This is a genomic window from Trinickia sp. EG282A, from assembly GCF_040965455.1.
Taxonomy (GTDB): Bacteria; Pseudomonadota; Gammaproteobacteria; order Burkholderiales; family Burkholderiaceae; genus Trinickia; species Trinickia symbiotica.
Genome location: NZ_JBFRCC010000002.1, coordinates 855,751 through 1,306,495, shown reverse-complemented (window position 1 = coordinate 1,306,495; position 450,745 = coordinate 855,751). Strand labels below are relative to the sequence as shown.

At 64.6% G+C, this 450,745-nt stretch carries 430 protein-coding genes, 3 tRNA genes, 1 other RNA gene, 6 pseudogenes and 1 riboswitch (2 of these 441 running past the window's edge); of the genes and pseudogenes, 198 read left to right on the top strand and 242 right to left on the bottom strand.

All coding sequences use genetic code 11. The features are described from left to right. A protein-coding gene (purT, locus tag AB4Y31_RS13985) for a formate-dependent phosphoribosylglycinamide formyltransferase (protein ID WP_368674381.1) crosses the window boundary here: on the bottom strand, positions 1–818 show its 5' portion. 418 nt of this gene lie to the left of the window's left edge; 818 of the gene's 1,236 nt are visible here — the first part of the coding sequence; its start codon is at positions 816–818; the stop codon falls past the left edge of the window. Between the two features lie 189 nt (positions 819–1,007). Between purT and AB4Y31_RS13980 the strand changes: the two genes are divergently transcribed. Together AB4Y31_RS13980 and AB4Y31_RS13975 are read left to right on the top strand one after the other, a co-directional pair. After that, positions 1,008–1,601 carry an META domain-containing protein gene (locus AB4Y31_RS13980; RefSeq protein WP_368674380.1) on the top strand — a complete coding sequence of 198 codons (594 nt, stop codon included), beginning with the start codon at positions 1,008–1,010 and terminating at the stop codon, positions 1,599–1,601. Positions 1,602–1,703: 102 nt separating this feature from the next. Further along, positions 1,704–4,814, top strand: a complete 3,111-nt coding sequence (locus tag AB4Y31_RS13975; RefSeq protein ID WP_368674379.1) for a DNA translocase FtsK — start codon at positions 1,704–1,706, stop codon at positions 4,812–4,814. 292 nt (positions 4,815–5,106) lie between these two features. On the opposite strand, the gene AB4Y31_RS13970 is transcribed toward AB4Y31_RS13975, so the two are convergent. Both AB4Y31_RS13970 and AB4Y31_RS13965 read right to left on the bottom strand, forming a co-directional pair. After that, on the bottom strand, positions 5,107–6,237 hold the full coding sequence (locus tag AB4Y31_RS13970) for a lactonase family protein (RefSeq protein ID WP_368674378.1): 1,131 nt from the start codon (positions 6,235–6,237) through the stop codon (positions 5,107–5,109). After that, a complete protein-coding gene (locus AB4Y31_RS13965; protein WP_368674377.1) occupies positions 6,206–6,421 on the bottom strand; it encodes a hypothetical protein in 216 nt (71 codons plus the stop codon). Before AB4Y31_RS13965 ends, AB4Y31_RS13970 begins: the two co-directional genes overlap by 32 nt. On the opposite strand from AB4Y31_RS13965, the gene AB4Y31_RS13960 reads away from it, so the two are divergent. Then, positions 6,420–6,578 (top strand): DUF3096 domain-containing protein, encoded by a 159-nt coding sequence (locus AB4Y31_RS13960; protein WP_368674376.1) that lies wholly within the window; start codon positions 6,420–6,422, stop codon positions 6,576–6,578. The genes AB4Y31_RS13965 and AB4Y31_RS13960 overlap by 2 nt on opposite strands. A gap of 14 nt (positions 6,579–6,592) precedes the next feature. Here the strand turns inward: AB4Y31_RS13960 and AB4Y31_RS13955 are convergent, their stop codons facing one another. After that, a complete protein-coding gene (locus tag AB4Y31_RS13955) occupies positions 6,593–6,838 on the bottom strand; it encodes a hypothetical protein (protein ID WP_018442987.1) in 246 nt (81 codons plus the stop codon). Between the two features lie 218 nt (positions 6,839–7,056). On the opposite strand from AB4Y31_RS13955, the gene AB4Y31_RS13950 reads away from it, so the two are divergent. Together AB4Y31_RS13950 and AB4Y31_RS13945 are read left to right on the top strand one after the other, a co-directional pair. Next, positions 7,057–8,862, top strand: a complete 1,806-nt coding sequence (locus AB4Y31_RS13950) for a glycoside hydrolase family 15 protein (protein WP_368674375.1) — start codon at positions 7,057–7,059, stop codon at positions 8,860–8,862. A 340-nt stretch (positions 8,863–9,202) separates the two neighbouring features. Further along, entirely contained in the window at positions 9,203–10,480 is a 1,278-nt protein-coding gene (locus tag AB4Y31_RS13945; protein ID WP_368674374.1) for a polyhydroxyalkanoate depolymerase, read from the top strand. Positions 10,481–10,563: 83 nt separating this feature from the next. Here AB4Y31_RS13945 and AB4Y31_RS13940 read toward each other — a convergent pair whose 3' ends face one another. Then, on the bottom strand, positions 10,564–11,196 hold the full coding sequence (locus AB4Y31_RS13940) for a TetR/AcrR family transcriptional regulator (protein ID WP_026230099.1): 633 nt from the start codon (positions 11,194–11,196) through the stop codon (positions 10,564–10,566). A 417-nt stretch (positions 11,197–11,613) separates the two neighbouring features. Between AB4Y31_RS13940 and rsxB the strand changes: the two genes are divergently transcribed. Both rsxB and nth read left to right on the top strand, forming a co-directional pair. Next, the gene (rsxB, locus tag AB4Y31_RS13935; RefSeq protein WP_368674518.1) at positions 11,614–12,522 is read left to right on the top strand and encodes an electron transport complex subunit RsxB; all 909 of its coding nucleotides are present in this window, start codon (positions 11,614–11,616) and stop codon (positions 12,520–12,522) included. A gap of 6 nt (positions 12,523–12,528) precedes the next feature. Next, complete coding sequence (nth, locus tag AB4Y31_RS13930; protein ID WP_368674373.1) at positions 12,529–13,173, top strand: endonuclease III; 645 nt, start codon at positions 12,529–12,531, stop codon at positions 13,171–13,173. Positions 13,174–13,202: 29 nt separating this feature from the next. On the opposite strand, the pseudogene AB4Y31_RS13925 reads toward nth, so the two are convergent. Continuing rightward, positions 13,203–13,649: pseudogene (locus tag AB4Y31_RS13925) on the bottom strand (EamA family transporter); the annotation flags it as partial. Positions 13,650–13,832: 183 nt separating this feature from the next. On the opposite strand from AB4Y31_RS13925, the gene AB4Y31_RS13920 reads away from it, so the two are divergent. Further along, complete coding sequence (locus AB4Y31_RS13920; RefSeq protein WP_368674372.1) at positions 13,833–14,267, top strand: DUF1841 family protein; 435 nt, start codon at positions 13,833–13,835, stop codon at positions 14,265–14,267. Between the two features lie 120 nt (positions 14,268–14,387). Here AB4Y31_RS13920 and AB4Y31_RS13915 read toward each other — a convergent pair whose 3' ends face one another. Next, the gene (locus tag AB4Y31_RS13915; protein ID WP_018442995.1) at positions 14,388–14,771 is read right to left on the bottom strand and encodes a c-type cytochrome; all 384 of its coding nucleotides are present in this window, start codon (positions 14,769–14,771) and stop codon (positions 14,388–14,390) included. 51 nt (positions 14,772–14,822) lie between these two features. Next, the gene (locus AB4Y31_RS13910; protein WP_026230101.1) at positions 14,823–15,191 is read right to left on the bottom strand and encodes a c-type cytochrome; all 369 of its coding nucleotides are present in this window, start codon (positions 15,189–15,191) and stop codon (positions 14,823–14,825) included. Positions 15,192–15,480: 289 nt separating this feature from the next. Here AB4Y31_RS13910 and AB4Y31_RS13905 point away from each other — a divergent pair, with 289 nt between their 5' ends. The 3 genes from AB4Y31_RS13905 (at position 15,481) to tal (ending at position 18,797) form a co-directional block, all read left to right on the top strand. Further along, on the top strand, positions 15,481–16,323 hold the full coding sequence (locus tag AB4Y31_RS13905) for an AAA family ATPase (RefSeq protein ID WP_368674371.1): 843 nt from the start codon (positions 15,481–15,483) through the stop codon (positions 16,321–16,323). Positions 16,324–16,440: 117 nt separating this feature from the next. After that, positions 16,441–17,616, top strand: coding sequence for a VWA domain-containing protein (locus AB4Y31_RS13900; RefSeq protein ID WP_368674370.1), 1,176 nt, complete (start codon positions 16,441–16,443; stop codon positions 17,614–17,616). A 227-nt stretch (positions 17,617–17,843) separates the two neighbouring features. After that, on the top strand, positions 17,844–18,797 hold the full coding sequence (gene tal, locus AB4Y31_RS13895) for a transaldolase (protein WP_368674369.1): 954 nt from the start codon (positions 17,844–17,846) through the stop codon (positions 18,795–18,797). A gap of 60 nt (positions 18,798–18,857) precedes the next feature. Here tal and AB4Y31_RS13890 read toward each other — a convergent pair whose 3' ends face one another. From AB4Y31_RS13890 to AB4Y31_RS13865, 6 genes are all read right to left on the bottom strand, one after another. After that, the gene (locus tag AB4Y31_RS13890; RefSeq protein WP_368674368.1) at positions 18,858–19,967 is read right to left on the bottom strand and encodes an FUSC family protein; all 1,110 of its coding nucleotides are present in this window, start codon (positions 19,965–19,967) and stop codon (positions 18,858–18,860) included. 105 nt (positions 19,968–20,072) lie between these two features. Continuing rightward, positions 20,073–21,623, bottom strand: a complete 1,551-nt coding sequence (gene mctP / locus AB4Y31_RS13885; RefSeq protein ID WP_368674367.1) for a monocarboxylate uptake permease MctP — start codon at positions 21,621–21,623, stop codon at positions 20,073–20,075. Continuing rightward, positions 21,620–21,868 (bottom strand): DUF3311 domain-containing protein, encoded by a 249-nt coding sequence (locus AB4Y31_RS13880; RefSeq protein WP_368674366.1) that lies wholly within the window; start codon positions 21,866–21,868, stop codon positions 21,620–21,622. Before AB4Y31_RS13880 ends, mctP begins: the two co-directional genes overlap by 4 nt. Before the next feature lie 213 nt (positions 21,869–22,081). Next, the gene (locus AB4Y31_RS13875) at positions 22,082–23,002 is read right to left on the bottom strand and encodes a spermidine synthase (RefSeq protein ID WP_368674365.1); all 921 of its coding nucleotides are present in this window, start codon (positions 23,000–23,002) and stop codon (positions 22,082–22,084) included. Positions 23,003–23,062: 60 nt separating this feature from the next. Next, positions 23,063–23,353, bottom strand: coding sequence for a hypothetical protein (locus AB4Y31_RS13870; RefSeq protein ID WP_018443004.1), 291 nt, complete (start codon positions 23,351–23,353; stop codon positions 23,063–23,065). 55 nt (positions 23,354–23,408) lie between these two features. After that, positions 23,409–23,966 (bottom strand): hypothetical protein, encoded by a 558-nt coding sequence (locus AB4Y31_RS13865; RefSeq protein ID WP_368674364.1) that lies wholly within the window; start codon positions 23,964–23,966, stop codon positions 23,409–23,411. A 218-nt stretch (positions 23,967–24,184) separates the two neighbouring features. Here AB4Y31_RS13865 and AB4Y31_RS13860 point away from each other — a divergent pair, with 218 nt between their 5' ends. Next, positions 24,185–24,586 carry a cupin domain-containing protein gene (locus AB4Y31_RS13860; RefSeq protein ID WP_368674517.1) on the top strand — a complete coding sequence of 134 codons (402 nt, stop codon included), beginning with the start codon at positions 24,185–24,187 and terminating at the stop codon, positions 24,584–24,586. 131 nt (positions 24,587–24,717) lie between these two features. On the opposite strand, the gene AB4Y31_RS13855 is transcribed toward AB4Y31_RS13860, so the two are convergent. Continuing rightward, positions 24,718–25,236, bottom strand: a complete 519-nt coding sequence (locus tag AB4Y31_RS13855) for an RNA polymerase sigma factor (RefSeq protein ID WP_368674363.1) — start codon at positions 25,234–25,236, stop codon at positions 24,718–24,720. Between the two features lies 1 nt (position 25,237). Beyond that, on the bottom strand, positions 25,238–25,450 hold the full coding sequence (locus AB4Y31_RS13850) for a DUF2892 domain-containing protein (RefSeq protein ID WP_368674362.1): 213 nt from the start codon (positions 25,448–25,450) through the stop codon (positions 25,238–25,240). Positions 25,451–25,905: 455 nt separating this feature from the next. On the opposite strand from AB4Y31_RS13850, the gene AB4Y31_RS13845 reads away from it, so the two are divergent. Then, positions 25,906–26,358: a DUF6516 family protein gene (locus tag AB4Y31_RS13845; protein ID WP_368674361.1), complete on the top strand. Its 453-nt coding sequence runs from the start codon at positions 25,906–25,908 to the stop codon at positions 26,356–26,358. Continuing rightward, positions 26,339–26,644 carry a helix-turn-helix domain-containing protein gene (locus AB4Y31_RS13840; protein WP_368674360.1) on the top strand — a complete coding sequence of 102 codons (306 nt, stop codon included), beginning with the start codon at positions 26,339–26,341 and terminating at the stop codon, positions 26,642–26,644. The genes AB4Y31_RS13845 and AB4Y31_RS13840 overlap by 20 nt, the downstream gene beginning before the upstream one ends. Before the next feature lie 32 nt (positions 26,645–26,676). Here AB4Y31_RS13840 and AB4Y31_RS13835 read toward each other — a convergent pair whose 3' ends face one another. Then, positions 26,677–27,372, bottom strand: coding sequence for an ArsR/SmtB family transcription factor (locus AB4Y31_RS13835; protein ID WP_368674359.1), 696 nt, complete (start codon positions 27,370–27,372; stop codon positions 26,677–26,679). Positions 27,373–27,534: 162 nt separating this feature from the next. On the opposite strand from AB4Y31_RS13835, the gene AB4Y31_RS13830 reads away from it, so the two are divergent. The 4 genes from AB4Y31_RS13830 (at position 27,535) to AB4Y31_RS13815 (ending at position 30,587) form a co-directional block, all read left to right on the top strand. Then, positions 27,535–27,909, top strand: coding sequence for a nuclear transport factor 2 family protein (locus tag AB4Y31_RS13830; protein ID WP_368674358.1), 375 nt, complete (start codon positions 27,535–27,537; stop codon positions 27,907–27,909). A gap of 385 nt (positions 27,910–28,294) precedes the next feature. Then, on the top strand, positions 28,295–28,888 hold the full coding sequence (locus tag AB4Y31_RS13825; protein ID WP_368674357.1) for a hypothetical protein: 594 nt from the start codon (positions 28,295–28,297) through the stop codon (positions 28,886–28,888). A gap of 32 nt (positions 28,889–28,920) precedes the next feature. Further along, positions 28,921–29,508, top strand: coding sequence for a hypothetical protein (locus AB4Y31_RS13820; RefSeq protein ID WP_368674356.1), 588 nt, complete (start codon positions 28,921–28,923; stop codon positions 29,506–29,508). Between the two features lie 548 nt (positions 29,509–30,056). Then, positions 30,057–30,587, top strand: coding sequence for a hypothetical protein (locus AB4Y31_RS13815; protein WP_368674355.1), 531 nt, complete (start codon positions 30,057–30,059; stop codon positions 30,585–30,587). A 65-nt stretch (positions 30,588–30,652) separates the two neighbouring features. Here the strand turns inward: AB4Y31_RS13815 and AB4Y31_RS13810 are convergent, their stop codons facing one another. Genes AB4Y31_RS13810 through AB4Y31_RS13795 form a run of 4 tightly spaced genes read right to left on the bottom strand, consistent with a single transcriptional unit; the run spans position 30,653 to position 35,275 of the window. Next, positions 30,653–31,153: a DNA-deoxyinosine glycosylase gene (locus AB4Y31_RS13810; RefSeq protein WP_368674354.1), complete on the bottom strand. Its 501-nt coding sequence runs from the start codon at positions 31,151–31,153 to the stop codon at positions 30,653–30,655. Then, positions 31,150–31,860, bottom strand: coding sequence for a chorismate lyase (locus AB4Y31_RS13805; protein ID WP_368674353.1), 711 nt, complete (start codon positions 31,858–31,860; stop codon positions 31,150–31,152). The genes AB4Y31_RS13810 and AB4Y31_RS13805 overlap by 4 nt, the downstream gene beginning before the upstream one ends. After that, positions 31,857–33,749: a molecular chaperone HtpG gene (gene htpG, locus AB4Y31_RS13800; RefSeq protein ID WP_368674352.1), complete on the bottom strand. Its 1,893-nt coding sequence runs from the start codon at positions 33,747–33,749 to the stop codon at positions 31,857–31,859. The genes AB4Y31_RS13805 and htpG overlap by 4 nt, the downstream gene beginning before the upstream one ends. A gap of 44 nt (positions 33,750–33,793) precedes the next feature. Then, complete coding sequence (locus tag AB4Y31_RS13795) at positions 33,794–35,275, bottom strand: PLP-dependent aminotransferase family protein (protein WP_368674351.1); 1,482 nt, start codon at positions 35,273–35,275, stop codon at positions 33,794–33,796. A gap of 134 nt (positions 35,276–35,409) precedes the next feature. Here AB4Y31_RS13795 and AB4Y31_RS13790 point away from each other — a divergent pair, with 134 nt between their 5' ends. The 6 genes from AB4Y31_RS13790 (at position 35,410) to AB4Y31_RS13765 (ending at position 43,367) form a co-directional block, all read left to right on the top strand. Beyond that, complete coding sequence (locus tag AB4Y31_RS13790) at positions 35,410–36,330, top strand: DMT family transporter (protein WP_020566465.1); 921 nt, start codon at positions 35,410–35,412, stop codon at positions 36,328–36,330. 82 nt (positions 36,331–36,412) lie between these two features. Beyond that, on the top strand, positions 36,413–37,609 hold the full coding sequence (locus AB4Y31_RS13785) for a PLP-dependent aminotransferase family protein (RefSeq protein ID WP_368674350.1): 1,197 nt from the start codon (positions 36,413–36,415) through the stop codon (positions 37,607–37,609). Between the two features lie 104 nt (positions 37,610–37,713). Beyond that, positions 37,714–38,178 (top strand): RidA family protein, encoded by a 465-nt coding sequence (locus AB4Y31_RS13780; protein WP_368674349.1) that lies wholly within the window; start codon positions 37,714–37,716, stop codon positions 38,176–38,178. A 12-nt stretch (positions 38,179–38,190) separates the two neighbouring features. Further along, positions 38,191–39,078: a PhzF family phenazine biosynthesis protein gene (locus AB4Y31_RS13775; protein ID WP_368674348.1), complete on the top strand. Its 888-nt coding sequence runs from the start codon at positions 38,191–38,193 to the stop codon at positions 39,076–39,078. A gap of 600 nt (positions 39,079–39,678) precedes the next feature. Continuing rightward, positions 39,679–42,036, top strand: coding sequence for an EAL domain-containing protein (locus AB4Y31_RS13770; RefSeq protein ID WP_368674347.1), 2,358 nt, complete (start codon positions 39,679–39,681; stop codon positions 42,034–42,036). Positions 42,037–42,098: 62 nt separating this feature from the next. Beyond that, positions 42,099–43,367, top strand: a complete 1,269-nt coding sequence (locus tag AB4Y31_RS13765; RefSeq protein WP_368674346.1) for a chromate transporter — start codon at positions 42,099–42,101, stop codon at positions 43,365–43,367. 55 nt (positions 43,368–43,422) lie between these two features. Here the strand turns inward: AB4Y31_RS13765 and AB4Y31_RS13760 are convergent, their stop codons facing one another. The 4 genes from AB4Y31_RS13760 to AB4Y31_RS13745 all read right to left on the bottom strand — a co-directional run bounded on the left by AB4Y31_RS13760 (position 43,423) and on the right by AB4Y31_RS13745 (position 50,498). Beyond that, positions 43,423–43,881, bottom strand: a complete 459-nt coding sequence (locus AB4Y31_RS13760) for a CopD family protein (protein WP_368674345.1) — start codon at positions 43,879–43,881, stop codon at positions 43,423–43,425. Between the two features lie 66 nt (positions 43,882–43,947). Beyond that, positions 43,948–46,263, bottom strand: coding sequence for a DNA topoisomerase IV subunit A (parC, locus tag AB4Y31_RS13755; protein ID WP_368674344.1), 2,316 nt, complete (start codon positions 46,261–46,263; stop codon positions 43,948–43,950). A 52-nt stretch (positions 46,264–46,315) separates the two neighbouring features. Continuing rightward, positions 46,316–48,301 carry a DNA topoisomerase IV subunit B gene (locus AB4Y31_RS13750; protein ID WP_018443029.1) on the bottom strand — a complete coding sequence of 662 codons (1,986 nt, stop codon included), beginning with the start codon at positions 48,299–48,301 and terminating at the stop codon, positions 46,316–46,318. 259 nt (positions 48,302–48,560) lie between these two features. Next, positions 48,561–50,498: an ATP-binding cassette domain-containing protein gene (locus AB4Y31_RS13745; RefSeq protein ID WP_368674343.1), complete on the bottom strand. Its 1,938-nt coding sequence runs from the start codon at positions 50,496–50,498 to the stop codon at positions 48,561–48,563. A 260-nt stretch (positions 50,499–50,758) separates the two neighbouring features. Between AB4Y31_RS13745 and AB4Y31_RS13740 the strand changes: the two genes are divergently transcribed. Both AB4Y31_RS13740 and AB4Y31_RS13735 read left to right on the top strand, forming a co-directional pair. Continuing rightward, the gene (locus tag AB4Y31_RS13740; protein WP_368674342.1) at positions 50,759–50,941 is read left to right on the top strand and encodes a rubredoxin; all 183 of its coding nucleotides are present in this window, start codon (positions 50,759–50,761) and stop codon (positions 50,939–50,941) included. A 145-nt stretch (positions 50,942–51,086) separates the two neighbouring features. Beyond that, positions 51,087–51,161, top strand: a tRNA-Arg gene (locus AB4Y31_RS13735). Between the two features lie 66 nt (positions 51,162–51,227). Here the strand turns inward: AB4Y31_RS13735 and AB4Y31_RS13730 are convergent. The 7 genes from AB4Y31_RS13730 to AB4Y31_RS13700 all read right to left on the bottom strand — a co-directional run bounded on the left by AB4Y31_RS13730 (position 51,228) and on the right by AB4Y31_RS13700 (position 57,011). Then, positions 51,228–51,464: a hypothetical protein gene (locus AB4Y31_RS13730; RefSeq protein WP_368674341.1), complete on the bottom strand. Its 237-nt coding sequence runs from the start codon at positions 51,462–51,464 to the stop codon at positions 51,228–51,230. Then, positions 51,461–51,922, bottom strand: a complete 462-nt coding sequence (locus AB4Y31_RS13725) for a hypothetical protein (protein WP_368674340.1) — start codon at positions 51,920–51,922, stop codon at positions 51,461–51,463. Before AB4Y31_RS13725 ends, AB4Y31_RS13730 begins: the two co-directional genes overlap by 4 nt. Positions 51,923–52,045: 123 nt before the next feature. Next, the gene (locus tag AB4Y31_RS13720) at positions 52,046–52,465 is read right to left on the bottom strand and encodes a hypothetical protein (protein ID WP_368674339.1); all 420 of its coding nucleotides are present in this window, start codon (positions 52,463–52,465) and stop codon (positions 52,046–52,048) included. 195 nt (positions 52,466–52,660) lie between these two features. After that, positions 52,661–53,143, bottom strand: coding sequence for a cupin domain-containing protein (locus AB4Y31_RS13715; protein ID WP_018443035.1), 483 nt, complete (start codon positions 53,141–53,143; stop codon positions 52,661–52,663). Between the two features lie 98 nt (positions 53,144–53,241). After that, positions 53,242–54,567 carry an MFS transporter gene (locus AB4Y31_RS13710; RefSeq protein ID WP_368674338.1) on the bottom strand — a complete coding sequence of 442 codons (1,326 nt, stop codon included), beginning with the start codon at positions 54,565–54,567 and terminating at the stop codon, positions 53,242–53,244. 52 nt (positions 54,568–54,619) lie between these two features. Beyond that, complete coding sequence (locus AB4Y31_RS13705) at positions 54,620–55,414, bottom strand: citryl-CoA lyase (protein WP_018443037.1); 795 nt, start codon at positions 55,412–55,414, stop codon at positions 54,620–54,622. Between the two features lie 25 nt (positions 55,415–55,439). Next, positions 55,440–57,011 carry a class I adenylate-forming enzyme family protein gene (locus AB4Y31_RS13700; protein ID WP_368674337.1) on the bottom strand — a complete coding sequence of 524 codons (1,572 nt, stop codon included), beginning with the start codon at positions 57,009–57,011 and terminating at the stop codon, positions 55,440–55,442. A gap of 250 nt (positions 57,012–57,261) precedes the next feature. Here AB4Y31_RS13700 and AB4Y31_RS13695 point away from each other — a divergent pair, with 250 nt between their 5' ends. Next, a complete protein-coding gene (locus tag AB4Y31_RS13695) occupies positions 57,262–58,077 on the top strand; it encodes an IclR family transcriptional regulator (protein ID WP_368674336.1) in 816 nt (271 codons plus the stop codon). Positions 58,078–58,153: 76 nt separating this feature from the next. Here the strand turns inward: AB4Y31_RS13695 and AB4Y31_RS13690 are convergent, their stop codons facing one another. The 4 genes from AB4Y31_RS13690 to AB4Y31_RS13675 all read right to left on the bottom strand — a co-directional run bounded on the left by AB4Y31_RS13690 (position 58,154) and on the right by AB4Y31_RS13675 (position 61,584). Continuing rightward, entirely contained in the window at positions 58,154–58,684 is a 531-nt protein-coding gene (locus AB4Y31_RS13690; protein WP_368674335.1) for a TIGR00645 family protein, read from the bottom strand. Positions 58,685–58,876: 192 nt separating this feature from the next. Then, positions 58,877–60,478, bottom strand: a complete 1,602-nt coding sequence (locus tag AB4Y31_RS13685; protein WP_368674334.1) for a SulP family inorganic anion transporter — start codon at positions 60,476–60,478, stop codon at positions 58,877–58,879. Positions 60,479–60,499: 21 nt separating this feature from the next. Further along, positions 60,500–61,162 carry a carbonic anhydrase gene (locus AB4Y31_RS13680; protein WP_368674333.1) on the bottom strand — a complete coding sequence of 221 codons (663 nt, stop codon included), beginning with the start codon at positions 61,160–61,162 and terminating at the stop codon, positions 60,500–60,502. Positions 61,163–61,242: 80 nt separating this feature from the next. Next, complete coding sequence (locus tag AB4Y31_RS13675) at positions 61,243–61,584, bottom strand: DUF4148 domain-containing protein (protein ID WP_368674332.1); 342 nt, start codon at positions 61,582–61,584, stop codon at positions 61,243–61,245. A gap of 346 nt (positions 61,585–61,930) precedes the next feature. Between AB4Y31_RS13675 and AB4Y31_RS13670 the strand changes: the two genes are divergently transcribed. The 4 genes from AB4Y31_RS13670 to AB4Y31_RS13655 all read left to right on the top strand — a co-directional run bounded on the left by AB4Y31_RS13670 (position 61,931) and on the right by AB4Y31_RS13655 (position 66,025). Beyond that, positions 61,931–62,617: a heavy metal response regulator transcription factor gene (locus tag AB4Y31_RS13670; protein WP_368674331.1), complete on the top strand. Its 687-nt coding sequence runs from the start codon at positions 61,931–61,933 to the stop codon at positions 62,615–62,617. After that, entirely contained in the window at positions 62,614–64,047 is a 1,434-nt protein-coding gene (locus AB4Y31_RS13665; RefSeq protein ID WP_368674330.1) for a heavy metal sensor histidine kinase, read from the top strand. The genes AB4Y31_RS13670 and AB4Y31_RS13665 overlap by 4 nt, the downstream gene beginning before the upstream one ends. Positions 64,048–64,115: 68 nt before the next feature. After that, on the top strand, positions 64,116–64,625 hold the full coding sequence (locus AB4Y31_RS13660; RefSeq protein WP_018443047.1) for a YbhB/YbcL family Raf kinase inhibitor-like protein: 510 nt from the start codon (positions 64,116–64,118) through the stop codon (positions 64,623–64,625). Between the two features lie 35 nt (positions 64,626–64,660). Then, positions 64,661–66,025 (top strand): MFS transporter, encoded by a 1,365-nt coding sequence (locus AB4Y31_RS13655; RefSeq protein WP_368674516.1) that lies wholly within the window; start codon positions 64,661–64,663, stop codon positions 66,023–66,025. An 84-nt stretch (positions 66,026–66,109) separates the two neighbouring features. Here the strand turns inward: AB4Y31_RS13655 and AB4Y31_RS13650 are convergent, their stop codons facing one another. After that, positions 66,110–66,493: a BON domain-containing protein gene (locus AB4Y31_RS13650; RefSeq protein ID WP_018443049.1), complete on the bottom strand. Its 384-nt coding sequence runs from the start codon at positions 66,491–66,493 to the stop codon at positions 66,110–66,112. A gap of 313 nt (positions 66,494–66,806) precedes the next feature. On the opposite strand from AB4Y31_RS13650, the gene AB4Y31_RS13645 reads away from it, so the two are divergent. Beyond that, positions 66,807–68,297 carry an RNA polymerase factor sigma-54 gene (locus AB4Y31_RS13645; protein ID WP_368674329.1) on the top strand — a complete coding sequence of 497 codons (1,491 nt, stop codon included), beginning with the start codon at positions 66,807–66,809 and terminating at the stop codon, positions 68,295–68,297. Between the two features lie 112 nt (positions 68,298–68,409). Here the strand turns inward: AB4Y31_RS13645 and otsA are convergent, their stop codons facing one another. The 3 genes from otsA to AB4Y31_RS13630 form a co-directional block, all read right to left on the bottom strand. Further along, entirely contained in the window at positions 68,410–69,831 is a 1,422-nt protein-coding gene (otsA, locus tag AB4Y31_RS13640) for an alpha,alpha-trehalose-phosphate synthase (UDP-forming) (RefSeq protein ID WP_368674328.1), read from the bottom strand. Positions 69,832–70,025: 194 nt separating this feature from the next. Then, the gene (locus AB4Y31_RS13635) at positions 70,026–70,247 is read right to left on the bottom strand and encodes a hypothetical protein (RefSeq protein ID WP_107151870.1); all 222 of its coding nucleotides are present in this window, start codon (positions 70,245–70,247) and stop codon (positions 70,026–70,028) included. 138 nt (positions 70,248–70,385) lie between these two features. Beyond that, positions 70,386–70,562: a hypothetical protein gene (locus tag AB4Y31_RS13630; RefSeq protein WP_368674327.1), complete on the bottom strand. Its 177-nt coding sequence runs from the start codon at positions 70,560–70,562 to the stop codon at positions 70,386–70,388. Position 70,563: 1 nt separating this feature from the next. On the opposite strand from AB4Y31_RS13630, the gene AB4Y31_RS13625 reads away from it, so the two are divergent. Further along, entirely contained in the window at positions 70,564–70,686 is a 123-nt protein-coding gene (locus tag AB4Y31_RS13625; protein ID WP_368674326.1) for a hypothetical protein, read from the top strand. Positions 70,687–70,737: 51 nt separating this feature from the next. Here AB4Y31_RS13625 and AB4Y31_RS13620 read toward each other — a convergent pair whose 3' ends face one another. Next, positions 70,738–72,156 (bottom strand): sigma-54 dependent transcriptional regulator, encoded by a 1,419-nt coding sequence (locus tag AB4Y31_RS13620; RefSeq protein WP_018443055.1) that lies wholly within the window; start codon positions 72,154–72,156, stop codon positions 70,738–70,740. A gap of 141 nt (positions 72,157–72,297) precedes the next feature. Then, positions 72,298–72,567, bottom strand: coding sequence for a hypothetical protein (locus AB4Y31_RS13615; RefSeq protein ID WP_368674325.1), 270 nt, complete (start codon positions 72,565–72,567; stop codon positions 72,298–72,300). Positions 72,568–72,840: 273 nt separating this feature from the next. Here AB4Y31_RS13615 and AB4Y31_RS13610 point away from each other — a divergent pair, with 273 nt between their 5' ends. Beyond that, complete coding sequence (locus AB4Y31_RS13610) at positions 72,841–73,905, top strand: sigma-54 interaction domain-containing protein (protein WP_368674324.1); 1,065 nt, start codon at positions 72,841–72,843, stop codon at positions 73,903–73,905. A gap of 39 nt (positions 73,906–73,944) precedes the next feature. Here AB4Y31_RS13610 and AB4Y31_RS13605 read toward each other — a convergent pair whose 3' ends face one another. Both AB4Y31_RS13605 and AB4Y31_RS13600 read right to left on the bottom strand, forming a co-directional pair. Next, positions 73,945–75,306: an AAA-associated domain-containing protein gene (locus AB4Y31_RS13605; protein ID WP_018443058.1), complete on the bottom strand. Its 1,362-nt coding sequence runs from the start codon at positions 75,304–75,306 to the stop codon at positions 73,945–73,947. 41 nt (positions 75,307–75,347) lie between these two features. Next, positions 75,348–77,105, bottom strand: a complete 1,758-nt coding sequence (locus AB4Y31_RS13600; protein WP_368674323.1) for an ABC transporter permease — start codon at positions 77,103–77,105, stop codon at positions 75,348–75,350. A gap of 450 nt (positions 77,106–77,555) precedes the next feature. Here AB4Y31_RS13600 and AB4Y31_RS13595 point away from each other — a divergent pair, with 450 nt between their 5' ends. After that, complete coding sequence (locus AB4Y31_RS13595) at positions 77,556–77,819, top strand: hypothetical protein (RefSeq protein ID WP_018443060.1); 264 nt, start codon at positions 77,556–77,558, stop codon at positions 77,817–77,819. 28 nt (positions 77,820–77,847) lie between these two features. Here the strand turns inward: AB4Y31_RS13595 and AB4Y31_RS13590 are convergent, their stop codons facing one another. Beyond that, positions 77,848–79,161, bottom strand: a complete 1,314-nt coding sequence (locus AB4Y31_RS13590) for an ATP-binding protein (RefSeq protein WP_368674322.1) — start codon at positions 79,159–79,161, stop codon at positions 77,848–77,850. After that, on the bottom strand, positions 79,145–79,867 hold the full coding sequence (locus AB4Y31_RS13585; RefSeq protein WP_018443062.1) for a response regulator: 723 nt from the start codon (positions 79,865–79,867) through the stop codon (positions 79,145–79,147). Before AB4Y31_RS13585 ends, AB4Y31_RS13590 begins: the two co-directional genes overlap by 17 nt. A 228-nt stretch (positions 79,868–80,095) precedes the next feature. Between AB4Y31_RS13585 and AB4Y31_RS13580 the strand changes: the two genes are divergently transcribed. The 5 genes from AB4Y31_RS13580 to AB4Y31_RS13560 all read left to right on the top strand — a co-directional run bounded on the left by AB4Y31_RS13580 (position 80,096) and on the right by AB4Y31_RS13560 (position 84,994). Next, positions 80,096–80,647: a periplasmic heavy metal sensor gene (locus AB4Y31_RS13580; RefSeq protein WP_368674321.1), complete on the top strand. Its 552-nt coding sequence runs from the start codon at positions 80,096–80,098 to the stop codon at positions 80,645–80,647. A gap of 432 nt (positions 80,648–81,079) precedes the next feature. Beyond that, on the top strand, positions 81,080–81,769 hold the full coding sequence (locus AB4Y31_RS13575; RefSeq protein ID WP_368674320.1) for an ABC transporter permease: 690 nt from the start codon (positions 81,080–81,082) through the stop codon (positions 81,767–81,769). A 15-nt stretch (positions 81,770–81,784) separates the two neighbouring features. Continuing rightward, positions 81,785–82,498, top strand: coding sequence for an ABC transporter permease (locus AB4Y31_RS13570; protein WP_368674319.1), 714 nt, complete (start codon positions 81,785–81,787; stop codon positions 82,496–82,498). A 27-nt stretch (positions 82,499–82,525) separates the two neighbouring features. Next, on the top strand, positions 82,526–83,293 hold the full coding sequence (locus tag AB4Y31_RS13565; protein WP_018443066.1) for an ABC transporter ATP-binding protein: 768 nt from the start codon (positions 82,526–82,528) through the stop codon (positions 83,291–83,293). 570 nt (positions 83,294–83,863) lie between these two features. Beyond that, a complete protein-coding gene (locus AB4Y31_RS13560) occupies positions 83,864–84,994 on the top strand; it encodes a porin (protein WP_368674318.1) in 1,131 nt (376 codons plus the stop codon). A gap of 219 nt (positions 84,995–85,213) precedes the next feature. Here AB4Y31_RS13560 and AB4Y31_RS13555 read toward each other — a convergent pair whose 3' ends face one another. Together AB4Y31_RS13555 and AB4Y31_RS13550 are read right to left on the bottom strand one after the other, a co-directional pair. Further along, on the bottom strand, positions 85,214–85,552 hold the full coding sequence (locus tag AB4Y31_RS13555) for a P-II family nitrogen regulator (RefSeq protein ID WP_018443069.1): 339 nt from the start codon (positions 85,550–85,552) through the stop codon (positions 85,214–85,216). 65 nt (positions 85,553–85,617) lie between these two features. Continuing rightward, positions 85,618–87,333 carry an NAD+ synthase gene (locus AB4Y31_RS13550; protein WP_368674317.1) on the bottom strand — a complete coding sequence of 572 codons (1,716 nt, stop codon included), beginning with the start codon at positions 87,331–87,333 and terminating at the stop codon, positions 85,618–85,620. Between the two features lie 63 nt (positions 87,334–87,396). Here AB4Y31_RS13550 and AB4Y31_RS13545 point away from each other — a divergent pair, with 63 nt between their 5' ends. The 3 genes and pseudogenes from AB4Y31_RS13545 to AB4Y31_RS13535 all read left to right on the top strand — a co-directional run bounded on the left by AB4Y31_RS13545 (position 87,397) and on the right by AB4Y31_RS13535 (position 89,555). Continuing rightward, on the top strand, positions 87,397–88,566 hold the full coding sequence (locus AB4Y31_RS13545; protein ID WP_368674316.1) for a GNAT family N-acetyltransferase: 1,170 nt from the start codon (positions 87,397–87,399) through the stop codon (positions 88,564–88,566). A 2-nt stretch (positions 88,567–88,568) separates the two neighbouring features. Further along, positions 88,569–88,838 (top strand): annotated as a pseudogene (locus tag AB4Y31_RS13540) (GIY-YIG nuclease family protein); the annotation flags it as partial. A gap of 141 nt (positions 88,839–88,979) precedes the next feature. Beyond that, positions 88,980–89,555 (top strand): helix-turn-helix domain-containing protein, encoded by a 576-nt coding sequence (locus AB4Y31_RS13535; protein ID WP_018443073.1) that lies wholly within the window; start codon positions 88,980–88,982, stop codon positions 89,553–89,555. A 70-nt stretch (positions 89,556–89,625) separates the two neighbouring features. On the opposite strand, the gene AB4Y31_RS13530 is transcribed toward AB4Y31_RS13535, so the two are convergent. The 12 genes from AB4Y31_RS13530 to ppa all read right to left on the bottom strand — a co-directional run bounded on the left by AB4Y31_RS13530 (position 89,626) and on the right by ppa (position 104,635). Then, positions 89,626–91,128 carry a peptide MFS transporter gene (locus AB4Y31_RS13530; RefSeq protein WP_368674315.1) on the bottom strand — a complete coding sequence of 501 codons (1,503 nt, stop codon included), beginning with the start codon at positions 91,126–91,128 and terminating at the stop codon, positions 89,626–89,628. A gap of 13 nt (positions 91,129–91,141) precedes the next feature. Beyond that, entirely contained in the window at positions 91,142–92,800 is a 1,659-nt protein-coding gene (locus AB4Y31_RS13525; RefSeq protein WP_368674314.1) for an ABC transporter ATP-binding protein, read from the bottom strand. Continuing rightward, on the bottom strand, positions 92,797–93,906 hold the full coding sequence (locus AB4Y31_RS13520; protein WP_368674313.1) for an ABC transporter permease: 1,110 nt from the start codon (positions 93,904–93,906) through the stop codon (positions 92,797–92,799). Before AB4Y31_RS13520 ends, AB4Y31_RS13525 begins: the two co-directional genes overlap by 4 nt. Beyond that, on the bottom strand, positions 93,860–94,906 hold the full coding sequence (locus tag AB4Y31_RS13515) for an ABC transporter permease subunit (RefSeq protein WP_368674312.1): 1,047 nt from the start codon (positions 94,904–94,906) through the stop codon (positions 93,860–93,862). Before AB4Y31_RS13515 ends, AB4Y31_RS13520 begins: the two co-directional genes overlap by 47 nt. A gap of 8 nt (positions 94,907–94,914) precedes the next feature. After that, positions 94,915–96,834, bottom strand: a complete 1,920-nt coding sequence (locus tag AB4Y31_RS13510) for an extracellular solute-binding protein (protein WP_368674311.1) — start codon at positions 96,832–96,834, stop codon at positions 94,915–94,917. Positions 96,835–96,869: 35 nt separating this feature from the next. Beyond that, on the bottom strand, positions 96,870–98,030 hold the full coding sequence (locus AB4Y31_RS13505) for a hypothetical protein (RefSeq protein WP_368674515.1): 1,161 nt from the start codon (positions 98,028–98,030) through the stop codon (positions 96,870–96,872). Between the two features lie 74 nt (positions 98,031–98,104). Then, the gene (locus AB4Y31_RS13500; RefSeq protein WP_368674310.1) at positions 98,105–98,536 is read right to left on the bottom strand and encodes an ExbD/TolR family protein; all 432 of its coding nucleotides are present in this window, start codon (positions 98,534–98,536) and stop codon (positions 98,105–98,107) included. 12 nt (positions 98,537–98,548) lie between these two features. Further along, the gene (locus tag AB4Y31_RS13495) at positions 98,549–98,968 is read right to left on the bottom strand and encodes a biopolymer transporter ExbD (protein WP_018443081.1); all 420 of its coding nucleotides are present in this window, start codon (positions 98,966–98,968) and stop codon (positions 98,549–98,551) included. A gap of 12 nt (positions 98,969–98,980) precedes the next feature. Next, positions 98,981–99,895: a MotA/TolQ/ExbB proton channel family protein gene (locus AB4Y31_RS13490; protein ID WP_368674309.1), complete on the bottom strand. Its 915-nt coding sequence runs from the start codon at positions 99,893–99,895 to the stop codon at positions 98,981–98,983. A 143-nt stretch (positions 99,896–100,038) separates the two neighbouring features. Beyond that, positions 100,039–100,707, bottom strand: coding sequence for an energy transducer TonB (locus AB4Y31_RS13485; protein ID WP_368674308.1), 669 nt, complete (start codon positions 100,705–100,707; stop codon positions 100,039–100,041). 14 nt (positions 100,708–100,721) lie between these two features. Next, positions 100,722–103,451 carry a TonB-dependent receptor gene (locus tag AB4Y31_RS13480; protein ID WP_368674307.1) on the bottom strand — a complete coding sequence of 910 codons (2,730 nt, stop codon included), beginning with the start codon at positions 103,449–103,451 and terminating at the stop codon, positions 100,722–100,724. Positions 103,452–104,107: 656 nt separating this feature from the next. Next, positions 104,108–104,635 carry an inorganic diphosphatase gene (gene ppa / locus AB4Y31_RS13475; RefSeq protein WP_107152067.1) on the bottom strand — a complete coding sequence of 176 codons (528 nt, stop codon included), beginning with the start codon at positions 104,633–104,635 and terminating at the stop codon, positions 104,108–104,110. 315 nt (positions 104,636–104,950) lie between these two features. Here ppa and AB4Y31_RS13470 point away from each other — a divergent pair, with 315 nt between their 5' ends. Then, on the top strand, positions 104,951–106,390 hold the full coding sequence (locus AB4Y31_RS13470) for an aldehyde dehydrogenase family protein (protein ID WP_368674306.1): 1,440 nt from the start codon (positions 104,951–104,953) through the stop codon (positions 106,388–106,390). An 80-nt stretch (positions 106,391–106,470) separates the two neighbouring features. Beyond that, on the top strand, positions 106,471–107,229 hold the full coding sequence (locus tag AB4Y31_RS13465) for an SDR family oxidoreductase (RefSeq protein ID WP_018443087.1): 759 nt from the start codon (positions 106,471–106,473) through the stop codon (positions 107,227–107,229). 48 nt (positions 107,230–107,277) lie between these two features. Here the strand turns inward: AB4Y31_RS13465 and AB4Y31_RS13460 are convergent, their stop codons facing one another. From AB4Y31_RS13460 to hemC, 3 genes are read right to left on the bottom strand one after another with little or no spacing between them, the layout of a single operon-like run. Then, entirely contained in the window at positions 107,278–108,471 is a 1,194-nt protein-coding gene (locus AB4Y31_RS13460) for a heme biosynthesis protein HemY (protein ID WP_368674305.1), read from the bottom strand. Positions 108,472–108,473: 2 nt separating this feature from the next. Beyond that, positions 108,474–110,540: a fused uroporphyrinogen-III synthase HemD/membrane protein HemX gene (gene hemDX / locus AB4Y31_RS13455; RefSeq protein WP_368674304.1), complete on the bottom strand. Its 2,067-nt coding sequence runs from the start codon at positions 110,538–110,540 to the stop codon at positions 108,474–108,476. Between the two features lie 8 nt (positions 110,541–110,548). Continuing rightward, positions 110,549–111,532: a hydroxymethylbilane synthase gene (gene hemC / locus AB4Y31_RS13450; protein ID WP_368674303.1), complete on the bottom strand. Its 984-nt coding sequence runs from the start codon at positions 111,530–111,532 to the stop codon at positions 110,549–110,551. A gap of 178 nt (positions 111,533–111,710) precedes the next feature. Between hemC and ppc the strand changes: the two genes are divergently transcribed. Beyond that, positions 111,711–114,575: a phosphoenolpyruvate carboxylase gene (ppc, locus tag AB4Y31_RS13445; RefSeq protein ID WP_368674514.1), complete on the top strand. Its 2,865-nt coding sequence runs from the start codon at positions 111,711–111,713 to the stop codon at positions 114,573–114,575. Positions 114,576–114,760: 185 nt separating this feature from the next. Here ppc and AB4Y31_RS13440 read toward each other — a convergent pair whose 3' ends face one another. Then, complete coding sequence (locus AB4Y31_RS13440; RefSeq protein WP_368674302.1) at positions 114,761–115,513, bottom strand: class I SAM-dependent methyltransferase; 753 nt, start codon at positions 115,511–115,513, stop codon at positions 114,761–114,763. A gap of 283 nt (positions 115,514–115,796) precedes the next feature. Here AB4Y31_RS13440 and AB4Y31_RS13435 point away from each other — a divergent pair, with 283 nt between their 5' ends. The 6 genes from AB4Y31_RS13435 to AB4Y31_RS13410 all read left to right on the top strand — a co-directional run bounded on the left by AB4Y31_RS13435 (position 115,797) and on the right by AB4Y31_RS13410 (position 121,030). Continuing rightward, complete coding sequence (locus AB4Y31_RS13435; protein WP_368674301.1) at positions 115,797–116,720, top strand: helix-turn-helix transcriptional regulator; 924 nt, start codon at positions 115,797–115,799, stop codon at positions 116,718–116,720. Between the two features lie 151 nt (positions 116,721–116,871). After that, the gene (locus AB4Y31_RS13430) at positions 116,872–117,513 is read left to right on the top strand and encodes a sigma-70 family RNA polymerase sigma factor (RefSeq protein WP_368674300.1); all 642 of its coding nucleotides are present in this window, start codon (positions 116,872–116,874) and stop codon (positions 117,511–117,513) included. A gap of 1 nt (position 117,514) precedes the next feature. Next, entirely contained in the window at positions 117,515–118,348 is an 834-nt protein-coding gene (locus tag AB4Y31_RS13425) for an anti-sigma factor (RefSeq protein WP_368674299.1), read from the top strand. Positions 118,349–118,519: 171 nt separating this feature from the next. Continuing rightward, entirely contained in the window at positions 118,520–119,938 is a 1,419-nt protein-coding gene (argH, locus tag AB4Y31_RS13420; RefSeq protein WP_368674298.1) for an argininosuccinate lyase, read from the top strand. 83 nt (positions 119,939–120,021) lie between these two features. Beyond that, positions 120,022–120,621: a DNA polymerase subunit beta gene (locus AB4Y31_RS13415; protein ID WP_107151899.1), complete on the top strand. Its 600-nt coding sequence runs from the start codon at positions 120,022–120,024 to the stop codon at positions 120,619–120,621. Next, entirely contained in the window at positions 120,593–121,030 is a 438-nt protein-coding gene (locus tag AB4Y31_RS13410; protein ID WP_368674297.1) for a DNA-binding protein, read from the top strand. Before AB4Y31_RS13415 ends, AB4Y31_RS13410 begins: the two co-directional genes overlap by 29 nt. A 56-nt stretch (positions 121,031–121,086) precedes the next feature. Here the strand turns inward: AB4Y31_RS13410 and AB4Y31_RS13405 are convergent, their stop codons facing one another. The 6 genes from AB4Y31_RS13405 to apbC form a co-directional block, all read right to left on the bottom strand. After that, complete coding sequence (locus tag AB4Y31_RS13405) at positions 121,087–121,305, bottom strand: hypothetical protein (RefSeq protein WP_368674296.1); 219 nt, start codon at positions 121,303–121,305, stop codon at positions 121,087–121,089. A gap of 133 nt (positions 121,306–121,438) precedes the next feature. Then, positions 121,439–122,197: a lysozyme inhibitor LprI family protein gene (locus AB4Y31_RS13400; protein WP_026230117.1), complete on the bottom strand. Its 759-nt coding sequence runs from the start codon at positions 122,195–122,197 to the stop codon at positions 121,439–121,441. A gap of 2 nt (positions 122,198–122,199) precedes the next feature. Next, complete coding sequence (locus tag AB4Y31_RS13395) at positions 122,200–124,479, bottom strand: Orn/Lys/Arg decarboxylase N-terminal domain-containing protein (RefSeq protein ID WP_368674295.1); 2,280 nt, start codon at positions 124,477–124,479, stop codon at positions 122,200–122,202. 115 nt (positions 124,480–124,594) lie between these two features. Then, positions 124,595–125,164, bottom strand: coding sequence for a dCTP deaminase (dcd, locus tag AB4Y31_RS13390; RefSeq protein ID WP_018443101.1), 570 nt, complete (start codon positions 125,162–125,164; stop codon positions 124,595–124,597). Positions 125,165–125,257: 93 nt separating this feature from the next. Next, the gene (locus tag AB4Y31_RS13385; protein WP_018443102.1) at positions 125,258–125,803 is read right to left on the bottom strand and encodes a superoxide dismutase family protein; all 546 of its coding nucleotides are present in this window, start codon (positions 125,801–125,803) and stop codon (positions 125,258–125,260) included. 136 nt (positions 125,804–125,939) lie between these two features. Beyond that, a complete protein-coding gene (gene apbC, locus AB4Y31_RS13380; RefSeq protein WP_368674294.1) occupies positions 125,940–127,028 on the bottom strand; it encodes an iron-sulfur cluster carrier protein ApbC in 1,089 nt (362 codons plus the stop codon). A 284-nt stretch (positions 127,029–127,312) separates the two neighbouring features. On the opposite strand from apbC, the gene AB4Y31_RS13375 reads away from it, so the two are divergent. Both AB4Y31_RS13375 and metG read left to right on the top strand, forming a co-directional pair. Then, a complete protein-coding gene (locus AB4Y31_RS13375) occupies positions 127,313–127,978 on the top strand; it encodes an OmpA family protein (RefSeq protein WP_018443104.1) in 666 nt (221 codons plus the stop codon). 346 nt (positions 127,979–128,324) lie between these two features. Then, positions 128,325–130,496 (top strand): methionine--tRNA ligase, encoded by a 2,172-nt coding sequence (gene metG, locus AB4Y31_RS13370; protein WP_368674293.1) that lies wholly within the window; start codon positions 128,325–128,327, stop codon positions 130,494–130,496. A gap of 16 nt (positions 130,497–130,512) precedes the next feature. Here metG and AB4Y31_RS13365 read toward each other — a convergent pair whose 3' ends face one another. Beyond that, on the bottom strand, positions 130,513–134,700 hold the full coding sequence (locus AB4Y31_RS13365) for a translocation/assembly module TamB domain-containing protein (protein WP_368674292.1): 4,188 nt from the start codon (positions 134,698–134,700) through the stop codon (positions 130,513–130,515). Positions 134,701–134,712: 12 nt separating this feature from the next. After that, on the bottom strand, positions 134,713–136,422 hold the full coding sequence (locus AB4Y31_RS13360; protein WP_368674513.1) for an autotransporter assembly complex family protein: 1,710 nt from the start codon (positions 136,420–136,422) through the stop codon (positions 134,713–134,715). A gap of 330 nt (positions 136,423–136,752) precedes the next feature. On the opposite strand from AB4Y31_RS13360, the gene AB4Y31_RS13355 reads away from it, so the two are divergent. From AB4Y31_RS13355 to panD, 4 genes are all read left to right on the top strand, one after another. Next, on the top strand, positions 136,753–136,938 hold the full coding sequence (locus tag AB4Y31_RS13355; RefSeq protein ID WP_107151909.1) for a DUF3460 family protein: 186 nt from the start codon (positions 136,753–136,755) through the stop codon (positions 136,936–136,938). Positions 136,939–136,940: 2 nt separating this feature from the next. Then, entirely contained in the window at positions 136,941–137,810 is an 870-nt protein-coding gene (locus AB4Y31_RS13350) for a ScpA family protein (protein ID WP_368674291.1), read from the top strand. Positions 137,811–137,953: 143 nt separating this feature from the next. Continuing rightward, a complete protein-coding gene (gene panC, locus AB4Y31_RS13345) occupies positions 137,954–138,787 on the top strand; it encodes a pantoate--beta-alanine ligase (RefSeq protein WP_018443109.1) in 834 nt (277 codons plus the stop codon). Between the two features lie 10 nt (positions 138,788–138,797). Continuing rightward, positions 138,798–139,184 (top strand): aspartate 1-decarboxylase, encoded by a 387-nt coding sequence (gene panD, locus AB4Y31_RS13340; RefSeq protein ID WP_018443110.1) that lies wholly within the window; start codon positions 138,798–138,800, stop codon positions 139,182–139,184. Between the two features lie 32 nt (positions 139,185–139,216). Here panD and AB4Y31_RS13335 read toward each other — a convergent pair whose 3' ends face one another. Next, on the bottom strand, positions 139,217–139,846 hold the full coding sequence (locus AB4Y31_RS13335; RefSeq protein ID WP_020566479.1) for a ParA family protein: 630 nt from the start codon (positions 139,844–139,846) through the stop codon (positions 139,217–139,219). A gap of 308 nt (positions 139,847–140,154) precedes the next feature. Here AB4Y31_RS13335 and cobU point away from each other — a divergent pair, with 308 nt between their 5' ends. Then, positions 140,155–140,751, top strand: a complete 597-nt coding sequence (gene cobU, locus AB4Y31_RS13330) for a bifunctional adenosylcobinamide kinase/adenosylcobinamide-phosphate guanylyltransferase (RefSeq protein ID WP_018443112.1) — start codon at positions 140,155–140,157, stop codon at positions 140,749–140,751. Next, complete coding sequence (locus AB4Y31_RS13325) at positions 140,748–141,779, top strand: cobalamin-binding protein (protein ID WP_368674290.1); 1,032 nt, start codon at positions 140,748–140,750, stop codon at positions 141,777–141,779. The genes cobU and AB4Y31_RS13325 overlap by 4 nt, the downstream gene beginning before the upstream one ends. Before the next feature lie 54 nt (positions 141,780–141,833). Here AB4Y31_RS13325 and AB4Y31_RS13320 read toward each other — a convergent pair whose 3' ends face one another. The 7 genes and pseudogenes from AB4Y31_RS13320 to AB4Y31_RS13290 form a co-directional block, all read right to left on the bottom strand. Beyond that, entirely contained in the window at positions 141,834–141,995 is a 162-nt protein-coding gene (locus AB4Y31_RS13320; protein ID WP_368674512.1) for a histidine phosphatase family protein, read from the bottom strand. Between the two features lie 267 nt (positions 141,996–142,262). Continuing rightward, a pseudogene (locus AB4Y31_RS13315) lies at positions 142,263–142,646 on the bottom strand (histidine phosphatase family protein); the annotation flags it as partial. Then, positions 142,631–143,434 carry an adenosylcobinamide-GDP ribazoletransferase gene (locus AB4Y31_RS13310; RefSeq protein WP_368674289.1) on the bottom strand — a complete coding sequence of 268 codons (804 nt, stop codon included), beginning with the start codon at positions 143,432–143,434 and terminating at the stop codon, positions 142,631–142,633. The pseudogene AB4Y31_RS13315 and the gene AB4Y31_RS13310, both read right to left, overlap by 16 nt. After that, a complete protein-coding gene (gene cobT, locus AB4Y31_RS13305) occupies positions 143,431–144,567 on the bottom strand; it encodes a nicotinate-nucleotide--dimethylbenzimidazole phosphoribosyltransferase (protein ID WP_368674288.1) in 1,137 nt (378 codons plus the stop codon). The genes AB4Y31_RS13310 and cobT overlap by 4 nt, the downstream gene beginning before the upstream one ends. Before the next feature lie 15 nt (positions 144,568–144,582). Continuing rightward, positions 144,583–145,383 carry an ABC transporter ATP-binding protein gene (locus AB4Y31_RS13300; RefSeq protein ID WP_368674287.1) on the bottom strand — a complete coding sequence of 267 codons (801 nt, stop codon included), beginning with the start codon at positions 145,381–145,383 and terminating at the stop codon, positions 144,583–144,585. Beyond that, a complete protein-coding gene (locus AB4Y31_RS13295; RefSeq protein ID WP_368674286.1) occupies positions 145,380–146,381 on the bottom strand; it encodes a FecCD family ABC transporter permease in 1,002 nt (333 codons plus the stop codon). The genes AB4Y31_RS13300 and AB4Y31_RS13295 overlap by 4 nt, the downstream gene beginning before the upstream one ends. 42 nt (positions 146,382–146,423) lie before the next feature. Continuing rightward, complete coding sequence (locus tag AB4Y31_RS13290) at positions 146,424–148,424, bottom strand: TonB-dependent receptor (protein WP_368674285.1); 2,001 nt, start codon at positions 148,422–148,424, stop codon at positions 146,424–146,426. A gap of 105 nt (positions 148,425–148,529) precedes the next feature. After that, a riboswitch (cobalamin riboswitch) is annotated at positions 148,530–148,771 on the bottom strand. 175 nt (positions 148,772–148,946) lie between these two features. Between AB4Y31_RS13290 and AB4Y31_RS13285 the strand changes: the two genes are divergently transcribed. From AB4Y31_RS13285 to AB4Y31_RS13265, 5 genes are all read left to right on the top strand, one after another. Then, complete coding sequence (locus tag AB4Y31_RS13285; protein ID WP_018443121.1) at positions 148,947–149,300, top strand: hypothetical protein; 354 nt, start codon at positions 148,947–148,949, stop codon at positions 149,298–149,300. Continuing rightward, a complete protein-coding gene (locus AB4Y31_RS13280; protein ID WP_018443122.1) occupies positions 149,297–149,611 on the top strand; it encodes a cell division protein ZapA in 315 nt (104 codons plus the stop codon). Before AB4Y31_RS13285 ends, AB4Y31_RS13280 begins: the two co-directional genes overlap by 4 nt. Before the next feature lie 67 nt (positions 149,612–149,678). Beyond that, positions 149,679–149,860, top strand: a non-coding RNA gene (gene ssrS / locus AB4Y31_RS13275) — 6S RNA. Positions 149,861–150,021: 161 nt separating this feature from the next. Beyond that, positions 150,022–150,480: an EVE domain-containing protein gene (locus tag AB4Y31_RS13270; protein ID WP_368674284.1), complete on the top strand. Its 459-nt coding sequence runs from the start codon at positions 150,022–150,024 to the stop codon at positions 150,478–150,480. An 82-nt stretch (positions 150,481–150,562) separates the two neighbouring features. Next, complete coding sequence (locus AB4Y31_RS13265; RefSeq protein ID WP_368674283.1) at positions 150,563–151,300, top strand: SIMPL domain-containing protein; 738 nt, start codon at positions 150,563–150,565, stop codon at positions 151,298–151,300. Positions 151,301–151,317: 17 nt separating this feature from the next. On the opposite strand, the gene lgt is transcribed toward AB4Y31_RS13265, so the two are convergent. Further along, entirely contained in the window at positions 151,318–152,223 is a 906-nt protein-coding gene (gene lgt, locus AB4Y31_RS13260) for a prolipoprotein diacylglyceryl transferase (protein WP_368674282.1), read from the bottom strand. Then, positions 152,217–153,206, bottom strand: coding sequence for a LysR family transcriptional regulator (locus AB4Y31_RS13255; RefSeq protein ID WP_368674281.1), 990 nt, complete (start codon positions 153,204–153,206; stop codon positions 152,217–152,219). Before AB4Y31_RS13255 ends, lgt begins: the two co-directional genes overlap by 7 nt. 214 nt (positions 153,207–153,420) lie before the next feature. On the opposite strand from AB4Y31_RS13255, the gene ilvD reads away from it, so the two are divergent. Then, on the top strand, positions 153,421–155,094 hold the full coding sequence (ilvD, locus tag AB4Y31_RS13250) for a dihydroxy-acid dehydratase (RefSeq protein ID WP_368674280.1): 1,674 nt from the start codon (positions 153,421–153,423) through the stop codon (positions 155,092–155,094). A gap of 51 nt (positions 155,095–155,145) precedes the next feature. Here the strand turns inward: ilvD and AB4Y31_RS13245 are convergent, their stop codons facing one another. The 3 genes from AB4Y31_RS13245 to AB4Y31_RS13235 form a co-directional block, all read right to left on the bottom strand. Beyond that, on the bottom strand, positions 155,146–155,859 hold the full coding sequence (locus AB4Y31_RS13245) for a DUF2486 family protein (protein WP_368674279.1): 714 nt from the start codon (positions 155,857–155,859) through the stop codon (positions 155,146–155,148). A gap of 120 nt (positions 155,860–155,979) precedes the next feature. Then, the gene (locus AB4Y31_RS13240) at positions 155,980–156,396 is read right to left on the bottom strand and encodes a DNA polymerase III subunit chi (protein WP_368674278.1); all 417 of its coding nucleotides are present in this window, start codon (positions 156,394–156,396) and stop codon (positions 155,980–155,982) included. 22 nt (positions 156,397–156,418) lie between these two features. Further along, a complete protein-coding gene (locus AB4Y31_RS13235; protein WP_368674277.1) occupies positions 156,419–157,933 on the bottom strand; it encodes a leucyl aminopeptidase in 1,515 nt (504 codons plus the stop codon). Between the two features lie 124 nt (positions 157,934–158,057). On the opposite strand from AB4Y31_RS13235, the gene lptF reads away from it, so the two are divergent. The 3 genes from lptF to AB4Y31_RS13220 are packed head-to-tail and all read left to right on the top strand — an operon-like array spanning position 158,058 to position 160,726. Next, positions 158,058–159,152, top strand: coding sequence for an LPS export ABC transporter permease LptF (lptF, locus tag AB4Y31_RS13230; RefSeq protein WP_368674276.1), 1,095 nt, complete (start codon positions 158,058–158,060; stop codon positions 159,150–159,152). 4 nt (positions 159,153–159,156) lie between these two features. Continuing rightward, positions 159,157–160,305, top strand: a complete 1,149-nt coding sequence (lptG, locus tag AB4Y31_RS13225) for an LPS export ABC transporter permease LptG (RefSeq protein WP_368674275.1) — start codon at positions 159,157–159,159, stop codon at positions 160,303–160,305. 28 nt (positions 160,306–160,333) lie between these two features. Beyond that, on the top strand, positions 160,334–160,726 hold the full coding sequence (locus tag AB4Y31_RS13220) for a sirohydrochlorin chelatase (RefSeq protein ID WP_368674274.1): 393 nt from the start codon (positions 160,334–160,336) through the stop codon (positions 160,724–160,726). Here AB4Y31_RS13220 and cobA read toward each other — a convergent pair. The 6 genes from cobA to AB4Y31_RS13190 all read right to left on the bottom strand — a co-directional run bounded on the left by cobA (position 160,713) and on the right by AB4Y31_RS13190 (position 167,114). Continuing rightward, a complete protein-coding gene (gene cobA, locus AB4Y31_RS13215) occupies positions 160,713–161,510 on the bottom strand; it encodes a uroporphyrinogen-III C-methyltransferase (RefSeq protein ID WP_368674273.1) in 798 nt (265 codons plus the stop codon). The genes AB4Y31_RS13220 and cobA overlap by 14 nt on opposite strands. Positions 161,511–161,592: 82 nt before the next feature. Further along, positions 161,593–162,909, bottom strand: coding sequence for a sulfate adenylyltransferase subunit 1 (locus tag AB4Y31_RS13210; protein WP_368674511.1), 1,317 nt, complete (start codon positions 162,907–162,909; stop codon positions 161,593–161,595). A 74-nt stretch (positions 162,910–162,983) separates the two neighbouring features. Then, positions 162,984–163,946 (bottom strand): sulfate adenylyltransferase subunit CysD, encoded by a 963-nt coding sequence (gene cysD, locus AB4Y31_RS13205; RefSeq protein ID WP_018443136.1) that lies wholly within the window; start codon positions 163,944–163,946, stop codon positions 162,984–162,986. Between the two features lie 128 nt (positions 163,947–164,074). Next, positions 164,075–164,848, bottom strand: coding sequence for a phosphoadenylyl-sulfate reductase (locus AB4Y31_RS13200; RefSeq protein WP_368674272.1), 774 nt, complete (start codon positions 164,846–164,848; stop codon positions 164,075–164,077). Continuing rightward, positions 164,845–165,402 (bottom strand): DUF934 domain-containing protein, encoded by a 558-nt coding sequence (locus tag AB4Y31_RS13195; protein ID WP_368674271.1) that lies wholly within the window; start codon positions 165,400–165,402, stop codon positions 164,845–164,847. The genes AB4Y31_RS13200 and AB4Y31_RS13195 overlap by 4 nt, the downstream gene beginning before the upstream one ends. 32 nt (positions 165,403–165,434) lie before the next feature. Continuing rightward, positions 165,435–167,114 carry a nitrite/sulfite reductase gene (locus tag AB4Y31_RS13190; RefSeq protein WP_368674270.1) on the bottom strand — a complete coding sequence of 560 codons (1,680 nt, stop codon included), beginning with the start codon at positions 167,112–167,114 and terminating at the stop codon, positions 165,435–165,437. A gap of 210 nt (positions 167,115–167,324) precedes the next feature. Here AB4Y31_RS13190 and AB4Y31_RS13185 point away from each other — a divergent pair, with 210 nt between their 5' ends. The 3 genes from AB4Y31_RS13185 (at position 167,325) to AB4Y31_RS13175 (ending at position 169,746) form a co-directional block, all read left to right on the top strand. Then, a complete protein-coding gene (locus tag AB4Y31_RS13185) occupies positions 167,325–168,266 on the top strand; it encodes a CysB family HTH-type transcriptional regulator (RefSeq protein ID WP_018443140.1) in 942 nt (313 codons plus the stop codon). An 84-nt stretch (positions 168,267–168,350) separates the two neighbouring features. Continuing rightward, a complete protein-coding gene (locus tag AB4Y31_RS13180) occupies positions 168,351–169,508 on the top strand; it encodes an ABC transporter substrate-binding protein (RefSeq protein WP_368674269.1) in 1,158 nt (385 codons plus the stop codon). Between the two features lie 153 nt (positions 169,509–169,661). Continuing rightward, positions 169,662–169,746, top strand: a tRNA-Leu gene (locus tag AB4Y31_RS13175). Between the two features lie 190 nt (positions 169,747–169,936). Here the strand turns inward: AB4Y31_RS13175 and AB4Y31_RS13170 are convergent. The 5 genes and pseudogenes from AB4Y31_RS13170 to AB4Y31_RS13150 all read right to left on the bottom strand — a co-directional run. Continuing rightward, positions 169,937–170,101: pseudogene (locus AB4Y31_RS13170) on the bottom strand (DNA-binding protein); the annotation flags it as partial. A gap of 67 nt (positions 170,102–170,168) precedes the next feature. Beyond that, positions 170,169–171,449: an NYN domain-containing protein gene (locus tag AB4Y31_RS13165; RefSeq protein WP_368674268.1), complete on the bottom strand. Its 1,281-nt coding sequence runs from the start codon at positions 171,447–171,449 to the stop codon at positions 170,169–170,171. Between the two features lie 241 nt (positions 171,450–171,690). After that, on the bottom strand, positions 171,691–171,981 hold the full coding sequence (locus AB4Y31_RS13160) for an STY0301 family protein (RefSeq protein ID WP_368674510.1): 291 nt from the start codon (positions 171,979–171,981) through the stop codon (positions 171,691–171,693). 10 nt (positions 171,982–171,991) lie between these two features. Further along, positions 171,992–172,459, bottom strand: a complete 468-nt coding sequence (locus AB4Y31_RS13155; protein ID WP_368674267.1) for a BPSL0067 family protein — start codon at positions 172,457–172,459, stop codon at positions 171,992–171,994. A gap of 119 nt (positions 172,460–172,578) precedes the next feature. Next, positions 172,579–173,544, bottom strand: a complete 966-nt coding sequence (locus AB4Y31_RS13150) for a DMT family transporter (protein WP_368674266.1) — start codon at positions 173,542–173,544, stop codon at positions 172,579–172,581. A gap of 164 nt (positions 173,545–173,708) precedes the next feature. On the opposite strand from AB4Y31_RS13150, the gene AB4Y31_RS13145 reads away from it, so the two are divergent. After that, the gene (locus AB4Y31_RS13145; protein WP_368674265.1) at positions 173,709–174,440 is read left to right on the top strand and encodes a helix-turn-helix transcriptional regulator; all 732 of its coding nucleotides are present in this window, start codon (positions 173,709–173,711) and stop codon (positions 174,438–174,440) included. A gap of 55 nt (positions 174,441–174,495) precedes the next feature. On the opposite strand, the gene AB4Y31_RS13140 is transcribed toward AB4Y31_RS13145, so the two are convergent. Together AB4Y31_RS13140 and AB4Y31_RS13135 are read right to left on the bottom strand one after the other, a co-directional pair. Then, positions 174,496–175,140 (bottom strand): hypothetical protein, encoded by a 645-nt coding sequence (locus AB4Y31_RS13140; protein WP_368674264.1) that lies wholly within the window; start codon positions 175,138–175,140, stop codon positions 174,496–174,498. A gap of 123 nt (positions 175,141–175,263) precedes the next feature. Further along, the gene (locus AB4Y31_RS13135; RefSeq protein ID WP_026230126.1) at positions 175,264–175,545 is read right to left on the bottom strand and encodes a DUF3303 domain-containing protein; all 282 of its coding nucleotides are present in this window, start codon (positions 175,543–175,545) and stop codon (positions 175,264–175,266) included. A 207-nt stretch (positions 175,546–175,752) separates the two neighbouring features. Between AB4Y31_RS13135 and AB4Y31_RS13130 the strand changes: the two genes are divergently transcribed. Further along, positions 175,753–176,643, top strand: coding sequence for a PTS sugar transporter subunit IIA (locus AB4Y31_RS13130; RefSeq protein WP_368674263.1), 891 nt, complete (start codon positions 175,753–175,755; stop codon positions 176,641–176,643). 48 nt (positions 176,644–176,691) lie between these two features. Here the strand turns inward: AB4Y31_RS13130 and AB4Y31_RS13125 are convergent, their stop codons facing one another. After that, positions 176,692–177,282: a TetR/AcrR family transcriptional regulator gene (locus AB4Y31_RS13125; RefSeq protein ID WP_368674262.1), complete on the bottom strand. Its 591-nt coding sequence runs from the start codon at positions 177,280–177,282 to the stop codon at positions 176,692–176,694. 130 nt (positions 177,283–177,412) lie between these two features. Here AB4Y31_RS13125 and AB4Y31_RS13120 point away from each other — a divergent pair, with 130 nt between their 5' ends. After that, on the top strand, positions 177,413–177,835 hold the full coding sequence (locus AB4Y31_RS13120; protein WP_368674261.1) for a 4-oxalocrotonate tautomerase family protein: 423 nt from the start codon (positions 177,413–177,415) through the stop codon (positions 177,833–177,835). Positions 177,836–177,903: 68 nt separating this feature from the next. Here AB4Y31_RS13120 and AB4Y31_RS13115 read toward each other — a convergent pair whose 3' ends face one another. From AB4Y31_RS13115 to kdgD, 12 genes are all read right to left on the bottom strand, one after another. Then, on the bottom strand, positions 177,904–178,824 hold the full coding sequence (locus AB4Y31_RS13115; RefSeq protein WP_368674260.1) for an ABC transporter permease: 921 nt from the start codon (positions 178,822–178,824) through the stop codon (positions 177,904–177,906). Further along, the gene (locus AB4Y31_RS13110) at positions 178,824–179,693 is read right to left on the bottom strand and encodes an ABC transporter permease (protein WP_368674259.1); all 870 of its coding nucleotides are present in this window, start codon (positions 179,691–179,693) and stop codon (positions 178,824–178,826) included. The genes AB4Y31_RS13115 and AB4Y31_RS13110 overlap by 1 nt, the downstream gene beginning before the upstream one ends. Further along, positions 179,690–180,772, bottom strand: coding sequence for an ABC transporter ATP-binding protein (locus tag AB4Y31_RS13105; RefSeq protein WP_368674258.1), 1,083 nt, complete (start codon positions 180,770–180,772; stop codon positions 179,690–179,692). The genes AB4Y31_RS13110 and AB4Y31_RS13105 overlap by 4 nt, the downstream gene beginning before the upstream one ends. 78 nt (positions 180,773–180,850) lie before the next feature. Continuing rightward, positions 180,851–182,014: an ABC transporter substrate-binding protein gene (locus tag AB4Y31_RS13100; protein WP_368674257.1), complete on the bottom strand. Its 1,164-nt coding sequence runs from the start codon at positions 182,012–182,014 to the stop codon at positions 180,851–180,853. Positions 182,015–182,106: 92 nt separating this feature from the next. Next, on the bottom strand, positions 182,107–183,003 hold the full coding sequence (locus AB4Y31_RS13095; RefSeq protein ID WP_368674256.1) for an SMP-30/gluconolactonase/LRE family protein: 897 nt from the start codon (positions 183,001–183,003) through the stop codon (positions 182,107–182,109). A gap of 6 nt (positions 183,004–183,009) precedes the next feature. Beyond that, positions 183,010–183,888 carry an NAD-dependent epimerase/dehydratase family protein gene (locus tag AB4Y31_RS13090; protein ID WP_368674255.1) on the bottom strand — a complete coding sequence of 293 codons (879 nt, stop codon included), beginning with the start codon at positions 183,886–183,888 and terminating at the stop codon, positions 183,010–183,012. A gap of 1 nt (position 183,889) precedes the next feature. After that, positions 183,890–185,488, bottom strand: a complete 1,599-nt coding sequence (gene garD, locus AB4Y31_RS13085) for a galactarate dehydratase (protein WP_018443162.1) — start codon at positions 185,486–185,488, stop codon at positions 183,890–183,892. A 19-nt stretch (positions 185,489–185,507) separates the two neighbouring features. Then, positions 185,508–186,851, bottom strand: a complete 1,344-nt coding sequence (gene gudD / locus AB4Y31_RS13080; RefSeq protein ID WP_368674254.1) for a glucarate dehydratase — start codon at positions 186,849–186,851, stop codon at positions 185,508–185,510. Positions 186,852–186,944: 93 nt separating this feature from the next. Next, the gene (locus tag AB4Y31_RS13075) at positions 186,945–188,333 is read right to left on the bottom strand and encodes an enolase C-terminal domain-like protein (RefSeq protein ID WP_368674509.1); all 1,389 of its coding nucleotides are present in this window, start codon (positions 188,331–188,333) and stop codon (positions 186,945–186,947) included. A gap of 158 nt (positions 188,334–188,491) precedes the next feature. Further along, on the bottom strand, positions 188,492–189,847 hold the full coding sequence (locus tag AB4Y31_RS13070; RefSeq protein WP_368674253.1) for an MFS transporter: 1,356 nt from the start codon (positions 189,845–189,847) through the stop codon (positions 188,492–188,494). 82 nt (positions 189,848–189,929) lie between these two features. Then, positions 189,930–191,525 (bottom strand): aldehyde dehydrogenase (NADP(+)), encoded by a 1,596-nt coding sequence (locus AB4Y31_RS13065; protein ID WP_368674252.1) that lies wholly within the window; start codon positions 191,523–191,525, stop codon positions 189,930–189,932. Continuing rightward, positions 191,522–192,448 (bottom strand): 5-dehydro-4-deoxyglucarate dehydratase, encoded by a 927-nt coding sequence (gene kdgD, locus AB4Y31_RS13060; protein WP_368674251.1) that lies wholly within the window; start codon positions 192,446–192,448, stop codon positions 191,522–191,524. The genes AB4Y31_RS13065 and kdgD overlap by 4 nt, the downstream gene beginning before the upstream one ends. Positions 192,449–192,558: 110 nt before the next feature. On the opposite strand from kdgD, the gene AB4Y31_RS13055 reads away from it, so the two are divergent. Further along, positions 192,559–193,461: a LysR family transcriptional regulator gene (locus tag AB4Y31_RS13055; protein ID WP_026230130.1), complete on the top strand. Its 903-nt coding sequence runs from the start codon at positions 192,559–192,561 to the stop codon at positions 193,459–193,461. Between the two features lie 8 nt (positions 193,462–193,469). Beyond that, the gene (locus AB4Y31_RS13050; protein WP_368674508.1) at positions 193,470–194,177 is read left to right on the top strand and encodes a pseudouridine synthase; all 708 of its coding nucleotides are present in this window, start codon (positions 193,470–193,472) and stop codon (positions 194,175–194,177) included. Positions 194,178–194,228: 51 nt separating this feature from the next. On the opposite strand, the gene AB4Y31_RS13045 is transcribed toward AB4Y31_RS13050, so the two are convergent. Further along, the gene (locus tag AB4Y31_RS13045) at positions 194,229–195,263 is read right to left on the bottom strand and encodes an NAD-dependent epimerase/dehydratase family protein (RefSeq protein ID WP_368674250.1); all 1,035 of its coding nucleotides are present in this window, start codon (positions 195,261–195,263) and stop codon (positions 194,229–194,231) included. A 92-nt stretch (positions 195,264–195,355) separates the two neighbouring features. Here AB4Y31_RS13045 and AB4Y31_RS13040 point away from each other — a divergent pair, with 92 nt between their 5' ends. After that, on the top strand, positions 195,356–196,387 hold the full coding sequence (locus tag AB4Y31_RS13040; protein ID WP_368674249.1) for a CDP-6-deoxy-delta-3,4-glucoseen reductase: 1,032 nt from the start codon (positions 195,356–195,358) through the stop codon (positions 196,385–196,387). Positions 196,388–196,713: 326 nt separating this feature from the next. After that, on the top strand, positions 196,714–197,898 hold the full coding sequence (locus AB4Y31_RS13035; RefSeq protein WP_368674248.1) for an acetylornithine transaminase: 1,185 nt from the start codon (positions 196,714–196,716) through the stop codon (positions 197,896–197,898). Between the two features lie 107 nt (positions 197,899–198,005). Here AB4Y31_RS13035 and AB4Y31_RS13030 read toward each other — a convergent pair whose 3' ends face one another. From AB4Y31_RS13030 to AB4Y31_RS13000, 7 genes are all read right to left on the bottom strand, one after another. Next, a complete protein-coding gene (locus tag AB4Y31_RS13030; RefSeq protein WP_368674507.1) occupies positions 198,006–199,130 on the bottom strand; it encodes a branched-chain amino acid ABC transporter substrate-binding protein in 1,125 nt (374 codons plus the stop codon). Positions 199,131–199,324: 194 nt separating this feature from the next. Further along, positions 199,325–200,041 (bottom strand): ABC transporter ATP-binding protein, encoded by a 717-nt coding sequence (locus AB4Y31_RS13025; protein ID WP_018443174.1) that lies wholly within the window; start codon positions 200,039–200,041, stop codon positions 199,325–199,327. Then, positions 200,041–200,814, bottom strand: coding sequence for an ABC transporter ATP-binding protein (locus AB4Y31_RS13020; RefSeq protein WP_018443175.1), 774 nt, complete (start codon positions 200,812–200,814; stop codon positions 200,041–200,043). The genes AB4Y31_RS13025 and AB4Y31_RS13020 overlap by 1 nt, the downstream gene beginning before the upstream one ends. 70 nt (positions 200,815–200,884) lie before the next feature. Beyond that, positions 200,885–202,054, bottom strand: coding sequence for an ABC transporter ATP-binding protein (locus AB4Y31_RS13015; RefSeq protein WP_018443176.1), 1,170 nt, complete (start codon positions 202,052–202,054; stop codon positions 200,885–200,887). Between the two features lie 16 nt (positions 202,055–202,070). Further along, positions 202,071–203,021, bottom strand: a complete 951-nt coding sequence (locus AB4Y31_RS13010; RefSeq protein WP_018443177.1) for a branched-chain amino acid ABC transporter permease — start codon at positions 203,019–203,021, stop codon at positions 202,071–202,073. A gap of 757 nt (positions 203,022–203,778) precedes the next feature. Beyond that, positions 203,779–204,744, bottom strand: coding sequence for a 4-hydroxy-3-methylbut-2-enyl diphosphate reductase (gene ispH / locus AB4Y31_RS13005; protein ID WP_368674247.1), 966 nt, complete (start codon positions 204,742–204,744; stop codon positions 203,779–203,781). Between the two features lie 3 nt (positions 204,745–204,747). Then, positions 204,748–205,203 (bottom strand): peptidylprolyl isomerase, encoded by a 456-nt coding sequence (locus AB4Y31_RS13000; protein ID WP_107152012.1) that lies wholly within the window; start codon positions 205,201–205,203, stop codon positions 204,748–204,750. A 195-nt stretch (positions 205,204–205,398) separates the two neighbouring features. Between AB4Y31_RS13000 and radC the strand changes: the two genes are divergently transcribed. The 4 genes from radC to nadB all read left to right on the top strand — a co-directional run bounded on the left by radC (position 205,399) and on the right by nadB (position 208,656). After that, positions 205,399–206,139 (top strand): DNA repair protein RadC, encoded by a 741-nt coding sequence (gene radC, locus AB4Y31_RS12995; RefSeq protein ID WP_368674246.1) that lies wholly within the window; start codon positions 205,399–205,401, stop codon positions 206,137–206,139. Positions 206,140–206,524: 385 nt separating this feature from the next. Then, positions 206,525–206,758, top strand: coding sequence for a 50S ribosomal protein L28 (rpmB, locus tag AB4Y31_RS12990; protein WP_026230132.1), 234 nt, complete (start codon positions 206,525–206,527; stop codon positions 206,756–206,758). A gap of 17 nt (positions 206,759–206,775) precedes the next feature. After that, positions 206,776–206,943 (top strand): 50S ribosomal protein L33, encoded by a 168-nt coding sequence (gene rpmG, locus AB4Y31_RS12985; protein WP_004185395.1) that lies wholly within the window; start codon positions 206,776–206,778, stop codon positions 206,941–206,943. Positions 206,944–207,057: 114 nt separating this feature from the next. Next, entirely contained in the window at positions 207,058–208,656 is a 1,599-nt protein-coding gene (nadB, locus tag AB4Y31_RS12980; RefSeq protein ID WP_018443184.1) for an L-aspartate oxidase, read from the top strand. 98 nt (positions 208,657–208,754) lie between these two features. Here the strand turns inward: nadB and nadC are convergent, their stop codons facing one another. From nadC to purN, 6 genes are all read right to left on the bottom strand, one after another. Then, a complete protein-coding gene (nadC, locus tag AB4Y31_RS12975) occupies positions 208,755–209,654 on the bottom strand; it encodes a carboxylating nicotinate-nucleotide diphosphorylase (RefSeq protein WP_368674245.1) in 900 nt (299 codons plus the stop codon). A gap of 23 nt (positions 209,655–209,677) precedes the next feature. Continuing rightward, positions 209,678–210,823: a quinolinate synthase NadA gene (gene nadA / locus AB4Y31_RS12970; protein WP_368674506.1), complete on the bottom strand. Its 1,146-nt coding sequence runs from the start codon at positions 210,821–210,823 to the stop codon at positions 209,678–209,680. 164 nt (positions 210,824–210,987) lie between these two features. After that, positions 210,988–212,184: an acyl-CoA desaturase gene (locus AB4Y31_RS12965; protein WP_018443187.1), complete on the bottom strand. Its 1,197-nt coding sequence runs from the start codon at positions 212,182–212,184 to the stop codon at positions 210,988–210,990. Between the two features lie 184 nt (positions 212,185–212,368). Continuing rightward, complete coding sequence (locus AB4Y31_RS12960) at positions 212,369–213,760, bottom strand: mechanosensitive ion channel family protein (protein WP_368674244.1); 1,392 nt, start codon at positions 213,758–213,760, stop codon at positions 212,369–212,371. Then, positions 213,757–215,145: an RsmB/NOP family class I SAM-dependent RNA methyltransferase gene (locus AB4Y31_RS12955; protein WP_368674243.1), complete on the bottom strand. Its 1,389-nt coding sequence runs from the start codon at positions 215,143–215,145 to the stop codon at positions 213,757–213,759. The genes AB4Y31_RS12960 and AB4Y31_RS12955 overlap by 4 nt, the downstream gene beginning before the upstream one ends. After that, complete coding sequence (gene purN, locus AB4Y31_RS12950) at positions 215,142–215,798, bottom strand: phosphoribosylglycinamide formyltransferase (RefSeq protein WP_368674242.1); 657 nt, start codon at positions 215,796–215,798, stop codon at positions 215,142–215,144. The genes AB4Y31_RS12955 and purN overlap by 4 nt, the downstream gene beginning before the upstream one ends. Positions 215,799–216,014: 216 nt before the next feature. Between purN and AB4Y31_RS12945 the strand changes: the two genes are divergently transcribed. The 5 genes from AB4Y31_RS12945 (at position 216,015) to dut (ending at position 222,320) form a co-directional block, all read left to right on the top strand. After that, the gene (locus tag AB4Y31_RS12945; RefSeq protein WP_107152019.1) at positions 216,015–217,061 is read left to right on the top strand and encodes a bifunctional riboflavin kinase/FAD synthetase; all 1,047 of its coding nucleotides are present in this window, start codon (positions 216,015–216,017) and stop codon (positions 217,059–217,061) included. A gap of 144 nt (positions 217,062–217,205) precedes the next feature. Then, complete coding sequence (gene ileS, locus AB4Y31_RS12940; RefSeq protein ID WP_368674241.1) at positions 217,206–220,043, top strand: isoleucine--tRNA ligase; 2,838 nt, start codon at positions 217,206–217,208, stop codon at positions 220,041–220,043. After that, positions 220,043–220,543: a signal peptidase II gene (lspA, locus tag AB4Y31_RS12935; protein ID WP_018443193.1), complete on the top strand. Its 501-nt coding sequence runs from the start codon at positions 220,043–220,045 to the stop codon at positions 220,541–220,543. The genes ileS and lspA overlap by 1 nt, the downstream gene beginning before the upstream one ends. A gap of 58 nt (positions 220,544–220,601) precedes the next feature. After that, positions 220,602–221,816, top strand: coding sequence for a bifunctional phosphopantothenoylcysteine decarboxylase/phosphopantothenate--cysteine ligase CoaBC (gene coaBC / locus AB4Y31_RS12930; protein WP_368674240.1), 1,215 nt, complete (start codon positions 220,602–220,604; stop codon positions 221,814–221,816). Positions 221,817–221,873: 57 nt separating this feature from the next. Further along, positions 221,874–222,320: a dUTP diphosphatase gene (gene dut / locus AB4Y31_RS12925; protein WP_368674239.1), complete on the top strand. Its 447-nt coding sequence runs from the start codon at positions 221,874–221,876 to the stop codon at positions 222,318–222,320. A gap of 107 nt (positions 222,321–222,427) precedes the next feature. On the opposite strand, the gene clpA is transcribed toward dut, so the two are convergent. Both clpA and clpS read right to left on the bottom strand, forming a co-directional pair. Further along, on the bottom strand, positions 222,428–224,725 hold the full coding sequence (gene clpA / locus AB4Y31_RS12920) for an ATP-dependent Clp protease ATP-binding subunit ClpA (RefSeq protein WP_018443196.1): 2,298 nt from the start codon (positions 224,723–224,725) through the stop codon (positions 222,428–222,430). Continuing rightward, positions 224,722–225,036, bottom strand: coding sequence for an ATP-dependent Clp protease adapter ClpS (clpS, locus tag AB4Y31_RS12915; RefSeq protein ID WP_018443197.1), 315 nt, complete (start codon positions 225,034–225,036; stop codon positions 224,722–224,724). The genes clpA and clpS overlap by 4 nt, the downstream gene beginning before the upstream one ends. Before the next feature lie 566 nt (positions 225,037–225,602). On the opposite strand from clpS, the gene cspD reads away from it, so the two are divergent. After that, positions 225,603–225,809 (top strand): cold shock domain-containing protein CspD, encoded by a 207-nt coding sequence (cspD, locus tag AB4Y31_RS12910; RefSeq protein WP_017776809.1) that lies wholly within the window; start codon positions 225,603–225,605, stop codon positions 225,807–225,809. A 208-nt stretch (positions 225,810–226,017) separates the two neighbouring features. Here cspD and AB4Y31_RS12905 read toward each other — a convergent pair whose 3' ends face one another. From AB4Y31_RS12905 to icd, 6 genes are all read right to left on the bottom strand, one after another. Further along, positions 226,018–226,746, bottom strand: a complete 729-nt coding sequence (locus AB4Y31_RS12905; protein WP_368674505.1) for an immunity 52 family protein — start codon at positions 226,744–226,746, stop codon at positions 226,018–226,020. Positions 226,747–226,764: 18 nt separating this feature from the next. Next, positions 226,765–227,118, bottom strand: a complete 354-nt coding sequence (locus tag AB4Y31_RS12900; RefSeq protein ID WP_368674238.1) for a restriction endonuclease fold toxin 5 domain-containing protein — start codon at positions 227,116–227,118, stop codon at positions 226,765–226,767. A gap of 127 nt (positions 227,119–227,245) precedes the next feature. Beyond that, the gene (locus AB4Y31_RS12895) at positions 227,246–227,713 is read right to left on the bottom strand and encodes a hypothetical protein (protein ID WP_368674237.1); all 468 of its coding nucleotides are present in this window, start codon (positions 227,711–227,713) and stop codon (positions 227,246–227,248) included. Continuing rightward, the gene (locus AB4Y31_RS12890) at positions 227,706–228,200 is read right to left on the bottom strand and encodes a DUF4123 domain-containing protein (RefSeq protein ID WP_368674236.1); all 495 of its coding nucleotides are present in this window, start codon (positions 228,198–228,200) and stop codon (positions 227,706–227,708) included. The genes AB4Y31_RS12895 and AB4Y31_RS12890 overlap by 8 nt, the downstream gene beginning before the upstream one ends. A gap of 2 nt (positions 228,201–228,202) precedes the next feature. Continuing rightward, a complete protein-coding gene (locus AB4Y31_RS12885) occupies positions 228,203–228,619 on the bottom strand; it encodes a PAAR domain-containing protein (protein WP_368674235.1) in 417 nt (138 codons plus the stop codon). 250 nt (positions 228,620–228,869) lie between these two features. Then, a complete protein-coding gene (icd, locus tag AB4Y31_RS12880; protein WP_107152031.1) occupies positions 228,870–230,126 on the bottom strand; it encodes an NADP-dependent isocitrate dehydrogenase in 1,257 nt (418 codons plus the stop codon). A gap of 346 nt (positions 230,127–230,472) precedes the next feature. Between icd and AB4Y31_RS12875 the strand changes: the two genes are divergently transcribed. The 8 genes from AB4Y31_RS12875 to AB4Y31_RS12840 all read left to right on the top strand — a co-directional run bounded on the left by AB4Y31_RS12875 (position 230,473) and on the right by AB4Y31_RS12840 (position 240,468). Further along, positions 230,473–231,144: a pseudouridine synthase gene (locus AB4Y31_RS12875; protein ID WP_368674234.1), complete on the top strand. Its 672-nt coding sequence runs from the start codon at positions 230,473–230,475 to the stop codon at positions 231,142–231,144. Between the two features lie 350 nt (positions 231,145–231,494). After that, entirely contained in the window at positions 231,495–231,677 is a 183-nt protein-coding gene (locus AB4Y31_RS12870) for a hypothetical protein (protein ID WP_368674233.1), read from the top strand. A gap of 177 nt (positions 231,678–231,854) precedes the next feature. Beyond that, on the top strand, positions 231,855–232,355 hold the full coding sequence (locus AB4Y31_RS12865; protein ID WP_026230138.1) for a DUF192 domain-containing protein: 501 nt from the start codon (positions 231,855–231,857) through the stop codon (positions 232,353–232,355). 120 nt (positions 232,356–232,475) lie between these two features. Then, positions 232,476–234,584: an elongation factor G gene (fusA, locus tag AB4Y31_RS12860; RefSeq protein WP_026230139.1), complete on the top strand. Its 2,109-nt coding sequence runs from the start codon at positions 232,476–232,478 to the stop codon at positions 234,582–234,584. Positions 234,585–234,677: 93 nt separating this feature from the next. Next, the gene (locus AB4Y31_RS12855; RefSeq protein WP_368674232.1) at positions 234,678–236,357 is read left to right on the top strand and encodes an ABC transporter substrate-binding protein; all 1,680 of its coding nucleotides are present in this window, start codon (positions 234,678–234,680) and stop codon (positions 236,355–236,357) included. Between the two features lie 84 nt (positions 236,358–236,441). Further along, positions 236,442–237,452, top strand: a complete 1,011-nt coding sequence (locus AB4Y31_RS12850) for an ABC transporter permease (protein ID WP_368674231.1) — start codon at positions 236,442–236,444, stop codon at positions 237,450–237,452. Further along, on the top strand, positions 237,449–238,333 hold the full coding sequence (locus AB4Y31_RS12845) for an ABC transporter permease (RefSeq protein WP_368674230.1): 885 nt from the start codon (positions 237,449–237,451) through the stop codon (positions 238,331–238,333). Before AB4Y31_RS12850 ends, AB4Y31_RS12845 begins: the two co-directional genes overlap by 4 nt. Further along, positions 238,330–240,468, top strand: a complete 2,139-nt coding sequence (locus AB4Y31_RS12840) for an ABC transporter ATP-binding protein (protein WP_368674229.1) — start codon at positions 238,330–238,332, stop codon at positions 240,466–240,468. The genes AB4Y31_RS12845 and AB4Y31_RS12840 overlap by 4 nt, the downstream gene beginning before the upstream one ends. A 792-nt stretch (positions 240,469–241,260) precedes the next feature. Here the strand turns inward: AB4Y31_RS12840 and AB4Y31_RS12835 are convergent. Together AB4Y31_RS12835 and AB4Y31_RS12830 are read right to left on the bottom strand one after the other, a co-directional pair. Continuing rightward, on the bottom strand, positions 241,261–242,691 hold the full coding sequence (locus tag AB4Y31_RS12835; protein ID WP_368674228.1) for a hypothetical protein: 1,431 nt from the start codon (positions 242,689–242,691) through the stop codon (positions 241,261–241,263). A gap of 82 nt (positions 242,692–242,773) precedes the next feature. Continuing rightward, positions 242,774–243,613, bottom strand: coding sequence for an aldo/keto reductase (locus AB4Y31_RS12830; protein WP_368674227.1), 840 nt, complete (start codon positions 243,611–243,613; stop codon positions 242,774–242,776). A gap of 119 nt (positions 243,614–243,732) precedes the next feature. Here AB4Y31_RS12830 and AB4Y31_RS12825 point away from each other — a divergent pair, with 119 nt between their 5' ends. Beyond that, positions 243,733–244,479, top strand: coding sequence for a GntR family transcriptional regulator (locus AB4Y31_RS12825; RefSeq protein ID WP_018440753.1), 747 nt, complete (start codon positions 243,733–243,735; stop codon positions 244,477–244,479). A 110-nt stretch (positions 244,480–244,589) separates the two neighbouring features. On the opposite strand, the gene AB4Y31_RS12820 is transcribed toward AB4Y31_RS12825, so the two are convergent. After that, complete coding sequence (locus AB4Y31_RS12820; protein ID WP_368674504.1) at positions 244,590–245,993, bottom strand: CoA transferase; 1,404 nt, start codon at positions 245,991–245,993, stop codon at positions 244,590–244,592. 158 nt (positions 245,994–246,151) lie between these two features. Between AB4Y31_RS12820 and AB4Y31_RS12815 the strand changes: the two genes are divergently transcribed. Next, the gene (locus tag AB4Y31_RS12815; RefSeq protein ID WP_368674226.1) at positions 246,152–247,453 is read left to right on the top strand and encodes a citrate synthase family protein; all 1,302 of its coding nucleotides are present in this window, start codon (positions 246,152–246,154) and stop codon (positions 247,451–247,453) included. Between the two features lie 71 nt (positions 247,454–247,524). Here AB4Y31_RS12815 and AB4Y31_RS12810 read toward each other — a convergent pair whose 3' ends face one another. Beyond that, complete coding sequence (locus AB4Y31_RS12810; RefSeq protein WP_368674225.1) at positions 247,525–247,845, bottom strand: DUF2917 domain-containing protein; 321 nt, start codon at positions 247,843–247,845, stop codon at positions 247,525–247,527. 138 nt (positions 247,846–247,983) lie between these two features. Between AB4Y31_RS12810 and AB4Y31_RS12805 the strand changes: the two genes are divergently transcribed. Next, positions 247,984–249,444, top strand: coding sequence for a PLP-dependent aminotransferase family protein (locus AB4Y31_RS12805; protein ID WP_368674224.1), 1,461 nt, complete (start codon positions 247,984–247,986; stop codon positions 249,442–249,444). 242 nt (positions 249,445–249,686) lie between these two features. Beyond that, on the top strand, positions 249,687–250,958 hold the full coding sequence (locus tag AB4Y31_RS12800) for an EAL domain-containing protein (protein WP_368674223.1): 1,272 nt from the start codon (positions 249,687–249,689) through the stop codon (positions 250,956–250,958). A gap of 87 nt (positions 250,959–251,045) precedes the next feature. On the opposite strand, the gene AB4Y31_RS12795 is transcribed toward AB4Y31_RS12800, so the two are convergent. After that, the gene (locus AB4Y31_RS12795; RefSeq protein WP_368674222.1) at positions 251,046–252,044 is read right to left on the bottom strand and encodes a sigma-70 family RNA polymerase sigma factor; all 999 of its coding nucleotides are present in this window, start codon (positions 252,042–252,044) and stop codon (positions 251,046–251,048) included. Between the two features lie 278 nt (positions 252,045–252,322). Between AB4Y31_RS12795 and clpP the strand changes: the two genes are divergently transcribed. Next, positions 252,323–252,964, top strand: a complete 642-nt coding sequence (gene clpP / locus AB4Y31_RS12790) for an ATP-dependent Clp endopeptidase proteolytic subunit ClpP (RefSeq protein ID WP_368674221.1) — start codon at positions 252,323–252,325, stop codon at positions 252,962–252,964. Positions 252,965–253,102: 138 nt separating this feature from the next. Here clpP and AB4Y31_RS12785 read toward each other — a convergent pair whose 3' ends face one another. The 3 genes from AB4Y31_RS12785 to AB4Y31_RS12775 all read right to left on the bottom strand — a co-directional run bounded on the left by AB4Y31_RS12785 (position 253,103) and on the right by AB4Y31_RS12775 (position 255,607). Continuing rightward, positions 253,103–253,687, bottom strand: a complete 585-nt coding sequence (locus tag AB4Y31_RS12785; RefSeq protein ID WP_368674220.1) for a superoxide dismutase — start codon at positions 253,685–253,687, stop codon at positions 253,103–253,105. A gap of 260 nt (positions 253,688–253,947) precedes the next feature. Continuing rightward, complete coding sequence (gene xseA, locus AB4Y31_RS12780; RefSeq protein WP_368674219.1) at positions 253,948–255,351, bottom strand: exodeoxyribonuclease VII large subunit; 1,404 nt, start codon at positions 255,349–255,351, stop codon at positions 253,948–253,950. Further along, positions 255,281–255,607 carry a hypothetical protein gene (locus tag AB4Y31_RS12775; RefSeq protein WP_368674218.1) on the bottom strand — a complete coding sequence of 109 codons (327 nt, stop codon included), beginning with the start codon at positions 255,605–255,607 and terminating at the stop codon, positions 255,281–255,283. Before AB4Y31_RS12775 ends, xseA begins: the two co-directional genes overlap by 71 nt. 134 nt (positions 255,608–255,741) lie before the next feature. On the opposite strand from AB4Y31_RS12775, the gene lpxK reads away from it, so the two are divergent. The 5 genes from lpxK to AB4Y31_RS12750 all read left to right on the top strand — a co-directional run bounded on the left by lpxK (position 255,742) and on the right by AB4Y31_RS12750 (position 259,569). Then, positions 255,742–256,791, top strand: a complete 1,050-nt coding sequence (gene lpxK / locus AB4Y31_RS12770; RefSeq protein ID WP_018440764.1) for a tetraacyldisaccharide 4'-kinase — start codon at positions 255,742–255,744, stop codon at positions 256,789–256,791. Next, a complete protein-coding gene (locus AB4Y31_RS12765; RefSeq protein WP_018440765.1) occupies positions 256,772–256,978 on the top strand; it encodes a Trm112 family protein in 207 nt (68 codons plus the stop codon). The genes lpxK and AB4Y31_RS12765 overlap by 20 nt, the downstream gene beginning before the upstream one ends. Positions 256,979–257,072: 94 nt before the next feature. Next, positions 257,073–257,888, top strand: a complete 816-nt coding sequence (gene kdsB, locus AB4Y31_RS12760) for a 3-deoxy-manno-octulosonate cytidylyltransferase (RefSeq protein WP_368674217.1) — start codon at positions 257,073–257,075, stop codon at positions 257,886–257,888. A 214-nt stretch (positions 257,889–258,102) separates the two neighbouring features. Further along, positions 258,103–258,765 carry an adenylate kinase gene (gene adk, locus AB4Y31_RS12755; RefSeq protein ID WP_107154146.1) on the top strand — a complete coding sequence of 221 codons (663 nt, stop codon included), beginning with the start codon at positions 258,103–258,105 and terminating at the stop codon, positions 258,763–258,765. A gap of 45 nt (positions 258,766–258,810) precedes the next feature. Further along, entirely contained in the window at positions 258,811–259,569 is a 759-nt protein-coding gene (locus tag AB4Y31_RS12750; protein ID WP_368674216.1) for a 3-hydroxyacyl-CoA dehydrogenase, read from the top strand. An 18-nt stretch (positions 259,570–259,587) separates the two neighbouring features. Here the strand turns inward: AB4Y31_RS12750 and AB4Y31_RS12745 are convergent, their stop codons facing one another. Together AB4Y31_RS12745 and murJ are read right to left on the bottom strand one after the other, a co-directional pair. Next, positions 259,588–260,430, bottom strand: coding sequence for a SirB1 family protein (locus AB4Y31_RS12745; protein WP_368674215.1), 843 nt, complete (start codon positions 260,428–260,430; stop codon positions 259,588–259,590). Between the two features lie 22 nt (positions 260,431–260,452). Continuing rightward, positions 260,453–262,003, bottom strand: coding sequence for a murein biosynthesis integral membrane protein MurJ (gene murJ / locus AB4Y31_RS12740; RefSeq protein ID WP_368674214.1), 1,551 nt, complete (start codon positions 262,001–262,003; stop codon positions 260,453–260,455). A gap of 262 nt (positions 262,004–262,265) precedes the next feature. Between murJ and rpsT the strand changes: the two genes are divergently transcribed. After that, positions 262,266–262,547: a 30S ribosomal protein S20 gene (gene rpsT, locus AB4Y31_RS12735; RefSeq protein ID WP_018440771.1), complete on the top strand. Its 282-nt coding sequence runs from the start codon at positions 262,266–262,268 to the stop codon at positions 262,545–262,547. A gap of 185 nt (positions 262,548–262,732) precedes the next feature. Here the strand turns inward: rpsT and AB4Y31_RS12730 are convergent, their stop codons facing one another. Further along, complete coding sequence (locus tag AB4Y31_RS12730) at positions 262,733–263,068, bottom strand: DUF3579 domain-containing protein (RefSeq protein WP_368674213.1); 336 nt, start codon at positions 263,066–263,068, stop codon at positions 262,733–262,735. A 233-nt stretch (positions 263,069–263,301) separates the two neighbouring features. Here AB4Y31_RS12730 and argF point away from each other — a divergent pair, with 233 nt between their 5' ends. Continuing rightward, positions 263,302–264,231: an ornithine carbamoyltransferase gene (gene argF / locus AB4Y31_RS12725; RefSeq protein WP_368674212.1), complete on the top strand. Its 930-nt coding sequence runs from the start codon at positions 263,302–263,304 to the stop codon at positions 264,229–264,231. A gap of 128 nt (positions 264,232–264,359) precedes the next feature. Further along, positions 264,360–265,586: an argininosuccinate synthase gene (locus AB4Y31_RS12720; RefSeq protein WP_018440774.1), complete on the top strand. Its 1,227-nt coding sequence runs from the start codon at positions 264,360–264,362 to the stop codon at positions 265,584–265,586. Positions 265,587–265,744: 158 nt separating this feature from the next. Here the strand turns inward: AB4Y31_RS12720 and murB are convergent, their stop codons facing one another. After that, positions 265,745–266,776 carry a UDP-N-acetylmuramate dehydrogenase gene (gene murB / locus AB4Y31_RS12715; protein ID WP_368674211.1) on the bottom strand — a complete coding sequence of 344 codons (1,032 nt, stop codon included), beginning with the start codon at positions 266,774–266,776 and terminating at the stop codon, positions 265,745–265,747. Positions 266,777–266,929: 153 nt separating this feature from the next. Here murB and AB4Y31_RS12710 point away from each other — a divergent pair, with 153 nt between their 5' ends. Next, positions 266,930–267,415, top strand: a complete 486-nt coding sequence (locus tag AB4Y31_RS12710) for a YajQ family cyclic di-GMP-binding protein (RefSeq protein ID WP_368674210.1) — start codon at positions 266,930–266,932, stop codon at positions 267,413–267,415. Positions 267,416–267,483: 68 nt separating this feature from the next. On the opposite strand, the gene plsY is transcribed toward AB4Y31_RS12710, so the two are convergent. The 5 genes from plsY to queG form a co-directional block, all read right to left on the bottom strand. Then, positions 267,484–268,149 (bottom strand): glycerol-3-phosphate 1-O-acyltransferase PlsY, encoded by a 666-nt coding sequence (gene plsY, locus AB4Y31_RS12705; protein ID WP_368674503.1) that lies wholly within the window; start codon positions 268,147–268,149, stop codon positions 267,484–267,486. A gap of 198 nt (positions 268,150–268,347) precedes the next feature. Then, entirely contained in the window at positions 268,348–268,839 is a 492-nt protein-coding gene (gene ybaK, locus AB4Y31_RS12700; RefSeq protein WP_368674209.1) for a Cys-tRNA(Pro) deacylase, read from the bottom strand. Between the two features lie 76 nt (positions 268,840–268,915). Beyond that, the gene (xerD, locus tag AB4Y31_RS12695) at positions 268,916–269,899 is read right to left on the bottom strand and encodes a site-specific tyrosine recombinase XerD (protein ID WP_368674208.1); all 984 of its coding nucleotides are present in this window, start codon (positions 269,897–269,899) and stop codon (positions 268,916–268,918) included. Further along, positions 269,896–270,381, bottom strand: coding sequence for a methylated-DNA--[protein]-cysteine S-methyltransferase (locus AB4Y31_RS12690; RefSeq protein WP_368674207.1), 486 nt, complete (start codon positions 270,379–270,381; stop codon positions 269,896–269,898). The genes xerD and AB4Y31_RS12690 overlap by 4 nt, the downstream gene beginning before the upstream one ends. 25 nt (positions 270,382–270,406) lie before the next feature. Continuing rightward, on the bottom strand, positions 270,407–271,741 hold the full coding sequence (gene queG, locus AB4Y31_RS12685) for a tRNA epoxyqueuosine(34) reductase QueG (RefSeq protein WP_368674206.1): 1,335 nt from the start codon (positions 271,739–271,741) through the stop codon (positions 270,407–270,409). A gap of 50 nt (positions 271,742–271,791) precedes the next feature. On the opposite strand from queG, the gene tsaE reads away from it, so the two are divergent. The 4 genes from tsaE (at position 271,792) to trxA (ending at position 275,876) form a co-directional block, all read left to right on the top strand. Next, positions 271,792–272,352 (top strand): tRNA (adenosine(37)-N6)-threonylcarbamoyltransferase complex ATPase subunit type 1 TsaE, encoded by a 561-nt coding sequence (gene tsaE / locus AB4Y31_RS12680; RefSeq protein WP_368674205.1) that lies wholly within the window; start codon positions 271,792–271,794, stop codon positions 272,350–272,352. Beyond that, positions 272,334–273,974 (top strand): N-acetylmuramoyl-L-alanine amidase, encoded by a 1,641-nt coding sequence (locus AB4Y31_RS12675; protein ID WP_368674204.1) that lies wholly within the window; start codon positions 272,334–272,336, stop codon positions 273,972–273,974. The genes tsaE and AB4Y31_RS12675 overlap by 19 nt, the downstream gene beginning before the upstream one ends. 85 nt (positions 273,975–274,059) lie before the next feature. Further along, positions 274,060–274,941, top strand: a complete 882-nt coding sequence (locus tag AB4Y31_RS12670; protein ID WP_368674203.1) for a pirin family protein — start codon at positions 274,060–274,062, stop codon at positions 274,939–274,941. Between the two features lie 86 nt (positions 274,942–275,027). After that, positions 275,028–275,876, top strand: a complete 849-nt coding sequence (gene trxA, locus AB4Y31_RS12665) for a thioredoxin (RefSeq protein WP_368674202.1) — start codon at positions 275,028–275,030, stop codon at positions 275,874–275,876. A 15-nt stretch (positions 275,877–275,891) separates the two neighbouring features. Here trxA and tcdA read toward each other — a convergent pair whose 3' ends face one another. Continuing rightward, positions 275,892–276,776 (bottom strand): tRNA cyclic N6-threonylcarbamoyladenosine(37) synthase TcdA, encoded by an 885-nt coding sequence (gene tcdA, locus AB4Y31_RS12660; RefSeq protein ID WP_368674201.1) that lies wholly within the window; start codon positions 276,774–276,776, stop codon positions 275,892–275,894. A gap of 125 nt (positions 276,777–276,901) precedes the next feature. Here tcdA and pdxH point away from each other — a divergent pair, with 125 nt between their 5' ends. The 3 genes from pdxH to AB4Y31_RS12645 all read left to right on the top strand — a co-directional run bounded on the left by pdxH (position 276,902) and on the right by AB4Y31_RS12645 (position 280,083). Further along, complete coding sequence (pdxH, locus tag AB4Y31_RS12655; protein WP_368674200.1) at positions 276,902–277,540, top strand: pyridoxamine 5'-phosphate oxidase; 639 nt, start codon at positions 276,902–276,904, stop codon at positions 277,538–277,540. A 200-nt stretch (positions 277,541–277,740) separates the two neighbouring features. Continuing rightward, positions 277,741–278,955, top strand: a complete 1,215-nt coding sequence (locus AB4Y31_RS12650) for a class I SAM-dependent methyltransferase (RefSeq protein WP_368674199.1) — start codon at positions 277,741–277,743, stop codon at positions 278,953–278,955. Positions 278,956–278,988: 33 nt separating this feature from the next. Further along, positions 278,989–280,083, top strand: coding sequence for a DUF72 domain-containing protein (locus tag AB4Y31_RS12645; RefSeq protein ID WP_368674198.1), 1,095 nt, complete (start codon positions 278,989–278,991; stop codon positions 280,081–280,083). 3 nt (positions 280,084–280,086) lie between these two features. Here AB4Y31_RS12645 and msrA read toward each other — a convergent pair whose 3' ends face one another. Beyond that, a complete protein-coding gene (gene msrA, locus AB4Y31_RS12640) occupies positions 280,087–280,638 on the bottom strand; it encodes a peptide-methionine (S)-S-oxide reductase MsrA (RefSeq protein ID WP_018440790.1) in 552 nt (183 codons plus the stop codon). A 346-nt stretch (positions 280,639–280,984) separates the two neighbouring features. Here msrA and AB4Y31_RS12635 point away from each other — a divergent pair, with 346 nt between their 5' ends. Beyond that, on the top strand, positions 280,985–281,494 hold the full coding sequence (locus tag AB4Y31_RS12635; RefSeq protein WP_368674197.1) for a flavin reductase family protein: 510 nt from the start codon (positions 280,985–280,987) through the stop codon (positions 281,492–281,494). Positions 281,495–281,618: 124 nt separating this feature from the next. On the opposite strand, the gene AB4Y31_RS12630 is transcribed toward AB4Y31_RS12635, so the two are convergent. Beyond that, complete coding sequence (locus tag AB4Y31_RS12630; protein WP_368674196.1) at positions 281,619–282,107, bottom strand: Lrp/AsnC family transcriptional regulator; 489 nt, start codon at positions 282,105–282,107, stop codon at positions 281,619–281,621. Positions 282,108–282,232: 125 nt separating this feature from the next. Here AB4Y31_RS12630 and kynB point away from each other — a divergent pair, with 125 nt between their 5' ends. The 8 genes from kynB (at position 282,233) to AB4Y31_RS12590 (ending at position 288,882) form a co-directional block, all read left to right on the top strand. Next, positions 282,233–282,877, top strand: a complete 645-nt coding sequence (gene kynB, locus AB4Y31_RS12625; RefSeq protein WP_368674195.1) for an arylformamidase — start codon at positions 282,233–282,235, stop codon at positions 282,875–282,877. A 94-nt stretch (positions 282,878–282,971) separates the two neighbouring features. Continuing rightward, positions 282,972–284,222, top strand: coding sequence for a kynureninase (gene kynU, locus AB4Y31_RS12620; protein ID WP_368674194.1), 1,251 nt, complete (start codon positions 282,972–282,974; stop codon positions 284,220–284,222). A gap of 79 nt (positions 284,223–284,301) precedes the next feature. Continuing rightward, positions 284,302–285,180, top strand: coding sequence for a tryptophan 2,3-dioxygenase (kynA, locus tag AB4Y31_RS12615; RefSeq protein ID WP_368674193.1), 879 nt, complete (start codon positions 284,302–284,304; stop codon positions 285,178–285,180). A gap of 87 nt (positions 285,181–285,267) precedes the next feature. Beyond that, the gene (locus AB4Y31_RS12610; protein ID WP_020566191.1) at positions 285,268–285,747 is read left to right on the top strand and encodes a Fur family transcriptional regulator; all 480 of its coding nucleotides are present in this window, start codon (positions 285,268–285,270) and stop codon (positions 285,745–285,747) included. Between the two features lie 35 nt (positions 285,748–285,782). Next, positions 285,783–286,664 (top strand): metal ABC transporter solute-binding protein, encoded by an 882-nt coding sequence (locus AB4Y31_RS12605; RefSeq protein ID WP_368674502.1) that lies wholly within the window; start codon positions 285,783–285,785, stop codon positions 286,662–286,664. 7 nt (positions 286,665–286,671) lie between these two features. After that, positions 286,672–287,586, top strand: coding sequence for an ABC transporter ATP-binding protein (locus AB4Y31_RS12600; protein ID WP_368674192.1), 915 nt, complete (start codon positions 286,672–286,674; stop codon positions 287,584–287,586). After that, a complete protein-coding gene (locus tag AB4Y31_RS12595; protein ID WP_368674191.1) occupies positions 287,579–288,361 on the top strand; it encodes a metal ABC transporter permease in 783 nt (260 codons plus the stop codon). The genes AB4Y31_RS12600 and AB4Y31_RS12595 overlap by 8 nt, the downstream gene beginning before the upstream one ends. A gap of 104 nt (positions 288,362–288,465) precedes the next feature. Then, positions 288,466–288,882, top strand: coding sequence for a DUF1801 domain-containing protein (locus tag AB4Y31_RS12590; protein WP_368674190.1), 417 nt, complete (start codon positions 288,466–288,468; stop codon positions 288,880–288,882). Positions 288,883–288,901: 19 nt separating this feature from the next. On the opposite strand, the gene AB4Y31_RS12585 is transcribed toward AB4Y31_RS12590, so the two are convergent. After that, the gene (locus AB4Y31_RS12585; protein WP_368674189.1) at positions 288,902–289,720 is read right to left on the bottom strand and encodes a cyclopropane-fatty-acyl-phospholipid synthase family protein; all 819 of its coding nucleotides are present in this window, start codon (positions 289,718–289,720) and stop codon (positions 288,902–288,904) included. 295 nt (positions 289,721–290,015) lie between these two features. On the opposite strand from AB4Y31_RS12585, the gene dalD reads away from it, so the two are divergent. The 3 genes from dalD to AB4Y31_RS12570 all read left to right on the top strand — a co-directional run bounded on the left by dalD (position 290,016) and on the right by AB4Y31_RS12570 (position 294,084). Further along, positions 290,016–291,422: a D-arabinitol 4-dehydrogenase gene (dalD, locus tag AB4Y31_RS12580; RefSeq protein ID WP_368674188.1), complete on the top strand. Its 1,407-nt coding sequence runs from the start codon at positions 290,016–290,018 to the stop codon at positions 291,420–291,422. 170 nt (positions 291,423–291,592) lie between these two features. Beyond that, positions 291,593–293,074 (top strand): xylulokinase, encoded by a 1,482-nt coding sequence (xylB, locus tag AB4Y31_RS12575; protein WP_368674187.1) that lies wholly within the window; start codon positions 291,593–291,595, stop codon positions 293,072–293,074. Positions 293,075–293,136: 62 nt separating this feature from the next. After that, a complete protein-coding gene (locus tag AB4Y31_RS12570; RefSeq protein WP_368674186.1) occupies positions 293,137–294,084 on the top strand; it encodes a sugar-binding transcriptional regulator in 948 nt (315 codons plus the stop codon). 148 nt (positions 294,085–294,232) lie between these two features. On the opposite strand, the gene AB4Y31_RS12565 is transcribed toward AB4Y31_RS12570, so the two are convergent. Both AB4Y31_RS12565 and AB4Y31_RS12560 read right to left on the bottom strand, forming a co-directional pair. Further along, entirely contained in the window at positions 294,233–296,404 is a 2,172-nt protein-coding gene (locus AB4Y31_RS12565; RefSeq protein WP_368674185.1) for a protein kinase, read from the bottom strand. Between the two features lie 34 nt (positions 296,405–296,438). Then, positions 296,439–296,873: a hypothetical protein gene (locus AB4Y31_RS12560; protein ID WP_368674184.1), complete on the bottom strand. Its 435-nt coding sequence runs from the start codon at positions 296,871–296,873 to the stop codon at positions 296,439–296,441. On the opposite strand from AB4Y31_RS12560, the gene AB4Y31_RS12555 reads away from it, so the two are divergent. The 3 genes from AB4Y31_RS12555 (at position 296,860) to AB4Y31_RS12545 (ending at position 297,915) form a co-directional block, all read left to right on the top strand. Beyond that, on the top strand, positions 296,860–297,132 hold the full coding sequence (locus AB4Y31_RS12555; protein ID WP_026229686.1) for a hypothetical protein: 273 nt from the start codon (positions 296,860–296,862) through the stop codon (positions 297,130–297,132). The two genes, AB4Y31_RS12560 and AB4Y31_RS12555, sit on opposite strands and share 14 nt — an antisense overlap. A gap of 86 nt (positions 297,133–297,218) precedes the next feature. Then, complete coding sequence (locus AB4Y31_RS12550) at positions 297,219–297,485, top strand: hypothetical protein (protein WP_107154112.1); 267 nt, start codon at positions 297,219–297,221, stop codon at positions 297,483–297,485. A 196-nt stretch (positions 297,486–297,681) separates the two neighbouring features. Beyond that, a complete protein-coding gene (locus AB4Y31_RS12545; protein WP_368674183.1) occupies positions 297,682–297,915 on the top strand; it encodes a hypothetical protein in 234 nt (77 codons plus the stop codon). Positions 297,916–297,919: 4 nt separating this feature from the next. On the opposite strand, the gene AB4Y31_RS12540 is transcribed toward AB4Y31_RS12545, so the two are convergent. Then, positions 297,920–298,174, bottom strand: a complete 255-nt coding sequence (locus AB4Y31_RS12540; RefSeq protein WP_026229687.1) for a hypothetical protein — start codon at positions 298,172–298,174, stop codon at positions 297,920–297,922. A gap of 546 nt (positions 298,175–298,720) precedes the next feature. Here AB4Y31_RS12540 and AB4Y31_RS12535 point away from each other — a divergent pair. Together AB4Y31_RS12535 and AB4Y31_RS12530 are read left to right on the top strand one after the other, a co-directional pair. Next, the gene (locus tag AB4Y31_RS12535; RefSeq protein WP_368674182.1) at positions 298,721–299,005 is read left to right on the top strand and encodes a hypothetical protein; all 285 of its coding nucleotides are present in this window, start codon (positions 298,721–298,723) and stop codon (positions 299,003–299,005) included. Positions 299,006–299,023: 18 nt separating this feature from the next. Further along, positions 299,024–299,794, top strand: coding sequence for a PP2C family serine/threonine-protein phosphatase (locus AB4Y31_RS12530; protein WP_368674181.1), 771 nt, complete (start codon positions 299,024–299,026; stop codon positions 299,792–299,794). Between the two features lie 42 nt (positions 299,795–299,836). Here AB4Y31_RS12530 and AB4Y31_RS12525 read toward each other — a convergent pair whose 3' ends face one another. The 9 genes from AB4Y31_RS12525 to AB4Y31_RS12485 form a co-directional block, all read right to left on the bottom strand. Next, entirely contained in the window at positions 299,837–301,168 is a 1,332-nt protein-coding gene (locus tag AB4Y31_RS12525) for a sigma-54 interaction domain-containing protein (RefSeq protein ID WP_368674180.1), read from the bottom strand. Next, positions 301,165–304,257, bottom strand: coding sequence for a peptidase domain-containing ABC transporter (locus AB4Y31_RS12520; RefSeq protein ID WP_368674179.1), 3,093 nt, complete (start codon positions 304,255–304,257; stop codon positions 301,165–301,167). Before AB4Y31_RS12520 ends, AB4Y31_RS12525 begins: the two co-directional genes overlap by 4 nt. 19 nt (positions 304,258–304,276) lie before the next feature. Next, the gene (locus AB4Y31_RS12515; protein WP_368674178.1) at positions 304,277–305,029 is read right to left on the bottom strand and encodes a peptidylprolyl isomerase; all 753 of its coding nucleotides are present in this window, start codon (positions 305,027–305,029) and stop codon (positions 304,277–304,279) included. Positions 305,030–305,057: 28 nt separating this feature from the next. Beyond that, the gene (locus tag AB4Y31_RS12510; RefSeq protein ID WP_368674177.1) at positions 305,058–306,443 is read right to left on the bottom strand and encodes an HlyD family efflux transporter periplasmic adaptor subunit; all 1,386 of its coding nucleotides are present in this window, start codon (positions 306,441–306,443) and stop codon (positions 305,058–305,060) included. Beyond that, positions 306,440–308,425 (bottom strand): FHA domain-containing protein, encoded by a 1,986-nt coding sequence (locus AB4Y31_RS12505; RefSeq protein ID WP_368674176.1) that lies wholly within the window; start codon positions 308,423–308,425, stop codon positions 306,440–306,442. The genes AB4Y31_RS12510 and AB4Y31_RS12505 overlap by 4 nt, the downstream gene beginning before the upstream one ends. A gap of 308 nt (positions 308,426–308,733) precedes the next feature. Further along, a complete protein-coding gene (locus AB4Y31_RS12500) occupies positions 308,734–310,230 on the bottom strand; it encodes an efflux transporter outer membrane subunit (protein WP_368674175.1) in 1,497 nt (498 codons plus the stop codon). A 154-nt stretch (positions 310,231–310,384) separates the two neighbouring features. Continuing rightward, positions 310,385–310,654: a hypothetical protein gene (locus AB4Y31_RS12495; protein ID WP_018440822.1), complete on the bottom strand. Its 270-nt coding sequence runs from the start codon at positions 310,652–310,654 to the stop codon at positions 310,385–310,387. 343 nt (positions 310,655–310,997) lie between these two features. Further along, positions 310,998–311,474: a DUF4399 domain-containing protein gene (locus tag AB4Y31_RS12490; RefSeq protein ID WP_368674174.1), complete on the bottom strand. Its 477-nt coding sequence runs from the start codon at positions 311,472–311,474 to the stop codon at positions 310,998–311,000. A 62-nt stretch (positions 311,475–311,536) separates the two neighbouring features. Continuing rightward, the gene (locus AB4Y31_RS12485) at positions 311,537–311,944 is read right to left on the bottom strand and encodes a DUF4399 domain-containing protein (protein ID WP_368674501.1); all 408 of its coding nucleotides are present in this window, start codon (positions 311,942–311,944) and stop codon (positions 311,537–311,539) included. A 240-nt stretch (positions 311,945–312,184) separates the two neighbouring features. On the opposite strand from AB4Y31_RS12485, the gene AB4Y31_RS12480 reads away from it, so the two are divergent. Continuing rightward, entirely contained in the window at positions 312,185–313,327 is a 1,143-nt protein-coding gene (locus tag AB4Y31_RS12480) for a formylglycine-generating enzyme family protein (RefSeq protein ID WP_368674173.1), read from the top strand. 85 nt (positions 313,328–313,412) lie between these two features. Here AB4Y31_RS12480 and AB4Y31_RS12475 read toward each other — a convergent pair whose 3' ends face one another. The 8 genes from AB4Y31_RS12475 to AB4Y31_RS12440 form a co-directional block, all read right to left on the bottom strand. Next, the gene (locus AB4Y31_RS12475; RefSeq protein WP_368674172.1) at positions 313,413–314,534 is read right to left on the bottom strand and encodes an ABC transporter ATP-binding protein; all 1,122 of its coding nucleotides are present in this window, start codon (positions 314,532–314,534) and stop codon (positions 313,413–313,415) included. Next, positions 314,522–315,274, bottom strand: coding sequence for an HAD family phosphatase (locus AB4Y31_RS12470; protein WP_018440827.1), 753 nt, complete (start codon positions 315,272–315,274; stop codon positions 314,522–314,524). Before AB4Y31_RS12470 ends, AB4Y31_RS12475 begins: the two co-directional genes overlap by 13 nt. After that, on the bottom strand, positions 315,271–316,137 hold the full coding sequence (locus AB4Y31_RS12465; RefSeq protein WP_018440828.1) for a carbohydrate ABC transporter permease: 867 nt from the start codon (positions 316,135–316,137) through the stop codon (positions 315,271–315,273). The genes AB4Y31_RS12470 and AB4Y31_RS12465 overlap by 4 nt, the downstream gene beginning before the upstream one ends. Further along, on the bottom strand, positions 316,134–317,072 hold the full coding sequence (locus tag AB4Y31_RS12460) for a carbohydrate ABC transporter permease (protein ID WP_368674171.1): 939 nt from the start codon (positions 317,070–317,072) through the stop codon (positions 316,134–316,136). Before AB4Y31_RS12460 ends, AB4Y31_RS12465 begins: the two co-directional genes overlap by 4 nt. Positions 317,073–317,211: 139 nt before the next feature. Next, the gene (locus AB4Y31_RS12455) at positions 317,212–318,555 is read right to left on the bottom strand and encodes a sugar ABC transporter substrate-binding protein (protein WP_368674170.1); all 1,344 of its coding nucleotides are present in this window, start codon (positions 318,553–318,555) and stop codon (positions 317,212–317,214) included. 85 nt (positions 318,556–318,640) lie between these two features. Beyond that, positions 318,641–319,417: an L-iditol 2-dehydrogenase gene (locus AB4Y31_RS12450; protein WP_368674169.1), complete on the bottom strand. Its 777-nt coding sequence runs from the start codon at positions 319,415–319,417 to the stop codon at positions 318,641–318,643. 273 nt (positions 319,418–319,690) lie between these two features. Continuing rightward, positions 319,691–320,446: a YoaK family protein gene (locus AB4Y31_RS12445; RefSeq protein WP_368674168.1), complete on the bottom strand. Its 756-nt coding sequence runs from the start codon at positions 320,444–320,446 to the stop codon at positions 319,691–319,693. 116 nt (positions 320,447–320,562) lie between these two features. Beyond that, on the bottom strand, positions 320,563–321,996 hold the full coding sequence (locus AB4Y31_RS12440) for a xylulokinase (protein WP_368674167.1): 1,434 nt from the start codon (positions 321,994–321,996) through the stop codon (positions 320,563–320,565). A 345-nt stretch (positions 321,997–322,341) separates the two neighbouring features. Here AB4Y31_RS12440 and AB4Y31_RS12435 point away from each other — a divergent pair, with 345 nt between their 5' ends. From AB4Y31_RS12435 to AB4Y31_RS12380, 12 genes are all read left to right on the top strand, one after another. Next, positions 322,342–324,150, top strand: coding sequence for a methyl-accepting chemotaxis protein (locus tag AB4Y31_RS12435; RefSeq protein WP_368674166.1), 1,809 nt, complete (start codon positions 322,342–322,344; stop codon positions 324,148–324,150). A 592-nt stretch (positions 324,151–324,742) separates the two neighbouring features. Then, a complete protein-coding gene (locus AB4Y31_RS12430; protein ID WP_368674165.1) occupies positions 324,743–324,925 on the top strand; it encodes a Flp family type IVb pilin in 183 nt (60 codons plus the stop codon). A gap of 86 nt (positions 324,926–325,011) precedes the next feature. Beyond that, positions 325,012–325,581, top strand: coding sequence for a prepilin peptidase (locus tag AB4Y31_RS12425; RefSeq protein WP_368674164.1), 570 nt, complete (start codon positions 325,012–325,014; stop codon positions 325,579–325,581). 14 nt (positions 325,582–325,595) lie between these two features. Further along, positions 325,596–326,606 (top strand): Flp pilus assembly protein CpaB, encoded by a 1,011-nt coding sequence (cpaB, locus tag AB4Y31_RS12420; protein ID WP_368674163.1) that lies wholly within the window; start codon positions 325,596–325,598, stop codon positions 326,604–326,606. A gap of 8 nt (positions 326,607–326,614) precedes the next feature. Further along, positions 326,615–328,114 carry a type II and III secretion system protein family protein gene (locus AB4Y31_RS12415; protein ID WP_368674162.1) on the top strand — a complete coding sequence of 500 codons (1,500 nt, stop codon included), beginning with the start codon at positions 326,615–326,617 and terminating at the stop codon, positions 328,112–328,114. A gap of 19 nt (positions 328,115–328,133) precedes the next feature. After that, positions 328,134–328,577, top strand: coding sequence for a CpaD family pilus assembly lipoprotein (locus AB4Y31_RS12410; protein ID WP_018440840.1), 444 nt, complete (start codon positions 328,134–328,136; stop codon positions 328,575–328,577). Positions 328,578–328,591: 14 nt separating this feature from the next. Continuing rightward, on the top strand, positions 328,592–329,818 hold the full coding sequence (locus AB4Y31_RS12405) for a CpaE family protein (protein ID WP_368674161.1): 1,227 nt from the start codon (positions 328,592–328,594) through the stop codon (positions 329,816–329,818). Then, a complete protein-coding gene (locus AB4Y31_RS12400) occupies positions 329,818–331,269 on the top strand; it encodes a CpaF family protein (RefSeq protein ID WP_368674160.1) in 1,452 nt (483 codons plus the stop codon). Before AB4Y31_RS12405 ends, AB4Y31_RS12400 begins: the two co-directional genes overlap by 1 nt. Next, positions 331,266–332,249 carry a type II secretion system F family protein gene (locus AB4Y31_RS12395; RefSeq protein ID WP_368674159.1) on the top strand — a complete coding sequence of 328 codons (984 nt, stop codon included), beginning with the start codon at positions 331,266–331,268 and terminating at the stop codon, positions 332,247–332,249. The genes AB4Y31_RS12400 and AB4Y31_RS12395 overlap by 4 nt, the downstream gene beginning before the upstream one ends. Next, the gene (locus tag AB4Y31_RS12390; protein WP_368674158.1) at positions 332,246–333,193 is read left to right on the top strand and encodes a type II secretion system F family protein; all 948 of its coding nucleotides are present in this window, start codon (positions 332,246–332,248) and stop codon (positions 333,191–333,193) included. Before AB4Y31_RS12395 ends, AB4Y31_RS12390 begins: the two co-directional genes overlap by 4 nt. A gap of 28 nt (positions 333,194–333,221) precedes the next feature. After that, positions 333,222–334,091: a tetratricopeptide repeat protein gene (locus AB4Y31_RS12385; RefSeq protein ID WP_368674157.1), complete on the top strand. Its 870-nt coding sequence runs from the start codon at positions 333,222–333,224 to the stop codon at positions 334,089–334,091. Continuing rightward, complete coding sequence (locus AB4Y31_RS12380) at positions 334,088–334,525, top strand: TadE/TadG family type IV pilus assembly protein (RefSeq protein WP_368674156.1); 438 nt, start codon at positions 334,088–334,090, stop codon at positions 334,523–334,525. Before AB4Y31_RS12385 ends, AB4Y31_RS12380 begins: the two co-directional genes overlap by 4 nt. 9 nt (positions 334,526–334,534) lie before the next feature. Here AB4Y31_RS12380 and AB4Y31_RS12375 read toward each other — a convergent pair whose 3' ends face one another. Next, positions 334,535–334,666 carry a hypothetical protein gene (locus AB4Y31_RS12375; RefSeq protein WP_368674155.1) on the bottom strand — a complete coding sequence of 44 codons (132 nt, stop codon included), beginning with the start codon at positions 334,664–334,666 and terminating at the stop codon, positions 334,535–334,537. Here AB4Y31_RS12375 and AB4Y31_RS12370 point away from each other — a divergent pair. After that, positions 334,665–335,630, top strand: coding sequence for a TadG family pilus assembly protein (locus AB4Y31_RS12370; protein ID WP_368674154.1), 966 nt, complete (start codon positions 334,665–334,667; stop codon positions 335,628–335,630). The genes AB4Y31_RS12375 and AB4Y31_RS12370 overlap by 2 nt on opposite strands. 120 nt (positions 335,631–335,750) lie before the next feature. Here the strand turns inward: AB4Y31_RS12370 and AB4Y31_RS12365 are convergent, their stop codons facing one another. From AB4Y31_RS12365 to AB4Y31_RS12355, 3 genes are read right to left on the bottom strand one after another with little or no spacing between them, the layout of a single operon-like run. Further along, positions 335,751–337,337 carry an efflux transporter outer membrane subunit gene (locus tag AB4Y31_RS12365; protein ID WP_368674153.1) on the bottom strand — a complete coding sequence of 529 codons (1,587 nt, stop codon included), beginning with the start codon at positions 337,335–337,337 and terminating at the stop codon, positions 335,751–335,753. Between the two features lies 1 nt (position 337,338). Beyond that, positions 337,339–340,605, bottom strand: coding sequence for an efflux RND transporter permease subunit (locus AB4Y31_RS12360; RefSeq protein WP_368674152.1), 3,267 nt, complete (start codon positions 340,603–340,605; stop codon positions 337,339–337,341). A gap of 18 nt (positions 340,606–340,623) precedes the next feature. Next, complete coding sequence (locus tag AB4Y31_RS12355) at positions 340,624–341,835, bottom strand: efflux RND transporter periplasmic adaptor subunit (RefSeq protein WP_368674151.1); 1,212 nt, start codon at positions 341,833–341,835, stop codon at positions 340,624–340,626. A gap of 455 nt (positions 341,836–342,290) precedes the next feature. On the opposite strand from AB4Y31_RS12355, the gene AB4Y31_RS12350 reads away from it, so the two are divergent. Continuing rightward, positions 342,291–342,938, top strand: coding sequence for a TetR family transcriptional regulator (locus tag AB4Y31_RS12350; RefSeq protein WP_368674150.1), 648 nt, complete (start codon positions 342,291–342,293; stop codon positions 342,936–342,938). An 85-nt stretch (positions 342,939–343,023) separates the two neighbouring features. On the opposite strand, the gene AB4Y31_RS12345 is transcribed toward AB4Y31_RS12350, so the two are convergent. The 6 genes from AB4Y31_RS12345 to AB4Y31_RS12320 form a co-directional block, all read right to left on the bottom strand. Then, positions 343,024–343,827: a CoxG family protein gene (locus AB4Y31_RS12345; protein WP_368674149.1), complete on the bottom strand. Its 804-nt coding sequence runs from the start codon at positions 343,825–343,827 to the stop codon at positions 343,024–343,026. Between the two features lie 32 nt (positions 343,828–343,859). Next, positions 343,860–344,222 (bottom strand): DUF427 domain-containing protein, encoded by a 363-nt coding sequence (locus tag AB4Y31_RS12340; protein WP_368674148.1) that lies wholly within the window; start codon positions 344,220–344,222, stop codon positions 343,860–343,862. Positions 344,223–344,470: 248 nt separating this feature from the next. Continuing rightward, the gene (locus AB4Y31_RS12335) at positions 344,471–344,962 is read right to left on the bottom strand and encodes a carboxypeptidase-like regulatory domain-containing protein (RefSeq protein ID WP_368674500.1); all 492 of its coding nucleotides are present in this window, start codon (positions 344,960–344,962) and stop codon (positions 344,471–344,473) included. A 226-nt stretch (positions 344,963–345,188) separates the two neighbouring features. Further along, complete coding sequence (locus tag AB4Y31_RS12330; RefSeq protein WP_368674147.1) at positions 345,189–346,685, bottom strand: DegQ family serine endoprotease; 1,497 nt, start codon at positions 346,683–346,685, stop codon at positions 345,189–345,191. A 46-nt stretch (positions 346,686–346,731) separates the two neighbouring features. Beyond that, complete coding sequence (locus tag AB4Y31_RS12325; protein ID WP_368674146.1) at positions 346,732–348,066, bottom strand: ATP-binding protein; 1,335 nt, start codon at positions 348,064–348,066, stop codon at positions 346,732–346,734. Between the two features lie 29 nt (positions 348,067–348,095). Further along, positions 348,096–348,758 carry a response regulator gene (locus AB4Y31_RS12320; protein ID WP_368674145.1) on the bottom strand — a complete coding sequence of 221 codons (663 nt, stop codon included), beginning with the start codon at positions 348,756–348,758 and terminating at the stop codon, positions 348,096–348,098. Between the two features lie 201 nt (positions 348,759–348,959). On the opposite strand from AB4Y31_RS12320, the gene dacB reads away from it, so the two are divergent. The 3 genes from dacB to AB4Y31_RS12305 all read left to right on the top strand — a co-directional run bounded on the left by dacB (position 348,960) and on the right by AB4Y31_RS12305 (position 352,985). Beyond that, entirely contained in the window at positions 348,960–350,537 is a 1,578-nt protein-coding gene (gene dacB / locus AB4Y31_RS12315) for a D-alanyl-D-alanine carboxypeptidase/D-alanyl-D-alanine-endopeptidase (protein WP_368674144.1), read from the top strand. Positions 350,538–350,758: 221 nt separating this feature from the next. Beyond that, the gene (locus tag AB4Y31_RS12310; RefSeq protein WP_368674143.1) at positions 350,759–351,664 is read left to right on the top strand and encodes a sterol desaturase family protein; all 906 of its coding nucleotides are present in this window, start codon (positions 350,759–350,761) and stop codon (positions 351,662–351,664) included. 130 nt (positions 351,665–351,794) lie between these two features. Beyond that, entirely contained in the window at positions 351,795–352,985 is a 1,191-nt protein-coding gene (locus AB4Y31_RS12305; RefSeq protein WP_368674142.1) for an SGNH/GDSL hydrolase family protein, read from the top strand. On the opposite strand, the gene AB4Y31_RS12300 is transcribed toward AB4Y31_RS12305, so the two are convergent. The 7 genes from AB4Y31_RS12300 to AB4Y31_RS12270 all read right to left on the bottom strand — a co-directional run bounded on the left by AB4Y31_RS12300 (position 352,975) and on the right by AB4Y31_RS12270 (position 361,008). Beyond that, positions 352,975–354,036, bottom strand: coding sequence for an L-threonylcarbamoyladenylate synthase (locus tag AB4Y31_RS12300; RefSeq protein WP_368674141.1), 1,062 nt, complete (start codon positions 354,034–354,036; stop codon positions 352,975–352,977). The genes AB4Y31_RS12305 and AB4Y31_RS12300 overlap by 11 nt on opposite strands. An 84-nt stretch (positions 354,037–354,120) precedes the next feature. Then, positions 354,121–355,350 carry a 5-(carboxyamino)imidazole ribonucleotide synthase gene (locus AB4Y31_RS12295; protein WP_368674140.1) on the bottom strand — a complete coding sequence of 410 codons (1,230 nt, stop codon included), beginning with the start codon at positions 355,348–355,350 and terminating at the stop codon, positions 354,121–354,123. A gap of 11 nt (positions 355,351–355,361) precedes the next feature. Next, positions 355,362–355,913, bottom strand: coding sequence for a 5-(carboxyamino)imidazole ribonucleotide mutase (gene purE / locus AB4Y31_RS12290; RefSeq protein ID WP_368674139.1), 552 nt, complete (start codon positions 355,911–355,913; stop codon positions 355,362–355,364). Continuing rightward, entirely contained in the window at positions 355,910–356,812 is a 903-nt protein-coding gene (locus AB4Y31_RS12285) for a phosphoribosylaminoimidazolesuccinocarboxamide synthase (RefSeq protein WP_368674138.1), read from the bottom strand. Before AB4Y31_RS12285 ends, purE begins: the two co-directional genes overlap by 4 nt. A gap of 60 nt (positions 356,813–356,872) precedes the next feature. Then, on the bottom strand, positions 356,873–357,937 hold the full coding sequence (fba, locus tag AB4Y31_RS12280) for a class II fructose-bisphosphate aldolase (protein ID WP_026229700.1): 1,065 nt from the start codon (positions 357,935–357,937) through the stop codon (positions 356,873–356,875). Positions 357,938–358,105: 168 nt separating this feature from the next. After that, positions 358,106–359,542, bottom strand: coding sequence for a pyruvate kinase (pyk, locus tag AB4Y31_RS12275; RefSeq protein ID WP_018440867.1), 1,437 nt, complete (start codon positions 359,540–359,542; stop codon positions 358,106–358,108). A gap of 272 nt (positions 359,543–359,814) precedes the next feature. Next, positions 359,815–361,008, bottom strand: a complete 1,194-nt coding sequence (locus AB4Y31_RS12270) for a phosphoglycerate kinase (protein WP_018440868.1) — start codon at positions 361,006–361,008, stop codon at positions 359,815–359,817. Positions 361,009–361,302: 294 nt separating this feature from the next. Between AB4Y31_RS12270 and AB4Y31_RS12265 the strand changes: the two genes are divergently transcribed. After that, positions 361,303–361,602 (top strand): addiction module antidote protein, encoded by a 300-nt coding sequence (locus AB4Y31_RS12265; protein WP_368674137.1) that lies wholly within the window; start codon positions 361,303–361,305, stop codon positions 361,600–361,602. Positions 361,603–362,089: 487 nt separating this feature from the next. Here AB4Y31_RS12265 and AB4Y31_RS12260 read toward each other — a convergent pair whose 3' ends face one another. The 3 genes from AB4Y31_RS12260 to AB4Y31_RS12250 form a co-directional block, all read right to left on the bottom strand. Then, the gene (locus AB4Y31_RS12260) at positions 362,090–362,854 is read right to left on the bottom strand and encodes a Fis family transcriptional regulator (protein WP_368674136.1); all 765 of its coding nucleotides are present in this window, start codon (positions 362,852–362,854) and stop codon (positions 362,090–362,092) included. Continuing rightward, positions 362,851–365,961 (bottom strand): N-6 DNA methylase, encoded by a 3,111-nt coding sequence (locus tag AB4Y31_RS12255; RefSeq protein ID WP_368674135.1) that lies wholly within the window; start codon positions 365,959–365,961, stop codon positions 362,851–362,853. Before AB4Y31_RS12255 ends, AB4Y31_RS12260 begins: the two co-directional genes overlap by 4 nt. 61 nt (positions 365,962–366,022) lie before the next feature. After that, positions 366,023–366,541, bottom strand: a complete 519-nt coding sequence (locus tag AB4Y31_RS12250; RefSeq protein WP_368674134.1) for a hypothetical protein — start codon at positions 366,539–366,541, stop codon at positions 366,023–366,025. Positions 366,542–366,989: 448 nt separating this feature from the next. On the opposite strand from AB4Y31_RS12250, the gene AB4Y31_RS12245 reads away from it, so the two are divergent. After that, positions 366,990–367,271: a type II toxin-antitoxin system PemK/MazF family toxin gene (locus tag AB4Y31_RS12245; protein ID WP_368674499.1), complete on the top strand. Its 282-nt coding sequence runs from the start codon at positions 366,990–366,992 to the stop codon at positions 367,269–367,271. A gap of 172 nt (positions 367,272–367,443) precedes the next feature. Here AB4Y31_RS12245 and AB4Y31_RS12240 read toward each other — a convergent pair whose 3' ends face one another. From AB4Y31_RS12240 to AB4Y31_RS12215, 6 genes are all read right to left on the bottom strand, one after another. Further along, complete coding sequence (locus tag AB4Y31_RS12240; RefSeq protein WP_368674133.1) at positions 367,444–367,905, bottom strand: secretion protein; 462 nt, start codon at positions 367,903–367,905, stop codon at positions 367,444–367,446. A gap of 13 nt (positions 367,906–367,918) precedes the next feature. Further along, complete coding sequence (locus AB4Y31_RS12235; RefSeq protein ID WP_368674132.1) at positions 367,919–368,494, bottom strand: pathogenicity island effector protein; 576 nt, start codon at positions 368,492–368,494, stop codon at positions 367,919–367,921. Between the two features lie 28 nt (positions 368,495–368,522). Then, entirely contained in the window at positions 368,523–369,956 is a 1,434-nt protein-coding gene (gene sctE / locus AB4Y31_RS12230; protein ID WP_368674131.1) for a type III secretion system translocon subunit SctE, read from the bottom strand. A gap of 2 nt (positions 369,957–369,958) precedes the next feature. Next, the gene (locus tag AB4Y31_RS12225) at positions 369,959–370,432 is read right to left on the bottom strand and encodes a SycD/LcrH family type III secretion system chaperone (protein ID WP_368674130.1); all 474 of its coding nucleotides are present in this window, start codon (positions 370,430–370,432) and stop codon (positions 369,959–369,961) included. A gap of 76 nt (positions 370,433–370,508) precedes the next feature. Further along, positions 370,509–371,240 carry a hypothetical protein gene (locus tag AB4Y31_RS12220; RefSeq protein WP_368674129.1) on the bottom strand — a complete coding sequence of 244 codons (732 nt, stop codon included), beginning with the start codon at positions 371,238–371,240 and terminating at the stop codon, positions 370,509–370,511. A gap of 23 nt (positions 371,241–371,263) precedes the next feature. Further along, entirely contained in the window at positions 371,264–371,773 is a 510-nt protein-coding gene (locus AB4Y31_RS12215; protein ID WP_368674128.1) for a hypothetical protein, read from the bottom strand. A 135-nt stretch (positions 371,774–371,908) separates the two neighbouring features. Here AB4Y31_RS12215 and AB4Y31_RS12210 point away from each other — a divergent pair, with 135 nt between their 5' ends. The 8 genes from AB4Y31_RS12210 to sctW are packed head-to-tail and all read left to right on the top strand — an operon-like array spanning position 371,909 to position 376,671. Further along, positions 371,909–372,643, top strand: a complete 735-nt coding sequence (locus tag AB4Y31_RS12210; RefSeq protein WP_368674127.1) for a helix-turn-helix transcriptional regulator — start codon at positions 371,909–371,911, stop codon at positions 372,641–372,643. A 49-nt stretch (positions 372,644–372,692) separates the two neighbouring features. After that, a complete protein-coding gene (gene sctF, locus AB4Y31_RS12205; RefSeq protein ID WP_368674126.1) occupies positions 372,693–372,908 on the top strand; it encodes a type III secretion system needle filament subunit SctF in 216 nt (71 codons plus the stop codon). After that, the gene (locus AB4Y31_RS12200) at positions 372,905–373,240 is read left to right on the top strand and encodes an EscG/YscG/SsaH family type III secretion system needle protein co-chaperone (protein ID WP_368674125.1); all 336 of its coding nucleotides are present in this window, start codon (positions 372,905–372,907) and stop codon (positions 373,238–373,240) included. The genes sctF and AB4Y31_RS12200 overlap by 4 nt, the downstream gene beginning before the upstream one ends. After that, positions 373,230–373,574: a type III secretion system inner rod subunit SctI gene (gene sctI, locus AB4Y31_RS12195; protein WP_368674124.1), complete on the top strand. Its 345-nt coding sequence runs from the start codon at positions 373,230–373,232 to the stop codon at positions 373,572–373,574. Before AB4Y31_RS12200 ends, sctI begins: the two co-directional genes overlap by 11 nt. Beyond that, positions 373,574–374,329, top strand: a complete 756-nt coding sequence (gene sctJ, locus AB4Y31_RS12190) for a type III secretion system inner membrane ring lipoprotein SctJ (RefSeq protein ID WP_368674123.1) — start codon at positions 373,574–373,576, stop codon at positions 374,327–374,329. The genes sctI and sctJ overlap by 1 nt, the downstream gene beginning before the upstream one ends. After that, complete coding sequence (locus AB4Y31_RS12185; RefSeq protein ID WP_368674122.1) at positions 374,326–374,913, top strand: type III secretion system domain-containing protein; 588 nt, start codon at positions 374,326–374,328, stop codon at positions 374,911–374,913. Before sctJ ends, AB4Y31_RS12185 begins: the two co-directional genes overlap by 4 nt. A 4-nt stretch (positions 374,914–374,917) precedes the next feature. Then, on the top strand, positions 374,918–375,583 hold the full coding sequence (locus AB4Y31_RS12180) for a hypothetical protein (protein ID WP_368674121.1): 666 nt from the start codon (positions 374,918–374,920) through the stop codon (positions 375,581–375,583). Beyond that, positions 375,580–376,671, top strand: coding sequence for a type III secretion system gatekeeper subunit SctW (gene sctW / locus AB4Y31_RS12175; protein ID WP_368674120.1), 1,092 nt, complete (start codon positions 375,580–375,582; stop codon positions 376,669–376,671). The genes AB4Y31_RS12180 and sctW overlap by 4 nt, the downstream gene beginning before the upstream one ends. A gap of 46 nt (positions 376,672–376,717) precedes the next feature. On the opposite strand, the gene AB4Y31_RS12170 is transcribed toward sctW, so the two are convergent. The 4 genes from AB4Y31_RS12170 to AB4Y31_RS12155 are packed head-to-tail and all read right to left on the bottom strand — an operon-like array spanning position 376,718 to position 380,168. Continuing rightward, positions 376,718–376,948 carry an EscE/YscE/SsaE family type III secretion system needle protein co-chaperone gene (locus AB4Y31_RS12170; protein ID WP_368674119.1) on the bottom strand — a complete coding sequence of 77 codons (231 nt, stop codon included), beginning with the start codon at positions 376,946–376,948 and terminating at the stop codon, positions 376,718–376,720. A 32-nt stretch (positions 376,949–376,980) separates the two neighbouring features. After that, complete coding sequence (gene sctD / locus AB4Y31_RS12165) at positions 376,981–378,258, bottom strand: type III secretion system inner membrane ring subunit SctD (RefSeq protein WP_368674118.1); 1,278 nt, start codon at positions 378,256–378,258, stop codon at positions 376,981–376,983. 9 nt (positions 378,259–378,267) lie between these two features. Continuing rightward, positions 378,268–379,773: an EscC/YscC/HrcC family type III secretion system outer membrane ring protein gene (locus AB4Y31_RS12160; RefSeq protein ID WP_368674117.1), complete on the bottom strand. Its 1,506-nt coding sequence runs from the start codon at positions 379,771–379,773 to the stop codon at positions 378,268–378,270. Next, complete coding sequence (locus tag AB4Y31_RS12155; protein WP_368674116.1) at positions 379,764–380,168, bottom strand: hypothetical protein; 405 nt, start codon at positions 380,166–380,168, stop codon at positions 379,764–379,766. The genes AB4Y31_RS12160 and AB4Y31_RS12155 overlap by 10 nt, the downstream gene beginning before the upstream one ends. A gap of 164 nt (positions 380,169–380,332) precedes the next feature. On the opposite strand from AB4Y31_RS12155, the gene AB4Y31_RS12150 reads away from it, so the two are divergent. From AB4Y31_RS12150 to AB4Y31_RS12095, 12 genes are all read left to right on the top strand, one after another. Beyond that, on the top strand, positions 380,333–381,001 hold the full coding sequence (locus AB4Y31_RS12150) for a two component system response regulator (protein ID WP_368674115.1): 669 nt from the start codon (positions 380,333–380,335) through the stop codon (positions 380,999–381,001). Between the two features lie 128 nt (positions 381,002–381,129). Beyond that, entirely contained in the window at positions 381,130–381,498 is a 369-nt protein-coding gene (locus AB4Y31_RS12145) for a secretion protein (protein WP_368674114.1), read from the top strand. After that, complete coding sequence (locus AB4Y31_RS12140) at positions 381,495–383,552, top strand: EscV/YscV/HrcV family type III secretion system export apparatus protein (RefSeq protein ID WP_368674113.1); 2,058 nt, start codon at positions 381,495–381,497, stop codon at positions 383,550–383,552. The genes AB4Y31_RS12145 and AB4Y31_RS12140 overlap by 4 nt, the downstream gene beginning before the upstream one ends. A 2-nt stretch (positions 383,553–383,554) precedes the next feature. Then, the gene (gene sctN / locus AB4Y31_RS12135; RefSeq protein ID WP_368674498.1) at positions 383,555–384,922 is read left to right on the top strand and encodes a type III secretion system ATPase SctN; all 1,368 of its coding nucleotides are present in this window, start codon (positions 383,555–383,557) and stop codon (positions 384,920–384,922) included. Next, positions 384,922–385,284 (top strand): hypothetical protein, encoded by a 363-nt coding sequence (locus AB4Y31_RS12130; RefSeq protein WP_368674112.1) that lies wholly within the window; start codon positions 384,922–384,924, stop codon positions 385,282–385,284. The genes sctN and AB4Y31_RS12130 overlap by 1 nt, the downstream gene beginning before the upstream one ends. A gap of 5 nt (positions 385,285–385,289) precedes the next feature. Continuing rightward, positions 385,290–385,814: a hypothetical protein gene (locus AB4Y31_RS12125; protein ID WP_368674111.1), complete on the top strand. Its 525-nt coding sequence runs from the start codon at positions 385,290–385,292 to the stop codon at positions 385,812–385,814. After that, the gene (sctQ, locus tag AB4Y31_RS12120; RefSeq protein ID WP_368674110.1) at positions 385,777–386,775 is read left to right on the top strand and encodes a type III secretion system cytoplasmic ring protein SctQ; all 999 of its coding nucleotides are present in this window, start codon (positions 385,777–385,779) and stop codon (positions 386,773–386,775) included. Before AB4Y31_RS12125 ends, sctQ begins: the two co-directional genes overlap by 38 nt. A gap of 95 nt (positions 386,776–386,870) precedes the next feature. Beyond that, complete coding sequence (sctR, locus tag AB4Y31_RS12115; RefSeq protein ID WP_368674109.1) at positions 386,871–387,521, top strand: type III secretion system export apparatus subunit SctR; 651 nt, start codon at positions 386,871–386,873, stop codon at positions 387,519–387,521. Positions 387,522–387,537: 16 nt separating this feature from the next. Next, positions 387,538–387,807, top strand: a complete 270-nt coding sequence (locus AB4Y31_RS12110) for an EscS/YscS/HrcS family type III secretion system export apparatus protein (protein WP_107152679.1) — start codon at positions 387,538–387,540, stop codon at positions 387,805–387,807. Then, on the top strand, positions 387,804–388,592 hold the full coding sequence (gene sctT / locus AB4Y31_RS12105) for a type III secretion system export apparatus subunit SctT (protein WP_368674108.1): 789 nt from the start codon (positions 387,804–387,806) through the stop codon (positions 388,590–388,592). The genes AB4Y31_RS12110 and sctT overlap by 4 nt, the downstream gene beginning before the upstream one ends. Then, positions 388,589–389,662, top strand: coding sequence for an EscU/YscU/HrcU family type III secretion system export apparatus switch protein (locus tag AB4Y31_RS12100; protein WP_368674107.1), 1,074 nt, complete (start codon positions 388,589–388,591; stop codon positions 389,660–389,662). The genes sctT and AB4Y31_RS12100 overlap by 4 nt, the downstream gene beginning before the upstream one ends. Before the next feature lie 22 nt (positions 389,663–389,684). Next, the gene (locus AB4Y31_RS12095; protein ID WP_368674106.1) at positions 389,685–390,470 is read left to right on the top strand and encodes a lytic transglycosylase domain-containing protein; all 786 of its coding nucleotides are present in this window, start codon (positions 389,685–389,687) and stop codon (positions 390,468–390,470) included. On the opposite strand, the gene AB4Y31_RS12090 is transcribed toward AB4Y31_RS12095, so the two are convergent. Together AB4Y31_RS12090 and AB4Y31_RS12085 are read right to left on the bottom strand one after the other, a co-directional pair. Further along, entirely contained in the window at positions 390,445–390,768 is a 324-nt protein-coding gene (locus AB4Y31_RS12090) for an AzlD domain-containing protein (RefSeq protein ID WP_368674105.1), read from the bottom strand. The two genes, AB4Y31_RS12095 and AB4Y31_RS12090, sit on opposite strands and share 26 nt — an antisense overlap. Further along, the gene (locus AB4Y31_RS12085; protein WP_368674104.1) at positions 390,765–391,529 is read right to left on the bottom strand and encodes an AzlC family ABC transporter permease; all 765 of its coding nucleotides are present in this window, start codon (positions 391,527–391,529) and stop codon (positions 390,765–390,767) included. Before AB4Y31_RS12085 ends, AB4Y31_RS12090 begins: the two co-directional genes overlap by 4 nt. Before the next feature lie 132 nt (positions 391,530–391,661). On the opposite strand from AB4Y31_RS12085, the gene AB4Y31_RS12080 reads away from it, so the two are divergent. The 8 genes from AB4Y31_RS12080 (at position 391,662) to moaC (ending at position 397,875) form a co-directional block, all read left to right on the top strand. Beyond that, on the top strand, positions 391,662–392,585 hold the full coding sequence (locus AB4Y31_RS12080) for a branched-chain amino acid transaminase (protein ID WP_368674103.1): 924 nt from the start codon (positions 391,662–391,664) through the stop codon (positions 392,583–392,585). A 94-nt stretch (positions 392,586–392,679) separates the two neighbouring features. Next, on the top strand, positions 392,680–392,877 hold the full coding sequence (locus tag AB4Y31_RS12075) for a zinc-finger domain-containing protein (RefSeq protein ID WP_368674102.1): 198 nt from the start codon (positions 392,680–392,682) through the stop codon (positions 392,875–392,877). Between the two features lie 145 nt (positions 392,878–393,022). Further along, entirely contained in the window at positions 393,023–394,057 is a 1,035-nt protein-coding gene (waaF, locus tag AB4Y31_RS12070; RefSeq protein WP_368674101.1) for a lipopolysaccharide heptosyltransferase II, read from the top strand. 175 nt (positions 394,058–394,232) lie between these two features. Continuing rightward, positions 394,233–394,685: a nuclear transport factor 2 family protein gene (locus tag AB4Y31_RS12065; protein ID WP_018443821.1), complete on the top strand. Its 453-nt coding sequence runs from the start codon at positions 394,233–394,235 to the stop codon at positions 394,683–394,685. A 48-nt stretch (positions 394,686–394,733) separates the two neighbouring features. Then, positions 394,734–395,786, top strand: a complete 1,053-nt coding sequence (locus AB4Y31_RS12060; RefSeq protein ID WP_368674100.1) for a YheT family hydrolase — start codon at positions 394,734–394,736, stop codon at positions 395,784–395,786. Next, positions 395,779–396,387 (top strand): DUF2946 family protein, encoded by a 609-nt coding sequence (locus AB4Y31_RS12055; protein WP_368674099.1) that lies wholly within the window; start codon positions 395,779–395,781, stop codon positions 396,385–396,387. The genes AB4Y31_RS12060 and AB4Y31_RS12055 overlap by 8 nt, the downstream gene beginning before the upstream one ends. 154 nt (positions 396,388–396,541) lie before the next feature. Continuing rightward, entirely contained in the window at positions 396,542–397,264 is a 723-nt protein-coding gene (locus tag AB4Y31_RS12050) for a GntR family transcriptional regulator (protein ID WP_368674098.1), read from the top strand. Between the two features lie 131 nt (positions 397,265–397,395). Then, positions 397,396–397,875: a cyclic pyranopterin monophosphate synthase MoaC gene (moaC, locus tag AB4Y31_RS12045; protein ID WP_368674097.1), complete on the top strand. Its 480-nt coding sequence runs from the start codon at positions 397,396–397,398 to the stop codon at positions 397,873–397,875. A 28-nt stretch (positions 397,876–397,903) separates the two neighbouring features. Here moaC and AB4Y31_RS12040 read toward each other — a convergent pair whose 3' ends face one another. From AB4Y31_RS12040 to recA, 8 genes and pseudogenes are all read right to left on the bottom strand, one after another. Then, positions 397,904–399,973, bottom strand: a complete 2,070-nt coding sequence (locus tag AB4Y31_RS12040) for a putative bifunctional diguanylate cyclase/phosphodiesterase (RefSeq protein ID WP_368674096.1) — start codon at positions 399,971–399,973, stop codon at positions 397,904–397,906. Between the two features lie 84 nt (positions 399,974–400,057). Then, entirely contained in the window at positions 400,058–401,836 is a 1,779-nt protein-coding gene (locus tag AB4Y31_RS12035; RefSeq protein ID WP_368674095.1) for a Wzy polymerase domain-containing protein, read from the bottom strand. Between the two features lie 118 nt (positions 401,837–401,954). Further along, positions 401,955–402,497 carry a pilin gene (locus AB4Y31_RS12030; RefSeq protein WP_368674497.1) on the bottom strand — a complete coding sequence of 181 codons (543 nt, stop codon included), beginning with the start codon at positions 402,495–402,497 and terminating at the stop codon, positions 401,955–401,957. Positions 402,498–402,775: 278 nt separating this feature from the next. Beyond that, complete coding sequence (locus AB4Y31_RS12025; protein ID WP_368674496.1) at positions 402,776–403,528, bottom strand: TerC family protein; 753 nt, start codon at positions 403,526–403,528, stop codon at positions 402,776–402,778. A 256-nt stretch (positions 403,529–403,784) separates the two neighbouring features. Beyond that, positions 403,785–404,666 (bottom strand): succinate--CoA ligase subunit alpha, encoded by an 882-nt coding sequence (gene sucD / locus AB4Y31_RS12020; RefSeq protein WP_018443810.1) that lies wholly within the window; start codon positions 404,664–404,666, stop codon positions 403,785–403,787. A 39-nt stretch (positions 404,667–404,705) separates the two neighbouring features. Continuing rightward, a complete protein-coding gene (gene sucC, locus AB4Y31_RS12015) occupies positions 404,706–405,878 on the bottom strand; it encodes an ADP-forming succinate--CoA ligase subunit beta (protein WP_368674094.1) in 1,173 nt (390 codons plus the stop codon). A 308-nt stretch (positions 405,879–406,186) separates the two neighbouring features. After that, a pseudogene (gene recX, locus AB4Y31_RS12010) lies at positions 406,187–406,675 on the bottom strand (recombination regulator RecX); the annotation flags it as partial. A gap of 24 nt (positions 406,676–406,699) precedes the next feature. Continuing rightward, complete coding sequence (recA, locus tag AB4Y31_RS12005; protein WP_368674093.1) at positions 406,700–407,773, bottom strand: recombinase RecA; 1,074 nt, start codon at positions 407,771–407,773, stop codon at positions 406,700–406,702. Positions 407,774–408,023: 250 nt separating this feature from the next. On the opposite strand from recA, the gene AB4Y31_RS12000 reads away from it, so the two are divergent. The 4 genes from AB4Y31_RS12000 to AB4Y31_RS11985 all read left to right on the top strand — a co-directional run bounded on the left by AB4Y31_RS12000 (position 408,024) and on the right by AB4Y31_RS11985 (position 412,505). Beyond that, positions 408,024–408,773 (top strand): response regulator, encoded by a 750-nt coding sequence (locus tag AB4Y31_RS12000; protein WP_368674092.1) that lies wholly within the window; start codon positions 408,024–408,026, stop codon positions 408,771–408,773. Positions 408,774–408,780: 7 nt separating this feature from the next. Next, the gene (locus AB4Y31_RS11995; protein WP_368674091.1) at positions 408,781–410,403 is read left to right on the top strand and encodes a sensor histidine kinase N-terminal domain-containing protein; all 1,623 of its coding nucleotides are present in this window, start codon (positions 408,781–408,783) and stop codon (positions 410,401–410,403) included. A 242-nt stretch (positions 410,404–410,645) separates the two neighbouring features. Next, a complete protein-coding gene (locus AB4Y31_RS11990) occupies positions 410,646–412,304 on the top strand; it encodes an MFS transporter (RefSeq protein WP_368674090.1) in 1,659 nt (552 codons plus the stop codon). A 124-nt stretch (positions 412,305–412,428) separates the two neighbouring features. Next, a tRNA-Met gene (locus AB4Y31_RS11985) sits at positions 412,429–412,505 on the top strand. Positions 412,506–412,581: 76 nt separating this feature from the next. Here the strand turns inward: AB4Y31_RS11985 and AB4Y31_RS11980 are convergent. Beyond that, positions 412,582–412,771, bottom strand: a pseudogene (locus AB4Y31_RS11980) (M81 family metallopeptidase); the annotation flags it as partial. Between the two features lie 222 nt (positions 412,772–412,993). On the opposite strand from AB4Y31_RS11980, the gene AB4Y31_RS11975 reads away from it, so the two are divergent. From AB4Y31_RS11975 to AB4Y31_RS11965, 3 genes are all read left to right on the top strand, one after another. After that, positions 412,994–413,728 (top strand): hypothetical protein, encoded by a 735-nt coding sequence (locus AB4Y31_RS11975; protein ID WP_368674089.1) that lies wholly within the window; start codon positions 412,994–412,996, stop codon positions 413,726–413,728. 152 nt (positions 413,729–413,880) lie between these two features. Continuing rightward, positions 413,881–414,195 (top strand): DUF4258 domain-containing protein, encoded by a 315-nt coding sequence (locus AB4Y31_RS11970; protein WP_368674088.1) that lies wholly within the window; start codon positions 413,881–413,883, stop codon positions 414,193–414,195. Positions 414,196–414,202: 7 nt separating this feature from the next. After that, the gene (locus tag AB4Y31_RS11965) at positions 414,203–414,637 is read left to right on the top strand and encodes a DNA-binding transcriptional regulator (RefSeq protein ID WP_107152708.1); all 435 of its coding nucleotides are present in this window, start codon (positions 414,203–414,205) and stop codon (positions 414,635–414,637) included. Positions 414,638–414,662: 25 nt separating this feature from the next. Here AB4Y31_RS11965 and AB4Y31_RS11960 read toward each other — a convergent pair whose 3' ends face one another. From AB4Y31_RS11960 to AB4Y31_RS11920, 9 genes are all read right to left on the bottom strand, one after another. After that, positions 414,663–415,136 carry a hypothetical protein gene (locus tag AB4Y31_RS11960; protein ID WP_368674087.1) on the bottom strand — a complete coding sequence of 158 codons (474 nt, stop codon included), beginning with the start codon at positions 415,134–415,136 and terminating at the stop codon, positions 414,663–414,665. Between the two features lie 223 nt (positions 415,137–415,359). Beyond that, positions 415,360–415,638 carry a gamma-butyrobetaine hydroxylase-like domain-containing protein gene (locus AB4Y31_RS11955; RefSeq protein ID WP_368674086.1) on the bottom strand — a complete coding sequence of 93 codons (279 nt, stop codon included), beginning with the start codon at positions 415,636–415,638 and terminating at the stop codon, positions 415,360–415,362. Then, positions 415,635–416,630, bottom strand: coding sequence for a HEAT repeat domain-containing protein (locus AB4Y31_RS11950; protein ID WP_368674085.1), 996 nt, complete (start codon positions 416,628–416,630; stop codon positions 415,635–415,637). The genes AB4Y31_RS11955 and AB4Y31_RS11950 overlap by 4 nt, the downstream gene beginning before the upstream one ends. 62 nt (positions 416,631–416,692) lie before the next feature. Further along, positions 416,693–417,481 carry an ABC transporter ATP-binding protein gene (locus tag AB4Y31_RS11945; RefSeq protein ID WP_368674084.1) on the bottom strand — a complete coding sequence of 263 codons (789 nt, stop codon included), beginning with the start codon at positions 417,479–417,481 and terminating at the stop codon, positions 416,693–416,695. Further along, positions 417,478–418,356, bottom strand: coding sequence for an ABC transporter permease (locus AB4Y31_RS11940; protein ID WP_368674083.1), 879 nt, complete (start codon positions 418,354–418,356; stop codon positions 417,478–417,480). Before AB4Y31_RS11940 ends, AB4Y31_RS11945 begins: the two co-directional genes overlap by 4 nt. Before the next feature lie 63 nt (positions 418,357–418,419). Continuing rightward, entirely contained in the window at positions 418,420–419,844 is a 1,425-nt protein-coding gene (locus tag AB4Y31_RS11935) for an ABC transporter substrate-binding protein (RefSeq protein ID WP_368674082.1), read from the bottom strand. A 61-nt stretch (positions 419,845–419,905) separates the two neighbouring features. Next, on the bottom strand, positions 419,906–420,151 hold the full coding sequence (locus AB4Y31_RS11930; protein WP_368674081.1) for a ferredoxin family protein: 246 nt from the start codon (positions 420,149–420,151) through the stop codon (positions 419,906–419,908). Positions 420,152–420,161: 10 nt separating this feature from the next. Then, a complete protein-coding gene (locus AB4Y31_RS11925; RefSeq protein WP_368674080.1) occupies positions 420,162–421,907 on the bottom strand; it encodes a fumarate reductase/succinate dehydrogenase flavoprotein subunit in 1,746 nt (581 codons plus the stop codon). After that, positions 421,904–422,680 carry a GntR family transcriptional regulator gene (locus tag AB4Y31_RS11920; protein WP_368674079.1) on the bottom strand — a complete coding sequence of 259 codons (777 nt, stop codon included), beginning with the start codon at positions 422,678–422,680 and terminating at the stop codon, positions 421,904–421,906. The genes AB4Y31_RS11925 and AB4Y31_RS11920 overlap by 4 nt, the downstream gene beginning before the upstream one ends. Positions 422,681–422,997: 317 nt before the next feature. Between AB4Y31_RS11920 and AB4Y31_RS11915 the strand changes: the two genes are divergently transcribed. Continuing rightward, positions 422,998–423,702: a YceH family protein gene (locus AB4Y31_RS11915; RefSeq protein ID WP_368674078.1), complete on the top strand. Its 705-nt coding sequence runs from the start codon at positions 422,998–423,000 to the stop codon at positions 423,700–423,702. 47 nt (positions 423,703–423,749) lie between these two features. Here AB4Y31_RS11915 and AB4Y31_RS11910 read toward each other — a convergent pair whose 3' ends face one another. The 7 genes from AB4Y31_RS11910 to AB4Y31_RS11880 all read right to left on the bottom strand — a co-directional run bounded on the left by AB4Y31_RS11910 (position 423,750) and on the right by AB4Y31_RS11880 (position 430,926). Then, positions 423,750–424,100, bottom strand: coding sequence for a hypothetical protein (locus AB4Y31_RS11910; RefSeq protein WP_368674077.1), 351 nt, complete (start codon positions 424,098–424,100; stop codon positions 423,750–423,752). 15 nt (positions 424,101–424,115) lie between these two features. Beyond that, on the bottom strand, positions 424,116–425,864 hold the full coding sequence (locus tag AB4Y31_RS11905) for a methyl-accepting chemotaxis protein (protein WP_368674076.1): 1,749 nt from the start codon (positions 425,862–425,864) through the stop codon (positions 424,116–424,118). Between the two features lie 304 nt (positions 425,865–426,168). Further along, positions 426,169–427,740: a class I adenylate-forming enzyme family protein gene (locus AB4Y31_RS11900; RefSeq protein WP_368674495.1), complete on the bottom strand. Its 1,572-nt coding sequence runs from the start codon at positions 427,738–427,740 to the stop codon at positions 426,169–426,171. Positions 427,741–427,760: 20 nt separating this feature from the next. Then, positions 427,761–428,522: a VOC family protein gene (locus AB4Y31_RS11895; RefSeq protein ID WP_368674075.1), complete on the bottom strand. Its 762-nt coding sequence runs from the start codon at positions 428,520–428,522 to the stop codon at positions 427,761–427,763. Beyond that, positions 428,519–428,977 carry a PaaI family thioesterase gene (locus AB4Y31_RS11890; RefSeq protein ID WP_368674074.1) on the bottom strand — a complete coding sequence of 153 codons (459 nt, stop codon included), beginning with the start codon at positions 428,975–428,977 and terminating at the stop codon, positions 428,519–428,521. The genes AB4Y31_RS11895 and AB4Y31_RS11890 overlap by 4 nt, the downstream gene beginning before the upstream one ends. A gap of 62 nt (positions 428,978–429,039) precedes the next feature. Continuing rightward, positions 429,040–430,044 (bottom strand): zinc-binding dehydrogenase, encoded by a 1,005-nt coding sequence (locus AB4Y31_RS11885; protein ID WP_368674494.1) that lies wholly within the window; start codon positions 430,042–430,044, stop codon positions 429,040–429,042. Positions 430,045–430,158: 114 nt separating this feature from the next. Then, a complete protein-coding gene (locus AB4Y31_RS11880) occupies positions 430,159–430,926 on the bottom strand; it encodes a GntR family transcriptional regulator (RefSeq protein ID WP_368674073.1) in 768 nt (255 codons plus the stop codon). A 327-nt stretch (positions 430,927–431,253) separates the two neighbouring features. Here AB4Y31_RS11880 and AB4Y31_RS11875 point away from each other — a divergent pair, with 327 nt between their 5' ends. Then, complete coding sequence (locus AB4Y31_RS11875) at positions 431,254–431,379, top strand: hypothetical protein (RefSeq protein WP_018443784.1); 126 nt, start codon at positions 431,254–431,256, stop codon at positions 431,377–431,379. 7 nt (positions 431,380–431,386) lie between these two features. Here the strand turns inward: AB4Y31_RS11875 and AB4Y31_RS11870 are convergent, their stop codons facing one another. From AB4Y31_RS11870 to glcC, 6 genes are all read right to left on the bottom strand, one after another. Next, on the bottom strand, positions 431,387–432,433 hold the full coding sequence (locus AB4Y31_RS11870; RefSeq protein WP_368674072.1) for a S1C family serine protease: 1,047 nt from the start codon (positions 432,431–432,433) through the stop codon (positions 431,387–431,389). Positions 432,434–432,614: 181 nt separating this feature from the next. Further along, entirely contained in the window at positions 432,615–432,935 is a 321-nt protein-coding gene (locus tag AB4Y31_RS11865) for a DUF4148 domain-containing protein (RefSeq protein WP_368674071.1), read from the bottom strand. 229 nt (positions 432,936–433,164) lie between these two features. After that, positions 433,165–434,142 carry a D-erythronate dehydrogenase gene (gene denD / locus AB4Y31_RS11860; protein WP_368674070.1) on the bottom strand — a complete coding sequence of 326 codons (978 nt, stop codon included), beginning with the start codon at positions 434,140–434,142 and terminating at the stop codon, positions 433,165–433,167. 15 nt (positions 434,143–434,157) lie between these two features. Next, on the bottom strand, positions 434,158–434,943 hold the full coding sequence (gene otnI / locus AB4Y31_RS11855) for a 2-oxo-tetronate isomerase (RefSeq protein WP_368674069.1): 786 nt from the start codon (positions 434,941–434,943) through the stop codon (positions 434,158–434,160). 19 nt (positions 434,944–434,962) lie between these two features. Further along, positions 434,963–435,841 carry an L-threonate dehydrogenase gene (gene ltnD, locus AB4Y31_RS11850; protein ID WP_368674068.1) on the bottom strand — a complete coding sequence of 293 codons (879 nt, stop codon included), beginning with the start codon at positions 435,839–435,841 and terminating at the stop codon, positions 434,963–434,965. Between the two features lie 710 nt (positions 435,842–436,551). Then, entirely contained in the window at positions 436,552–437,322 is a 771-nt protein-coding gene (gene glcC / locus AB4Y31_RS11845; protein WP_368674067.1) for a transcriptional regulator GlcC, read from the bottom strand. A gap of 189 nt (positions 437,323–437,511) precedes the next feature. On the opposite strand from glcC, the gene glcD reads away from it, so the two are divergent. The 6 genes from glcD to AB4Y31_RS11815 all read left to right on the top strand — a co-directional run bounded on the left by glcD (position 437,512) and on the right by AB4Y31_RS11815 (position 445,030). Then, the gene (glcD, locus tag AB4Y31_RS11840) at positions 437,512–439,011 is read left to right on the top strand and encodes a glycolate oxidase subunit GlcD (protein WP_368674066.1); all 1,500 of its coding nucleotides are present in this window, start codon (positions 437,512–437,514) and stop codon (positions 439,009–439,011) included. Then, entirely contained in the window at positions 439,011–440,093 is a 1,083-nt protein-coding gene (gene glcE / locus AB4Y31_RS11835) for a glycolate oxidase subunit GlcE (RefSeq protein ID WP_368674065.1), read from the top strand. The genes glcD and glcE overlap by 1 nt, the downstream gene beginning before the upstream one ends. A gap of 70 nt (positions 440,094–440,163) precedes the next feature. After that, complete coding sequence (gene glcF / locus AB4Y31_RS11830; RefSeq protein ID WP_368674064.1) at positions 440,164–441,414, top strand: glycolate oxidase subunit GlcF; 1,251 nt, start codon at positions 440,164–440,166, stop codon at positions 441,412–441,414. Positions 441,415–441,498: 84 nt separating this feature from the next. Continuing rightward, the gene (locus tag AB4Y31_RS11825; protein WP_018443773.1) at positions 441,499–441,912 is read left to right on the top strand and encodes a heme-binding protein; all 414 of its coding nucleotides are present in this window, start codon (positions 441,499–441,501) and stop codon (positions 441,910–441,912) included. 46 nt (positions 441,913–441,958) lie between these two features. Next, positions 441,959–444,130 (top strand): malate synthase G, encoded by a 2,172-nt coding sequence (locus AB4Y31_RS11820; protein WP_368674493.1) that lies wholly within the window; start codon positions 441,959–441,961, stop codon positions 444,128–444,130. A gap of 171 nt (positions 444,131–444,301) precedes the next feature. Beyond that, a complete protein-coding gene (locus AB4Y31_RS11815) occupies positions 444,302–445,030 on the top strand; it encodes a DeoR/GlpR family DNA-binding transcription regulator (RefSeq protein WP_018443771.1) in 729 nt (242 codons plus the stop codon). Positions 445,031–445,075: 45 nt separating this feature from the next. Here AB4Y31_RS11815 and AB4Y31_RS11810 read toward each other — a convergent pair whose 3' ends face one another. The 5 genes from AB4Y31_RS11810 to rbsK form a co-directional block, all read right to left on the bottom strand. Continuing rightward, positions 445,076–446,116, bottom strand: a complete 1,041-nt coding sequence (locus AB4Y31_RS11810) for an ABC transporter permease (protein ID WP_368674063.1) — start codon at positions 446,114–446,116, stop codon at positions 445,076–445,078. Continuing rightward, positions 446,113–447,660 (bottom strand): sugar ABC transporter ATP-binding protein, encoded by a 1,548-nt coding sequence (locus tag AB4Y31_RS11805; RefSeq protein WP_368674062.1) that lies wholly within the window; start codon positions 447,658–447,660, stop codon positions 446,113–446,115. Before AB4Y31_RS11805 ends, AB4Y31_RS11810 begins: the two co-directional genes overlap by 4 nt. Positions 447,661–447,754: 94 nt before the next feature. Further along, positions 447,755–448,756, bottom strand: a complete 1,002-nt coding sequence (locus tag AB4Y31_RS11800) for an autoinducer 2 ABC transporter substrate-binding protein (protein ID WP_107152735.1) — start codon at positions 448,754–448,756, stop codon at positions 447,755–447,757. Positions 448,757–448,855: 99 nt separating this feature from the next. Then, positions 448,856–449,905, bottom strand: a complete 1,050-nt coding sequence (locus AB4Y31_RS11795) for an ABC transporter permease (protein WP_368674061.1) — start codon at positions 449,903–449,905, stop codon at positions 448,856–448,858. A gap of 34 nt (positions 449,906–449,939) precedes the next feature. Then, positions 449,940–450,745: the 3' portion of a ribokinase gene (rbsK, locus tag AB4Y31_RS11790; protein WP_368674060.1), read on the bottom strand. It continues 139 nt past the right edge of the window; 806 of the gene's 945 nt are visible here — the last part of the coding sequence; its start codon lies beyond the right edge, outside the window — the gene reads right to left on this strand; its stop codon occupies positions 449,940–449,942.

Here is a 450,745-nt window from a genome sequence, read left to right as displayed (position 1 = left end):
ACGCCGCGGCCGCCCAACGCCTCCGTGACTTTGCGCGCGATGTCGCGCGAGCGCGCGAGCGCGACGGCCGACATCGGCTGCGGCTGCCACGACTCGACGTAATCGCCGGCCACCTGCAAGTGGCCGATCGGCTCGCAAAAGTACGTTTCGATGCTACCGGTCGTCGGCTCGACCGCGCGCACCGTCAGCTGCGTGATCTCGTAATCGAATTGGACGAAGCCTTCGACAATGACTCGGCCCACGTTGACGCGCGCCCCGGCCGTGGCGTACTGCCACGCCGGATCGATATCGGCCGCGCTCTTCAACACCGATTGGCCCTTGCCCGACGACGACATCACGGGCTTGACGACGCACGGGTAGCCGATCCGATCGATGGCCGCCTTCAGCTCGTCGAGCGAATCCGCGAACGCGTAGGGCGACGTCGGCAAACCGAGCGTTTCCGCCGCGAGGCGCCGGATGCCCTCGCGATTCATCGTCAGTTGCGTCGCGCGCGCGGTCGGGATGACTTCGGCGAGCCCAGCCGCTTCGATTTCGGCGAGCGCGTCGGTCGCGATCGCTTCGATCTCGGGCACGATGAGGTGCGGCTTCTCCGCGCGTACGAGCTCGGCGAGGGCGGCCGCGTCCGTCATGTCGATCACATGCGAGCGATGCGCGACCTGATGGCCCGGCGCATTCGGATAACGATCGACGGCAATCGTTTCAACGCCGAGCCGCTGCAGCGCGATGATGACTTCCTTGCCGAGCTCGCCCGCGCCAAGCAGCATGACGCGCGTGGCGGAGGCGGAAAGCGGCGTACCGATTCGTTGACCGATCTGCATGACGGATATCCGTTCGAGAAGAGGAGCTCGATGAAGCCGCGATGCTAGCATGCGGCGCCGCGCGTTTCATCGCGTTGCCTGGGATGCCGTTTACGCCGCGCGCAAGCTGCTGCCCGCGCTCGCTTACGCCTCGCGGGCCGAGTACGCTACCGTTACGCCTTTCGAGCGATAGAAGAAAGGAACGAACCCATGTCGAAACCGTCCATCGCGCGGCGGCGCGCAGCTTCGCGCGTCCGTCCGTCGCCGCGCCGCGCCGGCGCGCTGGCTGCCGCGCCGCTCGTCGCGGTGTGCGCGATGCTCGCGGCCTGCGCGTTGCCGACGCATCCCGAGTCGGCCGCGCCGCCGAGCGACCCGTTCAATCCCGCGGCCACGCAGCTGCTCGACGACACCTCGTGGACGCTCGCGAGCTGGCAGACGGCCGGCGGTGCGACGCGCCAGATCGCCGGCGCCGGCGCCGAGGGCACGAAGGACGCGACGGGCGGCGACCGGGAAGCCGCGCCCACCCTCGTGTTGTCGACGGCGACCGGCGAGCGCCGTGCAAGCGGCTTCGCAGGCTGCAACCGCTTCAGCGGGCCCTATGCACTCAAGAGCGGTAAGCTCGCGTTGGGGCCGCTTGCCACGACGCGGATGGCCTGCTCCGGATCGCGCGGCGAACTCGAACATGCCTACCTCGACGCGCTCGCCCATATCGCGAAAACAGGCGTGCAATGGCGCACGCCGCATCGGCTCGAACTCGTCACGGAAGACGGCGCCACGCTCAGTTTCGACGCCGCGACCCGGTAGGCGCCATGCGATGCGCGCAACATCGAAGCCGCACGGCGCCCCAAAAGGTTAAACTCGCCGCGTTGCGCGAAGCGCAGCTTTCTGCCTTTCTTTCCCATTAGCATGCATACGGTTGTTTCCGGCTGGTTCGGCGTCTCCGCCGTCTGGTTCGTTCCTCTCGCGTGGCGCCTCGCGAAGGCGCTCCTGCCTGGCGGCAGCGGCCTCGGCGGTCCTGGGACGATCCGCCTTTGGTTCGGCTTTGCCTGCGTGCTCGCGGCGAGCAGCACGCTCGAGGCCGCGCTCGCGCCTGCCTCCGGCAGCGCGCTTGGCCACGCATTCGTCGCCGCCGCGGACCACGCGTTCGGCGCGGCCGGCCGCCTCGTCGCTCCGGTCGGCGCGCTCCCGCTCTTGATCGCCGGCCTGCCGTGGCTAATTGGATTCAGCTGGCGTCATGCACTCGGCGCCGCCGACCGCGCGTTCGGGCTCGGACTCGGTTTGGCCTCGTCGCGCGATCAGGCCGCAAATGTCGCGACGCGATCGAACAGCCGGCAGGAGCGAGTCGCCGCGCGCGGAGGGGACGCGCACCCGAGCAGCACCGGAACGGCGCGCGTCTCGACGGTCAGCATGTCGGCCGTCAATACGGTGAACACGATGGCGCCGAAATCGGGGGGACGCTACGCTCGCCCCACCGTCTGGCAACCGCCGTCGGTATCGCGCGGGGCCTCGGGCGCCGCGACGATGAAAACTCAGAGCGGTCCACGCGCGGACAGTACGATCATCGGTACGCGCCGCCAGGCGGAACCTCGCCGGCCCGCGTCGCCGCAGCAGTCTGCCGCGCGCTCGAGCGCCGCGCGGCCTGCTCCGCCTGCCGCAGCGCCTGAAACGACGCGTGCAACTGGCGCGCCGCACCGGCGCCCAACGCAGCATCCCCATACCGCCCTGTCGTTCGCGGAAACCACTGCGGCACCGCCCCCGCGACCGTACGCGACGACGCGCCGGCCAACCGTTTCGCCGGCCGCGGAGAGCGAGCGCCCCCAGCCGGAACCGGATCGACCAGGCAGCGCTCTTCCGGCGCAAAGCGTCGAAGAAACATTGCGTGCGATCGAAGCAAACACAGCTCAGTGGACCGCGCTTGCGGGAATCGGCCTTGCGCGCCGCGGCGCGTCGGCGCCGTCGATTGGGAGCAGCAACAGCACGGCTGACGAGCAGCCGACCGTGAGCGCTGAGGTGGAAACGGTTTTCTCGCTCTCGACGCACCGACACTCGCCGTCGTCGTTGCCCTCCCAACCAACCGCTTCTTGGCCTGCGCAAGGACAATCCCCGGAGCCAATCGATTCGCCTGTGGAAGCGCGATCCCCGGAGCCAATCGATTCGCCTGTGGAAGCGCGATCCTCAGAGCCAATCGATTCCACCGTGGAAGCGCGATCCCCAGAGCCGATTCCGTCCCCAGTGGCGCCGCAACCGTCCGAGCCGGCCGCGCTGCCCCCGCCTGTCGAACCGCCAGCGGAGCAACCGATCGGGCGCCAACCGTCCACTGTCCTGGCCGTGGCCCCATGGGACGAACCGCCGCCTGACGAGCCGACCGCATTCCTCCCGACACAGCCCCCAACCGGAGCAAACGACGCGGATGAGCCGGGCGCCGCCGCGCCGGGCGCCGCCGCGCCGGGCGTCGCCGCATCCCCCCAATCGCCCCCCGCGTCGATCCGCGGCCATGCCGCGACGGAGTTCGCGTTTCATGCGCCGGCGGCCGCTGCCGTCGAGCTGCCGTCGATCGACCTGCTCGTGCAGGCGTCGTCCGATGCCGAACCGATCCCGGCCGAGCAACTGGCGCAAACGAGCCAGCTGATCGAGCAGCGCCTGCAGGAATTCAAGGTGCCCGTGACGGTGGTCGGCGCGTCGGCCGGCCCCGTCATCACCCGCTTCGAGGTCGAGCCCGCGCTCGGCGTTCGAGGCAGCCAGATCGTCGGCCTGATGAAGGACCTTTCGCGTGGCCTCGGCCTCACGTCGATCCGCGTTGTGGAAACGATTCCGGGCAAGACGTGCATGGGGCTCGAGTTGCCGAACGCGAAACGTCAGACGATCCGGCTCTCGGAGATCCTCGCGGCGGACGCCTACCGCCATTCCGCATCGAACCTTACGATCGCGATGGGCAAGGACATCACGGGGCATCCCGTGGTGACCGATCTCGCCAAAGCGCCGCACATGCTCGTGGCGGGCACGACAGGCTCCGGCAAGTCCGTGGCCATCAACGCGATGATTCTGTCGCTGCTCTTCAAAGCGACACCCGAGGACGTGCGCCTCATCATGATCGATCCGAAGATGCTCGAGCTCTCCGTCTACGAGGGCATCCCGCATCTGCTCGCGCCCGTCGTCACCGACATGAAGCTCGCCGCCAACGCGCTGAACTGGTGCGTGGGCGAGATGGAGAAGCGCTATCGGCTGATGTCGGCTGTCGGCGTCCGCAATCTTGCCGGATTCAACCAGAAAATCCGCGACGCCGAGGCCGCGGAAAAGAAGCTGACGAACCCGTTTTCACTGACGCCCGACGCACCGGAACCGCTTTCGACGCTGCCGCTCATCGTCGTCGTCATCGACGAGCTGGCGGACCTGATGATGGTCGCCGGCAAGAAGATCGAAGAGCTCATCGCGCGGCTCGCGCAAAAAGCGCGCGCTGCCGGCATCCATCTGATCCTCGCGACGCAGCGCCCGTCCGTCGATGTGATCACGGGGCTCATCAAGGCCAACATTCCGACACGCGTCGCGTTCCAGGTTTCATCGAAGATCGATTCGCGCACGATTCTCGATCAGATGGGCGCCGAATCGCTGCTCGGGCAGGGCGACATGCTGTTCCTGCCCCCCGGCACCGGCTACCCGCAGCGCGTGCACGGTGCGTTCGTCGCCGACGAGGAAGTGCATCGGATCGTCGAGCACTTGAAGCAGTTCGGCGAGCCGCAGTACGAGGAAGGGATTCTCGACGGCCCCGCCGCCGAGGGCGCGGCACAGGATCTCTTCGGCGACGCACCCGATGCCGAGGCCGATCCGCTTTACGACGAAGCGGTGGCGTTCGTCGTGCGCACGCGCCGCGCCTCGATCTCGGCCGTCCAGCGGCAGCTGCGCATCGGTTATAACCGCGCCGCGCGACTCGTCGAGCAAATGGAAGCGGCGGGACTCGTTTCGTCGATGAGCGTCAACGGCAGCCGTGAAGTCCTCGCCCCGCCCGGCCCCGATCAATAGCCATAGCATAGTCAAGGTAAAACGTGCTCGGCGATTGCAAGAAGTAGCGAGTCCTTTCGTGCGCCGCACCGGCGAATCGGCGCCTTACTCGGGCGAGCAAGCACTGGAGGAGCGGCGCCAGCACGCCCCGGCATAGCCATTGCTTCGTTGGGGATACATTGTCCGAACCGCTGTCATCCCCTGCCGCCCCGCCCCCCGTGAGGCGGTAGATTCGAGCCCACGTGCTTGCTCTGACGCGTGGGCTCTCTTTGTATCCGCGCCCGCGTCTTTGCCGCCCCGCGCCGCCCCGGCGTCAGGACGCGGGCACAAACTTGAAGTCGACAGGCGAACCGATATCGAGCCGGATCGGATTGGGGCCGAGACGCCCTGTCTCGGGATCGCGGCTGAAAACGTAAGCCGTATCGCTATCCTGATTACCCACGATGAGCCACCGTCCGGTCGGATCGATCGAGAACTCGCGCGGCGTGCGGCCGAGCGTCGATTGGCGCCCGACGAGCCGCAAAAGACCATCGTCGGGATCGACCGCGAAGATGACGATCTCGTTGGCGTCGCCGCGATTGGTCGCATAAAGAAACCGGCCGTCGGGCGACAAATGAATCGCGCCGGCTCCGACTTTTCCGGCGAAGCCGGGCTCCGCAAGCTTCAGCACCTGCAGCGAGCGCAACGTGCCGTTCGAGTACTGCAAAGCCGTCACTGTGCCGGCGAGCTCGCTCGTCAGATAGGCGTATTGCCCTTTCGCGTCGAAAACGAGATGGCGCGGTCCGGACCCGTACGGCATCTGCACATAGCGCTGCTCGGTCGGGCTCACGATCGCGCCCTGTCCCGCATTCGGCGCATAGCGATAGACGAACAGCTTGTCGAGGCCCAGGTCCTGAGCGAACAGATAGTGGCCATCGGGCGAGAAGACCGTCGAATGGACGTGCGCGCCGTCCTGCCTGCCCTTGACGGGCCCGCTCCCCTCGTGATGAACGACGAGTGCCGCGGTGCCGACACGTCCGGCGGCTTCGAGCGGAAAGACGGCGAAGCTGCCGCCGGGATCGGCCGCGACCGAGTAGTTCGCCGCCAAGAGATATTTGCCATCGGGCGAGATGCTTAGATAGCAGGGATCGTTGCCCTCGGACGAAACGTGATTGAGCAGCGTCAGACGGCCGCTTGCCGCATCGAAAGCCATGGCCGTGATGCCGCCGCGAACGCTGGCCGGGCCGTTGTCGCCGGGCAATTCGTTGACGGCATAGACATAGCGGTTGTCGCGGCTCGGCACCAGATACGACGGATTGACGGTTCGCAGCACCGACAGCGGGCTTGCACGGCCCGAGCGAGTGTCGAAGCGATAGACATAGATGCCCTCGCTCTTGCCCGGCGCGGTGTACGTGCCGATCAGCAGATCGTAGTCACCGCCGGCCGTTCCAGTCGTTTGAGCCATGGCTGTGCCCGATGTCAATGAAGCGCTCAGCAAAACCAAAGCGGCCAACAAAGCAGCCATCGCCGCGCAGTTTGTGCGCCTGGGCGCCGGTGCCAGCGACGTGGCACGCAAATCGCTGTGCCGCGGCAAAATGGTCATATCCACGAAAAGCCCTCTCGATTCGCCAGGAGCGAGGAACCGCCATGAACATTTCCATCAGCCTCGGACCGCTTGCCGCGCTGATCGCCGGCATCCTGATTCTGGCCGTGCCGCGCCTGCTGAATTACATCGTCGCGTTGTACCTCATCATCGTCGGCATTCTGGGTCTCGTCGGTCCCGGCGCGGAGCACCTGCGGCTCTGACGGGCGCCATGCGCTCAACCGTGCCTCAGCTGCTCGAGGCGAAGCTTGCCCTGCAGCGAGAGTCCGCCGACCTCATAATGTCCACCACCGTCGCGGTGCTGCTTGAAGCACGCGCGCTCGATGAGAAACGCGGCAGCAGTATCCATACCGTTGCGCGTCAGGCCGAGCAGTCTGGAATCGAGGGCGAGCAAGGCGTTGTCGTCGAGCTTGCTTGCGGCGGAAAGAATGGTGATGCAATCGACTTTGGACGGGTGCTGCATGGCGTCAATCCTCTCGATGAATGAACGTCACATAAGCGTTGAGGGCCAAAGATGCGTCGCATGCGAGATTCGTTCGCGCAGCGGAAAGTTCTCGGTTCTTATAGTCGTAGCGCAGTGGGTGCTCGACTTCGTGCAACGCGCGGCCCGGATCCCCGAGGCACGATTGTAGCCAGTGACATCGAATCATGACAACGTCGAATCGTTCTGAAATCGTTCACATGCCTGCTCGAATAGAAGACTATGCCCTCGTCGGGGACGGCCACACGGCCGCGCTGATTTCCCGCGAGGGGTCCGTCGATTGGCTGTGCTGGCCCCGCTTCGATTCAGGGGCCTGCTTCGCCGCACTGCTCGGCACAGACGAGAACGGCTGCTGGCGCCTCGCGCCGGCAGCCGCCGCGTCGAAAATCACGCGTCGCTACCGCGATGGCACGCTGATGCTCGAGACCGATTACGAGCTGCCGGAAGGCGCGGTGACAGTCATCGATTTCATGCCGCCCGGCAACGGCTGGTCCGAGCTCGTGCGCATGGTTGTCGGACGGCGCGGCACGGTGCCGATGCACATGGCGCTGACGCTGCGCTTCGACTACGGCTTCTCGGTGCCGTGGGTCACGCGGCTTTCGCACGGCAAGGGGATCAAGGCGACCGTCGGGCCGGATACTGTCGTGCTACGCACGGACGTCGAACTGCGCGGCGCCAACATGCACACGGAAGCGGACTTCGTCGTCTCGGAAGGTGAGCGAGTGCCGTTCACGCTCGCCTACTCGTCTTCGCATCAGCACGTGCCGCCCGCCGACGATCCGTTCTCGGCGCTCGCACGCACGGAGACGCATTGGCGCGAATGGTCCGCGCGCTGCAAAGTCACGGGCCGCTATGCGGCACCGATCCTGCGCTCTCTGATCACGCTCAGAGCGCTCGCCTACACCCCGACGGGCGGCATCGTCGCGGCGCCGACGACGTCGCTGCCCGAGCTCATCGGCGGCAAGCGAAACTGGGACTATCGCTATTGCTGGCTGCGCGATGCGACGATCACGCTGCTCGCGCTGATGCGCTGCGGGTACTACGACGAAGCAAGGGCGTGGCGCGGATGGCTCGGGCGCGTACTAGCCGGCTCTCCCGCACAGGTGCAGATCATGTACGGGCTCGCCGGCGAGCGGCGCCTCCACGAGATGGATATCGACTGGTTGCCGGGCTATGAGGGGTCGAGGCCCGTGCGCATCGGCAACAACGCCGTCGGCCAGCTTCAGATCGACGTCTACGGCGAAGTCATGAACGCGCTGCATCTCGCGCGCGTCGGCGGCCTGCATACGGAAGAAACCGTCTGGGCCGTGCAATGCGCGATGCTCGATCACCTCGAGAAAATCTGGCGCGATCCGGACGAAGGTCTCTGGGAGGTGCGCAGCGGACGCCGGCAGTTCACGTTTTCGAAGGTGATGGCCTGGGTGGCATTCGACCGCGCGATCCGCTCCGCCGAATCGTTCAAGCTGCATGGACCCGTGGAGCGCTGGCGCGAATTGCGCGCACAAATACACGCCGACGTCTGCCGCTCGGGATGGAACGCCAAAGTAGGCGCTTTCACGCAGTCATACGGCAGCGACGACCTCGATGCGAGCCTGCTGCTCGTGCCCCTCATGGGGTTTTTACCGCCGGACGATCCGCGCGTCGCCTCGACCGTGCATGCGATCGAGCGTGAGTTGATGCGCGACGGTTTCGTGCTGCGTTATCACACGGCCGACGTCGACGACGGCCTGCCTCCCGGCGAAGGCACGTTCCTCGCCTGCAGCTTCTGGATGGTCGACAACCTCGCGCTGCAGGGTCGGCTCGACGAAGCGCACGCGATGTACGAGCGGCTGGTCGGCCTCGCCAACGACGTCGGGCTGCTCTCGGAGGAATACGATCCGCGCGACAAACGCTTCACGGGCAATTTTCCGCAAGCGTTTTCGCATGTTGCGCTCATTCATACGGGACTCAATCTGATGCGCCACGAACAGGAAATGACGCATGTAACCGGGCACCCGACAAACTGAGCGGAACCGCCACACATGCCGCGCGAGAACTATTATGGGCCGGCGGGTGCGGCCGCTTTGCACTGTAAGTGTGCAGCCGTTGCGCCATTCCGGGCGTGGCCGCAGCCTTTCGTTTCGCTTGCGCTCATACTGACGGATTATTGACACCCGCCGGCACGTTTCTGGCTGCTATAAATGCGGGAAACATTTCCTGCACAGTGCAAGTTGCTGCGTTGCAACCGGTCATGTTTGTCCTTTATCATCGAATAAGTTAGTTTCATCCGCGCGAATCGATTTCGGCATAGCATGCCGCGACGCCGGCGCCTCAAGTGCTTCGCCCCAGATGTGGGAGCCCTCCATCATGCTTTACCAGCTTTACGAGTTTCAGCGCGCGCTCTTGAATCCCCTTACGGCGTGGGCGCAAGCCGCATCGAGGTCGTTCGCCAATCCCGCGAGTCCATTCGCTTACGTGCCCGGTGCGTCGCGCTACTCGGCTGCGTACGAGTTGCTGTACCGCCTCGGCAAGGATTACGAAAAACCCGAATTCGACCTTCATCAAATCGTCAAAGACGGCCGTAACATTCCGATCGTCGAGCAAACGATCATTGAAAAACCGTTCTGCCGGTTGTTGCGGTTCAAGCGCTATGCGGATGACAGCGAGGCCGTCGCGCAACTGAAGGACGAGCCCGTCGTGCTCGTCGTCGCGCCGCTGTCAGGCCATCACGCGACGCTATTGCGCGACACGGTGCGCACGCTGCTGCAGGACCACAAGGTCTACATCACGGACTGGATCGATGCGCGGATGGTGCCCGTCGAAAACGGCCCCTTCCATCTCGACGATTACGTCGCCTACATTCAGGAGTTCATCCGCCACATCGGCGCCAAGGATCTGCACGTGCTCGGCGTCTGTCAGCCGACGGTGCCCGTGCTCGCGGCGATCTCGCTGATGGCGAGCCGCGGCGAAGACACGCCGCGCACGATGACGATGATGGGCGGCCCGGTCGATGCGCGCTGCAGTCCCACGTCGGTCAACAACCTCGCCATGCAACGCTCGTACTCGTGGTTCGAGAACAACGTGATCTACACCGTTCCGCCGAACTATCCTGGCATCGGCCGTCACGTCTATCCGGGCTTCCTGCAGCACGCCGGCTTCGTCGCGATGAACCCGGAACGGCACGCGGCGTCGCACTGGGACTTCTACCAGAGTCTGCTGCGCGGCGACGAGGAAGACGCCGAAGCGCATCGCCGCTTCTATGACGAATACAACGCGGTGCTCGACATGGCCGCCGAGTACTACCTCGACACCATTCGCATCGTGTTCCAGGAGTTCAGGCTCGCCGAGGGCACCTGGGAGATCGAAGGCGAGCTCGTGCGCCCGGCCGACATCAAAAAGACGGCGCTCTTTACGATCGAGGGCGAGCTCGACGATATCTCGGGCACCGGCCAGACGCGCGCCGCGCATCGGCTCTGTACGGGCCTTCCGGAAGAGAAGAAGCGCCATTTCACGGCCGAGAAATGCGGCCATTACGGGATTTTCTCGGGACGCCGCTGGCGCACGATCATTTACCCGCAACTGCGCGACTTCATCCTCGAGAACAACCAGGAAACGACGGTCGCTGCCGAGCCTGTCGAGGCTTGAGACGTCTGAACACGCATTCTCGCGTCGGCCGTTGCTGGCGGTCGGCGCGAGCATGCAAGCCGCGCGGGCCAGCGTGGTGTGGGTCAGCGCCGCATCAGATAGGCGAGCAGCAGCTCCGTGTTCATGCGGATCATTTCCGCGCGCTCGGCGGGCGTGCTGAAGTCGCGCCCAAGCGTGGCTTGTAACGTGAAGCGGTTCGAAACGATGTAATAGCCGAGCCCCGAAAGCGCCACATAAAAACGCAACGGATCCACGTTCGTGCGGAAGAGGCCAGCCCGTTGGCCACGCTCGAGAATCGACGAAAGCGTGGCGACGATCGGTGAGATCATCTCGCGGATATGCGTCGATTTCTGCATGTAGCGCGCTTCGTGCAAGTTCTCGTTGTTCACGAGCCGCAGCAGATCGGGATGGTCGCGATAGTAGTCCCAGACGAAATGGGCGAGCCGCGTGATCGCCTCCACAGGCGCGAGCCCCGACAGATCGAGCGCCCGTTCCGCCTCCGTGAGCGCGCCGAACGCATGCTCAAGCACCGCCGTGAAGAGCTGCTCCTTGCTGCCGAAATAGTAGTAGAGCATCCGCTCGTTCGTTTCGGCGCGACGCGCGATCTGATCGACGCGGGCCCCGAACAAGCCACCATTCGCGAATTCTTCGGCCGCCGCGAGCAGAATGCGCCGCCGGGTGCCTTCGGGATCTCTTTTGATTTTCAGCTGATTCATGGTGGCCTTTTGCATATTGAGGGCCCCCAGACGTGGCGCTGAACGCCAAGTCCCCCGAAGGGTCTTCCCCCAAAGGGGACTTCCGTGCGGGACGGAATACTGGGGCGGCCCGGCGTTTTCTCGATAGCCGTGTCGTCCGCATCACGCCGCCGGCCCCTCCTTGGACCCGTACGCCGGTGCGTGCGCTGGACGCGCCATTTACCATTACTCGTCGGAGATACCCCCGTGCCTTTTAAGCGGTCATGCGAAAAGCGCTTCGATTATGGCACATGGCTTGCCGATGGCAACCCGGGAAATCGGCGATAATGCGCACTTTGCCCGCATGTCGCCCACCTTCCGCCCGCTTGGACGGACAAGTGAGCCAAGGCGGCTCGCCGCCAAGCGGGGCCGACCGCCCCGAGCTTCGCCGCTGCTTGGCTGGCGGCAAGCGCCACGGGCTGCGTCATGACGTTTCCGAACGTGACCGATAGAAAGACCCTCGCGGATCGCATCGAAGATCTGCTACCTCAGACCCAGTGCACGAAGTGCGGCTACGACGGTTGCCGTCCCTACGCCGAAGCCGTCGCGAACGGTGCCGCCGGATACAATCAGTGCCCGCCCGGCGGCGCGGAAGGCATTGCGCGGCTCGCCGCGCTGCTCGGCAAGCCCGTGATTGCGCTCAATCCCGCCAACGGGGCGGAGCGTCCGCGCCCGCTCGCCTTCATCGACGAATCGCTTTGCATCGGCTGCACGCTCTGCATGCAGGCGTGCCCAGTCGATGCCATCGTCGGCGCGCCGAAGCTCATGCATACCGTCGTCGCCGAGCTTTGCACGGGCTGCGACCTCTGCGTCGCCCCCTGCCCCGTCGATTGCATCGCGATGATCCCGGTAACGGGCGAGGCAACGGGATGGCAGGCGTGGAGCGACGCTCAGGCGGCGGCCGCGCGCGTCCGGCATGACCGGCGACTTGCTCGTCTCGCTCGCGAGCGCGAAGCGGCCGAAGAGCGCGCGGCGGCGCGCCGGGCAGCGTCGGCACCCGCTCCCGCGGCGCGGGAAGCGGACACGCCGACCACTGTCGACGATGCCGAGGCGAAAAAGCGCGCCATCATCGAAGCCGCGCTCGAGCGCGCACGCCAGAAGAAGGCCGAGCTGGCCGCTCAAGGTATGGCGCCGAAGAACGTCACGGGTGTTTCGCCGGCGGTGCAGGCCCAGATCGACGCCGCCGAGGCCCGTCGGCGCCGGCTCGGCCTTGGCGGCGAGCCTGCGGCTACGGACGGCGACGACGCAGCTGAGAACAACACGCGATCCGACACCCGTGGTCCGACAACGAACGACAAACCCCGTTAGCCGCGAATGAACGCCACTAAACGCCGTGCCATCTACGAGGCGCTGCAAAGCCTCAATCCGCATCCGACAACCGAGCTCGAATACACGACCCCGTTCGAGTTGCTGATCGCGGTGATGCTCTCGGCACAGGCAACCGACGTTTCAGTCAATAAGGCGACGCGCAAGATGTACGCTGTCGCAAACACGCCGCAAAAGATGCTGGCGCTCGGCGAGGAAGGGGTCGCCGAGTACATCAAGACGATCGGCCTTTACCGCACGAAGGCGAAGAACGTCATCGCGACGTGCCGGATTCTGCTCGAGCAGCACGGCGGCGAAGTGCCCGCCGAGCGCCAAGCGCTCGAGGGTCTGCCCGGCGTCGGCCGGAAGACGGCGAACGTCGTGCTCAATACGGCGTTCGGCCAGCCGACGATCGCCGTCGACACGCATATCTTTCGCGTCGCGAATCGAACCGGCCTTGCTCCGGGCAAGGACGTGCGTGCCGTGGAGGCCGCACTCGAGAAATTCACGCCGCCCGAGTTCCGGCACGACGCCCACCACTGGCTGATCCTGCACGGGCGCTATGTCTGCAAGGCACGGCGGCCCGAATGCTGGCACTGCGTGATCGAGCCGCTTTGCGAATACAAGCCGAAGACGCCGCCGCCCGAGTTTTGAGCGTCGGGCCGCGCAAGCCGCGGCTTGCGCTACTGATTCGCCTCGAGCGAAACCGCCTCGTCGCGCGCCCCGCCTCCCGAGCGGACCAGCCAGAGCACGGCGCCGAGAACCGAAGCGCCCCCCATCCACTGCAGCCACCCCAGCGTCTCACCGAGCAGCAGCGAAGCGAGCGTCACCGTGACGACGGGCTCGAGCGTCGACAGCATCGATGTGCGCGCCGCGCCCAAGCGGGCAAGGCCACCGAAGAAGGCGAGCATCGCCGCCACGGTCGAGAGGAGCGCGATGCCGATGACGGCGGCCCATGCGGCGGACGTGCCGGGCCAGTGCGGCGGCATGCCGGCGGCCGCGCGCGCGATCGCGAGCATGCCGAACATCGCCGCGGCCGCGAGGCAGACGACGGCCGTGGTGGCGAGCGGATCGACGCCGCGCGTGACGCGCGCGCCGATGACGATGTAGAGCGAATAGACGATGGCCGCCGCGAACCCGGAGCGGCATGAATGATCCAGGACATCCGAAGGGGTCTACCCGGTGCGACTCTGCAGGGGCGTAAAATACAGGATTCACCGAAAACGCCCGCGGCGCGCAGAGGACCTGGCGAAGCGATCGCCGTTGCCGAGCGCCGCACAGCCGCGCACAATTGAAACGAAACCCCCTCAGAGATGTTCAATCCGAGCCGAGAAGAAGTCAGACGGTTTTTTACCGAGACCTGGCGCAAGCAACGCGCGGGCGAGATTCTCACGCCGCTCGAGGCCATAGCGGCGGACTGGATCGTCGAGCACCCCGAGTACCATGGCGAATTGTCCGATGAGGCAGTGGCGTCAGCGGCGGAGTACGCGCCGGAAGCGGGAAGGACGAATCCGTTCCTGCACTTGTCGATGCATCTCGCGATCAGCGAGCAGCTTTCGATCGATCAGCCGCCCGGCATCCGGGCGGCGCACGAGCGGCTCGTCGCCCGTCTAGGGTCCACACACGAGGCGCAGCACGCCATCATGGAATGCCTCGGCGAGACGATCTGGGAAGCGCAGCGCAGCAACATGCCGCCGGACACCGACGCCTATCTGGCCCGCATCGAGCGACGGGCGTCGCGGGATTGATAGAGAGCGGCAGTCAGGCCGATTCATCGCCAAAAGATCGCCCGTGCAAAGCAAACGCCCCGCGCGAGCGGGGCGTTTATCAGATCGAGTGCGTCGTGCGCGCCGCAACGCGCGTGCCGCTTACTTTTTCTGCACCAGATCCCCTGACAGCGAATCCACATACGCCGCGATGTCCTTCATGTCGCTTTGCGAGAGCGACTGCACTTGCGCCTGCATGATCGGATTGTTGCGGCCGAAATTCGGGTTGCCGTTGCCCATCTGGTACTGACGCAGCGCCCAATAGACGTACGAGGCATGCTGCCCGGCGAGCTTCGGGTATTCGGGGCTCACGGGCTTATTGAGGCCCGCGCCGTGGCAGGCCGCGCAGTTGTGGCTCTCGACGAGCGTCTTGCCGTTCGACGCGTCGGCGGCGAGGGCCAGATTCGAAGCCACGAGAGCGCCGATGGCGATGGCTGCCCCCGCAGCCTTGATAACCGTCCGAAGGGCCTGGTCAGGCTTGTTCATGAATTCTCCTATCCCGCGAAGTTGGAAGGCTGAAAGCGTCCCGCACAGGGGTCACTTTTCGGGATTGTTCGGCGACGAAGGCGTCTGTGCCGCGTAGTAAGCCGCGATGTCGGCGATGTCCTGGTCCGTCAGCGACGACGCGATCGCGTGCATCGTCTGGAAGTGGCGGTCGCCCTTCTTGTAGCCCTGCAACGCGTTCTCGAGGTACTTCTCGTTCTGCCCGCCGAGCTTCGGCACGTCGTAGACCTCGGGGTAGGCCGTGCGGTAGTCGGAAATGCCGTGACACCCAATGCACATCGCGACCTTGTCGCGCCCTGCCTTCGCGTTGCCGACGACATCGGCAGCGTGGGCACTCAGCGCAAACCCCGCAAGCACCGCGAGCGTCGCGGTCACGACATGTTTGCCGACGATAGAAGTCATATTCTGTTCAACCTGGCTGAGGGGAAACGAGCGCCCGCTTGACCGCGGCGGGCCACGGCGCGGATCATCGCCACGCCGCCATTCATTGTCGAAATTGCCCCAATAGAGGCCAAAAAAGCGCGGCAATTGTACCGCGACGCTCAGCCGCACGTCCACAAGGCCCGCGCGGCCCCGCGGGCCCGGCCGACGCCCCCCGCAAGGCGGGCCGGCGGACGGCCTGCGACATCATGCCGCAGATTGAACCGGCTTCTGCCCTATACTGACCGGAATTTCCCGAGAGAGCGTACCTATGCGTTTCGAAGGCTCGTCGCACTACGTCGCCACCGACGATCTCAAGCTCGCCGTCAATGCCGCCATGACGCTCAAGCGTCCACTGCTGATCAAGGGCGAGCCCGGCACCGGCAAAACGATGCTCGCCGAGGAGGTGGCCGCCTCGCTCGGCATGCCGCTCTTTCAGTGGCACATCAAGTCGACGACAAAAGCGCAACAAGGCCTTTACGAATACGACGCCGTTTCGCGCCTGCGCGATTCACAGCTCGGCGACGAGCGCGTGAAGAACATCGCCAACTACATCGTGAAAGGCGTGCTCTGGCAGGCGTTCGAATCGGACTCGCCGGCCGTCCTACTCATCGACGAAGTCGACAAGGCCGACATCGAGTTTCCGAACGATCTGCTGCGCGAGCTCGACCGCATGGAGTTTCACGTCTATGAAACGCGCGAGATCGTGCGCGCGAAACATCGTCCGCTCGTCGTCATCACGTCGAATAACGAAAAGGAACTGCCCGACGCATTCCTGCGCCGGTGCTTCTTCCACTACATCAAGTTTCCCGATCCCGCGACGATGCAGCAAATCGTCGATGTGCACTACCCCGCCATCCGGGCGGACCTGCTGCGCGCGGCGCTCGAAAGCTTCTTCGAGCTGCGCAACGTATCGGGCCTGAAAAAGAAGCCCTCGACGTCGGAATTGCTCGACTGGCTCAAGCTTCTGCTTGCCGAAGAGATCCCGCCCGAAGCGCTGCGCTCGCCGGATCACAAGCAGATCGTTCCGCCGCTCGCGGGCGCGTTGCTGAAAAACGAGCAGGACATGAGTCTCTTCGAGCGCCTTGTCTTCATGAATCGTCACAACCGGTAGCACGCAGTTACGGAGGCGCTCGACGAGGAGCGCTCGAGGTCACGGGCACCGACTTGCAAAAGGCACCAGCGCAATTGGCACGTCGAGTGCGGGGGACAAAGGAGGAGGACGGGCGGCATGCTGATCGACTTTTTCTATACGCTTCGAGAAGCACGGCTGCCTGTTTCCGTGAAAGAGTACCTGACGCTGATCGAGGCGCTTCGCGAGCGCGTGATCGCGCCGTCGCTCGACGAGTTCTACTACCTGGCTCGCCTGACGCTCGTGAAGGACGAACGTTACTTCGACAAGTTCGATCAGGCGTTCGCCGCTTACTTTCATGGCGTCGCGGCGCTGACGGAGACCGCCTTCGACATACCGCCCGAGTGGCTCAAGAAGCGCCTCGAACGCGAGTTCACGGCCGATGAGAAAGCGCAAGTCGAGGCGATGGGCGGCCTCGACAAGCTGATGGAGCGCCTGAAGCAGCTCTTCGATGAACAGAAGGCACGCCATGAGGGGGGCAACAAATGGATCGGCACCGGTGGCACCTCGCCATTCGGTCATGGCGGCTACAACCCTGAAGGCGTGCGCATCGGCGGCGAATCGGCCGGCAACCGCACCGCGGTCAAAGTATGGGAAGCACGCGGTTATCGCGACTACGACGATCAGGTCGAGATCGGCACGCGCAACATCAAGGTCGCGCTGAGACGCCTGCGCCGCTTCGCGCGAGAAGGAGCGGCCGAAGAACTGGACCTGCCCGACACGATTCGCAGCACAGCGGCCAACGCAGGCTGGCTCGACCTCAAGATGGTGCCTGAACGCCACAACACGGTGAAGGTGCTGATGCTGCTCGACGTGGGCGGGTCGATGGACGACCACATCAAGCGAACCGAGGAGCTGTTCTCCGCGGCAAAAGCCGAATTCAAACACCTCGAGTTCTACTACTTCCATAACTGCGTCTACGATCACCTGTGGAAGAACAACCGCCGCCGCCATGTCGAACGGATCGCCACGTCGGACGTCCTGCACCGGTTTACGTCTGATTACAAGCTGATCTATGTCGGCGACGCCACGATGAGCCCGTACGAAGTGCTGCAGCCGGGCGGATCCGTCGAGTACAACAACCCCGAAGCGGGCGCCGTTTGGCTGCGCCGCCTCGCCGACCAGTTCCCGCATCACGTATGGCTCAATCCCGAGCCGCAGGGGCTCTGGGAGTACCGGCAATCTATCGCGATCATTCGCCAGCTGCTCGGCGATCGCATGTATCCGCTCACGCTCGCCGGACTCGAAGCAGCGATGCGCACGCTAAGCAAATAAAACGGGGCCGCAATCCTCTTTCGCAGGCGAATTCGAGTGCGCGGACGGCGGCTCATTGCAGAACGCAAAGCGCCTCGCGCCCGCCGGGGAATAAAATAGGGGATGTTGGCTGCCGTACGCGGCCGGAATCGCTGCACGGCTGTTGCTCCAAGGCTATCGCTCCGAATTCGAGCGTCCCGTCAACCCGTTACGTTTTTTCGTCAGGGCGCCAGCGCCCGATATCTGCCATGACCAATGCTCTTGACCAACTGAAGCAATTCACGATCGTCGTCGCGGACACAGGCGACTTCCAGCAGCTTGCCCAGTACAAGCCGCGCGACGCCACGACGAACCCCTCGCTGATCCTGAAGGCGGTGCAAAAGGATGCCTACAAGCCGCTGCTGGAGAAAACCGTGCGCGACCATGCCGACAAGCCGGCCCGCGCGATCATCGACGAGTTGCTCGTTGCGTTCGGCTGCGAGATTCTGAAGATCATTCCGGGACGCGTCTCGACGGAAGTGGACGCGCGCTTGTCGTTCGACGCGAAAGGCTCCATCGACAAGGCCCATGAGCTCATCAAGCTCTACGAGGCCGCCGGCATCGATCGCGAGCGCGTGCTGATCAAGCTCGCATCGACGTGGGAGGGCGTCCGCGCCGCCGAAGTCCTGCAAAAAGAAGGCGTCAATTGCAACATGACTCTGCTGTTCTCGCCGGTGCAGGCAGCCGCTTGCGCGGAAGCGGGCGCGAAGCTGATCTCCCCGTTCGTCGGCCGCATCTACGACTGGTACAAGAAGCAGGCCGGCAGCGAGTGGGACGAAGCGAAAATGGGCGGTGTGAACGATCCTGGTGTGCAGTCGGTGCGGCGCATCTACGCCTATTACAAGAAGTTCGGCTATAAGACCGAAGTGATGGGCGCAAGCTTTCGCACAACGAATCAGATCGTCGAGCTCGCCGGCTGCGATCTGTTGACGATCAGCCCCGATCTTCTGCAAAAACTGTATGAGAGCGACCAGCCGGTCGAACGCAAGCTCTCGGCCGAGGCGCTCGCGAACGAGACCGTCGAACGGATCGCCATCGACGAGCCCGCATTCCGCTATCAGCTGAACGACGATGCGATGGCAACTGAAAAGCTCGCCGAGGGCATTCGCACATTCGCGGCCGATGCGGTCAAGCTTGAAAAACTCATCGAAGCACTGCGTTGATGCGGCGCGCTGGTGAGCGCCGCCCGCCAGCAAAGAAAAGTCGAGTGCCGTGCGCGGCTGTCAATGCAGCCGCGCGAGCGCGGAGCGTCGCTCGATGTTCCACCGCGTTTCGCTTTCCGCGAGCAAGGCGCGCAGGCGATCGACCTGCTCGGCGAAACGCTGGGCAATCCACTCCTGGCCTTTGAGGTCTTCCGTGTTGCCAAGAACGATGGCCGTGGCACCGGGAGGCCAACTGCCCGTCGCTTGCAACCTCGCTTGCGACTCGGAGCCGAAGCGCAGCGCACGAGCCATCGCGAGCAGCGTGGCGCGCACCGCGTAGACCTGCGGGTCGCGCTTGCCTGAGCCGATCGCCGATGCTGCGCGCTCCGGCTCGGCAAGCGCTGCTGTCGAAAGCATCTCGAGCGCGCTCAGCATCGATCGGTGGAGCCGCTGCACGGCCTCGAGCTGCTTGATCGGCGTATCGATCTCTTTCGCTACCGAGGGCATCAGCGAGCGCAGCTTGACGAGCCGCTCGCCGAGCCCCGCGAACGCAGTCAGCTGTTCGCCCGAGTCGATCGCCGCGCCGGTTACGATGCGGGAATAGATCCGCGCGCATTCGCGGAGATTGCGCGCGAGGAGGTAGCGCCACGAGTAGGTCGCATAAAGCGGCAGGGCAAACGAAAAAACGAGTGCAACCGCGATGCCGACAAGTACATTCAGCACGCGCCATAGGCCCGTGGCGATCGAATTGTCGCCATGTCCCGCGACGATGAGCATGGTAATCGCCGTCAACAACGCGATATAGCCGGGCCGCCCGATCGCGAAATAGCCGCAAATGCCGGCGGCTATCGACATCAGCACATAGGTGAGCGTCGCGGATCCGACGAGATCCAGCTGGATCAGCATGGCGAGACCGACGGCCGCCCCGAGCGCCGTCCCCAGTGCACGCTCGGCGGCCCGCTTGCGGATATTGCCTTGATGCTGGAGCCCACCGATGACGACGAGGACCGTCACGGACGCCCAGATGCCGTTCGGCACGTCGATGCCTGTCGTCAACAGGATCGACACGAGCATCGCCAAGCCGACGCGCACCGCGTGCAACACTTTCGCGTACCGATAGCGGTAGTACGGCGAATTGATCGCACGCGCCGCACGGGCGACGAGGATTTGGGGACTGAGAAGAGCGGCCATGGCCGCTCATTGTCGACGAAAGCCGGTCCGTCGTCGAGCGACGGGGGCAGTCCTCGGAGCACGCCGCCACATCGCTGCTGCGGCGGCGCGCAGGGACGCGATGTTTCAGCTCTCGAGTACGTCGAGATAGTCTTCGGGCCGCGTGCGATCCTCGCTGGCCGCCATGCCGGCAACCCGCACGACGACGCTCACGACCACCGCCACGATGAGGTTCAGGATCAGGGACCAGAGTGCCGCGTAGCCCGGAATCGCGACACTGCCCAGATGGATCGTATAGATCGAGCTCGTCAGCTTGAGCGTGGCCGCCATCCATGTGCCCGAGACGATGCCGACGGCCCAACCGGCGAGGAGCCCCCGGTAGTCGAGCTTGCGCGTATAGAGTCCCAGCACGATCGCGGGCAGCGTCTGAATGATCCAGATGCCGCCGAGCAGCTGGAGCTGAATCGCGAACTTGAGCGGCAGGCCGATGATGAAGACGAGCGCCCCCACTTTCACGACGAGCGAGACGAGCTTCGCGACATGCGTCTCCTGCTCATGCGACATATTGCGATTGACGAACTCGCGATGGATGTTGCGCGTGTAGAGATTGGCCGCGGCGATCGACATGATCGCGGCCGGCACGAGCGCGCCGATGCCGATCGCCGCGAATGCCAAGCCGACGAACCACGACGGGAAGAAGTGAAGGAACAGCGCGGGCACGGCGAAGTTCGGGCCGAACGCCTTGAAGTACGGCTGGAATTCCGGCATGTTCTGCACGCCCGAGGCCAGCGCCATGAAGCCCAACAGCGCGAGCAGGCCCAGCACGAGCGAGTACGCGGGCAGCATCGCCATGTTGCGGCGCAATGCGTTGCCGGAGGACGACGACAGGACCGCCGTGACCGAGTGGGGATAGAGGAAGAGCGCGAAGGCCGAACCCACCGCCAGCGTGGCGTAAGCGGAGAACCCGTTCATGCTCGCCGCGTCGGGCGCCTTCAGCAGGACCTTGGCCGGCGGCACGGAGGCGAAGATATGGCTGAAGCCGCCCAGTTGCACCGGTACGACGATGATGGCCGCAATGATCGTGATGTAGATGAGCAGATCCTTCACGATGGCGATCATGGCCGGCGCACGCAGCCCCGACGTATAGGTGTAGGCGGCGAGAATCGCGAACGCGATGATGAGCGGAAGGTCGCCGGCAAAGCCCGACGTATCGAATCCGAGCGCGCCGATGACAACCTCGATGCCGACGAGCTGCAGTGCGATGTAGGGCATCGTCGCGATGATGCCCGTGACCGCGATGGCCAACGCAAGCATGCGGCTGCCGTGGCGCGCACTGACGAAGTCGGCGGCCGTCACGTAGCCATGGCGCTTCGCCACGCTCCAGAGCTTCGGCAGCACGAGGAACCCGAACGGATAGATCAGAATCGTATAGGGCACGGCGAAAAAGCCCATTGCGCCGGCGCCGAAGACGAGCGCCGGCACGGCAACGAACGTATAGGCCGTATAAAGATCGCCGCCAACGAGGAACCAGGTAACGATCGTGCCGAAGCGCCGGCCGCCGAGCCCCCACTCTTCGAGATGGGCGAGGTCGCCGCGCCGCCAGTGCGCGGCGACGAAGCCGAGAACCGTGATCGCAAGGAAAAAGAAGACGAAGACGCCAGTAGCGGTTGCGTTCATTGCGCGCCTCCTTTTCCTTGGGAGGCCGGCCCGCTGGAACGCGGCTTGGTCCTGAAGTACACCAGGCCGGTGATGACCGCGCTCACGAGCACCCACAACAGCTGGTACCAGTAGAAGAACGGAAATCCCCACAGCTGCGGGTCCATGCTGTTGTAGGACGGTACCCAGATCATCGCGATCCAGGGAAGAACCAGCAGCCAGAGCCAGCGTTTGGCGGCTCGTTGAGCGTCGGCGTTATGAGCCATGACGTCTCCTCTTTTACTCGTTATCGAACCTGCTACCCGTATCGACCGATGTCGGGCCGGCCCTGCTTACAGCAGCCTTCCGGCCTCTCAAAAGTCTGGCAAGAGTATAGGAGTGCCACACCGACGGTCAAGCAGGGCGGACCCGGGGCGTCCGGCCCGGCTTGGGGCAGCCGCAAGGGTGTCGGCATGCGGCGCTTCCGGTCTGCGCCGGATTTAGATCTCGAAAAAGTCCGGTTTTTCGCCGAGCGAGGCGACGAGTCCCTTGACCCACTTGCGCGCCGGCAGGCCGAGCTTCTCTTCGATCAGCTTCGCGCGAGCCCCGAGCGCGGCGAACGGTACGCAAAGCGCCGGTCCCGAGAACGCGAGCGCGATGCGGTTGCCCTCGTGGACCTCGGGCAGCGCGATCACGCGGCCTTCGAAGGCGGTCTTCAAATGCTTCATGTTGCGCACGAAGCTCGGGTGATCGCCAAAGAGGTTGACCGTCGCGACGCCCGCTTCGGTCAGACATGCGCGCGCGGCGCGATAGAAAGCGACGCTATCGAGCACCGGTCCGCGGGCCGTGGCGTCGTAGAGGTCGATTTGCAGTGCGCCGATGGTGCCGTGATTGGCGCGATCGTTGACGAAATCCCAGGCATCGGCTTCGTGGACGCTCAACCGGGCATCGTCGGGCGGCAACGCGAACATGGTCCGCGCCGCGACCACTACGGCTGGGTTGAGCTCGACCGCGTCCACGCGGGCGCGCGGCAGGAAGCGATGGGCGAACTTCGTCAGCGCCGCCGCTCCGAGGCCCAGTTGCACGATGCGCTTCGGCGTTTCGAGAAAGAGCAGCCATGCCATCATCTGCTGCGCATACTCGAGCTCGATATGGTCGGGCTTCCTGAGCCGCATCGCCCCTTGCACCCATTCGGTACCGAAATGCAGATAGCGAACGCCGCCCTCTTCCGAGAACGTCACGGGAGCGAAGCGCGGCTTGCGCGGCATCTCGATACGAGGACCGGCATCGAGATCGAGCGCCGGTTTGCCGTTCGCACGTTTCAGCTTTCGCGTCGGGGCGGTGTCGTCGTGAATCCGGGTCTTGCCGCTGCGGCGGAACGCGCGTGCTTCAGCCGAAGCACGCTTGATGAGGTTTGTCATGGGATCGTAGTGGCACTGCGTTGCGCCTGGTTGGAACGGACGAGAGAATAGCAGCCTCGCTCAGGCGCCGCCGCTCGTCGCCGCCAGCGCTTGCCGCAACAACTCGTCGAGCAAGCCCGTCATACCCTCCGGGTGAGTGGCGGCACGTTCCTTGAGCTCGCGCACCAACTCGCCATCGAGCTTGCAGGCAAATGGCACGAGCCCTTTTTCCTGGTCCAGCTTCCGCTGCTCACGCCGGCCAAGCGGCGCATCGGTCGCGCCTTTTCCGAAACGTTCGGATCGAGTCTGCTTCATCGAGTGGGTCAGTTTGAGCGCCTTGTTTTTTTCAAGGTCGGTTTTTTTCATTGCCATCCGGTAGTGCTCCGTCGTTCTAATCGGGAAATCTGCGTCGAATCAGTCAAATCATTCACGATCCGCTTGGCCGCCGGAACTCGTTTTCCACCCAGCTCGCGGCGCTCGCCTTGCTGAGCTTGAAGTTCGCCGCCACCTGCACCTGAGCGAGCTGCTCGCCAAGGGCGTCCAGGGCAGTCAGCAGCGCAAAAGGCTCGTTCTCGTCGGGCACGATGTCCAGCGTGATTTCCAATTCGCCATCGCCTGTTGCCGCCGGCACCGTCAGGCTCTTATGCAACTGCGCGCGAAGCTGCTGCTCATGTCGGCGCAATACCTCCGACGCCGTCTTCACGAGCGTATTGAACGCTGAAGCATCGAGCGGCTTCGGATCCTTCTTGTTGCGCCCCATCGTCCATGGACCGACAAGCGCGGGCTCAGGCTCACCGTCCTTGATCATTTCGACGGCCCACCCATCGTCGTCCTCGTTCTTGATGACGCGCGCGGTCCAGCCGCCGTCGCGCCACAGACCGTCCTCGTGCAGCGTTTCCGGGGTTTCCGAGACATGGCTTTCAGCGGCGGAATCGGCGGGGAGATCGGTGGCGGGATCGGATGATGGAACGGACTTATCGGTCATTGCAGGTCAGTGATTCGTGGAAGGAATTCGGCACAACGCACGCCATTTTAGCCGTCAGGCAGGCAGCATATGCGCGACTATGACGAACAGACGATGCAAGCCCGTCCCCTGATGCACGCTCGGCGCGCCGGCTAGCGCAGAGCATGTCACGATCGTTCAAGACACTCGCCGGTAGTCGGCATAAGATCCGTTACTGGTATTGCCCGAACGGAGCCATTGTGCACACCGATTTGCAGTCGACGCCCGCTCAACGCGGCCAACTAAAGACCATCGATCTGCTCGATAAGATCAGTCAGATCGACGCCCACTGGCAGCCACGCGTCGTTGCCGAAATGAACGACTATCAATTCAAGGTCGTGAAGATACTCGGCGACTTCGTCTGGCACACGCATGCCGACACCGATGAGACGTTCATCGTCCTCGAGGGCCGGTTGAGAATCGACTTCCGAGATCGCTCGATCGAACTGCGTGCCGGCGAAATGGCGGTTGTCCCGAAGGGCGTCGAACATAAGCCGTATGCCGAATCCGAGGTGAAGATGCTGCTGATCGAACCGCGGGGCGTCGTCAATACCGGCGATACAGTCAACGAAAGAACGGCCGAAAACGACGTCTGGCTATGAGGATCGTAGTCTGACGACGGAGTTGGTTCGCCTCACTGCCGAACCGATAGATGCAGTATCTGGTCTCGAACATCTGCTGCCGCCAGCCTAACGCCGGTTCGCGGGGAGCGCGCCGCCGTAGGTCGGCGCAATCAGGCAAGCAGATATTCGCGCGCCAGCGTGCGTGCGCGATGCAGGCGGCTTTTCGTCGCCGGGACCGACAAGCCGAGACGCGCGGCGATCTCGCCGATCGTGAGTTCCTCGAAGTCGCGCAGCAAAAGGACGTCGCGGTAGTCGGGCGGTAGCGACTCCAATGCGTCAATCAGTTCGCGGCGCAGCGAATCCGTGTCGTGCCGCGCCAGCCATCGATCGACCTCCTCCTCGTCGTAGGGATCGAAGTTCAACGCCTTCCGACCGAGCCGCCTGCACTCGTGGCGCACGACGCTGAAGAGCCAGCCGGAGAATGCGGCAACGGCGCGGACCGACTCGAATTTGCGTGCCACGATGAGCAGGACTTCCTGGACCGCATCGTCCACGTCCGAAATGAAGCAATTGCGCTGCGCATAGCGACGTATGTCCGGCTGAAAGAGGCGCAGCAGGCGCTCGAGCGCAAGGGGATCGCCCGAACGTGCTGCGTCGATGACCGCTTGTCTTTGCTCGTCGAGGGGCATGTCACCGCTTCTGTTGTTTCGCGAGGCGCCGGCCGACCATCGCGCAGGCGGGGCAAAACCCGACAAGGCCGGAAATGGTCACGCCCGCGGCGGCCAGCGCGCCGACGATTCCGACAACACCCTTCAGAAACAAGATTGAAAGTGCCGCGCCCACGGCACCGAGAATAATACGGACAACGCGTTCCCAGCCGGGAACGTTCTTGACGTAAAACATGGCTTTGCTTCCTTTATCAAGGTCAAGGTGAGAGACGACCTCTCAGGAAGCTAAGAGGCGGCGCCGATGCGATTTGGTTCGCGCCCCATTTATTTTTCAACCGTCGAGCCGGCACCGGAACCCGCCGCACAGTGCCACCGAGCCAGAACCTAGCTCGATCGTGCTGGAAATCAGTTCAATCCAGCTAAGGCGCCAGACCGCCAGCCACTTGCAACGCAGCCGGCAGATTGACCCACGCAGAGTCGAGTGGCGCAGGGTGGCATTCGGTCTTAGAAACAGGCGGATGCGCCGCGAAGAGGCCCCCCCTCGTTAGCATCTAGCGATTCGCAGACCTCCACTTGTCCTATGCCGCGCTATGCAGGCGGACGACGGCCGGCAGCGGTGCCGCACCGGCGTCTGAACAAGCGGTCCGGGAGCGAGGTGATTGATGAAGTTATGATCCGGTGATAACATCCATGCAAACGAACCTGCGCGATCCCAGCCTTGATACGCTGCTTTACCTCGATGGAGAAAGATTTGTCGTGGATTCCGGCGGCAAGTGCTGGGTTAAGTTCGAGGTGAGGCAGTGCGCCGTGTCAGCGGAACGCCCTCAGGGGCTTCGGTATTCGCTCACGCTTCATGATGAGGCGGGCTGTCGTCTGTTGGGCTTCGATAACGCGCATCCCATCCGCGAGGGTTCAGGACCGGGAGCGCGTACGCGCGTCGAATATGATCACACGCATCGTGGCCCCAAGGTTCGTTTCTATCCCTACAAGGACGCCGCGAAGTTGCTGGCGGATTTCTGGGTCGAAGTTGAAGCGATTCTCGCGAGAAGGAGCACTCAGCATGACTACAGCCAACGTCTTGAAGGTCGGGATTGCATCATTGGAGCAATACAAAGCGCGGACGATGGCAATCGCCCGAGGTGACTACGTGCCCAGCCCGGATGAGCCTAAAGTCTGGTTTCAGTCGCTGGAAACGCTCGCGCAGGTGCTTTCCGACAGAAACCGCTCGCTGCTTGCGTTGATCGCCGAGACGAAGCCCGCGTCACTGAGCGAACTAGCGGAGCGCTCCGGCCGTGCGAAGTCCAATTTATCACGGACACTTCGGACAATGGAGCGATACGGGCTCGTTCATTTCGAAGAAGGCGAGGGTCGAGAAGTCGCGCCGCGCGTCAACTACTCGGGCGTCGAGCTCGAAATGTCATTTGCGTGATGTCGACGGCAACTGCATGAACGTCGAGATGATCAACCGAGTTCCAGAAGCTTCCGAAACATCTCGTTTCCCTTTGACGTAACACTGACAATGCGAGACTTCGGCGAGCGCACAATCCAGCTTTGATCGACGTAGAGTCGGAGCATGTGCGTTCCCAAGGCGCCGCCCAGATGCGGCTGCCGTTGCGTAAGATCGGCACAAGGCCGTGCAAACACGCGACGCTCTCCCTGCGCCGACGGCAAATCAACGCCAATGGCGCGCAACTGCTCTTCGCCGAGCCGGGTGGCAACCAGCTCGGCGCCCTTGCGTCGCAACCAATGCGCCTTCGTCATCGAGGCGAGTACGCCCACGGCGATTTCCCCTGCCAGGTGGTCATAGCAGGTTCGGGCATACATGAATGCCTCGGTCGGCGAGCGCACCGATCCAAGGCACCGCGGCAGGCCCAACTCCGTTCCCGATGCCAGTGCGGCCATGCTCTCGATCATGCAGGCCACTTCGGTATTGGCAATTCGAAAATAGCGGTGACGCCCTTTTGCTTCGACGCCCAGCAGGCCGCCCGCAACCAGCTTCGTCAAATGCGCACTGGCCGATTGCGCCGATATGCCTGCGTGATAAGCCAGCTCGCCTGCCGGGCGAGCGGATCCGTCAATCAATGTCCACACGATCCTCGTGCGTGCCGCGTCAGCGAGGAGTCTGGCGACCCGTGCAATATTAGGCGTATCGTCCATAGTTCACCGTCCGATGAAACGTTCGAGGACTTGTTTCGCCGATACTAGCACTGTGATCCCGTGCGGAATTGCTCTGCGACCAGGTTGAGCCGTCTGCAGAGGGGCATTGCTGCACGCGATGCAATACATCGCAAATTTCACTCATGCAGGAGGACGCGCAACATGGAAATCAACAGCATTCAGCACGCTTTACAAATCTACTTCGACGTGATGTACGAATGCGACCTGAAAAAATTCGATCAGGTATTTCATCCATCCAGTTCACTATTCACCATGAGAAATGGTGAGTTCAACCTGCGTCCGTTCGCGCAGTATCGTGAAGAGATTGCCGCCCGAACGCCGCCGAAGAGCGTGCAACAACCGCGCATGGACGACATTCTGCAGATCCAGGTGCTGTCATCCGAGATTGCCTTCGCGCAGGTTCGCGTTCGCATCTTTGAGAAGGTCTACGTCGATAACCTCAATCTACTGAAATTCGACCGGAATTGGATGATTGTCGCAAAGATCTTTCACCACGCGGAAACGATCAATCGCTAGCCACGGGCAACACGGCGAGTTGTAGATCGGTTACCACTCAACGACGCGCTACACCTCACAGCCCAGCGTCAACGATGCGACGCTTGGGACTGAGGTGGGCCAGAACCCGCGCCCAGGCAAGCTAAGCCCGCAGCCACTTACGCAACGCTTCCCGCGCCCTCAACTTCTCGGCATAAGGCACAGAGGCATACGCCGGGCTGCTCGACGGCAGCTTGAGAGGTCCACCGACATTCGGCCTCCCGCGGCCAGCCTGCTGCGTCATTCCGCGCGATTCAAGATTCGCGGTTTCGCGCCGATATTCCCAAAAGGGGCCAAATTCGACCCGCCACCGAGACTGCACGCGACCGACACCCATCGGCCGATATTGCTTCCTAGGTCGCTGCGTATGTCGACTCTAACAACACGAGGTAAACCAAACATGCCCAACTTTGTCCGTGCAATCGGCCTGATCGCACCGATTGCGCTGTTATCCGCCTGTTCTTTGGTCGCTCCGCCGTACTCCCCCGCTGTCGACAACATTCAGTCGCTCAAGAACGTCACTACCGCTCACGCGAAAATCGGAGAATTCGAATCTCGCAAAGGCGCCCAAAACCCGTACCCGGTTCCCTTGCGCGCAAATTTGTTGAGGTCCCCGGTTGGAGGGTCATTCGGCGCATACCTTGCCGATGCGATGACGAAGGAATTGATGATGGCCGGCAAGCTCTCGCCGCAAAGCGATGTCGAGATCTCCGCGACCTTATTGCAAAACGACATCGATGTCGGTATCGCAACCGGCGCCGCGAGACTGTCGGCACGGTTCATCGTGACGAGAAGCGGAAGGGTGCGTTATGACCAAGTTAAATCCGCTCGCACACAATGGGATTCCGCGTTCGCCGCAATGATTGCAGTACCGAAAGCGCGCGAAGAATATCCGCTCGCCGTGCAGAAGTTGCTCGGCGAGCTATACGCCGACCCCGCCTTCCTTGAGGCGATTCAATAACAGCACTACTACACGACGAGGAACCCAACACAATGACACTGATTCGAACGATCGCGGCAGCAAGCATAATTGCAGCACTATCGGGCTGTGCGCACGAGATTTCGCTGACCGGCGACGCAAGCAAAATTCCGGCGCTCTCGACATCCCCGCTCAACAAGACAGTGGGTCTCGTCATCACAGACGAACAGATGTCAAAGGAGGTAATTACTCCCGGGGGCGGCGGTGACAAGGTGAGCTATCACCCGTACCACGACCTCGAACTACCCATCTACGTCGGCCTCGGTCATGTTTTCAAGAATGTGACTAAGCTCAAGAGCGCACCGGATGCAGCAACGATTCAGGCCAAGCATCTTGATTACGTCATCACGCCGACAATCACGACCACGTCGTCGTCCCCCAGCCTTGTCACGTGGCCGCCGACGGATTTCTCGGTCACGCTCGCCTGCACCGTGGCGGACCCGAGCGGTCAGACCGTGGTCACCGAGGATGTGACGGGTACCGGTCACGCCGAGTTTAGCCAATTCAAGCACAACCTGGGTCTTGCAGGGCAGCTCGCAACGGCCGATGCGGTGTCCAAACTGCAGTCGGCACTGGCAAACGCCGCCGAGTTGCAAAAATAGCGCATGCAGGCGCGGTTAAAAGAGCGTTGGCAACCGCGCCTCGCATTCCATGCTCGGCAGCGAAGCTAAGCCGACAGCCACTTACGCAACGCCTCCCAAGCCCTCAACTTCTCGGCATAAGGCACAGACGCACTGCGTAGTTTGCCTCAGTTATCAACGCCTATTCCTTTCGTCGCTTCGTCAGGGATCGGCCAAATGCGATTCCTTCCCAGTCGCATAGCGAACGTCTGCTGATGAGCGACCGGGCGCCATTTGGCGGAAGCGATGGCGGCCGACGGTTCGTCGGGCAGGCCAGCTTGATTTTCAAGCGCTGTGTGTGGCGGCGCAGACAGAATTCTGGCCGACGACTCCTGCAATCCGTCCGCTTGCACCACCTGAAGTTGCCTATAAGAAAGACAGAACAGGTGGGAAACATGCTGCAACCGGCCCTCGAACGGCCTATTGGCTATCCACAAAGCACCGTCCGCCTCTCGGGCACAAGTCCCGAGGTGACTTTTTGTCAGTTCAACCCGCCTGCCACGCCACTTCAATCAGTCGGGAGGCACGACATGAAGATGATTGGTTTGCTGACACTACTGGCGAGTGCCGCTGCGCAGGCTCAGGTCACCCTGCCGTTGCCAGCGGCATACCCAACGCTCCTCGGGGTCTCGTGCGGCGGTGTACATGTGGCCAGCTATGTCACGGGATTCGACGCTAACGGGTATATCCACGGCGAGGTCTACGCGTGGACCAGCTGCGGCGGATCGGGGCGCGGCGGCGGCTACCAATTCCATACCTATCAGGCCTGGCACACCATCGTATGGGACCTGCGCCAGAACTACGAGCTGCTGCCTTACGACAACGTGATGCCCGACCCGGCATTCACGGCCACCGATGCATACGGCAATATCATCCTAAACGGCTGTTCCGCTACAACCAATGGACAGCCGGCCTGCGTCGCCAGTGCCTATATCTACTATGTTCCGCCCACGATGCCGCCGATTTCGGGCGCCGTCCCCGTCAACCAGGCGAGTGGGCAATCGCCGCCGCCGGGTCGATCGGCTGTTATGGAGCGTGGCAGTGACGATCGCGGAGACTAACTGAGGGCGGGAACGGGTCGATTGCAGCCGCTCGACCGCTTGAGCGCCGAGTGCTTTAGGCGAAGCTACACCGGTAGCCACTTACGCAACGCTTCCCACGCCCTCAACTTCTCGGAGTAAGGCACAGCCGCATATGCCGGGCTGCTCGATGGCAGTCTGATGAGATCGAGCGATAGGCGGCTTTCCGCCAGCGCTTGCATCCCAATCTTCGCCGCCGTGCCGCCGTTGAACGCGACCGCGACGAGATTCGGCAACGCCGCCACGAGCGCCGCGAGATCGTTCGTCGCGTGATCGCGAATCCGACTGTCGAGGCTTCCTTCCCGCCGCGCCTGCGCGATCACATCCCATAACCCCACGCGATGATCGAGCAGCAACTGCAACCGCGCCTCGTACTCCATGCTCGGCAGCGGCTCTCCGATTACATCGCCAATCAAATGCCAAAACCGGTTCTGCCGATGCGCGTAGTACTGCCCCTGCGCAAGCGAGGCTTCGCCCGGCAGGCTGCCGAGCACGAGCACGCGAGTGTGCTCGTCGACGACCGGTGCAAACGAACGCTTCAGCATCACGATGAATGACGGCGAACCGAATGCGGATGCCGCGCATGCAACGGCCGCGCGAGCCGTCCGCGTCTGTCGTGAGCGGTCGCCGCTGTTTCTCCGGCCAACCGCCGCACGGCAGGTGACGCCCCCCTCTCGCGCGACTTCCGCGCTTCAAGATGCGCCCATAGCGCCGGCAGCATGCACTCCGTCACCATCAGCGGCTTTCCGCGCCGCAGAAACACCGAGCGGCGCGCAAGGAGCCCCTGCGGCGGCTGACCGGCGATCTCGCGACGCGCCAGGTCGAACAGCGGATGCCGCGACGTCAACCGCACGCTGACGAGCGCGGAGCGCGACACGCTGCCATCGTCATAGAGCAGCTCGGCGAGCGGCCTGGAAGAAAGCCGGCGCATCGACTGCCAGACGCCGCGGCTCGCCGCGAGCGGTGCGATGCTGTGCGCCGCGACGAACGGCACCCCCTGCACGAGCAGGACGACCTCGCGCACCCACACCCGTTCGCGCCGCGCGACCCCGAGCGCCGCCCGTTCATCGGCCCATGCGCAGGCAACCGCCTCGCGCGTCACGCGCAACGTGACGCTGCCGAGCGTACGCAAATGCGCCGTCAACGAGCCACCGCGCGTAAGCCAGTCCTTCTGGTCGAACGTGAACGACGGACGCGGCGTGGCACGCCACGCTCCGCGCGCGGCCGCAAGACGCAGCCGTCCTGCACGGATCATCGGGCGAGCAGCAGCGCGTTCGTGCGCTTCACGAAGCTCGCCGGATCCTCGAGCGCACCGCCTTCGGCCAGCATCGCCTGATCGAACAGCAAGTGGCACCAGTCGCCGAAATCGGCGCGCTCCGGCGAGATCGCCTTGACGAGCGCATGGTCGGGGTTCACCTCGAGGATGGGCTTGAACTCGGGCGTGTTTTGCCCCGCCGCCTTCAGCATCCGCTGCAGATAGCCGCTCATCTCGCCCTCATCGGCGACGAGACACGACGGAGAATCGGTCAGGCGAAACGTGAGGCGGACATCCTTCGCCTTGTCCTTGAGCACCTCTTTCATCTTCTCGACGAGCGGCTTCATCGTCTCGTTCATCGCTTCGTGCGCCTTCTTCTCCTCATCGTCGAAGGCGGCGAGATCGAGGTCGCCGCGAGCAACGCTCGCCAGCGGCTTGCCGTCGAACTCGGTGAAGTACGCCAGCGCCCATTCGTCGACGCGATCCGACAGCAGCAACACCTCGATGCCCTTCTTGCGGAACACTTCGAGATGGGGGCTGTTCTTCGCCGCTTGCCAGCTGTCCGCGCTCACGTAGTAGATCTTCGTCTGCTCGGGCTTCATCCGCGCGACGTAGTCGGCGAGCGAAACGGTCTGCTCAGGCGTGTCCGTGTGCGTCGTCGCAAAGCGCGCGAGCTTTGCGATCCGCTCGCGGTTCGCGAAATCCTCGCCGAGCCCTTCCTTCAGCACCTGGCCGAACTCCTTCCAGAACGCGGCATACTTCGCCTTGTCCTCATCGCTCTCGGCGTTCGCGAGTTCCTCGAGCATCGACAGCACGCGCTTCGTCACGCCATCGCGAATCGCTTTCACGTCGCGGCTTTCCTGCAAAATTTCGCGCGAAACGTTGAGCGGAAGGTCGCTCGAATCGACGACCCCCTTGATGAAGCGCAGATACGACGGCAGCAGCTGCTCGGCGTCGTCCATGATGAAGACGCGCTTCACATAGAGCTTGAGCCCGCCGTGGCGCTCGCGGCTCCAGAGATCGAACGGCGCGCGCTTCGGCACATACAGCAACTGGATGTACTCGCTGCGGCCCTCGACGCGATTGTGCGTCCACGAGAGCGGATCCTCGTGATCGTGCGAGATGTGCTGATAGAACTGTTTGTACTGCTCCTCGGTGATCTCACTTTTCGGACGAGTCCATAGCGCGCTCGCCTGGTTGACGGTCTCGTCCTCCTCCTTCTCGACGAGCTCGCCCTTTTCGCTGTCCCACTCCTCTTTCTTCATGAGGATCGGCAGCGCGACGTGATCGGAATATTTGCGGATGATCGAGCGCAACCGGTACCCGGAGAGCAGCTCATCCTCACCTTCGCGCAGATGCAGCGTGATGGTCGTGCCGCGCGCTTTGCGCTCGATGGCCTCAACGGTGAAGTCGCCCTCTCCCGCGCTGACCCAGCGCACGCCTTCGGCGGCCGGCAGTCCGGCGCGGCGCGTCTCGACGGTGATCTTGTCCGCGACGATGAACCCCGAGTAGAAACCGACGCCGAACTGGCCGATCAGCGCCGCGTCCTTTTGCTGATCGCCGGAGAGCTGCGCGAAGAACTCTTTCGTCCCCGAGCGCGCGATCGTCCCGAGGTGCGCGATCGTCTCATCCCGGCTCATGCCAATCCCGTTGTCGTCGACCGTCACGGTCCGCGCGGCCTTATCGAACGAAACCCGAATGCGCAAATTCGGATCGTCCTCGAACAGCTCGCTCTTCGCGATCGCCTCGAATCGCAGCTTGTCCGCCGCGTCCGACGCGTTCGAAATCAGCTCGCGCAGGAAAATCTCCTTGTTGCTGTAGAGCGAATGGATCATCAGTTGCAGAAGCTGCTTCACTTCCGCCTGAAAGCTGAGGGTTTCTTGTGCCATGCTCTCGGTTCCCAATTTTTTCGTGAAAGAGGATTGACCGGCGCTCAACTGGGGACGGCCACCGCCGTTTTCAAGGGCTTCGCGCCGCGCCGGCCATCGAGATAGCCGGCGAGGAATCCAGGCAGCGCCGGATCGCCACAGTTGGCGACGTTAAAGCGCATCCAGCTCGTCGGCGACTGGTGCGGCGAAAAGAGGCTTCCCGGCGCAAGCACGAATCCGGCCTCCTGCCCGGCCGCCGCGAGCGTGTCGGCGTCGACGCCCGTATCGGCCCAGAGGAACATGCCGGCCGCGGGCATCGTGAAGAGCTTCATGCCGGCCGTCTCGAGCATCCGCGCCGCCTTGTCGCGCACGCCGTCGAGCCGCGCGCGCAACCGCTCGACGTGGCGCCGGTAGTGCCCCTCGGTCAGCACCTTGTAGAGCAGCCGCTCGTTGAGCTCGGGTGTCGTCATGCCGACGAGCAGCTTCTGATCGGCAAGCACCCGCGCCATCTCGTGCGAGCATGCCGCGAAGCCGACACGCAAATTGCCGGTCAGGGTCTTCGAAAAGCTCCCGAGGTAGATGACGCGCTTCAATTGGTCGAGGCTTGCAAGGCGCGTAGCGGGGTAGCCCGGCGGCACGAGATCGCCATAGGCGTCGTCTTCCACGATGACGAAGTCGTACTCCTCGGCGAGCCGCAGAATGCGAAATGCCTGCGCGGGCGACACCGATGTTCCCGTCGGGTTGTGCAGCACCGAATTGATCAGAAGCATTTTCGGCCGCCAGGTCGCGACCAGCGCCTCGAGCGCATCGACGTCGGGCCCGGCCGCAGTATAGGGCATGCCGATGAGCCGCGCGCCCTGCGAGGCGAAGCGGCCGAACATCTGGAACCAGGCCGGATCGCCGACGATCACCGTATCGCCCGCCTGCACATAGAGCCGCGCGATCAGATCGATCGCTTGAGTAATGCCGGAGACGAGCACGATCTGCTCGGGCGTTGCCCCGATCTCGAGCTCCGCGAGGCGCGTCTGCAATTGCTGACGCAGCGGCAAAAAGCCCTGCGCCGTACCCATGCCGAGCCACTGCGTGGCGCTTTGGCGGCCGAGCGTGCGCAGCGCGCTCGCCACGAGCTCGCCGTCGAGCCAGCGCGCCGGCAGGTAACCGAGCCCCGGCCCCTTCTCCGGGCTGCTCGTTTGCAGCGTATTGCGCACGAGCCAGGCCACGTCGATCGCGCTGCGGGCCGGCTCGGCGCGCGTCTCCTGCCGGCGCCGCGGATCGGGCGCGCCGATGGCCGAGCGCTCGCGCACGTAAAAGCCCGAGCCTCGCCGCGATTCGATATAGCCCTGCGCGACAAGCCGTTCGTAAGCCTCGACGACGGTAAACCGCGATACGCCCTTGTCCTGCGCGAGCTTGCGGATCGACGGCATGCGCATACCGGGCCTGAAAACGCGCTCGTCGATGCGGCGGCGGGCCCACTGCACGAGCTGATCGACGAGCGTGAGCGACGCGGCGCCGTGCGGAGCGGGAATCAGATCGAGGGGAACGGACATGGCGGCACCATGAACTGTACAGAAAAGTATCGCTGCAATTGTACCGTTACTGTGCTGGCGCGGGCGATTAAAGTGGACGCTGCTTCTTCCTTTCCAACCTCTTTCCAACAGCAACGGTCCGGACTTTCATGAGGATGAATTCGCGCGAATCGCAAGGCATGCTGCTCGGTCTCGTCGGCGTGATCGTCTTCAGCCTGACGCTGCCGATGACGCGCATCGTGGTGCAGGAGTTCCATCCATTGCTCAACGGTCTTGGCCGGGCGCTCGCCGCGTCACTGCCGGCGGGCGCGCTGCTCGCCTGGCGACGCGAGCCATGGCCGACGCGCGCGCAATTGAAGGGCCTTTTCGTCGTCGCGCTGGGTTGCATCGTTGCGTTTCCCGTCTTTTCGGCTTGGGCGATGAAGACCGTCCCGTCGTCACACGGTGCGCTCGTGGTCGGACTGCAGCCGATCTTCGTCGCCCTTTACGCGGCCTGGCTCTCGCACGAGCGGCCATCGCCGGCTTTCTGGGCGAGCGCGGTGGTGGGCAGCGCACTCGTCGTCGCCTACGCGCTTCACGCCGGCGGCGGCGCGCTCGCCCCGGGTGATGCGCTGATGCTCGCGGCGGTGGCGGTCGGCGCACTCGGTTATGCCGAGGGCGCGCGCCTCGCGCGTCAACTGGGCGGATGGCAGGTGATCTGCTGGGCGCTCGTCGTCGCCGCGCCGTTTCTCGTCGTGCCGGTCGGCTGGCTCGGCTGGGAGCAGCATGTTCATCACCCCGGTCCGGTCGCGCTCAAGACTTGGCTCGCGTTCGGCTACGTCGCCCTTTTCTCGCAGTTCATCGGCTTTTTCGCCTGGTATGCGGGCCTCGCGATGGGCGGCACGGCGCGCGTCGGCCAAGTGCAGCTGTTGCAGATCTTTTTCACGATCGCCTTCGCAACGCTCTTTTTCGGCGAGTCGGTCGCGCCGTCCACGTGGCTTTTCGCCGCCGCGGTGATCGCGACCGTACTCATCGGCCGAAAGGCGGCCGTCCGCACGGCAAGCCCTGCTCGCCCGGGCCTGCGACTGGAGCGATAATCGCGGCTTTCGCCAAGCAACGCAGCGGGCCGCTCGCCGATGCGCTTGCCGCCGCTTCCCCAACCGCTATAAGGAGACTTTCATGGATCAAAGCGACTTGCCACAACGCAACTGGCAGCTTTCCGAGCGCGCCCGCAAGCTGACGAGCTCGGCCATCCGCGAGATCCTGAAAGTTACCGAACGGCCCGAGGTCATTTCGTTCGCGGGCGGCTTGCCCGCGCCGTCCACTTTCCCCGCTGAGCGAATCCGCGCGGCCACCGATCGCGTGCTGCGCGAAGCGCCGGCCGCCGCGTTGCAGTACAGCGCCACGGAAGGCTATGCGCCGCTGCGCGAATGGATCGCCGCACGATGCTCGACGGCAGGCGCGACGATCCGCCCATCGCAGGTGCTGATCACGACGGGCTCTCAGCAGGCGCTCGATTTGATCGGCAAGGCGCTCATCGATCCGGCAAGCCCCGTGCTCGTCGAGACGCCGACCTATCTCGGCGCGCTTCAGGCGTTTTCGCTCTGCGAGCCGCGCTACGTGCAGGTGCCGACCGATGACGACGGGCTCATTCCCGAGGCGCTGACTTCAGAGCTCGTGAAAGGTGCGCGGTTGCTTTACGCGCAGCCGAACTTCCAGAATCCAACTGGCCGCCGGCTCACACTCGAGCGGCGTCTGGCGCTCGCCGAATTCGCGAAGAGGAGCGCCTTTCCCGTCGTCGAGGACGACCCGTACGGCGCGCTCGACTACGCAGGCAAGCCGCTTCCGACGTTGCTCTCGATGGCGCCCGACCATATCGTCCATTGCGGCACTTTCTCGAAGATTTTGGCTCCAGGGCTCCGGCTCGGCTACATCGTCGCGCCCGAGGAGCTCCACTACAAACTCGTGCAGGCCAAACAGGCGACCGATCTGCATACGCCGAGCCTCACGCAGCGCATCGTCCACGAAGTGATCAAGGACGGCTTCCTCGACGAGCAAGTGCCCGCCATTCGCGCGCTCTATGTGAGCCAGTGCGAGGCCATGCTCGACGCGCTGGCGCGCCATATGCCCCAGGGGGTGAGCTGGAATCGGCCCGAGGGCGGCATGTTTCTCTGGGTCACCTTGCCGGCAGCCATGGACACGATGCAGTTGCTCGAAGCCGCCATCGCGCATAATGTGGCCTTCGTGCCCGGCGCACCGTTCTTCGCGAATGAAGCCGCATCGAATACGTTGCGACTCTCGTTCGTGACGGTTCCGCCCGCACGCATCGACGAAGGCATCGCTCGCCTTGCCGCGTTGATTCGCGAACGCCTCTGATCGGCGGCGCAACGGCGGCTTTCGCGCTCAGGGCTCCGGTCCGCGCGAAGGCCGCCGAATCGCTTTGCCGGTTATTCAATTCAATGACTTTTCAAGGACATCTCATGGCTCAGCAAAACGTGTACGACAAGCTCAAGTCGCTCGGCATCGAGCTGCCCACGGCACTTACGCCGGCCGCCGCCTATGTCATGTGCGCGCAAACTGGCAACACCGTGTACGTGTCCGGCCACATCGCCAGGAAGGACGGCAAGCCGTGGGTGGGCAAGCTCGGTTCGACGACGACGACGGAAGAGGGCCAAAAGGCCGCCCGCGCGATCGCGATCGATTTGCTTGCCACGCTCCACGCATTCACGGGCGATCTCAATCGCGTGAAGCGGATCGTCAAGGTCATGAGCCTCGTCAATTCGACGCTCGAGTTCACCGAGCAGCACATCGTGACGAACGGCGCGTCGGAATTCTTCGTCGACGTCTTCGGCGAAGCCGGCAAGCACGCACGTTCGGCTTTCGGCGTCGCGCAAATCCCGACCGGCGCGTGCGTCGAAATCGAGCTCATCGCCGAAGTGGCATAAGGGAGAGGCTGGATGCCTTCACGCCAGGTTCGCTTCAAGGAGGTCGACGTGTTTTCAGCGGCGCCCTTCAAGGGCAATCCGCTGGCGGTCGTTTTCGATGCCGACGGGCTCGACACCGATCAGATGCGGGCGATCGCACGATGGACGAATCTCTCGGAGACCACGTTCATCTGCAAGCCGACCGACCCGTCGGCCGATTACCTCGTGCGTATCTTCACGCCGGTCCATGAACTGCCGTTCGCGGGGCATCCGACCCTCGGCACGGCGCACGCGCTCGTTGATAGTGGCTACCGCCCCAAAACGGCGGGCCGTCTCGTGCAGCAGTGCGGCGTCGGTCTCGTGGAAATCGAGGAGCGCGCAGCGGGCGTGCGAGCGTTCAGCGCTCCGCCGGCCCGGCTCACGCCTTTGGCCGAAGCCGATTGGGCCGCATTGAGGGAAGCGCTGGGTACGGAGACGATCGATTTCCACCACATTGCACCGACGTCCGTCGACAATGGCGTGCACTGGCTCATGGTCGGCATCGATTCGCCGGAAACGTGCGTCGCGCTCGCTCCCGATGCCGGCGCGCTCGCCCGCATTGCCGAGCGCACCGGCACCAGCGGGGTCGCCCTGTACGCCTCCCACGGCGAGGGCGGACCCGCGACGCTCGAGGTGCGCTGTATCGTCGTCGAAGGCAACCTCTCCATCTATGAAGACCCTGTGACGGGAAGCGCCAACGCGGGGCTCGCGAGCCTTTTCGCCGCTCATGGGCGCCGCCACGGGGAGCGCTATACGGTGCGGCAGGGCACCGCGCTCGGACGCGACGGTCGCGTCTTCGTCGAATACGACGACACACGCGGCAAAATCTGGATCGGCGGGGCCGCAGCGACGATCGTCGACGGTACGATCCAGCTGCCCTGAATCGGGCGTCTCCTCTACTCGGCCCGTACCGCCGGCTCCGCTCCAATGCGGCCCCCGCCGCGCCCCCGGCGGTCCTTCTTCACAATCACGAGTTGCCACGGCGCCGAGGAATTGCTCTTCAGCGCCGGTGCGCCGCTGCCCAACGTTGAGGCAGTGCCGCCCCAGAAGCAGGCGCTGCCGGGCATGAGCCGGACAAAAAGCGCGTTCCATGAGCAAAAACGCCTCCGGCGCCGGAAACGTGCCCGCCATTGCACACGTTTACCCGATTAAGTCAGGCTATCTAAATTGCTGACCATTCAGTAATATCCTTCTGAAGACTGCCCGCTCCAAACGGGGACTTTCTCCGGGAACCCCCGAGAGGACTTCTTTGAAAAGCCCCGATAGGATGCTCGCGTCGGGGAGCCCCCGCGAGGACTTCATCAGGGAGCCTACGAAAAGGTGCTCCGTCCGGGGCTCGCGGGGTGAGCCGGCGACTGTGGATGTCTTTCACACGGCGCCGCGATCAGCCACGCAGATGCTCGCCATGCAGCCAATGAATGAATCTGCCATGCTAGTAGGACACCCGCTCTCGCTCTCGCCGCTTGCCAGGCCCCGGCCCCGATGAACTTTTCCCGGTCCCATTCCGCCCGTGACGCGCGCACAAGGCACGACCCGGTCGGCTCGCGACGCCGTGCGCTCGTAGCCATCCCGGTGCTCGGCCTGCTCGTGCTCGTGCTGCTATGGACCGTCATCTCGGCGCGCCTTTCAGTGGAGCGCGAGTCGACCTACCGGGAAGCGGCCGCTTCAGCTGCCATTCTTTCCGCCGCGCTGGAGCAGCACACGATCAAGGCGATCCATCAGGTCGACCAGATCACGCGGTTCGTCAAATTCGAGTTCGAGAAAAATCCCGAGCACTTCGACCTGCGCAGCACGGTCGAAAAAGGAGTCGTCCAGAGCGATACGCTCGTCCAAGTCTCGATCATCAATGAGCACGGCACGCTCGTTGCGTCGACGGCCGAGGTGAATCCGGCGCCGATCGACCTCTCCGATCGCGAGCATTTCAAGGTGCACGAGCACGAAAACGACGACCAGCTCTATATCAGCACGCCCGTTCTCGGCCGCGTCTCCCATCAATGGACGCTGCAGATGACGCGCCGCCTGAACCACCTGGACGGCTCGTTCGCCGGGGTCGTCGTCGTATCGGAAAATCCGGGGTATTTCACGAGCGACTTCTACAACAACGCGGCAATCGGCAAGGACGGCGTGATCGCCGTCGTGGCCGACAGCGGAGCCGTGCTCGCGCGCCGCACCGGCGCCGCGCGATCGGCCACCGCGTTTTCGGCAACGGGCGTCTATCCGATCTCCGAGCACGTCTCGGGCACCCAGGTCGACCCGATCGACCGCATCAAGCGCATCGTGTCGTATCGACATATCGACGGCTATCCGATGGGCGTGCTCGTCGGGCTCTCCGAAGCGGAAGAGTTCGCCGACTACCATCACACGCGCAACGTCTATCTGCTGATGGCCGGTTTCATCTCACTCGCGATGCTGGGGTTCTTCGCCGTCGCGACAGGGCTCATCGGCAAGCTGCTCGGCCGCGAGCGGGAGATGACGCATCTCGTCGAATACGATCTGCTGACAGGCCTGCGCAACCGCTACGCCACGCTGCAGAGTCTGCGCCACGACGTAGGCGATCCCGCCAACGTCGGCCGGCTCGCGATCCTCTTCATCGATCTCGACAACTTCAAAACGGTCAACGACACGCTCGGCCACAACGCGGGCGACATCGTGTTGCAGATGACGGCCTCGCGCCTCGCCGATACGGTCGGGAACGCGGGCGTGCTGTCGCGCATCGGCGGCGACGAGTTCGTCGTCGTGCTGAAGGGCGGCGATGTCGAGCGGCAAGCCGTTCAGCTCGCCGAAAGCATGCGCGACGTGTTCGAACAACCGTTCGATGTCCGCGGCACTTCGTTCGTGCTACATGCGAGCATCGGCATCGCACTTTATTCGGTCGCGAGCGAAAGCGAGATCGATCTGCTCAAAAAAGCCGATCTCGCGATGTACAGCGCCAAGGACGCAGGCAAGAACTGCTATCAGTTCTACTCGCCGCATTTGTCGCACCGGGCCGATCACTTGATGCAGTGGGAGCAGCAGCTTCGCGTCGCGCTCACGGAACGCCAGCTCTTCCTCGTCTATCAGCCGAAGATCGATCTTGCGCGACGGTGCATCACGGGCTTCGAAGCGCTCGCGCGCTGGAATCATCCGCAGCAAGGCGTGATCTCGGCGAGCGAGTTCATTCCCGTGGCCGAATCGACCGGCCTTATCGTGCCGATTGGCGATTTCGTCATCGCCGAGGCCTGCAGGCAGCTGGCAGCGTGGCAAAGTCAGGGGCACGAGACGCTAACGCTCGCCGTCAACATTTCCGCGGTGCAGTTTTGGCGCGGCGATCTCTACGAGACGATCGCGCGTGCAATCGAAGAAACAGGGATCGCCGCACACCGGCTCGAGCTCGAGATCACCGAGACCGCCATGATGGAGTACCCCGATCTCGTATCCGAGAAAATCGCGGCGCTCAAGAAACGGCTCGGCGTCAGCATTGCGCTCGACGATTTCGGCACCGGCTACTCGTCGCTTTCCTACCTGAACCGCTTTTCGGTCGATACGCTCAAGGTCGATCGATCGTTCGTGCAGGCCATTCCTGCCGATCGCAGCGTTTGCGTGATGGTGTCGGCCATCGTCAACCTTGCGCGCTCGCTCGGGCTCACGGTTGTCGTAGAAGGGACCGAAACCGAAGAGCAAATCGCGTGGCTGTCCGCGCTCGGTAACATCCAGGCGCAAGGCTTTCTCTTCTCACGCCCAGTCCCGGCCGACGGTATCTCCACGTTGCTCGACCGATTCGGCGTATGTGGAATGCGTGAGCCGCTTGCTGTCTATGGCAGCGGCAGCAGTCAAAAGAGCACGAGCGGACAGTCCGCTTGAAAACATGATCGCGGGGCGCCCGCGACAAAATGTTCGCCGCGCGCCGCGCGAGGATCGAGCCGATGTCCGAGGAAGCAACAACCGAGACCGAACAGGGCAGCGCCGAACGTCGCGCCGCGGCCGCTCCCGAGCAAACGACGCCGAGCGCGGCCGTGCAGCCGCGGCGCGAGCCCCGCTGGGCGCTCTTTCGTTCCATCTTCGCGCTCTCGGCGCTTTCCTGGGGCGGGATCGCGCTGATCGCGCAGCTCGAGCTCCAATATGTCGAGCGGGCGCGCCGCCTGACACGCAGCGAATTCTCCGATCTCGTCGCGCTCGCCTGGATGTCGCCCGGTGCTGTGGGCTGCAATGTCGCCGTGCTCGTCGGTCACGCGCTGGCCGGCGGCGCCGGAGCGTGGATCGCCGGCGCGGCGTCTGTGCTGCCCTTCTTCTGCGCGATGACCGCGTTTGCCGCCTTCTATCACTCGCCGGTCGTTCGCGCATTCGCGACGCCTGCGCTGATCAATCATTTCGCCGTCGTACTGGGCACGCTGATCGCCCTGACCTGGTACCGTCAGGTGCGCACGCTCATGCATTCCCGAATCGAATGGATCGCCGCTGTGCTCGCCTCGGCGGTGCTTCTATTCGCGCAGATAGGCAGCGTGTTCGTGCTGCTGCTCGCCTGCGCCTTCTTTGCCGGCTGGGCGGCGAGCCCTGAGCGCACGGGACGACGGCTGGCGTTCTCGCTCACGCGTCGAGACAAGTTGCTGCTCGCGGCGCTGACAACATTAATCGCGATATTCGCGCTGCCCCTCCCGGCGCACTATCAGTCGCTCCTGGTGCTGCCACGGCTCGCGGGGGCGGCGCTGACGCTCTTCGGCGGCGGGTTTTCCGCGTTGCCGGTGCTGAAGATGCTCTTCGTCGCGCCAGGCGTCGGCGTGACGTTGCGCGACTTCACGCTCGCGTTTGCGCTCTCGCCTGTTTCGCCGGGGCCGCTTCTCAACGTCGTGCCGTTTCTCGGTTACTTGATTCACGGCATGGCGGGGGCCGCCGCCGCCACGCTGGCGTACTTCGTCCCTTCAGGCGCACTGGTGGTATTCGCACGGCGACACTTGCAGCGGCTGGAGACGAATATTCGCTTTGAGCACGGGATGCGCGTGCTGCGGGCCGCGACGACGGCATTTCTCGTCGCCGCCGTCGCGCACGTCTATAGACACGTGCCGTTCACGGGCCCCGCTCTCGGCACCGCGTTGTTCTCGCTGATCGCGCTTGCCCGGTTCAAGATGCCCGTCTATGCGGTCTATTTGATCGTGGCGATCATCTACACCGCGTCGACAGCGCTCTCGCCCCGATGAAGCGCGCGCAGACAGAGCTCCCGCAAAGTGAGATGAGCCGACGGATGCCTCGCGATCAAAAGCCGCGCGAATAGACGGCCGCGCCGATGGTGACGACGGCAAGGACGAGATTGATCGACACGAGCCTCCGCATCGTGTCGACGGCCCGGGCCCCGTCGGGCCACTTCTGCGCCTGCACCGCACGCCGGATGCGTGGAAAGACCGCGAAGCGCAGGTGCCCAAAGTTCAGCATCATCAGGACGCCGAGCACCGCCATCAGCGTCAACGGCCAGGGTGCATGACTGCCGCCGAAGCGCGCCATCATGAAGCCACCCGAGAGCAGAATCGCGATCACGGCGACGCCGACCCAGGTCAGGAATCGCCCGAACACCGCTTCGATCAGCGGCAGCCGCAACTGCGGCGATACGTCCGCGAGCGACGGGCGCAGACAAAACTGCGCGAAGATCATCCCGCCGACCCAAACCGCGACGGCGGCGAGATGTAGAAACAACGCAACGTTCATGGCGATCGACATCAGGCGTCTCTCCGAAATTTAGGTGTCCGAACGAACGATACCGCTGCCGGGATGCGGCGAGCCGTATCAGCCGAGCGCCGGCCGCAATGCGCTCACTTTGAGCCGCGTATCGGGTGCGCGGCCGCGACGCGCGCGCTTGCCGACGTGCGGCTCGAGCGCGGCACCCGCGAACGTCTCCTCCTGCGGCTTGCCGCCGCGCCCCGTGCCGAGCAGCATCAGTCCGGCCGCACCGAACGCGAGCGCCTGCACGAGCGTCTCCTTTTCGTCGAGCATCATGAGCGTGATGCCGCGCCCGCCGCCTGTCAGCGTCTTCATCTCGTCGATTCCGAACACGAGCAGACGTCCCGAGCTGGACAGGCAGGCCACCTGGACGGCATCGGGTACCACGGGCATCGGCGCGAGCGGCGCGGCGCCCGCGTCGATCGTCATGAACGACTTGCCCGCCTTCACGCGGCTTACCATGTCGCTCACTCTGGCGATGAACCCGAAGCCGTTGCTCGATGCCAGCAAAAGCGGCTGCTCGGCATTCGCCGCATAGTAGTGGAGCAAGTGCGTGCCCGCTTCGAGCTCGATGAGCGAAGTCACGGGCACGCCGTCGCCGCGCCCACCCGGCAGCATCGCGACGGCAACCGAGTAGACGCGTCCCGAGCTGCCCCAGGCGATCAGCGTATCGGGCGTGCGGCACTGGAACGCCGCATAGAGGCTGTCGCCGTCCTTGAACGAAAAGCCCGCCGGATCGAGCCCATGTCCCTTGAGCGCGCGCACCCAGCCGCGCTGCGAAACGACGACGGTCACCGGCTCGTCGACGACGCGCGCTTCGAACGTCGCGCGCTTTTCCTGCTGAATCAGCGTGCGGCGCTCGTCGCCATACTGCTTCGCATCGGCTTCGATTTCCTTGATGATCTGTCGCTTCATCACCGTATCGCTCGCCAACAGTTCCTCGAGCTTCGCCTTCTCGTCGCGCAGCGACTGCAGTTCCTTCTCGATCTTGATCTTCTCGAGCCGCGCGAGTTGGCGCAGCCGGATCTCGAGAATGTCTTCGGCCTGACGGTCGGAGAGACCGAACGCCGCGATGAGCGCCTGCTTCGGCTCCTCGGATTCGCGAATGATGCGGATGACCTCGTCGAGATTGAGGAAGACGATCATCCGCCCTTCGAGGATATGGATGCGATCGTCGACCTTCGTCAGGCGATGACGCGTGCGCCGCGTGACGGTCGCGAAACGGAACCCCACCCATTCCCGCAGGATTTCGGTCAAGCCCTTTTGCTTCGGCCGCCCGTCCCCACCGATCATGACTAGGTTCAGCGGCGCGTTCGATTCGAGGCTCGTATGCGCGAGCAGCGAGTTCGCGAACTCGGTCTGATCGATGCGACTCGTCTTGGGCTCGAAGACGAGCCGCACCGGCGCATCCTTGCCCGATTCGTCGCGCACCGTGTCGACGAGCGCGAGCACCGTTTGCTTGAGCGTCAACTGCTCCGGTGTCAGCGTCTTCTTGCCGAGCTTCACTTTCGGGTTCGTCAGTTCCTCGATTTCCTCGAGCACCTTCTGTCCCGACGTATTCGGCGGCAACTCGGTGACGACGAGTTGCCACTGGCCGCGCGCGAGTTCTTCGATCTTCCAGCGCGCCCGTACCTTGAGGCTCCCGCGTCCTGTCTCGTAGGCCGCCGCGATCTCGGCGGGACTCGAGATGATTTGACCGCCGCCCGGAAAATCAGGGCCCGGCAGGTGCTCCATCAATTCGGCGTGCGAAATGTTCGGATGCCGAATCATCGCGACGGCCGCTGCGGCGACTTCGCGCAGGTTGTGCGAGGGAATCTCCGTGGCGAGGCCGACCGCGATGCCCGACGCGCCGTTCAGCAGCAGGAAAGGCAAGCGCGCCGGCAAAAGCTTCGGCTCCTGAAAGGAGCCGTCGTAGTTCGGCATGAAGTCGACCGTGCCTTCGTCGATTTCATCGAGCAAAAGCCGCGCGATCGGAGTGAGCCGTGCCTCGGTGTAACGCATCGCCGCCGCGCCATCGCCATCGCGCGAGCCGAAATTGCCTTGGCCGTCGATGAGCGGATAGCGCATCGAAAAATCCTGCGCAAGGCGCACGAGCGCGTCGTAGGCCGATTGGTCGCCGTGCGGATGGTACTTGCCGAGCACATCGCCGACGACGCGCGCCGACTTCACCGGCTTGGCATCGGCGGCGAGGCCCATTTCGTTCATCGCATAGAGGATGCGCCGCTGTACGGGCTTCTGGCCGTCGCTCACGTCGGGCAGCGCGCGGCCTTTCACGACGCTCACCGCGTAGTCGAGATAGGCCCGCTCGGCATAGTGACCGAGCGTCAGGGATTCGCCGTCGGGCACAACGGCCGGGGCGAACAAATCGTCTTGTTGAGCCATCGAAAATGGTGTCCGTATTCAGGAGGAGCGTGTTCGGCCGTGGCCATTCGCTTCAAATGTCGGCTTCGACCTCGTTGCCCTTCTCTTCGAGCCAGCTGCGGCGCGCGGCCGCTTCGCCCTTGCCCATCAGCATTGTCATGCGCGAGACCGTCGAATCGTAATCGAGCTCGCCGAGCGCGACGGGCATGAGGCGCCGCGTGTCGGGATTCATCGTCGTATCCCAGAGCTGCTCGGCGCTCATTTCGCCGAGCCCCTTGAAGCGGCTGATCGACCACTGGGATTCGCGCACGCCGTCTTTCCTCAGCTTGTCGAGGATGGCCTCCAGCTCGCCTTCGTCGAGCGCATAGAGCTTTTGCGCGGGTTTCTTCCCGCGCGCCGGCGCGTCGACGCGAAAGAGCGGCGGCCGCGCCACGTAGACGTTGCCGCGCTCGATGAGCTGCGGGAAATGCTTGAAGAACAGCGTGAGCAGCAGCACCTGGATGTGGGCGCCGTCGACGTCCGCGTCCGACAGGATGCAGATCTTGCCGTATCGCAAGTTCGAGAGATCGACCTCGTCGTCAGGGTTGTGCGGATCGACGCCGATCGCCACCGAGATGTCGTGCACCTCATTGTTGGCAAAGAGCCGGTCGCGCTCCGTCTCCCATGTATTGAGCACCTTGCCGCGCAACGGCAAGATCGCCTGGTACTCCTTGTCGCGACCCATTTTCGCCGAGCCGCCGGCCGAATCGCCTTCGACGAGAAAGAGCTCATTGCGCGAAATGTCGGTCGACTCGCAATCGGTCAGCTTGCCCGGCAGGACGGCCACGCCCGAGCTCTTGCGCTTTTCGATCTTCTGACCCGCGCGCGTGCGCGCCTGGGCCTGCTTGATGACGAGCTCGGCCAGCTTCCTGCCGTGCTCGACATGATGATTGAGCCAGAGCTCGAGAGCGGGTTTGACATACGAAGAGATGAGCTTGACGGCGTCGCGGCTGTTGAGCCTTTCCTTGATCTGCCCTTGGAATTGCGGATCGAGCACCTTGGCCGACAGCACGAACGACACCCGCGCGAACACGTCTTCGGCGAGCAGCTTCACGCCCTTCGGCTGCAGGTTGTGCAGTTCGACGAAGCTCTTGACGGCCTGAAAGAGCCCGTCGCGCAGGCCCGCTTCGTGCGTCCCGCCTGCCGGCGTCGGAATCAGGTTGACGTAAGACTCGCGCGTGAGCGGGCCTTCCTCGCTCCAGGCGACGACCCATGCCGCGCCTTCACCTTCGGCGAACGCGTCTTCGGTCGTGCGCGCGCTTTCCGCATATCGCTCGCCCTCGAAGAGCGGGATCAAGAGATCGCTGCCGGCCATGCCTTCGAGCAGATAGCCGCGCAAGCCGTCCTCATACTTCCAGCTCTGACGCTCGCCCGTCTTCTCGATCACGAGCGTCACTTCCACGCCAGGCAAAAGCACCGCCTTCGAACGCAAGAGGCGTTGCAACTCGCCGAGCGGCACGTTCGACGAATCGAAATACTTCGGGTCGGGCAGCGCCGTGACGCGCGTGCCCGAGCGCTTTTCGCCCTTTTCGGCCGCGCGGACTTCGAGAGGACCCACGACATCGCCATGCGCAAAGCCGATCCGGGCGACCTTGCCGTCGCGCCAGACTGTCACGTCGAGCCTCGACGAAAGCGCGTTCGTCACCGAAACGCCGACGCCGTGCAGGCCGCCGGAGAATGTGTAAGCGCCGCCCGCCGCCTTGTCGAACTTGCCGCCCGCATGCAGGCGTGTGTACACGATTTCGATGACGGGCACGCCCTCGTCGGGGTGCAGGCCGAACGGAATGCCACGGCCGTCGTCCTCTACCGAGACCGAGTGATCGGCGTGCAGCGTCACCGTGATCTGTCGACCGTAGCCGCCGAGCGCCTCGTCGGACGAGTTGTCGATGACTTCCTGAATGATGTGCAGCGGATTCTCGGTGCGCGTATACATGCCGGGCCGCTGCTTGACCGGCTCCAGGCCTTTCAACACCTTGATCGACGCCTCGCTGTACGCGGCGCTTGGCTTTTTCGTGGGCATCGTGTCGTTAAGTCATCGTTGTCCACAGCGGCTGTGGATATCCGCGTGGACAATACGTTGAAAGATCAAAAAAAACGAATCGGAACAAAGGGTGCGACGGGCGTGCCTGCGCAACGGGCGAATCAGGCGAAGCCAAGCCGAGCCGCGCCCTGGCGTCGCGGGAAACGCGGCGTATTTTACTTTGTTCGACGTGCGGAGCAATTCGGCTCAACGGTCAGGTGGCCCGGCCCCGAATGTCGTCGAGCCGCTCGTTTCGCGCTCATTTGCGCTTCGCCTCCAGCTCCTCCCATCGCTCGAGGACAGCCATGAGCTCGTCATCGATGGCGGCATAGCGTTCGGTCAGGCGGGCGCCCTCGCGCGCGTCCTTCGCAAAGATGGAGCCGTCCTCGAGCTGCGCGCCGATCGCCTTTTGCTCGGCCTCGAGCGCCGCGATCTTCTCGGGCAGCGCTTCCAGCTCGCGCTGTTCCTTGTAAGAAAGCTTCGCGGCGCGTTGAGCGGCGCGGCCCGCCGCGGCCTCTTGCGCTTGCGCCGCGCGCGGCGGCGCGGATGGCGCGCGCGCCGCGGCCGCTTCCTCGGCGAGCCGGGTCGCGCGCTCGTGCTGCGTCTGCCAGTCCGTGAAGCCGCCGACGTATTCGCGCCATCGCCCACCGCCTTCCGAGGCGATGACCGAAGTGACGACGTTGTCGAGGAACGCCCGATCATGGCTGACGAGCAGCACCGTCCCGTCGTAATCGCCGAGCAATTCCTCGAGCAGCTCCAGCGTCGGGATGTCGAGATCGTTCGTCGGCTCGTCGAGCACGAGCACGTTCGCGGGACGCGCGAAGAGCCGCGCGAGCAGCAGTCGATTGCGCTCGCCGCCCGAAAGCGACTTCACGGGCGAACGCGCGCGCTCCGGCGCGAACAGGAAATCGCCGAGATAGCTCATGACGTGCTTGCGCGCGCCGTTGATCTCGATCCAGTCGCTGCCGGGGCTGATCGTGTCGGCGAGACTCTTTTCCTGATCGAGTTGCGCGCGCATCTGATCGAAGTAGGCCACTTGCAGATTCGTTCCGACGCGCACCGTGCCCTCATCGGGCGCGATTTCGCCGAGGATCAGCTTCAGCAGCGTCGTCTTGCCGGCGCCGTTGGGACCGACGAAGCCGATCTTGTCGCCGCGCATCACCGTCGTCGAAAAGCGATCGACGATCGTGCGCTCGCCGTAGCGCTTCGTCACGTCGACGAGCTCCGCGACGATCTTGCCCGAGCGCTCGCCCTGCCCCACGTCGAGCTTCACGTTGCCTTGCACGTTGCGCCGCTCGGCGCGCTCCCGGCGCATCTGGACGAGCCGCGCGATGCGCCCGACGCTGCGCGTGCGGCGTGCCTCGACGCCCTTTCGGATCCACACCTCCTCTTGCGCGAGCAGCTTGTCGAACTTCTCGTTCTCGACTCGCTCCACTTCTAGCTGCTGCGCCTTGCGTGTCTGATAGGCCGAGAAGTTTCCCGGATACGACAGGAGATTGCCGCGATCGAGCTCGACGATGCGCGTCGCGACGCGATCGAGAAACGCGCGATCGTGCGTGATGAAAAAGAGTCCAGCGCGCGCCCCGACGAGCAGATCCTCGAGCCAGCGAATGCCGTCGAAGTCGAGATGGTTGGTCGGCTCGTCGAGCAGCAGCACGTCAGGATCGACGACGAGCGCACGAGCGAGTGCGACGCGCTTTTGCATGCCGCCCGACAACGCGCCGACGCGCGCGTCGCCATCGAGGCTCAACTGCGCGAGCGTCGTTGCCACGCGCGTGCGCCAGTTCCAGGCGTTCGTGACATCGAGCCTCGACTGCAATGCATTCATGCGCGCGAGCAGGGTGTCGTGCGCGGCGCCCTCGGGAGTGGCCGCGAGCTCGTGGGCAACCGCATCGTATTCGTCGAGCGCCGCGCGCGCTTCATCGAGCCCGGCCGCCACTGCGTCGAAGACAGTCATGTCGGGGGCGAACTCCGGCTCCTGCGGCACATAGACGGTCGACAGGTTCTGCTGGCGTGAGACGAGCCCATCGTCGGGCTGCATGAGGCCCGCGACGATCTTCAGAAGCGACGATTTGCCGGCGCCGTTGCGGCCGATGAGCCCGACGCGTTCCCCCGCCTCGAGCGAGAAATCGGCGTGGTCGAGCAGCGCGACGTGCCCGAAGGCGAGCTGGGCATCGGCGATGGAATAAAGCGACATGGAAAAGCGCTGCCTGAAAAAATCCGAAAGCCCGATTGTACGGCCATACGGAATGGCGCTTCGGCACCGACGCTCGGGTAAAATGGCGCGCCGCGTGCGCCGCGCGATCAATCGCCACGCATGTTGGGCATCAGCCGGGGGGGTTCCCGGCCGGCATGAAAGCGCTCGACGCAGTCGAGGATGCGACGATTGGACCGATCGAGGATGCGGCTCGAAGCCGCTATCGTATCGATTTTCGAGATAGAGAAAGGTGGTTTGCGGTGAGTGAAGTAGTCGAGTACAAGAGTTGGGTTTGCCTGATCTGCGGCTGGATTTACAACGAAGAGGAAGGGCTTCCCGACGAAGGCATCGCGGCGGGCACGCGTTTCGCCGACATCCCCGACGACTGGCGCTGCCCACTTTGTGACGTGAGCAAGAGCGAATTCAGCGTCGTGGAGTTTTGAGCGCGTCCGGCGAGCGGTGGGTGCGCGAGCAACAGTAGCCGTCGTCGAACGTCGCGCCGATGCGCGGGTAAGCGTCCGTGGCATGTTTGCTATACTCTGGCCGCATCGGCACGTTCAAGCGGCGCCACGCGCCCTATCCGGTCCTCTCCCCGTAGTTCAATGGATAGAACAAGCGCCTCCTAAGCGCTAGATACAGGTTCGATTCCTGTCGGGGGGACCAAAGAAAGTCTCAGCCGCCGGCCAAAAGGCAAAACGCCCCCGTGCTCGCCAGGGTGCCCGCGGTTCGTCACTTTTGGCGCTTTCCATCGTCGCCTGCCTTCCGTCTCATATTCGGGTCAATGCCGTTCTCCCGAAGAATCTTTCGAAGGCGCGCGACTTCGAACCATAGCGCTGCAACCATGACCGTATTAACGATCGAGTAAAAGCGGTCGCTCCCGAGCCAATGCGTGAAAAACCATGCAGAAGTGACAAAGACCAGGCCGGTTAGCAACAGCAATCCGCGGTCAATCAACCATTTCATCATTTCGCCCCAGATGGTGCGGTCGCATGAACACGATACACGGCCCGCCACGGCAACGGCTTGAATACTTCTGGGTGGTGGGCAAGCAAGAGTGTGATTGACGCAGGCAGCGGCAAGCCGACACTCATGAGCTTCTGATGTAAGCGCGCCGATGCGGCCGCACCCGACTTGCACGCGTAGGCCTCGTCTGTTGCGACGAGCAAGCTGCCAAGTACGGCGCCGAGGTAGTAGGAGACGTAGTACGCTCCTGCGACAGAAAGGATTTCGGTTAGCTTCCCAGCACCGATCAGTTCACGAATCGTCACCTTCATTCCGAACGATTTCACAAAGCCGGTTAGCACAGTGATCGTCCCGAGCGCTTTCTCCTGGGTCGCGAACAGACCGGTCGGCACTTGCAGGCCGAGCGCTTCCATATTGGCTTTGAATGCGGGATAAAACCCCGCCACACAGTTTTGGCCCATATGCTCTCTCTCATGTTTTTTATCTGACTGCCGCCGACGTTCTTTACTGCAGGCGGGCGATAGGATACCACTGGACTGACGAGCGAAATTAGCGCATCGAAAAGCCAGCAAAAATCCAAGCGCTCATTGGTTCGACGGCAGCGTTTGCTGGCCGTGCTGAAACGCTGAAATCACCGTTTGCATCAGCGCGAGGTTGGACGACTGGTTTGCGTGGTAGGCGGCCATGACCATCCCCGCTACCGAAACGATGATCGTCAATGTCGCCGCCCACAAGTTCGCCTTCAATGTCGAGGCGCTCTGAGCCGCCGAGGTCGCTTGCTCGGCGAGGTATTCGATTCGCTTGTCGCGCTCCGCGAGCCGCTTGTCCCGCTCCTCGAACATGAAGGTCAGCCGATCCTGGTGCTCGGCCAGCCGTAGGTCACGCTCATTGGCTCGAGCGATAAAAGCGGCGACCTGGCCCTCGATAATAGCGACCCTGGCATCCATCCGCGCCTCGATCGTCTCGAGGCGCGCATCAAGTTCTTCTCGTGAAAGCACGCTCATCAACCCGTATATCCGATATGACCAGCGGGGGTTCCTGCGAGCGACCCTCGGTCGCACAGCGACACACTCTACGATAGTCGCAATCGCATAGGTACGACCCGGGACATCGCTAGGACGAACGGAAGTTCGCTGCACCGGTGATAGCGGTCCCGCTGCGCCCGGCCAATGCCGATAGGCGCAGCCCCGCTTTCGCCCTTAGGCATCGCCAGGCCGCGGATGCCCTGGATCGACCCAGTACACAGCCTCGGGCGGCTCGACGGCTTTAATGTCGAGATTGACGACTACAGGTTCTTTGTCGCTGCGCACAATCACGCATTCGAGCGGCTCGCTCGGATCGGCATTGATCTCCTGATGCGGCACATAGGGCGGCACGTAGATGAAGTCGCCCGGCCCCGCCTCGGCGACGAATTCCAATTGCTCGCCCCAGCGCATGCGCGCTTTGCCGCGCACGACGTAGATGACGCTTTCGACATGCCCGTGGTGATGGGCACCGGTCTTCGCGCTCGGTTCGATCGTAACGGTCCCCGCCCAGATCTTCTCGGCGCCGACGCGCGCGTAATTGATCGCCGCGGCCCGGTTCATGCCGGGCGTCTGCGGAACGTTGGTATCCAGTTGATTGCCCGAGATGACGCGAACGCCATGTTCGCGCCAATCGTGCGAGGAAAGCGGTTGAGACATTGACAGCCTCCCGGTTTGGCAATTTGCAAGCGCAACCTCAAACCACCAGGATAGCCGCTGCCCGTGGCCAAATCGAGCCCGGATACGGTCACCCGCGGTTACGACTCCGCTGCCGCAACCGCGCCGCTCGCCCTCGCCCGGTATGCGAACGTCAGCGAGAGCAGCACCGCGGCGAGCAGGAACCCGGACAGGGCGAAAAACGAGCCGCCGTACCCGTGCGTCTCCTCCTTGAGCCAACCGACGATGTACGGTCCGAAGAAGCCGGACGAGTTGCCGATCGACAGGATCAGCCCGAACCCGCCGGCGGCCGCGCGCCCCGTCAGGAACGTCGACGGTACCGCCCAAAAGGTGGCGAGGAACCCGAACCCGCCGATCAGCGCGACGGTCAGGCCGACCATCACCCACTTCGGATCGGTGAGAACGCTGCTGGCAGCAAGCGCGGCCGCCCCGACGAGGCACGTGGCGACCACGTGCCCGACCCGCTTGCCGGTGCGATCCGAGCTGCGCGCCCAAAGCACCATACCCACCGCGCTGACGAAATTCGGTATCGCGCTGACGAAGCCCACAGCGACGGTATCGAGACCGAACGACTTCAGGATCTGCGGCATCCAGTAATAGACGCCATTGAGGCCGATCAACCCGGTGAGATAAGTGAGCGACAGCACGACGACACGAAAATCGGTCAGCGACTGCCCGAGCGTCATATGCCCGGCTCGTTCGATCTCCCCGCGCTCGATGCGCAGCTCGGACTCGATCCAGGCCTTCTCGCCGGCATCGAGCCAGCCCGCCTTCGAAGGCGAATCGATCAGCGTGCGCAAGCAAAGCGCGCCGAGACCCAGCGCCGGGATTCCTTCGAGCACGAATAGCCACTGCCAATGTTTCAAGCCCCCTACCCCGGCGAGCGACAAAATCGCGCCGGAGAGCGGCCCGCCGATCACGGCGGCGAGCGGAACGCCGAGCAGGAACGTCGCGATCGCCTTGGCGCGCCATCGGGACGGAAACCAATGGGCAAGGTAGATGAAGACCGCCGGCGAGAAGCCGCCCTCCGCAACCCCGAGAAGAAAGCGCGCGGCCATCAGCTCCGCGGGCGTGCGAGCGAACGCGCACACCATCGTCATGAATCCCCAGGCGATCATGATGCAGGCAAGCCATACTCGCGCGCCGAATCGCTGCAGCGCAAGGTTGCTGGGAATCTCCGAGATGCAGTAGCCGAAGAAGAACGCACCGACGATCCAGCCGAATCCCGTCGGCGTCACGCCAAGATCGCGGTTCATGGTGAGCGCGGCAAAGCTCACGTTGGTTCGGTCGATGTAATTGACGAGAAAGCAGAAACAAAGGAAGGGCAGGATGCGCCACGCGACCTTCGCCATCGTGCGCTGTTGGAACGCGTGGTCCGCGACGGTCTGCTCCGATATCGCGCTCATGAATCGTCTCCTCGCTTGTCGTATGTTGTCTGTCTTGCCGAGGCCGGCCGCGTCAGGCCGGGCCCGGTTCGCCCGAAACGAAAGGAATGGCGTCTTCCACCGTTTCCCAGATGAAGCGTCCCGAAGGAGATTGCCGCTCTTCGACCACGTGCGATACGAGGCCGGCCGCGCGCGAAATGACGGCGAATCCGCGCATGACCTCGGTGGCTACGCCGATTTCGCCGAGTAGTGCGGCAACGGCACCCGTCGCGTTGATCGTGATGGGCCGCCCAAAGGTGGCGTCGATCTCGCGCGAAAGCAGCATCAGCGTCTCGATATGCGTTCCCGCGAGTTCGGGCTCCGCACGAGCAAGATCGAGCAGCTTGTAGGCGCGCGGATCGACAGGCTTGTGCAAGTGATGGCCGAATCCCGGAATGGCCTTGCGAGCTTGCACATACTCGCGCGCGATCGCCGACGCTTCGGCTCGCGCGTCATCCGAATCGCGGATCCGGTCGATGAGGCGCGAACAGTTCTCCATCGTCCCGACGAACTGGCTGCCGACCGCCAGCAACCCTGCCGCCACGGCACCCTGGAGATTCTCCGGGGCGCTCATGTAGACGAGGCGTGTCGAGATGGAGCTCGGCGTAAGTCCATGCTCCATCAGCACGACGAGCGCCATGTCGGCGATCCGCACATCCACGGGACGGATGGGGCGGCCGAGAATTTGTCGCAACAGGACCTCGGTGAAAGTCTGCTTCCCGATCAACTCTTCAACGAGATCGGCTTCGCCGTACTTGAGCGAAGTCAGCGTATGCGTGCAAAGCCGCGTCACGGGCCCTTTACGTTCGGTCTTGAGTTCAGGCTTCATAGGTTTTGTGAGACCTCACATATCTTCAAGCTTTCTCATTGACGGGGTGGCCGCCGGACAGCACTTGGTCCCGCACCGCGTTCTTCGCCACCTTGCCCACGGAGGACCGCGGCAAATCGTCGAAAAAGTGAATGCGCTTCGGTGTATGAACGGCACCGAGCTTTTCTCGCACGAACGAAGTCAGCTCGGCTTCGGTGGCGGACCGGCCGGGCCGCAACTGGACGGCGGCCTGGACGGCTTCGCCCCAGACGTCGTCCGGCACGCCGAACACCGTGCACTCGAACACGCTCGGATGCTGACCTAGCGCGTTTTCGACGTCGATCGGATAAACGTTGAAACCGCCTGTGATGATCACGTCGCGAATTCTATCTTTCAGATATAGGAAACCCGCTTCGTCGAGATACCCGCGATCGCCCGTGTGCAGCCAGCCGTCGATCAACGTTTCAGCGGTCTTCTCGGGCAGTCTCCAATATCCGGTCATCAGCAAGTCGCCGCGCGCGACGACCTCGCCGATTTCGCCCGGCGGCAAGCGCTTGCCGTCGGCCGACATGATCGCCACCTCGGAGAACCAGGTCGCCGCGCCGACGGACGACCAGCGCGCCGGATCGGCGAAATCTTCGGGACGCATCGCCGTGAGTATCTGAGGCGCTTCGGTCTGGCCATAATGCGTCGCGAGGACGGGGCCGAAAAACGCGCGCGCCTCGCGGATCTTTTCCGCGGGCATCGGCGCGCCGCCGTAGATCAGCAATCGCAGATGAGGAAAGTCGTGGCGTGAAACGCCCGATAAGCCCATCAGCTTGTAGATCAACGTCGGCGGCATGAAAGAAACCGTGCCGCCGCCATCGCGGAACGCCTCGCGAACGCCGGGCGCACCCGCTTCTGACGGAATGATGAGACACCCGCCCTGCGCGAGAATCGGGAGAACGTACGTCGACGTGCCATGCGTAATCGGCGCCGCAACGACGTAACGATCATGCTCGGTCAGGCGCCACGTCTGGATCTGGTTGGCCACATTGGCCATCCAGGCACGATACGGCTGCATCACGCCCTTGGGAATGCCGGTCGTGCCGCCCGTGAACTTGATGGCCTGCGTCGCACTGTCGCGCAATAGATCGAAGGTGCGCGGCGCCGCTCCGTCATGCGCCGCGATGAGCCTGCTCAACGATACGCGCGGCCCGAGCGGCGACGCGCCTGCCCCCGCGTCTTCGCCGGGCTCTTGCTGCCGCTCGTCGCAGTAGATCCGATATCCGGCTGCGCCCGCGACCAGATGCTCGGATGCCGCATCCGTCACGACGATGGTCGGCTCCGTGATATCGAGGATTCGGCGAATCTCCGGTTGCGTGCTGCGCGGATTGAGCGGCACCCACACCTTGCCGCTCGCAAGCGTCGCAAGCAGCGCGACGAGGTGCGCCTTGCCGTTGCCTGCGCAGATCCCGACGCGGCTTTGCGGTGCCGGATCGATGGTCTGATAGGCCACGGCGAGCGCGGCGACAGCGTGACCGAGATCGCGGTAGCGAACGGCGCCGTCAGGTGCGTCAATCGCGGTCCGGTCCGGCCAGCGGCGCACGGCGCGCCAGAAAAAATCAATCGGATACATGCACGAAATCCCAGAGATGCACGCGGTGAACGTGCACATAGCCCCTGCCATCGACGGCGTTCCTCCGGTCGGCCGTCCCGCCTTCGACAGCGGCAATTCTCCGGGCGCGCTTCGGTGACGGGAAATCGAATCGTCCGTCAAGCGGACGTTTTGGGGGCATGACATCCGATTCGCCGACTAGTGTTTTCCCTGCTTGTGACTCCATTCGGCATCTGCAAAGGTGGGCCGCCATTTCACGACGACTTCTCTCATGCAATCGAGCGCTGCCGATTCAACCGTTCGCCTGACGGGCGTTTTCGACGACAACAAAAGCGGGGGGTTGCGCGCGCTCCGTCGCGGCCTCGACGTACTCGCCGCCATCATCGAAGCCGGTAGCGCGGGGCTGCGCGTGGCCGAGATAGGGCGCCGCTGCCAATTGGAGCGGGCAACGGTTTATCGGATCCTGGAGACGCTCGTCGAGGCGGACTACGTCGAAATCAGCGGACGCTATCGATATGTGGCGGGAGAAGCCGTGCGCCGGTGGCGCGCCGACAATGTCCTCACGCAATCGATCATTGCAAAACGGCTCGAGCCCGTGCTCGAGCACGTCAGCGTCGAGAGCGGAGACGCCGCATTCGCCGTGGTGCGCGAAGGACGGATGTCGTCATGCATCGCGCGCCGGATCGGGAGCTACCCGGTGCAAATCCTCGCCGTGGACGTCGGGACACGCCAGCCGCTCGGCGTCGGCGCCGCGGGCCTTGCGTTGCTCGCCGCATTGCCCGATGACGAGGCGCAAGCGGTCATCATCCAGCATGGCGACGCCCTGTCGAGCTACGGCGGGCTCAACAGCGAGACGTTGCGTCTGCTCGTCAAGGCAGCGCGTGAGCGCGGCTGGTCCGTGATAGGCAATCATGCGGCCAAGGGCGCGCTCGGCGTGGGCGTCGCGGTGTGCGACCGTCGGGACTATCCGATCGCAGCGATCAGCGTTGCGGCGCCTACCGAGCGAATGTCGCGCCAAAGGCAGGCATTCATCGTCGATGCCATTCGATCCGCGCTTCGGTCATCGGCCATCGAAAAGCAAGACTGAACCGAAACGCCACCGACGCCAGCTTCCTCGCTGCCCGCACTCGCAGGCGAGCTTCTATCGTCGCCGAACGGCGCAATCAGTGTTTCTCCGCCTGCGCGGCCACCCAGTCCATCAAGGCGAAAAGAAGCCCAGACACCACGAACGTCACATGCAAGATCACGAGCCAGCGGATGCGCGCTTCGTCCAACACGGCACCGGGCTCCGTCAGTTTCATGAACGCGCGCAGCAGCGAGATCGCCGAAATCGCGACGATCGAGCCGATCAGCTTCATCTTGAGGCCCGAGAAATCGAGCGTGCCCATCCAATCGGGGCGATCCTCGCTCGTTCCCGTATCGATCTTGGAGACGAAGTTCTCGTAGCCGGAGAACATCACGATCACGACGAGGTTGCCCGCCAATGAAAGGTCGATGAGCGTCAAGACCGCGAGAATGATTTCTTCCGGGCTCGCCGAAAGAAGATTCGGCAGGACGTGGGCGAGATCGCCGACGAACGCCACGAGCAGCATCACGAGCGACAGCACGAGGCCGACATAAAACGGCGCCAGCAGCCAGCGCGATTTGAACAGAATGCGTTCCAGCACGATTTCGAGGGCTTTTCTTTGATGCATGTTATGCGGCTCATTCCGGTTGCGTTGGCGAGAGTTTATCCGCTTCAACCGGGTCCGTCGTACAGCTTCTGAGGGTGCCGCGCCTCCGCAAAGAAAAACCACCGTTCCGCCACGAGCCCACATATGGGACGATGAACGCCGCGACGAGCGCACTGGCCGCCGCGTGCGCGGCCAGTTCCGCCCAGATTTGAATTATTCGAGAGCCCGACGATCGAAAGCGCGGTTGCCGCGCGGCGACGGCCTTCCCCATTCGCCATGCTCATTGCGCGCGAGCTCGGCCGGCGCGCGTGCGGCCGCGTCGCGCCACTGCACTTTGATCCCTCGTTCGGCGGAGCGGCGCGCGAATTCGCCGATGTACTCGCGAATGTCGGCGTCGAGCGTGTCGGCACGCGAAGCGTCGACCACGAGCGTCGAGCCGTCCGGGAGCGCGCCGAGCCTGTCCTTCAGGCCCGCCTTGATGAAGCACGAAGGGTCCTTGCGAAACTGCAGGACGAACTCGCCCGCTCGTGTATCAATAAGGAATGCCTGCTTGAGCGTGGACCGAAACGCAAGGAAGGCACTGCAGGCCACCCCGATGGCGACACCGATCAGCAAGTCGGTGGCCATCACGCCGGCAATGGTGGCGATGAACGGCACGAATCGATCCACGCCGCTCTTGGCCGTCTCGACCCAGACCGAAGGCTTGGCCAGCTTGGCGCCCGTCGCGATCAGGATGGCGGCGAGACATGCGAGCGGAATCAAGTTCAGAACCGAAGTCAATGCGAACAGGCTGGCGAGAATCAGCACGCCGTGAACGAATGCCGACGCCCGGGTTTGAGCGCCCGCATGCAGATTGGCCGTGCTGCGGACGATGACCGCCGTGATCGGCAGTGCGCCGAGCATGCCCGCCAACATGTTGCCGACGCCTTGCGCCCGCAGCTCGCGGTCCTGCGACGCCGAGCGCCGCATGGGATCCATCTGCTCGATGGCCTGGAGGCTCAGCAACGTCTCCACGCTCGCCACGATCGCGAGCGTGCCCGCGAGTCGCCATACCTCGACACTCGTCAACGCCGAGAAATCCGGCAATGTGACCCATTGCGCCAATGCCGCCAAGGAATCGATCGGCGCGAGATTCACGCGCTGGTCGGCGGGCAGCGCGAGTTGCGGCAACCACGCATCGATTGCCACCGTGGCGAAGATGCCGAGCACAACGACGACGAGCGGCGCCGGGACTGAGCGGAGCAACGCGCTGCGGCGGACCCACTTCGTGTCCCATGCCCAGAGAACGGCGAACGAGAGAAGCGCCAGTGCGCAGGCGACGAGCGACACGGAGCCGAATGGGGTATCCAGCCGTGCATCGGTGCCGCCGCCCATGGGATTTGCATCGGCGTCGAACCAGCCGAACGCAACGGGGAACTGCTTGACGATCAGCAACAGGCCGATGGCTGCGAGCATACCCTTGATCACCGTCGACGGGATGCAAGACGCGAAACGGCCTAATCCCAACGCGCCGAAACAGAATTGCGCCACGCCGGCCACGAAAACAGCGCTCAAGAAGGCGGAAAAACCGCCGACATTGGCCAGGCCCTCGACCACGATCGCGATCAATCCGGCGGCCGGCCCGCTGACACTCAGGCGGGATCCGCTCAGAAGCGCGACAACGAGGCCGCCGATCACGCCTGCGAGAAGACCGGCGATGGCGTTGACGCCCGATGCCTGTGCAATACCGAGGCAAAGAGGCAGCGCAACGAGAAATACCGCGACGCCCGCGCAGCAATCGCGCGGCAGCGTCGCCATGAACTTGGCATTCGTCATCGTAGGAACCCGTGGAAGCGATCAGATCGTCCACACGGACGTCGTCTCGCGATGATCATTGGCAGCCGGCCTTTGGGCATTGATCCCGAGCGACGAATCGCCGGACGATGCGAGCCTGCGGATGAGCCCGCTCCGGATATCGAAGATCCAGGCGTGCACGCGGGGCCGCGATACCGCGTCGCGCACGAGCGGCATCTGGTTGAGCGTCCTCGCCTGTTCGACGGCATTCAGCTCGGCCAACCAGTTCGCCCGCTCCTCGATGCTTGGAATCGCCGCGAGCACCTCTCGCTCGCGCCGAACGAGCTCACGCAGCGCGACGATCCGCCGCTCGACGTGCGGCATCCCACCGGTCGTACCTTCGAGCGCGGCTCGAATACCGCCGCAGCCACAATGCCCGCAAACGACGATATCGCTGACCTCGAGGACGCGGACGGCGTACTCGAGCACGCTCATCGAATTGTCGTCGTGAGGCAAAAAAAGATTCGCCACGTTGCGATGCACGAAAAGGTCGCCCGGCGCCGCGCCCGTCACGATCTCCGCGGGCACCCGGCTGTCGGAGCAGCCGATCCAGAGAATCGCGGGCCGCTGCCCTTGCCGCATGCGGCCGAAGAGTGCGGGGTCGCGACGGGCCGTCTCGTGCGCCCATGTCTTGTTCCGCGAGAGCATTTGTTCAGCAAAGTCCATATTTATCCCTTACCGAAGAGGCTTACGTTTGCGATGAAATGCGAGCGGCAGGCCCCCTGACGGGGCTGCCAAGCGCGCTGCTATGAACCGAAAAACGGTTCGCAGAAAAAGGCGGGACCCTGGCAGGCTGGCGCCGCATGCACGGCCCGCGCAGGTGCACCCGACGCCTCGGCACCCGCTGCCGGCGACGGCCCCTTCGCATCGGCGACGAGCGCCTCGTCGGCCCGTTTGGCCGCTTGGGGAGCGTAGATCCGCGATACGTCCGGGTACGACGTGTTCGTGATATATCGCAGGCCGTTGCGTTGGGCTTCGATGAGCTCCTCGTAGACCTGAGCGCGCGTTTTCCCCGTCATGTTCTCGGCGTACGCGGGTGCAGCCACAGCCGCCGCGAGAAGCGCTGCAACGAGTAGTCGGGTTTTCATATTCACTCCTTTATCAGGGACATCGCGATTGCGACGTCGATGGGAGCAATTGTCTCGATTCGGTGGATCGTCGACATGACGAGAAGATGACGTTTCTCGCATGAAATTCTCGTCATCTTTCACAATTTGAGATGCACGTCTTCTCGCGACGCTCAACGCGAATTTTCTGAATTGTCCGCGGCAGGCCCGTCGGGCGCCTCGATCCTGCGTCACATGGCAATCTTCTGCAACATTCGCCCGGAACTATTGAGATAAATCGATGTCCCTGATTTCTTCTATTTCAGTTATCGTTATATCGAGCAACTGTCCCCAATAAAGATATTGAAGGAATTGAGGGAAAATCGAAATGAAAATCCTGATAGTCGAGGATGAAGGGAAGACAAGAACGTATCTGGGACAGGGCTTGACCGAGGCAGGATTCGTATGCGATTGCGTGGCTGACGGCGTCACCGGGCTCCATCAGCTGCAAACCGAGGAGTACGACCTCGCGATTCTCGACATCATGTTGCCGGGCAAGGACGGCTGGAGCATCGTGCAGGAGTTGCGCAAGACGCATCGTACGCCCGTGCTGTTCCTATCGGCACGCGATGACGTCGACGATCGCGTGAAAGGCTTCGACGTGGGCGGCGACGACTATCTGGCCAAACCGTTCGATTTCATCGAGTTGCTCGCTCGAGTGCGTTCGCTTTTGCGCCGCGGCCAAGGGCGCGAAGAGTCCGTGCTCAGCGTGGGCGACCTTGAGCTCGACCTCGTTCGGCGCAAGGCGAGGCGCCAGGGCAATACGATTCTGCTCACCGCCAAGGAGTTCTCCCTGCTCTGGCTCTTGATGCGGCGCGAGGGCGAGATTCTGTCCCGTTCGCTGATCGCCTCCCAGGTATGGGACATCAATTTCAGCAGCGACACGAACATCGTCGACGCCGCCATTCGCCGAGTCCGCGCGAAGGTGGACGATCCCTTCGTGCCGAAGCTGATTCACACCGTACGCGGCATGGGCTATGTCCTCGAGAAGCGCGAGCGCGCGCCGTCGCAATGAGATGGCGGTGGCCGAATACGATGCGGGCGCGGCTCGCCGTGCTGTTCGCGCTGTCCACCTCGATCATCCTCGCGGTAAGCGGGACCTTGCTTTATAGAGCGCTCGTCACTTCCACGGCCCACTCGCTGGCGCATGAGATGCAGGCAAGCGTTCGCAGCACGACCGCGCACGTCACCGCGGCCCGTGATTGGGACGAGTTGCGCAGCGGCGGCGTGACCGCGCATGCCGCGCCCGATGACCACGAGAATCTCGATTTCGCGATACTCGACGGTAAGGGTAATGTCGTCGTCAAAAGCGACGGCTTCAGCGGCGCCGACGAAATCGGTCGAGTACGCGCCGGCGCGACGCCCACCTGGATCGACGATCCGCGTCGGGCGGTGCGGTACCTCGTCGCCACCGCGCATCTCGACGACGACGTTTCAAGCGACGCACGCATCGTCGTGCAAGGCAGCTATCGCAGCACGCGCGCGTTCTTGCGCCTTTGCGCCATTTGCATCGCCTTGGCGACGTTCTGCGGCGCCCTCGTCGCGGCAGTGGTGGCGCACAGGATCGCGGCGTTCGCGCTGCAGCCGCTCGCCGAGCTTGCGGCATGCGCCGACGAGATTTCGACGAGCCGGCTCGCGCATCCTCTGCCGGATCGATTCATGACCGGAGAGCTGCGCGAACTGAGCCTGGCGTTCAACCGAATGCTCGCTCGCCTCGGCGAATCGTTCACACGTCTCACGCAGTTTTCCGCCGACCTTGCCCACGATATCCGCACGCCGCTCACGAATCTGCTCGCGCAAGCGCAGGTTGCGCTCGTGCAGCCTCGATCGAACGAGCAATATCGCGCGATCATCGAATCGAGCATCGAAGAATTGCAGCGCCTCTCGCGCATGGTCGACGACATGCTGTTCCTGGCTCGCATCGACGCCCGTCAACGGACGGCGCGGCTGCGGCGCGTCGATGGCGCGGGCGAAGCGTTGCGCGTCGCGCGTTATTACGAATCGATCGCCGAAGATCGGGATATCGCGATCAGCGTCGAAGGGCAGTGCATTTTCGATGGAGAGCCGCTGCTCGTGCAGCGCGCGATCGGCAATCTCCTCTCGAATGCGTGCGTGCATGCGCCGGCCGGCTCGACCGTGACGATCGAATGCGCCAACCGCGGCGACTTTGCCGTCATCCGCGTAGTCGATACGGGGCCCGGCATCGCCGCCGAGCATTTGACACGCATCTTCGATCGCTTCTACCGCCCCGATCCGGCGCGCCAGAATTCCGCCTCGGGCACGGGCCTGGGACTTGCGATCGTCAAGTCGATCATGGACGAGCACGGCGGGGAATGCGAGGTGACGAGCGTACCGGGCGTGCGAACGGCGTTCTCTCTGCGCTTTCCCCGCAACGGCCGGGTGGTGCCGGACGATCGGCTGCCGGCGCGGGAAGCGCCGCGGTGATACACTCGCCTCGCCCGCCGCCTCGCGGCCGCGCTCAAGATCGAATCGTTTCCCTCAGGAGGCTTCCGATGGCTGATTTCAGAATCTGGTCCGACGACTTCCCGAATAACGGCTTCATGCCGAAAGCGCAGGAATTTGCCGACAAGCTGTTCGGCGTGGATGGCAGCGGCGGCAACGCATCGCCCGCGCTGCAATGGGAAGCGCCCCCCGAGGACGCGCAGAGCCTCGCGCTCACGGTCTACGATCCCGACGCGCCGACAGGCAGCGGCTTCTGGCATTGGGTCGTCGTCAACCTTTCCCCGCAATTGCGCTCGCTGCCGCAAGGCGCCGGCAAGGCCGACGGCTCCCTCCTGCCAGCCGGCGCGATACAGGTCCGCAACGACTACGGCACGCCCGGCTTCGGCGGCGCCGCGCCGCCACGCGGCGACAAGCCGCACCGCTATATCTTCCGTGTGCACGCGCTGAAGGCGGAACATCTGCCGATCACGCCCGACACGACGAACGCGGTCGCGCGCTTCATGATCCACCTCAACGAAATCGACTCGGCGACCTACACCGGCCTATACGAGCTGAAGTGACACGCATTGCGCAAGCGTCATCGGCCCCACCGACGATGGAACCGGAAGAGGGCCTCCCCCTTCCCCAACGCTACTGGGCCATCGTCGTCATCGCGCTCGGCATCACCCTCGCCGTGCTCGATAGCGCCATCGCCAACGTTGCGCTGCCGACCATCGCGCGCGAACTGCGCGCGAGCGCTTCCGCATCCGTCTGGGTCGTCAACGCTTACCAACTGTCGATCACGATCTCGCTGTTGCCGCTGGCGTCGCTCGGGGATCGCATCGGCTACCGACGCGTCTACACGGCGGGCGTGATTGTCTTTACGATCGCCTCGCTGGGCTGCTCGCTGTCGACGTCGCTCGCCGCGCTCGCCGCGACACGCGTCGTGCAAGGCTTCGGTGCGGCCGGCATCATGAGCGTCAATACAGCGCTCGTACGCGCGATCTACCCGCGCAATATGCTCGGGCGCGGGGTCGCGATCAACGCCATGGTCGTCGCCGTGTCCTCCGCGGTCGGGCCGACCGTCGCTTCGGCCGTCCTCTCGGTCGCTTCGTGGCCATGGCTTTTCGCCATCAACGTCCCGATCGGCATCGTCGCCGCCGCGGTCTCCGTAAAGGCGCTACCGCGCAACATCGGCCACGACAGACCGTACGACTACATCAGCGCGGTCATGAACGCATTCGTGTTCGGCCTGCTCATCGTGACGATCGACGGTCTCGGCCACGGCGAAGCGCATCGCTGGACGGCCGCGCAGTTCATCGCGATCGTCGTCGTGGGATATTTCTTCGTGCGTCGCCAATTGAGCCAAAAGGCGCCGCTGCTGCCTGTCGATCTGCTGAAGATTCCGGTTTTCGGGCTCTCGGTCGCGACCTCGGTCTGCTCGTTCACCGCGCAAATGCTGGCGTTCGTCTCGCTGCCGTTCCTGTTTCAGAACACGCTCGGGCTCAGCCAGGTCGAGACCGGTCTGCTGATCACGCCGTGGCCGTGCGCGATCGTCTTCGCCGCGCCTATCGCCGGCACCCTTTCCGATCGCTTCTCTGCCGGGATACTGGGCGGCATTGGGCTCGTCGTTCTCACGATCGGCCTCGTGCTGCTCGCGACGCTCGGCCCTCATCCGAGCGCCTTCGACATCGCGTGGCGCATGGCGGTATGCGGCGTTGGGTTCGGCACGTTCCAGTCGCCCAACAATCGGCAAATGCTGTCTTCGGCGCCGCGCGAACGCAGCGGCGGCGCGAGCGGCATGCTCGGCACCGCCCGTCTGACCGGCCAAACACTCGGCGCGGCGCTCGTCGCGCTCATCTTCGGCATTGCGCCGACCGGCGGTCCGACGATCTCGCTCGAACTCGCCGCCGCGTTCTCAGCATTGGCATCAGGCGTCAGCCTCATGCGCTTGAGGCAGCCGCGGCGTGCGGCGGCCTGAGCGACGATCGCCCCCCGCGCGCACTCAATCGCGGCAACGCCCCGAGGCGAGCGCTGGCCCGCCAAATCGATTACCGCCGCTGGCTTATTCGCTGGATCCCGCTTCGATGACTTTCAGGCGGTTATGGACCGATTGAACGCCGGAGATGCCTCGCACGATCTCCTGCGCGCGTTGCTTGTCGGCCGCGCGCGGCACCGATCCCGTCAGCCAGACGACGCCATGGCGCGTCTTCACGTGGACGCGCGAAGCGTGGACATCCTTCGCGCCGATGAGTTCGGCCTTGGCCTTGGCCGTAATCGCGCCGTCACTGATGTGCTGGCCGAGCGACTCCGACGAGGCCGACGTTCCATTCGAGGCTGAATCCGTCCGTTGGGACGATGCGCCGCTCGTCGTCTGCGCGCTCGCGCCGACGGCAAAGAGGACGGAGGCGACGATGGACGCGATTTTCAATGACTGAAGCGCTTTCACAGTGACTCCTGCTCAATGATTGAAAGGACTGTCGGGCCCGCCGATCCACGCGCGAACTTGGCGCGCGCCGTCGTACCCTCCTTTTCTTCCGCAAGCCTCGTGCCGAAAATGGCCGCCACGGTGATGAGAGTGGAGCGCGTTTTCAATGCAACTGGGGGATTCCATAGCGAACGCGGCGCGTTTTTTGCACGGCGGATGTAAAAGCTGCTGAGCAAATGCCTCATTGCCAACGCCCGTGGCGCAGTGAGCGTATGAAGCGCTGCATGGTATGTCCGTTGCTTGAGTGGGAGCACCCATTCGCGAGGACATCGATATGCCGCCTACTCTTGAACTGCGCAGCAAACAACACGTCGCGTTGACCCCGCGCCTGCAACAATCGGTACGGCTGCTGCAGTTGTCGTCTCTGGAGTTTCAGCGCGAACTGCGTCAGGCACTCGACAGCAATCCGTTCCTCGAATACGACGAGCCGCAAAGCGAAGATACGGAGCCGCCAACGAACGGCGTGCTTCCCGGTCACGGCGCCGATGAAACGCACGTCGTCAGCGATACGCCCGCGCCGACCGAGGCAGTCGACGGCTTCGATGGGCTCGCGGGCGCCGAGACGGCGGCCGCCGCGCCGGTCGATGAGGCGGCCGGCGAATTCGCGCAGGACTGGTCGATGCGCGCGGCCTCGCGCCATAACAGCGATGCCGACGACGTGGATCCCGGTGCATGGGCGCGCGCTCAGCCGACGATGCACGAGCATCTGCACAACTTACTTCACCTCTACCCGCTCAACGAGCGCGACCGTGCCGCGGCGCAAGTCGTCATCGAAGCATTGGACGACGACGGCTATCTGCGCGATTCGCTCGCGGATCTGGCCGAGGCCTTCGAAGCCGACCCGCCGTTGACCGAAGAGGAGCTGCGCGTCGCACTGCGCCTCGTGCAAACGCTCGACAGACCCGGTGTCGGAGCACGTTCGTTGTCCGAGTGTCTGAGCCTCGAGCTCGACGCGCTGCCGGAAGATACGCCGGGCCGCGCCGTCGCCCGCGAAATCGTGCAGCATCACCTCGAAAAGCTCGCACGGCGCGAACACGCCGAGTTGCAAAAGCAGATCGGCTGCTCGGCCGAAGCGTTGCGCACCGCCTGCGCCCTCGTGCGACGACTCGACCCGAAGCCGGGCGAATACTACGGACGCACCGACGACAACTACGTTATTCCCGACGTCATCGTGCGCAAGGTGAAGAACCGTTGGGTCGCGACGATCAATCCCGCAGTGCTCCCGCGCGCGCGCATTCACCGCGTCTATGCGGAGCTTTTCGCCCAATCGGGCGGCAACGGCACGCCGCTCGCGCAACAGCTGCAGGAAGCACGCTGGCTGTTGCGCAATGCCGAGCAGCGCTTTACGACGATCCAGCGCGTGGCGCAATGCATCGTCTCGTACCAGAAAGCGTTTTTCGAGTACGGCGAAATCGCGCTGAAGCCGCTCGTGCTCAGCAAACTGGCCGAAGAGCTCGGGCTTCACGAGTCGACGGTCTCACGGGCCTCGAGCAACAAGTACATGGCCACGCCGCGCGGCATCTTCGAGTTCCGCCATTTCTTCCCGCGCGAGCTCGCAACCGAGACGGGCGGCCGGTGCTCGGCCGCCGCGGTCCGCGCGCTGATCAAGGAGATGATCGAGCAGGAGGATCCGCGCAATCCGCTGTCCGACGTCACGCTCGCTCGTCTGCTCACGCAGGAGGGCATGATCGTCGCGCGCCGCACGGTGGCGAAGTACCGCAATCTGTTGAAGCTTCCGCCCGCTCAACTGCGCAAGCAGGGATAGCGTCTCGCCTTGGTATGCGCCCCCCGAAAAGGGGCGCTGCCCAAGGAGACTTCTCCTTCTTCTTCGGAAGCCGTCGGAAAGCCGGCCGCGAGCCGGCAACGTTGCAACGATGTCAGGCCGCGAAATCGGCCAGCTTCACCGCCTTGCGTGTCACCGATGCGGCAGTGGCCACATGCCGCAAGTCATCGAGGAAGGCATCGCGCCACGTCGACAGATCGCTCGCCCGCAAGCGCGCCATCATGTCCGAATGGCGCGCCTTGCGTTCGCTGAGCGGCATCGACAATGCACTGGCCAGCGCGTCCGCCATTTGCGAGAGGTCGAACGGATTGACGACGAGCGCGCCCGGCATCTGCTCCGCGGCACCCGCGAACTGAGACAACACGAGCACGCCTGGGTCTTCCGCATTCTGCGCCGCGACGTATTCCTTCGCGACGAGATTCATGCCGTCGCGCAATGGCGTCACGTAGCCGACTTGCGAAAGCCTGAAGAGCGCCATCAGCACATTGCGCTCGTACTTGCGGTTCAGATACTGGATCGGCGTCCAATCGAGCTGAGCGAAACGCCCGTTGATGCGCCCCGCCTCGCCTTCGAGCGCCTGCCGGATACGCTGATACGTCTGCACGTCGGAGCGGGTCGGCGGCGCGATCTGAACGAGCGATACTTTTCCCTGCCACTCGGGCGCATCGGTCAACAGTTGCTCGAACGCCTGGAATCGCTCGACGAGCCCCTTCGAATAATCGAGCCTGTCGACGCTCATGATGATGCGCCGGCCTCGCATCGCGTCGCGCAATTCGGCGACGGCCTTGCGATCGGAAAGCTGCTCGGCCGCTTTCGCGATGGCATCGGGATAGATCCCGATCGGATAGGTGCCGACTTTCAGCACGCGGCCGAACGCCTGCATCACCCCCTCTTCGGTCGAAACGCCAAAATGGCCGCGCTCGATGTAATCGACGAACGATTGCCGGTCCGAGTGAGTTTGAAACCCGACGACGTCATAGCTGCACATCGCCTTGACGAGCTCTTCGTGCGGCGGCACCGTGCGCAGCACTTCGCCGACCGGAAACGGCGTGTGGAGGAAAAACCCGATCGGGTTCGTCACGTTGAGATCGCGCAGCGCTCGAGCAAAAGGCAGCAGATGATAGTCGTGCACCCAGATTACGTCGTCAGGCTTGATGAGCGTGGAGAGCTGCTTGGCCAGCATGGCATTGACGCGCACGTAGCCCGCGTACTCCCGTCTGTCGTAGCGCGAGAGATCCGTGCGGTAGTGGAACGTGGGCCAGAGCGTCGCGTTCGAGAATCCTCGGTAGTACTGATCGTAGTCGCGCCTCGTCAGGCCGACGGTGGCGTAGGTGACGGTACCCTGCTGGTCGATCGACGGCGCACCACCATGCCCCACGATTTCGCCGCTCCATCCGAACCAAAGCCCCCCGGTCTCCTTCAATGCGTCCAGTACACCAATGGCAAGCCCGCCGGCGGCGGGCGATCCTTCTTGCGTCGGCGCGACGCGGTTGGAGACGACGATAAGTCTACTCATTGCGGCTTCACCTCTCGGGTTGCTGACTCGCATGGCGACGACGATCGCCGCTCGGTTGGTCGTGTGCAAGCAGCATGCCCCGATGCGCAACCGCAACGCGGCGGCGCCCCCGCTCTCCGACCGGCGAGCGGAAAGAAGCCAACGCGCGCCGACGGGCGAGCGCCGGGCGAACGTGCAACAAGCTTCCGGCGCGCTCAGGCGTCCTGCTCGGCGCCTAAATCGCGCTGATAATCGAGCCCTTCAGGGCGTGCGCCGCCTTGGTTGTAGGTCCCGTCGGGCGGCGCATTGGGCGCGACGCGATTTTGCGCGGAAGGATCGTGTGGCGGCTGCGAAGGCGACGCGGCCGTCGTGTCCGCGTGCTTTGCTGCACGCTTGGATGCGTGGCGCGGAGAGCGCCGCAACGCTGGATGTCTCATCGAATGCCTCCTTTGGGAAGGCGGGCCCGAATTGGGTGCATCAAATTAGAAGTCTAGAACGCGGAAATCGGTTTCGCGCGGTAACAAGTGCGTCAGATTTGTAACTCATACAGAGGCCCATCCCCGAATTTGCCGCCTTCACTGCGGAATGTCTGGAGAATTGGGCGGCGGATCGCCGATCGGCGGATGCGGCGGCCCCGGGGGCTCACGCTCGGGCTCGGGATGCGGCCCCGGCGGTTCCTTCGTCGGTGGAGGCCCGGGTGGGTCGGGCTCGGGCGTATGCGCGCGCAACGGCTCGCTCCTGGATGCTGACATCGTGAACATTCCCCTTGGCGTGTCGCGCGTCGCGCGGCCAACGCTCACCGTCGGCGCACTCGTCGCGCGCGGCGGCAACTCCGCCGTTCGTTACGTTGACGATGCGAGCAATCGGTTTGCCTAGTGCTGGGGTACTCAGCAGACGGTACGGCAGCGCCGCGAGCGTGCGAGCCGTTCATTTGCCGGCCGCCGGCTCGCCGGCTTCCCCGGGCTCGCCGGCCGCATCGCCTTCGCCGGCCTGTGGCTTGCCAGCCTCGTCGCTGTATTCGACGAGCCGGTTGTAGAGCGTCTTCAAGCTGATGCCGAGGATTTCGGCGGCGCGCGTTTTGACGCCGCCGCATTGCTCTAGCGTCGCGAGGATCAATTGCCGGTCCGCGGCGGCGAGCGAGGTGCCGAACGGAATCGTCACCGCAGTCCCGGTCGACGGCTTGGATAGCGAGATCTGCAGCGGTACGGCAGCCGTGGTGTTAGAGTCGGCGCCCGCCATGATGTACGCGCGCTGCACGTAGTTCTTGAGCTCGCGCACGTTGCCGGGCCATGGGTACGACAGCAGCATTTCCTTCGTCGCGGGCGGAAATTGCTTGCTCGTGCCGTGACGCTCGTTGAGCTCGGCGAGAAACGCCTCGGCGAGCAACCAGACGTCGTTGCCGCGCTCGCGCAGCGGTGGCAGGCTGATGGGAAAGACGTTGAGCCGATGGTAGAGGTCGAGCCTGAGCTTGCCCTCGAGCACGGCCTGTTCGGGATCGCGGTTCGTTGCGGCGATGACACGCACGTCGGTCTCGATTTCCTTCGTCGTGCCGACGCGCATGAACATGCCCGTCTCGAGCACGCGCAGGAACTTGACCTGCAATTCGGCCGGCATCTCGGTGATTTCGTCGAGAAAGATCGTCCCGCCGTTCGCGCGCTCGAAATAGCCCTTGTGCTGACGGTCCGCGCCCGTGAAGGAGCCGCGCTCGTGTCCGAACATCTCCGATTCGATCAGATTCGGCGAGATGGCGCCGCAGTTGACGGCGAGAAACGCGTGCTTGCGGCGCAGGCTCAACTCGTGAATCGTCTGCGCGGCGACCTCCTTGCCCGTCCCGGACTCTCCGACGAGCAGCACCGACGCCGCGGTCGGCGCGACGCGGCTCACTTGATCGTAAACCGACTGCATCGCCGGCGAGCTGCCGAGCATGAGCCCGAAGCGGCCCATGCGCCGCAGCTCGCCGCGCAGCGTGCCGATTTGCGCCTTCAAATCGCCCGCGCGCGGCAAACGATCGAGCACGGCCCGCACGCGCTGCATGTTGATCGGCTTGACGAGGTAGTCGGACGCACCCATCTTGAGCGCGGAGACGGCCGATTCGACCGTCGCGTGGCCGGTGATGACGACGATCTCGACGCCCGAGCGCGGATCGAGGTCTTCGAACAAGTCGACCCCGCTGCCGTCCGGCAACTGCAAATCGGTGAAGACGACGTCCGGCGTTTGCCGCACGAGTTGAATGCGGGCCTCGCGCAAGTCGCCGGCGGTGGCCGTGGTGAGGCCGTCCTCCGCGATGATCGACACGAGCGCTTCGCGCGTGTCCGGGTCGTCGTCGACAATCAGCACATGTGGCATCGGGTTGGATCGCGTATAAAAAGGTCAAGGAGATCGACACGCCGGCGACATACGCCGGCGCTCGAAGCAGATCGATATTTTGCCTCCGCTCGCCGCCCTGGAGGAGCCAGAGCATCGACGAGCGACGCCGATTGCTTAGCTTCAGCTGTGCGGGAAAACCCAGGCGTCACGCGTTCCGCCCACCTGGGCGGCCCCGTCCGGCATCGGGCTGCCCGTTGGCGCCGCCGCCGATGCGGGTGTTGACGGTGCCGCTTGCGTCACGGACGCCACAGCGCCGCCCTCGCCTTCCCAACGGTTCAATTCGCTGGCGAGCCGCGCTTGCGACGCACGATGCTTCTGTGACCAGCGCCACGCGATCACGCCCCCCACCGCGACGAGCGCGCCGAAGATGCCGATTTTGGGACGAGCCATCTGACCCCCTTCGTAATTGCCCGAAGTGTATGAAAGATACGGCCAAGCAGCCAGCACCGGCGTCCGGCTGCCGACTCTCATTCCGATCGATTCCGCGTCCGCGAGTTCCGTGCGGAACCGGAACGTGCCGCACGATTCATGCCATATCCGCCATGACGACTGGCGGGCGTCGGACCGGTCATGCGTGGTTAAATAGGGGTTTGCAACCACCCTTTTCGGAGCGGCGACAACGGCTCAACCGCCGTGGCCGCCTCTCGCGGAAGATTGCGATACATGGCGTCGTCAAGCGATTTGGACACACCCGCGGCAGCCGACATGAGCGATGCCGCGCGGCGACTCGATAAAGCTCTCGCGCGCGATTCGGCCGGGCTCGAATCGTACGGGATGCTTTACGGCTCGTCGCCCGCGATGCTCGAACTGTACGAGCAGGTCGAGCGCGTCGCCGCGACCGATGCAACCGTGCTGATCGTCGGCGAATCGGGCACGGGCAAGGAGCTGATCGCCCGCACGATCCACGATCGGGGCGCGCGGCGCGACGGCCCCTTCATCGCCGTCAATTGCGGCGCGATTCCCGACAACCTCATCGAGGCTGAGCTCTTCGGCCACGAGCGCGGCAGTTTCACCGGCGCCGTGCAGGGCCGCGCCGGCTATTTCGAAAATGCCAACGGCGGCACGCTCTTTCTCGACGAAATCACCGAAATGATGCCCGTGCGGCAAGTGAAGCTGCTGCGTGCGCTGGAAACCGGCACGTTCTATCGCGTGGGCGGCACCGAGCTCCTGCACAGCGACGTCCGCGTGATCGCCGCGACCAACCGGGATCCGATGGTCGCGGTCAAGGAGAACGGGCTGCGCGAGGATCTGATGTACCGGCTCGCCGTCTTTCCGCTGCGCGTGCCGCCGCTGCGCGAGCGCGAGGGCGACCGCGAGCTGCTCGCCCAGCACTTTCTTGCCGAGCTCAACGCGCAGGAAAACACGAACAAGTCGTTCAGCAAGCGTGCGCGCGAGACGCTGCGCACGTACTCGTGGCCCGGCAATGTTCGCGAGCTGAAGAACAGCGTCTATCGGGCGTTCATCCTTGCCGAGAAGACGGTCGAGATCGAGCATCCGCGTCTGGCCGCCCGCTCGAAGAAGGCCGTCACGCAAGGCGATGCGATGAGCATCTGGGTCGGCACGCCGCTCGCCGAGGCTCAGCGGCAGATCATCCTCGGCACGCTCAAGTACTGCGGCGGCGACAAGCGGCGCGCGGCGAAGGCGCTCGGAGTCAGCCTGAAAACGCTCTATAACCGGCTCGGCGCCTACGAGGACGAGGACGACAACCCGCCCGCGGGCGAGGGCTGAGCCCGCTCAGGCACCGAGCACCGAGCACCGCCCTCCGCGTTACGACTCGACGTCCTCGAGACTGAAGATCTCGGTCTGGTCGTTATACGAGAAGATTTCGCCGTAGCGGCCCCAGTTGATGACGGCGTCGAGCGTTTCCTCGGCCGCGCTGTCGGATAGGAAGTCCTCGAGCTCCTGCTCGAAGCGCACGCGCGGCGCGCGATGGCCGGGGCGCTCGTTCAGCACTTTCTTGATCCGCGCGGCAAGGGGAACGTGCCGCAGCAAATGCTCGGCGAACATCATCTTGCGCTCCTGAGTGCCGAACTCGGCGAACACGCGCGCCGGCGGCGTCAGGAAAATGTCGCCCTCGCGCACGTCGGTGAACCCGAGATGCTGCAGCACTTCGGCGATCGGAAAGAGGTCGTCGACCTCGAGATGCAGCGAGCGGGCGATTTCCGGCATGTCGGCGCGGCCATGATAGGGCGGCGCGGCCAGCGTCTCGATGAGACCGGCCATAAGGTTCGTCGACACGCTCGGCAGCCAGCTGCCGAGCTCGAGCCCCTTTTTCGTCGCCTCGTCGGTGCGCCGCGCCGTCATTTTCGCGTAGATGTCGTCGACGAGACGCTTGAAGGCCGGGTCGAGCCGGTTGCGCGGATGCGCGAACGGCACCTTGATCTCCGCGATCACGCGCCCGGGGTTCGATGAAAGCACGAGAATCCGGTCGCACATGAACACCGCTTCCTCGATGTTGTGCGTGACGATCAGCACCGACTTGATCGGCATGCGTCGCTGCGTCCAGAGATCGAGCAAGTCGGTCCGCAGCGTTTCGGCGGTGAGCACGTCGAGCGCAGAGAACGGCTCGTCCATCAGCAGCAGCGTCGGATCGACGACGAGCGCGCGCGCAAAGCCGACGCGCTGGCGCATGCCGCCCGACATTTCGCGCGGATAGGCGTTCTCGAAGCCGTCGAGGCCGATCAGGTCGATCGCGGCCAGCGCGCGTTCGCGCCGCTCGCGCGCCCCGACGCCTTGCGCCTCGAGTCCCGCCTCGACGTTTTGCAGCACCGTCAGCCAGGGAAAGAGCGCGAACGTCTGGAACACCATCGCGACGCCTTCGGCCGGACCCGAAAGCGGCTTGCCGAGGTAGTCGACCTGGCCGTCCGTCGGCTTGATCAGCCCGGCGATGATTCGCAAAAGCGTGGACTTGCCGGAGCCCGAGCGCCCGAGCAAGCCGACGATCTCTCCTTCGCGCAGCGAGAGGTTGACGTCGTCGAGCACGAGCAGCTCGCCTTGCGCTTTCGAAAAGCCGCGGCGCACACCGCGCACGTTGAGCACTTCCTCGCCGAGACGAGGCGCGGCACCGGCGCCGACCGATGCGGGAGAGGCGGACGACGCCGGGCTCAGTTCAGCTTTGGGATTTTGCATTGCGCTTCACTCTCGAATGGACCTATCGGGTGTTTTTCGCATCAGTCGAGCCGGAGCTTCGATTCCGCGTAAGCATAAAGCGGCCGCCACACGCTTCGGTTGAACAATGTGACGAACAGCGACATCACGGCGATGCCGAGAATGATCTTCGGAAAGTCTCCCGCAGCGGTGGTTTCGGCGATATAGGCGCCAAGCCCGTGCGCGGTGACGTGCGTGTCGCCCCACTGGACCGCCTCCGAGACGATGCTCGCGTTCCAGGCGCCGCCCGAAGCCGTCAGCGCGCCGGTCACATAGTAGGGAAAGATGCCCGGAAGCATGCATTGGCGCCACCATTGCCAGCCGCGAATGCGAAAGTTCGTGGCGGCCTCGCGATAGTCGTTCGGATAGGCCGTCGCCCCCGCGACCACGTTGAAGAGGATATACCACTGCGTTCCGAGCACGATGAGCGGCGAGAGCCAGATGTCCGGATTCAGATGAAAGCGAACGATCACGATCACAAAAACCGGAAACAGCAGATTGGCGGGGAACGCGGCGAGGAACTGCGCGAGCGGCTGAACCTTTTCGGCGACGGCGGGCCGCAGTCCGATCAGCACGCCGAGCGGAACCCAAATCAACGACGAAATCGCAATCAGCACGGCCACGCGCAGCAGCGTGAAGACGCCGAGCAGAAAGACATGCCCGACTTCCGAGCCCGTCACGCCCGTGCTGACGTAGGCCACGACGCGCCAGACCACGTAAATCGTTCCCGCGATCAGGATCAGCGCCCAAACGACATCGCCCGCCAGCGACGACGCGCGCTTCGCCACGGCGGGCTGCCCGAGCCGCAGGCCTTGCGGAAGCGAGACGCGCAGCGGCACGCGCGCGAGCTTCGAGAAGATCCACCCGGCCGGCACGAGCAGCTGATGAATGAGCCGCGTCCGGCGCACGAGGTCGAGCAGCCACGATTCCGGCGCATCGCCCGAGCTCGTCGTTTCCATCCGGAACTTGTCGGCCCACGCGACGAGCGGCCGGAACATGAGCTGATCGTAGGCCAGAATCACGACCGACATCGCGACGATGACCCAGCCGATGGCGCCCAGGTTGCGCTCCGTGATCGCCTGCGAAAGGTATGCGCCGATGCCGGGCAGCGTAATGGTGTTGTTGCCGACCGTGATGGCCTCCGATGCGACGACGAAGAACCAGCCGCCCGACATCGACATCATCATGTTCCAGATGAGGCCCGGCATCGAGAACGGGACTTCGAGCTTCCAGAAGCGCTGCCAGGCGGTCAGGTGAAAGCCGCGCGAGACCTCGTCGAGATCGCGCGGCACCGTGCGCAGCGACTGGTAGAAGCTGAACGTCATGTTCCAGGCCTGGCTCGTGAAGATCGCGAAGACGGCCGCGAGCTCGGCGCCGAGCACCTGCTTCGGAAAAAGCGCGAGGAAAAACGTCACGGTGAACGAGATGTATCCGAGCACCGGCACCGATTGAAGAATGTCGAGGATCGGGATCAGCACCATGCCCGCGCGCCGGCTCTTCGCGGCGAGCGTGCCGTACACGAGCGTGAAGACGAGCGAGGCCACCATCGCGGCAAGCATGCGCAGCGTCGTGCGCAGCGCGTACTCGGGCAGATTGGCCGGGTCGAGCGAGATCACCTGCGTCTTGAGCGTCGAGATCGGCGCCATCGTCTGGTGAAAGCCGATGGCCGTCATCGCGATCAGGCAGATGATCAGGGGAAACGCGACGAAGTCCCAGCGGTTCGGCAACAGCCGCCAGGCCGACGCATTCGCCGTGCGGTTCGGATCGAAACTGAAGTCCATCAGCGTGCCTCCCGTCCACAATGGAACGTCCTTCGGGTCACCGGGGCCGCCCCGGCTGCGGCCACGTGATGGCTTGCGGGCAAACAGCGTGCGAGGTGCGCGGCACGCGAAAAGTCTGGGCGGACCGAAGTGCGGAGTAAGAGCATGACGGAGTAAATAGTGATTCGTTGGGTGCGGATCGATGACTGCCCAGCGGTTCGATCTCTTTTTTGACGGCACGACACTACTACAACCTTTGTGACAGGCACAACCGCAAGACGGCGCACGCGCCAGCCGACGACGGCCGGCCGGGCTGGCGGAAAATGCCGTTGCGCCGATACAACGGCGAATTATGCCGGGAACGAGGCTTTGGGAAAACCCACGCCGCCGCCGCAACGCGCAGCGCGCCGGAAAGAGCGGGTATCATCGGCGTTTTGATGGCGACGAGCCGCCGACTACCTGGAGGTGCGCATGAAGGGCAATTTGGTCATCGTTTGTCGCGACCAGGACGCGGAAGCGTTCGATCAGTTGATGGCCGAGTACGGCGCGTATCAGGTCAAGCTCTCTTCCACGGCGTGGTACCTGAAACTCGACACCGCGCCCGAGAACGTGCAGGAAGACATTCTGGCAAGGCTCGGCAAGTACACGACGCACTACATCTTCGGCGCCGACAGCGTGACCTATAACACCGTCGACAACGAAGCGGCCTCCTCGCTCGACGCCCTCTTTTCCTAGCGATTCCGGCGCGAGCCGAAGCCGACGTCTACCAGGCCGCCTCCGATTGGGCCGTGACGCTCGCCAGCGTGTCGCGCGGGAAAGTCATGACGATGCGCAGACCGCCGTTTTCGGCGTTGCCGATCTCCCAGCCGCCGCCGAGCCGGCGCACGAGCCGCTCGACGATGGCGAGCCCGAGCCCGCTGTGCCCGTTGCCGCCGCGGGCCGGATCGAGCCGCACGAAGGGGCGGCTTGCCTGAATCAAATCCTGCGGCGCGATGCCCTGGCCATGGTCGCTGACCGAGAGGAGCCAGCCATCGGACGTGCGCGCCGTCCTGACGACGACGGGCGGGGCGCCGTACGCGTGCGCATTGTCGAGCAGATTCGAGAGGATGCGATCGAGCGTCGCGGTAGGCAGGCGAAAGCCGGCGCCGGCCGCGAGATCCGTCCGCACGGTCGGCGTGCCGGGCGCAACCGCGCGATAGCTGCGCGCGATGCGCTCACAGTGATCGTCGACTTCGACCATTTCGCTGCTATCCACGCCATCGTGCGCAAAGACGAGGAACTGGTCGACGATGTGCGTCATCGAGTCGACGTCGCGCACGACGCCGTCGCGCAGCTTCGCGTCCTCCATCATTTCCGCCCTCAACCGCATGCGGGCGAGCGGCGTGCGCAAGTCGTGCGCGATGCCGGCGAGCATGACCGCGCGATCCTTCTCGGTGCGGGACACTTCGCGGACCATCTGATTGAAGCCGTGCGTGAGATCGCGGACCTCGCGCGGGCCTCGCTCGGGGAGCGGCGGCACAGGCTGGCCGCGGCCGAAACGCGCGACGCCTTGGGCGAGGTCCGTCAACGGCCGCTGCAGCCGCCACGCGACGAAAAGCGCGCAGATGACGGCGATCGTCAGGATCGAGGTCAGCCAGACGAAGAGCCGATCGAGCGAGCGCGGCGGGTGCATCGGAATCATCGGCACCACGATCCAATGCGAGTCGGCCGCCTCGTGAACCCAGAGCATCGGCGGATGTCCCGGTGCGACGCGCACTTGCGAGCCGGGCGGCATCCGCTCGCTCAGGTCGCTGATGAACCGCGTGAGCGACTCAGAGAGATCGTTCTGCGCCGGCGGGAGATCGGAGGCCGAGAGGCCGACGACGCGCACGCGAGGCGGCAATGGCGTGCTGCCGGCGCGGGCAACGTGCTCGCGGACGGCCTCGACGAGAAATACGGCCTCTTCGACGGCATAGCGCGATTGCGAGTGGTTCTTGTCCCACCGGAACATCAGGTAGCCGGCGACATGCGACGCAAGCAGCACCGCGACGACGAGCAGCGCGAGCCGCCCGAACAGCGAATCAATTGGCCGGCGCATTGGGCTCGCCGTTCGGCACGAAGACGTACCCGCGGCCGCGCACCGTCTGCACGAACCGCGGCGTCGACGGATCGGATTCGAGAATGCGACGCAAGCGCCAGACTTGCACGTCGATGCCGCGATCGGTCCCGTCGTACTCGGGGCCGTGCAGCAATTCGAGCAGTCGTTCGCGCGTGAGCGTGCGCATCGGGTGGTTGACGAAGATCTTGAGCAGCGCGAACTCGCTGCCCGAGAGCGTCAGCGGACGGCCGTCCATATTCAGCGTGCGCGTCTCGAAGTCGAGCACGAAGCGCCCGAACGAGAACGGCTCGCGCTGCTCCGGCGCGGCCGAAGGCACGGTGCGACGGCGCCGCAGCACGGCCTGCACGCGCGCGAGCAGCTCGCGCGGGTTGAACGGCTTGCCGAGGTAATCGTCCGCGCCGAGCTCGAGGCCGACGATGCGATCGACGTCGTCGGCGCGCGCCGTCAACATGATCACGGGGATGTCGTCGCCCGCCGCGCGCAGCTTGCGCAGCGCCGTCAGCCCGTCGACGCCCGGCATCATCAGATCGAGCACGATGAGATCGGGACGCTCGCGCTCGAGCCGGCGCTCCAGGTTCGCGGCGTCGTGCAGCACCGACACTTCGATGCTCTGCCTGACGAGATAGTCGCGCAGCAGGTCGCGCAGTTCGGCGTCGTCGTCGACGATAAGGATTTGCGTGGTCATGCGCTGAAGTTTAGCGCGAGCCGCCTGCCGCACGGGAAGCCGCCACCTGACGAAAGGGTTACGGAACGTTACCGTCAAACCAGGGCGTAATGGCGCGTAATCGCCTCGACGGGTGGCGTAACACGACGTCGGCGGCCGATGACTAGCCTTATCGACAACGAAGGCCGCGCCGCTTGCGCGCCTTCGCGTAAGCGACCTTTCTCATTCATAGATAGACAGGAGTTGTCGATGAACCCGATCTTCCGTACGACGGCACGCTACCTCGCCGTTGCATCCGCGGCGCTCGCCGTCACATTCGGCGCCGCGTACGCGGCCGGCGACGGCATGCCGGCGGACGGTGCCGGCATGCATGGCTGGCAGCGCGGCGGGATGATGCATCAGCTAGACGCGCTGCACGCCCAGTTGCACCTCACCCCCGAGCAGGAGCAGAAGTGGCAGAGCGCCCTTGCGACGATGAAGCAGAATCATGAAGCGATGCACGCGAGCCGCGAAAAAATGCGGCAGCAGTTCAAGGCCGCCGAGCAGCAGCCGATTCTCGACCTCGACGCGCTCCACGCAGCCCATCAGCAGGGCGAACAGCAGAACGCGCAGCTGCGCGAACAGACGGCGACGGCCTGGCTGGCCTTTTACGATAGCCTCAACGACCAGCAGAAGACGACGGTCAGCACCGAGCTCAAGCGCCACTTCGCGCGTATGGAGGCCCGCCACGAGAAAATGCGCGAGCGCTGGGAGAAGCACCACGACGGCGCCGCGGCGAGCAGTCCCTCGACGAGTCAGTAAGCCGTCCGGCCCGGCCTCGCGCGCTCGTCCGCCGCGCACGGCACTCGCGTCCGTGCAACGCGAAGCCCGGGACGGGCCGCCTCGATTCTCCGCCGGCAACGCCGCGCGCCTTCGGGCCGCGGCGTTTTTCATTCGGCGCTTTACATTCGGCGTTTCTCATTCAGGGTCGTCCGCCGCGCTTCCATTTGGCCGCGTGCCTGGCTGGCCCGCGGGTGGCTGAAAGTTCGCCGCGGTGGCGCGCCAGTCGGCTTCGGGTAAAATACCGCGCTTTTCGGATGTCGAAACCACCGCGAGGCCCCGACTCCGGGCCGGACGCGCTAGATATCCGGCTGTAACCGTAGGCCGCGCTCGCGGCGAGCCATTTTTGGCCGGCTAGAATTTTCGCGGCGCGCGCTACCCTCGCGCGCCGCCCAAGGACTACCACTCCAGACCATGTTTCTTGAAGGCTACGGCCCGCAGATCCTCGCCGGCACCTGGCAGACCGTCAAGCTCGCGATCCTTTCCCTCGCGCTCGCGTTCGTGCTGGGCCTCATCGGCGCGGCGGCGAAGCTTGCGAAGAATCGCCTTGCACACGGCCTCGGCACGGCCTATACGACGCTGGTGCGCGGCGTGCCCGACCTCGTGCTGATGCTGCTGCTTTTCTACAGCATCCAGATCTGGCTCAATAACCTGACCGATCTTCTCGGCTGGGATCAGATCGACATCGATCCGTTCGTGGCCGGCGTCATCGTGCTCGGCTTCATCTACGGTGCCTATTTCACCGAAACCTTCCGGGGCGCCTTTCTGTCGGTGCCGCGCGGGCAGCTCGAAGCGGGCGCCGCCTTCGGCATGTCGGGCTGGCAGACGTTCGCCCGCATCATGTTCCCGCAGATGATGCGCTTCGCGTTGCCCGGCATCGGCAACAACTGGCAGGTCATGGTGAAGGCGACGGCGCTCGTCTCGATCATCGGCCTCGCCGACGTCGTCAAGGCATCGCAGGACGCCGGCAAGGGCACGCTGCGCTTTTTCTTCTTCACGCTGATCGCCGGCGCGGTCTATCTGGCGATTACGACGATTTCGAACCTCGTGCTGCTTTGGCTCGAAAAGCGCTATTCGATCGGCGTCCGCAAAGCCGAGCTATAGACCCGCTCCCTACCCATGATCGAGCTCATCCACGACTACTGGCGCAACTACCTTTTCACGGACGGCTACCGCGCAACAGGCCTCGTCGTCACGCTCTGGCTTCTCGTCGTCTCCATCGGCATTGGCTTTTGCCTGTCGGTGCCGCTCGCGGTCGCGCGCGTATCGAAAAACCGCGTGCTCGCCGGCGCCGTCTGGCTCTATACCTACATTTTTCGCGGCACGCCGCTCTACGTGCAGCTGCTGCTTTGCTACTCGGGCATCTATAGCCTCGAAGTGGTGCGCTCGCACGCGGTGCTCAACGACTTCTTTCGCGACGGCATGCATTGCACGCTGCTCGCCTTCACGCTGAACACCGGCGCCTACACGACCGAGATCTTCGCGGGCGCAATCAAAGCGACCGCCTATGGCGAAATAGAAGCGGCGCGCGCCTACGGCATGTCGCGCTTCACCGTCTACCGGCGCGTGATCCTGCCGTCGGCGCTGCGCCGCGCGCTGCCGCTCTACAGCAACGAAGTGATCCTCATGCTGCATGCCACGACGGTCGCGTTCACGGCGACGGTGCCCGACATTCTCAAGATCGCGCGCGACGCCAACTCCGCCACCTATATGTCGTTCCAGGCATTCGGCATCGCTGCGCTGCTCTATCTGGCGATCTCATTCGCCCTCGTCGGGCTCTTCCGCCGCGCGGAGCGACGCTGGCTCGCTTTTCTGCGGCCGCAAGGCAGGTAATCAGGCAAGTAATCCGGACTCTCCCCGATGCAAAAGCTCTTCATCGACGAACTCCATAAGCACTACGGCGACCACGAGGTCCTCAAAGGCGTCTCGCTCAAGGCGAACGCGGGCGACGTGATCAGCGTCATCGGTTCGTCGGGCTCCGGCAAGAGCACGATGCTTCGCTGCATCAACTTTCTCGAGCAGCCGAGCGCGGGCCGCATTTTCCTCGACGGAGAAGAAGTCCGCACGAGCAAGGACAAGGCGGGCGCGCTGCGCGTCGTCGACCAGAAGCAGCTTCAGCGCATGCGCACGAAGCTCGCGATGGTCTTCCAGCACTTCAACCTGTGGGCGCACATGACCGTGCTCGAAAACGTGATCGAGGCGCCCATACATGTACTCGGGCTCTCGCGCCGCGAGGCGGAGGAACGCGCGCGAACGTACCTCGAAAAAGTGGGCCTGGCGCCGCGGCTCGAGCAGCAATACCCGTCGCATCTGTCGGGCGGCCAGCAGCAGCGCGTGGCAATCGCGCGCGCCCTCGCGATGCATCCCGACGTCATGCTCTTCGACGAGCCGACCTCGGCGCTCGATCCCGAGCTCGTCGGCGAAGTGCTGAAGGTGATGCAGAAGCTTGCCGAGGAAGGCCGCACGATGATCGTCGTGACGCACGAGATGGGCTTCGCGCGCAATGTTTCCAATCACGTCGTGTTTTTGCACCAAGGGCGAATCGAGGAGCAAGGCATTCCCGCCGAGGTATTCGGCAATACGCGCAGCGAACGGCTCAGGCAGTTTCTTTCGGGCAGTCTCAAATAGGCGCTTCACCGGCATTGCCGTCGGCAATCCCGCTCCACAGCAACGACATCAAGGGCGCCTCCGGCGCCCTTTGTCATTCCGTTTTCCGCTTTTCGTTCTTATGGTTTTCGCGATTCCCGCGCCTTTGCGGTGCCGGCGCGCGCTTATAACGCCGTCTCACCGGCCAGTCAATACCGGGATTCCTTGACTCAACGCCGAAAGCCCCCTAATCCCCTTATTCCACAAGGCTTGGCGCCCTCTTTTGGGACGTGCTGCAGTGCAGCGGAGCACAATAGTATTGCAATTTAGAGACAGGGCGCTAGCCGGACTACGATTTCTTTCGCCACGCAAGTGTATTTTTGCTAAATTAGTAACCAAAGTAGCAAAACGCAGTGCTGCAAATGTAGTTTTACTCCAAGCAAGGAGACGCCGCGCTGCCATAACAGCGAACCGGAACGCTGATAAGCGGAGAAGCCCCCGCGCGTTCCGCAGCGATCTCCCTGAGTACGGATTCCCGCCTAGGCGCCTTGCAACGCCTGGGCGCTATTCGCAGTAGTGGCTTCACTTTTTGACAGGGTAACGGAGGAGAAGATGAAGAAAGCATTGCTCGCCGCGGCGCTGATGTCTGCTGGCGTGATCGCACATGCGCAAAGTAGCGTAACGCTGTACGGGCGCCTCGATGCCGGCATCGAGTACATGAGCGGCATCCCCAACAGCTCGGGCACCGGCTCGAATTCCCGGTGGCGTGCCGAGAGCGGCGACTGGGGCACGAGCCTGTGGGGCTTGAAGGGCGCTGAAGACCTGGGCGGCGGCACGAAGGCCGTATTCCAGTTGGAAGGCGCGTTCAACACGATGAACGGCAACCTCGGCTCGGCCGGCTCGATCTGGAATCGCTGGGCGACCGTCGGTTTCTCGAACCCCCAATACGGTACCTTCCTGTTGGGCCGCGAGCTCTTCATCTCGAACGGTGTGTGGGACTTCGATCCGTTCGGCCAGTCGAACTGGTCGTCGGCTTCGCTCGTGCGCGGCCGCAACTGGCCTCAGTCGAGCAACAACATTTCGTACCAGTCGCCGAAGTGGAATGGCTTCGACCTGTACGGCCAATACGCGTTGTCGAACGCGACGAGCTGGAACGGCAACAACACGACGACGCAAGGTCGTGAAGCGGGCCTGCAGCTCACCTACACGAACCCGCTCTTCCAGGTACGTGCCCTCTATGACGAAATCCGCAACCCGGTCAACGGTTTGCTGAACGGCCAGGCGGTGACGGGTGCGACGGGCGCGAACCCGATTCCGAGCGGCGCGTATCAGTACTCGCGTGAATACGTGGCGGGCGTCAACGTGTTCCTCGGCCCGTTCAAGATTCAAGGCGTGTACGATGCGATCCGCACGTCGGGTGCGAACGGCGTCGCCTTTGGCTTGCCGACTTCGCTCGATCATGAATGGGGCGGCGTCACCTGGAACATCACGCCGGCCGCGGCCGCCATTGCCGCTGTTTATCACGTGAACGGCAACAACGGTGCGGGCAACGCGACGATCTACACGGTCGGTGGCACGTACAACCTGTCGAAGCGCACGCTGCTCGACCTCCAGATCGCAACGGTTCGCAACAGCAAGAACGCGAACTTCAGCCTGGAAGCGAACGGCCCGGTCAATGCGGATAACCCGCTGCCTGGCCACAGCCAATCGGGTGCCTACGTCGGCATCCAGCACGTGTTCTAATCGAACGACGTAGCGAACCTAACTGCTTCACAGATCCAAGTTTTAACGCTGCTGCGAGAGGCGCGTATCGGTGCGGTGTCCGTCAGGGCGTCGCACCGTTTTTTTATGGCGCGCATTGAGCCGAATGAGGCATGCCGGCGCGGCGTGCGTCCCGCAGGAGAAGACCGCGGGCATACCGTCAGTAGTGTGAATCCCTCCCCCCGGGGGGCAGGGACGCTGTCAAATCGCCGCTTCGTTCTCTTCGCCGGTGCGAATGCGAATGGCGCGCTCGACGTCGGTGACGAAGATCTTGCCGTCGCCGATCTTGCCCGTGCGCGCGGCGCCGACGATGGCATCGATGACCTGATCGCACTGCCCGTCCGGCACCACGACCTCGATCTTCACTTTCGGCAGAAAATCGACGACGTACTCGGCGCCCCGATAGAGCTCCGTGTGTCCCTTCTGCCGGCCGAACCCCTTCACTTCCGTGACGGTAAGCCCGGTCATGCCGACCTCGGCCAGCGCCTCGCGGACTTCGTCGAGCTTGAACGGTTTGATGATCGCTGTGACGCGTTTCATGGCTTCCTCATTTTCTCTGGAACGAATAAATCGATTCTACGCCACGGTCGCCCGCCATCGCCGAGTTACTGAATCGGTTCCGTGTAGCGCGACGTGATCGGGTAGCGCCAATCTCGACCGAACGCACGGTGCGTCACACGAATGCCGATCGGCGCCTGACGGCGCTTGTATTCGTTCAGCTTCAGCAGGCGCGTGACGCGCGTCACGTCTTCGCGCGCGAAGCCCGCCGCGACGATCTCGGCGAGCGATTTGTCCTCCTCCATGTACATTTGCATAATCGCGTCGAGCACGTCGTAGGGCGGCAGGCTGTCCTGATCGGTTTGGTTTTCGCGCAATTCCGCCGACGGCGCGCGCGTGAGGATCCGTTCCGGAATGACGTCGCGTTGCGCGAAGAGCACCGCCTCGTTGCGATAGCGGCAGAGCCGATAGACGAGCGTCTTCGCGATGTCCTTGATGACGGCGAAGCCGCCCGCCATGTCTCCGTAAAGCGTGCAGTAGCCGACGGCCATCTCGCTCTTGTTGCCCGTCGTCAGCACGAGCGAGCCGAACTTGTTCGAAAGCGCCATCAGCAGCGTGCCGCGAATGCGCGCCTGAATGTTTTCTTCCGTCGCATCTTCGGGCAACCCTTCGAATTCGCGCGCGAGCGAGCTGCGGAATGCGTAGACCATCGGCGCGATCGGAATCTCGTCGTAGCGCACGCCGAGGCGCCGGGCCATGTCGGCCGCATCGAGCATCGAAATATCGGCCGTGTAGCGCGACGGCATCATCACGGCGCGCACGCGCTCAGGCCCCAGCGCATCGCAGGCAATGGCCAGCACGAGCGCCGAGTCGACGCCGCCCGAGAGACCCACGATCGCGCCCGGGAATCCGTTCTTGCCGATGTAGTCGCGCACGCCGAGCACGAGCGCCGCATAGACCTGCGCTTCGAGCGACTCGCTCGCGGCGATCCGACCTTTTTGCGGATGCGCGCCGTCGAATTCGACGACCATATGGCCTTCGATGAACTGCGGCATTTTCGCGACGACTTCGCCTTTCGCGTCGAGCACGAACGAGCCGCCGTCGAAAACGAGCTCGTCCTGCGCCCCAACGAGATTCACGTAGACCATCGGCAGCCCGGTCTCGGCGATGCGCGCGCGCAAAATGTCGATGCGGGTCGCGTCCTTGTTGAGATGGTACGGCGAGCCGTTCGGGATCAGCAGGACTTCGGCGCCCGCGGCCTTCGCCAATTGCGCGGCCGAGGCATGCCAGGCGTCTTCGCAGATCACGATGCCATACTTCACGCCGTCGAGCTCGAACACGAACGGCGCCGCGTCGGAAGCGAAGTAGCGCTTCTCGTCGAACACTTCGGTGTTCGGCAAGTCCTGCTTGCGATAGGTGCCCGCGATGCGCCCGTCGACGACGAGCGAAGCGGCGTTGTAGGTATCGACGGGAGGAAGCCCGCGCTCGATGGGCCGGTTTGCATTACCATGACCGCTCGCGGCGTTCGCGATGCCGTCGGCCTCGGCCCCATCCCGGTGGGGATGACCGACGACGACGGCGAGGCCCGTGAACGGCTTCAACTGCGCGGCCAGCTCGGCGAGCGCGGCGGCGCAGGCGGCATAGAACGCGGGGCGCAACAGCAGATCCTCGGGCGGATAGCCCGAGAGCGCGAGCTCCGGCGTCACGAGCAGCCTGGCGCCGTCGCGATGCGCCGCGCGCGCGGCCTCGACGATCTTCGCGATGTTGCCGGCGAAGTCGCCAACGGTGGTATTGATTTGGGCGAGAGCGATTCGGGTCTTCATGGTCAATTGGGCGGCGATCGATCGACACGATGTGCCGCCCGCTTCGCTGACACGGTCACACAGTTGAAACAGGAACGCATCGATTATCGCATGGGTCTTCTCGCCTCCGTTCAGGAGGTCGACGCGGCGCAATGGAACGCCTTGCTCGCTCGGCAGGATCAGCCCACGCCGTTCTTGCGCCATGAATTCCTGAGCGCGCTGGCGACCACCCAATGCGCCACCGAGCGCACAGGCTGGGCACCACGCTTCGTCACGCTCGTCGACGCGCGCACCGACGCGCTCGCGGCCGTGGCGCCCGTGTATCTGAAGAGCCACTCCTATGGCGAGTACGTCTTCGACTGGGCCTGGGCCGACGCCTACCAGCGCAACGGGCTCGAGTACTACCCGAAGCTCCTTTGCGCGATACCGTTCACGCCCGTGCAGGGCACGCGGCTCATCGCCGTCGACGATACCGCGCGCCGGCGGCTCGCGGCCTCGCTCATCGCGCTCGCGGAGCAATCGGACGTCTCGTCGCTGCACGTCCTCTTTCCCACCCCGGCCGAAAGCGACACGCTCGCCGAGCTCGGCATGATGCGACGGGAAGGGATTCAATTTCACTGGCTCAACGCGGGATACCGCGACTTCGACGATTTCCTCTTCACGCTCGAGCAGAAAAAGCGGAAGAACATCCGGGCCGAGCGGCGCAAGGTGCGCGAAGCCGGGATCACGTTCAGACGCGTGCGCGGCGAGGACGCCACCGACGACGACTGGCGCTTTTTCACGCGCTGCTATCGGCAGACCTATCGCGAGCACTTCTCGCAACCGTATTTGAACCTCGACTTCTTTCGCACGATCGGCACGACGATGCCCGAGAATCTGCTGCTCGTCGTGGCCGAGCGCCGGGGCAAGCCGATTGCGAGCGCACTCGTCGTCTACGAGCGCAACGGGCAAACGGGCGGCGCGCTCTACGGGCGCTATTGGGGCGCACTCGAGCACGTCCCCTGCCTTCACTTCGAGACGGCCTACTATCAGCCGCTCGAGTTCTGCATCGAGGAAAAGCTCGCCGTTTTCGAAGGCGGCGCCCAAGGCGAGCACAAGATGGCGCGCGGCTTCATGCCGACCGTCACACGTTCCGCGCATTGGCTCGCGCATCCCGCGTTCTCCGATGCGGTCGCGCATTTTCTCGCCAACGAGGCCAATATGATCCACGCGCATGTCGATGAACTGCGCGAGCACAATCCGTTCAAGTGCTGACGATGACTTGGTTCCTCTACCTCGTCGAATGCGCGGACGGCAGCGTCTATACGGGGATCGCAACCGATGTCGCCGCGCGCTTCGCGAAACATGCGAACGGAGTCGGCGCACGGTATACACGCGCGAAAAAGGCCGTGGCCCTGCTCGCATCGTTCGAAGTCGGCGACCGCTCGAGCGCATTGCGTGCCGAGCTTCGCGTGAAGCGCCTCACCGCGGCGAAAAAGCGTGCGCTTGCCGCCGGCGAGTGCTCGCTTGCCTCGGTGTTGTCAGCGTAACGGCCGCAGCGCAGAACGTCGGGCTTTATAGATGCGCTAAACTGCGCCAAGTACGGGGACGTTACTTTTTTGCATTTGGCGCCGCGGCTCTGGCAACATACGGCGCGTGGTTGACTTCACTATAAATCCGAGCACCTCATGGTTTCGACCGCCGAAAGCGCCCGTCAGGCGCCGAATTTAGGGGGAAAGATCCGCGCCTTGCGGCAGCGCCTCAAGCGCACCCTCGACGAGACCGCTACCGCCGCAGGCATTTCCAAGCCGTTTCTATCCCAAGTCGAGCGCGGGCTCGCCACGCCGTCGCTGACTTCGCTGGCGGGCATCGCCCATGCGCTCGGCGTTCAGCTGCAGTATTTCGTCGATACGCCGAGCGAAGAGCGCACGGTGCGGCGCGCCGAGCAGCTGCGGTTCTTCAGCTTCGCCGGCTCGGCCAATTTGTTCGCACGCCTAACTAGTTCATCGGTCGGAAGCCAGCTCGAGAGCCTGCTCGTAAAGCTGCCCGCCGGGCAGAAGAAGGCGTCGGAAGTCACGACGCACGCTGGCGAGGAGTTCGTCTACTTGATCGAGGGCGAGTTGCAGTTGACGCTCGAAGGCAAGACGTTCAGCCTGCGCACCGGCGACAGCGCCCATTACGAATCCACGGTCCCGCACAGCTGGGCGAACACGGGCAGCGTCGAGACGACGCTGTTGTGGGTTGGCTCTCCGCGGCTTTTCTGACGCCGGCGCGACGGCGTGACGCCGCGCGGCGCGCATTCCGCTAGCGTTTGCTAGCGTTCGCTCGCGTTCCTCACTCGCTCGCGGCCGCAAGCGCCACCGCGCTCGACGATGCGGCGAGACGGTGCCGATTCGAAAGGGCTCGCATCAGCGGCAACATCGCGATGGTCAGGAGGGCGCCCGCGGTGGCGAGCCAGCCCAACTCGGCGAAGAGCCGCGTATAGATGCGCAGCGATTGCGCCGCTTCTATTCCTTGGGACGGCAACTGCGCGAAATTCGCCACGACGCTGCCGAGATACTGCGACACGCCAGTGGCGATGAAGTAGGCCCCCATCATGAAGCCGCTCATTCGCACGGGCGTGTAGCGCGCGATCATGGCCGTGCCGAGGCCGCTCACGAGCAGCTCGCCGAGCGAGTAGAGCCCGTATCCCCAGACCATGAACCACGATGAGACGCGCCCGTCCACCGCATAGCGGCCGCTCAGCGCGTAGGTGAAAAAGCCGGCCGCGACCGCCACGAACCCCACCGCGAACTTGGCCGCAATGGAGAGATCGCGGCCACGCCGGCCAAGGCGTGTATACGCGAAGGCGAGCAAGGGGCTCAACAGCATGATCCAGATCGGGTTGAGCGCCTGGAATTGTGCCGCGCTCCAGGTGAAAAGCCGAACGCCGGCGAGCGTGAAGTCGGGGTCCACGTTGCGCAGTGCGAAGAGCGTGAGCGACGTCGACATCTGCTGATAGAAGATAAAAAACAGTATCGATTGCAAAACGAGGATCAACGCGGCGATAAGGCCGGCGCGCTCGGCCGGCTCGCACTTGACGATGAGATAGCCGAAAACGACGAGTACCGTGGCGGCGGCCGCATCGACGCAAGCGAGCGCGAGGGCTTCGTGTGCGAGCACGTAGGTCGACGCGAGCCAGAGCAGAATGCCCCCGGCGGCGACGAGCCCGACGCGCCGCCAGTCGATCGGCGCGTCATCGGGCGCGGAGCCGGCATGGACCAGCGAGCGGTAGCGCGTCAGGAAGTTGACCACCCCGACGACCATCCCCGCGCAACAGACGGCAAAAGCCGCGTGCCATCCCCACCGATCCTTGATCCACGGCGTCGCAAGAATCGATACCGTCGAGCCGATGTTGACCGCCATGTAGTAGATCGTGAATGCGCTGTCGAGGCTTGCGTCGTCGCCTTCATAGATGCGGCGCACGAGATTCGACGAATTCGCCTTGAACAGACCGTTGCCGACCACGATCACACCGAGCGAGACGTACATGAACGCAATGCGGTCGTCTGGCAGCGCGAGCATCAGATAGCCGATGGCGAGCACGAAGGCGCCCATCAGCATCGTGCGGCGCGCGCCGAGCAGCTTGTCGCCGATCCAACCGCCTATCGCGGGCGCCGCATAGACGAGTGCCGTAAACGACCCCCAGACGAGATTGGCCTCGCCGTCGCTGAAGCCGGCGCGCTCGACCATGAAGAGGACGAGCAGCGCCGCCATGCCGTAAAAGCCGAAGCGCTCCCAGATTTCCACGAGGAAGACCGTGGCGAATGCGCGTGACTGCGAAGCCGAAGAGGTCATCGAATGTTCCCTTCTATTGAAGCGACGCGGCGACGAGCGCTCGCGTATACCGACGTGACGGCGCGCTCAGGAGCGCGAGCGTCTCGCCCGATTCGACGATGCGTCCTGATTTCATGACGACGACGCGATGCGCCATCGCCCGTATGACGGCAAGGTCGTGCGTGATCAGCAAATAACTGAGCCCGTAGCGCTTTTGCAATCGCGCGAGCAAGCCGAGCACTTGCTTTTGCACCGATACGTCGAGGGCGCTCGTCGGCTCGTCGAGCACGACGAGCTCCGGTTCCACCGCGAGCGCGCGCGCAATGGCGATGCGCTGACGCTGGCCGCCCGAGAACTCATGCGGATATCGCGGCAACGCATCGTCGGGCAGGCCCACCTCCGCGATCAGCTCGGCCACGCGTCGTGAACGCGCTTTCTCGCCGAGCTCGGGGCGATGCACACGCAGCCCTTCGCCGACGATCTGTTCGATCGTCATGCGCGGCGACAGGGAACCGAACGGATCCTGAAACACGACCTGCATGCGTCCGCAGAGCTTGCGACGTTCGTCGTTGGACGTCCGATAGGTCGCCAGCGACCGGCCGCCGATCTTGACGTCGCCCTGCGCGATTCGCTGCAACCCGAGCACCGTCGCCGCGAGCGTCGATTTGCCCGAGCCCGATTCGCCGACGATGCCGAGCGTTTCGCCTTGCCTCACGAAGAGTCCGACCTCGTGCAGCGCCCGAAACCTCGCGCTGCCCAATATGCCGGCGAACCCCTTCGCGCGCGTGCGGTAATCGACGGCAAGGCCGGCCACGTCCAATATCCGAGGCGCGTGCTCGGCAACCGGCTCGACGACACGCGCGGGCTCGCTATCGAGCAGCCGCTTCGTGTAAGGATGGCGCGGATTCTCGAAGAGCTCGTCCGTCGTGTTCGTCTCGACGAGCACGCCCTTTTCCATCACGGCCACCCGTTGCGCAAAGCGTTGCACGAGGTGAAGATCGTGCGTGATGAGCAGCACGGCCATCCCGCGCTCTTGCGCTTCCTGTTGCTGCAGGTCGATCAGCAAGTCGACGATCTGCTCGCGCACGGTCACGTCGAGCGCCGTCGTGGGCTCGTCGGCGATCAGCAAGCGCGGCCGGCAAGCGAGCGCCATGGCGATCATCGCGCGCTGGCGCTGGCCGCCCGAGAGCTGATGCGGATAACTATCGATGCGCCGCTCGGGCTCCGGAATGCCCGTGCGCGCGAGGAGCTCGATGCCCCGTGCGCGCGCGGCATTGGCGCGCAAGCCTTCGTGCAATCGCAGGCTCTCGCCGATTTGCTGACCGACGGTATAGAGCGGATTGAGCGCCGTCATCGGCTCCTGAAAGACCATCGCGATGTCGGCGCCGCGAATGCCGCGCATCTGCAGCTCCGATTTGCCGAGCAGGTCTTCGCCGTCGAACACGATGCGCCCGCTCAATGCGGCATGCTCGACGAGCCGCAGAATCGAGAGCGCCGTCACGCTCTTGCCCGAGCCCGATTCGCCGACGAGCGCCACGCGCTCGCCGCGTGCGATCGAGAGGCTCAGATTGCGCACGGCGAGCTTCTGCCCGAAGCAAACCGAGAGATGGTGGATATCAAGCAGCGAGCCGGCGTTCGTGCTCGGATCCGGCTTCGCTTTCTCGTTGGCGTTCGCGATTGCGTTAGGTTTCATTGCCCCACCCCGCCGAAAGCCGAACCGCGATTGCGCGTATCGAGTGCCGTACGCAGCGCATCGCCCATGAACGTCAGCAGCAGTAGGGTCACGACGAGCGCGGCGAATGCCGAGATCGAGATCCACCATGCGTCGAGGTTGTTCTTCCCCTCCTGCAGCAACTCGCCGAGGCTCGGCGTCGGCGGCGGCACGCCGAGGCCGAGGAAGTCGAGACTCGTCAGCGACAAAATCGCGGCGCTCATTCGGAACGGCAGGAACGTGATGACGGGCGTGAGGCTGTTAGGCAGCACGTGGCGCCAGATGATCTGCCCGTTGGAGAGTCCCATCGTGCGCGCCGCCTTGACATAGTCGAGCGAGCGATTGCGCAGGAATTCGGCTCGCACGTAATCCGAGAGCACAAGCCAGCCGAAGAGCGACAGCAGGCCAAAAAGCAGCCACAGCGTCGGCTCGAAGATCGACGCGAAGATGATGAGCAGATAGAGATCGGGCATCGAGCCCCAGATCTCGATCAAGCGCTGCCCGATCAGATCGACGCGGCCGCCATAGAAGCCTTGCAGCGCACCTGTCAGGACTCCGAAGAAAACGCCCGATACGGTCAGCGCCAGTGCCATCACCACGGATACGCGAAAGCCATACAGCAGCCGCGCAAGAACGTCGCGCCCGAACTGATCGGTGCCGAGCCAGTTCTCCGGCGACGGCGGCGCCGGAAACGGTCGCGAGGCGAAATAGTCGATCGTGTCGTAGTAGTGGCGATCGATCGGGTAAACGGCAAAGTTGCCGTTCGACGTGATCCGCGAATGGATATAGGGATCGAGGTAGTTCGCCTTCGCGGGAAAGTCGCCGCCGAACCGCGTCTCGGGATACGTCTTGAAGATCGGGAAGTAATAGTGCCCGTCGTACCGAACGAGGAGAGGCTTGTCGTTGACGAGCATTTCTCCGAGCAGGCTGACGACGAAGAGCGTCACGAAGACGACGAGACTCCAATAGCCGAGCCGCTGCGATTTGAAGCGCAACCAGGTGAGCCGCCACGGCGACACCGGCGCGACTGGCCGCATCGGATCAACGATCGACGCTGTCGAATTGAATGCGGGGGTCGACGAGGACATAGCAGACGTCAGCAATGAGTTTTGTGACCAGGGCGATCAGCGTGAACAGAAACAGCGAGCCGAGCACCACCGGATAGTCGCGGCGAATCGCCGCATCGTAAGAGAGCTGGCCCATGCCGTTCAACGAGAACAGTGTCTCGATGAGCAGGTTGCCGTTGAGAAAGGCGCCGACGAACGCGGCCGGCAAGCCCGTCAGCAGCGGAATCGCCGCGTTGCGCAGCACGTGCTTCCAGAGCACGTCGCGCTCCGGGGCACCCTTGGCGCGGGCCGTCAGCACATACTGCCGGCCGATTTCCTCGAGAAACGTGTTCTTGGTGAGAATCGTCACGATCGCGAAGTTGCCGACCACCGAGGCGCAGACCGGCAACACCATATGCCAGACGTAGTCGAGCACCTTGCCCGTCGCGCTCAAGGTGTCGAAGTCGTCCGAGGTGAGGCCGCGCATCGGAAAGAGCTCGAAGAACGTGCCGCCGCCGAACAACATCAACAGCAAGACGCCGAGCACGAAGCCGGGAATCGCATAGCCGACGAGGACGAGCACGCTCGTCGCCGTATCGAAGCGGGAGCCGTTGCGCACGGCTTTCGCGATGCCGAGCGGCACGGCAACGAGGTACGTGAGCACGATCGTCCAGAAACCCAGCGAGACCGATACGGGCAGGCGCGCACGAATCACGTTCCAGACGCTGTCGTGCTGAAAGTACGACTGTCCGAGATCGAACGTCGCGTAATGCTCGAGCATGAGGATGTAGCGCGTAAGCGGCGGCTTGTCGAAGCCGAACTGCTTCTTGATCTGCTCGATCTGCTGGGCGTCGACGCCCTGGCTGCCGTGATAGCCGCCGCCTCCGCCGCCATCGCCCCGATGCGCGCCATGACGCAGTTGCGTCACCATCTGCTCGACCGGGCCGCCCGGCACGAACTGGGTGACGACGAAGGTCAGCGTCACGACGCCGAGCAACGTCGGCACCATCAGCAGCAGGCGTCTGAGAAGGTAGGCAAGCATGATGCGCCTCAGTGGACCGCGGTGGCGGAAGACGCAGACGAAGCGGTCTGCGTACGCCGCGGCGGCTTACGGTACCAGTAGTCGATGACCCAGTCCTCGTACCGGTAGCTCACGGGCACCACGTTCGGGTGGCCGAGCGTGGTCTTGTAGCCGATCCGCGCATGCGGCATGTAGTACTGCGGTACGAGGTAGTACTCGTTGATCAGCACGCGGTCGAGCGCATGCGTGGCCGCTTCCAGATCGTCGAGCGTGGTCGCGCCGACGGCCGCATGAACGAGCGCGTCGACGGCTTTCGAGCGAATACCCGGATAGTTCTCGGACCCGACCTGCGCGGCGGCCTCGCTCGTGAAGCGGCGTATGAGCTCGATGCCGGGGATCGTTACCTCGGGGTAGATGAACGTCGTCATGTCGTACTGGAAGTTATCGAGGCGCTTCTGATAAAGCGCGCTGTCGAGCTCGCGCATATGCGCGTCGATACCGAGCGTCTGCAGCGCCTGCGTATAGGGAACGATAAGACGGTCCATGCCCGGTTGATCGTCGATGATCTCAATCCGCATCGGCGTGCCACTCTCGTCGCGCAACGCACCGTCGCGGAAATGCCAGCCCGCCTCGGCCAGCAGTTCGCGCGCGTGGCGCAGGTTGCCCCGCAGAGAATTGGGCGGCAGTGTGCTCGGCTGGCGCACCATCGGCCCGAACACCTCGGGCGGCAGCGTCGCGCGGAACGGCTCGAGCAGCTTCAGCTCCTTCTCGCTCGGCACGCCCGTCGCACCGAACGGACTGTCCTCCCAATAGCTGTTCAGACGTCGATACTGGCCGTAGAACATCATCCGGTTCATCCAGTCGTAGTCGAAGGCCAGCGCGAGCGCGTGCCGCACGCGCACGTCTTGGAACTGCGGCTCGCGCGTATTGATGAGGAAGCCTTGCATCTGCGCCGGACCTTCGCGGAACATGCCTTTCGCGAGCATGCCGTTGTCGAAGTTCTTGCCGACGTACTTGCGCGCCCATTGCGTTGCGCTGTATTCGACGTCGACGTCGTCATCGCCCGCCTTGAACGCCTCGAGCTTCGTGTACTGGTCGAGGTACAGCTTGAAAGTGATGCGGCGAAAGCGATACATGCCGCGACGCGCAGGCAAGTCCGCCGCCCAGTATTTTGGATTGCGGTAATAGATGATCGTCTTGTCGTTCTTGCGAGACTCGATCAGATACGGACCGCTTGCAATCGGCAAATCAGTGGCGATCTGATCGAACGGCAAGCGCCTGCCGTCCGGCTGCACGCCCCACTTCGGCGAAAAGACGGGCAAATCGCCCGCGATCAGCGGATTCGCGCGCGACGCATCGCCGAAGTCGAAGCGCACCGTGAGCCGGTCGAGAACGACGGCGTCCTTGATGACGGCGAATTGCGACGCGAAGAGCGGCGACGCGTGCGGGCTCTTCAGCGTATCGAGCGAATATTTGACGTCCGCGGCCGTGATCGCATCGCCGTTCGAAAACCGCGCGGCCGGATTGATATGCAACGTAGCGGAGCGCCCGTCGGCCGCCACTTCGACATCATCCGCGATCAGCGGATACTCGGATGCGAGCTCGTCCCAGCTGCGCTGCATCAGCGTATCGAACATCAGATTCTGAATGTCCGGCGCGGCGAGCCCGCGCACGATGAACGGGTTCAGCGAATCGTAGCTCTGCGGCTGGTCGTAGTTCTGGAAAACGAGCTCGCCGTCCGCCGGCGCATCGGGATCCGCGTAGTCGAAGTGCGTGAAGTTCGGCGGATATTTCGGCGTGCCGAATTGCGCAATGCCGGGCGCCGCATACGCGGGCAGCGCGAGCGACGCCGCAAGCACCGCGATCGTGGCGCGAGCCCATCGGCCTGCGCCGGCACCGGCGCGGGCGCCCGCACTGATCGAACCGCGGCGTGCGCGGCTGAACGCCATAGGGTGGACAATCCGCATAAGGGAATCGAAGCGCTTCACTTCGACGCAACGAGCAGCCACAGCCGCGCGAGATCGGCCGATCCGTCGTTACCCTTCACCGCGCGGAACGCCTGCACGGCGCGCGCCTTTTGTCCGGCAACGTAATAGGCGACGCCGAGATGCAGCTGCGCTTGATCGGGATGATCGAGGCCGCCCTTCCCAATCGCCGATTGGATCGCCGCGATCCCCTCGCCGGCCTTGCCGGCAAAGACGAGGTTGAGCCCCTCGTCGATCGGCGCGACCGGATGGGCGCCATCGTCGGGCGCCGCGCCCTGGGCGCGCTTCGCCGCGAGGGCTTGCAGCCGCTTTTCGCGCTCGGCCTGGGCATCGTGCCCGAGCACGCCGGAAGCAAAACCTTGGTCGATGACCTGCTTCGCCTCGGCCGTGCTGCCGGCCACGATCGCGAGCTGCGTCATTTCCATGTAATCGTCGGCCGTATTCAACGAACCCGTCGCGCGTCGCAGCCGATACATGTCGATGTCGAGCCGCGACGAGTAACCGGGTTTGCTCCGTATGGCCGCGAAGAGATCTTCCCAATACGAGGGCTTCGGATGGTAGGCGACGAGCGCTTCGAGCGCGCCGCGGTACGCCGCATCGTCCTTGGCATGTTGAGCACAAGTGCCGAGCAATTGCAGCTCGGACTCGTCGGGCGCGCGGCCGGCATGCAGTTGCGCATCGATCGACGCTTTGAGCAGCTTCGTCGCATCGACATAGTTGCCTGATTCGTAATAGGCCTCGACCAGCAGCGTGCGCATCTGCGGGTCGGCACCTCCCGCCTTCAGGTAGCGTTGCGCCGTCGCGATCGCCTTCGGCCAGGCGTGTTGCTGAAAATAGATGCCGGCGAGCGCGGCGGTGACCCGTTGCTCGTCGTCGCCCTTCAATTGGCCCGAGGCGAGCAACGTTTCATAAGCCTGCGTGGCAGTGCCCGTATCGCCTGCGGCCATAGCGGCCGCGCCCCGCATCTCTTCGATCATCGTCGTTTCATACGGCGTTTTGTTCGGCACGGCCGCCGCAACGGCGATCTTCGCGAGCGCATCCTTGTATTTGTGCGCGCGATAGAGATCCTGCGCGGCGTTGAGCGGCTTCGCGACGTCGGCGCGCAGCGCGTCGGCGGCGCCCGCGGTGGATACGCCGGAGAGCACCACGCATGCGCTCATCGCGGCGGCCGCGGCCGCGTGCCGGAACCGTTGGGGAATCCTCTGCATTGCCAGATCCTTATCGCAGGTATTGCTTATTGCATGTATTGCTCATTGCCGACGAGCCCGATCTTCGTCGCGCCCTCGCGCTGCGCGGCGGCCATCACCTCGGCGACCGTCTTGTACGGCGCGAGCTTGTTCGGCAACAAATGAATCTCGGGCTGGACGGGCTGGGCCGCGACCTGCGCGAACTTGGCTTCGAGCGTCGCGCGATCGGGCACGACGACACCATTCCACGTCGTCGTGCCGTCGAAGTCGATATCGATCTGCACGACCTGCGGCGGCGTGGCCGGAGGCGGCGGATTGCCGACGGGCAGATCCATCTTGACCGCATGCATCTGGATCGGAATCGTGATGATCAGCATGATCAGCAGCACGAGCATCACGTCGATGAGCGGCGTCGTATTGATGTCGGCCATCACTTCCGGTTCGCCGCCGCGCCCGCCTGAAGAAACGTTCATTCCCATCGTTCGTATCTCCTACTCGCCGCGCGCGGGCGGCTGCGTAATGAATGAGACCTTCGCGATGCCCGCGCGCTCGCATGCGGTGATGACGCGACCGATGAACTCGTAGCGCGTCTCCTGATCGCCGCGCACGTGCACCTCCGGCTGCGGCGTCGAGACCGAGGCCGCCTTCAGGCGAGCGAGCAGCGTCGGCGCGTCGACGCGCGCTTCGTTCCAGAAGACGTCTCCGTCGCGATTGACGGCAATCTCGATGCTCTTCGGCTGCGTCTGCAGCGGGTGGACCCGTTCCTTCGGCAACTGCAGCGGTACCGTGTGCGTGACGACGGGAATCGTGATCAGGAAGATGATCAGCAACACCAGCATGACGTCGACGAGCGGCGTCGTGTTGATGTCGGACATGACTTCGTCGTCGCTCTCTCCAACGCTCATTGCCATGACTGACCTCGCTTACTCGACGGCCGCGGGCGATTTTTGCGCGGCACGCGCCGGACGTTTGCCGCCCGCGAGCAGCACCGTATGGAGCTGGGCGCCGAACGCGCGCACGCGCTCCATGACGGATTTGTTCCGACGCACGAGGAAGTTGTAGCCGAGCACGGCCGGGACCGCTACGGCAAGGCCGATCGCGGTCATGATGAGCGCCTCGCCGACCGGGCCCGCGACCTTGTCGATCGATGCCTGCCCCGCGATGCCGATCGCGGTGAGCGCGTGATAGATGCCCCAGACGGTACCGAAGAGCCCGACGAACGGGGAAGTGGAGCCGACCGTCGCGAGGAACGCGAGGCCGTCTTGAAGGCGATTCGAGACGCTCGTGATCGCACGCTCGATCGAGACGTCGATCCACGTGTTGCGGTCGACGGCTTCGAGCAGCGCCTCGTCGTGATGGGCGCCGGCCTCGATGGCCGTCTCGGCGATGAAGCGGAACGGCGAAGACTCGTCGAGCTGCTTGACGCCTTCGGCAAGCGATGGCGCGCTCCAGAGTTGCTCGTCGGCATGCTTCGCGCGGCGGTTCGCGCGCAGTTGCTCGAAGAACTTCGTGATCATGATGTACCAGCTGCCCATCGACATGATGACGAGCAGCCCGAGCACGAAGCGCGCGACAAAATCGCCGTTCTTCCAAAGCGCCCCGAGCCCGTAGGGGTTCGTGACGGTCTCGCCCGCGGGCGCAGCCGTGTTGTCGGCGGACGGGGCGGCGCTTTGCGGCGCCGGCGCGGACGCGGCGGCCGTGGCGGCATTCGAGGCGGACGCCGCGGCGCTCGCGTCGCTGGCCTGCGCATGGGCTGCGGTCGGCACGACGATACCTTCGGCAGCGGCGAAACCGATGACGAGGCTGGCAGCCAGTGCGGTAAGGGAACGCTTTTTCATCTTCTGCTCCAATCCGGCTCGCTCGATGAGCCGGTCTAAGATCGGTTGATCAATGCGCCGCCGTTGCCGGCTGTCGATAGCACGACGCAACGGCGGCCGCGAATGCTGGGTAGGCGTTGCGCGCGACCGTAGCCGTTCGATGCTCAATTGAGATTGAACGAGAACGGCACCTGGACGCGAACGGCCTGACCTTGCGCAATGCAGTTGAATCGCTTGACCGCCCGGAACGCAGCCGTATCGAGACTGTCGTGATCGGACGATTGCGCCACGTGCTCGTTCGTGATGTGTCCTTGCGGATCGACGGTGAACTCGATCACGACGTTGCCCGTATCGCCGTTTTCCTGCGCGTCTTTCGGGTAGATGATCGAATTGCGGACCTCGTCCGAATTCGGACATACGACGCCGACGGAGGTCTGCAGCGGTGCGGGCTTGGGCGCGGGCGGCGCCGGCGGCGCGGGCGGCACCGCTTTCGGCGTCTCGACCGGCGTAGCCTGATGCACGATCGTCTGCTGCGGCGGCGCCTGGACCGGTACCTCAGGCGGCGGCACGAACGGCGGGGGCGGCGGCGCGAACTTCGGCGGCGGCAACTGCACGGGCGGCAGCGGCGGAGGCGGCGGCGGTTTGACCGGCTCGATGATCTTCGTCTCGATCGGCTTTTCGATCACGCGCACGACCTTGTTGGCAAGGCCGTTGACGAGCGCATAGACGATGACGATATGCAGCGCGATGACAGCCGCGAGGCCGCCGAAGCGGCGCGCGGGGTTCTGCTGTCTGCGTCCAAATTCGCGCGGGCGGGCGGCAAGCTCTTTCATAAGCGGCTCGGGACCTAGAACTTGTAGGTCGCGCCGATCTGCGCAAATCGCCCGATGTACGAGTAGAGCGATGTGTCGTAGCCAGTCTGGTCCAACGTGCCGTTCGCGAAGATCGGGTCATACGGCGGCGTGCGATTGAAAATGTTGTCGATGCCGCCGTAAATCGTCCAATGCTTGAAGCCCGTGTACGTCACCATCAGGTTGAACTGGCTGTACGAACCCACTTTGGTCGGAGCCGGCGCGGCGAAGAGGTTCTGCGCGTAAGGGCCCGTGAATTGCCACGTCAGAGCGGCGTCCCAGCGGTGGTAGTTCCAATCCAGCGTGGTATTGCCGCGCCAACGTGGGAAACTGCCGCCGAACGGCTGCGTGAGCGTGAAGTTGTTGCCCGCGCCGTCGACCGGAGCCTGACCGGGAATGCCGAGGCGGTAATTCTTGACATAGGCCCAGTCGCCCGACAGCGTGAAAGTACCCAGCGTTTTGACCGGCACCGACTGACGGAACGTGGCTTCGAACCCGTTCGTGTCGAGGTATCCGAGGTTCTGGTACGGAATCACCTTGTACAGAAGTTGCCCTGTCGTCGGATCGATGGCGATTTGAGAAGGCGCACCTTGGCCGATGACGTTGTCGATGCGGATCTTGTACCAGTCGAGACCGAAATCGGTGTAACGGCTCGGCGAGAGCTGGAAGCCGATATTCAGATTGCGCGTGCGCTCGGGTGCCAGGTTCGGGTTGCCGACGGTGATCGACGTATAGTTCTGACCGGTGGCGGGGTCGACCTGGATGCCGAGCGTCTGGGACTTGCTGTCTTCGACGAACGTCGGCGCGCGGAAGCCCCGGTTATACGACGTGTACATCGTCAATGCCTGCACCGGCTGATACCGGAGCGCGAAGCGCGGCGAGAACGCGCCGCCCACGTCGGTGTAATGGTCGTAGCGGCCCGACTGGCTGAACGTCAGGTTGCGCACGATCGGAATGTCGACCTGGTAATAGACGGCCGCGACATTGCGCGAACCGTTCACCGTCTGCAAGTTCGGACTGATGACGGCACCCGACAGATACTCCGCGCCCGGCGTCAACGCTTCGCTCTGGTGCGTGAACTGCGCACCGAAGCCGATACCGACATCGCCGGTCGGCAGGTGGAACAGGTTCGGCGTCGAGATCGTCGCGTCGATCGTGTCAAGCTTCGAGATGCCCAGCGTGTTCGCGTCCTGGTACAAGCCGTTGAGCGCGTTCGGCGTGGCCGCCGGATTCGCGAAGTTCAGCGTGCCGTTCTGATAGATATTGTTGAGCGCTGCAACGTTGAGCTGGTTCGTAAAGACGTTCGAGACCGTGTTTTGCGAGTGGCTGACCGACGTTGCCCAGTCCCAGTCGCCGTACGGCAGCGAGAACGTTCCCTTCACGCCGGTGGCGGCGCGCCAATAGTTCGAGTACGTCTTTTCCGCCACGGCGCCCGGGAACGCATAGGTCAACGGCGTGGCCGCGCCTGTGGTGTTATACGGGTTCGTGACCGGCACGACCGTGTTGAACGGCGAGAGCAGCTGCGTCTGCGGGTTCCAGACCAGCGCCGGGTTCTGCGGATTCCCGATGACGTTGTTCCATAGACCGTCGTTGGTCGTCGTCCTGTTGTTGCTCTCGAGGAAGTCAGCAAACGCCGTCGTGGTGTCGTTGATCTTGAAGTCCGCGTGAAGCTTTGCGTTGAGGCGCTCCGTCATCGGCGCGATCGACATGCTTTCCGCCGTGTTGTACGAGCAGAGCGTGCCCGGCAAGCCCGCCGTCAGCGAATTGCTCGCCGCCGGGTGCACCGAGCCGCCGAACGGGCACCCGCTCAGGGCCTGTGCACTGCCATCGGGCATGTTCCAGTACGACGGCGCAAGCAGCGAGAAGCCGCCCCGCTTGTTCGTGAAATCCTGATTGCGCGTCGAATCGCGATCGGCGAGCGTGAAGCCGTTCGACTTGTAGTAGCTCGCGGCCACCGTGACGTTGAAGCGATCCGCGTTCAAATCGCCAAAGCCGCCGAGAATGCCGAACTTCGTCGTGCCGGCGCCGTTGCCGCCGTTGATGGCGCTGCCGTAGCTGCCATCGAGCTGCAGACCGTGGAAGTTGTGCTTGGTGATGATGTTGACCACGCCGGCGATCGCATCGGAGCCGTATTGAGAGACGGCGCCCGTCTTGACGATCTCGATGCGCTCGATATCGTTGAGCGGCAGTGTGTTCAGGTCGAAAAACGAGTCGACGCTGTTCGAGAAGAATGCGAACGGCGCGACGCGCTGGCCGTCGACCAGGACGAGCGTGTACTTCTCCGACAGACCGCGCAGCGCGATGCCGGCCGCGCCGGCCGCGAAGTTGCCCGCCTGGCCTTCGCTCCAGCTATTGGCCGAATTGGCCGAGACATTGCGCAGAAAGTCGGCGACAGTCGTCGCGCCGCTTTGCTGTATGTCTTTCGGGGTGATCGTTTGAACCTGGTTGAAGCCGACTTTGTCGGAGCTGCGGATCAGCGATCCGGTCACCTGGATGCCTTGGATCTTGTGAACCGCACCCGTTGCCGCGGCCCCCGACGCCGCATCCGGGGCAGCGGCCGCTGCCCCGGATGCGGGCGCCGGAGCCTCGGCCTGCGCCGCATTCGAATTCGCCGTTGCGGCGGGCTCAGTCTGCGCAAAAGCCGCATTCGCACCCAATGCCGCCGTCAGCGCCATTTCCGCCCATACGATTTTCCGTATCGCCGATCCCAAAATCGTTAGTTTCATTTCGCCCCTTCTATGCCGTTGTCGCGCAGGGAACGTATCGGCGAGCAAAGGCCGTCGGCATGCCGTTGCATGCCTAGCCATTTACGTCGATCGTTCCTTACAAATTAATTAGGAGTCCTATTCAATACGCCGACATCCCCTCGTCTTCTCCATCGCGATCGAGCTTACAAATTAATTAGGACTACTATTCAAATAGCCAACGCCAACGTTTCCGCTCGTTTCGCTGGCTCAACTCGAATTGCCCGGCCGCGAGATGGACGCGAACATATCAAGACACAAACAAGGCGTCAAAATTTGTTTGATGGAATAAAAATCTTTTTAGGTGCAGTGCGCGCTTTTTGTGCACGCTTTTAGTGCAAAAAAATGGACGGACCGGTCCCTGGCGCGTGCAGAGGCGCATGCAGCGGCGCAGTCGTCGCGCGGACGAGCGACCGAAACGCACCAATTTGGAGCGCACCGGTAATTTCTAGTAACAGATTTAGAGGAAATGCTCTGGAACTCGCAACGCCGAAGTCACGAACGCCGGGTAACGACCTGCTTGCGGAGAGGGGGATTGGGGCGAGAACCGGGCCGGAAGAAGACGCGCGGCAGGGCGATGTTGCGGTAGATCGGCGAGCCCCTCGGCGCGAGGCTCGCCTCCGGTGAAGTTTCGGCGATTACTTCTTGAAGTTCGCGACGCCTTCAGTGATTTCCTTGTGTGCTGCATCCAGATCGGCCCAGCCCTCGACCTTCACCCATTTGCCCTTCTCGAGTGCTTTGTATTGCTCGAAGAAATGCTTGATCTGGTCCTTCAAGTACGCGGGCACATCGTCGATCGACTTCATGTGCGCGGTCATCGGGCAGAGCTTGTCGTGCGGCACGGCGACGAGCTTCGCATCGACGCCCGACTCGTCGGTCATCTGCAGCATGCCGAGCGCGCGCGAGCGCACGACGCAACCGGGAATCAGCGGAAACGGCGTGATGACGAGAACATCGACGGGATCGCCGTCGCCCGACAGCGTCTGCGGAATGTAGCCGTAGTTGACGGGATAGCGCATGCCGGTGCCGATGAAGCGATCGACGACGAGCAGGCCGAGTTCTTTGTCGGCCTCATATTTCACCGGATCGCTCTGCGCGGGGATTTCGATGATGACGTTGAAGTCGTGCGGCAAATCCTTGCCTGCGGGGACGTTGTTGAAGCTCATGACGTTTTCTCGACGGACGGTGGAAACAAAACGTTGATGAAGCGTGGTGACGACGGGCGGAGAAGAACGCAAAAACGGTGCGGCGGCCCGACGAAGGCGATGCGCGCCATTATAGCCGAGCGCATGTGACGCCCCTCCGCCCCATTGTCCGCCGCAAACGCCCGGCTTCCATGCCCGCCACTGCGCGCTCGCGTGCCCGCTTTCGCGCATGCGTCTTTCAGTGTCCTGCGGGCATTCCCGTAGCTCACGCCACATCGGCGCCGATCGGCGCGATAATTGCCGCTCGGTTCTACCTTTCGATGAGGAGGAGCCTGCATGGAGGAAGCGAAGCATTTCATCGGCGGACAGTGGGCGGCTCCGTCGAATCACGAGACCATCGATGTGATCGATCCAGCCGACGGCTTGCCGTTCGCACGGATTGCGCGCGGCAGCGCCGCCGATATCGATGCGGCCGTCGCCGCGGCACGCACGGCGTTCGAAGGCGACTGGGGCGCCTTGAGCGCCGCCGAGCGCGGGCGTCTGCTCTACCGTCTTTCGATGCTCGTCGCCGCCTGCCGCGACGAAATCGCCGAACTCGAAGCGCGCGACACAGGAAAGCCGCTGCGCGAGGCGCGTGCCGATGCGGCCGCGCTCGTGCGCTACTTCGAGTTCTATGCGGGCGCCGCCGACAAACTGCACGGCGAGACCATCCCCTATCAAACCGGCTACACCGTCCTCACCGTGCGCGAGCCGCACGGCGTCACGGGCCATATCGTGCCGTGGAACTACCCGATGCAGATTTTCGGACGCAGTGTCGGCGCGGCACTCGCGGCCGGCAATGCCTGCGTCGTCAAGCCGGCCGAGGACGCCTGCCTCTCGCTGCTGCGGGTCGCCGCGCTTGCGGCCGAAGCCGGGCTGCCGGCGGGCGCGCTCAACATCGTGACGGGCTACGGCACCGAAGCGGGCGCGGCGCTGGCGCAGCACGCGGGCATCGACCACATTTCGTTCACGGGTTCACCCCAGGTGGGCGCGCTCGTCGCGCGAATGGCCGCCGAGCATCATGCGCCCGTAACGCTCGAGCTCGGCGGTAAGTCGCCCCAGATCGTCTTCGCCGATGCCGACCTCGATGCGGCGATGCCGGCGCTCATGTCGGCCATTCTCCAAAACGCAGGCCAGACGTGCTCGGCGGGCAGCCGATTGCTGATCGAGCGAGCGATCTACGAGCCGCTCGTCGAGCGGCTCTCGTCGGCATTTTCCGGGTTGCGCGCGGGGCCGGCACGACTCGATCCCGATTGCGGGCCACTCATCAACGCGAAGCAGCGGCAACGCGTCGCGCAGTTCATCGACGAGGCGAAGCGCGACGGTATCCGCATCGCCGCACAAGGCACGGTCAGTGAGGAAGCGCCGACAGGCGGGTTCTACCAGCCGCCGACGCTTCTTGCCGACGTCCCGCGCACGCATCGCATTGCGCGCGAGGAGATTTTCGGGCCCGTGCTCGCTGCCTTGCCATTTGAAGGCGAAGCCGATGCGATCGCGCTGGCGAACGGCACGGCTTACGGGCTCGTGGCCGGTGTCTGGACGCGCGACGGCGCGCGCCAACTGCGGCTCGCGCGGCGCCTGCGCGCCGGCCAGGTCTTCGTCAACAACTATGGCGCCGGCGGCGGCGTCGAACTGCCGTTCGGCGGCACCGGGCAATCGGGCTACGGCCGAGAGAAGGGCTTCGAGGCGCTTTACGGATTCACGGTCCTCAAAACGATCGCGATTCGCCACGGATAGCGACGGTTGGGGACACACGAGACGCGCAGTACCCCCAAATCAACAAGCCAGGCGCAAGAAAGACAACCAGGAGACACCCGATGAGACTGCAAGGCAAGACGGCCATCGTCACGGGCGGCGGCTCAGGCTTCGGCGAAGGCATCGCCAAGACGTTCGCGCGTGAGGGCGCGAACGTCGTCGTCAACGATCTGAACGGCGCCGCGGCCGAACGCGTGGCGAGCGAAATCGCGCTCGGCGGCGCGCGCGCGATCGCCGTTGCAGGCGACGTCACGCAGCGCGCCGATTGGGAGGCATTGCGCCAAGCGGCGCTCGAGGACTTCGGCAGCGTGCAGATAGTCGTCAACAACGCGGGCACCACGCATCGCAACAAGCCCGTGCTGGAAGTCGCGGAAGCCGAGTTCGATCGCGTCTTTGCCGTCAACGTGAAAGGCATCTACTGGAGCGTGCAGGCGTTCGTCCCCTACTTCCGTCAGCAAGGGGGCGGCGTCTTCGTCAACATCGCATCGACGGCGGGCGTGCGGCCTCGCCCCGGTCTCGTCTGGTACAACGGCAGCAAGGGCGCCGTCATCGTCGCGAGCAAGGCGCTCGCCGCCGAGCTCGGACCGGACCGCATCCGTGTGAACTGCGTCAACCCGGTCATGGGCGAAACGGCCCTCCTCACCGAGTTCATGGGCGTGGACGATACGCCCGAGAATCGCCGGCGCTTTCTCGCCGGGATTCCGCTCGGCCGGTTCTCGACGCCGCAGGATGTCGCCAACGCATCGCTCTTTCTCGCTTCGGACGAGGCCGAATTCGTGACGGGCGTCTGCCTGGAAGTCGACGGCGGCCGCTGCGTCTGAGCCCCCGGCCGCGGCTTCAATGCGGCCGCGCGCTCGGGAGGAGACATCTCAGACGACGTTCATCGCGAGCGCGCTCGCACGGTAATGCTCGTTCGCGCGCGTCGTGTCGCCCAGCTCCTCGAAAAGCCGCGCGAGCGCGCGATGCGTGCGGATCGTCAATGCTTCATTGTCGTTCGAGAGCCGCAGCGCGCCTTCGAGGAACGATTGGGCCTTGCCCCAGAGCTGCTGTTTCAGGCACAGACGGCCGAGCGTGAACAGAAGGTCCGCATCGTCGGGCCGCGTCTTGTGCCACGCCTCGGCCTTCTGGATCAGCGGCACGGCATCCCCCGCCACGGCGTCCGGGTAGCGGCGCAAAAGCCGCGCGTCCCAGTTGTGCTGCAGCGCGTCCTCGATGATCTTGCGCCCCTCCTCGTGCCGGTTCAGCGCGATCAGCAACTCGGCCGCGAGATCAGCGAGCCGCGGCGACTGCCGCTCGGCCGCCGATAGGGACTGCCAAAGCGCGAGCAAGGCTTCGGGATCGTGACGCCGGTCGCGCAGCAGGTTCTCGGCGGCCTGCTGGCGCAGCCGGACCGCGACGGCCGGATGGATCGCCTCGCGCTTTTCGAGCGTCTTCACGAGCTTGAGCACTTCGCCCCAGTTCTTCGCCTGCTGGTGCGCACGCAGCGCGATCTGCTGCGCGTGAATGCGGCGCGCGCCCTGCGACTGCATTTCGGTCAGCGCGGCGAGAGCGCCATCGGCATCGCGGCCGTCGGCGCGCATGTCGGCGCTCGCCATCAATCGCGCGTCCTGCCAGTCAGGCGCGTCGATGGCCGCGAGCCATTCGTCGCGCCGCGTGTACTCGCGCATCCGATGCGCGGCGCCTGCAGCGATAAGGTTAGCCGCGCCCTTGTTAGCGTCGTTCGAGAGGGCTTCGCGCGCGGCCTTCTCAGCGCGCGAGAACCGGCCCGCATAAAGATTGCCGATCGCTTCGCGCAACGCCGCATGCGCCTTCGCTGTGCGCGAGCGCGCCCGGTAGGCCGCCACGCGTTGCGGCATCATCCAGACGTTGCGGACGATCCGCGTGAGCGCATAGAGCGCGACGAAGATCGCCACGATCGCGACGACGAAGAAATTCAGCGAAACGTCGACGCGATACGGCGGATAGACGATCAGCACCTGGCCCGTATCGAACCGCCCCACCGTCGCGAGCAGTGCCGCCACCACGAACAGGAGTGCGAGCCACAACAGTCCCCTCACCGCCATCGTCACCTCCCGGCCTTCGCGTTGTGCACCGCTTGCAGGCTCGCGTTGATGTCGGGCGCCTGCACCGATGCCGCGCCGTCGCCGACTTGCTTCAAAAGTTCGCGCACGGTGCCCGTGCTTTTCGCCGAACCGTCGAAATAGCGCGTGAGCGCCGCATCGGCCGCCTGCAGGTCGGACTTCAGCGTCGTCTGGTCGCGCGAGAGCAGCGCGATGCGCGCCGACAAGAGCCGCAGCTTCACGTTGTCGCGCACGAACCGGCCCTGATCGGGCGAGGCCAGCATCGCGTCGGCATTGTCGATTCGCCGCACCGCCACGACGCTTCTCAATTCGGCGCCGACGGCAGCCGAAACGGTTCGCCACCAGGCCTTCCAGCGCGGTTCGCCCGCCACGGCCGAACTCGCCGCCGCGGGGGCCGCCGTATTCGGCGCCGCGTGAACGACCGGGGCTTCGCCGGCGAGCGGCAGCGAGTCGATCCGCGCGATCGCATCGTCGAGCTTGATCGCAAGGCCCGCGAGGTCGACGGACGGCACGCTCTTCAGCTTGTCGATGTCTTGTGCAATCGCGCGGCGCACGACGAGCGCCTGCGGGCTCGCCAGCGCCGCGAGCCGCGCATCGGCGCTTTGCAGCGCCGCCAGCGCGAGCTGAGTATTGCCCGTGAGCTGCAACTGCTCGCTCGCCGCCGACAGCATCTGCTCGACTTCCGCGAAGGTCCAGTCGTCGCGATTGCGCGCGAGATCGTCATATTGCTTCTGCAAGGCCTGCTGCGCCGTCTGCGCATCGGCGAGCTTGCCCTCGAGCTGCGAGAACTGCCCGCTCATCTGATGCACGGACGCAAGCGCTTCGTCCATCTTCAAGCGCAGCTCCGCAGCTTGCGTGTCGAGCGCCTGCTGGCGCGCGGCCATACGGGCGTCGAGCCGGTCCATCTTGCGGTTGAGCGCGTAGGCGCCGATGCCCGTGGCGATCGCGACGAGCACCACCACGAGCCATAGCAGTACGCCACCGCCGCGGCGCCGCGGTTCGTCATAAGGGAACGGGACATTGGGCGGCAGCGGCGGCACGGCCGACGGCGGCGGTGGAACGGTCCTGGGTGAATCGTGGTTCGAATCAGTCATGCGCGAATGAGCCGAGGGTGAGGCGTGAGCCGGTTGATCGAGGGATGCGCGAGACGATGCCGACAAGCCGCGCAACGCCGTAGCGATACGCTCGTCGCCGGGGCCGGATGGCGTAATCCTATCAAAACCCAACTCCCGCGCCGTCTCGGCGATGCGCGGGTGCGGAACGACGAAAGGGGCGCGCGCAAGCGCCGCCCGCTCCGTTTCGGTCAGATGCGCACGGGCGAGCACCGCGAGATTGCGCACGCCCTCTGAGCTCGTCAGCAGCCATGCGTGCGGCGTGCCTGCGAGCAGCGCGCGGATGCGCGACCACGCTTCGGACGACGGTTGCGGGACCACGCGGCGATAGGCGGCGACATAGTCGACTTCGGCACCCGCCTCGCGCAAGCGATCGGCGAGCCATTCGCGCCCGCCGTCGCCGCGCACGATCAGCACGCGGCGGCCATCGAAGCCGTGTTCGCCGAATCGGGCCATGAGCGAGGCCCAGAGCGCTTCCGAATCGAAGCGCGTGCCTTCCTCCGCGCCCGCCGACCCATTGGCCTGCCCGGCGCTCGCCGCCGTGTCGTCGCCGGGGAGCGCGCCGAAGTCATGTTCGCCTCCGCTCGAGCCGGCGTCGCCGCGATCGGCTCCCCTCGGACAGAGGACTTCATACACCGGCGTCGCGATGCCGTGCCGCGCGAGCGCGGCGATGCTGCCAGGGCCGACCGCGCCGACGGGGATGCCGCGCGGCCACGCACCGTCCAACCGCGCGAGCGCATGATCGATCGCATTGGGCGAAACGAAGACGACGAGCCCGTACTGTTCGAGCGCCGCGAGCGCGGCGCGAAGCGGCGCATCGTCCTCGACCGCGGAGATCGCGATGAGCGGAAACTCGAGGACGGCCATGCCGTCGCGGGCCAGCCGCGCCGCGAGTCCGGCCGACTGACCGGCGGGACGCGTGAGGACGGCCGTGAACATGGCGCCCGTCAAACAGCCGACTCGCCCGGCCGCTGCGCCGCGAGCACGGCGACGATCTCGCGCGCCCCTTGCGCCTCGAGCGCGCCTGCCACTTCACGGCCGAGCGCCTGCGCCTCCCCGGCGTCGGCAACGCGCGATTCGGCTTCGGCCGCGGCGATGCGCGAGCCATCGGGCATCGAGACACGACCCGCCAGGCGTAAAACGCCGCCGTCCCAGCGCGCATAAGCCGCAAGCGGCACGTCGCAACTACCGCCGAGCGCGCGCGACACGGCCCGCTCAGCCGTGACCGCAAGGGCCGTCGCCTCGTCGTTCAGCGGTGCCAGCCACGCCGCGAGCTCGGGTCTGCCTGAGCGAATTTCGATGCCGAGCGCCCCTTGCCCCGCCGCCGGCAAGCTTTCGGCCGCATCGAGGTAGCCGCGAATGCGCGCACCGAGCCCGAGCCGCTTGAGGCCCGCGGCGGCGAGAATGATGGCGGCGTAGTCGCCGCGATCGAGCTTCGCGAGCCGCGTATCGAGATTGCCGCGCAGCGGCTCGACGGCGAGATGCGGATAGCGGGCGCGCAGCATCGCCTCGCGACGCAGGCTGGACGTGCCGACGACGCTGCCGGGCGGCAGGGCATCGAGCGCCGCATAGGCGTTCGAGACGAACGCATCGCGCGGATCCTCGCGCTCCATGATCGCGGCGAGCGAGAAGCCGTCGGGCAACTCCATCGGCACGTCTTTGAGCGAATGGACGGCGAGATCGGCGCGACCGTCGGCGATCGCATTCTCGAGCTCCTTCACGAAGAGCCCCTTGCCGCCCACCTTCGAGAGCGTGCGATCGAGAATGCGATCACCGCGTGTCGTCATCCCTAGAATTCGCACGTCGCAAGATGGATATAATTTGTGCAGCGTGTCGCGCACGTGCTCGGCCTGCCACATCGCGAGACGGCTCTCGCGCGAGGCGATGACGAGCGTGGCGGGTGGCGCGCAATGATGCGTCTCGGAATTCATCGACAGATACTTCGAATGACGGGATCGAACATCGAAGAATGGTAGCACGCACGCCTTGCCCCCTTTTTCGCGACGGCCGCGATGCCGCCGCGCTTCACTGAGGAAACCCATCGTGACGTCCCCCGGATCGGCGCGCGCTGCCCGCCGCACTAACGATGCATTGCCCGTTTCAGCGACGGTGCCCCCTGCTTCCGCAGGCGCGCTCGTGCAACCGAAGCCCGCCGGCCGCGGCCGCGAAGACAAGGATCAGCCGCTCTTTCAGGACATCCGCTACCTCGGCCGCCTGCTCGGAGACGTCGTCCGCGAGCAGGAGGGCGACGCTGTCTTCGAGGTCGTCGAAACCATTCGCCAGAATGCCGTGAAGTTTCGTCGCGAGGACGACAGCAGCGCCGCACTCGCCCTCGAGAAGCAATTGCGCGCGCTCACTCCGGCAGAGACCGTGAGCGTCGTGCGCGCATTCAGCTACTTCTCGCATCTCGCCAACATCGCCGAGGATCGTCATCACAACCGGCGCCGCCGCATTCACGCGCTGGCGGGGTCGGCGCCGCAGGCGGGCACGATCGCCTACGCGCTCGAGCGGTTCGCGCTCGCGGGCACCATCGACGGCGAAGCGCTGAAGCGTTTTTTCGACGACGCGTTGATCGTACCTGTGCTGACGGCGCATCCGACCGAAGTTCAACGCAAGAGCATCCTCGACGCCCAGCACCAGATCGCGTGGCTGCTGGCGGAGCGAGACCAGCCGTTGACCGCACGCGAGCGCGCTCGCAACGAGGCGCTGTTGCGCGCACGCGTGTCGACGCTCTGGCAAACCCGTATGCTGCGCGACTCGCGGCTGACCGTCGCCGACGAAATCGAAAACGCGCTTTCGTATTACCGCGCGACGTTCCTGCGCGAAATTCCGGCCCTTTATGCCGACATCGAAGAGGCGCTAGCCGAACGACATCAGCTCGAAGCGCGCCTGCCGCCTTTCTTTCAGATGGGCAGCTGGATCGGCGGCGATCGCGACGGCAACCCGAACGTGACCTCGGAGACGCTCGAGCATGCGCTGAGGCGGCAGGCCGCCGTCATCTTCGAGCATTACCTCGAGGAAGTGCATGCGCTCGGCGCCGAGCTTTCCGTCTCGAACCTGCTCTCGGGCTGCAGCGACGAGTTGAAGGCGCTCGCGCAGGCGTCGCCCGATCAATCGCCGCATCGCGTCGACGAGCCCTACCGGCGCGCCCTGATCGGCATCTATACGCGGCTCGCGGCAAGCGTACGCGTGCGGCTCGGAGAAGGCACGGTGCCGTTGCGAGGCGTGAGCCCCGGCGTGCAACCTGTGCGCGCGACACCGTATGCGGATGCTTCCGAATTCGCGCGTGATCTGAATGTCCTGATCGATTCGTTGAACGCGCATCACGGCGAATCGCTCGTCGGCACGCGGCTCGCCCCCCTCGCGCGCTCGGCCGAGGTTTTCGGCTTTCACCTTGCGAGCATCGACTTGCGGCAAAGCTCGGACGTGCACGAGGCCGTCATCGCCGAACTGTTCAAGCGCGCGGACGTCCACGACGACTATGCATCGCTGCCCGAAGCCGACAAGCTGCGTCTGCTGCTGGCGGAGCTCGAGCAGCCGCGCCTCTTGCGCTCGCCTTATCTCGAGTACTCGCCGCTCGTTCGCAGCGAGCTCGGCGTGCTCGAGATGGCGCGCGTCGTGCGCGAGCGCTTCGGCGCGCGCGCCGTGCGCAACTACATCATTTCGCACACCGAAACAGTCAGCGATTTGGTCGAGGTCCTGCTGCTGCAAAAGGAAACCGGTCTGCTCGAAGGCACGCTCGACGGCAAGCACGCCGGCGCACGCAGCGCGCTCATGGTGATTCCGCTGTTCGAAACGATTCCCGATTTGCGCAACGCGCCAGTCATCATGCGCGAGTACTTCGAGCTGCCCGGCGTCAAGCCGCTGATCGCGCACCAGGGGAGCGAGCAGGAAGTCATGCTCGGCTACTCGGACAGCAACAAGGACGGCGGCTTTCTTACGTCGAACTGGGAGCTGTACCGCGCCGAGCTCGCGCTCGTCACGCTCTTCAAAGAGCACGGCATCAAGCTGCGCCTCTTTCATGGCCGCGGCGGCACGGTCGGGCGCGGCGGCGGCCCGACCTATCAGGCGATCCTCTCCCAGCCGCCGGGCACGGTCGAAGGTCATATTCGCCTCACCGAGCAAGGCGAAGTGATCGGGAGCAAGTTCAGCAACCCCGAGATCGGCCGGCGCAACCTCGAGACGGTCGTCGCGGCGACGCTCGAGGCATCCCTGCTGCCGCACGGCAACGCGCCCGCAACCAATCTGCCCGTCTTCGAAGAGACGATGCAGGCGCTTTCCGACGCGGCGATGAGCGCCTATCGGGCGCTCGTCTATGAGACGCCGGGCTTCACCGAATACTTCTTCTCGTCTACGCCGATCGCCGAGATCGCCGAGCTCAACATCGGCAGCCGCCCGGCCTCGCGCAAGCTGCAGGATCCGAAGAATCGCCGCATCGAAGACCTGCGGGCCATTCCCTGGGGCTTCTCGTGGGGCCAATGCCGGTTGTTGCTGACGGGCTGGTACGGATTTGGCAGCGCGGTCGCCGCGCATCTCGGGGGCGCCTCCAGCGAAACCGAGCGGACGCGGCGGCTGTCGACGCTCAAGAAGATGTACAAGACGTGGCCGTTGTTCTCGACGCTGCTTTCGAACATGGACATGGTGCTCGCCAAGACCGACCTCGCCGTGGCCTCGCGCTACGCGCACCTCGTCGAGGACAAGAAGCTGCGCAAGCACGTGTTCGAGCGCATCGTCGCCGAGTGGGAACGCACGACGCAGGCACTCGAACAGATCACAGGCAAGGAGGAACGGCTCGCCGACAATCCGCTGCTCGCGCGCTCGATCAAGAACCGCTTCCCCTATCTCGATCCGCTCAACCACTTGCAGGTCGAGTTGCTCAAGCGCCACCGCGCCGGGGATACGAACGCACGGTTGCGCCGCGGGATCCATCTGACGATCAACGGGATCGCGGCGGGGTTGCGCAATACGGGGTGAGGGTGCCGTAAAAGCGTCCGATTTTCGTTACGTGGAATGTCGCGGCCGACTCCGGTCTTACACATAATGCCGCCACGACTCATCCTAGTGAGGCCATTCGGTTGGTCTTCGCTCAGGACGGAAAAGCCGCCCAAAATGGGCGGCTTTTTCATTCCGGTTGAGCATGCGGGAACGAGGAAGATCGCCTAGCTTGCCTCGATCATCGCGACATCGATCATGAACGATCCGTCGGGTTGTACGCCGAAATACTCGCGCACTTCATCGGGGGCGTTGGCCCAAAGCGACCGGATCGCCGCCGCCCGGACCTCGGGAGTGCGCATGCGCGCGACCCACTGGTCGAACTCCATCCGCAAGCGCCAGTTCTCGCGAATCCGCGCGGTCAACCCGGCGCCCGCAAAAAACGCGATCCACTCATCCGCGCCGTAGTTGCGCACGTGCGAACCGTCTCGCAATACTTCCGCCGCCTGCAAGTGCGTATCGAAGAGCGGATGCGCCGCGCTCACGACATCGACGAAAATCACCCGCCCGCGCGGCTTGAGCACCCGCCGCACTTCTGCCAGCGCACGCGGCACATCGTGCCAGTGGTGCGCCGAGAAGCGGCTCACCACCCAGTCGAACGAGGCATCGGCAAACGGCAATGCCTCGGCCGGGCCCTCTTCCGTCGCGACATTGGCAAGCCCGCGCTCGCGCGCCGCAAGAACGACGGTCGCGAGCATTTGCGGCGCGATGTCGTAGGCAATCACCGATTGGGCATGCGGCGCGACGGCAAAGCTGACGTGGCCCGCCCCGCAACCGAGGTCGAGCACCTTCGCATCGGGCGTCGACGCAATCTCGGCGGCAAGCGTCGCCAGATCCGCACCGCTCGCATGCGTAGGGCTCGCCAAATAGGCAGCGGCCGTCGAGCCGAAGGCATCGGCGACTTGATCGTGTTGTTTCATAGGGTTCCTCCGGAAAGGTCGATGACGCAAGCCACGCGAGCAGCGACAGTTGTATTGGGCAACGCTCGTCATAGGCGCGGACACGTGCTATCGACCGAGTCCGCATAACCGTCATCCAAGCGATGCGCCTGTCGCTACAATAGAGTCGTCACAGTACCGGTACAAGACAACCAGTTATCCTAGTATCAAAGCCACCCGACTATCGTCAGGCAAATAGCCGTGGCTTGCGCTTCAATCCGTTTGGCTTTTGGTTTCCGAATTGGCATTCGCAACGAGAAAAACGATGGCTAGCCCACCCACCACCCGCAACCGAGCGGCGCCTCCCGCTACGGCCAACGTCACCATCGCCGGGCGCTCAGCAAAGGCGCGCGCCTCGAAAGCCACCCCGATCACCGATACTCCGGCACGCGCGCTAGGCGAGTTCATCCGTGCTCATCGCGAGCGTCTGTCCCCGCTCGCCGTCGGCCTGCCTCCCGGACCACGGCGGCGCACGCCGGGGCTGCGTCGCGAAGAAGTCGCGCAGCTTTGCGGCGTCAGTGCGACCTGGTACACCTGGATCGAGCAAGGCCGGCCGGTGTCGGCCTCGGCCGAGGCGCTGGCGCGCATCGCAGTAGCGCTGCAGCTCTCGCGTGCCGAGCGCGCTTATCTTTTCGAGCTCGCGGGCGAACGCGATCCGGCGGAGCCCGCGCTGGCCGCCGCCGACGCGCCGGCTACGCTCATCGCGACCGTCGATCACCTCGACACGCCCGCCTACGTGCTCGATCGCCAGTGGAACGCGCTGGCTTGGAACAGGCAGGCGGCCGAGCTCTTCGTCGGCTGGCTCGACGAGCCAACCGGGCCCAACGAGGGTTCCGGCAAGGCCCAAGCGCCGGCCCACGACCGCAATTTGCTCTATTTCGCGTTTCTGGAGCCCGCCGGGCGCAGGCTGATCGTCGATTGGGAAACGCGTGCGCGACGGTTGGTCGCCGAGTTTCGCGCCGATTCGATTCGTCACCTCAACGACGCGCCGACACGCGCCTTGATCGACACCCTGGCAGCCGAAAGCGAAGCGTTCGCGCACTTCTGGGCGTCGCAGGACGTGGGGGTTCGCGAAGGTGGCGCGCGCGAGTTCGATCATCCCCGCGACGGGCGCATCGTTTACGACCAGATCACGTTCAAGCCCGCGCATCGCGAAGACTTGCTGCTGGTCGTGCTGATTCGACGCTGATCGCGGCGCGGGCGAAGGTTGTCAAGCGCGGTTAAGATAGCGGCCGACAGTGGAGATCAGCCCCTTTAATGCCGACGACCGCAACGAGGGGCTTTCTGGCGATCATGACTCCGACGAAACTGCGCGCCATGCCGCCCTTTCACCCTTCCCGATGACGACGCGTCTGCCCACCGAACCCACCCCGATAGAGCTCGCGGCGCTGCTTGCGCGTGTGGCGCTGAAGGACGCCGGTGCGTTGCGCACCCTGTATGAGTTCACCGCCGCGAAACTGTTCGGCGTCGCGCTTCGTATATTGAGCAGGCGCGAATGGGCGGAGGAAGCATTGCAGGACGGATTCATCAATATCTGGCGTTACGCCGGCGACTATCGGGAAGACCTCGCCGCGCCGTTGACCTGGATGACGGCGATCGTCCGCAATCGCGCCCTCGATTTCCTGCGCCGGCAGAAAACCGGACGGGCCGAAGCCGTCGAGCGGGAAAATGCGGATGGGATGAACTCGGCTGGCGGCGGATCGACGATCGCACTCGAGGACTGGAGCGAATCGTTCGAGGAATTGCTGCCCGGTGACGAGCGGGATCCCGCCGAGTCGGCGCTCTTGAGCGAAGCGGCGCGGCAACTCGAGATTTGCATGAAGAGGCTCGATGCGAACCAGAGGCAGGCCGTGGCGCTTGCCTACCTGCGCGATCAAAGCCACGGCGAGATCGCCCAGACGCTCGACGTGCCGCTCGGCACCGTCAAGTCCTGGGTGCGCAGAGGCCTCGAGAAACTGAAAATTTGCATGGGAGGCCAGTGAGATGGATCTGCACCGGTATCCCGATCTGATCGACCGGTTAGCCGGCGAATACGCGCTCGGCGTGCTGCGCGGCGGCGCGCGCCGCCGTTTGGAGCGGCTCGCGCAAAGCGATCCGGCCGTGCGCGCCGCCATCGACACGTGGACCGCGCGAATCGGAGCGCTCGCCGAGCTCGCGCCGGCAGTCGAGCCGCCTGCGAACGCATGGCGATCGCTCGAGCGCCGGCTCGGCCTCTCTCCGGCAAACGCGACGGTAGAAGGCCAGCAGGCCCGTGGCGGTACGTCTACGTCGATTCTTGGTCAGCGCCGAAACCCGCGTTGGTTCGAGAACCTTTCGTTCTGGCGCGGCTGGTCGATTGGCGCGACAGGCTTCGCACTCGTCGCCGCGGTCGCGCTCGCCTGGACGCTGCGTGCGTTTGCTCCGGCCACGGCGCCGACCGTTTCGCCTCAAGCGGCCAACGACGAAGTCACGACCGCCGCGGGCCGCCCCATCATCGAGCGCGTCTCCTATGTTGCCGCACTCGCCGACGTGAAGACGAACAAGACGATGGTGTTCGTCATGTGGGACGACGAAAGCGCGATGATGAGCGCGCACCGGATGAGCGGTGGCGACGCTCCGCCTCCAGGCAAATCGGAGCAGCTTTGGGGGATCCCCGAGCACGGACAGCCTGTGTCGCTCGGCATGCTGCCGCCGGGTAAGATCGTTCATATGAAAGTGCGCGGAATGAGCGCATTCGTGAAGCTTGCCGTGTCGATCGAGCCGCCGGGCGGCTCGACGAGTGCCAACGGTCCGAGCGGCCCCGTCGTTTGCACGGGTAAGCTGATGTCGACGGCTTGAGCGCGTCTTCGTCTTGACGAATCGCGCCGCCTGGCAACCCCGCGTTGCGCGGTGGCGCCTCGGCGCAATGATAAAATCGAGCGTTTCCCTGCGGGCATAGTACTGAGTACTGGCCACTGAGGCCACCGCATCAGCGAACATCGCCTCGATCCACCCAACGGTCCCACCACCATGACGTCCCAACTGCACAAAAAGAGCGAAGCCTGGTCGGCACGCTTCTCCGAACCGATGTCGGAGCTCGTCAAGCGCTACACGTCGTCGGTCTTCTTCGACAAGCGGATGGCGCTCGTCGACATCGAAGGCTCGCTTGCGCACGCGAAGATGCTGGCGGCGCAGAAGATCATCAGCGCCGACGATCTTGCCGCCATCGAGCGCGGCATGGCGCAGATCAAGGGGGAAATCGAGCGCGGCGAGTTCGTCTGGCAGCTCGATCTCGAAGACGTCCACCTCAATATCGAGGCGCGGCTCACGGCGTTGGTCGGCGATGCGGGCAAGCGTCTGCATACGGGCCGTTCGCGCAACGATCAGGTCGCGACGGACATCCGGCTCTGGCTGCGCGGCGAAATCGACCGCATCCGCGGTTTGCTCGGCGATCTGCGTCTGGCGCTCGTCGAGCTTGCCGAACAGCACGCGGGGACGATCATGCCGGGCTTCACGCATCTGCAGGTCGCGCAGCCCGTCACGTTCGGCCATCACCTGCTCGCCTACGTCGAAATGTTTGGCCGCGACGCGGAGCGCATGCGCGATTGCCGCGCGCGTGTGAACCGCCTGCCGCTCGGCGCGGCGGCGCTCGCAGGCACGAGCTATCCCATCGACAGACACGCGGTGGCGCGTACGCTCGGCTTTGACGGCATTTGCGCGAACTCGCTCGACGCGGTCTCGGACCGCGACTTCGCGATCGAATTCGCCGCCGCGGCCGCGCTCGTCATGACGCACGTATCGCGTTTCTCGGAGGAGCTCGTGCTCTGGATGAGCCCGCGCGTCGGCTTCATCGATCTCGCCGATCGCTTCTGCACGGGATCGTCGATCATGCCGCAGAAGAAGAATCCGGACGTGCCCGAGCTCGCGCGCGGCAAAACCGGGCGCGTCAACGGCCATCTGATGGCATTGCTGACGTTGATGAAGGGGCAACCGCTCGCCTACAACAAAGACAACCAGGAAGACAAAGAGCCGCTTTTCGATACCGTCGACACGGTCGCGGACACGCTGCGGATCTTTGCCGAGATGGTGGCGGGCATTACGGTGAAGCCCGAAGCGATGCGCGCGGCGGCTCTGCAGGGGTTTTCGACGGCGACCGACCTCGCCGACTACCTCGTCAAGCGCGGGCTGCCGTTTCGAGATGCGCATGAAGCCGTCGCACACGCCGTGCGCGTCTGCGTGGACCGGCAGTGCGACTTGGCCGACCTTACGCTGGATGAAATGCGTCGCGAGTTGCCGAACGTCGCGCATCTGATCGGGGAGGATGTCTTCGACTATCTGACGCTCGAAGGTTCTGTGGCAAGCCGCAATCACCCCGGCGGCACGGCGCCGGAACAGGTGCGGGCGGCCGCCAGCGCGGTTCGGAAGGCGATAGCGGCGGAGCGGCAATAATAGGGTCGGCTAGCGGCCACGCTGCGGCGACAGTATCGTTTCTCGCGGATTCGTAGCTAAACGTGCTACATTTGTAGCCGATCATGCTACAGACACCCTCGGACGTTCTTTTTAGCCACTACCGCCGCCGCGTGCTGAGCCTCCTGTTGCTGCATCCTGAGAAGGCATATCACGTTCGCGAGATTGCTCGTTTGACGGGGACCGTCGCTGGAACGCTTCACAAGGAGCTGAGCAAGCTCGGCGACGCGGGCATTCTCAGCCGCGAACGAAGAGGCAATCAAATTCTCTACTGCGCCAACCGAAGCTCGCCGATTTTCGAGGAGTTGGCGAGCATCATGCGCAAGACAGCCGGGCTTGCAGACGTATTGGCCGAAGCGCTAGCCCCACTGTCGAAGGGGATCGAAGCTGCATTCATCTATGGATCAGTCGCGCGTGCCCGAGAAAGCGCGGCCAGCGATGTCGATGTCATGATCATCGGCTCGATCAGCTTCGCCGATGCCGTGCGTGCACTGTACGAGGCGCAAACCACCATCGGTCGCGAGATCAACCCAAAGGTGCTGACTCCGTCCGAATGGACCGACGCTATACGTAATCTGGAGCCGTTTCTGATAGATGTCATGGGCAAACCAAAAATCTTTCTGATTGGTAATGACCATGACATTGGAGAACTTGCTCGGCGTTAGCCTCGACGCCGTTCAGCCCGACCGCGGACACGTTGCCAGACTTCTCGCCGCAGCCGAACGGAATCTGGCCGACGCGAGGCTAGCTGGCCTCAGCAGCGAAAATCGATTCGATGCTGCATATAAAGCTGTCATGCAATTGGCGATGTTGGCACTGCACGCGCACGGCTACCGTACTTTGACGAGCCGCTCCGGACATCATCAGACGGCGATTCAAACGCTGTCAAAGACGGTCGGTCTTTCCGCGGAGCGGGTCATCGTGCTTGATGCTCTGCGCAAACAGCGCAACCTGTCGGACTACTCGGGCGATCTCGTCTCTGATTCGGCGGTGAGAGCCTGCATCGAGAGCGCGACCGAACTGCTTTCCGACGTCAAGCAATGGCTCGAACGCAATAAGCCGGAACTGATCTGACCATTCCGCCGGCGTGACGCGCGGCTCGATGTCCCCAGGCGTTGCACCCGGGGGCCTTAGCCGCCTCGCTCAATCGCCCCCACCGTATCCGACAACCGCTTGAAAGTGGCCACGCGCCCGCCGATTAGATCCACGCGATCGGTTTCCGAGCCGAGCCCCGCGGTCGCATCGAAATAGCTGCGCCAGGCGGGTTGCGCGCGTGTCAGCACGGTGCGCGACTGCGCCGGCAGCTTCACGCCCAGCCGATGCACGGAGCGATTCCGGTCATAGCGCATGTTCGCAGGCCGTATCGGCCGTGCAAGACCGCATACGCGAAGACTTCTGTTCCGACTTGGGTAAGAGCCAGTAGCCAGATTTGCAGCCAACTAGGACGAGTGTTTGAGAGATGGCTACTGGCAAACCTTCTCCTCAATCCCCCCCCACCGTATCCGACAGCCGCTTGAACGTCGCGACGCGCCCGCCGATCAGATCGACGCGATCGGTTTCCGACCCGAGCCCCGCGGTCGCATCGAAATAGCTGCGCCAAGCGCGTTGCGCGCGCGTCAGTACGGTGCGCGACTGCGCCGGCAACTTAACGCGCAGCCGATGCACGTAGCGATTCAAATCGAATAGCGCATGCTCGCACGCAGCATCGGCCGTGCAAGACCTCATACGCGAAGACTTTTTCTCCGACTTAGGATCGGACGCGCTTGCCGCCACGCCCGTCGCCTGCGCCTGAAACTGCGCCGCCGCGCGCCGCAGTTGCAACGCACGATCGCGCACGGGCTGCAATAGCACGTTCGCTTCGGCGATCAGGTACGACGAGCCGTCTGTCGTGGCAAATACGGCATGCACGAGCGATGCCTCCTGCTCGCGCCAAGTCAGCCACCGCTTCTGGCTCTCCTGCCAGCCGCGCCGTGCCTTGTCCGGCGCATTGGCGATAATCGACCGGTAAGCGGAATCGATCGCCGCCTCCCACGAAGCGCGCGCCGCGTCCATGCACTGCGCTTGGCCCGCGGGCGTCGAACGATCGGCCCGTGCGAGGCAAGCGCGCATCGCCGTATCGATCGGGTCCGCGGGGGCGGCTTCCGCGCGCCCGAGGGTGGGTATGGCAGCGCCGTAAAGAACGGCGACGGCCGCGGCAACTGTCAACAGCGCGCGGCCGAAGCTTCGGTCGGCAACACTCATCGTCAGGTCCGCACGCAATCGACGAAATACTCGAAGCGCCCGTTGACCGGTTCGGCAACGAGCCCGTGAATATCGGTCGAAAACCCGGGGAAGCGCTCGTTGAAATCGCGCGCGAACTTCAGGTAGCTGACGATCGTCTTGTTGAACCGCTCGCCCGGAATCAAAAGCGGAATGCCGGGCGGATAAGGCGTCAGCAACACGCTGGTGACGCGCCCTTCGAGCTCGTCGATCGGCACGCGGTCGATCTCGCGATGCGCGAGCTTCGCGAACGCATCGGACGGCTTCATCGCGGGCTCCATGTTCGAGAGATACATCTCGGTCGTGAGCCGCGCGATGTCGTTTGCGCGGTAGACGCTATGAATCGCCTGACACAGATCGCGCAGCCCCATGCGCTCGTAAGCGGGATGCTGCGCGACGAATTCGGGCAGCACGCGCCAGAGCGGCTGGTTGCCGTCGTAGTCGTCCTTGAACTGCTGCAGCTCCGTCACCATCGAGTTCCAGCGGCCCTTCGTGATGCCGATCGTGAACATGATGAAGAACGAGTAAAGGCCCGTCTTCTCGACGATGATGCCGTGCTCGGCCAGATACCTCGTCACGATCGCGGCCGGAATGCCCGTCTCGCCGAAATCGCCCGCCAGATCGAGGCCCGGTGTCACGATCGTCGCCTTGATCGGATCGAGCATGTTGAAGCCCTCGGCGAGCGGCCCGAAACCATGCCACGGATCATTCGCGCGCAGCACCCAGTCCTCGCGCGAGCCGATCCCCTCCTCGGCGAGCGCCTCCGGCCCCCAGACCTGGAAGAACCAATCGTCGCCGTACTCGGCGTCGACCTTGCGCATCGCGCGCCGGAAGTCTAGCGCCTCGGCGATCGACTCCTCGACGAGCGCCGTGCCGCCCGGCGGCTCCATCATCGCGGCGGCCACGTCGCACGAGGCGATGATCGCGTATTGCGGGCTCGTCGACGTATGCATCAGATACGCCTCGTTGAAGCGGTGCCGATCGAAGGCACCGTCGGCCGAATCCTGCACGACGATTTGCGAAGCCTGCGAGATGCCGGCGAGCAGCTTGTGCGTCGAGTGCGTCGCGAAGACGAGCGCGCCCGTGCGTGGGCGTCCCGCGCCTATCGCGTGCATGTCCTTGTAGAACGGATGGAATTCGGCATGCGGCAGCCAGGCCTCGTCGAAATGCAGTGTATCGAGGAAGTCGCCGAGCAGATCCTTGATCATCTCGACGTTGTAGACGACGCCGTCGTAAGTGCTTTGCGTGATCGTGAGGATCCTCGGCTTCAGGCGCGGGTTCTTCTCGAGCGCCTCGCGCGCGAACGGATTCGCCTGGATCTTCTTGCGGATGTTCTCGGGCCTGAACTCGTCGAGCGGAATCGGCCCGATGATGCCGAAGTTGTTGCGCGTAGGCGTGAGGAACACGGGAATCGCGCCCGTCATCGTGATCGCATGGAGGATCGACTTGTGACAGTTGCGATCGACGACGACGATGTCGCCCGGCGCCACCGTCGCATGCCAGACGATCTTGTTCGACGTCGACGTGCCGTTCGTTACGAAAAACAGATGGTCCGCGCTGAAGATCCGCGCGGCGTTGCGCTCGGACGCCGCCACGGGGCCGATATGATCGAGCAGCTGCCCCAGCTCGTCGACGGCGTTGCAGACATCGGCGCGCAGCATGTTCTCGCCGAAGAACTGGTGGAACATCTGGCCGAGCGGGCTCTTCAGGAACGCGACACCGCCGGAGTGGCCCGGGCAGTGCCACGAGTACGAGCCTTCGTCCGCGTATTTGACGAGCTCCTTGAAGAACGGCGGCGCAAGCGAATCGAGGTAGACCTTCGCTTCGCGCACGATATGGCGCGCGACGAACTCGGGCGTGTCCTCGAACATGTGAATGAAGCCGTGCAGCTCGCGCAGGATGTCGTTCGGCAGATGGCGCGAGGTGCGCGTCTCGCCGTAAAGAAAGATCGGGATGTCCGCGTTGCGGCGCCGCACTTCGGTCACGAACGCGCGCAGCTCGATGATCGCCGTCGCGAGCTCGGGCAGCTCGCCGTCAGGTCCGGTCTCGCCGAGCATGAGCTCGTCGTCGTCGAGCGACAGGATGAAGCACGACGCGCGGCTCGACTGCTGCGCGAACGAGGTGAGGTCACCATAGCTCGTCAGCCCCAGCACCTCGACACCCTCGCCCTGGATCGCCTCGGCGAGCGCCCGGATGCCGGAACCCGAGATGTTCTCGGAGCGAAAGTCTTCGTCGATGATGACGACGGGGAAACGAAACTTCATGAAGCATCTCCAAAAACAAGGACCGCCGGCCCGGTTTCAGCTCCGTGCCGAGCGGTCGCTCGAACAACCTGACAGCTTCTCGCCGCTATGCGTCAACAGTATGACGGACGACGCGTTACGTCTTCGGCAGCGTGACGCCGTGCTGCCCCTGGTACTTGCCGCCGCGGTCCGCGTACGAGACCTCGCACACCTCGTCGCTCTCGAAGAAGAGCACCTGTGCGACACCCTCGTTCGCGTAGATCTTCGCCGGCAGCGGCGTCGTGTTCGAGAACTCGAGCGTCACATAGCCTTCCCACTCGGGCTCGAACGGCGTCACGTTGACGATGATTCCGCAACGCGCATACGTGGATTTGCCGAGACACACCGTCAACACATTGCGCGGAATCCGGAAGTACTCCACCGTGCGCGCGAGCGCGAACGAGTTCGGCGGAATGATGCAGACGTCGCCCTTGAAATCGACGAACGATTTTTCGTCGAAGTTCTTCGGGTCGACGATCGTCGTATTGATGTTCGTGAAGATCTTGAATTCGTCCGCGCAGCGAATGTCGTACCCGTAGCTCGACGTGCCGTAGCTCACGATCTTGCGGCCGTCCTCGGCCGTGCGCACCTGATCGGCCGTGAACGGCTCGATCATCTTGTGCTCTTCGGCCATGCGCCGAATCCACTTGTCGGATTTGATTGTCATAAAGGTGTGGTTAGCCTCGGAGACTGCCTTTCACTGCTCGCTGGTTTCAATCGCCTCGCGGCGTCCGCCGCCCGTCGTTCACTGCCGCGCCCGCTACCGGATGGTGCCGCAGGCAAGCGCCGGACCGACACTGTGATCGGGGAACGCCGGATCGTCCGGTTCACGGTGGATCAGCACGGAACGGCCGATCACCGAGCGCACGCCATCGAGCGCCAGATCCGGGGCGACGATGAACCCCGTCGCCACGCCCGTGGCATCCGCATGGATGTTGCCGAGATCGCCCTCCACGCGCACGCCCGCCCGGAGCCTCGATGCCGCCGGCGCGAACACGGCGCCCGCGCTCGAGCCGTCCGCCGCGTTGCAATCGCCGCGCTCGTGCACTTGCAGCGCATGATCGCTGTTGGCCGGCAGGCCGGTCAGGTTATAGGTGACCTGGACGCCATCCGAGCGTTCGATGAACGTGACGGAGCCGCGCGCCGTGTTGCCGACGGTCGGGAGCAGTTGCGCGTTCGCGCGCTTTTCGTGGGGTCCGAAAAAAGCGGTGCAGCCAGCGAGCGTCGCGCCCATCAGGCCCAGCAGGCCGATGCAGGCGAGGACGCTTAGCGCATGCGCGCACCGCCCGTCGGTTCGTTCTCTCATGCGATCCTCACGCCGGCCGCGTACCCTACACGTCTCACGCGGGCACCGCCATGCCGGACTCAAGCGAAGGCGACATGATACCGCGACGCGCGGCGCACGCGCGCGGCATGTCCGAACGGCCGGGGCGCAACCGCGCTCAGGTGTTCTGCACGACGATGCTCGGGAACTTCGACGTCATGTCGCGCGCGCGCTCGGCGATATGGATCGCGACCTTGCGGGCGATCTCGCGATAGGTCTCGGCAACGCGCCCGTCGGGCTCCGCAACGACGGTCGGGCGCCCGCTGTCCGCCTGCTCGCGGATCGCGATATCGAGCGGCAGGCTGCCGAGCAGCTCGACGCCGTAGTCGCCCGCCATCCGCTCGGCACCGCCCGCGCCGAAGATGTGCTCGGCATGACCGCAATTCGAGCAGATATGGATGCTCATGTTCTCGACGATGCCGAGAATCGGCACGCCGACCTTCTCGAACATCTTCAAGCCCTTCTTCGCATCGATGAGCGCGATGTCTTGCGGGGTGGTCACGATGACGGCTCCGGTCACGGGCACGCGCTGCGCGAGCGTGAGCTGGATATCGCCGGTGCCGGGCGGCATGTCGACGATCAGATAGTCGAGCTCGCGCCAGTTCGTCTGCCTGAGGAGCTGCTCGAGCGCCGAGGTCACCATCGGACCGCGCCAGACCATCGGGTTGTCCTGCTCGACGAGAAAGCCGATCGAGTTCGCCTGCACCCCGTAGCCTTCGAGCGGGTTCATCGACTGGCCGTCCGGCGAGTCGGGCCGGTCATGAATGCCGAGCATCGTCGGGATCGACGGCCCGTAGATGTCGGCGTCGAGCACGCCCACCGACGCGCCTTCGCTCGCGAGCGCGAGCGCCAGGTTGACGGCCGTCGTGCTCTTGCCGACGCCGCCCTTGCCCGAGGCCACGGCGACGATGTTCTTGACGTTCGGCAGCAGCTTGACGCCGCGCTGCACGGCATGGGCGACGATGGACTGCGAGATCGCGACCTCGGCCCGCTCCACGCCGGGCACTTTGCGCAACTCGCCCTCGACGAGCGCACGCAGCGCCTCGTGCCGCGTTTTGGCGGGGTAGCCGAGGACGACTTCGGCACGCACCGTCGTGCCGTCTATCGTGACGTTCCTGACGCCTTTCGCTGCCGAGAACGGGCGGCCCGTGTTGGGGTCCGTGACGGCCGCGAGGGCAGCGTCGACCAAGGCCCGATCAATGCTCATTGAGACGACTCCGGAAAGGAAACGGCTTGCGGCGAACGGGCGGATCGGCAGCGCTCGCATTGCGGCGACCGGCGCCCCGCTCGCCGTTAAGCGGAAAATTGAAAAAAAATGTTGCGTGCCATTGCCAAAACGAGGCCCGAGGGGCACCTTCGCGTCGGCACACCGTGGGGCCGCATCCGGCCGCATAAACGCTATTGTAGTGGTTCGCGCCGCGGGCGTCGGCTGACGCTCGCGCGCGGCACGGTTACGCCGTTCCGACACGTTTTTATGAGAGGACCTGAAAAATGCAAGCGAAAACAGTGACCCGCCTGGCAGTGTTGACCGTGGTCGGCGCACTCGTCGCAGGCTGCGCGTCGCAAGACCAGACGAACGCCGCCTACGGCACGGGCGCCGGCGCCGGCGTGGGCGCCGTGATCGGCGCGCTCGCGGGCGGCGGCAAGGGGGCGGCGATCGGCGCCGGCGCCGGTGCGCTGCTCGGCGGCATCACGGGCTACAAGTGGGATGCGATCCGCAACCGACTCTCGGGGGCGTCGAGGGGAACGGGCACGCAGGTCAGCGAGCAGCCGGACGGCTCGCTCAAGCTGAACATTCCGAGCAACGTGACGTTCGCGACGAACAGCTACCAGATCAACCCGGCGCTCTACCCGACGCTGAACGAGCTGTCGACGCAGATGCAGCAGCATCCCGAGCTCGTCGCCGAGGTTCGCGGATATACCGACAGCACGGGCAGCCCCCAGTACAACCAGACGCTTTCGGTGAATCGCGCCCAGAGCGTGGCCACTTATCTGACCCAGCACGGCATTTCGCCCAACCGCCTGGCCGCGCAGGGCTACGGCGAGAACAATCCGGTCGCCGACAACAATACCGACGCGGGTCGTGCCCAAAATCGCCGTGTCGAGATCTATTTGCGTGCGACGGCTCAGCCCGGTCAACAACCTCGTTATCAGTAAGGATTAAAGAGGGGACACCGCGGGGCTCTGCCGACATCGGCTGGGAGCCCCGTCGGACGGGCGCGGAAGCCGCCCGGAATCTGCCGGTAAACGAATCGAAAAAAATTTCGAACTCGCCGAGCGATTCGCTGTCACTAGAATTGGTACGTGGTTGGCGCGAGCCAGCCGCGTCACCATTCTCCTCTTGTCGTTGTTGCTCCGGGGCGATTGCCCCGGTTTTTTTTGCCTCGGCCTTTTGCCCCGTGCCGCGCGAATCGCCCGCCGTGGGCCGCCGGCACGATGAAGCGTGCCCCGCCTGTTAAAATCGCTGCTTCCCCTTGCACCGGCAGTCCGTCCCGAAACGCAGATGACATCGCACGCCCCATTCGCCGCCAGCACCGACGCACCGCGCCGCCGGATTCTCGTCACGTCCGCCTTGCCTTATGCGAACGGACAGATCCACCTCGGCCACATGGTCGAGCACGTCCAGACCGATATCTGGGTCCGCGCGCTGCGAATGCACGGGCACGAGGTCTACTACGTCTGCGCCGACGATGCCCATGGCACGCCGATCATGCTGTCGGCCGAAAAAGAGGGCATCACGCCCGCCGCGCTGATCGAGCGCGTGGCGCGCGAGCATCAGCGTGACTTCGCGAGCTTTCACATCTCGTACGACAACTACTACTCGACCGAGTCGGAAGAAAACCGCGAGTTGTCCGAGTCGATCTACCTCGCCCTGAGGGACGCGGGGTTCATCGATGCGCGCGAAATCGAGCAGGCGTACGACCCCGTCAAGGAGATGTTCCTGCCGGACCGCTTCATCAAAGGCGAGTGCCCGAAGTGCGGCGCCAAGGACCAATACGGCGACAGTTGCGAAGTCTGCGGCTCCACCTATCAGCCGACGGACCTCATCAACCCGTACTCGGTCGTCTCGGGCGCCACGCCGGTGCGCAGGACGTCGACGCATTACTTCTTCCGACTTTCCGATCCGCGCTGCGAAGCGTTCCTGCGCGGATGGGTCAGCGGCCTCGCGCAGCCCGAGGCCACGAACAAGATGAGGGAGTGGCTCGGCGAGGCGGGCGAGGCCAAGCTCGCCGACTGGGACATCTCGCGAGATGCGCCCTATTTCGGCTTCGAGATCCCCGGGGCGACGGGCAAGTACTTCTACGTCTGGCTGGACGCGCCCGTCGGCTATTACGCGAGCTTCAAGAACCTCGCCGCGCGCAAGGGGCTCGACTTCGAGAGCTGGATCCGCAAAGGCTCCGACGCCGAGCAGTATCACTTCATCGGCAAGGACATCCTTTATTTTCATACGCTCTTTTGGCCCGCGATGCTCGAGTTCTCGGGCCACCGCACGCCGACGAACGTCTTCGCGCACGGTTTCCTGACCGTCGACGGCGCGAAGATGTCGAAGTCGCGCGGCACCTTCATCACCGCGTCGAGCTACGTGGAAACGGGCCTCAACCCCGAATGGCTGCGCTACTACCTTGCCGCCAAGCTCAACTCGACGATGGAAGACATCGACCTCAACCTCGAGGACTTCCAGGCGCGCGTCAATAGCGACATCGTCGGCAAGTACGTCAACATCGCGAGCCGCGCGGCCGGTTTTCTGACGAAGCGGTTCGACGGACGCGTGCAGGACAGCGCGATGCGCCATCCGCTGCTCGACACGTTGCGCGCGGCACTGCCGCAGATCGCCGCGCATTACGAAGCGCGCGAGTACAGCCGCGCCATCCGCCAGACGATGGAGCTGGCGGACGCCGTCAACACCTATGTCGACACAGCGAAGCCTTGGGATCAGGCGAAAGACCCGGCCAACGCCGTTGCCTTGCACGAGACGGTGAGCGTCAGCATCGAAGCGTTCCGCCTGCTCTCGATCGCACTGAAACCGGTGCTGCCGGTGCTCGCCGAGAACGTCGAAGCGTTCCTCGGCGTGGCGCCGCTCGTCTGGGCGGACGCCGCTCGGCCGCTCTCGTCCGAACGGCCGATCAATGCCTACAAGCATCTGATGACGCGCGTCGACGCGAAGCAGATCGAAGCGCTCGTCGCGGCCAATCGCCAAAGCCTGCTGCCCGCGAACGGCGCGCCCGCCGAGCAAAGCGCTCAGCCCGCCGAGGCCGGCAAGGCTCAGCAGGCCAACGGAAAGGGCGCGAAAGGCGCCAAGGCCGAGGCGGCCGTCGCGAGCGCGAACGCGGACGGCGTCATCGGCATCGACGATTTCGCCAAGATCGATCTGCGCGTGGCGCTCATCGTCGATTGCAAGGCCGTGGAAGGCTCCGACAAGCTGCTCCAGCTCACGCTCGACGTAGGCGAGGCGAAGACGCGCAACGTCTTCTCGGGCATCAAGTCGGCCTATCGCCCCGAAGATCTCGTCGGCAAGCTGACGGTGATGGTCGCGAACCTCGCCCCGCGCAAGATGAAGTTCGGCGTCTCCGAAGGGATGGTGCTCGCGGCCTCGGCTGCCGACGAAAAAGCCGAGCCCGGCCTTTACATCCTCGAGCCGCACAGCGGCGCGCGGCCGGGCATGCGCGTGCGTTAGGGCCTGGTGGGCCTGATTACCGGCGCTCGCGCGACCAGAAGCCGTCGAAACGGCGGCTGAAGCTGACGTCGACGCCCTCGAACGTGCCGCCGTAAGCGGAAATGGACCAGAAGCGGGACAGATTCACGGTGGCCTTGAAGGCATTGCTCGCCGATTGCAGGCCCTGCTCGTAGCCGAGCACGAGCCGCTCGGTGATCGCCTTCGAGAGCATCACGACCTGCGGGTCGGTCAGGCCCACCTCGCTGCGTCCCACCGAGACCTCGTCGAGACCGACCGTTTGCGCGACGCGCTTGCCCGTCGCGCTGCCGAGCAATGCGAGCGCCGTCGTCATCGTGCTTTGCTGGCCGAGGTTGTTGCCCTGATCGGTCCCATGGCCGAACAGCAGCCACGAGAGCTTGTCGTCGTCGGGCACGTTCGGCTCGGAGACGAGCTTGACGACTGGCGCGCCGACCGTACCCGTGACCTGTACCCCCGCTTCCACGTCCTGGTTGCGCCGCATCGCCAGGATGTTGATGCCGGGATTCGCCACGGGGCCGTTGAACGTGAAGAACCCATTCTCGATCGCGAGCTTGCGGCCGAACGTCGTGTAAGTCGAGCCTTCGGTCACGCGCACGTTGCCGATAGCCCGCAGCGGCTTCAACGGCGCCGACATCAGCGTCACCATGCCGCGCAGGCCGAGATCGGCGCCCTGGCCGCGGAAGCGGAAATCGGAGCCCAGATCGATATCGATGTTGGCGCGCGGCGCGAAACGGCCGACGGGCTTGTTCATCGATTGCGTCGTGTCGGACGACGCGCGCGTTGCATTGCCGCCGCTCGGCCGGCCCCCGTTGTCGCGTACGATCACGACGTCGTCCGACAGCTTCGGCGCCGGCCGCTCGGGCATATCGAAGTGCGCACGGTCCACCTTGAATTTGCCGTTGATGTCCATCCCGCCTTCGGGGCCGCCATTGGCGACCGTCGCGCTGCCCGAGAGCGAGAGCTGTCGATCGGGCGCGGCGAAGAGCTCGAGCTTGTCCGCGACGATTTGCGCTGTCAGATCGGGCTCGGCACGATCGAGCCCGATGCGCCCCGTCGCGCGCAGGGTGCCCTTGCCGCCGTGGAACTCGACCTGCCGAAATTCGACGAGATTGTTCGAAAGCGCCACGCGCACCACGCCATCCTTCAGTTGTACCCCCTGGTCCACCCATGTCGCCGAAAGGCCGTCGCCTGTCAGCGAGCCCGAAACGGCCGGTTTCGCCGCCGTGCCGGCGAGCGTCAATTTCAGCGCAAGATGGCCGTCGAGCAGGTAGCTCGGGCCGATGAGTCCGCCCGTCGTTGTCAGCGACGGGACGTCGGCCGTCACCGCGCCGGCAAGCGGCGCATCGGCGCTGACACTGAGCAAGCCGCCGCGCGCCGCGTCGGGCGCGAGCGGCACGCTCGCATTGGCATCGGCCTTGCCGACCCGGCTTGCCGCGGCGTGCAGCGTCGCCGTGATCCGTGTGCCGCCGCTCGCTTCCACGCGGGCGCTGAGCGCCGTGATCCCGAGCGGCACCAGCCCCCCGCGCCCCGTATCGACCGATAGGTCGCCGCCGACGCGATCGATATGCGCATATCCGCGCGCCGTGCGGCCGACCGAGAAGTCCCAATCGCCCGCGAGCACGAGATCGCTTCTCGCGCGCGACGGCGTGCCGGTCAATTCCTCGCGTACCGCGAGCAGACGGCCAATCGACAGGTTCGTGGCGGATCCGGCCGAGCTCAGCGCCCCGCGATCGTACGCGAACGATTTAAGGTCGAAGCGCGCTCCTTCGAGCGCGAGCCGCGTCGCGCCGAGCGTGATCAGGTCGCGCGACGCCGTTATCGCCAGCGGCGATTGCAGCTCGAGCGACGGCATGCCGCGGTTCGCCAAACGCGTCACCGTGCCGTCCCAGCGCGGGCCGCCGGGGGTCTCCTGCAAGCCGCCCGAGGCGGCCAGCGTCAGGTCGACGGGCCGGCCGCGCACCGTGCCTTTGCCCGCCACATCGAATGTATGCTTTGCGCGCGTGCCGCTCGCATGGGCCGACAGGCTCGTGAAGTCGCCCGCATTCGTATGGACGTCGCGCGCATCCGTCGAGAATTCGAGTGCCCCGTTCGCGCCGTCGCGAATCAACGCGCGGCCCGTGGCCGCCCCGACACGGTTCTCTCCGAACGCGACGTCTTTGGCGTCGTACGTCAACGTCGCATCCGGATGGGCCAATGTGCCCGTCAGATCACCATCGGCGACGATCGTGCCGGCCAGGCCGAATCCGAGCCGATCGAGGCTCGGCGCCGCGACGTGAAAGCGCAACCGGTCGCCGCGGCCGCCGAAACTGCCGTGCAGCTCGACGTCGTTGCCCGCGATCGAAAGCGCCGCGTCGCTCGGCAGCAGCCGCTTGCCGACGAGTTGCACCGTGCCCGCGCCCGTGAGCGGGAAACCGTCGTAGACGCTCTCGCCGAGCTCGAAGCGCAGCTTCGTCGCGAACGCCGGCGCGAGCGCGCCCGTCGCCGCCAGCGTCCCCGTCACACGGGCCTCCGGCAACTTCGGTAGCTTCTTGGGTGGTCTGGATGTGGCGCCTCGGGTCGCCGTTGCGGGCACCTTCGCACCGCCCGCTGGCGGGTGCGCCTTCGCCGTGTGCGCAGAAGCCATCAGCAAACGCGGATCGAAATCGCTGAGCTTCGCGCGCAACTCGTAGGTCTCGCGTGTATCGCGAGCGAGCGTGCCGTCGAGCTCGACACGGCCGGCCCCTGCGCTCACGCGCACGCCCTGCAACGCGATCCGCGTTCGGTCGAGCGTCACCTTGGCGCGCGCGCCGAGCCGCGCGTGACCGTCGGCCAGATCGAAATCGACCGCCTGCGTCCCGCCGTCGAGCGAGATGCCGATCGGACCGTCGAACGCGGTGGGCCGCACGTATGGCGTGAACGTATTGACGTCGAGCCCCGTCGCATGCAGGTTCAAACGACCCTTCCCACGGTGCAGCACGCCGCCGCCCGTGAGCGTCGCGCCGGGCACGAGCCTCACGCGCAGGTTGTCGATGCGCTCGGTGTTTGCGTCGAACCGGATGTCGGCATGGGCGTCGATCAGCGGCAACAACCTGGCGTCGATCGCCCCCGGCTTGGCGTTGACGATGGAAAGCGGTCCCGCGACGACGAGCGAGGCGCCGCTCGAGCCGCCGACAGGCGTGAGCCGCGCCTCGATCGACAAGTCGGCGAACGGCGCGCCCGCGCTGAAAACCTGCGGATTCACATGGGCGAACGAGAGCGCGACGCGCTTGAGCGGAACCGCAGCGAACGGCTCCGCTTCGACGTGCGCTTGGCCCGAGAGCTTGAAGCCGCTCGCGGCGACATCGGCGGCGAGCGCTTCGAGCGTGCCCGATAAATGCGCGCTTGCCCGCACCGCCTCTTTGTCGACATTGCCGGCATAGCCGACGTCGCCGGCGAGCGCGAAGGGCCGAACGCCATCGAGCGACAGTTCCGCGGTGACCGCGCCGTAGGGCGTGTCGATCCCGTCGAGCGACAGCGCATGATGGCGCCCGTCGCTGCGCCCATGCAGCCTCAATCGATCGTACTCCTCCGTGCTGGTTCCGTTCCGAAGGCGCAGCCTGTCGACGGCAACCGATCGGATATCGAGCTCCAGCGGCAGCCTGAGGTTCGTCGGCAGCCTCAGCGGCGCATGGCGGCCGGACGGCGCGAGCTGCGTGTCGATCGTGCCGGCGCTCAGTTCTTCGACGGTGAAGCGCCACGGCGAGTGCGTGAGCGCCCAGCGCCCCGTCAGGCGATCGATGCGGATATCGGTGGCGCCTGCCGCCGGCCCGGACGCACTCGTTGCACTCGACGCCGCTGCTGCTGGCGCCTCGGCTGACGTCGTCGCGCCGCTGCGCCAACGGACGTCGGCAAGCCGCACGCCCGTCTCGAGGGTGCCGCCGATCAGCGTGCCCGACAAGCGGCCGCCCGCGACCGCGACTGCCGCTCGCCAGGCGAGCCGGGTTCCTCGCTCGGTCGTCAGCGCGCCGTAGAGCGCAAGCGCGGCGAGCGCAACGAGAACCACGAGCACGCCGGCCGTCCAAAACGCCGCGCGCAAGGCGCGATGCCGACGCCGCCGCGGCGGTTCGGGCCGCCCTGGCGGCCCAGGTGGCGCGGCGCCGCCGGGTGGCGAAGGCGGAGCGTGCGGCTTCGTGGCGGCGGATGGCGAGGGCGGCAATTCGTTTGTCATGCTCCGGGGAACTCAAAAAGCGATGCCAAGCGTCAGGTACGGCCGCACGCTCCGGTTGCGGATGCCGTAGGCGAGATCGACGTTGATCGGCCCGACCGGGCTGCGCCAGCGCGCGCCGACGCCGACGCCCGGATAGAACGTCTTGTCGTGCCACGTGTCGGTCGCGGTGCCGATGTCGTAAAACACGGCTGCGCCCCAGTCGTGCGAGAACCAATGCTGATACTCGGCCGTCCCCGTCATCAGATATTTCGCCGGCAAGACCGAGCCGTCGACAGTCGTGCCGATGCTCTGAAATCCGTAGCCGCGGATCGAGTTCGAGCCGCCCGCGCGAAAGAGCAGCGAAGCGGGGATGCCGCGCGAGCCGCCCGTCGTGAATACGCCGCCGAACTCGGCTCGGAACACCATCAGATCGCGCTTGCCGATCGGCAGATACTGCTCGCCGCGAGCGTAGGCGCGCGTGAACGTCTGATCCGAGAGCAGCCCCTTGATCGCGAACCCGGCTTCCGCATGAAGCAGGTTACCCGAGCGGGGAAAGAGCGGGTCGTCGACGTGTCGGCGCGTCCACGACCATTGCGGCATGAGCGCATGGCTCGTGGTTGGGCCCGCCGTATTCTGATCGAGCCGGTCCGAGTAGTACTCGATCGAATAGGCATAGTCGATGAACTGCGACGTGCGCGTGCGCTGCAGGCCCGCGCGCGCGCTGTAGATGCGCGTGCCCGAGACGTTCGTCGTCGTGTACGAGGCGAGCGCGCTGTTGACCCATCCGCGCTTGCCCGGCGGCATCGAGAGCTGAATCTGACCGTATTGCTGGATCTGGTCGAGCCGGCCTTGCACGGAAAACGGCCAGGCGGCGCCGAACGTGTTCAAGTACGAGTAGGCTCCCTGGATGTGCGCACCCGTATCGGTCGCATAGCCTACGCCGCTGCGCACGCTGTTATACGGAAACTCGCTCACTTTCACATGGACCGGCGTATCGTGCGGCTTGTCGGCGTCGTTGTCGATGTCGATCGCCACGCTCGCGTAGTACGGCGTATTTTGCAGCTGGCGCTGGAGCTCGGCGATGCGATCGCTGTTGTAGGTCTCGCCGACCGACAGTGGATTGACGTTGGACACGATCCACCCCGGATAGCGGCGCACGCCGGAAACGTCGAGCGGACCGAGCGTGAAGGTCGGCCCGCTCGCGAACGTCACGGAAAGCGCCGCGGACTTTCGCAGCGGGTCGATGCGCGCCTCCGAACGGGCGATCTTGGCGCCGAGATAGCGTCGCGCCTGCAGCGCTTTCAACGCCGCGTCCTTCGCCTCGCTCCAACCCGATTGCGTGAACGGATCCCCGACGTGCAACGAAAAGGCGAAACGCGCCGCGTTCTCGCGCGCGGGCGCCTCCGTCGAAACGGGCCCCTCGAACGCGAGCTCGACGGAAGTAACGGTCGTGCGCGGGCCCGGATCGACGTGCACGGTAACGTTTCGCTTGCCATCCGCGGTTCGGACGTCGGTGCGCACGACGGGCGAGAAGTAACCGTCGGTCGCGACGAGATCGCGTACCTGTTGCGGCGTGGCGGTAATGAGGAACTCGAATTGATCGTCGCTGACGTCGTCCCGCTTGGCGAAGCGCGCCAGATCGAGATGCTGCTCGAGCAGCTTGCGGACCGAGCGCGGCGCATCGATGTCGATGCGGTATCGGGCGGCGGCCGGCGCCGATAGCGCGAGGAGCAATCCGCCCAGCGCGGCGAGAAGCCAGCCGCGCACGCAGCCCGTGAGCGTCACGGGCTGCACGGGCCTCGGGGGCCGCGGGGGGCTCAGGGGCCGCACGACGAGCGCGAGCGCCGCGGCCGGCGCGGCGCGCTTGCGTACGCGGCGCGAGCCACGCGGCGAATCGGTTACGGCGTCCCGCAAACGGGCCCTCCCTTCTTTGTCGGCGCGCCGGGCGCGCGCCGGGATTGGACGGCGCTCGCCGCGCGTTGTTCCGGCTGGCCGCGCATGCGCTAAAATCTCGATTCATCGAGAGGGTACGCCCGATCTCGACTCTTCCCCATTTTCCGCGATCGTCGAGCCATGTATCAATCGGATATCACCAAGTTTCTCAATGAACTGAAACAGCAGCGGCCCACGCTCGAAGAGGAACAGCGGCGCGGCCGTGCGCTGCTTTGGGACAAGCAGCCTGTCGATCTCGAAGAGCGCGCCAATCAGCAAGCTTCCCGCGTAAAGCAGACGCCGTACGTCTACTACCAGAACTTCTGAGCGTGAGCGCCGCGGACGAGGTCGAGCGCTCGCGTGAGCCGCAAGCGGCGCTGACCGCGCCAGCCACCGATACGACGCCCGACACGGTCGACGGCGTCGCTTTCGCGCGCCTTTACGGCGAGCCGCTCTTCAAGCTGCCGCAGGACCTCTACATTCCGCCGGACGCGCTCGAAATCTTCCTCGAGACGTTCGAAGGTCCGCTCGACCTTTTGCTCTACCTGATCCGCAAGCAGAACTTCAACGTTCTCGACATTCCGATGGCCGACGTGACGGCGCAATACCTCGGCTACGTCGAGCAACTGCGCAAGTCGAACCTCGAGCTGGCGTCGGAGTACCTGCTCATGGCCGCGATGCTGATCGAGATCAAGTCGCGCATGCTGCTGCCGGTCAAGAAAGCCGATACGGGCGACGAAGCCGAGGATCCGCGCGCCGAACTCGTACGGCGCCTGCTCGAATACGAGCGGATGAAGCTCGCGGCGCAGCAGCTCGATCGCCTGCCGCAGCTCGGGCGCGATTTTCTGCGCGCTCAGGTCTACATCGAGCAAAGCATCGCGCCGCGCTTCCCGGACGTGTCGACGGACGATCTACGCGCCGCCTGGGCCGACGTGCTGAAGCGCGCAAAGCTCGTGCAGCACCATAAGATCTCGCGCGAGGAGCTTTCGGTGCGCGAGCACATGAGCCTCATCCTGCGGCGGCTGCAAAACGCACGCTTCATGGAGTTCTCGGAACTCTTCGACGTGTCGCGCGGCGTACCCGTCGTCGTCGTCAACTTCATCGCCATGCTCGAGCTCTCGCGTGAATCGCTGATCGAGATTACGCAGGCGGAGGCATTCGCTCCGATCTACGTGCGGCTCGCTTACTTGCCTGCTTGACGCGGTGGGCATCGGGGCGCTTCCGGCCGGCGGCACGTTCCAGCGTTCAAGCGTTCCATTGCGTTCGAGTGCCACCCACGAGTAAATCCACTACAATCGGCGCGCCTTGAAACCGCTCGCGCCAGCGCGAAAACCCGGCCATCATGAAAGTCATCAGCTCGATCCAGGAATTGCGCGACCAGTTGCGCGGCCAGAACCGTACGGCGTTCGTGCCGACGATGGGCAATTTGCACGAGGGGCACCTGTCGCTGATGCGGCTGGCGCGCCAGCACGGCGACCCGGTCGTCGCGAGCATCTTCGTCAATCGTCTGCAGTTTGGCCCGAACGAGGACTTCGACAAATATCCGCGCACGCTCGAGGCCGACGTCGAGAAGCTCGAGAAGGAGAACGTCTACGTTCTCTTCGCGCCGACCGAGCGCGATATGTATCCCGAGCCGCAGGAGTACCGCGTGCACCCGCCGCACGACCTCGGCGATATCCTCGAGGGCGAGTTCCGTCCCGGCTTCTTCACGGGCGTCTGCACGGTCGTCATGAAGCTGATGGCCTGCGTGCAGCCGCGCGTGGCGGTCTTCGGCAAAAAGGACTACCAACAGTTGATGATCGTGCGGCGGATGTGCCACCAGTTCGCGCTGCAGACGGACATCATTGCCGCCGAGACCGTGCGCGACGCGGACGGTCTCGCGCTGAGCTCGCGCAACCGCTATCTGAGCGAAACCGAGCGCGCCGAAGCGCCGATGTTGGCGGTCACGCTCGCGCGTTTGCGCGAGGCCGTGCTCGCGGGCGAGCGCGATTTCGGCAAGCTCGAGCGTGAGGCGATGGCAAGCCTTGCCGCACGCGGCTGGAAACCCGACTACATCGCCGTGCGCAAACGCTCGAACCTCGTCGCGCCGGCCGCGCACGAAACGGACGCACCGCTCGTCGTGCTCAGCGCCGCCAAGCTGGGCGCGACGCGCCTCATCGACAATCTCGAGATCTGAGGAAACGATCATGCAGCGCCATATGCTCAAATCGAAGATCCACCGCGCCGTCGTCACCCATTGCGAGCTGCACTACGAGGGCTCGTGCGCGATCGACGAGGATCTGCTCGAAGCGGCGAATATCGTCGAAAACGAGCGCATCGACGTCTGGAACATCAACAACGGCGAGCGGTTCTCCACCTATGCGATCCGCGGCGAGCGCGGCAGCGGCATGATCTCGCTGAACGGCTCGGCCGCGCGGCGCGCGCAGCTCGGCGACCTCGTCATCATCGCGGCCTTCGCGATGATCGACGAAGCGGAGCTCAAAGCGGGCTGGGAGCCCAAGCTCGTCTTCGTCGACGAGCACAACAAAGCGAAAGGCAGTCGCGGCCACGTGCCGGTGCAAAACTGGACCTGACGGTTCTTCCGACGGGCCGATGACGCCTTCGCCTATTTGGACTTGGCGGCCCAGGTGGCAATCGGCTCCCACTGCTCGAGATCCCGCTCGACGCGGCTTTTCGCGACGTCCCACAGCGTGAGGCCGTGCGCGGCGAGCTGCACGTAGTTCTGCGTATCGCGCAAATAGCCGAGCACCGGAAGCTTCAAGCCCTCCACGAAGCGGTGGAGCTGATCGGCCGAGCGCGTGCGGGCGTCCACACGCATTCCCACTACGCCGATCTCGATCGCGCCTTTGCGCACCGCTTTCTCCTCGGCGAGGCGCTCGAGAAAATGCTGCGTTGCAAGAATATCGAACAACGACGGCTGCAGCGGCACGATGACCTTGTCGGCAAGCCCGAGCGCCGCGGTGAGACGGTTTCCGCGCAGGCCGGCCGGCGTATCGACGACGGCGTGCTCGAGCCCCTTGGGCGGCCTCGCTGGCTGGTCCGGATCGACCTCCCATGCTTCGATCGGCGGCAAACCCTGTGGCCGCAGGGCTAGCCAGTCGTGCGCGGACTGCTGCCGATCGAGATCGGCGAGCGCAACCCATTCGCCGTTCGCAGCGAAATAACCCGCCAGATTGGTCGATAGCGTGCTCTTGCCGACCCCGCCCTTGGGGTTGGCCACCACGATTACCGTCATGCAGTCTCCCGGTAGAAGGCCGCGCCGCGCGGCCGGTTTGCCATTTCGCTCACAACTTATCAGAGGCATCGCGCTGACGATAATATCGGCAAATCGCCCGCCCCCCAAACAGTGACCGGAGGGAGCACCCTTTGGGGGGCTCCCGGAGGAAATCCCCGTGGGGACGACCGGAGGGAGCACCCTCTGGGGGCTCCCGGAGGAAGTCCCCGTGGGGGTGACCGGAGGGAGCACCGTCGGGAGCTCCCGGAGGAAGTCCCGGTCGGCACGACCCACGACCATGCGGGGCGCCGAACGATACAATCGCGCCGATGAACACCATTCCGGACATCACCTTCGTGCTCGGCGGCGCGCGCTCGGGCAAAAGCATGTACGCCGAGCAGCTTGCGGTGGCGAGCGCACGACCCGTTACCTACATCGCCACGGCCTGCGGCGCCGACGACGAATTCGCCGCCCGCATCGCCCATCACCGCGCGCGGCGGCCCGCGCATTGGGGACTCGTCGAAGCCGGCGCGGATCTGGCCGGTGCGTTGCGCGGCGCCGACCGCGGCGGTCATTGTGTACTCATCGATTGCCTGACGCTCTGGCTCGCCAACCTGCTCTGCCCGATCGACACCGCGGACTCGAACGCGCCCGCCGACTCTCCGCTTCACGAGCCGGTGGCGCTTGCGGCCGAGACACTGACGGCTCACCTCGACGCCTTCGAGGCCGCCCTCACCGCCGCACAAGGCAAGATCATCGTCGTCAGTAACGAAATCGGCTTGGGAGTCGTGCCGCTCGGCTCGGTCACGCGCCGTTACGTGGACGAGCTTGGTCGGCTGAACCAACGCGTTGCGAGCCTTGCGAAACACGCGACATTGATGGTGGCGGGGCTGCCACTCGCAGTCAAAGGGGCAGGCGCGCGATGAAGCCGTCTCTTCGCCGACGGACGGCGTTGCCCGCCCGCGCCTGCGTTCGGACGATCTCCACCCGCCTCGCCGCTACGCTCGCGCTCGGCGCCTCACTCGCCGCGCACGCCGCGCTGACGGTGACCGACGACACGGGCGGCACAGTGACGCTCGCAGCGCCAGCACAGCGCGTCATCGCGCTCGCGCCGCATACGGTCGAGCTCGTCTACGCGGCCGGCGGCGGCCCGAAGCTCGTCGGCGCCGTCTCGTACAGCGACTATCCGCCCGCCGCGAAAGCGCTGCCGCGCGTCGGCAGCAACACCGCACTCGATCTCGAGCGCATCGTCGCGTTGAAGCCGGACCTCATCGTCGTCTGGCGGCATGGCAACGACGAACGGCAGCTGGCGAAGCTGCGCGCGCTCGGCATCGCGATCTTTCGCAGCGAACCACAGAAGGTCGACGACGTCGCCACGGACCTCGAAAAACTCGGCGTGCTGCTCGGCAGCGAGCCGACAGCCGACACCGCCGCGCGCGAATACCGGGAAAAAATCGCAAAGCTGCGCGTGCAGTATGCGGACCGGCCCCCGGTCAACGTGTTCTACCAGGTCTGGAGCCGGCCGCTCATGACGCTGAACGGCACGCATATCGTCAGCGATGCGATCGCCCTCTGCGGCGGCCGCAACGTCTTTGCCGGCCTCGCGCCGCTCGTGCCGACCGTCTCGACGGAGGCCGTGATCGCCGCGAACCCCGAGGCGATCGTCACGGCCGATCCGGTCGCGGCAACGAAGCAAACGGGCGCCTCCGAGGCGTTTGCCTCTGGCGCGTCGACAAACGCAGCCGTCTCGGGCGCCCCCCGCGAGGACCTCCTCGAAGCGAGCGCACCCGAGTTCGCGATGTGGCGCGCCTGGCCCCGGTTGGAGGCCGTCGCCCGCGGCAACCTCTTCGTCCTCGACGCCGACCTCATCGACCGGCCCGGACCGCGCTTCGCGCTCGGTGCCGCGGCTCTGTGCCGCGATCTCGACATCGCCCGTTCACGCCGTCCGAAGTAAACCAACGCGGCCAGAATCCCGAACGGTAGCCCCTACGGGCGCGGCGCGGAGCGCTCAGGCGTTCCATCGAACGAGGCGCCAACCGCCGCCGTCGTCGCCTTCCTGGCGCAGCCAGACAATGGCGGCGAGATCGAGAGGCCACTCCTGCAGTTCCTTGAGGGAGATGTCGAGCGTAAGCGAGGCGAGCACCCGAATGACGCCCGCATGGGTGACCACGTAGGCCGTCGGCGCTTCGACGCCGCTCGCCGGCGATATCGAAGACGCAGCCCCTTGCGAAGTGGGGGCCTCGACAGGCAGCCGGCTCTCCGAAGCCGACGAACCGGGCGAAACCGATGATCCAGTGGCTGCGGAGCCGGGCGCCCCCGGCAGAACGCGCGCGGCCGACGACCGTGGAAGCGCTTGGGGAGCCGCTACGCCGGAGCCACGCCGAGCGCCGGAAGCGCCCGAAGCGCCGGGCGGCGCCACTCTTGTCTCGAACCAGGCGGCCACGCGCGCCGCAAACTGCGCGACGCTCTCGCCCCCATGCACACGCGCATGGACGAAATCGGCCGCCCATGCGTCCAGGGCCGCGCGATCGATCGTGTCCCAGCGCATGCGCTCCCATGCGCCGAAGTCGATTTCCTGCAATCGCGGATCGGCCCGCGCGACGCAACCGCAATCGCGTGCGAGCCACGCCGCGACGCTTGCACAGCGTCGCAGCGGGCTCGTCCAGAGCGTCTGGGGCGGCGGTGCGCCGAGTCCGGTCAAGCGCTCGAAAAGCGCATCCGACGCCGCGCGCGCGTCGCCGGCGAGCGGCACGTCGCTGCGGCCATAGCAGATGCCCGCGTCGATGGCCGTCGCGGGATGACGAATCAGGAGGAGATCCATGCGAGCACGCTGAGATATATCGACAGCTCGAAGATTTGCTGCGCGAAGCCGAGGCAATCGCCGGTGTATCCCGCCAAGCGCTTGGTGAAGTACCGGGCGATCGCGACACGCAGCACGAACGCGACGCCGAGCGCCAACAACCCGGCGCGCCAATCCGGCCAGAGGAGCCAAGGCAGCCCGAGCGCCGCGGCGAGTCCGTAGGCGCGCGGCGACATCCGCTGGGCGACGGGCTGGGCCTTGCCCTCGGGGCGCGCATAGTCAAGCGTCACGAGAAAGCTCGCCGCCATCGCCCGGCTCGCGGCGTGCGCCGCGATCATGAGCCACGCCGCGACGAGCGGCGGCAGCGCGACGAGCGCTTGCCACTTGAGCGCGAATGCGACGACGAGGCCAACGGCACCGAACGCGCCGATCCGCGAATCGCGCATGATCCGCAGAACGTCTTCGCGCGTCGCGCCTCCGCCGAACGCGTCGCAGCAATCGGCGAGCCCGTCCTCGTGGAAAGCGCCGGTTGCCGCAAGCGTCGCGACCATCGAAAGCAGCACGGCGATCGACGGAGGCAAGACACGCAGCGCGACAAGATACGTCACGGCGCCGATGGCGCCGACCAGTGCGCCGACGAGCGGGAAATACCGGATCGCCCCGGCAAGATCCGACGCGTCGCCGCCAAACCCGCGCGGCACGGGTATGCGAGTGAAGTAGCCGAGCGCCGCGCATAGATAGCGAAACTCCACGCGGGGATCGGCAAAGCGCGCGTCCGCGCGCCCTGGCGGTTCGCCCACGCCTTTCATCGCCCGGGGCTCCCGGTGCCCGATGCGCCGGATGGATTCAACGGGTCGGGCGGGCCGGAGCGCGCACCCGCGTCCTCGCTGAGTTCGCCGCGCGTCGCGACCCCGGCCGATTCGAAGCTCGCCATCTCGGTGAGAAACGCGACGGCCGCGCGCAGGATCGGCAGCGCAAGCGCGGCGCCGGTGCCTTCGCCAAGTCGCATGCCGAGCGAGAGCAGCGGCTTCGCGTCGAAATGGTCGAGCATGCGCCGGTGCCCGGCTTCGTCCGACAAATGAGCGAACACGCAATAGTCGATGACGGCGGGCGCGAGCGCGTGCGCGACGACGAGCGCGGCGGACGCGATGAAGCCGTCGACGAGTATCGTCATCTTCGCGCGCGCGGCCGCAAGATAAGCGCCCGTCATCATCGCGATCTCGAATCCGCCGAAGGCGGCGAGCACGTCGAGCGGTTCGATCGCACCGCGGCGACGCGCGAGCGCCCCGGCGAGCACATTGCGCTTGCGCGCGAGCCCCGCGTCGTCGAGGCCCGTGCCGCGACCGACGCACTCGTCGATCGGCACGCCGACGAGCCGGCTCATGAGACAAGCCGCCGACGACGTATTAGCGATTCCCATCTCCCCAAAGCCGACCACGTTGGTGCCGAGGGACGCATGATGATCGACGCGTGCCGCGCCCGCGAGCAACGCGGCGAGGGCCTCCTCGCGCGTCATCGCGTCCTCGCGAGCGAAATTGTGCGTGCCGGGGCCGATCGGAACGTCGACGAGTCCCGGCAGCGCCCCGAGCGGCGTCGCCACGCCCGCGTTGACGACTTCGAGCGTGCATCCCGTTACGCCGCTGATGGCGTTGATGGCTGCCCCACCCGCAAGAAAATTGGCGACCATCTGCGCCGTGACGGCCTGCGGATAGGGGCTCACGCCCTCCTGCGCGATTCCGTGATCTCCGGCGAAGACGATCATCGTGGGCCGCCGAATCGACGGCCGCACAGTCTGCTGAATCATGCCGATCCGGCGCGCGAGCGGTTCGAGCATGCCGAGACTGCCCGGCGGTTTCGTCTTCGTGTCGATGATCCGTGAAAGCGTGCCTTCCAACGAGCGATCGAGTGGTTCGACGACGGGCAGCGGGAGTGGAGTATTCATGAGCAGTACGGTAGGTCACAAATCGTGAGCAAGCGCCGGCACGAGCGCTTCATAGCCGTCCTGTCGGATCAGGACGAGCGGGTAGCCGAACACGCGACTCGCGAGCCCGGGAGTCAATACGTCCGTCACCGGCCCCGCGTAAGCAGCGCCGGCGCCGTCCATCAGCAGCGCATGCGTGGCGAAGCGGCGTGCGAGATTGAGATCGTGACATGAAAACACGATCGTGCGCGGCGCACCTTTCATCCAGCTGACCAATGTCGTCAGGCATTCGATTTGATGATGTAAATCGAGATGGGCGAGCGGCTCGTCGAGCAGCAGAAGCGGTGCGTCCTGGCTCAGTGCCGCGGCCAGCGAAACGCGCTGGCGCTCGCCGCCCGAGAGCGAGCGCACGTCGCGTGCCGCGAGCGCGCCGAGCGAGAGGGCTTCGAGCGCGGCGAGGGCCGCCGCGCGATCGCTTTCGGCCTCCCAACCCCAGCCGCTCAGATACGGATAGCGATTCAGGAGAACCGCGTCGAGCACGCTTGCGCTGAACGCGTCGTGCGTGCTTTGCGGCATCAGCGCGCGACGCCGCGCGAGCCGCGCCGCCGGCCATTTGTCGAGGCGCTCGCCATCGAGCACGATGTGCCCCGCGGCCGGCCGCAGGAATCCCGCGAGCGTCGAGATCAGCGTCGTCTTGCCGGCGCCATTGGGCCCGGCGACGCACCAGATTTCGCCCGTCCCGAACGTCTGCGTCAGACCGTCGAGCAACAGCCGCTCGCCCGCGCGCAATATCAGCGCTTCCGTCGACAACGCGCGGTTCGTCCCTTCGTTGCTCATGCGCGTCGCCTCATGAGCATCCAGAGAAAGGTCGGCACGCCGACCATCGCCGTCACCACGCCGACGGGTAGCTGGGCGGGAGCGATGACCGTGCGAGCGACGAGATCGGCGCCCATCACGACGATACCGCCCGCCAGCGCCGACGCGGGCACGAGCATGCGTTGATCGTTGCCGAACGCAAGCCGCAGCGCATGCGGCACGACGAGGCCGACGAAGCCGATCGTGCCCGCCGTCGTCACGGCCACGGCGGCCGCGAGCGATGCGACGAGATAGATGCGCAGCCGCAATGCTGCCGCCGGCACGCCGAGCGTCGCCGCGAGCGCTTCGCCGCGCAACAGCACGTTGAGTTGCGGTGCCACCGGCACGCTGATGCCTACGGCTACGACGAGCGCGGCCACGGCCGGCCACGGCGCGCCGGCGCCGTTCAGATCGCCCGTCAGCCAAAACAGAATGCCGCGCAGGCGCTCGTCGGGCGCGAGCGTCAGGAGAAGGGTGACGACCGCGCCCCAACCCGTCGCGAGCACGACGCCCGTGAGAAGGAGCCGTGGCGACGCTTCCTGCGCCTCGCCGCGCCAAAGGTCGCGCCTGGCGAGGCCGAGCACGAGCGCGATCGAGACGATCGCGCCGGCGAACGACGCCGCATCGACCGTCCACCATGCCGCGCCCGCGAGCAGCGCGAACACGGCGGACGCGGCCGCGCCGCCCGACACGCCGAGCACGTACGGGTCGGCGAGCGGATTGCGCAGCAAGACCTGCAGAAGCGCGCCGGCAAGCGCAAGCAATCCGCCGCAGGCGAATCCGGCGAGCGCGCGAGGCAGCCGCAGCGTGCGCACGATCTCCGCGCTCGAATCGAGACCGGCGCCGCGCGTATGGACGAGCGCCGCGAGCGCGCGCCACGGCGTCATTTCGACGCTGCCGAGCGTCAGCGCCGCCACGAAGATCGCGCTTGCGCCGAGTGCGAGCGCGATCCAGATCGCGACCGCGCGCTTGCCGCTCATGGGCGGGCGCGCGAGAGAGGCCGAGCGGCTTACGTGCATACGCTACTGCTGCTGCCAGCCGACGGTGATGAACGCACTGCGCCTTGGCGTGTTGTAGGGATAAGCGAGCTCATAGTTCTTATCCAAGAGGTTCTCGACTTGCGCACTGACATACCACGCCTTCGTGATGTTATAGCGCGCCGAGAGGTTGACGAGGCCATAGCCGCCGAGCTTGACGCCGTTGTCGTTGCGCTCGCTGCTGACGATCCATTCCCCGCCGACGCGCCAGGCGCCGATCGAACGATTCGCCGAAAGCGACGCGAAGCGCCGCGCACGCCGCACGAGATCGGTGTCCGCGTCTTCGTCGACCGGATTTTGCACCGTCAGCGCGGCGCGCACATCGGTCTTGCCGACATGGCCGCTCCACGAGCCTTCGAGCCCCTGTACTTTCGCGCGGCCGACGTTCTCAGCGACGAAGAAGAGCCCGCCTTGCGTCGACACGTAGTTGATCAGGTCGGTATAACGCGTTTCGAACGCCGTGAGCCGCATCACCCCGAGCGAGTCCGAAGCGTACTGCAGCGCCGCCTCCACGGAATGGCTGCGCTCGGGCCGGATCGACGGATTGCCGCTGCCGGGGAAATAAAGATCGTCGAAGCTCGGCGCGCGAAACGCGCTCGAGTAGCTTGCCGTCACTTTCCAGTGCTCGGCGAAATCGAACCCGTAGCCCAGATAGTAGGTATTCGCGGCGCCGAAATCGGAGTACTGATCGCGCCGCACGTTGGCCTGAATCTGGCTTGCGCCGAAGCGGCCCGCATAGCCCGCGAAGAACGAGTTCACGTGGCGGCCGGGTGCGGCGAAGATATCGGAGCCGAGGCTCTGGTCGAGCCGCTCATAGCCGATCTGGACCTTCTGGGTGGGCGCGAACTTGAAATCGTTCTGCCACGTGTATTGGCGGTTGTTCGTGTCGAAGCGGTTGTTGTAGACGTCGTTCGTCTTCACGACGGAACGATCGTCGCCTTCGGCCACGGTCAAGTGCGTCGTCCACCAGTCGGTCAGCTTGCCGTTCGCGAACACCGATGCCTGGCGTACCTTGCTGTAGAGGTTGTTGACATCGGTCGGCACGCCGAATGCATTGTCGTAACTGTCGTTGCCGTCCGATTGGAAAAAGCGCACGCCCGCGTCCCAGTTCTCGCTGAACTTGTGGCGCAGCGCCACCGAGACGCTCTCGTTCAAATATCCGTTCGCATTCGGATTCGCGGCGGGTGCGAGCGCGGGATCGATCGACGAGAAGCCGTCGGTCTTGTAGCGCGACAAGTCGACGCTGAACGTGGTCTTGCCGTCCTTGTCCAATGCGCCGTCGACGCCGAGCGCCTGCGTCTGCGTGTGATAACTGCCGTAGCCGAGCGAGAAATGGAAGCGCGGCGGATGGTCGCCGCCGTCCTTCGTGAAAACTTGCACGACGCCGCCCATCGCTCCGGAGCCGTAAAGCGCGGACACGTCGCCGTTCACGACTTCGACGTGATCGATCTGCGAGAGCGGAATTTGCCCGATCTGCGCTTGTCCGAGGCTCACCGAGTCGACCCGCACGCCATCGATCAGCACGAGCGACTGCGCCGCGGATCCGCCACGCAGCATCAGCGTCGCGTTCGATCCGGGTCCGCCGTTGCGAACGATCTGCGCGCCCGGCGCGAGCGCGAGCAAGCCGGGTAGATCGGTGGCGGTCGAATCTTCGATGTCCTGCCGATCGAACTGTGTCGTCTGCGGGATGGCATCGGCGAGCGGCTGCGCGCCTCGCTGCGCGGTGACGACGATCGGCGCGAGCGGCACGCCGTCGGATTCGGTCGCTCGGGTGGCGCTTGTGGACGGGGCGGCGATCTTGGCCGCCTGCGGCGCACTCGACGATGAAGGCAAGGAAGCGGATGATGGCGAAGCGGAAGAAGCCGAAGAAGCGGACGGATGAGACGAAGTGGGCGACGTGAAATCGTCCGGCGCGGACTGCGCAAGTGCGGCAAGCGGCAGGCCGGCCAACGCGACGAGCGTCGCGCGTAGCAGGGGCGTGGGCATCGTATGGTTTCCCTAGGGATCGGCATGCGGCCCGCTCCCCGCAGGCCGCTTTGTCATGAGCGGGCCGAGCGACGCTTGCGCGCGCGATCCGCGCGACAGGCGAAACGGCCGCACTCCCGCTTTGGCCGGTATCCGGGCTGGCGACGAATCGCGTCCGCCTTCCCGCGCGCTCGACACGCGCAGTGGCATTCGGACCGAACTCGCATCGCGATCTTCGCGATGCATGTCGCTTACCGTTGCGGGGGCAGCACAGGTTGGCTCGGCCCGGGGCGGACCATGCTCCCTGTTTCCCGTTTAACCGCGCGCATCGGAGCGAGCGCGCGGGCACCAAAGTGCCGCAAGTGTAGGAGTGCAACCGGGGTGCGTCAACAATTGCCGATCGGGCCTCGTTGCATCAGCCATCGGCAAAAACCGCCTGAAATACGGCAATGTACGGTGCTTCGTTACGTCTCGATACGAGTCGGAGGTCGGATACCGCTCTTTTCCGCGCTAAAATGCGCAAGTCTTTAGAGGACGCAGCAGATGCTCAACGAACTCGAAATCCTGTCACAGAACATCGGCCGGCTGATTGCGATCAACGAACGCCATCAGCAGGCACGTCACGCACTCGAAGAGCAACTCGCCCAGCTTCGCGCGGATAACGACGCCGCGCACGCCGAACTCGCGCTGGTGCGCGACGAGCGTAACGCGCTGCAGGCCGAACGCGATACGTTGCTTGCCAAGATCGACGATGCGCAAGTACGCCTGAACGCGATTCTCGAGAAACTGCCTCGTACGAAGGGCCCATACGACGCCGACAACCAGCTCGACCTGCTTTCGCCGGCAGGTGATGGCGAGCCGGCTCGTAACGGCGCAGCCCACGGAGAGAACGCATGACGACGAAACAGATCGAAGCCTCGATTCTCGGCCAGACATACAGGCTGGCCTGTTCACCGGAAACGGAGTCCGCGCTCGTGGACGCCGTCGCGCGCGTCGATGCGGAAATGTCGAAAGTCCGCACGGCCAGCAACGTGCGCGGCACGGACCGCATCGCCGTGATGGCCGCCATTTCGCTTGCGTCGGAATTGCTGAGGCTGCAAGAAAGTATTCGCCACGGTGAGGCGTTCCCCGCGGACGAAATCCGTCGTACAATGCGTCAAATGAATGAGCAGCTCGGCACCGTGCTCGCGCAACACGAGGCACGATAGCAAGAGCGGCACACTGCCCGTCCGCGGTAGCGGCAGGCGGCGATACAAGTTGTACCCAGTTTTTACGGCTTCCCTGCCTGGTTCGCCAAGGTCATAGATTCCTTGAACCAATGCCATGTGCACGGTTGCGGAAATTTGTAGCACGGGCGTGCGCGTCACTCTGTCTGATGTACCCGAAGTGCTGCTAACTGCGACCAATTCTGAACCTCAGGTTCAGGATGCCGGCCTAGCGGCTAAGGCGGGGACTTATTCGACGACGGCATCGGTTCATCCGATGCCGTTTTCATTTGGTCTCGATCATTGGCCTCGGCTGCTCCCGCCGGAGCCAGGGGCACGTCCGCACCCACTATAGGTTTTTTGAGGCTCGCGCATCTTTCGTTCGACGATCACCCAACGAATCCGAGTGCCTTATGCGCTATTGGCTCATGAAGTCCGAACCGGACGAAGCAAGCATCGACGATCTCTCGAATGCCCCCGAGCGCACGCTTCCGTGGACAGGTGTGCGCAACTATCAGGCGCGCAATTTCATGCGCGACATGATGCGCGTTGGCGACGGCGTGCTGTTTTATCACTCGAGCTGCCCCGAGCCCGGTATTGCGGGGCTCGCAAAAGTCGTCTCGACGCCCTACCCCGATCCGACGCAGTTCGATCCGAAAAGCCCTTACTACGATCCGAAATCGAAGCCTGAGGAGCCGCGCTGGATGCTCGTCGATGTCAAGTTCGTCAAGAAGACTCCGCTCATTTCGCTCGCCGAGTTGAGGAAGCATGCCGAACTCGCCGACATGCGCGTGCTCGCGAAAGGGAATCGTCTTTCGATCACGCCGGTCACCGAAGCCGAGTGGCGCTTCATTACCGCGCGGCTCACCTGACGTCGAACGTTCCCACGCGTACCGGGTTCGTTGCTCCGTCCTAACAAGGGATATCGTTCAACACCGAAGAAGGACCGCACACATGAAAAGAACAACCGTTCTCGCTGTCGCGACCGTCGCCGCCTCTTTATGGCCTTTCGCGCTGACGGTGACACCCTCGGCTGCCTATGCCGATCCGGTCGTCATCGATCGCGCGGCCGTGCCTTCCGGCGTACTCTCGCTGTCGGCTCAGGCGAGCGCCGACGTTCCCGAGGACGTCGTCGACATCACGCTCTTTTACGAGCAGGAGGCCAAAGATCCCGCGTCGCTGACGAACGCGCTGAACGAGCGAACCGCCGCGGCGTTGCGGCAGGCGAAGGGCGTGACCGGCGTCACCGCGCACACCGGCACTTATTCGGTCTATCCGTCGACGGATCGCGACGGCCGCATCTCGGCATGGCGCGGCCGGACAGAGGTCGTGCTCGAATCGCGCGACTTCGCCGCCGCATCGAAGCTCGCCGGCGAGTTGAACGCGACGATGCAAATCGGCAATGTCGCATTCTCGCTGTCGCCGGAAGCGCAGCGATCTGCCGCGCAAAAGCTGTCGGGCGACGCCATCGCCTCGTTTCGCGAGCAGGCGCAGGAAGCAGCCCACGCATTCGGCTACACGGGCTACACGGTGCGCGAGGTCAACGTAGGCCGCGAAGGGCCGCCGCGTCCGATGATCGCGATGCGCGCCATGGCGGCGGCAGCGCCCGGCGGCAACGCGCCGCTGCCGATCGAAGGCGGCACGTCACGCGTGACCGTCAACGTGTCGGGTTCGGTGCAGATGACGCGTTGACTGCGCTCAGTCCGCGTTCAACGCGCCACGGCGGCGGGCTCTTTCGCTTTCGCCGCACGCCGATACGACCAGGCAAATAGCCCGACGCCTACGAGAATCATCGGCAACGACAGCCACTGCCCCATCGAGAGCCCGAAGGTGAGCAAACCGAGGAAATCGTCGGGCTCACGCGCGAACTCGACGATAAAGCGCGCAAGGCCGTACCCGATCAGGAAGACCGCGGATGCAGCGCCCGCGGGGCGCGGCTTGCGCGTGAAGAACCAGAGCACGAAAAAGAGCACGATGCCCTCGAGCGCAACCTCGTAGAGCTCGGACGGATGGCGCGGCAGCATGTGGTACTGCGCGAAGACTTCGTAGAGATGCCACTTGGCCGCGAGTTGCGGATGCGAGGCGAGCCAGAGGGCATCGTCGGGCGCGGCGCTCTGAAACAGCATCGCCCATGGCGCTTGCGGATCGGTTACGCGCCCCCAGAGCTCCCCATTGATGAAGTTGCCGAGGCGACCCGCGGCGAGCCCCGTCGGCACCATGGGTGCGACGAAGTCCGTCACCTGCAACCAGGTGCGATTGCGCTGCCAGGCGAAGATCGCCATCGCGAGCGTCACGCCGAGAAAGCCGCCGTGAAACGACATGCCGCCTTGCCAGACCTTGAAGACGTCGAGCGGGTGCGCGAAGTAGTAGTCCGCCTTGTAGAAAAGCACGTAGCCGAGCCGGCCGCCGATGATCGTGCCGAGCACGCCGTAAAACAGCATGTCGTCGATGTCGCGCGCGGTCCAGCCTTGAGCGGCGACGTGCGGCAGACGCAACCGCAGCCGCCCGACGACGATCGCCATCACGAATCCGACGAGGTACATGAGGCCATACCAGCGCACGGCAAGCGGGCCGAGATGAATCGCAACGGGATCAAAGTTGGGATGAATCAGCATCGTATGGGCTTCGATTTCGGGCGTTGAGGGGTTGAAGGGCCGGGCATGGCCGCGGCGTGCGCGCGTACGATCTCGATGAACCCGCCGAGCACGGGCCTCACGTCGCCCGTGCGCCAGACGAGACCGGTCTCGACGATCGGCGCGCGCTCAGCGAGCGGTCGGTAGACTACGCCGGTGCGGCGAAGGTTGCGCAGCGATCGCGGCACGAGCGCGACGCCCATGCCCGCCGACACAAGGCTCACGATCGTCTGCATCTGGATCGCCTCCTGTCCGATGCGCGGGCTCAGGCCGGCCGCGCCGTAGCAGCCCGTAATGATGTCATAAAAGCCGGGGGCGAGATGGCGCGGAAAGATGACGAGCGGAAAATCGGCGAGCTGCGCGAGCGTGACCGGTCTGTCGTCCCAGTCCGGCGGCGCGTCGCGCGTGCCCCTCGTCTCGAGATTGCGCGCGATGGTGCTCGGCAGCGCCGCCACGAGCGGCTCGCGCATGACCGGCACGTACGTCAGCGCCGCCGCATGGCGCGGGGGAAGTGGCGGAATGACGAGCCCCGCGTCGATGCGCCCCGCCACGAGCTCGTCGATCTGCACGTCGCTCGTCGCCTCGGCGAGCTGCAACCTGACGTGCGGATAGCGTGCGGCGAATTCGCGCAGCAGTTCCGGCAAAAGGCCGTAATCGGCCGTCGAAACGAAGGCGAGCGAAAGCGCGCCGGCCTCGCCGCGCGCAAGGCTTTGCGCGAGCGGGCGCAAGCCGTCGGCCGCGGCCAGCAATTTGCGCACTTCGGGCAGAAGATCGGCGCCCACGGGCGTCAACTCGACCGTGCGCTTCGTCCGCGCGAAAAGGGCCACGCCGAGCGCCTCCTCGAGCGCACGAATCGCCTGCGAGAGCGGCGGCTGCGTCATCGAGAGCCGCTCGGCGGCCCGCCCGAAATGCCGCTCCTCGGCAACGGCGACGAAGTAGCGCAACTGGCGCAGATCGGGCGTCACGAAGCAGCCTCCATTCGATATCTTTTTCGACTTAATCGATGTTGAATAATATATTGGACACAGGCAAAGGGAAACGTCATTCTGGCTCGACGCCCCCGTGCGCGAGTGCCGATCCGCCCCGCTCGGGAAGGCAAAATCACGTTCACGCATAGCGGCGGATTGCAACGCATACAACCTGCGCGACCGTAAAGACGGATACAACGGAGTCCCCATCATGGCTTACAACCGTCGTTCGAAAAACATCACCCAGGGCGTCGCACGCGCGCCGAACCGCTCGATGTTCTACGCGATCGGCTACAAGAAGGATGATTTCGACAATCCGATGATCGGCATCGCGAACGGCCATTCGACGATCACGCCCTGCAACGCCGGATTGCAGCGCCTCGCCGACGCAGCCGTGGAGGCTGTCAAAGGCGCCGGCGCGAATCCGCAGATATTCGGCACGCCGACGATTTCGGACGGCATGTCGATGGGCACCGAAGGCATGAAGTACTCGCTGGTCTCGCGCGAGGTCATCGCCGATTGCATCGAGACCTGCGTTCAGGGCCAATGGATGGACGGCGTCGTCGTGATCGGCGGCTGCGACAAGAACATGCCGGGCGGCATGATTGCGCTCGCACGCATCAACGTCCCCGGCATCTACGTCTACGGCGGCACCATTCGGCCCGGTCGATGGAAGGGCAAGGACCTGACGATCGTCTCGTCGTTCGAGGCTGTCGGCGAGTTCACCGCCGGCCGCATGTCGCAGGAGGATTTCGAGGGCGTCGAGCAGAACGCCTGTCCGAGCACGGGCTCGTGCGGCGGCATGTACACGGCCAATACGATGAGCTCGTCGTTCGAGGCGCTCGGCATGTCGTTGCTCTACTCGTCGACGATGGCCAATCCCGATGACGAGAAAGTCGACTCCGCCGCCGAATCGGCACGTGTGCTCGTCGAGGCCGTGAAGCGCGATCTGAAGCCGCGCGACATCATCACGAAGAAGTCGGTCGAGAATGCCGTGTCCGTCATCATGGCGACGGGCGGCTCGACGAACGCGGTGCTGCACTACCTCGCCATCGCGCATGCGGCCGAAGTCGAATGGACCATCGGCGACTTCGAGCGGATCCGCCGGCGCGTACCCGTCATCTGCGATTTGAAGCCGTCGGGTCAATATGTGGCAACCGATCTGCACCGCGCGGGCGGCATTCCGCAAGTGATGAAGATCCTGCTCGACGCCGGCCTCCTGCATGGCGATTGCGTGACGATCACGGGCAAGACGCTCGCCGAGGAGCTGAAGGACGTGCCAAGCGCGCCGCGCGCCGATCAGAGCGTGATCTTCCCGATCGAGAAGGCGCTCTACAAGGAAGGGCATCTCGCGATACTGAAGGGCAATCTTGCGGTCGATGGCGCCGTCGCCAAGATCACGGGCCTGAAGAACCCGGCGATCACCGGGCCTGCCCGCGTCTTCGACGACGAGCAGAGCGCGCTCGACGCGATCCTGAACGATAAGATCCAGCCGGGCGACGTGCTCGTCCTCCGCTATCTCGGCCCGCAAGGCGGCCCCGGGATGCCGGAAATGCTCGCGCCGACATCGGCGCTGATCGGCAAGGGGCTCGGCGAATCGGTCGGCCTCATCACGGACGGCCGGTTCTCGGGCGGCACTTGGGGGATGGTCGTCGGGCACGTGGCGCCCGAAGCCTTCGTCGGCGGCACGATCGCGCTCGTGCAGGAAGGCGATTCGATCACGATCGATGCGCACAGGCTGCTGTTGCAGTTGAATGTCGACGACGACGAACTGCAGCGCCGCCGCGCCGCGTGGAAGCAGCCGGCGCCGCGTTACACGCGCGGCGTGCTCGCCAAGTATGCGGCGCTCGCGCGGCCCGCCAACCAGGGCGCCGTGACGGGTTGAGGCCGGCGTGCGGCAGCAAGCGGGGCCCAACGGCCCCGTTCGTTGTCGAGCCTAACGGCGCGCCGCCCGGTGCGCGGCCAGTTCCTCACGAACCGCGTCGCGCACCCAGCCCACCACCTCTCCTTCCAGCACCAGCGCCACCTCGCGCGTGACCTGCCGCACGAGCCAGCTCGTGTGCTCCTCGAGCGCCTCGCGGCATCGGGCTTCGATCACACGCCGCCCTTCGTCCCGCAGGTAGCCGGCGAAGCGTGTGCGCAGGCGCTCGGCGATATGGTCGACGTCGCGCTCGCTGAGCTCTTCGTGCTCGCGTTGTTCGCCTGGTTCGCGTAGTTCGCGTGCAACCGGGGCCGCGGGCGTGGATGCTGCCTCGGCGGGCGCCAGAGCCTCGGGCGCGCCGCCGTGCTGGAGCGGCTCGTGCGCGCGGCGCGTTGCGGGCGGCTCGGCGGGGCTCGCCTTGTCCGCTTCGGCAAATTCGTTCAGCTGTGCCGCTCGGGTCGCCTCGATCGAATCCTCAGTCGGCTTTCGCTCGCGCGGCGCCGCGCCTTCGGCCGGCTGCGCTGGCGCACCGGAGCTTTGCGGCGCCGCCGGCGCCTCGGCCTTTTGCGGCGGCGCGGCGGGCGTCTCCGCCTTTGGCTCGGGGGCCGCCTCGTGAGCTTCGCCGCGTCGCGGCATGGACGGCCGGCCCGGCACGATCACGTCGGTCAGCACCGGAATCGAGTCCGGATCGTCGAACTGTTCGCGTTCGGGATGTTTGGGATCGGTCACTTCCAGTCTCCCTGTTTCCACTAGTCGGCCCGCCTTCCATGGATGCTGACGAAACCAACGGACCCATACCACGATGACACGCCGGCTGCGCACTCATCGGACAAACGATAGAGCACCCGTTTAGGTGCCTTGCTTGTAGTTGTTGAGCGCATAACCGCGGTCGCGATAGAAGCGATAGCGTGCACGCCCCGCGGCGAGCTCGTCATCCCCATCGCCGACAACCTCGAGAAGCCTTTCGAAGCGCGCGAATTGCGGCGGCACCGCCGCACCGAGGTTCAAGAGTACCTGATGATGCGGCGCCTCATCGAGGTCGGCCATCAGCACGACAGGCGTGCGCGCCGCAAGCCCACTGTCGGCCATGCAATGCGGGACGAAGTCGAGCGGCGAGAAGGTCCAGAGCCGCTCGTCGAACGCCGCAAGCCTCGCCCGGTCGGCGACCACGATGACGGGCTGGTCCGCGAGATAAGCCTTGCGGACCAGCCGGCAGGCATAGAGCAGCGAGTCACCGACGTTCGTATGAAAATCGATCCGTGTCATCGGCAATGATCCAGCCAAGCCACTACGATTGTTGTGCGCGATCGATCAGGAACTGCGTCAGCAGCGGCACCGGGCGCCCCGTCGCGCCCTTGGCTGCGCCGCTCTTCCACGCCGTCCCGGCGATATCGAGGTGCGCCCACGGATACGCCTCGGTGAAGCGCGACAGGAAGCAGGCTGCCGTCACGCTGCCGGCCGGCCGCCCGCCGATGTTCGCCATGTCGGCGAAGTTCGACTTCAGCTGCTCCTGGTACTCGTCGTCGAGCGGCAGGCGCCAGGCCGGGTCAACCGCTTCGCGCGAAGCGTCGAGCAGCTCGCCGGCGAGCGCGTCGTCCTTCGCGAAGAGGCCGCTGTTGTGATGGCCGAGGGCGATCACGCAGGCGCCCGTCAGCGTGGCGATATCGATGACGGCCGCAGGCTTGAAGCGCTCCGCGTAGGTGAGCGCGTCGCACAGAATGAGGCGCCCTTCGGCGTCGGTGTTCAGCACTTCGATGGTCTGGCCCGACATGCTCGTGACGATGTCGCCCGGCTTCGTCGCCGTGCCGCTCGGCATGTTCTCGCAAGTCGGCACGATGCCGACGACGTTGATCTTCAAGCCCAGCTCGGCCACGGCCCGAAGCGTGCCGAACACCGAGGCGGCTCCGCACATGTCGTACTTCATTTCGTCCATGCTGTCGCCCGGTTTCAGCGAGATGCCCCCGCTATCAAACGTGATCCCCTTGCCGACCAGCACGACAGGCGCGGCCTTCTGACCGGCGCCTTGATGCTGCAGGACGATGAACTGCGGCGGTTGCGCGGAGCCGCGCGTCACCGAGAGGAAAGCGCCCATCTTGAGCGCTTCGAGCTGCTTCTGGCCCAGCACCTCGACTTTCAGCTTCCAGTCTTTCGCCAGCGTTTTGGCGGTGTCGGCCAGATAGGTCGGCGTGCAGACGTTGCCGGGCAGATTGCCGAGATCGCGCGCGAGATCGAGGCCATTCGCGAGCGCTTCCCCTTCCTTCGCGGCGATCTTGGCCGCCTTTTCGTCGACCGTATCGACGCTGAAGACGACGCGCTTCAACGCCCGCTTGGCCGGCTCGGGCTTGCTCTTCATCTGCGTGAACTGATATGTCTCGGTGCGCAGCGCGAGGATAGCCGCGCGCACGCCCCACTCCGCCGTCCGCTCTTTGATCGGCAGTTGGGCGAGCGTAAACGTGACCTGCCCGATCTTCGTGCCGAGAATGGCGCGCCAGGCCGCCCGCGCGGCATCGTTGTAGGCTTTCTGGCCGAACGCGTCCTGCTTGCCGCAGCCGACGAGCAGCACGCGCGATGCGCCGATGCCGGAGACCTCGTGCAGAAAGACCGTCGTTCCGCTCTTGCCCTGCATGTCGCCGGCTTTCACGACGCGCGTGATGAGCCCTTTCGTGGCCTCGTCGATCTCGAGCCCCGCGCCCGACAGCGTTTGCGATTCGAACACGCCGATCACGATGCAATCGGACTTCCCGGTCAGAAATACGTTCGTCGTGCCCTTCGTCCAGTCACAGGCTTTTATGCTAAAGTCCATCGGCTCGTCCTCGGATAAAATCGGCATCACTCACACGAAAGTCGCAATTATCCGCTATTTTTTCGCGGCGTCGGTCCGCCATGCGCAATGCAAGCGCGGCCCCATTCGCCCTTTCTCATAGACGATGATTTTCGAACGCTCCCTGCAGCGCGAGCTCGCATATACGGCCGGCGCCGTATTCATGGTGCTCTTGACCATCTTCCTCACTACGATGATGATCCGCATCGTCGGCTTCGCCGCGTCCGGCGAGGTCGATCCGAAGGACGTCGTCGTGCTGATCGGCTTGACCGTCATCGGTTACTTCGCGGTGATGCTCGTCGTCACGCTCTTCGTGTCGATCCTCTTCGTGCTCACGCGCTGGTACCGCGATTCGGAGATGGTCGTCTGGCTTTCGTCGGGCGTGAGCCTCGCGCGCTTCATCAAGCCCGTCGTCAAGTTCGCTCTGCCGGTCCTGCTGCTCGTGGCCTTTTTCGCCTATGTCGGCTGGCCCTGGTCGAACGCGCAAAGCAAGCTGATCCGCGCGCGCTTTCAGCAGCGCGACGAAGTCTCGTTGCTCGCGCCCGGGCAATTCCGCGAATCGCCCGTCAGCCACCGCGTCTTTTTCGTCGAGAAGATGTCTCCCGACCAAAGTCATGTCGAGAATGTATTCGTAACGAGCACAGAAAGCGGCAAGGTCAGCGTCGTCGTATCGCACAACGGTCACACGGAAACGGACAAGGACGGCTCGCGCTTCGTCGTCCTCGAGAACGGGCGGCGCTACGACGGCGAGCCCGGCAAGCCGGATTTCCGGATCATGGAGTTTCAGCGCTATGGCGTGAAAATCACGCAGCAGCCGGTCGTCAACCGGCCGACGCCGACGGGCATGTCGACGCTTGCGCTGCTGCGCCATCCGACGAATGCGAACCTCGCCGAATTCGTCTGGCGCACGGGCCTCGTTTTGATGGCGGCGAACCTGATGCTGCTCGGCATTCCGCTCGCCTATCAAAATCCGCGGCGCGGGCGCACGATCAATCTCGTCATGGCCGTGCTGATCTTCCTCACCTATTCGAATCTGCTCAACGTGGTGCAGTCGTGGATGGAACAGGGACGCATGTCGTTCGCCGCCGGGCTGATCGGGTTGCATGCGCTCGTCGCCTGTATCGTTGTCGTCGTTTTCTGGCTGCGCGTGCGCAACCGGCCGCTCATTTCGCGCGCGTTGTTCGCACGTCAGGGAGCATAACGCGATGCGCATCTACGAGAAGTACTTTGCACGGCAGGTCTACCTCGCGTTCATCTTCGTTCTATTCGCGTTTTCAGGTCTGTTCTTCTTTTTCGACCTCATCAACGAGCTGAACACGGTCGGGCACGGCAACTACAAGTTCGGCTATGCCGTGCTGCGCGTCGCGCTGCAAACGCCGTCGCGGTTTTACGAAATCATCCCCGTCGCGGCGCTGATCAGCGCGATCTACGTCTTCTCGCAGATGGCCGCCAACTCCGAATACACGATTTTTCGCGTCTCGGGACTCGCGACGGGCCGGGCGTTGCGCTCGCTCATCAAGATCGGCATTCCGCTCGTCATCGTCACGTATTTCATCGGTGAAGTCGTCGGCCCCTACTCGGATCAACTCTCGGAGCGCGTGCGGCTCGAGGCGCTCGGATCGGCCGTCTCGACGAACTTCCAGTCCGGCGTCTGGGTCAAGGACACGCTTTCCGCGCGCGAAGACGGCGAGCAGGTCACGCGCTTCGTCAACGTCGGCGAGCTAAGGCCCGATGCATCGATTACGAAGGTGCGCATCTACGAGTTCGATTCGCAATTTCGGCTGACGAACGTGCGGATCGCGCAAAGCGGAAGCTATCAGGGCAACGGCCACTGGCTGCTGAAGGGCGTGACCGATACGAAGCTGACGGCGATCCCGCCGCCGTCCGCGCAGCCTGCCGACGCATTGAATCCAGTCTATCGCGCGACCCAGATCACGCAGCCCGAGTACTCGCTGCGCTCGGAGCTTACGCCGCAGATCCTTTCGGTGCTGCTGATTTCGCCCGATCGGATGTCGATGTTCAACCTCTTCCGCTACATTCAGCATCTGACGGAAAATCACCAGGACACGCAGCGCTACGAGCTCGCGTTCTGGAAAAAGCTGCTCTATCCGTTCGCCGTGCTGGTGATGCTCGCGCTCTCGCTTCCGTTCGCCTATCTGCACACGCGGGCCGGCGTCGTTGGCGTAAAGGTCTTCGGCGGCATCATGCTCGGCATGAGCTTCCAGCTCTTCAATACGCTGTTTTCGCATATCGGCATGCTGAACACATGGCCGGCGCCGATGACGGCCGCCACGCCGGCCTTGATCTACCTCGTGCTGGGGTTCGTCGGACTGAGGTGGGTCGATCGGCATTGATCGCTATCGACATTGAGAGGACACGGCCATGTCGGCACGCAACGGCATCGTCCTGTTTGGTCACGGCGCACGCGATGCACGCTGGGCCGAGCCCTTCGAGCGGCTCGCGAAGCTGCTGCGCGCGCAATGCGGCCCATCGACGGCGGTCAGCCTGGCGTTTTTAGAGCTGATGTCGCCCGACCTGCCTACCGCGATCGCGGAGCAGGCGGCCGGCGGCTGCGCGACGATCACGATCGTGCCGGTATTCGTGGGGATCGGGGGGCATATTCGGCGCGACCTGCCGGCGCTCGTCGATCAATGCCGGGCCGCTCATCCGGGCATCGAAATCCGATGCGTGAAGCCTATCGGCGATGACGACGCAGTGCTCGATGCGCTCGCGCAGTACTGCCTGCGTCAGATGGGAGACGTCACGCCGCGTTGAGAAAACCGGCGGCACGCGGTGCGGCGCCGTCCGCGGTCGCGTCGGCCGGCTCGCTTTCGATCAGCCGCTTCGACGCATCCCGCTCGGCGAACGCGTCGCCGATCATGAGCAGGCTCGGCTGCGCCGCATCGAGCCACTGCTGGGCTTCACCCATCGCGAGTGCTTCGAGCGTCAGCGTCAATGTTCGCTCGCGCGCGGTGCTGCAAGCTTCGACGATCGCCACGGGCGTCTCGGCCGGCCGGCCCGCGTCGATCAACTGCTGAGCGATCTCCGGCGCGCTGTCGCGACCCATGTAGAAGACGAGCGAATCCGCATTGACGTGCTCGCGGATTTCGTCGGTATCGGCCGCGCGGCTCTTCGTGGCGAACGCGACGCTGCGGGCGACGCCGCGCAGCGTCAGCGAGCGCTTGAGGCTCGATGCGGCGGCGAGGGCCGCCGTGATGCCGGGCACGACCTCGTATTCGATGCCTGCCTCTTCGAGCGCGCGCATCTCCTCGTCGGCGCGGCCGAACAGCATCGGGTCGCCGCCCTTCAGCCGGACGACGACCTCATGCGCCAGCGCCGCATCGACGATCTGCTTGTTGATGAACTGCTGGGCCGTCGAGCGACGGCCGCAGCGCTTGCCGACGGCGATCTTGCGAGCGTGCGGCGCGTATCCGAGCATGTCCGGCTCGACGAGCGCATCGTGCAGCACCACGTCGGCCATGCCCAACAATCGTGCGCCGCGCACCGTAATGAGATCCGCCGCTCCGGGGCCTGCCCCGATCAAGTACACCTTGCCCATTCGCCGTTCGTCCTTCCGGTTCCGTTCCTTACCGACTCATTCGTTCGCGTGCGAGCGGCCCGCAGGAGCGGAGCCGGTCGCGTCAGCTCGAGTATGCACGAATCATGCCGGCGGCAACCGTATGGTGCGTCGCTTCGTCGATGAGCACGAACGCGCCCGTCGCCGGATGCGTGTCGTAAGTATCGCAGACGAGCGGCTTTTGCAGCGTCAGTGTCACGCGGCCGATGTCGTTCATCGTCAGGTTGTGCCGTTCGCTCGTATGCTCGAGCGTGTGGACGTCGAGCACTTCCTTGACGGCGCCCACGCGCGCGAAGACGGTGCTCGTCGTTTGCTTCAGCAGATATTTGCGCTGCGGCGAAAGCGGCTCATCGTCGAACCAGCAGAGATCCGCCTCGAGCTTCTTCGCCGGTTGCGGGGCCTGCCCCGCCGACACGAACGTGTCGCCGCGCGAAACGTCGACGTCTTCCGTGAGACGAATCGTCACCGTCTGCCCCGCGAACGCATGCTCGACCTGGGCCGTGCCACCCGGCACCGGCGCGATGATTTCCGCCACGGTTGCGTCGCGCCCCGCCGGCAGCACGACGATCGCATCGCCGACGCGGACTTCACCCGATTCGACGCGACCCATATAGCCGCGGAAATCGTCGGCGCTCGCGCCGTCCTGGCGCGCCACCCATTGGACCGGGAAACGCAGTGCCTGGCCCGTCGGCTGCCCGACCGGCAGGGCCTCGAGCACGTCGAGCAGCGGCTCGCCCGCATACCAGGGCATGCGCTCGCTCGCCAGCACGATGTTGTCGCCCTTCAAGGCCGAGACAGGGACGAAGCGAACGTTCGCCAGCCCGAGCTGCTGGGCAAGCTGCACGTAGGCATCGCGAATCTCGTTGAAGCGCGCTTCGCTGAACTCGACGAGGTCCATCTTGTTGATCGCGACGATCACATGCTGCAGCCCGAGCAGCTTCACGATCGCGCTATGGCGCTTCGTCTGGGGCAGCAGCACCGCGCGACCGTCGTCGAACGTCACTCGCGTCGCGTCGATGAGGATGATCGCCGCATGCGCGGTCGACGCGCCCGTCACCATGTTGCGCGTGTACTGCTCGTGGCCCGGCGTATCGGCGATGATGAACTTACGCTTGGCGGTGGCGAAGTAGCGATAGGCCACGTCGATCGTAATGCCCTGCTCGCGCTCGGCTTCGAGGCCGTCGGTCAGCAGCGACAGATCGATTTCGTCGCCGACCGTGCGCTTGTTCTTCGCGCGCGAAAGCGCGGAAAGCTGATCGGAAAGCACGGCCTTGCTGTCATAGAGAAGCCGCCCGATGAGCGTGCTCTTGCCGTCGTCGACGCTGCCCGCCGTGATGAAGCGCAGCACGCCGAGGTCCGCCGGTTGATGAGTGGTGATGATGTCCTGCATTCGATACTCGCTCGGAATTCGTTCGGAGGCCGCGTGCGCTTTCGGCGCGGACCTCTTGGGCTGGCTTAGAAATACCCTTGCTTCTTGCGCTGCTCCATCGCCGCCTCGGACGTTTGATCGTCCATACGCGTCGCGCCGCGCTCCGTGATGTCGGTCACGGCCGTCTCGGCGATGATCTTCTCGACATCGTCCGCATCGCTTTCGACGGGGCACGTGCAGCTGATATCGCCAACCGTGCGGAAGCGCACGAGCGCGGTCTCGCTCGTTTCGCCCTCGCGCATCGGCGTGAGCGGCGTGACGGGCACGAGCAGTCCGTTGCGGCGCACGATTTCGCGCTGGTGCGCGTAGTAGATCGACGGCAGCTCGAGCCCTTCGCGTCCGATGTATTGCCAGACGTCGAGCTCGGTCCAGTTCGAGATCGGAAACACGCGCAGGTGCTCACCCGCATGCAAGCGCGCGTTGTAGAGACTCCAGAGCTCGGGTCGTTGCGCCTTCGGATCCCATTGGCCGAACTCGTCGCGGAACGAAAAGATGCGCTCCTTGGCCCGCGCCTTTTCTTCATCGCGTCGCGCGCCGCCGATCATCGCCGTGAAGCCGTGCGCCGCGATCGTCTCGAGCAGCGTGACGGCCTGTGCCGCATTGCGCGAATCGGTCTCGCGGCGCAGCCGCACGGTCCCGCGCTTGATCGAATCCTCGACGTGGCCCACGACGAGCTCGGCGCCAATCTCGGCCGCGCGCCGGTCGCGGAAATCGATGACCTCGGGATAGTTGTGGCCCGTGTCGATGTGCACGAGCGGAAACGGCAGCGACGTCTTGCGGTTCGCGCCGAGGCCGAATGCCTTGAGGGCGAGATGCAGCACGACGACCGAATCCTTGCCGCCCGAAAAAAGCAGAGCCGGCTTGCTGCATTCGGCAACGAGCTCGCGCAGGATATGGATCGATTCGGCTTCGAGCCAATCCAGATGGTCCATGCGGTTCGATGCGACCGTGAGCGGTGTCGTCGCGGAGGGTTCGAGAATCGTGCTCATGTTCAGTCTGTTCCTATCGGTTGCCGCGGTCGATGCATCGTTTCCGCGACGACCCGCAATATTCGGGTCCTGCATTGTTTGGGCTCGGTTTGCCTATTGGAGCCGTTAGCTTACGCCTTGGCCGCGCGTTACGCCGTCGCCTTGCCCGCGTCGGATACGATCCTGATCGGCGTGGCGGGCGCGACGTGCAGACCACACTCCTTCGAGTCGCGCGATTCCCACCACCAGCGGCCGGCGCGGCTGTCCTCGCCGGGACGGATCGCGCGCGTACAGGGCTCGCAGCCGATGCTCGGGTAGCCGCGCGCGTGCAGCGGATTGACCGGCACCTCATACTTCGTCAGATAGGCCCAGACCTCCGCTTCCGTCCAGTCCGCGAGCGGGTTGTACTTGGCGATGCCGCGTGCCGCGTCTTGCTCCTCTTCGGCGAGTTCCGCACGCGTCACCGATTGCTCGCGGCGTTGCCCCGTCATCCAGGCGTCGACGCCGGCGAGCGCGCGATTGAGCGGCTCGACCTTGCGAATTTCGCAGCAGCGCTTGCGCAACTCGACGCTCTCGTAGAACGCGTTGAGCCCATGCTCGGCGGCGTAGGCCTCCACCGCCTGCGGCCGCGGATGAAACTGCTCGATTTCGTAACCGTAGCGTTCGCGCACGCGATCGATCATGCCGACCGTTTCCGCGTGAAGGCGCCCCGTATTTAGCGAAAAAATGCCGATCGGCGCGCCGCGCGAGAGGATGGCATGCGTGAGCAGCATGTCCTCGGCGGCGAGGCTGCTCGCGAACTTGACGTTTTCGTGGCGCGCGGCGATCGCGTCGATGAGCGCGTTCAGCCGCTCGACCTTCGCAGCCAGGACGGCCTCGGGCACGTCGGCGCCCTGCTTCGTGAAGTCGACGACGCTGCTCATACGCGCGTTCCTTGCGCCTCGGCGCCGCTCGACGCTGCCGCCGCGCGGCGGCGGAACAGCGGCTGCGGAATGTCGACGGCGGCCTGGTATTGCACCGAAAGCTCGCTGAATGCCTTCAGCGCATCGTGGATGTCCTTGTCCGCACGCACGGCGAACGCGTCGAAGCCGCAGCGGGCCATGTAATTGAGCTGATCGCGCAGAACGTCGCCGATCGCGCGCAACTCGCCGCGCCAGCCGTAGCGTTCGCGCAAAAGTCGCGCGGTGCTGTAGCCGCGGCCGTCGCGAAACACCGGGAAATCGACGCCGATCAGCGAGATCTTGTCGAAATCGCCGACCAGATCGGCCGGTTCGTCGGCGGGTGCAAGCCAGACGCCGAGCGATTCGACGCCGCGCGCCGCCACGAGCGCTTCGCGCGCTTCCTTCCAGAGCGCGAACGGCACGAGGATGCGGCCCGTGGGCAGCGCATCGACGGCGGGCAGCCCGCCGTCTTCGGCCGCGCGCACGGTCTGCCAGTCGTCCGCCACGACTTCACGGTTTCTGATAATCGAAGTCATCTGCAAATGTTCCTTGCTCTCGTTCGCTTCGGTCAGGCGTGCGCCGGCTGGCGGGACGCGTAGACCCGTTCCTTGAACGGCGCGATGCCGATCCGATTGAACGTGTCGATGAAACGCTCCCCGTCGATGCGGTTGTCCACGAAGGTGTCGATGACCTTCGACACCACATCGGGCATTTCCTCGGCCGAGAACGAAGGACCGATGACGCGGCCGAGCCGCGCGCCGTTCTGGCCCGTGCCCTGCTCGCCGCCGAGCGACACCTGGTACCACTCCGCGCCGTCCTTGTCGACGCCGAGCACGCCGATGTTGCCGACGTGATGGTGTCCGCACGAATTCATGCAGCCCGAGATGTTGAGCGAGAGCTCGCCGAGATCGTAGACGTAGTCGAGATCGTCGAACCGATGCTGGATCGCCTGCGCGATCGGAATCGACTTCGCATTCGCGAGCGAGCAGAAGTCGCCGCCGGGGCAGGCGATGATATCGGTGAGCAGTCCGATGTTGGGCGTCGCGAAGCCATGTTGCTTCGCGCGCTCCCAGACGTCAAACAGATCGCGCTTCTTCACGTTCGCGAGAATGAGGTTCTGCTCGTGCGAGACGCGCAGCTCACCGAACGAGTATTCGTCGGCCATATCGGCCGCCGCTTCCATTTGCGCGTCCGTCACGTCGCCGGGGGCCGTGACCGTCGGCTTCAATGAGAGCGTCACGGCGGCGTAGCCCGGCACCTTGTGCGGCCGCACGCTGCGCTCGACCCAGCGCGCGAACGCGCGGTTCTCGAGCAGATGCTTCTCGTATGACGCATCCGTATCCGAAAGCTTCTCGTACGCAGGCGGCTGGAAATACTGGGCGACGCGGTCGAACTCTTCCTGAGTGAGCGTCGAAGGGCCGTCCTTCAGATGCTGCCACTCCTCCTCGACCTGCTCGGCGAACTTTTTCGCGCCCAGCGCCTTCACGAGAATCTTGATGCGCGCCTTGAACAGATTGTCGCGCCGGCCGAAACGGTTGTAGACGCGCAGGACCGCTTCGCAGTACGTGAGCAGATGCTGCCAGGGCAGATTTTCGCGGATGACCGGACCGACGATCGGCGTGCGCCCGAGCCCGCCACCGGCGAGAATCGCGCAGACGACTTCGCCCGCCTCGTTCTTCGACAGATAGACGCCGAGATCGTGGATTTGAACGGCGATGCGATCTTCCTTGGAGGCCGAGACGGCGATCTTGAACTTGCGCGGCAGCCAGGCGAACTCGGGGTGGAACGTCGACCATTGGCGCAGGATCTCGGCCCACGGGCGCGGATCGACGACTTCATCGGGCGCGATGCCCGCGAACTGATCGGCCGTGATGTTGCGAATGCAGTTGCCGGACGTCTGGATCGCGTGCATCTGCACCGAAGCGAGCTTCGCCAGAATTTCGGGCGTCTCCTCGAGCTTGATCCAGTTGAACTGCATGTTCGTGCGCGTCGAGAAGTGGCCGTAGCCGCGATCGTGCTCGCGGGCGATCCGCGCCAGCATGCGCAACTGATCGCTGCGCAGATTGCCGTACGGAACCGCGATACGGTGCATGTACGCGTGACGCTGCATGTAGAGACCGTTCTGCAAGCGCAGCGGACGAAACTCCTCCTCGCTCAATTCGCCCGACAGGCGGCGGCGGACCTGGTCGCGGTACTGCGCGACGCGCTCGTCGACGATTGTCTGGTCGTACTGATCGTATTGGTACATTCGGGGACCCCAGGTTGTTCTGCGCCGCGCCCTGGTTACGCGACGCCCGAATCGCTATCGACGCGCAAAGAGCGGCAGGACCTAAGACCCTCCGCTCATTTGCTAATGACCGAAACTGCTATGCATATTGAAAAACCTGCGCAGATCGTAATAAACTCGTCTTATATTTCAAACGACTAAAAAATTCTGTCCTTATGCCATGGGGTTATGATGAACCTGCACCAATTTCGGTTCGTGCGCGAAGCCGTGCGGCAGAACTTCAACCTGACCGAGGCTGCCAAGGCGCTTTACACCTCGCAGCCGGGCGTCTCGAAGGCAATCATCGAGCTCGAGGACGAACTGGGCGTCGAAATCTTCACGCGCCACGGCAAGCGCGTGCGATCGCTCACCGAGCCGGGGCGCATCATCCTCGCGTCCGTTGAGCGGATCCTGCAGGAAGTCGAGAGTCTGAAGCGCGTCGGCAAGGATTTCGCCGCGCAGGACCAGGGCAATCTCGTCATCGCCGCGACGCATACGCAGGCGCGCTACTCGCTGCCGGGCGCCATCGCCGAGTTCAAGAAGCGGTTTCCGAAGGTGCACCTTTCGATTCTGCAAGGCAGCCCCACGCAGGTGGCCGAAATGGTCATGCACGATCAGGCCGATATCGGTATTGCGACCGAGGCCATCGGTAGCTATAAGGAGCTCGTCTCGCTGCCGTGTTTCCAGTGGCATCACGTAGCGGTGATGCCCGAAGGCCATCCGCTGCTCGAACGCAAGACGCTCTCGCTCGAGGACCTTGCGCAATATCCTCTGATTACTTATGAGGCCGCATTTGCGGGCAGGACGAAGATCAACGAGGCTTTCCATCGGCGCAACCTCACGCCCGATGTCATCCTCGAGGCGATCGATGCCGACGTCATCAAGACCTACGTCGAGCTCGGGCTCGGCGTCGGGATCCTCGCCGACATCGCGTTCAACGGCGATCGCGACAAGCACCTGCGAGGAATGCCGGTCGGGCATCTGTTCGGCACGAATCTCACTCGGATCGCGCTGAAACAGGGGGCTTACCTGCGTAGCTATGTCTATACGCTCGTCGAACTGCTGTCACCCACGCTCACTCGCAAGCTCATCGAGCAAGCGTTGAAGGGCGAGCATGAGAACTACGAGCTTTGAGTCCCGCTGAGCTTTGACTCCTACCGAGTTTCGAGTCGGGGGCTTTTCAACGTAACGAGCTTTTCACGCCAAGGGAGAAACTGAATGCGGTTGTCGTGCCAACTGCGCCGCGCGCTTGCGCTCGCCGCCTTCATGATCGCGGGTCTGGCACATGCCGATATGAAGGTCGGGATCGATCTTTCATCGACGGGCCCTGCCGCGGCGATCGGCATCACGAGCAAGAACGCCATTCTGATGTGGCCGGCGACGATCGCCGGACAGAAGGCGCAATACATTGTGCTCAACGACGGAACGGACCCCGGGGCCGCCGTTGCAAACATCCGCAAGCTCATCGATGAGGATCACGTCGACGTGATCGTCGGGCCGAATATCACACCAGCCGCGCTGGCCGCGCTCGATCCCGTTGCGCGCGCGCAAACGCCGATGATCACGCTCGTCGGCTCGGGCAGCGTGGTCGAGCCGCAAGAGGGGAATCGCATCTGGGCGTTCAAGATGGCGCAGACCGATGCCGCCATGGCCGATGTGATGACGCGATACATGTCGAATCACGGTGTGAAGACGGTCGGATTCATCGGGTTCGCCGATAGCTACGGCGAAAGCTGGCTAAAGGAGTTCACGAAGTTCGCCGAACTGCGGCATATCAGCCTGGTGGCGACGGAGCGGTTCAATCGCAACGACGCCAGCGTGACGGGGCAAGTGCTCCGGCTGATGGCCGCGAAGCCCGATGCCGTCCTGATTGCCGGCGCCGGTACGCCGGCCGTGCTGCCGCAACGAACGCTCGTCGAGCGCGGATTCAAGGGGCCGATCTATCAGACGCACGGGATTGCGACGCCCGAGTTCATCAAGCTCGGCGGGAAGGACGTGGAAGAGACGCTCTTTCCGACGCAACCGGTCGTCGTCGCGCGAACGCTGCCGGCGGATCATCCGGCGAAGAAGGCGGCAATGGCGTTCGTGGACGCGTATGAAGCGAAATACGGTGCGGGGACGGTCACGCAGTTTGCCGGCGACGCGGCCGGCGTTTATCCGCGGCTTCAAGATGCGGTGGGTCGCGCATTGAAGGCGGCGCAACCTGGGACTGTGCAGTTCAGGGTCGCGCTGCGCGAGGCTTTGGAGCAAGCGCATGAGGTGGTTGTGCCGAATGGCGTCGTGAATACCAGCGCGAAAGATCACGTGGGGCTCGATCAGCGAGCGAGTGTGATGGGCGTGATCAAGGATGGGAAGTTCGTGTATTTGAGCCAGTGAGCGAGGTGCCGCGCTCGTGCAACGCCCTTAGCCGTCCTCTGGAATCGTGGCCAGCTCCGGCGCTAACGCCAAAGGCGCCACCAGCTTGCCGGCGCACCGGTTTTGCGCCATAATCGCGCTCTTCCGTCGGCGCATCAGGCGTCGGCAAAGACTGCCCAGGTGGTGAAACAGGTAGACGCAGGGGACTCAAAATCCCCCGCCGCAAGGCGTGCCGGTTCGAGTCCGGCCCTGGGCACCAGAAGTTGTTCCGGCGAATGCCGCTGAATTTCGAGAAACCCTGTGGGATCAACGTCTTGCGGGGTTTTTTGCCTTCTATGCCCACTCAAGAGTGGTGATAATCGCCTACCCCTAAGTGCCGGGGATGGTCTTGGCGCATCGTGGGTCTCCAATCGACCAACGTCTCAAGCCGCGTGCGTCTGCGGGGTCGAGGCGAGCGGCTGCACGCCGCCGAACGCCTGTGCAAGCTGGCGCAGCACGGTCAGCAGCTCGGCCTGGTCGCCATCTTCGAGGATGCCATTGATGAAATCGAGCGCGAGCGCCGGGTCGCTGCAGTACAGCTCGGCCATCGCCTCATCATGGCTTCTACTTCTCATTCGTCGGTTCTCCGTTGCCAGTGGACGAAATCCGCCCATCGCATAGAAGATTGGCTGCGTCGATAATCTAGGTGCCTGACTCAGCCGTCTTGCGCGAGCGGCTGGATCGCGACGTGGATTTACGCGCTCCCTTTGGGGCCTTGGCTTTGGCCGCTGGCTCCCCTTGCGGCTGTGCCGCGGAAAGCTCCTCATGCGCCGATTCGGCAGCAACGGTATCCGCCTTCTTCACGGAAGCTTTGCGTGCACGTGTGCGGCGGGGCTTCGGGGCCTCCTGCGCCTCTGCCTCCTGTGCCTCTAAATCGACCATCGCCTCAATGGCGTGCTCCGGTGACGGTCGGTCCGCTGCCACCAAAGGCTCTACCAGCAATTCGGCTGCCGCCGGCGCGGGCAACGGCTCGTGGGCGTGCTTGCGGCCACCTTTGCTCTTTTTCCTCCCTTTGGAGCCCGTCGCTTCAACCTCAGCACCACTATCCGGGAGAACCGGCCCTGCTGCGACTTGCTTTTGCGTGTCGACGACCCCCGTCCGTGTGGCCCGATAGACAAAGGCGCCGGATTTATCGTCGCGCCCGACCTCCAGCAAACCGCGCGCTTGCGCCTCATCGAGCAAATTGCCGAAGGCTCGAAACCCGTAGTAGGACTCGCTGAAGTCCGGCTTGCGCCGCTTGATCGCGCTTTTGAGCACCGACGCCCAGATCTTGCCGCTCTCGCCGCGCTCGGATGCAAGCGCCTCGAAAGTCTCGACGGCGATCGCAATCGCCTTCGCCTTGCGTGCCTCCATCTCCTGCAGTGGATGCTTATCTTCGTCGGCCGCGCGTTTCGCCGGTGGCGAGCCCGAATCGCGCATCTCTCGCTTCGCGAGCGCTCGCTGCTGTTCGCGCACGAGATCGTCGTAGAAAATGAACTCGTCGCAGTTGGCGACGAGCAACTCCGACGTCGAATTCTTCACGCCGATGCCGATCACCCTCTTCGCGTTCTCTCGCAATTTCGAAACGAGCGGCGAGAAATCGGAATCCCCGCTGATGATGACGAAGGTGTCGACATGCGATTTCGTATAGCAAAGATCGAGCGCATCGACGACGAGCCGGATGTCGGCCGAATTTTTACCCGACTGCCGCACATGCGGTATTTCGATGAGTTCGAAGCTTGCCTCGTGCATCGCCGACTTGAATCCCTTGTAACGATCCCAATCGCAATAGGCCTTCTTGACGACGATGCTTCCTTTGAGCAGCAGCCGCTCGAGAACCGGCTTTATGTCGAATTTCTCGTACTTCGCATCGCGAACGCCCAGCGCGACGTTTTCGAAGTCGCAGAAAAGCGCCATGTTGACGCCCTCTTGAGGTAAAGCCATGAGTTTCTCCAGCCGATGCGGCGCAGCGGTGATTTCAATTCGATAGACGCACATGATAGCCGCGTTGCAAGGCAAGCCCGGAATCCGATGCGGATACCAGGCCATGGAGGCCACGTGGAGCGACTGCACGCGGCCATCCGGCCGGTTGAAGGTGGGCTACTCACCACTACGCGACGGCCTCCATCGAATGCTCTGCACGAGCGCCGTTCCCGCTCATCGGCGGTCATGCAATCAGCCGCGATCAGTCACAAAAAGCGGCCTTTGGCTTGCCAGTCACGTCGCAAGCTTTGCTTCCGGCCGCGTGGATCGTGACGACTTTATCCGTGCCCTCGTAACTGCACACCAGATAGGGATCGACGTCATTGAGTGAATCCCACGCTTGAAGCGATACCAGGTTCTTGGGTGGGCCGTCATAGAGCTCCACATGCTTGAGCGCGTGATTCACGCTGCCCTCTGTCAGAGGCGACGGGCATGCATAGCGGTGTCGTTCCGTGGCATGGCACGCTGTACATGCGCAGAGCGCGACCGCCATCAAAAGGCGCTTATTGAACGACATAGTATTGAGTCCCGTCGTCGACCTTTTTGCCATGACCGTTCCGAAATTGAATGGTCCGCTGCCGCGGGGGATGATCCCGGAGCGCCGTCGGCCCTTTCCATTGATCCAGCACGACGATGCCGGCGGGCGTTTGGTACAGGTAGATGGCGGCGTGGCTGGTACCGTTCGGATGATTACCGTAGCGTCCATTGTCGTCAAACGTGGCGATGACGGTACCGCGCGGAATGTCGTTGCCTCCTTGAACGAGCGATCCCTTACGCCACAGCGACGCAGGTGGGACTGTTACGACGGCATGCACGAACGCGACGCATTGGCCGTTACCCACGAGTTGATTCGCCTTGACGAGGTCATTGGCCTTGCTGATGTTGGCAATGATACGGCATCGATCCTCCCTGAACGTTCGCTGCCCTCTATAGCTGCAAGACGCGGCGATATCGTACCAATGTTCAGACATTAGCGGCAGCGCTACGAAGATCGGAGAGGCGTGAACTGAATGGACGTACCCGTACATCTTCAGCCGCGGGTGGGCCTTCGCCAGCAAGACTGGGTAACGGCACGCCGGCCTTTCGCTGTTCAAGGTGCCGACGATGCAGGCTCCGACGGGCGCTCCTCCTTCGCCTTCCGATGCGGCAACAGCGTCCGAAGCCACGAATGACCGTTGACGACGATCAGCCCCGCGAGTACCAATACCGCACCGATCACGAACGCAGGCGTCAATTGCTCATGCAGCAGTACGACGCCCCACCCCACGCCGAAGACCGGAGTCATGAACGCCAGCACGCCGAGGCGTGCGGCAAGATAGCGTCGCAACATCGCGAACCAGATCAGAAAGCTGGCGAAACAAACGATAAATGTTTGGAACCCGAGACTGATCCAGACCATCGGCGTGCTGTGGAAACGCATCTCGCCAAAGACGGCCGCGGCTGGCAGCAGAATGACGAATGCGGCGGCCAACTGATAGAACAGCGTTTGCGTGGCCGGGGCCTCGCTGAGCCGACTCGTGCGCACGGCGACGGTCGTCAAGCCCCAAGCCGCGCCGCCGCACAAACCCAAGAGGTCGCCCAGCATCCATGCCGGCGTTCGCGCGAGGCCGCCCGTGCCCAAAGTCGGCACAAGAAACGCGATCGAGATGCCGATGAAGGAAAGACCGAGCCCACTCCATTGCAAACGCGATAGTCGTTCGTCGGGCAGCCACAGATGCAGGCCGAGGGCAGCAAACATTGGCGCGGTATAGAGGAACACCACCATGTGCGAGGCGCTCGTCCAGTTCAGGCCCTCCGCCACGAGCAGAAATTCGAGTGCGAAGAGGCTGCCGGTCGTGACTGCGGCGCGTAGGATCGGCCTCGTCAACCACGGGTCCCTTGCGACAAAGCGCGCGTACAACCAAACCAAAAGAGCCGCTACGCCCGAACGCAACGCGAGCTGCAGAATCGGTGACGCGTCCGCCATGGAAGTCTTGACCGCTACTTGCTGCAGGCTCCAGATGAGGCAGAGAGCGACCATCATCAGCGTGGCTCGGCCGTCGACCGCTTTTCTCATCGCTCCAATCCCAAAGAATTCCTGCCGACAGTATCGATCGCAGGGTTTCGCGCTATATAGTTAGAAACTGACATTCGATCCCGCGAGACCGCCAGCCGATGAAACCAAAGGTGCCAGCGACCACCGCGCACATCCGCCTACCGCCGTTCACCGACGTATTGCCCGTGCCGGTGTTCTTCCGGACGGAGCGCATGCCTGCGCATGCGAGCTACCCGATCCTGCGACACGCATGGGGCGAATTCGTCTATTCGTTCAGCGGCGTGACGGAAGTGACGGCTGGTGACCAATACTTTCTTGCGCCACCGCATCTGGGACTGTGGATCGCACCGGACACGGAGCACACAGGCTTTAACCATCAAGCGGCCGTGCATTGCTCAATGTACATTCGGCGAGATTTGTGCAATGGCATGCCCGATTACTCCTGCGCGGTCATGGTCACGCCGCTGGTGCGTGCCATCCTCGAGCATTTGCGCGATCTCGGAAACACCTCTGAACCCGAGCCGGCCCGCGAGCGGCTTTTGCGTGTTGTGGTCGATCAGTTGTCCGCATGCCGCACGACGGGCAGTTTCGTCCCTCACACGGACGACACACAACTCAACGCCGTATTGCAGCCTCTGCGCGACGATCCGGCCGACAATCGGACCATCGCGGAACTGGCAGCCGCCTTCAACCTGAGCGAACGTACGCTGATTCGCCGATGTCAGAGCGAGCTGGGTATGTCCCTGACTGAATGGCGGCAACGGGTGCGGATCGTCACCGCGCTGCCGATGCTCAAGAGCGGGCGCAGCGTGGAAGCAGTAGCGTTGGATCTGGGGTACGCATCTTCGTCGGCGTTCATCGCTATGTTCCGCAGGCTGATGGGATCGACCCCGAGACGCTTTTTTGCCGCGGGATAGCGCTCCTTTTTTGCAAGCACGTCTTGCGCCGTTAGTCTCTCGCCTGGCACGACCTCTATTGACGCGTAGTCATCGGTGAGACCGCGTGTCGAAGCGACATATAACCCCGGCGCAACAGCGCTTCGATCGTCGCCCAATCGCTTTCGGTGACGCTGCCGGCTTCCTCGCGGGCATCGCGAAAGAGCATCGCCTGCGCACGCAGCCGGCCAAACTCCGACGTCGCGCTGGCGGGCAACGTATACAGCGCTGCCGCTGCTGCCGCGCATGCATCAGCCAACGCGCCCGGGGGATAACGGTCGCGCTGCCGATGCACGATCCACCATTCCAGTTCCAGCGAGGCTGCGCGATCGACGGCGAAAGCGCGGTCGCCGGTATGACGGATGATTGAGAAGTAAGTCCGCAATGCCGGTAACGCCTTCAGGTAGTCGCCGCGCGCTTTGCCCTCCTTAAACGTGAAGGCGGCGGATGCGCCGTAATAGGCGCCGACATACGACCTCAGCAAAGGAAAGTGATACTGCGTGCGCAGGCTCTTCGCCAGCTCGAGAAAAAGCACGGCGTGCTCACGGTCATAATAGGAGCGCCACATTTTTGCTTCGAGCGTCGCTGTCGCGATCGGGTCAAAGCGGCTGAGGTCGCGATCGAGCGGCCAGAAGAGATCGACGGCGACATAAGATGCCAGCGCCGCAATCAGCGCGAGCACCGCGCGTCGCCAATGCGCTGGCCGAGCTGTAGGAGCTGGGCGGCGCAGTAACTCACCGCTGCCGATGTGCCCGGACGGCTTCATTTTCGAATTGCGTCGGTCTGGGACGTGCAACGGAAAAGTTTATTTCAGCACGCGCCCGAGCACCTCTCCGAACTCCGCATCTTCGATCACCGGCGCGATCTCCAGATGCATCAGGTCGTTCCACGAGTAGGCGAATTCAGTCAGTTTCTTCACATCGTCTGTCTCGAGCAAGTCGAAGCCGCCGCCCAGATCGGCTCGTGTCCATCTGCCCAGCAGCTTGACACCCTCTGGCGGAAGCCCGCCCGTCTTCTCGAATCGCTCGATGGCTTCCGCCCTGGACCGTGTATCGGGGGCCCAGGTGAATGTCAGCATGAATTTCATGGTTGGCCTCCATGTCTCCGCTCGTCATCTGAGACGATGCCGGCACGGGGCGTGAGCGACGAATGCATCGTCCTCTCGATAGCCCATGGCCAGCGGAGCGACTGCCTGAATCAATTCTAGGCAACCGAGCGCATGCCGTTGCATTTCCTTCACCTTTGCGTCGATCCGGATATCCTTCCGGTAATCAGGATTCGACCGGAGAATGAAATGCGTCACCGATGGGCTGGCTTGGCCGCCCTACTCGGCAAACGCGGCAAGGTGCCGCGCGAGCACCCTCGCCCGCTCACGCGGGGGCAAACGAGCCGCAACGTCATGATGCGCGTCACGCTCGACGCTCAGCATGCCACCCCCGTACGCCAGGCATTGATTCGCGATTGTCTTGGACAACCGTGGACTATCCGCATCACGCCGCTCGCAGGCACGACTCGGGTACGGTTGTCGCTTTATCTCCCGAGGACGGCGATCAACGGCGCCATGCGGCGCGTGGCCGATCTGGCACCGACCGCCGAACTCGGGCAATTGCTCGACGTCCCCGAAACGCCGACAGGCGTCTGGCGTGATCTTTTGCACCCCGAGCAGTCGCCCCGTGACGACGCGCATGCTCAAAGTGCAGCGGCAGCAAGCGGCACCGAAACGATCGCTCGATTGATCTCCGATGAACGCGTGCTGCTCGGCCTCGACGTAGCCGACCGAGACGCGCTCTTCACGGTGCTCGGCCATTTCGTCGAACGATACGGCGGCTTACCGGCGGCGACGGTCGCCGCGGGCCTCAGTGCTCGAGAAGCGCTCGGCTCGACAGGTCTCGGCCGTGGCATCGCCGTCCCGCACGCTCAGGCGGAAGGCCTGCGCGAGCCCATCGTGCTCTATGTCCGCCCGCGCGAACCCATCCCCTTCGAGGCGCCCGACGACGCACCGGTGACCGACGTCGTCGCGCTGTTCGTCCCGGAATGGGCGAACACGACGCATCTGCACTTACTTGCCGACGTGGCCGAGCGCTTTTGCGATCACCGCTTTCGCGAGCGTCTCCAAGCGTGTGACGATGCGCGTGCCGTCTGCCGCATCTTCCAGGATTACGATCGTCCTCAGGCCGGGTGTTAGCGACGTTGCGCCGCCGAGCGGACTCATGCGCGGGCAAGCCAACCCGCTTCACTCGTCAGCGAGCTCGGTCGCCACGCCCTGAGCATACTTGGTGACAGCCCGCGCGATGCGCTCGGACAACGCCGGATCCGCCACCGCACGCGCCAGCGTGACGCCGCCCGAGAGCATCGCAAGCAGCGCGATCGCGGCATCGTCGCGCTCCTTCCCCGAGCCTCCGGCCAGTCCCGTCGATACTTCATCGATCAGGCGCCGCAATTCGGCTTCATACGCCGCGCGCGTCTCGAAGTCGGCGCGAACCACCTCGGGCGAAAAGCTCGGCAACGCGCAACTCTCGCCAATGTCGCAAGTGCGCTTCGCACCCATGTAGAAATCAATAAACGGCTTGAGCCAGCGTTTGCCGCGTGCAGCCTTCATGTCGGCAATCGCGAGCCGCAGCTGCTCCAGGCCGGTCAACACGACCGTCCGGAACGCTTCGCTCTTCGACCTGAAGTGCCCATAGAACGCTCCGTTGGTGACGCCCGCTTCCTTCGTCACGCCTTCGATACCGGATCCGCCGTAACCCTCACGGCGAAAAATTCGACCTGCGGCGTCGAGGATGCGCGCGCGCGTTTCCTGTTTGTGTTCCGCTGAGTAACGCATGGATGTGACCTGTGCTGCAAATTAAAAAGAGAGATCGCTCTCTATTGCATAGAGAGCGATCAGTATGTATTCTTAGAGAGCAGTCTGTATTTATACCACTACCACTCATCCATTGACTGGAGGAATCGCCATGCCGATTACGCTTACGGTGCCGGAAGGCCTACTGCCCCCCGAAGTCGAAACGCAAGTGTTTGCCGAGCTGACCAACGCCCTGCTGAAGGTCGCCGGGCTGGACGGCAACAGCTTTATGACCGCCAACGTAGTCGGTACGGTCAACGTGCTGCCGAGACGTCATGTGTTCGTGGGCGGAGAGCCAGCCGCCGCCGCATTCATCGAATTGAAGCTGCCGGGGGTTGCGCTCGCGACATCCGAATCGAAACAGGCGTTCATCGAAGCGGCGACGAACGCCGTGGAACGGGCCGCGCAAGGTCGCATTCGGCGCGAGCAGATCTGGACCAATATCGTCTATGCCGCGGACGAGTCGTGGGGCATTGGAGGAAAGGCGTACAGCAACGCGGCACTGGTCACCGCGATTCAGGCGGCGGCCGGCTGAAGGAGAATCGAGTCGAGGGCTGCGCCGGACCGCCGCCGTGCCATGCGAGCGGTTCGGCGCCGCCCTCGCTACCGCTCTTCCTTCACGCGCGACACAAGCTGCGTCGGGCTCACGAACTGCAGCGCGATCAACACCCAGACGAGCGTAATGCCCATGTAGATCATCGCCATCGCGTCGATTGATTGCGGCGCGCGGACGCCTGTAGAAAACACCGCGTAGTAAAGGGCCACGACGAGCGTTTGCGTGTCCGGCCCGGCCGTGAAGTACGTCAGCTCGAACATGCCGATCGTGCGGACGAGCACGAGCAGTCCGGCCGCCAGCATGCCCGGTACAAGCAATGGCAGCAGCACGTAGCGGAAGTAGCGGAACGTGTTCGCGCCGAAGATCCTGGCGGCTGCTTCCAGGTTGGGGTCGATCTGCTCGATGAACGGCGTCATGACCAGAATGACGAACGGCAACGCAGGCACGAGATTCGCGAGAATGACGCCCGCCAGCGTGCCCGCGAGACCCACCTTGTACATGACGGTTGCCATCGGAATGCCGTACGTCACCGGCGGCACCATCAGCGGCAGCAAGAAGATCAGCATCGCGAGCCGCTTGCCCGGAAACGTCGCCCGCGCGAACGCATAAGCCGCGGGCACACCGAGTCCGATCGACAGCAGCACCACGGCGCCCACCACTTCGACCGTCACCGTGAGCACGCTCGAAAGCTGGAAGTCGCTCCACGCCTGCGCATACCAATGCAGCGTGAATCCTTGCGGCAGCAAAGTGCCGAACCAACGCGTGCCGATCGAATTGACGGCGACCGTCGCGATCAGCAACAGCACGTTGAGCAGGAAGAACGCCATGACGCAGCGGACGAGCACCTTCCAGAGGCGCCCGCCAATACTCTCGGTACGCCGCGCCTTCGAACGCGCACCACCGCCGTCGACCGACGACGCGTCGCCGCGCATCGGCAGCGTGCGCGCGGTTTGATTTTCGATGGCCATTACCCTTTCCCTCCCGTCACCGGACCGGTGTAGAACATCCGGCGCGCGCCGAGCATCGCCGCCACCACGATCAACTGCACGAATCCCATGATGATCGCGATCGTCGAAGCGAGCGAGTAGTCGTAGCTTTCGAAGGCAGCCTCGGCGGCGGCGATCGAAATGACGCGCGTCGGCCCAGCCGGCGCGCCGAGCAGCACGGCCGAAGGAAACACCGAGAACGCCTGAACGAACGAAAGACATGCCGCCATCGTCAGTCCCGGCACGAGGAGCGGCAGATAGATCTGCCTGAACTGCTGCCAGGGGCTTGCCCCGAGCGTCGCGGCCGCGCGAGCGAGCGTCGGATCGATTCCGGTGACGTACGAGAGCGTCAGCAGGAACGCGAACGGGAAACCCGACACGACTAGAGAAATCAGAACGCCCCAGTAATTGTGCGTCAGTCTCACTTCTCCACCGTAAAGGTGCAGCGCATTCACGGCCTGCGTGAACCAGCCGAGCGGCGAGAAATAAGTCAGCATGCCGTCGGCGATGAGCACCGTGCCGAGCGTCACCGGAATCACGAGCAACGTCGTGACGAGCTTCTGATACGGCGACTTCCGGCGCAGCGCGAAAGCGACGGGCACGGAGAGGCCGACGTTGATCAGCGTCGCGGGCACCGCAAGCTTCAAGGTGACGATGACCGTCGGCCACATCGAGCTATCGGAAAAGAACGTCGCATAGTTCGCGAGCGTGCTTCCACCGTTCATCGGCTGAAACGACAATACGAGACCGTAGGCAAACGGATAGACGAAGAGCGCGACGATGAACCCGAGCGCCGGCGTGACGAGCCAGCCTTTCGCGTCGCGCGGGCCCGTGAGCGAGAGCGTGCTCATGATGCCTCTTCCTCGTTGTAGACCAGCGCGCGTTCCGGCGCGACGGAGAGCGTCACGCGTTCGCCTTGCGCGAACTCGCCCTCTACGCGCGCCCAAAGCTTGCCGAAAGGGGCGCGCACGAAAAGCAGCGAGTCGCGGCCGCCGTACTCCACCACGTCCACTTCGACCTCGAACGCGTTCGGCGTACCGGGCTGCGCGCGGACGAGATCGTCGGGGCGTATGGCGAGCAGGACCGCCTTCGCCTCGAAGGCCTCCATCGCCGTGGCGACGAAACGCACGCCGCTCGCCGTCACCTCCACGCCGTTGCCGGCGGTGCCGTCGAGCGTGCAGGCGAGCACGTTCCGATAACCCATGAAGCGCGCGACATGCAGGTTCTTCGGACGGCAATAGACTTCCTTGGGCGCTGCCACCTGCTGCACCACGCCCTCTTTCATGACGACGATGCGGTCGGCCATCGAAAGGGCCTCGTCCTGATCGTGCGTCACGTAAATCGTCGCGCGCTCGAGTTGGCCGTGAATACGGCGGATTTCCGCCCGCATTTCGATACGCAGTTTCGTGTCGAGGTTCGAAAGCGGCTCATCCATCAGCACGACGGGCGGCTCGATGACGATCGCGCGCGCGATCGCGACGCGCTGCTGCTGGCCGCCCGAGAGCTGTCCCGGCAGCTTGCCTTCGTGGCCGACGAGCTGCACGAGCTGGAGCGCCGCGCGCGCACGCTTTTCCGCCTCGGCCTTCGCCACGCCGCGCATCTTCAAGCCGAAGCCGACGTTCTCGAGCACCGTCATATGCGGAAACAGCGCGTAGTTCTGAAAGACCATGCCGAACCCGCGCTTCTCGGGCGCGAGGACATCGATGCGCACGTCGTCGAGCCAGATTTCTCCGCCCGTAAGCGGCTGCAGGCCGGCGATGCAGTTGAGCGCGGTGGATTTGCCGCAGCCCGAAGGCCCGAGCAACGCGATGAATTCGCCGCGCTCGATCTCGAGATCGAGACCGTTCAGCGCGGAGATATGGGCGCCTTCGGCGTTGGCAAAGCTGCGCGACACCGAGGCGAGGCGCAGTTGATCGAACGTGTGCTTCATGGTCTTTCCCTTGCTGACATCTGGGGACGCGGCCGGCTGACCCGGCCGCATCGACTTCACTGACAACGCTTCACGCACTTACTTCGTCTTCTGCGCGCCGACTTCGGTATCCCACTTCTTGAACGCCTCGACCATCTTGTCGGCGGGCAGCGGTTGAACGTTAGGGTACTTCTTGAGCCACCCGCCGTACTCGACGCGGCCATATTTCTCGATGGTTATCTGGCTCTTTTGCGGGGCCTGCGAGATCGTGATGTCCTTGACCGCGGGTCCCGGGTAGAAATAGCCATCGTCGTACGTCATCGCCTGCTGTGCCGGCTCCAGCATGAAGTCCATCAGCTTCAGGAGAACGTCGACCTTCGCCTTCGGCACGCCCTTCGGAATGACCATGTAGTGCGCGTCGTTGACCCACTTCATGTTGTCGAACGGCTGCACCTTGAAGTTGGCCGGGACGATGCCGAGCGCGCGCGGGTTGATATCCCAACCGGTCACCGTGACAGTCATGTCACGCGTGCCTTCGCCGAGCTCCTTCATCACGGCCGACGTGCCGCCCGGATAGTAGGGAATGCATTCGTTCAGCTGCTTGAGGAAAGCCCAGGTCTTGTCCCAACCGTTGATCGGATCCGTCGGATCCTTGTCGCCCAGGATGTAGGGCAGACCCATCAGGAACGTGCGGCCCGGGCCCGAGTTGGCCGGGCGCGCGTAGATGAGCTTGTTCGGATGCGCCTTGCACCACGAGAGCAGTTGCTCGGGTGTCTTCGGCACTTCGGCCGGTGGAACCTTATCCGGGTTGTATTCGATGAGCGGGCCCGCCGGCATGAATGTGACTTCGAGACCGTAGCCCTGCGCGAGCTTCTGCATCGCAGCCGGCCCCGGCGCGTACTTGGCGTCCGCGTCCTTGAGCTGACTATCGGGCAGCTTCATCCAAAGGTTTTGCTCGATACCTGCCGCGAGCGCGTCAGTGCCTGTGAGAACGAGGTCGATGTCCGAACGGCCCGCGTTCTGCATCGCCTTCAGCTTGCCCGGCAGCTGGGGCGCCGGTGAGTTGGTATAGGTGATGTTCGAAACAAGGTCCGGATACTTGGCCTTGAAGGCTTCCAACCCGGCTTTCGTCAGCGCGAGATTGCCCGCGACGTCGACGACGTTGAGCGACACCGACTCCGCAAAGCTCGATGTTGCGGTCAACGAGAAGCAAAGCGCCGCGGCGACGCCGCCGATGCGATGCACGATCCCCTTCACTTTCATGTCTCCTCCTGGTGAAAACGCTTCTTGTTGCTATCCGCCGTATGCGTCGCTCGCGCCCGGTCTTTTTGCGTCTCCTGACCCAAACGCTACGCTCAGCGCCGCAATCGCGGCTCCGGCAATCCCGCCACGCCCGGGTTCAGCGCGAACACCGCGCCCGAGAGCGGCTCCCCTTCCTTGCGGATCGACGTGACGAAAAGCGTCTCGAGCCCCGTCCCGCCGAATGCGCACATTGCAGGCTTGGAGACCGGCACTTCGATGCTTCTCACGAGCCGGCCCGCCGGCGTAAATCGATGGACCAAGCCGGCGTCGTTGCCGCAGATCCAGTAGCAACCTTCGGCATCGACGGCCGCGCCGTCGGGCCGACCCGGATGTTCGTTCATATCGACGAAGAGGCGCCGTCCGTGCGGCACCCCCTCGTCGATGTCGTAGTCGAACGCCCAGATCATCCGCCGGCTCGGATGCGAATCCGAAAGATACATCGTCCGGCCGTCGGGGCTGAACGCGAGGCCGTTCGAAACGATGAGCGAGTCGCAAAGACGCTCGACGCGGCTCTGCTCGAAATCGAGCCGATAGAGCTGCCCGAGCGGCGCGGCCAGCGACATGTCGAGCACCATCGTGCCGGCGAGAAAACGCCCTTGCCGGTCGCAGCGCCCGTCGTTGAAGCGCATGTCCGAACGCGGATGCTCGACGCTCGCTATCAGCGTCGGCTCGGGCAACGCGACGCCGCCCTCGGGCCGCGGCACGCGGTAGATACCCGTTTCCATCGCGAGCGCGACGCCGCCATCGTCACCGTCGAGGATCGCAATCGAACCCGCCATTTGCGGCAACGCCCACGCCTCGGCACACCCCGTCGAGGCATGCCAGCGCCAGAGCGCGCGGCCCGGAATATCCGTCCAGTAAACCGCGTTTTCGTCCGCGTGCCAGACCGGGCTTTCCCCGACCTCGCACCGCATTTCGCCGATCCGATCGACGGCAACCGTCTCGATCATCGCCGCTCAGTCTCCGAAAGGCCCCGCCGTCACGAACCCGCCGCCTTGATAGCGGCGCACGGGATCGTCTTCCGGAAGCGGCGCTTGCTCGCGCTCGATCGCCTCCCGCCAACGTTCGCTCGATTCGACGGGCACATAGCCGAGCCGTCGCGCGGCGGCCGCGTTGTCCCACCAGCTATCGCGATTGGCCGACACGCCATAGACGATATGGCAGCCGACGCCGGGCACGAACATCGCGCGGCGCACGAGTTGCTCGAGATCGTCATAGCCGAGCCAGGTCGTGAGCATGCGACGATCCTTCGGCTGCGGAAACGACGAGCCGATCCGAATGCTCACGGTCTCGACGCCGTAGCGGTCGAAGTAAAAGCGCGCGAGCTGCTCGCCGAATGCCTTGCTGACGCCGTAATAACCGTCGGGGCGCGGCGGCGCGAGCGGATCGATGACCTCGTCCTGCCGATAAAAGCCCGTTACATGGTTCGAGCTGGCGAATACGATGCGCCGCACGCCGTGCCGGCGCGCGGCCTCGTAAATGTGGTAGGTACCTGCGATGTTCGCCGGCAGAATTTCTTCAAACGGACGCTCCACCGACACGCCGCCGAGATGGACGATCACATCGACGCCACGCACGAGCGCATCGACGGCCTTTGCATCCGAAAGGTCGCACGGCGCGAGTTCTTCGCCCTCGCGCGCAGGGTCGAGCGCGGCGATGTCGGAAACGCGGATGACATCGGCGTAGCGCTTCAAGCGCTCGCGCAGCACACGTCCCAGATTGCCCGCCGCGCCCGTGAGCAGGATGCGGCCGCAATGCGTGGACACGCCTTCGAGCGGATCGCCGCCCGGCGGATCGCCGCCCGGCAGGTCGGCGGCCGGATTGATATTCGTCATTTCAGGTCACGGGTGCTGGGTTGAAGAGAACGAGGTCATTATGCAGGCCAAGCTTGTCGGCGCAGACCTGCTTACGACCGCTCGCCACATCGAGAATCATATGGAAAAGCTCCCAGCCGATGTCGGCGATCGTGGCTTCCCCCGTCGCGATGCGCCCGGCGTCGAGATCGATGAGATCGTGCCAGCGCTCCGAGAGCGCCTTGCGCGTCGAGACTTTGATGACGGGCGCCATCGCGAGGCCGTAAGGGGTGCCGCGCCCCGTCGTGAACACCTGCAAATTGATGCCCGAGGCGAGCTGCAGCGTGCCGCAGACGAAATCGCTCGCCGGCGTCGCCGCGAAGATGAGCCCCTTCCGACGCATTTTCTCGCCGGGGCCGAGCACGTCGACGATCGGGCTCGTGCCCGACTTGACGATCGAGCCGAGCGCCTTTTCGACGACGTTCGACAAGCCGCCGCGCTTGTTGCCCGGCGACGGATTGGCGCTGCGATCGGCGCGGCCGCCGCTTAAGTAGTCGTCGTACCAGGACATCTCGCGCAAGAGCGCACGGCCAACTTCCTCGTCGATCGCGCGCGGCGTGAGCAGATGGATCGCGTCGCGCACTTCGGTCACTTCGGAGAACATCACCGTGCCGCCCGCGCGCACGATCAGGTCAGTGGCGAACCCGACGGCCGGATTCGCCGTCACGCCCGAGAACGCATCGCTGCCGCCGCACTGCACGCCGATGACGAGATCCGATGCCGGGCATGTCTCGCGCCGCCGCTGATTCAGCTTGGCGAGCCGGTCGTCCGCCATGGCGAGGATCGCGTCGACCATCTCGCCGAAGCCGTGATACGCCTCGTCCTGCAGCGAAAGCACCGGCGACTCCGGCTTGCCGGCCACTTCGATCGGAATGCGTCCGCCCGGCACGCGCTCGGACGGCACGAGCCGCTCGGGCACGAGCTTCTCGCATCCCAGACCGATCACCATCACCTCTCCCCCGAAGTTGGGGTTCACGGCGAGGTTCTGCAGCGTGCGAATCGGCACGATCGCGGCGGGCGCATTGATCGCCACGCCACAGCCGTAAGTGTGCGTGAGCGCCACGACGTCATCGACGTTCGGGTAGCGCGGCAGCAACTCGCGCTTGATCCGGTTCACGACGTACTCGGTCACGCCGGCCACGCACTGCACGCTCGTCATGATGCCGAGCACGTTCTTCGTGCCGACGGTGCCGTCCGCGTTGCGATAGCCCTCGAACGTGTAGCCCTCGAGTTTCGGTTGAGCCGAGGTCTTGCGCGTGGCGAGCGGCAGCGAATCGAGCGCGGGCGGCTGCGGCAGCCGCACGGCGTGCTCGTCGATCCAGCTGCCGCGCGCGAGCGGCTTCGCGGCGTAGCCGATGACTTCGCCGTAACGAATGACCGCATCGCCTTCGGCAAGATCGGCCAGCGCGACCTTGTGCCCTTGCGGCACACCTTGCACGAGCACGGTGCCGTCGTCGAGCTTGGTGCCGGCGGGCAGGCCGCGCGCGTTCACGACGATCGCGACGTTGTCGCGCTCGTCGACGCGAATCGTCAGCGCGCGCTCCGTGGCGGCCGGTTCGAGCTCGGTGGTAGAGACAGACATGGCGGAAGACTCCAGTGTTTCAGCGAACGAGGCACGGACGCTTGTTGTCGAACGTCCAGCCCGGAATCAGGTACTGCATCGCGGCGGCATCGTCGCGGCTGCCGAGCCCTTTCTCGAGGTAAAGCGCATGCGCGGCCGTGAGCGCTTCCTCGTCGAGCTCGATGCCGAGCCCGCCGCGCGCCGGCACGGCCACTTGACCGTCGACGATCTTGAACGGCTCGCGCGTGAGATGCTGGCCGTCCTGCCAGATCCAGTGCGTATCGATCGCCGTGATCTGGCCGGGCGCCGCCGCCGCGACATGCGTGAACATCGCAAGCGAAATGTCGAAATGGTTGTTTGAATGCGAGCCCCAGGTGAGCCCCCATTCGGCGCAAAGCTGGGCGACGCGAACCGAGCCGCGCATCGTCCAGAAGTGCGGATCGGCGAGCGGAATGTCGACGGACTGCAGCATCACCGCGTGGCCGAGCTGGCGCCAATCGGTGGCGATCATGTTGGTCGCCGTCGGCAGGCCCGTCGCGCGACGGAACTCGGCCATCACCTCGCGGCCCGAATATCCGCCTTCGGCGCCGCACGGGTCCTCGGCATAGGCGAGCACGTCGTGCTGGTCGCGGCAAAGGCGAATCGCTTCCGCGAGCGACCAGGCGCCGTTCGGATCGAGCGTGATCCGCGCATCAGGAAAACGCTCGGCAAGCGCGGTCACCGCGGCGATTTCCTCATCGCCCGCGAGCACGCCTCCCTTCAGCTTGAAGTCGTGAAAGCCGTAGCGCGCACGCGCGGCAACGGCAAGCTCGACGACCGCTTCGGGCGTGAGCGCGGGCTCGTTGCGCAGACGGAACCACGCGTCGTCTGCGTCGCGCTCGCTCCGATAGTCGAGCGCCGTGCGCTCGCGTTCGCCGACATAGAAAAGATAGCCCAGCATCGGCACGTGCGTGCGCTGCTGGCCTTCGCCCAAGAGCGCCGCCACGGGCACTTCGAGATGTTGGCCGAGCAGATCGAGCAGCGCCGCTTCGATCGCCGTCACGGCGTGCACGGTGATGCGCAGGTCGAACGTTTGCGTGCCGCGGCCGCCCGCATCGCGGTCGCCGAAGCGCTGCCGCACCGTGTTGAGGACGTCCTGCCAGCGACCGAGTGGCTGGCCAACGACGAGCGCGCTCGCGTCCTCGAGCGTGCGGCGAATCCCCTCGCCGCCCGGCACTTCGCCGAGGCCCGTGTGTCCGCTGCTGTCCTCGAGGATGACGATGTTGCGCGTGAAATACGGCCCGTGGGCGCCGCTCAGGTTGAGCAGCATGCTGTCACGCCCGGCAACGGGGACGACGCGCATGCGTGTGACGACGGGGGTCTTCGAGGCTGCATCGACTTTCATCGGTTCGTGTTTCCTGTATTTCCTGTGTTTCGTGTGTTTCGTGTGTTTCGCGTGCTTGTCTCTGGCGATTGCCGCGATGCGGCGCTCCGCTCGTCACGTCCGAGCCGCGACGGCCCGTCCTTCACGCACGGCGCGGCCATAGCTCGGCCGCTTCGGATCGTACGTCCAGCCCGACACGAGATATCGCATCGCGACCGCATCGTCGCGCGCGCCGTTCCCGAGCGACTTGTAAAGCTCGTGCGCCTTCATCACGCGTTCCAGGTCGATCTCGATGCCGAGGCCCGGGCGCTCGGGCACCGCGACCGTCCCGCCTTCGATGACGAGCGGCTCGCGCGTCAAGCGCTCCTCGCCTTCCTGCCAGATCCAGTGCGTGTCGATCGCGGTGATCGGGCCCGGCGCCGCCGCAGCCACGTGAGTAAACATCGCAAGCGACACATCGAAATGATTGTTCGAATGCGAGCCCCAGGTGAGCCCCCACTCGGCGCAAAGCTGCGCGACGCGCGCCGAGCCTTGCATCGTCCAGAAATGCGGATCGGCGAGCGGAATGTCGACGGCACCAAGCACGACCGCATGGCCGAGCTGGCGCCAATCGGTGGCGATCATGTTCGTCGCCGTCGGAATACCCGTTGCACGCTTGAACTCCGCCATTGTCTCGCGGCCCGAATAGCCGTTTTCGGGACCGCACGGGTCTTCGGCATAAGCGAGCAGATGCCCCTGGCCGCGGCAAAGCCGGATCGCCTCGTCGAGCGACCATGCGCCATTCGGATCGAGCGTGACGCGTGCCTGAGGAAAATGTGCCTTGATCGCCGCGACGGCATCGAGCTCGTCGTCGCCGTCCATCACGCCGCCCTTGAGCTTGAAGTCGGTGAAGCCGTAGCGCGCGGCGGCCGCTTGCGCGAGGCGCGCGACTTCGCGCGGCGTGAGCGCACTCTCGCAACGCAGACGGAACCATTCGTCGCGCGCGCCGGAGCCGTCGAGATAGGGCAGATCGGTCTTGCGACGATCGCCGACATAGAAGAGATAAGCGAGCATCGGCACGCGATCGCGCTGACGGCCGCTTGCAAGCAGTTCGGCAACGGGCACGCCGAGATGCTGGCCCAGCAGGTCGAGCAGCGCCGCCTCGACGGCCGTGAGCACATTGTCCATGCGCAGGTTGATCTCATGCGGCTGACGCAAGACAGCCGACTCGGCTTCGTTCGTCACCTCATGGACAGTGCCGCGATGAGCCGCGTCGACCCCGCCGCTCAGCGCGCGGCGAATCGCGTTGAGCGTTGCGTTGGCGCGGCCGATTTCCGTATCGAAGACGAGCGGCGTCACGCGCTCGAGCGCGCCGCGAATGCCTTCGCCGCCCGGCACCTCGCCGACTCCCGTGCGCCCGGCCGAATCGGTCAGCAGCACGAGATTGCGCGTGAAGAACGGACCGTGCGCGCCGCACAGATTCATGAGCATGCTGTCGCGCCCGGCGACGGGAATCACCCGCATGCTCGTCACGCGCGGCGTGCCCCCGCTCGCATAGCGGTCGCCTTCGGCGTCCCGATTCCCGACTTGTCGCTCAACCACCTTGATTCGCTCCATTTCGATTCGTTCATCGCATTGGCAGTGAGCCGGCCTTGCTTCGCCGGCTCGCCGCCCGTGCCGGCTCAGGACTCGAGCTTCAACTCGACGCGCTGGATCTTGCCCACGAGGAACAGATAGCAGACGCAGGCAATGAGCCCATGCAATCCGACGAAAACGAGCGCGCCGTTGAACGAGCCCGTGTGGCCGACGATGTAGCCGACGGCGATCGGGGTGGTGATGCTCGACAGATTGCCAAAGGTATTCATCAGCGCGCCCGAGAGCCCCGCGATCTGCTTGGGCGCCGTATCGGAGTTGACGGCCCAGCCGAGCGCGCCGAGCCCCTTGCCGAAGAAGGCGAGTGCCATGACCGCGACGACCACGGCCTGCGCATCGACGTAGTTGCAGATCACCATGCTCATCGAAAGCAGCATGCCGAGTACGATCGGCACCTTGCGCGCGACCGAGAGCGACGCGCCGCGCGAGAGCAGCCAATCGGAGATGATGCCGCCCAGAATGCCGCCGAGAAAGCCACAGACGGCCGGCACGGATGCGACGAAGCCCGCTTTGAGGATCGACATCCCGCGCGCCTGCACGAGGTAGATCGGGAACCAGGTGATGAAGAAGTACGTGAGCGCATTGATGCAATACTGCGCGATGTAGATGCCCATCAACATCCGGTTCTTCAGCAATTGCTTCACGTAGGCGAGATTGGGGCCCTGACGGCGCGCCGCGCCAGACCGATCGATATCGACGAGGCCACCGCCGGCCTCGATGTACTCGATCTCGGCCTGGTTCACGCGCGGATGCTCCTTCGGGTCGCGCACGAAGATGCGCCACGCGATCGCCATCACGATGCCGAGCACGCCCATCACGATGAAGACCTCGTGCCAGCCGAACGAATGAACGACCCAGGCCATGAGCGGCGCGAAGATGACGGTCGCCGCATATTGGGCCGAATTGAAGATCGCCGAGGCCGTGCCGCGCTCGTTCGCGGGGAACCAGGCGGCCACGATGCGACTGTTGGCCGGAAACGCGGGCGCTTCGGCCACGCCGACGAGAAACCGCAGCGCGAAAACCGCGGCAACCGCGGCGCCGCCGGCGAGAAAGCCGATCGTTCCTTGCATGAACGTGAAGATCGACCAGATGAGAATGCTCGCGCCGTAGACACGCCGCGAGCCGAACTTGTCGAGCAGCCAGCCGCCGGGCAGTTGCGCGATCACATAGGACCAGCCGAACGCCGAGAAGATATACCCGAGCGCCACGGCGTTCATGCCGAGGTCTTTTTGCATCGCCGAACCCGCGATCGAAACCGTCGCGCGGTCGGCATAGTTGATCGTCGTCACGATGAACAGCATCGCGAGGATCGTGAAACGCACCCGGCTCGCGCGTAGCGCAGCCGGCGTGCTTTTAGCTCCCACGATGGGGGCTTCTGCGTCCATAGTCTCCTCCTTTGCGCGGCGCGGTGCATGTGGCACCCCGCCGCTCTTGTTTGCCGGGCCCGCATGCCGGCCCGGCGGCTGATCAGGCGTCGCCGCCCAACACCATGTTTCCGTCGATAAGGCGCCTCACGCGCCACGGGTTCGCGTCCTGCAAGGCCTGCGGCAGCAGCGAGTCGGGCATGTCCTGATAGCAGACGGGCCTCAGGAAGCGCTCGATCGCGGCCGTGCCGACCGATGTCGAACGGCCGTCGGTCGTCGCCGGCCACGGGCCGCCGTGCACCATTGCGTGCGTGACCTCCACGCCGGTCGGCCAGCCGTTGACGAGGATGCGGCCTGCCTTGCGCTCGAGCGTCGGCAGCAACGCGCGCGCGAGCGTCGTGTCGCGCGCATCGTCGGCGTCGAGCTGGAGCGTCGCCGTCAATTGGCCTTCGAGGGCCCGCGCGACAGCCGTAAGCTGCGCGGCGTCGCGGCAGCGAACGACGAGCGCCGTCGCGCCGAAGATTTCCTCGTGCAGCGCGGGCTGCGCGAGGAAACTGTCCGCGTCGGTCGTATAAAGCCCGGCTTCGCCTCGGTTCGGCTCACCGCTCTCGAGCCCCCGCGCGGCGCACTCGACGTTGCGCTCGCCCGCCAAACGGACCACGCCACGCCGATAAGCCTCGGCGATGCCGGGCGTCAGCATCGTCTGCGCCGCACGCTGCGCAAGCGCGGTGGCCGCCGACGCGACGAATCGGTCGAGGCCGGGGCCGTCGATGGCGAGCAAGAGACCCGGATTCGTGCAGAACTGTCCGGCGCCGAGCGTCAGCGAATCGACGAACTGCGCGCCGAGCGCGTCCGCGCGCGCCTCGAGCGCCGCCGGCAGCAGGAATACCGGATTGACGGCGGAAAGCTCGCCGTAGACGGGGATCGGCTGCGGCCGCGACTGGGCGATCCGCATCAGCGCCATGCCACCCGCGCGCGACCCTGTAAAGCCGACGGCTTGAATGCGCGGATCGGAAACGAGCGCACCCGCCCGCTCGTTATCGGCAAAGAGCAGCGAAAAAACGCCTTCCGGCAACCTGCAGCGCCCAACGGCGGCCTGCACCGCGCCGCCGACGAGGGCCGACGTGCCCGGATGAGCGGGATGCCCCTTCACGACGACAGGACAGCCGGCCGCGAGGGCCGACGCCGTATCGCCGCCCGCCACGGAGAACGCGAGCGGAAAGTTGCTCGCGCCGAACACGGCGACGGGGCCCACCGCAATGCGGCGCAGGCGCAGATCGGCGCGCGGCAGCGGCTTGCGCTCCGGCAAAGCCGGATCGATGCGCGCATCGAGCGCATCTCCGCTTCGCACCAGGCGAGCGAAGAGCCGCAACTGATTACAGGTTCGTGCACGCTCGCCTTCGAGCCGCGGACGCGGCAGCCCCGTCTCGCTCATCGCGCGCTCGATCAGCGCATCGCCGAGCGCCTCGATTTCGCTTGCGATCGTCTCGAGGAACGCCGCGCGCTCGGCGGGCGCCGTCTCGCGGTAAGTATCGAAAGCCGCGTCGGCAAGTGCGCAGGCGCGCGCGACATCGGCTGCGTCGGCGAGCGTGAACGCCGGTTCGAGCGTATGTCCCGTCGCCGGATCGACGGCGCGAAAAACGCCGGCCGCGCCCGCGACGCGCGAAGCGCCGATCAGGAGATCGCCGCCGACCGTCATGCCGCGCCCCCTTGCACGCGGCTCACGAGCTTCTTGAGCTCGGCGAACTCTTCTTCGGTCAGATCCGTGAGCGGAGCACGCACGGGGCCCGCGCTGCGACCGATGGCGCGCATGCCGGCCTTGACGATCGACACCGCATAGCCGCGCTTGTGGTTGCGCAGCGCGATGTAGGGCAGCACGAAGTCATTGAGCATCTTGTAGACCTTCGCGCCGTCGTTGGCGCGCACAGCCGCATAGAAATCGAGCGCGAACTTCGGCACGAAATTGAAGATGGCCGACGAGTACGTCGTCACACCGAGCGTCAGATACGGGAGCGCGAACGTCTCCGCCGTCGGCAGGCCGCCGACGTAGGTGAAGCGATCGCCGAGGCGCGAGTAGATCCGCGTCATCAACTCGAGATCGCCGAGGCCGTCCTTGAAGCCGACGAGGTTCGGGCAACGCTCGGCGAGACGCTCCAGCGCGCCTTCGTCGAGGACCTGATTCGCGCGGTTGTAGACGATGACGCCGAGCGACGTCGACTTGCAGACCTGCTCGACGTGCGCGGCGACGCCGTCGGTCGCGGCTTCGGTGAGGTACGGCGGCAGCAGCAGAATGCCGTCGGCGCCCGCTTGCTCGGCTGCCTGGCAGAACTCCTTCGCCATCGCGGTGCCATAGCCCGCCGGCGCGATCACGGGCACGCGCCCGCCCGTCGATTCGACCGCCGCACGCACGACGCGACCGACTTCGGCCGGCGTCAGCGAAAAGAACTCGCCGGTGCCGCCCGCGGCGAAGATGCCGGCGGCCGGGTGGCCGAGCAGCCAGTCGAGATTGGCGCGATAGGCGTCTTCGTCGAACGACAAATCTTCCTTGAAGTGCGTGACGGGGAACGACAGCAGGCCGGTGCCGATCTGGCGGGCGAATTCGGTGGGTGTATAACGGGTCATGGTTATGTGGCGCGTAGAAAGTGTTCCTTGGAACAATGGAGCGATTCTTGCACCGCGACCGATTCAAGTCCAAGATAACGGCTGTCTCGATCAATACCGTTTTTGTATCGATGTTCGAATTGAGCCAGCTTCGCTGCTTCGTCGCCGTTGCCGAGGAATTGCATTTCGGGCGAGCCGCCGAGCGTCTGCACATGACGCAACCGCCGCTTTCGCGCCAGATCCGTCTGCTCGAACACCAGGTCGGAACCGAGCTCTTCGAGCGCAGCAGCCGGTCGGTGCGGCTGACGGCCGCCGGCCGCAGCTTCCTGCCCGACGCCGCGCGCATTCTGCGGCTCGCCGACGAGGCCGCGGCGACCGCGCGCCGCGTGGCCGCCGGCGCGTCGGGCTCGCTTGCGATCGGCTTCACGGCCACCGTCGGCTATGGGCTGCTCCCGGCGCTCGTCAGCGCCGTGCGCGCGGCGTCCTCGGGCGTGCGGCTGACGCTGAAAGAAATGGTGAGCTCGGCGCAGCTCGAGGCCTTGGATGCGCGTCAGATCGACGTCGGACTGCTGCGCCCGCCCGTCGACCACGGCGAGCTGGTCGCGCTGCCTTGCGCGAGCGAATCGCTCGTCCTGGCGTTGCCCGCGGCGGCGGCGCAGCAATGGCGCACGAAGCCCACGCTCGCCGACTGCGAGGGCCGCCCGTTGCTGATGTATTCCCCTTATGAAGCGCGATACTTCCATCAGTTGCTGACGGGGCTCTTCGAGCGCGCTGGGGTGCTGCCCGATATCGTCGAGTATGTGAGCCAGATCCATTCGATGCTGGCGCTCGTGCGCGCGGGCATCGGCGTCGCGCTGATTCCAGCCTCGGCGGCACTGCTGCAATTCGAAGGCGTGGTCTATCGGCCCGTGCGCACGGCGCCGGCGAGGCCCGTCGAATTGCTCTTCGTCCATCGCGACGACAACGACAACCCAGTCTTCAGCTCGCTGAAAGGCGTTCTGCATCGCGCGATCGCGGGGAACGCCGAGCATTGATGGCTCACATGGATCTCGAAAGCATTCTCTTCACCCAAGGCTTTGGCTCGAGGCGTCAGTGTCGAGCCATGATCGCGGCAGGACGCGTCAGCGTCGGCGGCGCCGCCGCCTGCACCGACGCCCACGCCGATTTCGCGACCGACGCGCTTCTCTTCGAAGTCGACGGCGAGCCCTGGCACTATCGCGAGCGCGCGTACCTCATGCTCAACAAGCCGGCCGGCTACGAATGCTCGCGCGAGCCGCAGCATCACCTGAGCGTGTTCGGGCTGCTGCCCGCGCCGCTGGCTGCGCGCGGCGTGCAGTGCGTCGGCCGGCTCGACGAAGATACGACGGGCCTGCTGCTGCTCTCGGACGACGGCCAGTTCGTTCATGCCTATACGTCGCCGAAGCGCAAGGTCCCGAAGACCTACGTCGCCACGACGCGCCATCCGCTCGACGAGGCACAGCTCGCGGCGCTGCGCGACGGCGTTCTGCTGCACGGGGAGAGCAAGCCGATCGCCGCCGCGAGCGCCGTTGCGCGCGGCGAGCGGTTGCTCGAGCTGACCGTCAATGAGGGCAAGTACCACCAGGTGAAGCGGATGATCGCCGCGGCCGGCAATCGCTGCGAGGCGCTGCACCGTGAGCGGATCGGGGCGCTCGCGTTGCCGGCGACGCTCGCCGTCGGCGCCTGGCGCTGGCTCGGCGAAGCCGATCTCGGCGCGCTGGCCGAACGCTGAGGTCGATGCCGCGGTCGCCCGCGCGAGCGCCTCGTCGCGAGACGATCCCGCTTAGTTTCGGCGCACGGTCGCCAGAAAATCGTCGACGGTCGGAAATCGCAGCCTGACGCGCAGCTCGCGTATCAAGCGACGGTTCGCAAGCCGGCGCGATTCGCTCATGAACGAGAGCGTCAGCGGCGAAAGTTCGTCTTGCGCCTGCTCGCGCGTGATGCGCGGCACGCGCGCGAGACCGAAAGCATCGGCGATCCGGTCGAAGTACTCCCCCATCTTGAGCACCGTATCGTCCGATGCATGAACGACGCGCGACGTGCCCGCCCGTGCGAGCGCGCGCAGGAGGATCGCGGCGAGATCGTCGGCATGGATGTGGTTCGTATAGACGTCGTCGTCTTCGATGAGCGCGGGCATGCGCTGCTGGATGCGCGCGAGCGGCAGCCGCTCGGCCGCATAGATTCCCGGGATCCGGACGATGCACGCGGCGAGCGCGCCGCGCGCCGTTGCCCGCCGCAATTGCCGCTCGGCCGCCACGCGGCGCTTGGCCCGTGCGTTGAGCGGGCGCACCGGACGCGTCTCGTCGACGAGCGCGCCGCCGCAATCTCCATAAACGCCTGTGGTGCTCGCATAAACAATTCGCGGCGGGTGGCGGCTCCGCGTCGCGAGAGCGGCCTCAGTTACAATACCCGTTTGTGGCGCGCGGCCCCATCGCCTCGCAAACCGGCTCCCGCGCATGTCATTCCGTGCGCGCGAATGCGGCCTCCTCGCGGCACGTGTGCGATAGGGCGCCGTCAGCGCGGCGATCAAAGCGCGCGTACGCGGATCGTCTTCGCCTTGCAGCGGCGGAGGGGCGAGATGCAGGACGGTCGGCGCGAGGCCGGTCAAGCGCCGCAAGCTGCGCGCGGCATCGAGGTCGCCGAAGATGGGCGACGCGCCCGCTGCCCGCAGCTCCGCCATGCGCTCGGGCCGGCTCGTGAGCGCAATGACACGAGGAGGCGCCGCGCGCGCGAGCAGCATTCGTGCTGCGCGCAGGCCTACGTCGCCGCAGCCGACGATCAGAACGCGCGGACGCCGCAGAAGTCGAGTGATGGTCATGGGCGCATTGTATCGGGGCTCCCGGAGGAAGTACCCTCCGGGCACGCCCGCTGCGGCAGACAGGACGATTTTCCATTTTTGTTTCGGATGCTATGGCATATAACGTGACTCTCCGGCAAAGCGGCCGGCAGTTCCAGGTAGAACCCGACGAGCCGGTGCTCTCCGCCGCGCTGCGTCAGGGCGTCGGCCTGCCGTACGGCTGCAAGAATGGGGCATGCGGCTCCTGCAAGGGGGCGGTCGTTTCGGGCGAAGTCGAGCAGCGCGCGCACTCGTCGTCCGCGCTCTCGAACGACGAGAAAACGCGCGGCATGGCGCTCTTTTGTTGCGCGACGGCGAACTGCGATCTCGTCATCGACGTACGCGAAATCGCGGGCGTCGGCGATGTGCAGGTCAAGAAGCTGCCGTGCCGCGTGAATGCGATCGAGCGCAAGGCCGACGATGTGGTCGTGCTGAAGCTGCAGCTGCCGGCCAACGAGCGCCTTCAATACCTTGCCGGTCAGTACATCGAATTCATCCTGAAGGACGGCAAGCGCCGCAGCTACTCGATGGCGAGCGCGCCGCACGCGGAAGGCCCGCTCGAGCTCCATATCCGGCACATGCCGGGCGGCGCCTTCACGGACCACGTCTTCAACACGATGAAGGAGCGCGAGATTCTGCGCTTCGAAGGCCCGCTCGGTACGTTCTTCCTGCGCGAGGACTCCGAGAAGCCGATCGTGCTGCTCGCTTCGGGCACGGGCTTCGCACCGATCAAGGCCATCTTGGAGCACGCGTTCTTCAAGAACACGGACCGGCCGATGACGCTCTATTGGGGCGGCCGCCGCAAGAAAGATCTCTATCTGATGGATCTCGCCCGGCAATGGGAGCAGGACCATCCGAACTTCAAGTTCGTGCCGGTGCTCTCGGAGGCCGATGCCGGCGATGCGTGGACGGGCCGCTCCGGCTTCGTGCACCGGGCGGTGATCGAAGACCTGCCGGACTTGTCGGGCTACCAGGTGTATGCGTGTGGTGCGCCCGTGATGGTGGAGGCGGCGCAGCGCGATTTCACGAGCCATCATGGGTTGCCGGCCGACGAGTTCTACGCCGACTCGTTTACGAGCGAAGCCGATCTCGTGAACGCCGTCTGACTCGGCGCTGGATGCGCGCGCCGCGCGACGGCACGATGACAGTGCAATGCGGTCATGGCGAATTCGCGACACTGACACGCCCTCGCGATTGCACCGATTGGCACGCTGTCGTATTCTTGCGCGCATGAACCGCATTCAGACCGCCCTCCGACGTCGCCGCTCGCTGCCCGCATGGGAAGCCCTTGGCTCGCCGCGGATGTGCGCCTTGCAGTACCCACGCTAGGCGCGACACCGGTCAAACAGCGAAAGCCACGGGATCCCGTGGCTTTTTTCTTTCCCGGCTTGGGTCCCCCTTGTCCTCAATTCATTTACCGCGGAGCCGCCCCATGCATTTCAACGAGTACCCGACGCAGTCGCTGATGTACATCACCAACCGGCCCGACGTCGTCTTCACGCACGGCTCGGGCTCGTGGCTCGTCGACAACGAGGGCAAGCGTTACCTCGATTTCGTCCAGGGCTGGGCCGTCAACTGCCTCGGACACTGCCACCCGGCGATGATCGAAGCGCTCGAAAAGCAGGCGCGTCTCTTGATCAATCCTTCGCCCGCCTTCTACAACGAGCCGATGGCGCAACTCGCGGCGCGCTTGACCGAGCATAGCGTCTTCGACAAAGTGTTCTTCGCGAACAGCGGCGCCGAGGCGAACGAAGGCGCGATCAAGCTCGCTCGCAAGTGGGGCAAAAAGTTCAGGAACGGCGCTTACGAGATCGTCACGTTCGACCACGGATTCCACGGCCGGACGTTGGCGACGATGTCGGCAAGCGGCAAGGCCGGCTGGGACACGCTCTATGCGCCCCAAGTGCCCGGCTTTCCGAAGGCGGAGCTCAACGACATCGCATCGGTCGAGCGTCTCATCGGCGAAAAGACCGTGGCCGTGATGCTCGAGCCGATCCAGGGTGAAGCCGGCGTCATCCCGGCGACGCACGAGTTCATGCGCGAACTGCGCGAGCTGACGAAGCGCCATGGCCTGCTCCTCATCGTCGATGAAGTTCAAACCGGTTGCGGCCGTGCCGGTACGCTCTTCGCCTACGAGCTTGCCGGCATCGAGCCTGACATCATGACGCTCGGCAAAGGCATCGGCGGCGGTGTTCCGCTCGCGGCATTGCTCTCGAAGGCCGAAGTCGCCGTCTTCGAAGCGGGCGATCAGGGCGGTACCTATAACGGAAACCCGCTGATGACGGCGGTAGGCCATGCGGTTATTTCGGAGCTGACGGCGCCCGGCTTTCTCGAAGGCGTGCGCGCGCGCGGCAACTATCTGCGCGAACAGTTGCTCGCGCTATCCGGCGAGCGGGGCTTCCATGGCGAGCGTGGCGAAGGTTTGCTGCGAGCGCTGGTGCTGAGCCAGGACATCGGGGCGCAGATCGTCGAAAAAGCGCGACTCATGCAACCCGACGGCCTGCTGCTCAATGCGCCGCGGCCGAACCTGCTGCGCTTCATGCCTTCACTGACGGTAACGACGGAAGAGATCGATCAGATGATGGCGATGCTGCGCGAAGTGCTCGATTCGATCTAAGCGCGAAACGCCGCGCTCGTAGCAAATCCCGGCGAATCGAACAATAAGGCCGCATGCATCGCTGCATGCGGCCTTTAGTTTCTCGGGTGGTGTGCCCGATTGTTCGATTACATCTTCACGGCGTCGATGAACGTCTTCTTGCCGTCCTTATAGCCGTAAAGCGAAACCACGCCGTGCATCAGATCCCCCTTCGCGTCGAACGAGGTGTCACCGATGATGCCCTTGTAGTCGGTCGCCGGCATCGCCGCGACGATTTTCGCCGCATCGGTCGACTGAGCGCGCTTCATCGCATCGACGATAATGTAGACGGCGTCATAGGTATAGGGCGCGTAGAGCGTGACCGGCTGGCCGAAACGCTTCTGATACTTCGCTTCGAACACCTTACCCTCAGCCATCTGGTCGACGCCCTTGCCCGCTTGCGAGCAAACGATGTTGTCGGCCGCCTGGCCCGCGAGCGCCGCAATCGAGCTCGTGCAGAGGCCGTCGCCGGCGAGCACCTTCGCGCGCAAGCCCAATTGCCGTGCCTGCTTCGCGAATGGACCGCCCGTGGCATCCATGCCGCCGTACATGATCGCGTCCGGGTTTTCGCCCTTGATCTTCGTCAGGATCGCGCGAAAGTCGACGGCCTTGTCATTCGTCGCGTCGTGCGACACGACTTTTATTCCGAGCGCCTTCGCCGTCTTTTCGAATTCGTTGGCAAGCCCCTGGCCATAGGCGGTCGAATCGTCGACCACGGCCACCGTCTTCACGTTGAGATTCTTCGCGGCATAGTTCGCGAGCGCGGGACCTTGCTGCGCATCGGTCGCAACCACACGATAGGTCGTCTTGAAGCCTTGCAGCGTGTAGGTCGGATTCGTCGCCGCGGGCGAGATCTGCACGATGCCCGCATCGCTATAGATCTTCGATGCCGGAATCGACGTACCCGAGGTTTCGTGACCGACGACGGCAACCACCTTCTCGTCGGCGAGACGTTGCGCGACTTGCGTCGCGGTGCGCGGGTCGCCCGCGTCGTCCTGGCCGTCGAGCTGAAGCGTTACCTTCTGCCCGCCGATCACGAGACCCTTCTCGTTGATCTCTTCGACGGCGAGGCGGGCGCCGTTTTCGCAGTCCTTGCCCTGATGCGCGAGCCCACCGGTAAGCGGGGCGACATGGCCGATCTTGACGACGATATCGGCGAATGCCGTGTTGGAATGAGCGACGAGCGCGAACGCCGCCGCAACGCCACTGGCGATGAGCGATTTCTTCACTACTTGGTTCCCCTTGTTGGATCGGGTTTAAAAGATATTCGAGCCCTTACGATGCCCTCGGAGGCTCAGGACCCTGCGCGCACAGCGATGGGCCCTTTGTCAGGGCCCGCCACGGCGGGACGGGCCCTTGAACCTTCGCCGCGCGCGGATGCCCGCGTCGCGACGAAGGCGCGGTTGCGTCACTCGCCCAGATAGGCGGCGCGCACCTTCGGATCGTCGAGCATCTCTTTGGCGTTGCCCGACATGGTGATGGACCCGGAGTCCATGACGTAACCCCGGTTGGCGGCCTGCAGCGCGAGCCGCGCGTTCTGCTCCACGAGCAGCACGGTCAGCCCTTCCTTCGAGATATCGCGGACCACCTCGAAGATCTTCTCCACCATGATCGGCGAGAGACCCATCGACGGCTCGTCCAGCAGCAACAATTTAGGACGACTGATGATCGCGCGCGCCATGGCCAGCATCTGCTGCTCGCCGCCCGAAAGCGTGCCCGCCAGCTGCGTCGCGCGTTCCTTCAGCCGAGGAAAGTAGCCGAACATCCGCTCCACGTCCTTCTTGACGCCGTCGTTGTCCGAGCGCAGATACGCGCCCATCTGCATGTTCTCGAGGATCGACATGCGCGCGAAGATCCCGCGTCCTTCCGGCACCATCGCCAGACCACGCTTGAGCAGCTCGTGCGCCGACATTCCCTTGATCGACTGACCTTGGTACTCGATGTCGCCCGCCGAATACGGCTTCAAACCCGTGATCGCCTTCATCGTCGTCGTCTTGCCGGCGCCGTTGGCGCCGATCAGCGTCACGAGTTCGCCCTGGCCGACTTCCATGTCGACGCCCTTGACCGCCTGAATGCCGCCGTAGTTGACTTGCAGGCCCTTGATTTTCAACATTGCCGTAGCCATCAGTGGACCCCCGCGCCCAAATATGCCTCGATCACCTTCGGGTCCTTCTGCACGTCCTGCGGCAGCCCTTCGGCGATCACCTTGCCGTAATCGAGCACCGTCATGCGGTTGCACAGGTGCATCACCAGCTTCACGTCGTGCTCGATCAAGAGGATCGTGCGGCCGTCGTTGCGAATCTTCTCGAGGAGCCTCGTGAGCTCCAGCTTTTCCGTCGCGTTCATGCCCGCGGCCGGCTCGTCGAGCGCGAGCAGCTTAGGATCGGTTGCCAGCGCGCGCGCAATCTCGAGCCGCCGCTGGTGGCCATACGACAGGTTGCGCGCCGTATAGTCCGCGTACTGCAGAACCCCCACGTACTCGAGCAGCTCCAGTGCGCGCTCCTTGATCTCGCGCTCTTCCTTGCGCTCGGCCGGCGTCTGGAACACCGCGCCGAAAAGCCCGTGCTTCGTGCGCACGTGGCGCCCCACCATCACGTTCTCGAGCGCCGTCATGCCGCCGAAGAGGCGAATGTTTTGGAACGTTCGCGCGATGCCCGCCTGGGCGACCTGATAAACGGCCGTCGGCGTATACGGCTTGCCGTCGAGCACGAAATCGCCCGAATCAGGCGTGTAAAGCCCCGTAATCACATTGAAGAACGTCGTCTTGCCGGCACCGTTCGGTCCGATCAAACCGTAGATCTGCCCTTCCTCGATCGTCAGCCCGACGTCCGAGAGCGCCTGCAGACCACCGAAACGCTTGTTCACGCCCTTGACGGACAAACGAATGTCTTTGCTCATGAAGTTTTCTCCTGTCGACCAGAGTTAGCGCTTCAGCGGCTACTCTGGTCTCATGCAAGGCTGCCGGGCCTTAGGCGCGTACCGGCTTCTTGCCGTTGCGCCTTGCCAGTTTCGCGATCTTGTCCTCGTGCTTCGCAGCGGGCCACAAGCCCTCCGAGCGGTACAGCATGATGAGCACCATCGCGAGACCGTACAGCAGTTGGCGGATCACTTCCGTATCGACGATCTGGTGACCGAACAGCATGTTCTGCAGGGGGCCCATCGTCGAGCGCAGGAACTCGGGGAACACCGCAAGCAGCACTGCGCCGAGAATGACGCCCGGGATATGGCCCATGCCGCCCAGCACCACGCACGCGAGCACCACGACCGATTCCCAGAACGTGAAGGACTCGGGCGACACGAACCCTTGGAAGCCCGCGAACATCGCGCCCGACAGCCCGCCGAACGACGCCCCCATCGCGAACGCGAGCAGCTTCACGTTACGCGTGTTGATCCCCATCGCCTTCGCTGCGATCTCGTCCTCGCGAATCGCCGCCCACGCGCGGCCGATACGCGAGTGCTGCAAGCGCGTACAGACCCAGATCACAAGCAGTGCGCAGAGCACGAAGAGGTAGTAGTAGAAGTAGACGGACGTAATCTGCAAGCCGAAGATCGTATGCGTCTGCGAGAGGCTGAAGCCGCCCACATGCACGGGATCGATGCCCGTGATCCCCTGCGGCCCGTTCGTGATGTTCACCGGCCGATCGAGATTGTTCATGAAGATCCGCACGATCTCGCCGAAGCCGAGCGTCACGATCGCGAGGTAGTCGCCGCGCAGGCGCAGCGTCGGAGCACCGAGCAGCACGCCGAAGAACGCCGCGAGCGCCATCGCGATCGGCACGATGATGAAGTACGACAAGTGCATGCCGCCGGGCCACATGTGGTTGAACCACTCGAACTGATTGGCCAGGTGCGGCGAAGTCAGCAACGCCGCCGTGTAGGCGCCCACCGCGTAGAACGCGATATAGCCGAGGTCCAGCAGCCCCGCGAACCCGACCACCACGTTCAGGCCCAGGGCCAGCATGACGTAGAGCATCGCGAAGTCGAGCACGCGCACCCAGTAGTTGCCCCCTGCCGAGCCGATGATGAATGGCGCCGCGATCACGAACGCGGCCGTGATCAAGCCGACGACGAGAGTCTTGGCGGCGCTTTTCTCGGGAACGAGCGTCGTGGACGGCTCGATCGGTTGAATTGAAGTCATGTTTTGCTCCTTACCCTTACGCGCGATCCGCGACACGCTCGCCGAGCAGGCCCGACGGACGGAACACCAGCACGATGATCAGCACGATGAAAGCGAACACGTCCTGATAGTTGCTGCCGAAGACGCCGCCCGTGAGGTTGCCGATGTAGCCCGCACCCAGCTGTTCGATCAGACCGAGCACCACGCCCCCTACCATCGCGCCCCCGAGGTTGCCGATACCGCCCAGCACCGCCGCCGTGAACGCCTTCATGCCCGGAATGAAGCCCATGTAGAAGTGGATGTTGCCGTACTCGGACGCGATCATGACGCCCGCGAGCGCGGCCAGCGCCGAGCCGATCATGAAGGTCGCCGAAATGACGAAATTCGGGTTCACGCCCATGAGGCTGGCGACGCCCGGGTTCTCGGCGATGGCGCGCATCGCGCGGCCGAGCTTCGTCTTGTGCACGAGCAGCAGGAGCCCCGCCATCACGATGAATGCCGTCACGATGATGACGATCTCGGTCATCGATATCACCGCGCCGGGCGTCGTGTCGGTGGCCTTGATCACGTTGATCGGATCGGTCGGCAGCAGCTGCGGGAACGGCAGCGGATTGCGGCCCCAGATGATCATCGCGATCGTCTCGAGCAGAATCGAGACGCCGATCGCGGTGATGAGCGGGGCGAGGCGCGGCGCGCGACGCAACGGCCGGTACGCGGCGCGCTCGATCACATAGCCGACCACCGCGCAGACGATCGCGGCGATGAGGAGCCCGATGACGAGCGTCGCCACATTGCCGAGACCGGGGAAATGATTGTGCAGCACCGTGATGGCCGAGAGCGCAACCATCGCGCCGATCATCAAAACATCGCCGTGCGCGAAGTTGATGATGCCCAGAATGCCGTAAACCATGGTGTAGCCCAGTGCGATGATGGCATAGACACTGCCCAGCACCAGACCGTTGAGGATCTGCTGGATGAAGATATCCATTTAATGCTCCTTAGCCCGTGCGACTGGATTTCCGCCTTTGTTCACCGTAATGTGAACGGTCGGCGAAAACCGCAACGGCACTGCGGGTACTGATAAAAAAACCGGTAAGGGTTGGCCGCCTCACGCACCGCTTATGCCGTGATCCGGCGGGCGGTCCGATAAGGCGGATGCAAAAACGGCACCGTCGGGTATCCGGTGCCGTCGGGTTTCCCAGCTTGTCCCATCGCAAAAAACGATGCCCGTTCGGGCAAACGTCTCGCCACTGAATTCCGCCACGGCAGCCGCGCTTCGCGGCGTCACGCGCAGAGGAAGTCCGAACCCCGGAAGCGTCCGGGTTTCCTCGTCTGCCGGCGAAACGGTGCGTGCCGCCTTACCGGTGCTCGCCTCGCCGCCGTTGGCCTTGCAAAGCGCGGCGTGAGCAAACTGAACATGCATTAACTCGGTCTCCTGCGCCTTCCGAAACTGATCCCTGAAGGCCGCAAGACCTCTAGGACGGGCGCATTGTAACTCCAATTATCGACTGGCCAAAAAGCTGAGTCGGCAGGGTTTTCCTGCATTGCAACCTTTTTTTGAGGTAACTAACGCGATTCCATTGCAACCCGGTTGCAATGTTCCGACAGTCGGCTGGCGCAACCAGGACCGACTCGAGCGCCGAATCCGCGGGAATCGTCAAAGAAAAAAGCGCGCTCGCGGCGCGCTTTTTCTTCCTCCATGACCTTGATTTTGACGGCCGCTCATCCGGCCAAACGTCGCCGTCTCATTGGGGGAGCGACAAACCACGTGGCAGCGGAAATGCGATGCTTTCCTCGATTCCATCGAGTGCCCGCACGTTGCGCACGCCCAGTTCGCGCAGGCGGGCGATCACGGCTTGTGCGAGCACCTCGGGCGCCGACGCCCCCGCCGTCACGCCGATGCGCCGCTTGCCCTCGACCCAGGCGGGGTCGATCTGATCGGGGGAATCGACCATATAGGCCGGCACGCCGCGCTTTTCCGCCACTTCGCGCAACCGGTTCGAGTTCGAACTGTTGGGACTGCCGACGACGATGACGACGTCGCATTGGGGCGCCATGAACTTGACGGCGTCCTGGCGGTTCTGCGTCGCGTAGCAGATATCCTGCTTCTTCGGCTCGCGAATACCCGGAAAACGAGCCTTCAGTGCGGCGATAATTTCCGAAGCATCGTCGACCGACAGCGTCGTTTGCGTGACGAACGCGATCCGGCCCGGATCGGCAAGCTCCAGCGCATTCACGTCTTCGATGCTCTCGACGAGGTACATGCCCTCACCGCACTGGCCCATCGTTCCTTCGACCTCGGGGTGGCCACGATGGCCGATCATGATGATGTCGAGGCCCTCTTGCCGCATTTTCGCGACCTCGATGTGAACCTTCGTCACGAGCGGACAAGTCGCATCGTAGACGCGCAGACCGCGCGCCTCGGCATCCTCGCGCACGGCTTTCGGTACGCCGTGCGCGCTGAAAACGACGGTGCTGCCCGGCGGCACTTCGTCGAGTACTTCGACGAATATCGCGCCCTTCTTGCGCAGATCGTCCACGACATACGCGTTGTGGACGATCTCGTGACGCACGTAGATGGGAGCGCCGTAGAGCTTGATCGCGCGCTCGACGATTTCGATCGCGCGATCGACGCCGGCACAGAAGCCGCGCGGCTGCGCGAGCAGGATTTCCGCATCCGCTGCGGCGAGAGAAGTATCTGTGAGGCTCATGTCTTACAGAATCCCGATGATCTTGACTTCGAACGCCAACGCCTGCCCGGCGAGCGGGTGGTTGAAGTCGAAAAGCGCGGACGTCTCGCCGATTTCCTTCAGCACGCCCGCGTAGCGGCCGCCGTCGGGCGCGTTGAACTCGATGACCTCGCCGGGGGTGAAATCGTCGTCGACCATCCCGTTTGCGCGCAGCGCGGCGAGCGACACGCGCTGGACGAGATCGGGGTTGCGCTCGCCGAAGGCGACGCCGGCACCTAGCCGGAAGGTCGAATGGTGCCCCGTCTTCAACCCCACGAGAATGTCTTCGAGCGGCGGCGCGATCTGCCCGGCGCCGATGAGCAGCGTGGCCGGCTTGTCGGCGAAAGTGTTGACGATATCGCCGCCATCGGCAAGTGAAAGCCGGTAGTGAAGCGTCACATGGGAGCCGGGTTTCACTTCGGAGATGTCGATGATGCTCATGAGATGACTCGTTTCGTCGGGGCGCGATCCGCGCGGCGCGCGCAGGGAAGAGGGAAACCGTTCCGCGCCCCAGGCGCAAAGTCTCTATTGTAAGGCACGTTGCCGAGCGAGGCGGGGGCCGGACCGCGGCCGCGGTCCGCCGCCCCCACCGCTTTCGCGACGGCCCGCTGATATGCGAATGTGGGAGAGTACGGTATGGAATTTAGTTCCGACATTGCTGAAACGGAAACGGCTGAAACGGTCGTAGCGGCGGAGCCCGCGAAATCACGCGAACTCCGCCCGCGCGACGATATGCCGCGCGAGCGGCTCCTGAAGGTCGGCGCGGGCGCGCTGTCGGACGCCGAGCTGATCGCGCTTTTTCTCGGCTGCGGCGTGCCGGGTCACAACGTGTTCGAGGTGTCGCGGGCGCTGCTCGAGCGGTTCGGCTCGCTGCGCGGGATGCTCGATGCGAGCCCGGCGGATTTCGCCGGAATGCGCGGCATCGGACCGGCAAAGAAGGCGATACTGCTCGCCGTCTTCGAGATGGCGCGGCGCGCGCTCGCCGAAAAAGCCAGGGAGCAGCCCCTCATCGATTCGAGCGCCGCCGTCGAGGATTATGTGCGGCTGTTGATCGGCACGCGCCCTCACGAGGTCTTTCTCTGCCTTTTTCTCGACGCGCGACACCATCTCATCGACAGCGAGGAGTGCTCACGCGGATCGATCGCGCACATGGCCGTCTACCCGCGCGAGATCGTGCGCCGAGCGCTCGCAACGAACGCGGCCGCGCTGATCGTCGCACACAACCATCCGTCGGGCGCGGCCAAGCCGAGCGCGAGCGATCGTCAGCTCACGCGCGTGCTGCGCGACGCGCTCTCGCTCATCGATGTGCGGCTCGTCGATCATCTCGTGGTCGGACGAAACACGGTCTTCTCCTTCGCGAATTCGGGGTTGCTTTGAGGCGGTGGGCGCGCCGGCGCGCCCACCGAGGCAAACGCAAATAACGTTTGATTTTTCGGCGCTTTTTCTGCTAGAATCGCCGTCTGCCTATTTTTTCCGATCCGAATCGCATCCGGACTCCGGACGGACGCTCGGATGCGGTCATGGCGCCGTGCCCGCATTCGTACCGGTGTGGTTACCGGCAAGTACGACGGGCGGCGGCCGAACGATCGTCGTCGGCGAGAGTCGAGCAGGAAGTCGAACGAAGCGAGCGACGAACAACGGCCGGTAAGGCGAAGAGGTCTGAAGGAATCAGAGCGGATACGCCCGAAAGCGGTAGCGTAGGCCGGTCCGGCTCTCGAACCCAGGCTTGAACCGAATATAAGCGTTTTAGGAGTGCTCTCATATGGCACGCGTATGCCAAGTAACTGGGAAAGCGCCGATGAGCGGCAACAACGTTTCCCACGCGAACAACAAGACGAAGCGGCGCTTTTTGCCGAACCTGCAAAACCGCCGTTTCTGGGTGGAGAGCGAGAACCGCTGGGTGAGCCTGCGCGTCTCGAACGCGGGTCTGCGCCTCATCGACAAGAAGGGCATCGAGTCCGTGCTGGCCGACTTGCGCGCACGCGGCGAAATCTAAGCGAAGGAGTCTGAATCATGGCGAAAGGCGCACGCGACAAGATCAAGCTTGAGTCGACCGCAGGCACGGGTCACTTCTACACCACGACGAAGAACAAGCGCAACATGCCCGAGAAGATGGAGATCATGAAGTTCGATCCCGTCGCTCGCAAGCATGTCGCGTACAAGGAAACCAAGATCAAGTGATCGGTTGTTTCCTTCGAGCTTGAAAGACAAAGACGGCAAAAGCCCCGCATCGCTGCGGGGCTTTTGCGTTTACCGGAGCAAGAGCCCTCGGTCCAACGGGCAGGAGCAAGGCACATGAATTTCGACGTCGTGATCGTGGGCAGCGGGCTTGCGGGTTTGACGGTCGCATTGAACCTCGCCGAGAAGCGCCGCGTCGCGGTCCTCGCCAAGCGATCGATGACCGAGGGCGCGAGCGATTGGGCTCAGGGCGGCATCGCGGCCGTGCTCGACTCGGCCGACAGCATCGAGAACCACGTCCGCGACACGTTGGTCGCCGGCGCGGGCCTGTGCGACGAAGCCGCGACACGCTTCATCGTCGAAGGCGGCCGTGCCGCCATCGAATGGCTGATCGAGCGCGGCGTACCGTTCACGCGCGACGAAGCAGCCGAGCTCGGATTTCATTTGACGCGGGAAGGCGGGCACAGTCACCGGCGCATCATTCATGCGGCGGATGCAACGGGGCACGCCGTTGTCGAGACGTTGTCCGAGCGCGTGCGTCAGCATCCGAACATCACGCTGCTCGAGGATCACTACGCCATCGACCTCATTACGTCGGACAGGCTTGGATTGCCCGGTCGCCGTTGCCACGGCCTCTACGCGCTCGATCTCGCCAGCGGACGCACCGTCACCCTGCAGGCGCCGCATACGGTGCTCGCAACGGGAGGTGCGGGCAAGGTCTATTTGTACACGACCAACCCGGACACCGCGACCGGGGACGGGATTGCGATGGCTTGGCGCGCCGGCTGCCGCGTCTCGAACATGGAGTTCATCCAGTTCCATCCGACTTGCCTCTTCCATCCTTACGCGAAATCGTTCCTGATTTCGGAGGCCGTGCGCGGCGAAGGGGGCCGGCTGCTGCTGCCCGACGGCACACGGTTCATGCCGGCGCACGACGAACGGGCCGAACTCGCGCCGCGCGACATCGTGGCGCGAGCGATCGACTTCGAGATCAAGAAGCGCGGGATCGACTGCGTCTATCTCGACATCAGCCATCAGCCGGCTGCCTTCCTGCGCGAACATTTCCCGACGATTCTCGCGCGCTGCCTCGAGTTTGGCATCGACATCACGAAAGACCCGATTCCCGTGGTGCCTGCCGCGCATTACACCTGCGGCGGCGTCGTCACGGATCTCGCCGGCCGCACCGATCTCGCGGGGCTCTACGCCGTCGGCGAGACGGCCAGCACCGGGCTGCACGGCGCGAACCGGCTGGCGAGCAACTCGCTGCTCGAATGCCTCGTCATCGGCCGCTCGACGTCGGCTGTCATCGAAAGCGACGGTTTTGAGGCTGGCGCGCACGCGCCGTTGCCCGATTGGGATGAAAGCCGCGTGTCCGATCCCGACGAGGAAGTCGTCGTCGCGCACAACTGGGACGAACTGCGGCGGCTCATGTGGAACTACGTCGGCATCGTGCGCACCGACAAGCGGCTCACGCGCGCGAAACATCGGATTGCGCTTTTGCGCGATGAAATTCAGGAGTACTACGCGAACTTCAAGGTAAGCCGCGACCTGCTCGAATTGCGCAACCTCGTCGACGTGGCGATGCTGATCGTCGACAGCGCGCGCTCGCGGCGCGAAAGCCGCGGACTGCACTTTTCGCGCGACTGGCCCGCGGCACTCCCCAAGGCACTGCCGACCGTACTTGCTCCCGAGCGCGTGCGAAATCGGCAAGTCTGATAGCGGCCCGCGCGGGTGCCGCTGCAACCGCGCGCGTAATCCACATCCGTTCGCTGGCTCGCTGGCCACGCCTTGCGAAGGTCACGCGAGCAGCCGCGCTACACGATCCGCATCGAATAATCGGTCGCACGAACATCCTTCGTCAGCGAACCGATCGAGATGCGGTCGACCCCTGTCTCGGCGATCGTACGCACCGTATCGAAGTTCACGCCGCCCGACACTTCGAGCACGGCGCGGCCGGCCGTCAGCTTCACGGCATCGCGCATCGCCGCGAATGAGAAATTGTCGAGCAGGATCGACTGCGCGCCATGCGCGAGCGCGGACTCGAGCTGCTCGAGCGTCTCGACCTCGATCTGAACGGGAACGCCCGCATCGAGCGCATAGGCCGCTTCTAGCGCCGCCCCGATGCCGCCCGCCGCGGCAATGTGGTTTTCCTTGATGAGAATGCCGTCGTAAAGGGCGAGCCGTTGATTCGCGCCTCCGCCGACACGCACCGCGTATTTCTGCGCGAGCCGCAGGCCCGGCAGCGTCTTGCGCGTGTCCAGGATACGGGCGCGTGTGCCGGCGATCGCATCGACGTAGCGGCACGTCGCGCTCGCCACGCCCGAAAGCAACTGCAGGAAATTGAGCCCATTGCGCTCGGCAGTCAACAGCGCGCGCACAGGGCCGCGCAATTCACAGACGACGGAATCGGCCGTCATGCGATCGCCCTCACGGTAGCGCCAGTCGATTTCAATCGACGGCTCTACATGGCGCATCACGGCCGCAAACCACGGCACGCCGCAAAGGATCGCCTCCTCGCGTACGACGATGCGCGCGTCACGCACCGCGTCGGCCGGCACGAGACGCCCCGTCACGTCGCCGCTGCCGACATCCTCGGCGAGCGCATCGGCAACGTTGCGCGCCAGTGCGGCGTCGAACGCCGCGCCGTACTGCGCGCGGATTTCCGAATATAGCGGCGACACTGCGTCGCCCTGAATCGTGTGCTGTTTCGACATCGACGAAGTTCCCGCTATTGGCATCAGGCTGCGCCGACGTTGGCGAAAAGCGCCGTGTCGCGCGCGAGGTCGCCGCTCGTCTGCACGCGGCGCTTGCGCTCGGCAGCGAAAGCAAGCATACGGTCGATCGGCACGCGTGCCCGCTCGCCAATCGCCAGGTCGACGAAGATCTCGTTATGGCCGCGCTCGAGCACGTCGGCCAGATTGACGAGCCCGTTCATCGCCATCCACGGGCAATGCGCGCAGCTCTTGCAGGTCGCGCTGTTGCCGGCGGTAGGCGCTTCGATGAACGTCTTGCCGGGCGCCGCGAGGCGCATCTTGTGGAGAATGCCGAGATCGGTCGCGACGATGAAGTGCGTCGCGGAGAGCCGCTTCGCGGCGTCGATCAATTGAGTCGTCGAACCTACGACGTCGGCCTGAGCGACCACGCTCTCGGGCGACTCGGGGTGCACGAGCACCTTGGCGTCGGGGTATTCCGCACGCAGCAAATCGAGCTCGATGCCCTTGAACTCGTCGTGGACGAGACATGAGCCCTGCCACAGCAGCATGTCGGCGCCCGTCTGCTTCTGGATATAGCTGCCCAGGTGGCGATCGGGCGCCCAGAGAATTTTCTCGCCGCGCGCATGAAGGTCGGCAACGATCTCGAGGCCGATCGACGAAGTCACCATCCAGTCAGCGCGCGCCTTGACCGCCGCGCTCGTATTCGCGTACACGACGACCGTGCGATCGGGATGCGCATCGCAAAACGCGGAGAATTCGTCGGCTGGGCACCCGAGATCGAGCGAGCAGGTCGCGTCGAGATCGGGCATGAGAATACGCTTGTCGGGGCTCAGGATCTTCGCTGTTTCGCCCATGAAGCGAACGCCGGCTACGAGGAGCGTGCGGGCGTCATGGTCGCGGCCGAAGCGGGCCATCTCGAGCGAGTCGGCCACGCAGCCGCCCGTTTCGTCGGCGAGTTCCTGCAGTTCGGGATCAACGTAGTAATGCGCGACGAGCACCGCATTTTCCCGTGCGAGCAGCGCGCGAATGCGTGCCTTCAGTGCCTGCCGTTCTTCGGGCGACGGCACGACGGGCACCTTCGCCCATGCCTGACCAACGCCGCAGACGGCCCCCGCCGTGCTCGAAACGAGCGGCTTATCGAACTCGACGGTCCTGATCGTCGCACCCATCATCCCCTCCCGAAGCAACGCTGCCGGCGGCACCGGAAGCGATCAACGTCGCGACGGAAGCCCGAAAAGGCCGGCCTGCCCTCATGTCCAATGCGCCTAAAAAAGCAACACCCCGCCAGCGCGGGGTGTCTTGTGACGTCTCGAAATTGTAATGGATTTCGCGATCAGGCGTATCGGCGCAGGCGCAGCGCGAATTCCTGCAAAGCCTTGATTCCGCTTTGCTCGGCGCGGTGGCACCAGTCCTGCAATTGGGCGAGCAACTGCTCGCGCGAAGCGTTCGAGCGGTCCCAGATCGCCGCGAGGTCCTTGCGCAGCTCGATGAACGTCAAAAGCGTCTGATTGTTCGCGAAGATCTCAGGCAACTGGCGCTTCTGCGGCTCGTCGAGGCCGCTTTCGTCCTTGTGGAACCACTTGCCCGCACTCTTCATGAGCGCGTACTTTTCGCGGGCGCCGACTTCCTTCAAGCGCGCGAGCTCTTGCCGGTAAGCGCGCTTGACCGTCTTCGCGTAGCGCGCCATGACCTCATAGCGATTCGAGAGGACGGCCTGCAGCGTGTCCTGGTCGAGGACGAGCTTGCGCGAGGCCAGGCGCGGCGTGGGCGCGACTTTTTTCACCTTGGCAAGCCGGCAGGCCGACATGAGACGGATATAGCCCCAGCCAATGTCGAACTCGAACCACTTGTTCGAGAGCTTCGCCGACGTTGCATAGGTATGGTGATTGTTGTGGAGCTCTTCGCCGCCGATGAGGATGCCGAGCGGAAAAAGATTCGTGCTCGCGTCTTCCGAATTGAAGTTGCGATAGCCCCAGAAATGTCCGAGGCCGTTGACGACGCCGGCCGCCCAGAACGGGATCCAGGCCATCTGCACCGCCCAGACGGTCAGGCCGACCACGCCGAAGAGCGCGACGTCGATGACCATCATCAGGCTCACGCCGAGAATCGGGTATTTCGTATAGACATTCCGTTCCATCCAGTCGTTCGGCGTGCCGTGGCCGAAGCGGCGCATCGTTTCCTCGTTGCGCGCCTCGGCGCGGTAGAGCTCGGCGCCTTCGAGCAGGACTTTCCAGATGCCGCGCGTCTGCGGGCTGTGCGGATCCTCTTCGGTCTCGCATTTGGCGTGATGCTTGCGGTGGATCGCGGCCCACTGCCCTGTCAACATACCCGTCGTCATCCAGAGCCAGAAGCGGAAGAAATGGCTCGCGACCGGGTGCAGATCGAGCGCGCGGTGTGCCTGGCAGCGATGCAGATAAACGGTGACGCCGATGATGGTGACGTGTGTCACGGCCAGCGTGAAGAGCACGATCTGCCACCACGAGAAGTGCAGCGTGCCGTGGGCGAGAAAGTCGAGCAGGGAATTCAGCAAGGCATTTACCTGTGGAGCGACGACGACTGCGCAACGTCGGGCGCCGGGGCGCGCGACCGAGCACAGTCACATAGACGTAAGCAAACTGTTGGGCTGGGAGGCATTGTACTTCAACGCACTCGACTGTTTTGTAACAAAAGTGCTCTCGCGCACGCGACGCAGCGTCACGCCCCCAAAAGCCGACTCAATTCGCATCGCGAGCGCGATTCGTGCCCAGTCGGGTGACGTCGGCGACGGTCCCGGCCGCGCCGGCGGCGTTGTCGTTCGCCGGCGCGAGGGCTGCCGGCAGCTCGCCGACGATACGCACTTCGCGCGTCGGGTACGGGATCGCGATGCCATGCTCGTTGAAAAGGCGCCAGATGTTGCGATTCACGGCCGATCGCACGCCGGCCGTGCCCTTCGCGGCCTCCTCGATCCAGAAGCCGAGCTCGAGGTTGATGCCGTCCGCGCCGAACGAGATGAGATAAGGGGTCGGCGCCGGGTCTTCGAGAATCCGGTCGACGCCGTGCGCCGCCTCGACGAGCAACGCCATCGCCCGCTCCACGTCCGTATCGTAGGCCACCTGCACGGGCGCTTTCGCGTAGCCGCGGGTGAGGTACGACGAATGGTTCTGGACGACATCGGTGATGAGCTTCTCGTTCGGGATCAGCGTTTCGATGCCGTCGAGCCCGCGCACGGTCGTGTAGCGCGTCCGGATTTCGGTCACGATCCCTTGCAGGCCGCCGACGTTGATCGAATCGCCGATCCGCAGCGATCGATCGATGAGGATGATGAATCCCGACACATAGTTGCTGGCGATCTTCTGGAGCCCGAACCCGAGCCCCACGCCGAGCGCGCCGCCGAACACCCCGAGCACCGTCACGTCGATGCCGACGAGCGAAAAGCTCACGAGCACCGCCGCGAGCATGAGCAGCGCGCGTCCGACGCGCGCGAGCACGACCCTGAGGTTGGCATCGATCGAGCGCGAGCGCATGAGCCGCTCCTCGAGCATCGAGCCGAGCCAAAGCGCCACGACCATCGTCACGCAGACCCAGAGGACGCCGCTCGTGAGCGAGAGCAACGTCATGCGTTCATTGCCGACGCGAAAGCGCACCGACGCCATCCAGCGCAGGACCTGATCCTGGATACCGAGCACGGTGAGAACCATGCCGACCCAGACGAGCACCGTCACGAGCTTCTCGACGATGAAGAGCCAGGCGTGCGCCTGCTTTCCGTGGCTGAAGACGCGCCGCGCGACATAGAAGGCGATGTAGATGAGCGCGATGCCGAAAAGCGGCACGAGAGCAAGCTCGAGCAGCGACGTCGACATGTAGTCGGCGAGAATCGCCTGCGCGAACCAGACGAGGACGCTGCCGAGCAACGGGAAGAGCGCCTTATCGAGGCTCTCGGCGCCGAAGCGCAGCGCCTCGTGGCGCGCGCGGCGGTGCACTTCGAGCTTGCGGCGTAAAAAGCGCGCGAGAAGCCAGGCGGCCAACAGCAGCCCCAGCAGCGTGCCGCCCTGCCAGACCATCACCGGCTCGCCGAAGTCGCGGACAATGCCCGCGAGCATGTGAGAGAGGATGTGGTTCTGGATCATGCCGGAGCATTCTCACGTTCCGGCCGACGCTCGAGCACGGCCGCGAAAAACCCGTCCGTGGCATGGCGGTGGGGCCAGAGCGAGAGATAGTCGCCCATCTCGAGCTCGATGCGCTGCTCGGCGAGCACCTTGCCCGCCGGGATGAGCACGAAATCGGGGTGATCGGCGAGAAACGCGGCGACGACGGCCTCGTTCTCCGCCTCGAGCACGCTGCAGGTGGCGTAGACGAGGCGACCGCCCGGCTTCACGAGGCGCGCGGCGCTCGCGAGAATCGACGCCTGCTTCGGCGCCAGCTCGGCGATGGCGGCCGCGTTCTGGCGCCACTTCAGGTCCGGGTTGCGGCGCAGGGTGCCGAGTCCGCTGCACGGCGCGTCGACGAGCACGCGGTCGATCTTGCCCGCCAGCCGCTTGATCTTGACGTCGTGCTCGCTATCGATGAGCACGGGATGCACGTTCGAAAGACCGCTGCGCGCGAGACGCGGCTTCAGCTTCGCGAGCCGGCGCTCGGACACGTCGAATGCATAGAGCCGGCCCGTCGAGCGCATCGCCGCACCGAGCGCAAGGGCCTTGCCGCCCGCGCCGGCGCAAAAATCGGCGATCATCTCGCCGCGCCGCGGCGCGACGAGGGCGCAAAGCAATTGGCTGCCCTCGTCCTGCACCTCGACCCACCCGTCCTCGAACACCTTGAGCTTCGTCAGGGCCGGCTTGCCGGCCACGCGCACGCCGAACGGCGCGAACGGCGTCGCGCCGGCGTCGATACCCGCCTCCTTCAGCGCGTCGAGCAGCTGGTCGCGGCTCGCCTTCATCGGGTTCGTGCGCAGATCGAGCGGGGCCGGGTAGTTGAGCGCCGCCGCGAGCTGCGCGAGCTCTTCGCCGGAAAACCGCGTGGCCAGCGCCTCGATGATCCATTCGGGCAGATTGAGCCGGATCCGCAGTGGCAGGCTCGCCGGGTCGATCTTCGCGACATGTTCGAGCCACGCGTTTTCGTCCTCGGAGACGAACGGCTTCACCGCCGAGCGGCCGACGGTCTGCATGAGGCCGAGCAGCGCGAGCCGGCGCGTCGGGCTGCCGACGCCGCTCTCCGCCAGATGCGCGAACTCCATGCGCCTGCGCAGCACCGCGAACACGGCCTCGGCGATGACGCCGCGCTCGAAATGACCGAGCTTCGGATGCGCGCGGAAAAAGCGGCTCGTCGTGGCGTCGGCCGGCCCGACGAACTTCAGAATCTCCTCGAGCAGCGCTTCGGTCTGGCCGATCAGGAAGCCGTGCAGCCCTTGCTCACGGCGCGGCTGAGAGTCGGCTCGGCCTTGCGCGCGGCGCTCTTGCGAACGTTGAGGGCGCAGCGGGCGCTGGGGGCGTTGCGGGCGCGGGGGGCGGCTCGTCATTGGTTTTGCTCCTCTTCGCGAACGTCCGCGAACAACCAGCGCGGCTCCGGCGGCGTCACCTCGACGCGCATCCCGTCGAGCGCAAGGCGCCCCTCGACGAACCAGCGCACGGCGCGCGGATAGATGATGTGCTCGCACGCAAGCACGCGTGCCGAGAGCCGCTTCACGTCGTCGCCAGCGACGACGGGGACCGCGGCCTGGATCACGATCGGTCCGTGGTCAAGCTGCGGCGTGACGAAATGGACGGTCGCGCCGTGCAGCGCGACACCCGCTTCGAGCGCGCGCTGATGGGTCTTGAGTCCCGGGAAGCACGGCAACAGCGATGGATGCACGTTCAGCATCCTCCCCGCGTAGCGCTCGACGAACGACGTCGTCAAGACGCGCATGAACCCGGCGAGCACGACGAGATCGGGCTCGTAGCGATCGACGACGGCCGCCAGTTCCGTATCGAACGCCGCGCGCTCGGGAAATTCGAGGTGATCCACGACGGCCGTGGCGATGCCGTTCTCGGCCGCGAACGTCAGCCCCGCCGCGTCGGGCCGATTCGCGACGACGGCCGCGACACGCGCCGGCCAAGCCTCGCGCGCGCAGCCGCGCACGATCGCTTGCATGTTGCTGCCCCGCCCTGAAATCAAAATCACAATATTCTTCATTCAAGGATTTTATCATTCAGGTGCGGGTCGCCCCGACGCGAGCACCCTGCGTGGGCTCGCACGGGAAGTCCCGTTGGGCGATATCCGACGGCCTGCGGGGGCAGCGAACGCCGTGACCGTTTATAATCTCCTGCTTCGCAGCGCCTCGCGGCGCGCGTCGATCTTTGGTTTCGCGGCTCGCGGCTCACGCCCTTGCCGCCCACCCCAACGGCTATCGTGAGAGTCTTCCGCGGTCTTCCCAACGCCGAGAGCCGCGCGCCCTGCGCGCTGACGATCGGCAACTTCGACGGTGTCCACCGCGGGCACCAGGCCCTGCTCGCACGCGTGCGCGAAGCGGCGCGCGAGCGCGGCCTGCCCGCCTGCGTCATGACCTTCGAGCCGCATCCGCGCGAATTCTTCGATCCGGCCGGCGCCCCCCCGCGCATCGCCATGCTGCGCGACAAGCTCGAAGCGCTGCGCATGAACGGCGTGGACCGCGTCGTCGTCGAGCACTTCAACCGCACGTTCGCGAGCCAGTCGCCCGACGCGTTCGTCGAGCGGATCATCGTGGGCGGCCTGCATGCGCGCTGGGTGCTGATCGGCGACGACTTCCGCTACGGATCCAAGCGCGCCGGCGATTTCGAATCGCTGAAGGCCGCCGGCGAGCGCCATGGCTTCGAAGTCGAGCGAATGGCGACGATCGTCGATCCGAGCGGCGCGCGCATCTCGAGCTCGGCGGTGCGCGCGTTCCTCACCGCGGGCGAGCTCGATGCCGCGCGCGAGGCACTCGGCCGCGACTATCTGATCAGCGGACATGTCGTGCACGGCCTGAAGCTCGGCCGCGATCTCGGCTTTCCGACGCTGAATCTGCCGATCGCGCACAAGCGCCCCGCGCTCGCCGGCATCTTCATCGTGCGCGTGCACGGGATCGAAGCCGAGCCGCTCGCGGGCGTCGCGAGCCTTGGACTGCGCCCGACCGTCGACGATTCGGGCCGCGTGCTGCTCGAGGTTCATCTACTCGACTGGCATGGCGACGCATATGGCAAACTCGTGCGCGTCGAATTCCTGAAGAAGCTGCGCGACGAGGAGAAGTTCACGGACCTCGAAGCGTTGACGCGGGCCATCGCGCGCGACGTCGCGAACGCGCGGGCCTATTTCGCCGCGACGGGCGGCGCGCGCGTGGGCATGGCCGCGCCGGCCGCCGCTCATCCTGCCGCGCCGAGCGCGCCGGGTAGCCGCGCGACCGGATTTTCGACATCGGCGACCGATCGAATTATTCGCTAGCCACCGCAACACCCGAATGCAGCAGCGGCCCGGCGGGTCATGACCTTGGGGCCACGTAGCGCTCGCACCGCCGCGCCGCCGACCGACACCGATTGAGTGGCGCCCGCAGTCCGGACGCCCAAACGAAGTTTCAGCGATCTCACTATGAGCGACAAGAAAGCCGATTCGAAATCTCAGGCCAAGTACCCGGTCAACCTGCTCGACACGCCGTTCCCGATGCGCGGCGACCTTCCGAAGCGCGAGCCGCAACGCGTCAAAGAATGGGAGGAAAAGCGCGTCTACGACAAGATCCGTGCGGCGAGCCGGGGCCGGCCGCGCTTCGTGCTGCACGACGGGCCGCCCTACGCGAACGGCGACATCCACCTCGGCCACGCGGTGAACAAGATCCTGAAGGACATCATCGTCAAGTCGCGCAACATGGCCGGCTTCGACGCGGCCTACGTGCCTGGGTGGGACTGCCACGGCATGCCCATCGAGATCCAGATCGAAAAGCAGTTCGGCAAATCGCTGCCCGTCACGGAGGTGCAGCAAAAGGCGCGCGCCTACGCGGCCGAGCAGATCGAGAAGCAGAAAGCCGGCTTCAAGCGGCTCGGCGTGCTCGGCGATTGGGACAACCCGTACAAGACGATGAACTTCTCGAACGAGGCCGGCGAAATCCGCGCGCTCGCGAAGATCCTCGAGAAGGGCTACGTCTTTCGCGGATTGAAGCCCGTGAACTGGTGCTTCGATTGCGGCTCCGCGCTCGCCGAGGCCGAAGTCGAGTACAAGGATCGGACCGACCCTTCCGTCGACGTCCTGTTCCCGTTCGCCGATCCTGAGAAAACGGCGCGCGCGTTCGGGCTCGAAGCGCTGCCGCGCGCCGAGGGCGGCATCGTCATCTGGACCACGACACCGTGGACGATTCCGGCCAACCAGGCGCTCAACGTCCACCCCGAACTCGTCTATGCGCTCGTCGATACGCCGCGCGGCATGCTGATCCTCGCCGAAGAGCGCGTCGCGGCCTGCCTGCAGGAATTCGGCTTGACGGGCAACGTCGTCGCCACGGCGCCCGGGGCGAAGCTTGCCAACGTGCGGTTCCATCATCCGCTCGCCTCGGCTCATCCCGGCTATAAGCGCACGTCGCCCGTCTACCTCGGCGAGTACGTGACGATCGATACGGGCACGGGCATCGTCCATTCGTCACCGGCTTACGGCGTCGAGGACTTCGAGGCGTGCAAGGCACATGGGCTCGCCGATTCGGACATCATCAACCCCGTCATGGGCGACGGCCGCTACATCGAATCGCTGCCGCTCTTCGGCGGGCTCTCGATCTGGACGGCCAACGCGAAGATCATCGAAGCGCTCGATGCCGCGGGCACGCTGATCCACAAGGAAAAGTACACGCACAGCTACATGCACTGCTGGCGCCACAAGACGCCGATCATCTATCGGGCGACGTCGCAATGGTTCGCCGGCATGGATGTCGCGCCGAAGGACGGCGGACCGACGCTGCGCGAAACGGCGCTGGCGGGCGTGGAGGCCACCGCATTCTATCCGTCGTGGGGAAAGCAGCGCCTTCACAACATGATCGCGCACCGCCCGGACTGGACGCTGTCGCGGCAGCGCCAATGGGGCGTGCCGATGGCGTTCTTCGTCCACAAGGAAACCGGCGAGCTCCACCCGCGCACGCTCGAGCTGCTCGAAGCCGTCGCCGAGCGCGTCGAAAAGCACGGCATCGAGGCATGGCAAACGCTCGATCCACGCGAGCTGATTGGCGACGACGCGAACATGTACGAGAAGAATCGCGACACGCTCGACGTCTGGTTCGATTCGGGCACGACGCACTGGCACGTGCTGCGCGGCTCGCACAAAGACGTGTCGGCGTTCCCCGCCGACCTCTATCTGGAAGGCTCGGACCAGCACCGCGGCTGGTTTCACTCGTCGCTCTTGACGGCCTCGATGCTCGACGGGCGCGCGCCTTACAAGGCGCTGCTCACCCACGGCTTCACCGTCGACGGCGAAGGCCGCAAGATGAGCAAGTCGCTCGGCAACGGCGTCGATCCCCACGACGTGGCGAGCCGCCTCGGCGCCGAAATCATTCGCCTCTGGATCGCCTCGACCGACTACTCGGGCGAGCTCGCGATTTCCGAGGAAATCCTGAAGCGCGTGACGGAGAGCTATCGCCGCATCCGCAACACGCTGCGCTTCCTCCTCGCGAACCTCTCGGACTTCGACTTCGCGAAGGACGCGCGATCGATCGACGAATGGCTCGAGATCGATCGCTATGCGGTGGCGCTTGCCGACGAGCTGCAGCGCGACATCCTCGCCCACTACGAAAAGTTCGAGTTCCATCCGGTCGTTGCAAAGCTGCTCACGTTCTGCTCCGAGGATCTCGGCGGCTTCTATCTCGATGTGCTGAAGGACCGGCTCTACACGTGCGCGCCCGATTCGAATGCGCGCCGCGCGGCGCAGACGGCCATCTACCACATCGCGCAAGGCCTGCTGCGGATCATGGCGCCATTCCTTTCGTTTACGGCCGAAGAAGCGTGGCAGGTATTCCAGCCCGGTAATGACACGATCTTCACGGAGACTTACTACCGTTACCCCGAGGTCCCCGGCGGCAATGCGCTTCGCGAGAAGTGGGCGCTCCTGCGCACGATCCGCGGCAACGTGACGAAGGCACTCGAGGAGGCACGCGTGGCCAATCTGATCGGCTCCTCACTGCAGGCGGAAGTCGAAATCCGCGCGACAGGCGCGGCCTTCGACGCGCTGAAGAGCCTCGACGACGATCTCAAGTTCGTGCTGATCACCTCCGCCGCGACGGTCGTCGAGGTCGATTCGGAAGCCGAGGAAGGCGTCGATGTGATCGCTTCAAAGTACCTCAAATGCGAGCGGTGCTGGCACTATCGCGCGGACGTCGGCGCCGATGCCGCACACCCGACGCTCTGCGGCCGCTGCGTCAGCAACCTCTTCGGCAACGGTGAAACGAGGAGCGCGGCATAATGGCGAAGACCCGTCCGATGCAAGCGAGCGGCACGCTCGCGCCGTGGCTCGGTATCGCGCTCATCGTCATCTTGTGCGATCAGTTGACGAAGATCGCCGTCACGAAAGTGCTCGCATACGCGACGCCCTACCCGTTCACGCCGTTCTTCAATCTGCTGCTCGTGTTCAACCGGGGCGCGGCATTCAGCTTTCTCGCCGCGGCGGGCGGCTGGCAGCGTTGGGCGTTCACGGCGCTCGGCGTCGTGGCAGCGCTCGTCATCGTGTATCTGCTCAAGCGCCACGGCAACCAGCGGCTCTTTTGCGCATCGCTGTCGCTGATCATGGGCGGCGCGCTCGGCAACGTCATTGACCGGCTCGTGCACAGCCACGTGATCGACTTTCTCGACTTTCACGTCGGCGGCTGGCATTGGCCCGCGTTCAACCTGGCCGACAGCGCGATCGTAATCGGCGCACTATTGTTGGTGTTGGACGAGCTGCGGCGCGTGGGCGGATCCCGCTGAGCGTGATCGGGCGCGCGAGGTGCATTCGCCTCGCCGATACGCACATTCGGAGGCAACGTTGGCAATTGCGGAACTCGCAGGAAAGCATCTGGTACTGGGCATGACGGGCGGCATCGCCTGTTACAAGATCGCCGAGCTCACGCGGCTTCTGACGAAAGCCGGCGCAACGGTGCAAGTCGCGATGACGGAGGCGGCGACGCAGTTCATCACGCCCGTCACGATGCAGGCGCTCTCGGGCCGCCCGGTCTTCACGAGCCAGTGGGACACGCGCATCGACAACAACATGGCGCACATCGATTTGTCGCGTGAGGCCGACGCGATTGTGATCGCTCCGGCGTCGGCGGACTTCATCGCCAAGCTCGTGCACGGCATGGCGAACGATCTGCTTTCGACGCTATGTCTCGCGCGCGATTGCCCCCTGCTCGTGGTGCCGGCGATGAACCGCCAGATGTGGGCGAATCCGGCCACGCAGCGCAACGTGGCGCAACTGCGCGCCGACGGCATACTCGTCCTTGGCCCCGATTCGGGCTCGCAGGCCTGCGGTGAAATCGGCGACGGGCGCATGCTCGAGCCCGAGGCGACCTACGAGGCGATCGTTTCGTTCTTTCAGCCCAAGATCCTCGCCGGCCGGCGCGTACTGATCACGGCCGGCCCCACGTTCGAGCCGATCGATCCCGTGCGCGGCATCACGAACCGCTCGAGCGGCAAGATGGGCTTCGCGATTGCCCGCGCGGCGCAGCAGGCCGGCGCCGCCGTTCGTCTCGTCGCGGGCCCCGTCGCGCTGGCGACGCCCTGGGGCGTCGTTCGCGACGACGTGGAAACGGCCCGGCAAATGTACGATGCCGTCCTCTCGACGGCAGCCGATTGCGACGTCTTCGTCTCCGTCGCGGCCGTGGCCGACTGGCGTGTCGACGAGGCGAGTGTCGAAAAGATCAAGAAGACGGCGGGGCACCGTGTGCCGAGCCTCGCTTTTGTCGAGAATCCCGACATCCTCGCGACGGTCGCGCAGTTGCCCAACGCGCCTTACTGCGTCGGTTTCGCGGCCGAAAGCGGAAATCTCGAAACGCACGGCGAAGAAAAGCGCGTGCGCAAGAACGTGCCACTCCTCGTCGGCAATCTCGGACCCAAGACGTTCGGGCGCGACGACAATGAGGTCGTTCTCTTCGATGCGCACGGCGTCACGCGGCTGCCCCGGATGGACAAGGACGCGCTTGCGGTTGCGCTCGTGCGCGAAATCGCGCGCCGGCTGCCCGACGCAAGCCTCATTTCATGAGCGGCGCGCGAAGCGTGGCGCGCCGATCCATTATCGTTTCCCGTTAGTCAACGCCGAATGAAACTCGACCTGAAAATCCTCGATGCGCGCATGCGCGAATACTTGCCCGCTTACGCCACGCCGGGCAGCGCCGGCCTCGATTTGCGCGCCTGCCTCGACAAGCCGCTCACGATGGAGCCCGGCGAGACGCGGCTCGTGCCGACGGGCCTTGCCATCCACGTCGGCGATCCAGGTTTCGCGGCACTGATCCTGCCGCGTTCGGGCCTCGGCCACAAACACGGAATTGTGCTCGGCAACCTCGTCGGCCTGATCGACTCGGACTATCAGGGAGAGCTGATGATTTCGACGTGGAATCGCGGCCAGACGACGTTCACGCTCAATCCGATGGAGCGTCTCGCGCAACTCGTCATCGTGCCGGTCGTGCAGGCGCAATTCAATATCGTCGACGATTTCGTCGAAAGCGAGCGCGGCGCGGGCGGCTTCGGCAGCACCGGCAAGCACTGAACGGCGCGCCGCCTGCGCGGCGTCGCCCCACAAAAGCAAAGCGGCGCGGGAGTTTTCCCGCGCCGCTTTTTCCATGTCGGACCGAACGGTCCGCTGCAACCGCGCCCTTATTCGACTTCGACCGTCTCGGGGTTCGGATTGCGCGGCACTGCGTTCTCGTCGAACGTCAACTGCACCTTGTCGGCTTCGTCGACATCCACGGTCACGCGCCCGCCGTTCATCAGCTTGCCGAACAGCAACTCGTCCGCCAACGCGCGCCGGATCGTGTCCTGGATCAGCCGCTGCATCGGCCGCGCGCCCATCAGCGGATCGAAGCCGTTCTTCGCGAGATGCTGCCGCAGCGCATCGGTGAAGACGGCGTCGACCTTCTTCTCGTGCAGTTGATCCTCGAGCTGCATTAGGAACTTGTCGACCACGCGCATGATGATTTCCTGATCGAGCGCGCGGAAGCTGATGGTCGCATCGAGCCGGTTACGGAATTCGGGCGTGAACATCCGCTTGATATCGGCCATTTCGTCGCCGGTCTCGCGACGCGTCGTAAAGCCGATCGTGCCCTTTTGCATCGATTCCGCGCCCGCATTCGTCGTCATGATGATGATGACGTTGCGGAAATCGGCCTTCCGTCCGTTGTTGTCGGTCAACGTGCCGTGATCCATCACCTGCAGCAGGACGTTGAAGATGTCCGGGTGCGCCTTCTCGATTTCGTCGAGCAGCAACACGCAGTGCGGCTTCTTCGTCACGGCCTCGGTGAGCAACCCGCCTTGATCGAAACCCACATATCCGGGCGGTGCGCCGATGAGGCGGCTCACGGCGTGGCGCTCCATGTATTCCGACATGTCGAAGCGGGTCAACTCGATGCCGAGCGTGAACGCGAGCTGTCGCGCGACTTCGGTCTTGCCGACGCCGGTCGGGCCCGAGAACAGGAATGCGCCGATCGGCTTGTCGGTCTTGCCGAGCCCCGCGCGCGCCATCTTGATCGCCGCCGAGAGCGCATCGATCGCCGGATCCTGACCGAACACGACAGCCTTCAAGTCGCGATCGAGCGTCTGCAGCTTGCTGCGATCGTCCTGCGACACGCTTTGAGCGGGCACTCGCGCGATCTTGGAAATGATTTCCTCGATTTCGCCCTTGCCGATCGTCTTCTTCTGCTTCGACTTCGGCAGGATCCGCTGCGCCGCGCCTGCCTCGTCGATCACATCGATGGCCTTGTCGGGCAGATGACGGTCCGTGATGAAACGCGCCGATAGTTCGGCCGCCGCCGACAGCGCCCCCGACGAGTATTTGACGCCGTGATGCTCCTCGAACCGGGACTTGAGGCCGCGCAGGATCGCCACGGTCTGCTCGACCGTCGGCTCCGTCACGTCGATCTTCTGAAAGCGCCGCGAAAGCGCCGCGTCCTTCTCGAAGATGCCGCGGAATTCCGTGAACGTCGTCGCGCCGATGCACTTGAGCGTGCCCGACGAGAGCGCCGGCTTCAAGAGGTTCGATGCGTCGAGCGTGCCGCCCGATGCGGCGCCCGCGCCGATCAGCGTATGGATTTCGTCGATGAAGAGGATTGCGTGCGGACGTTCCTTCAGCTCCTTGAGCACCGTCTTCAGCCGCTGCTCGAAATCGCCCCGGTACTTCGTCCCGGCGAGCAACGCGCCCATATCGAGTGAGTAGACCTGTGCGTCCGCCAGAATGTCGGGCACCTCGCCGCGCGTGATGCGCCAGGCGAGCCCTTCCGCGATGGCCGTCTTGCCGACGCCGGCCTCGCCGACGAGCAAGGGGTTGTTCTTGCGGCGCCGGCAGAGCACCTGCACGACGCGCTCGACCTCGGACTCGCGCCCGATCAGCGGATCGATGCGGCCGTCCTTCGCCATCTGGTTCAAGTTCTGCGTGAACTGCGCGAGCGGCGTTTCCTTCTGCGAGGCCGCGTCCTCCGACTCGGCGTTCGAATCGCCGGCCTTCGCCGCATCGCTGCTGTTCGTCTTGGCGATGCCGTGCGAAATGAAGTTGACGACGTCGAGCCGCGTCACCCCCTGCTGCTGCAGGTAGTAGACCGCATGCGAATCCTTCTCGCCGAAGATCGCGACGAGGACGTTTGCACCCGTGACTTCCTTCTTGCCGTTCGAAGTCGACTGCACATGCATGATCGCGCGCTGGATCACTCGCTGAAAGCCGAGTGTAGGCTGCGTGTCGACGTCGTCGGTGCCGGGCACCGTCGGCGTATTGTCATGAATGAAGTTGCGCAGGTTCTGGCGCAAGTCCTCGATGTTGGCCGCGCAGGCGCGCAACACTTCCGCCGCTGTGGGATTGTCCAGCAATGCCAGCAAAAGATGTTCGACGGTGATGAACTCATGCCGTGCCTGGCGCGCTTCCATGAACGCCATGTGCAAGCTGACTTCCAGTTCCTGGGCAATCATGCTTCCTCCATCACGCACTGCAGCGGATGCCCTGCCTGCCGTGCGTGCGTAACAACCTGCTCGACTTTGGTCGACGCAATGTCCCGCGTGTAGACCCCACAAACTCCCCGCCCCTCGCGATGCACCTTGAGCATGATCTGCGTCGCGGTCTCTCGGTCTTTATTGAAATATTCCTGCACGATCATCACGACAAACTCCATTGGCGTGAAATCGTCATTCAACAGTACCACTTTATACATGGACGGCGGTTTCAGCTCGTTTTCCTGCCGCTCGAGTACCGTGCCGTCCTGCCTGTCCGGGATAATCGCCATACACCCATTCTAAACAACTCGGTCGCGCCCGCAATCCTCCGGAAACCCGACCGAAGAGCCGCCGAGCGCACCGCCGCGGTGCGATCGGCATGCACCCGCGCGAACCCCATGCACCGCGCGAACCCGCCGTGGAGCCGCTTCCCCGCCGCCGTTGGCGACGTTTCGAGGGCGCGGTCCGCAGTTCGATCGAGTATCGCACAACGCGTGCCGGTCGCGCCGCCGGCGATGCGGCGCACACCGGCTGATATGTCTCGCACTACTCCGATGTGCGTCGATTATGCGACTTTTCAAGTGACCTCGCTTGCGTCAGCGCACACTGAGAAGTCGGAAAAACCCTCACAGGCAACAACCGCGCGCAAGCGCGCACGCATCATCTCAAAATTCCCTTGACACTTCCTTAAAGAGGTCCAACAATCAAGCTGGCACTTTTTTTCAGCTGGCTGCAACAAGTGCAAGTACGAAAAAATGCCGAGGTGAGCTTGTGCGGAGGGGGCGGCTGCGAGAGCGGCTGTCCGGCTTTTCGAGCGTGCTCGTGGTAGGACATGAGAGTTACAGGGGAAGTTGGTATGGCAACTGGTACGGTCAAGTGGTTCAACGACGCGAAAGGCTTCGGGTTCATTACGCCGGACGAAGGTGGTGAGGATCTGTTTGCGCATTTCTCGGCCATCCAGATGAACGGGTTCAAGACGCTGAAGGAAGGTCAGAAGGTGTCCTTCGAGGTGGTCCAAGGCCCGAAGGGCAAGCAAGCGTCGAACATCCAGGCTGCTGCCTGACATCGTTCGAGCGTTGTGCATTCGAAAACCCGGCTGCGGCCGGGTTTTTTTCGCGTTGTGAAATCCCGCCGCGGCACCTGAGCCCGACCCGTCCGGTCAGTGCACCTTCCCAAAGCATCAAATCTCATTCTCGGCGCAGGCTGGCGCCGAATCATTGCGTTGAGTCAATAAACGAGCGTTCGGCGAATGCGCCGTCCGTAGCCTGCAGTCAGATATCCGCGTATGCGGGCAGCAAGTCTTGATCGACCAAGCGGATTTCGATGCGGTTCGCGACTTCGACATGTTCCGGGTTCTCCGCGGAAAATACGCCATCCGTGATGCTCACGATGATCGTGCCGATCTGCTTCTCACCTGCTTCGAGAACCGGAATCAACGCTCGGGCTTCCGGCACCTGTTGCACGGTGATGACCTTCGGCAGATACAGCATCCAGCCGACGCCCGGCTTTTCATCGAACACCTGTTTCTCGCGATATTCCACCGGCCCTACTTGGATCACATCCGGGCTGAACTCCGCTACGATTAAGCTTACGTAATGCACGAAGTCGTCGTAATTGACTAGTTCACCGTTGCTTACGTCGGCTAGATTCGTGAGCGATACAGTAAAGGCATGCGGCTCTCCTTGCGGCAGTATGTGACAGGTCATGCTACCGCCGACTGGCGTTCCTTCCGGATGCGCCCACATGCCCACGGAGGTCACGTCTGTGACATTGCGGAATTCCTCTCGGATGGCGGCCAGCGCTGCCGTCGATGGCGCGTCACCATCGAACGCCGGGTACAGCTTGGCTTCTTGCTCGGTGTCGCCCTGCAAATGCCACTCGTTTTTCGCGACTCCGCCGCGCTGCGCGACAGCGTCCGCGATTCTACCTAGCCGCATTAGCACCGTTTCGAAGTCGGTCGGCGCAAGCGTGGTGTCGCGGAAATCAGCATGAATTTCGATGCTCGTCATATCGATGCCTCAAGGTACGACAACAGATTGAACGCCCCAGCGCCTGAGCGACGTTAGCATTCTTGCTCGGGTCTTTGGACCTTGGAAATACCACATGAGCCTTGCAGGTGGATTTGCGCGGACTATAAGGCCCTGCCTCATGATCGCTCTTTCCATCGTTCTGAAACCTTTGAACCTGTCTTTCGCCCATTCCATTTCAAGGAATTGGTCGTAGTTTCCCTTGGCTTCCTGCAACAGACACTGCGCCGGGATGAAACCGTCGAAATCGGTATTTTGCCAATCCCACTCTTGGCTCCATCCCTCCTCGACGCTGTGCGGCCAACCCGTAATACGACCTTGGTATTCTCGTGCGGCTGCGGTCATATGGTGATTCGCCTGCGTGAACCTACCGCCTTCGGGCGGGCACTTCTTGCAGCTTTCATCAGTACGCGGCAGTGTCCGTGCGGCAGGCGCAGCCTTGCTGTCTTCCTTCTTCGTGTCGCCGGACAGACTACCCGTTGCCCCTACCGCCGCCCCGCCCAATAAAGCTACGCCAGCGCGCGCCAAGACCGGACCATGGGCTCGCGCTGCCCCCGCTATCATCGGAACCGCCAGACCCGCCATTATTCAATCCTCCCTCAAATTCAGGATGTTCAATATGCCAGCGCACCACGCGCATATAGTCGTGAAACCGTTCATCCGGCGTGCGGCCCGGACGCGTCAGCCATGCGCGTATCGCAGGCTGCTCGTAGAAGCCCGGCGCATATGCTTCGACGCGGAGGAACGCAACCAGATTTTCGTCGCGCTGGATGCCGATTTCGCGCGCGGCCTTGAACGCACGCCACAACCGTGATGAAAGTGTCGCGTCGTCGGCCAGCTTCGGATCGTCGTTGCACAAATCCACGCGCACGCCTTCAACGAACCGCTTCGCATCGATTTCGGCAAGCGCTGCGATCTGCTCTGTCGTCAGTTCAAGCATGCGGATGCAACCTCGTCAGTTCACCGTTGATTTGCACGAGCCAGTCGAATGTCGGCGCGAAGAATTCGATGCGCTGCGTGAACGAGAACAAACGCGCGATTTCTCCCATCAACCGCGCGTCGTAAAAGCGCAGCAACGCGGTACGACCGTCAGGCATGCGAGCGTTCAAACGCCCTGCGAGCACTTCGGCAAGCGCCGGAAAGGGATACGCGCTGATGAGCCAAGAAACGCCCTCTGCACCCGCGCCCATCGCGAATAACGACTGTTTGACGCTGGGGGACGCTTCCGCGAAATCGATCAGCCACGGCCCGGCGTCAGCCAACGACGCGTCCGACGTACCGTCGAATAATCCGATAGTGGCTGCCGGCCGCTCGACCGTTTCACCGCGTCCGTATAACAGCGCGTCAACAAGCGCGTACAGGCGAACGGGCAATGACGCCTGCGCCTGACGCTGCGAGAAATGCTCTTCGATTTTTGCGGGCCGCACGACTACCACCGCATGATCATCGTTGCGCCGCTTTGCGCGGCCGCTTTCAGGCATTCGAGACAAAGCGTCGGGCTTGGCGACAGCGGCAAGGCAGTCGCCGCCGTTGCGGCGGCTGCGCCGGTACTTGCGTGGGCTTCGCCTTCATCGCTGATGGTGGAATTCGACTGTGACGCGATCAACGTCGCGCCGCATGCAGTGCGCATACCTTCGACGGCTGTATCGCGACCGTCCATCACATGGGGATAACGGCGACCCAGCAGGTCAGGCAGGATTGGAAACGTGCCCTTGCATTGCGGGCATGCGACCATGTGCCCGACGCCCGATATCGGCCTGCCGTCCAGTGTTGCTGTCGGGTTTCCCTCAAGAACTTTGCCGCCGTGCGACGTGGTGTCGCCGACGCAAATAATGCTGCGTGACACGTGGCCCTCTCTTAGTGCTGTTTTGTCTGGACTTTACCATCGGCTCGCGACAAAAAGCACCGGATCAGGCTTTCTCGGACAAATCGGTGACACCGTGCTCCGCGACGTGCCGCCATTGATGGATGAGCTCATCCAGCTCCATCCCGTGACAGCAGGTAACAGCCGACCACAAACAAAAACGCCGATAAATCATTGATCTATCGGCGTTTTGCTACCGCATGAGGCTGCTTGAAACTACATGCGAACCCTCTTACATGTTCTCGATCATCACCTGACCAAAGCCCGAGCACGACACCTGGGTCGCGCCTTCCATCAGGCGGGCGAAGTCATAGGTGACGCGCTTTTGCAGAATCGACTTTTCCATCGACGAGATGATGATGTCGGCCGCTTCCTTCCAACCGATGTGACGCAGCATCATCTCGGCCGAGAGGATCTCCGAGCCCGGATTCACGTAGTCCTTGCCCGCGTACTTCGGTGCGGTGCCGTGCGTCGCTTCGAACATCGCGACCGAATCGGACATGTTCGCACCGGGCGCGATGCCGATGCCGCCCACCTGCGCTGCCAGCGCATCGGAGACGTAGTCGCCGTTCAGGTTCAGCGTGGCGATCACGTCGTACTCGGCCGGGCGCAGCAGAATCTGCTGCAAGAACGCATCGGCGATCACGTCCTTCACGACGATCTCGTTACCCGTCCTCGGGTTCTTGAACTTCATCCACGGGCCGCCGTCCACGAGCTCGGCGCCGAACTCCTTCTGCGCGAGAGCATAGCCCCAGTCGCGGAACGCGCCTTCCGTGAACTTCATGATGTTGCCCTTGTGGACGAGCGTGACCGAGCGGCGGTCATTGTCGATCGCGTACTGGATCGCCTTGCGCACGAGCCGCTGCGTGCCTTCGCTCGAGACGGGCTTGACGCCGATCCCCGACGTTTCCGGGAAGCGGATCTTCTTCACGCCCATTTCTTCGCGCAGGAACTTGATGACCTTCTTCGCCTGCTCCGAATCGGCGGCCCACTCGATGCCGGCATAGATGTCTTCCGAGTTCTCGCGGAAGATCACCATGTTGGTCTTTTCGGGTTCGCGCACCGGCGACGGCACACCCTTGAAGTACTGCACGGGACGCAGGCAGACATACAGGTCGAGCTCCTGGCGCAGCGCGACGTTGAGCGAGCGGATGCCGCCGCCGACGGGCGTCGTCAGCGGGCCCTTGATCGAAACGACGTACTCCTTCAGCACCTGCAGCGTCTCTTCGGGCAGCCAGACATCCGGGCCGTAGACCTTCGTGGCCTTTTCGCCCGCGAAGATTTCCATCCATTGAATCTTGCGCTTGCCGCCATACGCCTTCTCGACCGCCGCATCGACGACCTTGATCATCACCGGCGTAATGTCGAAGCCCGTGCCGTCGCCTTCAATGTACGGAATGATCGGCTGATCGGAAACGTTGAGCGAAAAGTCCGAATTGACGGTGATCTTGTCACCGCTCGTCGGAACCTTGATGTGCTGATACGGCATGATCGACTCCAGTGTTGGCTGTGCAGGTGATAAGCAAGCGGATCCCGCGAAATCGAGCCATCCACCCCGCTCGGTTTCGCGGTGGGTCTCGAGTTTCGCCTCGTGCGTTCGAATCGCTTCGACTTGACAGCGCCGCGTAGATACGGCTGGCTCGCTATTCTAGCCCACGTATCCATGACGGCGACCGCAAGCGCCCGAACCGCGACCGGCCGCCGCTCTCGCGGCGACAGCGCAGCGACCACGGGACGATCGGAGATGCGGGAGTACTTGAGGTCTTATATAAGACAGAAGACTTGCCGTGCCGTATTATGCATTAAGATCCCGCCATTTGCCATAGACGCTCGTCATGCGCCTCATCGCTCTCAATAAGCCGTTCGGCACGATCTGCCAGTTTTCACCGCATGAAACGCGTGCGTCGCTGGCGGATTGGGTCGAGCTGCCGGGCGTCTACCCGGCCGGTCGGCTCGATGCCGACAGCGAAGGGCTGTTGCTTCTCACGGACGACGGCGCCCTGCAGGCGCGCATTGCCGAGCCGCGTCACAAACTTGTCAAACGCTATTGGGCGCAAGTCGAAGGCCTGCCCGACGAGGCCGCGCTCGAAGCGCTCGCGCGCGGCGTCGACCTCGGCGATTATGTGACGGGCCCGTGCCGCGCGGTGGCAATCGAGGCGCCGGCATCGCTTTGGCCTCGCGTCCCTCCGGTACGCTATCGCGCGGCGATTCCGACGACCTGGATCGAGCTCGCGCTGACGGAAGGCAAGAACCGCCAGGTACGGCGCATGACGGCGGCCGTCGGCTTTCCGACGCTGCGTCTCGTGCGAGTCGGCATCGGCGCGCTCGATCTCTTCGCGCTCGGGCTCGAGCCAGGCAAGTGGCGCACGCTGCCGCCGACGGCGCCGTGGAACGGCCTCGACGCGGGCCGTCCCGACGGCGGCGAGGGCGGCTTGACCGGCGAGATCAGCGAGAGCCGCAAAGACAAGCCACGCGCCGCACCCGCTCGGCGCTCACGCAAGCCTTAACTGCTTGTCGCCGCAAGCTTTTTTCGGCGGCAACAGGCGTGCCGTCGACCCTTACCCAGCCCGCCTTACGGCCCCGGTCCTCAGGTTCGAGAAAATTGGGGCGGCGGCGTCAACCACCGCAACCGATCATGCGTTATTCGACGCAGATGCCGCTTCTAAGCTATCCGGCATTAGCGTGCGGGTTTCCGTTTCCGAGTCTTTCAGCGGCGAAGAGCGGGTCTGATGCGCTTGCAGACGTATCGACAAATTAGTTCGATGCGGCTGTCAACCGAAAGGTGGATGGCACGTTTACCGACATGACTCAATGACCGGGTCATTTGGTTAATCAACTAAAGCTGAGGATTCAAGACATGAAGAAGCTGATCGCCGCTCTCATCGCTGGCCTGTTCGCAACGGCTGCTTTCGCCCAAGCTTCGAGCACGGAAGCCGCTTCGGCTCCGGCTGCCGCTCCCGCCAAGCACGCCAAGAAGCACGCCAAGAAGCACTCGAAGAAGGCTGCCAAGGCTGAAGCCGCTTCGGCCGCTTCGGAGTAAGCTTCCTGTAAAGCAAGAAGTCAAAAAGAAGCACCAGCCGTTTTCAACGGCGTTGCAAGGCAGGCTGCCGCACGGCGCCTGCCTTTTTGTCGTTTGGCACGGGCGATATTCATTCGCTTTGCATCGCCGCCAGCCGCTCGCGTAACATGCGCGGATCTCTTCAGCAAGGAGCCTCTCGTGGGAGTTTCGCTTCGCCCGCTTCTCGCGCGCATCGCCGCCGCGATCCCGGCCGCCGTCATCTGCGCCGCCTCGCTCACCGCCGCCCATGCCTTGGCGCAGCAAATGCCCGCCGGCGTAAAACAGCCGTCCGAGTTTCCACGCACGAAGCTCACCGCCGGCATGTTCGTCATCGACGCGGCCGTCGCAGCCAATGACGCCGATCGCGAGCAAGGGCTCATGTACCGGACCCAGCTCGCACCGAACGAAGGCATGCTTTTCGTGTTCGGCGAGAACGCCGTCCATTGCTTCTGGATGAAGAACACGCTGATTCCCCTGTCGATCGCATTTATGCGCGCCGACGGCACGATTACCGACATCGACGAAATGCAGGCGGAAACGACCAACAATCATTGTCCGCGCAACAACGGCGTCTACGCGCTGGAAATGAGCAAGGGCTGGTTTTCCTCGAAAGGAATCACGCCCGGCACCAGGATTCAGGGGCTCCCGCGGCCCCAGTGACGAACGAGGCTGCAAAAGCCACCGCCAGGCGCTATCCTTGCAACCAAAATCTACGCGCCGCGTGACGCGCCGGCAATCATGCCCGGCTCGATGCCGGCGCCCGTTTGCAAGGAGATCGACGTGCCCCGCAAGACTCCCATCGAGCGCTACCGCAATATCGGTATCAGTGCTCACATCGATGCCGGCAAGACGACGACGACCGAGCGCATCCTGTTTTACACGGGCGTGAGCCACAAGATCGGCGAGGTTCACGAAGGTGCGGCGATCATGGACTGGATGGAGCAGGAGCAGGAGCGCGGCATCACGATCACGTCGGCCGCGACGACCGCGTTCTGGAAGGGCATGGCCGGCAACTATCCCGAGCACCGCATCAACATCATCGACACGCCGGGCCACGTCGACTTCACCATCGAAGTCGAGCGCTCGATGCGCGTGCTCGACGGCGCCTGCATGGTCTACGACTCGGTGGGCGGCGTGCAGCCGCAATCGGAGACGGTCTGGCGGCAGGCGAACAAGTACAAGGTGCCGCGCATCGCGTTCGTCAATAAGATGGACCGCGTCGGCGCGGACTTTTTCCGCGTGCAGCGGCAAATCGGCGAGCGGCTCAAGGGCGTCGCCGTGCCGATCCAGGTTCCGGTCGGCGCCGAGGACAGCTTCCAGGGCGTGATCGACCTCGTCAAGATGAAGGCGATCATCTGGGACGAGGAGAGCCAGGGCGTCAAGTTCGAATACCGCGACATTCCGGCCGAGCTGCTCGCCACGGCCGAGGAATGGCGCGAAAAGATGATCGAGGCCGCCGCCGAGGCAAGCGAGGAGCTGCTCGAGAAGTACCTGGAAGACCACACCTCGCTCTCCGAAGAGGAAATCAAGGCTGGTCTGCGCAAGCGCACGATCGCCAACGAAATCGTGCCGATGCTATGCGGCAGCGCGTTCAAGAACAAGGGCGTGCAAGCGATGCTCGACGCGGTGATCGACTACCTGCCTTCGCCGATCGACGTGCCGGCCATTCTCGGTCACGACGAGGACGACCGCGAGGCCGAGCGTCATCCGAGCGACGACGAGCCGTTCTCCGCGCTAGCGTTCAAGATCATGACGGATCCGTTCGTCGGGCAGCTGATTTTCTTTCGCGTCTACTCGGGCGTCGTCAACTCGGGCGACACCGTGCTCAACTCGACGAAGAGCAAGAAGGAACGCGTCGGCCGCATCCTGCAGATGCATGCGAACGATCGCAAGGAGATCAAGGAAGTCTACGCGGGCGACATCGCCGCGGCCGTCGGCCTGAAGGAAGCGACGACGGGCGATACGCTTTGCGACCCGGCCAAGCCGATTATCCTCGAGCGGATGATCTTCCCCGATCCCGTCATCTCGCAGGCCGTCGAGCCGAAGACGAAGGCCGACCAGGAAAAGATGGGGATCGCGCTGAACCGGCTCGCGCAGGAAGATCCGTCGTTCCGCGTGAAGACCGACGAGGAGTCGGGCCAGACGATCATCTCGGGCATGGGCGAGCTGCACCTCGAAATCATCGTCGACCGCATGAGGCGCGAATTCGGCGTCGAGGCGACGGTCGGCAAGCCGCAGGTGGCGTACCGCGAAACGGTCCGCAACACGGTCGAGGATGTCGAGGGCAAGTTCGTCAAGCAGTCGGGCGGGCGCGGCCAGTACGGCCACGCCGTCATCAAGCTCGAGCCGCAGCCGCACGGCAAGGGCTACGAGTTCGTCGACGCAATCAAGGGCGGCGTAATTCCGCGCGAGTTCATTCCGGCCGTTGACAAGGGCATTCAGGAAGCGTTGCAAAGCGGCGTGCTCGCGGGCTACCCCGTCGTCGATACGAAGGTCACGCTGACGTTCGGCTCATACCACGACGTGGACTCGAACGAAAACGCGTTCCGCATGGCCGGCTCGATGGCGTTCAAGGAGGCGATGCGGCGCGCGAAGCCCGTGCTCCTCGAGCCGATGATGGCCGTCGAAGTCGAGACACCCGAGGAGTTCATGGGCAACGTGATGGGCGACCTCTCGGGCCGGCGCGGCATCGTCCAAGGGATGGAGGACATCGCGGGCGGCGGCGGCAAGCTCGTGAAGGCGGAAGTGCCGCTCGCCGAGATGTTCGGCTACTCGACGTCGCTGCGCTCGCTCACGCAAGGCCGCGCGACGTATTCGATGGAGTTCAAGCACTACGCCGAAGCGCCCGCGCACGTGGCCGACGCAGTCATCAGCGCGAAGACGAAGTAATCCCCGCGCGGCGCGGCGACCGGGCCTGCCCGCCGCCGCGCCGCTTCTTGCGCTTTGCTTTTCAGCGCGCATCCGACATGAGGCGGACCCGCCATGAAAGCCCGCTCCGATCGCCCCTCCCTGCTCGAAGCCGTGCGCCGCGATGCCGGCGAGCTTGGCAACCATGCCATCGACGAGTACCTGGTCGAGCGCCTCTCGCGCCGCGAGCTGCTGCGCTATGCCGGCGTCATGGGCCTCTCCGGCGTCGCGCTCGCGCTAGGCGGACTTGCGCTGCCGCGCGCGGCCGCCGCGCAAGCGAAGCCGTCCGGCGCCGGCGCGACGATCCGCGTGGCGCATCTGACGCCGGCCGGCGCCGTCGATCCGCTCACCGTCGCGGACCCGGCCGGCCTCGCGCTCATCGCGCAAACGGGCGAATTTCTGATCGACGACCAAAGCACGGACAAGCCGCTTACGCCGGCCCTCGCGCTTTCATGGCAAGCGAACGCGAAGGGCGACGTCTGGACGTTCAAGCTGCGCCCCAACGTGAAGTTTCACGATGGGCAGACGCTCACGGCGAAAGACGTCGTTGCGACGTTCGATCGCCTTGCGGACCCCGCAAGCGGCTCGGCCGCCCTTTCGCTGCTCAAAGGGGTGCTCTCGAAGGGCGGCACGCGCGCGATCGACGACGGTACCGTCGCGTTTCATCTCGACGCGCCGAACGGCAACTTTCCCTACTACGTCTCTTCCGATAATTACAACGCCGTGATTCTTCCCGCGAGCTTCAGCGGCGGATACGAGAAGAGTTTCATCGGCACGGGGCCGTTCAAACTCGAGCGATACGAACCGAAGGTCGGCGCATCGTTCGTGAGAAATCCTGAATATTGGGGCGAAAAAGCGCTGCCCTCGCGCGTGCAGTTCTCGTTCTATGCCGATCAGCAGGCGCAGATCCTCGCGATGGAGGGCAGGCAGGCCGACGTCATGGGCGACTTCACCGTGCAAGGCGGCGCGGGTCTCCTCAACAATCCGGAGTTCGTCGTCCAGTCGGTCAGGTCGAGCGCGCATCGGCAGATTCACATGCGCTGCGATCAACCGCCGTTCAACGACAAGCGTGTGAGGCAGGCGCTCGCGCTTGCGCTTGACCGCGATCGTCTCGTCAAGGGGCTATTCAAGGGGCGTGCGGTAGTCGGCAACGACCATCCGTTCGCGCCGGTTTTCCCCTCGTACGATCCGTCCGTGCCGCAACGCCGGATCGACGTCGGTCAGGCAAAGCAATTGCTCGCCCAGGCCGGACATCCGAACGGTATCGATGCCACGCTGACCCTGACGACCGAGAAGTTCATGGAGATTCCCGATCTCGCCGTGGTCGTGCAAAACGCCGCCAAAGCGATCGGCATGCGCCTGCAGCTCAAAGTGGAAAGTCAGAGCCTCTACTATGGCGCCGGCACCTTCGGCAAGTCCGATTGGTTGGACTCGACGCTCGGCATCACCGATTACGGACACCGCGGCGTGCCGAATCTTTTTCTCAATGCGCCGCTCACGAGCAACGGCGCCTGGAATGCCGCGCATTTCAAGAACGCCACTTACGACAAGCTCGTGGCGGATTACGTCGGCGCACTCGACGTCGGTGCTCAAAAGAAAGTCGCGCATCAGATCGAAGCCTTGCTGCTCGACGAAACGCCCGTCGTCATTCCCTACTTCTTCGATATGCTGATCGCTCGACGCAAAACCCTCGACGGCGTTCGCTTCACCGCGATTTCGCAGATGTACTTCGATCGTGCCACACTAGTGGCTTGAGTTGGCGGATTCGTCTGCACTACTGATCATTCTCGAATGTATTGCAGCGGCAAACCGAAGTGGAGATCGGAGACGACGTAGCAGATGCCGACCCTCGCCCTTCCCTTGCGCGTCCGCGTCGCCCATGGCACCGCCGCACGCATCGCGCGCTTTCTCGCTGTGCGGCTCGCGCTTTCGCTCGTCACGCTCGTTCTGCTTTCGGCGCTCGTGTTCGCGCTCGGGCAACTGCTGCCCGGCGATGTCGGGCGCGCCATGCTCGGGCCGCTCGCGGACCCGCGCGCCGTGGCGGCGCTCGATCATCAACTCGGCGCCGACCGGCCCGTCCTCGTGCAATTCGGCACATGGATCGCTCGACTGCTACATGGCGATATGGGCATGTCCTACGCCTTTCGCCAACCCGTTGCACCTTTCGTCATTCATGCGCTCGCGAACTCCGCGAAGCTTGCCATGCTCGCCTTTATGATCGTCGTGCCGCTCGGTATCGCGGGCGGCGTATGGGCCGCGCTGAACGCGGGACGCTGGCTCGATCGGACGTTGACGATCGTCGGGCTCTCGGCGACCGTCGTACCCGAGTTCGTCTCGTCCATCGTGCTCATCCTCGTATTCGGCGTCTGGCTGCGCCTGCTGCCGACGGAGGCCGCTTATCCGCCCGGCACAAGCTGGCTCGGCGCGCTGCGGCATCTGATCCTCCCCGCGCTGCCGCTCGTCTTCGTCTTCTTCGGCTACATCGCGCGAATGGCGCGTGCCGGCACCGTCGAGGCGCTCGACGCCGATTACACGCGCACGGCGATCCTCAAAGGGCTGCCGAAGCGCGTCGTCATCTTTCGTCACGTGCTGCGCAACGCACTGCCGCCGACCATCACCGTCGCCGCCACGCAGCTCGGCTATATGGTCGGCGGGCTCGTCGTCGTCGAGACGCTATTTCACTACCAAGGGATCGGCTCGCTGATCTACAACGCCGCAACGGCCCGCGATTTCCCGATGCTCGAAGCGGGCGTGCTGACGGTCGGCGTCGTCTACACGATCGCGCATTTCATCGCGGACGCCTGGCTGGTCGCGCTCGATCCGCGCCTGCGCACGGAGGGAACGGAATGAGCACCACGCCATCGGCTCCGACCGGGACGCCGGCCATCGAACGTAGTCCCTCCACGTCGCCGGCGGAAACGCTGCGCCTGCTGCTGCGCTCGCCGACCTTCGTAGTCGGCCTGCTCATCGCCGCATTCTGGATCGCGTGCGCGCTCGTCGGACCGTTCGTCGTGCCGCACGATCCCTATGCAGCCGATCCGCTCGACTCGTTGATGCCGCCCGATGGCACGCACTGGTTCGGCACCGATCAGCTTGGTCGCGACATCTTTTCGCGCGTGGTCGTCGGTGCGCGCGACATCCTCGCGATCGCCCCGCTCGCGACCCTGGTCGGCACGCTTGCCGGCACGGCGCTCGGGCTCCTTCTCGGCTACTTCGACGGCTGGCTCGATCGTATCGCGGGCCGCCTCATCGATGCGCTGCTCGCGTTGCCGCTCGTCATCGTCGCACTGGCGGCACTGGCAGCGCTGGGCGCATCGAATACGACCGTGGTGCTCGTGATCGCGCTCACGTTCATGCCGATGACGGCGCGCACCGTGCGCGCGGCCGTGCTCGCCGAACGCCATCTCGACTATGTCGCCGCCGCCCAGCTGCGCGGCGAGCATGCGGTCTACATCATGCTCGTGGAGATTGCGCCCAACGTCCTGCCGCCGATCGTCGTCGAGGCGACCGTCCGCCTCGGCTACGCCATCTTCGCCGTCGCGACGCTTTCGTTTCTCGGCTTCGGCGTCGCGCCGCCTTCAGCGGACTGGGGACTCGCCCTCTCCGAGTCGTATTCGCTGATGACGGGCGGCGCCTGGTGGACGGTGGTGTTCGACGCACTCGCCATCGCAACGCTCGTCGTGGGCGTGAACCTCGTCGCCGACAGCGTGCAAGGGATCGTGCAGCCATGAGCGACGTCCCGCGCAAAGCGCCTCCCGGCTTCGAGCCCGCGCCGCGCGCCGGCGAGGACGCGCTTACGGTGACCGGACTGACGGTTGCCTACCGCGTGCGCGGCCGCAACCGCGAGGTGCTGCGCGATGTCACCTTTCGCGTGCGGCGCGGCGAAGCCTACGGGCTCGTCGGCGAATCGGGCTGCGGCAAATCGACGGTCGCGCTCGCCGCTCTCAGCTATCTGCCGAGAAACGGCATGATCAAGGCAGGCCGGATCGCCATCGACGGAATCGATGTCGCGACGCTCGACGCGAGGGCCCTGCGTACCATGAGGGCGACAGCGGTCTCGATGGTCTATCAGGATCCTTCCCGCGCGCTGAATCCGTCGCTGAGAGTCGGTCTTCAGTTGTCCGAAGCATTCGAGGTCGCGCGCGGCATCGGGCGAAGCGAAGCGCGCGACGAAGCGCTCGCGATGCTCGAGCGGGTGAGAATCGCAGACCCGCGTCAAGTGATGGAGCGCTACCCGCATCAGCTATCGGGCGGCATGCAGCAGCGCATCGTGATCGCGATGGCGCTCGCGTCGAATCCCGCCTTGTTGATTCTCGATGAGCCCACCACCGGGCTCGATGCGACGGTCGAGGCCGAGGTGCTCGACGTCGTCGCTCGTCTTCGCGCCGAATCGGGCACGGCGGTGCTGTTCATCAGTCACAACCTTGCCGTCATCAGCCGCATGTGCAGCCGCGTCGGCGTTCTCTATGCGGGAAGGCTCGTCGAGGAAGGCACGAGCGAAGACGTGCTCCGCGCGCCCCGTCATCCTTATACCGTCGGCCTGCTGCGCTGCTTGCCGAGCCCGGGACGCAGCAAGGACGTCGAACGGCTCGATACGATCCCAGGCAGCCTTCCGCCACCGGGCACGACGATGAGCGGCTGCATCTATGCGCCGCGCTGCCGGCTCGCCGACGACCGCTGCCGGCGCGAGGCGCCGCCCCCTTATCGCATTGCCGCGGCGCACGGCGCGCAAATGGCGCGCTGTCATTATCACGAGCGGGCCCATGCGTTGCCCGCGTCGCGAGAGGCGTTCGATGCAGAAAATGAGGGCGACCCGTGCGTTCCGCTCGGGAAAGAGCCGGGTCCGGCGATCGGACGCCTCGCCGCGCGCGACGGACAACCGCGCTTGCGTGCGGCGCATCTTTCGAAGACGTTCGCGACGCCGGCTCACGCGTTGCGTGCCGTCGACGATGTTTCGCTGACGCTGGACGCCGGCGAGACGCTCGGACTCGTCGGCGAATCGGGCAGCGGAAAAACGACGCTCGCCAAGCTGCTAGTGGGTCTCGTCGCACCCGATGCCGGCGGTGTGCTCGAGCTCGACGGCGCGTCTTTACCGCCACGCGTCACTCGCCGCGACGACGATCAGGTGAAGTCACTCCAGATCGTCTTCCAGAATCCCGACTCGGCGCTCAACCGCGCTCATTCGGTCAAGCATCTGATCGGCCGCGCGCTGTCGAAGCTCGCCGCGCTGCGGGGCAAAGCACACGACGAGCGGCTCGCGATGCTCGTCGATGCCGTGCGGCTGCCGCACCGCTACCTTGGTGCTCGCACGCGACAGCTCTCGGGCGGCCTAAAGCAGCGCGTTGCGATTGCACGCGCATTCGCGGGCGAACCGCGCGTCGTCGTCTGCGACGAGCCGACATCGTCGCTCGATGTGTCCGTGCAGGCCGCCATTCTCAACTTGCTCGTCGATCTTCAACGTCAGCGCGGAGTGAGCTACATCTTCATCTCGCACGATCTCAACGTCGTGCGATACGTCTCCGATCGCATCGCTGTGCTCTATGTGGGACGGTTGCTCGAAATCGGCTCGGTCCAGGATGTATTCGACGGTCCTCATCATCCGTACACGGCGGCGCTGCTGTCGGCGATGCCCACGTTGAAGGGGATTCATGCGCAAGGCGAGCGCGTACGTCTGTTCGGAGACCCACCGAGCGCGACGACACCGCCTACGGGATGCGCGTTCCACACGCGTTGCCCACGCAAGCTCGGCGCCGTCTGCGAAGAGCACGATCCGCCGTTCGCCGATGCGGGCAACGGCCATTTGATCCGCTGCCACATCCCCGTCTCAGAATTGCACATCGCACGCCACGAAACCGCGCCGACATAGCGCGCGCTTCCGCGGCGGACAAACGGCGTATTCATGCGCCACGCGCGCCGCCATCGCGGTGTAATGCCCATCGCGTTTCCGACTCGAGCGCTGCATTTCCCGCCTTTTTTCGCGCGTCCGGTATCAAGCCTGAAACGTTTTCTGCGGTATTCGCTTGCCCACGCCGCCCGCGCGCGATGAACGCCCGATGGGGCGGCGCATTCGCCGCAATGGCACGGTTATCGCAGTAAGGCCGCACGGATGCGCGTGCGCGCGCTTCCCCTATCGACGAAGCCACCGCTACCTTTTCGAGGTCAGCGCGCCCTTACTCGTGCTTCGTTAGGACTACTTAATAAATGGCTGATGCGGACCGATGCGGGTCTGCTCGTCGGGGCTGGGGCGGCGCCGGCGACGGCTTGCCGTTTTCATGCAGGACGAACCATGAAAAGCACTGAAAAAACTAAGCGGTCCTATCTGTCTGCACACATCGTCAGGTTTTCGCTCGCGAGCGCGTTGGTGGTTCTGCTCGGTAGTAACGCCGATGCCGCCATGAGTCCCGACGACATGGTCAAATCGACGCTCGCCCCGAGCACGATCGTCGATGCGGACGCAGGCGATATGGCTGCGGGGGCTCCGATTCAGAATGGGGCAAACGGTACCGCCTCGAAGCAGAGCCCTTGCGAAGGCAATCCCGACTATGAGGCATGTGTCAAACGTATCAGCAATGACGTAGGCGACGTGGGCGGCGCCGATAGCAGTGCCACGTCAGAAGGCGCACCGAGCGGCGGTCCTTCGGTCGCCGGCGCCAATGGCTCACGCGGAGACGGCGGTGGTGGAGGAGGCAACGGCGGTAAGGGCGGCGGCAGTGGCGGCAGTGGCGGCAGTGGCGGCAGCGGCGGCAGTGCTGGCAGTGCTGGCAGTGCTGGCAGTGCTGGCAGTGGCGGCAGTGGCGGCAGTGGCGGCAGTGGTGGCAGTGGTGGCAGTGGTGGCAGTGGTGGCAGTGGTGGCAGCGGTGGCAGTGGTGGCAGCGGTGCCAGCGGTGGCAGCGGTGGCAGCGGTAGCAGCGGTGGCAGCGGTGGCAGCGGTGGCAGCGGTGGCAGCGGTGGCAGCGGTGGCAGCGGTGGTGGCAGCGGTGGTGGCAGCGGTGGTGGCAGCGGTGGTGGCAGCGGTGATGGCAGCGGTGGTGGCAGCGGTGGTGGCAGCAGTGGCAGCGGTGGTGGCAGCGGTGGTGGCAGCGGTGGTGGCAGCGGTGGTGGCAGCGGTGGCAGCGGTGGCAGCGGTGGTGGCAGCGGTGGCAGCGGTGGTGGTAATGGCGGTGGCAGTGGCGGCAACGGCGGCGGTAGCGGTGGTGGTGGTAATGGCGGTGGCAGTGGCGGCAACGGCGGCGGTAGCGGTGGTGGCAGCGGTGGTGGCAGCGGTGGTGGCAGCGGTGGCAGTGGCGGCAACGGCGGCGGTAGCGGTGGTCACGGCGGCGGCAATGGCGGCAGCGGTGGTGGTGGTAATGGCGGTGGCAATGGAGGCAGCGGCGGCGATGGTAATGGCGGTGGCAGTGGCGGCAACGGCGGCGGTAGCGGTGGTCACGGCGGCGGCAATGGCGGCAGCGGTGGTGGTGGCAATGGCGGTGGCAATGGAGGCAGCGGCGGCGATGGTAATGGCGGTGGCAGTGGCGGCAACGGCGGGGGTAGCGGTGGTCATGGCGGCGGCAATGGCGGCAGCGGTGGGGGTAGCGGTGGTCATGGCGGCGGCAATGGCGGCGGCAATGGCGGTGGCAGCGGTGGTCATGGCGGCGGCAATGGCGGCGGCAATGGCGGCGGCAATGGCGGCGGCAATGGCGGTGGCAGCGGTGGCAGCGGTGGCAGCGGTGGCAGCGGTGGCAGCGGCGGCAACGGCGGCGGTAGCGGTGGTCATGGCGGCGGCAATGGCGGTGGCAGCGGTGGCAGCGGTGGTAGCGGTGGTCACGGCGGCGGCAATGGCGGTGGCAGCGGTGGCAGCGGCGGTAGCGGTGGTCACGGCGGCGGCAATGGCGGCAGCGGAAGCGGCGGCAGTGGTGGCCAAGGCGGCGGTAGCGATAGCGGTAGCGGCGGTAGCGGTAGCGGTGGCCACGGCGGCGGCAACGGCGGAAACGGCGCGGGCAATGGCGGCGGCAACGGCAGCGGCCATGGCAGTGGCAACGGCGGCAACGGCGGCGGCAATGGCGGCGGGAACGGCAGCAGCGGCGGAGGAGGCCACGGCGGCAGCAACCACTGAGCCAGCGCGCCGGCTCACTCGCCGCGAGGGAGCGATGGACGCCGTGCGGTCGGTTGACCGCACGGCCTCACAACGAGGATCAGAGCATTTCGAGCGGCCGCTTGCCGCGGGGCGGTTTGAAATAAGCGTCTATCGCCGAGCGCTCGGCATCGGTCAACACGATGTCGAGCGCTCGTCTGTTCTCGCGCACGTGCTCTAGGCTGCCAGCCTTCGGAATGGCGCAGATTCCGGGTTGCGCGAGCACCCATGCGAGCGCGATGCAAACCGGCGTGACGCCTCGCGCGGCCCCTATTTCATCGAGGACCGAATGCGCCGGCAACCGCATATGGTCGATCGGGCTGTAGGCCATCGCCGGCATCCGCCGAGCCCGCATCCACGGCAGCAAGTCATGCTCGGGCCCTCGCCGCGCGACGTTGTACAGGATCTGGTTGGTCGCGCAAGCGGAGCCGGCGGCGGTAAAAAGCGCCTCCATCTCCTCGACGTCGAAGTTGCTCACCCCCCAATGCCGGATCTTGCCCGCGCGCCGCAGCGCTTCGAATCCTTCGACGGTCTCTTCGAGCGGAATCGAACCCGGCCAATGAAGCAGGTACAGATCGAGCCGATCCGTTTTCAACCGTTTCAGGCTCGCCTCGCATGAAGCCGTGACGCCGCGCCGACTCGCATTGTGGGGATAGACCTTGCTGACGAGAAACACATCGTCGCGCAGGCCCGCCAGCGCCTCGCCCAAAAGCGTTTCCGTCGCGCCGTCGCCGTACATTTCAGCCGTATCGATGACGGTCATCCCGAGCTCGACGCCTTCGCGCAGCGCCGCTATCTCCGCCGCGCGCAGTGCCTTTCGCTCGCCCATCTCCCATGTGCCCTGCCCCAGCTTGGCAAGCCGCTCCCCATCCGGTAGCGTCACGTATGCGTCGTTCTCCATCGCGAATCTCCTATGAACGCAACAGTTCGTGGTTCCGCCGTCCGGGACGAGCAACGGATCGGATAACCGCGGTGTTCGATGGCATAAAATTGACGCTTGCCCTCAGCAGCGCGAATTCCATGAACACACTCTCGGAAGACCGCTGGCGCGATCTGCGCCCGGACCCGGACAACGATACGCCACTCTACCTGCAACTCGCGCGCAAGCTCGGCCAGGCGATCCACGAGAACCGCTGGAACGCCGGCGAAGCTTTGCCGTCCGAGCGCGTGCTGTCCGAAGCGCTGGGCGTCTCGCGCATCACGGCGCGCAAGGCCATCGCACTGCTCGTCGAACAGGGCTTGATCCGTCGAACGCAGGGTGCGGGCAGCTTCATCACGCCGCGCTACGACGATCCGCTTTCACGGCTTTCGAGCTTCAGCGAGATGATCAGGCGGCGCGGATTCGAGCCGGGCTCGCAATGGCTCGCGCGCGAAATCCAGCCCGCGAGCCGCGACGAGGTCATTCAACTCGGCCTGTCGCCGTCAGCAGCGGTTGCACGGTTGAAGCGTCTGCGGCTCGCCGACGGCATCGTGATGGCCGTCGAGAATTCGACGCTGCCCGCCTCGGTGATTCCCGATCCCAGCTCGATTGGCGATTCCCTCTACACGTACCTCGAGCAACGCGGTCTTGGAATCGTCCGAGCGCTGCAGCATTTTCGCGCCGTCAATGCGAGCGAGGAAATCGCACGGCAAATGGGTATCGCGCCGCACGACGCACTGCTGCTGATCACACGAGTCGGCTACACGGCCGAGCAGCGCGCAATCGAGTTGACCGATACCTATTGCCGGAACGACTACTACGATTTCGTCGCCGAATTGCGCAAATAGCGCGCTCGGCTCAACTCCCGAATCGCAGGGCAGGTCTTGTTTCGAATGGCTTGCGCGCGGTCGTACTGGGTGGCGAGCGCCGTCCGCTCATTGCCATGGGCGGATCGGCCCTACGCGAGCCAATGCGGCCCGTCGGTGCCGATCGGCACGGGCGGCCGATCGAAGCGCGGCGCTGTCTCGGACATTGATTCGGCCGGCGCAGCCGCGAGCACACGGCCGAACGGAGAGTCCATCGTCTGCAGCACATCGCGGACATCGTCCAGACTCATGTCAGGCGCGCGCCAGCCGTCGTCGAGGGTGCCGAACGATTGCAACCAGCGCCCCGTCTGCGCGAGCGACACACGCACGTGCCAGCTGCCGCCTTCAGTCGCGCGACGCAGCAGCGCCGCCATCGCACCGAATGCGGCGAGGTAGCCCGTGGCATGATCCAGCGCCTGGCACGGCAAGGGTTTCGGCATGGCTGTTCGCGCCGCCGCCTGCTCGGTCCACGCGACGCCGCTCGCCGATTGCACGAGGCTGTCGAAGCCGCGACGCTGGGACCACGGGCCCGTGTGCCCATATGCGCAAACCGATACGTACACGATGCCGGGCTTGATCCGAGCGAGGTCCTCGGGCCCGAATCCACACGCCGCGAGCGCACCGGGCCGATAGGACTGCAAGAATACGTCGGCATCCGCCGCCAGTGCTCGCAACGCGTCCCGCCCTTGGGCCTCGCGCAAGTCGAGCAGTGCCGAGCGCTTGCCGCGGCCGTTGTCGATGACGAGCGGAGCGATATTCGGCAGATGCGGCCCATTGATCAACAGCACTTCGGCGCCGTGCTGCGCCAGCGTGCGTCCGGCGACGGGGCCGGCAATGATGCGCGAGAGATCGAGCACGCGCGTGCCGCCCAGGGGGCGGTCGGTCGCGAGAGGACTGTCGCCGCCAATCGGCATGGGCGGCGCATTGCCGATGCGCTCGATTTCGAATAGCGGCAGCCCCGCAATAGCCGCTGCCTGCGGCTCTTTCGCCCACTCGTCCGGCGAGCGGATCAATGCGGCGCACAGCCCCGCATCGGCGAGCCTGCGATCGAGTTCCGCGCCGTCCCAGCCGCGAATCGCCTCGGCCACCCGCTCCCGATCGTTCTCACAACCCAGCACCCGGAGAATGCCGTCGCGGTGATGTGCGAAATTCGCGTGCAATTGAATCCACCGCCCGCCGCGCGTTTCGAAGAACCCTGTCAGTGGATCGCGCAGTTCCGGAGCGGGACCGTCGTCGATGCGCAAGTATCGTTCGCTGCGAAACGCGACGAGTGCGCGACGCATCGAAACGTCGACGCGCTGCGTGCGCCCTCGCCGCACGCGCTCGCATGCGGCGGCGGCGAGCGCCGAGGCGCCGATCGTCGCGCTTGCGAGCGTGCCGACGCGATAGATCGAGGGCAAACCGGGGTCGGCGCCTTCGAAGTAAATGTCTTCGAGCATGTCAGGCGCGCAGCGGGCGAGCGACCAGAGATGTTCGAGCGCAACGAGCGGCGTGATCGGTGTGGTCATAGCGATGACGAAACGCGTTGAAGGGATGGGAACGAGTCTAGAATCGACGATCACTCCAATCAATCTTGATTCAATCCGTCAACATATATCGATTAGTTTGATTCGCGCCCCTAATCCATTCCGAGAATGAACACTGAAGACGATCGATGCCCGCCTACCTGACCGCCTCCGAAGCCGCCGCCCTGCTGCAAATCAGCGTGCCGACGCTCTATTCCTACGTGAGCCGCGGCATGCTGCGCTCGGCGCCCGAAGCAAACGGCAAGCGCCGCCTGTATGCGGCCGACGACGTGCGCCGCCTGGCCCGCAGGAAGGCCGACGGCAAGCGTGCCGGCAAAGTCGCGCAGAAGGTGCTGGACTGGGGCGTGCCCGTACTCGAGTCGCGCATCACGCTGATCGCCGATGGCCGGCTCTACTATCGCGGCCACGACGCCATCGAACTCGCCCGCACAGCGACGCTCGAAGAGGCGGCCGCGATTCTTTGGGAATGCGAACGTGCGCGTATCGATGCAGCGCCCGACGCTCCACTGGCGGCCAGGCAATGGGACGCCTGGTTGAAGCTGACAAGCACCGATGCGCCGCACGAGCGCGCACTCGTGCTGCTACCGGCAGCCGCCAAACTGGTACCGCGTATATGGGCATTGGATCGCGAGGCAAAGCTCGATACCGGCGCCGCGTTGATGCGCGTGCTCGCCGCGGCCCTGGTCCGCGGCAGGCCGTCGCGCGAGCCGCTGCATCGGCAGCTCGCGGATGCTTGGGGCATCCGCAATCGCAGGCACATCGAGCTGTTGCGCGCGGCGCTTGTCGTATGCGCGGACCATGAGCTCAATGCCTCGACGTTTACCGTGCGCTGCATCGCCTCGACGGGGATGCATCTGTTCGGCGCGGTGACGGGCGGGCTCGCGGCGCTCGCCGGTCCACGCCATTGCGGCGAGACCATGCGTGTGAGCGCCCTCTTCGCCGAGGTCGATCAAGCCGGCGATGTCGATCGATATCTGGCGGCACATCTCGCTCGACACGACGACGACCGGCCGCGCACGATCCTTCCCGGCTTCGGGCATCCGCTGTATCCGCAAGGCGATCCGCGCGCGACGGTGCTGCTTGCCATGCTCGACGAGTGCGCAGGAGTCAGAACGTCCGCGCGCGCGAGACTGAATCAGATCGAGGCGATAACGCATGCGGCGGAGCGCTCGACTGGCCTCGCTCCGACCGTCGATTTCGCTTTGTCGTCGATCGAGCGTGTCGTGGACCTGCCACCGGGAGCGGCATTCGCTCTCTTCGCGCTTGGCCGGGCAGCCGGCTGGATCGCACACGCATTGGAACAAACGGAAGACGGCAGATTGATCCGCCCGCGCGCCCGCTATGTCGGCGCATACGAGCCGCCCGTACACGCCGGCGCACACCGCTTCGATCACGAGCCGTCGCCAATCGATATGCCGGCAAAACAATAGCGGGTGTAGATCTGTCTAGATGACGTTACGGCAGTCGGTGCACCGACGCTATCGGTCCGGATCGATCACTTTCACGCTACCCGTAGCCACCGAGTCATCCAGCCGCGAGCGCTTGCCGCCGCCGACTGCGCGAACGCAGCGCGCCTGTCCGTATCGACCGAGTTCGCGCCCGTCACATTGACGCGCGCCCCATCGCGCCCGGCGCTGACCCACGCTCGGGTCCCGGCCGGCAGGAGAAACGACTGTCCTGCCTCGAGCCAGTAGTCTTCGGCGTCGTGCTCGAGCGTCAGCCACAACTGCCCGGTCGTCACCGTGACGACGAGGGGCCGCACGATGCGCCAGGCCGTGGCCGGCTCGTCGTGTTCCATTTCGAACTCTCGGATCTCGCGCATCTCAGCCTCCTCGATAAAGCATTGCTCAGTGGATGCATTATCTCGGCTCGATCGCTATAATCACATGCACAGTTCCGAACAGTTTCAGCGAAACTGTGCAGGCAAATTACCGAACACTCGAATGGGCAAGGTCTATCGATGAAGCTCGAGCTCGACCGCGGCAACGGCGTGCCGCTCACGGACCAGATCGTCGCGCAGATGGAGGGCTGGGTTCGCTCGCGCGAAGCGCATGCCGGCGCGAAGCTGCCATCGATTCGCGGCCTCGCGGCGCAATACGGCATCAGCCGATTTCCCGTCATCGAAGCTTATGATCGGCTCGTATCGCTCGGCTATGTCGAATCGCGGCACGGCTCGGGCTTTTACGTGAGCGCGCGCTGGCGCGACGTATCGGGCTCCGCGGGCACATCCGATCCACGCCGCGCGGAAGACGAGTCGGGCCACATCCTGCACGAGTTCAATCATCCCGGCGACACGTTGAAACTCGCGACCGGCTTCATCCCCGAGGCATGGCGCGACATGGAAGGTCTCGCGCAAGCGATCCGCCATGTCGCGCGGACCGATCCCGCGGCCATGATCGATTACGCGACACCATTCGGCAACGCCGCATTGCGCGAGCACTTGCAGGCCCGCATCGCGTCGCTCGGCATCCGCGCCGACACGTCGCAAATCGTCATCACATGTGGCGCGAGCCAGGCCATCGATCTCGTCGTCCGCTATCTGCTGAAGGCGGGCGACACGATGTTCGTCGAGGATCCGGGCTACTACAACTTGTTCGGACTCCTGAAGTTGCACGGGGTCAACATCGTCGGCATTCCGCGCACGGCGGCCGGACCGGATGTCGAGGCGTTACGGGCCGCACTCGAGCTCCACCGTCCGCGAGCCTTCTTCGTCAACTCGGTCTTTCACAATCCGACCGGCACGATCGTCGCGCCGTCAGTCGCCTTTCGCGTACTTCAGCTCGCGCGCGAATACGGCTTCACGATCGTCGAGGACGACATCTACGCCGATTTTCAGGCCGAGCCGACCGATCGCCTTGCCGCGCTCGATCAGCTCGAGCAGGTCATCTACATCGGCGGGCTGTCGAAGACGCTGTCGTCGTCGCTGCGGACCGGGTTCATCGCCGCCCATCCGACGATCGTTAAGGACATCGTCGATATCAAGATGCTGACGGGCATCGGCGGGTCGCTGTTCGCCGAATCGGTCGCGCTCGCGATGCTCGAGCGCGGCGCCTATCGCAAGTTTCTCGATCGCCTGCGCCGGCGCATGAACGAAGTACTCGGCGCGGGCATTCAGACGCTCGAATCGCACGGCTGGCAGCTATTCGCGCCGCCGGCCGGCGGCAAGTTCCTCTGGGCGCGGGTTCCGCACATCGAGGATTCGCAGCGGCTCGTCGAATGCGCGGCCGCGTGCGGCGTGACGGTCGCGCCCGGCAGCTACTTCCGCCCTCACGGAGAAACAAGTCCGTGGCTTCGCATCAACGCGGCCTACTCGACAGATCCACGGGCGCACGCGTTTTTTGAACGTGCGGCGCGGCTCGAGCCCGATCGCCCCTTGGCAGCGCGACGCGCACCCGCGAGTGAGTCCGAGTTGATCGGTTGAGCACAACCTTGGGCACCTGACGCACCAGGAGCGTGCGCACTGGAGTTGCGGACGCCGCCCGACCATCCGACCAAGCTCGGTACATCGAAGGTCGTAGCCGATGTGAGCGCCCGCACACCAATGGAAGCAAGCCTCTCGCATGGTTCTTGCTGCCTTATGCGGTAAAGTAGCCGTTATTTCGCATCGCATGCGGCTACACTGCGATGCCTCGTCATTTTCCGATTCTTCGATTCCGACCGAGCATGATCGAACTCGATCCTCCCGGGTTTCAGCCGCCGCGTCCCGTTGCTGGCGAAGCAGGCGCACGGCGTACCGTCGTCTATGGCGGCTATACCGTATTCAGCGTCTTTCAGCCGGTGTTCTCGGTATCGCATCGGCGCGCGATCGGCTATCACGCGTCGCTGCGTGCGCACGATGAAGACGGTAGTCAGGTGCTCTCGCACGAGGTATTCACCCAGGCGGCGCGGCGCGGCGATCTGCTCGAGCTGGGAAGACTCGCGGAATCGCTGCATCTCGGCAATTTCAGCGCTTTCGACAGCCATGACGAATGGCTCTTTCTGAGCCTGCATCCGGCCGCGCTGATGGACACGAGTTATGGCGACGCGCTGCTCGCGGGGTTGAAGGCGCTCGCGCTGCCGCCGCAGCGCGTCGTCCTCGAAGTGCCTGAGCAAGCGGGCGGCGAAACGAGCCGCTTCGCGGAAATCGTCGATTCGCTGCGCAAATCGGGCTTTCTGATCGCGCTCGGCGGTTTCGGCGCGAAGCATTCGAACATCGACCGCGTTTGGCATCTACGTCCCGACATCGTCACGCTCGATCGCGTGATCCTTCAGCAGGCCAGCGAACATTCGCACATCGAACGCGTATTGCCGGGGCTTGTTTCGCTGTTGCACGAATCGGGACAGCTCGTGCTGATGGGCGGTCTTTCGACTGAGCGGGAAGCGTTGATCGCGCTCGAAGCCAACGTCGATTTCATGCAGGGCACTTATTTCGCCGGGCCCAGCATGGATCCGGTCGAGCCGCGTGTGGCCGCGGCCGCGATGGATGCCCTGTCGGCAGCGCTGCGCGAGCGGGTGGCGGCGCGCGACCGCGCGCAGGCCGCGCGGCTAACACCCTACGTCGCGGCGCTCCAGGAAGCCTGCGGACATGTCGTCTCGGGCGAGACGATCGAGCGTGCGACGTGCTCTCTGCTCGCGCTGCCCGATTCCGCAAGATGCTTCCTGCTCGATGCGCACGGTCGGCAGATCGGCGACAACCTCGTGCCGGAAGGGCGTCGCGTCTCACGCCGCGCGAAGCGTTTTCGACCGTTACTGCATTCGGAGGGCGCGAGCTGGGAACGGCGCCCTTACTTCATCGAAGCCGTTCGTGCCCCGGGCCGTGTTCATCTGACCGCGCCTTATCTCTCCATCAACGAAGCGCATCTCTGCGTGACAGCATCGGCTGCCGCACAAACGCCGAAAGGCCTGCAAGTGCTTTGCGTCGACATCAACTGGGACGCGGCATCGCAAGGTCTCTAGTGTGCTAGCGACCTGGCCCAACCGCTTGCGGCGTAAGAGGTTATCGGAACGCCGCGCGCCGATCGCGAACGCGGCGGCTCACCGAGCTCACGCGTACGCGTGTTCGTTCGAACGAACCGTTGCGAGCAGACTGTCGATGGCCGGCTCGCCGAACGCGCGGTTCACGGCAGCCAAAACGACCGGATCGGTCATCAGGCGAACATAGCCGATCCGCGTTCCAGCAAACGACACGGCAACGAGCGCGACGATCGTGCATCGATGCAGCACCGCGATGTAAGCTACGTCCGCCACGGCCAGCGTTTGCGCGGACCGCCCTGTGTCGGCGCCGAACGACGCGGTCGTGACCACCGGTGCCGCCGCAACTGCAACGACACGCTCGGCGCGTTCCACCGTAAGCGCTTCGGCGCCCGCGGTGGCCGCCTCCTCGAAAAGCCGCATCGCCGCTGCCGGGTCGCAGGTTTCGATCGCCATGCGCAGGCGCTCGAGCTCCTCGTGCCGCTCGCGCCGTCGCGTGCGCTCGTCGACGTCGACCTCGGCGTCAGCGTTTTCACCGCCCGTTTCCGGCGTTCGTTGCAGGCGCAACCGCGCGCGATGCACGAGCTGCCGGCAATGCGCGGGAGTCTTCTTGCCCAGGACATCCGCAATCCGCGCATAGTCGCAATCGAACGCTTCGTGCAGGATAAAGGCGGCACGCTCGTCGGGCGTGAGTGTCTCAAAGAGCAGCCAGAGCCCCTCTTCCATCGCCGAGGCACGCAATGCCTCCTCCTCCGCCGAGGGCATCGTCTCGTGGGTAACCGACGATGCCTGCCGGTCTTTTTCATGGGCGGTATGTTCAGTCTGCAAGCGCCGCAGTCTGTCGATGGCAAGCCGCGTCGTGATCGTCGTGAGCCACGCGAGCGGTGTCCGCAATGCAGCGTCGTCGGCCGCATGCCATTTGAGCCAGGCGTCCTGCACGACGTCCTCCGCCTCCGCGCGAGATCCGAGCAGGCGGTAGGCGCGCGCCATGAGCCGCGCGCGGGCGGCCTCGAACCCCGACGTCTTGTCCGGTTTCTCGTTGGGTTTGTTTTCGTTTCGTGCTCGCGTCATTCCGTCTTCTCCAGGCATCGCTTCGGCGGATTCCTTGAAAGAGGGCGCGCCCTCACGGCTCGCACTCAGGGCCGCCCGCTAAGTCTCAGGGTTGGATCCCCGACTCTTTGACGTTTGAGCATGTCAAAACGTGACGAGCGCCGGCGCGACGCGCGACTTTTTATCGATAGCCGCTGCATTCGGCGCCCAGTCTTGTCACAATAGATGCAATCCGTGCGTCATGACAGTCGAGAGGCTACGCATATCGATGCGCCGCCCTATCGACATCCACGCGAGGAATGCTCATGCACCCTGACCCCTACAGCCAGCTTGTGCCTACGGTCATCGAGACGACGGGCCGCGGCGAGCGCGCCTACGACATCTATTCGCGCCTGCTGCGCGAGCGCATCGTCTTTCTCGTCGGCCCCGTCACCGACGAAACGGCGAGCCTGATCGTCGCGCAGATGCTGTTTCTCGAGTCCGAGAATCCCGACAAGGATATTTCCTTCTACATCAATTCGCCCGGCGGTTCGGTCTACGACGGCATGGCGATCTACGACACGATGCAGTTCATCAAGCCGCAGGTCTCGACGCTTTGCACAGGCTTCGCGGCGAGCATGGGCACGTTCCTGCTCGCGGCGGGCGCGAAGGGCAAACGGTTCGCACTGCCGAACGCGCGGATCATGATCCATCAGCCGTCGGGGGGCAGCCAGGGCACGGCGGCCGATATCGAGATTCAGGCAAAAGAGGTGTTGTTTCTGCGTGAGCGCCTCAATGCGATCTTGGCCGACCGCACGGGGCAGAGCATCGAGCAGATCGCCAAGGATACGGATCGCGACAATTTCATGTCGGCCGCGGCCGCCAAGGAGTACGGGCTCATCGATGATGTGTTGACCGAACGGGCGGCGCTCGACGACATCGCGCGGCGCACGGCGTTGTGATCGTGCGGCGCCGAATGCGGCAATGCATTCGGCAATCTCCAAAAAAGAGGCCCTCGCGCAGCTGCGAGGGCCTTTCTTTTTCATACCAGCGTTAGCTTACCTAGCGCGCTACACAGAAGGTGGCGCGTGCGCGCTCGATTACGACGCAAAGTTCTTCGCGGCGAAATCCCAATTCGCGAGGTGGTTCAGGAACGTTTCGATGAACTTCGGCCGCGCATTGCGGAAATCGATGTAGTAAGCGTGCTCCCAAACGTCGATCGTGAGCAGCGGCTTGGCATCCGTCGTCAGCGGCGTGGCGGCGTTGCTCGTCGAGACGATGTCGAGCGAGCCGTCGGCCTTCTTCACGAGCCACGTCCAGCCCGACCCGAAGTTGCCGGCGGCTGCTTTCGAGAAAGCTTCCTTGAACGCGTCGAACGAGCCCCACTTCTTGTTGATCGCCTCGGCGAGCGCACCCGTCGGCTCACCGCCGCCTTGCGGCTTGAGGCAATTCCAGAAGAACGTGTGGTTCCAGACCTGTGCCGAGTTGTTGAAGACGCCGCCCGACGATTTCTTGATGATCTCTTCGAGACCGAGGTTCTCGAACTCGGTGCCCTTGATGAGGTTGTTCAGGTTCGTCACATAGGCCTGATGATGCTTGCCGTAGTGAAAGTCGAGCGTCTCTTCCGACATATGGGGCGCGAGGGCATTCTTGGCAAACGGCAGCGGCGGGAGCGAGTGTTCCATGGTGCAGTTCCTTCTATCGAGTGATCGAGTATGGGGGTACTCGTTGTGGGTACTTTATGCAGTTAGCAGGCGACACTTCCGAGCCTTCGATTGTAGGCGACTTGGAATAACCCCGCAAACCAGTGGCCCTTTAGACGCATCATTGACCGCTGCGCGCGCGAATCGGCGTAAAAAATGCTCACGGCCGCGCCTATCGTCGCACCTATCCGGGAGGCCCGCGCGCGACCGCCTCGACCCCGGACGAACGCTGGAATTGCTAGCTAAAACGTGTCGGTGAGACGCGGCTGCACATCCCCGAACGAAACGTCGGCCGCCCCTTGCGCGAGATGCAGCTCATAGCGCCGCTCGCGCTTGAGCTCGCCGGTCGCCCGGACGGCATGCCCCGTTCGCCCATCGAGTAATGCGGCGTAGCCGCGCTCGAGCGTGCGCTGCGGGCTGAGCAGCTCCAGCCGCGCCCCGAGCGACGCCACTTTCGCCGCGTGACGCTCGTGTTGTCGCGCGAGCGTGGCGTCGAGTCGCCGCGCAAAGCCCGAGAGCGCCTGCCGGTGAGCGCCGAGATCGGGCCGCCAACGCTCCCAGCGCAACCGCACGAGCGCAAAGCGCGCCCGCGCGTCGCGCACCGGACGCGCGCCTGCCGACGCGAGCCGTGCCTGAAGCTGCTGCAAATGGACGCGTTGACGCCTCAGACGCTCCGCGGGGCTCACGAGCCGGCGCGCAAGCCAGTCGAGCTGCTGCGCGCGCCGTTCCGCGAGGCGGCCGAAACCGCGCGCGAGCGCCGCGCGGCGCTGGTCGAGCTCGCGCAGCAGCATCGTGCGCTGTGGACTGACGAGTTCGGCCGCGCCTGTCGGCGTCGGCGCGCGGACGTCGGCCGCGAAATCGGCGATTGTGATGTCGGTCTCGTGCCCGACGCCGCAGACGACCGGAAGCTCGCTCGCGGCGATCGCTCGCGCCACCACCTCCTCGTTGAAGGCCCACAGATCTTCGATGGAGCCCCCGCCGCGGCAAACGACGAGCACGTCGACCTCGCGCCGCGCATTCGCCTTCTCGATCATCGCGGCCAGCTTTTCGCCTGCTCCCATCCCTTGCACGGGTGCCGGATAAATGACGATGGGAATATGCGGCGCGCGGCGCGCAAGCGTCGTCAGGACATCGCGCAACGCAGCCGCCTGCAGCGAGGTGACGATGCCGATCGCGTGCGGATGCGTCGGCAGTGGACGTTTGCGCTCGGCCGCGAAAAGGCCCTCGGCTTCGAGCTTCGTCTTCAAGCGCAGGAACGCCTCGTAAAGACGGCCGAGCCCCGTGCGGCGCACGGCCTCCACGTTGAGCTGGATTTCGCCGCGCGGCTCGTACATCGTCACGAGCGCCCGCACCTCGATCTTGTCGCCTTCGCGCGGCGTGAACTCCGCGTATTGGGCGCGCCCGCGGAACATGACGCAGCGCATCTGCGCTTCGCCGTCCTTGATGGAAAAGTACCAATGACCGCTTGCCGCCCGCATGAAGTTCGAGACTTCGCCGGCCACCCAGACGAGCGGAAACGATCGTTCGAGCAATCTGCCGATCGTTCGGTTGAGCACCGAGACCGGGATGGCGACATCACTGTCGAACGGTCCGCCCGCGGACGAGGCCGCCGGCCCCGACGGAGAGAAGGAAGAACGCGAATGCATACTGGATCTCATTTTTTCTGCCGAACAGACGATAGTCTCCTCGCGTGGCGGCGTCCAGTGCCGCAATGGCGTCCGGCGCCAGGTTTCCCACATTGAGGGCAAAAAACATGGCTTTTTCGGGGACGCCGCGCGGAGCCGCGAGCATACGTGGCAAGTTCTTGATTTTTAACGATTTCACATTCGTACGACATAAGTTGCCGCCGACAAGAGCCTTGATCTGCCGGCCTCCTCTCCGTTTGGGAGGCACGTTCTTCACAGAGTTATCCACAGGCGAGCGGATGCTGGGGATAGAGAGAAATGGGCGCTTTGCCGGCGAGCCGTCTTGCCCTCGGCGGCCTGGGCGCGCTAGAGTGCCGGGTTCCCGAACCGCCCCCCCGACCCTTATCGACGATGTCAGCGCCATCCCGCCTCGGTGAACGCCTCGCCGATCGAATCAAAGCGCGCATCGAAGCGCGCCTCACGCGCGAATGGCAGCGCCGCGGGCCGCTCGCGTGGGCGCTCTCCCCGCTTTCGTTGGCCTTCGGCGCGGCGGCCGCGCTGCGCCGCGCGAGCTTCTCGCTCGGCTGGCGCGAGAGCGTGCGCATCGGCTTGCCGGTCGTCGTCGTCGGCAACGTGACCGTCGGCGGAACGGGCAAGACGCCGACCGTCATCGCGCTCGTCGATGCGCTGCGCGCCGCGGGCTTCACGCCGGGCGTCGTCTCGCGCGGATATGGCGCAAAGGTGGCCGAGCCGCGCGCCGTGACGGCAGCCTCACATCCTGACGAAGCCGGCGACGAGCCGCTCATCATCGCGCGGCGCACGGGCGCGCCCGTCTGGGTTTGCCCCGACCGCGTGGCCGCCGCCCGCGCATTGGTGACCGCGCATAGCGACGTCGACGTGATCGTGAGCGACGACGGGCTCCAGCACTACCGCCTGCAGCGCGACGTCGAGCTCGTCGTGTTCGATCAGCGTCTTGCCGGCAACGGATTTCTGCTGCCGGCGGGGCCGTTGCGCGAGCCGCTTTCGCGCCGGCGCGACGCCACGCTCGTCAACAACCCGTTCAGCCGCGAGCTGCCGCCGTGGCCCGACACGTATGCGCTGACGATCTCGCCCGGCGATGCCTGGCACCTCGCGGATCCGAGCCTGCGCCGTCCGCTCGCTCAGTTCGCGGGCGCGCGCGTGCTGGCGGCGGCCGGCATCGGCTCGCCCGAGCGCTTTTTCGCGACGCTGCGCGCGGCGGGCCTCGCGCCCGCGACGCGCGCGCTGCCCGATCACTACGCGTATCGTCGCGATCCGTTCGAGGGTGCGCAGGCCGACGTGATCCTGATCACCGAAAAGGATGCAGTAAAATTGCGCGGACGGCGCGACGCGCGGATCTGGGTCGTTCCGGTCGAAGCTGCGTTGCCAGGCCGCCTCATCGCTCTCGTTGTGGAGAAACTCCGTGGACGCTCGCTTGCTTGAAATTCTCGTGTGCCCGATTTGCAAGGGCCCACTCCGTTACGACCGGGCAAACGAGGAGCTCATCTGCCAAGCCGACAAGCTGGCCTATCCGATTCGCGACGGCATTCCGGTCATGCTCGCGGACGAGGCACGGCAAACGGTCGAAGGCACGCCGATCGAGCCAGTCGATCCGACGGGCGGGGCATAAAGCCAACGCACGAGAAACGCGCGGACACCACTCCCGCCGCCGTTCGTCCCTATCGCCACGCAGCCAACGAGCGAATCTCCTCTTCCCTTTTTCGATGACCGAATACGCTTCGATCAGCGGCGCACCGTTTGTCGCCGTCGTCCCCGCCCGGCTCGCTTCCACGCGCCTGCCGGAGAAACCCCTCGCCGACATTGGCGGCAAGCCGATGGTCGTGCGCGTCGCCGAGCGCGCGCGCGCTGCGGGCGCGCTCCAAGTGCTGATCGCCTCCGATTCGGAGCGCGTACTCGAGGCGGCCCGTGCGCATGGCATCGATGCGCTGCTGACGCGCGACGATCACCCGTCGGGCACGGATCGCCTCGCCGAGGTGGCCGCGCGGCTGAACTGGAGCGACGATACGATCGTCGTGAACGTGCAGGGCGACGAGCCGCTGCTCGATCCGGCGCTCGTGAGCGGTGTCGCTACGCATCTCGCGCGGCATCCCGACTGTGCGATCGCGACGGCCGCGCATACGATCCACGACGCCGCTGAGGTGTTCAGCCCCAATGTCGTCAAGGTCGTCCTCGACGCGCAAGGGCGCGCGCTTTACTTCTCGCGCGCGCCGATTCCGTGGATGCGCGACGCCTATCAGCCGCATTGCGCGGCCGACGCCATCGACATCGCGGCGATGCCCGCGCCCGAAGCGGCGCCGGTCTATCGCCACATCGGCCTCTATGCCTATCGCGCGCGCTTCCTGCGCACCTATCCGCGACTCGCGCAGGCGCCGATCGAGCGCGCCGAGATGCTCGAGCAACTGCGCGCCATGTGGTATGGCGAGCGTATCGCGGTGCTCGTCACCCAAGAGGCGCCTCCTCCGGGCGTCGATACGCCGGCCGATCTCGAGCGCGTCCGCTCGCTTTTCCGGTCGGAGTAGTTGCTAGCCATGGCATAATCGAAGCCGATTGCGCGAGCATTCGCAACATTCGGCTCTCTGGTTCCTGTCCGTCTGCCCTGCTGCCCGCCTTGGTCGAAGCGCCGCCAAAAGCGCGCGCTGCCGAGGCTGCCGCTCCCATTCGCACGGCCACGGACATCGGCCGGCGCGTTTCGGCTTTCGCACCGCATTCCACATACGACTCGGAGATACCACCATGCGTTTGATCCTGTTGGGTGCACCTGGCGCCGGAAAGGGCACCCAAGCGAACTTCATCAAGGAAAAATTCGGGATTCCGCAGATTTCGACCGGCGACATGCTGCGCGCCGCGGTGAAGGCCGGCACGCCGCTCGGCGTTGAGGCCAAGCGCTATATGGATGCGGGCGAGCTCGTGCCCGACGCGGTCATCATCAATCTCGTCAAGGAGCGCCTCACCGACTGCGATTGCGAGAAAGGGTATCTCTTCGACGGATTCCCGCGCACGTTGCCGCAAGCCGAAGCGATGAAGCAGGCCAGCGTCGCGATCGATTACGTGCTCGAGATCGATGTGCCGTTCGACGAGATCATCGTTCGCATGAGCGGCCGCCGCACGCACCCGGCATCGGGCCGCACCTATCACCTGAAATTCAATCCGCCGAAGGTCGAGGGCAAGGACGACGTCACAGGCGAGCCGCTGATCCAGCGCGACGACGACAAGGAAGAGACGGTCAAGAAGCGTCTCGATGTCTACTGCGCGCAGACGAAGCCGCTCGTCGACTATTACCAGCAATGGGCCCAGCGCGGCGTCGAAAACGGCCTCAATCCGCCGCAATATCGCCGCATCTCCGGTCTCGGGTCCGTCGAAGAGATCCGCCAGCGCGTGTTCGATGCCTTGAAGTAAGGGCGCCGCTTCGTCGCCCCTAGATAAACGTAAGGAGCTTTGAGCATGGAGATTCGCGGTAACGGATTCCTGGTCACCGGCGGCGCGTCGGGCCTCGGCGCGGCCACGGCACGCCTCATCGCCGAGCATGGCGGCAAGGTCGCCATCGCCGACCTCAACGAAGCGGCGGGCAGCGCGCTCGCGGGCGAGCTCGGCGGCGTGTTCGTGAAGTGCGACGTGACGCGCGAAGACGATGCGGTCGAAGCCGTCGCGGCCGCGACACGGCTCGGCCCGCTCGTCGGTCTCGTGAACTGCGCCGGCGTCGCGCCGGCGGTGAAGACGGTCGGCAAGGACGGGCCGCATCCGCTCGATGCGTTCCGCCGCACGATCGAAATCAACCTGATCGGCACGTTCAATGTGCTGCGCCTTGCCGCCGCGGAAATGGCGAAGAATGCGCCGAACGCGAATGGCGAGCGCGGCGTCATCGTCAACACAGCCTCGGTCGCGGCATTCGACGGGCAGATCGGCCAGGCAGCCTATGCTGCGTCGAAAAGCGGTGTCGCCGGCATGACGCTGCCGATCGCGCGCGACCTCTCGCGCAATGGCATTCGCGTGATGACGATCGCGCCGGGCATCTTCGAAACGCCGATGCTGCTCGGCATGCCGCAGGAAGTGCAGGACTCGCTCGGCGCAATGGTGCCTTTCCCCTCGCGCCTCGGCAAGCCGATCGAATATGCGATGCTCGTCAAGCAGATCTTCGACAATACGATGCTCAACGGCGAGGTGATCCGGCTCGACGGCGCGATCCGGATGCAGCCGAAGTAGCGCCCGCAGGCGGCGCGCTCAGTCGTCGCCGCTGTCGGTGCGCTGGCGCAGCTCCTGCAACTGCGATTCGACGGCGGTCGCGTCCTCGGCGTCGGGGCGGTCGTCGAGGTAGCGCTCCAGATCCTCGAGCGCCGGCCGCAGATAATCGAGCCGCGCATAGGCGAACCCGCGATCGCGCACCTCCTCGATGCTTTCCGGCAGCAGAATGACGAGCCGCTGTTGCACCGCCAATAAACGCTGCCAACGCTCTGTCTGCAAATAGATCGCCTTCAAGTTGCGCAACATGCGGGCGATGATCTCGCGCCCCGTGGCCGGCTGCAGCAGCATCCGCAGGGTGCCGCCGATCGAGTCGCCGGTCGTGTGCGACAAATACGGCTCGAGCCTGTCCACCATCTCGGCCTCGGTCAGCGACTTGCCCGTCGTCGGATCGAGCATTACGTCGCCCTCCGGCAGCGTCACACGCAGCAGAAAGTGGCCCGGAAACGACACGCCTTTCACCGGAACGCCGATCTGCTCGCCGATTTCCATATAGAGGATCGCTAGCGAAATGGGAATGCCGCGCCGCCGCTTAAGAACGATATTGAGGTGGCTGTTATCGGGGTCGTAGTAATCGTTGAGGTTGCCGGCGAAGCCGAGCTCGCGGAAGAAGAAGCGGTTCAGCGCGCCGATCTTGTCCGTCAGATCCGCGTTCCCGGGCAAACGGCGCTTGAGCCGCACGGCCAGCTCGTCGAGCTCGGCCAGCGTGCCCTGCAGATCGAGGTCGGGATAGGCATCTTGCGCGAGCGAAAGCGCCGTTTCGGTGACCGGCAGGCTGTCGTCGTCGGCGACGAGTGAAGTGAAGTAGTCGAGAACCGATGTCATGGCTGTCTCAGGTCTGGAGTCCTCACTTGGCGCGTCTTCTAAAGTAGGTGTATTTGAAGCCCATCAACCAAAGCATACTGAAATATAGTGCGGCGAACAGGACCATGCAGGCCGCGAGCAGCGCGATGCGCGCGAGCGGCCGCGCATGCAGCCCGATCCAGTCGAAATTCGCCGCGCACCAATGCATCGCGCCGGCCAGCACGAGCGAAGCGCCGAGCAGCTGCACGAGAAAAAGGGCCCAGCCGCCGGACGGGGTGTAGATGCCACGCCGGCGCAAACCCGTGTACAACAATATGGCGTTGACGCAAGCGCCGAGCCCGACGCTCAACGTGAGCCCCGCGTGCGCGAACACGGGCACGAACACCACATTGCCGATCTGCGTGGCGATCAGCACGCCGATGCCGATTTTCACGGGCGTCTTGATGTCCTGCTTGGCGTAAAAGCCGGGCGCGAGAATCTTGATGACGATGAGGCCGATGAGGCCGACGCCATAGGCCGTCAGCGCGCGGCCCACCATGACGACCGAGTACCCGTCGAAACGTCCGTAGTTGAAAAGCGTGGCGGTCAGCGGCTCGGCAAAGAGGAACAGCGCGAGCGCGCTCGGCGCCGCCAGCAGGAACGTCACGCGCAGCCCCCAGTCGAGCAGCGCCGAGTACTCGTGCGGGTCCTCGTCCACGTGCGCCTTCGACAAGCTCGGCAATAAAATGGTCCCGAGCGCGACGCCGAGCAGCGCCGTCGGAAACTCCATGAGGCGGTCCGCGTAATTGATCCAGGACACGGCCCCAGGGCCGAGCCGCGAGGCGATATTGGTGTTGATGATGAGCGAGAGCTGCGCGACCGAGACGGCGAACGTGGCCGGCACCATCTTCATGAGCACGCGCTTGACGCCGCGGTGGGCGAGCGCCACGAACGGATTGAGGCCGATGCGCGGCGTCATGTCGATCTTCGCGAGGCCCGGCCATTGCACCGCGAACTGCAGCACGCCGCCGACGATGACGGCCCAGGCAAGCGCGAAGACCGGCACCTTCAAGTGCGGAGCGACGAACACGGCCGCCGCGATGAACGAGACGTTGAGCAGCACCGGTGCAAACGCGGGCAGCGAAAAGCTGCCGTAGGTGTTCGCGACGCCGGCGGCTAGCGTGGTCAGCGAGACGAAGACGATGTACGGAAACATGATCTGCGTCATCGTCACCGCGAGGCCGAACGCCTGACCGTCGCCCTTCAAGCCCGAGGCCACGGCGAAGACGACCGCGGAAGCCGCGACGATGCCGACGAGCGAGAGCAGCGCAAGCGCCCAGGTGAGCACCGTCGACATCGCATCGACGAGCGCTTTCGTCGGCCCGTGCCCCTGACTGTTCTTGAATTCGGCGAGGATCGGCACGAACGCCTGTGAAAACGCGCCCTCGGCCGAAAGCCGCCGCAGCAGGTTCGGAATGCGAAAGGCGACGTAAAAGGCGTCGGTGAATTGACTCGCGCCAAAGGCGCGCGCGATCAGCGTTTCACGGACGAGGCCGGTTACGCGCGAGAGCAGCGTGAAACCGCTGACCGTCAGCAGGGCTCGGAATAGATTCATGGGCCGGCTATTATACGGGCAGCCGCCGTGGCTTCCGGCCGTCTCGTCGCGATATTTGCCATCTCTCTGATTTTGCTGATATACTCGCGCGTTTCGAAGCTCGCCTTCTGCGTTGCGTCGCGAAGACGCGATCAGATGCAGCGATGCCGACGTTTTGCGCCTTCGGGCAATCGTTCCCGCAGGTTTCGATCGAAAGGACGCTCGAACGGTCGTCTAGTGCGCGACTTCGGGCACCGCGAACAATACAGGACTAGGAACTCTCATGGCTAACTCCAAGCAAGCACGCAAGCGCGCCCGCCAAGCCGCGAAGGCGAACTCGCACAACTCGGCGCTGCGCTCGAAGTACCGCACGGCGATCAAGGCCGTCCGCAAGGCGATCGAAGCCGGCGATCAAGCCAAGGCCGCCGAAGTCTTCCGCCTCTCGGCCAAGACGCTCGACATCATCGCCGACAAGAAAATCGTCCACAAGAACAAGGCCGCTCGCCACAAGAGCCGCCTCGTGGCCGCCCTCAAAGGCATGCAGCAACCTGCCGCAGCGCAGTAGGCTCGTCCGGAGCGTCCCCGCAAATGCCGTTCAGCTGGCCGCTGAGCGGCATTTTGTTTTGCTCGCGCGAATCGGGTGTGTCGGGAATGTGTCGGTAAAGAAGGAAGGGCACTAACCGTCGACGTTCGCGCGCGAAGCCGCCGCGCTACCGACCTGCGGCGGACATTGCGTCCGCCCCCGCCGCGTCAACGCTTTGCTTTTTGCACGGCGCCGTGATGGTGGGGCAACTCGCAAGCCTCGGTCACGACGAGGTTGTTGTCTTTCGCGAAGTTCATGCAGAAATCGAATGCCATCGGTTCGATGTCGCGCAGCCGCGAGTCGACGATCACGACCTTGACGTCACCGAGCAGCACGGGGCGCACGTACACCGAGTATTGAAGGCGTGCGTTGGGGCCTTTCACGCCGGGACCATAGCTGGACATGACTCCCGCCAGACGCTCCGCCCAGTCGCTCGGCCGAAACTTCCTTCCGTCCTTGGTGATGCCCTGAATGAAGTATTCGGTGAACGGTGCTTCGGCCATGTATGAAACCCAAATGGTGCGCCCGAAGCTTTACCCGCCGGGCTGGAGAAAACTCAGGGATTATACCACCCCCGACTGTCTTTTCCGCACCGCACACAAACGGTGCGCACACGGAGCGAACCTGGGCGCCGGCTCGTCAAACCGGCAAAAATCCTTTATGCTGCGGGGAGTTATCCCATTCGACGGCGGCGCCGTCCGGTCTCACGGCCGGGTCAGTCCGCCGTATTTGTTTCATGTCCGACAAAAAAATCCGCCACTATCTGCAATTCAATGACTTCTCGTTGGAAGACTACGAGTACGTGCTCGAGCGCGCGCGCATTCTGAAGCGCAAGTTCAAGAACTACGAGACTTATCATCCGCTGCACGACCGCACGCTCGCGATGATCTTCGAGAAGCATTCCACGCGCACGCGCCTGTCGTTCGAGGCCGGCATGTTCCAGCTCGGCGGCCACGCCGTCTATCTGAGCACGCGCGATACCCAGCTCGGCCGCGGCGAACCGATCGAGGACGCCGCGCAAGTGATGTCGCGGATGGTCGACATCATCATGATCCGCACGTTCGGGCAGGACATTTTGCGGCGCTTCGCCGAGAACTCGCGCGTGCCGGTCATCAACGGGCTGACGAACGAGTACCACCCGTGCCAGGTATTGGCCGACATCTTCACGTTCTATGAGCACCGCGGTCCGATCGCCGGCAAGACGGTGACGTGGGTGGGCGACGCGAACAACATGCTCTATACATGGATCGAGGCGGCGCAGATTCTGGGCTTCAGGCTGCGGATCTCCACGCCGCCCGGCTACCCGCTCGATGAGGCGCTTGTCGCGCCCGAAAGCGCCGCCGCGTTCGAAGTCTTGGACGACCCGCACGAAGCATGCCGCGGGGCCGATCTGGTGACCACCGATGTCTGGACGAGCATGGGCTTCGAGGCCGAGAACGAGGTCCGCAAGGCCGCTTTCGCCGACTGGTGCATCGATGCGGAGATGATGGGCCGCGCGAATCCCGATGCGCTTTTCATGCACTGCCTGCCCGCGCACCGCGGCGAGGAAGTGACCGCCGACGTCATCGACGGCCCGCAAAGCGTCGTCTGGGATGAGGCCGAAAACCGCCTGCATGTCCAAAAGGCGCTGATGGAGTTTCTGCTGCTCGGCAAGTTGAACCATTGATTCGCCGCGGCGCGGCCACACCCGGCGTGGGGCCGTCGCGCGACGCGTTTTCAGCGTCGGCCGCACGCCGGCGCAACGCTGTTTTTAGTCGTCATCGTCTTCAGTTACGCACCAGCCACGAGTTCACCATGAGCGATATCAAAAAGGTCGTGCTCGCCTATTCGGGCGGCCTCGACACCTCCGTCATCCTGAAATGGTTGCAGGACAACTACTCGGCCGAAGTCGTCACGTTCACGGCCGACATCGGCCAGGGCGAGGAGCTCGAGCCCGCCCGCAAGAAGGCGCTGCAGCTCGGCATCAAGCAGGAAAACATCTTCATCGACGATCTGCGCGAGGAGTTCGTGCGCGACTTCGTCTTCCCGATGTTCCGCGCGAACGCGATCTATGAGGGCGAGTATCTGCTCGGCACCTCGATCGCACGGCCGCTGATCGCGAAACGCCAGATCGAGATTGCCCGCCAGGTGGGCGCCCAAGCCGTCTCGCATGGCGCGACGGGCAAGGGCAACGATCAGGTTCGCTTCGAGCTCGGCTACTACGGGCTCGAGCCCGGCATCAAGGTCATCGCGCCGTGGCGCGAATGGGATCTGCTGTCGCGCGAGAAGCTGCTCGCATACGCGGAGAAGGCCGGCATTCCGATCGATATGAAGCACCGCCAAGGCGGCGCGCCGTACTCAATGGACGCGAACCTGCTGCATATCTCCTATGAGGGCCGCCACCTCGAAGATCCGCGCGCCGAAGCCGAGTCCGACATGTGGCGTTGGACCGTCGCGCCCGAGGACGCGCCCGATTCGCCCGAGTATCTCGATATCGAATACGAGCGCGGCGATCCGGTTGCGATCAACGGAAAGCGGCTATCGCCGGCCGACATGCTGACCGAGCTCAACCGCCTCGGCGGCAAGCACGGCATCGGCCGGCTCGACCTCGTCGAGAACCGCTACGTCGGCATGAAATCGCGCGGCTGCTATGAAACGCCGGGCGGCACCATCATGCTCAAGGCGCATCGCGGCATCGAATCGATCACGCTCGATCGCGAAGTCGCCCACCTGAAGGACGATCTGCTCGCACGCTATGCCTCGCTGATCTACAACGGCTACTGGTGGGCGCCCGAGCGCCGCGCGCTGCAAGTGCTCATCGATCACACGCAGGAAAACGTCAACGGCTGGGTGCGCGTGAAGCTCTACAAGGGCTCCGTGTCGGTCGTCGCGCGCGATTCGAAGAACACGCTGTTCGACAAGACGATCGCCACGTTCGACGATGACGGCGGCGCTTACAACCAGGCCGACGCCGGCGGCTTCATCAAGCTCAACGCGCTGCGCATGCGCATCGCCGAGAATGCTCGCCGGCAACGCGGCTGATCGCTTCGTCCGCGTGCTTGACTTCGACCCTCCGCGCCGGCCGTGCCGCAACACAGCGGCGCGGAGGTCGTTCAACGCACGGTGACGATCCGCGCATGCCGGGCCGACGCCGGCCGTTTTTTTGGCCAGCGCAAGCCGGCAATGAGTGTGAGCAAGCCCTAAACCACTAAAGGCTCCGGTTCCAGCTCGACGCCGAACCGTTCTCTGATGTCGAGCTGGATCGCCCGCGCGAGTGCGAGGACGTCCGCGCCCGTGGCGCCGCCGCGGTTGACGAGTACGAGCGCCTGCCTGTCGTGAACCGCGGCCGCCCCCATCACTCTCCCCTTCCATCCGCACTGATCGATGAGCCAACCGGCCGCGAGCTTGAACCGCCCGTCGGGCTGCGCATAGCCGACGAGCCTCGAATCCTTCGCCAGCAACGCCTCGTACGTCGCCGCATCGACGACAGGGTTCTTGAAGAAGCTTCCCGCATTGCCGAGCGCGAGCGGATCGGGCAGCTTGGCCCGGCGGATGGCGACGACCGCGTCGAAAATCGCCTGCGGCGTCGCCGCGGCGCCGCGCGCGTCGAGTTCGCGTGTCACATCGGCATAGTCAGCGCGGGGCGTCCATGCCTTCGGCAGACGAAACGTCACCGACGTAATCGCGAACCGATCACGCCCCTCGCGCTTGAAAAAGCTGTCGCGATAGCCAAAACGGCAGGCGTCGAAGTCGAAATCGCGCACTTCGCCCGTCGCGAGCTCAACCGCGCGCAGCGACGCGAAGCGCTCGCCCATCTCGAGCCCGTAAGCGCCGATGTTCTGGATCGGCGCGGCCCCGACGGTGCCCGGAATCAGCGCCAGGTTCTCGAGGCCCGGCAAGCCCGTCGCCAACGTCCACGCGACGAATCCGTGCCAATTCTCCCCGGCGGCCGCTTCGACGTACCACGCCTCGTCGTCTTCACGCACGACGCGCTTGCCGGTCAATGCGGCGAGCAGTACCAGGCCATCGAAGTCTTTCGTGAAGACGATATTGCTGCCGCCGCCGAGCACGAGCCTTGGCAGCCCCGCGACACGCGCATCGCGCGCGGCGGCGGCGAACTGCCCGGCCGTTTCGACGCGGCATGCGAGGCGGGCGCGAACATCGAAGCCGAACGTGTTGTGCGCGCGCAGCGGAAAATCGGAAATCAAGGCGATCGGATCGGGCGAAGACATCGGCAAAGCGCTTCTCTGCGGCGCCGCGGCCGACGGCGCGGCTTGGGCATTGAGGACGGGATCGGTAGAATGACGTTCGGTCCGTGATTATAGCGAGTGCCGCCTGCGCTGCCGCGCGGGCGCCGCCGCAGCCTCAAACCTGGGAGAGATAGCATGCCGTCGTTCGATGTCGTTTGCGAAGCCAATATGGTCGAAGTGAAAAACGCGATCGAACAATCCAACAAGGAAATCTCGACGCGCTTCGACTTCAAAGGGTCCGACGCGCGCGTCGAGCAAAAGGAGCGCGAGCTGACGATGTTCGCCGACGACGATTTCAAGCTCGGCCAGGTGAAGGATGTGCTCGTCGGCAAAATGGCGAAGCGCGGCGTCGACGTGCGCTTCCTCGATTACGGCAAGGTCGAGAAGATCGGCGGCGACAAGGTGAAGCAAGTCGTCACAATCAAGAAAGGCGTGTCCGGCGACCTCGCCAAGAAGATCGTCAAACTAGTGAAGGACAGCAAGCTGAAGGTTCAGGCGAGCATCCAGGGCGATGCCGTGCGCGTCACGGGCGCGAAGCGCGACGACTTGCAAAGCGTGATCGCGATGCTGCGCAAGGATGTCACCGATACGCCGCTCGATTTCAACAACTTCCGCGACTGAAGCACGCCGCCGAGTCGCGCGACTTCCACCGCTGACCGGCGAGGCGCCGGCGAGCGGGGCAGATCAGATCAATGCTTGCGCGCGTGATGGTGATGGGCGCCCGCTTCGTGCTTCGCGTGTGCCGCCGCGTCCGTCTTTTTCTCGCCGATCCGGCCTTCCTTGCCCGCGATCAGCTTCGAGATGTTTCCCCGGTGGCGCCAGACGAGCAGCGCGCTCATCGCGAAGATGGCCCAGGCGACCGTGTTCGGGCCGAACATGAAGATATCGAAGAGCGGCGCGAAGACGGCCGACACGAGCGCCGCGAGCGACGAATAGCGGAAGAAGAACGCGATGATGAGCCAGGTCGCGACGGTCGCGAGGCCGAGCGCCGGGTTGATCGCGAGCAGCACGCCGGCAGCCGTCGCGACGCCCTTGCCTCCCTTGAACTTGAAGAAGACGGGGTAAAGGTGGCCGAGGAAGACGGCCAGCGCGGCAACCGCCACTGCGCTGTCGTCGAGCCCATAGCGCGGGCCGAGATGCGCGGCGAGCCAGACCGCAAGCCAGCCTTTGAAGGCGTCGCCGATCAAGGTCAGGACGGCTGCCTTCTTGTTGCCGGTTCGCAGCACATTGGTCGCGCCGGGATTGCCCGAGCCGTACGAGCGCGGATCGGCCAGCCCCATCACCGCGCTCACTATCACGGCGAACGAGACCGATCCGATCAGATAGGCTGCGACAGCAACGATTACGAGTTCCATAAGCGGTTGTTTTGGCGTGTAGTAGGGCGAGCGGTCGATTCGATCCACGCGCGTCCGCCCGCATGAGACGGAACGCGGCACCCGGGCGCGGCGCTCATTCTACCGAAGGCCGGTGCGGGACAGTCTATTGGTGGATCGACTGAGGCGCTCCGGCGTCAACGTTGCAATGGCGTCTGCTGCCGCGCCGACCTGTTGCGCTCAATCGACGCTCGCGCAGTTGACGGGCCGCGCGTGCACGAGCGTCGTCAGCACCGAAGGGGCGATGCTGATCAAATAACCACGGCGCCCGCCGTTCAGATAGATCGAATCGAGCTCGAGGATGCTTTGCTCGACATAGACGGGCATCGGCTTCTTCGTGCCGAAAGGCGACGTGCCGCCGATCAAGTATCCGGAATGCCGGTTGGCGACTTCGGGCTTGCAGGGCTCGACACGCTTCGCCCCGATCTGCCGCGCGAGATTCTTCGTTGAGACGGTGCGATCGCCGTGCATGAGAACGACGAGCGGCTTCGCGTGCTCGTCCTCCATGACGAGCGTCTTGACGACGTGATGCTCGTCGACACCGAGCTGCCGAGCCGATTCGGCGGTGCCGCCGTGTTCAACGTAATCGTACGGATGCTCGCCGAAGCTCACTCCGTGGCGGCGCAAGAACTGCGTGGCAGGCGTCTCCGAAATGTGTTTGGCTTTGCTCATCGCCGCATTTTAAGGGCGGCGGCCGGTCCACCGCTACTCACGCGCTCGATTCGGCGTCGGTCGCGCCGCGGCGAACTCACCCGCGCGGATGATGCTGCGCATGCAGCGTCTTGAGCCTTTCGCGCGCGACGTGCGTGTAGATCTGTGTCGTGGAAATGTCGGCGTGACCGAGCAGCAGTTGCACGACGCGCAAGTCGGCCCCGTGGTTCAAGAGATGCGTCGCGAACGCGTGGCGCAGCGTGTGCGGCGAAAGGGGCGCGTGAATCTCGGCCGCACGGGCGTGGCGCTTGATGATGTTCCAGAATTGCTGCCGCGTCATGCCTTCGCCGCGCCCCGTGACGAACAGCGCGTCGGCGGCGCGCGCGCCGAGCAGCGCGGGACGCGCCTCGCGCAAGTAGCGCGCGAGCCAGCCGTGCGCTTCTTCGCCGAACGGCACGAGCCGCTCCTTTGAGCCCTTGCCCATCACACGCACGACACCCTCGTTGAGCCCGACTTCTACTGTTTTGAGGCCGACGAGCTCGGAAACGCGCAACCCGCTCGCGTACATGAGCTCGAGCATCGTCCGGTCGCGCAGGCCGAGCGCGGTGTCGACGTCGGGCGCGGCGAGCAGCGCCTCGACTTGCTGTTCCGACAATGTCGACGGGAAGCGCAGCGGCTGCTTGGCGGAGCGGATCTTGAGCGTCGGATCGGCCGCCGTGCGGTGCTCGCGGATGGCCCATGCGAAGTAGCGGCGAAAGACCGAGAGACGCCGGTTCGCCGAGGTCGCCTTGCCGTCGCTGCGGGCCGCCAGGTAGCCGTTCACATGCAACTCGCCCGCGGCATCCAGCGGCACACTGTGCTCGCGCGCGAGCCAAACGGCGAAGAGCCGCAAGTCGCGCCGGTAGGCGTCGAGCGAATTGCGCGCAAGGCCATGCTCGAGCCAGAGGGCGTCGCAAAATGCATCGATGGACTGAGTGTTCGCGGCGTCATGCGCCGTCGCGACTGTTTTGGTCGAAGCCGCGTCGCCTTCGCGCCCTTCGGGCCGTGTGGGCAACTCGTCGACTTTCAGCGTATCGCTCATAGCGGAAGGGCCTGTTGCGCGCTCTCATGATCGAGCAGCCAGCGCTTCACGCGTGGATAGAAGCCGTCGCCGGCGTGGTGGGCAAAGCCACCGAGCCCGTTGGCGGCGACGACTCTGTGACAAGGAATGACGATCGGAAACGGGTTGTCGCCGCACGCCTGACCCACCGCGCGCGGCGTTCCGCCGACTTGCCGCGCCAACTCGCCATAGGTGCGCGTCTCCCCAGGCGGGATTGCGCACATCGCTTCCCACACGCGCCGCTGAAACGGCGTGCCGACAGCCGCGAGCGGCAGGTCGAACGTCGCGCGCGGCGACGTGAAGTAATGCGCGATCTGCCGCGCGGCTTCGTCGGCCAACGGGCAATTGGGCGCAACCGACGCAATCTCTCCCGGCAGATATTCGATGAGGCTCAGCACGCCGGCCGCCTCGTCGACACGAATGCCGACTTTGCCGAACGGTGCGTCGATCACGGCGTCATGCATGGCTCGCTCCCTCATCACTGTGTCTCTATGCGGCTTCGAGCGCCCACTCCACGTGCTCGCGCACGAGGGGCGATGCGTCGTCGGCCCGCCTTCGCAGCGCATCGACGATCCGGCTCCTGTCCGCCTGCCCGAGCGCCGTCCCGCCTCCCGCGCGCAACGCGTTGCCGAGGCCGACGGCCAGGTTGCGCAGCCAGCATTCATAGCCGATGCGGCGAATCGCGCTGCCTTGCATTCGTGTATCGAACTCTTCGGCGCTCCACGAGAAAAGATCGACGAGCGACGCGCGATCGAGGCCGTGCCGGGTATCGAAATCGTCGACAGGCGCCGCTTGCGCGAACTTGTTCCACGGGCAGACGAGCTGACAGTCGTCGCATCCGTACACACGATTGCCGATGAGCGGACGCAGCGCCTCCGGAATGCTGCCCTTCAATTCGATCGTCAGATAGGAAATGCAGCGGCGCGCGTCGACGCGATAAGGTCCGACGATCGCACCGGTCGGGCACACGTCGATACAGCGCGTGCAGCGCCCGCAAGACTCGCCTGCCGTGCGCGGCGCTTTCTTGACGGCCGGTTTTTCGGCCCTCGCCTCGGCCTCGACATCGGCATCGGCATCGACCGGCAACGGGATATCGACATAGATTTCGCCGAGAAAAAACAGCGATCCCGCATCGCGCTCGATGAGCAACGTATGCTTACCGCGCCAGCCGATGCTTGCCTTTTGCGCGAGCTCGACCTCGAGCACCGGCGCCGAATCGGTAAAGACGCGATGACCGTACGGGCCGATTTCGCGCTCGATTCGCTCGGCGAGCTGCTGCAGCCGCTGACGCATCACCTTGTGATAGTCGCGCCCGCGCGCATAGAGCGAAACGACGGCCGCGGTGGGATCGTCGAGGCGCGCCCGCTCGCGCGCGCGCCAATCGAGGGCACGCGCGCGCTCATCGCGCCCATCGGGTTCATCGCTTTCGTTTCGCTCACGCTCCGCCGATGCCGGTGCGTCCTCTGCCGCGCCGGCAGCCTTCGAGTCTGACGATGCGCTTTCATCGCCGGCGGCGGCAAGCGTGGCCGCCGGCAAATAGGCCATGCGCGCGGTGATGATGCGTAGCGTGCCGGCCACAAGCTCGGCCGGACGCGCGCGTTTCATCCCATGTTTGGCCATATAATCCATCTCGCCGTGGCAGCCCGCCGCGAGCCAGGCGCTAAGCGCCGCTTCGGCCTGGGACAGATCCGTGTCGCTGACACCGATCGCACCGAAGCCGAGCTCACGGCCCCATGCCTTGATCCGCCGCGCAAGTGCCGCCAGCGCCGCGTCGTCGAAGCGAGAAGTTTCGGCTGAGGAGGCAGCCGCATGGAGCGCTGTCATACGAGGAGCGGCCTTTCCGGACATCGTTTCATCCAAGCTATTTTACGAGATTGCCCGTGGCGCCCGATTCTCCGTTTGCTCCGTCCGCGAGCGTGCTACTCGAACGCCGCTTCGTGCTCGAGGACCTGGCCGCGACAGAGGCGTTCGGCGCCCGTTTCGCGCAAGCACTCGAGCACGTGCGCACGCTGCCGGCATTCAATGGGCTGCATGCGCAGCTCCGCGGCGATCTCGGCGCAGGCAAGACCACCCTCGTGCGCGCGACGCTTGCTGGCCTGGGCCACAAAGGGCGCGTGCGCAGCCCCACCTATACGCTCGTCGAGCCTTACGCGCTCGGCCGGGCCGGCGGCGAGCTCGAGGTCTATCACTTCGATCTCTATCGTTTCGCCGATCCGGCCGAATGGGCCGACGCCGGCTTTCGCGAGTATTTCGACTCGGGCGCGATCTGTCTCGTCGAATGGCCCGAAAAGGCCGGCGACCTGCTCGGCACGCCCGATCTAGTCTTGGCGCTCAGCGTCGACGCGCGAGGGGGCGCTCCCGGTAGTGACGAGCACCGTTTGCTCGATGTGCGCGCATACAGCGAATCAGGAAAAGCATGCCTCGAAAGATGTTGATCAAACCGTTCCACTCGATCGAATCGGCTGCCACCGCGACCCATAGCTGGCGCCGCCGTCAGGTGCTGCGCGCCGGGGCCTCGACGCTCATCGTCGGCCTCGCCGCGCCGTTCCTCGCTCGCTCGGCCTTCGCGAGCTCGGTGCTCGGCGTGCGCGTCTGGCCCGCGCGCGACTACACGCGTGTCACGATCGAATCGGATCAGCCGCTGCAAACGACGCAGCAACTGCTGCAAGGGCCCGATCGGCTCGTGGTCGACTTGAACGGCCTCGACCTCGATCAGGCGCTGCGCGACCTCGTCTCGAAGATCGCGCCGAACGATCCGCAGATCCGCTCCGTGCGCGTCGGACAATTTCAGCCGCACGTGGTGCGGCTCGTCTTCGACCTGAAGGGCTCGGTGAAGCCACAGGTCTTCTCGCTCGAGCCGATCGGCAGCTATCGCTACCGGCTCGTGCTCGATCTTTATCCGACCGTCGCGCCCGATCCGCTCATGGATCTGCTCGCGCAAACGGAGCGCAAGGAAAAAGAGTTTAGCGAAAGCCGGCCCGACGCCGAGGCGCTCGCACCGGCGCCGCTCGCCGGGCCGGCAACGCCGCCTCCGGGGCCGACGCCACCGCTCGCCGGGCCCGCCACGCCGCCCGGCGCGCCCGCCGACAACAGCGACGCATTCTTCCAGCGTTACGCGCAAAATTCCGCGCCCGAAGGAGCCCCGGCACCGGGCGGCGCGGGCGCGGGCGAAGGCGCGGCGGGGCGAGCGCGGCGCAAGTCGGACCTCGCTCGTGACAAATCCGTGCCGCCCAGCGGCGGTAACGACGGCACGGGCAGCGCCCTCGCGCAAAACGGTCTCGGCAACGGCGAGGACGGTCTCGGCGGCGAGACCTACCCGTTCGCGACGCCGAAAACGGGCCGCACCGTACGCCTGCTGACGGTGGCGATCGACCCGGGCCACGGCGGCGAGGATCCGGGCGCGATCGGCAGCGCCGGGACCTACGAGAAGCACGTCGCGCTCGACATCGCCAAGAAGCTGCGCGCGATGATCGATGCGCAGCCGAACATGCGCGCGATGATGACGCGCGACGCGGACTTCTTCGTTCCGCTCAACGTGCGCGTGCAAAAGGCGCGGCGCGTCAATGCCGACCTCTTCGTGTCGATTCACGCCGACGCGTTCACGACGCCGACGGCGCGGGGCTCGTCGGTGTTCGCACTGTCCGAGCATGGCGCGTCGAGCGCCGCCGCACGCTGGATGGCGAACAAGGAGAACGCGTCTGATCTCATCGGCGGAATCAACGTCAAGACGCAGGACGATACCGTCAACCGCGCGCTCTTCGACATGTCGACGACGGCACAGATCCGGGATTCGCTGCGCTACGGCGGTTATGTGCTGCGCGAGATCGGCGACATCAACAAGTTGCACAAGGGATCGGTCGAGCAGGCCGGTTTCGCCGTGTTGAAGGCGCCCGATATTCCGTCCATCCTCGTCGAGACGGCTTTCATCAGCAATCCCGAGGAAGAGACGCGTCTGAACGACGACGGCTACCGCAGCCAGATGGCGAACGCCATCATGAAAGGCATCAAGCGCTACTTCGCCGCGAATCCGCCGCTCGCAAAGAATCGTATGACGTAACGGGCACGCTTATCGCCGACGGGTGAGCCGCGAGCCTCGGGAGACTGGGCGGTAGAATGACGCGGTCACCCAAACGGAGCGGCTCATGTCGTCGTCGATCAGGACCATTCTCAAGCCCTCGGAGCGCGACGTGGGCGGCGTCACCGTTCGCCGCGTGCTGCCGGCAATGGCCGCGCGTCTCGTCGGCCCGTTCATCTTTTTCGATCATATGGGGCCCGCCTCGTTCACGCCCGGTGCGAGCCTCGACGTGCGGCCGCACCCGCATATCGGACTCGCGACGGTCACGTACCTCTTCGAGGGAGCGATGATGCATCGCGACAGCATCGGCTCCGTCCAGAAAATCGTGCCGGGCGACGTCAACTGGATGACGGCCGGCCGCGGCATCGTCCATTCGGAGCGCACGCCCGAGGACGAACGCAGCCACAATCACGTCCTGCACGGCATTCAGACCTGGGTCGCCCTGCCGCTCGAGCACGAAGAAGCCGAGCCGTCGTTCGAGCACCACGCCGCCGCAACGCTGCCGCACCTCGAGCGCAACGGCGTGCGGCTCGACGTCATCGCGGGGACGGCCTTCGGGGCGCGCTCCCCCGTGACGACGTTCTCCCCGACGCTTTACGTCGCGGCGCGTTTCTCCGCCGGCAGCGCATTGGCGCTCGAACCCGAGCACGAGGAACGCGGTGTCTATCTCGTCGACGGCGACCTCTCGCTCGACGGCGAGCCGCTTCCGGCAGGCCGGATGGCGGTGCTGGTCGAGGGCGAGACGCCGACGCTCGCGAGCGCGACGGGCGCGACCGTCATGGTGCTGGGCGGCGCGAAGCTCGAGGGCGAGCGCTTCATCGAATGGAATTTCGTGGCCAGCACGCGCGAGCGGATCGAGCGCGCCAAGGCGGCGTGGACCGAGCAGGCAATGGGCAAGATTCCGGGCGAGACCGAGTGGATTCCGCTGCCGGAGCGGCATCCGCGGTAGTGCGCTGTCCCCCGCGCGGTTGAAATTCCGCTCGCCGCCCCCACTCTCGGAGCGGTCCAGTGTTGAAGAAGTTCAATGAGGTCCCGATGAACACTACTCTCGCCACTTTCGAAACGGACGTGCTCGAGGCGTCGAAGCTCGTCCCGGTGCTCGTCGATTTCTGGGCGCCCTGGTGCGGGCCCTGCAAGGCGCTAGGCCCCCTGCTCGAAAAGCTCGAGCACGAGTCCGCCGGCAAATGGCGGCTCGTGAAGGTCAATGTCGACGAAAATCCGCAACTCGCAGCCCATTTCCAGGTGCGCAGCATCCCGCACGTCGTCGCATTCGCCGACGGACAGCCAATCGATCAATTCATCGGCGTATTGCCGGAAGGGCAACTGCGCGCGTTCATCGACGGGCTCGTCCCGAACGCCGCGGAGGCGGAGCGCCGTGCGGCGCTTGCCGCGCTCGAAGAGGGGCGGCGCGGCGTTGCGCTCGATCACCTGAAGGCGGCGCTCGCGCTCGACCCGGGTTTCGACGAAGCGCGGCTCGATCTGGTCGAGCTGTTGATCGACGAGGAGCGGGTCGACGAGGCGCGCAACGAGGCCGAGCGACTTTCGCCGAAAGTGACGCAGGGCATCGACGTGCGCTACAACTCGCTCAAGACGCGGCTCGACGCGCTCGATGCCGCGACCGAGCTCCCGCCGACGGACGCGCTCGAAGCGCGCATCGCCGCGAATCCCGGCGATCTCGATGCGCGCTTCGATCTGGCGAACCTGCTGATCGCGCGGCGGGCCTACGAAGGGGCGCTCGAGCATCTGCTCGAAATCGTGAAACGCGATCGGACGTTCCGCGACGATGTCGGCCGCAAGACGATGCTGTCGGTCTTCGATCTGGCTGCGCACCGGCCCGAGCTCGTTTCCGAGTGGCGCCGCAAGCTCAGCGCCACGCTGCACTGAGCGGGCGCCTCCCGGTCAACGGACCGGCGTGCTCGCGGCCGCCTTCTTGGCCAGCGTCGACAGGACGTGGGCCGCGGCCGCGAAGCCGAAGCTCGCCGTCACGCAGACGCTCGAGCCGAATCCCGCGCAATTGAGGCCGACCGGGCCCTGGTGGCCCGGCGATGTGGGGACGTGCTCGGCGGCCTCGTCGATGTCGCAGACCGCCGCCTCCGGGTAGATCAGCGGCTCGTCCGAAAAAACGGCGCTCACCTTGAACTTCGACTTCGGCCCGCGCGGGAAGCCATGGTGCTTGCGCAATTGCGCGCGCACCTTCGAGAGCAAAGGGTCCTGGATCGTCAGTGCCAGATCGTCGATGCGGATGCGCGTCGGGTCGAGCTGGCCGCCGGCACCGCCGACGGTGACGAGCGGCTGGCCGCGCGCCGCGCACCAGGCGATCAAGGCCGTCTTCGTCCGGACACTGTCGATCGCGTCGATCACGTAGTCGAAGCCCGCGCCGAGCAGCGCCTCGAAGTTGTCCGGTTCCGCGAAATCCTCGACGAGGCGGACCTCGCAGGCGCGGTCGATCAGCGCGATGCGCTCCGCCATCGCCTCCACTTTCGGTTTCCCGTAGTTGCCGTCGAGCGCGTGGATCTGCCGATTCGTATTGCTGATGGCGACGTTGTCGAGATCGACGAGCGTGAGCTGGCCGATCGCGCTGCGGGCGAGCGCCTCGGCCGCCCACGAGCCGACGCCCCCGATCCCGATCACGGCCACGTGCGCGCGCTCGAACGCGGCGAGCGCCGGTGCGCCGTAAAGCCGCGCGACACCGCCGAAGCGGCGCGCGCGCTCGGCCTCGTCGGTATGCTGATCGAGCGCGGGCGCGGGAGTAAGATCGGTGGTCGTGACCAAGGTCCTTGACATGATGCGTCGGGCGTTGACTGCAGTCGAAACGCGTATTTTTGCACGCCTCGGCGCGGATCGCGTCCCGGCAAGATTTTCCGGCCTTGGCTATACTGTGCCCGACTGAAGCGGTCGCATAAAAGAAAATGCTCACCCTTGCCGAACTTCGCAAAGACTACGCGCGCGGCTCGCTCGACGAAAGCAGTGTCGAGCGCGACCCGATCCGGCAATTTCAGCTCTGGTTCCAGCAGGCGCTCGATGCTGAATTGCCCGAACCCAACGCCATGACGGTCGCCACCGTCGATGCCGATGGCCGCCCGTCGGCGCGCATTTTGCTGATCAAGGGCGTCGACGATCGTGGCTTCGTCTTTTTCACGAACTACGAAAGCCGCAAGGGCCGCGAGCTTGCCGCGAACCCGCATGCGAGCCTCCTCTTTTTCTGGACCGAGCTCGAACGCCAGGTTCGAATCGAAGGCGCCGTCGAGAAAACGAGCGCGCAGGAGAGCGACGCCTACTTCGCGTCGCGCCCGCTCGGCTCGCGCATCGGCGCATGGGCCTCTGAGCAAAGCCGCGAAATCGCGAGCCGCGCGGAGCTCGAAGCACGCGAGAAAGCGTACGCCGATCGGTTCGGCGAAGGCCCGCCGCGTCCGCCTCACTGGGGCGGCTACCGGCTCGTGCCCGAGCGCATCGAATTCTGGCAGGGCCGCCCGTCGCGGCTGCACGATCGCATTCTTTACACTCGCGAAGCCGACGGCCACTGGCGCATCGCCCGACTTTCGCCTTGAAGGGAGCCCCCGAAGCGCCCTGACCGGATGTCGATGGCGGCACGACGATGTTGCCCGCTCGACGCGTCGTCCGCCACGTCCGACCGCTTTCGCAGGTCGCGCCGCGCCGCCCGCTCGCCGGGCCCGCCCGCGCATTTGCTGTGCTTTTTTAGGCTGTGCTTTTGATGTTGAGGTCAACGGATAAGACACGGAGAACAAGCATGTTCTGGGAAAAGAAGCTCGCGCAGTGGGTGGACGACGTGAAGATGAAGACGAACCTGCCGGCGCGTCTCGTCTTATGGAACGGTCAGCAACTCGATTTCGGCAGCTTCGCGGCGCCGCAGGTCACGCTGAAGGTAAATAGCGCTTCGGCGTTGCCGCTCTTGCTGGAGCCGAGTCTCGACAACCTCGGCGAAGCCTACGTCAAGGGCAAGATCGATATCGAAGGCAAGCTTTCCGACATCATCAATATCGGCTACTCGCTCGCCCGCAGCACGGTGACGAGCGCAAGCAAGCTCGCCCGGGTGCGCCGCTACTTCAATCACACGAAATCGTCGGACAAGAAGGCGATCCAATATCACTACGACGTCTCGAACGAGTTTTACAAGCTCTGGCTCGACGAGAACATGGTCTACTCGTGCGCCTACTTCGAAAACGGCAACGAAGACTTAGGCACGGCGCAACTCAAGAAGATCGACCACATCCTGCGCAAAATCCAGGTGCAGCCGGGCCAGCGCCTGCTCGACATCGGCTGCGGCTGGGGCGCCCTCGTCTTGCGCGCGGCGAGCAAGTTCGGCGCGCACTGCGTCGGCGTGACGCTGTCGCAGAACCAGTTCGATCTCGCGACCGAGCGCGTCAAGGCCGCCGGCCTTGCCGATCGGATCCAGATTCGCCTGCAGGACTACCGTGACGTCGATGGACAGTTCGACCGCATCACGAGCGTCGGCATGTTCGAGCACGTCGGCCGCAAGAATCTGCCGACTTATTTCGGCAAGATCCGCGATCTGCTGGTCGACGACGGGATCGCGATGAATCACGGCATCACGTCGACCGATTATGAAAGCGGCGAGACGGCGTTGGGCGGCGGCGAGTTCATCGACCGCTACGTGTTCCCGGACGGCGAGCTGCCGCACATCAGCCTTGCGCTCGAGTCGATGCAGCGCGGCGGGCTCGAGGCTGTCGATGTGGAAAGCCTGCGTCGTCATTACAAGCACACGCTCGACCTCTGGTCCGAGAACTTCGAGGCACGTGCCCAAGAGGCGAAAAAGCTCGTCGACGACGAAAAATTCCGCATCTGGCGGGTCTATCTCGCCGGCTGCGCCTACGCGTTCGAGCACGACGACGTGTCGCTCTATCAAGTGGTCTGCCGCAAGGCCGGCCGCAGTGCGCAGACGTTGCCTTGGTCGCGCCGCTACATGTACGATCAGCCGCTTTGAGCGTTCGACCGCGTCGCGCGGCCAAGTGTCTTGATGGACGAAAGAGAAGACGATCCGCCACTGAAGCCGCAACTGGACCTGTTCGGGGCGCCGCCGACGCTGGCAACGGCGGCGCCGCGCACGGAGCCCGCCAAGCCGAAGCGCCGCGCACGTGAGATTTTGCCCGCGCCCGCCTCGGCCGATGCACTCGCTGCAGCTGCCGGATTGCCGCCGCAAGTGCACCTCGGCACCTCGTCATGGTCCTTTCCGGGCTGGGAGGGCATCGTCTACGGCGATGCCTACAGCGATTCGAAGCTCGCGCGCGATGGGCTTACCGCCTACGGCGCGCATCCGCTGCTACGCACGGTCAGCATCGACCGCTCGTTCTACGCGCCGCTTAGCATCGCCGACTATCTTCGCTATGCCCAACAGGTGCCCGACGACTTTCGCTTCATCGTCAAAGCGCCTGCTTCCGTCACCGACGCGACGCTGCGCGCCGAGCGCGGCGAGCCTGTCGCCGACAATCCTTGCTTTCTCGATGCGCGGCTCGCGGCAAGCGAATTCGTCGAGCCGTGCCTCGGCGGCCTCGGCGCAAAAGCCGGCGCCCTCGTATTCCAGTTTTCGCCGCTGCCCGAGCGCGTGCTGGCCGATCCCGCCGCGTTCGTCGCCCGCCTAGCGGACTTTATCGCCGCCCTGCCTGCGCTGCCCCAAGCCGCCGGCGGCGTGCCGGCCCCTTGCTATGCGATCGAAATTCGCGATGCGTGCCTTCTCACGCCGCGGTTCGTCCGGATGCTGCGCGAGCGCGGTGTGCGCTACTGCGTCGGATTGCATGCGCGCATGCCCGATCCGCTGCGTCAGGCGGCCGCCCTCGCGCTGCTCGACGGAGACGAGCCGGCCGGGCCGCTCATCGTACGCTGGAGCCTTCACGGCGGGTTCAAGTACGAGCAGGCGAAAGCGAAATACGAGCCGTTCAACCGGCTCGTCGACGAGGATCCGGGCACGCGATCGGCGCTGGCCGAGTTGGCCGCCCGTTACGCGCTCGCGGGGCAACCCGTCCTCATCGTCGCGAACAACAAGGCCGAAGGCTCGGCACCGCTCACTTGCTTGGCGCTTGCGCGCGAAATCGCGGCGACGTGCGCGCGTAACTAGTCGCTAAGCGCCGGGGCGCATCCAGGCGGCGAATTTGGCGCGGAACTTTGCGACCTTGGGCGCAACGACGAACGTGCAATATCCCTGGTCCGGATGCTGAGCAAAATAATTCTGATGATAGGCTTCGGCCGGCCAGTAATTGCCGTCGAGCGGCTCGATTTGCGTGACGATGGGCCGATCGAAGAGGGCTTCACGCGTGAGCTCGCGAATCAATTCCGCGGCGGTTTCGCGCTGCGCGTCCGAGTGAGTGAAGATGACCGAGCGATACTGCGTGCCGACATCGTTGCCCTGCCGGTTGAGCTGGGTCGGATCATGAATGGAGAAAAAGATCTGCAGAATTTCGCGATAGCTGATTTTGACCGGATCGAACTCGACTTTGACGACTTCGGCATGGCCCGTATCGCCATCGCAAACCTGCTCGTAAGTGGGCCGCTCGACAGTGCCGCCCGCATAGCCCGACTCGACGGACTTCACGCCGTCGACATCGAGATAGACCGCCTCGAGACACCAGAAACATCCGCCGCCCAGCGTGGCGGTTTCGCTTGCCTCAGACATGGCTGCTGCTCCTTCGATTTTCAGGGAACGGTCGATGCGGCGGCGAATCTCGCCGCCCACACAGCTTAGTGCGTTTTTCGTGCCCGCGACCGCAACCGTGCAGTTCGAGGACGCCACGGGGCCTTTCCCTCGCTTGATTGCGGACGGCCGCTGGAGCCGGCGCCGCCGCCGGCGCAACCGCTCGTGATGCCCTCTCGCCCACGCGGGTCGCGGGCGGAACGTCCGGATTCCATTAAAATCTCGGTTATCTGTCCATTCATGCCATGGTTTCTCATTTGCTGCCGCCCAAGACGCCGCGACCGCCGACCCTCCCCAGCCGGCAAAGAAAACACGGAGCGTGCGCCTGATGAAACGCGCCAGCCCCCCGAACTTCGATTCGACTTCGTTCCGTCGTGCACTCGCTCAATTCGCGACCGGCGTGACCGTCATCACGACGCGCTCATCGTCCGGACAACTGATCGGCATTACCGCGAGCTCGTTCAACTCGGTCTCGCTCGATCCGCCGCTCGTGCTCTGGAGCCTCGCGACGAAATCGGCTTCGATGCCGGTCTTCCGGACCAATAGTCATTACGTCGTCAATGTGCTGTCGGATTCGCAATTCGAACTCTGCCAACGCTTCGCAACCGTCAAGGGCGATCGTTTCGCGGGCGTCTCGCACGCGGCCGGCGATAGCGGCATGCCCGTTCTCGACGGCGCGCTCGCCTGGTTCGAATGCCACAACCGCAGCCGCTACGAAGAAGGCGACCACGTCATCTTCGTGGGAGAAGTCGAGCGTTGCGGCTTGCACCCCGACGCCGCCGAGATGGCGCCGCTCGTTTTTCACGGCGGCGGCTTTCACGGTTTGAAGCCGCTGTGAGGGGCTGGGCGCCGCCAAGAAGAGACCAGACAAGACGAGATGCAACGGCCCGACCCTCGTCTCGCGCGCTGTTGTGGACGCATTGGCGCGGATGCGGCCGAGCGCGCCGCCCCGCGTTAGCGTCCTACCGCTGCGCCTCTCGAACGATCACGGGTACGCCAGAATCTTCCTTGAGCGTCTGCAAGACGATGTTCGAGCGGATGTCCATGACGCCGGGCGCCTTGTAGAGCTTGGTCAGCACGAAATCCGAGTAGTGCTTGAGGCTTTGCGCCAGCACGTGCAGCAGGTAATGCGTTTCACCTGTCACGACGAACGCGCCCACGACCTCGGGCCACTCGCGCACCGCCTCCGCAAAGCGCTCATGCCAGTTGGCTTGGTCGTTACGCATCGATACCTGCACGAACGCCTCCAGCTCGAAGCCGAGCGCCTCGCGGTTCAGACACGCGCGATAGCGCTCGATCACGCCCTGCTCCTCGAGCAGCCGCAGCCGGCGCAGGCACGCGGACGGCGAAAGGGAAATGCGTTCGGCCAGGTCCAGGTTGCTGATGCGCCCTTCGTTCTGCAGCACGCTCAGGATCCGGCAATCGGTTGCGTCGAGCGAGATCGCAGTCATTTTTGGCCCCTTTTTCTGTCGCATCTCGAATTATGTTCTAAGACGCGTCACTTTGCTCGCCGATATCGCAAGCACATTGCGCGAAGAGGCGCCTATCATCGCTAGATCGACTACGCGGATAGGGTATGGAGACGCTCTGGGACATCTCGCCGGCCATCGATTGCTCGACGCCAGTCTGGCCGGGCGACACGGCCGTGCACATAGAACGCGTGTGGAAAATGGAAGCCGGTTCGCCCGTCAACGTGGCGCGGCTCACGCTTTCGCCGCACACAGGCGCCCATGCGGACGCCCCACTGCACTACGACGCTGACGGCGCCGCGATTGGTGCCGTGCCGCTCGATCGGTATCTCGGCGCCTGCCGCGTGATTCATTGCATCGGCGCCGCGCCACGAGTCCGCCCGGAGCATCTTGCGGCGCATCTCGACGGCCCGCTGCCGCCGCGCGTCTTGCTGCGCACCTATGCGGAAGCGCCGCTCGGTCACTGGGACAGTGACTTTTGCGCGGTCGCGCCGGAGACGATCGACCTGCTGGCCGAGCGCGGCGTGACACTCACCGGCATCGACACGCCGTCGCTCGATCCTCAGGAGTCCAAAACAATGGACGCGCACCGCCGTGTGCGCGCTCATGGCATGGCGATACTGGAAGGACTCGTGCTCGATGCCGTCGCGGCCGGCGATTATGAATTGATCGCGCTGCCGCTCAAGTTCGCGACGCTCGACGCGAGCCCCGTGCGTGCCGTGCTGCGTTCGCTGCCGTCCGGGCGCCGTTGACTCGAGTGTCCGTCCTATCGCTTCGCCAAGCGGATTGCCCTCGGTCGTATCGAACAACGCCAACTGAATACTCTTTCGTTCTCTCGTTCTCGCCATGAAAACCCGTGAAGAAGCACTCGCGCTCGACCGCGACGATCCTCTTGCCCACCTGCGCAGCCGGTTTGCACTGAACCCGCAAGTGATCTATCTCGACGGCAATTCGCTCGGCGTGCCGCCGCTCGCCGCCGCCGCGCGCGCCCAGGCCGTCATCGGCGAGGAATGGGCCGACGGGCTCATTCGCAGCTGGAACGCGGCCGGATGGTATGCGCTGCCGCGGCGGCTCGGCGACAAGCTCGCACCGCTCGTTGGTGCCGGTGCGGGCGAGATCGTCGTGACCGATACCATTTCGATCAACGTCTTCAAGCTGCTTTCGGCCGCGCTGAGGCTTGCCGCGGCACGCGACGGCAAGCGCCGGGTGATCGTCTCCGAGCGCGCCAACTTTCCGACCGATCTCTATATCGCGCAAGGGCTCATCGATCAGCTCGATCGAGGGCACGTGCTACGCCTCGTCGACGACCCCGCCGAGCTGCCCGAGGCGATCGACGATCAAACGGCCGTCGTGATGCTCACGCACGTCAACTACCGCACGGGCTACATGCACGACATGACGGCGCTGACGAAGATCGCCCATCGAGCGGGCGCGCTTGCGCTTTGGGACCTCGCGCACTCGGCGGGCGCCGTCCCTGTCGATCTGCGCGGCGCGGGCGCCGACTTCGCCGTCGGCTGTACCTACAAGTATCTGAACGGCGGGCCGGGCGCCCCGGCCTTCGCGTGGGTCGCCAAGCACCACCAGGACGCGATCTCGCAGCCGCTCTCGGGCTGGTGGGGACATCGCGCGCCGTTCGCGATGGATGCCGTTTATGCACCCGACCAAGGCATCGGGCGGTTTCTTTGCGGCACTCAGCCGATCGTCTCGATGGCGCTCGTCGAAGCCGGGCTCGACGTCTTTCTCGAGACGGACATCGAGGCCGTGCGGCACAAATCGCTTGCGCTGACCGATCGCTTCATCGAGCTCGTGGAATCGCGCTGCGCCGGCCATGCGCTGACGCTCGTGACACCGCGCGCTCACGCCCAACGCGGCTCGCACGTGAGTTTCGCGCACCCGCACGGGTATCAGGTCATGCAAGCACTGATTGCGCGCGGCGTGATCGGCGACTATCGCGAGCCGCATGTCCTGCGCTTCGGCTTCACGCCGCTCTATACGCGGTTCGTCGATGTCTGGGACGCGGTGGAAACGCTGCGCGATATTCTCGCGAACGAAAGCTGGCGCGCGCCCGAATTCGCCGCACGCCATTCAGTCACCTGAGATCGATCGGCAAATGATGTCATGAAGGGGAAGGCCGCTCCATGAGCGGCACTGACCGGAACATGTTGAGGACACCGAAATGAATGATCACATGGCGTTGCCCGATCTGCCCGACGCCTCGAATCAATCGCAATCGACGAACGGCTGGCACGGCGCACAGCTCGACTTCTCGAAATCGATGAGCTATGGCGACTATCTTTCACTCGATCGCATTCTCTCGGCGCAACACCCGCTCTCGCCCGATCACAACGAGATGCTGTTCATCGTCCAGCATCAGACGAGCGAGCTCTGGATGAAGCTCGGACTCTACGAGCTGCGTGCCGCGCTCGATTGCGTGAAGCGCGATGCATTGCCGCCCGCCTTCAAGATGCTGGCGCGCGTCTCGCGCATTCTCGAGCAGCTCGTCCAGGCGTGGAACGTGCTCGCCACGCTCACGCCGTCGGAGTACACGGCCATGCGGCCCTATCTGGGAGCCTCGTCGGGGTTTCAGTCGTATCAGTACCGCCAGATCGAATTCCTGCTCGGCAACAAGAACGTCCAGATGCTCAAGCCGCATGAGCATCGTCCCGATGTGTTGGCGCTCGTGCGCGCCGCGCTCGAGGCGCCGTCGTTCTATGACGAAGTCGTGCGCCTGCTGGCGCGGCGCGGATTCGCGATCGATCCCGCGCGGCTCGAGCGCGATTGGACGCAACCGACCGTCCACGACGCGACGGTCGAAGCGGCATGGCTCGAGGTTTATCGCGATCCGTCGAAGCACTGGGAGCTCTACGAGATGGCCGAGGAGCTCGTCGATCTCGAAGACGCCTTCCGCCAGTGGCGCTTTCGCCATGTGACGACCGTCGAGCGGATCATCGGTTTCAAGCAAGGCACGGGAGGCACCAGCGGCGCACCCTATCTGCGCAAGATGCTCGACGTCGTGCTGTTCCCCGAGCTTTGGCATGTCCGTACGGTGCTTTAGACCTTGGCGGCATAGCCGCACTCCCCGGTCGCAGCTTGCGGTGATATGTTATATCATCTCGGTTGTTGCCCGAACGAGAACGATGCCATGTCAGCCGCCGCCGTCCACTCCGTCTCCGAACAGCTCGCCCGCGCCGACGCGTTCGCGGCCGAGCACGGCCTGGCGCTGACGCCGCTGCGCCGGCAGGTCTACGCGCTCGTTGTCGTCGCGGCCCGGCCGATCGGCGCCTACGACCTCCTTGCGGCGCTCGAGCCCGAGCGCGGCCGCGTACCGCCGACCACCGTCTACCGTGCGCTCGACTTTCTCGTCGAGCACGGCTTCGTCCACAAGATCGAATCGCGCAACGCATTCGTCGCGTGCTGCGAGGTCGGCAAGCCGCATCAGAGCCAGTTCCTCATCTGCGAGCGCTGCGGCGATACGGTGGAAATTCCGGGCGAAGAGCTCGCGGAGCGGCTTTCGGCGAGCGCACCCGCGCACGGTTTCGAAGTGCATAAGCAAGTCGTCGAGCTCTCAGGGCTCTGCGGCGAATGCAAGACAAAGAAGATCAATACCAAGGAAAACTCGTGAACGCAGCTTTGAAATTCCGACGGGCCGCCGAGTGTGTGCGCCGGCTGCCCCTACTCGCGGTGGCAGTCCTTGCGGCGTTATCGTTGAGCGAACCGGCACTCGCGCAAGCTGCGAAGACGATCAATGTCGTCGCAGCCGAAAATTTTTATGGCGACGTTGTCAGCCAGCTCGGCGGCAAGCACGTCGAGGTCACGAGCATTCTAAGCAACCCCGATCAGGATCCGCACCTCTTCGAAGCGAGCCCGAAGACGGCGCGCGCATTGCAGCACGCGGACCTCGTCGTCTACAACGGCGCCGCCTACGATCCGTGGATGGATAAGCTCCTCGCCGCATCGAAGAGCGCCAAACGTACGACGATCGTTGCCGCCGCTCTCGTCGGCAAGAAGAGCGGCGACAACCCGCATCTCTGGTACGACCCACGAACAATGCCCGCCGTCGCGCGCGCGGTGGCCAAAGCGCTCGATGACAAGGATCCGGCGAACAAGGCCGCCTATGAAGCGAATCTGACGAAGTTTCTCGAGTCGTTGAAGCCGATCGACGACAAGGTGGCCGAGCTCAAGTCCCGATTCCACGGCACGCCCGTTACCGCGACCGAGCCTGTATTCGGCTACATGTCCGACGCCATCGGCCTCGCGATGCGCAATGACCGATTTCAGCTTGCGATCATGAACGACACTGAGCCGAGCGCATCCGACGTCGCCGCCTTCGAGAATGACCTGAAGACTAAGCAAGTGCATGCGCTCATCTACAACAGCCAGGCGATCGAAGCGATTACCAAGCGAATGTTGAAGCTTGCCCATCAATCGCATGTGCCGACCGTGAGCGTGACCGAGACGCAGCCGGCGCGCACGACTTTCCAGCAATGGATGCTCTCGCAGCTCGACGAGCTCTCGGCCGCACTGGGAGGACAGCAGTAGGCACGCCATGATGACGACCCACGCCAACCCATCGCAACGTTACGCGCTCGAGTTCGACCGGGCGACGCTCATGCTGGGCGGCCGGACCATCCTGAACGAAGCGAGCTTCGCGATCGACGAGGGCGAGTTTATCGGCGTGCTCGGGCCGAACGGCGCGGGCAAGACAACGCTGATGCGCGCCGTGCTCGGCCTCGTCCCCATCGCGAGCGGCGCGATCCGCGTCGCGGGGCAGGCGGTTGCGCGCGGCAACGTGGCGATCGGTTACATGCCGCAAACGCGCAGTGCGCTCGCGGGCCGACGCCTGCGCGGGCGCGAATTCGTCGCGATGGCGGCAGATGGCCATCGCTGGGGCCTGCCGCGCGCGGATGCCGCGACGCGCGCCGACGTCGAGCGTGTGCTCGACCTCGTCGACGGGCAGGCGCTTGCGGCACGTCCGCTCTCCGAACTCTCGGGCGGCGAGCGCCAACGGCTGCTGATCGCGCAGTGTCTGCTCGGCAAGCCGCGCCTCTTGCTGCTCGACGAGCCGCTCATCAGCCTCGATCCGCATCATCAGCGTGGCGTCGTCGAGCTCGTGCGCCGCGTGCAGCGTGAGCTCGGCATCGCGGTCCTGTTCTCGGCTCACGAGCTCAACCCGCTGCTCAACGCGCTCGATCGCGTCCTCTATCTCGGCAACGGCGCGGCCGCGCTCGGTACCGTCGACGAGGTCATCACGCGGCCCGTCCTTTCGCGTCTATATGGGTCGACGATCGATGTCATGCGGGTGAACGGGCGCATCTTCGTCATGTCGGGCGATGTCGAAATCGAAAAGCACGATCACGAGCACGAAGACGATGGGCCGCACGAGCAGGGTCGCGGCCATCAGCACGGCGGCACGCACGGACATACGCACGGACATACGCACGGACATACGCACGATGTTTGAATATGACTTCATGGTCAACGCGTTCGCGGCGTCGGGCATCGTCGCCGTCCTCGCGGGGATCGTCGGCTACTTTCTCGTCATGCGGGGGCAGACGTTCGCGGGGCATGCACTCTCGCACGTCGGCTTCACGGGCGCGACGGGTGCCGTGCTCGTCGGCATCTCGCCGCTCTGGGGCATGATCGGCTTCACGCTTGCGGCCGGGTTGTCGATGGGCGCGCTCGGCGAGCGGCTCGCGGGCCGCGACGTGGCGATCGGCGTCGTGCTTTCGCTCTCGCTCGGCTGCGGCCTGTTGTTCCTGCATTTCTTCACGGCTTATGCCACGCAAGTGACGTCGCTCCTCTTCGGCAACGTGCTTGGCGTCACTGTGGAGACGCTCGTCATTCTTGCTTGCATCGGCGCCGCAAGCCTGATCGCACTCGGCGCCATCATGCGCCCGCTGCTCTTCGCGACATTGCAGCCGGAGCTCGCGGAAGCGAAAGGCGTCTCGCTGCGCTTCGTGTCGATGTTGTTTCTCGCAATCGCGGCGCTCGCCGTCGCGGCCTGCACGCAAATCGTCGGCGTGCTGCTCGTGTTCACATTGATGGTCGGTCCCGCGGCCGCGGCGCAGAACGTCACGATGCGGCTCTCACGCGGCATCCCGCTTGCAGCGCTCTTCGCGCTCGCGCAGGCGTGGCTCGGCGTGACGCTCGCCTTCTACACCGATTGGCCGACGAGCTTCTGGATCACCGCGCTGGCGGCGCTCGTCTACTGCGCGAGTCTGCTCGCGCGCCGGTAGCCGATCGTTGCAAGCGATTGCCAACCCGAGTAAGACGATTATTGGATGTACCAGAGAGTACACTCGGCAGAGACTTCCCTGCTCTCCGCTCGAGGATCAAAACCATGACGAAGATTGGATCGCAAGAAGACATGTCCGCGTCGCAGCTCATCGACGCGAGAATCGAAGAGCTCGGCGACTGGCGGGGCGAGACGCTCAGTTGCCTGCGCGCGCTCATCAAGGAAGCCGATCCCGAAGTCGTCGAGGAGTGGAAGTGGAGGGGCGTGCCGGTGTGGTCGCACGACGGTTTAATCTGCACCGGCGAGACTTACAAGAGCGTCGTGAAGACGACTTTCGCCAAAGGGGCGGCTTTAAGCGATCCTTCCGGGCTCTTCAACTCCAGCCTCGAGGGGAACACGCGGCGCGCCATCGACTTCCGCGAGGGCGAGGAAATCGACGAAGAGGCGTTCAAAAACCTCATTCGCGCCGCCGTGGCACTGAACACGTCCAAAATAAAAGGCAAATCGTCGGTATCGGAATAGCCGAGGGACCCGCTCGCCGCTACCGGCAGCTCGCGATCGCCGTCAACACACCGATCCGCCCTTCGCGCAAACTGCGAGCGAGGTTGGCCATCATCGTCGGAAAGTCCGCTCCAAGCACCAGCGCGAGGCTGGGGCCGGCGGGCGGTCCGCCTGCCACCATTTTCGCGAACCATTGCGTCGCCACCTCCGTATCGTCGCGCCAGAGATCGATCGTGAATCCCGCGGCGGTCAACGCATCGCGCGTTTCGGCCTCGGTCCGCAAGTGGCTGTTTTCGGGCGTGGTCGCCCACGGCACCGGAAAATGCGGGGCGCCGTCCTTCGCGACGATGTCGTAAGTCGCGAACCGTCCTGCCGGCTTCAGTACACGACGGATCGCGCGATAGAGCGCTGCCCGGTCGGCGATGTTCATGGCGACATGCTGCAGGAACACGCGGTCGATGCTGCCATCCGCGACCGGCGGCTCCGTCGCATTTCCGGCAAGGAACGTCGTGCTGTCGCCAAGCGCGCAGCGCTGGCTCAGATAGCGAGCGGTGTCGACGAAAGATGGGCTGAGGTCGACGCCCGTGACGTGGACGCCATAGTTCGCGGCCAAATAGCGCGCTGGCCCGCCGATCCCGCAACCGAGGTCGAGCACCGCCATGCCGGCTTCGAGCCCCATCGCCTCGGCGAGCTCGCCCGTGGCGAGCATGCCGCGCGTATGGAACTGGTCGAGCATGGCCAGTTGTGGAACCGTCAGCACGGTTTCCTCGGGACCGAAGGCGGCAAGCGCGGCTTGCACCTTCGCGATCAAGCCCGCTCCGCCGTAATGGGTTTGCGCGCGTTGGGTGGGCGTATCCATGACTGTGCTCCTGACGGTTGAGTGACCCATACGCTACACGCCCGGCGTCATTCGATAAACCGGCTCAATCCGCATGCACCGTGAAGCAAAGCTACATAATGGAGGACCGCCCTGCCTCGCGGAAAGTCATTCTGCCTTTGACGGCATCCCGATCTTCCCGCATCGCGCCTTGACTTTCGCCGACCACGAACCGATCATTCGCTCATCGACAGAACAAAAGATCGGTTCGAGCGTCGTACCCCGCCCGCCCGTTGCGGCCCAGACGCGCCAGCCGATCTCAATCGGGAGACAAGCGATGGACAATGCGCCCGTCAGCGCTTCGAACGTGATTCTGCACATCGGGGCGGGATCGTTTCACCGCGCCCACCAAGCGTGGTATCTCCACCGTCTCAATGCGTCCTCGGCAGCCGCGTCCGGCGATGCCACCTGGTCGCTGACGGTCGGCAACATCCGCGGCGACATGAACGCCGTGCTCGACGCCCTGGCCGCGCAAAACGGCGTCTATACGCTCGAGACCGTCACGCCGCAAGGCGAGCGCGCCTACGAGACGATCCGCTCGATCAGGCGCGTCGTGCCGTGGTCCCCGACACTCAAGGGGTTGATCGAAGCCGGCGCAAACCCGGCCTGCAAGATCATCTCGTTCACCGTGACCGAGGGCGGCTATTACCTCGACGAGCACGATCGGCTCGATACCTCCAATCCTGACCTCGCGGCCGACCTGGCCGGCGGACGCACGACGATCTACGGCGCGCTCGCCGCCATCCTCGACGCGCGTCGCGCGCGCAATGGCGGCGCGCTCACGCTGCAAAGCTGCGACAATTTGCGCAGCAACGGCGAGCGATTCGAAGCGGGCATGCGCGCTTTCCTCGCGGCGCGCGGGCAAGCCGAGCTCGCCACCTGGTTCCAGGAAAACACGGCTTGCCCGAACTCGATGGTCGACCGCATCACACCGCGCCCGACACCCGACGTGCGCGAGCGCGTGAAAGCGGCGACGGGCATCGACGATGCCTGCCCCGTCATGGGCGAGGCGTTCATCCAGTGGGTCATCGAGGATCGCTTCCGCGCAGGCCGCCCGGCCTGGGAGCGCGCGGGGGCTGAGCTCGTCGCTTCGGTGCTGCCCTACGAGGAAGCGAAAATCCGCATTCTGAACGCTAGCCATAGCTGCATTGCCTGGGCCGGCACGCTCGTGGGCCTTTCTTATATCCACGAAGGCACGGCTGACGCCGACATCCGCCGCTTCGCGCACGAATACGTCACGCAGGATGTCATTCCGTGTCTCACGCCGAGCCCGCTCGACCTCGCTCGTTACCGCGATGTCGTGCTCGACCGGTTCAGCAACCCCTATATCCAAGATACGAATCAACGCGTCGCCGCGGATGGCTTTTCGAAGATCCCCGGGTTCATCGCGCCCACGCTCGCCGAATCATTCGCGCGCAATGCCGAGCCGAATGCGACGGCGGTACTGCCCGCTCTCTTCTTCCGCTTTCTCGATCGCTGGCGCGAAGGTACCCTGCCCTACACGTATCAGGACGGCGTAATGGACGAGGCGACGGCGCGCGCCTTCTTCTCGGCGGCGGACCCGCTCGCCGCCTTCTGCGGATCGCGGCTGCTCTGGGGCGGCATGGCAGGCAGCCCTCGGCTTGTCGAGACGCTGCGCTCGGCGCTCGCACGCGTCGATGCATGGCTGGTCTCGCGGGCTTGACCTCAGCGACGCTCACTCCCATCGGCCGGCCCGCGCCTGGGCCGCTCAGCGGCGCCGGCTTTGTCATCGCTCGGCTCACCGGGCTCGCCCGCATTGCCGCGCACGGCGGGCCGCGGATAAAGTAGCGCTTCCGCGCTGACGGAAGCGAAACCCTTCAAGGACTGCCTCCCATGTACCTCGGCATCGACCTCGGCACATCCGAAGTGAAAGTCTTGTTGCTCGCGCCCGACGGGCGGGTGCTCGGCACGGCCGGGTCGCCCTTCACCGTTTCACGCCCGCATCCGCGCTGGGCGGAACAGAATCCGGCCGACTGGTGGGAGGGAACGTGCGTTGCGCTCGCGAAGCTGCGGGAGGCGCACGGCGAAGCCTTCGCGCAAGTACGCGCGATCGGCCTCTCGGGGCAGATGCATGGCGCGGTCCTCCTCGACGACGCCGATCGCGTCCTGCGCCCGGCGATTCTCTGGAACGACATGCGCAGCGCCGACGAGTGCGAGGAGCTGACCCGGCGCGCATCGCGTCTGCACGAGATCGCCGGCAATCTGGCGATGCCGGGCTTCACGGCGCCGAAGCTGCTCTGGGTGGCCCGTCACGAGCCCGACCTATTTCGCCGCACGGCCTGCGTGCTGTTGCCGAAGGACTATCTGCGACTGCGGATGACGGGCGGCAAAGTCTCGGATCCCTCGGACGCCGCCGGGACGCTATGGCTCGACGTCGCGCGGCGCGACTGGTCCGACGAGCTGCTCGATGCCTGCGGCATGCGCCGCTCGCAGATGCCGAGCCTTGCCGAAGGCAGTGCACCTTCGGGGGTTTTGCGGCCCGAGCTCGCGCGCGAATGGGGCTTGTCCGGCGAGATCGTCGTGGCGGCCGGCGGCGGCGACAACGCGACGAGCGCGATCGGCATCGGCGCGACCGAGCCTGGCGACGGATTCGTCTCGCTCGGCACCTCGGGCGTGCTTTGCGTCGTCGGCGACCGTTTCCTGCCGAATCCGGCCTCGGCCGTGCACGCGTTCTGCCATGCGATTCCCGACCGGTGGCATCAGATGAGCGTCGTGCTATCGGCGGCGAGCTGTCTGCGCTGGGTGTGCACGTTGACCGGCACCGACGAGCCGACGCTCGTCGCCGAGGCCGCCGCGCTCGAGCCCGCGTCGCTCGCCGACGCCCCGCTCTTTCTGCCATACCTCTCCGGAGAGCGGACGCCGCATAACGATCCGTACGCCGAGGGGGTTTTCTTCGGCATGACGCACGCGACGAACCGCGCGCTCCTCGGCTATGCCGTGCTCGAAGGCGTCACGCTGGCGCTCGCGGACGGCCTCGACGCGCTCGCGACAGCCGGCACGACACCGAATGCGCTGTCGCTGCTCGGCGGCGGCGCGCGCAGCGCGTACTGGGCGCAACTGCTCGCCGATGCGCTCGCCACGCCAACGCGTCAGCACGGCGGCGGCGAAACGGGCGCGGCTCTCGGTGCCGCTCGTCTCGGCTGGCTCGCGGCCGGGGGCGATCCCGGTGTAGTGCTCGCCAAGCCGCCCATCGTGGCCGAGTTCGCGCCGAACCCGCGGCGCCATGACGAGCTGCGCGCCCGCCTCCTCGCCTACCGCGAGCTCTATCGACACGTGCGGCCGCTTTTCGATCCGTCGCGCAAGCGGCTCGCCTGAATTCGCTCCAGCGATCGGCAACCGTTTCGGACTCCTTACCTTACGACGCAGGCATCGCATCCGTGTCCAGATCCAACGATAAACTCGACTTGGCGACGCGTGCAGCATGGCTCTATTACGTCGCCGGCAACACGCAAAACGAGATCGCCGAGAAGCTCCAGGTCTCGCGCCCCGTCGCACAACGGCTCGTGGCCTATGCCGTCGAGAAGAATCTCATTCGCGTGCGAATCGAGCATCGACTGGCCGATTGCCTCACGCTCGCCGACCGTCTTTGCACGCGCTTCGGGCTGTCGATGTGCGAGGTCGTGCCGGTCGACGACGACATGCCCGAAGCGATCGATCGCAAGCTCGCTGTCGCCGGCGCCCAGGTGATGGAGCGGTACTTGAGCGAAGAAAATCCGATCGTCGTCGCGGTCAGCAGCGGGCGCACGCTGAAAGCGGCCGTCGATCAGCTCGGGCTGATCGACCGGCCGCAGCACCGGCTCGTTTCGATGGTCGGTGCGATCGCACAGGACGGCTCGTCGAATCGTTACGACGTGGCGCTGCATATTTCCGAAAAGACGGGCGGCAAGCACTTCCTGCTGCCGGCGCCGCTCATCGCCGATAACGAAGCCGAACGGGCGCAGTGGTGCAATCACCGGCTGTACCGGATCGTCGAGACGCTGTCCGCGCAGGCCGACGTGGCATTCGTCGGCATCGGCGATATCGGTCCGAAGTGTCCGCTTCACGTCGATGGATTCATCACGGCGGCGGAAGTCGACGAGCTGATGAGCCGCGGCGCCGTGGCGGAAATGTTAGGACTGCCAATCGACGACGAAGGCAAGCGCGTCGAATCGCCGACGGGACGGCGCGTAACGAGCCTGCAACTCGACGCTCCGCCGAAGCGGCCGACGATCGGCTTTGCCGGCGGCGCGAGGAAGCACCGCGCGGTTCTTGCGGCGCTGAAGGGCGGATGGCTCTCGGGGCTCGTGACCGACGAGGCTTGTGCGCGCGCCGCGTTGGGCGATTGAGCGGGCGCGAAGCGCGCGCATGCGTTCGCTGAAAGCGTCTCGGCGCGGCTTCGTTTTGTCGATGCGGTCGATGCGGTCGATGCGGTCGATGCGGTCGATGCGGTCAATGCGATCGACGCTGTCACTTCAGGCAATGCTGGCAATGCGATCAGTGCCCCGCGGGCCGCGTCGTGATCGGCGCGAAGTCCACGGCGATCCGTCCTTCCCCGTACTTCGCGGCGATCGCCTTCAATCGCGCGTCGACGGCCGCCAGATAAGCGGCGCGCGGCTCGCTCTCGGGGCGTAACGTGTCGAACAGCGGCGCCGGTGTCGCGACGAGCACGATCATCTCGCTGCCGAGCGGTTTCGCAATCACCCATTCCCCCATGCCGCCGATCGTCGCCGAGTAATTCGGCGGCGCCTGGTTGTCCTTTTCGCGGCGGCTCGGCACGAGATGGACCACGCTGCCGTCCAGCACGTAATAATCGACGCTGACATAGGTATCGTAGCCAGGCGTCGTCAAGTCGAGGACGAGCGGGCTGCCCTCGGTCAACTGCCCGTTCCTTGCCTTCGTTCGTATCGACGTGCCCGATGCGATGCTCGCTGCCTGATGCGTCGATACCCAGAATGGAGCGAACGCCTTCACGACATCGCATTCGTTCTCGCCGACGGAACGCACGTCGAGGTTCGCATCGGCGACGCCTGCTCCCGTCATGCCCGCGAGCGCATTGCGCAGATGCGCGAGACCGTCGTGCTCACCGACATAGCCGCGAACGGAGACCGAGCTTCCCTGCATCGACGCGCTCAACGCGGAACACGGCAACGAGGCAAGGACACGCGGCAGATCCGCGGGCGACGGCGCCGCGCGCGGTACCACGATGCCGGTGGAGGAGGTCGATGCCGATGAGGATGCGCCGGCTGCGGCAACATCGGAAACCGGCTGCCGATCGCGGGCAGTGTCCGAGCCCGTCTGCCCGCCACGATAGCCATACCAGACGGCAGCGCCGACAGCGATCGCGACGACACATGACCCGGCCCCGGCCGCGAGTGCGGTGCGCGAGTGCTTCCTGGCGAGGACCGCCGCGCCGCTGCCCGCGCGCGCCCCGTGCACCGCCTGCGCTACGGGCGCTCGGCGAGCGGGGGCGTTGGCGCCCATCCCTTCGAGAAACTGCTCGACGCTCGCCGTGCGCGTCTGCCTGTCGAACGACAGTGCCGCCTTCAGCGTTCGCCATTGGCGGCTGCCCAAGTCCTTCGGTCGCTCCGGCTGTCTCTTTTCGCCGCGGGCCTGCAACGCCGACACGCGATTGAACGGATGGCGTCCCGTCAGCAGCTCGTAGGTGACGCAACCGAGCGCATAGATATCGTCGCGTGGATCGGGCTCGCGATGCTCGAACATTTCCGGGCTCGCGTAGGCCGGCGTGATCCCGCCAAGCGTCGCCGGGTCGAAGACCGTGGCCTCGCTTTCGTCGTCGGGACGACGCAACGCGCGCGCGATGCCGAAATCGATGACCTTCACCTCGCCGCTGTCGGTCAGGAACACGTTGGCCGGCTTGAAGTCGCAGTGGACGAAGCCGCGCTCATGCGCATAGGCGAGCGCGTTGCCCATGCCCGCGATGATCGGCAGCGCCTTCTCATACGGCAGCCCGGCGAAGCCCGGCGCACGTAGCATCCGGCTGAGCGGACTGCCCGACAGATACTCCATCGTGATGTAGACGACCGGACCGTCGCGATCGAAGTCATGGACGGTCACGATGTTCCGGTGCGCGAGCGTTTGGGCCTTGCGCGCCTCGCGCTGCAACGCGATCAGCGACGTCGGCTGCCCACGGAACTGGACATTCAGCACTTTGATAGCGATGTAGGGCTTGCGGTCGGCCGCTTCGAGCTTGCGTAGATCGAGCGCTTTGTAGACCGTCCCCATGCCGCCCACGCCGAGACACTCTTCGAGAACGAAGCGTCCGTTCAAGGTATCGCCGATACCCTTCACGCGCTCGCCCGAGGCGGCGAGCCCCTCGCCTCGCGCGCCAAGCGTGTCGCTCGCGCCGTTCGTCTCGCCCGCGCTGGCCGGTACGGCGGCGCGCGCGACGGGCGGCGGCGCGACCTGCACGCGCGTCTCGTCGCCGAACTGGACTTCGGTTGCCGCGAATCGTTCGATATGCTTGACGACTTCGGCGTAGACGTCGTCGGGCAGCGGATCCTTTGTCTGCGTCTCGTCGAGCACTTCGCGCAGCCGCGTGCAATTGGTCGGATCGGTCGCGAGCGCCCGGTCGATCTGCGCGAAGAACGCGTCGTGCGAAAGCGCCCCGCTCTGAAAGATTTGGATTAGCTCCGCAAGGCTCGTCATTCGTGCGCCTCTTCAGGCTTCGAATCGGATGGGGTCACGGTGCGGTACCGACAAGGCCATACCGCACGAAACGACGCCCTCGATCGATACTAGTCTGCGCTCGTACCTTGCGCAATCCGTGCGCAAGCTCACCCTCGATCACCGATCGTCGTCCGGTTTCAGGGGCGCCCATGCCGTGACGGGGTCCACGGCCTCGCTGTTGCAGCTCGCCCAACAGTGCCGCCCGAACGTGTTGGTGCGCCAGCGACGATGTGGCGTGGGCCCCGTTGCCGCGCGTCGCCATACGATTCACCGCGAACCTATGGAACTCCTTGCCGCGCGGGGGTTTGCGCGCATTACTCACGTCGAACACCGCTCGTTGGCACACCTCCTGCAGTAGTAGGCGCGAGCCCGCAACAGATTGCAGCTCGATTCCAAACCCAGCCTTATCTTTACTTGCCTTCAGGAGAACTGCCATGAAATCGCTCATGATCGAAGACCTCGGTGTTGCCAAAGAACTCGACGACCGTGCCATGTCCGCCGTGCGCGGCGGTACGCTCGGCTACTACCTGCCGCTGCCGTACTACTCGCCCGTGCACGTTTCGGATACGACGAACTTCAGCGCGCAACAGCTCATCGGCCAATCGAACAACATCGTCAACAACACGGGCAACGACGCCGCGTTCGTGTCTGGCATCCACTCGACGGTGAACCCGTCGCAGACCGCCAAGAACACGATCAATTTCTAAGCGCGTTTGCCACCAGCCGCCGAGGCTCTCTTGCCTGCGGGTCTCGTCGGCCGCATCCGTTCGAATCCATCCCCAGGAGAATTGCCATGTCGTCCATCGTCATTCATGAGCTGGCGCCCGGCGCCGCGCTCGACCGCAAGGCCATGTCGCGCGTAAGCGGCGGCACCGGCTCGCCGCTCGTGCCGGGCAGCCCCAACATCAACGTGGCCGTCGGCGTCGACCAGCACATCAATCAGAACCAGGCCGTCGTCGTCAATGCGCTCAACAACATCGGCTTCATCGGCGCCGGCTTCGGCCCGCTGAAGCTCGACGTCAGCCCTTCGCAGTTCGCGAGCACCGGGTTCGGACTCTGAACTCCACGCGATCGGGCAAGTCAGGCTTCGCGGCCTCACTTGCCCGACTCGATTTTCGATGCCCCTGCGTTTTCGCTCGCCGCACCGCCTATACTGAGACGACGTATTGAAGCGCTACGAAACGCGTCGCGCGGGCTTCGCTTCACACGCTCGTCGTCCACGGTCGTCAGCGCCTTCACCCGTGCGGAGCGCAATCATGGCCACACTCGTCATCAACGATCTCCCCGAAAGCGTCGAACTGGACCGGCAGGCGATGGCCGCCATCACGGGCGGCGCGATGACTCGAGGGCAGGCTGCGCGATTCGCGGCGCGGCAGCAAACCCTGACCGGGCTCGACAGCCACGGCCCGACTGTGACTGCGACGCCGGCGTCCGCTGTCCGGACTACGACTACGCTTCTTTTTGCCGCGACTACATCACTGCTGCGCTGACCGATCAAGCCGCAAGGCGTTCGAGCCGCGTCGACATCGCCGGCCGTGTGACGGCGGGCGGGAACACACACCACGAGCCGTCGTCATGACGAAAGAAGAAGATCGCGAGCGTGCCGGTGGCATGAGCGGCCTCGATGCGAACGTACCTGTGCAGGCGATCGGGCGTGCGGGAGAAATGCGTCACACGCCCCGGCGAGGCCAGGCTCGGAGCGAGCCATTTGTCGACGAGCTCGCGAAGCGATGCATGCTGCGTATTCATTTCGGACTCCTCGACGACTCGTCTTGCCATAAGGGGGTGGGCTGCGGCAACACCGCTTCTTTCATAAATGGTTTGCCGTTGCCAAACCTTCTGCATGGGCTGTGCCAATGGCGCAGCCCCCCGCCGGGCAAGGCTTTGCGACTAACGAAGATCGTTATGGAGTCCGAAATGTCGGCGTCCACCCGACTGATCGGCGGAGGTTGTGTTGGTCCCCAAGCATCACTTTGCGCGCGCGCACGCCAAGGCGGATGCGCACACGCACTGTCGGCTTTTCGCCGACTTCGGGCTTTGAATGTCGCCCAGGCAACGACGCTTATGGCGATCAGCGCGGGCCGTCTGCCCGAGGGCGCCGATGGACGCGGGACACGCAGGCTGCGCGAAGCCCCGCGGGAAAAGGCATCGCTGGAGAGAGGCGCCTCAGCGACCCGGCGCGTACCGCACGCTAAGCGGCGATGGCATACCCCTTGCATTACAACGGCGGCCTGGGCCGATCGCCGATCGGTCATGCATCGCGATCGACGAGATCGAATACTGAGGAGTCCTATCATGGCCGCGATTACGATCACCGACCTTCCGCTGACGCGCGATCTCTCGCGTCGATCGATGTCGCTCATTCGCGGCGCCGGCGCACCGTGGATATTCGGGTGGATCCAGCCGTTCGCGCCGCCCGTTCCGAGCGTCGGGCCCGTCGTCAATCTCTATCAGACGAACAATACGTTCTATGCCGATCAGGTCGTCAACCAGTTCCAGCTTCTCAACGTGAACAATACGGGTGCTAACTCGAATCTCACTGTCGTCGCCGGACAAAACGGGAAAAACGGCCTCGGTTAGAAGAGCGCGGCACGAGCCATGGAAACGGAACTCATTTGGACGTCCGCCGCGCGAACCGACGTCGGACTCGTGCGCGCGATCAACGAGGACGCCTGCCTCGACAGGCCTGAGCGCGGGCTGTGGGCCGTCGCCGACGGCATGGGCGGCCACGCCGCCGGCGATGTTGCAAGCCGGATGGTCGTCGAAGCGCTCGCGGGCCTGTCCGCGCCCGACAGTCTCGAAGACTATGTCGACGCGGCGCGCGATGCGCTCGACGTCGCAAACCGCCGGCTTCGCCATGAAGCGGCGTCGCGCCATGTGCGCACGATCGGCACGACGGTCGCCGTCTGTCTCGCGTGCGGGCGGCGCTGCGCGATGCTGTGGGCCGGCGACAGCCGCATCTATCTCTACCGGGATGCGCGACTGGCACAGCTCACGCGCGACCACAGCGCGGTCGAAGAGATGAGGAGCCAGGGCTATCTGAGCGCCGAAGAAGCGCTCCATCATCCGGCCCAGCACCTGATCACGCGCGCGGTCGGCGCGGCCGACGAGCTCGAGCTCGACGAAACCGTCGTCGACGTACGGGACGGCGATCTGTTTCTGCTCTGCAGCGACGGGTTGACGAACGAAGCCAGCGATGCCGAGATCGCCGAGGTGCTTGCGTGCGGCGATTGCGAACAAGCGACGCACTCGCTGATCGAGTTGGCGTTGCGCGCGGGGGCGCGCGACAACGTCTCGGCTATCGTCGTTCGCGCCGAAGACCCGGTCACGACGGACAAGACGCTCGTCAATCCGTCCATTGCGCGATAAGCGCGAGCATGCAAGCTTGCCCGCGCAAGCGGGAGGGCCCGGCTATTTGCCGTCCTTCGCTCGCCCGGCCTCATCGCGATGCCGGAAGTCCTTCGAGTGAATGCCGTGCTTTTTCAGCAGCATCTGCAGGTGCGAGCGGTTCATCTCGCAGCGACGCGCGAGCTCGGCCACCGTGCCGCCCGTCTCCTGCAGCCCTCGCTCGAGGAACGTGCGCTCGGCCTCGTCGCTCGCCGCGCGCTTCGCCTCGGCCAGCGAAATCGGCATCGCCGCAGCACCGTCAACCCCGTTGGCGAGCTCGGCGCCGAGGCGGCCGGCCGTTGCCGGCTGCGGCCGAATGTCCTCGGGCAAATGCTCGATGTCGGCCACGTCGCCGGCGAGGCACGACAGCCGATAGATGAGGTTGCGCAACTCGCGGATGTTCCCCGGGTACGCGTAGTTGAGCAGGAACTCCCGCAGCTTCGGTGTCATCTTGATCGGCCTGCGCTTGAGCGCCTCGGCCGCCTCGTCGCCGAAGTACGAAAAGAGCAGCGGAATTTCGTCGCGGCGCTCGCGCAGGGCCGGAAGCGTCAAATGAATGACGCTCAACCGGTAAAACAGGTCCTCGCGAAACTGCCCCTCTTCGCTCATTCGTCGTAGATTGCGATTCGTCGCCGCGACGATGCGCGTATCGACGGCGATGCGCTCGTCGGAGCCCACGCGCTGGATCTCGTGCGCTTCGAGCACGCGCAAGAGCTTCACCTGGCCGATGAGCGGCAGTTCGCCGATCTCGTCGAGAAAGATCGTGCCCAGGTGCGCGCTTTCGAATTTGCCCTTGCGATCCGACGACGCTCCCGTGAACGCGCCGCGCTTGTGACCGAACAGCTCAGACTCGAGCAGGTTCTCGGGGATTGCGCCGCAATTGACCGATACGAACGGCTTGTCGGCACGCGAGCCGTTCGCATGGATGACCTTCGCCATCAGTTCCTTGCCGGTGCCGCTCTCGCCGTCGATCAGCACGGGCAAATCCGTCGGCGCGGCTTTTTCGGCGATCTCGAGCGCGGCGAGGAGCTTCGGATTGTCGCCGAAGGTCCCTTCAAAAACGAAGCTGCGATCGATGAGCGCCTGTCTGCGCATACGCGCCGTCGGAACAGCCGCCGCGGCCGCGTCGGCCGGCATAGGAGGCTCGACCTCCGCCGCCGCGACGAAACGCTCCTTGCGCGAAAGCTGCATCACTTCGTCGCGCAACGTATTGGCCTGACCGAGCAGCTTTTCGATGTCGGCGCGCTCGAGCTTTGGCGCCCAGCGCAGCGTCGAGCGCAATATCTCGATCTTCTCGATGAGCCCCGCGTAAGAGACGGTCGAGCTTCCGGTACCGAGCGGATCGAAGAGTTTCATGACGATTCGACGGCGGCATGGCTCAGCTGCTTCTGAACCAGTTGGTAATACATTCCCTTTCGCTGGATCAGCGCATCGTGCGACCCTTCCTCTACGATGGCGCCGTCGTAGAGCACGAGTATCTTGTCGGCGCGCATGATCGTGCTCAACCGGTGCGCGATGATGATGGCCGTGCGTCCTTTGAGAATCTCGTGCATGTTCGCAAGGATGTTGCTCTCGGACTGCGTGTCGAGCGAGGACGTCGCCTCGTCGAAGACGATGAGACGCGGATCGTGATAGAGCGCGCGCGCAATGCAAAGCCGCTGAATCTGGCCGCCCGAGAGTCCGACGCCGCGCTCGCCGACGACCTGTTCGTAGCCAAGAGGCATCTTGGCGATGAACGCATGGGCATCGGCCATCTTCGCCACTTCCTCGATGCGGCGACGATCCGGGCTCGGATCGCCGCAGGCGATGTTCTCGGCGATCGAGCCCGAGAAGACGAGATTCGTCTGCATCACATAGCCGATCTGCGCGCGGTAGCTGCCCTGATCGACGGCGCTCATGTCATAGCCGTCCACGGCGATCCTGCCCTCCGTCGGGGCATAAAAGCCGACAAGCAGCTTGGCGAGCGTCGTCTTGCCGGAGCCGCTGCGGCCGACGATCGCGACCATTTCGCCGGGCTTCACGTCGAAAGTCACATTCTCCAGCACGTACGGGGTCTCGTTGCCCCCGTAGCGGAAATAGACGCCTTCGAGCTTGATCTCGCCGCGCAGATCGGGCAAGACGACGCGCGTGGCAAGCTCGGCCGGCTTTTGCTCCGGCTCGATGTCGAGCACGTCCCCGAGGCGCTCCATCGCGACAGCCGCATCGTTCATGAGACTCCAGAGCCCGACGAGCCCCATCAGCGGCGCGAGCACGCTCCCCATGAATGCGTTGAACGCGATCAATTGCCCGATGCTGAGCTCCTGTGCGAGTACGAGCCGCGCACCGATCCATAGAATGACGATCGTCGTCGCGGCATTGAGCAGTTGGCTGCCGAGGGCGATGAGCACATGGAATGCCTGCGCGCGATATTGCACATCGAGCGCCTTGGCGTACTTGCGCTCCCATTTGAGCCTGACGGGACGCTCGATTCCCATCCCCTTCACGGTCTCCACACCGCTCAACGTCTCCATCAGCAGCGACCGCGCTTCCGTGGAAGCCGAAAACACCTCGCGCGCGAAGCGCTTCGTTCTCGGCGTCGCGAACGCGGTAAGCCCCATGATCGGTATCACGAAGGCGATCAGCAGCAACGTCAGCTTCACGTTGTAGAGAAACATGACCGTGAAGTAGATGACGATCATGAGCAGGTTCAACACCGTCGTGACGGTCGATTCCGTCAGAAAGGCCCGGATCGTCTGGTTTTCCTGGAAGCGCGCGAACACGTCTCCCGTCTTTCGCTTGGCGAAGAATCCAAGCGGCAGCGACATCGTGTGTCTGAAAAAGTGCGACATCATCGAAAAATCGAGGCTTCGCACCATGAAGTTCGAGAGGTAGGCGCGAATCGTCGTCATGAGCTGCGTAAAGAGGTTCGATATGACGAGACCGACGATGAGCAGGTTCAGCAGGCTCACGTTCTGATGAACGACGACGCTGTCGAGAATGTTCTGGATGATGAGCGGCGGCACGATGCCGAGCATCTGAATGACGAACGTCGCGAGAAAAAGGTGCGCCAGAATGCGTTTGTAGGGCGCCAGATAACCGACGAAACGCACCCACGGCGAGCTGCCGACCGTGCGCTGGCCGAGCGTTTCCGAAGCCGAGAAGACGAGGCAAGTGCCGCTCCACCCTCGCTCGAACTCCTCCACGGTGAGCTTTCTGAAACCGAGCGCCGGATCGGCCACGCGCACCCAGCGCTTGCTCATGCCATAGACGACGATGTAGTGATAGCCTTCCCAATGCACGATGAACGGAAGGTCGAACCCGAGCATCGCCTCATAGGTGCACTGCATCCCGCGCGCGGTCAAGCCAAGTGATTCGGCCGTGCGCGCAAGGCTCTCGAGCGTCGCGCCCTGCGTCGTCACGTTGGCGAGCTCGCGCAGCTTGCCGAGCGTCATCGGAATGCCGTAATGGCGGCAGATCATCGCGAGACAGGCTGCCCCGCAATCCATCTCCTCGGCTTGCTCGACGAGCGCGAATCGCTTGACGAGCTTCGCGCCGATCTCGTCGCGCGATTCGAGGTCGAGCCGATCGGCCCGCCTCGTCCGCTCGGCAACCTTCTTTTGCCGCTCGAGCTCACGATCGACAAAGCGGATCCGCTCCTCGAGCACTTCGCGCAACTTCGCATTGCGCCCCAGCATGAAGTGGACGGTCTTCTCCGGAATGACGATGAGTCTCGTATCGGCCGTCGCCGTCACCGTGGCCTGCTGCTCCTGTCTGAGCAAGCAGGCGCGCTCGCCGAATATCGCCCCGGCGCCGAGCGTGGCGAGCGTGTAGTCGGTGCCGTTCGCGCGGTGGGCAAGGCGCACTTCGCCCTGGCGCACGACATAGAGCCGCATGTCGTCGCGCGAGCCTTGCACCAGAATGTCCTTGCCGGCCGCGACGCGCTTGACGCCCACACTCGATACATACTCCTCGAGCTCGGCCCGCGTCAGCTTGCCGCGCAAATCGAAGAGGCGCGCAACGAAGCCGCCCGCCGAGCTGATGGCGACGTAGCTCGTCACGAACGACTGAACGGACGCGTTCGCGGCGACGATCGGTGCGATCGCGGTGCGCGGGATGAAGAGCAGCTCGACCTTCGAGGATGCGCGCACCGAAGCCTCGTGCCAATACTCGCGCAGCATCGCGATCTCGGCGAACACTTCGCGCTCCTTGCGCACGCCGAGACTCGTCTCCTTACCGCTTTCCTCGGTGAAAAGCCGCACCGTTCCCGAACGGACGATGAAAAGACCGTCGGCCGCCTCGCCTCGGCATGCGATCGTTTCGCCGAACGCGTAGGCGCGCGACACGGCATGCGCGGCGAGTTCGTCGAGCGCATCGGGCGGAAACACCGACAGCGGCTCCACCGACGAGAGGAATTGCGCCAGCGATTGCGCGTCGAGCGGCGGCGATGCCGATGCCTGCGTGTCCATGAGTTATCCCCGTTCCGCCCTATCGCGCTTCGATGACATGTTCCTGCGCCCGCGCGGCGAGCCACTCTTCGCGCAGCACGCGCCGGACCTCGGAGGCGACGTCGTGATCGAGCACGGCCGGATACTTCGCCGTCACCGAGAAAATTTCGTAGAACGAACCATCGGGGGCGGCGAACGGGCCGAGCAGATCGCCGGCATGCGCATTGAAAACCTTCGCTTCGATCTCGGTCTTGAGCGACCCTCGCAATACCTTGCCGATCACGCCGCCGCGCTCGCGCGTATCGGCAATCGAATGCTCGCGCGCGATCTCGGCGAAACTCGACGGGTCGTCGTCGAGGATCGACATGACTTCCTTCGCCTGCCCCTCGCTGTCGAGCACGATGTGGCTCACTTCCACACTGTCGAACTTCGGCGAATTCAGCTTGAAGTAAGCCTCGACGGCCTCGTCGCTGCAGACTTCCGCCAACATCTTCTCTTGATAGAGAGTGTCGGTCACGAACGCCTCGAACTCGTCGAGGCTGATGCCGAACGTATCGAGAAACCGATTCATGTCCGCCGCGCGATGGAGCCCGCGCACGCGGCGGAACTGATCGGCGCGAGCCTGGATCTCTTCCGTCGATACGTGCACGCCATGGCTCTTCGCGGCGATGACCGTCAGCCGGTCGCGCACCTGCTGCTCGACGAGCGCTTCGAACTGGCCCGTCAGCTTGAGTGCCCGTATGAAGTCGTCGGTGCCGATGACCTCGTCGTCGATTCGCACGATTGCCGCCATGTCATCCTCCTCGTTTCGGCCGTTATACTCAGCCGGCCACGCGTCTCATCGGATCGAGCGCGAAGTCGATCAGCCGCCGCTCGCGCACGACGATCTCGGCCGACGCGGTCATGCCGTAGCGCAGCGGATACCGCGCATCACCCACTGAGTAGTAGTCGCGCGCGAGCGTGACACGGCCTTCGTAGACGGGTTGCTTCGTATGCGCCGACGGCTTCGCGGCCGGCGCGATGTATTCGAGCGTGCCGTCGATTACGCCGTAGCGCTGATAAGGAAACGCATTGAACTTGAGCTTGACGGGCAGCCCCTCACGCAGGAACGCGCGGTCGTCCTCCGCGATCTCGATGCGCACGACGGCTCGTGCATTCGCGGGCGCGATGCCGCCGAGCGGTGTATTCGCCTGAATCTTGTCGCCGGGCTGCGTCGTCGTGACATCCGTGACGACGCCCGAAACGGGCGCGAGCACGAGCAGGAAGTTGTCCTTGTCGATGTTCTCGAAGCGTATGCGCGCGGCCGCGTCGGCGGCGAGCCGGGCCGTTTGCACTTGAAGGCGCAGCTTGTCTTCCGTGTTGGCGATCTCGCGCAACGTCGCATCGTATTCGATGCGCAGGTTCGTCAGTGTCTCGGCACTGCCTTCGAGCTGCGCCTTCGCCTGCGCGAAGTCATGAGACAGTTGCGCTTGGAGCTGCGCGAGGCGCGCCTCGGCGATTCGCACGTTGTTTTCCGCCTGCAGGTACGCGCTCTTCTTTTCGGCGACCTGTGTCTGTGAAACGCCCCCGCCTCCGGGCAGCGCCAAGAGGCGCGCGAACTTCTCGGCCTCGTCGCGAGCGAGATCGCGCGCGTGCTGCGCGCTGTCGACATTGCTGCGCGCCTCGTCGAGCTGCGCCTTTTGCGCCTGCACAAGCTTGCTCGTGCCTTCGGCGATGCGGTTCTCGTGCAGATGCTCTTCGACTTCGATCTGCGCCTTCAGCGCTTCGGCCTTGCGCTCCATCAGCGCCTTCTTCTGCGGGAACTGTTGCCATTCGCGCTCCGCATCCTCGAGCTTCAGACGTGCATCGAGCGCGTTCGTCGCGGCCTCAATCGCGCCGCGCGCGTTGATGCGTCCGATCACGTCGTCCTTCTTCACGGGCTGACCTTCGGCGATATAAATATCGGCCAGCTCACCGTCGACCGGTGCATAGATGCGCCGCACCTCCGACTCCGGCGCGAGCGTGCCGCCGGCCGTCACGATGACGTCCGCGTGCCCGAAGAAAGACCAGAGAAAGGCGCTGAATACGAGCGCAGCCACGATTGCGATGGCCGCCTCGATGAGCCGCTTCGGTTGCTCGCTGAGGATCGCGATGCCTTCCGCCTCGTGGTCCGTCAGCGCTTCGGCGAGCGGCTTCATGCCTCGCGATTGATGGGCGCCGGACGTCATGGCGTGCTCCTTCGCGTCTCGCCGACCTGCTTCGCAAGCGCCGGTACGCGCGCCTGAAAGGGCGGTGTCGCAAAGCGAGCCACCTTCAGCGCCGCGGCTGCCTCGTCCACGCGGCCAGCGCGAACGTCGCGCTCGATCTGCCGATAGCGTTGCAAATCGTCGCGTACACGATCGAGGCCTGCGAGCCGCGGATAGCGATCGCCATAATCGGCAAGCATGTTCGACAAGGCGTCGAGCTGGTCGTCGCGGCCGTCGTCCAGCGCTTTGGAGATGGCCGCCTGAAGACGCTCCAGTGCTGCCACGTAGACCGAATTGTCGCTCTCGAGCGCGCGCAGATGACTGAGCGCATCGGCATAAAACTCGCCGAATGCGGGGACGTACGACGCAATTTGATCGAGTGCGTGCTGATGCGCGTTCGTGTCGCGGTTCCAACGCGCGACCAATCCCTCGATGACCGGCTCGTCGCGGTAAATCGCGACCGGCGCCTGAGCCCCACCGCGGCTCGCCCAGAAGGCCTCGAGATCGCCGATCCATTCGATTTCGTCGACGAGCGCGGCCGCCTGCGCGTTGTGGCGCGCAAGCTGCCTCATTTGTGCGGCGATCGAGTGCGCGCGATCGAACGCATGCGCCTTCTCGGCGCCGATCCAATCGGGCACCTTCGATTTGACGAGGGCTTCCGCACCTTCGGACTGGAACGCGGCGTCGTCGGGATGCTGCGCGAGATACTGGTCCGCGAAGCGCGACGCGGTTTCGTACCGCGCTGCCGCAAGCAGCGTCTTCATGTCGCGCTGCGGCGCGCCGCGCCAATACGAGAATACGGCCAGCGCCGCCAGCAGCGCCAAGGCGGCGCCGGCCCAGCGGCCGATCTTCCGAATGTCGACATCGGCGCCACCGCCCAATGCGGCGCTCAATTCGCCGAGAACCGTGGAAAGTCTCGCGCTCCAGCGCCAATGCGAAACCGCGCGCTTCGAATCGACAGCCGGCGCGACGGCGTCGGGATTGATTTCGTCGTCCTCGGCGCGCGCGGGATCGACGCAAAAGATGTCGAGGAACGAGTGCGGCGCCGCGATGAACGTCGTGCGATCGGCATCGGCGACGGCGGCCCCGATGCGCGCATCGATCGCCGCGTCTGGCGCCTTAGCGTTTGGTGCTTCCTCATGCGCCGCCGCATCGACCTGCGTCACCGTCGGGTCCGCCGGCGTGCCGCTCTTCACGCCGACGCGGTAGACGAAATGATTGCCGCCGAATGCGAGCCGCGCACCGTCTTCGAGCGGCCGCGCGCCTTCGTCGAGGCGCTTGCCGTCGACGAACGTCCCGTTGGTGCTGCCGAGGTCTTCGATGAAGACTTTTCCGTCGGCGACGAAGAAATGCGCATGCCGGCGCGACAGGTAGTTGACCTGGTGCGCATAGGTGCTGCGATAGCGCGAGAACGTCTCGTCGCTCTTGCTGATCAGAAACGGAAAGGTGGTCACGACGATCGGTTCGAGCCCGAGATCGCCGCGCTCGGGCGTCAGGGTGAGAAGCAGGGAGCGCTGGCATCCGGCATCGGCGCGCGCGTCGTGCGGGACGAATGCCACGCGATAGGTGAAGACCCCCGCGAACGATAGCGTATCGCCGTCGCGAAGCTGACGCGGTCTCTCGCGGACCTCGACGCCGCCGACCGTCGTGCCGTTTTTGCTGCTCAAGTCGGCGACATAAGCATCGCCGCGCTCGAAAAAGATCTTCGCGTGACGGCGCGACAGCTCGGCGACGACCTCGGCTCGCGCCGACGCGAACGGCGGTTCGGCACGCCCTACCGCAAAGAGCTCACGCGTGATGCGAATCTCGCCGAGCTCGCGATGCGAGAGCGGCTCGAGCACGACGTCGTAGCATCGCGTGGGCGCGGCGTGCGTCTCGGCGCTATGCGACGGTTCGTCCCCAAGCGAGCTTGGCGAGCGCGCGGGTCGCTTCGTTTCGGCAATCGGAGCATCGTCGGAAGCCATCGTTCGACACCTGCGGGAAAACGCCGGGTCGCCGCCCACGGCGCCTGCTGCTGTAGGTTCCGCCACGAGCGACCGTCGCGACGCATTGGACCGGGGGCTCGTTCCGACACTCAGCATTTATCGGCCACCTCGTTGGCGGCGCGAAGCCCGGAAGACCGAAGCGCGGCACGGCCCCCACGGGTGCATGCGATGAAGCGAGTGTGTCCAAAGTGTAGGCGACGCGGTGCGGCAGTCAATCGGTGCGCGCCGTGCCTCAAGCGCGTCACCGCTCGTCGCCTCTTCGATCGTGTGCATGGCATCGGTCCCGATCAGTGATTGGCGGCCAATTCATGAGCACTGGGCGAGCGCGTGTCTGCGCCTTTCTCGTCGGCGACGACCACCTCGGGCCAGCCGCCGCCGATCGCCTTGTAGAGCGTCACCGTGTCAGCGAGGATCTGCTGATGATTGGCGACGAGCGCGAGCTCGGCCGCGGCAAGCGAGCGCTCCGACTCGAGCACCTCGAGTTGCGACACGATGCCTTCTTTCAGTTGCGCCTCGACCTGCGCGGCCACGACCTGCAACCGCGCGTTCTGCGCTTCGAGCTCGACGCGCTGCTGCTTGTGCGCGGTGAGATCGACGAGCGCGTTCTCGACCTCCTCGAACGCCGCGAACACGGTCTGACGATACTGCTGCCGCGCGAGCTCGCTTTGCGCCTCCGTCGTTTTGATATGGGCCTTCACGCTCGGATCGAACATCGGCAGATCGATGCTCGGCAAGAAGCTGAACGTGAACGCTTTCATCAAGTCGGTCAGCGCGAACGCCGCCGTGCCGCCGCGGCCCGTCAAGCTGATGCTCGGCAATTGCGCGAGCTTGGCGGCGCCGATCTCGTCGTACGATTCGAGCACGCGAAATTGCGCGGCGACGACGTCGGGCCGGCGCGCGAGCAGTTGGGCCGGCAGCCCCATCGGCACCTCGGGCAGCTTGATCCGCTCGCGCAAGTGACCGACGGGAACCTTGAACTCGCCCGCAGGCACGCCGACGAGCGTGGCCAGCGCATTCTCGGCGAGATCGCGCGAGCGGTGCAGTTCGATGAGCTCGTTCGCGAGCCCGTTTATTTCCGCCTCCTGCCGCAGCACTTCGGTTTGCGGCACGACGCCGTTCGCGTACATCGAGCGATAGATCGTCAGAATCTGCCGATTCTTGTCTAGCGTCTTTTGCTCCTCGTCGATCTGATCGTCGAATTGAAGAATCTGAAAGTAGGTGCTCGAGACCCCCGCGACGAGCGTCAGATACCCTGCGCGCCAGTCCGCCTCGGTCGCATGGAATTCCGCTTTTTGCGCCGAGACGCCTTTCGCGACCTTGCCCCAGATGTCGATGTCCCAATTCACCTGTGCGCCGAGGTTGTAGGACTTCGTGACCGGCTGGTGCGTGTTCTTTTCGATGTCGACACCCGCGCCGAGATCGGCGCTCGGCAGCGCGCCGGCACGCGCCTCGCCGATTTGCGCGCCCGCTATGCCGATGCGGGCGGCAAGCACCTTGATGTCGACGTTCCCGCTGATCGCCTTGTCGATGAGCGTGTCGAGATAGGGGTCGTCGAATGCCTTCCACCACTGCGGATCGACGGTATCCGCGGCCGACACGCGATGATCCACGTGCGCCCAATTCGTCTTCGCGGGCGTATCCGGGCGCTGGTAGGCCGGGATCTTCAGATCCATGCAGCCCGAGAACGCCGCCGCGCAGATTCCTGCTGTCACGACGCGAGAAAAGAACGAACGTGCAACGACGCGGCTGAGGACGGTGCCAACGGAACAGATCGACGTGTTCACGACGGGCTCCTTTCGGAATGTCGGCGAGCGGTGAGGGAACGGCGGGCGGTGGGCGATGCGGCCGATATGGGCTGGCTCTTTCGGGCCGGGCCGCCGTCAGGTCAGGCGATGTGCCGCCTGACGGACGGCTCGCGGCTCGAGCGCGTGAATGCGATCAGAAGTTGATCGTGTTCTTCGCGCTCTGCGACGGGTTGACCGTCGAGTGGATGCCCGAAGAGAACGCGACATCGTTGCCCGTGTTGTTGACGATGCTGTTCGACTGGCTGATCAGCTGTTGCGCGCTGAAGTTCGTCGTATCGGTGACGTGAACGGGCGAGTAGTACGGCAGAGGCAAGTAGCCGAGCGTACCGCCGCGTACGGCGGACATGGCGCGGGCGTCGAGTTCTTTGGCGGCACCGAGGTCTTCGATCATGAGCGATTTCATGGCAGTTCTCCTGAAGGCAAGTAAAGATAAGGCGGGGTTTCGAATTGAGCTGCAATGTGTTGCGGGCTCGAGCCTTCTACTGCACAGGATGTGCCATGCGTGCCCGTGACGATGCGCAGCAGCCCGCAAGTGCTTGCCAGATAAGGGGCTCAGCGCTGACAGTAGCTTTGCGCGTACGCGCGCCGAGGAACACTGCGCATCAAGAGTGATGGCGCTACGCCGACAGTCACAGGACGAGGTGTCGGTCGAGAACCGACATGCGGATGCTGATGCGGAATCGAGATGCGGACGCGCTCGCCGTCGGAACAATGCCGCCGATTGCGGACACGTTTAAGCGCCCGCCTCATTTCACGTAGATCGTGATCTTCTTCGAGAAGACGGCAGGATTGTGCGGGACATGATTCTCATCGCCGAGCAGCAGTTGCAGCGTGTGCTTGCCCGGTGGCAACTCGATCATCGTTTCAGTCTGGCCCGCGCCGAAATGCAGATGGTTCCGGTCGGACGGAATCCTTTGGTCCATCGGCGGCAGGTCGGTATCGATGAGCAGATGGTGGTGGCCTGTATTCGGGAAGCTCACGCCGGCCGGCGCGACGCCCATGTAGCGCAGTCCGAACCAGACCTTGAACGGCTTGCCGGCGGGCAGCACTTGGCCATCGTTGGGCCAGCCGATATAGACGAGCGCGCGCGGATCGGCCGGCGTACCGCCCGCAAAGGCTGGAACTGCCGGGATCAAAATCGCCATCAACGTCATTGCGAGCGTCGCTACGACGAAAGACAGGAATCGCGCGGCGATTGCGGAGAAACCGAAGCGATGGTTCATGACGTGAGCTCCGACGTTTCATCAAGCCTTCCCTGCTTGGGGCGAGGGCGGGGGGCGCACAGTCACTCGACAGTTATCGTGATCTTTTTCGAGTAGACCGGCGGATTGTGAGGGACGTGGTTGTAGTCGCCCATGAGCAACTGCAGCGTATGCTTGCCCGGCGGCAGCTCGATGCGCGCCTCCGTTTCGCCCGCGCCGAAATGGAGATGGTTTCTGTCCGACGGAATAGCCTGGTCCATGGGGGGCAAGTCGGTGTCGATCAGCACATGATGATGACCCGTGGCAGGCCGGTCGACGCCCTTCGGACACACGCCCATGTTGGTCAGCCCCATGCGGAGCCAGAACGCGCCCTTGATGCGGGCGCCGTCGTACGGCCAGATGATGTAGACCTGCGCGCCGGGCGGCGAGGGCGTGGGGCCGGCGAAGGCAACGCGCGGCGCGACGCCGGCGACCACGCATGCGATGAGCATCGTTCTCCGTTGCATGGCCGCCCCCCTCCTCTTCGCGATTTCCCGCATAGCGGTCCGGCTCGCCCGGCGCGATCTTTCTGATTCGAGCGGCGCATGCCGATGCTCGATGGGCCGCGACAGGCTAGAACCGTATGCTGGCCCATGCGCATGGGGCGCCACTGCGCGCTGGCGCACAGACTGCGCGTTCTTCCTTGCGCGCAAACTGCTGCTATCGATATCGATGCCCGAACGGGGGTTTCAATGCTGCCAAGACTGCTGTGCATTGCGCTCCTCGCGTCGACGGTCTGCACGGGGCCTGGCCTCGTGCACGCCGGTGTGCTGCCGAAAGACAGCAGCGAGCAGTACGAGATCACGTTCTGGGAGTCGATCAAGGACAGCAACTACGCCGGCGACTACGAGGCCTACCTGAAGGCGTATCCGAATGGTCGTTTCGCGCCGCTCGCGCAAGCGCGCCTCGCTCGCTTGCGCGCCGCCGCGTCGGCGACGCCGCCAATGTCGGCGGGAAAGTCGCCGACGGCACCTGCGCCTTCAACTTCCGCGCCGAATACGCGACCGGCTCAGACACCGACGCCCGCTGCGAAGGCACCGCCTGCGGCAGCGGCTTCGAGCGCGCCGCCCGCCGCGGCCATGGCACCCCCGGCGCCCGGCCCTTCGGCCGCGGCGGGCGCGCATGAGATCAAAGATTGCGCCGCCTGCCCGGCGCTCGTCTCGATCGCGCCCGGCAGCTTCGTCATGGGCACGAATGCGGATGATCCTTCCGAGCGGCCGCCTCATCGCGTGACGATCGACCACGCGTTCGCGCTCGCGAAATACGTCGTGACAGTCGCGCAATGGAATGCGTGTGTCAGCGCGCGTGCATGCGCACCGCTCGCGAGCGACAACAGTACGTCACCCAATGCGCCCGTGCACGATGTCAGTTGGGACGATGCACAGCAATACGTGGCGTGGCTGAGCAAAACGACGGGCAAGCACTACCGCCTGCCGACCGAGGCCGAATGGGAATACGCGGCGCGCGGCGGCACGACGACACGCTACTGGTGGGGCGATGAAATGCGCGCGGGCAAGGTGAACTGCAAGGACTGCGGGCAGCCGTGGCACGACGAGGCTCCGGCCGATGTGGGCTCGTTCGCCGCCAATCCGTTCGGTCTCTACGACATGGGAGGTGGTGTTTGGGAATGGGTCAGCGACTGCTGGCACATCTCGTACAAGAACGCACCGGCCGACGGCCGCTCGTGGGACGAACCCAATTGCCAGTCCCACGTGATTCGCGGCGGCTCGTGGCGCGACGGCGCCTCGTATATGCTCACGGCCACGCGCTTCAAGTACGACAGCGGCGTTCGCTACACGGCGAATGGATTTCGCGTCGCGCGTGATTTGAAGTAACGAGCAAAATCCGGTTGCGCGCATGAAGCTTCGGCTTCTCGCGTCAGCGCTTCATCGCGCACCCGGCGCAATCGTTCAAACAAGCCTACGCCGCCGAGAGCACTTCGACGATCTTCCGCTCGAACGCATGTCCTTCCTCGTCGAAGAGATGGCAATGCTCCGGGTCCGCGCCGAGCTTCAGCGCTTCGCCGCGCTCGTGCCGCTCGAGCGGTGGAATGCGCGCGATCAAGCCATCGGCCGCGACAGGCGAATCAGCGTAGAGATAAGCCGCATCGCCGAGCGATTCCACCGCCGTGACCGTCGAAGCCACGCCAAACTCGGCCGCCCCCGCCGCGCGCGTATGGAGGTGCTCAGGTCGAATGCCGACGGCTACGCGCGTACCTCTTTGCACGCCGCGCGGCTCGACGGCCACGCGTTGCGTCTCACCGGTCTCGTAGCGAACGAGCACGCCGTCGGCATTCGTCTCTTCGACGACGCCCGAAAGAAAGTTCATCTTCGGCGAGCCGATGAACCCGGCCACGAAGCGATTGGCCGGCGCATGATAAAGACGATTAGGACTGCCGACTTGTTCGACGTTGCCGGCCGACATCACGACGATCTTGTCCGCGAGCGTCATCGCCTCGACCTGATCGTGCGTGACGTAGATCATCGTCGTCTTGAGCTCGTCATGCAGCCGCGCGAACTCGAGCCGCATTTTCACGCGCAGCGCGGCATCGAGGTTCGACAGCGGCTCGTCGAAGAGAAACACCTTCGGCTTGCGCGTGATCGCGCGTCCGATCGCGACGCGCTGGCGCTGGCCGCCCGAAAGCTGCTTCGGCTTGCGATCGAGTAGATGATCGATGTGGAGGATCTTGGCCGCGTTGCGGACGGCCTCGTCGATCTCGGGCTTTTTCGTGCCGGCGAGCTTGAGCCCGAATGCCATGTTGTCGTAGAGCGACATGTGCGGATAGAGCGCGTACGACTGGAACACCATCGCGATGCCGCGCTTTGCGGGCGGCACCTCGTTCATCCGCGCATTGTCGATCGTGAGATCGCCGGCGCTGATCTCTTCGAGCCCCGCGATCATGCGCAAAAGCGTCGATTTCCCGCAGCCGCTCGGGCCGACGAAAACGACGAACTCACCGTCGGCGATATCGAGGTTGACATTCCTGAGCACCTCATGCTCGTCGTAGCGCTTAGCAACGCCGCGCAAAGTCACGCTTGCCATGATTCGTCTCCTTTGATGTTCGTTGCCAGGCGCGCGCTTTCGAGCCGCGCCTCGATCCATCGATCGACGAGCGCCGGCAACTCACGCATATCGTCGAACACATGTTTCGCACCGGCGGTGATGAGCGCTTCCATCTGCGCCCGGGTGGCGTGTCCGCCGCCGACGAAGCCTAGTACGGGCATGCCCGCCGCGTTCGCGGCCGCCACGCCGGCCACGCTGTCCTCCACGACGAGGCACGCCTCGCGCGCGACTCCGAGCGTATCCGCCGCGGCGACGTAGACATCCGGCGCGGGCTTCGGCCGAGCAACGCGATCCGCGCAAAAAAGCCGTGTGCCGAAGAAACGCCCGAGCCCGGTACGCGCGAGGACGGCCTCGACATAGCCGGTATAGCTGTTGCTCGCGCAAGCCTTCGTCAGCGCGATCTGCGAGAGCGCCGCCTCGACTCCGTCGACGACGGGCGCTTGGCGCGCCGCCGCCTCGACCGAGCCGCGTATCGCATCGATATCGGCGGCGGTGAGCGTCTTGCCGAGCGCAACCGCGCTTTCCTCGAGCACGCGCTCGATGCGCAAGCCCAGGAGCGGCAGCACCACGGGCTCGATATCGCTATCGGGCCACCGCGCGCTCAACTCGCGCACGAGCATGCTCGCCGCGACAGTCTCGCTATCGATGAGGACGCCGTCACAATCGCATATGAGCAGACGCGCCTCGCGCGATGCTTCGTCGCTCGCTTCTCTCGTCATTTGACGGCCCCGAACGTGAGCCCGCGCACGAGCTGCTTTTGCGACAGCCAGCCGACGAGCAGGATCGGCGCGACGGCGAGCAGCGAGGCGGCCGACAGCTTCGCCCAGAAGAGCCCTTCGGGGCTCGAGTACGACGCGATGAACACGGTGAGCGGCGCGGCGGCCGAGCTCGACAGGTTGATGCTCCAGAACGCTTCGTTCCACGAAAGAATCACGAGCAGCAACGCCGTCGATGCGAGCCCCGGCAATGCCATCGGCATCAGCAGATAAACGATCTCCTGCCAGGTCGCCGCACCGTCGATGCGCCCCGCTTCGAGAATGTCGCGCGGAATTTCGTTGAAGTACGTGAAGGCCATCCAGACCGCGATCGGCAGATTCATCAGCGTGTAGACGATGACGAGGCCGGAGACGGTATCGAGCAACCCCACGTCCTTCCAGAGCACATAGATCGGCACGAGCACGCCGACCGACGGCATCATCTTCGTCGACAGCATCCAGAGCAGCAGCTTTTGCGTGCGGCGCGTCGGAAAGAAGGCCATCGTATAGGCGGCCGGCACGGCGAGCGCAAGGCACAAGACGGTCACGCCGACGGAGATCAGAATCGAATTGCGCGCGAACGCGAAGTAGTCGCTGCGCGCGAAGACCTCGCGGAAGCTGTCGAAGGTCGGCGAGAAGACGAGCGACAGCGAGTAGGCATCGCGCTCGGTCTTGAACGCGGTGATCGTCATCCAGAAGATCGGGAAGAAGAGCGCGATCGAGATCAGCCACGCGAGCGCGCCGGGCAGCACGCGCTTGACGGCGCCGAGTGCCGGCACCGTGATGTGCACGGGGGGGCGCGCGACAGGTACGGTCGGATTGCTCATTTTTCGTACTCCCCTTTCAAGTTCTTCGCGAGCATGCGCACGAGGAAGAACGCCACGATGTTCGCGAGCACCACCGCGAGAATGCCGCCCGCCGATGCGAGCCCGACATCGAACTGCTGCAGGCCCAGCGCGTAGATCAGGTACGAGAGGATCGTCGTCGCGTTGCCGGGCCCGCCCGAGGTCGTCGTATAGATCTCGGCGAAGATCGACAGCAGGAAAATCGTCTCCATCATGACGACGACGGCGATCGCGCGCCTCAGGTGCGGCAGCGTGATATAGAAGAACATCGACAACGGTCCCGCGCCGTCGATGCGCGCGGCTTCCTTTTGCTCCTCGTCGAGCGACTGGATCGCCGTGAACAGAATGAGGAAGGCGAACGGCAACCATTGCCAGGCGACGATGACGACAATAGACGAGAGCGGATAGGTGGCGAACCAGTCGATCGGTCGCAACCCGAGCCCACGCATCGCGGCCGCAACGATCCCGTAGACCGGATGCAGCATCATGTTCTTCCAGATCAGCGCGCTGACGGTCGGCATGACGAAGAATGGTGCGATGGCGAGGAGCCGCGCGATACCCTGCCCGACGAACTTGCGATCGAAGAGAACGGCCATGAGCACGCCGCCGACGACCGTGATCACGAGCACCCATCCGATCAGTTCGAGGGTATGGATGATCGACGGCGCGAACGACGGATCGGTGACCAGGTAGAGGTAGTTGTTCCAGCCCGCGAAGCCTTTTTCGTCGGGATTGAGCAGGTTGTAGCGCGAGAACGAATACCAGATCGTCATCGCGAGCGGTATCGTCATCCAGAGAACAAGGAGGGCGACCGAGGGGGTGGCGAGCCAGCGCGTCGCTCCGGCGCGCCGCTCGGGGGTCGGCAGAGCGGCTTCGTGCGCCCCTCCGTGCGTGAGCGGTAAATGAAGATGTCGCATCGTTACGGCCTCCTGATCCCTGTCACCTCGTTACATCGATGAGCGGGCCGCCTGCCGCGAGGCCCCAAGCCGCACGACATTCAGGCGGACCGCTGGAACGAGGCGATGCGCGAGGAAAGCATCGCCTCATCGGCCGGCTTTACTTCTGGTAGCCGGCCTGCTTCACGGCGCGATTGGCCGTGGCATTGCCCGCGGCCAGCGCTTGATCGACCGACATCTGACCCGCCAGCGCGCCGGCGATGCTCTGTCCGACCACGGTCCCGAACGACTGGAATTCAGGAATGCCGACGAACTGCACACCCGTGTAAGGGACCGGCTTCTCCGTCGGGTGGTTCGGGTCGGCCGTCTTGATCGCGTTCTCGACGAATTCGGCGAACGGCGCGGCCTGCTTGTACTCAGGACGGTTATAGGTCGACTCGCGCGTGCCGGGCGGCACCGAGGCCCATCCTTCGTCTTTGGCGACGAGCTCGATATAGGGCTTGCCCGTCGCCCATTCGATGAACTTCTTCGCGTCGTCCTGTTTCTTCGATGTCTTCGGGATCGCAAGCGCCCATGCCCAAAGCCAGTGCGAGCCCTTGGGCGTGACTTCCGTCGGTGCCGCGGCAAATCCGATCTTGTCGGCCACCTGCGACTGACTCTTGTTATAGAGCATCCCGGCCGCGACCGTGGCATCGATCCACATCGCGCACTTGCCCGAGGACATCAAGGTGAGGTTTTCGTTGAAACCGTTGGAGCTCGCTCCGGGCGGGCCGTCTTTCTTCATCAGGTCGATGTAGGAACTGACTGCCTTTTTCCATTCGGGCGTGGTCAACTGCGCGTCCCATTTATCGTCGAACCAGCGGCCGCCATAGGTGTTCACGCGCGTCGTCAGGTAGGCCATGTTTTCGCCCCAGCCCGCCTTCCCGCGCAAGCAGATGCCATAGACGCCGGTCGACTTGTCGGTCAGCTTGTCGGCGAACTCGGCGATCTGGTCGTAGGTTGGCTTCGACGGCATCGTGAGGCCTTTGGCCTTGAAAAGATCCGTGCGATAGAACGTCATCGAGCTTTCGGCGTAGAACGGCAGGGCATAGAGCGTGCCGTTGTACGAGAGGCTGTCTCTCACGGGCTTCATGACGTCGTTCACGTCATAGTCGGCGGGCAGATTCGACATCGGCGAAAGCCAGCCGCGCTTGCCCCACTGGGGCGCCTCGTAGGCGCCGATCATCATGACGTCGAACTGGCCGCTGCCAGTCGTGATGTCGGTCGTCGCGCGCTGGCGCAGCACGTTCTCCTCGAGGACCACCCAGTTCAGCTTGATGTCGGGGTTGCTCTTCTCGAAGTCCGAGGAGAGCTTCTTCATCTCGATCATGTCGGGGTTGTTCACCACCGCGATCGTGATCGTCGCAGCCATTGCGTTCGCGGCGCCTCCGGCCGCGCAGGCCACCGCTCCCACGGCGAGCGCATGGCGCGTGAAACGACGGGCGGAACCGAATGTGGGTTGCATCGCTTGTCTCCTTCTCTTGTTCGTTGTACGGAACTGCGGGATAGAGCGCTGCGTATCGCGTATCCCCGCACGCAGCGCCGAACAGCTAGCTCATCCAGTTGCCGCCGTCGACGTTGAGCGTCTGAGCGGTGATGTAGTCGGCATCGGACGAGGCGAGAAAAACCGCCGCGCCCGTCAAATCGGCCGGCACGCCCATGCGGCCGAGCGGCACGGCTTCGCCCACGAGTCGCTTCTTTTCGCCGAGCGGGCGCCCCTCGTAGCGGGCGAAGAGCGCATCGACCTGCTCCCACATCGGCGTATCGATCACGCCCGGCGCGATGCCGTTCACGTTGATCTTGTGGGGCGCGAGCGCGAGCGCGGCCGATTGCGTGTAGCTTAGGACAGCCGCCTTCGTTGCGCAGTAATGCGAAACGAGCGCCTCGCCGCGACGGCCGGCTTGCGATGACATATTGACGATCTTGCCGCCGCGGCCCGCTTCGACCATATGCCGCGCGACGGCCTGCATCATGAAGAACATGCCCTTCACGTTGACGGCGAAGAGCTTGTCGAAGATGTCCCAGGATTCGTCGAGGAGCGGCCGCATATCGAAGATGGCCGCATTGTTGAAGAGGATGTCGATCTGCCCGAAGCGCTCGACGCTCGAGGCGACGATGCGCTCGATATCCGCCCGTTGCGTGATATCGGCCGAAATGGCGTGGACACGCTCCGGGTAACGGCGGGCGAGCGGCTGCGCGTAGGCATCCGCCGGCTTCACGTCGACGAGCACGCATTTCGCGCCCTCCTCCAGATAGCGTTGCGCGACCGCTTCGCCGATACCGCTCCCGGCGCCGGTCAGGATCGCCACTTTGTCGTGCAATTTCACGAACCGTCTCCGCTGGGTGATCAATTGACCCGTTTTTATGCTTGTGAACTAACGCTCATTGAGAGAGCATTTGCTCGTGTTGTGATCGAATGATCGGATACGCGCCCGGGACTGTCAAGGCGGGGAAAACCACTTTCTATGGTGCAATGCCGCATAAGGGACAAGTCGGCAGCGCGAGGGCGATATCGGGCACGGCGTGAGGTGCGATTGAGGGGTCTGCATTTGCGCATGCAGACGGGGCGCCGCGTGAAGTGTGGCGTGGCGTCGTTGCCCCTAGCGTTGCTGGCCCAGCACGTCGTCGATCAACGGCACGACCGCGAGCGCAACCAGCACCGTCGCAAGGGGAACGGTCGACACGAACCCGAGATGCTTGAAGCCGAGCGCGCCCGCCAAGCCGCCGACCAGGAACGACGCCAGCAGCGACGCCAGCAACGCGAGCCGCTGCCGATCACACCGCACGAACGCCGAATCTCTCATCGGCCCATTGCGCGGGCCGTTCCAGTAGACGAGCCGGCCAAGTTCGATGCCGATGTCGGTCACGAGCCCCGTCATGTGCGTCGTGCGAATCTCGGCCTTCGAGATCTTCGTGATCATCGCGTTTTGCAAACCCATCACATAGCAGAGCAGCGCCACCGTCGCGGGCACGAAAAGAATGCGATGGGCCTCGAGATTCGAGCCGAGGAATCCGAAGCAAATCAGCAGGGCAGCCTCGAGGACGAGCGGCAACGCATAATGGCTGCGCAATTCGCGGCGCCTGCCCCAATTGATCAGGATCGCCGACGTCGCGGCCCCGAGAATGAACGAAACCAGCGAAGCCAAGCCCGCACCGGCCATCCCGAGGCTGCCGAGCGCGAGATTGTCGGCGAGCGAGGAGACGATCCCCGACATATGCGACGTGTATTGACCGACCGCGAGAAAGCCGCCGGCATTGGCGGCACCGGCGACGAAAGCGAGCGACCGACCGAGACGGCGGTTTGCCTCGTCGGTGCGCTCAGGCACGGTGAAACCGCGAAGGTATTGGATAGGCATGCCGATCGACTCGTCGTCCTCCGGGCGCTTGAAGCGCAATCGCCGAAATTGCTCGGAGAAACGCGTCAGATCGTAGCACCTAACGCGGCGTTTCGCTCGTCGACGTCGATTGGCCCCTATCGCGCGTGGGCCCCGAACCAGGGTTCAGTGCACCCATAAAGCGCCTGGAACCGCGCATACCGACCCGCGACGGCCGCATCGCCGCTCGGACCGGCGACTCGCTCAGCCGGCGGCGCGAGCGCCGGCAGATCGGCCTCGCGCCAATGGCCCCGCGAGAGCCCGGCGATCAGCGCCGCGCCGCGCGCGCCGACGTTCGGGCAGGCCAGCGCGTAGAGTTCCCCGTCGAGCGCATCGGCCAACAACTGACGCCACCGCGCATCGATGGAGCCACCACCCGCGAGGCGCAACTTGCGCACATTTGCCGCACCGGTGCGGATAGCGTCGAGCCCCGCCCGCAACGAGAACGCCACGCCTTCGAACGCCGCACGCATCAAGGTGCCTCGGGTATCGGCGAGGCTGAGTCCCAACCATCCGCCGCGCGCATCGGGGTTCATCCATGGCGAACGCTCGCCGCTCAGATACGGTAGGAACGTCGGCGCCGCCTGGCCGAGATCGGTTTCGAACGCGGCGTCGTATGCGGCGGGCCAGCCGGGAAACGAGAGCCAAGAGCGGACCGTCTCGAGCGCCACGCCCACGTTCTGCATTGCCGCCATGCGATACCACGCACCCGTCGCCGTGCGATAGCGATGGAGACCGCGCGCGGGTGACGGCTCGCTCGCGGACAGCACGACGATCTGCCCGCCGCTGCCGGTCGTGAGGAGCGCGTCGCCTTCACGTGACAATCCGCTCCCTAGCGCCGCGCTCGCCGTATCCGCCGCTCCCGTCGCGAGTGGGATGCCAGCGCGCAGTCCGAGCTCGCGCGCCGCCGCCACCGACAGCATGCCGGCTTCCGCGTATGAATGAGGAGCGACCGGAGCGAACCACGCGCGCGGCAAGCCTAGCCTCTCGATCAACGCTGCGTCCCATGGGCCCGAAGCATCGGCAAGCGCCGTCGCGCACGCGTCCGATGGGTCGGTTACGACGTCGCCGCCGAGCGCCACGCGCAGCCAGTCCTTCGGTTGCAGCGCCCAGCGTGTCGCCTCGGCCGTGCGTGGCTCATTCGCGACGATCCAGCGCAGAATCGGCCCCGCCATCCCTGGTGCCACCGGATTCGGCTGCGGCTCGCGCCACGCCTCGAGCAAAGTGGCCGCCCGCGTGTCGGGCCAGAGTATCGCCGGTCGCAGCGCTTGCCCGACGTCGTCGACGAGGACGACGCCGTGCATCTGCCCCGCGATGCCGATCGCGTCAACGGCCTGTCGCTCTTCGACCGGCAAGCGCGCGGCCGCTTCCACCAACGCCCGCCACCAGTCGCCGACATCCGTTTGCGCCCAGCCAGGATGCGGCGTGTCCACGGCATAAGCGGCGCCCGCCGACGCCCGCTCGTGCCCGTCGTCATCGACGATGGCGAGTTTGAGTGAAGCGGTGCCGAGGTCGATACCGAGGAAACGCATGGTGGCAGTCATTGATCTGATGAAAGAAGGGACGCTCGCGATTCGCTGAACGCGTCAGCTCACGTGCCGGTCGGAAGCGCTGCGGCCGACGCACCGTTGTATCGAATCATAAGGGACTGCTCCGTGAAGCAAGAAGCTGTCGGCACGCGATCGCACCCGAATGCGTGCGCGGCGGCGCGCCGTCCTTTCTCTCCTCAACCTCAAGTCAGCGTGTTTTCTGCCGTTGTCCGTAACGTAGTCGCTTTGACCCGATATCAACCGTGACCAGTCCGATCGGCGCCGAGTTGCCGAACGAGGCGGCTTGATTCCCTCACCCTCGCTCTAATATCGAATCGACATCCCAACATGATCGTTTCACTCCGTAGCCGCATCCTGATCATTTCATCGGCCACCGTCATCGGTGCGCTCGCCGTATCGGGCACCGCCACCTACCTCACCGTGCGCGCCAATACGATCGACACGATCGAGCAGAATCTCGTCGCAATCTCGAGCGCCAATACGCTCGCCATCGACAAATGGGTCGCGGCGAAAGCGCTGGCCGTGCGCACGACCGCCGATGCGGTCGAGCACGGCGACCCGCAGGGCTTCGTCAAGCTCATGGGCGCGGCGGACGGCTTTCCGATCACGACGGTCGGGTGGACGGATAAGACGTTTTTGTCGACGAGCGCCACGACGCCCAAGGACTACGATCCCACCGCGCGCCCCTGGTACAAGGAAGCCGTCACGGCCGGGAAGCTCATCGTCACCAAGCCGTACGGCGATGCCTCGACGGGCGTTCCCTACGTCTCGTTCGCGGCACCGATGATTCGCAACGGCGAGACGACGGGCGCGCTGAGCGGCGCGGTGCCTCTCGACGGCGTGCGCGAGATCGTCGCGGCGGTGCACCCCACGCCGTCGAGTCTCGCGTTCGTGGTGGCGCGCGACGGTCAGGTCATCGCGTATCCGGATGCGAAGCTCATGCTGAAGCCGGTCACGGATGTGTCGGCGGCACTCACGTCCGATGAGCTGACATCGCTCGCGAACGCAACGGCGCCGATCGAAGTCGAGCTCGGCGGGGCGCCGAAGCTGCTGAAGGCCAAAGCGGTCGAAGGCACCAACTGGTACCTGGTCATCGCGCTCGACAAAGCGGAAGCGACGGCCGGCCTCAGGCACGTGCTGCAAACGCTCGGCGTGGCCTTGGTGTTGCTCACGCTCGCGGCCGTCGGCGCCGCCGCGTTCCTGACCTCTCAGTCGTTCCGCGGCCTGTCGCGCGTGCGCGACGCGATGGCGACGATCGCCTCGGGCAGCGGCGATCTGACGCATCGGCTGCCCGCTTCGGGCGGCGACGAAGTGGCGCAGATCTCGGCATCGTTCAACGCATTCGTCGAGAAGATTGCCAACGTGCTGCACGACGTGCGCGCCGGTGTCGAGAACATGAAGATCGCGACCGGCGAAATCGAAATGGGCAATCGCGACTTGTCGCAGCGCACGGAAACGTCCGCCAGCAATCTGCAAACGACGTCGGCGGCGCTCACGCAGCTGACCGCGAGCGTGAAGCAATCGGCCGAAGCGGCGATGCAGGCCGCCCGGCTCGCGACGTCGGCCAGCGAGGCGGCCGCCCGCGGCGGCGAAGTGGTGACGAGCGCCGTCAGTACGATGGATGAGATCAGCCAGTCTTCGTCGCGCATCAGCGAAATCATCGGCGTCATCGACGGCATCGCCTTTCAGACCAACATCCTCGCGTTGAACGCCGCCGTTGAAGCGGCGCGCGCCGGCGAAAATGGCCGCGGCTTCGCGGTCGTCGCGGGCGAAGTGCGCACGCTCGCTCAGCGCAGCGCCACCGCGGCGCGCGAAATCAAGGACTTGATTCAGTCGTCGGCATCGAGCGTCGCAACGGGCACTCAGCGCGTGCAGGCCGCGGGTGCCGCGATGCACGAGATCGTCGAAAGCATCGAGCGCGTGAACCGCATCATCGCCGAAATCGATGGCGCCATGAACGAGCAAAGCGCGGGGATCAGCCAGATCGATCAGAGCGTCGCCGAAATGGATAACGCGACCCAGCAAAACGCCGCGCTCGTCGAACAGTCGACGGCCGCATCGGCCACGCTCAACGAGCAGGCTCACGGGCTTGCCCGCATCGTCGGCCTCTTCAGGCTGCGCCGCGCCGATATCTAAGCGATCAGCGCAAAGAGCGCCGCCGCGACAGCGGCGCTCTTTGCCGGCGATTGGATCGTCATAACGGCGCACCGCGGATCGACAATCGTCAATTGACGGCCAACTTCACGCAGTAGCGAACTTCGCGCGCCAGTCGCGGCAATCATTCGGAGTGCGAAGTTTTCTCGCGGATATGGTTAGCACTCCCAAAGATCTCATTAGTAATACTACTGACGCTCGAATTCCCTCTGACGGGCATTACGGGTATACCTGCATTCGCTCAGAATACGTCGGCGCGAAAAAGGTGTCCGTCAATTCCCCGAAAACTTAGGAATGCCAAGCATTTGCGGGAATTTTTAGAGCTCCCAACTATCATCCGATCGCCTTTCTTCATATGTTACCAAGCGAAGAAATGGCGCATTTTCCCTGCTCATTTCGACGCATTGCGACACTGGCTCCATCGATATGCTTTTCATGCGCGGCTGTCAGTACTTCTCCTGATCCGGATCGCGCAAACGTTTGCCGTAAACCTGTTCGAGAGGCGAAATGGTTCCCTCTCGGTCTTGCCAAAGCGGCGCTGCGGCCGACTTCGGCTTACTTCAAGGAGTCATCCATGCTGCGTTTTATCGGTTCACTCTCGCGCGACGAGCGCGGCGTTAGCTCACTCGAGTATGCGATTCTGGCCGGCATCGTCGTGGTCGCGCTCGTTTCCGTTGGTACCGTCATTCAGAGCAATACGACCGGTATCCCATCGCTTTTCACGGCGCTGATGAACAAGATCACGGGCGCCATTTAATCGATCGGCCGACGAAGTGTCCGGCCTACGCCGAGCGTCAGGCCGACACTCCTCTTTCTCACGCGTTCGATGCCAAAGGTCATCCCATGGATCCGGTCAAAGCAGCCGCTTGCGCATTGCTCACAATGCTGGCCGTATCCGATCTGCGATCGCGTCGCCTGCCTAACGCGTGGGTAGCCGGCCTCGCCGCCCTGTATCTGGCGGAAGCCGCGATGAGCGGCGGCGCCTGGCGTCCACTCGCAACGCATGCGGCCGCGGCCGCGCTCTCATTCATCCTGGCCGCCCTGCTCGTTCGTCTGGGCTGGCTTGCCGGCGGCGACGCGAAACTCGCCGCGGCCGTCTTTTTCTGGTGCGGGCCGACCGATGCGATCGCCGTGCTCGTCATCGTGTCTATCTGCGGCACGCTCATCGCGCTCTCGATGTTGATCGTTCATGCGCTGGTGCGCCGCCGTGTATCGGTGCTCGGTGAGAGCAAGCGTGTGACATGGCTCTCGCCGGAAAGCGGCGTGCCGTATGGCGTCGCGCTTGCGCTGGGAGGCATCGCCGCCGTGCTGGCTCAGCCTTCATTCCACGATCGTGCCGCGCTCGCGTTGCTCGAGCTCGCGCCTGATCGATGCGCGTGGCTGGCCCTCGGCCTCCACGCACCGCTGGCCTGAGGCCGAGGCCGCCTATGCAGAACTTCCTCAAGCTTGCCGCGCTCGTCGCCATTGCCGCGATCGGCGCTTTCGTCATCCGCGCGCTCTTCGTCGCGGCCTCGCGCCCCGGCCCCGCGTCGCCGGCTTCCGTGGTCCACGTGCGAGCCGCCGCCGCCGATCTGCCGGACGGCTTGCTGTTGCGCGACGCCGACCTCGTCTGGAAAACAATGCCGCGCAACCAGGTGCCGGCCGGCGCGCTCGTGCAAGGTCAAGCCGACGCCGCCGGCGACGACGACCTCAAAGGCGACCTGTTGCGCCACGCCGTGCACGCCGGCACGCCGCTCGGAGCAGCCGATGTCATTTCGCCGAGCGCGCCGGGCTTCCTCGCCGCCGCCCTGAAGCCCGGCATGCGCGCGATCTCGGTGGCCGTCGACGACGTATCGGGCAATGCCGGACTGATCCAGCCCGGCGATTACGTCGACGTGCTGCTCACTCAGCAGATCCGCGGTGAGGGCGGCGTCAACGTGCCGCCCGCGCACGCGGTCGAATCCGAGACCGTGGCCGAGCGTGTGCGCGTGCTCGCGGTGGGCTCGGCATTCCGGCGCCCGAAGGACGACGCCGCCGCGCCGAATACCAGCGCACGCACGGCCACGTTCGAAGTGACGCCGCATAGCGCGCAAGCGATCACCGTCGCCGCGCACCTCGGCTCGCTCTCGCTTGCCTTGCGCAGCTTCGCCACGCGCGACCGCCATGCATCGGACGCCGAGGATCTCGCTCAAACGCGAACGGCGCCGGTCTGGGCCGGCGATGTCTCGCCCGCGCTGCGCACGGTCGCGCCCGCCGCGCCGGCACCCGGCAGAACCGCTACGCCAACCGCTGCACCCCAGGTCATCATTTATCGCGGCTCGACGGTAGGCGACTCCAACAACGACAAAACTGCCGTGAGCGGTTCCACCGGCGTGCCGGGCCTTCCGCCGCTGCCGCCCGGAACCCCGGCAGTCGCGCCCGCGCCGACACCCGGCGCGCCCGTCAAGCCCGCGGCATAGGATCGAAGATGCGACGCCCCACTCGCGCCCTTTCGCACGCTGGCCAGATCGGCTCGACGCCGGCGCGGCCCCTCGCTGCGCGTCGGCTGACGCGCATGCCGGCCTTCCGTTCTTTCGCGGTCATCGTCTGCGCGGGGCTTTGCCTCCTGACGCTCGCATGGCTCGCATCGCCGCCCGCTCTTGCGGCAACGGCCGCGCAAGCCAACGAGGCGGCACGATCGGCGAACGATGGCGACGTCCTGTCGGTGCCGGCCGGCAGCGGCACGATGATCACACTGCCCGAGCCGGCCGTCGCCGTCTTCGTCGCCGATCCCGATGTGGCCGACGTTCATGTGCCGACGCCGCGCTCGGTGTTCGTGCTCGGCAAGAAAGCGGGCACGACGACGCTCTATGCGCTCGGCCCGAACAATCGCCGCATCTTGAGCAAGACGATCAGCGTCGCCACGGACACCGCCGCCATCGCGCGCCTGCTCGACACGCGTTTTCCGCGGTTCGGCGTCAGGGTGACGAGCGCGCCCGGATCGCTGATGGTGACGGGCAACGTGCCGAGCGCCGCCGACGCCGATGCCGTCGTGCAGACGGTGCAGCCGTATCTGCACGACAAAGAGCAGCTTGTGAATCGCCTCACGATCGCGCATCCGATTCAGGTTCTGCTGCGCGTGCGGATCACCGAAGTCGATCGCAACATCACGCAGCAGCTCGGTATCAACTGGAGCTCGCTCGGGCAGAGCGGCAACTTCATCGGCGGACTCTTCAACGGTCGGCAGCTCTTCACCAACAATTTGTTCAATCTGTCGTCGACCGGCGCTTTTTCGATACTCGGCGCGTTCCATGCCGGCAGAACGACGATCGAGGGCGTGCTCGATGCGCTCGATCAGGAAGGACTTCTGACGATGCTGGCCGAGCCCAACCTCACGGCGATGTCGGGGCAGACAGCCAGTTTCCTCGCGGGCGGCGAATTGCCGATCCCGGTGCCGCAGACCGGCACGACGAGCACGATCACGATCGAGTACAAGCCGTACGGCGTTTCGCTCGACTTCACGCCGACGGTGCTCGCCGACAACCGCATCAGCCTCAAGGTCAAACCTGAAGTCAGCGAGATCGATCCGACCAACAGCATCACGCTCAATTCGATCGTCGTGCCCGCACTGACGGTGCGGCGCATGGAGACCACCGTCGAGCTCTCGAGCGGACAGAGCTTCGCGATCGGCGGGCTACTGCAAAGCCGGACGAGCGACGTGCTCGCCGAGCTGCCGGGGCTCGCGCGGCTGCCCGTGATCGGCAAGCTCTTCTCGTCTAAGAACTACCTCAACAACAAATCGGAGGTGGTCGTCATCGTCACGCCTTACATCGTCAATCCCACCGGCCCCGGCCAATTGCGCGGCGCGATCGACAGCGTCATGCGCCCGAGCAGCGATATCGAATACGCGGTCCAGCATTCGCTCGGCATCGATCCGCTATCGGGCGCTTCGCCGCGACTCGTCGGCGCGGCCGGCTTCGTCTATTGATTCGCCGAGGGAAATCGCCATGACCTCACGGCTCGCCTCCATCGCAACACGCATCGTCCGCGCTGCCGCATGCACGGCAGGCGTCGCGCTTGCCGGCTGCATGTCGTCGCATCCGCCGCTCGACATGCCCGATGCGTCCGTCATTGGTTTCGCGCCCGGCGACGGGGGACATGCCGTGCCGCCTTCGTGCGCATCGCTCAATCAGCGCTCGAGCATGCGCGACGCCGGCATGCGGCGTCCCGGCGTCGCGTTCGGCTGCGCGACCTACTCGAACCTCGCGGCCATGATCGCGCGGCCCGCCGATCTCATCGCCCCGCGGCCCTACGCGGGCGCGGATGCGGCACTCGCCGCGAGCGCGGTGCGTCGCTACGAGGAAGGGCGCGTCGCGCCGCTCGGTAATTCGTCGACGTCGGGATACTCGACATCCTCCCCGTCTTCCTCGCCTTCGAACGGCACTCAGTAACGGAGACGACGCATATGGGTGCCCTCGAATCGAATGTTCTGAAACGCCGCGGCCGGTCTTCCGGTAGCGAGCAGCTCGTCGCGGTCGTCGCCGATGCGAGCAGCGAGGAAGTCATCCGCAACGTCATTCTCGATCGGGCGATCGCGAACTCGCACGTCGCGCGCGGCACGCTCGACGAGGCAATCGACATCATGAAGAAGGCGAGCGAGTCCCCTCGCCACCTCATCGTCGACGTCTCGGGCTCGGCCATGCCGATTTCCGATCTGATGCGGCTTGCCGAAGTCGTCGATCCTTCGGTCGCCGTCGTCGTCGTCGGCGAGCGCAACGACGTCGGGCTCTATCGGAGCCTCCTGCAGCTCGGCGTGCAAGAGTATCTCGTCAAGCCGCTCACGGTCGAGCTGGTGCGGCGCGCGATCGACTCGACCGACCCCGGCGCTTCCGCCCGCACCGGCAAGGCGATCAGCTTCGTCGGCGCGCGCGGCGGCGTCGGCACGACCACGATTGCGACGGCGCTCGCGCGTCACCTCGCGGGAACGACGCGCCGCCGCGTCGCCTACGTCGATCTCGATCCGTACGGCGGCGCCGCGGCCTCCATGCTCGACGTTGCCAATACGAGCGGGCTCATGGAGCTCATGCTCAACACACAGCGGCTCGATCAGCAACTGCTCCATCAGGCGCTCGTCGCCCATGACGATCGTCTTTTCGTGCTCGCGTCGGAACTGCCGTACAACAGCGATTTCGCCCTGAGACACGGCGCGCTCACGGACCTGGTGGCGATGCTCAAGCGCCACTTTCATTACATCTTGCTCGATTTGCCCCAACGAGCCGGCGGGCTCGTCCAGGAAGCCTTCGACGCGAGCGCGATGATTCACGTCGTGGCCGATCACTCCGTGCACGCCACGCGCGAAGCCGCGCGCTTGTGCCGGTTCGCCGAGGGCCGCGATTCGAATCCCTCCATCGTCGTTCTGCTCAACGAAGGGAGGCAACCCGTCGCGGGGCGCGTGCAGGCAGCCGATTTCACCAGCGCGCTCGGACGCGGCTCGGTACATCCGCTGCCCTATGAGCCGCAAACCCTCGCCATCGCCGAAAGCCTTGGCGAAGCACTCGGCGATCCCAATCGATCGTCGTTCGCACGCGCCATCGTCTCGCTTTCGAACGCGATCACGGGCAGTGAGCCGGTAGCAGGCACGAGCTCGAAGCGCTGGTACGCGCGCCTCTTCGCCAAGCGGAGGGCACGCTGATGTTCGGCCGCCGCAACGCCTCGATACCGATCGACGCCACCGTCGAGCGCGGCGCGAACGAGCCCGAGGCGGCGCATCCGTTCGTCGCGGGCAAGAGCACGCCGCTCGCGCAGGAAGCGGCGGCGGCCGAACCGCCCGCGCCGATACCGTCATCGCCAGGCGGACCTGCCGCCGCCGATCGCCACGAAGCGCTGATTCGCTCAGAAACGTTCAGGACGATACGCTCGGCCGTCTTCTCTTCGATGAACATGTCGGCCGCGCTCACGATGTCGCGCCAGGAGGTGCGAGAAGGCATCGAGCAAATCGCCGCCGAGCTGATCGCAAAAGATCGCCTCACGCTGTCGCTCGCCGACCAGTCGCTGATCGTCGACGAAATCGTCAACGACATGTTCGGCATCGGCCCGATCGAACCGCTGCTCGCCGACGAGCGCGTGACCGACATCCTCGTCAACGGCCCCGATCAAGTCTTCGTCGAGCGGGGCGGCAAGCTCGAGCTGACGCCGCTGAAATTCCGCGACAACGCGCACGTGGTCAACGTCGCGCAGCGGATCGCGGCGGCCGTCGGGCGGCGCGTCGACGAGAGCAGCCCGATGGTCGATGCGCGCCTTGCCGACGGCAGCCGCGTCAACGTCGTCCTTCCGCCGATCGCCTTGCGCGGTGCATCGATCTCGATCCGCAAGTTCGCCAAGCGCAACATCACACTCGGGCGGATGGCTCAGCAGGGCAATATCTCCCCGACGATGGTCGACGTGCTGCGCATCGCGACGGCATGCCGGCTCAACATCGTCATCTCCGGGGGAACGGGCTCGGGGAAGACGACATTGCTCAACGCGCTGTCGCGCTTCATCGACGAAAGCGAGCGTGTCGTGACGATCGAGGATGCCGCGGAGCTGCAGCTGCAGCAGCCGCACGTGGTGAGCCTCGAGACGCGGCCCGAGAACAGCGAGGGACTCGGCGGCATCTCGCAGCGCGACCTCGTGCGCAACGCGCTGCGCATGCGCCCCGACCGCATCATTCTTGGCGAGACGCGCGGCACGGAAGCATTCGACGTTTTGCAGGCGATGAACACCGGCCACGACGGATCGATGACGACGGTCCACGCGAACACGCCCCGCGATGCGATCACGCGGCTCGAGAGCATGGTCATGATGGCCAACGGCAATTTGCCGTTGATGTCGATCCGTCGTCAGATCGCGAGCGCCGTTCATCTGATTCTGCAAATCGAACGCATGCGGGACGGCGTGCGGCGCGTCACGCACGTGACCGAAATCGCCGGCATGGAAGGCGACGTCGTCATCACGCAAGACCTCTTCACGTTCCGTTATAACGCGAGCGCCTATGAGGAGCAGGTGCGAGGCGCATTCGAAAGCGCTTCGCTGCGCCCCGTCTTCGCGCAGCGGGCTGCCTACTACGGGCTCGAAGAGGCGCTCCTCGAGGCGATGCAATCATGACGCCCCCGGATGTCGTGGCACTCGGCGCATTCTTCGTGATCGTCATCGCGGGGCTTGCCGTGCGCACGCTGCGCGCCATGGCGAGGCAGCGGCCCGCCTCGCGCATCCAATCGCGCGTCGCCGCGCTCCGCGATCCGCGCGACGGCGCCAAGCCGAAGCGCGCGGAAAAGCCGCGGCACGAGCTGGTTCATAAGCGGTTCAGCGCAAGCGATCAAGCCGTGCTGGCGGCATTCACCGCGTGGCGCGAGCACGTGCGGACCGTTGCCGGCGCGAACGGAATGCGCACGCTCGGCCTCACTGCCGCGGCCGCATTCATCGTCTGTTTCGTCGGATCGTCGTTTCTCTGGCTATCCCCGCTTTTGCGCCTTGCGGCGAGCGTCGGCGTCGCATTCGTCGCCCTTCGCTCGGTTTATGCGTGGATGGTCGCGAGCTTCCGCCAACGCTTTCTCAATCAATTCCCCGATACGCTCGATCTCATCATTCGCGCCGTGCGAGCGGGCATCCCCGTCGTCCAGGCCGTCTGCACCGCTGGCGTCGAAAGCGAAGAGCCGGTCCGCGCGACCTTCCGGAGCATGGGCGACGCGCTGCTCGTCGGCGCCGAGCTGAAAGACGTGCTCGAGTTGGCCACGCAGCGCCTGCAGCTCGCGGATTTCTCGTTTTTTGCGGTGTGCCTGATCCTGCAGCGCGAAACGGGCGGCAATCTCGGCGATACGCTCGAGAATCTCGCCTCGATCGTCCGCACGCGGCGCGACATCCGCGCCAAGAGCAAGGCGCTGACCGCCGAAGGTCGCCTCGCCAGCAAGATGATCGCGGCGGTCCCGTTCGTGATGTTCGCTTTCATGTTTCTCGTCGACCGCGGCTATGTGGAGCTGCTCACCAACACACGTGCCGGACACAAGATTCTCGTGACGGCCGCCGCCCTGATGACGGTCGGCCTCTGGATGATCCGCAAGATTTCCAACCTGGACACATCACGATGATGACCGCCGACTTCTGGCGCAACGCCGCCCTGCTCGCCTTGCTCTGCATCGCCACGCTGTGGCTCGTCCTGCGCGGCGCGAGCACGCGCGCGCGTGTCGCCCAGCGCGCGCGGCAGGTCGTTGCGCGTGCCGCGGCCGCGCAAGCCGCGGGCGCCGATGCCGCGACAAGCATGCCGCAACGGCTCGCCAAACGTGTTGCCTCACTCGGCGAACGCTTGCCCGTCGTGCAGGCGGAAGAGCGCGACAAGCTCGCGGCGAGACTCGCCGGCGCGGGTTTTCGCGACCGGCGCGCAATCGCGGTCGTCTCAGGGCTCAAGATCCTCGCCGGCGCATGTCTTGCGCTCGGCGCAATCGCCGTCGGCGGGCACTTGCCGGGGCTCGGTCAGCTTTTTATTTTCCGCGTGCTGTTGATGGCGGGTGCGTTCGTCATCGGCATGATGCTGCCCGAATACGCGATCGGCTTCGTGGCCCGGCGGCGCCGCAAGGCGATCGGGATCGCGCTGCCCGACGCGCTCGACCTGCTCGTCATCTGCACGAATGCCGGCAACAGCCTCGTCGTCGCCATCAAGCGCGTGGCGAAAGAACTCGAGACGATCTGCCCGCCGCTCGCCGACGAGCTGTCGGTCACGGCGGACGAACTGTCGATCGGCGGCGACAGCGCCCAAGCGCTCAACGGCATGGCGGAGCGCATCGGACTCCCTTCCATGCGCGCGCTCGTGACGACGCTGATTCAGTCGCAAAAGTACGGCACGCCGATTACACAGTCGCTGCGCACGCTCTCGCGCACGGAGCGCGCCATGCAGATCGTCAGACTCGAGGAGAAGGCCGCGAAACTGGCACCGAAGATGACGCTGCCGATGATGCTGTTCATCATGCCGACCGTCGGGCTGATCGCGGCAGGGCCCGCCGTCATCCGGCTGATGGTCGTGTTTCGCCACCATTGACGCCTTGATGACATTCGGAGATCGACTCATGAAGCAAACGCCCCGGCCTCGATCGATCACGCTGGCGTTGGCCGCACCCGTCTTCATCGCGAGCGTCCTTGCCGGTTGCGGCGGCAACCATTACGTCGTCCCGCAACCCGTGGCGGCAACGCACGCGCCCGATGCGGCGGCCGATCTGCGCATCGCGGAAAGCGCGCTCGAAGCCGGCGACACGCAGCTCGCCGTCTCGCTCTTCGAGAAAATGCTGAAGGCCGATCCGAACTCCGCCACGGCCCAGCTCGGCCTCGGCGATGCGATGTACGCGATCGGCGATCTCGCGCGAGCAGGGCTACTCTATGCGCGCGTCGAGGCGCAGGCGCCGGAGGACCCGCGCGCGCAACTCGGGCTCGCTCGCGTCGCGCTGCGCGAGCGCCGCCTCGACGAGGCACTCACCCGCTACCGCAAGCTCGCCGCGGCCCACCCGGACAACGCCGTCGCCGCCGAAGGCCTCGGCACGGCGCTCGATCTGCAAGGCAGGCATGACGAAGCCCAGGCCGTCTATCGCGCGGCCTTGCTGCGACATCCCGAGGTGCAAGGCTTGAAAACCGACCTTGGCCTCTCGCTGACGCTGTCGAACCGTGCGCGCGAAGGCGCAAACGTCCTGCTCGACATCGCGGGTCTGCCCGACGCGCCGCCGCAAGCGAGGCAGGACCTTGCGCTCGCCTACGGGATGCTCGGCAACGACGAGGCGGCCAAGCGCATTCTGAGCGCCGATTTACCGGCGGACTCCGCCGAAGACGACTTGCAGTTCTATCGCGGTCTGCGCGCGCGGCTTGGGGCGCCGGCGACATCGGGCGTGACCCGCGAGCGGCGCAGCGAGCCCGTCGCTTCCGAATCGGCGAGCGAGGCGCTTCGATGAGAGCGCAACGGCGCCCGGCGACGAATGAGCGCGGCATCGCGGCGCTCGAGTTCGTCCTGATGCTGCCGTTTCTGATGTTGGTTCTCTTCGGCATCATCGATACGAGCCTCGTTCTTTGCGACAAGGCGGTCATTACGAATGCCGCCGGCGAAGCGGCGCGCGCGGGTGTCGTTCTGCGCGCATCGCCGCTCACTGCCAGCCAGATCCAGAGCGTGGCGCTCGCTTACACGACGAACAATCTCGTCACGGGCGGCACGGCGACGACCCCGACAGTGACGGTCAGCCCATCGGGCAGTTGCGCCACGGCCGGAAGCGGCAATGCGCTGCAAGTCACCGTCAGCTACACGTACAACGGAATCGTCCTCGGTTCAGCGCTGAGCTCGTTGACCGGCCCCGTAACCGTCACGGCCACCGCGGTGAAAAACTGTGAATGACATGCCCCGTCAGACCGCGAAACCGATGCGTAGCGCCTCGATGGCCGCGTTCGGCCGGCACGCCCTGCGCCCGCGTGCGCACGCGTGTTCGCGCGCCGCGGCGCGCCAGCGCGGCGCCATTGCGATCTGGATGCTGTTCATGCTGGCACCGCTCCTGATGTTCGGCGCGTTCGCCGTCGACGTGCCACGCGTATTTTCCGCCGCCAACGAGCTGCAGAACGCGGCGGATGCGGCGGCGCTCACGGGCGCAGCCAAGCTCGCAACGGGCACGAGCGGGCCGAACTGGTCCGGCGCGGCCACCTCGGCAACAGCCGCCATTCCGTTGAACAAGTCGGATGGCACACCGCTCTCGACCGGTACCGTCGTCACCGGCTACTGGAATCTCGCCGCCTCGTCGCCGATCATTTTGCCGCCGAGCACGGTCGCGTTACCGCCTGCCGCTACCGTCGTGCCCGCGGTGCAAGTGACGATCGCGCGCAGCGCGTCGTCGAACGGGCTCATCGCGCTGCTGCTCGGCGCATTGCTCGGCATGCCGACGACGACCGACCATGCAACCGCCGTCGCCGTCGTCGCATCGCCTTCCACGATTCCCGCAGGCGCCCTCTTTCCGGTGGTGCTCGATCAATGCGTGTACAACCAGTACTGGAACTCAGCGACGAATCAGCCCGTGCTCGATTCGTCGGGAAAGCCCTATGAATTCCAGATCGGCAACGGTCAGTTGTACGGCTCTACCTGTTATGCCGGTCAGTGGACTTCGTTCCTGACATCGTTCAACAATGTCCCGACGGTTCGGGAGCTGATTACGAGCGGCAATCCGTCACCGGTCTCGATCGGCAACGACATCTGGCTGCAGCCGGGGGTCAAGGACACGATCTACACCAGCGTGCCGACGAACGTCACTGTCCTCGTGCCTGTCGCCAGCCAGATCTACAACAAGTCGTACGTCCCCGTCGTCGCGTTCGCCGCGTTTCATATCGATGGCTCGTATAACGGCAGCAGCAAGTACATCCAGGGACACTTCGTCGGCGGCTTCAAGATACCGGCGCAGGCCTCGGGCATCGGGCCGAACTTCGGCGGATACGTCGCGCCGCGTCTGGCCTACTGAGCGCGCCCGAGCCCGGGGCAACCACGCGAAACAACGCCAATCCGCATGCAAAAACGTGCACGGGCCGGCGCGATGCCGACCCGTGCGAGCTCATTGCAAAAAGCGCGAGTCGCGCCGATCTCAGCCCGGTGCCGCAGCCGCTTTCACCGACGACGCGCCGCCCTGCAGCCCGCTCATCGTCCGGTAATCGGTGCCGTCGTCAGGCGCGCGCGGCGCCTCTCCGGCATGCTGCAGCCAGCCGCCGCCAAGCGCGACGTACAGGTTCACGAGCGTCGTGAGCCGCGCCATGCGCGCGTTGATGAGCGATTGCTGCGCGCTATAGAGGTTTGTCTGCGCGGTGAGCACTTGCAGATAGCTGTCGACGCCGTTCCTGTACCGCAACGTCGAAAGATCGAGCGTGCGCTGTTCGGCGAACGTATTGCGCTCGAGCGCGTCGATCTGCTGGTCGTAGGTGCTGCGCGCGGCGAGCCCGTCGGCCACGTCGCGGAACGCCGATTGAATCGCCTTCTCGTAGTTCGCGACCTGGATGTTTTTCTGGATGTGCGCGAGATCGAGGTTGGCGACATTCTGGCCGCCTTCGAAGATCGGCAGCGAGATCTGCGGCGCGAAAGTCCACGCCGCCGATCCCGGCTTGAAGAGCCCGCCGAGCGTCGGGCTCGCCGTGCCGAATGAGCCCGTCAGCGTGATCTTCGGGAAGAACGCCGCACGCGCCGCGCCGATATTCGCGTTCGCCGCGCGCAGCGACGCCTCCGCTTCCATGATGTCCGGACGCCGCGTCAGCAGGTCCGACGGCAAGCCGGCCGGAATGTCGGCGAGCAGCGCCTGATCGTCGAGCTTGCGACCCGGCGGCAGATCGTCGGGCAGCGGCTGACCGAGCAGCAGCACGAGCGCATTCTCGGCCTGCGCCCTTGCGCGCGCCTGCGCCTGCAGATTCGCGTTCGCCTGCTCGACGACGGACTCCGCCTGCCGCAGGTCGAGCTCCGAGCCCGTGCCGTTCTCGAACTGCAGCTTGGTGAGCTCATAGGAGGCCCTCGCCGTCTTCAGCGTGTCCTCGGTCACTTGCAGCAGATCGTCGTCGGCGAGCATCGTCACATACTGATCCGCGACCTGCGACACGAGCGAAATTTCGGCCGCCTTGCGCGCTTCGGCCGTGGCGAAGTACTGCTGCAGCGCCTGATCCTTGAGACTGCGAATGCGGCCCCAGAAGTCGAGCTCCCAGGAGGAGCTCAGACCGACCTGGTAGGTCCTCGAAACCGTCCGGTTGAAGAACGACAAATCCTTCGGCGTGCGCTGGACGCTGTCTTCCCCCGTCGCATTGAGCGTCGGGAACAGCTCCGCACGCGTGATCTGGTACTGCGCGCGCGCTTGAGCGACATTCAGCATCGACACACGCAGATCGCGGTTGTTGGCGAGCGCGATCTCGATGATCCGCTGCAGCCGAGGGTCGGCGAAGAAGTCGCGCCATCCGATATCGGCGGCAGCCTGACCGTTCGCGCTGCGCGCTGAAAGCGGCTGCGTCGCCGGCTCCGCGGGCAGCCCTTTGGGCAGGGTGTCCGGCGCGGGAACCGGCTTGGGCGCGTAGACGCCCGAGCTCGGGAACGTCGCGGCCACCGGGGCGCCCGGACGCTCGTACTTCGGCTGGAATGAGCAGCCGGCGGCGAAGGTCGCGACGGCCACCGTGATTAGGGAGTATTTTTTCTTCAGCATCTTAGTGTCCTCTGCCCGAGCCGCCGCCGCGCGGACCGCCGTTGCCCCCGTCACGGCCGTCGCCACCGTCGCCGTTCCCGTTGAGATCGCCGTTGCCGCCGTTCGCCGATTGCAGCGCATGGTGCTCGGCGGCGAGCCGCGCCGCGGCGTCGGCATCCTCGGTCTCACCCGCGAACTTCGCGCGAATCACGACGAAGAACATCGGGATGAAGAAGATTGCAAGGAACGTCGCCGTCAGCATCCCGCCGATCACGCCCGTGCCGATCGCATGCTGGCTTGCCGAACCGGCGCCGTTGCTGATTGCAAGCGGGAACACGCCGAGAATGAAGGCCATCGACGTCATCAGAATCGGCCGCAACCGCAGCCGCGCCGCCTCCATCGCCGCTTCCACTGGCCCCATGCCCTCGGATTGCTGCAGCTCGCGCGCGAACTCGACGATCAGAATCGCGTTCTTCGCCGAGAGACCGACCGTGGTCAAGAGGCCGACCTGGAAGAACACGTCGTTCTCGAGCCCGCGCAGCGTGGCCGCCAACAGCGCGCCGATCACGCCGAGCGGCACCACCATGATGACCGAGAACGGAATCGACCAGCTTTCATAGAGCGCCGCCAGACAGAGGAACACGACGAGGATCGACACGCCGTAGAGGATCGGCGCCTGCGAGCCCGACTGGAGCTCCTGGTACGAGAGCCCCGTCCAGGCATAGCCGATGCCGGCCGGCAGCTTCGCGGCGAGCTTTTCCATCGCCGTGATCGCCTGGCCCGTACTCTTGCCTTCGGCAGCCTGGCCCTGGATCTCGACCGCCGAGATGCCGTTGTAGCGCTCGAGCTTCGGCGATCCGAACGTCCATTGCCCCGATGCGAACGACGTGAATGGCACCATCGTCCCGGCGCCGTTGCGCACGTACCATTTCGACATGTCCTCCGGCGACATGCGGAACGGTGCGTCGGCCTGCAGATAGACCTTCTTGATCCGGTTGTCCGTATCGAGGAAGTTGTTCACGTACTTCGACGCCCACGCGATCGAGAACGTCTGGTCGATCGCTTCGGCCGTGACGCCGAGCGCCTGCGCCTTTTCACGATCGATGTCGATCTTGAACTGGGGCGTGTCGTTGAGGCCGTTGGGGCGCACGAGCGCGAGCGTCGGATCCTTTGCCGCCATGCCGAGGAGCTGGTTGCGCGCGGCCATCAGCTTCTCGTGGCCGAGCCCGCCGTTGTCGGTCAGCTCGAAGTCGAAGCCGGCCGCCGTGCCGAGCTCGGGGATCGACGGCGGGTTGAACGGGATCACCATCCCGTCCTTGTAGCTCGCGTAATGCATGAACATGCGCTGGATGACCGCCTGCACCTTCTGATCCGCGTGCTGCCGTTCGCTGTAGTCCTTGAGCCGCACGAAGACGAGGCCCGAGTTCTGACCGCGGCCGGCGAAGCTGAACCCGTTGACGGTGAAGACCGATTCGACGACGGACTTCTCCTGGTTGAGCAGATAGTCGGCGATGTTCGAGAGCGTCCTGCCCGTGGTCTCTTGGGTCGAACCGGTGGGCGTCTGCACGAGGATGAACGCGTATCCCTGATCTTCGTTGGGCAGGAACGACTTCGGCAGCCGCACGAAGAGCATCCCGATTGCGACGATCACGGCGATGTAGATCAGCAGCCACCGGCCCGAGCGACGGATCACGTGGTGCACGCCGCTCTGATACTTCTCGCGGCTGCTGTTGAACGTCCGGTTGAACCAGCCGAAGAAGCCCTTCGTCTCTTCGTGATGTCCCTGCGGAATCGGCTTCAGAATGGTCGCGCAAAGCGCCGGCGTCAGAATCAATGCGACGAGCACCGAGAGCACCATCGCAGCGACGATCGTGAGCGAGAACTGCCGATAGATCGCGCCGACCGAGCCGCCCGAAAGCGCCACCGGCACGAACACCGCGGACAGCACGAGCGCAACCCCGACGAGCGCACCGGTGATCTGGCCCATCGCCTTTCTGGTCGCCTCGCGTGGCGAGAGCCCCTCCTCGGCCATCACGCGCTCGACGTTCTCCACGACGACGATCGCGTCGTCGACGAGCAGACCGATTGCGAGCACGAGCCCGAACATCGAGAGCACGTTGATCGAGAACCCGACGGCGTTCATGATCGCGAACGTGCCGAGCAGCACGACCGGCACGGCGATCGTCGGAATCAGCGTCGCGCGCAGGTTCTGCAGGAACAGATACATCACGAGGAACACGAGCACGATGCCTTCGAGCAGCGTCTTGATCACTTCCTCGATCGAGAGGCGCACGAACGGCGTCGTGTCGTACGGGTACTTCACGGCGAGGCCGTGCGGGAAGTACTTCGACAGCTCGGCGACTTTCTGACGCACGAGCTTCGCCGTCTGGAGCGCGTTCGCGCCCGTGGCAAGCTGAATGCCCATGCCGACCGTCGGCTGGCCGTTGTACGCCGTGTCGACGTTATAGTTTTCGCCGCCGAGCTCGAGGCGCGCGACATCGTTGATGCGCACCTGCGAGCCGTCCTGATTGACCTTCAGCAGGATGTTGCCGAACTGCTCCGGCGTGCGCAGCAGCGTCTGCTCGGTGATCGTTGCCTGCAGCATCTGCCCCTGCACGGCGGGCGTGCCGCCGAGCTGGCCGGCCGCGATCTGCACGTTCTGGTTTTGGATCGCCGTGGAGACATCGACGGGCGTGAGCCCGTAGTTCGTCAGCTTGTTCGGGTCCAGCCAGATCCGCATCGCGTACTGCGTGCCGAACAGCGACAAGGTGCCCACGCCGTCGATACGGCTCACCGGATCCTGAATGTTCGACGCCACGTAGTTCGCGAGGTCGTATTTGTTCATGCTGCCGTCTTCGGAGACGAAGGCGAGCACCATCAGGAAGCTGCTGCTCGACTTCGTCACCTTCGTGCCGAGCTGCTGCACGACGGACGGCAGGAGCGGCGTCGCAAGCGACAGCTTGTTCTGCACCTGCACCTGCGCGATGTCAGGGTTCGTGCCGGCGGCGAACGTCAGCGTGATCGTCGCGGTGCCCGAGTCGTCGCTCGTCGACGAGAGGTAGAGCAGGTGATCGAGACCGCTCATCTGCTGCTCGATGACCTGCGTCACCGTGTTCTCGACCGTCTTCGCCGAGGCGCCCGGATAGCTCGCGGAGATCTGAATCGAAGGCGGCGCGATCGTCGGGTATTGCGCGATCGGCAAATTGAAGATCGACGCGACGCCCGCGAGCATCAGGATGATGGCGATCACCCACGCGAAAATCGGGCGATCGATAAAAAACTTGGCCATTTGACGGGACTCCCGTGGTTAGGCGCCGGAGGCCTGCGCCCCCGAGGAGGCGCTTTGGCTATTGCCCACGGAGGAGGCGCCGCCCGCCTGAGCGGGAAGCTGGGCCGGCACCGGCTTGACGGTCATGCCGGGGTGGACCTTCTCCGTGCCTTGCACGATCACGCGATCGCCGGGCTGCAAGCCCGCCTCGACGATCCAATCCGGCCCGCGCATGCCGGTGGTGGTGAGCGTACGCGGCGCGACCTTGCCGTCCTGACCGACGACGAGCGCGATCGCCTGACCCTTCTGGTCATGCGTCACGCCGATCTGCGGCACGAGCATGGCATTCTCGTTGACGCCTTCCTCGATGCGCGCGCGCACGAACATGCCCGGCAGCAGGACACGGCCCGAGTTCGGGAAAATCGCGCGCACGGTGACGGAGCCCGTCGACTGATCGACCGTTACGTCGGTGAACTGCAGCTTGCCTTTTTCCGGATACTCGCGACCGTCTTCGAGAATCAGCGTGACCTTCGCGGCATTCGGCCCATTCGTCTTCAGCCGCCCTTCCTGGATGTCGCGGCGCAGCTTCAGGCCCTCGAGGCTCGATTGAGTAAGATCGACATAGACGGGATCGATCTGCTGGATCGTATCCATGAGCGTCGCCTGGCTCGCTTGCACATAGGCACCCGGCGTGACCTGCGAGACGCCGGTGCGCCCGGTGATCGGCGCGATGACGTCCGTGTAGCCGAGATTGATCTGCGCCGTCGCGACCGCGGCCTTGCCCGACGCGACGTCGGCCGCGGCCTGGCCCTCGGCCGCCACGGCATTGTCGTAATCCTGCTTGCTGACGGCATTCGCCGCAACGAGCACTTTATAGCGATTCGCCTGCGCCGTCGTGCTGGCGAGGTTCGCCTGGGCCTTCGCGAGCGTCGCTTTCGCGCTGTTCAGCGCGGCGATATAAGGCGCCGGATCGATCTTGTAGAGACGCTGCCCCGCCTTCACTTCGCTGCCTTCGGTGAACTCGCGCGACAGCACGATGCCGTCGACGCGCGCGCGCACCTGCGCGACGAGGTACGCATTCGTTCTGCCCGGCAGCTCGGTGACGACCGGCACGGCGCTCGTCTTCACGTCGACGACGCCGACTTCGGGCGTCTGCGGCGGCGGCGCCGATTGTTTTTGTCCGCAGGCGGCAAGGATGAGGGCAGCCGTCGCGGCGCAGATTAGGCGGAGGTGAACCGGTTCGACACGCATGGAGCGACCTCTGGTCAATGACTGGGACACATGTAGGCCCGCTGCGCCCGATCCCCACAAGGCGCGCGGCGCGACGTCACGTCGCAAATACGCTTGATGAAAGCCGACAGGCTACGGCCGGCGGGGCGCCGAGATTGCCGAACGCCGCTTCGCCCCCGCATCGCCCCGATAGTGCGCTCACGAGAACCGGCGGTGCGAAAGTGTGAAAACTCTCCGCAACCGTGCGAGCGTCGGTCAGTGCCGGATATTACCGGGATTTCCCCTGGTGCATCGAACTTGAACCATTCAAACGTAGCGCGTATTGTATATACATTCGGAAATGTATGTAAAAGGTTTTCGTTGCGGGATCTAACCCCGAAAGGCAACAATCCGCTCGCGTCGTGCGCCGCACGGCCGATTCGACGCTCAAACGAGCCAATTGATCTACAGAAAGCCCGGTGACGCGGGCATGCAACATGGTCAGACGAACGAAGGAAGAGGCGCGAGAGACGCGTAACCGCATTCTCGATGCCGCCGAGCGGGTCTTTTACGACAAAGGGGTGTCGCGGACGTCTCTCGCTGATATTGCCGCGCATGCGGGCGTCACGCGCGGCGCGATCTATTGGCACTTTCAGAACAAGGGCGATCTCTTTACGGCGATGTTCGATCGCGTGCTGCTGCCGCTCGACGAGCTCATCGAAGGCGACGACGACCCCGCCGACCCGCTCGGAAAGCTCGCCGAGACGATGAAGTGGTGTCTGCACGCGTGCTGCAACGATCCACAACGGCGGCGCGTATTCGACATCCTTTTTCTCAAGTGCGAGTTCGTCGACGAAATGGGGCCGGTGAAGCTCCGACACCAGACGAACATGCAGGAAGGCGTCGGCAAGATCGAGCGCGATTTGCGGCAGGCCGTCGCCAAGGGTCAGGTACCTGCCGATCTCGATACACGACGCTCGGCGCTTTTTCTCCATGCGTTCATCGGCGGCTGCCTGCGTGACTCGCTGTTGATTGCGCCGTCGATCGATTTCGCCGCGCATATCGAGCCGTTCGTCGACGCGGCGCTCGATACGGTGCGCACGAGCCCTGCGTTGCGGCTCCGGGCGGGCGGTGAAAAAGGCTGAGGAAGGCGGCTTGGCACGGCGCTGCGGCCGAGTGAGCTCGATGGGATTTTCCGCGCTTCACCCTTGCGCGGCGCCGACGCGACCGCTACTCGAACCGATGCAGTAGATAGAGCAAGGCAATCCCGACGGCGAATGCCGCAGCCCATGCCCAGGCCGGCATCGCCTGCGGCCGGCGGCGACCGAGGCTCTCCGCACCTCGCTGACCGATCATGGCGTCGCCCGAACGGCGCGAAGCCGCGTCGAGCGGATCGGTCGATGCCGTCCTGCGCGCAAGGCCGGCCAGACTGATCGGGCGCAGGAACACGTGCTGGCGGCGCGCGGCGCCGGAGCGTGCCCGGTTCGGCCCTTTGCCGTACTTCGCTTGCAGCACCGCCGAGAACTCCGCGAAGAAATCGTCGGCGAGCGCCTGCAGCGCGTTTTCGACTTGCCGCGGCGCGAGCTCGGCGAGCGGCCCGGTCAGCGTCGCCCATATCGCATACTGGACACGTGTGGCGCTCGCGTCGTCACCGCCTGCCTGGGTGTGCCCTCTGGCACTCGTCTGCCCATCGGCGCACTCGCCATCCGCCTCGAGCTCGATCGTGACCTGTCCTCGCAACGAGCCCACGCCCGCGGCCGATGCCTTCAGGTTCAGCGTACGCGAGAGCCGATGCGCGCCGTCGGCGGCGACGCCGTCGTGTACGCCGCCCGGGGTCGTCATGTGCATGCGAACTTCGTAGCGGCCGCGCAGCGGCCCGACCGGCACCGTCACCACGAGCGCGTACTCGCCGCCGGGGCGGCGCTCGAACGATTCGCAATTCTCGAGGCTTGCACGCAAGAGCGCGCCGTCGTCGAGCGATTCGGCGACGATCGAGGGATCGAGCGGAATGCGCAATGCATCGGTCAACTCCATCGTGGTCCCCTTCGATGCATGCGCCTTTTCGCCTATGACGTCTGGTCGATTCTGTCCACGAGCGACGGATAGAACGCGACGTAGCCCTTCACGCGCGCTGCAGCCCCGAGCGGAGCCTCGTAGCTCCAGGCGGCGTTTTCGACCTTGCCTTCCTCTTCGGTGAGCAAGTGGAAATGCGTCGCTACGCCCTTGTAGGGGCAGCGCGTCGTATGATCCGACCGCTCGAAGCGAGACATATTGACGTCTTCGCGCGGAAAGTAGAAGACCACGGGCTCGCCCGTCTCCATGAGCGTGAGTCCGCGCGAGGTATCGGCGAGCGTGATGCCGCCGTGAATCACGCGCAATCGGTGCTGATTGGCCGCGATCTCGACACGATGAACAGCGTCATTCGTCATGGCGATTCCCCTGGACCCGGTTCGCTCGGCCGCCCGCCGGCGCGTCAGATTATAGAGAGCCAACATTGCCCCTCCCCCAAAGGCGATTAGCCAGGCGCCCCTCCAACGGGACTTCCCGGCGCACCTGCGGTCGCGGGGGCGTCAGCATGCTTGGGGCGGTCCGACGCATGCCAAAAAAACCACGGGCGGACACCCGTGGCTCTCATTATCTGTCAAAGCCCGCCGCCGTGCGCGGGTAGCGTTTCACGCTATTGGATATTCCAGTGGAAATCGGCTCGCGCACCCGGCTCCGCGGAGACCGTCACCGTGCGCGTCTGCTCCTCGTCCTTGTAGCGCGCATGAACCGTGTAACGGCCCGGCGGCAGCTTGACGAGCATGTAGGGACCGCGCGAGTCCGTGCTCAATACATCGGCGCCCTGCGGCCCGACGATCCGGACATGCACATCGGCGAGGTAGTCCGCCGTCGGTCCCGTGAAGCGCATCGCGAGCGGCCACTGGTGCTCCGCGCGCTTGAGCGCCGTCGATTCGTCGATGCCCACGCCGCCGGACACGTACGACACGGTCCCTTCGTGCTGGATCTGCGGCATGCCGCCGCCGTTCTCGTTGCCGGCGCTCGTCGCGTCGGTCGTCGTGCCGCCGACGACAGCCGACGATCCCTGCTGCGCGAGCACGCTGCCGGCGAAACCAAGCGCCAGTGCCATCGCGGCGACAACGCCAATCCGCTTGCTTGCTCGTTTCATCATCCGTTTATCCGCCGATCCGCTGCCTGGCGTTTTCATCGCATCGCTCCTTTGAATGACCGCACGTCGGGATCCTGAGCCCGGCGCGTCGCCGGGGAACGGCATCCCGCCCCATCATGTTGCGCAGCAAGGCGCATGCCTATGCGATTGGGCGCCTGTCGATGCCGATGAAGACGCGACCCAGCACCCGAGGGCTTCAGGATGCCGGGCCGCTTCGCTGTGCGGATCAGCCGAGATCGACGGGCACGAAGATCTGCGCGTTGTCGCGCTGAATCAGGAGCGCCACGCTATTGCCGGCCTTCGAGATGATTTGCCGCAGTTGGTCAGGCGACGACACGGGGCTGCCGTTGACGGCGAGGATCACGTCGCCGGGCTGGATGCCCGCGCTCGCGGCCGCGCCCGACGATTGCTGCACGAGCAGGCCATGCGTCAGCGAACTGCCGTTCTTTTCCTGCGGCGTGAGCGCGCGCACCGCCACGCCGAGCCGCCCTTGCTGGGCGCTCGGGCCGCCGTTGCTGGCCACCTTCGTGTCCGACATCGAGCCGATCTTGACCGTCACCTGCTTTTTCGTCTTGTCGCGCCAGATGTCGAGCGTCGCGTTCGAGCCCGGCTTCATTGCCGCGATCTGCGCAGGCAGATCCGTCGAGTCGTCGACGCTCTGGCCGTTCACGGCGAGAATCACGTCGCCGGCCTGCAACCCTGCCTTCGCGGCCGGGCCGCCCGGATCGACGGAGCTCACGAGCGCACCGGCCGGCTTCGAGAGGCCGAACGAGTTCGCCAGTGTCTGATCGACGCTTTGCACGGCCACGCCGAGACGGCCGCGGCTCACGTGCCCCGTCTTGACGAGCTCGTCCTTGACGCGGATCGCCTCGTCGATCGGAATCGCGAACGAAAGGCCCTGGAAGCCGCCCGTTTGCGAATAGATCATCGAGTTGATCCCGATCACCTGCCCTTGCAGGTTGAAGAGCGGCCCGCCCGAGTTGCCGGGGTTGACGGGCACGTCGGTCTGGATGAACGGCGTGTAGTTCTCGTCAGGCAGCGAGCGGCCCTTCGCGCTGATGATGCCCGAGGTCACCGTGCTCTCGAACCCGTACGGCGAGCCGATCGCGACGACCCACTGGCCGACCTTGCTCTGGTTCGGATCGCCGATCTTGACGGTGGGCAGGTTCGAGGCATCGATCTTCAGCACCGCGACGTCGGACTGCTTGTCGGAGCCGACGACTTTCGCGCGGAACTCGCGCTTGTCGGTGAGCTTCACCGTCACGACGTTCGCGCCGTCGATCACGTGTGCGTTCGTGAGGATGTAGCCGTCGCTGCTGACGATGAATCCCGAGCCGAGGCTCGCGCTCGGGATATCGCTTTGCGCGCCGCCGTCGTCGTCGCCGCCCCCGCCGAAGCCGGGGAATTGACCATAGAACCGCTTGAAGAACTGATAGAACGGATCGCTGGGATCGATCGGCAGCTGTTGCATCGAGCGGCGCGCGGGGCGCTTGACGACATGCTTGGCGCTGATGTTCACGACCGCCGGGCCGTAGGTCTCGACGAGCCCGGAGAAATCGGGAATGCCGGTCTTGGCCGCCGCTTCGGCGGGCATCATGGCCGCGGCGTGCGCGGACGCGATGATCTGCGGATCGGTGTGGCGGGTGCCGGCCACGTAGCCGGTCGAGAGGGCAACCGCCACCGCAACCGCGACTGCGCTGCGAGACAGGGTCTTCGTATTCATCGAAAGGGCCTCCTTGCTTGATGGTTCGCAGAATACGAGGGCTCACTTAAACGGGACTTAACGCTTTCTGCACGTTTCCTGAAGGGAATCGGACCGTCACCAGAAGGCCGCCGAGCGGTGCTTGCCCAAGCTCGACCGCCGCGTTGTGCTGCGCCGCGACACGCTTGACGATGGCAAGGCCGAGGCCGCTGCCCGCGACGTCCGTGCGGGCACGCGCCGAAGCGTCGCGGTAGAACCGGTCGAAGACGCGCTCGCGCTCCTCGGCCGGAATGCCGGGGCCGCTGTCGCCGATGCGCAGGCACGGGCGGCCGCCCTGGTCGAGCTTCAGTGCGACGTCGATGCGTCCGCCGTGCGGCGTGTACTTGACCGCGTTGTCGAGCAGGTTGCCGACCATCGCGCGCAGCGCGTCGGCGTCGCCGACGATCGTGGCGGGCTCGGATTCCTCGAAGCCGAGATCGACATCGCGCCGCTCGGCAATCGGCGCATGCGCGGCGACGCATTCGGCGACGAGCGTGCGTAAGTCGACCGGTACGCGAACGGCCCCGTCGACAGGCTCGGCACGCGCGAGCGCGAGCAACTGCTCGGCAAGGCGCGTGGCGCGCGTGACGCCCGCCTGCAGATCGACGAGCGCTTCGCGACGAGAATCCGCATCCTGCGCGCGCGCGACGAGCTGCGATTGGATCTGCACCGCGGCGAGCGGCGTGCGCAACTCGTGCGCGGCGTCGGCGACGAATGCGCGCTGCGTGTCGAGCGCCTCGGTGAGCCGCGCGAGCAGGCCGTTCAACGCGCGCACGAGCGGCTGGACCTCGAGCGGCAAGCGCTCGTCGGGCAGCGGATCGAGCGCCTGCGGACGGCGCGCCTCGAGCGCGCGCGTCACGCGTGCGAGCGGCGCGAGCCCGCGCCCGACGATGACCCAGACCGCGAGACCCATGAACGGCAACAGCACGATGAGCGGCCAGAGCGTGCGCCACGCGACGTCGGCCGCGAGCCGGTTGCGCACAGAAAGCGGCTGCGCGAGCTGAACGACGTTGTCGCCGACGATCGCGCCGTAGACGCGCCAGTCACCGCGCTCGGTGCGCTCCGTCGAGAACCCGAGCTCCGCGCGCGGTGCAAGCGGCGCGCGCGGATGCGAGTAATACATCAGCGCGCCGGTGCGGCTCCAGATCTGGATGACGATGCCTTCATCCGCATCGTTGTGCGCGCCCAAAATCTGCGTGAACGGCTCGGACGGCAGCGCCGCCGCGATCTCCTGCAGCTGATAGTCGAAGAGCTCGTTCGCCTCGGCGAGCGCCTGTCGGTAAATGAGCCAGCCCGCGGCGCCGACGCCCGCCACGACGAGCGCGACGAGCCAGAACAACAGTTGATGGCGAATGGAACGCATAGGGGATCGAAGCGGTCTCCCGGGCCCGCTCAGGCGTCCTTGGCAATCATGTAGCCCAGGCCGCGCACGTTGCGGATGAGATCGGCGCCGAGCTTCTTGCGCAGCGCGTGAATATAGACTTCGACGGTGTTGCTGCCGATCTCCTCGCCCCAGCCGTACATCTTTTCTTCTAGCTGGCTCTTGGACAGGACGGCGCCAGGACGCGCGATCAGCGCCTCGAGCAGCGCGAATTCGCGCGCCGAGAGCGCGACGGGCGCGCCATTCAGCGTGACCTGGTGCGCGGCCGGATCGAGCGTCACCGCGCCGTGACGGATCACGGACTCGCTGCGGCCCGAATGTCGCCGGATCAGCGCGCGCATCCGGGCGCCGAGCTCGTCGAGATCGAATGGCTTGACGAGGTAATCGTCGGCGCCGGCGTCGAGCCCTTTCACGCGGTCGGCCACGGCGTCGCGCGCCGTCACGATGAGCACCGGCATCGAGAGCCCGCGCGTGCGCATCGCGCGCAGCACGTCGAGCCCGTCGCGCTTGGGCAGGCCGAGATCGAGCAGCACGAGATCGTAGGGCTCGCCGCCCGCGGCCGTGAGCGCCGACTCGCCGTCCTGCACCCAGTCGACGGCAAAGCCCTCGCCGCGCAACGCCTTGCGTACGCCTTCGGCAATCATCCTGTCGTCTTCGACCAGCAGTATCCGCATCGCCTCGATCGCCCTATGCGCCGGAAGTCAGTCATGGATCGCATTGTAGCGGCTCCCGGGTCCGTGGTTTTTTGGTCGATTCGGGGAAGATCGCCGCGGCGTCACGCGCGGCAAGCCCTACAATGTGCTGTCCCGCGCGCCGTCCGCGTCACACCGGACCGCTCGCTCTCGCATTTGCCCGACCCCGTCGCCGTACCTTCCATGCCGATCGCTTCGCTCATCCTCTTTTCGCGCCGCGCGCCGCAATTCGTTTCTTCTTTCATTTCGCCTACTCTTCGTTCCGCCTCGCCCGCCGAGGGTGCTCCCTCCGGCAGAGGGCTGGGACGCGCCGCGCTTGCGCTCGGCCTGTGCGCGGCGCTCGCGTTCGCCACGCCGGCCGACGCGCGCAAGCTCAAGCACCGCCCGCGCGTGTCGGTCACGACGGAGCTCCCTGCTTCCGTCACGCGCGCGCTCGAACGCGCGCACGTGCCGCTTTCGGCGATGAGCGTCGTCATCGAGCGCATCGGCTCGCCGACGCCCGTCGTCGCGCTCAACGCCGGAAAGCCGATGCTGCCGGCGTCTACAATGAAGCTCGTCACGACCTACGCCGGCCTCGAAATACTCGGCCCCGACTATCGCTGGCACACACGCGCGTATGCCGACGGGACGCTCGACGCCGCGGGCGTGCTGCACGGCGATCTCTATATCCAGGGTACCGGCGATCCGAAGCTCGTGCCCGAAGAGCTGATCGATCTCGTCGACCGGATCCGCAAGGCCGGCATCACCGGCATCGACGGTGCGCTCGTGCTCGACAAGCGCTTCTTCGACCCGTCGACGCGCGATCTGCCGGCCTTCGACGACGATGCGAACGCACCGTACAACGTCGGCCCCGACCCGCTTCTCTACGCATTCAAATCGCTGTCGTTCACAGTCACGCCGGCTAGCGCGGGCACGGTCGATATCGACGTCGTGCCGGCGCTCGCGCAACTGAAGATCGACAACGAGCTCCATGCTCGCGCCGGCGCCTGCACGAGTGCCGAAGCGGCGATGCCGAACGTCACGCCCGAAAGCGACGGCACGGTGGAGGCGCTCTTCTCGGGCGAGTATCCGGTGCGCTGCGGCGCGCGCACGGTCAACCTCGCGGTGCTCGACCATACGGCATTCTTCGCGGGCGGCTTCCTCGCGCTCTGGCAGCAGCAAGGCGGCACGTTCAAGGGCACGACGCGCGAGGGCGCGGTGCCGATCGGCGCGCGCCTCGTGGCGACCCACGAAGGGCCGCCGCTCGGCGACATCGTCCGCGACATCAACAAGTTCAGCAACAACGTGATGGCGCGCAACCTGTTCCTGACGATCGGCGCCGTTGCCGACAAGCCGCCGGCAACGCCGCAAAAGTCGGCGCAGGCGATCGAGCGATTCCTCAGCAGCAAAGGACTCGCCATGCCCGAGCTCTCGCTCGAGAACGGCTCGGGTCTCTCGCGCGACGAGCACATCAGCGCACTTTCGCTCGCCGACTTGCTGCAGGCGGCCAACGCAAGCCCTGTCGCTCAGGTCTTCGTCGCCTCGCTGCCCGTGGCCGGGGTCGATGGCACGATGCGCAATCGCCTGCGCCACGACCCGGTGCTCGGCAATGCGCACATCAAGACCGGCACCTTGCGCGATGTGCGTGCGATTGCCGGCTACGTCGCCGCCGCCAACGGCGAGAGCTATGTCGTCGTGAGCTTCATCAACGACGACCGGGCGGCGGCCGCGCGCGCCGCTCACGACGCGTTGCTCGACTGGGTTTATCGCGGCATGCGCTAAGCGCGCACCGAGATCCCCTCTGTCTCGGGGGATCTCGATCGAATATTCCTTCTACGACAAATAGCGACTGCGACGGCCGCCAGCGTGTACGCTGTCGAGCAACGATCGGACGGCCGCCATGATGTTCCCGCCTCCGTATCGAAAAGGGGACTGCAGTGCGCACCGCCCGCGGCGAGCGCGCTGAAATCAAAGCAAGGAAGAGATTCCGGAGGAAGACGTCCATGCAATTCGACGCCGAATTGCTTCTGATTTCCATGGCGCCCGTCTTTCTTGCATGCATCGGCTGGGAGGCGTGGCATTTTGCACGCACAAGGCCGGCGGCGCGTATCTACAGCTGGCGGGACACGCTTTGCAACGCCGTGCTTGCGCTCATGCACCAGGGCGCGGACAAGCTCGCGTGGCTCGCCGTCGTGCCCTTCTATGCATTCGTCTACGAGCGTTTTCGTATCGTCACCTGGCAGCCGGGGTGGCTCTCGTTTGCCGTCCTTTTCATCGCGCAGGACCTGCTCTACTACGTCTTTCATCGCATGAGTCATCGCGTGCGCTGGCTATGGGCCGCGCACATCGTCCATCACTCCTCGGAGCGGCTCAACCTGTCGACGGCATTCCGCCAAAGCCTCATGTACCCGGTCGCCGGCATGTGGGCGTTCTGGACGCCGCTCGCCGTGCTCGGCTTTCCTCCGCAGCAGATCGTCGCGATCGTCCTCGTCAATCTCGCCTTTCAGTTCTTCGTCCATACGCAGGCGATCGGCCGGCTCGGTTGGATCGAGTACGTGCTCAACACACCGTCGACGCACCGTTGCCATCACGCGCGCAATGCACGCTACATCGATCGCAACTATGCCGGCGTGCTCGTCGTCTGGGACAGGGTCTTTCGAAGCTACGTCGCGGAGGACCCCGACGATCCGCCCGAGTACGGCATCGTCGAGCCGCTAAGGACCTTCAATCCGCTCAAGGCGACGTTCCACGAATGGGCGTCGATGCTCGCGGATCTGGCAAATGCCAAGGGGCCGGGCAACAAGCTGCGCGCGCTCTTCGCGCCGCCCGAGTGGGCCGCCGCGTTCCATGCGGCCAACGCGCGGCCCACCGCCGCCTCGGGCATCGCCCAGCGGCGACTCGACGCCTGATGGCGGGCCCGGGGGGAGAGACGGACAAGACAAAGCGCTCACCGCGATCAACCACGAGGCGGTGAAAAGCGACATCAAATGAGGCATGAAACCACGGCCGACGAGCCGAACATACGAGGAGATGACGTCGATGAAACAGCGTAACGAACCCCAACGAAACCGGTTGCTGCGGGCCGCTCAGTGCGCGCTCGCCGGCGCGGCTTTTGCGATCGTCGCCGCATGCGGCGGCGGAGGGGGCGGCGGGGGCAGCACCGCGACGACAGCTGCGGCCACCAAGATGCAGGTCGTCTCGTTCGGCGACAGCTTGTCCGATGTCGGCACTTATGCAGCCTATGTCCTGCCGCACTTCGGCGGCGGACGATTCACCACGAACCCCGGCGAAGTCTGGACGCAGAAGGTTGCGGAATCCTTTGGCGACACGCTCACGCCGGCCTATCAGGGCGGCTTCGGCTCCGCCTTGCAGGCGACCGGCGGCTTCGGCTACGCCCAAGGCGGCGCCCGCGTGACGGACCCGCAAGGCATCGGCTGGGCGCCCAATAATCTTGCGGCAACCACGACGCCGATCGTCACACAGGTTTCCAACTACCTGAGCGCGCACGGCAGCTTCAACTCGAATCAGATCGTGCTGGTCCAGGGCGGTGCGAACGATATCTTTGCCAATAGCACGGCACTAGTCACAGCGATCGAGACCGACATCGCGGCCGGCTTGACGCCGCAAGTCGCGATCCTTAAAGAAGTGAGCACGACGCTCGGCCCGGCCGCGAAATCGCTCGTCGACCAGGTCGGAACCATCGTCGCCAACGGTGCGACGCATGTCGTGCTGGTGAACGTGCCGGACATCGGCCAGACACCGCTCGGCGTACAGACGGCGGCGCAGCAAGGCGCGGCAGCCCAGCAACTTCTGTCGGGCATCGCCCAGACGTTCAACGGCCTCGTGGCGAGCTTCCTGCAAGCGGAGAACCTGTCGCCGAAGGTGATCTTCATCGACTCGTTCACGTGGCAAGACACGACGCTCGCCAACTTCCAGGCGAACGGTTTCTCGGTGTCGAATACGGGAACGGCGTGCAACCTGCAGCAGATGCAGGCGTCGGCCACGTCCTACGCGGAAGCGAACCCGAGTGTGCTGCTGCCGGGGCAGACGGCGGCTCAATTCGGCGCGTCGCTCGCTATGTCGCTGTTCTGCTCGCCGCAGACGCAGACGGTGGCGGGTGCCGATCAGTCGTATATGTTCGCCGATATGGTCCATCCGACGACGCATCTGCACGCGCTTTTCGCGCAGTACGTCGAGCAGCAACTCGCCGCCGCGGGCGTCAAGCCCTGAAGCTGCCAGCCTCGAAAGCCGCCGCTGCGCGCCCGAGCCGATCGTTGACGGCGATCCACTCGGGCGTATCGGGCAGCTTTTCGATGAGGATGCGGGCGACGTTGGAACGGTCGAGCGCGCGCAACATCCCGTAGAGCTCGCGCGCATAAGCGTCGGGCTCCTCAGGCGCGGCGACGAACAGTACGTCGCGCGCGTCGGCCCAGGCACCGGCGCGCGAGCGCCGCGCCACGAGCGCGACCCGCGCGCCGCTATCACGCGCTGACGAAAGCAACGGCTCGAGCGCCTCGAACGGTGACAGCGCGAGCGGCGTGCGCGGCGCATAGTGCGCCTTCAGCGTGCCGGACGCGCGCGGCGCCGTAGCGTCGCCGCCGTCGGGCAGCCGGGGCGCGACGCCGAGCACTTCGGCGATCTCCAACGGCGTCACACGGCCCGGCCGCAGCAGCGCCGGGAAACCGCGCGAGAGATCGAGAATCGTCGATTCGATCCCGACCTCCGACGGCCCGCCGTCGAGCACGTGCACGGCATCGCCGAATTCGTCGCGCACATGTTGCGCGGTGGTCGGGCTCACATGGCCGAAGCGATTCGCCGACGGCGCGGCGACGCCCGCTCGACCGCCGCGCAACCCGTCGAATGCGTCCAGCAGTGCCTGCGCGACAGGGTGTGACGGCGAGCGCAGGCCGACGGAATCCTGTCCGCCGCTCACCGCCGCGGGAATATGCGCGGCGCGCTTCAAGATCAACGTGAGCGGGCCCGGCCAGAACGCGTCGATGAGCCGTTGCGCATCGGCCGGCAACTCGCTCACCCAATAGGCCGGATCCCCTTTCGGCCCGAGATGGACGATGACCGGGTGGTTGGCCGGCCGCCCCTTCGCCGCGTAGATGCGCGCGACAGCCTGCGGGCTCGTCGCGTCGCCGCCGAGCCCGTAGACGGTCTCCGTCGGGAAAGCGACGAGCTCGCCCGCGTCGAGCCGCGCGGCAGCTTGTTCGATTTGCGCTTCGGTGACGGCGAGCGTCGCCGAAGGTGCGTCGGGGGGAGTGGGTCTCGGGGACATCGGTCGTGGCTCAACTGCGAAGCGCTATCCGATCGCTACGGAATGCGGCTCGAATGCTCGCTCGCTAAATGGCCGCCGCCTCGGTTAGCCGAGCGGAATATGCAAGAGCCGCGCGCAATCGCGTGCGGCCGTGCGCGCCTCGTCGAGCGTCGCGGCCGTGAAATTGATATGCCCCATCTTACGCCCGGGGCGCGCTTCCTCTTTGCCATACAGGTGGAGTCGCGCGGTCGGCATCGCGGCGACTTCTTGCCACGGCGGCGTCACGGGTACCAAGGTCGACGCCGAGGCCGGCCCCTGGCCGCCGGCCGGCCCGCTGCGCGCGAACCAGACGTCGCCGAGGATATTGAGCATGACGGCCGGCGAATGCTGGCGCGTATCGCCGAGCGGCATGCCCGTCATCGCGCGCACCTGCTGCTCGAACTGGCTCGTGGCGCAGGCGTCGACCGTATAGTGACCCGAGTTGTGCGGACGCGGCGCCATTTCGTTGGCGACGAGCGAACCGTCCTCGAGCACGAAGAGCTCGACACAAAGAACGCCGACATAGTCGAGCGCGTCGGCGACGCGCAGCGCGGCCTGCTGGGCCTGCTGAACGAGCGCCGGCGTGACGTCGGGCGCCGGCACGATCGTCACCGACAGGATGCCGTTGCGGTGCGCGTTCTGCGAGAGCGGGTAGACGGCCGTCGCGCCGTTCGCCCCGCGCGCGATGAGCACGGAGACCTCGAATTTGAGCGGCAGGCGCTTTTCGAGCACGCACGGCACGCCGCCCAGCGCGTTGTGCGCCTCGCGCACGGCATCGGCGCTGGTCACGCGTACCTGTCCCTTCCCGTCGTAGCCCAGTCGCGCCGTCTTCAGGATGCCCGGCAGCACCGTTTCGAGCTCGGCATCGGAGAGCGCGGTGAGCGCCTCGGACGACTCGATCGCGAAATAAGGCGCCACCGGCACGCCGCAGCTCGCGATGAAGCGCTTTTCGGCGATGCGGTCCTGCGCGATCGCCACGCAGCGGCCGGCGGGGCTCACGAACGTCGTGCGCGCAAGAAAATCGAGGCTCGCCGCGGGGACGTTCTCGAACTCGGTCGAGACGGCCGCCGCGAGGCGCGCGAGCTCGGTCAGCGCCGCTTCGTCGGTATAGGCGGCACGCAAGTGCTTGTCGGCCACGCTGCCGGCCGGGCTGGCTTCGTCGGGATCGAGCACGGCGACGCGGTAGCCCATCGCCTGCGCGGCGAAGCAGAACATGCGGCCGAGCTGGCCGCCGCCGATCATGCCGAGCCAGGCGCCCGGAAGGATCGGAGAAACGGGGGTGTTGTCTTGGGTCATTTCAGTACGCGTCAAAGCGCCGGCAGCACCATCGCGCGCGCCGCCTCGTTTTGCTTCAAACGGAATGCGGCGAGGCGCTCGGCATACAGATCCGCCGTGCCGGCCAGCAGCGCCACGGCAAAGAGCGCCGCATTGGCCGCGCCTGCCTCGCCGATCGCGAACGTCGCGACGGGCACGCCTTTCGGCATCTGCACGATCGAGTGGAGCGAATCGACTCCCTTCAAATATTTGCTCGCCACGGGCACGCCGAGCACGGGCACCGTCGTCTTCGCGGCCAGCATGCCGGGCAGATGGGCGGCTCCGCCCGCGCCTGCGATGATCGCGCGCAATCCGCGCTCGCGGGCCTGCTCGGCATAGGCGAACATTTCGTCGGGCATCCGGTGCGCGGACACGACTCTCGCTTCGTACGGTACGTCGAAATCGCGCAGGACGGATACCGCGTGTTTCATCACGTCCCAATCGGAGCTCGATCCCATCAGCACGCCGACGAGCGGCGAATCATGTTGATGCGCGCGCGCTTCGCTTCCCGCGCTGCCGGCGGCGGTCACGGCGGCTTCGGTCATGGTGCGGTCGATCCCAGCTTTTGCCCCGTCAGCCGCTCGAGCGCCTCGCGGTACTTCTCGCTCGTTTTCGCGATCACGTCGTCGGGCAGCTTCGGCGCCGGCGGCGTCTTGCCCCAGTTCTGCGTTTCGAGCCAGTCGCGCACGAACTGCTTGTCGAACGAAGGCGGGTTGCTGCCGACGCGATACCCCTCGGCCGGCCAGAACCGCGACGAATCCGCCGTCAGGATCTCGTCCATCAGCACGAGCTCGCCGTTCTCGTCGAGGCCGAACTCGAACTTCGTATCGGCGATGATGATGCCGCGCGTCGCGGCATAGTCGGACGCTTCCTGGTAAAGGCGGATCGAAATGTCCCGAATCCGCGCCGCAAGGTCGCCGCCGATTCGCCGCTCCACGTCCGCGAACGTGATGTTCTCGTCGTGGTGGCCCATCTCCGCTTTCGCGGCCGGCGTGAAGATCGGCTCGGGCAGTTTCTCCGCGTTCGAGAGCCCCTGCGGGAGCGCCACGCCGCAGATGGCGCCCGTCGCCTGATAGTCCTTCCAGCCGCTGCCGGCGAGATAGCCGCGCACGACCGCCTCGACGAGGATCGGCGAGAGACGCTTGACCACCACCGCCCGTCCGCTCACCTGCTCGACTTCGTCGGCCGCGACCACCGTCTCGGGCGCCACGCCCGTCAGATGATTCGGAACGATATGGCCGAGGCGCTCGAACCAGAAGTTCGCCATCTGGTTCAGCACGCGCCCCTTGTCCGGAATCGGCTCGCCCATCACGACATCGAACGCCGAGAGGCGATCGGTCGTGACGATCAGCAGGCGGTCGTTGCCGACCGCGTAGTTGTCGCGGACCTTGCCGCGGCCGAGCAAAGGCAGCGAGCGAAGCGAGGATTCGTAAAGGGTAGACATCGTCGTGAACCGGAAATGGATGAAAACGGGTGAAAGGGCGCTCTCGCGAGCGCCCCGGGCTTAGCGCACGACCTGCGCGAGCTCGCCGGACTTGTACTTCTCGGCCATCTTCTCGAGCGGCAGCGGCTTGATCTTCGCCGCCTGCCCCTCGCAGCCGAAGGCGCGGTAACGGTCGACGCAAACCTTCTTCGCGGCCTCGCGGGCCGGCTTCAGATAGTCGCGCGGATCGAACTTGCTCGGGTTCTGCGCAAAATAGCGCCGGATCGCGCCCGTGATCGCGAGCCGCAGATCCGTATCGATATTGACCTTGCGCACGCCGTGCTTGATGCCTTCCTGAATCTCTTCGACGGGCACGCCGTACGTCTCTTTCATGTCGCCGCCGAACTCGCGGATTTCGGCAAGCAGCTCCTGCGGCACCGACGAGGAGCCGTGCATGACGAGGTGCGTGTTCGGAATGCGCGAGTGAATCTCTTTGATGCGCTCGATCGCGAGGATGTCGCCAGTCGGCTTCTTCGTGAACTTATAGGCGCCGTGCGACGTGCCGATCGCGATCGCGAGCGCGTCGCATTGCGTGGCGCGTACGAAATCAGCGGCCTGCTCGACGTCGGTCAAGAGCTGCTCGCGCGTCATCGTGCCTTCGGCGCCGTGGCCGTCTTCCTTGTCGCCTTTCATCGTTTCGAGCGAGCCGAGCACGCCGAGTTCTGCCTCGACCGTCACGCCGATCGAGTGCGCCATTTCGACGACCTTGCGCGAGACGTCGACGTTGTATTCGTACGACGCGACGGTCTTGCCGTCAGCCTGAAGCGAGCCGTCCATCATGACGCTCGTGAAGCCGCTGCGGATCGCCGCCATGCAGACGGCCGGCGATTGCCCGTGATCCTGGTGCATCACGACCGGGATATGCGGATACGACTCGATCGCCGCCTCGATCAGATGGCGCAGGAACGGCTCGCCCGCGTATTTGCGAGCGCCCGCCGACGCCTGCATGATGACGGGCGCGCCGACTTCGTCCGCCGCGGCCATGATCGCCTGCACCTGCTCGAGGTTGTTCACGTTGAACGCTGGGAGGCCGTAGCCGTGCTCGGCTGCGTGGTCCAGCAGTTGACGCATAGATACGAGAGGCATGCTGAATACTCCTTGGGGATGGAAACCGGGTGCTCGAGCGGCACTTTCTTGAGCGAAACCGCGATTTTATCGCGAAGCGGGCCCCGTTCCCCGCCGGCCCACGGCAGAGTCCCGCCGTGTGCGCCGATTCGGGGCCCGCTATGTCGTCAGTTCAGTTCGGTATGCTCGTCAGTACGGATCGCCGATCCGCACGATTTTGAGCGTGTTCGTGCCGCCCGCCTGGCCCATCGGCTCGCCGACGGTCAGCACGACCATGTCGCCGCGCGCGGCGAATCCCTTCGACACGACGACCTCGACGGCCTGCTTCAGCGCCTGGTCCCGATCGCTGTTGGGCTCGATCGCGAGCGGCGTCACGTTCCGGAACAGCGCCATCGCGCGCTCGCTGCCGACGCGCGGCGTCAGCGCGAAGATCGGCACATGCGTCCAGTGGCGCGAGAGCCACAGCGCCGTCGCTCCGGACTCGGTCAACGCCACGATTGCCTTCGCGCCGAGATGGTGCGCGGTGAAAAGCGCGCCCATGGCGACCGTCTGGTCGATCCGCGTGAACGTGCGATCGAGAAAATCGCGGTCGAGCTCGACGTGCTCGGACTTCTCGGCCTCGACGCAGATCGCCGCCATCGCCTCGATCGTCTGCACGGGATACTTGCCCGCGGCCGTCTCGGCCGAGAGCATCACGGCGTCGGTGCCGTCGAGCACCGCATTCGCGACGTCGGAGACCTCGGCGCGCGTCGGCACCGGTGCGTGGATCATCGACTCCATCATCTGCGTCGCCGTGATGACGAGCTTGTTCGAGTCACGCGCCATGCGGATCATCCGCTTTTGCAGCGCCGGCACGGCCGCATTGCCGACTTCGACGGCCAGATCGCCGCGCGCGACCATGATGCCGTCCGACGCGTCGAGAATGCCTTGCAGCGCCGGAATCGCCTCGGCGCGCTCGATCTTCGCGATCATTTTCGGCTTGATGCCGTAGGGCATGCCGGCGATGTTCGCGAGCTGACGCGCCATCTCCATGTCGGTCGCGTTCTTCGGGAACGAGACGGCGATGTAGTCCACGCCGATCGACATCGCCGTGCGGATGTCCTCCATGTCCTTCGCGGTCAGCGCCGGCGCCGTGAGGCCGCCGCCCTGACGGTTGATGCCCTTGTTGTTCGAGAGCTCGCCGCCCACTTTGACGACCGTGTGAATCTCTTCACCGATGACGCGCGAGACCGTCAGCACGATGAGCCCGTCGTTGAGCAGCAGGACATCGCCGGGCTTCAGATCGCGCGGCAGGTCCTTATAGTCGAGGCCGACGCGCTCGTCGTTGCCGAGCTCGCAATTGGCATCGAGAATGAACGGCTCGCCCGGCGTGAGCTGCACCTTGCCGTTCTCGAACTTGCCGACGCGAATCTTCGGGCCTTGCAGGTCGCCCATGATGGCCACTTCCCGGCCCAGCTTGCGTGCGGCCTCCCGCGCGTCCTCGGCGCGCTTGCGGTGATCGTCGGCCGTGCCGTGCGAAAAGTTGAGGCGCACCACGTCGAGGCCCGCTCGCATCATTTGCAGCAGGATTTCGGGCGAGCTCGACGCCGGACCGATGGTGGCGACAATCTTGGTGGCGCGATGCATGAATCTCCTCGTCTCGGTTGAATCGCTGAGTGGAGCGCTGCGAGTAGGATGCGTCGGCGCGACCTCTGCCTGCAGGTTCGCGTCGGGGCGCGCGCCGGCTCGAGCCGGCGTCGCTTTGTCTGAAGATGTCGTGGCGCGCGTGGCGCTCTGGGCCGCCTGAGCGTCCTTTGCGAGCCGATCGTCCGGCGCGCTGGGCGGCACCTGGTCAGTCCTTCGGCGGTCCGCTGCGCGTCGGGCAGTGCTTGCCTTCGGTGCGCGAGTGGCCACGCGTCTTAAGCCCGCGATTCGAGCACTTCGACCGCCGGCAGCTTCTTGCCTTCGAGGAACTCGAGGAAGGCGCCGCCGCCCGTGGAAATGTAGCTCACTTTGTCGTGAATGCCGTACTTCGCGATCGCGGCGAGCGTATCGCCACCGCCCGCGATCGAAAACGCCGACGAGCGCGCGATCGCCTCGGCGAGTGTCTTCGTGCCGCCGCCGAACTGATCGAACTCGAACACGCCGACGGGGCCGTTCCAGACGATCGTGCCGGCGCTCGCGAGCTGCGAGGCGAGCGCGCGGGCCGTTTCGGGGCCGATATCGAGGATCATGTCGTCGGCCTCGATCTGAGCGACAGGCTTCGTATGCGCGGCGGCCGTCGCCGAGAATTCCTTGGCGGTCACGACGTCGGTCGGAATCGGCACCGAAGCGCCACGCGAGCGGGCCGCATCGATGATCGCCTTCGCCTCGCCGACGAGATCAGGCTCGGCGAGCGACTTGCCGATCGGCAGGCCCGCCGCCAGCATGAAAGTGTTGGCGATGCCGCCGCCGACGATCAGCTGGTCGACTTTCTCGGCGAGCGATTTCAGGATCGTGAGCTTCGTCGATACCTTGGAGCCCGCGACGATCGCCACGAGCGGACGCTTCGGATTGCCGAGCGCCTTGCCGAGCGCGTCGAGCTCGGCGGCGAGCAGCGGGCCCGCGCAGGCGATCGGCGCGTATTTGGCGATGCCGTGCGTCGTCGCCTCGGCGCGGTGCGCGGTGCCGAAGGCATCGTTGACGTAGATGTCGCAAAGCTTGGCCATTTTCTGGGCGAGCTCGTCCGAGTTTTTCTTCTCGCCCTTGTTGACGCGGCAGTTTTCGAGCAGCACGACGTCGCCCGGCGCCACGTTCACGCCGTTCTCGACCCAATTCGCGACGAGCGGAACGTCGCGGCCCAGGAGCTCGGCGAGCCGCTTGGCCACCGGCGCGAGCGAATCCTCGGGCTTCAATTCACCCTCGGTCGGCCGGCCGAGGTGCGAGGTCACCATGACGGCCGCGCCGGCATCGAGCGCGGCCTTGATCGCCGGCACCGAGGCGCGGATGCGCGTGTCTTCGGTGATGTTGCCCTGGTCGTCCTGCGGGACGTTCAGATCGGCGCGGATGAAAACGCGCTTGCCTGAGAGCAAGCCTTTCGCGATCAGATCGGAGAGACGCAATACTTGGCTCATGGGAGTGTTCGCATCGGAGGTTGGAGGGCTTAACGGCGTCGCGAACGGAGCGCGGCCTGGGGGGGCGGCGCGCGGGAGGCGCGGCGGCGAACGTGCATTTTAGCCCATTGGCGGGGCGGGCCGGCGGGGCGTTGAGGGAATGCGGGTTATGACTAGGTTGTCGACTTTGACCTGAGCTGTCCGATAGTTGAGCACCGAGGAGCGCTGTGAATGCAGTTGGCAGACTTGTAACGCCCGTTCACAATGCAAACATGCTGAACATCCGCATGACCGAAGTATTCGACGTAGGGTTACATGAGCAAAATCAAGACTCGGCCGTGGGATTCGGCCGAACACCTTAAAACGGAAGATGACATCACCGAATATTTTGAAGCCTGCCTTCAGGAAGGGGGCGACGATCCGGCGTTCATCGCCCATGCACTGGGCGTGATTGCGCGCGCGTCTGGTATGTCCGAAGTTGCTCGTGAGGCCGGCGTCAGCCCCGAAGGGCTATACAAGGCACTGTCGGGTGAAGGCAATCCAAGTTTCGATACGATCCTGAGGGTAATCAAGGCACTCGGCCTGCAATTGCATGCCTCGAAAGCACACGCGTGAACCGGGGAAAGCCTCTTTGACCCGCTGCAATCAAAACAGCGACTTCTGCCTTTCGAAAGAAGGCTCGCTGCCTACGAACTCGATGACACTCTGGGCGCCGCCGCCGGAATGGGTGAAAATAGCGCGTGCCGATATCTCAACCGGCGACGCGACGGAGGGCCCTGCAGCGTCACGCTAGCGCGGGCCCAATCGTTTATACAGACGGGAAGAACACCGCTGGTCATCGGGTCGAGCGGTGGCCAATGTCCGCTATATGTTGACTTGCCGTCGCCGGGCCAGCGGGCTTGTTCGAGTGACCGCTTTGGCCCTGAGTAAGGACAGCAAACGACCCGTTCAAGTCGTTTGGAGCGCTCTCGCAGCAACGGCGGGTGTCGAACGTGGAACGATCACCGTCCTTGGACAGTGCCAGCGCCGACCTCAAGGTCATCCCCTGCCGGGCACTTTTTCCTTCCAAAGCGCCGTTACGCTGATGTGATGCTTACGAACGCTATGCGACTGCGCTACCGGAGATGGCTTGGGAAGCAGACGATTTCGGCTTTAACGTGGTGGTCGGATAGCCAAAGCTGAAGAAGAAGTGTGAAACGCGGATCGTTCCGTGCGTGGGCGCAAGCGCCGCATCTCGCTCGTGCTCCGTATCGAAATCTGCGTGAGCAAAGAGCGTAGACGGTCGCGCATAGGCGAGACCTGCTTCAGTCTTGCGCAAACGAAGCGCGGTTGCTACATCTGCGTGTTCCAATGCGGCCCTGATTGGCGGCACCACGTCGAGCTCCGGATCGAGCAGAACGCCCACCATGGCCGCGACTGCTTGCTTGCGGCTGTAGATGCCAGTGACGAAGCGCCCGAGTCCCTGTTCCCGTAGATAGTGGTCCCGATGCTTTTTCTGCCGGCCCAGGCGCTTGAACTCGAATACGAGCTTTATGCCTTGCACGGCATCGTTCCAGCCATACACGATATCGGTTCGGCGTTCCTCAATCATAATCCCTGTGGCTGGGTCTACATCTCCGATAATGTCCTCGGCAGCCCACATGCCAAGCAAGCCACGCTGCCGCGCCACATGGTTTTCCACATAGACTTTCAAGCGTTTGGTGAGTGCGTCTTCCTTCGTCTTAGGGTTGAAGTCCGCCCGCGGCCGCTTTGCCAATTCCGTCCAACCCTGCCGTAAAGCCTCCACGGCTTCGGTTGCCGGCTGGATCGGGAAGGCGTCCAGCCAGTTCGTCGGGATAGTCTGCGGTGGGGTGCCCGCTGGCGTCATGCCATCTCCGCTCTTTTTTGATCATAGGGCTGCGCTTGCACGCTGCGCACAATATGCTCCGCGTCCCGGTGGGCCTGTCTCCGGGTCCAGTTGCGCCGGGCGAGGAAGCGCACGAGGTACAGCGATCCGTCGAACCACAAATGTACGTCGGGAACCAGGGTCAAGAAGTCCCCTGACGGGATTGTGCGCAGACCGACGCGCTGGAGTTCTGCCAACGTCGCGATCACGACATCATCGTTGATCTTGGTACTGACCTCTGGCTTGCCCGTAGGACTCTGAGCGTAGGAGACGCGCACGACGCCGCAGGATCCAGCTCGCCGGTGATCGCTGGCGACGACATCAACTCGGAATCGCCCCTGGCCACGCGTTTTTGTTCGCCAGGCCGTCAATGCCTCTGCGAGTGCGGTAGCGTAGGCATCAAAATCGCCAGCCCCCTCGACGCAGTGCTGGGCGGGGGTATCCAGACTCTTGAAACTGCGCGGGCGCACCGAAGGCATTAGGACACCCACCGTCTCACGAACCAGCATCCGCTCTTCGGTCGTGAGGCCGAAATAAGCAAACACCGCGTCGTCAAGTTCGCCCTGCAATTTGCCATACCGTGGCATCTGCTCGAAGTCGGCAAGCGACGCGAGCTCGGTCATGCGGGTCTGGACGGTACCTAACGCGGCCGTCGCCGCTTCCGGATCGGGAGCATCATTCGGCCCGAAGAAGGGAAAGGTCTCTACGTCGCTCAGATGGACACCGTTGCGCTCGCAAAGCATCTTCCAGCCGCGCAACATGAGGAAGTAGCGCGCCAACGTCGAGCGCAGATAGACCGCGACGAATTGCAATAAGGCTGCGTCATGCTTCGGGCCCGCAATCACGCCAATGCTATGCGTGAACGAGGCTGCGCCATCGTAATAGACGGCTCGGACGTTTTGCTCGTCTTTGGAGAAACCGTCAGGGAACAACACACGTGGCCCGTCGAAGATCTTCAGGATCTCCGGTCCCAAGCCAACTACAGTGGCGTGTTCAGCCGGCCACTTGGTAAGTAGGTCAGGGTGCAGAACAGGCGAACCCACCCGCAAGGCGGCGATCGGCACGTGGGGCTTCTTGCGGAGCACGCCTGCGTCAACGGCGTCACGGCTTTTGTCGCGCAGGTGAATTCCCTTACGGTATATCCAGCGCCGAGACTCCTTGGGTCCTCGCCAGAAATCGGCGAAGGTCCCGCGCAGGGTCAACCGAGTCCAGATGGCAAGATCGTTCGCATCTCCCCACATCATGGTGACCAGCAACTGTGGATCTTCGGCTACCGCACGCGTCTGAAGTGTATGGCGGTCGGCGGACTGCATCGTCAGTCTGCCTAGGGCAAGACTTAAGTCAGCCTTAGGAACCAGGTAGTCGAAGGTCTCGTCGAAGGGAACGTGATTGCGGAGTTCACCGCCGCGGCGCTCCCCTAGGAAGACATGACACGTATTTTCCGCCGTGGGAAAAAGCAAACCTTGCAGGTCGCCGAAATTTATCAGGCGTAGTGGTCGATAGCTGCGCAAGGTGTGCGCCACGAAATTTGCACTCGAAGCGGACGCACCGAGGAATTGGCCGATCGGCAGGATCAGGCACGCACGGCCGCGCTCCGCCAGGAACTCCAGCGCGCGCAAGGCATATGCGCCTGCAATCTGTCTACGAGCGAAGGGCGCGCTGGCACGCTCCGCCCAGTCGTCGGCCGATGTCCGGGCTTCTCCTTCGGGCTCGGCCCATGGCGGGTTTGAGATAATCAGCGAGAAGCGTCGGCCGTAAAAGGCATGCGAGTTGCGGAAGAAGTCTCCTCGCACCTTGCCATAAGCTAGGTTGGTGTCGCTCAAGGATGGCAACTTGGTGCCATCGCGCTCTTGGGCCTCCAGGATGTCCGTTGGATCGAGTCCCTCTAACAGCGACAGGTACAGGCTGAAGGCAGTGACACGGCAGGCCATGAGATTGGTGTCAGCGCCGAAAATGCTGCGCACCAGCAACTTGCCACGCTCCGCGAAGCCAAGCCGCTGTCCGCTCTTTGCTTCCGACAGCGCGATAAGGCGACGGTAAGCGGTGGTCAGCAGGATGCCCGAGCCACAGGCCCCGTCAAAAATCGTCTCTGCCAGCGGATCCGGGGACGCCATGAGGGCTTGGTCGACCGCGAGCATGGCCAGGTTGCGGGGCGTGTAATACGCGCCCTCCTTGGCTTGCTGCTCCGGCGTGAGGAACTTCTCGTACAGGCCGGAGAGCAGTTCCACCGGGATATAGCTGAAGTCGTAGTTCCAGAAATCACCTTGTCCGGTTTCCATATCGGTTCGGCTCAGGAACTGGTTCAGCAGTTCAAAGCCTCGGTCCGCGAGTGCCGTCCAAGGGTCGTGCCGATCATGGCCCAGGAAGTCGCCGTTGAAGTCTCCCCGCAGATGGTCAACCAGATCCCGAACGCCCGCGCGATCCATGCTCGCGACTAGTTGATGCAGGGCCGCGGTGCCACGACGCTCGCGATAGGTCCTCCCTACGATTTCGCGATGCTCCAAGTACGAGATGAATAACACTTGTCCCATGAGCAGTTCAGCTAACTGCCTGCGTGTGGCGACCGATGCGTTGCTACGAAACCCTTCCTCCGTGAGCTTGCTCACGGTCACCGATAGGTTGGCCAGTAGCTTCCGATCGACTCGTGCCTTAACGTCGAACCATTTCGGTAATCTGCGTGACAGGTTGGCCGTTGCGACATCCAATGCGGAGAACAGGCCATCGGGTCTCGCATCGTGTAGGCGTAGCCGCTGTTCGGCTTGCAGCTTCCGCGCAGGTAGGGCGACCGCCTCTGAACCCTTCAGCTCAATTACGATCGTTGCGAGGTTCTGATTCCAGATGCGCTTGCGCACCTCGTCAAGCGACGCCGGGGACAGGGGCCCGTCGTCGCCTACGAACACCACGGTAGGCACACCCTCGACATCGAACACCGCCTGCGCTTGAATCGCCCCATTCGGCTTCAGAAGGCTGGCGATCTCCATGGCGTACGGATGCGCGGCCGGGACTGCAGCTCCGCGCACGTGCAGAGATGCAGGGTCGGCCGAATAGCCAAGCCTGTCGAACCATTGACGTGCGAACGCAGTGGCCACTGCTATGCCTCCAGACATATGAATCTGGACGAAAATGCTTGGCGTCCGAAATGACGGTTATTCATGCCGAGCGCCTCCGCCGGTGACTGTTGGCCGCTTTCAATGGTGGCCGCTCGGCGGCTCGCACGGATGAGAGGGGGAACAGCTCTAGCTGCGCGGTAGCCGCCGTGGCGTCAGACAAAGCGAATCCATCCCGGATGATTGACAGGTGCGGGTCCAGACAAATGAAAATGGCATCGTTCGCTGGTAGGGGCGCCTGATCGTCAAGCAGCAACAACTCGCCTTGAGACGTCAGCGCTAGACGCCGTCCCCACAGCGCGATGAAGGATGCAGATCGCAGTTCCATGCGCAGCTTTGCGAAATTTTCTTTGTGGAATTGGAGCTCGACGCCGAACTGGTCGCGGAGCAGCAGCGCCAACCGCAGGATCAAGATGGTCTGCCAACTGAACTGCGCGGGCGAGCCTTTCTGGCGAGGACGCACGTCAGCCGGCACGAGCGCACGGCGACTTGTCCACTCGCGCAGCTTTTCGGTCGAAAGCCCGGTGAGCCGGGAGGCCACCGGGGTTGGCACCAGGCGCACGGTCCACTCCTTTTGCCCAAGGTCGTTAGATCGCGCATTGTACCCGATTTAACGCGTAGAACGGGTAGCATACCCGACCTCACATTACCCTGCGTCTTCATTCGCCTACGCGCAATCCTGTCATGCACCCGGTTTTGGCGGAGCCTATGCAAGGCACCGCCTTGCCGCGCGGAATGAGCACCCATCTGAGCGCCAGCATGTCCAAAACGGGTGAAGGCTGAAATCAAGAGTCAAAGAAATGCAAAGCTAGCGCTACCTGTCCAGCAAGACTATGCGGCCCATTTTGATTTTAGAACGGACCTGCAAGCGTCTGCTCGCAATCAGCCGTTCGGCGACACCCCGGGCAGTCATTTGCATTACACAGGATTCACCGATTCACCGCGCCGCACACTGACAGGTCAACCGATGAACTTGGATACGCTGTCGATGTGATAGAAACACGGCTAACATACTGAATTCGTTCGGCTTTTATAGCTCTAGCCGACGGGGAAGGAGCAACCAAGGGGATTTTCGGCCCGCGCTCGTTCTCTCGCCTGCGGCGTTTAACGCGCTCGGCGTGGCGCTTGTCGCACCGATTACGCATGGAGGCGAATGCGCGCGATACGCCGGATTCGCTGTGCCGCTCTCGGGTTCGGGCACTGAGGCGCAGGGCGTGGCCTTGATGGACATGGTTCGCACGCTCGATCTTGAGGCGCGTGGTGCCCGCAAGGTCGAGCGAGCCCCGATTTAAGTTGTCGAAGTCGCGCTCGCGCGCGTGCAAACGATTTTGGAATAACGGAAAACGTTCGTTCACGGTCCCGTCTGTAACTACAAGTGAGCGTAGACGGGAGCGAAAGCAATCGGCCAGCAGGGGGAGGGGGCGACGCGGGCACCGGGCGGCGACACCCGCGCGTTCGATAAGCCTACGCGGGCATTGCACCCGCGCTGGCATTGACGCCGCGCTTGGCCGCAGACATCGGATAGACCAGCCAGGGATCGCCATCGATTTCATGCCATACCGCGCCTTGCGACTGCAGCACCCGCGCAAGGCGCTGCCGCTCCGCGGTCAATGCCGGGTTTGATAGCGATTCGAGGAACATCCCGCGCACGCTCTCGAGCTCGGGGACCTGCCGTTCGAGGCCGTGAACGAAGCGCACGAACGCCATGACGGCCCCGTTCGATTCGCGTTTGCCCTCCACCTCGCCCGGCAGAAAATCGCAGACGATCATCTGGTCGCCCTCGACGCGATAAACGAGCTCGAAGCCGGACAGGCGAACGCGCGAGCCGATGACAAAATCGCTCGAGCCGAAGCAGGCGACGGTCGGCTCGAGGCCTTGGGCCTTGAGGAACCGCGTCACCGGATCGAGCGGATCAGTACTCGTCATTGACTGCCTCCGATCAGAATCGCACCGCTTCCTTGATGCGCCCTTGCAGGGCGACCAGGTCCGCCGTGGTCTGGACGAGCTGACGCGAAGCGTCGTTGGCGCGGTCGAGCGCCTGATCGACAGTCTTCTCGAGGTCCTTGGCAAACTGGCTCTGAAGTTCACCGTCCAGGTCCATTTGCTCCGCATCGCGTCGCCAGGACGCGCCCCCCCACTTGGCGGTCCCCTCCATCATCTTGCCGCCGGCGGCGCTCAGGGCCTCGTTGTCCGAAGCCACGCCGAGCATGCCGATGGCGCCGGAGGCGATTTGCGTGCCGGCTTCGAGGACCGCCGCATCGAACCGTTTGAGGATCGCTTCTTTTTTCGTTTCAAATGCCGTCATCTGCCGCTCGAAAGCAGCATATTCCATCTTGCCCGCAAACTGCCGCTGAATGTCGCGCATGTCGATATTGAGCTTTTGCACCAGAAAAATCAGCTCCTCGATCGACGCCGCGGCACTGTCGAAATTGTAGTTGGAGGGCGTCGAGTCCGTTTGCGCCGGCGGCGAGATTGAATTCGTCGAGACAGCGGGCGAAGAATGAATAGCCGTCATGTTTTTTACTCCTCGAGATTAAACGAATTCAAATGGCGCTCGCGACGACGTGGGCCATCGATGCCGCCCCTTGCTGAGCGACGACGGCGGTCTGTCGCATCTGCTCAGAGCCGCCTCGGAGCGCTGTGGACTGACCTTCGATGAGATCCTTCATTTGCTCGCGCGTATCCTTCTTCTGCTGCTCGAACATATCGAACATGGCCTGCATCAACTGCTGATCCAGGATGAGCATGTCGATCTCCTTTTGCAGCTTCGCCTTTTCGATCGCGATGATGCCGGAGTACACGCCATCCACGCCGTTCACGGCGCCGCGCGTCACGTTGACCGCAGTGCGCGTCGCCGCCTTCACAATCGCCTTGATCAACTCTTTGCGAATTTCCTTGACGACCTGCTCGGTGACCTCCTTCGCAGCCACTTCGGCGCCGCGCTGGGCCGCCTGCTTCGCCGCAGTCTTGATGGCATTCTCGACAACCTTCTGGAGCCCCTCCCTGCCCAGCACGTCGAGCGCCTCCTTCGAGATCTGCTTGACGATTTGCTCGGTGAGCTCCTTCGCCGCTTCCTTGACCGCCACTTTCGAGCCCTCTTTCACTGCCGCGGTGACCAGATGCTCGGCCCCTTCCTGCAGCGCGGCCTTGGCCGCTTTGGGAATAATCTTGGTGACGACCATGTTCCGCGCGGCGCTCGTGATGTCGACGATTGCGCCCAATACCTCGAAGGCAAGCTGAACCTTGCCTGCCGTGTTGGCGATCGACTTGTACTTGTCGGCGTGCTTAGGGTCGATGAGCGCCATCGTTTCGGCGATCGCTTTCACGAGCCCAGCCGTGCCCGCCATCAAATCCATGGTGCCGCCCGCCACCATCATTGCGTTGCCCGACAGCGCGCCGCTGACGATCTTCGCCACGCCAGAGACGACTTCCACGGCCGCCACGACCCAGTCGCAAATCGCGCCGAAGATGCCGCCCTTCCGAGCCTTGTGCTGCTGCTCGATGGCCTTTTCGATCTGGTCGCACAGATCCCGCGCTTGTTTATCCTGAATTCGGCGCTCGGCGCTCCCCATGATCTCGAGTGCTTTTCCCTTCGCGTCGGCAACGTTGCCGAGCGCCTGAACCGCCATCATGGTGACCGCCATCATCAGCGTGTCCATCGGCTGCTTTTCCACCTGCCGCAGCGTGGCGACTCCGATATGGGGCTCTGGACCATGGGGCTCATGGCCCGCGAGACGCGCGAACACCCGTTGCAGCGCTCCCGCCGCCTCCCGCTGTGTCACCGCCTCGCCCGCCGCCGCGGGCTTCGCCCAACGGAATGGCAGCGCATTTCGCGCCTTGTCCGAGAGCGAAGGCAGATCGAGCAATCCGGCAAGGTCCCCAGCAGCACGGACGCCTTTCTTGTGCTCATCGAGCGGCTGCGTCGACGGCTCGAAGGCGGCCAAGTCCGCAAATCGAAGACTTGAAATGGCAGACATTGTTATTTCTCCTTGGATGAACAGTGCGAGAGCTGCTCGACGGCGCTCTTTCTGATCTCGTCGTAGCGTGGCTGCTGTCCGCACCATCTGAGCGCGGCATCGAAGGCTTTGCGCGCGTACTCTTTGTTGCCGAGCGCGCGGTAGCTGATTCCCGCAAAGAACGACGCGCGCGGATCGTCGATGTGGATCATGCCGGCCCGGGCGAAGGAAAAGACCGCTTCGTCGTGGGCGGCGAGACGCTGGCAGCAAAGGCCGAGCGCGAACCAGTAGTCGAACCTCCAATGATCGACGCGCACGAGAATCAAATAAACGTTGCGCGCCGCCTCGAATTCACCGGCCTCGAACAATTGCGTCGCGTAGGCGTACATCGTGCCCAAGTCTTTCTTCGAAATGTCGGCGAGCATCCAGAGGGAGCCTCCGTTCGCGAAGAATCGTTGCAGCACCTCGTGATCGTCGTCGGCGACGGAATTCGCCATCGTCATCTTCATTCCTGCGTTGATCGAGCAACGACAAGCGCGGCAGCTATCCACCGCGCCCGTCGAACGTTCACGTTTAACGGATCGACGATGCGATCGACTTGTTCATTTCCGCGCCCATGGACAACAGGCTGTTGACCATCTGCGTGGCGATGTTGTACGTCTGCATGACCTGCTGGATTTTCAGCTGGCTCGTTTGCACGAAGTTGGAAGCCTGGGTCTGGCGGCTATCGATCGCGTTTTTGACCAGCTGGAGTTGGCCCTTGTTGAGAGAGCCCTTAATATCAACGCCGTCGACATTGATGCCGTTATCCTGAAGGTACTTGATAACATCGGCTGGCAGCGTTTTTGTTGTTGTGGCGTCTGTGATATCTCCGATCACCGCCCCCACGTCATTCGACATATCCTGCGCGTGCCGGGCAACATTCTGCTCGGCGTCGATGTCATCCATGAGTGCATTCGCCACATAGTTGAGCAGCGCCATCATCTGCGACATCGTCAAGATACCGCGGCCCATTGGAGAGTCGTTGTTCCGCAGGGCAATCGAGTCGTCTTTCGAGGCGAACTCCGTCGCAATGTGGGAATGAAACGACGCCACTTGCTTCTGGACTTGCGCCTCGCCGATGCCCGGCTTCGCAAATTTCAGCAACCTGACGAAACCGGCGGTGAGCTGCGGCGAGTCGTCGCCTTGCGACCCGCTGTCGCCGCTGGCCATGTACTTTGCCAGTTGGGCCTTCGCATCTTCCCCGAGACTCGCGTAAAAGGTGGACACGTTGACTTGTGCGATTTGGCTTACATTGCCCGTCATTTTTCTCTCCTTCTTTCATCGATTTAAACAAATTTACGAGCCGCCTTTTTCGCGGTCGCGCATTTCGGCGATGGCTTACTTTCAACTGCTCGCCCACCGTCTTTTGGCAAAAGCTCTACGAATTTATCCGCAATGCCATTGATGACCGATTGCAAACGTCGTGTCTTTTCCCGTACCTGATTTTGCAATTGCTGGCCACCCGATCTCATGACCTCGTCGAGCCGCTCCAGCTTTCTGCGCGCGTCAGCATCAAAAGCGGCGCGTTCCCTCAAGACCGCGATTTCTCGCTGCAACGCTTCATACTCCCGTGCTTGCTTCTGTAACGCGAATTCCTGCTTCTTGAAGGTGTCAACCACGTTTTTGAATTTATCGAGCTGCTCCATGATCCCCCTGGAAGTAACATTCACATCGATATCCGTGCCGACGTTTCCGAGCCGATAACGGCGGCAAATCGATGATCGAATCGTAGATGGCTCTTTGGCCGCCGACTTACAAAAGTCCGCCGCGCTTTGCATTTTTTTCTTTTGCGCCAATTTGCCGCTCGCGGGGTCGGCGGGCCCGCGCCCTCGCGCAACAACGACTACCGCTTCAGGTGCTGGCCTGATACCCGGACATCAAGCCAGGTCGCACCATTGCACGAACGGTGCAATGCCTCAGCGGAGCGTTTCATGCAAAAAGTGCATTTCTTGTACGGCAGACAATCTGGCCACGTCCTCGTGCGAGGCGCGGCGCATGCCATCGCGGCTCATAGCATCGCTGTAGCATGCGGCGATGCCGCCATTTGCGGAACAGACGCCGCAAACGAGCTTCATGAAATCAACGTCGGTTCGGTGGACTTTCAGCGGCTTTATCCCGACATCGCCGATCTGCTCGACACGACGATTCCACTTCGATTCGTGCCGGAGCCCGTGCGCATCGTCGCAGCGTCCCCCGGCGTCGTCGAAACGCTCATGCTGCTCGCCGACGCCGCGCCGCAGATGCTTCTTCGCTTCGTCTACGCATATTGTCTCGCGCTCGACCGGGCCTACTTTTCCGCGCTCGCGCGATACGCGATGGCTGGTGATGTCGCCTTGATCGAATTCATCGAAGCGAATTACCTCAAGCAATGGTCTGTGGAGCGGTATGCGCACGAGTTCGGCATGCCAAGCCGCAAATTCGACATGCTGTTTCGAGAAAAGTACGGGATGTCGCCCAAGCGCTGGCTGCTCGAAAAGCGCTTGACGCATGCTCGCGAGATGCTGCAATCGACTTCCATGCGCGTACTCGATATCGCACTCGAATGCGGCTTCGCGAACCACGCCCACTTCACTGACAGCTTCCGCAAGCGGTTCCATTGCAATCCGACGCAATTTCGCATGAGCGAGACAAGAAAACTCGGACTCGCGCAAGGCGCCGCCGCCTGAAGGCCGCTTGATCGGCCCTATCGAACACCCGCTCTCACACTAGGCAATCATGGATGTCGAAGTCGTCAACAATCAGCTTTCTCAGCTTGCGGCGCAGGCCGGCCAAGAGGTGCAGTCGAAAATGACCTCAGCCGATATGACGGACCCCGCGAAAATGCTGCAGGCGCAGTTCGCGATCCAGCAGTACTCGATCTTCATCGGTTACCAAAGCGCGGTCTTGAAGGCCGTCAAGGACATGATGCAAGGCATCATTCAGAAAATATGATCGAGCGCGATATTCGCCGGCTCGTTGCGGAAGCGGGCCTCGCCGCGGTCAACCACGGCTTGTTCGCCGAAGCGCAAGCGATCCGTGCTGCGCTCGTCGATCTCGTTCCGGCGCCCGATCTTCGCCGCCTGCTGGAGGCGACGATCCTGATCGGCCTCGGCGAGCTCGAGGAAGCGGCGCGCCTGCTTGAAAACGACGCTTCAGTCGAAGCCGACACGCTTCGCATGCTGCTGCCCGAGAGGCGCACTAAAGCGGTTGATTTCCGCGCTGCGCATCTCAAGCCGCTCGCCCGCCACACCCATTCCCGCAAGGATATCCGGCATGGACATTGATCCGACTCAAGCCACCCAGACCCAGCGGCTCGCCCATGTGCGCGACTCGCAGCGCACGCCGTCCGCGCACGAGGTCGATGCGTTCACGCAAGCGCTTTTCGGCGCCGCACGACAACTGCCGGAGGACGTCGTCACTTCCGGTCTGAACCAGACATCCACCGGCGTCGACACGGCCATTCGAAACGCACGGGAACTGTCGGTCGTCGAAAAAGGGCCCATCGAGATGCTCGCGGCGCAATCGACGTTGCTGCGCGCGATCGTCGAAGTGGACCTGACCGCGAAAATGGCAGGAGCCGTGTCGCAGGGCATCAATAAACTGACGAGCATGCAGTGATGCGGCGGCACCTCGAGCTCGGATGCATCGTTCTTGCCGTCTCGCTCCTCGGCGGATGCAAGATCGAGCTCTATAGCAATCTCCCAGAAGGGGAGGCGAACACGATGCTTGCGCTGCTTTTGCTGCGCCATATCGACGCCGAAAAGGAGATCCTCAAGCACGACACGGCGACGATCCTCGTGGACAAGTCTCAATTCGTCAATGCGATCGAGCTGCTCCGTCAGAACGGCCTGCCGCGCGCGAGTGTCGTCACGGTCCAGGACTTGTTCCCCTCGGGACAGCTCGTGAGCTCGCCGGCGCAGGAGCAGGCGAAGATCGTCTTTCTGAAGGAACAAGCGCTCGTCAACATGCTGCGCGGCATCGACGGCGTCATCGACGCTGAAGTCGCCATCGCCGAAAGTCCGAGCCCGAATCGATACGATCCTCCGATACCGTCCGCGTCGGTCTTTATCAAATACAGCCCCGACCGCAATCTCGAAGGCAGGGAGACGGACATCAGAAGCCTCGTCCTGAAAGGCGTGCCGGGCTTGAGCCCCGCAAACATCAGTGTCGTGATGCAGCGCGCCGACTATCGATACTTGCCAGGCGCGCCGCACGAGACGGCGGCGGTTAGCGAAACGGCGCCTGCCCGTGCGCCGGCCGCCCCGCGGCGCGGCGGATGGTTCGCAATCTTGCTCGTCATGGCCACCGCGCTCGCCGGGGCCGCGGCCGCCGCTAGCGTATGGCTTTTCCGCCGCAGACGCACTGGATCATGAGCACGATCGTCGACAGGGGTGTTGGGCGACTTCACGAGCTCGCCTGGCGCCCTGGTGCATGGATGCACGAAGCATGGTGGGGTCGCCTCTCGCTCGATGATTGGCGGGCGAGCTATCTGGCCCGCCCTGCGTGTCGCCCTTCGATCGATCGCCTGATCGTCATGCGGCGTGCGTTTCCGATGCAAGCGCTTCCCGCCTCGCTCTGCAGCTGGGACCAGTTGCTGATCGCACTCGAGCCTCGTTTGCCGGCATTGGTGACAGCGCTTGGCGTCGTCGCCCTCGGATGCGTCGATCATCTTTTGCTGAAGTCTCATCGCGAAGCGCTCGCGAACCACCTCGATCTGAAATCCTGCGATCAACTTTTGGCACTGCACGATAGCTGGGATGCGGGGGCCGCGTGCCTCCCGCCGAGCCGGCTCGCCCAGATGGCTTTCTCGGTCGGTGCACGCTGGTGGCATCGCGATGCGCAGCGCAACGTCTGCGCGCGCCTTCTTGCCACATTGTTGCCCCCCGGTGACGACCGTCCGTGCACGAACGAGGGTTGCGCGGTTGAGCACGTCGTCAAGCTGTCACGCTTTCTTTGAGCCCATGCAGCTTCCCATCGTTTATCTGAAAGGCCCCGCGCCGCCCGATCCCATCATCCGCGCGCAGGAGCTGGCGCTCTACTTCGATGCCGCATCGATTGTCGCGGAGGCACGCCGGGAGGCCGAAGCGCTGATCGCGAGCGCCGAGGAAACGCTTGCCCATGCGACGCGCGACGCGCAGCGCATCCGCGCAGAGGCACACGAACAGGGCCTCGCGGACGTGCAAGCCGAGCTGGAGCCTATGCGAGCGTCGCTCGTCGCCGAGACCGTGCAATGGTGCATCGCCGAAAGCGCGCTCGAAGCAGAGATCGCTGCGCGCATCGACGAGCGCATCGGTGCGGTCATCGCCGAGGCACTCGCAGAGTTCGTGGCGGAGCGAGACGACGTGACGCGGCTCTCTGAGCGGGTCCGCGAGCGCTTGAGGCGATGTGCCGAGCATCGCACCCTGACATTGCGCGTGGCGCGCGAGACGTTTGACGCGGCGAGCCGTGAATGCGCGAGCGACGAGGGCGGGTGGCGGGTCGATGTGACGGCAGACGCGACGCTGACGAATGCACAGGCAGTCATCGAAACGCCGTTCGTCCAGATACGCATCGATCTCGACGCCCATTTGGAATCGGTGCTGGCGCAACTGCGCGGCGCCGGCAAAGAAGAGGAGCATACGCCGTGATTGTCGACAAGGTGAACGCGTCGGGTTGCAAGCCGCAGACGGCACAGGCCTTACAGCCATCTCAGCCCGCAGTTCCGGCGGACGCGAGTCAGGCGTTCCCGGCGAATTCCGTCTTCGAGATCGCGCAAAACGAATTGAGCTCAAACCCTGGCGAGTTCGCCTCTCTGCAAGCCAGCTTGAGCGGCATCGATAAGGCGTCCTACACTGAAACTGTCGAAGATATCGGCTTCGCGATTGGGGCGCGGGCACGTGAGTCCCGCGCGCTCAAAGAGGGCCGCGCCGACAAGACGCGTGCGAAGGCCATGCTCGGCAAGCTCGCGGAAGTTGCCACGGAGCACGCCGACGAACTGCGGGCACGTGTTCCCGAAATCGAGCAATCGCCCGCGCCCTACGACGAAATGCGACGGGCGAAGTTCGACGCCGGCGAAATGGCACTGGTCCTCGCGGCCTGTCTGGGGGGCGGCAAGCTGGACGAGAAAGCCCGACGTCGCCTCGAAGATGCTTTATCCACCGTCATGGAAAGCGAAGAGTGGGTGCTGCTGCTCTTCAATCATCTCGAATTCGGCGCCGCCGGTCGAGCGGGACTCACGGAGCTTCGCGAGCTCTACCGGCGCGCGTCGGCGCAACGTCCGCGGCTTGCGCAATGGTTCGAGCAGTTGCGCGGGCTTGCGGACCGCAAACGGAAGCTGAAGACGTTGATTCGCGCGCTCGCGTTCGAGCTTTCGGCGGAGGGCCCCGCGACGGGAGCGCAGCTCGCTGCGGTTATCGGGGACCTTAAGCGCATTTTGCAATTCCTCGGCATGGAGGATCATTGCGAGCGACTCGCCCGCTCATTGCACAGTGCGGACGTCGATGGGGATACGGTATTGGGGCTGTTGATCGATGCCGTTCAGGAAGTCTGGCTCGATAAAAGCTGGATAGCCGACCGCACGGGCGCGCTCATAAACGACGAGACACAGCAATACGTGCTCGTGCAGAGGCTAAACGAAGTCGCCAAGCTGCTGCCAGACGATTGCTTCAACGACGGTGACCAGAGAGACACCATGCTCGAGGCTTTCTCCGGTTGCCTCGACATGCTGGCCGACTAATCGGTCACGCAAGCCGGGGCGTCTAAGCCCCTTCCGCTGGGAATCACTACGCGGCATCGACGTGATAGCGATGCCAAAGCGTTTCGATCACGGCCTGAGCACTTGCCATCGCCTGCGCACAACGCAGCATCGCGTCATGCTTCTCGGGCTTTTCTGGCGTCCGCAATTGCCTGCGCAGTTCCTCCTCCGCACGGCGCAGCTCGTCCAGCAGCACAACGCGCGCCGATCCTTCGCCATCCTCGTAAAGCATGTCTTCCAGACAGGTGATGCGAGTCATGAGAGCCTCGTCGCCTTTTTGAATACGATCGGTTATAGATTGAGCGGTACTGCGATTAGCAGCGGTCCCCTTCGCAGCTCCAGGAATGACGTGCTGAGCGCATAGACTGAAAACCCATTCGGCAATACCGCACCGCGCTGCAAGCGCATGCCGTTCTCGAGTTCGATGAAAAGCGCGTTCGCATTTCCCCCGACACTCGCTATCCTGGCTGGCAGCAATCCGATGGTGGCCGCGGCCGCTGCCATTTTTTCGAAGCGCGCCGGGATGCCCGCTCCGCCGAGGTTGTATTGCGCGATGACGTCCTCGACCATCCGTGACCGCTGCGCCGACAATGCGCCCGTCACGACAAGCGACCTCCCGTCGACGGAGAGGCTGAGCCCTTCGATCAAGTCGCGCTTTGCCAACATTTGCAACAGCCTCTCGAACGACTCGGCGCCGTCATCCACGACCGACCAGTTGCGCAGTCCGCGGACGCCGCGCAATTGCTCAGCTGTCGATCGCCATTGCGCATCCGTAACGATGGCGCCATGGATGACGACCGCTCCTGGCGTGGAGGCGTCCCGCACATCAATGTCTTCATAACCATTCGAATTCAAAACAGCACGTACGTTTCGGCGCAGTACGTCCGCACAGACGCTATCGTCGCGAACCAATCGCCCCGCTTGCTGCAGTTGCTGCCGCAGGCGGTCGATCTCGGCTGAGTCGGCGCAGTATCCCGATAGGACGACGAGACCGGACGCGTCCTCGACGATCTTCAGCCCGTGTCGGGGCTGCGTCTGCAATCGCGCGACGAGCGACGGTTCCGGTGGGGTCGGTGCCGCCTCTCGTGCCGGCTTTGACAACAGCAGCACCGCCACCGCGCCACCGAGCGCAGTAATCGCGACGATGCAAACGCCGAGGGTGCGCGGTGCGATCGGCTTTTGCCACGGAGGCCATCCTCGCCTCTTCTGATGCCCTTGCAGCCCTTCTTTCCCTTGCGGCGATGCTCCGCCGCAGCGAGCAGGGACCGGCAGGTTCGCCAGCGTGTCCGACGCCGCCCCAAGGACGAACGCCTGCCCGGCGATGTCGATCGTCACGTTGAGCGGCAGCCTCTCGTCGCTTTCCCAGCGATGGCCGTCGACCCACGTCGGAACTTCCGAATTCAGGTTGACGCCGCGATCGTCGACGACGAGCACGGCCTGCCGCCCATCTTCGAGCGTGACGGCGACGTCCGCGTCCGACCCTCCCAGGGAAACCTCGCCGGCCGGCAAGGCCAGCTCGCGGCCCGCGAGCAATCCGTTCAGCCACTTGAGCTTGTAGCCGCTGTCCATGTCGTCCGGTTACGATGGCGTCCGGGGTTCGGCCGTGAGCAGGAAAAGCCTGACGGCGCGGCGGCTCGCTTTCTGCGTCGTGCCGAACAGCTTGCCGAGCACCGGGATATCGCCAAGCAGCGGAATCTTGCGTGAGCCCGCGCGCTCCTCGTCCTGCACGAAGCCGCCGAGCAGCAACGCTTGCCCCGCTTTCAGCAGCGCCTGTGTCGTGACTTCGGAATTGAGCGTTTGCGGCAGCGGCTCGGCCCGGCTTATCGGGTCGATCTGGCGCCCGTCTTCGATACTCAGGCTCAGCATGATGTCGGCGTGTCCGTCGCTGTCGATGACGCGAGGCGTCACACGCAAGAGGGAGCCTGTCGATACGGACTCGAGCTTGGCCACTTGCTCTCCAACGAGCTTCGTATAGAACGTGACGTTCCTGTCGAGGATGGCCTGCAGATTGTCGAGCGTCAGCACCGAGGGCCGCGACAGCACGCGAGCCTTGGCCTCCTGCTCGAGCGCGGACAGCCGCACCTGAAAGGCCCCCATATTGCCGACGACGGTCGAGAAATCGCCGGGCGAGGTGGATCCGTTAAAAGTCACAGCTCCCCCGCCGATCCGCGTGGTCGCGGCCCAGTCTATGCCGAGCTGGCCGACGTCCTGCTCGTCGACGTCGATGATCGTTACCGAAATCTCCACGAGCTTGGGTTTATGATCGAGCTGCGCGATCAGCTTGGCATAAAGCGGCAGGTTGATTTTCTTGTCGCGGACGACCACCGCGTTTTGCCTGGGGTCGGCCGAGAACATCGGCAGAACGTTGTCACCGGCCGCCTGCGCCACCTTGTCGTTGCTCAACTGCGGCGTGCGCCCCTGCGTCATCTCTCTGAGCAGCGAGACGACACCGGGGACGGTCACATGCTCGCTTCGATAATCGTAGGTGGCATCGGTTGCGGCCGCGTATTTGAGCGCAAACAGCTCGATCCCTTCCTCGTTGCGCTCGCGATCGAGCTTTTGCTCGTCGACTCGTTTGAGAAACTGCGTGACGCGCTCGACGCAAATCGGGACGCCGTGCACCTGAATCGCGTTCGACCCGGACACGGGATGAACATCGCAGCGCCCTGCCGCAATCAACTGCGTGTCACGCAACTCGGTCATTAAGGTATCGACGGGCAAGTAGGCCGGCGTAAAAAGATCGGCACCGACTTCGTCGGCTCTGTAGATATAGACCGTTTGTCCGTCGTAGTACCACGCGAGGCGATACAGACGGGCGAGCGAATCGAGCGCGCGCTCGAACGGCATGGCATCGATGCGGCCGATGAACGCGCTGTCGATGCGCGGGCTCACCACAACGGGTACCCCGTAGTTGGCGCCCATATCGCGCACGACCGCGGCAAGCTTCGCACCGTGTGTCGAAAAGACGAACGCCGGCGCCCCATTCGTCCGGATCGCCGCTTGGGCGCCTGCCTGCGTCATAAAAAGCGCCGTAAGGGCGAAGCGCCGGGCGATAGCGGAGAAGCGTCGGCGCACTACGCCCATGCCTCGAGTTTTCGCATCCGCTCGTCGTTCGCGCGCTGGCGCTGGCGCCGATGCCGATCGCCGAGTCGACCCGTGATCGCCACCTGCTGATTGAAGAGCGCTTGCCATTCCGTGTCCGCCAGTTGCGGTTCGTACCGCCGCACAAGCCACAATCCGTCGTCGTCGAGCGAAAATGCATCGTCGATCGCATCGCGGACCGAGGCAAGCCACAAGCTCGCTTGTTCGAGCCAATCATCCTCGATCGATCCGCATTCTAATTTCACGGCAACGCACAAGCCTTGAGAAAATTCGCAACACCAGGCTTGCGCGTCGGCGATCTCGAAGAACCAACGCGCGCCGCGTTGCTCGACGCTCGAGATCGATCCCAGATTGGCAAGCGGTGACGGAAAGTCCATTGCGATAGCAGTGAAAAAACTGAGATTTTGGCAGCCCGCGCTCACGCTCACGATCCGGTGATAGCCTTAGCTTTCTCTCGAATTTTCTTTTTTCGGAAACACGGGAGGTGCACGCACGGCACGCCCGCGAGTCCGTCTCTAGCTTTGTCCTTGGGAGGGTCGCAGTGCTCAAGACGCATCGCTTGCTGATCGTCGACGACCATCTTTTGCTCCGCGATGGCATCAAGCACGCGCTGAATGCGGAGCCGTCTTATCGAGTCGTGGGAGAGGCCGCCGACGGGCTCGAGGTCTGCGCGGCTTGCCACGTGCTGCAGCCCGATATCGTCATCATCGACTTGGCATTGCCGGGCATGAACGGCATCGAGGTCATTCGCCAATTGAAGCGCCGATGGCCCGGAATGTACATCGTGGTCCTAACCGCCGACGGAACGGAGGCCAGGGCGCGCGAGGCGCTCGATGCGGGCGCGAATGGCTTTGTGCGCAAGGAAGGCTCGAAGAATGCGCTCCTGGCCGCACTTGCGACGACCCTTCGTGGCGGCCGATATCTCGACCCTGCGCTCGATCGGACGCAGATCGATTCGGGCTCGTCCGATTCGACGATACGATCGACGCTGACGAGCCGCGAGCGCCAAGTGCTCCAACTCGTTGCGGAAGGCGCGCGCAACAGAGATATCGCCGACAGGCTGAGCATATCGATCAAGACGGTCGAGACCCATCGGCTCAATTTGATGCGCAAGCTCGATGCCCATAACGCGGTCGAGCTCGCGAACTGGGCATACCGCCTTGGATTGCGCGCGTCCGCCCTGGCCGATGGGCGATCCGCGCGTAACTGATATCTGCGCAAAAAGCCATCGACACGGCTTTCAGGTGTTCGCCCGATGTCGCCGCCTCGTCGGCATCGCGGACAATGCACGCCTGATCGGCAGTCCGCCGGCGCCGCCCGCGCGCACGCGCAAACGAGATGAATCTGCAAACGCAGCGACGGCTGGAGCAATTCGCTCGGCTCGCCGAGCTACCTGTCATTCGAATCGAACCGCGCATGGAGTTCGCGTTGCCACCGTTTCGACTCTACGTCGAGGTCGTCAATGAGCGCGTGGTGATGACGCTCGCGGCTCGCGTCGATGCCAAGGAGCGCGCGCGCATCCTGAAGCTGCTGCTCTCGGCCTGGCGGCCCGCCGCGTTGCATGGCGTGCCAGTACGTGCCTTTGCGGTGCGCGGCTATCAATTGCTGGCCTGCTCGCCAGCCCCCGGTAGCGACAGCGGCGAGTGGCTCACCTGCTACAAGGCGATGCGCCGCATCCTCGAGCACCACGCAGGCGGGCGCGCATGAAACGGCTGACGGCATGGCTCGCGATCGCGGCGAAGCGCCAGGACGTCATGCTTGCCGTGATGTTGCTCGTCGCGGTCTTCATGATGATCATCCCGCTGCCGACGGCGCTCGTCGATTTGATGATCGCGATCAATCTGACGATCTCCATCGTGCTGTTGATGATGGCGCTCTACATTCGCGAGCCGCTGGAGTTTTCGGCGTTCCCGTCGGTACTGCTCATCACCACGCTCTATCGTCTCGCGCTCACCATCAGCACCACTCGCCTGATCCTGTTGCAGGCCGACGCCGGAGAAATCATCTACACGTTCGGTGCCTTCGCCGTGGGCGGCAATCTGGCCGTCGGCGTCATCGTCTTCATCATCATCACCATCGTGCAGTTCATCGTCATCACCAAAGGCTCGGAGCGCGTCGCCGAGGTCGGCGCGCGGTTTTCGCTCGACGGCATGCCCGGCAAGCAGATGAGCATCGACGGCGACATGCGCGCGGGCGTCATCGACGCCAACGAAGCGCGGCGCCTTCGCGGTCTCGTGCAGAAGGAAAGCCAGCTCTACGGCGCGATGGACGGAGCGATGAAGTTCGTCAAGGGCGATGCGATCGCGGGCATCATCATCATCCTCGTCAACATTCTCGGCGGCACGGCGATCGGCGTATTCATGCACGGCATGAGCGCAACGCAGGCGATGTCGACATACGCCATCCTCTCGATCGGCGATGGGCTCATCAGCCAGATTCCCGCCCTGCTCATCTCGATCACGGCCGGGATCGTCGTCACGCGCGTTCCCGGCGAGCAACGCCGCAATCTTGCGGCCGATCTCGCCGAGCAGGTCGGCAGACAGCCTCAGGCGCTTTTGCTTGCGGCTGGCGTGCTCGTCGTATTCGCATTGATTCCGGGCTTTCCTATTGCCTACTTCACGCTGCTCGCCATCGCGGTGTTCGGCTGCGCGTGGAGGCTCAGAAAGCGCCGCGCGAGCGGCATGGCGGGACCCGTCTCCGGAGACGGCGCCGATGAGCGCGGCGACACGCACGCAGGTCATGCGGGCGCCGGCATGACGCCAGGCGCCGTTCCACTCATGATCCGTGTCGCCGACGATCTGATGCGCGCCGATCGCTACGCCGCGCTCTTCAACGACTTGCGCGCGCAGAAGTTCGAAGCGCTCGGCATTCCGTTGCCCGAAATACAGGTCGCTCGCGGTCCGTCGCTCGACGCGGGCACGCTGCAGGTGTTGGTGTATCAGGAGCCGGTGCTGAGTGTGGTCATTGCCGACGGCATGCTGCTGGCCGGCGCCCGCACCGCGCCGCTCGGCGATCCCGCACGCGTCGACAAGCTCCCATTCGGCGGCCTTCACCTTCAATGGGTCGAGCGAGAACGTGCCAGTGCGCTGCAGGCGCTGGGGACGACGCTCTACGAAGGCGACGCGCGCATCGCGCATTGCCTTTCGCTGGTGGTGGATCATCACGCCGCGGAGTTCGTCGGCGTCCAGGAGACACGCTTCCTGATGGATGCGATGGAAGGCCGCTACGCGGAGCTCGTGAAGGAAGTGCAGCGGCAATTGCCGATCGGGCGCATCGCCGACGTATTGCAGCGTCTAGTCGAAGAGAACGTATCGATTCGCGACCTGCGCAGCATCTTCGAAGCCCTGATCGAATGGGCGCCGCGAGAGAAGGACCCTGTGATGCTGGCCGAGTACACGCGCCTCGCCCTGCGGCGTCACATCACCACGCGCCACCGCGCGGGCCGCCCGTGGATCAACGGATGGATGATCGGCGACGCAATCGAAAACATGATCCGGGAATCCGTGCGGCAAACGTCGGCAGGCTCGTATTCCGCGCTCGATCCGCGTCAAAGCAAGGCGATCGTGGAACACGTGCGCGAAGCGCTCGCCGGCACCGAGGATCGCAACGTTATCCTCATCACGGCGATCGACGTGCGGCGTTTCCTGCGCAAGCTCATCGAGCGCGATTTCTTCGCGGTCCCCGTCCTCTCGTTTCAGGAAATCGGCGACGAGGCCGAGCTGCGTGTCATGGGTAACATCGAGTGGTTCGAAGCGCAATGACGATGCGTCATCCCGATGCCCGAACGATCGAGGCTGCGCTGGCCGCTCGCCTCTCGCGCCGCGTCGAACGCGTACTGGACGCGCTGCCTGCCGAAAAGGTGTACGGCCGCGTCACCGAAGTCGGGCCGACGCTGCTGCGCGCGTCGCTGCCCGGCGCGGGGCTCGCGGAGTTATGCCTGCTGCATCCTTCAGGCATCGAGGCCGAGGTCGTCGGCGTGCAGGGCGAGTTTGCTCTGCTTTCGCCGTTCGCCGAGCCACTCGGCATGAAGACCGGCAGCGAGGTCGAGCGCCTCGGGCGTCCGCACGAAATCGCGCTCGGCCCGTTTTTGCTCGGCGCGGTACTCGACGGAATGGGGCGGCCGCTCGATGCGGCCGTCACGCCGCGCGATTGCGCATATCGCACGCTCGAGCGCAACGCGCCCGATCCGCTGACGCGCCCCATCATCGACACGCCCCTGCCTCTCGGCGTTCGCGCGATAGACGGCTTGCTCACCTGCGGGCGAGGACAACGAATCGGCGTCTTCGCGGCGGCCGGCGGTGGCAAGAGCACGTTGCTCGGCATGATCTGCGACGGCAGCCTGGTCAGTGCGCGCGGGAAGCATTCCGGCGCGGATGTCATCGTTCTCGCGCTGATCGGCGAGCGCGGCCGCGAAGTCCGAGAGTTCCTCGATCACACGCTTTCCGAGGAAGCGCGCAAACGCAGCGTCGTCGTCGTATCGACCTCCGATCGCCCTGCACTCGAACGATTGAAGGCTGCCTACACGGCCACCACGATCGCCGAATATTTTCGCGATCAGGGCAAGAACGTGCTGCTGATGATGGATTCGCTGACCCGTTTCGCCCGCGCGTGCCGCGAGATCGGCCTCGCGGCCGGGGAAAAACCCGCGGCAGGCAGCTATCCGCCGAGCTTTTTCGCCCGCTTGCCGCGTCTGCTGGAGCGTGCCGGTCCCGCGTGCACGGGCAGCATCACCGGTATCTACACCGTGCTCGTCGAAGGCGACAACCTCAACGAGCCCGTTGCGGATGAAGTTCGATCGATTCTCGATGGACATATCGTGCTCTCACGCAAGCTCGCCGAAGCCAATCACTACCCGGCCATCGACGTCGGCGCGAGCGTGAGCCGGATCATGTCGCAAGTGACAAGCGCCGAGCACGTCGAGCTCGCCGGCCGACTGCGCCGCCTGATGGCGGCATACAAGGAAATCGAGTTGCTGGTGCGCGTCGGCGAATATCAGCAAGGGCAGGACCCCGAGGCCGACGAAGCGCTCGCCCGCAAAGAAGCGATACGCGCCTTTTTGTGCCAACGCACTGGCGAAACGAACGATTTCGAGGAGACGGTCTCACTGCTGTGGAAGACGGTGCAAGGGTAGTGCTGGGTCGACTGGTGTCGCTCAAGGCGCGCCGCGAGCGATCGATCCGCGCCTCACTTCATGCGCTCTCGCGCCGGGAAAGCGCGTTGCTCGCCGAATTGGATGGAATCGGCGTGGAGCTTGCCGGTCTGCGAGAGCGGTGGCGAGAACGGTGCGACATCCTCGACGTCCTCGACCAGGACGCGCTGCGCGACCTCAAGATCGAACTCGGCGATTACTACCTGGCCGAGCGTCGCCTTCTCGAGCGTATCGATACGATGCACCAGCTGCTCGAGGAAGTGAAAATCGAGCGCGATCGGCTGAATCGGCTGCTGCAAAGCGCGGTGATCGCGCAGGACAAATTCATGACATTGCTGGAGTAGAAGCCATGCGCTTACCAAAGGCTGTGGGATACGGCTATCGTTTATCCGTCGAGGCAGGCCGCGAAGGCGCCCATGGCAGCGCCGGCGACGAGCGCCATTTTCGGGCGCTTCTCGAGGAGGTCGCCAACCCGAGCGATTCGCTACGCACTGCCGTTCAGCGAGAGCGCGACGATCTCCACGAACACACGGCGCTCGCGCAGCCGTGGCGATCCTCCGATAACGCGTTGCGCGCGCCGACCGAAAGCGAGCAAAGCATGCATGCGTTCGCCGCGCCGACCCGCTTCGATCTCGACACGCTCAAGGTTCGGCTGACGAACGGGCCGTTGGCCGGCTCCGAAATCGAGGCGTACCGCCGAGGCCAACACCTTTCGATCCACGTGCGCGCACGCGCCGTCTTGCGCGGCGACGAGCGACCCGTTTCAGCCAAAGAACTGTGCCAGGCGCTGTCGGCGCAGCTGGGGCTCGATGTATCGGTCGCGATGGAGGGAGTCATTGAGCACTGCGATTCGCCAACTACCGCACCTCGATGAGCGGGGCGCCCGGCTGCTGCGCAAGGTAGGCGCCGGACGCCGCATCGATTTCACTGACGGCGCATTTGCCCTCGCTTATCGGCGCTCGGCCGGCGGCACCGGGCTCGTGCTCTCGGGCGCGCTGGGCACCGATGCCGTGCGGCTCTGGGTCGACGAGGGGCAGTGGTGCCGCTGGATCGAGCCTCTCCTCCCCGTTCCGGATGCCTCCGCGATTCCGGCCGAGCTCCGCGACGCACTCGCGGCATGGACGTTCGATACGATCGGCTCCGGCCTCGAAGGATCGAGCAATGGCGAGCCGCCGCCTTGGCCTGTCGGTGCGTCGCTACGAGCGTGCACGGTCGAGCGGCGGCTCGACTGGTGCCTGCGAGCCGAGCGAGGAAACATCGCTCTCGAGCTGCTCGTACTTGAAGCCCCGGTCGACTGGCTCGATGCACTCGCCGATCGGCTCGCGCCTTGCTCTGCGGACGACTCGCCTGAAATACAGGTTCGCACGAGCCTTATCGCCGGTTGGAGCAGCATCGCGCGCAACGTGGCTGAAAGTCTGCGCGTCGGCGACGCGCTCGTGCTTCGGCAAGCGTACCGCGTCGCGCGATGTGAGTTCGGGTTATTCGCAAACAAGCCGCTCGCTCGCGTGAATTGCAGCGAGGCCGGCGTCTTTTCCATCGAGGAAGTCATGGATGAATTCGACGATTGGTTCGATGTCGAGCCAATCACGCCCGCTTCGGAAAAGCCCGGGGCGCACGATCAAGTAGCGCATGACCCGATCGTGACCGTGGTGGCCGTTGCAGGCCGCTTCGATGTGCCGATCAGCGCGCTCGCTGCCCTGAAACCCGGCGACGTCCTGGACGGTCAGGCGCGCGTCGACGAGCTCGTCACGCTGAAAGTGGGCGGACGTACGATTGCGCGCGCGACGTTGCTCGATATCGACGGGCGGCTGGCGGCAAGGATCGAAGCGATTTAACGACGGCGCAGGATATTCAGGTGCCGGCCCGATGGCCGCGCGCACCGGCGGGCTCGACAATCGAGCCCCGCCCGTGATGCATTCCGGAGTCCTCAATGACATTGCTGAATCAGCCCATTCAGCTCGTCGTTCTATTGTTCGCGCTGTCGATCGCCCCGCTGATCGTCGTTCTCGGAACGTCGTTCCTCAAGTTGACGATCGTCTTTTCGTTGCTCCGTAACGCATTGGGGACGCAGCAGATTCCGCCGAACATCGCCCTGTACGGCCTCGCCTTGATTCTGACGTTCTTCATCATGGCACCGATCGGCCTCGAGATCCGCGACAACCTCGCGAGCCACCCGCTCGCGCTAGACGCCGACGATTTCACGAACCAAGCCGAAGCGAGCGTGCTCTCGCCCTATCGCGTCTTCCTTCAGCGCAATACGTCACCCGATCAGGTCCGCTTCTTCGCCGACATCGGACATAACATGTGGCCGGAAAAGTATCGGACGCGTATCGCGGACGAGTCGCTGCTCGTCCTGATGCCGGCGTTCGCGGTCAGCCAGATGAAGGACGGCTTCAAAATCGGGCTGTTGCTTTACCTTCCCTTCGTTGCGATCGATCTCGTCGTGTCGAACGTGCTTCTCGCGATGGGGATGATGATGGTCTCGCCGATGACGATCTCACTGCCGCTCAAGCTGCTCGTCTTCGTGCTGATGAACGGCTGGCAGAAGCTCATCGGCCAGTTGCTGCTGTCGTTTGCGTGATATCTGGAACGTTTCAATGAGCGAGGCCGTCGTCACTCAGCTTGCCGCGCAGATGATGTGGCTCGTCTTGCTGCTCTCCCTTCCAGTCGTCGTGGTCGCCTCCGTCGTCGGCGTCCTGGTCTCACTCGTTCAGGCGCTCACGCAGGTCCAGGACCAGACAGTGCAGTTCCTCATCAAGCTGCTTGCCGTCGCGGCGACGCTCGCCGGCACCTATCACTGGATGGGAGACGTTCTGCTCAATTATGCAAACCAGTCTTTCGACCAGATCGCACGCATGAAGCCATGAGTGCCGCAGCGTGGGCGCAGTGGCTCTCGGCGCTCGGATTCTCCCTATTGCGTCCGCTGGGCGTCGTTCTGATGGTGCCGCTCTTCAGCCGCGCGACGCTTGGCGGCACGCTGACGCGCAATGCGCTGATTCTGCTGATCGCGCTTCCCCTGCTGCCGCTTCACGACGCGTGGCCTGCCGTCGACACCGCTCGCCGTGCGTGGCCCACCTGGCTGGCGACAGCCTGTACCGAGATCGTGATCGGCCTCGTGATCGGCTTTGCCGCCGCGATTCCGTTCTGGGCGCTCGATATGGCCGGCTCGTTCATCGACACCATGCGCGGGGCGACGATGGCCAACGTCCTCAATCCGATGCTCGGGCAACAGTCTTCGCTGCTGGGCATCGTCTTCTCGCACGTATTCAGCCTCTTGTTCATGATGACCGGCGGGCTTAACGAACTCGTCGCGGCCATCTACGACTCGTATCGCACGCTTCCTCCTGGAGTGACGCTCGCCCGAGATGCGGACTGGCTTTCGTTTTTCCTGCGCGACTGGCAACTGATGTACGAACTCTGCCTGCGCTTTTCAATGCCCGCACTGGTGGGCATTTTGCTCGTCGACATGGCACTCGGCCTCGTCAACCGCTCCGCGCAGCAGCTGAACGTCTTTTTTTTATCGATGCCGTTGAAAAGCGCATTCGCGGCCCTGCTCTTGATCATGAGCTCGGGGTTTGCGTTTCACGCATTCGTCGAATACTCGTCGACGTTCGCCCACGCCATCCGTGCGTTGCTTTCGCTGAAGCGATGAGCGAGAAGACCGAAAAGCCCACTCCGCAGAAGCTGCGGGACGCACGCAAGAAGGGGCAGGTCGCGAAGAGTGTCGAGATCACGTCCGGGGTGCAATTGGCCAGCCTGCTCGGTTACTTCATCGTGGAAGGCAGGCACCTGCTGCAGGCGTTCGAAGCGCTCACCGTGCTTTCGATCGAAGTCTCCAACGACGATTTCGTCAGCGCCGCGGGCCGGCTCATGGGCGCGACGGCCGAGCTGGTGCTGCGCTTCACTGTCGGCATCGCTGCGCTTCTCGTTGTGGTGACAGTTGCCGCGGTGGTCGCGCAAACCGGCCCTCTGCTCGCCCACGCGGCGATGAAGCCATCGCTCGACAAAGTCAATCCGCTCGCAAACTTGAAACAAATGTTCTCGATGCGCAGCCTTTTCGAGCTTGGCAAATCCATGTCGAAGGTCGGGCTGCTTTCGCTCATCTTCTTCTATCTGATTCGCCAATACGGTCCTTCCCTGCAATTTTTGCCCTTATGCAGTGTTTCGTGCGGCTTGCGACTAAGCATTGAGCTGCTCTACTGGATGTGGTGCGCCCTGCTCGGCTTCTATGTGTTGTTCGGCATCGCCGATTACGCGTTTCAGCGCTACAGCACGATGAAGCAGCTCATGATGTCGCTCGAGGACGTTAAACAGGAGTACAAGAACTCGGAAGGCAACCCCGAAATCAAGCACAAGCGCAAGGAGGTCCACCGCGAGGTGCAAAGCGGCAGCCTCGCCGCCAATGTCGGCAAATCGAACGTCGTGGTGCGCAATCCCACGCATATCGCCGTTTGTCTCTTCTATCGCCCGCCTGCAACACCGCTGCCACAAGTTCTCGAAATCGGCCGCGGCGCGCGTGCGCAACACATTGTCGATCTTGCCGACAAGGCGGGCGTTACCGTCGTTGAGAATATTCGCGTCGCGCGCTCGCTCGCGGCGCAGACGGAGGCCGGCGGGTATATTCCGTCGAGCTTGTTCGAGCCAGTGGCGCAGATCCTGCGCCTCGTCATGAAGCTCCAATACGAGCGAGACGAAGGGCAGGAAGAAGATGTCCCGGATTGAACGCGCCTGCTTGCGTCGCCGCATGAATGCCCACGTCCGCGCAGTTTGCGCAGGCCTCTCGCTCGCAACCGGCTTCGTCGATATCACGCCCGCCCTCGCCGATGAAAGTCCGTTTAATGCGCCGCTCGTATGGGAAACCGGACCCACGCCGTCGCCTCCAACGGTCAGCCCGACGATACCGCCGCGTGCAACTTCGCGATCCGCTCGATCATTGCAGCCTTCGATCGACTCGGGCAGGCAAGCGCTCTACGATCCGCTTATCGCATCGGTCGCCAATGGGTTCGGTCTCGACGCCGGATTGCTCCATGCGATCGTGAGAACGGAATCGGGATATGACGCGTCAGCCGTGTCATCGAAAGCGGCGATTGGTCTGATGCAGGTCATGCCGGCAACCGGGCGGCGTTTCGGCTTCGAAGACCTGCACGACCCGCGCGAAAATCTGAGCGCCGGCGCCGCCTATCTGAGGTGGCTTCTCGATCGGTTCGGCAACGATCTCGAGCTTGCGCTCGCCGCTTACAACGCCGGCGAGAACGCCGTGGAACGATACGGATCGAGCATTCCCCCGTTCCCGGAAACGCGCCAGTATGTCGACACCGTGATCGCACGCTATCGGAATTCGCAGTCTCAGGCGCAGCCAACGTTCGAGGCGCGCACGGCGAAAACGGCGTCACCAGCGCTTCATACGTCGAAGACGGGCGAGGACGGCAACCGACAGGCTGCGATTTCGTTGACGCCGCTGAAGCTTCTGGAAAAGGCGGGCTCGCTCATGTTGTCGGCGCCGCCTAGCCCCAAATCCTCAGTGCCGTAAAAACAAGCATCCCAACAACGATCGTGCCGAGCATGCTACGCCGCCAGAGAAACCAGGCGAGCCCGGCAAGCGTGCCATAGAGCGCATGATTGTCGAGCGCGACGGATAACCCCTGAGGCGTTTCCAGCACATCAGGCACGATCACGGCGACGAGCGCGGCCGCCGGCGCATAGCGCAGCGCGCGCTGCACGCGCTCGGGCAGCGTGGCGCGCTCACCGCCGAGTAGAAAGAACGCGCGCGTCACCGCGGTGACGACCGTCATACCCGCAATGGTGAGCCAGATCTGCATCGCACTCACGGCGCCTTCTCCCCGCGCACGCCAGGACCGGCCTCGGTGCCGATGCGGCGCCCGGCCGCCCGGTCAGCGAGCAGGTCCGCGACGCTGCCCGCGCCGAGCGCCGCGAAGACCGCGAGCGGCAGCCCGAGCCGGAACGGCAGATCGATCGCGACGATCGCGATGACGGCAGCCACGGCGACAGCCGCGAGCGTCGACCGGTTGGCAATCGCCGCCACGACGAGCGGCACGAGCGCAAGCGTGCCGGCGAGCTCGAGCCCCCAGTTGTCGGGAAAAATGCTCCCAAGCACGATGCCGGCAATCGACGACACCTGCCAGCTCGTCCAGCTGACGGCCGCCATCCCCCAGAAATAGGCTTCCTTGCCGGGTACGCGCCCCGTCGGGAACGACTTTTTCAAGAAGAGCAGGTAGACGATGTCGCCGTTGAAGTAGCCGAGCGCGACGCGCCGCCAGAACGACAGATAGGAGAAGTGCGGCACGAGGCCGGCGCTGAAGATGACGAACCGGAGATTGACCATCGCCGCCGTCAGCAGAATGGTCCAGATCGGCAGTTTCGCGGCAAGGAGCGGCAGGATGGCAAGCTGGGACGAGCCGGCATAAACGAGCACCGACATCACGAGCGCCTGCGGCATCGTCAGCACCGATTTGCTCATCGCGATCCCCGTCACGAGGCCCCACGAGATCAACGCCATCACCGTCGGCGAGTACGTGCGCGCGCCGTCGAGAAAAGCGGCACGGTCAGTCGGGCTTAGGCGGGAGAGCATGGGACAAAGAACGGCGGAACCGGCAAGCGCCCGATTATATCGCCCCTTTGCGCGCTCCATGTCCGGAATGAGTGCAAAAGACGCTAAAATGGCGCATTTACCGGACGGGGCCCACCCGCTAGGAGATTACGAATGTCAATGGCCGACCGCGACGGCAAGATCTGGATGGACGGCAAGCTGATCGAGTGGCGCGATGCCACGATCCACGTCCTCACCCATACGCTGCACTACGGCATGGGCGTCTTCGAGGGCGTGCGCGCCTACAAGACGGCCGACGGCAGCACGGCAATCTTCCGCCTCAAAGAGCATACGAAACGGCTCTTCAATTCGGCGAAGATCTTCCAGATGGATATTCCGTTCGATCGCGAAACGCTGATCGCCGCCCAAGCCGAGGTCGTGCGCGCGAACGGGCTCGAGTCGGCTTATATCCGGCCGATCGCCTGGGTCGGCTCAGAAAAGCTCGGCGTGTCGGCGCGCGGCAACACCATTCACGTCGCGATCGCGGCCTGGCCCTGGGGGGCCTACCTCGGCGAGGAAGGCATCACGAAGGGTATTCGCGTGAAAACGTCGTCGTTCACGCGCCACCACGTCAACGTCTCGATGGTGCGCGCGAAGGCATCAGGCTGGTACGTCAACTCGATCCTCGCGAACCAGGAAGCGACGGCCGACGGCTACGACGAGGCGCTTTTGCTCGACGTCGACGGCTACGTTTCCGAAGGCTCGGGCGAAAACTTCTTCCTCGTGAACAACGGAAAGATCTACACGCCCGACCTCTCGTCGTGCCTCGACGGCATCACCCGCGACACCATCATCACGCTTGCGCGGGAAGCCGGCATCGAAGTCATCGAAAAGCGGATTACGCGCGACGAAGTCTATACGGCCGACGAAGCGTTCTTCACCGGCACGGCCGCCGAGGTGACGCCGATTCGCGAGCTCGACAATCGGACGATCGGCAGCGGCGTGCGCGGCCCGATAACCGAGAAGCTGCAATCGGCCTTCTTCGATATCGTCTCGGGCAAGAATGCCAAGTACGCCCATTGGCTCACGAAGGTGTGACGCGCGGCCCGCGCCGCGACGCCGGCAATGGTCCGGCGTCGTTTGCCGCGCCCGCATCGCCGCAGCATATCGCATACAACGAGAACTGGTCCTCATGAGCACCATCAAAGAAATGCCGCTGATCGAGCTGTCAGCGAAAGATCTGCCCGCTTATTGCCCCAACCCCTCGATGCCGCGCTGGAGCGCGCATCCGCGTGTATTCATCGACGTCTCGCACGGCGAAGCCCGCTGCCCCTACTGCGGCACGCGCTATAAGCTGCGCGACGGAGAAATCGTCAAGGGCCATCATTGACGGCACACTCGACGCCGCATTGAATCATCGAAGCCGCTGCGCTCCGCTCGGATCGAACGGGCGGTGCGTGGCTTCGCTCGATTTCACTGCCTCGTGCGGCCCCATCAACGGCCGCGTTTGACTTGGACCTCGGATACTCACACTGATGCGTCGCGCGTTGGTTATCGCACCGAACTGGATCGGTGACGCATTGATGGCGCAGCCGCTTTTCGCGCTGCTGAGGCAGCTGCATCCGCGCATCGTCATCGATGCGCTCGCGCCCACCTGGGTCGCGCCCGTCCTCGAGCGCATGCCCGAAATCCACGAGGTCCACGCCACCGACCTCGCTCACGGCAAGCTGCAGCTCATGCGGCGCTGGCAACTCGCCGGCGATTTGCGCGACGTGGGCTACGACGCGGCCTATGTGTTGCCGAATTCGCTGAAGTCGGCGTTCATTCCGTGGCTCGCCGGCATCCGTCTGCGGATCGGCTATACGGGTGAGCGGCGCTATGGGCTTCTCAACGTCCGCCACGCGAACCCAAGCAAGGACGCGCGCGGGCCGATGGCCGCGCATTACGCCGCGCTGGCCTATGCGCCGGGCGCCAACCTGTCCGACCTGTCAGCGCGCCTGCCGACGCCCCGTCTCGAGACCGACCTGAACGAGTCGATGCGCGTATCGACGCGCTTCAATCTCGATACGCGCGTGCCGCTCGTCGTCTTTTGTCCGGGGGCCGAGTACGGCAACGCCAAGCGCTGGCCTGCCGAGCATTTCGCGTCCCTCGCGCAGATGATCGGGCAATCGTTCCCTTATACGCAGATCGTCGCACTCGGCTCCGGCAAGGATGCGCCGCTCGCGCAGGCCATCGCCGAGCGAGCGCCGGCGCTGCGCAACCTCTGCGGTCAAACTTCGCTCGGGGAAGCATGCGCGCTCATCGCGCGCGCGAGCGCCGTCGTCAGCAACGACTCCGGGCTCATGCACGTCGCCGCTGCGCTGCGGCGCCCGCTCGTCGCCGTTTTCGGCTCGAGCGATCCGCGCCACACTCCGCCGTTATCGGACCTTGCGAAGGTACAATGGCTCCACCTCGAATGCAGCCCCTGCTTTGCGCGCGAATGCCCGCTCGGTCACTTGCGGTGCCTGCGTGAGCTCACGGCCGAGCAGGTGTTCGGCGATTTGCGCGGGATGCTGCTCGGCGAGCGCTGACGCACGGACGCCGCACCGCCTTCGTGCGTTCATAGAGCGAGGGCGCGACACGGCGGGCGGAAGAATTGGGCTTGGCCGGCGGCGAACGCACATCGTTGCAGCGTGCGCATACGCCGACCAAGCCAGCCGAACCAAGCGCCTTGGCGCGCGAGAAAAAACCTGGACGAGCTATCCGATGCCACGCTTTGCCCGACTCTTCGAAGCCGCAGCCGACACACTGAACGCGTACTACCAGACCGTCGCTGAAAACGATATCGACGGCCTGATGGCCCTGTGGATCGACGAGGACTTCGCGAGCTTCATCGACGCGAGCGGGTCACATTGGCATGGCATCGACAGTATTCGTGCGGGGCTTGCGCAATTGGCGGCCGGGCAGGCGCTGCCGGCCGCGGTGGAGCCGCTCGACGTCCGTGTCTACGACAGCCTCGGAACCGTCGTCTATGCCGTCGCGGAAGCGCACCGGCTGCGGGACCCGCTCGCGCCACCGCGCATGGTCTACACGACCTACGTGATGGTTCACGAGCGCGGCGAATGGCGCATCGCGCACGTTCATGCGAGCACGATGCCGAACGAGACGGCCAACGAGTTCGTCGCGAAGATGCGGCAAGGACAGGGCGCATTGCACTAAGCGGGACGGCTTGCCGCCGCCCGCCGCGTTTTGGTGTTGGGGAAAGCAATGAGCACGGCAAACGGGAAGTCAACTTCGGTTCCGGCAGCGAGCCGGGTAGCCGCCGAGACGCTCATCGATCTGCTCTACTGCCCACCGCGATGGCTGCCGACGAACCACGCGCAGACGATCATCCCGGCGCTCTTCGCACGCCTGCCCGCCGTCGATTACCGGCGCGAGCGATGGACGACGCCCGATGGCGACTTCATCGAACTCGACTGGATCGCCTACCCCGAGGGCAGCGCGGCGGCGCCCCCGCCCGACGCGCCGCTTTTCGTGTTGTTCCACGGTCTCGAGGGCAGCTCCGATTCGCACTATGCGCGCGTGCTGATGGCTACGGCGCGCGGTTTCGGCTGGCACGGCGTGGTGCCGCACTTTCGCAGTTGCAGCGGCCCGCTCAATCTCGCGCCGCGCTTTTATCACCTCGCCGACAGCGACGAGGTGGACTGGGTGCTGCGCCGCCTACGAGACGGACATCGCGGGCCCATCGTCGTCGCAGGCGTTTCGCTCGGCGGCAACGTGCTTTTGCACTGGCTCGGCGAGCGCGGCACGGACGCGGCATTCGTCGCCGCCGCGGCGGCCATCTCGACGCCGCTCGATGTTCACGCCGGCGGGCGGGCGCTTTCGCAGGGCTTCGCGCTCGTCTACACGTTGAGCTTCCTGAAAACGCTCAAGAAGAAGGCGCTGCAAAAGCTCGAGCAATATCCGGGGCTCTTCGACCGCGACGCGATGCTTGCGAGCCGCACGATGTACGATTACGACAACGTTGTGACGGCGCCGCTGCACGGATTCCGCAATACGGACGATTACTGGACGCGTGCGACGACCAGGCCGCTTTTGCCTGACGTAGTCGTGCCGACGCTCGTCCTCAACGCGCGCAACGACCCGTTTCTTCCGAGCACGGCGTTGCCGACGCGCGCCGAGGTCTCGCCGGCCATCGAGCTCGATCAGCCCGAAGCCGGCGGGCACGTCGGTTTCATGACCGGGCCGTTTCCCGGGCGCATGGACTGGCTGCCGCGGCGCGTTTTCTCGTTTCTAGAGCCACACACGAAAAATGGATGACATCGTCAAGGCCGCGCTCGCGAAGTGGCCGAACGTGCCGCACTGCACAGGCTGGCTACTGCTCGACAGACGCGGTGCCTGGCGCATGCGCGACGAACGCGCCCAAGCGCTCGGCGAACTCGGCGCGCCTGTCAGGCATGTCGCGCTCTTAGGCTTCATCAACCGCAACTACGAATGCGACGAGCGCGGCATGTGGTTCTTTCAGAATGGACCGCAACGCGTCTATGTCGAGCTTGCCTATACGCCATGGGTCGTGCGCCTCGCGCTCACCGATCGAGATGGAAAGCGCACGCTGACGCTCACCGATCAGACCGGCGGCGCATTCGAGCCTCGCTCGGCGCTGATCGACGAAGAAGGCGCCGTGCTGTTCGTCGATGCGGCAACGCGGCCGCGCGTGGCATTGCTGCACGATCACGATCTCGATCTTTTCAGCGACTTTGCCTCGCTCGGCGACGATGGCGGTGTGGGCCGCTTCCATTGGTGCGACGGGCAAGACTTGCCGATCGAGACCATTGCCCGAGCCGATGTCGCCAGTCGCTTCGGCTTCGTCGCGAGCCCCGCCTCGGCGGGCGTCGGCGCGACACATTCGTCAGGCGATTGACGCCAAGTCGAACGCCCTGCCGACGCCTGCAATCGTTGCAACGAGCGCCTACACTCCAATAAAGGCGCGAGTGCTATAGACATACAAATGACTAGTTGACCAATGGGCTGTTCTTGCAAGGAGAAGGGTCGCGCCGGATATCGAGGGACGGAAGATGTCGATCGACACTCGCTTGCCGCGCTATCAACGGCTTCGCGACGAACTCGCCGGGCAGATCGCCGAACACCGTTGGTCACCTGGACAAGCGATCCCGACCGAGCACGAACTCGCAAGCACTTATGGCCTTGCGATCGGCACCGTTCGCAAGGCCATCGATCGGCTCGTCGCCGACGGCTTGCTCGAACGTTTTCAGGGCCGCGGTACGTTCGTGCGCCGGCCGAACTTCGACGGCTCGCTTCTGCGCTTTTTTCGCTTGCACGACGAACGGCACGATCGATCTGTTCGCGCGAGCCGAATTTTGATGCGGGAGGTGACGGAGGCGCCTTCGGAAGTCTCCGCCACGTTGCGAATCGAGCGGTCGGCTCGCGTCATTCATATGTCGCGGCTGCGGCTCGTCGGCGATGCGCCGATCCTGGCCGAGGAAATCTGGTTGCCTTACAAGCCTTTCGCGGCGTTCGCCATGCTCGATACGAGCGAGATCGGCGATCTTCTTTATCCGGTCTATGAAACGTATTGCCACCAGGTGATCGCCTCCGCGAGCGAGAGACTGACGATCGAGATCGTCGACATGATGCACGCGCGGCTCTTGCGCATCGATCCGGGCACGCCCGTGGTCGTCGTCGAGCGGCTCGCCTATGGCTACGATCGTCGCCCACTGGAATGGCGCCGCTCGCGCGGACCGGCGAGCGAATTCGCTTATCAGGTCGAGATCCGCTGACCGAGGCTGGGTGGCGCGGATCCGCGCATACTAGGTTCGACTGATCCAGCCGCCCGCACCTCGACCAGCTCGGCTAGCGCCGAGCGCGCGGGCGGCTGCTAACATAGGCGCCCTCTTAAGGAGCCCACGTGATGGCGGAACTGACACATTTCGATGCGGCCGGTCAGGCGCACATGGTGGACGTCGGCGGGAAGGACGAAACGAAACGCATTGCGGTCGCGCGCGGCTCGATCCGCATGCTGCCGGAGACGCTCGCGCTGATTCGCGGCGGCACCGCGAAGAAAGGCGATGTGCTCGGTGTTGCGCGCATCGCTGCGATTCAAGGTGCCAAGCGGACGGCAGATCTCATCCCGCTCTGTCATCCGCTTGCGTTGACGCGCGTGGCGGTTGATTTCGCGCTCGACGATGCGCTGCCCGGCGTGCATTGCACGGCGCAAGTGGAAACGCTCGGACGCACCGGCGTGGAGATGGAAGCGCTGACTGCTGTGCAGGTCGGCCTGCTGACGATTTACGACATGTGCAAGGCGGTGGATCGGGGGATGACCATTACCGATGTCAGCGTGCGCGAGAAGCACGGTGGGAAGTCGGGGGACTGGACGGCGCGGGGGTAAGGTCCAGTCGGAAGCCTACGCTTGAACGCTAGACACAGACCGTGCGGCTCCCGAGCAACGCCGCGAACTTCTCGGCGTCCTGCGGCCGCCCGAGCAAAAAGCCCTGTACTTCGTCGCACTTGAGCGCTTTCAGCCGCTCGAGTTGCGACACCGTTTCGACTCCCTCCGCGACCACGTCCATCTGCAGCGAATGCGCCAGTGCGATGATGGCCTGCACGATCGCGCCGCCTTCATAGCCGTCCGCGTCGAGCCCGCTCGTAAAGAAGCGGTCGATCTTCAGTTGCTTCGCGCGGAATCGCTGCAGGTAGGCGAGGCTCGAGTAGCCGGTACCGAAATCGTCGATCGCGATCTCGAAACCGCTCTCCTGAAACGCCCGAATCATTTCGGTCGTGCGCGGTGCATCCTGCATCGCAACGGTCTCCGTGATCTCGAACATCAAATGTTCGGGCGCGACCTGCTCCGCACGCACGATGTCGAGGATCGATGCGACGAGATCCGGTTGTGCCAACTGCCGCGGTGAAAGGTTGATGGCAATGCGAACCGTCGGAAGCCCCTCCGCTCGCCAACGCCGCATCTGGCGGCATGTCTCCCGCACGACCCAATAGCCGATCTGCACGATCTGGCCCGAGCGCTCCGCAATCGGAATGAACTCTTGCGGCGCGAGTACGCCCAGTTCCGGATGTGAGAGTCTCAGCAAAGCCTCCGCGCCCGCGAGATCGGCACTGGCGCCGCGGAATTTCGGCTGAAAATGCACCGCGAAGTGACCTGACCGAAGCGCATCGTGCAACGCGCGCTGAATCTCCAGCGTGCGCGTGGCTGCCTCGTTCATCGCCGTCTCGAAGAATCGGTACATGCTGCGTCCGCCGCGCTTCGCTTCGTACATCGCCGCATCGGCGTTCTTCAGCAACGCTTCGGCGGTATCGCCGTCTTGCGGATACAGCGCTATGCCGATGCTGGGCGTCACCTGCAACCGTTGGCCGACGACGCGAAGCCCTTTGCGCATGCGCTGGAGCAAACTCTCCGCCATCCGGCGCGCATCGTCGCGCGCGGTGATGTCTTCAAGCAGCACGACGAATTCGTCTCCCCCGAGCCGAGCGACGGTGTCCGTTCCGCGAACGCAGTTTCGCAGCCGCCACGCAAAGGCTTTCAGCACCTCGTCGCCCATCGAGTGGCCCAACGAGTCGTTGATGGTCTTGAAACCGTCGAGGTCCATGAACAGGATTGCGAACCGCGTATCGGCCGCGCTCGCCCTCGCGATCGCCCGTTCCATCCGCTCGTTCAGCGTCCGGCGGTTCGGCAGGTCCGTGAGGCTATCGAAGGTGGCCATCCGCACGATCTGCCCGTTCAGTTGTGAGACGGAGCTCGAGAGGAACGCAGTCCGCGCATCGAAGCGCGACAGGATGAGCGTGACGATCAGGATCGCGAACGTGAACAGCGTGACTGTCGTCGCCAGCCAATACATGTCGATACCGCTGGCCGCGCCGCATACCGAACCAGGCAGGAATGTGGCCGCGACAGTGCCGGTGTAGTGCATTCCGGTAATCGCGAGCCCCATCACACACGCGGCTGCCAGACGCTTGCGGCTCAAGTGACGCTGCGCCGCGTCGCTGAGCGTGCGCGCGATCCATAGCGCGGCGCCCGAGGCAACGATTGCAATGACGATCGACAAGGCGAGCAGCGTCCGGTCGTACACGATCCCGGGCCGCATCAGCATCGCGGCGTCACCGGTATAGTGCATCCCGGCGATACCGAACCCCATCAGGACGCTGCCGGCGGCAAGGCGCCGCCAGGTCAGCCGCGCGCCGGTGATCACATAGAGCGCAAATCCCGAGACGAGAATCGCAATCAGCAGCGAGACGCCCGTGAGCGTGAGGTCGTAACCGATGGGAATCGGCAGCGAGAACGACAGTACACCAATGAAGTGCATCGACCAGATGCCGATGCCCATCGCGGTAGCGCCGCCGCCAAGCCAGGCGAGACGCAATCGCTTGTTCCCGAGCAGCACGATGCGGCCCGACAAGTCCAGCGCCGTATACGACGCGAGCGTCGCGACAACGAGCGACAGCGCGACGAGCGGCAGATTGTAGGTGCCGTGCATGCCAATTCTCTTACCAGAACCCCGGTGAACCCCTTCTTACTCGATATCGGCACGGCGGGGCGCTTGCTTGAGAACAGTTAACCCCTACTCGTCATCGCCTTCGTCATCGTGTCCCGTTTCCGGCGGATTGCCGTATCGTTTTGCGAGCTCGGCCTTGAATCCCGCCAGCTTCGGTTCGTCGTCGCAAAGCTCGTAAAGCCCCGAAAGCTGGGCCGGCCAGTCGTGCAGTACGGTGGCAAAGATCTTCAGTCGTTCGACGGTATCGAGCGCGTCGGCCTGCCGGCCATCGAGCGCTTGCAACACCGCATAGCGCCTCAGCACTGTCTCGCCGGGGAGCAGTGCGATCGCCTGTTTGTGCATCGCGAGCTTCGTCTGGAGATCGTTGCTGTCGATCGGGAGCAGCGTGGCCATCCCGTATTCACCCCACGCGCCGAACAGGAACGACGGTGCCGCGCGATATTGCTCCCCCGGCCGGGCGCCGTAATAGAGCACCTCGGCGCGCGCATAGTCCCGATGGATCGGCTCGAGCGCCGCGAGCCCGGCGATGACGATGAGCGTATGCAGCGCCAAAGACGCGCGCGGCGGCACGAAGCCGAGCGGTTTCGTCTCCAGGATGCCGAGTACGAACATCGCGGGCAGCAGGAAGAACATGTACTGCTGCGGGTACTCGACGAGCGCATGCATGACGAGCACGCCGATGAGCGAGAGGCCGAATACACGCGAACGCGTATGCCGCACGCGCAGCACCCGCACGAGCCAGGCGAGGAGGCCGATCAGCACCACGCCAAGGCCGATCACACCCGTCTTCGCAAGCAAGTCTATGAAAACGTCGTGCGAGTTGTTGGCGATCTCCACGTCGCCGAGCGTCTTCACGAGCTTGAACTGATAACGCGGAAACTCGCCCCAGCCGACGCCGAGCCACGGATGCTGCTCGAACATCGTCCACCCGTATTTCCACATGGCGAGCCGCGGCGCGATCTGACCTATGTCATGGAAGCGGTGCGCCGCGGACACATCGAGGTTAAGGTGATAGCGAACATTCGCCCAGCGGACGGCGACGTTCACGATGACGAAAAGCGCCACGAGCACGACAGGGATCAGCCACGGGCGCCCGCCCGCACGCCAATGTTCGCGCCGTGCCGTGACAGCCGCCATCCAGAACCCGGCCACGACGACGACCCCCGTCTGCAGCCACGGCCCGCGTGAGACCGTCAGCGCCTGGCCGAGGACGTAAATCGATGAAAGGACCGCCCATAGCAGGCCGTCTAGCCGACGCGTCTGCACCAGATACATCGCCGCGGCGAGCGCGAACGCGATGACGGTCGCAAGGTGGTTGGCTTGCGCCATATTGCCGAACGGCCGGCGGTCGACGGTCACGTTGTAGGCCACCACGAATGGCGCAAAGCGCGCCTCGGCATGGAAAAGCTGAACGAGCTGGCAAAACACGGCGAAGAGCCCGCCGACGACAAGCGCCCATGCCACCCACTGCAGCGCCTCTCTGGTGAGATTCGCACGTGCAAACCCATATCCCGCATGCGCCGCCATGAATGCCGCTAGCAAGAACCCGGCGCCGAGCCAGTTCATCGACGGCTGCTCGAGGCGCAGGACGAACGTCTGCGCGATCAGGACGAGCCCGAAGAGAAGCGGCACGAGCGCAACCGAGGGCGTCCCGAACGAGGGAGCCGGCCGCGCGGTCGTCGCAAGCCATGCCACCGAAGCGCCGACCAGCAGGTAGAGTGCGAGAGCGGTGAACTCGGAATAAAACGTCGGGATCGGGTAGGTATGGTTGGTCACCGCGTACGGAAGCAACATCGCGAGGGCCAACAGTACGAACGACAGATAGCGCGCAAACGGTGAAGTCATGAAGGGAACGGACGGTCGGCAATCGGCGCACTATACAAAAAAAACGTTACGCTGTGCGACGCCCGTCATGACCTTTCGAGCCGCCCGTTCCCGTGGCGCCACCTCGACCGGCTCTTTGTCATGCTCGACATTCGGGCGGCGCGACGTTCGCGGGTAGCGTCGCGGCCTCGGCCGGCATGGGTCCCGAGCCCGGCGCCGGCAGCGACGAGGCGCTCTTGCCGCTCGCAAAGCATTCCCAGTTCACCGCGCCGGCCGGCATGGCGCCGCGCGTAAGCGCGACGCGCCCCGTCGGCGTAAAGGCGTCGTCAGGCACCGATGGGACGAGCACCAGCGTCTCGCTCCCCTGTGGCGCCACGCGCGCGGTATAGCGGATCGAGATTTCGCCGCTGTCGTCGTCGATCGCGATCGATTCGACGTTGCGCGTGGGCGGCGGCGACGCATAGCCGCTGCCGAGCGCATTACCGCTTGCGGCGTTTTCGGCGACGGCGAGCCGCGCGGCCGCGGCAAGCGACAACCCCTCGCCCACGCGACTGCGCGCAAGATAGTCCTGATAAGCAGGAATCGCGTATGCCGCGACCACGCCGACGATCGCGAGCACGATCATCAGCTCGACGAGCGTAAAACCCGAACCGCAACCAGATGTGCGGCGAACGCGCGCCATCGATGCCAGCGCGGATACGAAAACGACGACGGACATTGCCAAACTCCTCGAACCGGATCGGCCCGAACGCCCAGAACGGAGCGACGCGAGACGAAACCCGCATCCGCGCCGGACGGACGCCTCGGATGGAAAAGCTCCCCTTTGAGCAGGGGCAGTGGTTCGGAGAGTAGCCGGCGGATGCCGGCGGGGGCAGTCAGCCGAACGGCCAATCCGTGGGCGGGATGCCGATCGATCAAAGGAACGCCGAGCGGCGGCGTCCGGAAGAATGCGAAAAGCGCTCAGTCGCGGCCGGACGAGCGAGGCGTGTCGGTCTCGTGGGACGCGTCCCGCGCAGCCTCGCGCCGGCGCATTCGGCGTTTGATCGCATAGCCCGCGGCAACGACGAACACCGCACCGGCAATGCGTGCCCCGTACTCCGCGGCGGGCGTATCGAGTAGCGGCCAGCGATCGCCGGCCGGGTCGTTGACGATGAGACCGCCCGCGATCCAGCCGAGCAACGCCGCGCCAAGTGTGACGATGATCGGAAAGCGATCGAGCAGCCTCAGCACCAGCGTGCTACCCCAAACGATGAGCGGAATGCTGACGACGAGGCCGAACACGACGAGCGCGACACGATGGTGCGGTTCGGCGGCCTCGGCCGCGCCGGCGATCGCGATGACGTTGTCGAGACTCATGACGGCGTCCGCGATGATGATCGTCTTGATTGCTGCGATGAGCTTGTCCGCCGGCTTGATGTTCTCGTGCGCGTCATGCGCCGGCGCGAGCAGCCTCACCCCGATCCAGAGCAATAAAAGCCCGCCCGCGAACTTGAGCAGCGGCACATCGAGCAGAGCGACGGCGAACGCAATGAGAACGACGCGCAGCAGGATAGCGCCGGCCGTTCCCCAGATCACGCCTCGCATCCGTTGGCTGCTCGGCAGCTTGCGACAGGCAAGCGCGATCACGACGGCGTTATCGCCGCCGAGCAGGATATCGATGACGATGATCTGAAAAACCGCGCCCCAATGGAGCGTCGTAAAGAAGTCGAGCATGGAATCAAGCATAGAAGAGGCGCAATAGACGTTCCCGGACGGCAGCGAGATCGAAGCAAAGGGTTGAAGCGGCGCCGACAACGAGCGGCAATCGGCGAAGACGAAAAAAAAACGAGGAAGCCGTTCGTGCTTCCTCGCTTTGCGTCGGCTATCGGTTACCTTACGAAACGGTTTCGCAAGGATACCAAAACACCGCGGTCTGATGCGCTTTGCTTCGCGATCCTGCCCGCGCTGCGGGAGGGACCGCGAACGAGCCTCAGATAATCGACTTCAAAAGGCGGCCCATCTCCGACGGGTTCTTCGTGACCTTGATCCCGCAGGCTTCCATGATTTCGAGCTTCGCCTCGGCCGTGTCGGCTCCGCCCGAGATCAGCGCGCCCGCGTGACCCATGCGCTTGCCCGGAGGCGCCGTGACGCCGGCGATGAAGCCGACGACGGGCTTCTTCATGTTGTCCTTGATCCAGTAGGCCGCGTTCGCTTCGTCGGGGCCGCCGATCTCGCCGATCATGATGACGGCGTCCGTATCGGGATCGTCGTTGAACATCTTCATGACGTCGATGTGCTTGAGCCCGTTGATCGGGTCGCCGCCGATACCGACCGCCGACGATTGGCCAAGGCCGAGCGCCGTCAGTTGAGCCACGGCTTCATAGGTCAGCGTGCCGGAGCGCGAAACGACGCCGATGCGGCCTTTCCGATGAATATGACCGGGCATGATGCCGATCTTGAGCTCGTCGGGCGTGATCGTGCCGGGGCAGTTCGGCCCGAGCAGCAGCGTCTTGCGGTTTTCGCGACGCATGCGGTCCCGGACTTCGATCATGTCGCGCACCGGAATGCCTTCGGTGATGCAGATGGCGAGATCGAGATCGGCCTCGACGGCTTCCCAGATCGCCGCGGCGGCGCCTGCCGGCGGCACGTAAATGACCGAGACGGTCGCGCCCGTTTGGGCCTTCGCCTCCTTCACGCTCGCAAAGATCGGGATGCCCTCGAAATCCTCGCCGGCCTTCTTCGGATTCACGCCCGCGACGAACGCCTCGCGGCCGTTCGCGTACTCGCGGCATGCGCGCGTATGGAACTGACCCGTCTTGCCGGTGATGCCCTGCGTGATGACCTTCGTGTCTTTGTTGATCAGAATCGACATGTATTGACCTCTAACCGTATCCTGTTTCGCACGGGCGCGTTACGCCGCCTTGCCTTCGGCCGCCGCGACAACCTTCCGCGCGGCCTCTTCCATGCTGTCCGCCGAGATGATCGGCAGGCCCGATTCGGCGAGCATCTTCTTGCCGAGATCCTCGTTCGTGCCCTTCATGCGCACGACGAGCGGCACTTGCAGATGCACGGCCTTCGAGGCGGCGATGACGCCTTCGGCGATCACGTCGCAACGCATGATCCCGCCGAAGATGTTCACGAGAATGGCCTTGAGGCCGGGATTCTTCAGCATCAGCTTGAACGCTTCGGTGACCTTCTCCGTCGTGGCGCCACCGCCGACGTCGAGGAAGTTCGCCGGCTCGCCGCCGAACAGCTTGATCGTATCCATCGTCGCCATCGCGAGGCCCGCGCCGTTGACGAGGCAGCCGATGTTACCGTCGAGCGAGATATAAGCGAGGTCGAACTTCGACGCTTCGATCTCGGCCGGATCTTCTTCATCGAGGTCGCGGTAGGCCACGATCTCCGGGTGACGGAAGAGCGCGTTCGAATCGAAGTTGAACTTGGCGTCGAGCGCGATCACCTTGCCGTCGCCCGTCAGGATCAACGGGTTGATTTCGGCCAGCGATGCGTCGGTTTCCCAAAATGCTTTGTAAAGCCCTTGAAGCACCGCGCGCGCTTGCGGCACGGAAGCGTCGGGCACGCCGATCTTCTTGGCGAGCGAATCGGCGTCCGCGTCGGCCAGCCCCGCGGCCGGATCGACGAACACCTTGTGGATCGCCTCGGGATTCTTGGCGGCGACCTCTTCGATTTCCATACCGCCTTCGCTCGAGCCCATGACGGCGACCTTTTGCGTCACGCGGTCGATCACGAGGCCGACATAGAGCTCCTTCTTGATGTCCGCGCCTTCTTCGACGAGCAGACGGTTGACCTTCTGGCCTTCCGGACTCGTCTGGTGCGTGACGAGCTGCATGCCGAGGATCTGGCTCGCGTACTCGCGAACCTGCTCGATCGACTTCGCCACCTTGACGCCGCCGCCCTTGCCGCGACCGCCCGCGTGAATCTGGGCCTTCACGACCCAGACCGGACCGCCGAGCTCCTCAGCGGCCTTGACCGCGTCATCCACCGAAAACACGGGCTTGCCGCGCGGCACCGCGACGCCGAATTTCCGCAGGATTTCCTTACCCTGGTACTCGTGAATCTTCATGCGTGATTCCCTTCAGTCTGAGAGTTGGATTGAACTTCGTGATGGGCTGATTCGTTCACGCCTGCCGCGTCGGGCAAGCGGGGATGGCGCGCCTCTGCGGCGCCGCAATGTCCCATGGGCCATCGTCGCGCTCGAACGCTTGCGCCCGGATAGCACGCCGATGGTGCAAAGGCGGGACGCGGGCGGAAGGAGCGGCATGCTAGGAGAGACGGCTGGAGAAGAAACCGGGGAATTTTAACATAGTGGAAAGCCCGGGTTCCGCCAGGAAAGCGGGGAAGGAAGCGGAAGCAAGCGGGACGAAACGGCGCTTACTCGTCGCCGAGGCCCTCGTCGCCTTTCAGGGTCTGGATGATCGTCGCGCGCGAGAACCCGCGCCCGGCCAGAAAGCGCGCTTGCTTCGCACGTTCTGCCGGCGTCTGCGGCAATTGTCCGTACTTCTTGCGCCAAACCGCTTGTGCACGCGAGAGTTCCGTTTCTCGCAGCTGAGCGCCGACCGCTTCGATCAACGCATCGTCGACGTCATGGCGACGCAACTCGCCGACGATCCGGTTCGCGCCCATCCGAGATGCACGGCGATGAACGACGCTTTCCGCGAACCGCGCGTCCGATAGCCACCCTTCCCGCTCGAGCGAATCGATCAATGCGTCGATCGATTCGTGCTCTTCGGCGAACGGCGCCAGCTTGCGAGCGAGTTCGCCACGGCTATATTCGCGCCTCGATAGATATGCTAGCGCTCGGCCTTTGAGCGAGCGCCCCGGTCGAGCAGGCCGCTCGCGAACCGTTGCGCCCGCCGCATCGCGGTCCTTGCCCGCCACCGACGCTTACTCCTCTTCGTCGGCTACTTCTGCGCCAGCGCCCGCCGCGGTTGGCATTGTATTGACGCCGAGCGATTCGCGAATGCGATTTTCGATTTCACGGGCGATATCAGGGTTCTCGCGCAGGAATTCGCGCGCATTGTCCTTGCCCTGGCCGATTCGTTCGCCGTTGTAGCTGTACCAGGCACCTGCTTTGTCGACGATCTTCGCCTGCACGCCGAGGTCGATGATTTCCCCTTGGCGCGAGATGCCTTCGCCATAGAGGATATCGAAGATCGCTTCGCGGAACGGCGGCGACACCTTGTTCTTGACGACCTTCACGCGCGTTTCGTTGCCGATCACTTCGTCATTCTTCTTGATCGAGCCGATGCGGCGAATATCGAGCCGCACCGACGCGTAGAATTTCAGCGCGTTGCCGCCCGTCGTCGTTTCCGGATTGCCGAACATCACGCCGATCTTCATGCGGATCTGGTTGATGAAGATGACGAGGCAGTTCGTCCGCTTGATCGTGCCGGTGAGCTTGCGCAGCGCCTGCGACATCAGGCGTGCCTGCAGCCCGGGGAGCGCATCGCCCATTTCTCCTTCGATTTCGGCTTTCGGCACGAGCGCCGCCACCGAGTCAATCACGATCATGTCGATCGAGCCCGAGCGCACGAGCGCATCGGCGATCTCGAGCGCCTGCTCGCCCGTATCGGGCTGCGAGACCAGCAGATCGGAAACATTCACGCCGAGTTTGGCCGCATATTGAATATCGAGCGCATGCTCGGCATCGATGAATGCCGCCGTGCCGCCGAGCTTCTGCATTTCCGCAATGACTTGCAGCGTCAGCGTGGTCTTACCCGACGATTCCGGACCGTAGATCTCCACCACACGCCCGCGCGGCAGGCCACCCACGCCGAGTGCGATATCGAGGCCGAGCGAGCCCGTCGAAACCACCTGAATATCCTGGGCCACTTCGCCATCGCCGAGCCGCATGACCGACCCCTTGCCGAACTGCTTCTCGATCTGCGCAAGCGCGGCGGCGAGCGCCTTGCTCTTTTCCGCAGTCAGTCCAGCCGAGCCTTTCTTGCTTTCTTCCATGAATCGTCCTTTGCTATGATGAGCAGCGTCTCTCGGCGGGCGGCCGACGCCGAGGAAAGGGTCGCGCGGTAGCCCTGGGAAACGCAGACACTGTATAAAAAAACAGGGTTCTTTGCAAGCCCGACGCGTTGCGGATTTGCGTTGCGACAACGAGCGCAGCACGGCGAGACGGGGAAAGCCGCCGGGACGCGGAGCACCGGATTGGAGACAACGGCGCATCGGGCCATCCCGCCCGCGCCTCTCGCGCACCATGCGAATACTCATTGCCGAAGACGACAGCATACTCGCGGACGGCCTCGTCCGATCACTCCGCCAATCGGGCTATGCCGTCGATCATGTGAAGGGCGGCAGCGAAGCCGACGCGGCGCTCTCGATGCAGACGTTCGATCTCCTGATCCTCGATCTCGGCCTGCCACGCATGTCGGGTCTCGAGGTCCTGCGCCGGCTGCGCGCGCGCAATTCGAACCTGCCCGTGCTGATTCTCACGGCCGCCGACAGCGTCGACGAGCGCGTGAAAGGGCTCGACCTCGGCGCCGACGACTACATGGCCAAGCCGTTTCACCTGAACGAGCTCGAGGCCCGCGTCCGGGCGCTGACGCGGCGCGGCATGGGCGGCGGGCCGACCGTCGTGCGGCACGGCTCGCTCGCGTTCGATCAGGTCGGCCGCGTCGCTTATGTCAACGATCAGGTGGTCGAGCTTTCCGCGCGCGAGCTCGGCGTGCTGGAAGTGCTGCTCCAGCGAATCGGTCGGCTGGTGTCGAAAGAGCAGCTCGTCGACCATCTTTGCGAATGGGGCGAGGAAGTCAGCAACAACGCGATCGAAGTCTACGTGCATCGGCTGCGCAAGAAAATCGAGCCGAGCGGCGTGCGTATCATTACTGTGCGCGGGCTCGGCTACTGCCTCGAAAAGCCCGCAGCCACCGGCCCGGGGCCGGGGCCGGGGCCGAGTTCGACGGCCGATGTCAGCGCTGCGGCGATCGCGCCCCCGCCCGCGAAGTAGGCAAACCGTGGCCTCGCCCGTTTCCTCGGAGGACGGCGGCACGCCGCGGCCGGTGGGGCCGTCCGACCCGATACGCAAAGCTGCGCCCGCTATCGCGTCGTCTCCCACGCCGTCTTCCTCGACCGCCCCCGCCCGCGCTGCAACGAGCCACGGCGGCCGAGACGATCCGTTCCTGCCGGCCGACGAAGCCGATGCCCCGGAGCCGGGGCGCCCGCGCTCGCTCTTCGGCGAAATTCTCGACTGGATGCTCGCGCCGCTGCTGCTGCTGTGGCCGATGAGCATCGCGGTGACCTATCTCGTCGCCAAGACACTCGCGAACGGCCCGTTCGACCGTGCGCTCGAAACCGACGTCTATGTGCTCGCGCGTCAGATCCATCCCGTGAATGGCGTGGCCGAGCTGTCGCTGCCCGATGCCGCGCGTGACTTTCTCTCGGGCGACAACCCCGACAAGGTGTTCTATCAAGTGCTGGGCGCGCGCGGCGAGCTTGTCGCCGGCGTGCCCGACATGCCGTCGCCGGCCGATGACGATCGTCCGCACCCGGGTATCGTCGAGTTTCGCGATGCGCAACTCCATGGCGATGACATTCGTGTTGCCTATACGACCGTCGAGGTTCCCACCGCGCCGGGCGGGCAAAGCGTGCTCGTCCAGGTCGGCGAGACGCTCGACAAGCGCAGCGCGCTCGCCAACGACATCATCAAAGGCGTGATCCTGCCGCAGTTCGTAATCTTGCCGCTCGCGATCGTGCTCGTCTGGTTCGGCCTTTCGCGAGGGCTCGCACCGCTGACGGCGCTGCAGGCCAATTTGCGCGCGCGCCGGCCCGACGACCTCTCGCCGCTCGAGGCTCGCCGCGCGCCGCCCGAGATCGAGCCGCTCGTCACGTCGTTCAACGAGCTGCTGACGCGCCTCGAACAGAACATCGACCTGCAGAAACGGTTCATTGCCGACGCCGCGCATCAGATGAAAACCCCGCTCGCGGGCCTGCATACGCAGGCCGAGCTCGCGCTGCGGCAGGAAGTCTCGCCCGAAGTGCGGCTCTCGCTCGAGCAGATCGCCGCGAGCGCCGATCAGGCGGCGCGTCTCGTCACGCAGCTGCTCGCGCTCGCGCGCGCGGAAAACCGGATGACAGGGCAGATCTTCACGTCGCTCGAGATCGCGCATCTCGCCCGCCTCGCCGTGCGCGACTGGGTACAAGCGGCGCTCGCGAAGGAAATGGACCTCGGCTACGAAGGCCCCGAAGAACCGGTGATGGTGACAGGCAACGCGGTGATGCTGCGCGAAATGCTCTCGAACGTCATCGACAATGCCATCCGCTATACGCCGGCGGGCGGGCGCATTACCGTGCGCGTCGCGCCCGATCGTGCCAAGGGGTTGGTCCTGCTCGAAGTCGAGGACACAGGGCCCGGCATCGCACCGGCCGAACGTCCGAAAGTCGTCGAGCGGTTCTATCGAATACTCGGCCGCGAAGGTGACGGCAGCGGGCTCGGTCTCGCGATCGTCCGTGAAATCGCGACGATGCATGGTGGGACCGTGACGATCGACGATCACGTCTACCAGACGTCGCCGCGCCTCGCCGGCACGCTGGTACGCGTCAGCTTGCCGCTGCTTGCGGCGGCTCGGGATTTACCCTGAGCGTGGTTCGCCGATTGGCTTCAGACCAACCAAAGTAAACCGAGATAAAGAAACTTGAGCGTGGATTGCGAGCTTTTACCGTAAAAAAGAGCGAAGAAATCTAAAAAGGGTATGGATCACAGCCCTAGCCGATAAAGCGCCCGCGCGTCAGTCCGCAGTAAGTTTGTCTTCCAATAATCGCTGACAAGCGCTGCCGCGCGCGACGGCGGCGCTGTCCCATATCTAAATTGAGGAGACAACACATGGCAACGGTTGGCGGGCATTTGGCGCACGCGCCGATGACAGCCGACGAGAAGCGGGTCATCTTCGCTTCGTCGCTCGGCACGGTTTTCGAGTGGTACGACTTTTACCTCGCCGGCTCCCTGGCGGCGTACATCAGCAAGACCTTCTTCGCGGGAGTCAATCCGACTGCGGCCTTCATCTTCACGCTGCTCGGCTTCGCGGCGGGCTTCGCCGTGCGGCCGTTCGGCGCGCTGGTGTTCGGGCGGCTCGGCGATCTCGTCGGACGCAAGTACACGTTCCTCATCACGATCACGATCATGGGTATTTCGACGTTCGTCGTCGGCCTGCTACCCGGTTATGCGTCGATAGGATTCGCGTCGCCCGTCATCTTCATCGCGATGCGGCTGCTGCAGGGCCTCGCGCTCGGCGGCGAGTACGGCGGCGCGGCGACCTACGTCGCCGAGCATGCGCCCGCCAACCGGCGCGGCTATTACACGTCGTGGATTCAGACGACGGCCACGCTCGGCCTGTTCCTTTCGCTGCTCGTCATCCTCGGCGTGCGGACCTGGGTGGGCGAGGAATCGTTCGGCGCGTGGGCCTGGCGCATTCCGTTCCTGGCATCGCTGATCCTGCTCGGCATTTCCGTCTGGATCCGGCTCCAGCTCAACGAATCGCCGGCGTTCCTGCGGATCAAGAACGAGGGCAAGACGTCGAAGGCGCCGCTCACCGAATCATTCGGCCAGTGGAAGAACCTCAAGATCGTGATTCTCGCGCTCGTGGGGCTGACGGCAGGCCAAGCCGTCGTCTGGTACGCCGGCCAGTTCTACGCCCTCTTCTTCCTGACGCAGACGCTGAAAGTCGACGGCGCCAGCGCGAACATCCTGATTGCGCTCGCGCTGCTCATCGGCACGCCGTTCTTTGTGTTCTTCGGATCGCTGTCCGATCGCATCGGCCGCAAGCCGATCATCATGGCCGGCTGCCTCATCGCCGCGCTGACTTACTTCCCGTTGTTCAAGGCGCTCACGCATTTCGCGAACCCCGCGCTCGAGGCGGCGACGCAGAAATCGCCAATCGTCGTCATCGCGAACCCCGACGAGTGCTCGTTCCAGTTCAACCCTGTCGGCACCGCGAGCTTCACGAGCTCGTGCGACGTCGTCAAGAGCGCGCTGGCGAAAGCAGGCCTGAACTACTCGAATGTGGCCGCACCGGCCGGCACGATCGCGCAGGTGAAGGTCGGGGATACGGTCATCGATTCGTATGACGGCAAAGCGCCCGGGGCAAAGGAGAAGGGCGCGGCGTTCACGAAGACGCTCGGGGCCACGCTGAAGAGTGCGGGCTATCCGGCGAAGGCGGATCCGTCGCAGCTCAATTGGCCAATGACGGTCGTGATTCTCGCGTTGCTCGTCATCTACGTGACGATGGTCTATGGGCCGATCGCGGCGATGCTCGTCGAGCTGTTCCCGACGCGGATCCGGTACACGTCGATGTCGCTGCCCTACCACATCGGCAACGGCTGGTTCGGCGGCTTCCTGCCGGCGACGGCGTTCGCGATCGTCGCGGCGAGCGGCAACATCTACTCCGGCCTCTGGTATCCGGTGATCGTCGCGCTGATCACGTTTGTGATCGGGATGCTGTTCGTGCGTGAGACCAAGGACTCGAACATCTATTCGCAGGACTGACATTGGCGGCGGCGGCGAGCGGTGCTTGGCGGGCGGCGCGAACTCAGCGCCGTCCGGCAGGGGGCCTGCCGCGAGCGAAGCCCTTGACAGCACCGGCCGTCGCGGCCATAATTCGCCTTCTTTCGGCGAATTAGCTCAGTCGGTTAGAGCGACGGAATCATAATCCGCAGGTCCGGGGTTCGAGTCCCTGATTCGCCACCAAATCCACGGAAGCCCTTGACCTAACGGTCAAGGGCTTTTGTTTTGGTGGCCCCGATGGCAGGTAGCACAAACCTGCAGCACCTGCCGCTGCGCGGTCGCCGTCGGCGACCACGACGACGCTGATGCACGTCGCAGGGATGTCCGTAAGCGAGAAGGCGGGCAACACCGACATGGCAAACCTCCCCACTGCCTCGGCCGCGCGCGGCTTCTACCGCGCGCCGCATTGCGCCTTCTGCGATCGCGATGAGCAGCGTCGACGTCATTAGATCGGATGTCGTTGGCGATTGTCGTTTCGCCACGGCAACGCGCGGCAGCACCTTTATTGATAAATGGGGTCAATAGATAAAAGCAACCGATGGCAGTGGCGGGACGATGGCACAATCCGCCTCGACGACTCGCGAGTCGTTGAATCAAGAACGTGAGGCGTTGACGGGAACGCCCAAAAGCCGGTAACACGTCGAATATAAAACCTAGAAGCCATGATGCGATTGTCCATAGTTGTCGTTTGCGGCGCGCTTGCCGGCTGCGCTTCCATCGTCGGCGGCACGCGCCAGATAGTCTCCGTGGAAACGAAAAAAGACGACGTGCCCGTATCCGGCGCGACATGCAAGCTAACCAACAGCAAGGGCACGTATTACGTCACGACGCCAGGCACCGTGACGATTCATCGCGCTTATGGAAATCTCAACGTGCGGTGCGACAAAGCGGAAATGGATGCCGGCTTTGCAACAGTGAAGTCGTCGACCAAGCCCATGGCATTCGGCAATATCGTGTTCGGCGGCGCAGTTGGCGTTGTTGTCGACACGTCTTCAGGCGCTGCCTATGACTATCCGAATCTGATCCTGGTGCGCATGGGCACTAACTCCGTTGTCAGCATTCCTGGCGCAGGGGGAACGGGACACGCGCAGGCGTCCTTGCCGGCCGCGACGGGTTACGCGGACGCCAACAACGTCGACGCCGTGCCCTACGAGCGCGCGCGAAAGGACTACGCCGCTTACCTCGAACGCAAACCACCGAAGGCATTCGTGCTTGCGGACGGCGGACACCATACGTACTGGTCGAACAACAAGGATGCCATCGAAAAGGCCATGGATTTGTGCGGCAAGAAGGGGTTCATCCACTGCCAGCTCTATGCGTATGACGATGTCGTCGTTTGGCCTCGAAACGCGGTCATCACGCCGGGCGAAACTTCGCAGAATCGGGCTGCCGCTGCTGCGCAGTGATCGGCAACGCGATAGAGCGTCAGTCAAGGATCCGCCGGCCACCCGGCACTTACAGCGCAGACGCGAAGGGAAGTACCGGGCGTGGGTAGCGACCGTCTGTAGGAACTAGGTACCTCTTGCTTCTTCGCCCGCAACCCATAATAATTATGGGTATGCCGTCCCAAGTCCTACCGTTCAAGCTCAATGACGCAAACCTGCGGCGACTGATCCACGAAGTGGCACGCGATACCGCTCGCGTGTTCTTCGTCCCGCATGCAAAGAAGCGAATGCGGGAACGAAAGATCACGCCAACGCAGGTCTACGATTGCCTGAGAAACGGGCAGGTATCGGAACGCGCGCACGTCAATCTGCATGGCAGCTGGCAGTGCACGCTCACCCGGCGACATGCCGGCGACGAGGTCACAGTCGTAGCCGCGCTGGAGCGCGATGACCACGATGACTGGGTAGTCGTCATTACCGTTTATTAAGGAAGCCATGTACCACTACACAGAAACAGGGTTGCAGAACGTGTGGCTGGCCAACGGCTATCACGTTCGGAAAACGGCGTATGGCAAAGCCGTCTCCATTGAAGACGCGGACGGCCTTCATCGCGCCATCGGCCGAGCGCTTGCGCGCAAGAGCTATCTCACAGGCGCGGAATTCCGCTTCCTGCGTAAGGAACTCGATCTCTCGCAGCATCGCGCGGCGGACCTGCTAGGCACTTCGGAGCAAACCGTAGCGCTTTGGGAGAAACGAGGCAAGATTCCCAAAACCGCCGACAGGATGTTCCGCGCCATCTACCTGGAGACAGTCGATGGCAACGTGAAGCTGCAGGAATTGATCGAGCGTATCTCGAACCTCGATCGACATGTCGACGAAAAAATGATCTTCCAGGACACGGAGGAAGGCTGGCTGCCGCAAGCCGCTTAAGCACTTGGCCGTCGTGCCGCCGTCATCAACCGAGCGGCGTCCATGGCCATCCCGTTTTTCCAAGCGGTGAACGCTCTTGCACAGGCGCCGGGGTTGATGGTCCCACTGTTTTCGTATCCGACGTAGAGGTATCGGGAAGCTCCACCCCGAACCAAACGACCTTTTGCCGCATATAGCCGACATACGCGTCCCAACCGTCCGCGCCGCGATCGAACAGTTCGCGCCGGACAGGCAAAGCCAGCGCCGCATGATCTAGCTCGGCGTCGAGCAGCGCCCGCGGCCAATGCCCATATGCGCTCGCCACGCGTTGCGGAAAATCCTTGGCAAGCACGGTAGTCGCCACGTTGCGCAAGAACGGAAACGCCTGCAACGAGGAGTCGTTCAAAGCGAGTCGCGAAACGGGCACGTCGGGTCGGTCAACCTTCGCGACACCGCTCGCTGCTTCGAGCACATCGCCAAGGTGTAGAAGAAGTTCGCGCCGGTCGAATCGATCATCCACGGTAAGCCTCACTGGTGCATGTCTGGTAGCGCAGGATTCGACAAATCCAAGATCGTGAGCGCCATATCGCGCCGACGTCGCTACCAGCTCGATCAGGAGGTGAAAGTTTACCGGCTATCGGCCGATCCAGCGACCAAGTACACAACTGACATAAACTATGCATGCGGCGCGAACGGCTCCCGCGCTACGGCAACGCGTAGTGCCATGCGCACTACGATTCACTTCACGCAAGTTGTGCAAGATAGGTCCACGGATAAATGCCGCGCGCGTGGCCATCGCTGAACACGATCTGCATGCCGTAGCCCATCGATTGCAAATCGGTCACGCTGACACCCTCGGCCGCCCGCACTTCATCGCCGGCAAGCCGGCGCCGGCGACATTCGGCGCAAGGACACGACTCGCGAAGCTGTGCATGGCCGATCGTTCGTTCGTCGCCATCCGGCCAGCGCAGTGTCAGCAGACGTGCGCCACGGTCCACCCGGATCTCTGAAGGTAACTTCATGCGCTGGGGCTTTCGATCTGCTGAATCGCGATCCGTGCCGCTTTGCGCACATCGGGATCGGAGTCATCGAGCGCATCCCGCAATGCCGCGAGGGCAGCGCGATCCCGGATTTCGCCGAGCGCGAGCGCCGCCTCCTTGCGCAGATTGCTGATCGTATGGGTCAGTAACGCCTGCACGGGCCGGACCGCCGCGGCTTCTCGCAGTTGACCCAGCGCACGCGTCGCCCGCACACGGACCTGCCAATACGCATCGTCGAGCGCGGCAATGAGCGCATCGCGTGCAATCGGGGCGCGCAATTTGCCGAGCGTGGTCGCCGCTTCCTCGCGCACTTGCCATGCGTCGTCGACGAGCGCGTCGAGAAGCGCGGCAACGACGAACCCGTCCTCGAGGGCCGCAAAGCCAAGCGCACCGACCGCGGCGCGACGTACGCCGGCGTCCGCATCGCCCGTGGCCTTTTCAGCCAGCGTCGACAACGCGCGCGCATCTTTGAGCCATCCCAGCACAGCGACGGCCTCGAGCCTCACCGTTGCCGCGTCGTCGGCAAGCGCACGCAGCGCCAGCGCGAAGCTGCTCGCGAACCGCAATTCACGCAGACCACGCAATACAGCCGCCCGTACAAACGGTTCCGGCCGGTCCGCCCATCCGACGAGGACATGCGCGGACGCCGGATCTTTGAGCTCGGAAAGGCTTTGCGCCGCCGCTTCGCGAACGTCGGCATCGGCATCGAGCAACGCCTCGCATAGTGCGGCGATCACGTCGCCCTCCTCCCACGACGCCAGCACGCGCGCCGCCTCGCTGCGCACTTCGGGGGCGTCGTCGTTGCGCAATACGTCGACGAGCGCAGGCAGTAGATCCGCGTCCTCGTGATCGGCAATGTCGAGGACCGCGATGCGACGCACGGTGGGATCCGCATCGGTAAGACGCGCAATGAGCGCAGCCGCTCGAGCGGGCAACGCATCCGCATTCGCGGCAATGAAAGGTGGAACAGTCATATAAGGGGTCAGCCAAAAAGCTCGAAAGGCGCGCGCGCGGTGGGTGAAATAGCGGCCGGTCGTCAATCGGACTCACGCAGCAGCGCCAGGCAACGGCGCTTGATGTCGACGAACACCGCTTCCGTCGTGGACTCGTCGCTGCGCGGGCGCGGCAGCGGCACCGTCATATCGGCGACGATCCGCGCGGGACGTTGCGACAGCATGACGATGCGATCGCCGAGAAACAACGCCTCCTCGATATCGTGCGTAACGAAGACTACGGTCGTCCTTACTTTGGACCAGATGTCGAGCAGCAGCGTCTGCATCCGGCGGCGCGTCTGCGCATCGAGCGCGGCGAACGGTTCGTCCATCAATAAGATGCGTGGTCGGTTGATCAACACGCGCGCGATCTCGACGCGTTGTTGCATGCCGCCCGACAACTGTGCCGGGTAATGCGATTCAAAGCCGGCCAGCCCGACCAGCGCGAGCAATTCGGCTGCCTCGCGCCGCCGCTCGTGCTTCGGCAAACCCTTCATTTTCAGGCCGAAGGCGACGTTGTCGATGACGCGCTTCCATGGAAAAAGCGTGTGCTGCTGAAAGACGAGGCCGCGCTCGGGATGCGGACTGTCGACCCGCACACCGTCGATCGCGATTTCCCCTCCGGTAGTGGCGATGTGACCGGCGATCGCGCCAAGCAACGTCGACTTCCCGCAACCCGACGGTCCGAGCACGCAGACGAATTGTCCAGGCTCGACGTCGAGGTCGAGAGCATCGAGCGCGGCGACTCGTGCGTGCGGCGGCCCGACTTCGATGGTGAGCGCCCGAACGTCGACACGGCCCGGCGCATATGGGGCGAGAGATTCCGCACTCACTGGCGCGCTCCTCGCAAGCGGTACCAGGGCGTCAGCGCTCGTCCTATCCGCTTGACGAGCAGGCTGCTGCCCATGCCAAGCATGCCGATCAGCGACATGCCGACCACGATATCCGCGTAGTTCTGCAGCGTGTAGGACTCCCACGTGAAATAGCCGATCCCGTACTGGCCGGCAATCATCTCCGCTGTCACCAGGCAGAACCATGCCGTTCCCATGCCGATCGAGAGCCCCGTGAAAATCGCCGGCGCGGCGCCGGGCAGCACCACTTCGGTATAGAGCGCGAGCCGCCGCGTGCCCAGGCTGCGCGCGGTTGCAACCAGACGGGCATCGATCGCCTCGACGCCATGAACGGTATTGAGCAAAATCGGAAACAGAGCACCAATGAACGTGATGAACATCATGCTGAGTTCGGACGAGGGAAACATCAGCACCGCAAGCGGTATCCACGCAACGGCGGGGATCGGCCGCAGCACTTCAAGCGGCGGCATCAGTGCGTCTTCGACCACGCGATGACGCCCGATGGCCAGACCGAGTCCGACGCCGACGATGGCGGCGGCACCGAAGCCGACCAGCACGCGCGTCAGACTGGCCGCCAGGTGCATCGGCAGCTTCGGCGAATGCAGCAGGGCCCACAACGCGGGTACAACATCGGTCGGCGCCGGCACGCTCCGCATGCTCACGACGTTAAGCGAGAGTCCGTATTGCGCGGCAAGCTGCCATAGGCCGATCGCGAGCGCGAGCGATATGAAACGCACCGCGTTTCGCCGCGTAGCTAGCGCGGGTTTGCGCGGCGCGGCCGCCGTTGCGGTGTCCGGTTTCACCGGCGGCAACGGGTCCGGTGAGCGGCGATCTACATATTCGAGCGCGGCAGACATGCAGTGTCCGTATCGGTTGAGCATATGAATCGCGGAAAGCGCATGCGACGGTATGCGGTCGGTTCAGCGTGCCGCGACGGCTTGTGAGCCGCTCTTCGCGGCGGCGTAATCGACGACCGAACCCGCTACGCGCTGTGCGTACGCATCGGCCGCGCCCTTGAGCAGGAACGCAGTGACCGTTCCCTTGGCATCTTTCACATACCAGGCTTGATCGGCAAAGAGCTTCAGACCGGTACCGTGGTTCTGCACGTACATCGCGCGGACCTTGGCACCCGAGCCGAGCTTGCGGAGCGCATCGAACGCTTGCGCGGGCGTTGCATAGTCGCGCACTTTGTCTTCGTCGACGAGCCAGATCTGCGCGACATCATTGAAATCGCGTATCGGCTTGCCCGTCGCGGCATCATTCGCGATGAGCGGCTCTTTCGCATAGTTCTTCAATGCCGCCTCGTAATCGAGGCCCGATTCCTTGAACGCTTCGCGGATATAGCGATCGTCGACGAACGTGTTCACGTCGAGGTGGCTATCCGTCTTCTTCAGCAACCGCAAGGTCTCGATCGCGGTGGCAACCGCTTGCCGGTATTCGGGCTTCCACGTGAAATCGCGCGTCTGGACGCCGAGCGGACCGTGATAGAGGTAGTCGACAGGTGCCTCGATGCCGGTGACCTTCTCGATGAGCAGGCTGTATTTCTCCGGGTTCTGCTCGAGCAGGCGATTCGCTTCGAGCGCCGCCCTCAAGTACGCGACGACGACCTCCGGGTATTTTCGCGCGTACGCCTCATCGACGAGCGAGCCGTGAAAAGTCGGCGCATGGCTCTGCGCGCCGTCGTAGATCTTCCGCGCGATTCCACGATAGGGGAAGAGGTCGGCGAACGGCACGAAGTCGGCATGCGCATCGATCTTCCCGGCTTTCAACGCGCTTCCGGCCACTTCGGGCGCTTGCGTGATGATGTTGACGTCGGTGTCGGGATTCCATCCCTGCGCCTTGATCGCGCGCAGCAGCATGCCGTGCGATGTCGATGCGAACGGCACAGAAATCGTTTTGCCCTTGAGGTCCGCGATTGAATGGAGCGGCGAATCGACAGGCACGACGATGCCATTGCCGCTGCCGTCGATGCTGCCTTCGAGCACGGTAATGAACACACTCTTCCTGCCGGCCTTCTCGAACGCCGCGCCGTTGAGCGTGCCCGGGAAGTCGGCCATGACGCCGAAATCGAGCTTACCGGCAACCATTTCGTTGGTGATCGGCGCGCCGGATGTGAAGTCCTTCCACTGCACATCGTATCGAGCGTCCTTGTATTTGCCGGTATGCGGCAGGTATTTGTCGAGCAGATGCAGTTCGCGAATCAGCAGGCCGCCGGCCGCACAGTTGATCGTCGTATCCTGCGTGCCGATGGCCACACGAATCGTTTCGGCGCGGGCGCCGCCTGCCAGCGCGAACAGCAGCAGCGTTGCGAGGATGCGTGATATTCCCCTTCGAATTGTCGTCATCGTCATAGCGTGTCAAATAGGGTTGGGAACAGCGACGGCGCGTGTGAGCCAATCGCTGTCGCTAACGCAACAGGTACGGAATCTCGACTTTCACGGCACCGGTCGGGCAGTCGCGCTCGCACGGCATGCAGTACCAGCATTCGTCGAACTGCATATAAGCCTTGCCCTTCGTCATGTCGATCGCAAGCAGATCGAGCGGGCATACGTCGACGCAGACGGTACAGCCCTTGTCGGCAATGCACAGATCCTCGTCGATCGTCACGGGGGCGCTCGTGCGCTGAAAGATTTCATGCGGACTGTGTGACATGTCGCATTCCTTAATGAGTCACGGTCTCGGCACCCGCAGCCGGTTCACGAATTCGCAGCAACGCGTACGCGCTTCGCTCTTCGTCGGCAAGCGGAACGATGTACGGTTCGACCTCGCGCTTCGCGCTCGCCATCCGGCCGTCCGTATCCTTGTAGAGATGCGTATGACAGAACCACTCAGCGTCGTTTCGATGCGGATAATCGACGCGATGGTGGTACAAGCCCCAACGGCTCTCGGTCCGAAAGAGCGAAGCACGCGCGGCCATTTCCGCGCAGTCGCGAATCGCGCGCACTTCGGCCGCCCGCATGAGCTCGTGCGGGTTGTTCGCCTTGATCGACTCGATGTCCTCGGCGATCTCGTCGAATCGCTGCAGCGCGATTTCCATCTTGCGTGTCACCTTCGGCGGCTGGAGATAGTCGTTCACCATCCGGCGCAACTTGTACTCGACCTGCATGGGCGCAAGACCGCTCTCACGCTCGAGAGGGCCATAGATACGCGCGCGTTCCGCCGCAACCTGCGCTTCGTCGATCGGCGTATGCGCGCGGCCTTCGACATCACGAGCAGCGTTTTCCCCCGCGAACCATCCGTAAGTGAACGCACCGAGCATGTAGTTGTGCGGGACCGCCGCCATGTCGCCGGCCGCGTACAGCCCAGGCACCGTCGTCTCCGCTCGCGCGTTGACGTAGACGCCCGAGGCGCTGTGTCCGCTGCAAAAGCCGATCTCGGAGATATGCATCTCGACCATCTGATGCCGGTAATCGGTTCCGCGACGCGCATGAAAGCGCCCCCTGCTCGGCCGCTCGTTCGTGTGCAGGATCTGCTCGATCGTCTGGATCGTCTCCTCGGCGAGATGATCGAGCTTCAGGAACACGGGGCCGTTGCCGCTTTGCAGCTCCTGATAGAACTCCCACATCATCTGTCCGCTCCAGTAATCGCATTCGATGAAGCGCTCGCCCTTGCCGTTGGCCGTGAAACCGCCGAGCGGGCCGGTCACGTAGGCACAGGCTGGGCCGTTGTAGTCCTTGATGAGCGGGTTGACCTGGAAGCACTCGAGGTTGGCTAGCGCGGCGCCCGCGTGATACGCCATCGCATAGCCGTCGCCGGCGTTGGTCGGGTTCTCGTAGGTGCCCATCAGATAGCCCGAGGCGGGCAAGCCGAGTCGGCCGGCCGCGCCGCAGCAGAGAATGACGGCCTTCGCGCGCACCACGTAGAACTGCGCGGTTCGGCAATCGAAACCGAGCACGCCGTTCACCCGGCCTTCGCTATCCGTCATAAGCCGCGTTGCGACGATGCGATTGGTGATGTCGACGCGCGCACGCTTCAGCTGCCGATAGAGAATGCGTTTGATGTCGTGCCCCTCCGGCATCGGCAGCACGTACGATCCCATGTGATGGACCTTCTTGACCGCGTAGTCGCCCGTGCCGTCCTTCTCGAATTTCACGCCCCAGCGGTCGAGCTGCTCGATCGTTGTAAAACTGTGCTTCGCATAGGCGTAGACGGCCTCCTGGTCGACGATGCCGTCGTTTGCGATCGTGATCTCGCGCGTGTACTGCTCAGGGGTGGCGTGGCCGGGGATGACGGCGTTGTTGAGCCCGTCCATGCCCATCGAGATCGCGCCGCTGCGCTTGACGTTGGCCTTTTCGAGCAACAGCACGCTCAGGCTCTTGTCGCGTTCCTTGGCCTTGACGGCCGCCATCGGTCCGGCCGTGCCGCCGCCCACCACCACGACGTCGTATTCGAGTACTTCGGTGTTCATCGCGCTTTCCTTGCGGGTTTGCGGCCGCTGTCCTTGTCACGGTCGATGCGCAATCGATACTGGAATGCGTCGCCGCGGAAATAGAGGTATTCGTAATCGATCGGTTTGCCGCTTGCGTCGTGCGTCAGGCGCTCGATGCGCAACACGGGGCTGCCCTCCTCGACGCGAAGGGCATCGACGATGTCCTCGTCCGCAAGGATCGCGTCGATCGATACGTCCGCGTGGCCGAGCGACACGCCGCAGTCGTTTTCGAGGATCAGGAAGATGTCTCGCGTCGCAAGATCCGCGTTGGCGAGCCGCTTGCCGAGCGCCTCGGGCACCCATGTCAGCTCGAGCGAGACAGGCTCGCGGTTCAGCAGCCGCACGCGGTGGATTTGCGCAACCGGTGCGCCCTCCGGCAATGCGAGCCGCGCTGCGATACGGCGATCGGCCTTCACGATGCTGAAGCTGCGAAGCTGGTTGACGATTTCATAGCCCATCGACGACATGGCCTCCGCGAACCCTTGCAGCGACCGGATGTTCTGGAACGCCTTCGGCTTAGAGACGAACGTGCCCTTGCCATGCAGCCGAAAAACGAGGCCCTCCTTCTGCAAGTCGCCGAGCGCCTGCCGCACGGTGATGCGGCTCACGCCGTACATCGCGCAGAGTTCGTGCTCGGACGGCATTCGACTATGGGACGGATACGTGCCGTCGAGGATGCGCGCGCGCAGCGCATCCTTGATCTGGACATATAGCGGCTGCGGCACCAGCGGCACGAGGTTGCTTCCGGTCATGTTCCACTTGTAATGACAAGATGAGACCGGAGTGTAGACAGCGCCGCGCGTGCGGCAAACGAAGCATTTCTGCTATCGATTTTCCACTTTTCACGGAAAGCCCACGTCGCGGCGGGTCGAGGCGAGACGGCATGGCTATGCTCGATGCGAGAGACGACGCGCCTGCGTCGATGCGTGCAGCGTATCGTTGCATCCGGTGCCGTCGGTGTTGCGGTACGAGGACTCGCGCCGGATATCATAGGGCTCCGAGCGGAATTTCGCGGCCGCCCGGCGCCCGTGCGACTCGACGGCAACCAGCGACTTCCACCGAGACTCCCATGAACTCCAGCGCAGACAGCTCTTCGCGCCACGCAATACGTCATCTCACGCAGCTCGAGGCGCGCGTGGTAGGTGTCCTCTTCGAGAAGCAGTACACGGTGCCCGACACGTATCCGCTATCGCTCAACGCCCTGGTCTCCGGCTGCAATCAAAAAACGGCTCGGGTGCCGGTGATGAATGTCAGCGAGGCGGAGGTGCTGACCGCGATCGACGGCTTGAAGCGCCTGAGTCTGGTGCTGGAAGGCAGCAGCAGCCGCGTGCCGCGCTTCGAGCACAACATCAATCGCGTGCTCGGCATCCAAAGCCAAAGCGCCGCGTTGCTTGCGACGCTGGTGCTGCGCGGCCCGCAGACTGCCGCGGAATTACGGCTCAACAGCGCGCGTCTGCACAACTTCGCCGATATTTCATCGGTTGAGGCATTTCTCGACGAACTCGCCAATCGCGAACCCCCGCTTACCGTCAAGCTGCCGCGCGCACCGGGTGAACGGGAGAGTCGCTGGATGCATCTGCTATGTGGTGAAGTTAGTGCAAGTGAAGCGCCTGAGCACGGCGGCAGCGAGGAAACCATCTCGCCAGCGGCGATCGAAGCACTGAGGGCCGAGCAAAAGGAGTTGATCGAGAAAGTGAACCGGCTGCAGGCGTTCGTCGAACGGATGGCCACCGAACTCGGAATCAATATCGACGACCTGATGCGTCGATCGTGAGCGCGGCGCGATGGCCACCGCGCCCGCGCCCGCGCGGACGACGAGCCCTATCGCCGCCGAACGCCCCTGCTTTCGAGCGCGCTCAGCAGGACGTTGGTCTGATCGAGCAACGTCGTATGGTAGACGCCCGGCAGTTCCATGTCGTCGGTGCGCGCCATCGCATCCTCGACGCCGCGCCGGAACGACTGGTCGATGTCGGCGCACTGCACAGCGGTCAATTGCGGCAGGACCGCATCGACGAACTTGCAGAGCACGACCATGCGCGCGCCGATGCGCGATACCGCCTCGCCGTACCCTTCGACCATCTCGGCCCACGACCCCACCATCTCACCCATGTTTTGCGCCGCCGAGGTATACGTCAATAGGGCCGCCACCGCTTGCCTGTCGATGTCGCTCATGAAATCGTGCATTCGTCAGAAGGTCTGCCAGTCGGCGCCAGCCGATTCGACGGAGGCCGGCGCCGACACGGCCGGCGCGGCGTCTGCCGACTCGACCGCCGCCGGCTTCACCGGCTGCAGCGCCGGCCGCTTGAGCGGTGCCGACGGCCTCGCGGGCGCACGGGCTGCCGGGCGAGCGGAAACCTTGGCCGACGTGAAGGCCGTCGCGCTCGTCGCGATCCGGAAAGCGGAAACGGCGCGTCCGAGCTCGCTGCCCTGGTCTTCGAGCGACTGAGCGGCTGCGGCGGCTTCTTCGACGAGCGCGGCATTCTGCTGGGTCACCTGGTCCATCTGCGTGATGGCCTGATTGACCTGCTCGATGCCGCGGCTCTGCTCGTCCGACGCGGCGGCGATCTCGCCCATGATGTCCGTCACACGGCTGATGGCCTGCGTCACTTCCGACATCGTCCGCCCCGCCTCCTCGACCTCCGTCATGCCGCCGCGAATCTTGTCGATCGAGGCGCCGATGAGTTCCTTGATTTCCTTGGCCGCGGCCGACGAGCGCTGCGCGAGGCTGCGCACCTCGCTCGCAACGACGGCGAAGCCCCGGCCTTGCTCGCCGGCGCGCGCCGCTTCCACGGCCGCGTTCAACGCGAGAATGTTGGTCTGGAAGGCGATGCCTTCGATGATGCCCGTGATGTCGCCGATCTTGCTCGAGCTCTCGTTGATGTCGCTCATCGTCGCCACCACACGGCCTACCGCGTCGTTGCCCTTATCCGCGACGTCAGAGGCATTGGCGGCGAGCCCGCTCGCCTGACGCGCGTTGTCCGCGTTCTGCTTCACCGTCGCCGTCAGCTCTTCCATGCTGGATGCCGTCTCCTCGAGAGACGCGGCCTGCTGCTCGGTGCGCGACGACAGATCGGCGTTGCCGGCGCGCACTTCGCCTGCCGCGACGTTGATCGAGTCGGTCGAGGTCTTGATCGAGGAAACGACCGAGACGAGTTTGTCCTGCATGCCGGCGAACGCACGCATCAACGAGCCGACTTCATCGGTGGTCCGCGAGACGATCGTGCGTGTGAGGTCGCCGCCGGCAATCGCCTCGGCAAGCGCCACCGCCTCGCGCAGCGGCACGGCGATGAGCCGCGCGATCCACGTCGCAAAAACGAGCGCGAGCGCAATTGCCGCCAACGTACCGGCGATCAGCACAATCTGCGTTTTCGTCTGCAGCGACTTGACCTCGGCCTCGCGCACGGAAAGCAGCGAAGACTCGTTGCCTGCCACTTCCGATAACGTCGCGCGCATCGCGTCCATTTGCGCCTTGCCCGTGTTTCCCTTGAACGACGCGATGAACTGGTCCATCGTCGTGCTGCCCGAGATCACGGTCTTGCGCTTGGCAAGCAGGTCGTCCGCAAAGCTCGACACCCATTGCGTCTCCTGATTTTCGAGCTTGTGCAGCCGCTCTTGTTGCTGCGCGTTGTCGCTCGTGAGATTCCGGATCGTCGCTAGGTGCTGCTTGAACGATTCGCTGCCGTTACGGTATGGCTCGAGCATTGCATCGTCGCCGACAATCGCATAGCCGCGCAGACCCGTTTCCATGTTGATGAGGCTTTCGGTCAACGCGCGCGTCTCGTCGATTACCTGATAAGTGTGGACGTTCCATCGGTTCGCCTCCATCACCGACGAAAAGAACGAATAGAACGTAATGCCCAATATCACCAATATGGCAATGACGATGCCGAATGTAGCGTAAAGCTTCCGGGCAATGGAAAGGTTAGCGATGCTCATGCAATCTCCGAAACACAAGTGGCTTTCAAGCGGGCCATGCTCGATGCGAATCGCGCAGTGACGGAGCGGTATTACGACCTGCATTCGTATTACTTTACGGTTGCTTTCGACGCTTTCTAGCGTCCTTACCTGAGATTCAGGATATCCCTACAACCACTCGCGGATGAATCAGCCGAGAATCGTTGGTTCTCGATTTCTTACCGATTCTTTTCACGCGAACTGGAATAGGACGCCTATCGATATTTGATGTCGTCCCGAAGAGATCCGGATTGGCGGCGAAACATCAGTCCCAACCCCGACGCGTCTAAGCGCCTTCGATGCGCCTCTCGTCTTGCAGGCGTTCGATCGCCGCCTTCTTCAAAGCGGCGCGATCGATCTTGTTCGTCGCGGCGAGCGGAAATCCGTCGACGAACCAGACGCGGCGTGGGTGCTGATAGGCGGGAGCCTGCTCGAGCGCAAATCGTTTGACGTCGTCGGCGCTCAGTATGGCGCCAGACTTCAGCTTCACGAACGCGACCGGTTTCGTGCCCTTGATCTCGTCGACGACGGGCACAACACACGCCTGCTCGATCAGCGGATGGCGTTCCAACATTCGCTCGACGTCGCCGGGATAGATGTTCTCGCCGCCCGAGACGAACATATCGTCGCGCCGGCCGATAAAGGTGTAGAAACCGTTCGCGTCGCGCTGAAACACATCCCCGGTTCGGTAATAGCCATCTGACGTGAAAGGCGGCGGCAGGCCAGGCCGATTGTGATAGCCGTTCATGAGGCCCGGGCTGCGCAGCTGCAACTCGCCCTCGTCGGCTTCGGCACCTGTCTCGTCGACGAGACGAAGATCGACGAGCGGATGCGCGGCGCCGACCGAGAGCGTCGGCATCGGCAATCCCCGCGGGTGCGGGCCGAACACGACAGGACCGCCCTCGGTCGTGCCGTATGCGTTGATGATGCGCGCGTTGGGCAGCAGCTCATGAATCTGATCGAGCAACGCAGCGCTGACAGGCGCGGAGCCCATGCGAATGAAGCGCACCGACGACAAGTCGCTTTGCGCGAGCAATGCGCGCTCTTGCATCATCATCGCGATCATCGGCGGCACGGCCGTGAGCCATGTGCAACGCCATGCGTCGATCGCGCGAATGTAGTTGGCCGCGTTGAATTGCGGCAGCATCACCATCGCCGAACGCGCCGCGAGCGCGATAAACGCAAGCGCCAGGGCATTCATATGAAAGAGCGGCGCCGCGATCAGCAGCCGCTCGCCGGCGAGCGGCTGCGATTGAAGTCGCGTCCGAACCACCCACCAATGACTCTCGTGCGAAAGCACCACGCCCTTGGGCCGGCCCGTCGAGCCCGACGTATAAAGAATCAGCGCCGCCTCGCGCGGCTCGGGATCGATCGCTTCGAAACGTGCGCCGCGTGCGTCAGTATCATTGCCAGGGCTCGCGCCGGCAACGAATGCCGAAAAGGTCACGACGTTGGCGGGCGGCGGTTCGGACAACATGGCAGTGCCGCGTGCATCGAACACGACGCCCGGCAGCGTCGCGGGCACATGGTCGATTCGCGCGGCGTCGCAAAAGGCGAGCCGGGCACCGCTATCCTCGATCACGTCCTCGATGAGCGCCCGCGGAAAGCGGAAATTGATCGGCACGGCGACAAGGCCCGCACGCATGATGCCGAGCACGGTAGCGACGAAATGCGCCGAATTCGCGGCGAGGATCGCAATGCGATCCCCCCGATCGTATCGGCCGGCCAAGGTCGCAGCCACGTCGTCGGCGATCGCGTCGAGCGCACCGAAGGTATATCGAACGGGGTCCATCGCATCGTCAAGTTCGATCAGCGCCACGGCATCGGCATGCGCGCCGTTCTCGCGGTCGATCAACATGCCGAGGTTGTCCGATGGGGTCACGGGATGAACTCCAGCAACATGTCGAAGCGCGGCAGCGCAACGACGCTGCGCATGCCGTCGATTTCGACGGGCTGTCCTGCCGTGATCGCGCGCGTACCCGTCTCGCGCCATTGCGGCGTGCGGATCGTGATGGCGGCAAAGCGCGGCGATCGATCCTCGATCCGCGCGGCCGCGGCGCCGAAACGCGCAACGAAGTCCGCGCGCGTCCAGAAGGCCAACGAAAAATCTGACGTCGTTTCGCCAAGGCGCTCATAAGCTTCGCGGTCCGCGCCAATCAGATGGAGGTGCGCCAGCGCATGGGCCCCGTTTGCATGACTCCTCCACTGATCGCGGAACACGAGCTCGGGCGTCAAATGCTGGCAGAAGTAGACCCGGCCGCCCGGCAACTGCCCCGGTGCGAGACGCACCGTCGTAAAGCGCGCATCGCCGAACGGCTCCACCGGGCGGGAGAAGGTTTGCGGTGAACCCGCATCGAAGCCCGCGCGGCCTAGCCACTCGAAGGTCCGACGAGCGTCGTCGCTGCGAAACACCAGACCTTCGGGCCCGATCGGGCTCCCAACGATCTCCTCGCGAATCGTCTTGCCATCCGCCGGCAGACCGACCAGCTCGAGATAGTGGTCGTCGAACACGATCGTATGGTTGACGGACCCGAGCGTGTGATAGCCGCGCGGCGTCACCGTAAAGCCGAGCTGGGCGAAAAGCGTCGCGGCCGCGTCGATATCGAAGCGCGCGTTGACGACAAGATGATCGAGCGTCACGCCTTGCTCGCCGCGGGCGGCGCCGAAGGCGTCGCGCTCGCGTAGGTCCCGCGGCCGCTCGCGACGAGCTTACCGTCCGCATCGTAGACATAGGCCTCGGCTGTCGAGACTTGTCCGCCGAAGCGAACCACCTTGCCGGTCACGCGCAAATCGCCCGGAAAGGCGGCGCGATGGTAATCGACACGCAGATCGATCGTCGGTACGCCGCGCCCCGTCTTCGAGACGAGCGCCCAGTCCGCGGCGAGATCGACGAGCGCGGCAAGAATGCCGCCGTGCGTATAACGCTTCTCGGGGTTCACGACCCACTCGTCGCGCCATGTGGCCGTGAGCTCGATCTCGCCCTCGCCCACGGACAGCACCTTGAGCCCAAGCCAGTCGTGAAACGGGGCGCGCCGCAGACGCGCCTCGATTTCCCGCGCATCGGGCAGCGCTTTCGCATCCGCGTTTTCGGTCATCTTCGCTTCCTCGAATTGAATGGGAATGAGTCCGGTTGGATCGGAATGGTTAGATGTTCGATTCAGGGATTGACGACGACCTTGCCGAGGACCTCGCGGTCGCGAATCAGCCGCAAGCCTTCGGCGGCCTCGCCGAGCGACAGCACGCGGTCTATCGACGGCTTCAGTTCGCCGCGCGCAATCTGCTCGACGAGCGCGCGCAAGTTGTCGTCGTAGAAGCTGTTCGAGCCGATCACTTTGAGCTCGAAGCTCCAGATGTAGCGCAGGTCTTCCTTCGGATCGTGGCCGGCCGTCGCGCCGCAGACGAGCAGCGTGCCGCCGCGCTTGAGGCACTTGAGCGACGGCACCCACGTTTCGCCGCCCGTGAAGTTCACGACGACATCGACGCCGCCTTCATAGTTGCGTCGCTGCGGCTTGCCATAGTGCTCGATCGCCCATTTCGAAAAATCGGTCGTCCGATAGTTGACGACATGGTCGGCTCCGAGCGCCTTAAGCTGCGCTGCCTTCTCGTCGCTGCCGGCGCAGGCGATCACCTCGGCGCCGAGCTGCTTCGCAAGCAACAGCGACGCCGTGCCGACGCCGCCACTCGCGCCGAGGATCAGCACACGATCGCGCGCCTTGACGGTGCCGTGCGTGACGAGCATGCGGTGCGCGGTGCCATAAGCGACCGGCAGCGCCGCCGCTTCGTTGAAGCCGACCGCGTCGGGCAGCGCGATGAGCTGCGCCGCGGAGACGGCACAATACTCGGCCATGCCGCCGTCGAGCATCTCGCCCATCAATCCCTTCTCACGATTGAGCGGGTTCACGAGCACGCGATCGCCCGTCTTCCAGCCGTCGACACCATCACCGACCTCGACGATCTCGCCGGCCATGTCGAGCCCGATCACCACCGGCAGCGGTACTTTGATGCCAGGCATGCCCTTCACCGTGAAGACGTCGTGATAGTTGAACGACGACGCGCGCACGCGGATGACCACGCCATCGGACGCGGCGCGCGGCATGGGCTTGTCGCTCACGACCGCGAGCTGATCGAGCTCGCCGTGCGCACGCAAGACGAGCGCTTTCATCGTCGACGGAAGGGAGGATGCCATTTAGGACTCCTAATGGTTATCGAATGAACTCATCTAAAGCGGGCCGAGCCGGGTCTCCGGTCGAATGCTGGCGCGTGGATCAGGCGTCGATCATCGCCGCAGCTCCGCAACCGAGAAGACCGGCAGCGATGCTCTGGCGCTCGACAGGCTTGCATAAACCTTTTCCATCGTCATGTCGCGAAACGTCTCGATATGACGGCGTGCGATTGTTTCGGCCCGGCGCTCGTCGCCCGCCTCGAACGCCTCGATCATCGCGTTGTGGTCATGCTTGATCTCAGGCTTCGTGCCCTGCACGCCGAAGCCGAGCGCGACGAGTCGCGTCATCTCATCGAGCAGGTTCGCGAGTGCGCGATGCAGACGTTCGTTGCCGCTTGCCCGCGCAATCGTCAGATGAAACTCGCGGTTCGCATCGAGGAATACGCCGATCTGATCCGACAGCTCGCGCTCGGGGTGAGGGACACGGCAGGCGGCCTCGAGCCTTTTCAGGAGCGGTACGTCCACGCGGCCGCACGCGAGCCGAGCGGCGAGCGGCTCGAGCTGCACGCGTAGCGCGAACACCTCCTCCACGTCGCGCAGCGTGATCGGCGCGACGCGATAGCCCTGACGCGGCATCGAGCGGACGAGACCTTCGTGCACGAGCCGCACGAGCGCGATGCGACAGCTGTTCTTGCCGATCTGATAGGCGCTCATCAACTGGCTTTCGGTCAGCGTCGAGCCGGGCATGAAGCGGCACGAGAGGATGTCCCGGCGGATTCGCTCGTACGCGTCGTCCCCGCGCGATACCGCGGCCGCGGAAACGACCGCTTCGGATACCTCTTCGCACAATGCCGGCTCGGCGGCTTCGGATTCTTGGGTCATCGGTGGATCGAGTCGTCGTGAGCTGCTCACGACAGGGTTGTGGGAGAACCAAGCACACATCGTAGGATGATGCGCCGGTTTAGACAAAGAAAAATTTTTGCGAAAGGCGCGCCCGGTTCCTGCGATCGTGAGCCGCTCAGCGATGTATCCCGCCCGCGGCGGGCGAATCTTTGTGAGTTCTGAAACCGATTATTTCTGGCGGGGATGCGGGCGCTCCTCGGCGCGCAACGTCAGCACGATCGGCGTGCCACGTCTTGTTACACACCCACACATCGGTAATACGGTCGCTCCCTAAACTGAGCGCACCACTCACCCACGGGGACTTTCATGAAGCGGATCATCGGCTGGATGCTGGCGGCGGCATTTCTCGCAGGCGCGCTGAGCGGTTGCATCATCGTGCCGGACGACGGTTACCACCACCACCATCATCATGACTGGGACGATCGCTATTGATGATCGATCAGTTCGTCTGCTCGACGGGCGTCAGCCGCAGCACGAGTTTGTGCGTCAACCTCAAGACGGTCATCTCGACCACGCGGTCGATCCGCGATGCATCGAGTGTGCGCTGCAAGGCGTCGATGCCGTCGACCGGGATGCCGTCGATCGCGACGATCGTATCGTCGACACGCACGCCGCCTTCGGCCGCGGGGCTGCCTTTGACGACTTCCATCACGCGCACGCCCGTCGTACCCGGCAATTCGAAGTAGCGCTGCACCTTGCGCGGGATCGGCACGGTCGTGCCGGCCACGCCGATATGCGCCCGCCGCACGCGGCCGTAGGCGAAGAGTTGCATGATCACCCACTTTGCCGTATCGATCGCCGTTGCGAAGCAGATGGCCTGTGCGCCGGGGATGATCGCGGTGTTGACGCCGATCACCTGGCCCGCCGAGTTGACGAGCGGTCCGCCCGAATTGCCGGGATTGAGCGCGGCATCGGTCTGGATCACGTCGTATATCATGCGGCCCGATACCGATCGCAGCGAACGGCCGAGCGCGGAAACGACGCCCGTCGTCACCGTTTGCGCGAGGCCCAGCGGGTTGCCGACCGCGATGGCGATCTGCCCGACGCGCAGCTTCGACGATTCGCCGAGCTCCGCATGCGGCAGCGGCTCCGTCGAGCCGATACGCAAGACGGCGAGATCCGTGCTCGGATCGTCGCCCACGATGCTGGCTTCGTGCGTGGAACCATCCGCGAGCGTCACACGAACGGACGTGGCGCCGTGAACGACGTGGCTATTCGTCAAAAGATAGCCGTCCGGCGTGAACAGAAATCCCGATCCGCTTCCCCCGCGTGCACCGCGCCGCCCGGTCTCTCCGGGTGCGCTGCGGTCTACAGAGATGAACACGACGGCCTGCTGCACGCGCTCGAGCGCGCCGATGACGGTGCGCGAGTACGCGTCGAGCAGTGCATCGTCGTCTTGGCCTGACAGGTTGCTCGCGGTGCCCGGTATGTCGTCGCCGGATGTACCGCGCGCAAGGTCGTCGATAAAGGCTGGACGGCTTCCCATGATCAGCGATCCTGAAAAGAAACAGTGGCTGTCAGATGCGGGGGAAGCGATGCGATTTCAAGGGGTGGGCAAGTGTCGCTCCAAGAGACAAGCCCGCGCAGGCGCGCGGGCTTGTCGATCGGATTGGGGCCAGGGTCGGGGCGTATGCGCGATCCGGCGCGGTCCCCCGCTCTCGCCGCGCTTACATGCCGAAATAGATCGACTTCGCGCCGGCGTTGTTCGCGGACACGCTCGAGTGAGCGGCACCGCCCGTCACGCCACCGACGTCTTGAGCCGGCGATTGCACGTTGCCATTGGCAGCCGTGATGCGCGCTTGCGCGGCTTGCAGATCGGCGGGGTAGTACGGGTCCGTCCCGGCGTTGGGACGATAGCCGGCCGCCTCGAGTTGCTGCAGCTCCGCCTTGACTTGCGCGCGAGTAACGGGTTGAGCGTCCTGGGCAAACGAAGCGACGGGAGCGGCAACGGCGACAGCAACGATAACAGCCTTGATGAGCGAGTTCATGATCGATTCCTCCGAAACTTGGTTTTCCTGAATGCCGCTGAGACGGTCATCAGCAGCGGGTGATTGAAGTCTACGGAGGTGAAGACTCGCGATAAATACGCGATTCGCAACAACACTTTCGCAAAAAACGATAACAATCGGCGCGCTTGTGTCGCTCTATCGGCCGCTTCGTTTGCTCAGGCGAACGTCACGTTGGGCAGCAAACGCATTCCCGAACCGATCACCGATCTCACACGCGCGGCGCGTCGTCATGCAAGTACGCGCGAATCACATCGGCGAAGGTGCGGTCGCCGCGCAAGCCTAGCGATTCCGCGCGCGACGCATCGCATCGGCCGGGCCAGCTCGCGACGATCCGTTCAATGCGCTCGTCACGCCGCCATATGATCCGCGAGACGATGGCGTCGCCCGCGACTTCGCGCAACGCGTCGACCATCTCCTCCACACTGACCGAAAGACCGGGCAGATTCAGGACCGGGCGATCGCCAAACGCGCGCTGCTCGAGTTCGTATACCCCTATCAGCGCGTCGATCGCGGCGCGCGGCGAGAGCAGCCACAAGCGTGTCTTAGGCTCGACGGGGCAGATGGTCTCGACGCCCGCAAGCGGCTCGCGAACGATGCCGCTCGCAAACGACGACGCCGCCGCGTTAGGCCGGCCCGGTCGAACACTGATCGTCGGAAGTCGCACGGCGCGACCTTCGATAAAGCCGCGCCGCGCAAAATCGCAAACCATCAGCTCGGTCATCGCCTTTTGCGTACCGTAGGACGACTGCGGATTGAGCGCCGTGTCGTCGCGCACGACGTCCGGCAGCGTGCCACCATAGACGGCCACCGAACTCGCGAAGACGACCCGCGGACGATGCCCTCGTGCTCGACATATATCGAGCAGCAGCCGCGAAGCGTCGAAGTTGATGCGCATGCCGAGCTCGAAATCGGCTTCGGCCTGGCCGCTCACGATGGCGGCGAGATGGAAAATCGCGTAGGTGTCCGAATCGATGGCGGCTTCGAGGACATCGCGTTGCGAGATGTCGCCGGTATGGACGCGCACACGCGCATCGCCCATGTCGGGCGCGTCGGCAACATCGAGCAGCACGAGTTGCGAGATCGGCTGTGGCTTACCGTCCGGACCGGCGACAATGCCGCGTTCGAGCAGCTTGCGAGCAAGACGTTGGCCGAGAAAACCCGCGCCTCCCGTGATCAATACTTTCATTGAGCGTCCTCTTGGTTATGCGTGTCCGCGATACGGCGCGAACCATCTAAGCCCTTCGGACGTGCCCGCGCGCGGCCGATATTCGCAACCGATCCATCCGTCGTAGCCGAGAGCGTCGATGCATTCGAAGAGATAGGGATAGTTGATCTCGCCAGTATCGGGTTCGTGCCGCTCCGGCACCCCGGCAATCTGGATGTGGCCGATGCCGCCGATATCGCGCTTCAGCTTCACGGCGAGATCGCCCTCCATGATCTGGCAGTGATAGCAGTCGAACTGGACGAGCAGATTCGTCGCGTCCAGCTCGCGGCGTATCGCCTGGCCTTCGTCCTGGCGGTTGAGAAAATATCCCGGCATGTCACGCGTATTGATGGGCTCGATCAGAATCGTGATGCCAGCCGAACGCGCCGCTTTTGTCGCATGCTCGAGGTTACGCAGGTAGACGTCTCGATAACGGACGCGATCGTCGTTGGCGCCGACGAGCCCCGCCATCACGTGCAGCTTTTTGTTGCCGAGGACGGCCGCATACTCGAGCGCCGTCTCGATCCCGCGCTCGAACTCGTCTTCGCGCCCCGGCAGCGCGGCGATACCGCGCTCGCCGCTGGACCAGTCGCCGGGCGGGGCGTTGAAAAGCGCCTGCACGAGCCCATGCGCGTCGAGCCGCGCCTTGATTTCGGGCGCGGCAAAATCATACGGAAAAAGATATTCGACCGCCTTGAAGCCGTCCTTCGCCGCCGCGGCGAAGCGCTCGAGAAACGGAACCTCGTTGTACATCAAGCTCAGATTCGCAGCAAAGCGCGGCATGGTGCGGTTCCTCGGATAGCTATTCGATGATGCCGGGAAAGATCTTGATGACGGCCGAATCGTCCTCGCCCCCGTGCCCCGCGCTCGAAGCCATCATGAACATCTGGTGCGCGGCCGCCGAGAGCGGCAGCGGAAACTTGCTGCGTCGCGCGGTATCGAGAACGAGGCCGAGATCCTTCACGAAGATATCGACCGCGGAAAGCGGCGTGAAATCGCCGGCAAGAATGTGCGGCACGCGATTCTCGAACATCCACGAGTTGCCGGCGCTGTTCGTAATCACCTCGTAAAGCGCTTGTGGGTCGACGCCTTCGCGGATGCCGAGCGCCATCGCCTCGGCCGCGGCCGCGATATGCACGCCGGCCAAGAGCTGATTGACGATCTTGACCTTGGAGCCGATGCCGTGCTCGGCGCCGAGCCGGTAGACCTTCGTCGCGATCGCGCTCAGCACATCCTCGCATTTCTCGTAGGCGGCGGCCGGACCCGAGGTCATCATCGTCATCTGGCCCGACGCCGCCCGCGCGGCGCCGCCCGAAACCGGCGCATCGAGCATCTGAAGGCCCGCCGCTTCGACGCGCTTGCCGAGCGCAGCCGCGAACTCCGGAGCCACGGTCGCGCTCGCGATCACAACACCGCCGCGCGCCATCGCGGGCACCGCGCCTTGTTCGCCGAAGAGCACTGTTTCCGTCTGTGCCGCATTGACGACGAGCGTCAGCACCACTTCGCAACGCTGCCCCAGTTCCGCCGGCGTCGCGCAGGCTACGCCGCCTTGCGCCGCGAACGCATCGAGCACATCGCGGCGCAGGTCGCACGCGTGGGCCGCGAAGCCAGCGCGTAGCAGCGACTGTGCAACGCCCGCGCCCATGGCGCCAAGTCCGATGACACCGACATTTCTCGACATGTTGTACCCCTATCGACGTTGAGAACTGCTACGCAAGACCCGCCGCCGCGACCCGGCGAGCCGCCGCGATATTTTATCTGGAGTGCTTCACCTGGAGTCGCCCAACCCGGACATACCCTTAGACAATCGGGGCCTTGACGGGCGACCCATCAACGGGTTCGCCGCAATCGATCGAAATGGGCACCATACACCGCTCGTTTCGAGGAATTGATCCAACGGACCCGCGACTACACTTCTTCTCATGGGGTGCGGCATCGACCCCATCCGCGCGCTCCCCTCGCGTGGGCAGTTCAGCAGTGCCGGAAATCAAGGCCATACCAACAGCAGTAGCAGTTCGAAAAGCAGTTCAGTAGTGGCAGCAGCGCGCAGCCGCGACAGGTTGTCGATTCACGCGGGCGCGATCGGCAGTACACGGGTTGCAGTTCGTAGTTGGCAGTACTGACCATGTCGATTCAGCAGTTGATGTAAAGCATTCGCGTCCAGAATGGCGGCCGCGGCGCCGAAGGTCGGCGCCGCCTGGCTGTCAGGCGCAACGGGGTATCAGAGCAGCGAAGAGACCAACGGGGGTATCGAATACGTAGTCAACGAGTAGTCCCGACTCAGTCGTTCGAGCCGCTTGCACCGGAAACGGTGGAAGCGGCTCTTTGTTTTCGATCGTGCGATCGGCCAACACGGTGCCCGGACGGCGCGCCCGCCCCTCTCTTCGCGCGCTACTTCCATCCTTCGAGCCTGAGCGTCGAGCGTACGAGACGCTGCTCTTCCTGCTCGATCTCTCTCAGGCAGAGCGCCACAGTTCGGATATGGTCGCTTGCCGCGCGCCGAGCCTGCTCGGGCATCTTGCCCACGACGGCGTTGTAAAGCCGGGCATGTTGCCGGTCGATCGTGTGCTTTTCGGCTTCGCGGTGATACAGGTTGTTGACCGATGCGAAGACCGAACTGAGGAGCAAGTCCGTCAGCGAACGAAGCGTATGCACGAGGATCGGGTTATGTGACGCCTCGCAGATCGCAAGGTGAAACGCGTGGTCGAGACGCGCATGCGTCTCGGCGTCGCGCTCGCCGGCACTCGTGTCGATCATTTCCTCGTAGCGGCGCTTGATGAGCACATAGTCGGCGGAGGTGCCGCGCAGCGCGGCAAGCCGCGCCGATTCGCCCTCGAGCAGCCCGCGCACCTCGAAGAGGTCGTAGAGCGTGCGCGGCTGCGAAGCAAGCAAATGCATAATCGGCGTCGTATGTTCGCGCGAGGCGAGGCGCGCGACGAACGAGCCGCGCCCCTGGTCCGTCTCGATGATGCCGCGCGCGCGCAGCAGCTTGAGCCCCTCGCGCAATGCGGTACGCGAAACGCCGAGCTTCTCCGTCAAGCGCCGCTCGGACGGCAATGCCTGCCCTTCTTTCAAAACGCCGTCGACGATCAAGGTTTCGATCCGCTCAGCGACGACGTCGGCGACCCGCCTGGCCGCCCTCTCTTCGAGTCTCTGTTCCACTGGTATGACCACCTGCGCGCAATCTGGGCGACACGTTTGCATCGCGCTCCCATGCCGCTAATGATAAGCGCCGTCTGACCATCCTCGCAAAGAGGTCATCCAAAAACTGGTATGACCACCAGACTTCCCCATGGACAGATGGGGCAACCCCGGACAACAATCATTCGCACCACCAGGGAACATCATCGAATGAGCTTCACCTATGACGAAAGAATCGACGGCGCCTTGCCGCCGGTCGATCGCGAAGCGCTGATCGCCGCGCTGCATCGCCTTTCACCGACCATGGAAGTCCTGCACGAGCCGGAACGGCTGCGCCCTTACGAGTGCGATGGGCTCTCGGCCTACCGCACGGTGCCGCTTTGCGTCGTGCTGCCCGAGACGGTCGACGAGGTCTGCGCCGTGCTCGAGCTCGCCGCGAAGCGGGGCGTGCCTGTCGTTGCGCGCGGCGCCGGCACCGGTCTCTCGGGCGGCGCGCTGCCCCTCGAAAAAGGCATCCTGCTCGCCATGTCGAAGTTCAACCGCATTCTCGAGATCGATGCATCGGCCGGCATCGCGCGGGTTCAGCCCGGCGTGCGCAATCTCGCGATCTCGCAGGCGGCCGCGCCGTACGGCCTTTATTACGCGCCCGATCCTTCGTCGCAAATCGCCTGCTCGATCGGCGGCAACGTCGCCGAGAACGCCGGCGGCGTGCATTGCCTCAAGTACGGGCTCACCGTGCACAACATTCTCGCGGTCGACATCGTCACCATCGACGGCGAACGCATGACGCTCGGCGCCGCATCGCTCGATAGTCCCGGCTTCGACCTGCTCGCGCTCTTCACGGGATCGGAGGGCATGCTCGGCGTCGCCGTCGAAGTGATGGTCAAGCTGCTGCCCAAGCCGCAATGCCAAAAGATGCTGATGGCGAGCTTCCACGACGTCGAGACGGCCGGCAACGCCGTTGCGCGGATCATCGGCGCCGGCATCATTCCGGGCGGGCTCGAGATGATGGACAACCTCGCCATCCGGGCCGCCGAGGACTTCATCCATGCGGGCTACCCCGTCGACGCCGCGGCGATTCTGCTTTGCGAGCTCGACGGCGCGGCGAGCGACGTCGACGAAGATCTGGCGCACGTGAGCGAGCTGCTGGCAAGCGCCGGCGCGGTCGAAATCCGGATCGCGCGCGATGAAGCGGAACGCCTGCGACTTTGGGCGGGCCGCAAAAACGCGTTTCCCGCGGTCGGCCGGCTAGCGCCCGATTACTACTGCATCGACGGCACGATTCCACGCCGCGAGTTGCCCGGCGTGCTGAAAGGGATCGCGGCCCTTTCGGACGAATACGGCTTGCGCGTCGCCAATGTCTTTCATGCGGGCGACGGCAACCTTCACCCGTTGATCCTGTTCGACGCGAATCGACCTGGCGAGCTCGAGCGCACCGAAGCGCTGGCCGGCAAAATCCTCGAACTCTGCGTGGCCGTGGGCGGCAGCATCACCGGTGAACATGGGGTGGGCCGCGAGAAGATCAACCACATGTGCGTGCAGTTTTCGAGCGACGAAATCGAGTTCTTCCACGCCGTCAAGGCCGCATTCGATCCGTCTCGCCTTTTGAACCCGGGCAAGAACATCCCGACGCTGCATCGCTGCGCCGAGTTCGGCGGCATGCACGTGCACCGCGGCAACGTGCCGTTCCCCGAGCTGGAGCGCTTCTGATGCGACGAGAGTTCAACTCGACCGACCGCAGCGAAGCGCTCGTCGAAGCCGTGCGCGCCGCCATCGACAAGCGCACGCCGCTCGCGATCCGCGGCGGCGGCACGAAGGCTTTCCTCGGCCGACCGGTCGATGGGCACGACGGCCACGCGGTGCCGATCGATACGACCGCTCACGCCGGCATCGTCAGCTACGATCCGACCGAGCTCGTCATCACGGCTCGCGCGGGCACACGGCTCGCCGATCTCGAGGCCGCGCTCGACGAAGCCGGGCAGATGCTGGCCTGCGAGCCTCCCACGTTCGACGGCCGCGCAACGGTCGGCGGCATGGTCGCCGCGGGCCTGTCCGGGCCGCGCCGCCCATGGGCCGGCGCCGTGCGCGATTACGTGCTCGGGTGCCGCGTCGTGACGGGTCACGGCAAGCACCTGCGCTTCGGCGGCCAGGTCATGAAGAACGTCGCCGGCTACGATGTTTCGCGCCTTCTCGCGGGCAGCTTCGGCTGCCTCGGAATCATCACCGAAGTCTCGCTGAAAGTCGTGCCGAAGCTGCGCGCCACGGCCGATCTCGCGCTCGACATGCCGCCCGAGGCCGCCCTGCCCAAGCTGGCAGGCTGGCTGCGAGAAGGCGTGCCGATCGCGGGCGCCTGCTTTGACGACGGCATGCTCCGGCTGCGGCTCGAAGGCGGCGCGGGTTCGGTGCGCGACGCGCGGGCGCGCTTGGGCGGCGTCGTGTCGGATGGTGCGTTCTGGGCCGCGCTGCGCGCGTTCGCCTTGCCGTTTTTCGCGCGTCCCGAGCCGCTTTGGCGGCTCTCCGTGCCTGCCTCGGCCCCGCTCGTCGAACTGCCGGGCAAGCCATTGCTCGACTGGGGCGGCATGCAGCGCTGGCTCAAAACCGACGCGCCGCCCAGTGTCGTGCGCGATGCGGTGCGTGCGCTCGGCGGACACGCCACCTGCTTCACGCCCGAGCTCGTGGATGAACCGTTCGAGCCGCTTTCCCCCGCGCTGCTGCGCATTCATCGACAGTTGAAGGCGCAACTCGATCCGCACGGGATCTTCAACCCCGGCCGCCTCTACGCCGGACTCTGAACGCCCGGCGTTGACGCACCGCGGCTGAAGAGACGACCACGCGAACACCCGAATCCGAATACCCGAATCGATGCAAACCACTCTGAGTGAAGAAGCCCGGTCGATCGCCCGGGCCGACGAAGCCGAAGCGATCTTGCGAGCCTGTGTCCATTGCGGCTTCTGCAACGCGACTTGCCCCACCTATCAAGTGCTCGGCAACGAGCTCGACGGTCCGCGCGGCCGCATCTATCTGATCAAGCAGTTGCTCGAAGGCAAGCCGGTCGGCGCCGCGACGCAAACCCATCTCGACCGCTGCCTCACCTGCCGCAACTGCGAGACGACCTGTCCGTCGGGCGTCCGTTATCACACGCTGCTCGACATCGGCCGCGCCGAAGTCGAACGGCGCAGCGAGCGTCCCGTGAAAGAGCGGCTGCTGCGCGCCGGCTTGCGCCGCGTCGTGCCGAACTCGTCGCTCTTCGCCAAGCTTTTGACGGCGGGCCGCGCGGTGCGCCCGCTCTTGCCCGGCTCGCTGCGCCGGAAGATTCCCGCGTCGGCCGCTCGCGCGTTGCCGCGGCCGCCGGTACGGCATGCACGGCGCGTCCTGCTGCTCGAGGGCTGCGTCCAGCCGTCGCTCTCGCCCAACACGAACGCCGCGGCCGCGCGCGTGCTCGACAGGCTCGGCATCAGCGTGACGCCCGCAGGCGAGGCCGGCTGCTGCGGCGCGGCCGAATATCATCTCAACGCGCAGGACGCCGGGCTACAGCGCGCGCGGCGCAACATCGACGCCTGGTGGCCGGCGATCGAGGCCGGCGCCGAAGCGATCGTGCTGACGGCGAGCGGCTGCGGCGCCTTCGTCAAGGAGTACGGCGATCTGTTGCGCGACGACGCGGCCTATTCGGCGAAAGCGCGACGCGTGAGCGAGCTTGCGCGCGACCTCGTCGAAGTCCTCGCAGCCGAGCCCGTCGAGGCGCTGCAGCCGCCCGGCTCGACCGGGAAGGATCGCGCCCACCGCGCGGGCCGTATCGCCGTGCATTGCCCGTGCACGCTACAGCACGCGCAAAAGCTCGGCGGCAGCGTCGAAGCGCTGCTGCGGCGCCTCGGCTTCGATCTCACCGAAACGGCCGACGGACACCTTTGCTGCGGCTCGGCCGGCACCTATTCGATCACCGAGCCCCAGCTGGCCCGCACGTTGCGCGACAATAAGCTCGACGCGCTCGAAGCCGGCAGGCCCGACACGATCGTGACGGCCAATATCGGCTGCCAGACGCATCTGAACGGTGCTGGCCGCACGCCCGTGCGGCACTGGATCGAACTCGTCGACGCATCGCTGGCGTCCTCCTGAATCAAGATTCGTCGATCGACATCGGCGAGCACGGACGCCCGCGCCAGATCAGTCAGTAGTCCGACGAGAAAAGAGAGAATCGAGATGAATACGAAATCCGTACTCGGCGTCGCCGAGGTCAACGACATCCTCACCGCCGCGCGCGCCGAAGCCGAACGGCACGGCTGGGCGGTGGCGATCGCGGTCGTCGACGACGGCGGCCATCCCCTCGGCCTGCTGCGCCTCGACGGCGCCCCGCCGAGCAGCGCCTATATGTCGACGGAGAAGGCACGTACCTCGGCCCTCGGCCGGCGAGAATCGAAAGCTTATGAGGATATGATCAATGGCGGACGCTACGCCTTTCTCAGCGCGCCGCTCGCCGGTACGCTCGAAGGCGCCGTGCCCATCGTCGTCGATGGGCAGTGCGTCGGCGCGGTCGGCGTATCGGGCGTGAAGTCGGACCAGGATGCGCAAATCGCCAAGGCCGGCGCGGCAAGCGTCACGCAGCGTGCCGCCTGAGGCCCCCATTAACAACAACCCCATACGCATGACCATCATGAGCAATCTGACCGACCTTCACGGCTTGCGCGTCGACGACGCGCTCGTCCGCTTCATCGAAGACGAAGCGCTGCCCGGCACCGGCGTCGATCGCGACGCATTCTGGCAAGGGTTCTCGGCGATCGTCCACGATCTCGCGCCGAAAAACCGCGCGCTGCTCGCGGAGCGCGACCGTCTGCAGACGGCTCTCGACGAGTGGCACCGCGCGCATCCCGGCCCCGTGACCGATCCGCATGCCTATCGCGCCTTCCTCGAGCAGATCGGCTACCTCGCACCCGCGCCTCAGAGCGTGCAGGTGACGACCTCGAACGTCGACGTCGAGATCGCCGAGCAAGCCGGCCCACAACTCGTCGTGCCGCTCTCGAACGCCCGGTATGCGCTCAACGCGGCGAACGCGCGCTGGGGCAGCCTCTATGACGCGCTTTACGGCACCGACGCATTGCCCGAGGACAATGGCGCGGCGCGGGGTGGCGCTTACAACCCGATTCGCGGGACACAGGTGATTCAATACGCGCGCGCGTTCCTCGATCGCGCCGCGCCGCTCGAGAACGGCTCGCATCGTGACGCGACGCGCTATGCGGTAGTCGATGGCGTGCTCACCGTCAGCACGGCGAAGGGCGCGACGAAGCTCGCCACGCCGGCCCAGTTCGTGGGCTTCCTCGGCGAGCCCGATGCGCCGACGGCCGTCCTGCTCAAGCACAACGGGTTGCACATCGAGATTCAGATCGACGAGGAAACGCCGATCGGCCGCACGGATCCCGCGCATGTGAAAGACGTGCTGCTCGAGGCCGCCGTGACGACGATCATCGATTGCGAGGACTCGGTGGCCGCCGTCGACGCGGACGACAAAGTCGCCCTCTATCGCAACTGGCTGGGCCTTATGCAGGGCACGCTCACCGAGGAGGTCACGAAGGGCGGCAAGACGTTCGTGCGCCGCTTGAACGCGGACCGCAGCTATCGCACGCCGGACGGCAAGACGCTGACCTTGCATGGACGCTCGTTGCTTTTCGTGCGCAACGTCGGCCATTTGATGACGAACGGCGCCGTGCTCGATCGCGATGGCAACGAAATTCCCGAAGGCATTCTCGATGCGGTGGTGACGACGCTTTGCGCGCTCCACGATCGCGCGAGCAAGCTGAACTCGCGCACGGGCTCGATCTACATCGTGAAGCCCAAGATGCACGGCCCGGCCGAAGTCGCGTTTGCCGGGGAGCTGTTCGATCGCGTCGAGGATCTCTACGGTCTGCCGCGTAACACGTTGAAGATGGGCATCATGGACGAGGAGCGCCGCACGAGCGTGAACCTCGCCGCCTGTATCGCAGCGGCCAGCGCGCGCGTCGCGTTCATTAACACGGGCTTCCTCGATCGCACCGGCGACGAGATGCATTCGGCGATGGAAGCCGGCCCGATGTTCAGGAAAGGCGACATGAAGACGTCGACGTGGATCTCGGCCTACGAGCGCCACAACGTGCTCGTCGGCCTCGCCTGCGGGCTGCGCGGCCGCGCGCAGATCGGCAAGGGAATGTGGGCGATGCCCGACATGATGCATGCGATGCTTGAACAAAAGGCCGGGCAACTGCGCGCGGGCGCCAACACGGCCTGGGTCCCGTCGCCGACGGCCGCCACGCTGCACGCGCTCCACTATCACGATGTCGACGTGCAGGCAGTGCAAAAAGAGCTAGAGAAGATCGACTATGCGAGCGAGCGCAACGCCCTCATCGAGGGCCTCTTGACCGTGCCCGTCGTCGAGCGCGCCCAGTGGTCGCAAGACGATATCCGTCATGAAGTCGAGAACAACGCGCAAGGCATTCTCGGTTACGTGGTGCGCTGGATCGATCAGGGTGTCGGCTGCTCGAAGGTGCCCGACATCCACAACGTCGGCCTCATGGAAGACCGCGCGACGCTGCGCATTTCGAGCCAGCACATCGCGAACTGGCTGCGCCACGGGGTCGTCGACGAAGCGTTCGTGAAGGAAGTCTTCGAGCGCATGGCCATCGTCGTCGACAAGCAGAACGCCGGCGATCCGAACTACCGGCCGATGGCGCCCGACTATGCGGCTTCCGTCGCATTCAAGGCGGCCTGTGCGCTGGCGCTGCAAGGCCGTGCGCAGCCGAGCGGCTATACCGAGCCTTTGCTGCATCGGTTCAGGCTCGAGATCAAGAAATCCGCGCGGCACTGAAAGTCACGCCATATTCCTCTCGGGAAGCCGCATTTGCGCTTCATACCGTGCCTGCCGCCCTTGCTCAAAGGGCGGTTTTTTTTGAGCCCGCTTGTTATAATCCGATCACGTCATCGATACGAATATAACGCTCCGCGCGCTACGCGCCGGGCGGCTGCGCTACCGATTCCTATGCTCAAGACCGAACGCCTGCGCTCGCTCGTCGATGCGCTCGCCAAGCACAACGTCATGCATCTGCGCGACGCGGCCACGCTGCTCGGCGTGTCCGAGATGACGGTGCGGCGCGACATCGCCGCGCACCCAGACCGCTTCACCTATCTGGGCGGCTACATTGTCAGCGCCGTCGACGTGCCGAACGCGGCGGGCTACTCGCTGGAGCAGGAAAAAGACCATTTCGCACAGGCGAAGGCGCAGGCCTCGGCGCACGCGGCGCGGCTCATCGCCGATCACGAAACGATCTTCATCGACTGCGGCACGACGCTGACCGCGCTCGCCCGCCTCATTCCGGCCAGCATGCAGCTGACAGTCGTCTGCTATTCGCTGAATATCGCCGAGATCGTGCGGCGCATGTCGAACGTGCGGATGATCATGCTCGGCGGCGTCTACGTACCGTCGTCCGATTCGTTCGCGGGCGACGAAAGCCTCGAGACGCTACGCCGGATGGGAATCAACAAGGCGTTCATTTCGGCGGGCGGCATCGATGCCGCGCGCGGCGTCACCTGCTGGAACTTTCACGAGGTCGCGATCAAGCAGGCGGCGATGGCCAACGCGGTGGAACGGCATCTCGTCGCGGATTCGAGCAAGTTCGGCATCGTCAAGGCCGTGCGCTTCTCGCAGATCGAAGACTTCGATTCGATCATCACCGAGAAGGGGCAGGAGCGGCAAACGCGCAAGACGTGACGCGACGGCCCGCGCCGCCGCGGGCAACGAAGCACCGCTTGGCGATCAGCCGCGCCGGCGCAACGCGAAGAGCGTACCCGCGACCAGGATGAACGCGCCGATGATGACCTTTTGCCACGTGCTCGGCACACCGACGAGAATCAGCACACTGTTGATGAGCGTGACGAGCACGACGCCGAGCAGCGTGCCCACCACCGTGCCGGTCCCGCCCGTAATGCGCGCGCCTCCGAGAATGACGGCCGCGATCACGTCGAGCTCGGAGCCGACGAGATCGAATGGATTCGCGATCCGCCCGTTCGACACGTGGATGATGCCCGCGATGCCGGCCAGCAGGCCCGTATAGCCGAACACGAAGAGATGGACGGCGCGCAGGTTGTACCCGAGCCGCTCGGCGATCGCGAGACTGCCGCCCATCGCATAGACGGCGCGCCCCATCATCGTCCGGTTCAGCAGCCACCAGGTGAGGACCGCGGCGACGAGGAGCGCGACCACGGAAACGGGCAGGACCGCGTGGAGGCCGTCGGCGGTTTGATAGGCAAAGAGCGGAATGCGGCCGAAGCGATCCATGCTGTGCGGGATGTTCATGAAGAACGTCGTGCCGACGAACGTCAACAGAATGCCGCGATAGAGATATTGCGTGCCGATCGTCACGATCAGCGAAGGCGCCTTGAGCCGATGCACGAGCAAGCCGTTGACGACGCCGAGCAGTACGCCGCCCAATGCGCCCGTGCAAAGAATCAGCGCGAACGGCGCATCGGGCCACCAGACGAGCACGGCCTTCGTGATCGAATACATCGTCAGCGCGCCGATCGCGGTGAAGGACACATCGATGCCGCCCGATGCCAGCACGACGAGCGTGCCGAGCGCGAAAAGCGATGTCGTCGTGGCCGAATGCAGCATGTCGAAGAGCGTCGCCCACTGCAGAAAGCGCGGATTGAGTACCGCGACGACGATCGACGTCAGCACGATCAGCGCGACCGTGAACCATTCCGGATTGCGTGCAAGCCTCGCGCGCCAGGCGGGCGGCCGACCTTCTCGCGCGATATCCATGGCTTTGGGGGTGCTCATCGTCGATTGGTTCATCATGCTGGTTCCGAAAGGGGGGCATCCGACAAAAGGGCACGGTACAACGCGGCCTCCGTGAGCCCTTCGGCGCCATACTCGCCGACGACGCGGCCTTTCTTCATCATCAGAATCCGATCACAGTTCTGCAAAAGCTCGGGCAGGTCGTCGCTGATCAGCAAGATGCCGATCCCTTGCTGCGAGAGCCGCTGCACGATGCGATAAATGATGTCTTTCGATCCCACGTCGACGCCGACGGTCGGCCCGTGCAGGATCAGCACATGCGGATCGATCGCGAGCCAGCGCCCGATCAGCACGCGCTGCTGGTTGCCGCCGGAGAGCGACTGCACGGCGCGGTCGACGTCGGGCGTCGCGATCTGCAGCTCCTTCACCGTCCGCTCGGCGAGCGCGCGCGAGCGCTTGCGATCGATCTGGCCGAAGCGGTCGCGCAGGCTCGAAATCATCGCCGTGATGACGTTCTCGCGAATCGATTTATCGAGAAAAAGGCCTTCGCTCAAGCGATCCTCGGGCACGTAGCCGATCCGGTGCCGCTTCGCGTCGGCGGGCGTCGCCAGCGTCACGGGCTTTCCCTCGAGCGTAATGCGCCCGGCATCGGCAGGCGCGACGCCCGCCAGTGCGCGGGCGAGCTCGTTGCGGCCGGAGTCGAGCAGACCCGTCACGCCGAGAATCTCACCGCGATGCAAGGCGAACGAGATATCGCGGAATTGTCCGCGGCGCGCAAGGTCGCGCACATCGAGGACGACCTCGCTTTGCGAAGCCGCTTCGCGATAGCGCTCCTGCGATAGCTGCCGCCCCGTCATCAGCTCGGATAGCTGCGCTTTCGAGTAGTCGGTAATTGGCCCCTGAGCCACCTTTTGACCGTCGCGCAACACCACGACCTCGCCGCCGATCGCATAGCATTCGTCGAGCTTGTGGCTGACGAACAGCACCGTCACGCCCTGCGCGCGCAGCGCGCCGAGCACCTCGATCAGATTCGCGACTTCCTTTTGCGTGAGCGACGTCGTCGGCTCATCCATGATGACGAACTTCGCCTCGCTCGCGATCGCGCGCGCGATGGCGACGAGCTGGCGCGTGGCCAGCGGCAGCTGCTCGATCAGCGTCGCCTGGAAGTCGGCATCGCTCGGCAGTCCTACCGATTCGAGCGCCTTCGCGGCGGTCGCCGCGAGGACGCGGCGATCGAGCGTCCGCGCGAGGCGTCCGCCATGCTCGGCGAGCTCGGGCGTGAGCGCGACGTTTTCGGTCACGCTCATGTTCCATAGCAGCGAAAGATCCTGATAGACGGTCTCGATCCCGGCATCCAACGCCTGCAGCGGCGTCAGCCGCGCATAATGCCTGCCCTCGATCACGAGCTCGCCTTCATCGGGCGGCTGCGCCCCCGAAATGATCTTGATCAGCGTGCTCTTGCCGCAGCCGTTTTCGCCGAGCAGGTGATAGATCTGGCCTCGCTCGAACGCGAGCGTGACGCCGCGCAGCGCATGCACGCCCGTGAAGCGCTTGTGGATGCCGACCACCTGCAGCAGCGGCTCGGAAGCCTTGTCTTCGTTCATCGTCGCCTTACCGCCCACCGTTTGCGTCAAACCTTTACAGAACTCGGGCGCGCGCTCGACGTCCGAGCGCGCGCCGTGCTTCTCGCCGATCCGATCAGAAGTTGTATTGCTTGTAGTTCGACTTGTCGACGCTGACCCAGCCCTTGCCGCGTACGATGATGCCCTTGCCGGGTCCCTTGCTGACGGTCACGCTCTCGTAGCCAGGCAGTCCGAGATTGTCGCCGTTCTTGACGGTCTTGCCGTCGATCAGCATCTGCGCGATCTTGTTCATCGCGAGGCCCGCGAGCTTCGGATCCCAGAAAGCGATGCCGTTGATCGCACCGCTCTCGAGATACTTCGCCGCTTCGGTCGGCAGGCCCGTGCCATAGACGCAGACCTTGCCTTGCAAGCCGGCTTCCTCGACGGCGCGGCCGATGCCGAGCACATCGAGCGATGAGGAGCCCTGGAAGCCCTTGATGTCCGGGTGCTTGCGCAGCACCTCCTTGGCGACGACGTACGCGTGCTCGCCGTCGTTGTTCGTCTCGAGATTCTTCTCGACGAGCTCCATCTTCGGGTACTTCTTCTTCGCGTTGTCGATGCCGCCGTCCGCCCATTGCACCTGCGAGCGGCTGCCGAGCGAGCCGACGAGCGTCGCCCACTTGCCTTCGCTATGCATGCAGCTGGCGAGCCGATCGTTCAGCGCGGCACCGTATGCGGAGTTGTCGAAGGCCTCGAGGTCGACCATCGTGTTCTTTTCGTTGTCGGCCTCGTGCGTGACGACCTTGATGCCTTTGTCCATCGCCTTCTTGAGGACGGGCTCGAGCGTTGGCGGATCGTACGGGACGACGGCAAGCGCGGTCACCTTCTTCGCGATCAAATCCTGGATGATCTGCGACTGCTGCGCGGCATCGGCCGTGCCCGGCCCGGTCTGGTAAGCGTTGACGCCCTGCGCTTTCGCGAATTCCTTGACGCCTTCGTCCATCCGGTTGAACCAGCTGATACCGGTCACCTTGACCACCGTGACGATCGTTTCGTTCGTCGCCGCCTGCGCGGCCACGACGATGCCCGCGCTCAATGCACACGCCGCGAGCGCAAGGCTCAATCGATTCAATTTCATGCCGTGTCTCCTTCTTTTTTCGCTTGACGCCCCTTGTTACGCGACGCGGCGCCCGAGGCTTGGCGCTCGTCGATTACCGAATGCTGTTCGTTCAGGGCGCTAACCGCCGCCTTCGCGCTTGCCCGCGGCAGCTGGCGGCTTCACGCCGCCGACGCCGAAGATCGCGCGCACACGCTCGCCGCCCGCGAACGCGAGCGACAGCAGGAGCAGGAACCCCCATGTGCAATCGCGAAAGAACTGCGAGAGATTCATGAGGTTGAAAAGGCTCGACAGAAACTGCAGAACGGTCGCGGCGAAGACGACGCAGATCACGCGTCCGTACCCGCCCGCCGGGTTGACGCCGCCCATGACGGCGATCAGGATCGCGATCAGCAGATACGAGTTACCGTAGTCCCACTTCGCGCTCATCGTATGGGTCGAGCTGATGAGCCCGGCGACCGAAGCGAGCACGCCGCAGATCGTGTAGGTGATGACGAGCATCCGCGCATTGGGCACGCCCGCATAGAAGGCCGCGCGCTGATTCGTGCCCATCAGATAGAGCCGCAAGCCGAACGGCGTGCGCGCGAGCAGCCAGCCCAGCAGCAGCGCCACGGCAATGTAGATCGCGAACGAAATCGGCACCTGGAGGAACGTGCCGTTGCCGATGTCGGAAAGCGGCTCGATGTAGTCGATGTGAACGGACGCGCCATTACTGAGCGCGACCGCGAAGCCCGTAAAGACGAGCTGGGTGCCGAGCGTGCAGAGAATGGGCGTGAGGCGCAGCCGCGCGATGACCATGCCGTTCAGAAAGCCGCCTGCGAGCCCCATGCAGACGACGATCACGCAAAAAAGCGATGTATAGAGTACAGGCGAGTCGTCGCCGTTGACGAAGCGTGGCACGACGAGCGCGGCGACCATCCCCGACAGGTTGGCAAGCCCGACGCCCGACAAATCGATGCCGCCGTTGCCCGACAGCATCGACAGCATGATGCCGAACGCCAGCAGGCCGACTTCGGGCAGCTGGGAGCCCATCGACTGCAGGTTGTCGATGCCGACGAACTGCCCTTGCGAGAACCAGATAGCGACGAGCACCACGACCAGGTTGACGGTCAAGAGGAAGTTCAATTGCCGATCGGCGAACCATCGGCGAAGCGTCAATGAGGACCACATGGCGACAATGGGCTCCTAATCGCAATCTCGGTTGTTACGCGCTTTCACGCATCGGCGCGGCGTTGCCGAGCAACGCTTGCACTTCGGCCAGACTCGGCATCGAAGGCGCGGTGCCCGCGCGCGTCACCGAGATGCCGGCGAGCGCACAGCCGAAGCGCACCGCTTCGAGGGGTTCGGCACCGCTCGCAAGCGCCGCCGCGAAGCCGCCCGTGAAGCCGTCCCCGGCGCCTGCCGTTTCGACGACCGTACCGCACCGGAACGCCGGCACGAGTACCGATTGCGAACGTGAATGCAGTAGCGCGCCGGCCTCGCCGAGCGTGACGATCGCCGCGCCCGCGCCTTTCGCCAGCAGGACGTCGGCCGCGCGCCGTGCATCGTCGGCGTCGCGGATTTCGATGCCCGTCAGCGCGGCCGCCTCGGTTTCGTTCGGCGTAATGTAGTCGCAAAGCGGAAAGATGTCGTCGGGAAGCGGCAGCGCGGGCGCCGGGTTCAGCACCGTGGCGATACCATGGCGGCGTGCGATCTCGAGACCTCGCCGTGCGGCCGCGACCGGCTGCTCGAGCTGCGTCACGAAGACCTGGGCGGCCGAGATGTCGGCTTCGATCGCGTCGGCGTCGCTCGCGTCCATCGTCGCGGCCGCGCCAGCCGCAACGATGATCGCGTTGCGGCCGGTTCCTTCCTCGACAAAGATGTGCGCGGCGCCCGTCGCCACACCGTCGAGGACCTTCGCGCGCGCCACGATGCCTTCGGCTTGCCAGGTCGAGCGGGCGATTTCGCCGAACGCGTCGTTGCCGAGCCGCGTGCAGAACACGACCTCGGCACCGGCGCGGGCCGCCGCCA

Bases quoted from the DNA above. Each gene is read 5' to 3' on its own strand.
- AB4Y31_RS12525 (WP_368674180.1), bottom strand. From the start codon at position 301,168: ATGAAACTCTTCGATCCGCTCGGTACCGGAAGCTCGACCGTCTCTTAC.
- AB4Y31_RS13805 (WP_368674353.1), bottom strand. From the start codon at position 31,860: ATGATCCGTGCAGGACGGCTGCGTCTTGCGGCCGCGCGCGGAGCGTGG.
- kynB (WP_368674195.1), top strand. From the start codon at position 282,233: ATGGAGACGCTCTGGGACATCTCGCCGGCCATCGATTGCTCGACGCCA.
- AB4Y31_RS12265 (WP_368674137.1), top strand. From the start codon at position 361,303: ATGAGCAAAATCAAGACTCGGCCGTGGGATTCGGCCGAACACCTTAAA.
- AB4Y31_RS12340 (WP_368674148.1), bottom strand. From the start codon at position 344,222: ATGACGAATGACGCTGTTCATCGTGTCGAGATCGCGGCCAATCAGCAC.
- AB4Y31_RS12410 (WP_018440840.1), top strand. From the start codon at position 328,134: ATGACCTCACGGCTCGCCTCCATCGCAACACGCATCGTCCGCGCTGCC.
- AB4Y31_RS13695 (WP_368674336.1), top strand. From the start codon at position 57,262: ATGCAATCGAGCGCTGCCGATTCAACCGTTCGCCTGACGGGCGTTTTC.
- AB4Y31_RS11890 (WP_368674074.1), bottom strand. From the start codon at position 428,977: ATGACCGAAAACGCGGATGCGAAAGCGCTGCCCGATGCGCGGGAAATC.
- clpA (WP_018443196.1), bottom strand. From the start codon at position 224,725: ATGATTGCCCAGGAACTGGAAGTCAGCTTGCACATGGCGTTCATGGAA.
- AB4Y31_RS12425 (WP_368674164.1), top strand. From the start codon at position 325,012: ATGGATCCGGTCAAAGCAGCCGCTTGCGCATTGCTCACAATGCTGGCC.
- AB4Y31_RS13405 (WP_368674296.1), bottom strand. From the start codon at position 121,305: ATGCGCTATGACCGGAATCGCTCCGTGCATCGGCTGGGCGTGAAGCTG.
- AB4Y31_RS13730 (WP_368674341.1), bottom strand. From the start codon at position 51,464: ATGATGAAATGGTTGATTGACCGCGGATTGCTGTTGCTAACCGGCCTG.
- AB4Y31_RS13845 (WP_368674361.1), top strand. From the start codon at position 25,906: ATGCAAACGAACCTGCGCGATCCCAGCCTTGATACGCTGCTTTACCTC.
- AB4Y31_RS13770 (WP_368674347.1), top strand. From the start codon at position 39,679: ATGAACTTTTCCCGGTCCCATTCCGCCCGTGACGCGCGCACAAGGCAC.
- AB4Y31_RS12845 (WP_368674230.1), top strand. From the start codon at position 237,449: ATGAGCACCACGCCATCGGCTCCGACCGGGACGCCGGCCATCGAACGT.
- AB4Y31_RS13850 (WP_368674362.1), bottom strand. From the start codon at position 25,450: ATGTTTTACGTCAAGAACGTTCCCGGCTGGGAACGCGTTGTCCGTATT.
- kynU (WP_368674194.1), top strand. From the start codon at position 282,972: ATGAAAACCCGTGAAGAAGCACTCGCGCTCGACCGCGACGATCCTCTT.
- AB4Y31_RS12795 (WP_368674222.1), bottom strand. From the start codon at position 252,044: ATGACGCGAGCACGAAACGAAAACAAACCCAACGAGAAACCGGACAAG.
- purN (WP_368674242.1), bottom strand. From the start codon at position 215,798: ATGAAGAATATTGTGATTTTGATTTCAGGGCGGGGCAGCAACATGCAA.
- AB4Y31_RS13195 (WP_368674271.1), bottom strand. From the start codon at position 165,402: ATGACTTCGATTATCAGAAACCGTGAAGTCGTGGCGGACGACTGGCAG.
- AB4Y31_RS13610 (WP_368674324.1), top strand. From the start codon at position 72,841: ATGGCGTCGTCAAGCGATTTGGACACACCCGCGGCAGCCGACATGAGC.
- AB4Y31_RS12690 (WP_368674207.1), bottom strand. From the start codon at position 270,381: ATGCATGACGCCGTGATCGACGCACCGTTCGGCAAAGTCGGCATTCGT.
- sctJ (WP_368674123.1), top strand. From the start codon at position 373,574: ATGCGGCGGCACCTCGAGCTCGGATGCATCGTTCTTGCCGTCTCGCTC.
- AB4Y31_RS13520 (WP_368674313.1), bottom strand. From the start codon at position 93,906: ATGTCCTCGTCGACCCCCGCATTCAATTCGACAGCGTCGATCGTTGAT.
- AB4Y31_RS12530 (WP_368674181.1), top strand. From the start codon at position 299,024: ATGGAAACGGAACTCATTTGGACGTCCGCCGCGCGAACCGACGTCGGA.
- AB4Y31_RS13130 (WP_368674263.1), top strand. From the start codon at position 175,753: ATGCGTCACCGATGGGCTGGCTTGGCCGCCCTACTCGGCAAACGCGGC.
- AB4Y31_RS12300 (WP_368674141.1), bottom strand. From the start codon at position 354,036: ATGTCCCCGAGACCCACTCCCCCCGACGCACCTTCGGCGACGCTCGCC.
- AB4Y31_RS12545 (WP_368674183.1), top strand. From the start codon at position 297,682: ATGGCCACACTCGTCATCAACGATCTCCCCGAAAGCGTCGAACTGGAC.
- AB4Y31_RS13285 (WP_018443121.1), top strand. From the start codon at position 148,947: ATGCTCAACGAACTCGAAATCCTGTCACAGAACATCGGCCGGCTGATT.
- AB4Y31_RS13235 (WP_368674277.1), bottom strand. From the start codon at position 157,933: ATGGACTTTAGCATAAAAGCCTGTGACTGGACGAAGGGCACGACGAAC.
- AB4Y31_RS13385 (WP_018443102.1), bottom strand. From the start codon at position 125,803: ATGAGAGAACGAACCGACGGGCGGTGCGCGCATGCGCTAAGCGTCCTC.
- AB4Y31_RS13705 (WP_018443037.1), bottom strand. From the start codon at position 55,414: ATGAAGCCTGAACTCAAGACCGAACGTAAAGGGCCCGTGACGCGGCTT.
- AB4Y31_RS13125 (WP_368674262.1), bottom strand. From the start codon at position 177,282: ATGCGTTACTCAGCGGAACACAAACAGGAAACGCGCGCGCGCATCCTC.
- AB4Y31_RS13100 (WP_368674257.1), bottom strand. From the start codon at position 182,014: ATGAAAGTGAAGGGGATCGTGCATCGCATCGGCGGCGTCGCCGCGGCG.
- AB4Y31_RS11940 (WP_368674083.1), bottom strand. From the start codon at position 418,356: ATGTCTGCCGCGCTCGAATATGTAGATCGCCGCTCACCGGACCCGTTG.
- AB4Y31_RS12750 (WP_368674216.1), top strand. From the start codon at position 258,811: ATGGAGATTCGCGGTAACGGATTCCTGGTCACCGGCGGCGCGTCGGGC.
- AB4Y31_RS12710 (WP_368674210.1), top strand. From the start codon at position 266,930: ATGCCGTCGTTCGATGTCGTTTGCGAAGCCAATATGGTCGAAGTGAAA.
- AB4Y31_RS12415 (WP_368674162.1), top strand. From the start codon at position 326,615: ATGCGACGCCCCACTCGCGCCCTTTCGCACGCTGGCCAGATCGGCTCG.
- hemC (WP_368674303.1), bottom strand. From the start codon at position 111,532: ATGAATTCCGAGACGCATCATTGCGCGCCACCCGCCACGCTCGTCATC.
- kynA (WP_368674193.1), top strand. From the start codon at position 284,302: ATGAATGATCACATGGCGTTGCCCGATCTGCCCGACGCCTCGAATCAA.
- AB4Y31_RS12210 (WP_368674127.1), top strand. From the start codon at position 371,909: ATGCAAAAAGTGCATTTCTTGTACGGCAGACAATCTGGCCACGTCCTC.
- sctE (WP_368674131.1), bottom strand. From the start codon at position 369,956: ATGTCTGCCATTTCAAGTCTTCGATTTGCGGACTTGGCCGCCTTCGAG.
- AB4Y31_RS13525 (WP_368674314.1), bottom strand. From the start codon at position 92,800: ATGAAACCTAACGCAATCGCGAACGCCAACGAGAAAGCGAAGCCGGAT.
- AB4Y31_RS13025 (WP_018443174.1), bottom strand. From the start codon at position 200,041: ATGGCTACGGCAATGTTGAAAATCAAGGGCCTGCAAGTCAACTACGGC.
- AB4Y31_RS13975 (WP_368674379.1), top strand. From the start codon at position 1,704: ATGCATACGGTTGTTTCCGGCTGGTTCGGCGTCTCCGCCGTCTGGTTC.
- trxA (WP_368674202.1), top strand. From the start codon at position 275,028: ATGAACACTACTCTCGCCACTTTCGAAACGGACGTGCTCGAGGCGTCG.
- AB4Y31_RS13590 (WP_368674322.1), bottom strand. From the start codon at position 79,161: ATGCGCCGGCCAATTGATTCGCTGTTCGGGCGGCTCGCGCTGCTCGTC.
- AB4Y31_RS13960 (WP_368674376.1), top strand. From the start codon at position 6,420: ATGAACATTTCCATCAGCCTCGGACCGCTTGCCGCGCTGATCGCCGGC.
- sctI (WP_368674124.1), top strand. From the start codon at position 373,230: ATGGACATTGATCCGACTCAAGCCACCCAGACCCAGCGGCTCGCCCAT.
- AB4Y31_RS13615 (WP_368674325.1), bottom strand. From the start codon at position 72,567: ATGGCTCGTCCCAAAATCGGCATCTTCGGCGCGCTCGTCGCGGTGGGG.
- murJ (WP_368674214.1), bottom strand. From the start codon at position 262,003: ATGAATCTATTCCGAGCCCTGCTGACGGTCAGCGGTTTCACGCTGCTC.
- rpmB (WP_026230132.1), top strand. From the start codon at position 206,525: ATGGCACGCGTATGCCAAGTAACTGGGAAAGCGCCGATGAGCGGCAAC.
- AB4Y31_RS11910 (WP_368674077.1), bottom strand. From the start codon at position 424,100: ATGAGCGACATCGACAGGCAAGCGGTGGCGGCCCTATTGACGTATACC.
- ispH (WP_368674247.1), bottom strand. From the start codon at position 204,744: ATGAGCCTCACAGATACTTCTCTCGCCGCAGCGGATGCGGAAATCCTG.
- AB4Y31_RS13485 (WP_368674308.1), bottom strand. From the start codon at position 100,707: ATGAAAGAGCTTGCCGCCCGCCCGCGCGAATTTGGACGCAGACAGCAG.
- AB4Y31_RS12720 (WP_018440774.1), top strand. From the start codon at position 264,360: ATGAGCGATATCAAAAAGGTCGTGCTCGCCTATTCGGGCGGCCTCGAC.
- AB4Y31_RS11930 (WP_368674081.1), bottom strand. From the start codon at position 420,151: ATGTCACACAGTCCGCATGAAATCTTTCAGCGCACGAGCGCCCCCGTG.
- AB4Y31_RS13680 (WP_368674333.1), bottom strand. From the start codon at position 61,162: ATGGACTTTGCTGAACAAATGCTCTCGCGGAACAAGACATGGGCGCAC.
- AB4Y31_RS13795 (WP_368674351.1), bottom strand. From the start codon at position 35,275: ATGTCCGTTCCCCTCGATCTGATTCCCGCTCCGCACGGCGCCGCGTCG.
- AB4Y31_RS13530 (WP_368674315.1), bottom strand. From the start codon at position 91,128: ATGACCTCTTCGGCTTCGCAGTCACGCGCATTCGCCACGGTCTTCCTC.
- pyk (WP_018440867.1), bottom strand. From the start codon at position 359,542: ATGCATCGCGCCACCAAGATTGTCGCCACCATCGGTCCGGCGTCGAGC.
- AB4Y31_RS12565 (WP_368674185.1), bottom strand. From the start codon at position 296,404: ATGACGAGCCTTGCGGAGCTAATCCAAATCTTTCAGAGCGGGGCGCTT.
- glcF (WP_368674064.1), top strand. From the start codon at position 440,164: ATGCAAACCACTCTGAGTGAAGAAGCCCGGTCGATCGCCCGGGCCGAC.
- AB4Y31_RS11870 (WP_368674072.1), bottom strand. From the start codon at position 432,433: ATGGGAAGCCGTCCAGCCTTTATCGACGACCTTGCGCGCGGTACATCC.
- AB4Y31_RS12350 (WP_368674150.1), top strand. From the start codon at position 342,291: ATGGTCAGACGAACGAAGGAAGAGGCGCGAGAGACGCGTAACCGCATT.
- AB4Y31_RS12895 (WP_368674237.1), bottom strand. From the start codon at position 227,713: ATGCTTGAACTGACGACAGAGCAGATCGCAGCGCTTGCCGAAATCGAT.
- AB4Y31_RS13600 (WP_368674323.1), bottom strand. From the start codon at position 77,105: ATGGACTTCAGTTTCGATCCGAACCGCACGGCGAATGCGTCGGCCTGG.
- otnI (WP_368674069.1), bottom strand. From the start codon at position 434,943: ATGCCGCGCTTTGCTGCGAATCTGAGCTTGATGTACAACGAGGTTCCG.
- sctT (WP_368674108.1), top strand. From the start codon at position 387,804: ATGAGTGCCGCAGCGTGGGCGCAGTGGCTCTCGGCGCTCGGATTCTCC.
- AB4Y31_RS12585 (WP_368674189.1), bottom strand. From the start codon at position 289,720: ATGGATACGCCCACCCAACGCGCGCAAACCCATTACGGCGGAGCGGGC.
- glcD (WP_368674066.1), top strand. From the start codon at position 437,512: ATGAGCTTCACCTATGACGAAAGAATCGACGGCGCCTTGCCGCCGGTC.
- AB4Y31_RS12380 (WP_368674156.1), top strand. From the start codon at position 334,088: ATGAGAGCGCAACGGCGCCCGGCGACGAATGAGCGCGGCATCGCGGCG.
- adk (WP_107154146.1), top strand. From the start codon at position 258,103: ATGCGTTTGATCCTGTTGGGTGCACCTGGCGCCGGAAAGGGCACCCAA.
- AB4Y31_RS11875 (WP_018443784.1), top strand. From the start codon at position 431,254: ATGAAGCGGATCATCGGCTGGATGCTGGCGGCGGCATTTCTCGCAGGC.
- AB4Y31_RS11815 (WP_018443771.1), top strand. From the start codon at position 444,302: ATGCTCAAGACCGAACGCCTGCGCTCGCTCGTCGATGCGCTCGCCAAG.
- AB4Y31_RS13425 (WP_368674299.1), top strand. From the start codon at position 117,515: ATGGATCTGCACCGGTATCCCGATCTGATCGACCGGTTAGCCGGCGAA.
- AB4Y31_RS11865 (WP_368674071.1), bottom strand. From the start codon at position 432,935: ATGAACTCGCTCATCAAGGCTGTTATCGTTGCTGTCGCCGTTGCCGCT.
- AB4Y31_RS13775 (WP_368674348.1), top strand. From the start codon at position 38,191: ATGCCTTCACGCCAGGTTCGCTTCAAGGAGGTCGACGTGTTTTCAGCG.
- AB4Y31_RS13435 (WP_368674301.1), top strand. From the start codon at position 115,797: ATGGCTAGCCCACCCACCACCCGCAACCGAGCGGCGCCTCCCGCTACG.
- AB4Y31_RS13460 (WP_368674305.1), bottom strand. From the start codon at position 108,471: ATGGCGGTGAGGGGACTGTTGTGGCTCGCACTCCTGTTCGTGGTGGCG.
- clpP (WP_368674221.1), top strand. From the start codon at position 252,323: ATGCTCATGCACCCTGACCCCTACAGCCAGCTTGTGCCTACGGTCATC.
- AB4Y31_RS13875 (WP_368674365.1), bottom strand. From the start codon at position 23,002: ATGACAAACCTCATCAAGCGTGCTTCGGCTGAAGCACGCGCGTTCCGC.
- AB4Y31_RS13955 (WP_018442987.1), bottom strand. From the start codon at position 6,838: ATGCAGCACCCGTCCAAAGTCGATTGCATCACCATTCTTTCCGCCGCA.
- clpS (WP_018443197.1), bottom strand. From the start codon at position 225,036: ATGGCGATTATCCCGGACAGGCAGGACGGCACGGTACTCGAGCGGCAG.
- AB4Y31_RS11965 (WP_107152708.1), top strand. From the start codon at position 414,203: ATGTACCACTACACAGAAACAGGGTTGCAGAACGTGTGGCTGGCCAAC.
- AB4Y31_RS13780 (WP_368674349.1), top strand. From the start codon at position 37,714: ATGGCTCAGCAAAACGTGTACGACAAGCTCAAGTCGCTCGGCATCGAG.
- AB4Y31_RS13500 (WP_368674310.1), bottom strand. From the start codon at position 98,536: ATGGGAATGAACGTTTCTTCAGGCGGGCGCGGCGGCGAACCGGAAGTG.
- tal (WP_368674369.1), top strand. From the start codon at position 17,844: ATGACCAATGCTCTTGACCAACTGAAGCAATTCACGATCGTCGTCGCG.
- AB4Y31_RS13050 (WP_368674508.1), top strand. From the start codon at position 193,470: ATGGATCTCGAAAGCATTCTCTTCACCCAAGGCTTTGGCTCGAGGCGT.
- AB4Y31_RS12260 (WP_368674136.1), bottom strand. From the start codon at position 362,854: ATGACGCCAGCGGGCACCCCACCGCAGACTATCCCGACGAACTGGCTG.
- AB4Y31_RS12375 (WP_368674155.1), bottom strand. From the start codon at position 334,666: ATGAACAGCATCCAGATCGCAATGGCGCCGCGCTGGCGCGCCGCGGCG.
- AB4Y31_RS12730 (WP_368674213.1), bottom strand. From the start codon at position 263,068: ATGGCCGAAGCACCGTTCACCGAATACTTCATTCAGGGCATCACCAAG.
- AB4Y31_RS13040 (WP_368674249.1), top strand. From the start codon at position 195,356: ATGGCATATAACGTGACTCTCCGGCAAAGCGGCCGGCAGTTCCAGGTA.
- AB4Y31_RS12600 (WP_368674192.1), top strand. From the start codon at position 286,672: ATGATGACGACCCACGCCAACCCATCGCAACGTTACGCGCTCGAGTTC.
- murB (WP_368674211.1), bottom strand. From the start codon at position 266,776: ATGTCTTCGCCCGATCCGATCGCCTTGATTTCCGATTTTCCGCTGCGC.
- AB4Y31_RS13515 (WP_368674312.1), bottom strand. From the start codon at position 94,906: ATGCTTGCCTACCTTCTCAGACGCCTGCTGCTGATGGTGCCGACGTTG.
- cobT (WP_368674288.1), bottom strand. From the start codon at position 144,567: ATGAATACTCCACTCCCGCTGCCCGTCGTCGAACCACTCGATCGCTCG.
- AB4Y31_RS13150 (WP_368674266.1), bottom strand. From the start codon at position 173,544: ATGAGAAAAGCGGTCGACGGCCGAGCCACGCTGATGATGGTCGCTCTC.
- AB4Y31_RS12365 (WP_368674153.1), bottom strand. From the start codon at position 337,337: ATGCTGAAGAAAAAATACTCCCTAATCACGGTGGCCGTCGCGACCTTC.
- AB4Y31_RS13550 (WP_368674317.1), bottom strand. From the start codon at position 87,333: ATGAAGACCCGAATCGCTCTCGCCCAAATCAATACCACCGTTGGCGAC.
- AB4Y31_RS13635 (WP_107151870.1), bottom strand. From the start codon at position 70,247: ATGAGACATCCAGCGTTGCGGCGCTCTCCGCGCCACGCATCCAAGCGT.
- kdgD (WP_368674251.1), bottom strand. From the start codon at position 192,448: ATGACCCGTTATACACCCACCGAATTCGCCCGCCAGATCGGCACCGGC.
- AB4Y31_RS12055 (WP_368674099.1), top strand. From the start codon at position 395,779: ATGGATGACATCGTCAAGGCCGCGCTCGCGAAGTGGCCGAACGTGCCG.
- ybaK (WP_368674209.1), bottom strand. From the start codon at position 268,839: ATGAGCAAAGCCAAACACATTTCGGAGACGCCTGCCACGCAGTTCTTG.
- AB4Y31_RS12285 (WP_368674138.1), bottom strand. From the start codon at position 356,812: ATGTCTACCCTTTACGAATCCTCGCTTCGCTCGCTGCCTTTGCTCGGC.
- AB4Y31_RS13415 (WP_107151899.1), top strand. From the start codon at position 120,022: ATGCTACAGACACCCTCGGACGTTCTTTTTAGCCACTACCGCCGCCGC.
- lptG (WP_368674275.1), top strand. From the start codon at position 159,157: ATGCGCATCTACGAGAAGTACTTTGCACGGCAGGTCTACCTCGCGTTC.
- AB4Y31_RS12455 (WP_368674170.1), bottom strand. From the start codon at position 318,555: ATGCAACCCACATTCGGTTCCGCCCGTCGTTTCACGCGCCATGCGCTC.
- AB4Y31_RS13035 (WP_368674248.1), top strand. From the start codon at position 196,714: ATGCATTTCAACGAGTACCCGACGCAGTCGCTGATGTACATCACCAAC.
- AB4Y31_RS12140 (WP_368674113.1), top strand. From the start codon at position 381,495: ATGAAACGGCTGACGGCATGGCTCGCGATCGCGGCGAAGCGCCAGGAC.
- AB4Y31_RS12145 (WP_368674114.1), top strand. From the start codon at position 381,130: ATGAATCTGCAAACGCAGCGACGGCTGGAGCAATTCGCTCGGCTCGCC.
- cobU (WP_018443112.1), top strand. From the start codon at position 140,155: ATGAACACCATTCCGGACATCACCTTCGTGCTCGGCGGCGCGCGCTCG.
- lgt (WP_368674282.1), bottom strand. From the start codon at position 152,223: ATGCTGATTCATCCCAACTTTGATCCCGTTGCGATTCATCTCGGCCCG.
- AB4Y31_RS13400 (WP_026230117.1), bottom strand. From the start codon at position 122,197: ATGAGTGTTGCCGACCGAAGCTTCGGCCGCGCGCTGTTGACAGTTGCC.
- argF (WP_368674212.1), top strand. From the start codon at position 263,302: ATGTCCGACAAAAAAATCCGCCACTATCTGCAATTCAATGACTTCTCG.
- AB4Y31_RS12555 (WP_026229686.1), top strand. From the start codon at position 296,860: ATGAAATCGCTCATGATCGAAGACCTCGGTGTTGCCAAAGAACTCGAC.
- AB4Y31_RS13045 (WP_368674250.1), bottom strand. From the start codon at position 195,263: ATGACCATCACTCGACTTCTGCGGCGTCCGCGCGTTCTGATCGTCGGC.
- AB4Y31_RS12225 (WP_368674130.1), bottom strand. From the start codon at position 370,432: ATGGCGAATTCCGTCGCCGACGACGATCACGAGGTGCTGCAACGATTC.
- kdsB (WP_368674217.1), top strand. From the start codon at position 257,073: ATGACCGAATACGCTTCGATCAGCGGCGCACCGTTTGTCGCCGTCGTC.
- AB4Y31_RS11810 (WP_368674063.1), bottom strand. From the start codon at position 446,116: ATGATGAACCAATCGACGATGAGCACCCCCAAAGCCATGGATATCGCG.
- AB4Y31_RS12200 (WP_368674125.1), top strand. From the start codon at position 372,905: ATGATCGAGCGCGATATTCGCCGGCTCGTTGCGGAAGCGGGCCTCGCC.
- AB4Y31_RS13865 (WP_368674364.1), bottom strand. From the start codon at position 23,966: ATGACCGATAAGTCCGTTCCATCATCCGATCCCGCCACCGATCTCCCC.
- AB4Y31_RS12590 (WP_368674190.1), top strand. From the start codon at position 288,466: ATGACGAAGATTGGATCGCAAGAAGACATGTCCGCGTCGCAGCTCATC.
- ileS (WP_368674241.1), top strand. From the start codon at position 217,206: ATGAGCGACAAGAAAGCCGATTCGAAATCTCAGGCCAAGTACCCGGTC.
- AB4Y31_RS12180 (WP_368674121.1), top strand. From the start codon at position 374,918: ATGCAGCTTCCCATCGTTTATCTGAAAGGCCCCGCGCCGCCCGATCCC.
- mctP (WP_368674367.1), bottom strand. From the start codon at position 21,623: ATGAACGCAACCGCTACTGGCGTCTTCGTCTTCTTTTTCCTTGCGATC.
- AB4Y31_RS12630 (WP_368674196.1), bottom strand. From the start codon at position 282,107: ATGACTGCGATCTCGCTCGACGCAACCGATTGCCGGATCCTGAGCGTG.
- parC (WP_368674344.1), bottom strand. From the start codon at position 46,263: ATGGCTCAACAAGACGATTTGTTCGCCCCGGCCGTTGTGCCCGACGGC.
- AB4Y31_RS12440 (WP_368674167.1), bottom strand. From the start codon at position 321,996: ATGCGTTTCCTCGGTATCGACCTCGGCACCGCTTCACTCAAACTCGCC.
- AB4Y31_RS12240 (WP_368674133.1), bottom strand. From the start codon at position 367,905: ATGACGAGTACTGATCCGCTCGATCCGGTGACGCGGTTCCTCAAGGCC.
- AB4Y31_RS12850 (WP_368674231.1), top strand. From the start codon at position 236,442: ATGCCGACCCTCGCCCTTCCCTTGCGCGTCCGCGTCGCCCATGGCACC.
- AB4Y31_RS11990 (WP_368674090.1), top strand. From the start codon at position 410,646: ATGGCAACGGTTGGCGGGCATTTGGCGCACGCGCCGATGACAGCCGAC.
- AB4Y31_RS13560 (WP_368674318.1), top strand. From the start codon at position 83,864: ATGAAGAAAGCATTGCTCGCCGCGGCGCTGATGTCTGCTGGCGTGATC.
- AB4Y31_RS13115 (WP_368674260.1), bottom strand. From the start codon at position 178,824: ATGGCCATCGAAAATCAAACCGCGCGCACGCTGCCGATGCGCGGCGAC.
- AB4Y31_RS13055 (WP_026230130.1), top strand. From the start codon at position 192,559: ATGTTCGAATTGAGCCAGCTTCGCTGCTTCGTCGCCGTTGCCGAGGAA.
- AB4Y31_RS13555 (WP_018443069.1), bottom strand. From the start codon at position 85,552: ATGAAACGCGTCACAGCGATCATCAAACCGTTCAAGCTCGACGAAGTC.
- icd (WP_107152031.1), bottom strand. From the start codon at position 230,126: ATGCCGTATCAGCACATCAAGGTTCCGACGAGCGGTGACAAGATCACC.
- AB4Y31_RS13000 (WP_107152012.1), bottom strand. From the start codon at position 205,203: ATGAGCATCATCGACATCTCCGAAGTGAAACCCGGCTCCCATGTGACG.
- sucC (WP_368674094.1), bottom strand. From the start codon at position 405,878: ATGAAGATTCACGAGTACCAGGGTAAGGAAATCCTGCGGAAATTCGGC.
- AB4Y31_RS13310 (WP_368674289.1), bottom strand. From the start codon at position 143,434: ATGAAAGGCGTGGGCGAACCGCCAGGGCGCGCGGACGCGCGCTTTGCC.
- AB4Y31_RS12035 (WP_368674095.1), bottom strand. From the start codon at position 401,836: ATGACTTCACCGTTTGCGCGCTATCTGTCGTTCGTACTGTTGGCCCTC.
- AB4Y31_RS12475 (WP_368674172.1), bottom strand. From the start codon at position 314,534: ATGGCAAGCGTGACTTTGCGCGGCGTTGCTAAGCGCTACGACGAGCAT.
- AB4Y31_RS12370 (WP_368674154.1), top strand. From the start codon at position 334,665: ATGCTGGCACCGCTCCTGATGTTCGGCGCGTTCGCCGTCGACGTGCCA.
- AB4Y31_RS13745 (WP_368674343.1), bottom strand. From the start codon at position 50,498: ATGTCGCTTTATTCCATCGCCGATGCCCAGCTCGCCTTCGGGCACGTC.
- AB4Y31_RS13595 (WP_018443060.1), top strand. From the start codon at position 77,556: ATGAAGGGCAATTTGGTCATCGTTTGTCGCGACCAGGACGCGGAAGCG.
- AB4Y31_RS13715 (WP_018443035.1), bottom strand. From the start codon at position 53,143: ATGTCTCAACCGCTTTCCTCGCACGATTGGCGCGAACATGGCGTTCGC.
- panC (WP_018443109.1), top strand. From the start codon at position 137,954: ATGAAAGTCATCAGCTCGATCCAGGAATTGCGCGACCAGTTGCGCGGC.
- AB4Y31_RS13760 (WP_368674345.1), bottom strand. From the start codon at position 43,881: ATGTCGATCGCCATGAACGTTGCGTTGTTTCTACATCTCGCCGCCGTC.
- nadC (WP_368674245.1), bottom strand. From the start codon at position 209,654: ATGTCGAAACAGCACACGATTCAGGGCGACGCAGTGTCGCCGCTATAT.
- cobA (WP_368674273.1), bottom strand. From the start codon at position 161,510: ATGGGCAAGGTGTACTTGATCGGGGCAGGCCCCGGAGCGGCGGATCTC.
- AB4Y31_RS13430 (WP_368674300.1), top strand. From the start codon at position 116,872: ATGACGACGCGTCTGCCCACCGAACCCACCCCGATAGAGCTCGCGGCG.
- AB4Y31_RS12745 (WP_368674215.1), bottom strand. From the start codon at position 260,430: ATGACATCGGTTCTCGACTACTTCACTTCACTCGTCGCCGACGACGAC.
- AB4Y31_RS13945 (WP_368674374.1), top strand. From the start codon at position 9,203: ATGCTTTACCAGCTTTACGAGTTTCAGCGCGCGCTCTTGAATCCCCTT.
- AB4Y31_RS13965 (WP_368674377.1), bottom strand. From the start codon at position 6,421: ATGGCGGTTCCTCGCTCCTGGCGAATCGAGAGGGCTTTTCGTGGATAT.
- argH (WP_368674298.1), top strand. From the start codon at position 118,520: ATGACGTCCCAACTGCACAAAAAGAGCGAAGCCTGGTCGGCACGCTTC.
- AB4Y31_RS12360 (WP_368674152.1), bottom strand. From the start codon at position 340,605: ATGGCCAAGTTTTTTATCGATCGCCCGATTTTCGCGTGGGTGATCGCC.
- AB4Y31_RS13010 (WP_018443177.1), bottom strand. From the start codon at position 203,021: ATGGATATCTTCATCCAGCAGATCCTCAACGGTCTGGTGCTGGGCAGT.
- dacB (WP_368674144.1), top strand. From the start codon at position 348,960: ATGCCGATCGCTTCGCTCATCCTCTTTTCGCGCCGCGCGCCGCAATTC.
- AB4Y31_RS12610 (WP_020566191.1), top strand. From the start codon at position 285,268: ATGTCAGCCGCCGCCGTCCACTCCGTCTCCGAACAGCTCGCCCGCGCC.
- AB4Y31_RS12405 (WP_368674161.1), top strand. From the start codon at position 328,592: ATGGGTGCCCTCGAATCGAATGTTCTGAAACGCCGCGGCCGGTCTTCC.
- AB4Y31_RS13890 (WP_368674368.1), bottom strand. From the start codon at position 19,967: ATGGCCGCTCTTCTCAGTCCCCAAATCCTCGTCGCCCGTGCGGCGCGT.
- AB4Y31_RS12560 (WP_368674184.1), bottom strand. From the start codon at position 296,873: ATGAGCGATTTCATGGCAGTTCTCCTGAAGGCAAGTAAAGATAAGGCT.
- AB4Y31_RS13110 (WP_368674259.1), bottom strand. From the start codon at position 179,693: ATGAGCACGCTCTCGCTCACGGGCCCGCGCGACGCGAAAGGCTGGCTC.
- AB4Y31_RS13580 (WP_368674321.1), top strand. From the start codon at position 80,096: ATGAACCCGATCTTCCGTACGACGGCACGCTACCTCGCCGTTGCATCC.
- AB4Y31_RS12125 (WP_368674111.1), top strand. From the start codon at position 385,290: ATGCGCTTACCAAAGGCTGTGGGATACGGCTATCGTTTATCCGTCGAG.
- AB4Y31_RS13280 (WP_018443122.1), top strand. From the start codon at position 149,297: ATGACGACGAAACAGATCGAAGCCTCGATTCTCGGCCAGACATACAGG.
- AB4Y31_RS12430 (WP_368674165.1), top strand. From the start codon at position 324,743: ATGCTGCGTTTTATCGGTTCACTCTCGCGCGACGAGCGCGGCGTTAGC.
- AB4Y31_RS13855 (WP_368674363.1), bottom strand. From the start codon at position 25,236: ATGCCCCTCGACGAGCAAAGACAAGCGGTCATCGACGCAGCACGTTCG.
- AB4Y31_RS13200 (WP_368674272.1), bottom strand. From the start codon at position 164,848: ATGAGCAGCGTCGTCGACTTCACGAAGCAGGGCGCCGACGTGCCCGAG.
- AB4Y31_RS12185 (WP_368674122.1), top strand. From the start codon at position 374,326: ATGAGCACGATCGTCGACAGGGGTGTTGGGCGACTTCACGAGCTCGCC.
- AB4Y31_RS12490 (WP_368674174.1), bottom strand. From the start codon at position 311,474: ATGAACCATCGCTTCGGTTTCTCCGCAATCGCCGCGCGATTCCTGTCT.
- AB4Y31_RS13265 (WP_368674283.1), top strand. From the start codon at position 150,563: ATGAAAAGAACAACCGTTCTCGCTGTCGCGACCGTCGCCGCCTCTTTA.
- recA (WP_368674093.1), bottom strand. From the start codon at position 407,773: ATGGAAGAAAGCAAGAAAGGCTCGGCTGGACTGACTGCGGAAAAGAGC.
- AB4Y31_RS12460 (WP_368674171.1), bottom strand. From the start codon at position 317,072: ATGCGACATCTTCATTTACCGCTCACGCACGGAGGGGCGCACGAAGCC.
- AB4Y31_RS12485 (WP_368674501.1), bottom strand. From the start codon at position 311,944: ATGCTCATCGCATGCGTGGTCGCCGGCGTCGCGCCGCGCGTTGCCTTC.
- AB4Y31_RS12065 (WP_018443821.1), top strand. From the start codon at position 394,233: ATGCCACGCTTTGCCCGACTCTTCGAAGCCGCAGCCGACACACTGAAC.
- AB4Y31_RS12830 (WP_368674227.1), bottom strand. From the start codon at position 243,613: ATGGAGAACGACGCATACGTGACGCTACCGGATGGGGAGCGGCTTGCC.
- AB4Y31_RS13620 (WP_018443055.1), bottom strand. From the start codon at position 72,156: ATGCCACATGTGCTGATTGTCGACGACGACCCGGACACGCGCGAAGCG.
- AB4Y31_RS11905 (WP_368674076.1), bottom strand. From the start codon at position 425,864: ATGAGCATCGCTAACCTTTCCATTGCCCGGAAGCTTTACGCTACATTC.
- purE (WP_368674139.1), bottom strand. From the start codon at position 355,913: ATGACCGAAGCCGCCGTGACCGCCGCCGGCAGCGCGGGAAGCGAAGCG.
- AB4Y31_RS12955 (WP_368674243.1), bottom strand. From the start codon at position 215,145: ATGACGAGCCGCCCCCCGCGCCCGCAACGCCCCCAGCGCCCGCTGCGC.
- AB4Y31_RS12550 (WP_107154112.1), top strand. From the start codon at position 297,219: ATGTCGTCCATCGTCATTCATGAGCTGGCGCCCGGCGCCGCGCTCGAC.
- AB4Y31_RS12595 (WP_368674191.1), top strand. From the start codon at position 287,579: ATGTTTGAATATGACTTCATGGTCAACGCGTTCGCGGCGTCGGGCATC.
- AB4Y31_RS12305 (WP_368674142.1), top strand. From the start codon at position 351,795: ATGAAACAGCGTAACGAACCCCAACGAAACCGGTTGCTGCGGGCCGCT.
- AB4Y31_RS11935 (WP_368674082.1), bottom strand. From the start codon at position 419,844: ATGACGACAATTCGAAGGGGAATATCACGCATCCTCGCAACGCTGCTG.
- AB4Y31_RS12645 (WP_368674198.1), top strand. From the start codon at position 278,989: ATGGACGAAAGAGAAGACGATCCGCCACTGAAGCCGCAACTGGACCTG.
- nth (WP_368674373.1), top strand. From the start codon at position 12,529: ATGAACGCCACTAAACGCCGTGCCATCTACGAGGCGCTGCAAAGCCTC.
- AB4Y31_RS13495 (WP_018443081.1), bottom strand. From the start codon at position 98,968: ATGGCAATGAGCGTTGGAGAGAGCGACGACGAAGTCATGTCCGACATC.
- AB4Y31_RS13920 (WP_368674372.1), top strand. From the start codon at position 13,833: ATGTTCAATCCGAGCCGAGAAGAAGTCAGACGGTTTTTTACCGAGACC.
- AB4Y31_RS13490 (WP_368674309.1), bottom strand. From the start codon at position 99,895: ATGAAAAAGCGTTCCCTTACCGCACTGGCTGCCAGCCTCGTCATCGGT.
- AB4Y31_RS13790 (WP_020566465.1), top strand. From the start codon at position 35,410: ATGAATTCGCGCGAATCGCAAGGCATGCTGCTCGGTCTCGTCGGCGTG.
- AB4Y31_RS13020 (WP_018443175.1), bottom strand. From the start codon at position 200,814: ATGAGCAAAGACATTCGTTTGTCCGTCAAGGGCGTGAACAAGCGTTTC.
- fba (WP_026229700.1), bottom strand. From the start codon at position 357,937: ATGCCTCTCGTATCTATGCGTCAACTGCTGGACCACGCAGCCGAGCAC.
- glcE (WP_368674065.1), top strand. From the start codon at position 439,011: ATGCGACGAGAGTTCAACTCGACCGACCGCAGCGAAGCGCTCGTCGAA.
- metG (WP_368674293.1), top strand. From the start codon at position 128,325: ATGACATCGCACGCCCCATTCGCCGCCAGCACCGACGCACCGCGCCGC.
- AB4Y31_RS13510 (WP_368674311.1), bottom strand. From the start codon at position 96,834: ATGGCGTTCAGCCGCGCACGCCGCGGTTCGATCAGTGCGGGCGCCCGC.
- AB4Y31_RS12040 (WP_368674096.1), bottom strand. From the start codon at position 399,973: ATGCACGGCACCTACAATCTGCCGCTCGTCGCGCTGTCGCTCGTTGTC.
- AB4Y31_RS12325 (WP_368674146.1), bottom strand. From the start codon at position 348,066: ATGCGTTCCATTCGCCATCAACTGTTGTTCTGGCTCGTCGCGCTCGTC.
- AB4Y31_RS12495 (WP_018440822.1), bottom strand. From the start codon at position 310,654: ATGAAATCGCTCATGATCGAAGACCTCGGTGCCGCCAAAGAACTCGAC.
- AB4Y31_RS13785 (WP_368674350.1), top strand. From the start codon at position 36,413: ATGGATCAAAGCGACTTGCCACAACGCAACTGGCAGCTTTCCGAGCGC.
- AB4Y31_RS12080 (WP_368674103.1), top strand. From the start codon at position 391,662: ATGTCAATGGCCGACCGCGACGGCAAGATCTGGATGGACGGCAAGCTG.
- AB4Y31_RS13565 (WP_018443066.1), top strand. From the start codon at position 82,526: ATGCAAAAGCTCTTCATCGACGAACTCCATAAGCACTACGGCGACCAC.
- AB4Y31_RS13585 (WP_018443062.1), bottom strand. From the start codon at position 79,867: ATGACCACGCAAATCCTTATCGTCGACGACGACGCCGAACTGCGCGAC.
- AB4Y31_RS12355 (WP_368674151.1), bottom strand. From the start codon at position 341,835: ATGCGTGTCGAACCGGTTCACCTCCGCCTAATCTGCGCCGCGACGGCT.
- AB4Y31_RS13970 (WP_368674378.1), bottom strand. From the start codon at position 6,237: ATGGCTCAAACGACTGGAACGGCCGGCGGTGACTACGATCTGCTGATC.
- plsY (WP_368674503.1), bottom strand. From the start codon at position 268,149: ATGGAACTCGTAATCGTTGCTGTCGCAGCCTATCTGATCGGATCGGTC.
- AB4Y31_RS12295 (WP_368674140.1), bottom strand. From the start codon at position 355,350: ATGACCCAAGACAACACCCCCGTTTCTCCGATCCTTCCGGGCGCCTGG.
- AB4Y31_RS12030 (WP_368674497.1), bottom strand. From the start codon at position 402,497: ATGGCGCGCGTTCGCCGCACATCTGGTTGCGGTTCGGGTTTTACGCTC.
- AB4Y31_RS12385 (WP_368674157.1), top strand. From the start codon at position 333,222: ATGAAGCAAACGCCCCGGCCTCGATCGATCACGCTGGCGTTGGCCGCA.
- AB4Y31_RS11900 (WP_368674495.1), bottom strand. From the start codon at position 427,740: ATGTTGATCGACCGCGAGAACGGCGCGCATGCCGATGCCGTGGCGCTG.
- AB4Y31_RS13535 (WP_018443073.1), top strand. From the start codon at position 88,980: ATGGTTTCGACCGCCGAAAGCGCCCGTCAGGCGCCGAATTTAGGGGGA.
- AB4Y31_RS13070 (WP_368674253.1), bottom strand. From the start codon at position 189,847: ATGGACGCAGAAGCCCCCATCGTGGGAGCTAAAAGCACGCCGGCTGCG.
- AB4Y31_RS12345 (WP_368674149.1), bottom strand. From the start codon at position 343,827: ATGGAGTTGACCGATGCATTGCGCATTCCGCTCGATCCCTCGATCGTC.
- otsA (WP_368674328.1), bottom strand. From the start codon at position 69,831: ATGAGTAGACTTATCGTCGTCTCCAACCGCGTCGCGCCGACGCAAGAA.
- AB4Y31_RS13820 (WP_368674356.1), top strand. From the start codon at position 28,921: ATGACACTGATTCGAACGATCGCGGCAGCAAGCATAATTGCAGCACTA.
- xylB (WP_368674187.1), top strand. From the start codon at position 291,593: ATGTACCTCGGCATCGACCTCGGCACATCCGAAGTGAAAGTCTTGTTG.
- AB4Y31_RS12050 (WP_368674098.1), top strand. From the start codon at position 396,542: ATGTCGATCGACACTCGCTTGCCGCGCTATCAACGGCTTCGCGACGAA.
- sctR (WP_368674109.1), top strand. From the start codon at position 386,871: ATGACATTGCTGAATCAGCCCATTCAGCTCGTCGTTCTATTGTTCGCG.
- dalD (WP_368674188.1), top strand. From the start codon at position 290,016: ATGGACAATGCGCCCGTCAGCGCTTCGAACGTGATTCTGCACATCGGG.
- AB4Y31_RS12510 (WP_368674177.1), bottom strand. From the start codon at position 306,443: ATGACGTCCGGCGCCCATCAATCGCGAGGCATGAAGCCGCTCGCCGAA.
- AB4Y31_RS12335 (WP_368674500.1), bottom strand. From the start codon at position 344,962: ATGAAACGAGCAAGCAAGCGGATTGGCGTTGTCGCCGCGATGGCACTG.
- AB4Y31_RS13950 (WP_368674375.1), top strand. From the start codon at position 7,057: ATGCCTGCTCGAATAGAAGACTATGCCCTCGTCGGGGACGGCCACACG.
- AB4Y31_RS13700 (WP_368674337.1), bottom strand. From the start codon at position 57,011: ATGTATCCGATTGATTTTTTCTGGCGCGCCGTGCGCCGCTGGCCGGAC.
- AB4Y31_RS12100 (WP_368674107.1), top strand. From the start codon at position 388,589: ATGAGCGAGAAGACCGAAAAGCCCACTCCGCAGAAGCTGCGGGACGCA.
- dcd (WP_018443101.1), bottom strand. From the start codon at position 125,164: ATGACAATCAAATCCGACAAGTGGATTCGGCGCATGGCCGAAGAGCAC.
- AB4Y31_RS13570 (WP_368674319.1), top strand. From the start codon at position 81,785: ATGATCGAGCTCATCCACGACTACTGGCGCAACTACCTTTTCACGGAC.
- AB4Y31_RS11795 (WP_368674061.1), bottom strand. From the start codon at position 449,905: ATGTGGTCCTCATTGACGCTTCGCCGATGGTTCGCCGATCGGCAATTG.
- AB4Y31_RS11950 (WP_368674085.1), bottom strand. From the start codon at position 416,630: ATGACTGTTCCACCTTTCATTGCCGCGAATGCGGATGCGTTGCCCGCT.
- AB4Y31_RS12000 (WP_368674092.1), top strand. From the start codon at position 408,024: ATGCGAATACTCATTGCCGAAGACGACAGCATACTCGCGGACGGCCTC.
- xerD (WP_368674208.1), bottom strand. From the start codon at position 269,899: ATGAGCGATACGCTGAAAGTCGACGAGTTGCCCACACGGCCCGAAGGG.
- AB4Y31_RS12875 (WP_368674234.1), top strand. From the start codon at position 230,473: ATGCGCCTCATCGCTCTCAATAAGCCGTTCGGCACGATCTGCCAGTTT.
- AB4Y31_RS12400 (WP_368674160.1), top strand. From the start codon at position 329,818: ATGTTCGGCCGCCGCAACGCCTCGATACCGATCGACGCCACCGTCGAG.
- denD (WP_368674070.1), bottom strand. From the start codon at position 434,142: ATGAAAGTATTGATCACGGGAGGCGCGGGTTTTCTCGGCCAACGTCTT.
- AB4Y31_RS12435 (WP_368674166.1), top strand. From the start codon at position 322,342: ATGATCGTTTCACTCCGTAGCCGCATCCTGATCATTTCATCGGCCACC.
- AB4Y31_RS12815 (WP_368674226.1), top strand. From the start codon at position 246,152: ATGCCCGCCTACCTGACCGCCTCCGAAGCCGCCGCCCTGCTGCAAATC.
- AB4Y31_RS12390 (WP_368674158.1), top strand. From the start codon at position 332,246: ATGATGACCGCCGACTTCTGGCGCAACGCCGCCCTGCTCGCCTTGCTC.
- panD (WP_018443110.1), top strand. From the start codon at position 138,798: ATGCAGCGCCATATGCTCAAATCGAAGATCCACCGCGCCGTCGTCACC.
- tcdA (WP_368674201.1), bottom strand. From the start codon at position 276,776: ATGTCAAGGACCTTGGTCACGACCACCGATCTTACTCCCGCGCCCGCG.
- ilvD (WP_368674280.1), top strand. From the start codon at position 153,421: ATGGCTTACAACCGTCGTTCGAAAAACATCACCCAGGGCGTCGCACGC.
- AB4Y31_RS13840 (WP_368674360.1), top strand. From the start codon at position 26,339: ATGGCAATCGCCCGAGGTGACTACGTGCCCAGCCCGGATGAGCCTAAA.
- nadA (WP_368674506.1), bottom strand. From the start codon at position 210,823: ATGGGTGCGACGATCAGGACCGTCGAGTTCGATAAGCCGCTCGTTTCG.
- garD (WP_018443162.1), bottom strand. From the start codon at position 185,488: ATGTCTGTCTCTACCACCGAGCTCGAACCGGCCGCCACGGAGCGCGCG.
- AB4Y31_RS13290 (WP_368674285.1), bottom strand. From the start codon at position 148,424: ATGCCCACGCCCCTGCTACGCGCGACGCTCGTCGCGTTGGCCGGCCTG.
- AB4Y31_RS11825 (WP_018443773.1), top strand. From the start codon at position 441,499: ATGAATACGAAATCCGTACTCGGCGTCGCCGAGGTCAACGACATCCTC.
- AB4Y31_RS13410 (WP_368674297.1), top strand. From the start codon at position 120,593: ATGACATTGGAGAACTTGCTCGGCGTTAGCCTCGACGCCGTTCAGCCC.
- AB4Y31_RS13915 (WP_018442995.1), bottom strand. From the start codon at position 14,771: ATGAACAAGCCTGACCAGGCCCTTCGGACGGTTATCAAGGCTGCGGGG.
- AB4Y31_RS12670 (WP_368674203.1), top strand. From the start codon at position 274,060: ATGTCGTCGTCGATCAGGACCATTCTCAAGCCCTCGGAGCGCGACGTG.
- AB4Y31_RS13765 (WP_368674346.1), top strand. From the start codon at position 42,099: ATGTCCGAGGAAGCAACAACCGAGACCGAACAGGGCAGCGCCGAACGT.
- AB4Y31_RS13710 (WP_368674338.1), bottom strand. From the start codon at position 54,567: ATGAGCGCGATATCGGAGCAGACCGTCGCGGACCACGCGTTCCAACAG.
- AB4Y31_RS13900 (WP_368674370.1), top strand. From the start codon at position 16,441: ATGCTGATCGACTTTTTCTATACGCTTCGAGAAGCACGGCTGCCTGTT.
- AB4Y31_RS11915 (WP_368674078.1), top strand. From the start codon at position 422,998: ATGAACTCCAGCGCAGACAGCTCTTCGCGCCACGCAATACGTCATCTC.
- AB4Y31_RS13295 (WP_368674286.1), bottom strand. From the start codon at position 146,381: ATGAGCGGCAAGCGCGCGGTCGCGATCTGGATCGCGCTCGCACTCGGC.
- AB4Y31_RS12445 (WP_368674168.1), bottom strand. From the start codon at position 320,446: ATGCCTATCCAATACCTTCGCGGTTTCACCGTGCCTGAGCGCACCGAC.
- AB4Y31_RS13220 (WP_368674274.1), top strand. From the start codon at position 160,334: ATGTCGGCACGCAACGGCATCGTCCTGTTTGGTCACGGCGCACGCGAT.
- AB4Y31_RS12515 (WP_368674178.1), bottom strand. From the start codon at position 305,029: ATGGCGGCAATCGTGCGAATCGACGACGAGGTCATCGGCACCGACGAC.
- AB4Y31_RS13720 (WP_368674339.1), bottom strand. From the start codon at position 52,465: ATGAGCGTGCTTTCACGAGAAGAACTTGATGCGCGCCTCGAGACGATC.
- waaF (WP_368674101.1), top strand. From the start codon at position 393,023: ATGCGTCGCGCGTTGGTTATCGCACCGAACTGGATCGGTGACGCATTG.
- AB4Y31_RS11880 (WP_368674073.1), bottom strand. From the start codon at position 430,926: ATGACCCAAGAATCCGAAGCCGCCGAGCCGGCATTGTGCGAAGAGGTA.
- AB4Y31_RS12170 (WP_368674119.1), bottom strand. From the start codon at position 376,948: ATGACTCGCATCACCTGTCTGGAAGACATGCTTTACGAGGATGGCGAA.
- msrA (WP_018440790.1), bottom strand. From the start codon at position 280,638: ATGTCTGAGGCAAGCGAAACCGCCACGCTGGGCGGCGGATGTTTCTGG.
- AB4Y31_RS12110 (WP_107152679.1), top strand. From the start codon at position 387,538: ATGAGCGAGGCCGTCGTCACTCAGCTTGCCGCGCAGATGATGTGGCTC.
- cysD (WP_018443136.1), bottom strand. From the start codon at position 163,946: ATGAGCACGATTCTCGAACCCTCCGCGACGACACCGCTCACGGTCGCA.
- AB4Y31_RS13270 (WP_368674284.1), top strand. From the start codon at position 150,022: ATGCGCTATTGGCTCATGAAGTCCGAACCGGACGAAGCAAGCATCGAC.
- AB4Y31_RS13880 (WP_368674366.1), bottom strand. From the start codon at position 21,868: ATGGCTCATAACGCCGACGCTCAACGAGCCGCCAAACGCTGGCTCTGG.
- AB4Y31_RS13685 (WP_368674334.1), bottom strand. From the start codon at position 60,478: ATGACGAATGCCAAGTTCATGGCGACGCTGCCGCGCGATTGCTGCGCG.
- AB4Y31_RS13660 (WP_018443047.1), top strand. From the start codon at position 64,116: ATGGCTGATTTCAGAATCTGGTCCGACGACTTCCCGAATAACGGCTTC.
- AB4Y31_RS11970 (WP_368674088.1), top strand. From the start codon at position 413,881: ATGCCGTCCCAAGTCCTACCGTTCAAGCTCAATGACGCAAACCTGCGG.
- AB4Y31_RS13395 (WP_368674295.1), bottom strand. From the start codon at position 124,479: ATGAAGTTTCGTTTCCCCGTCGTCATCATCGACGAAGACTTTCGCTCC.
- AB4Y31_RS13605 (WP_018443058.1), bottom strand. From the start codon at position 75,306: ATGCAAAATCCCAAAGCTGAACTGAGCCCGGCGTCGTCCGCCTCTCCC.
- rpsT (WP_018440771.1), top strand. From the start codon at position 262,266: ATGGCTAACTCCAAGCAAGCACGCAAGCGCGCCCGCCAAGCCGCGAAG.
- AB4Y31_RS12805 (WP_368674224.1), top strand. From the start codon at position 247,984: ATGAAGCTCGAGCTCGACCGCGGCAACGGCGTGCCGCTCACGGACCAG.
- AB4Y31_RS13980 (WP_368674380.1), top strand. From the start codon at position 1,008: ATGTCGAAACCGTCCATCGCGCGGCGGCGCGCAGCTTCGCGCGTCCGT.
- AB4Y31_RS13015 (WP_018443176.1), bottom strand. From the start codon at position 202,054: ATGACTTCAATTCAACCGATCGAGCCGTCCACGACGCTCGTTCCCGAG.
- AB4Y31_RS13065 (WP_368674252.1), bottom strand. From the start codon at position 191,525: ATGACGGTCGGCGGCGATCTCCTGATCGGCGCTTCGCGCGTCGCGGGC.
- AB4Y31_RS12535 (WP_368674182.1), top strand. From the start codon at position 298,721: ATGGCCGCGATTACGATCACCGACCTTCCGCTGACGCGCGATCTCTCG.
- AB4Y31_RS12025 (WP_368674496.1), bottom strand. From the start codon at position 403,528: ATGCTCGACTTCTTTACGACGCTCCATTGGGGCGCGGTTTTTCAGATC.
- AB4Y31_RS13645 (WP_368674329.1), top strand. From the start codon at position 66,807: ATGCCGCCTACTCTTGAACTGCGCAGCAAACAACACGTCGCGTTGACC.
- AB4Y31_RS12470 (WP_018440827.1), bottom strand. From the start codon at position 315,274: ATGACGAGAGAAGCGAGCGACGAAGCATCGCGCGAGGCGCGTCTGCTC.
- lpxK (WP_018440764.1), top strand. From the start codon at position 255,742: ATGTCAGCGCCATCCCGCCTCGGTGAACGCCTCGCCGATCGAATCAAA.
- AB4Y31_RS13940 (WP_026230099.1), bottom strand. From the start codon at position 11,196: ATGAATCAGCTGAAAATCAAAAGAGATCCCGAAGGCACCCGGCGGCGC.
- queG (WP_368674206.1), bottom strand. From the start codon at position 271,741: ATGACAGCGCTCCATGCGGCTGCCTCCTCAGCCGAAACTTCTCGCTTC.
- sucD (WP_018443810.1), bottom strand. From the start codon at position 404,666: ATGTCGATTCTGATCAACAAAGACACGAAGGTCATCACGCAGGGCATC.
- AB4Y31_RS13725 (WP_368674340.1), bottom strand. From the start codon at position 51,922: ATGGGCCAAAACTGTGTGGCGGGGTTTTATCCCGCATTCAAAGCCAAT.
- AB4Y31_RS13135 (WP_026230126.1), bottom strand. From the start codon at position 175,545: ATGAAATTCATGCTGACATTCACCTGGGCCCCCGATACACGGTCCAGG.
- AB4Y31_RS13465 (WP_018443087.1), top strand. From the start codon at position 106,471: ATGAGACTGCAAGGCAAGACGGCCATCGTCACGGGCGGCGGCTCAGGC.
- AB4Y31_RS13300 (WP_368674287.1), bottom strand. From the start codon at position 145,383: ATGAGCAACGAAGGGACGAACCGCGCGTTGTCGACGGAAGCGCTGATA.
- AB4Y31_RS12635 (WP_368674197.1), top strand. From the start codon at position 280,985: ATGAAACGCGCCAGCCCCCCGAACTTCGATTCGACTTCGTTCCGTCGT.
- AB4Y31_RS12320 (WP_368674145.1), bottom strand. From the start codon at position 348,758: ATGCGGATACTGCTGGTCGAAGACGACAGGATGATTGCCGAAGGCGTA.
- AB4Y31_RS13870 (WP_018443004.1), bottom strand. From the start codon at position 23,353: ATGGCAATGAAAAAAACCGACCTTGAAAAAAACAAGGCGCTCAAACTG.
- AB4Y31_RS13910 (WP_026230101.1), bottom strand. From the start codon at position 15,191: ATGACTTCTATCGTCGGCAAACATGTCGTGACCGCGACGCTCGCGGTG.
- AB4Y31_RS13655 (WP_368674516.1), top strand. From the start codon at position 64,661: ATGGAACCGGAAGAGGGCCTCCCCCTTCCCCAACGCTACTGGGCCATC.
- AB4Y31_RS13180 (WP_368674269.1), top strand. From the start codon at position 168,351: ATGCGGTTGTCGTGCCAACTGCGCCGCGCGCTTGCGCTCGCCGCCTTC.
- apbC (WP_368674294.1), bottom strand. From the start codon at position 127,028: ATGAGCATTGATCGGGCCTTGGTCGACGCTGCCCTCGCGGCCGTCACG.
- AB4Y31_RS12085 (WP_368674104.1), bottom strand. From the start codon at position 391,529: ATGCTCTCCCGCCTAAGCCCGACTGACCGTGCCGCTTTTCTCGACGGC.
- xseA (WP_368674219.1), bottom strand. From the start codon at position 255,351: ATGCATTCGCGTTCTTCCTTCTCTCCGTCGGGGCCGGCGGCCTCGTCC.
- AB4Y31_RS12160 (WP_368674117.1), bottom strand. From the start codon at position 379,773: ATGGGCGTAGTGCGCCGACGCTTCTCCGCTATCGCCCGGCGCTTCGCC.
- AB4Y31_RS13480 (WP_368674307.1), bottom strand. From the start codon at position 103,451: ATGAAACTAACGATTTTGGGATCGGCGATACGGAAAATCGTATGGGCG.
- sctD (WP_368674118.1), bottom strand. From the start codon at position 378,258: ATGGACAGCGGCTACAAGCTCAAGTGGCTGAACGGATTGCTCGCGGGC.
- AB4Y31_RS12650 (WP_368674199.1), top strand. From the start codon at position 277,741: ATGTTCTGGGAAAAGAAGCTCGCGCAGTGGGTGGACGACGTGAAGATG.
- AB4Y31_RS12900 (WP_368674238.1), bottom strand. From the start codon at position 227,118: ATGACCGCAGCCGCACGAGAATACCAAGGTCGTATTACGGGTTGGCCG.
- cpaB (WP_368674163.1), top strand. From the start codon at position 325,596: ATGCAGAACTTCCTCAAGCTTGCCGCGCTCGTCGCCATTGCCGCGATC.
- AB4Y31_RS13830 (WP_368674358.1), top strand. From the start codon at position 27,535: ATGGAAATCAACAGCATTCAGCACGCTTTACAAATCTACTTCGACGTG.
- AB4Y31_RS12960 (WP_368674244.1), bottom strand. From the start codon at position 213,760: ATGATCCAGAACCACATCCTCTCTCACATGCTCGCGGGCATTGTCCGC.
- sctF (WP_368674126.1), top strand. From the start codon at position 372,693: ATGGATGTCGAAGTCGTCAACAATCAGCTTTCTCAGCTTGCGGCGCAG.
- AB4Y31_RS12310 (WP_368674143.1), top strand. From the start codon at position 350,759: ATGCAATTCGACGCCGAATTGCTTCTGATTTCCATGGCGCCCGTCTTT.
- radC (WP_368674246.1), top strand. From the start codon at position 205,399: ATGGAATTTAGTTCCGACATTGCTGAAACGGAAACGGCTGAAACGGTC.
- AB4Y31_RS12540 (WP_026229687.1), bottom strand. From the start codon at position 298,174: ATGAATACGCAGCATGCATCGCTTCGCGAGCTCGTCGACAAATGGCTC.
- lptF (WP_368674276.1), top strand. From the start codon at position 158,058: ATGATTTTCGAACGCTCCCTGCAGCGCGAGCTCGCATATACGGCCGGC.
- pdxH (WP_368674200.1), top strand. From the start codon at position 276,902: ATGCTCACCCTTGCCGAACTTCGCAAAGACTACGCGCGCGGCTCGCTC.
- AB4Y31_RS12870 (WP_368674233.1), top strand. From the start codon at position 231,495: ATGAAGAAGCTGATCGCCGCTCTCATCGCTGGCCTGTTCGCAACGGCT.
- AB4Y31_RS13185 (WP_018443140.1), top strand. From the start codon at position 167,325: ATGAACCTGCACCAATTTCGGTTCGTGCGCGAAGCCGTGCGGCAGAAC.
- AB4Y31_RS12270 (WP_018440868.1), bottom strand. From the start codon at position 361,008: ATGAGCCAAGTATTGCGTCTCTCCGATCTGATCGCGAAAGGCTTGCTC.
- AB4Y31_RS13750 (WP_018443029.1), bottom strand. From the start codon at position 48,301: ATGCCCACGAAAAAGCCAAGCGCCGCGTACAGCGAGGCGTCGATCAAG.
- AB4Y31_RS11920 (WP_368674079.1), bottom strand. From the start codon at position 422,680: ATGACCGGAAGCAACCTCGTGCCGCTGGTGCCGCAGCCGCTATATGTC.
- AB4Y31_RS12155 (WP_368674116.1), bottom strand. From the start codon at position 380,168: ATGGACTTTCCGTCACCGCTTGCCAATCTGGGATCGATCTCGAGCGTC.
- AB4Y31_RS12395 (WP_368674159.1), top strand. From the start codon at position 331,266: ATGACGCCCCCGGATGTCGTGGCACTCGGCGCATTCTTCGTGATCGTC.
- AB4Y31_RS13470 (WP_368674306.1), top strand. From the start codon at position 104,951: ATGGAGGAAGCGAAGCATTTCATCGGCGGACAGTGGGCGGCTCCGTCG.
- AB4Y31_RS12675 (WP_368674204.1), top strand. From the start codon at position 272,334: ATGCCTCGAAAGATGTTGATCAAACCGTTCCACTCGATCGAATCGGCT.
- AB4Y31_RS12480 (WP_368674173.1), top strand. From the start codon at position 312,185: ATGCTGCCAAGACTGCTGTGCATTGCGCTCCTCGCGTCGACGGTCTGC.
- sctN (WP_368674498.1), top strand. From the start codon at position 383,555: ATGCGTCATCCCGATGCCCGAACGATCGAGGCTGCGCTGGCCGCTCGC.
- AB4Y31_RS13690 (WP_368674335.1), bottom strand. From the start codon at position 58,684: ATGCATCAAAGAAAAGCCCTCGAAATCGTGCTGGAACGCATTCTGTTC.
- AB4Y31_RS12785 (WP_368674220.1), bottom strand. From the start codon at position 253,687: ATGGAACACTCGCTCCCGCCGCTGCCGTTTGCCAAGAATGCCCTCGCG.
- AB4Y31_RS13105 (WP_368674258.1), bottom strand. From the start codon at position 180,772: ATGAAGCACACGTTCGATCAACTGCGCCTCGCCTCGGTGTCGCGCAGC.
- AB4Y31_RS12505 (WP_368674176.1), bottom strand. From the start codon at position 308,425: ATGGCTTCCGACGATGCTCCGATTGCCGAAACGAAGCGACCCGCGCGC.
- cspD (WP_017776809.1), top strand. From the start codon at position 225,603: ATGGCAACTGGTACGGTCAAGTGGTTCAACGACGCGAAAGGCTTCGGG.
- AB4Y31_RS13240 (WP_368674278.1), bottom strand. From the start codon at position 156,396: ATGACACGGATCGATTTTCATACGAACGTCGGTGACTCGCTGCTCTAT.
- AB4Y31_RS11955 (WP_368674086.1), bottom strand. From the start codon at position 415,638: ATGAAGTTACCTTCAGAGATCCGGGTGGACCGTGGCGCACGTCTGCTG.
- AB4Y31_RS13815 (WP_368674355.1), top strand. From the start codon at position 30,057: ATGAAGATGATTGGTTTGCTGACACTACTGGCGAGTGCCGCTGCGCAG.
- AB4Y31_RS12330 (WP_368674147.1), bottom strand. From the start codon at position 346,685: ATGAATACGAAGACCCTGTCTCGCAGCGCAGTCGCGGTTGCGGTGGCG.
- AB4Y31_RS13505 (WP_368674515.1), bottom strand. From the start codon at position 98,030: ATGAGCGCATGCGTGGTGCTCTCCGGCGTATCCACCGCGGGCGCCGCC.
- AB4Y31_RS12855 (WP_368674232.1), top strand. From the start codon at position 234,678: ATGAAAGCCCGCTCCGATCGCCCCTCCCTGCTCGAAGCCGTGCGCCGC.
- AB4Y31_RS12520 (WP_368674179.1), bottom strand. From the start codon at position 304,257: ATGGACACGCAGGCATCGGCATCGCCGCCGCTCGACGCGCAATCGCTG.
- AB4Y31_RS13835 (WP_368674359.1), bottom strand. From the start codon at position 27,372: ATGGACGATACGCCTAATATTGCACGGGTCGCCAGACTCCTCGCTGAC.
- AB4Y31_RS11925 (WP_368674080.1), bottom strand. From the start codon at position 421,907: ATGAACACCGAAGTACTCGAATACGACGTCGTGGTGGTGGGCGGCGGC.
- AB4Y31_RS12840 (WP_368674229.1), top strand. From the start codon at position 238,330: ATGAGCGACGTCCCGCGCAAAGCGCCTCCCGGCTTCGAGCCCGCGCCG.
- AB4Y31_RS11805 (WP_368674062.1), bottom strand. From the start codon at position 447,660: ATGAACGAAGACAAGGCTTCCGAGCCGCTGCTGCAGGTGGTCGGCATC.
- AB4Y31_RS12825 (WP_018440753.1), top strand. From the start codon at position 243,733: ATGAACACACTCTCGGAAGACCGCTGGCGCGATCTGCGCCCGGACCCG.
- AB4Y31_RS13160 (WP_368674510.1), bottom strand. From the start codon at position 171,981: ATGGCGGTCGCGCTCTGCGCATGTACAGCGTGCCATGCCACGGAACGA.
- AB4Y31_RS13155 (WP_368674267.1), bottom strand. From the start codon at position 172,459: ATGTCTGAACATTGGTACGATATCGCCGCGTCTTGCAGCTATAGAGGG.
- AB4Y31_RS13075 (WP_368674509.1), bottom strand. From the start codon at position 188,333: ATGCGGGTGATTCCCGTCGCCGGGCGCGACAGCATGCTCATGAATCTG.
- AB4Y31_RS12060 (WP_368674100.1), top strand. From the start codon at position 394,734: ATGAGCACGGCAAACGGGAAGTCAACTTCGGTTCCGGCAGCGAGCCGG.
- AB4Y31_RS13825 (WP_368674357.1), top strand. From the start codon at position 28,295: ATGTCGACTCTAACAACACGAGGTAAACCAAACATGCCCAACTTTGTC.
- AB4Y31_RS12235 (WP_368674132.1), bottom strand. From the start codon at position 368,494: ATGACGGCTATTCATTCTTCGCCCGCTGTCTCGACGAATTCAATCTCG.
- AB4Y31_RS13905 (WP_368674371.1), top strand. From the start codon at position 15,481: ATGCGTTTCGAAGGCTCGTCGCACTACGTCGCCACCGACGATCTCAAG.
- AB4Y31_RS13090 (WP_368674255.1), bottom strand. From the start codon at position 183,888: ATGACGAATATCAATCCGGCCGCCGACCTGCCGGGCGGCGATCCGCCG.
- dut (WP_368674239.1), top strand. From the start codon at position 221,874: ATGAAACTCGACCTGAAAATCCTCGATGCGCGCATGCGCGAATACTTG.
- ppa (WP_107152067.1), bottom strand. From the start codon at position 104,635: ATGAGCTTCAACAACGTCCCCGCAGGCAAGGATTTGCCGCACGACTTC.
- AB4Y31_RS13325 (WP_368674290.1), top strand. From the start codon at position 140,748: ATGAAGCCGTCTCTTCGCCGACGGACGGCGTTGCCCGCCCGCGCCTGC.
- AB4Y31_RS12800 (WP_368674223.1), top strand. From the start codon at position 249,687: ATGATCGAACTCGATCCTCCCGGGTTTCAGCCGCCGCGTCCCGTTGCT.
- AB4Y31_RS12465 (WP_018440828.1), bottom strand. From the start codon at position 316,137: ATGAGCAATCCGACCGTACCTGTCGCGCGCCCCCCCGTGCACATCACG.
- AB4Y31_RS13575 (WP_368674320.1), top strand. From the start codon at position 81,080: ATGTTTCTTGAAGGCTACGGCCCGCAGATCCTCGCCGGCACCTGGCAG.
- AB4Y31_RS13375 (WP_018443104.1), top strand. From the start codon at position 127,313: ATGCAAGCGAAAACAGTGACCCGCCTGGCAGTGTTGACCGTGGTCGGC.
- AB4Y31_RS13365 (WP_368674292.1), bottom strand. From the start codon at position 134,700: ATGACAAACGAATTGCCGCCCTCGCCATCCGCCGCCACGAAGCCGCAC.
- rpmG (WP_004185395.1), top strand. From the start codon at position 206,776: ATGGCGAAAGGCGCACGCGACAAGATCAAGCTTGAGTCGACCGCAGGC.
- AB4Y31_RS12220 (WP_368674129.1), bottom strand. From the start codon at position 371,240: ATGACGGGCAATGTAAGCCAAATCGCACAAGTCAACGTGTCCACCTTT.
- AB4Y31_RS13440 (WP_368674302.1), bottom strand. From the start codon at position 115,513: ATGAAACAACACGATCAAGTCGCCGATGCCTTCGGCTCGACGGCCGCT.
- moaC (WP_368674097.1), top strand. From the start codon at position 397,396: ATGGCGGAACTGACACATTTCGATGCGGCCGGTCAGGCGCACATGGTG.
- AB4Y31_RS13120 (WP_368674261.1), top strand. From the start codon at position 177,413: ATGCCGATTACGCTTACGGTGCCGGAAGGCCTACTGCCCCCCGAAGTC.
- AB4Y31_RS12075 (WP_368674102.1), top strand. From the start codon at position 392,680: ATGAGCACCATCAAAGAAATGCCGCTGATCGAGCTGTCAGCGAAAGAT.
- gudD (WP_368674254.1), bottom strand. From the start codon at position 186,851: ATGAAAGTCGATGCAGCCTCGAAGACCCCCGTCGTCACACGCATGCGC.
- AB4Y31_RS13190 (WP_368674270.1), bottom strand. From the start codon at position 167,114: ATGTACCAATACGATCAGTACGACCAGACAATCGTCGACGAGCGCGTC.
- AB4Y31_RS12095 (WP_368674106.1), top strand. From the start codon at position 389,685: ATGAATGCCCACGTCCGCGCAGTTTGCGCAGGCCTCTCGCTCGCAACC.
- ltnD (WP_368674068.1), bottom strand. From the start codon at position 435,841: ATGTCGAGAAATGTCGGTGTCATCGGACTTGGCGCCATGGGCGCGGGC.
- AB4Y31_RS11800 (WP_107152735.1), bottom strand. From the start codon at position 448,756: ATGAAATTGAATCGATTGAGCCTTGCGCTCGCGGCGTGTGCATTGAGC.
- AB4Y31_RS13665 (WP_368674330.1), top strand. From the start codon at position 62,614: ATGAGATGGCGGTGGCCGAATACGATGCGGGCGCGGCTCGCCGTGCTG.
- AB4Y31_RS13630 (WP_368674327.1), bottom strand. From the start codon at position 70,562: ATGTCAGCATCCAGGAGCGAGCCGTTGCGCGCGCATACGCCCGAGCCC.
- AB4Y31_RS13165 (WP_368674268.1), bottom strand. From the start codon at position 171,449: ATGGCTTTACCTCAAGAGGGCGTCAACATGGCGCTTTTCTGCGACTTC.
- nadB (WP_018443184.1), top strand. From the start codon at position 207,058: ATGAATTTCGACGTCGTGATCGTGGGCAGCGGGCTTGCGGGTTTGACG.
- hemDX (WP_368674304.1), bottom strand. From the start codon at position 110,540: ATGTTCACGGCCGTCCTCACGCGTCCCGCCGGTCAGTCGGCCGGACTC.
- AB4Y31_RS11885 (WP_368674494.1), bottom strand. From the start codon at position 430,044: ATGAAAGCGCTCGTCTTGCGTGCGCACGGCGAGCTCGATCAGCTCGCG.
- lspA (WP_018443193.1), top strand. From the start codon at position 220,043: ATGGCGAAGACCCGTCCGATGCAAGCGAGCGGCACGCTCGCGCCGTGG.
- AB4Y31_RS13675 (WP_368674332.1), bottom strand. From the start codon at position 61,584: ATGAAAACCCGACTACTCGTTGCAGCGCTTCTCGCGGCGGCTGTGGCT.
- AB4Y31_RS13670 (WP_368674331.1), top strand. From the start codon at position 61,931: ATGAAAATCCTGATAGTCGAGGATGAAGGGAAGACAAGAACGTATCTG.
- AB4Y31_RS12810 (WP_368674225.1), bottom strand. From the start codon at position 247,845: ATGCGCGAGATCCGAGAGTTCGAAATGGAACACGACGAGCCGGCCACG.
- AB4Y31_RS13355 (WP_107151909.1), top strand. From the start codon at position 136,753: ATGTATCAATCGGATATCACCAAGTTTCTCAATGAACTGAAACAGCAG.
- AB4Y31_RS13335 (WP_020566479.1), bottom strand. From the start codon at position 139,846: ATGACGGTAATCGTGGTGGCCAACCCCAAGGGCGGGGTCGGCAAGAGC.
- htpG (WP_368674352.1), bottom strand. From the start codon at position 33,749: ATGGCACAAGAAACCCTCAGCTTTCAGGCGGAAGTGAAGCAGCTTCTG.
- AB4Y31_RS13095 (WP_368674256.1), bottom strand. From the start codon at position 183,003: ATGATCGAGACGGTTGCCGTCGATCGGATCGGCGAAATGCGGTGCGAG.